Source organism: Aceticella sp. 75b-Ac, assembly GCF_056032965.2.
The window spans coordinates 1153186-1614558 of the sequence record NZ_CM190971.1; the positions used below are offsets into that span (position 1 = coordinate 1153186).

At 33.2% G+C, this 461373-nt stretch carries 415 protein-coding genes, 8 tRNA genes, 2 other RNA genes, 8 pseudogenes, 2 CRISPR repeat arrays, 3 riboswitches and 2 other annotated features (2 of these 440 cut by a window edge); of the genes and pseudogenes, 82 read left to right on the forward strand and 351 right to left on the reverse strand.

The window, feature by feature from the left end:
• Window positions 1-1313 carry the 3' portion of an IS1182 family transposase gene (locus AC0LWJ_RS06125; protein ID WP_503031410.1) on the forward strand. The gene continues 271 nt to the left of window position 1, outside the view, so the window shows 1313 of its 1584 coding nt (coding positions 272-1584); its start codon lies beyond the left edge, outside the window; the stop codon is at window positions 1311-1313.
• A gap of 333 nt (window positions 1314-1646) precedes the next feature.
• Complete coding sequence (locus AC0LWJ_RS06130; protein WP_503031405.1) at window positions 1647-3230, forward strand: IS1182 family transposase; 1584 nt, start codon at window positions 1647-1649, stop codon at window positions 3228-3230.
• Between the two features lie 170 nt (window positions 3231-3400).
• On the opposite strand, the pseudogene AC0LWJ_RS06135 reads toward AC0LWJ_RS06130, so the two are convergent.
• The 7 genes and pseudogenes from AC0LWJ_RS06135 to AC0LWJ_RS06165 form a co-directional block, all read right to left on the reverse strand.
• A pseudogene (locus AC0LWJ_RS06135) lies at window positions 3401-4255 on the reverse strand (ISLre2 family transposase); the annotation flags it as partial.
• A 191-nt stretch (window positions 4256-4446) separates the two neighbouring features.
• Window positions 4447-4531: transfer RNA gene (locus AC0LWJ_RS06140), tRNA-Leu, on the reverse strand.
• Between the two features lie 88 nt (window positions 4532-4619).
• The gene (locus tag AC0LWJ_RS06145; RefSeq protein WP_474237328.1) at window positions 4620-5654 is read right to left on the reverse strand and encodes a nicotinate phosphoribosyltransferase; all 1035 of its coding nucleotides are present in this window, start codon (window positions 5652-5654) and stop codon (window positions 4620-4622) included.
• A 64-nt stretch (window positions 5655-5718) separates the two neighbouring features.
• The gene (locus tag AC0LWJ_RS06150; RefSeq protein WP_474237329.1) at window positions 5719-6279 is read right to left on the reverse strand and encodes a lytic transglycosylase domain-containing protein; all 561 of its coding nucleotides are present in this window, start codon (window positions 6277-6279) and stop codon (window positions 5719-5721) included.
• Window positions 6280-6300: 21 nt separating this feature from the next.
• A complete protein-coding gene (gene coaE / locus AC0LWJ_RS06155; protein WP_474237330.1) occupies window positions 6301-6900 on the reverse strand; it encodes a dephospho-CoA kinase in 600 nt (199 codons plus the stop codon).
• Window positions 6901-6920: 20 nt separating this feature from the next.
• Entirely contained in the window at window positions 6921-9536 is a 2616-nt protein-coding gene (gene polA, locus AC0LWJ_RS06160) for a DNA polymerase I (RefSeq protein ID WP_474237331.1), read from the reverse strand.
• Window positions 9537-9658: 122 nt separating this feature from the next.
• On the reverse strand, window positions 9659-10174 hold the full coding sequence (locus AC0LWJ_RS06165; RefSeq protein WP_474237332.1) for a hypothetical protein: 516 nt from the start codon (window positions 10172-10174) through the stop codon (window positions 9659-9661).
• Window positions 10175-10264: 90 nt separating this feature from the next.
• Between AC0LWJ_RS06165 and AC0LWJ_RS06170 the strand changes: the two genes are divergently transcribed.
• The 3 genes from AC0LWJ_RS06170 (at window position 10265) to AC0LWJ_RS06180 (ending at window position 13570) form a co-directional block, all read left to right on the forward strand.
• A complete protein-coding gene (locus tag AC0LWJ_RS06170; protein ID WP_474237333.1) occupies window positions 10265-11614 on the forward strand; it encodes an amino acid permease in 1350 nt (449 codons plus the stop codon).
• Window positions 11608-12483, forward strand: a complete 876-nt coding sequence (locus tag AC0LWJ_RS06175; protein WP_503031411.1) for an alpha/beta hydrolase — start codon at window positions 11608-11610, stop codon at window positions 12481-12483. Before AC0LWJ_RS06170 ends, AC0LWJ_RS06175 begins: the two co-directional genes overlap by 7 nt.
• Window positions 12484-12577: 94 nt before the next feature.
• Window positions 12578-13570 (forward strand): polysaccharide deacetylase family protein, encoded by a 993-nt coding sequence (locus AC0LWJ_RS06180; protein ID WP_474237335.1) that lies wholly within the window; start codon window positions 12578-12580, stop codon window positions 13568-13570.
• Window positions 13571-13594: 24 nt separating this feature from the next.
• Here AC0LWJ_RS06180 and AC0LWJ_RS06185 read toward each other — a convergent pair whose 3' ends face one another.
• Entirely contained in the window at window positions 13595-13990 is a 396-nt protein-coding gene (locus AC0LWJ_RS06185; protein ID WP_474237336.1) for a PspC domain-containing protein, read from the reverse strand.
• Between the two features lie 16 nt (window positions 13991-14006).
• Entirely contained in the window at window positions 14007-14987 is a 981-nt protein-coding gene (locus AC0LWJ_RS06190) for a DUF4097 family beta strand repeat-containing protein (RefSeq protein ID WP_474237337.1), read from the reverse strand.
• 106 nt (window positions 14988-15093) lie between these two features.
• Here AC0LWJ_RS06190 and AC0LWJ_RS06195 point away from each other — a divergent pair, with 106 nt between their 5' ends.
• On the forward strand, window positions 15094-16041 hold the full coding sequence (locus tag AC0LWJ_RS06195) for a glycosyl hydrolase family 18 protein (RefSeq protein ID WP_474237338.1): 948 nt from the start codon (window positions 15094-15096) through the stop codon (window positions 16039-16041).
• A gap of 4 nt (window positions 16042-16045) precedes the next feature.
• Here AC0LWJ_RS06195 and AC0LWJ_RS06200 read toward each other — a convergent pair whose 3' ends face one another.
• A complete protein-coding gene (locus tag AC0LWJ_RS06200) occupies window positions 16046-16597 on the reverse strand; it encodes a TIGR01440 family protein (RefSeq protein ID WP_474237339.1) in 552 nt (183 codons plus the stop codon).
• A 46-nt stretch (window positions 16598-16643) separates the two neighbouring features.
• Entirely contained in the window at window positions 16644-17666 is a 1023-nt protein-coding gene (sppA, locus tag AC0LWJ_RS06205; protein ID WP_474237340.1) for a signal peptide peptidase SppA, read from the reverse strand.
• 146 nt (window positions 17667-17812) lie between these two features.
• On the opposite strand from sppA, the gene AC0LWJ_RS06210 reads away from it, so the two are divergent.
• Window positions 17813-18955: an amidase domain-containing protein gene (locus AC0LWJ_RS06210; protein WP_474237452.1), complete on the forward strand. Its 1143-nt coding sequence runs from the start codon at window positions 17813-17815 to the stop codon at window positions 18953-18955.
• Window positions 18956-19006: 51 nt separating this feature from the next.
• Here AC0LWJ_RS06210 and AC0LWJ_RS06215 read toward each other — a convergent pair whose 3' ends face one another.
• Window positions 19007-19210: a hypothetical protein gene (locus tag AC0LWJ_RS06215; protein WP_474237342.1), complete on the reverse strand. Its 204-nt coding sequence runs from the start codon at window positions 19208-19210 to the stop codon at window positions 19007-19009.
• A gap of 125 nt (window positions 19211-19335) precedes the next feature.
• Entirely contained in the window at window positions 19336-19656 is a 321-nt protein-coding gene (locus tag AC0LWJ_RS06220; RefSeq protein WP_284680567.1) for a hypothetical protein, read from the reverse strand.
• 215 nt (window positions 19657-19871) lie between these two features.
• On the opposite strand from AC0LWJ_RS06220, the gene AC0LWJ_RS06225 reads away from it, so the two are divergent.
• Window positions 19872-20795: a M23 family metallopeptidase gene (locus AC0LWJ_RS06225; protein ID WP_474237343.1), complete on the forward strand. Its 924-nt coding sequence runs from the start codon at window positions 19872-19874 to the stop codon at window positions 20793-20795.
• A gap of 2 nt (window positions 20796-20797) precedes the next feature.
• The gene (locus tag AC0LWJ_RS06230) at window positions 20798-21190 is read left to right on the forward strand and encodes a bactofilin family protein (protein WP_474237344.1); all 393 of its coding nucleotides are present in this window, start codon (window positions 20798-20800) and stop codon (window positions 21188-21190) included.
• Window positions 21191-21221: 31 nt separating this feature from the next.
• On the opposite strand, the gene AC0LWJ_RS06235 is transcribed toward AC0LWJ_RS06230, so the two are convergent.
• The 4 genes from AC0LWJ_RS06235 to AC0LWJ_RS06250 are packed head-to-tail and all read right to left on the reverse strand — an operon-like array spanning window position 21222 to window position 25662.
• Window positions 21222-22097, reverse strand: a complete 876-nt coding sequence (locus AC0LWJ_RS06235) for a DNRLRE domain-containing protein (protein ID WP_474237345.1) — start codon at window positions 22095-22097, stop codon at window positions 21222-21224.
• 2 nt (window positions 22098-22099) lie between these two features.
• Window positions 22100-23128 (reverse strand): glycosyltransferase, encoded by a 1029-nt coding sequence (locus AC0LWJ_RS06240; protein ID WP_474237346.1) that lies wholly within the window; start codon window positions 23126-23128, stop codon window positions 22100-22102.
• A 48-nt stretch (window positions 23129-23176) separates the two neighbouring features.
• On the reverse strand, window positions 23177-24940 hold the full coding sequence (locus AC0LWJ_RS06245; RefSeq protein ID WP_474237347.1) for a tetratricopeptide repeat-containing glycosyltransferase family 2 protein: 1764 nt from the start codon (window positions 24938-24940) through the stop codon (window positions 23177-23179).
• Between the two features lie 50 nt (window positions 24941-24990).
• Window positions 24991-25662 carry a DUF6385 domain-containing protein gene (locus tag AC0LWJ_RS06250; RefSeq protein WP_474237348.1) on the reverse strand — a complete coding sequence of 224 codons (672 nt, stop codon included), beginning with the start codon at window positions 25660-25662 and terminating at the stop codon, window positions 24991-24993.
• A 186-nt stretch (window positions 25663-25848) separates the two neighbouring features.
• On the opposite strand from AC0LWJ_RS06250, the gene iadA reads away from it, so the two are divergent.
• Window positions 25849-27030, forward strand: coding sequence for a beta-aspartyl-peptidase (gene iadA / locus AC0LWJ_RS06255; RefSeq protein ID WP_474237349.1), 1182 nt, complete (start codon window positions 25849-25851; stop codon window positions 27028-27030).
• Between the two features lie 27 nt (window positions 27031-27057).
• On the opposite strand, the gene AC0LWJ_RS06260 is transcribed toward iadA, so the two are convergent.
• On the reverse strand, window positions 27058-27630 hold the full coding sequence (locus tag AC0LWJ_RS06260) for an ANTAR domain-containing response regulator (RefSeq protein WP_474237351.1): 573 nt from the start codon (window positions 27628-27630) through the stop codon (window positions 27058-27060).
• A 19-nt stretch (window positions 27631-27649) separates the two neighbouring features.
• Window positions 27650-28987, reverse strand: coding sequence for a type I glutamate--ammonia ligase (gene glnA, locus AC0LWJ_RS06265; protein ID WP_474237352.1), 1338 nt, complete (start codon window positions 28985-28987; stop codon window positions 27650-27652).
• Window positions 28988-29189: 202 nt separating this feature from the next.
• Between glnA and AC0LWJ_RS06270 the strand changes: the two genes are divergently transcribed.
• The 5 genes from AC0LWJ_RS06270 (at window position 29190) to dapD (ending at window position 33612) form a co-directional block, all read left to right on the forward strand.
• The gene (locus tag AC0LWJ_RS06270) at window positions 29190-30026 is read left to right on the forward strand and encodes a hypothetical protein (protein WP_503031412.1); all 837 of its coding nucleotides are present in this window, start codon (window positions 29190-29192) and stop codon (window positions 30024-30026) included.
• A 206-nt stretch (window positions 30027-30232) separates the two neighbouring features.
• Window positions 30233-31222, forward strand: coding sequence for an aspartate-semialdehyde dehydrogenase (locus AC0LWJ_RS06275; protein ID WP_474237355.1), 990 nt, complete (start codon window positions 30233-30235; stop codon window positions 31220-31222).
• Between the two features lie 13 nt (window positions 31223-31235).
• Entirely contained in the window at window positions 31236-32129 is an 894-nt protein-coding gene (gene dapA, locus AC0LWJ_RS06280; RefSeq protein ID WP_474237356.1) for a 4-hydroxy-tetrahydrodipicolinate synthase, read from the forward strand.
• Window positions 32130-32132: 3 nt separating this feature from the next.
• Complete coding sequence (dapB, locus tag AC0LWJ_RS06285; RefSeq protein WP_474237358.1) at window positions 32133-32888, forward strand: 4-hydroxy-tetrahydrodipicolinate reductase; 756 nt, start codon at window positions 32133-32135, stop codon at window positions 32886-32888.
• A 7-nt stretch (window positions 32889-32895) separates the two neighbouring features.
• Complete coding sequence (dapD, locus tag AC0LWJ_RS06290) at window positions 32896-33612, forward strand: 2,3,4,5-tetrahydropyridine-2,6-dicarboxylate N-acetyltransferase (protein WP_474237359.1); 717 nt, start codon at window positions 32896-32898, stop codon at window positions 33610-33612.
• A 24-nt stretch (window positions 33613-33636) separates the two neighbouring features.
• On the opposite strand, the gene AC0LWJ_RS06295 is transcribed toward dapD, so the two are convergent.
• Window positions 33637-34164, reverse strand: a complete 528-nt coding sequence (locus tag AC0LWJ_RS06295) for a cob(I)yrinic acid a,c-diamide adenosyltransferase (protein WP_474237360.1) — start codon at window positions 34162-34164, stop codon at window positions 33637-33639.
• A 14-nt stretch (window positions 34165-34178) separates the two neighbouring features.
• Window positions 34179-34838 carry a single-stranded DNA-binding protein gene (locus tag AC0LWJ_RS06300; protein ID WP_474237453.1) on the reverse strand — a complete coding sequence of 220 codons (660 nt, stop codon included), beginning with the start codon at window positions 34836-34838 and terminating at the stop codon, window positions 34179-34181.
• A 357-nt stretch (window positions 34839-35195) separates the two neighbouring features.
• On the opposite strand from AC0LWJ_RS06300, the gene AC0LWJ_RS06305 reads away from it, so the two are divergent.
• Window positions 35196-35630, forward strand: a complete 435-nt coding sequence (locus AC0LWJ_RS06305) for an OsmC family protein (RefSeq protein WP_474237361.1) — start codon at window positions 35196-35198, stop codon at window positions 35628-35630.
• Between the two features lie 49 nt (window positions 35631-35679).
• Here the strand turns inward: AC0LWJ_RS06305 and AC0LWJ_RS06310 are convergent, their stop codons facing one another.
• A complete protein-coding gene (locus tag AC0LWJ_RS06310; protein WP_474237362.1) occupies window positions 35680-36213 on the reverse strand; it encodes a 4Fe-4S dicluster domain-containing protein in 534 nt (177 codons plus the stop codon).
• Between the two features lie 38 nt (window positions 36214-36251).
• A complete protein-coding gene (gene cooS / locus AC0LWJ_RS06315; RefSeq protein ID WP_474237363.1) occupies window positions 36252-38135 on the reverse strand; it encodes an anaerobic carbon-monoxide dehydrogenase catalytic subunit in 1884 nt (627 codons plus the stop codon).
• A gap of 177 nt (window positions 38136-38312) precedes the next feature.
• Here cooS and metA point away from each other — a divergent pair, with 177 nt between their 5' ends.
• Complete coding sequence (metA, locus tag AC0LWJ_RS06320; RefSeq protein WP_474237364.1) at window positions 38313-39230, forward strand: homoserine O-acetyltransferase MetA; 918 nt, start codon at window positions 38313-38315, stop codon at window positions 39228-39230.
• 3 nt (window positions 39231-39233) lie between these two features.
• Here the strand turns inward: metA and AC0LWJ_RS06325 are convergent, their stop codons facing one another.
• The gene (locus AC0LWJ_RS06325; protein ID WP_474237365.1) at window positions 39234-39941 is read right to left on the reverse strand and encodes a 4Fe-4S double cluster binding domain-containing protein; all 708 of its coding nucleotides are present in this window, start codon (window positions 39939-39941) and stop codon (window positions 39234-39236) included.
• Between the two features lie 115 nt (window positions 39942-40056).
• On the opposite strand from AC0LWJ_RS06325, the gene AC0LWJ_RS06330 reads away from it, so the two are divergent.
• Window positions 40057-40311, forward strand: a complete 255-nt coding sequence (locus AC0LWJ_RS06330) for an alpha/beta-type small acid-soluble spore protein (RefSeq protein ID WP_474237366.1) — start codon at window positions 40057-40059, stop codon at window positions 40309-40311.
• A 125-nt stretch (window positions 40312-40436) separates the two neighbouring features.
• Window positions 40437-40952 (forward strand): DUF4364 family protein, encoded by a 516-nt coding sequence (locus AC0LWJ_RS06335; protein ID WP_474237367.1) that lies wholly within the window; start codon window positions 40437-40439, stop codon window positions 40950-40952.
• Here the strand turns inward: AC0LWJ_RS06335 and AC0LWJ_RS06340 are convergent.
• The 7 genes from AC0LWJ_RS06340 to AC0LWJ_RS06370 form a co-directional block, all read right to left on the reverse strand.
• Entirely contained in the window at window positions 40939-41856 is a 918-nt protein-coding gene (locus tag AC0LWJ_RS06340) for a YncE family protein (RefSeq protein WP_474237368.1), read from the reverse strand. The two genes, AC0LWJ_RS06335 and AC0LWJ_RS06340, sit on opposite strands and share 14 nt — an antisense overlap.
• A gap of 62 nt (window positions 41857-41918) precedes the next feature.
• A tRNA-Pro gene (locus AC0LWJ_RS06345) sits at window positions 41919-41993 on the reverse strand.
• Window positions 41994-42073: 80 nt separating this feature from the next.
• Entirely contained in the window at window positions 42074-42877 is an 804-nt protein-coding gene (gene thiD, locus AC0LWJ_RS06350; protein ID WP_474237369.1) for a bifunctional hydroxymethylpyrimidine kinase/phosphomethylpyrimidine kinase, read from the reverse strand.
• Window positions 42878-42996: 119 nt separating this feature from the next.
• On the reverse strand, window positions 42997-43230 hold the full coding sequence (locus tag AC0LWJ_RS06355; protein WP_284680545.1) for a hypothetical protein: 234 nt from the start codon (window positions 43228-43230) through the stop codon (window positions 42997-42999).
• A 39-nt stretch (window positions 43231-43269) separates the two neighbouring features.
• Window positions 43270-44559, reverse strand: a complete 1290-nt coding sequence (locus AC0LWJ_RS06360; RefSeq protein ID WP_474237370.1) for a bifunctional folylpolyglutamate synthase/dihydrofolate synthase — start codon at window positions 44557-44559, stop codon at window positions 43270-43272.
• Between the two features lie 23 nt (window positions 44560-44582).
• Window positions 44583-45119, reverse strand: a complete 537-nt coding sequence (locus AC0LWJ_RS06365; RefSeq protein ID WP_474237371.1) for a GNAT family N-acetyltransferase — start codon at window positions 45117-45119, stop codon at window positions 44583-44585.
• Window positions 45120-45150: 31 nt separating this feature from the next.
• Entirely contained in the window at window positions 45151-47784 is a 2634-nt protein-coding gene (locus AC0LWJ_RS06370) for a valine--tRNA ligase (protein ID WP_474237372.1), read from the reverse strand.
• 428 nt (window positions 47785-48212) lie between these two features.
• On the opposite strand from AC0LWJ_RS06370, the gene AC0LWJ_RS06375 reads away from it, so the two are divergent.
• Window positions 48213-48770 carry a biotin transporter BioY gene (locus tag AC0LWJ_RS06375; protein WP_474237373.1) on the forward strand — a complete coding sequence of 186 codons (558 nt, stop codon included), beginning with the start codon at window positions 48213-48215 and terminating at the stop codon, window positions 48768-48770.
• Between the two features lie 39 nt (window positions 48771-48809).
• On the opposite strand, the gene AC0LWJ_RS06380 is transcribed toward AC0LWJ_RS06375, so the two are convergent.
• A complete protein-coding gene (locus tag AC0LWJ_RS06380; RefSeq protein ID WP_474237374.1) occupies window positions 48810-49322 on the reverse strand; it encodes a CDP-alcohol phosphatidyltransferase family protein in 513 nt (170 codons plus the stop codon).
• A gap of 42 nt (window positions 49323-49364) precedes the next feature.
• Entirely contained in the window at window positions 49365-49838 is a 474-nt protein-coding gene (locus AC0LWJ_RS06385; RefSeq protein WP_474237375.1) for a GNAT family N-acetyltransferase, read from the reverse strand.
• A 116-nt stretch (window positions 49839-49954) separates the two neighbouring features.
• Here AC0LWJ_RS06385 and AC0LWJ_RS06390 point away from each other — a divergent pair, with 116 nt between their 5' ends.
• Window positions 49955-50176: a putative Se/S carrier protein gene (locus AC0LWJ_RS06390; RefSeq protein WP_474237376.1), complete on the forward strand. Its 222-nt coding sequence runs from the start codon at window positions 49955-49957 to the stop codon at window positions 50174-50176.
• A gap of 48 nt (window positions 50177-50224) precedes the next feature.
• On the opposite strand, the gene AC0LWJ_RS06395 is transcribed toward AC0LWJ_RS06390, so the two are convergent.
• The 22 genes from AC0LWJ_RS06395 to AC0LWJ_RS06500 all read right to left on the reverse strand — a co-directional run bounded on the left by AC0LWJ_RS06395 (window position 50225) and on the right by AC0LWJ_RS06500 (window position 69641).
• Complete coding sequence (locus AC0LWJ_RS06395; protein ID WP_474237377.1) at window positions 50225-50941, reverse strand: YIP1 family protein; 717 nt, start codon at window positions 50939-50941, stop codon at window positions 50225-50227.
• Window positions 50942-51072: 131 nt separating this feature from the next.
• Complete coding sequence (locus AC0LWJ_RS06400; RefSeq protein WP_474237378.1) at window positions 51073-51267, reverse strand: hypothetical protein; 195 nt, start codon at window positions 51265-51267, stop codon at window positions 51073-51075.
• Window positions 51268-51611: 344 nt separating this feature from the next.
• Window positions 51612-51687: transfer RNA gene (locus AC0LWJ_RS06405), tRNA-Ala, on the reverse strand.
• Between the two features lie 61 nt (window positions 51688-51748).
• A tRNA-Val gene (locus AC0LWJ_RS06410) sits at window positions 51749-51825 on the reverse strand.
• Window positions 51826-51911: 86 nt separating this feature from the next.
• Complete coding sequence (locus AC0LWJ_RS06415) at window positions 51912-52868, reverse strand: type I phosphomannose isomerase catalytic subunit (protein ID WP_474237379.1); 957 nt, start codon at window positions 52866-52868, stop codon at window positions 51912-51914.
• Between the two features lie 18 nt (window positions 52869-52886).
• Window positions 52887-53588: a purine-nucleoside phosphorylase gene (deoD, locus tag AC0LWJ_RS06420; protein WP_474237380.1), complete on the reverse strand. Its 702-nt coding sequence runs from the start codon at window positions 53586-53588 to the stop codon at window positions 52887-52889.
• 28 nt (window positions 53589-53616) lie between these two features.
• Complete coding sequence (mnmA, locus tag AC0LWJ_RS06425; protein WP_503031413.1) at window positions 53617-54717, reverse strand: tRNA 2-thiouridine(34) synthase MnmA; 1101 nt, start codon at window positions 54715-54717, stop codon at window positions 53617-53619.
• 234 nt (window positions 54718-54951) lie between these two features.
• An RNA gene (rnpB, locus tag AC0LWJ_RS06430) (RNase P RNA component class A) lies at window positions 54952-55382 on the reverse strand.
• 68 nt (window positions 55383-55450) lie between these two features.
• Entirely contained in the window at window positions 55451-56566 is a 1116-nt protein-coding gene (locus AC0LWJ_RS06435; protein WP_474237384.1) for a Nif3-like dinuclear metal center hexameric protein, read from the reverse strand.
• A complete protein-coding gene (locus AC0LWJ_RS06440; protein WP_474237454.1) occupies window positions 56526-57239 on the reverse strand; it encodes a tRNA (adenine(22)-N(1))-methyltransferase in 714 nt (237 codons plus the stop codon). Before AC0LWJ_RS06440 ends, AC0LWJ_RS06435 begins: the two co-directional genes overlap by 41 nt.
• A 55-nt stretch (window positions 57240-57294) precedes the next feature.
• Window positions 57295-57370 (reverse strand) — tRNA-Ile (locus AC0LWJ_RS06445).
• 160 nt (window positions 57371-57530) lie between these two features.
• Window positions 57531-58601 carry an RNA polymerase sigma factor RpoD gene (gene rpoD, locus AC0LWJ_RS06450; RefSeq protein ID WP_474237385.1) on the reverse strand — a complete coding sequence of 357 codons (1071 nt, stop codon included), beginning with the start codon at window positions 58599-58601 and terminating at the stop codon, window positions 57531-57533.
• Between the two features lie 31 nt (window positions 58602-58632).
• Entirely contained in the window at window positions 58633-60462 is a 1830-nt protein-coding gene (gene dnaG, locus AC0LWJ_RS06455) for a DNA primase (RefSeq protein WP_474237386.1), read from the reverse strand.
• Window positions 60463-60599: 137 nt separating this feature from the next.
• Complete coding sequence (locus AC0LWJ_RS06460; protein ID WP_474237387.1) at window positions 60600-61601, reverse strand: deoxyguanosinetriphosphate triphosphohydrolase; 1002 nt, start codon at window positions 61599-61601, stop codon at window positions 60600-60602.
• Between the two features lie 67 nt (window positions 61602-61668).
• Entirely contained in the window at window positions 61669-61908 is a 240-nt protein-coding gene (gene secG, locus AC0LWJ_RS06465; protein WP_474237388.1) for a preprotein translocase subunit SecG, read from the reverse strand.
• A 192-nt stretch (window positions 61909-62100) separates the two neighbouring features.
• Window positions 62101-62457: a carboxymuconolactone decarboxylase family protein gene (locus AC0LWJ_RS06470; protein ID WP_474237389.1), complete on the reverse strand. Its 357-nt coding sequence runs from the start codon at window positions 62455-62457 to the stop codon at window positions 62101-62103.
• A 264-nt stretch (window positions 62458-62721) separates the two neighbouring features.
• Window positions 62722-64008 carry a phosphopyruvate hydratase gene (gene eno, locus AC0LWJ_RS06475; protein WP_474237391.1) on the reverse strand — a complete coding sequence of 429 codons (1287 nt, stop codon included), beginning with the start codon at window positions 64006-64008 and terminating at the stop codon, window positions 62722-62724.
• A gap of 18 nt (window positions 64009-64026) precedes the next feature.
• Window positions 64027-65565, reverse strand: coding sequence for a 2,3-bisphosphoglycerate-independent phosphoglycerate mutase (gene gpmI / locus AC0LWJ_RS06480; protein WP_474237392.1), 1539 nt, complete (start codon window positions 65563-65565; stop codon window positions 64027-64029).
• 12 nt (window positions 65566-65577) lie between these two features.
• Window positions 65578-66324, reverse strand: coding sequence for a triose-phosphate isomerase (tpiA, locus tag AC0LWJ_RS06485; protein ID WP_474237393.1), 747 nt, complete (start codon window positions 66322-66324; stop codon window positions 65578-65580).
• 14 nt (window positions 66325-66338) lie between these two features.
• Window positions 66339-67520, reverse strand: coding sequence for a phosphoglycerate kinase (locus AC0LWJ_RS06490; RefSeq protein ID WP_474237394.1), 1182 nt, complete (start codon window positions 67518-67520; stop codon window positions 66339-66341).
• A gap of 59 nt (window positions 67521-67579) precedes the next feature.
• Window positions 67580-68587 carry a type I glyceraldehyde-3-phosphate dehydrogenase gene (gene gap / locus AC0LWJ_RS06495; RefSeq protein ID WP_474237395.1) on the reverse strand — a complete coding sequence of 336 codons (1008 nt, stop codon included), beginning with the start codon at window positions 68585-68587 and terminating at the stop codon, window positions 67580-67582.
• 235 nt (window positions 68588-68822) lie between these two features.
• Window positions 68823-69641 carry a Cof-type HAD-IIB family hydrolase gene (locus tag AC0LWJ_RS06500; protein WP_474237396.1) on the reverse strand — a complete coding sequence of 273 codons (819 nt, stop codon included), beginning with the start codon at window positions 69639-69641 and terminating at the stop codon, window positions 68823-68825.
• 161 nt (window positions 69642-69802) lie between these two features.
• Here AC0LWJ_RS06500 and perR point away from each other — a divergent pair, with 161 nt between their 5' ends.
• Window positions 69803-70237 carry a transcriptional regulator PerR gene (gene perR / locus AC0LWJ_RS06505; RefSeq protein WP_474237397.1) on the forward strand — a complete coding sequence of 145 codons (435 nt, stop codon included), beginning with the start codon at window positions 69803-69805 and terminating at the stop codon, window positions 70235-70237.
• 13 nt (window positions 70238-70250) lie between these two features.
• Here perR and AC0LWJ_RS06510 read toward each other — a convergent pair whose 3' ends face one another.
• The 6 genes from AC0LWJ_RS06510 to ssrS form a co-directional block, all read right to left on the reverse strand.
• The gene (locus tag AC0LWJ_RS06510; protein WP_474237398.1) at window positions 70251-71663 is read right to left on the reverse strand and encodes a VanW family protein; all 1413 of its coding nucleotides are present in this window, start codon (window positions 71661-71663) and stop codon (window positions 70251-70253) included.
• Between the two features lie 46 nt (window positions 71664-71709).
• Window positions 71710-72360 carry an endonuclease III gene (gene nth / locus AC0LWJ_RS06515; RefSeq protein ID WP_474237400.1) on the reverse strand — a complete coding sequence of 217 codons (651 nt, stop codon included), beginning with the start codon at window positions 72358-72360 and terminating at the stop codon, window positions 71710-71712.
• Entirely contained in the window at window positions 72332-73483 is a 1152-nt protein-coding gene (gene queG / locus AC0LWJ_RS06520; RefSeq protein ID WP_474237401.1) for a tRNA epoxyqueuosine(34) reductase QueG, read from the reverse strand. Before queG ends, nth begins: the two co-directional genes overlap by 29 nt.
• Before the next feature lie 98 nt (window positions 73484-73581).
• Window positions 73582-74253: a helix-turn-helix domain-containing protein gene (locus tag AC0LWJ_RS06525; protein ID WP_474237402.1), complete on the reverse strand. Its 672-nt coding sequence runs from the start codon at window positions 74251-74253 to the stop codon at window positions 73582-73584.
• A gap of 57 nt (window positions 74254-74310) precedes the next feature.
• Complete coding sequence (locus tag AC0LWJ_RS06530; RefSeq protein ID WP_474237403.1) at window positions 74311-75651, reverse strand: radical SAM/SPASM domain-containing protein; 1341 nt, start codon at window positions 75649-75651, stop codon at window positions 74311-74313.
• Between the two features lie 117 nt (window positions 75652-75768).
• A non-coding RNA gene (gene ssrS, locus AC0LWJ_RS06535) (6S RNA) lies at window positions 75769-75945 on the reverse strand.
• Window positions 75946-76105: 160 nt separating this feature from the next.
• On the opposite strand from ssrS, the gene AC0LWJ_RS06540 reads away from it, so the two are divergent.
• Both AC0LWJ_RS06540 and AC0LWJ_RS06545 read left to right on the forward strand, forming a co-directional pair.
• Complete coding sequence (locus AC0LWJ_RS06540; RefSeq protein ID WP_474237404.1) at window positions 76106-76399, forward strand: hypothetical protein; 294 nt, start codon at window positions 76106-76108, stop codon at window positions 76397-76399.
• A gap of 56 nt (window positions 76400-76455) precedes the next feature.
• Window positions 76456-77349, forward strand: coding sequence for a radical SAM protein (locus AC0LWJ_RS06545; protein ID WP_474237405.1), 894 nt, complete (start codon window positions 76456-76458; stop codon window positions 77347-77349).
• A 3-nt stretch (window positions 77350-77352) separates the two neighbouring features.
• Here the strand turns inward: AC0LWJ_RS06545 and yfcE are convergent, their stop codons facing one another.
• From yfcE to AC0LWJ_RS06610, 13 genes are all read right to left on the reverse strand, one after another.
• Window positions 77353-77901, reverse strand: coding sequence for a phosphodiesterase (yfcE, locus tag AC0LWJ_RS06550; protein ID WP_474237407.1), 549 nt, complete (start codon window positions 77899-77901; stop codon window positions 77353-77355).
• Between the two features lie 197 nt (window positions 77902-78098).
• Complete coding sequence (locus tag AC0LWJ_RS06555; protein ID WP_474237408.1) at window positions 78099-78524, reverse strand: type II toxin-antitoxin system VapC family toxin; 426 nt, start codon at window positions 78522-78524, stop codon at window positions 78099-78101.
• Window positions 78508-78750 (reverse strand): type II toxin-antitoxin system prevent-host-death family antitoxin, encoded by a 243-nt coding sequence (locus tag AC0LWJ_RS06560; protein ID WP_474237409.1) that lies wholly within the window; start codon window positions 78748-78750, stop codon window positions 78508-78510. Before AC0LWJ_RS06560 ends, AC0LWJ_RS06555 begins: the two co-directional genes overlap by 17 nt.
• A 252-nt stretch (window positions 78751-79002) precedes the next feature.
• On the reverse strand, window positions 79003-79302 hold the full coding sequence (locus AC0LWJ_RS06565) for a nucleotidyltransferase domain-containing protein (RefSeq protein WP_474237410.1): 300 nt from the start codon (window positions 79300-79302) through the stop codon (window positions 79003-79005).
• A 2-nt stretch (window positions 79303-79304) separates the two neighbouring features.
• On the reverse strand, window positions 79305-79700 hold the full coding sequence (locus tag AC0LWJ_RS06570; RefSeq protein WP_474237411.1) for a nucleotidyltransferase substrate binding protein: 396 nt from the start codon (window positions 79698-79700) through the stop codon (window positions 79305-79307).
• Window positions 79701-79715: 15 nt separating this feature from the next.
• On the reverse strand, window positions 79716-80999 hold the full coding sequence (locus AC0LWJ_RS06575; RefSeq protein WP_474237412.1) for a TIGR02679 family protein: 1284 nt from the start codon (window positions 80997-80999) through the stop codon (window positions 79716-79718).
• On the reverse strand, window positions 80992-85146 hold the full coding sequence (locus AC0LWJ_RS06580; RefSeq protein ID WP_474237413.1) for a TIGR02680 family protein: 4155 nt from the start codon (window positions 85144-85146) through the stop codon (window positions 80992-80994). The genes AC0LWJ_RS06575 and AC0LWJ_RS06580 overlap by 8 nt, the downstream gene beginning before the upstream one ends.
• A gap of 64 nt (window positions 85147-85210) precedes the next feature.
• Entirely contained in the window at window positions 85211-86344 is a 1134-nt protein-coding gene (locus tag AC0LWJ_RS06585) for a TIGR02678 family protein (RefSeq protein WP_474237415.1), read from the reverse strand.
• A gap of 11 nt (window positions 86345-86355) precedes the next feature.
• Window positions 86356-87843, reverse strand: a complete 1488-nt coding sequence (locus AC0LWJ_RS06590; protein ID WP_474237416.1) for a TIGR02677 family protein — start codon at window positions 87841-87843, stop codon at window positions 86356-86358.
• Between the two features lie 292 nt (window positions 87844-88135).
• Window positions 88136-88396, reverse strand: coding sequence for a Txe/YoeB family addiction module toxin (locus tag AC0LWJ_RS06595; protein ID WP_474237417.1), 261 nt, complete (start codon window positions 88394-88396; stop codon window positions 88136-88138).
• Window positions 88389-88646: a type II toxin-antitoxin system Phd/YefM family antitoxin gene (locus AC0LWJ_RS06600; RefSeq protein ID WP_284680501.1), complete on the reverse strand. Its 258-nt coding sequence runs from the start codon at window positions 88644-88646 to the stop codon at window positions 88389-88391. Before AC0LWJ_RS06600 ends, AC0LWJ_RS06595 begins: the two co-directional genes overlap by 8 nt.
• Window positions 88647-88751: 105 nt before the next feature.
• Window positions 88752-89888, reverse strand: a complete 1137-nt coding sequence (locus AC0LWJ_RS06605) for a plasmid pRiA4b ORF-3 family protein (protein WP_474237418.1) — start codon at window positions 89886-89888, stop codon at window positions 88752-88754.
• A 355-nt stretch (window positions 89889-90243) separates the two neighbouring features.
• On the reverse strand, window positions 90244-90504 hold the full coding sequence (locus AC0LWJ_RS06610) for a hypothetical protein (RefSeq protein WP_474237420.1): 261 nt from the start codon (window positions 90502-90504) through the stop codon (window positions 90244-90246).
• 41 nt (window positions 90505-90545) lie between these two features.
• On the opposite strand from AC0LWJ_RS06610, the pseudogene AC0LWJ_RS06615 reads away from it, so the two are divergent.
• Window positions 90546-90776: pseudogene (locus AC0LWJ_RS06615) on the forward strand (YkvI family membrane protein); the annotation flags it as partial.
• 31 nt (window positions 90777-90807) lie between these two features.
• Here the strand turns inward: AC0LWJ_RS06615 and AC0LWJ_RS06620 are convergent.
• The 36 genes and pseudogenes from AC0LWJ_RS06620 to AC0LWJ_RS06795 all read right to left on the reverse strand — a co-directional run bounded on the left by AC0LWJ_RS06620 (window position 90808) and on the right by AC0LWJ_RS06795 (window position 129544).
• On the reverse strand, window positions 90808-92601 hold the full coding sequence (locus tag AC0LWJ_RS06620; protein ID WP_474237422.1) for a thioredoxin domain-containing protein: 1794 nt from the start codon (window positions 92599-92601) through the stop codon (window positions 90808-90810).
• A 65-nt stretch (window positions 92602-92666) separates the two neighbouring features.
• A pseudogene (locus tag AC0LWJ_RS06625) lies at window positions 92667-92858 on the reverse strand (hypothetical protein); the annotation flags it as partial.
• 191 nt (window positions 92859-93049) lie between these two features.
• Window positions 93050-94423, reverse strand: a complete 1374-nt coding sequence (locus AC0LWJ_RS06630; RefSeq protein ID WP_474237424.1) for a sugar transferase — start codon at window positions 94421-94423, stop codon at window positions 93050-93052.
• 25 nt (window positions 94424-94448) lie between these two features.
• Complete coding sequence (gene rfbC, locus AC0LWJ_RS06635; protein WP_474237425.1) at window positions 94449-94991, reverse strand: dTDP-4-dehydrorhamnose 3,5-epimerase; 543 nt, start codon at window positions 94989-94991, stop codon at window positions 94449-94451.
• 16 nt (window positions 94992-95007) lie between these two features.
• The gene (gene rfbD / locus AC0LWJ_RS06640; protein WP_474237426.1) at window positions 95008-95889 is read right to left on the reverse strand and encodes a dTDP-4-dehydrorhamnose reductase; all 882 of its coding nucleotides are present in this window, start codon (window positions 95887-95889) and stop codon (window positions 95008-95010) included.
• Between the two features lie 15 nt (window positions 95890-95904).
• On the reverse strand, window positions 95905-96816 hold the full coding sequence (rfbA, locus tag AC0LWJ_RS06645; RefSeq protein ID WP_474237427.1) for a glucose-1-phosphate thymidylyltransferase RfbA: 912 nt from the start codon (window positions 96814-96816) through the stop codon (window positions 95905-95907).
• Between the two features lie 11 nt (window positions 96817-96827).
• On the reverse strand, window positions 96828-97880 hold the full coding sequence (rfbB, locus tag AC0LWJ_RS06650; protein WP_474237455.1) for a dTDP-glucose 4,6-dehydratase: 1053 nt from the start codon (window positions 97878-97880) through the stop codon (window positions 96828-96830).
• A 290-nt stretch (window positions 97881-98170) separates the two neighbouring features.
• Window positions 98171-98869 (reverse strand): hypothetical protein, encoded by a 699-nt coding sequence (locus tag AC0LWJ_RS06655; protein ID WP_474237428.1) that lies wholly within the window; start codon window positions 98867-98869, stop codon window positions 98171-98173.
• Window positions 98870-98877: 8 nt separating this feature from the next.
• Window positions 98878-99288 (reverse strand): protein-export chaperone SecB, encoded by a 411-nt coding sequence (locus tag AC0LWJ_RS06660; RefSeq protein WP_474237429.1) that lies wholly within the window; start codon window positions 99286-99288, stop codon window positions 98878-98880.
• A gap of 11 nt (window positions 99289-99299) precedes the next feature.
• A complete protein-coding gene (locus AC0LWJ_RS06665) occupies window positions 99300-99860 on the reverse strand; it encodes a hypothetical protein (protein WP_503031414.1) in 561 nt (186 codons plus the stop codon).
• A 161-nt stretch (window positions 99861-100021) separates the two neighbouring features.
• Window positions 100022-100225 (reverse strand): annotated as a pseudogene (locus tag AC0LWJ_RS06670) (mannose-1-phosphate guanylyltransferase); the annotation flags it as partial.
• A 57-nt stretch (window positions 100226-100282) separates the two neighbouring features.
• Complete coding sequence (locus AC0LWJ_RS06675) at window positions 100283-101224, reverse strand: YveK family protein (RefSeq protein ID WP_474237431.1); 942 nt, start codon at window positions 101222-101224, stop codon at window positions 100283-100285.
• 140 nt (window positions 101225-101364) lie between these two features.
• Window positions 101365-102438: a mannose-1-phosphate guanylyltransferase gene (locus AC0LWJ_RS06680; RefSeq protein ID WP_474237457.1), complete on the reverse strand. Its 1074-nt coding sequence runs from the start codon at window positions 102436-102438 to the stop codon at window positions 101365-101367.
• A 236-nt stretch (window positions 102439-102674) separates the two neighbouring features.
• The gene (locus tag AC0LWJ_RS06685; RefSeq protein ID WP_503031415.1) at window positions 102675-104030 is read right to left on the reverse strand and encodes a sugar transferase; all 1356 of its coding nucleotides are present in this window, start codon (window positions 104028-104030) and stop codon (window positions 102675-102677) included.
• Between the two features lie 419 nt (window positions 104031-104449).
• Window positions 104450-105733 (reverse strand): annotated as a pseudogene (locus AC0LWJ_RS06690) (IS110 family RNA-guided transposase).
• Window positions 105734-105915: 182 nt separating this feature from the next.
• Entirely contained in the window at window positions 105916-107145 is a 1230-nt protein-coding gene (locus AC0LWJ_RS06695; protein ID WP_474237433.1) for a hypothetical protein, read from the reverse strand.
• A gap of 681 nt (window positions 107146-107826) precedes the next feature.
• Window positions 107827-108066 (reverse strand): glycosyltransferase, encoded by a 240-nt coding sequence (locus tag AC0LWJ_RS06700; protein WP_474237458.1) that lies wholly within the window; start codon window positions 108064-108066, stop codon window positions 107827-107829.
• Between the two features lie 66 nt (window positions 108067-108132).
• The gene (locus tag AC0LWJ_RS06705) at window positions 108133-109227 is read right to left on the reverse strand and encodes a glycosyltransferase (protein WP_474237434.1); all 1095 of its coding nucleotides are present in this window, start codon (window positions 109225-109227) and stop codon (window positions 108133-108135) included.
• A complete protein-coding gene (locus AC0LWJ_RS06710) occupies window positions 109227-110342 on the reverse strand; it encodes a glycosyltransferase family 4 protein (protein ID WP_474237435.1) in 1116 nt (371 codons plus the stop codon). Before AC0LWJ_RS06710 ends, AC0LWJ_RS06705 begins: the two co-directional genes overlap by 1 nt.
• Window positions 110343-111194: a hypothetical protein gene (locus tag AC0LWJ_RS06715; RefSeq protein ID WP_474237436.1), complete on the reverse strand. Its 852-nt coding sequence runs from the start codon at window positions 111192-111194 to the stop codon at window positions 110343-110345.
• Between the two features lie 907 nt (window positions 111195-112101).
• Window positions 112102-113067, reverse strand: coding sequence for a glycosyltransferase family 2 protein (locus AC0LWJ_RS06720; RefSeq protein ID WP_474237437.1), 966 nt, complete (start codon window positions 113065-113067; stop codon window positions 112102-112104).
• A gap of 17 nt (window positions 113068-113084) precedes the next feature.
• Window positions 113085-114398 (reverse strand): lipopolysaccharide biosynthesis protein RfbH, encoded by a 1314-nt coding sequence (gene rfbH, locus AC0LWJ_RS06725; protein WP_474237438.1) that lies wholly within the window; start codon window positions 114396-114398, stop codon window positions 113085-113087.
• A 1-nt stretch (window position 114399) separates the two neighbouring features.
• Window positions 114400-115497: a CDP-glucose 4,6-dehydratase gene (gene rfbG / locus AC0LWJ_RS06730; protein WP_474237440.1), complete on the reverse strand. Its 1098-nt coding sequence runs from the start codon at window positions 115495-115497 to the stop codon at window positions 114400-114402.
• The gene (locus AC0LWJ_RS06735; RefSeq protein WP_474237441.1) at window positions 115490-115939 is read right to left on the reverse strand and encodes a dTDP-4-dehydrorhamnose 3,5-epimerase family protein; all 450 of its coding nucleotides are present in this window, start codon (window positions 115937-115939) and stop codon (window positions 115490-115492) included. Before AC0LWJ_RS06735 ends, rfbG begins: the two co-directional genes overlap by 8 nt.
• A complete protein-coding gene (locus AC0LWJ_RS06740) occupies window positions 115936-116874 on the reverse strand; it encodes an NAD-dependent epimerase/dehydratase family protein (RefSeq protein WP_474237459.1) in 939 nt (312 codons plus the stop codon). Before AC0LWJ_RS06740 ends, AC0LWJ_RS06735 begins: the two co-directional genes overlap by 4 nt.
• Window positions 116862-117638 carry a glucose-1-phosphate cytidylyltransferase gene (gene rfbF / locus AC0LWJ_RS06745; protein ID WP_474237442.1) on the reverse strand — a complete coding sequence of 259 codons (777 nt, stop codon included), beginning with the start codon at window positions 117636-117638 and terminating at the stop codon, window positions 116862-116864. Before rfbF ends, AC0LWJ_RS06740 begins: the two co-directional genes overlap by 13 nt.
• A gap of 77 nt (window positions 117639-117715) precedes the next feature.
• Window positions 117716-119446 carry an ATP-dependent nuclease gene (locus tag AC0LWJ_RS06750; RefSeq protein ID WP_474237443.1) on the reverse strand — a complete coding sequence of 577 codons (1731 nt, stop codon included), beginning with the start codon at window positions 119444-119446 and terminating at the stop codon, window positions 117716-117718.
• A 32-nt stretch (window positions 119447-119478) separates the two neighbouring features.
• Window positions 119479-119805, reverse strand: coding sequence for a hypothetical protein (locus AC0LWJ_RS06755; protein WP_474237444.1), 327 nt, complete (start codon window positions 119803-119805; stop codon window positions 119479-119481).
• An 80-nt stretch (window positions 119806-119885) separates the two neighbouring features.
• On the reverse strand, window positions 119886-120230 hold the full coding sequence (locus tag AC0LWJ_RS06760) for a nucleotidyltransferase family protein (protein ID WP_474237445.1): 345 nt from the start codon (window positions 120228-120230) through the stop codon (window positions 119886-119888).
• Window positions 120231-120232: 2 nt separating this feature from the next.
• Window positions 120233-120634, reverse strand: coding sequence for a nucleotidyltransferase substrate binding protein (locus tag AC0LWJ_RS06765; protein ID WP_474237447.1), 402 nt, complete (start codon window positions 120632-120634; stop codon window positions 120233-120235).
• Window positions 120635-120750: 116 nt separating this feature from the next.
• Entirely contained in the window at window positions 120751-121359 is a 609-nt protein-coding gene (locus tag AC0LWJ_RS06770; protein ID WP_474237449.1) for an RpnC/YadD family protein, read from the reverse strand.
• 92 nt (window positions 121360-121451) lie between these two features.
• On the reverse strand, window positions 121452-122783 hold the full coding sequence (locus AC0LWJ_RS06775; RefSeq protein WP_503031416.1) for an RNA-guided endonuclease TnpB family protein: 1332 nt from the start codon (window positions 122781-122783) through the stop codon (window positions 121452-121454).
• 195 nt (window positions 122784-122978) lie between these two features.
• A pseudogene (locus AC0LWJ_RS06780) lies at window positions 122979-123185 on the reverse strand (Rpn family recombination-promoting nuclease/putative transposase); the annotation flags it as partial.
• Between the two features lie 264 nt (window positions 123186-123449).
• Window positions 123450-125144 carry an AAA family ATPase gene (locus tag AC0LWJ_RS06785; protein ID WP_474238817.1) on the reverse strand — a complete coding sequence of 565 codons (1695 nt, stop codon included), beginning with the start codon at window positions 125142-125144 and terminating at the stop codon, window positions 123450-123452.
• Between the two features lie 74 nt (window positions 125145-125218).
• On the reverse strand, window positions 125219-126913 hold the full coding sequence (locus AC0LWJ_RS06790; RefSeq protein ID WP_474238821.1) for an AAA family ATPase: 1695 nt from the start codon (window positions 126911-126913) through the stop codon (window positions 125219-125221).
• 93 nt (window positions 126914-127006) lie between these two features.
• Complete coding sequence (locus AC0LWJ_RS06795) at window positions 127007-129544, reverse strand: O-antigen ligase family protein (protein WP_474238825.1); 2538 nt, start codon at window positions 129542-129544, stop codon at window positions 127007-127009.
• Between the two features lie 173 nt (window positions 129545-129717).
• Between AC0LWJ_RS06795 and AC0LWJ_RS06800 the strand changes: the two genes are divergently transcribed.
• From AC0LWJ_RS06800 to AC0LWJ_RS06810, 3 genes are read left to right on the forward strand one after another with little or no spacing between them, the layout of a single operon-like run.
• The gene (locus tag AC0LWJ_RS06800; RefSeq protein ID WP_474238827.1) at window positions 129718-130737 is read left to right on the forward strand and encodes an ABC transporter substrate-binding protein; all 1020 of its coding nucleotides are present in this window, start codon (window positions 129718-129720) and stop codon (window positions 130735-130737) included.
• Between the two features lie 26 nt (window positions 130738-130763).
• The gene (locus AC0LWJ_RS06805) at window positions 130764-131510 is read left to right on the forward strand and encodes an ABC transporter ATP-binding protein (RefSeq protein WP_474238830.1); all 747 of its coding nucleotides are present in this window, start codon (window positions 130764-130766) and stop codon (window positions 131508-131510) included.
• On the forward strand, window positions 131503-132315 hold the full coding sequence (locus tag AC0LWJ_RS06810; protein ID WP_474238833.1) for an ABC transporter permease: 813 nt from the start codon (window positions 131503-131505) through the stop codon (window positions 132313-132315). The genes AC0LWJ_RS06805 and AC0LWJ_RS06810 overlap by 8 nt, the downstream gene beginning before the upstream one ends.
• Before the next feature lie 19 nt (window positions 132316-132334).
• On the opposite strand, the gene accC is transcribed toward AC0LWJ_RS06810, so the two are convergent.
• Both accC and oadA read right to left on the reverse strand, forming a co-directional pair.
• Complete coding sequence (accC, locus tag AC0LWJ_RS06815; protein ID WP_474238836.1) at window positions 132335-133678, reverse strand: acetyl-CoA carboxylase biotin carboxylase subunit; 1344 nt, start codon at window positions 133676-133678, stop codon at window positions 132335-132337.
• 1 nt (window position 133679) lies between these two features.
• Complete coding sequence (oadA, locus tag AC0LWJ_RS06820) at window positions 133680-135485, reverse strand: sodium-extruding oxaloacetate decarboxylase subunit alpha (RefSeq protein ID WP_474238838.1); 1806 nt, start codon at window positions 135483-135485, stop codon at window positions 133680-133682.
• A 339-nt stretch (window positions 135486-135824) separates the two neighbouring features.
• Here oadA and AC0LWJ_RS06825 point away from each other — a divergent pair, with 339 nt between their 5' ends.
• A complete protein-coding gene (locus AC0LWJ_RS06825) occupies window positions 135825-137462 on the forward strand; it encodes an NAD+ synthase (protein WP_474238842.1) in 1638 nt (545 codons plus the stop codon).
• 13 nt (window positions 137463-137475) lie between these two features.
• Here the strand turns inward: AC0LWJ_RS06825 and yihA are convergent, their stop codons facing one another.
• The 14 genes from yihA to AC0LWJ_RS06895 all read right to left on the reverse strand — a co-directional run bounded on the left by yihA (window position 137476) and on the right by AC0LWJ_RS06895 (window position 152959).
• Window positions 137476-138072: a ribosome biogenesis GTP-binding protein YihA/YsxC gene (yihA, locus tag AC0LWJ_RS06830; RefSeq protein ID WP_474238845.1), complete on the reverse strand. Its 597-nt coding sequence runs from the start codon at window positions 138070-138072 to the stop codon at window positions 137476-137478.
• A complete protein-coding gene (lon, locus tag AC0LWJ_RS06835) occupies window positions 138053-140395 on the reverse strand; it encodes an endopeptidase La (protein WP_474238850.1) in 2343 nt (780 codons plus the stop codon). Before lon ends, yihA begins: the two co-directional genes overlap by 20 nt.
• Before the next feature lie 44 nt (window positions 140396-140439).
• The gene (locus AC0LWJ_RS06840) at window positions 140440-141321 is read right to left on the reverse strand and encodes an ATP-binding protein (RefSeq protein WP_474238854.1); all 882 of its coding nucleotides are present in this window, start codon (window positions 141319-141321) and stop codon (window positions 140440-140442) included.
• Between the two features lie 59 nt (window positions 141322-141380).
• Window positions 141381-142655 carry an ATP-dependent Clp protease ATP-binding subunit ClpX gene (clpX, locus tag AC0LWJ_RS06845; RefSeq protein ID WP_474238857.1) on the reverse strand — a complete coding sequence of 425 codons (1275 nt, stop codon included), beginning with the start codon at window positions 142653-142655 and terminating at the stop codon, window positions 141381-141383.
• A gap of 20 nt (window positions 142656-142675) precedes the next feature.
• Window positions 142676-143260 (reverse strand): ATP-dependent Clp endopeptidase proteolytic subunit ClpP, encoded by a 585-nt coding sequence (gene clpP, locus AC0LWJ_RS06850; RefSeq protein WP_284680456.1) that lies wholly within the window; start codon window positions 143258-143260, stop codon window positions 142676-142678.
• A 4-nt stretch (window positions 143261-143264) separates the two neighbouring features.
• Entirely contained in the window at window positions 143265-144563 is a 1299-nt protein-coding gene (gene tig, locus AC0LWJ_RS06855) for a trigger factor (RefSeq protein WP_474238859.1), read from the reverse strand.
• Window positions 144564-144757: 194 nt separating this feature from the next.
• Complete coding sequence (locus AC0LWJ_RS06860; protein WP_474238861.1) at window positions 144758-145675, reverse strand: radical SAM protein; 918 nt, start codon at window positions 145673-145675, stop codon at window positions 144758-144760.
• A 47-nt stretch (window positions 145676-145722) separates the two neighbouring features.
• A complete protein-coding gene (lpdA, locus tag AC0LWJ_RS06865; RefSeq protein ID WP_474238863.1) occupies window positions 145723-147123 on the reverse strand; it encodes a dihydrolipoyl dehydrogenase in 1401 nt (466 codons plus the stop codon).
• Window positions 147124-147229: 106 nt separating this feature from the next.
• On the reverse strand, window positions 147230-147376 hold the full coding sequence (locus tag AC0LWJ_RS06870; protein ID WP_474238866.1) for a hypothetical protein: 147 nt from the start codon (window positions 147374-147376) through the stop codon (window positions 147230-147232).
• A complete protein-coding gene (locus AC0LWJ_RS06875) occupies window positions 147373-147753 on the reverse strand; it encodes a DUF134 domain-containing protein (RefSeq protein ID WP_474238870.1) in 381 nt (126 codons plus the stop codon). The genes AC0LWJ_RS06870 and AC0LWJ_RS06875 overlap by 4 nt, the downstream gene beginning before the upstream one ends.
• A gap of 188 nt (window positions 147754-147941) precedes the next feature.
• Window positions 147942-148391 (reverse strand): flavin reductase family protein, encoded by a 450-nt coding sequence (locus tag AC0LWJ_RS06880; protein WP_474238872.1) that lies wholly within the window; start codon window positions 148389-148391, stop codon window positions 147942-147944.
• A 113-nt stretch (window positions 148392-148504) separates the two neighbouring features.
• Window positions 148505-148930 carry an HAD family hydrolase gene (locus AC0LWJ_RS06885; protein ID WP_474238875.1) on the reverse strand — a complete coding sequence of 142 codons (426 nt, stop codon included), beginning with the start codon at window positions 148928-148930 and terminating at the stop codon, window positions 148505-148507.
• A 287-nt stretch (window positions 148931-149217) separates the two neighbouring features.
• Window positions 149218-150309, reverse strand: a complete 1092-nt coding sequence (gene fbp / locus AC0LWJ_RS06890) for a fructose-1,6-bisphosphate aldolase/phosphatase (protein WP_474238878.1) — start codon at window positions 150307-150309, stop codon at window positions 149218-149220.
• 268 nt (window positions 150310-150577) lie between these two features.
• Complete coding sequence (locus AC0LWJ_RS06895) at window positions 150578-152959, reverse strand: homocysteine S-methyltransferase family protein (RefSeq protein ID WP_474238881.1); 2382 nt, start codon at window positions 152957-152959, stop codon at window positions 150578-150580.
• Between the two features lie 52 nt (window positions 152960-153011).
• Window positions 153012-153106: riboswitch (SAM riboswitch) on the reverse strand.
• Window positions 153107-153219: 113 nt separating this feature from the next.
• Between AC0LWJ_RS06895 and AC0LWJ_RS06900 the strand changes: the two genes are divergently transcribed.
• Window positions 153220-153474 (forward strand): hypothetical protein, encoded by a 255-nt coding sequence (locus tag AC0LWJ_RS06900; RefSeq protein ID WP_474238883.1) that lies wholly within the window; start codon window positions 153220-153222, stop codon window positions 153472-153474.
• 31 nt (window positions 153475-153505) lie between these two features.
• Here the strand turns inward: AC0LWJ_RS06900 and AC0LWJ_RS06905 are convergent, their stop codons facing one another.
• From AC0LWJ_RS06905 to AC0LWJ_RS06920, 4 genes are all read right to left on the reverse strand, one after another.
• Window positions 153506-154525: a hypothetical protein gene (locus tag AC0LWJ_RS06905; RefSeq protein WP_474238885.1), complete on the reverse strand. Its 1020-nt coding sequence runs from the start codon at window positions 154523-154525 to the stop codon at window positions 153506-153508.
• A gap of 10 nt (window positions 154526-154535) precedes the next feature.
• Window positions 154536-155519 (reverse strand): phosphodiester glycosidase family protein, encoded by a 984-nt coding sequence (locus AC0LWJ_RS06910; protein WP_474238889.1) that lies wholly within the window; start codon window positions 155517-155519, stop codon window positions 154536-154538.
• 134 nt (window positions 155520-155653) lie between these two features.
• On the reverse strand, window positions 155654-156889 hold the full coding sequence (locus tag AC0LWJ_RS06915; RefSeq protein ID WP_474238893.1) for a cation diffusion facilitator family transporter: 1236 nt from the start codon (window positions 156887-156889) through the stop codon (window positions 155654-155656).
• Window positions 156879-157046, reverse strand: coding sequence for a hypothetical protein (locus AC0LWJ_RS06920; protein ID WP_500861903.1), 168 nt, complete (start codon window positions 157044-157046; stop codon window positions 156879-156881). Before AC0LWJ_RS06920 ends, AC0LWJ_RS06915 begins: the two co-directional genes overlap by 11 nt.
• A gap of 201 nt (window positions 157047-157247) precedes the next feature.
• Here AC0LWJ_RS06920 and AC0LWJ_RS06925 point away from each other — a divergent pair, with 201 nt between their 5' ends.
• Both AC0LWJ_RS06925 and ppsA read left to right on the forward strand, forming a co-directional pair.
• A complete protein-coding gene (locus AC0LWJ_RS06925; protein ID WP_474238947.1) occupies window positions 157248-158072 on the forward strand; it encodes a pyruvate, water dikinase regulatory protein in 825 nt (274 codons plus the stop codon).
• Window positions 158073-158092: 20 nt separating this feature from the next.
• Entirely contained in the window at window positions 158093-160444 is a 2352-nt protein-coding gene (gene ppsA, locus AC0LWJ_RS06930; RefSeq protein ID WP_474238897.1) for a phosphoenolpyruvate synthase, read from the forward strand.
• 40 nt (window positions 160445-160484) lie between these two features.
• Here ppsA and AC0LWJ_RS06935 read toward each other — a convergent pair whose 3' ends face one another.
• On the reverse strand, window positions 160485-161378 hold the full coding sequence (locus AC0LWJ_RS06935) for a DUF1002 domain-containing protein (RefSeq protein ID WP_474238900.1): 894 nt from the start codon (window positions 161376-161378) through the stop codon (window positions 160485-160487).
• Window positions 161379-161439: 61 nt separating this feature from the next.
• Window positions 161440-163884, reverse strand: a complete 2445-nt coding sequence (gene leuS / locus AC0LWJ_RS06940) for a leucine--tRNA ligase (RefSeq protein ID WP_474238903.1) — start codon at window positions 163882-163884, stop codon at window positions 161440-161442.
• A 43-nt stretch (window positions 163885-163927) separates the two neighbouring features.
• Window positions 163928-164133: a binding site (T-box leader), on the reverse strand.
• A gap of 228 nt (window positions 164134-164361) precedes the next feature.
• On the opposite strand from leuS, the gene AC0LWJ_RS06945 reads away from it, so the two are divergent.
• A complete protein-coding gene (locus tag AC0LWJ_RS06945; protein WP_474238949.1) occupies window positions 164362-164850 on the forward strand; it encodes an ECF transporter S component in 489 nt (162 codons plus the stop codon).
• A gap of 66 nt (window positions 164851-164916) precedes the next feature.
• On the opposite strand, the gene AC0LWJ_RS06950 is transcribed toward AC0LWJ_RS06945, so the two are convergent.
• The gene (locus tag AC0LWJ_RS06950) at window positions 164917-167478 is read right to left on the reverse strand and encodes a transglycosylase domain-containing protein (RefSeq protein ID WP_474238906.1); all 2562 of its coding nucleotides are present in this window, start codon (window positions 167476-167478) and stop codon (window positions 164917-164919) included.
• Between the two features lie 187 nt (window positions 167479-167665).
• Complete coding sequence (locus tag AC0LWJ_RS06955) at window positions 167666-168832, reverse strand: pyridoxal phosphate-dependent aminotransferase (RefSeq protein WP_474238909.1); 1167 nt, start codon at window positions 168830-168832, stop codon at window positions 167666-167668.
• Window positions 168833-169069: 237 nt separating this feature from the next.
• On the opposite strand from AC0LWJ_RS06955, the gene AC0LWJ_RS06960 reads away from it, so the two are divergent.
• Window positions 169070-170341 (forward strand): FAD-dependent oxidoreductase, encoded by a 1272-nt coding sequence (locus AC0LWJ_RS06960; protein ID WP_474238913.1) that lies wholly within the window; start codon window positions 169070-169072, stop codon window positions 170339-170341.
• Window positions 170342-170352: 11 nt separating this feature from the next.
• Here AC0LWJ_RS06960 and AC0LWJ_RS06965 read toward each other — a convergent pair whose 3' ends face one another.
• From AC0LWJ_RS06965 to AC0LWJ_RS06975, 3 genes are all read right to left on the reverse strand, one after another.
• Window positions 170353-170874 carry a tryptophan transporter gene (locus AC0LWJ_RS06965; protein WP_474238916.1) on the reverse strand — a complete coding sequence of 174 codons (522 nt, stop codon included), beginning with the start codon at window positions 170872-170874 and terminating at the stop codon, window positions 170353-170355.
• Window positions 170875-170921: 47 nt separating this feature from the next.
• Window positions 170922-172262 (reverse strand): PhoH family protein, encoded by a 1341-nt coding sequence (locus AC0LWJ_RS06970; protein WP_474238919.1) that lies wholly within the window; start codon window positions 172260-172262, stop codon window positions 170922-170924.
• Window positions 172263-172400: 138 nt separating this feature from the next.
• Window positions 172401-172763, reverse strand: a complete 363-nt coding sequence (locus AC0LWJ_RS06975) for a LysM peptidoglycan-binding domain-containing protein (RefSeq protein WP_474238923.1) — start codon at window positions 172761-172763, stop codon at window positions 172401-172403.
• A gap of 148 nt (window positions 172764-172911) precedes the next feature.
• Between AC0LWJ_RS06975 and AC0LWJ_RS06980 the strand changes: the two genes are divergently transcribed.
• Window positions 172912-173436: a hypothetical protein gene (locus AC0LWJ_RS06980; RefSeq protein WP_474238926.1), complete on the forward strand. Its 525-nt coding sequence runs from the start codon at window positions 172912-172914 to the stop codon at window positions 173434-173436.
• Between the two features lie 143 nt (window positions 173437-173579).
• Entirely contained in the window at window positions 173580-174305 is a 726-nt protein-coding gene (locus AC0LWJ_RS06985; RefSeq protein WP_474238929.1) for a DUF881 domain-containing protein, read from the forward strand.
• Window positions 174306-174333: 28 nt separating this feature from the next.
• Here the strand turns inward: AC0LWJ_RS06985 and AC0LWJ_RS06990 are convergent, their stop codons facing one another.
• From AC0LWJ_RS06990 to AC0LWJ_RS07020, 7 genes are all read right to left on the reverse strand, one after another.
• Window positions 174334-175443 carry a GNAT family N-acetyltransferase gene (locus tag AC0LWJ_RS06990; protein WP_474238932.1) on the reverse strand — a complete coding sequence of 370 codons (1110 nt, stop codon included), beginning with the start codon at window positions 175441-175443 and terminating at the stop codon, window positions 174334-174336.
• Complete coding sequence (locus AC0LWJ_RS06995; RefSeq protein ID WP_474238934.1) at window positions 175416-176036, reverse strand: DedA family protein; 621 nt, start codon at window positions 176034-176036, stop codon at window positions 175416-175418. The genes AC0LWJ_RS06990 and AC0LWJ_RS06995 overlap by 28 nt, the downstream gene beginning before the upstream one ends.
• A gap of 78 nt (window positions 176037-176114) precedes the next feature.
• Window positions 176115-177476: an adenosylmethionine--8-amino-7-oxononanoate transaminase gene (gene bioA, locus AC0LWJ_RS07000; RefSeq protein WP_474238937.1), complete on the reverse strand. Its 1362-nt coding sequence runs from the start codon at window positions 177474-177476 to the stop codon at window positions 176115-176117.
• Window positions 177469-178200: a dethiobiotin synthase gene (bioD, locus tag AC0LWJ_RS07005; protein ID WP_474238940.1), complete on the reverse strand. Its 732-nt coding sequence runs from the start codon at window positions 178198-178200 to the stop codon at window positions 177469-177471. The genes bioA and bioD overlap by 8 nt, the downstream gene beginning before the upstream one ends.
• Window positions 178201-178203: 3 nt before the next feature.
• Window positions 178204-179166 carry a biotin synthase BioB gene (gene bioB / locus AC0LWJ_RS07010; protein WP_474238943.1) on the reverse strand — a complete coding sequence of 321 codons (963 nt, stop codon included), beginning with the start codon at window positions 179164-179166 and terminating at the stop codon, window positions 178204-178206.
• A 276-nt stretch (window positions 179167-179442) separates the two neighbouring features.
• Window positions 179443-180219 (reverse strand): enoyl-CoA hydratase, encoded by a 777-nt coding sequence (locus tag AC0LWJ_RS07015; protein ID WP_474238946.1) that lies wholly within the window; start codon window positions 180217-180219, stop codon window positions 179443-179445.
• Between the two features lie 338 nt (window positions 180220-180557).
• Window positions 180558-182141, reverse strand: coding sequence for an IS1182 family transposase (locus tag AC0LWJ_RS07020; protein ID WP_503031405.1), 1584 nt, complete (start codon window positions 182139-182141; stop codon window positions 180558-180560).
• Window positions 182142-182283: 142 nt separating this feature from the next.
• Between AC0LWJ_RS07020 and AC0LWJ_RS07025 the strand changes: the two genes are divergently transcribed.
• Window positions 182284-182523 carry a transposase gene (locus tag AC0LWJ_RS07025; RefSeq protein ID WP_474239831.1) on the forward strand — a complete coding sequence of 80 codons (240 nt, stop codon included), beginning with the start codon at window positions 182284-182286 and terminating at the stop codon, window positions 182521-182523.
• A gap of 174 nt (window positions 182524-182697) precedes the next feature.
• A complete protein-coding gene (locus AC0LWJ_RS07030; RefSeq protein ID WP_474239829.1) occupies window positions 182698-183102 on the forward strand; it encodes a DUF1284 domain-containing protein in 405 nt (134 codons plus the stop codon).
• Between the two features lie 175 nt (window positions 183103-183277).
• Here AC0LWJ_RS07030 and AC0LWJ_RS07035 read toward each other — a convergent pair whose 3' ends face one another.
• The 9 genes from AC0LWJ_RS07035 to AC0LWJ_RS07075 all read right to left on the reverse strand — a co-directional run bounded on the left by AC0LWJ_RS07035 (window position 183278) and on the right by AC0LWJ_RS07075 (window position 196422).
• Window positions 183278-183847, reverse strand: coding sequence for a Uma2 family endonuclease (locus AC0LWJ_RS07035; protein WP_474239827.1), 570 nt, complete (start codon window positions 183845-183847; stop codon window positions 183278-183280).
• Between the two features lie 405 nt (window positions 183848-184252).
• Window positions 184253-186664 carry a glycogen/starch/alpha-glucan phosphorylase gene (locus tag AC0LWJ_RS07040; RefSeq protein WP_474239825.1) on the reverse strand — a complete coding sequence of 804 codons (2412 nt, stop codon included), beginning with the start codon at window positions 186662-186664 and terminating at the stop codon, window positions 184253-184255.
• Window positions 186665-186681: 17 nt separating this feature from the next.
• A complete protein-coding gene (glgA, locus tag AC0LWJ_RS07045) occupies window positions 186682-188115 on the reverse strand; it encodes a glycogen synthase GlgA (RefSeq protein WP_474239823.1) in 1434 nt (477 codons plus the stop codon).
• A gap of 60 nt (window positions 188116-188175) precedes the next feature.
• Window positions 188176-189324, reverse strand: coding sequence for a glucose-1-phosphate adenylyltransferase subunit GlgD (gene glgD, locus AC0LWJ_RS07050; protein WP_474239822.1), 1149 nt, complete (start codon window positions 189322-189324; stop codon window positions 188176-188178).
• Window positions 189325-189343: 19 nt separating this feature from the next.
• The gene (locus AC0LWJ_RS07055; protein ID WP_474239820.1) at window positions 189344-190510 is read right to left on the reverse strand and encodes a glucose-1-phosphate adenylyltransferase; all 1167 of its coding nucleotides are present in this window, start codon (window positions 190508-190510) and stop codon (window positions 189344-189346) included.
• Between the two features lies 1 nt (window position 190511).
• A complete protein-coding gene (glgB, locus tag AC0LWJ_RS07060; RefSeq protein WP_474239819.1) occupies window positions 190512-192413 on the reverse strand; it encodes a 1,4-alpha-glucan branching protein GlgB in 1902 nt (633 codons plus the stop codon).
• Between the two features lie 509 nt (window positions 192414-192922).
• A complete protein-coding gene (gene glgA / locus AC0LWJ_RS07065; RefSeq protein WP_474239817.1) occupies window positions 192923-194089 on the reverse strand; it encodes a glycogen synthase in 1167 nt (388 codons plus the stop codon).
• 10 nt (window positions 194090-194099) lie between these two features.
• Window positions 194100-195665, reverse strand: coding sequence for a hypothetical protein (locus AC0LWJ_RS07070; protein ID WP_474239815.1), 1566 nt, complete (start codon window positions 195663-195665; stop codon window positions 194100-194102).
• A gap of 28 nt (window positions 195666-195693) precedes the next feature.
• On the reverse strand, window positions 195694-196422 hold the full coding sequence (locus AC0LWJ_RS07075) for a fumarylacetoacetate hydrolase family protein (RefSeq protein WP_474239813.1): 729 nt from the start codon (window positions 196420-196422) through the stop codon (window positions 195694-195696).
• Between the two features lie 150 nt (window positions 196423-196572).
• Window positions 196573-196812 (forward strand) — a binding site (T-box leader).
• A 105-nt stretch (window positions 196813-196917) separates the two neighbouring features.
• Here AC0LWJ_RS07075 and aroF point away from each other — a divergent pair.
• Window positions 196918-197928 carry a 3-deoxy-7-phosphoheptulonate synthase gene (gene aroF, locus AC0LWJ_RS07080; protein ID WP_284680413.1) on the forward strand — a complete coding sequence of 337 codons (1011 nt, stop codon included), beginning with the start codon at window positions 196918-196920 and terminating at the stop codon, window positions 197926-197928.
• Between the two features lie 72 nt (window positions 197929-198000).
• Here aroF and AC0LWJ_RS07085 read toward each other — a convergent pair whose 3' ends face one another.
• The 17 genes from AC0LWJ_RS07085 to AC0LWJ_RS07165 all read right to left on the reverse strand — a co-directional run bounded on the left by AC0LWJ_RS07085 (window position 198001) and on the right by AC0LWJ_RS07165 (window position 211005).
• The gene (locus AC0LWJ_RS07085; protein WP_284680412.1) at window positions 198001-198471 is read right to left on the reverse strand and encodes a tRNA (cytidine(34)-2'-O)-methyltransferase; all 471 of its coding nucleotides are present in this window, start codon (window positions 198469-198471) and stop codon (window positions 198001-198003) included.
• Window positions 198472-198538: 67 nt separating this feature from the next.
• Window positions 198539-198868: a DUF190 domain-containing protein gene (locus AC0LWJ_RS07090; RefSeq protein WP_474239810.1), complete on the reverse strand. Its 330-nt coding sequence runs from the start codon at window positions 198866-198868 to the stop codon at window positions 198539-198541.
• A 13-nt stretch (window positions 198869-198881) separates the two neighbouring features.
• Entirely contained in the window at window positions 198882-199262 is a 381-nt protein-coding gene (crcB, locus tag AC0LWJ_RS07095; protein ID WP_284680410.1) for a fluoride efflux transporter CrcB, read from the reverse strand.
• Window positions 199263-199298: 36 nt separating this feature from the next.
• Window positions 199299-199357: riboswitch (Fluoride riboswitch) on the reverse strand.
• Window positions 199358-199399: 42 nt separating this feature from the next.
• Entirely contained in the window at window positions 199400-201895 is a 2496-nt protein-coding gene (locus AC0LWJ_RS07100; RefSeq protein ID WP_474239809.1) for an ASKHA domain-containing protein, read from the reverse strand.
• Between the two features lie 93 nt (window positions 201896-201988).
• Window positions 201989-203551 carry a murein biosynthesis integral membrane protein MurJ gene (murJ, locus tag AC0LWJ_RS07105; RefSeq protein WP_474239808.1) on the reverse strand — a complete coding sequence of 521 codons (1563 nt, stop codon included), beginning with the start codon at window positions 203549-203551 and terminating at the stop codon, window positions 201989-201991.
• A gap of 15 nt (window positions 203552-203566) precedes the next feature.
• A complete protein-coding gene (gene fabZ, locus AC0LWJ_RS07110; RefSeq protein WP_474239806.1) occupies window positions 203567-203995 on the reverse strand; it encodes a 3-hydroxyacyl-ACP dehydratase FabZ in 429 nt (142 codons plus the stop codon).
• Between the two features lie 86 nt (window positions 203996-204081).
• Window positions 204082-204423, reverse strand: a complete 342-nt coding sequence (locus AC0LWJ_RS07115; protein WP_474239804.1) for a rod-binding protein — start codon at window positions 204421-204423, stop codon at window positions 204082-204084.
• Between the two features lie 25 nt (window positions 204424-204448).
• Window positions 204449-205258 carry a flagellar basal-body rod protein FlgG gene (flgG, locus tag AC0LWJ_RS07120; RefSeq protein ID WP_284680405.1) on the reverse strand — a complete coding sequence of 270 codons (810 nt, stop codon included), beginning with the start codon at window positions 205256-205258 and terminating at the stop codon, window positions 204449-204451.
• Window positions 205259-205272: 14 nt separating this feature from the next.
• Window positions 205273-206055 (reverse strand): flagellar hook-basal body protein, encoded by a 783-nt coding sequence (locus AC0LWJ_RS07125; protein WP_474239802.1) that lies wholly within the window; start codon window positions 206053-206055, stop codon window positions 205273-205275.
• A gap of 12 nt (window positions 206056-206067) precedes the next feature.
• Window positions 206068-207096, reverse strand: a complete 1029-nt coding sequence (gene mreB / locus AC0LWJ_RS07130; RefSeq protein WP_474239800.1) for a rod shape-determining protein MreB — start codon at window positions 207094-207096, stop codon at window positions 206068-206070.
• A gap of 128 nt (window positions 207097-207224) precedes the next feature.
• Complete coding sequence (gene spoIIID, locus AC0LWJ_RS07135; protein WP_284680402.1) at window positions 207225-207476, reverse strand: sporulation transcriptional regulator SpoIIID; 252 nt, start codon at window positions 207474-207476, stop codon at window positions 207225-207227.
• A gap of 119 nt (window positions 207477-207595) precedes the next feature.
• Complete coding sequence (locus AC0LWJ_RS07140) at window positions 207596-208396, reverse strand: peptidoglycan DD-metalloendopeptidase family protein (protein WP_474239798.1); 801 nt, start codon at window positions 208394-208396, stop codon at window positions 207596-207598.
• A gap of 67 nt (window positions 208397-208463) precedes the next feature.
• Complete coding sequence (spoIID, locus tag AC0LWJ_RS07145) at window positions 208464-209525, reverse strand: stage II sporulation protein D (protein WP_474239796.1); 1062 nt, start codon at window positions 209523-209525, stop codon at window positions 208464-208466.
• A gap of 261 nt (window positions 209526-209786) precedes the next feature.
• Window positions 209787-209939, reverse strand: a complete 153-nt coding sequence (locus AC0LWJ_RS07150) for a YvrJ family protein (protein WP_284680399.1) — start codon at window positions 209937-209939, stop codon at window positions 209787-209789.
• Between the two features lie 101 nt (window positions 209940-210040).
• Complete coding sequence (locus AC0LWJ_RS07155; protein ID WP_284680398.1) at window positions 210041-210259, reverse strand: DUF2922 domain-containing protein; 219 nt, start codon at window positions 210257-210259, stop codon at window positions 210041-210043.
• Between the two features lie 18 nt (window positions 210260-210277).
• Window positions 210278-210502: a DUF1659 domain-containing protein gene (locus tag AC0LWJ_RS07160; protein ID WP_284680397.1), complete on the reverse strand. Its 225-nt coding sequence runs from the start codon at window positions 210500-210502 to the stop codon at window positions 210278-210280.
• A 116-nt stretch (window positions 210503-210618) separates the two neighbouring features.
• Window positions 210619-211005 carry a hypothetical protein gene (locus AC0LWJ_RS07165; protein ID WP_474239793.1) on the reverse strand — a complete coding sequence of 129 codons (387 nt, stop codon included), beginning with the start codon at window positions 211003-211005 and terminating at the stop codon, window positions 210619-210621.
• Window positions 211006-211140: 135 nt separating this feature from the next.
• Here AC0LWJ_RS07165 and AC0LWJ_RS07170 point away from each other — a divergent pair, with 135 nt between their 5' ends.
• Window positions 211141-212724 (forward strand): IS1182 family transposase, encoded by a 1584-nt coding sequence (locus AC0LWJ_RS07170; RefSeq protein WP_503031405.1) that lies wholly within the window; start codon window positions 211141-211143, stop codon window positions 212722-212724.
• Window positions 212725-212859: 135 nt separating this feature from the next.
• On the opposite strand, the gene AC0LWJ_RS07175 is transcribed toward AC0LWJ_RS07170, so the two are convergent.
• The 7 genes from AC0LWJ_RS07175 to nadA form a co-directional block, all read right to left on the reverse strand.
• Window positions 212860-214386, reverse strand: coding sequence for an APC family permease (locus tag AC0LWJ_RS07175; RefSeq protein WP_474238405.1), 1527 nt, complete (start codon window positions 214384-214386; stop codon window positions 212860-212862).
• A 122-nt stretch (window positions 214387-214508) separates the two neighbouring features.
• The gene (locus tag AC0LWJ_RS07180) at window positions 214509-216362 is read right to left on the reverse strand and encodes a [Fe-Fe] hydrogenase large subunit C-terminal domain-containing protein (RefSeq protein ID WP_474238408.1); all 1854 of its coding nucleotides are present in this window, start codon (window positions 216360-216362) and stop codon (window positions 214509-214511) included.
• 140 nt (window positions 216363-216502) lie between these two features.
• A complete protein-coding gene (locus AC0LWJ_RS07185; protein WP_474238532.1) occupies window positions 216503-225106 on the reverse strand; it encodes a glycoside hydrolase family 94 protein in 8604 nt (2867 codons plus the stop codon).
• Between the two features lie 148 nt (window positions 225107-225254).
• Window positions 225255-226538 carry a homocysteine synthase gene (locus AC0LWJ_RS07190; protein ID WP_474238411.1) on the reverse strand — a complete coding sequence of 428 codons (1284 nt, stop codon included), beginning with the start codon at window positions 226536-226538 and terminating at the stop codon, window positions 225255-225257.
• A gap of 43 nt (window positions 226539-226581) precedes the next feature.
• Window positions 226582-227412 carry a carboxylating nicotinate-nucleotide diphosphorylase gene (gene nadC, locus AC0LWJ_RS07195; RefSeq protein ID WP_474238413.1) on the reverse strand — a complete coding sequence of 277 codons (831 nt, stop codon included), beginning with the start codon at window positions 227410-227412 and terminating at the stop codon, window positions 226582-226584.
• Window positions 227375-228979, reverse strand: coding sequence for an L-aspartate oxidase (gene nadB / locus AC0LWJ_RS07200; protein WP_474238416.1), 1605 nt, complete (start codon window positions 228977-228979; stop codon window positions 227375-227377). The genes nadC and nadB overlap by 38 nt, the downstream gene beginning before the upstream one ends.
• Window positions 228976-229884 (reverse strand): quinolinate synthase NadA, encoded by a 909-nt coding sequence (nadA, locus tag AC0LWJ_RS07205; protein ID WP_474238417.1) that lies wholly within the window; start codon window positions 229882-229884, stop codon window positions 228976-228978. Before nadA ends, nadB begins: the two co-directional genes overlap by 4 nt.
• Before the next feature lie 513 nt (window positions 229885-230397).
• On the opposite strand from nadA, the gene AC0LWJ_RS07210 reads away from it, so the two are divergent.
• Together AC0LWJ_RS07210 and AC0LWJ_RS07215 are read left to right on the forward strand one after the other, a co-directional pair.
• Window positions 230398-230988, forward strand: a complete 591-nt coding sequence (locus AC0LWJ_RS07210; RefSeq protein ID WP_474238419.1) for a hypothetical protein — start codon at window positions 230398-230400, stop codon at window positions 230986-230988.
• Window positions 230989-231119: 131 nt separating this feature from the next.
• Window positions 231120-232058 (forward strand): TolB-like translocation protein, encoded by a 939-nt coding sequence (locus tag AC0LWJ_RS07215; RefSeq protein ID WP_474238420.1) that lies wholly within the window; start codon window positions 231120-231122, stop codon window positions 232056-232058.
• A 179-nt stretch (window positions 232059-232237) separates the two neighbouring features.
• On the opposite strand, the gene AC0LWJ_RS07220 is transcribed toward AC0LWJ_RS07215, so the two are convergent.
• The 10 genes from AC0LWJ_RS07220 to AC0LWJ_RS07265 form a co-directional block, all read right to left on the reverse strand.
• Window positions 232238-233104 (reverse strand): hypothetical protein, encoded by an 867-nt coding sequence (locus AC0LWJ_RS07220; RefSeq protein ID WP_503031417.1) that lies wholly within the window; start codon window positions 233102-233104, stop codon window positions 232238-232240.
• A gap of 61 nt (window positions 233105-233165) precedes the next feature.
• Window positions 233166-233831 carry an ATP-binding cassette domain-containing protein gene (locus AC0LWJ_RS07225; RefSeq protein WP_474238427.1) on the reverse strand — a complete coding sequence of 222 codons (666 nt, stop codon included), beginning with the start codon at window positions 233829-233831 and terminating at the stop codon, window positions 233166-233168.
• A gap of 127 nt (window positions 233832-233958) precedes the next feature.
• Window positions 233959-234504 (reverse strand): hypothetical protein, encoded by a 546-nt coding sequence (locus AC0LWJ_RS07230; protein WP_503031418.1) that lies wholly within the window; start codon window positions 234502-234504, stop codon window positions 233959-233961.
• 592 nt (window positions 234505-235096) lie between these two features.
• Window positions 235097-235831 (reverse strand): hypothetical protein, encoded by a 735-nt coding sequence (locus AC0LWJ_RS07235; RefSeq protein WP_474238433.1) that lies wholly within the window; start codon window positions 235829-235831, stop codon window positions 235097-235099.
• A gap of 378 nt (window positions 235832-236209) precedes the next feature.
• On the reverse strand, window positions 236210-236755 hold the full coding sequence (locus AC0LWJ_RS07240; RefSeq protein ID WP_474238435.1) for a hypothetical protein: 546 nt from the start codon (window positions 236753-236755) through the stop codon (window positions 236210-236212).
• A gap of 146 nt (window positions 236756-236901) precedes the next feature.
• The gene (locus AC0LWJ_RS07245) at window positions 236902-238137 is read right to left on the reverse strand and encodes a 6-phosphofructokinase (protein WP_474238437.1); all 1236 of its coding nucleotides are present in this window, start codon (window positions 238135-238137) and stop codon (window positions 236902-236904) included.
• A 93-nt stretch (window positions 238138-238230) separates the two neighbouring features.
• A complete protein-coding gene (locus tag AC0LWJ_RS07250) occupies window positions 238231-238569 on the reverse strand; it encodes a P-II family nitrogen regulator (RefSeq protein WP_474238440.1) in 339 nt (112 codons plus the stop codon).
• 20 nt (window positions 238570-238589) lie between these two features.
• On the reverse strand, window positions 238590-240161 hold the full coding sequence (locus AC0LWJ_RS07255; protein ID WP_474238442.1) for an ammonium transporter: 1572 nt from the start codon (window positions 240159-240161) through the stop codon (window positions 238590-238592).
• A 16-nt stretch (window positions 240162-240177) separates the two neighbouring features.
• On the reverse strand, window positions 240178-240441 hold the full coding sequence (locus AC0LWJ_RS07260) for a hypothetical protein (RefSeq protein WP_474238445.1): 264 nt from the start codon (window positions 240439-240441) through the stop codon (window positions 240178-240180).
• Window positions 240442-240534: 93 nt separating this feature from the next.
• Window positions 240535-241842, reverse strand: a complete 1308-nt coding sequence (locus AC0LWJ_RS07265; RefSeq protein WP_474238536.1) for an ammonium transporter — start codon at window positions 241840-241842, stop codon at window positions 240535-240537.
• 256 nt (window positions 241843-242098) lie between these two features.
• Here AC0LWJ_RS07265 and AC0LWJ_RS07270 point away from each other — a divergent pair, with 256 nt between their 5' ends.
• Entirely contained in the window at window positions 242099-242614 is a 516-nt protein-coding gene (locus AC0LWJ_RS07270) for a ferredoxin domain-containing protein (protein WP_474238448.1), read from the forward strand.
• A gap of 41 nt (window positions 242615-242655) precedes the next feature.
• Here AC0LWJ_RS07270 and AC0LWJ_RS07275 read toward each other — a convergent pair whose 3' ends face one another.
• The 11 genes from AC0LWJ_RS07275 to AC0LWJ_RS07325 all read right to left on the reverse strand — a co-directional run bounded on the left by AC0LWJ_RS07275 (window position 242656) and on the right by AC0LWJ_RS07325 (window position 252872).
• Window positions 242656-243501: a YitT family protein gene (locus AC0LWJ_RS07275; RefSeq protein WP_474238449.1), complete on the reverse strand. Its 846-nt coding sequence runs from the start codon at window positions 243499-243501 to the stop codon at window positions 242656-242658.
• Between the two features lie 5 nt (window positions 243502-243506).
• Window positions 243507-244232 carry a WecB/TagA/CpsF family glycosyltransferase gene (locus tag AC0LWJ_RS07280; protein WP_474238451.1) on the reverse strand — a complete coding sequence of 242 codons (726 nt, stop codon included), beginning with the start codon at window positions 244230-244232 and terminating at the stop codon, window positions 243507-243509.
• Window positions 244229-245323 carry a polysaccharide pyruvyl transferase CsaB gene (gene csaB, locus AC0LWJ_RS07285; protein WP_474238453.1) on the reverse strand — a complete coding sequence of 365 codons (1095 nt, stop codon included), beginning with the start codon at window positions 245321-245323 and terminating at the stop codon, window positions 244229-244231. Before csaB ends, AC0LWJ_RS07280 begins: the two co-directional genes overlap by 4 nt.
• On the reverse strand, window positions 245320-247350 hold the full coding sequence (locus tag AC0LWJ_RS07290; RefSeq protein ID WP_474238455.1) for a DUF5693 family protein: 2031 nt from the start codon (window positions 247348-247350) through the stop codon (window positions 245320-245322). Before AC0LWJ_RS07290 ends, csaB begins: the two co-directional genes overlap by 4 nt.
• A 114-nt stretch (window positions 247351-247464) precedes the next feature.
• Window positions 247465-247881: a hypothetical protein gene (locus tag AC0LWJ_RS07295; protein ID WP_474238458.1), complete on the reverse strand. Its 417-nt coding sequence runs from the start codon at window positions 247879-247881 to the stop codon at window positions 247465-247467.
• Window positions 247882-247951: 70 nt separating this feature from the next.
• Window positions 247952-248302 (reverse strand): type II toxin-antitoxin system PemK/MazF family toxin, encoded by a 351-nt coding sequence (locus AC0LWJ_RS07300; protein ID WP_284681026.1) that lies wholly within the window; start codon window positions 248300-248302, stop codon window positions 247952-247954.
• A 1-nt stretch (window position 248303) separates the two neighbouring features.
• Entirely contained in the window at window positions 248304-248579 is a 276-nt protein-coding gene (locus tag AC0LWJ_RS07305) for a CopG family ribbon-helix-helix protein (RefSeq protein WP_284680351.1), read from the reverse strand.
• Between the two features lie 87 nt (window positions 248580-248666).
• Window positions 248667-249833 (reverse strand): alanine racemase, encoded by a 1167-nt coding sequence (gene alr, locus AC0LWJ_RS07310; protein ID WP_474238539.1) that lies wholly within the window; start codon window positions 249831-249833, stop codon window positions 248667-248669.
• 50 nt (window positions 249834-249883) lie between these two features.
• The gene (locus AC0LWJ_RS07315; RefSeq protein ID WP_474238462.1) at window positions 249884-250864 is read right to left on the reverse strand and encodes a LolA family protein; all 981 of its coding nucleotides are present in this window, start codon (window positions 250862-250864) and stop codon (window positions 249884-249886) included.
• Between the two features lie 13 nt (window positions 250865-250877).
• A complete protein-coding gene (locus tag AC0LWJ_RS07320; protein WP_474238463.1) occupies window positions 250878-252410 on the reverse strand; it encodes an NAD(P)H-hydrate dehydratase in 1533 nt (510 codons plus the stop codon).
• Between the two features lie 99 nt (window positions 252411-252509).
• Window positions 252510-252872 (reverse strand): DUF6514 family protein, encoded by a 363-nt coding sequence (locus AC0LWJ_RS07325; RefSeq protein WP_474238466.1) that lies wholly within the window; start codon window positions 252870-252872, stop codon window positions 252510-252512.
• 388 nt (window positions 252873-253260) lie between these two features.
• On the opposite strand from AC0LWJ_RS07325, the gene AC0LWJ_RS07330 reads away from it, so the two are divergent.
• Window positions 253261-255414 carry a sodium-translocating pyrophosphatase gene (locus AC0LWJ_RS07330; RefSeq protein ID WP_474238470.1) on the forward strand — a complete coding sequence of 718 codons (2154 nt, stop codon included), beginning with the start codon at window positions 253261-253263 and terminating at the stop codon, window positions 255412-255414.
• Window positions 255415-255455: 41 nt separating this feature from the next.
• Here AC0LWJ_RS07330 and AC0LWJ_RS07335 read toward each other — a convergent pair whose 3' ends face one another.
• Window positions 255456-256592: a YibE/F family protein gene (locus AC0LWJ_RS07335; protein ID WP_474238474.1), complete on the reverse strand. Its 1137-nt coding sequence runs from the start codon at window positions 256590-256592 to the stop codon at window positions 255456-255458.
• Between the two features lie 76 nt (window positions 256593-256668).
• Window positions 256669-258240 (reverse strand): alkaline phosphatase, encoded by a 1572-nt coding sequence (locus AC0LWJ_RS07340; RefSeq protein ID WP_474238476.1) that lies wholly within the window; start codon window positions 258238-258240, stop codon window positions 256669-256671.
• A gap of 168 nt (window positions 258241-258408) precedes the next feature.
• Between AC0LWJ_RS07340 and AC0LWJ_RS07345 the strand changes: the two genes are divergently transcribed.
• The 3 genes from AC0LWJ_RS07345 to AC0LWJ_RS07355 are packed head-to-tail and all read left to right on the forward strand — an operon-like array spanning window position 258409 to window position 260441.
• The gene (locus AC0LWJ_RS07345; RefSeq protein WP_474238478.1) at window positions 258409-258855 is read left to right on the forward strand and encodes a MarR family winged helix-turn-helix transcriptional regulator; all 447 of its coding nucleotides are present in this window, start codon (window positions 258409-258411) and stop codon (window positions 258853-258855) included.
• A complete protein-coding gene (locus tag AC0LWJ_RS07350; RefSeq protein ID WP_474238480.1) occupies window positions 258842-259663 on the forward strand; it encodes an ABC transporter ATP-binding protein in 822 nt (273 codons plus the stop codon). Before AC0LWJ_RS07345 ends, AC0LWJ_RS07350 begins: the two co-directional genes overlap by 14 nt.
• Window positions 259664-259715: 52 nt before the next feature.
• The gene (locus tag AC0LWJ_RS07355; RefSeq protein WP_503031419.1) at window positions 259716-260441 is read left to right on the forward strand and encodes an ABC transporter permease; all 726 of its coding nucleotides are present in this window, start codon (window positions 259716-259718) and stop codon (window positions 260439-260441) included.
• Window positions 260442-260483: 42 nt separating this feature from the next.
• On the opposite strand, the gene AC0LWJ_RS07360 is transcribed toward AC0LWJ_RS07355, so the two are convergent.
• Window positions 260484-260816 (reverse strand): phasin family protein, encoded by a 333-nt coding sequence (locus AC0LWJ_RS07360; RefSeq protein WP_474238487.1) that lies wholly within the window; start codon window positions 260814-260816, stop codon window positions 260484-260486.
• 284 nt (window positions 260817-261100) lie between these two features.
• On the opposite strand from AC0LWJ_RS07360, the gene AC0LWJ_RS07365 reads away from it, so the two are divergent.
• From AC0LWJ_RS07365 to AC0LWJ_RS07385, 5 genes are all read left to right on the forward strand, one after another.
• A complete protein-coding gene (locus AC0LWJ_RS07365) occupies window positions 261101-262189 on the forward strand; it encodes an NAD(P)H-dependent flavin oxidoreductase (RefSeq protein WP_474238490.1) in 1089 nt (362 codons plus the stop codon).
• A gap of 153 nt (window positions 262190-262342) precedes the next feature.
• Window positions 262343-262621, forward strand: a complete 279-nt coding sequence (locus tag AC0LWJ_RS07370; protein ID WP_284680339.1) for an ACT domain-containing protein — start codon at window positions 262343-262345, stop codon at window positions 262619-262621.
• A 9-nt stretch (window positions 262622-262630) separates the two neighbouring features.
• Window positions 262631-263998 (forward strand): PFL family protein, encoded by a 1368-nt coding sequence (locus AC0LWJ_RS07375; protein ID WP_474238492.1) that lies wholly within the window; start codon window positions 262631-262633, stop codon window positions 263996-263998.
• 91 nt (window positions 263999-264089) lie between these two features.
• Entirely contained in the window at window positions 264090-264251 is a 162-nt protein-coding gene (locus AC0LWJ_RS07380; RefSeq protein WP_474238493.1) for a CDIF630_02480 family spore surface protein, read from the forward strand.
• A 116-nt stretch (window positions 264252-264367) separates the two neighbouring features.
• Window positions 264368-265027 carry a ferredoxin-like domain-containing protein gene (locus AC0LWJ_RS07385; protein WP_474238495.1) on the forward strand — a complete coding sequence of 220 codons (660 nt, stop codon included), beginning with the start codon at window positions 264368-264370 and terminating at the stop codon, window positions 265025-265027.
• Window positions 265028-265109: 82 nt separating this feature from the next.
• Here AC0LWJ_RS07385 and AC0LWJ_RS07390 read toward each other — a convergent pair whose 3' ends face one another.
• The gene (locus AC0LWJ_RS07390; RefSeq protein ID WP_474238497.1) at window positions 265110-265433 is read right to left on the reverse strand and encodes a phage holin; all 324 of its coding nucleotides are present in this window, start codon (window positions 265431-265433) and stop codon (window positions 265110-265112) included.
• On the reverse strand, window positions 265430-266095 hold the full coding sequence (locus AC0LWJ_RS07395; protein ID WP_474238500.1) for an N-acetylmuramoyl-L-alanine amidase family protein: 666 nt from the start codon (window positions 266093-266095) through the stop codon (window positions 265430-265432). Before AC0LWJ_RS07395 ends, AC0LWJ_RS07390 begins: the two co-directional genes overlap by 4 nt.
• 140 nt (window positions 266096-266235) lie before the next feature.
• On the opposite strand from AC0LWJ_RS07395, the gene AC0LWJ_RS07400 reads away from it, so the two are divergent.
• The gene (locus AC0LWJ_RS07400) at window positions 266236-267864 is read left to right on the forward strand and encodes an AMP-binding protein (protein WP_503031420.1); all 1629 of its coding nucleotides are present in this window, start codon (window positions 266236-266238) and stop codon (window positions 267862-267864) included.
• Here AC0LWJ_RS07400 and AC0LWJ_RS07405 read toward each other — a convergent pair.
• The 7 genes from AC0LWJ_RS07405 to AC0LWJ_RS07435 form a co-directional block, all read right to left on the reverse strand.
• Window positions 267861-268544, reverse strand: coding sequence for a M48 family metallopeptidase (locus AC0LWJ_RS07405; RefSeq protein ID WP_474238503.1), 684 nt, complete (start codon window positions 268542-268544; stop codon window positions 267861-267863). The genes AC0LWJ_RS07400 and AC0LWJ_RS07405 overlap by 4 nt on opposite strands.
• Before the next feature lie 4 nt (window positions 268545-268548).
• Window positions 268549-271740, reverse strand: a complete 3192-nt coding sequence (locus AC0LWJ_RS07410; protein ID WP_474238505.1) for a type I restriction endonuclease subunit R — start codon at window positions 271738-271740, stop codon at window positions 268549-268551.
• Window positions 271727-273007 carry a restriction endonuclease subunit S gene (locus AC0LWJ_RS07415; protein WP_474238507.1) on the reverse strand — a complete coding sequence of 427 codons (1281 nt, stop codon included), beginning with the start codon at window positions 273005-273007 and terminating at the stop codon, window positions 271727-271729. Before AC0LWJ_RS07415 ends, AC0LWJ_RS07410 begins: the two co-directional genes overlap by 14 nt.
• Complete coding sequence (locus AC0LWJ_RS07420) at window positions 273000-275441, reverse strand: type I restriction-modification system subunit M (protein ID WP_474238511.1); 2442 nt, start codon at window positions 275439-275441, stop codon at window positions 273000-273002. The genes AC0LWJ_RS07415 and AC0LWJ_RS07420 overlap by 8 nt, the downstream gene beginning before the upstream one ends.
• A 320-nt stretch (window positions 275442-275761) precedes the next feature.
• The gene (locus AC0LWJ_RS07425) at window positions 275762-275953 is read right to left on the reverse strand and encodes a hypothetical protein (protein WP_474238515.1); all 192 of its coding nucleotides are present in this window, start codon (window positions 275951-275953) and stop codon (window positions 275762-275764) included.
• Between the two features lie 608 nt (window positions 275954-276561).
• Window positions 276562-276726, reverse strand: coding sequence for a hypothetical protein (locus AC0LWJ_RS07430; protein ID WP_474238520.1), 165 nt, complete (start codon window positions 276724-276726; stop codon window positions 276562-276564).
• 384 nt (window positions 276727-277110) lie between these two features.
• Window positions 277111-278394, reverse strand: coding sequence for a hypothetical protein (locus AC0LWJ_RS07435; protein WP_474238524.1), 1284 nt, complete (start codon window positions 278392-278394; stop codon window positions 277111-277113).
• 22 nt (window positions 278395-278416) lie between these two features.
• On the opposite strand from AC0LWJ_RS07435, the gene AC0LWJ_RS07440 reads away from it, so the two are divergent.
• On the forward strand, window positions 278417-278578 hold the full coding sequence (locus tag AC0LWJ_RS07440) for a hypothetical protein (protein WP_474238528.1): 162 nt from the start codon (window positions 278417-278419) through the stop codon (window positions 278576-278578).
• A 135-nt stretch (window positions 278579-278713) separates the two neighbouring features.
• Here AC0LWJ_RS07440 and AC0LWJ_RS07445 read toward each other — a convergent pair whose 3' ends face one another.
• The 4 genes from AC0LWJ_RS07445 to AC0LWJ_RS07460 all read right to left on the reverse strand — a co-directional run bounded on the left by AC0LWJ_RS07445 (window position 278714) and on the right by AC0LWJ_RS07460 (window position 290993).
• Window positions 278714-280297 (reverse strand): IS1182 family transposase, encoded by a 1584-nt coding sequence (locus AC0LWJ_RS07445; protein ID WP_503031410.1) that lies wholly within the window; start codon window positions 280295-280297, stop codon window positions 278714-278716.
• Window positions 280298-280425: 128 nt separating this feature from the next.
• Complete coding sequence (locus AC0LWJ_RS07450; RefSeq protein ID WP_474240059.1) at window positions 280426-281754, reverse strand: S-layer homology domain-containing protein; 1329 nt, start codon at window positions 281752-281754, stop codon at window positions 280426-280428.
• A gap of 332 nt (window positions 281755-282086) precedes the next feature.
• Window positions 282087-288771: a CRISPR direct-repeat array (repeat unit 30 nt; unit sequence GTTTCAATTCCTTATAGGTAGGCTAAAAAC).
• 363 nt (window positions 288772-289134) lie between these two features.
• The gene (locus AC0LWJ_RS07455; RefSeq protein ID WP_474240057.1) at window positions 289135-289725 is read right to left on the reverse strand and encodes an HD-GYP domain-containing protein; all 591 of its coding nucleotides are present in this window, start codon (window positions 289723-289725) and stop codon (window positions 289135-289137) included.
• The gene (locus tag AC0LWJ_RS07460) at window positions 289665-290993 is read right to left on the reverse strand and encodes an RNA-guided endonuclease InsQ/TnpB family protein (protein WP_474240055.1); all 1329 of its coding nucleotides are present in this window, start codon (window positions 290991-290993) and stop codon (window positions 289665-289667) included. Before AC0LWJ_RS07460 ends, AC0LWJ_RS07455 begins: the two co-directional genes overlap by 61 nt.
• Window positions 290994-291428: 435 nt before the next feature.
• Between AC0LWJ_RS07460 and AC0LWJ_RS07465 the strand changes: the two are divergent.
• Window positions 291429-292483, forward strand: a pseudogene (locus AC0LWJ_RS07465) (IS30 family transposase).
• Window positions 292484-292713: 230 nt separating this feature from the next.
• Here AC0LWJ_RS07465 and AC0LWJ_RS07470 read toward each other — a convergent pair.
• The 12 genes from AC0LWJ_RS07470 to AC0LWJ_RS07525 all read right to left on the reverse strand — a co-directional run bounded on the left by AC0LWJ_RS07470 (window position 292714) and on the right by AC0LWJ_RS07525 (window position 304746).
• Window positions 292714-292971: a SpoVG family protein gene (locus AC0LWJ_RS07470; RefSeq protein ID WP_474237831.1), complete on the reverse strand. Its 258-nt coding sequence runs from the start codon at window positions 292969-292971 to the stop codon at window positions 292714-292716.
• A gap of 29 nt (window positions 292972-293000) precedes the next feature.
• The gene (locus AC0LWJ_RS07475) at window positions 293001-293432 is read right to left on the reverse strand and encodes a prepilin peptidase (RefSeq protein WP_474237833.1); all 432 of its coding nucleotides are present in this window, start codon (window positions 293430-293432) and stop codon (window positions 293001-293003) included.
• A 70-nt stretch (window positions 293433-293502) separates the two neighbouring features.
• Entirely contained in the window at window positions 293503-295107 is a 1605-nt protein-coding gene (locus AC0LWJ_RS07480; RefSeq protein WP_474237835.1) for a CpaE/TadZ family protein, read from the reverse strand.
• A 13-nt stretch (window positions 295108-295120) separates the two neighbouring features.
• Window positions 295121-295684: an SAF domain-containing protein gene (locus AC0LWJ_RS07485; protein ID WP_474237837.1), complete on the reverse strand. Its 564-nt coding sequence runs from the start codon at window positions 295682-295684 to the stop codon at window positions 295121-295123.
• On the reverse strand, window positions 295685-296479 hold the full coding sequence (locus AC0LWJ_RS07490) for a SurA N-terminal domain-containing protein (protein ID WP_474237839.1): 795 nt from the start codon (window positions 296477-296479) through the stop codon (window positions 295685-295687).
• A 33-nt stretch (window positions 296480-296512) separates the two neighbouring features.
• Window positions 296513-297154 (reverse strand): hypothetical protein, encoded by a 642-nt coding sequence (locus AC0LWJ_RS07495; protein ID WP_474237841.1) that lies wholly within the window; start codon window positions 297152-297154, stop codon window positions 296513-296515.
• Window positions 297151-298176 (reverse strand): hypothetical protein, encoded by a 1026-nt coding sequence (locus AC0LWJ_RS07500; protein ID WP_474237843.1) that lies wholly within the window; start codon window positions 298174-298176, stop codon window positions 297151-297153. Before AC0LWJ_RS07500 ends, AC0LWJ_RS07495 begins: the two co-directional genes overlap by 4 nt.
• Before the next feature lie 47 nt (window positions 298177-298223).
• A complete protein-coding gene (locus tag AC0LWJ_RS07505; RefSeq protein ID WP_474237845.1) occupies window positions 298224-300110 on the reverse strand; it encodes a hypothetical protein in 1887 nt (628 codons plus the stop codon).
• A gap of 48 nt (window positions 300111-300158) precedes the next feature.
• Window positions 300159-301580 carry an S-layer homology domain-containing protein gene (locus tag AC0LWJ_RS07510; protein ID WP_503031421.1) on the reverse strand — a complete coding sequence of 474 codons (1422 nt, stop codon included), beginning with the start codon at window positions 301578-301580 and terminating at the stop codon, window positions 300159-300161.
• Between the two features lie 82 nt (window positions 301581-301662).
• Window positions 301663-301860: a hypothetical protein gene (locus tag AC0LWJ_RS07515; RefSeq protein ID WP_503031422.1), complete on the reverse strand. Its 198-nt coding sequence runs from the start codon at window positions 301858-301860 to the stop codon at window positions 301663-301665.
• A gap of 351 nt (window positions 301861-302211) precedes the next feature.
• Entirely contained in the window at window positions 302212-304059 is a 1848-nt protein-coding gene (locus AC0LWJ_RS07520) for a peptidoglycan DD-metalloendopeptidase family protein (RefSeq protein ID WP_474237851.1), read from the reverse strand.
• Between the two features lie 81 nt (window positions 304060-304140).
• Complete coding sequence (locus tag AC0LWJ_RS07525; protein ID WP_474237853.1) at window positions 304141-304746, reverse strand: hypothetical protein; 606 nt, start codon at window positions 304744-304746, stop codon at window positions 304141-304143.
• Window positions 304747-304782: 36 nt separating this feature from the next.
• Between AC0LWJ_RS07525 and AC0LWJ_RS07530 the strand changes: the two genes are divergently transcribed.
• Window positions 304783-305121 (forward strand): hypothetical protein, encoded by a 339-nt coding sequence (locus tag AC0LWJ_RS07530; RefSeq protein WP_474237855.1) that lies wholly within the window; start codon window positions 304783-304785, stop codon window positions 305119-305121.
• Window positions 305122-305285: 164 nt separating this feature from the next.
• Here the strand turns inward: AC0LWJ_RS07530 and tnpA are convergent, their stop codons facing one another.
• The 8 genes from tnpA to AC0LWJ_RS07570 form a co-directional block, all read right to left on the reverse strand.
• Window positions 305286-305741, reverse strand: coding sequence for an IS200/IS605 family transposase (tnpA, locus tag AC0LWJ_RS07535; RefSeq protein ID WP_398505748.1), 456 nt, complete (start codon window positions 305739-305741; stop codon window positions 305286-305288).
• Between the two features lie 190 nt (window positions 305742-305931).
• Window positions 305932-307908 (reverse strand): sunset domain-containing protein, encoded by a 1977-nt coding sequence (locus AC0LWJ_RS07540; RefSeq protein ID WP_474237858.1) that lies wholly within the window; start codon window positions 307906-307908, stop codon window positions 305932-305934.
• Window positions 307868-309730 carry a VirB4 family type IV secretion system protein gene (locus AC0LWJ_RS07545; protein WP_474237860.1) on the reverse strand — a complete coding sequence of 621 codons (1863 nt, stop codon included), beginning with the start codon at window positions 309728-309730 and terminating at the stop codon, window positions 307868-307870. The genes AC0LWJ_RS07540 and AC0LWJ_RS07545 overlap by 41 nt, the downstream gene beginning before the upstream one ends.
• On the reverse strand, window positions 309711-310334 hold the full coding sequence (locus AC0LWJ_RS07550) for a hypothetical protein (protein ID WP_474237862.1): 624 nt from the start codon (window positions 310332-310334) through the stop codon (window positions 309711-309713). Before AC0LWJ_RS07550 ends, AC0LWJ_RS07545 begins: the two co-directional genes overlap by 20 nt.
• Window positions 310306-310671, reverse strand: coding sequence for a PrgI family protein (locus AC0LWJ_RS07555; protein ID WP_474237864.1), 366 nt, complete (start codon window positions 310669-310671; stop codon window positions 310306-310308). Before AC0LWJ_RS07555 ends, AC0LWJ_RS07550 begins: the two co-directional genes overlap by 29 nt.
• Window positions 310672-310714: 43 nt before the next feature.
• Window positions 310715-311059 (reverse strand): pilin, encoded by a 345-nt coding sequence (locus AC0LWJ_RS07560; RefSeq protein WP_474237866.1) that lies wholly within the window; start codon window positions 311057-311059, stop codon window positions 310715-310717.
• A gap of 14 nt (window positions 311060-311073) precedes the next feature.
• Window positions 311074-311364 (reverse strand): hypothetical protein, encoded by a 291-nt coding sequence (locus tag AC0LWJ_RS07565; protein WP_474237868.1) that lies wholly within the window; start codon window positions 311362-311364, stop codon window positions 311074-311076.
• A gap of 157 nt (window positions 311365-311521) precedes the next feature.
• Entirely contained in the window at window positions 311522-311854 is a 333-nt protein-coding gene (locus tag AC0LWJ_RS07570) for a DUF7768 domain-containing protein (protein WP_474237870.1), read from the reverse strand.
• Between the two features lie 554 nt (window positions 311855-312408).
• Here AC0LWJ_RS07570 and AC0LWJ_RS07575 point away from each other — a divergent pair.
• Window positions 312409-312870, forward strand: coding sequence for a hypothetical protein (locus tag AC0LWJ_RS07575; RefSeq protein ID WP_474237872.1), 462 nt, complete (start codon window positions 312409-312411; stop codon window positions 312868-312870).
• Here the strand turns inward: AC0LWJ_RS07575 and AC0LWJ_RS07580 are convergent.
• The 6 genes from AC0LWJ_RS07580 to AC0LWJ_RS07605 all read right to left on the reverse strand — a co-directional run bounded on the left by AC0LWJ_RS07580 (window position 312842) and on the right by AC0LWJ_RS07605 (window position 314767).
• The gene (locus tag AC0LWJ_RS07580; RefSeq protein ID WP_474237874.1) at window positions 312842-313183 is read right to left on the reverse strand and encodes a hypothetical protein; all 342 of its coding nucleotides are present in this window, start codon (window positions 313181-313183) and stop codon (window positions 312842-312844) included. The two genes, AC0LWJ_RS07575 and AC0LWJ_RS07580, sit on opposite strands and share 29 nt — an antisense overlap.
• 100 nt (window positions 313184-313283) lie before the next feature.
• A complete protein-coding gene (ssb, locus tag AC0LWJ_RS07585) occupies window positions 313284-313484 on the reverse strand; it encodes a single-stranded DNA-binding protein (RefSeq protein ID WP_474237876.1) in 201 nt (66 codons plus the stop codon).
• Window positions 313485-313515: 31 nt separating this feature from the next.
• Entirely contained in the window at window positions 313516-314046 is a 531-nt protein-coding gene (locus AC0LWJ_RS07590) for a helix-turn-helix domain-containing protein (RefSeq protein ID WP_474237878.1), read from the reverse strand.
• A 64-nt stretch (window positions 314047-314110) separates the two neighbouring features.
• Window positions 314111-314242 carry a hypothetical protein gene (locus AC0LWJ_RS07595; protein WP_474237880.1) on the reverse strand — a complete coding sequence of 44 codons (132 nt, stop codon included), beginning with the start codon at window positions 314240-314242 and terminating at the stop codon, window positions 314111-314113.
• Window positions 314243-314284: 42 nt separating this feature from the next.
• A complete protein-coding gene (locus tag AC0LWJ_RS07600; protein ID WP_474237882.1) occupies window positions 314285-314470 on the reverse strand; it encodes a hypothetical protein in 186 nt (61 codons plus the stop codon).
• 36 nt (window positions 314471-314506) lie between these two features.
• The gene (locus AC0LWJ_RS07605; protein WP_474237884.1) at window positions 314507-314767 is read right to left on the reverse strand and encodes a helix-turn-helix transcriptional regulator; all 261 of its coding nucleotides are present in this window, start codon (window positions 314765-314767) and stop codon (window positions 314507-314509) included.
• A 172-nt stretch (window positions 314768-314939) separates the two neighbouring features.
• Between AC0LWJ_RS07605 and AC0LWJ_RS07610 the strand changes: the two genes are divergently transcribed.
• From AC0LWJ_RS07610 to AC0LWJ_RS07645, 8 genes are all read left to right on the forward strand, one after another.
• Entirely contained in the window at window positions 314940-315326 is a 387-nt protein-coding gene (locus tag AC0LWJ_RS07610; protein ID WP_474237886.1) for a helix-turn-helix domain-containing protein, read from the forward strand.
• Window positions 315323-316030, forward strand: a complete 708-nt coding sequence (locus tag AC0LWJ_RS07615) for a tetratricopeptide repeat protein (RefSeq protein WP_474237888.1) — start codon at window positions 315323-315325, stop codon at window positions 316028-316030. Before AC0LWJ_RS07610 ends, AC0LWJ_RS07615 begins: the two co-directional genes overlap by 4 nt.
• A gap of 1 nt (window position 316031) precedes the next feature.
• The gene (locus AC0LWJ_RS07620; protein ID WP_474237890.1) at window positions 316032-316373 is read left to right on the forward strand and encodes a hypothetical protein; all 342 of its coding nucleotides are present in this window, start codon (window positions 316032-316034) and stop codon (window positions 316371-316373) included.
• Between the two features lie 57 nt (window positions 316374-316430).
• Window positions 316431-317291 (forward strand): DUF3800 domain-containing protein, encoded by an 861-nt coding sequence (locus AC0LWJ_RS07625; RefSeq protein WP_474237892.1) that lies wholly within the window; start codon window positions 316431-316433, stop codon window positions 317289-317291.
• 183 nt (window positions 317292-317474) lie between these two features.
• The gene (locus tag AC0LWJ_RS07630) at window positions 317475-317801 is read left to right on the forward strand and encodes a DUF4258 domain-containing protein (RefSeq protein ID WP_474237894.1); all 327 of its coding nucleotides are present in this window, start codon (window positions 317475-317477) and stop codon (window positions 317799-317801) included.
• A complete protein-coding gene (locus AC0LWJ_RS07635; protein ID WP_474237896.1) occupies window positions 317798-318250 on the forward strand; it encodes a helix-turn-helix domain-containing protein in 453 nt (150 codons plus the stop codon). The genes AC0LWJ_RS07630 and AC0LWJ_RS07635 overlap by 4 nt, the downstream gene beginning before the upstream one ends.
• A 10-nt stretch (window positions 318251-318260) precedes the next feature.
• The gene (locus AC0LWJ_RS07640; RefSeq protein WP_474237898.1) at window positions 318261-318476 is read left to right on the forward strand and encodes a hypothetical protein; all 216 of its coding nucleotides are present in this window, start codon (window positions 318261-318263) and stop codon (window positions 318474-318476) included.
• Between the two features lie 110 nt (window positions 318477-318586).
• Entirely contained in the window at window positions 318587-319969 is a 1383-nt protein-coding gene (locus AC0LWJ_RS07645; RefSeq protein ID WP_474237900.1) for a recombinase family protein, read from the forward strand.
• Between the two features lie 75 nt (window positions 319970-320044).
• On the opposite strand, the gene AC0LWJ_RS07650 is transcribed toward AC0LWJ_RS07645, so the two are convergent.
• From AC0LWJ_RS07650 to yabQ, 7 genes are all read right to left on the reverse strand, one after another.
• Window positions 320045-320121 (reverse strand) — tRNA-Met (locus AC0LWJ_RS07650).
• Window positions 320122-320133: 12 nt separating this feature from the next.
• Window positions 320134-320209: transfer RNA gene (locus AC0LWJ_RS07655), tRNA-Met, on the reverse strand.
• 9 nt (window positions 320210-320218) lie between these two features.
• Window positions 320219-320307 (reverse strand) — tRNA-Leu (locus tag AC0LWJ_RS07660).
• 124 nt (window positions 320308-320431) lie between these two features.
• Window positions 320432-321337 carry a Ppx/GppA phosphatase family protein gene (locus tag AC0LWJ_RS07665; protein ID WP_474237902.1) on the reverse strand — a complete coding sequence of 302 codons (906 nt, stop codon included), beginning with the start codon at window positions 321335-321337 and terminating at the stop codon, window positions 320432-320434.
• Between the two features lie 45 nt (window positions 321338-321382).
• Window positions 321383-321805: a S1 domain-containing RNA-binding protein gene (locus AC0LWJ_RS07670; RefSeq protein ID WP_474237904.1), complete on the reverse strand. Its 423-nt coding sequence runs from the start codon at window positions 321803-321805 to the stop codon at window positions 321383-321385.
• A 151-nt stretch (window positions 321806-321956) separates the two neighbouring features.
• A complete protein-coding gene (locus AC0LWJ_RS07675) occupies window positions 321957-322262 on the reverse strand; it encodes an FtsB family cell division protein (protein WP_474237906.1) in 306 nt (101 codons plus the stop codon).
• A 69-nt stretch (window positions 322263-322331) separates the two neighbouring features.
• A complete protein-coding gene (gene yabQ / locus AC0LWJ_RS07680) occupies window positions 322332-322808 on the reverse strand; it encodes a spore cortex biosynthesis protein YabQ (RefSeq protein ID WP_474237908.1) in 477 nt (158 codons plus the stop codon).
• Between the two features lie 84 nt (window positions 322809-322892).
• Here yabQ and AC0LWJ_RS07685 point away from each other — a divergent pair, with 84 nt between their 5' ends.
• On the forward strand, window positions 322893-324512 hold the full coding sequence (locus AC0LWJ_RS07685) for a putative manganese-dependent inorganic diphosphatase (RefSeq protein ID WP_474237910.1): 1620 nt from the start codon (window positions 322893-322895) through the stop codon (window positions 324510-324512).
• 5 nt (window positions 324513-324517) lie between these two features.
• Here the strand turns inward: AC0LWJ_RS07685 and AC0LWJ_RS07690 are convergent, their stop codons facing one another.
• The 6 genes from AC0LWJ_RS07690 to yabN form a co-directional block, all read right to left on the reverse strand.
• Entirely contained in the window at window positions 324518-325141 is a 624-nt protein-coding gene (locus AC0LWJ_RS07690; RefSeq protein ID WP_474237912.1) for an MtnX-like HAD-IB family phosphatase, read from the reverse strand.
• An 81-nt stretch (window positions 325142-325222) separates the two neighbouring features.
• Complete coding sequence (gene yabP, locus AC0LWJ_RS07695) at window positions 325223-325516, reverse strand: sporulation protein YabP (protein ID WP_474237914.1); 294 nt, start codon at window positions 325514-325516, stop codon at window positions 325223-325225.
• Window positions 325517-325607: 91 nt separating this feature from the next.
• Window positions 325608-326582 carry a SpoIID/LytB domain-containing protein gene (locus tag AC0LWJ_RS07700; protein WP_474237994.1) on the reverse strand — a complete coding sequence of 325 codons (975 nt, stop codon included), beginning with the start codon at window positions 326580-326582 and terminating at the stop codon, window positions 325608-325610.
• A gap of 72 nt (window positions 326583-326654) precedes the next feature.
• Entirely contained in the window at window positions 326655-326894 is a 240-nt protein-coding gene (locus AC0LWJ_RS07705) for an RNA-binding S4 domain-containing protein (RefSeq protein ID WP_284680260.1), read from the reverse strand.
• Between the two features lie 62 nt (window positions 326895-326956).
• A complete protein-coding gene (gene hbs / locus AC0LWJ_RS07710) occupies window positions 326957-327232 on the reverse strand; it encodes a non-specific DNA-binding protein Hbs (protein WP_474237917.1) in 276 nt (91 codons plus the stop codon).
• Between the two features lie 74 nt (window positions 327233-327306).
• Window positions 327307-328794, reverse strand: coding sequence for a bifunctional methyltransferase/pyrophosphohydrolase YabN (gene yabN, locus AC0LWJ_RS07715; RefSeq protein ID WP_474237919.1), 1488 nt, complete (start codon window positions 328792-328794; stop codon window positions 327307-327309).
• 244 nt (window positions 328795-329038) lie between these two features.
• On the opposite strand from yabN, the gene AC0LWJ_RS07720 reads away from it, so the two are divergent.
• Window positions 329039-330349, forward strand: coding sequence for a tetratricopeptide repeat protein (locus AC0LWJ_RS07720; protein ID WP_474237995.1), 1311 nt, complete (start codon window positions 329039-329041; stop codon window positions 330347-330349).
• A gap of 30 nt (window positions 330350-330379) precedes the next feature.
• Here the strand turns inward: AC0LWJ_RS07720 and hydF are convergent, their stop codons facing one another.
• The 26 genes from hydF to cas6 form a co-directional block, all read right to left on the reverse strand.
• Entirely contained in the window at window positions 330380-331606 is a 1227-nt protein-coding gene (gene hydF, locus AC0LWJ_RS07725) for a [FeFe] hydrogenase H-cluster maturation GTPase HydF (RefSeq protein WP_474237997.1), read from the reverse strand.
• A 3-nt stretch (window positions 331607-331609) separates the two neighbouring features.
• Window positions 331610-333025, reverse strand: coding sequence for an aspartate ammonia-lyase (locus AC0LWJ_RS07730; RefSeq protein ID WP_474237921.1), 1416 nt, complete (start codon window positions 333023-333025; stop codon window positions 331610-331612).
• A gap of 74 nt (window positions 333026-333099) precedes the next feature.
• Window positions 333100-334572, reverse strand: coding sequence for an ASKHA domain-containing protein (locus AC0LWJ_RS07735; RefSeq protein WP_474237923.1), 1473 nt, complete (start codon window positions 334570-334572; stop codon window positions 333100-333102).
• 104 nt (window positions 334573-334676) lie between these two features.
• Entirely contained in the window at window positions 334677-334940 is a 264-nt protein-coding gene (cas2, locus tag AC0LWJ_RS07740; RefSeq protein ID WP_474237925.1) for a CRISPR-associated endonuclease Cas2, read from the reverse strand.
• Between the two features lie 13 nt (window positions 334941-334953).
• A complete protein-coding gene (gene cas1b, locus AC0LWJ_RS07745; protein WP_474237927.1) occupies window positions 334954-335946 on the reverse strand; it encodes a type I-B CRISPR-associated endonuclease Cas1b in 993 nt (330 codons plus the stop codon).
• Window positions 335943-336440: a CRISPR-associated protein Cas4 gene (gene cas4, locus AC0LWJ_RS07750; RefSeq protein ID WP_474237929.1), complete on the reverse strand. Its 498-nt coding sequence runs from the start codon at window positions 336438-336440 to the stop codon at window positions 335943-335945. The genes cas1b and cas4 overlap by 4 nt, the downstream gene beginning before the upstream one ends.
• Window positions 336441-336515: 75 nt before the next feature.
• Window positions 336516-340664, reverse strand: coding sequence for an S-layer homology domain-containing protein (locus tag AC0LWJ_RS07755; protein WP_474237930.1), 4149 nt, complete (start codon window positions 340662-340664; stop codon window positions 336516-336518).
• Between the two features lie 122 nt (window positions 340665-340786).
• A riboswitch (cobalamin riboswitch) is annotated at window positions 340787-340966 on the reverse strand.
• A gap of 198 nt (window positions 340967-341164) precedes the next feature.
• On the reverse strand, window positions 341165-341620 hold the full coding sequence (locus AC0LWJ_RS07760; RefSeq protein ID WP_474237931.1) for a hypothetical protein: 456 nt from the start codon (window positions 341618-341620) through the stop codon (window positions 341165-341167).
• Between the two features lie 15 nt (window positions 341621-341635).
• Window positions 341636-342484, reverse strand: coding sequence for an RAMP superfamily CRISPR-associated protein (locus AC0LWJ_RS07765; RefSeq protein WP_474237932.1), 849 nt, complete (start codon window positions 342482-342484; stop codon window positions 341636-341638).
• On the reverse strand, window positions 342471-343247 hold the full coding sequence (locus tag AC0LWJ_RS07770) for an RAMP superfamily CRISPR-associated protein (RefSeq protein ID WP_474237933.1): 777 nt from the start codon (window positions 343245-343247) through the stop codon (window positions 342471-342473). The genes AC0LWJ_RS07765 and AC0LWJ_RS07770 overlap by 14 nt, the downstream gene beginning before the upstream one ends.
• Window positions 343240-343992, reverse strand: a complete 753-nt coding sequence (gene csx7 / locus AC0LWJ_RS07775) for a type III CRISPR-associated RAMP protein Csx7 (RefSeq protein WP_474237934.1) — start codon at window positions 343990-343992, stop codon at window positions 343240-343242. The genes AC0LWJ_RS07770 and csx7 overlap by 8 nt, the downstream gene beginning before the upstream one ends.
• 5 nt (window positions 343993-343997) lie before the next feature.
• A complete protein-coding gene (locus AC0LWJ_RS07780; protein ID WP_474237935.1) occupies window positions 343998-344423 on the reverse strand; it encodes a hypothetical protein in 426 nt (141 codons plus the stop codon).
• The gene (locus AC0LWJ_RS07785; RefSeq protein ID WP_474237937.1) at window positions 344420-345541 is read right to left on the reverse strand and encodes an RAMP superfamily CRISPR-associated protein; all 1122 of its coding nucleotides are present in this window, start codon (window positions 345539-345541) and stop codon (window positions 344420-344422) included. The genes AC0LWJ_RS07780 and AC0LWJ_RS07785 overlap by 4 nt, the downstream gene beginning before the upstream one ends.
• Window positions 345541-346080, reverse strand: a complete 540-nt coding sequence (locus AC0LWJ_RS07790; protein WP_474237938.1) for an RAMP superfamily CRISPR-associated protein — start codon at window positions 346078-346080, stop codon at window positions 345541-345543. The genes AC0LWJ_RS07785 and AC0LWJ_RS07790 overlap by 1 nt, the downstream gene beginning before the upstream one ends.
• A gap of 16 nt (window positions 346081-346096) precedes the next feature.
• The gene (locus AC0LWJ_RS07795; RefSeq protein WP_474237940.1) at window positions 346097-348073 is read right to left on the reverse strand and encodes a Cas10/Cmr2 second palm domain-containing protein; all 1977 of its coding nucleotides are present in this window, start codon (window positions 348071-348073) and stop codon (window positions 346097-346099) included.
• A gap of 22 nt (window positions 348074-348095) precedes the next feature.
• Entirely contained in the window at window positions 348096-349394 is a 1299-nt protein-coding gene (gene csx2 / locus AC0LWJ_RS07800; RefSeq protein WP_474237942.1) for a TIGR02221 family CRISPR-associated protein, read from the reverse strand.
• Window positions 349395-349396: 2 nt separating this feature from the next.
• Window positions 349397-349807, reverse strand: a complete 411-nt coding sequence (gene csx20, locus AC0LWJ_RS07805) for a CRISPR-associated protein Csx20 (protein WP_474237943.1) — start codon at window positions 349805-349807, stop codon at window positions 349397-349399.
• Between the two features lie 112 nt (window positions 349808-349919).
• On the reverse strand, window positions 349920-350444 hold the full coding sequence (locus tag AC0LWJ_RS07810) for a DUF4352 domain-containing protein (protein ID WP_474237944.1): 525 nt from the start codon (window positions 350442-350444) through the stop codon (window positions 349920-349922).
• Window positions 350428-350859 carry a hypothetical protein gene (locus AC0LWJ_RS07815; RefSeq protein WP_474237946.1) on the reverse strand — a complete coding sequence of 144 codons (432 nt, stop codon included), beginning with the start codon at window positions 350857-350859 and terminating at the stop codon, window positions 350428-350430. The genes AC0LWJ_RS07810 and AC0LWJ_RS07815 overlap by 17 nt, the downstream gene beginning before the upstream one ends.
• Window positions 350860-350892: 33 nt before the next feature.
• Window positions 350893-351240, reverse strand: a complete 348-nt coding sequence (locus AC0LWJ_RS07820) for a hypothetical protein (protein WP_474237948.1) — start codon at window positions 351238-351240, stop codon at window positions 350893-350895.
• A gap of 92 nt (window positions 351241-351332) precedes the next feature.
• On the reverse strand, window positions 351333-352517 hold the full coding sequence (csx2, locus tag AC0LWJ_RS07825; RefSeq protein WP_474237950.1) for a TIGR02221 family CRISPR-associated protein: 1185 nt from the start codon (window positions 352515-352517) through the stop codon (window positions 351333-351335).
• Between the two features lie 53 nt (window positions 352518-352570).
• Window positions 352571-359713: direct repeats of the CRISPR family, unit length 30 nt; unit sequence GTTTCAATTCCTTATAGGTAGGCTAAAAAC.
• A 180-nt stretch (window positions 359714-359893) separates the two neighbouring features.
• Window positions 359894-362269, reverse strand: a complete 2376-nt coding sequence (gene cas3, locus AC0LWJ_RS07830) for a CRISPR-associated helicase Cas3' (protein WP_474237951.1) — start codon at window positions 362267-362269, stop codon at window positions 359894-359896.
• Entirely contained in the window at window positions 362247-362975 is a 729-nt protein-coding gene (cas5b, locus tag AC0LWJ_RS07835; protein ID WP_474237952.1) for a type I-B CRISPR-associated protein Cas5b, read from the reverse strand. The genes cas3 and cas5b overlap by 23 nt, the downstream gene beginning before the upstream one ends.
• Window positions 362976-363019: 44 nt before the next feature.
• A complete protein-coding gene (gene cas7b, locus AC0LWJ_RS07840) occupies window positions 363020-364012 on the reverse strand; it encodes a type I-B CRISPR-associated protein Cas7/Csh2 (RefSeq protein WP_474237954.1) in 993 nt (330 codons plus the stop codon).
• On the reverse strand, window positions 364013-365770 hold the full coding sequence (locus tag AC0LWJ_RS07845; protein ID WP_474237955.1) for a TIGR02556 family CRISPR-associated protein: 1758 nt from the start codon (window positions 365768-365770) through the stop codon (window positions 364013-364015).
• Between the two features lie 14 nt (window positions 365771-365784).
• Window positions 365785-366525 carry a CRISPR-associated endoribonuclease Cas6 gene (gene cas6 / locus AC0LWJ_RS07850; RefSeq protein WP_474237957.1) on the reverse strand — a complete coding sequence of 247 codons (741 nt, stop codon included), beginning with the start codon at window positions 366523-366525 and terminating at the stop codon, window positions 365785-365787.
• Between the two features lie 208 nt (window positions 366526-366733).
• Between cas6 and pulA the strand changes: the two genes are divergently transcribed.
• Window positions 366734-368701 (forward strand): type I pullulanase, encoded by a 1968-nt coding sequence (gene pulA / locus AC0LWJ_RS07855; protein WP_474237959.1) that lies wholly within the window; start codon window positions 366734-366736, stop codon window positions 368699-368701.
• A 16-nt stretch (window positions 368702-368717) separates the two neighbouring features.
• Here the strand turns inward: pulA and AC0LWJ_RS07860 are convergent, their stop codons facing one another.
• From AC0LWJ_RS07860 to AC0LWJ_RS07870, 3 genes are read right to left on the reverse strand one after another with little or no spacing between them, the layout of a single operon-like run.
• Window positions 368718-369068 carry a tetratricopeptide repeat protein gene (locus AC0LWJ_RS07860; RefSeq protein WP_474237960.1) on the reverse strand — a complete coding sequence of 117 codons (351 nt, stop codon included), beginning with the start codon at window positions 369066-369068 and terminating at the stop codon, window positions 368718-368720.
• Window positions 369068-369301, reverse strand: a complete 234-nt coding sequence (locus tag AC0LWJ_RS07865) for a response regulator (protein WP_474237962.1) — start codon at window positions 369299-369301, stop codon at window positions 369068-369070. The genes AC0LWJ_RS07860 and AC0LWJ_RS07865 overlap by 1 nt, the downstream gene beginning before the upstream one ends.
• Before the next feature lie 58 nt (window positions 369302-369359).
• Entirely contained in the window at window positions 369360-371186 is a 1827-nt protein-coding gene (locus AC0LWJ_RS07870) for an ATP-binding protein (protein ID WP_474237964.1), read from the reverse strand.
• A gap of 248 nt (window positions 371187-371434) precedes the next feature.
• On the opposite strand from AC0LWJ_RS07870, the gene kdpF reads away from it, so the two are divergent.
• From kdpF to kdpC, 4 genes are read left to right on the forward strand one after another with little or no spacing between them, the layout of a single operon-like run.
• On the forward strand, window positions 371435-371524 hold the full coding sequence (gene kdpF / locus AC0LWJ_RS07875; RefSeq protein ID WP_474237966.1) for a K(+)-transporting ATPase subunit F: 90 nt from the start codon (window positions 371435-371437) through the stop codon (window positions 371522-371524).
• Between the two features lie 38 nt (window positions 371525-371562).
• Window positions 371563-373260, forward strand: a complete 1698-nt coding sequence (gene kdpA, locus AC0LWJ_RS07880) for a potassium-transporting ATPase subunit KdpA (RefSeq protein ID WP_474237968.1) — start codon at window positions 371563-371565, stop codon at window positions 373258-373260.
• 15 nt (window positions 373261-373275) lie between these two features.
• Window positions 373276-375327, forward strand: a complete 2052-nt coding sequence (kdpB, locus tag AC0LWJ_RS07885) for a potassium-transporting ATPase subunit KdpB (protein ID WP_474237969.1) — start codon at window positions 373276-373278, stop codon at window positions 375325-375327.
• A 27-nt stretch (window positions 375328-375354) separates the two neighbouring features.
• Entirely contained in the window at window positions 375355-375936 is a 582-nt protein-coding gene (gene kdpC, locus AC0LWJ_RS07890) for a potassium-transporting ATPase subunit KdpC (RefSeq protein ID WP_474237971.1), read from the forward strand.
• Window positions 375937-375983: 47 nt separating this feature from the next.
• On the opposite strand, the gene AC0LWJ_RS07895 is transcribed toward kdpC, so the two are convergent.
• The 15 genes from AC0LWJ_RS07895 to AC0LWJ_RS07965 form a co-directional block, all read right to left on the reverse strand.
• A complete protein-coding gene (locus AC0LWJ_RS07895) occupies window positions 375984-377123 on the reverse strand; it encodes a sensor protein KdpD (protein WP_474237973.1) in 1140 nt (379 codons plus the stop codon).
• A 126-nt stretch (window positions 377124-377249) separates the two neighbouring features.
• The gene (locus AC0LWJ_RS07900) at window positions 377250-377882 is read right to left on the reverse strand and encodes a VTT domain-containing protein (RefSeq protein ID WP_474237975.1); all 633 of its coding nucleotides are present in this window, start codon (window positions 377880-377882) and stop codon (window positions 377250-377252) included.
• Between the two features lie 118 nt (window positions 377883-378000).
• Window positions 378001-379320 (reverse strand): argininosuccinate lyase, encoded by a 1320-nt coding sequence (gene argH, locus AC0LWJ_RS07905; RefSeq protein WP_474237976.1) that lies wholly within the window; start codon window positions 379318-379320, stop codon window positions 378001-378003.
• Window positions 379301-380536: an argininosuccinate synthase gene (locus AC0LWJ_RS07910; RefSeq protein WP_474237977.1), complete on the reverse strand. Its 1236-nt coding sequence runs from the start codon at window positions 380534-380536 to the stop codon at window positions 379301-379303. Before AC0LWJ_RS07910 ends, argH begins: the two co-directional genes overlap by 20 nt.
• Before the next feature lie 41 nt (window positions 380537-380577).
• The gene (locus tag AC0LWJ_RS07915; RefSeq protein ID WP_474237999.1) at window positions 380578-381762 is read right to left on the reverse strand and encodes an acetylornithine transaminase; all 1185 of its coding nucleotides are present in this window, start codon (window positions 381760-381762) and stop codon (window positions 380578-380580) included.
• Window positions 381749-382648 carry an acetylglutamate kinase gene (gene argB, locus AC0LWJ_RS07920; protein WP_474237979.1) on the reverse strand — a complete coding sequence of 300 codons (900 nt, stop codon included), beginning with the start codon at window positions 382646-382648 and terminating at the stop codon, window positions 381749-381751. The genes AC0LWJ_RS07915 and argB overlap by 14 nt, the downstream gene beginning before the upstream one ends.
• Entirely contained in the window at window positions 382645-383865 is a 1221-nt protein-coding gene (argJ, locus tag AC0LWJ_RS07925; protein WP_474237980.1) for a bifunctional ornithine acetyltransferase/N-acetylglutamate synthase, read from the reverse strand. The genes argB and argJ overlap by 4 nt, the downstream gene beginning before the upstream one ends.
• A gap of 56 nt (window positions 383866-383921) precedes the next feature.
• Window positions 383922-384953: an N-acetyl-gamma-glutamyl-phosphate reductase gene (gene argC / locus AC0LWJ_RS07930; RefSeq protein WP_474237981.1), complete on the reverse strand. Its 1032-nt coding sequence runs from the start codon at window positions 384951-384953 to the stop codon at window positions 383922-383924.
• A 231-nt stretch (window positions 384954-385184) separates the two neighbouring features.
• Window positions 385185-385535 carry a C-GCAxxG-C-C family (seleno)protein gene (locus AC0LWJ_RS07935; RefSeq protein WP_284680218.1) on the reverse strand — a complete coding sequence of 117 codons (351 nt, stop codon included), beginning with the start codon at window positions 385533-385535 and terminating at the stop codon, window positions 385185-385187.
• Between the two features lie 24 nt (window positions 385536-385559).
• Window positions 385560-386903: an FAD-dependent oxidoreductase gene (locus tag AC0LWJ_RS07940; RefSeq protein ID WP_474237983.1), complete on the reverse strand. Its 1344-nt coding sequence runs from the start codon at window positions 386901-386903 to the stop codon at window positions 385560-385562.
• A gap of 174 nt (window positions 386904-387077) precedes the next feature.
• Window positions 387078-388781, reverse strand: a complete 1704-nt coding sequence (polX, locus tag AC0LWJ_RS07945) for a DNA polymerase/3'-5' exonuclease PolX (protein ID WP_474238001.1) — start codon at window positions 388779-388781, stop codon at window positions 387078-387080.
• Between the two features lie 91 nt (window positions 388782-388872).
• The gene (locus tag AC0LWJ_RS07950) at window positions 388873-389097 is read right to left on the reverse strand and encodes a hypothetical protein (RefSeq protein ID WP_474237985.1); all 225 of its coding nucleotides are present in this window, start codon (window positions 389095-389097) and stop codon (window positions 388873-388875) included.
• An 81-nt stretch (window positions 389098-389178) separates the two neighbouring features.
• Entirely contained in the window at window positions 389179-390471 is a 1293-nt protein-coding gene (locus AC0LWJ_RS07955; RefSeq protein ID WP_474237986.1) for a stalk domain-containing protein, read from the reverse strand.
• A 260-nt stretch (window positions 390472-390731) separates the two neighbouring features.
• On the reverse strand, window positions 390732-391049 hold the full coding sequence (locus tag AC0LWJ_RS07960) for a carboxymuconolactone decarboxylase family protein (protein ID WP_474237987.1): 318 nt from the start codon (window positions 391047-391049) through the stop codon (window positions 390732-390734).
• Between the two features lie 67 nt (window positions 391050-391116).
• Window positions 391117-391578, reverse strand: coding sequence for a YhfC family glutamic-type intramembrane protease (locus tag AC0LWJ_RS07965; protein WP_474237988.1), 462 nt, complete (start codon window positions 391576-391578; stop codon window positions 391117-391119).
• A gap of 232 nt (window positions 391579-391810) precedes the next feature.
• On the opposite strand from AC0LWJ_RS07965, the gene AC0LWJ_RS07970 reads away from it, so the two are divergent.
• Window positions 391811-392716: a beta/alpha barrel domain-containing protein gene (locus AC0LWJ_RS07970; RefSeq protein ID WP_474237990.1), complete on the forward strand. Its 906-nt coding sequence runs from the start codon at window positions 391811-391813 to the stop codon at window positions 392714-392716.
• A gap of 17 nt (window positions 392717-392733) precedes the next feature.
• Here the strand turns inward: AC0LWJ_RS07970 and AC0LWJ_RS07975 are convergent, their stop codons facing one another.
• The 14 genes from AC0LWJ_RS07975 to AC0LWJ_RS08040 all read right to left on the reverse strand — a co-directional run bounded on the left by AC0LWJ_RS07975 (window position 392734) and on the right by AC0LWJ_RS08040 (window position 409808).
• The gene (locus AC0LWJ_RS07975; RefSeq protein WP_474237992.1) at window positions 392734-394281 is read right to left on the reverse strand and encodes a DUF2201 family putative metallopeptidase; all 1548 of its coding nucleotides are present in this window, start codon (window positions 394279-394281) and stop codon (window positions 392734-392736) included.
• 305 nt (window positions 394282-394586) lie between these two features.
• Window positions 394587-396296, reverse strand: coding sequence for an SSO2105 N-terminal domain-containing protein (locus tag AC0LWJ_RS07980; RefSeq protein WP_503031423.1), 1710 nt, complete (start codon window positions 396294-396296; stop codon window positions 394587-394589).
• On the reverse strand, window positions 396268-396924 hold the full coding sequence (locus tag AC0LWJ_RS07985) for an IS607 family transposase (RefSeq protein WP_503031424.1): 657 nt from the start codon (window positions 396922-396924) through the stop codon (window positions 396268-396270). The genes AC0LWJ_RS07980 and AC0LWJ_RS07985 overlap by 29 nt, the downstream gene beginning before the upstream one ends.
• A gap of 63 nt (window positions 396925-396987) precedes the next feature.
• Window positions 396988-398511, reverse strand: a complete 1524-nt coding sequence (locus AC0LWJ_RS07990) for an ATP-binding protein (protein WP_474238690.1) — start codon at window positions 398509-398511, stop codon at window positions 396988-396990.
• 79 nt (window positions 398512-398590) lie between these two features.
• Window positions 398591-398998, reverse strand: coding sequence for a toxin-antitoxin system YwqK family antitoxin (locus tag AC0LWJ_RS07995; RefSeq protein WP_284680210.1), 408 nt, complete (start codon window positions 398996-398998; stop codon window positions 398591-398593).
• 22 nt (window positions 398999-399020) lie between these two features.
• Window positions 399021-400037, reverse strand: coding sequence for an AI-2E family transporter (locus AC0LWJ_RS08000; RefSeq protein WP_474238692.1), 1017 nt, complete (start codon window positions 400035-400037; stop codon window positions 399021-399023).
• A gap of 29 nt (window positions 400038-400066) precedes the next feature.
• A complete protein-coding gene (locus AC0LWJ_RS08005; protein WP_474238694.1) occupies window positions 400067-403261 on the reverse strand; it encodes an SNF2 helicase associated domain-containing protein in 3195 nt (1064 codons plus the stop codon).
• A 94-nt stretch (window positions 403262-403355) separates the two neighbouring features.
• On the reverse strand, window positions 403356-403760 hold the full coding sequence (locus AC0LWJ_RS08010) for an ArsR/SmtB family transcription factor (protein WP_474238696.1): 405 nt from the start codon (window positions 403758-403760) through the stop codon (window positions 403356-403358).
• Window positions 403761-403788: 28 nt separating this feature from the next.
• Entirely contained in the window at window positions 403789-404460 is a 672-nt protein-coding gene (locus tag AC0LWJ_RS08015) for a hydrolase (RefSeq protein WP_474238698.1), read from the reverse strand.
• A 79-nt stretch (window positions 404461-404539) separates the two neighbouring features.
• Window positions 404540-405334 (reverse strand): carbon-nitrogen hydrolase family protein, encoded by a 795-nt coding sequence (locus tag AC0LWJ_RS08020; RefSeq protein WP_474238699.1) that lies wholly within the window; start codon window positions 405332-405334, stop codon window positions 404540-404542.
• A 535-nt stretch (window positions 405335-405869) separates the two neighbouring features.
• The gene (locus AC0LWJ_RS08025) at window positions 405870-406502 is read right to left on the reverse strand and encodes an MBL fold metallo-hydrolase (RefSeq protein ID WP_474238703.1); all 633 of its coding nucleotides are present in this window, start codon (window positions 406500-406502) and stop codon (window positions 405870-405872) included.
• A gap of 95 nt (window positions 406503-406597) precedes the next feature.
• The gene (gene argS, locus AC0LWJ_RS08030) at window positions 406598-408286 is read right to left on the reverse strand and encodes an arginine--tRNA ligase (protein WP_474238705.1); all 1689 of its coding nucleotides are present in this window, start codon (window positions 408284-408286) and stop codon (window positions 406598-406600) included.
• A complete protein-coding gene (locus AC0LWJ_RS08035) occupies window positions 408279-408707 on the reverse strand; it encodes a YwiB family protein (protein ID WP_474238708.1) in 429 nt (142 codons plus the stop codon). The genes argS and AC0LWJ_RS08035 overlap by 8 nt, the downstream gene beginning before the upstream one ends.
• A 24-nt stretch (window positions 408708-408731) precedes the next feature.
• Window positions 408732-409808 carry a D-alanine--D-alanine ligase family protein gene (locus AC0LWJ_RS08040; protein WP_474238711.1) on the reverse strand — a complete coding sequence of 359 codons (1077 nt, stop codon included), beginning with the start codon at window positions 409806-409808 and terminating at the stop codon, window positions 408732-408734.
• A 259-nt stretch (window positions 409809-410067) separates the two neighbouring features.
• Here AC0LWJ_RS08040 and AC0LWJ_RS08045 point away from each other — a divergent pair.
• Window positions 410068-410415 (forward strand): annotated as a pseudogene (locus AC0LWJ_RS08045) (hypothetical protein); the annotation flags it as partial.
• A 185-nt stretch (window positions 410416-410600) separates the two neighbouring features.
• On the opposite strand, the gene AC0LWJ_RS08050 reads toward AC0LWJ_RS08045, so the two are convergent.
• On the reverse strand, window positions 410601-410921 hold the full coding sequence (locus AC0LWJ_RS08050) for a PilZ domain-containing protein (RefSeq protein ID WP_474238715.1): 321 nt from the start codon (window positions 410919-410921) through the stop codon (window positions 410601-410603).
• Window positions 410922-411062: 141 nt separating this feature from the next.
• Here AC0LWJ_RS08050 and AC0LWJ_RS08055 point away from each other — a divergent pair, with 141 nt between their 5' ends.
• The gene (locus AC0LWJ_RS08055) at window positions 411063-411206 is read left to right on the forward strand and encodes a hypothetical protein (protein ID WP_474238718.1); all 144 of its coding nucleotides are present in this window, start codon (window positions 411063-411065) and stop codon (window positions 411204-411206) included.
• Window positions 411207-411405: 199 nt separating this feature from the next.
• On the opposite strand, the gene AC0LWJ_RS08060 is transcribed toward AC0LWJ_RS08055, so the two are convergent.
• Window positions 411406-412101 (reverse strand): HD-GYP domain-containing protein, encoded by a 696-nt coding sequence (locus tag AC0LWJ_RS08060; protein ID WP_474238719.1) that lies wholly within the window; start codon window positions 412099-412101, stop codon window positions 411406-411408.
• A 13-nt stretch (window positions 412102-412114) separates the two neighbouring features.
• A complete protein-coding gene (locus tag AC0LWJ_RS08065; protein ID WP_474238720.1) occupies window positions 412115-414043 on the reverse strand; it encodes a flagellar assembly protein A in 1929 nt (642 codons plus the stop codon).
• Window positions 414044-414334: 291 nt separating this feature from the next.
• Between AC0LWJ_RS08065 and AC0LWJ_RS08070 the strand changes: the two genes are divergently transcribed.
• Entirely contained in the window at window positions 414335-414895 is a 561-nt protein-coding gene (locus tag AC0LWJ_RS08070) for a tyrosine-type recombinase/integrase (RefSeq protein WP_474238722.1), read from the forward strand.
• Window positions 414896-415126: 231 nt separating this feature from the next.
• Here AC0LWJ_RS08070 and ligD read toward each other — a convergent pair whose 3' ends face one another.
• From ligD to arsC, 3 genes are all read right to left on the reverse strand, one after another.
• Complete coding sequence (gene ligD, locus AC0LWJ_RS08075; protein WP_474238723.1) at window positions 415127-416050, reverse strand: non-homologous end-joining DNA ligase; 924 nt, start codon at window positions 416048-416050, stop codon at window positions 415127-415129.
• 18 nt (window positions 416051-416068) lie between these two features.
• Window positions 416069-416887 carry a non-homologous end joining protein Ku gene (gene ku, locus AC0LWJ_RS08080; protein ID WP_474238725.1) on the reverse strand — a complete coding sequence of 273 codons (819 nt, stop codon included), beginning with the start codon at window positions 416885-416887 and terminating at the stop codon, window positions 416069-416071.
• A gap of 111 nt (window positions 416888-416998) precedes the next feature.
• On the reverse strand, window positions 416999-417439 hold the full coding sequence (gene arsC / locus AC0LWJ_RS08085) for an arsenate reductase (thioredoxin) (RefSeq protein WP_474238727.1): 441 nt from the start codon (window positions 417437-417439) through the stop codon (window positions 416999-417001).
• 219 nt (window positions 417440-417658) lie between these two features.
• On the opposite strand from arsC, the gene hcp reads away from it, so the two are divergent.
• Window positions 417659-419302: a hydroxylamine reductase gene (hcp, locus tag AC0LWJ_RS08090; RefSeq protein ID WP_474238728.1), complete on the forward strand. Its 1644-nt coding sequence runs from the start codon at window positions 417659-417661 to the stop codon at window positions 419300-419302.
• Window positions 419303-419410: 108 nt separating this feature from the next.
• Here the strand turns inward: hcp and AC0LWJ_RS08095 are convergent, their stop codons facing one another.
• The 3 genes from AC0LWJ_RS08095 to AC0LWJ_RS08105 all read right to left on the reverse strand — a co-directional run bounded on the left by AC0LWJ_RS08095 (window position 419411) and on the right by AC0LWJ_RS08105 (window position 422798).
• Window positions 419411-420088 (reverse strand): Crp/Fnr family transcriptional regulator, encoded by a 678-nt coding sequence (locus tag AC0LWJ_RS08095; protein ID WP_474238730.1) that lies wholly within the window; start codon window positions 420086-420088, stop codon window positions 419411-419413.
• Between the two features lie 36 nt (window positions 420089-420124).
• Entirely contained in the window at window positions 420125-421690 is a 1566-nt protein-coding gene (gene pckA / locus AC0LWJ_RS08100) for a phosphoenolpyruvate carboxykinase (ATP) (protein ID WP_474238732.1), read from the reverse strand.
• A gap of 421 nt (window positions 421691-422111) precedes the next feature.
• A complete protein-coding gene (locus tag AC0LWJ_RS08105) occupies window positions 422112-422798 on the reverse strand; it encodes a Crp/Fnr family transcriptional regulator (RefSeq protein ID WP_474238734.1) in 687 nt (228 codons plus the stop codon).
• A gap of 100 nt (window positions 422799-422898) precedes the next feature.
• Between AC0LWJ_RS08105 and AC0LWJ_RS08110 the strand changes: the two genes are divergently transcribed.
• From AC0LWJ_RS08110 to AC0LWJ_RS08125, 4 genes are all read left to right on the forward strand, one after another.
• Complete coding sequence (locus AC0LWJ_RS08110; RefSeq protein WP_474238736.1) at window positions 422899-423381, forward strand: permease; 483 nt, start codon at window positions 422899-422901, stop codon at window positions 423379-423381.
• Window positions 423378-424100, forward strand: a complete 723-nt coding sequence (locus AC0LWJ_RS08115; protein ID WP_474238737.1) for a permease — start codon at window positions 423378-423380, stop codon at window positions 424098-424100. Before AC0LWJ_RS08110 ends, AC0LWJ_RS08115 begins: the two co-directional genes overlap by 4 nt.
• A 156-nt stretch (window positions 424101-424256) precedes the next feature.
• On the forward strand, window positions 424257-425822 hold the full coding sequence (locus AC0LWJ_RS08120) for a 4Fe-4S dicluster domain-containing protein (protein ID WP_474238739.1): 1566 nt from the start codon (window positions 424257-424259) through the stop codon (window positions 425820-425822).
• Window positions 425823-426656 (forward strand): ferredoxin-like domain-containing protein, encoded by an 834-nt coding sequence (locus AC0LWJ_RS08125; RefSeq protein WP_474238741.1) that lies wholly within the window; start codon window positions 425823-425825, stop codon window positions 426654-426656.
• A gap of 57 nt (window positions 426657-426713) precedes the next feature.
• On the opposite strand, the gene AC0LWJ_RS08130 is transcribed toward AC0LWJ_RS08125, so the two are convergent.
• The 26 genes from AC0LWJ_RS08130 to purR all read right to left on the reverse strand — a co-directional run bounded on the left by AC0LWJ_RS08130 (window position 426714) and on the right by purR (window position 453545).
• Window positions 426714-426896, reverse strand: coding sequence for a small, acid-soluble spore protein, alpha/beta type (locus AC0LWJ_RS08130; RefSeq protein ID WP_284680188.1), 183 nt, complete (start codon window positions 426894-426896; stop codon window positions 426714-426716).
• A 92-nt stretch (window positions 426897-426988) separates the two neighbouring features.
• Window positions 426989-428326 carry a germination protein YpeB gene (gene ypeB / locus AC0LWJ_RS08135; RefSeq protein WP_474238743.1) on the reverse strand — a complete coding sequence of 446 codons (1338 nt, stop codon included), beginning with the start codon at window positions 428324-428326 and terminating at the stop codon, window positions 426989-426991.
• Between the two features lie 4 nt (window positions 428327-428330).
• Entirely contained in the window at window positions 428331-429047 is a 717-nt protein-coding gene (gene sleB, locus AC0LWJ_RS08140; RefSeq protein ID WP_474238744.1) for a spore cortex-lytic enzyme, read from the reverse strand.
• Between the two features lie 55 nt (window positions 429048-429102).
• The gene (locus AC0LWJ_RS08145; protein ID WP_474238746.1) at window positions 429103-430554 is read right to left on the reverse strand and encodes an aminotransferase class I/II-fold pyridoxal phosphate-dependent enzyme; all 1452 of its coding nucleotides are present in this window, start codon (window positions 430552-430554) and stop codon (window positions 429103-429105) included.
• A 9-nt stretch (window positions 430555-430563) separates the two neighbouring features.
• Window positions 430564-431196, reverse strand: coding sequence for a stage II sporulation protein R (spoIIR, locus tag AC0LWJ_RS08150; RefSeq protein WP_474238748.1), 633 nt, complete (start codon window positions 431194-431196; stop codon window positions 430564-430566).
• A gap of 105 nt (window positions 431197-431301) precedes the next feature.
• On the reverse strand, window positions 431302-432450 hold the full coding sequence (locus AC0LWJ_RS08155) for a Ger(x)C family spore germination protein (RefSeq protein ID WP_474238750.1): 1149 nt from the start codon (window positions 432448-432450) through the stop codon (window positions 431302-431304).
• Window positions 432437-433546, reverse strand: a complete 1110-nt coding sequence (locus AC0LWJ_RS08160; protein ID WP_474238752.1) for a GerAB/ArcD/ProY family transporter — start codon at window positions 433544-433546, stop codon at window positions 432437-432439. The genes AC0LWJ_RS08155 and AC0LWJ_RS08160 overlap by 14 nt, the downstream gene beginning before the upstream one ends.
• Window positions 433530-435179: a spore germination protein gene (locus AC0LWJ_RS08165; RefSeq protein WP_474238754.1), complete on the reverse strand. Its 1650-nt coding sequence runs from the start codon at window positions 435177-435179 to the stop codon at window positions 433530-433532. The genes AC0LWJ_RS08160 and AC0LWJ_RS08165 overlap by 17 nt, the downstream gene beginning before the upstream one ends.
• Before the next feature lie 10 nt (window positions 435180-435189).
• Window positions 435190-435399: a CLC_0170 family protein gene (locus AC0LWJ_RS08170; RefSeq protein ID WP_284680180.1), complete on the reverse strand. Its 210-nt coding sequence runs from the start codon at window positions 435397-435399 to the stop codon at window positions 435190-435192.
• A gap of 69 nt (window positions 435400-435468) precedes the next feature.
• Complete coding sequence (locus tag AC0LWJ_RS08175) at window positions 435469-436194, reverse strand: NTP transferase domain-containing protein (protein WP_474238756.1); 726 nt, start codon at window positions 436192-436194, stop codon at window positions 435469-435471.
• Window positions 436195-436228: 34 nt separating this feature from the next.
• Window positions 436229-437092 carry a 4-(cytidine 5'-diphospho)-2-C-methyl-D-erythritol kinase gene (gene ispE / locus AC0LWJ_RS08180; RefSeq protein ID WP_474238757.1) on the reverse strand — a complete coding sequence of 288 codons (864 nt, stop codon included), beginning with the start codon at window positions 437090-437092 and terminating at the stop codon, window positions 436229-436231.
• A gap of 108 nt (window positions 437093-437200) precedes the next feature.
• Entirely contained in the window at window positions 437201-438724 is a 1524-nt protein-coding gene (locus AC0LWJ_RS08185; RefSeq protein ID WP_474238759.1) for a DUF3794 and LysM peptidoglycan-binding domain-containing protein, read from the reverse strand.
• 73 nt (window positions 438725-438797) lie between these two features.
• A complete protein-coding gene (locus AC0LWJ_RS08190; protein WP_474238761.1) occupies window positions 438798-439064 on the reverse strand; it encodes a Veg family protein in 267 nt (88 codons plus the stop codon).
• Window positions 439065-439296: 232 nt separating this feature from the next.
• On the reverse strand, window positions 439297-440148 hold the full coding sequence (gene yabG, locus AC0LWJ_RS08195; RefSeq protein ID WP_474238762.1) for a sporulation peptidase YabG: 852 nt from the start codon (window positions 440146-440148) through the stop codon (window positions 439297-439299).
• Between the two features lie 81 nt (window positions 440149-440229).
• Complete coding sequence (spoVT, locus tag AC0LWJ_RS08200; protein WP_284680174.1) at window positions 440230-440781, reverse strand: stage V sporulation protein T; 552 nt, start codon at window positions 440779-440781, stop codon at window positions 440230-440232.
• A gap of 98 nt (window positions 440782-440879) precedes the next feature.
• Window positions 440880-441785, reverse strand: a complete 906-nt coding sequence (locus AC0LWJ_RS08205) for a peptidylprolyl isomerase (RefSeq protein ID WP_474238812.1) — start codon at window positions 441783-441785, stop codon at window positions 440880-440882.
• Window positions 441786-441834: 49 nt separating this feature from the next.
• Complete coding sequence (gene mfd, locus AC0LWJ_RS08210; RefSeq protein WP_474238764.1) at window positions 441835-445335, reverse strand: transcription-repair coupling factor; 3501 nt, start codon at window positions 445333-445335, stop codon at window positions 441835-441837.
• A gap of 7 nt (window positions 445336-445342) precedes the next feature.
• Window positions 445343-445495 (reverse strand): hypothetical protein, encoded by a 153-nt coding sequence (locus AC0LWJ_RS08215; protein WP_474238767.1) that lies wholly within the window; start codon window positions 445493-445495, stop codon window positions 445343-445345.
• A 2-nt stretch (window positions 445496-445497) separates the two neighbouring features.
• Window positions 445498-446055 carry an aminoacyl-tRNA hydrolase gene (pth, locus tag AC0LWJ_RS08220; RefSeq protein WP_474238771.1) on the reverse strand — a complete coding sequence of 186 codons (558 nt, stop codon included), beginning with the start codon at window positions 446053-446055 and terminating at the stop codon, window positions 445498-445500.
• 117 nt (window positions 446056-446172) lie between these two features.
• Window positions 446173-447444, reverse strand: coding sequence for a S1C family serine protease (locus AC0LWJ_RS08225; protein ID WP_474238775.1), 1272 nt, complete (start codon window positions 447442-447444; stop codon window positions 446173-446175).
• 219 nt (window positions 447445-447663) lie between these two features.
• The gene (locus AC0LWJ_RS08230) at window positions 447664-449079 is read right to left on the reverse strand and encodes a HAMP domain-containing sensor histidine kinase (RefSeq protein ID WP_474238777.1); all 1416 of its coding nucleotides are present in this window, start codon (window positions 449077-449079) and stop codon (window positions 447664-447666) included.
• 1 nt (window position 449080) lies between these two features.
• Window positions 449081-449764 carry a response regulator gene (locus AC0LWJ_RS08235; protein WP_474238779.1) on the reverse strand — a complete coding sequence of 228 codons (684 nt, stop codon included), beginning with the start codon at window positions 449762-449764 and terminating at the stop codon, window positions 449081-449083.
• Between the two features lie 95 nt (window positions 449765-449859).
• Window positions 449860-450810 carry a ribose-phosphate pyrophosphokinase gene (locus AC0LWJ_RS08240; RefSeq protein WP_474238782.1) on the reverse strand — a complete coding sequence of 317 codons (951 nt, stop codon included), beginning with the start codon at window positions 450808-450810 and terminating at the stop codon, window positions 449860-449862.
• Between the two features lie 2 nt (window positions 450811-450812).
• The gene (gene glmU / locus AC0LWJ_RS08245; protein ID WP_474238784.1) at window positions 450813-452186 is read right to left on the reverse strand and encodes a bifunctional UDP-N-acetylglucosamine diphosphorylase/glucosamine-1-phosphate N-acetyltransferase GlmU; all 1374 of its coding nucleotides are present in this window, start codon (window positions 452184-452186) and stop codon (window positions 450813-450815) included.
• Window positions 452187-452286: 100 nt separating this feature from the next.
• A complete protein-coding gene (spoVG, locus tag AC0LWJ_RS08250) occupies window positions 452287-452568 on the reverse strand; it encodes a septation regulator SpoVG (RefSeq protein WP_284680166.1) in 282 nt (93 codons plus the stop codon).
• Between the two features lie 158 nt (window positions 452569-452726).
• Window positions 452727-453545: a pur operon repressor gene (gene purR / locus AC0LWJ_RS08255; protein WP_474238790.1), complete on the reverse strand. Its 819-nt coding sequence runs from the start codon at window positions 453543-453545 to the stop codon at window positions 452727-452729.
• A gap of 159 nt (window positions 453546-453704) precedes the next feature.
• Here purR and murC point away from each other — a divergent pair, with 159 nt between their 5' ends.
• Window positions 453705-455099 (forward strand): UDP-N-acetylmuramate--L-alanine ligase, encoded by a 1395-nt coding sequence (gene murC / locus AC0LWJ_RS08260; RefSeq protein WP_474238794.1) that lies wholly within the window; start codon window positions 453705-453707, stop codon window positions 455097-455099.
• A 31-nt stretch (window positions 455100-455130) separates the two neighbouring features.
• Here murC and AC0LWJ_RS08265 read toward each other — a convergent pair whose 3' ends face one another.
• From AC0LWJ_RS08265 to AC0LWJ_RS08285, 5 genes are all read right to left on the reverse strand, one after another.
• Window positions 455131-456048 (reverse strand): CPBP family intramembrane glutamic endopeptidase, encoded by a 918-nt coding sequence (locus tag AC0LWJ_RS08265; protein WP_474238798.1) that lies wholly within the window; start codon window positions 456046-456048, stop codon window positions 455131-455133.
• A 119-nt stretch (window positions 456049-456167) separates the two neighbouring features.
• Window positions 456168-457052 (reverse strand): selenium metabolism-associated LysR family transcriptional regulator, encoded by an 885-nt coding sequence (locus AC0LWJ_RS08270; RefSeq protein WP_474238802.1) that lies wholly within the window; start codon window positions 457050-457052, stop codon window positions 456168-456170.
• Window positions 457053-457061: 9 nt separating this feature from the next.
• Entirely contained in the window at window positions 457062-458333 is a 1272-nt protein-coding gene (locus tag AC0LWJ_RS08275) for a double-cubane-cluster-containing anaerobic reductase (protein ID WP_474238806.1), read from the reverse strand.
• Window positions 458334-458451: 118 nt separating this feature from the next.
• Window positions 458452-460674 (reverse strand): formate dehydrogenase subunit alpha, encoded by a 2223-nt coding sequence (gene fdhF, locus AC0LWJ_RS08280; protein ID WP_503031425.1) that lies wholly within the window; start codon window positions 460672-460674, stop codon window positions 458452-458454.
• A 125-nt stretch (window positions 460675-460799) separates the two neighbouring features.
• On the reverse strand, window positions 460800-461373 hold the 3' portion of the coding sequence (locus AC0LWJ_RS08285; RefSeq protein WP_474239271.1) for an acyl-CoA dehydratase activase. The gene runs 245 nt beyond the window's last position; the window shows 574 of its 819 coding nt (coding positions 246-819); its start codon lies off the right edge, out of view — the gene reads right to left on this strand; its stop codon occupies window positions 460800-460802.

Below are 461373 nucleotides of genomic sequence, written 5' to 3' on the forward strand. Positions count from 1 at the left end.
CCGCACCACGGGATTTTGATGGAATAGATGCAGTAACATTATGTGATCATAGAAAAAGACTGTTTAACAGCGAAATAGGAAAAGAAATATTCATTAAAACAATTAGTCAGGCAAAAGAAGTAGGACTGTTTGATAAAGACAACTTACACATAATAGATTCATTCATGATTTGGGGTTCCTGTGCCAGACAAGATACTTACACTATGATATACCAAGGGATAAAGATGGTTCTCCGTTTCATGAAGTTTTACGAAATGGAAGATGAATCGAAAAAAATACTGAAAAGAACAGATTATAAAGAAAATATCAAAAAACCCAAAATAGCATGGGAAAACGAAAAAGAAAAAGCAAAATTACTCGAAGAACTTGTTAAAGATGCACTATCACTCGTAGAAAATATAAAAACAAAAAAAGATATAAAAGATGATTTAAAAAAAGCAATTGAATTATTAGAAAGAGTAGCATTACAAGATGTTGAAATAACAAACGACGGGCATGTAAAAATGATAAAAGGAACAGCAAAAGACAGAATAATATCAGTAGTAGATGATGAAATGCGCCATGGAAGAAAGACCTCATCGAAATTATCAGATGGATACAAAGCTGAAATTATAACAGGAGGAGAAAAAGGCTCAGTAGTAGTAGGAATAGAAGTTGATGGAGCAAATATAGCAGATGGAGAACATATGAGTGATCTTATAGAACAAAGCCGAAGAAACGGCGTTGATATAGATAAACTGTATGGAGATTGTGCATATAGTGACTTTGAAGAAATAGAAAAAAGGAAAGAAGAAGGAACAGATTTTTGCATTAGAGTGCCGGAAGCAACAAATCCAAGTGGAGGATTTTCAAAAGAAGAATTCAAAATTGATTTAGAAAAAGGAACAGTAGAATGTCCCAATGGACATATAAAACAATTTGATACTGAAAAAACACAAAAACATGAGCAAGTTACAGTGAAATTTAGAGCAGAAGAGTGTAATGATTGTCCGCTAAAAGACCAATGTACAAAATCAAAAAAAGGGAGAACAATAAATATACATCCGTATGAAAAAGAAATACAAGAACAAAGGGAATATCAAAAAACAGATGAATTTAAAGAAGACTATGCAAAAAGACCGAATGTAGAAAGAAACATATCAGAACTTACCAGGCATGGCGGACGTAAAGGAAGGTATAGAGGAAAATTAAAAATAAGATGGCAAATGATAATGGTAGCAATAAACAATAATATCAAAATAATAACGAAACATATTTCTAAAATTTGTAATAGACAAATTAAGAAGGTGGAAGTCTGCCCAAAAACGGCTTAAAGAATGGTTAAGGATATTAAAAATAGCAATAACAGGTCAATAAAGCCATAATATACATATTAAAATCAATAACAAAATCATATATATTTCTTTGAATAGAGATTATTCTGATAATTTATGCGATGATAAAAATTCTTAACCGGCAGATAAGTTATTTTCGAGTGGACTCCTAGGAGTCCACTCGAAATCATCAATCACAAATTAACAAATATGTTATTGAAAACCATATAATTTACAATAAAAAATACTCCTGAACACATATGAAATAAGCACTTAAGAGCTATTTTTATGATATAATATAAATAATATAATAAGAAAAATGTGGTGATAAAAATGTTAGGAAAAGCAGACAGACAAATGTCATTTTCAGATTATTGGTTACTTGGAAAAATTTCTGAAGATAGTTATTATCATAGATTAAGAACATGGGTATTTAATAATCTTAATGAAGAAATGTTTCAGCCACTTTTCTCATACTATGGCAGAGAATCCATATCTCCGGTATATACATTTACAGCGATGCTGATACAATTTGAAAAAGGATATTCTGATCGTGAAATGGAAGAAGAATCACGATTCGATGACAGAATTAAATATGCATTAACCGCACCACGGGATTTTGATGGAATAGATGCAGTAACATTATGTGATCATAGAAAAAGACTGTTTAACAGCGAAATAGGAAAAGAAATATTCATTAAAACAATTAGTCAGGCAAAAGAAGTAGGACTGTTTGATAAAGACAACTTACACATAATAGATTCATTCATGATTTGGGGTTCCTGTGCCAGACAAGATACTTACACTATGATATACCAAGGGATAAAGATGGTTCTCCGTTTCATGAAGTTTTACGAAATGGAAGATGAATCGAAAAAAATACTGAAAAGAACAGATTATAAAGAAAATATCAAAAAACCCAAAATAGCATGGGAAAACGAAAAAGAAAAAGCAAAATTACTCGAAGAACTTGTTAAAGATGCACTATCACTCGTAGAAAATATAAAAACAAAAAAAGATATAAAAGATGATTTAAAAAAAGCAATTGAATTATTAGAAAGAGTAGCATTACAAGATGTTGAAATAACAAACGACGGGCATGTAAAAATGATAAAAGGAACAGCAAAAGACAGAATAATATCAGTAGTAGATGATGAAATGCGCCATGGAAGAAAGACCTCATCGAAATTATCAGATGGATACAAAGCTGAAATTATAACAGGAGGAGAAAAAGGCTCAGTAGTAGTAGGAATAGAAGTTGATGGAGCAAATATAGCAGATGGAGAACATATGAGTGATCTTATAGAACAAAGCCGAAGAAACGGCGTTGATATAGATAAACTGTATGGAGATTGTGCATATAGTGACTTTGAAGAAATAGAAAAAAGGAAAGAAGAAGGAACAGATTTTTGCATTAGAGTGCCGGAAGCAACAAATCCAAGTGGAGGATTTTCAAAAGAAGAATTCAAAATTGATTTAGAAAAAGGAACAGTAGAATGTCCCAATGGACATATAAAACAATTTGATACTGAAAAAACACAAAAACATGAGCAAGTTACAGTGAAATTTAGAGCAGAAGAGTGTAATGATTGTCCGCTAAAAGACCAATGTACAAAATCAAAAAAAGGGAGAACAATAAATATACATCCGTATGAAAAAGAAATACAAGAACAAAGGGAATATCAAAAAACAGATGAATTTAAAGAAGACTATGCAAAAAGACCGAATGTAGAAAGAAACATATCAGAACTTACCAGGCATGGCGGACGTAAAGGAAGGTATAGAGGAAAATTAAAAATAAGATGGCAAATGATAATGGTAGCAATAAACAATAATATCAAAATAATAACGAAACATATTTCTAAAATTTGTAATAGACAAATTAAGAAGGGGGAAGTCTGCCCAAAAACGGCTTAAAGAATGGTTAAGGATATTAAAAATAGCAATAACAGGTCAATAAAGCCATAATATACATATTAAAATCAATAACAAAATCATATATATTTCTTTGAATAGAGATTATTCTGATAATTTATGCGATGATAAAAATTCTTAACCGGCAGATAAGTTATTTTCGAGTGGACTCCTAGTACAAATCTTGATTTTGGTATCCATTCTATCCCTTCTTTTATCCATCTTGCTCCGTCTCCTGCTATGTATATCTTCTCTATTTTCTCTTCTTTGTAATTGTCATTTATGTAATTTGCTACATCTATCCATATGTCTTCTGGCTTTTGATCTACATATGCTTTGTAATAGATATTCTTTAGTTCAGACCTACCGTTCTTTTTTTCTTTGCCTTCATGTATGTATACAAGTCGTGGCATTTCTTTTCTCCCGTCTTGTAAGGATACGTGGTCTTCATCTGCTTCTATGTATAATACTTTTACTTCTTTCTTTTCTTCTATTTCTTTTTTTACTTCTACTTCTCCTATCTCTCTTATTGTATTTAATACTGTCTGCCTGCTTAATTCTACTGGACTTGCTTCTTTACTGCTTTTTTCATAGGATTCTTCTGTCGCCTTTTCTACTATCTTTACTTTTACTCCTTCTTCTACTCTCTCATGTCTCTCTATCCCTAATGCGTCATCTGTCAAGTATGTATATCTACCATCTTCTTTTGATTTGTAATATGTCCTTTTATATTTTATTTCTCCTACTGTTGTTATTAAAGTCTTTTCATCTTCTCTTTCTACTACCCATTTCTCTTTCCTTCTCTTGTCTTCTTTTATTATCTTATCTAATTCTTCTATAATTGCTACTATTGTTTCTATACCTAATTTGTCTACCATTTCTCTAACTTTTAATGAAAGTTCTGTTATATCCATCCCTTCTTCTAATAATTTTTTAAAAATTTCCCTTACATTATTGATGTAATTAGTTGCATTTTGTAGTATAATATCTTCAAACTTAATTTTTTTCACAAGAGACACCCCTTTCATGTTTTTTGTTTTTCCAAAATTCTATTTTATCACAGGGGTTGTCTCTTGTCTTTTATCATCTAAAAATCCTACGATAATTTTACACTATGTACTCCCCGTCACAAGTGACGGGGCTTTCTGCTAAGCTTTTGGTAAATATTTATTTCCGCACATTAAAAAATAAGCCATAAAGGCTTATTTGTTTTGTCTTATGGTGCGGAGGGCGGGACTTGAACCCGCACGGGAATTCCCATACGCCCCTCAAACGTACGCGTCTGCCTATTCCGCCACCCCCGCAGTTATTAATAACAAATCACAGAAAATATTATATAATCTTTTAATAGGTCTGTCAATACTTATTTTTTATTCATAAAACCCTTTTCATTTACTTAAATTTCTTTAATCTTTTATTCTCTATTTTCCCTGGTATCCTTCCCCTCTTAGCAGTTGGCTTACCTTCGACCTCTTTTATATCCATTGTCATATCAATAGGCTGTGCATCAGATATGTAACTCCCGACACCAAAGGCATCAGCCCCGCTTTGTGAAAGTTCAGCAATTCTTTCCGGTGTCAAACCACCTGATACTATGATTTTTACATTTTCAAAACCTCTTTGATTAAGCCTTTGCCTCAATTCATAAACAAGATTTGGCGTGACCCCCCCTCTTTCCGAAGGTGTATCAAGCCTTATTCCATATAACCTATCACCCAAAAATTCTGCAACCCTTAATGATTCCTCGATTTCATCCTTAAATGTATCAACAAGTATTGTTAACTTTTCACTTTCAGGTGTTATATCTCTGTAAGCTTTTGCGATTTCCAAGGTATCACCGGCTATTAAAAAAGCAGCATGTGGTACGGTTCCTTTAGGCTCTTTACCTTGAAATTTTGCTCCCAATATACAGCTGGCATCATCTGCGCCTCCAATCAAGGCGGCTCTTTCCATTACAGGTGCTACAGATGGATGTACATGCCTCGCACCAAAACAAAGAAGCGGTTTGTCTTTAGCAACTTCCTTTATTTTTCTCGCCGCAGTTGCCCAACCGCAAGAACTGGAAATAATACCTAATATAACTGTTTCATATATGCCAAATTCACTGTAAGGTCCTTTTATCCTCATTACCGTTTCTTTTGGTTCGAAGATATCTCCTTCTTCTAAGGACCATATCTCAATATTTTTATCCCTCAGCAAATTTATTACTTCATTTACGCCAACAAAAACTCCGCTTTTTCTTGCAAATATTTCCGCTGTTACTACCTTATCCTGAATGCCAAGATGTTCTAATATATCCTGTGTTCTTAAAAAATACACATCGGTTGTTGCTCCGCTTTTAATTTCTTCATGTGTGGCAGAATAAAACAACCTATTTTCTCTAATTTTAATATCATTTATATCATTGAGATGTCTAATATTCTTCATCTGTTTCCTCCTTATCTGTCTTTTAACGACCTTATTTTGAAATAGAATGGTTTTAAAATTGTATTTATTGTTGTTTGTATAAATTGGTATAAATTCTATAATTTTTCATCACCTTGCTTAAATATATATCTGTTTCGGGAAATGGTATATTCTCAAGATTACTCCCATTTGTTGAATATTTTTTGTTCTTTATCCATTTTTTTACATTGCTGCTGCCTCCATTATATGCAGCAACTGCAAGTATAATATTATTATCAAATTCTTTTAAAAGATAACTCAAGTACCAAGTCCCTATCTGTATATTATAATTCGGTTCATAAAGCATATTTGTAGTATATCCCTTTATTCCAATATTTTTTGCTACCCAACTTCCCGTATCGGGTAAGACCTGCATAAGTCCTATTGCATTATTTTTAGAAACAACCTTTGGATTAAAATTGCTTTCAGCTTTTATAACTGCAAAAACAAGATTAGGGTCTATGTCGTAAAACTTAGAATAATATATAACCTGCTCTTTGTATTTTTGCGGATACATCTGTTTTAAAAACCAATTTGTCTTTGCTGCATATCCTATTAATAGAATAATGATAAGTATTAATATTGCCACAGCTTTTTTAAAAATCAAAATAATTCCTCCAGAAAATATCTATTTCAAAGCAAATCTTTTCCAAAAAAGGTCAATCTGCTTCTTTAAGGTGTTAATATCCCTACAGTTGTTTATTAAAAAATCTGCATGTTTCATTTTATCTTCGATTGGCATCTGGCTTTTTATTCGGTTTGCAGCATCTTCATATGACAGTTTATCTCTTTCCATAAGCCTATCTATCTGAGTTTTGGTATCAACAACAATAAGCCACACTTCATCAACAATCTCATAAAGTTTTAATTCAATAAGCAATGCCGCATCTAAAATAACTGCCTTTTCCTTTCCAATTGACCTTTCCTTTTCTATTTTTTCTTTAATCTCTTCTATTATAACAGGATGCGTGATTTCATTTAATTTTTTTAATTTATTATAATCATTAAATACAATATTGCCAAGCTTTTTTCGATCTATTTCACCATCCCCTTTTAAAACGCTATTCCCAAATTCTTTAAGTACTTCTTTATATACGGGGCTATCTTTTATAAATATTTTTCTTGATATTTTATCAGCATCTATAATAACTGCTCCATGTCCCTTTAATATATCTGAAACTGTTGTTTTGCCTGATGCAATTCCGCCTGTTAATCCGATTACCTTCATTTGCAAACCTCCATTCTGCATTACTTTGCTTCATACCAGTTCTTGCCTTCACCTATTTCAACTATTAAAGGTACTTTTAATTCTACAACATGCTCCATTACAGCCTTGAGCATCGTTTTTACCGTATTTAGTTCATCTGGATATACATCTATTATAAGTTCATCATGAACCTGAAGTATTAATTTTGAATTCATGTTTTTGTTTTTCAATTCACTATAAACCTGAACCATTGACATCTTTATTATATCTGCGGCACTGCCCTGTATGGGTGTGTTCATAGCCATCCTTTCACCAAAGGACTTCTGGTTGTAGTTTTTTGAATTTATCTCGGGTATATATCTTCTTCGGTTTAAAATTGTTGTAACATATCCATGTTCCTTTGCAAATTTAACTATATTTTCAAGATAATTTTTTACACCCTTGTATTTTTCAAAATAACTATCTATATATTCCTTTGCTTCTTTTCTGGATATCTTTAAATCCTTCGACAATCCAAAGTCACTTATGCCATATATAATGCCGAAATTTACTACTTTTGCACACCTTCGCATTTCAGGTGTTACATTCTCCGGTGCGACTTTAAAAACCTCTGAAGCCGTTCTCAGATGTATATCTTCATTGTTTTTAAAAGATTCTATCAGCTTTTCATCCCCGGAAATATGTGCGAGAACCCGCAATTCTATCTGTGAATAATCTGCAGATACTATATGACCTTCTTTTGTACTTGGAATAAAAGCGCGCCTTATCTGTCTTCCAAATTCCTCCCTTATAGGTATATTCTGCAGGTTGGGTTCTGTGCTGCTTATTCTTCCAGTTGCCGTAACTAACTGATTAAAAGTCGAATGCACCTTATTATTTCTATCCATTAACGGAATAAATCCATCAATATACGTAGATTTTAATTTTACAAGCTGCCTGTATTCAATTATTTCGCTTACAATTTCATTATAGGGTACTAGTTGCATAAGCACTTCAACATCTGTTGAATACCCTGTTTTCGTTTTTTTAATCGCCGGCAGGTTTAGTTTATCAAATAAAAATTCGCTAAGTTGTTTTGTTGAATTAATATTGAATTTATAACCGGCTGTTTCAAATATATTTTCTACAATCTTATTTATTTTTTTATCAATTTTTTCAGATAAAACCTTTAGCACTTCCCTGTCAAGGGTAAACCCATATACCTCCATGGATTTCAATACTTCCATTAGAGGCATTTCAACATCTTCTAAAAGTTTTTCCATATTCATATCTTTAATAAATACCATTAATTTATCCCTTAATTTTTTTATGTTTATAGTGCACCTGCATAAATAATCAATTAAGGCTCTTTTATCTATTTCTTCAAAGCTTTTTTTATTCTTCCCTTTACCTGTAATAACTTCAATAGATGATATATCAACTTTAAGATATTTTTTTAAAACCCTATCTATATTATACTCGGGTTCGGATGGATTTAAAAGATATGCCATTATAGCCGTATCACAATATTTGCATTTTAAATCCACCCCATTATAGGAAAGTTTTACAAGGAAATCTTTTAAATTATGCCCTGTTATAGTTAGATTTTCTCTGTTTAAAAAATCAAATAAACCCATATTTTTTACATCTGAATATACAGCATTATCATTTGATGCAAGAGATAAAGCCTTTATTTCCCCATCATAAATAAAGGGATATATCGAAATATCCGTCTTATTATTTATAAATTCTTCTAAGTTATCATAATCTATAATCTTCCAGTCCTTAATGTTGGATTTATACAAGCTTTCTTTATCATCATTTTTTATTGCATCAATAAGGCTATTAAATTCTAACTTATTAAAAAGTTCTATTAACTTATCATAATTATATTCTTTTTTTACATAGTCGTTAAAATTTAATTCTATTGGAATATTTCTTTCGATTGTTGCAAGTTTTTTACTTAAAACTGCTAATTCAACATTATTCTCTATGGTTTCTTTGAGTTTACCTTTTAATCTTTCCGTATTTTTAAGAAGATTTTCTATTGAACCAAATTCCTTAATCAATTTAATAGCTGTTTTTTCACCAACATTCGGAACACCAGGTATATTATCGGATTTATCCCCCATAAGACCTTTTAAATCGATAAACTGGACTGGTGTCACTTCATATCTTCGCAGCACATCTTTTTCATCGTATTCTTCCATTTGGGTTATACCTTTTTTACAGATTTTTATCTTTACATTTTCTGATGCAAGCTGAAGGGCATCCCTATCCCCCGTAACAATAAGTACAGAAAAACCATTTTGTTCTGCAAGCTTTGAAACCGTACCTATAATATCGTCCGCTTCGTAGCCGTCAAGTTCTAAAGCCTTTATATTAAAAGCTTCTACAACTTCCTTTAACAAATCCACCTGTTCAATTAATTCTTCAGGCATTGACTGTCTTGTTGCTTTGTATGCATCATATTCTTTATGTCTAAAAGTAGGTGCTTTTTTATCAAATGCAACAGCAACATAATCAGGTTTTTCTTCCTTTAATAATTTTATAAGCATCGTTGTAAAACCATATATTGCATTTGTATGTAAACCTCCGCTGGTCATTAGGGGCGGTAATGCATAATATGCTCTGTACATCAAACTATTACCATCAATTATTAAAAATTTTTTTGACATATATTCAACTCCTATAAGTCTTCTTATATCTTAATATACCTCAAAAAAAAGAAGATGTAAATTCTACATCAACCTTTTTGATAAATTAATTTATCTATGAAAAACATTGTGGAAAAAAGAATCTATATTTTATTTTCTATTTCTGTCTTTAACTTATTTGAATTTGAAGCAGAAAAAACAATAAAATCTGCATATTTCTTAAAAAACATTAAAAAATAAATATCAGCAGGTTCTTTTAATTCAATTTTTAATAGGTTATCCCTTGAAAAATGCATATGGCATACATTGCCTTTAACATTACATCCTATGGCAGGAATCTTTCCCTTACAATTATATTCTTCAATTGTTTTAATACTATCATATGGTATTCTCACAAACCATATAAATCCCAATGATAAGATTAAATATTTTTCTGTAATTATAATCCTTGATAAAATCAATGAGAAAAAGACCATAGAAATAATAAAAATCATTATGATAAATACGCCCCACAAAACTAATGAAGATAAAATATTTACCCCCTTTAAATTAATCTTGACAAATGCACTAACAAACACTACTGTCATTAATGATATAATAATAAACATAAGCAGACAAATAATTAATTTGTTGTTTTTATTTAATATACTATACCTCAAAATTATTCCTCCTTAACACTTGATAAACGAAATTTTACAACATAATTTAAATACTTTCAAGTTATAATAAAAATATATGGAGGTGTATTTATGAAAAAGAATGATTTGACCGTTAATCAATTAATATTAATTGGTGTTGGCGGAATCATAGGTGCAGGTTTTTTTCTTGCAAGCGGGCTCGCAATACATACGGCAGGTCCTATAGTTCTTTTAGATTACGCTGTTTCTGCATTTATTATGTCAGAAGTTTTTCATGCCTTATCTGAGATGATAATAGCAAATCCTGTTGAAGGCTCTTTCAGGGTTTATGCAGAAGAAGCCCTTGGGGATATAGGTGGTTTTTTAAGCGGATGGATTTATTGGACGGCGGGAGTATTTATAATGTCAAGTGAAGTTACCGCATCTGCAATATTTACAAAGTTCTGGTTTCCGGCAGTACCTTTATGGGTTTTTTCTCTTATTTATTCAATACTTATAATCATCATAAATATTCTTGGAACAAAAGATTTTGGAACAATAGAAGCATGGTTTTCAACAATTAAGGTTATAGCTTTATTTGTAATTACAATAAGCGGAATCTTAACACTGCTTGGCTTTTTTGGCAAATCAGGTGAAATAGGTATTCATAATTATTATTCCCACGGAGGATTTGCACCAAATGGCATAAAAGGTTTTCTTGGGGCATTGCTTATGTCCCTAATCCCTTTCGGAGGAATCGAAGTTACAGCAATGTTAGCATCTAAAGCAAAAAATCCTCAAAAATATGTTCCTATTGCAAGAAAATACATTGTTTCATTCCTAACAATGCTATATCTTCTATCAATCGCTGTATTAATAGGAGTTGTCCCATGGCATGTAATATCTTCTAATGTAAGTCCTTTCATCAAACTTCTGTCATATACAAAGATACCTTTTATTGAATCAATTATGAACTTTGTAATTCTGACAGCAGCATTGACAACTATGAATGGTGCAATGTATGCTGTAACACAGATTTTGTATTCATTAGGAAAGGGAAGATTTGCTCCTACCTTTCTCAGCAGAAAAACAAGAAAAGATGTCCCGATATATGCCTTATTTATGAGCAGTTTCGGTCTTTTTATCGCCGTCATTCTTTCATATGTACTTCCCAAAGATGTTTATGAATATATTACAAGTGCAACAGGGATTATACAGTTTTTCAACTGGATAATCATACTTTATACATTTATTAAATACATGCCTATGCTTAAAAATAAAAATCCAGATTATTTCAAATACCATAAACATAAATCTCCTATAAAGTCATGGATTACAATAATGCTTATTATCATAGTTATGCTGTCAACATTGATTGTTCCAAAACAGACAATAGGCTTAATAGGAGGAATTGTCTTACTATGTCTTATCTTTATTCTGTATTTTATATCAAGTAAGATAAAACTTTTTGATATATGGTAACAAAAAAAGAATTATCAATGGTCATAGTGGTTAAAATAACTATAAAAACGGAGTTGACCATTATGACCTATAGAATAAATTATATTAAAATGCCTGACGGAACACACCTTGCTATGAGAAGCTGGAAAAACTCAAATGATTTTAATAAAATTATACTTGCTTTACACGGCTTGAGTGTGGATGGAGCAGGATATGGAATATTAAACGATTATTTAAGTGATAACCACCTTGTTTTATCAGTAGATTTAAGAGGACATGGAGCATCCGAAGGCGAACCCGGCAATATTAATAAATATTGGCAATATATAAATGACTTAAATTACATTATCAAAAACATAAACATAGAATACAGCAATAGACCTCTTTACCTACTTGGTGAAAGCATCGGCGGAACATGTGCAATAAATTGCTCTCTTTATGCTATGAATAAAATTGATGGTCTTATATTACTGGCACCGGCGCTAAAAACAAAAATAAAGCCTCGTTTTGCCGATATTTATGCGCTTTTTAAATCATATGCTTTAAATCAGAATTTAAATATTGAAGCATCTTACTACAAAAGACAGCTGAAAGCAAAGGAAGATTTCAGCATTAAAAAGATTACTCCTAAATTTATATTAAATCTATGGATAATGATGTTAAGAGCATATTATACCTCCAGCAGTTTAATAAAATCACCTGTTTTAATTCTACAGGGTAAAAAGGATAATATTGTCAGATTTGATAGTGTAATCAAATTTTATAACAGGATTAAATATCAAGATAAGCAAATTAAAATAATTGAAAATGGTACACATAGTCTTTTAAGCAATAATATAAGCCGAGATGAAGCCCTTTTTACTATAGACAGATGGATAAAAAGCCACTAAAGATTTTCGACATAATGTAACAAAAATTTAACATTAAAACAGTTAATTTATGCCTCAGGATATGTTATAATTTAATTGCCGGGGTGATAAAACTATGATAATAAAATCAGTCAAAAAACAAAGGATTATCTTTTACGCATTTTTAATTGTATTTTTGTCAATTTTAGTTGGAAGTGGAGTTTTTTATTACAATAACACCTTAAAAAAACCCAGAAATTTAACAAAAAATGTTTTACCAACAGCATCATCTGTAATTGAAAAAAACAACAATAAGGATGAAAATACTACGAATTTTGACAAAAAATCAGAACCAACCACAAGCACACCTGTAGATAAAACTAACATAAGCCAAAATAATGATACCCATGTTCCTGAAAATATTGCAAATTCAGGAATAGATAATCAGATACTTAATCTTGTGAACAAAAGCAATAGAGATCAAATATTTAATGATTTAATTCCTTTTGAAAAACCGTTTAGCGTAAATTCAAAGGCCGGAAAAATAATTGCACTGACATTTGATGACGGTCCTTCAAATGAATTTACCAAAAAATATGTTGACTTGCTTAAAAGCATGAATATAAACGGTACTTTTTTTGTAATAGGGAAAAATGCCGAAAAACATCCGGAGTTATTGAAATATATTTATGAAAACGGTAATGAAATAGGCCTTCATTCATACAGTCATCCATTTATGTCCAAATTAACGCCTGAACAGATGGTTGATGAATTATATAAGACACAAGAAATTGTATATAATGCAACAGGAGAAAAGCCAAGTTTATTCCGCCCCCCTTATGAAGCTTACAATAAAACCTTATTGCAAATATCAAATGCCCTTGGGCTTCATGTTGTATTATGGAGTGTTGATCCTGATGACTGGAAAAAACCCGGAATTGAATCAATCGTTAACAGGATTCTATTAAAGGTAAAACCCGGGTCTGTTATTTTATTACATGAAGGCAAACCGGAAACATTTGCTGCACTTCCACAAATTATTCAAAAACTCAAATCGGAAGGATATAGCTTTGCAACAGTATCTAATCTTATGAAAATCGATGAGGTTTCAACTAATCAACAAAATTAAAAAAATGCAGGGAAATAAAATTCCCTACATTTTTTTCATTATTATAACAATACCTATAGCAATTAATAAAATAGGCCAGAATAAATTAAAACTCACTGTTGGAATAAATATTCGTATTAGTGATATTAAACCAAGCCCAATTAAAATCCATCCAAATATTTCACTTCCATTATTTTTATATTGTGTATTATCAGTTTTTTCATCTTTAAAATTTATATGAGGTTCATTAATTTGATAAGGATTTTCCGGTATGATTATCCATGCTATAATATACAGTATCAAACCGGCACCATTAAATAATGATATTAATACCCAAACAAGCCTTACAATTGTAACATCCGCATCAAAGTACTCTGTAATACCGCCACAAACACCGCCTAAAATCTTTTGGTTTCTTGAACGATATAATTTTTTATCCATTTTTCTCCTCCTAATTTTAATTCAATTCAATAGTTCCATAATCATTTACAATTTTTATATTGTATTTTCCTGAACCTAAAATCCCTTTAGCCGTTGATTCAGTTGTAAACTTGTTAACATTTAACGGCAAGCCTGTCGAGATTGATCCGAAATTTGTATTTAACTCCACATTAATATCTGAAGGTATCCCATTAACATTTATATTTCCAAATTCATTCTCTGCATATAATGAACCATCTTTAATATCTTTAATTTCTATATTGCCATATTTGTTGGTGACTTTTGAATCACCATCAAGATTATTAAGCTCAATATTGCCAAATTTATTTGATATATCAGTTTTACCAATATATTTATCTGACTTTATAAATCCAAATCTATTGTCAATTGACAGAATTTTATTTTGAGGAATCTCAATGGTATAATCAATAATAATTGAGTCATTCTTGATATTATCTTTTAAATATACGGTATTACCCTCTATAGTTAATATTATTGGGTCCAGATTTATATCATTGTTTCTATTGCTGTAATGTACAACCGCATTTACCCTCATTGTATTATCTAAGGAATTGCTGAATTTAATAGTACCCATTTTATTTGTTATATTTACATTTGTAACATTATCATTTAAATCGATGCTTTTACCAATATGTTTTTCATATTTTAAATAGTTGCCGCTTATTATATTACTTATGGAAAAACTCCCACTTTTGAATATATTGTCAATATTTATAGGCATATAAGAAAAAAAGAATAAAGAAATAATCATGATAATAATTGTAAATATTATCAGTCCTATATTAATCCTGTTATTTTCTTCTCCATATATAACCTTACCTAAGATTATTTCCACACCTAAAAGAATTAAAAATAATGGTCCTATCATATTATAATATATATATGGTATTTGAATCTTAAAATTATTTAAAAGCAACAAAACTCCCATTAGTATAATTGAAATTGAACATGACAACACACCAATTTTTTTCTTCATAAATTATATCCCCCTTTTCATTTTCTTATATGATAAAATACTTCCAGTTTCACCTTATGAAATATTAAACGTATTATAGAAATATAAAAATTATGGAGGTGTATTTATGGACAATAAATGGTACTATGACGAAGCACCGGGTGCTCTGCCTGATTTAAGGACACATGCAAAAGATATAACTACACTGATCCCATTTTGGTACGGTGTTAAATCTGATGGAACCCTTGCCGACATGTCGTCACAGGAGGTTAAAAATATAGCTTTTCAAAATAGCCTCCCAATATATGCCATCATTCATAATTATTCAGACCCAAAAAAATCTCAATTGATACATGATTTACTTTCAAGCCCTTCTTTAAGACATGTATTAATAAACAGTATAAGGAATACAGCATTATATAATAATTACCCCGGCATAAATATAGACTTTGAATTTGTACCGCCAGAAGATAGAAATAACCTTAATAGCTTCATGCAGGAATTATATTCAACACTTAAAAATGAAGGCAAAACCGTAACGATATCCTTGCCTGCAGAACTAAAGGATAACCCATATCATCCTTTTTCAGGGGCATTTCAGTACTCAGTTATCGAGCAATATACAGACCAAGCTTATATTCTTGCATATGATGAACATTTTTCGCAACCTGGACCCATAGCTTCAATTGACTTCGTAAAAAATGTTTTGAATTACGCCGTCACAGTAATCCCTTCATATAAAATATGGCTGGGAACAGCAGTATACGGCTATGACTGGACAGAAGGAGTAAATTTCCCACGAACACTGTCATACCAGCAGGCAATAGAACTGGCAAGAAATCTCGGTGCTACAATACTATATGATGAAACGACTCAGGAATCCACCTTCACATACACAATCGATAACACAAAACATATTGTATGGTTTGAAGACAAAAGAAGTTTTGCATCTAAAATACCCCTTCTGCACCAATTCAATTTATCAGGTGTTGCTGTATGGCGACTTGGACAAGAAGACCCCGGTATATGGGATATTATTGGGACAAGGGGACAGGTTTCTTGTCCCACACAATAGACTTTTATCTTTTATAAACAGCTCTCTCCCCACCTATAAGTTTAGGTCTTGTTATTGCAGCCACAATATCCGCCTCGCCTATTTTATTCTGGCTGAGCCTTACAGGTACAGCTACAGGTCTTAAATGCATCCCGATTAAGACAAGACCTATGTCAATACCTGCATATGCAAGACTTTTTAGGTTCTCCACCATAACCGGTTTTTCATAAATATCATATGCATATGTTGCAAAGGAACCTCCTGCATGAACCTGTGGTATTACTGTAACAACATCAAGGTTGTACTTTTCCTGGGCTTTTTCCTCTACAAGAAGGGCTCTATTTAAATGCTCGCAGCACTGTATAGCAAGATATAATCCTCTTTCTCTGATTTCTCCAAGCACTGGATCTATAACTGCCTTTGCTATATCAAGGCTCCCCGCTGTACCGACTTTTTTGCCTAACACCTCACTGGTACTTCCTCCCAATACAAATAATCCTTCTTTTTTTATATCTGCAATATCCAATAATTCCCTTATAACAATTCTTGTTTCTTTTGATATCACATTTAAATCCATTTTATACACCTTCCAAAATCGAAAATTTAAGTAGATATTATAAACTTTAATTAAAGTTTAAACTATTCCTATCAATAAACAAAAGCCTCAAGATTTCAATAAAACTTCCATCAGAATTACTGTTTTCTCCACCTCCGAATAATGTGCTAAACGGACTTTGTGTTGTATAGTATTTAAGCTGTGGTTTGCCTTTAATCCCTACTTCTTTTGCAGCTATATCCACCGAATCATAAAAATCTCCCAGCTTATCAACTAAACCCAGTTTTAGCGCCTGCCTGCCTGTAAAAACCCTGCCATCCGCAAGGGTTTTTACCTTGTCAAGGGGCATTTTTCTACCATCAGAAACTATATGAATAAATTGATCAAAGGTATCATTAATCACCCCTTGCAAGATTTCTTTCTCTTCAGGTGTTAAATCCCTTGTTGGGGAACCTATATCCTTATGTTCAGCACTTTTTATAGTAACTTCCTTAAGACCAAGCATTTTGTACAAACCTTCATAATTTGTGTATTCCATTATTACCCCAATACTTCCCGTCAATGTTGCCGGGCTTGCGACGATAATATCACCGGCACAAGCTGCCATGTAACCACCTGATGCTGCATAGTCACCCATGGAAACAATAATTTTCTTGCCGGTTTTCTTTAGTTTTAAAAGCTCATTATATATTTCTTCCGATTTTGCAGCAGAACCTCCGGGACTGTTTATTTTTACAACAACAGCCTTTATTGTTTTATCATCCATAGCCTGCCTTATCTGCTTAACAGGATCATTCTGATTTTGAGGTATTCCCAGCAGAGATGTACTTCCACCAATAACACCATCAATAGTGACAACTCCTAATGCAGTATTCGGACCATAAACAGTATTCTCTTGATTTGGTTTTGACATAATAATCGCTGCAAGTGTTGCTCCAACAATTAATACTGCTATAACTATTCCAATCAATGCCTTTTTATTCAAATTAACCTCTCCTCTCTTAATCACCATGATATAATCTCTTTGCCTTAATTTATAGGATTTTGAAACACCTTTTAATTCTATCAAAAACAATACCTGACTTTTCATTTATAATTATATCATAAGCTTAAGAAAAAAATAACAACACATAAATTTTGTTATTTAAATTCCATAATTTAAAGAAAATAGTATTAATTATAACGATTTTTCATATTATTATTTAGAAAAATTTATTAGGAGGCGATTAATTGCGCATCAATAAATTTAAAGTTCTAATCCTTTTATTTGTACTGATTGTTTTAAGTGCTTTTACCATATCTTTCTTTAATAAAACCATTACAACTGTTGCCAACAATCAAGAGGAAATCAAACCAATTTTAGATGAATTCTTCAAGGCAAGAGGAAGTGTGCTTCTTAGCAGCGACATGAGGGAAATAGAGAAGTTTTACGATAAATCCTCTACATACGGCAAATGGGCACTTGAACATGAAAAGAGAAGAATTGATTATGTAAGCGGATGGTCTGAAAAACGAAACCTTAAGTTTACGGAGGCACAATCTTTTTATAGAATAAAAAGCATAAAAGTTGGCGAAAGTTCCATATGGATTTACCTTGTTGAAACCATGAAAATGGGATACGCATATAACACAAAAGCTAACATCATTAATTATATGGGTCTTGGGATAAGACACTCAATACAGCTTGTAAAAGTCAACGGTAAATGGCTTATAAGAAGAGATTGGTACTATGATCCCCTTGATGAAGATTCGGCATTTATAGATATTAGCCCTGCTGATGGTATAGCACCGGAAATTTTTCCGGCAAATTTTACGCCATCTGGCGAAGATTCTAAAAATATTAAAAAGAAAGGCAATTACGATCGTGAAGGTGCCGTAAAATATGCAGATACATATGCAGGTGCAGCATGGGGAAGCGGTAATAATTATGAATATAATAAAAAATACCGTGACTACAATGGAATTGGAGGCGACTGCACAAATTTTGCATCACAGATATTACATGAAGGTGGCGGCTTAAAAATGGATTATGTATGGAATTTTAATGGTAGAGAATCAAGCACGGCATGGGCTCAAGCACCCGCCCTATTTAATTACCTCATATATAATGGTAAAGGGCGATTAATTGCAAAGGGGACATATATAAATATGGTAAAACCCACAGATTTACATCCATCAGGCGCTATACGAGAACTTCAAAAAGGTGATTTAATATGTTATGAAGAAAAGGGTGAAATAGTACATTTTGCTGCTGTAACCGGCTTTGACTCATACGGCATACCTGTTGTTAATACACATACATCTGATAGATATCATGTTCCTTTCGACCTTGGCTGGGATAAGAAAATTATATATAGATTTATCCACATAAATGATTAAAGACAGGAATATCCTGTCTTTAATCATTTGCATTAAATTTCATGCTTTTATTTATGACTGATCAAGGCTTGAAAGTACATCGTCAAAAACATCTATTTTGCATTTCTGATTAAACACATCCCAATGCCTGCATATCTCACAGCTTTTAACTCCAGCATCATTTATCGACATCGTTGGAGTACGGTAAAGCGACTCATCAAGACTGAAATCAGAACACCTTTCACCAACTGCTCTCAATTGATCCTTATTTACCATTTATTCCACCACCAATATAATTTTTTATCTGTTCTTCAATATTAGTTGCATCAATGACAGGAGAATTCGTAAAAGTATTTTCCTCCTGCATTATACAGGATTAGTATTCATTTAAAGTAATTTTTTTATTCATATATAAGAACAATAATTAAAGACATTCCTATAAGTATAAAGGATGCAGTTAAAATAATATTCCCCCAGTTTGTCATATATTCAAATTCAAATCTTTTTTCAGGTAATTCTTCATTTTTAATAATTTTCTTAATAATCCTTCTATCATTAAACCATCGTGACATGTATAAAAAGCCTCCGATTAATCCCATTAAAATACCGCTTAAAAATAGATAATTGCTGTAATATACATATGAAGTATAAATTCCATTAAAAATTATATTTAATATTATTGATATAATCGCTATTATTAAACCTAAAATTATACCTTTCATGTTATCTTTCCAATCTTTAAATTATTTTTTGCCATATAACATTTTATCAGATTATTGTTTATATATCTATGTATATAACAGTACTTTTTCGGGAAAAATCAAATAAAATCATATTTAAACATTTTCATTATTTTGTGATTTTAATATATTATGATAAAATATTAAAAGTAATTTATTTGACAATAAAATTTTCAAAGGAGGTTGCAATAGTTTTAATGCACATAAAGAAAAAAAATCAATACATAAATATAATGATAATTCCCGATTCACAACATAAAATTAAAAATTTAAGAATTAAAAAATCGATAGTAACAACATCAATAATATCTTTAGCCACAGTATTGCTTATGATGTTTTCCATAACGGTTTATTATGCCGGCTCATATAGTTACCTTTATACCAAGTTAAAATACAAAGATAATATCATCGCCGAAAAAGAACAAAAAATCGCTCAATTATCTAACATGAAAAAATCACAAGACACAAAAATTGCTATGTTGAATGACAATGCCAAAAAAATCGATGAGAAAATGAAATCTCTTGATGACCTTGAACAAAAAGTAAGAAGAATGCTGGGGCTCAATCAACCAGAAACAAGCCGTGGCGGAATTAGTCGTGACGAAAGAAACATATCATTTGATAATATATCAACAAATAAACTAATCTCAGAAATAGACAATAAGACAATAGATTATAAAAATCTCCTGAGTGAAGTAACCAACAAACTTGATTACCTTAATTCTATACCTTCAGCATATCCAGTTAATGGTAATATAACTTCGCCATTTGGAAATAGGGTCTCCCCTTATGACAATACCATTGAGTTCCATCCCGGTATAGACTTAGCTGTTGATTCCGGAACCCCTGTTAAAGCTGCAGGAAAGGGAATTGTAACATATGCAGGCTGGCTTTCCGGTTATGGAAATACAGTAATGATAGACCAAAATTATGGTATTACATCGGTATATGGACATAATTCTCAAATCTTGGTAACAGTTGGTCAAACTGTAAATAGAGGAGATGTTATTGCTAAATCCGGTAATTCTGGAAGAAGTACCGGTCCGCATGTACACTTTGAAGTACGTTTAAATGGAAATCCAGTAGATCCTATGAAGTATCTTGCAAAGGAGATGAAATAATTATGTTTAAGAAAAAAAATAATTTTGATGCAAATATTAATACAGATAAAATAGAAACAATTATAGGCAAAAATACTAACCTTGAGGGAAATTTGAAATCTCAAGGCACTATAAGAATTGATGGTAATTTTAATGGTAAAATTGATGTTGATGGAAATATTATTGTAGGAGAAAATTCGAAAATCGAGGCAGATATAACTACTGATAATATATCTATATCAGGTGAAATCAAGGGAAATCTCATAGTAAAAGGTCAGGCACAATTAACGTCAAATGCAAAACTATTTGGAGATATTGAAGTTCAGAATATAATAATCGATGATGGAGCAATATTTGAAGGTAAATGTAAAATGACAAATTCTGAAATACCCTTGAAAAAAGAAGAAATCAAGTAGTAACAAATAATCATATGGTATGAAACTTAGGTTATACCTGTGCTTCATACCATACTGTAATTGTTGTAGAATTTCCCGGATTTGTATTTTTATATGAAAGCCTTGTATATTGTGAATAAATAAATGGCACTAAAGCCTTAGTTTCTCCTGGTTGAATAACAATACTATCCCCGTCATTAAGCCAGACATCATCACCGGGACTGATTTGCAGCTGAAGTAGAGCAGGATTAGCACCGGTATTGTTTACAAAATATGTCATCATGCTATAAGCAGAACTACTATTTACATTAGTAAAATTCATCATATCATAAGTGGTATAAGTCGTCTTTGTCTTTGCAAATCTCCTGTCGTTGAGTGATACGAGTATACTTACTTCATAGCTTGTAATAAGCATCGGTCTTAATGATAAGTTGACACTTTCTTCTCTTGAAAAGAAATTTTTTGTTTCAAAATTCTGCGTTTCAGGTGTCCTGAGCATTACTCCATTATTAGCATAAACACCATTTACCCATCCGTTTACGATATTTGTAATATTCCATTCATACCATCCCGGTCCGGTTACAGCACTGATTGTTCCAAAAACTGACATATTAACAGCAGGTGCCGTATTCCAAGTAACTGTATTTTCATCCCATACTCCCGTAACAAGATAAGGGGTAATATTTGCTGCAATACTTGAATTTGTAACCAAACCTATATACAACCTTAAAATAGCATTTGTAACAGTTGAACCTGCTGGTATAGAACTTACATCAAATTGTACAAGAGCCCTGTATACTGAATTCCCAGAAAAACCTATAAAGTACCTTCCTATCCATAGATTTTTATCACTACCGGTATTTGTTGTAGGATATCCCGATTCTAATGAAGCATCTTTTGCTGACGGCTGTATAACTATCGTCGGCATAATCACACTTCCTTACTAAAATTATTTATGATAAAATGCAATACTCTATTGGCATATTCTGCTCTTTTGCTCCACGAATTTTCATAGGCAATCTTTATATACATTTCCCTTTTCTCTCTATTTGTATCTTCTAAAGCTATCCTTAACATCATGTTGAAATCAAATTTATTCTCAGCAACCAATATTTCTTTATACCTTGCAACTTCAGGCATATTTGTAGACACTACAGGTTTACCTGCACTTAAATATTCGTACATCTTAATAGGGTCACACCCCTCTGTCATAGTAGTTATTTTAAACGGTATGATACATACGTCAAAATATTGCAAATACATAGGAAGCAAGCTGTATTCTTTTCTTCCTATGTAATATATATTGCTTCTTTCAGGCATATTTTTAACATGATTGTACAGTGGTCCTATAAATACAAAATTATATGCAGGATTTTTTTTTGTTATATAATCTATAAGTTCCCAGTCAAGCCAGCTTGCCAGCGCTCCAAAATATCCAATAATTGGTTTATTATTTTTGGGCAAATCCTTCGGTTTTTCTGAAAACTTTTCTTTTGCTCTGTTAAAATGTTCAAAATCTGCACCATTAGGCAGCATAAAAACATTTTTGTTTATAATTTTGTGCATTTCATACAGTTTTTTTGATGTAGAAAAAATTAAATCCGATTCTCTTTGTAGTAAATTAAAATTTGTCATCCAGCCGCTGAATTCCTCTGATGGATAATCGATTGAATCAAAAATGACAAATTTTTTACCGAATCTTCTAATATAGTTATAATTAGGCGGATATGAAATCCACAAAATTGGTGTTTCATTCAATTTAACATAATTTATATCAACACCGTTTAAAAGATAAAAATTTCTTTCAAGTTGAATAACACCATATGCATAATTTTCATTAAATGAGATATTGCAAAAATATATTTTATATCCCATTTTTGCAAATTGTCTTAAAAGCTGTTGAGGTCTTTGATAAAGCCAATTATAATCTATTGTAGGTGGATATATTATTGTCTTCACATCTGCACCTCCCTTATTACGCAGTTTATTTCTATACATAAAATATTGTTACTTTTTTTTGGAGTATATAACATTCAGCATTGACAGTCCTTCATTATCCATCACATCAAAAAGTTTCATAGAACGCATCAATTCTTCTTCTGCCAATTTATATACACCATGCTTGAAATAAAGCTTTCCAAGTCTTAAAAGTATATCTTTTTCATCAACCAGATTAAGCATATTAAGTGCTTTTTCAAACAAATTAAATTCTCGCAATTCCAAAAGCCTGTCAAGTATAAAAAATATAATATCACTGTATATCCGGCTTTTCTCGGTACTAAAAGGAATAGGGACCTCATTATTTAATAAAGAATTCAATCTAAAGTACACTATATATTCATCATGCGAAATTTCACTTAAAACCTTCATAGGTTTTTCAAGCTCACCCCCTGTAAGTAATCGACAAATAATATTATCAACAGTTCCTTCTCTTAAATATTCTCCTTCTAAAATCATGTCAAAAAATTTTTCAGCATCTTCGTATTTATGCATATACATCAATATTCTGCCTTTAATGTAATAAGTGATATTGTTCTTTATATCATTTAAAGCCTTGTCAATGTATTCAAGTGCCAAATCGTACTTGCTTTTTGTGAAAAATATATCACTCAGTATAACATAAGAACTATGGGAATCATCAAAGTGAGATTTAATCTTGTCTGCTGCGGTTTTTTCATCATAAATATTAAAATATAAATCAGAAAGCTTATAAAGTATATCTTTATTTAAAGGATTCATTCTTAATGAATTTAAATAACAATTTATAGCCTCATGATAATCCATCATTTCATAATAAATTTCTCCCATTGCATAATATGCCTTAAATCCACCTACACCTGTTATAAACCTGTCTAAAAGAGGTGGATCTCCCATTTCAACGCATTTCATAAAGCTCTTCAGTGCAAGAGAATACTGTCTTAGTCTATGGTGTATCATACCTTTTAAAAAAACAATGTCTGTTATATCTGCATACTTTTTTAATGATTCATTGCATAATTTTAAGGCATCATCAATCCTATTAAGCTGACTTAGACACATTATCATTCTTATCAGGAGTTTACTTGTATAACCTGTCTTAACATCTTCTAAGTTGTCATAGGCTTTTTTAAAATGTTCATAAGCTTTTTCATTATTGCCAAGTGCCATGTATTCAGTACCCATATTGAAATTATGAAACGGGTTTTCAGGGTCTTTCTTAAGTTCTTCTTCAAGTATACCCATATTCCTTTTCCTTTTGTCCTTATCTTTTATATTTTGATTAAGATATCCATAATGATATACCCTTATGGGTATCTCCCTTACAATGCCTCCTTTCTGAAGTACTGACATAAGTATCTGCTCATGTATTGCACCTGTAAACCTGTATTCTGCCTTATTTTTTATAATCCTTACATTAAGGTTTGAAAGCGTATCAATACCCGGTCTATCACCTACGTAGCTTATCGTTTCAAACAAATATGCATCTATTTTAACGTCTTTTAATAATGATTTTATTTTATATGCTTCTTTTCCATCAAGTTCATCATCGGCATCCATAAGAAGTATCCATTCCCCTTCTGCTTTATCCATGGCAAAATTTCTGGCAGCACTGAAGTCATTATTCCATTTATAATAATACACATTTGCGCCAAAACCCTCTGCTATTTCAACTGTTCTATCAGTACTTCCTGTATCTACAATAACCATCTCATCGACTATTTCTTTTACACTTTTTAAACAACGCAGAAGATTATTTTCCTCATTTTTTACAATCATACATAAACTCAGCATAAAGACACCCCTCTCACAGCTTATGTAACAGGGCTTTAAGCCCCGTTACATTATACTTGTGCATTGTAGTATAATTGTGCTGTTACTGCAGTAGCACCGGTATCATAATAAAGTCTTGTATATTGCATAAATTTGGTAGTCGCAATCACTGTTATAGCTCCACCTGCTATAGCATAGCTTGCACCGTCATCAACAAAATAGGTTGCCGTTGTAGTCGGGCTAATCTGTAGTTTCACTGTAACAGTATTTGTGCCTGTATTTGTTATATAGTATGAATACATCGACTTATTACCTGTATTTTCTGTTAATACAACACCTGTTCCTGTAACATTTGCAATAGACGTTGAATCCTCTACAAATATTCTGCTTCCAAGTGTGAATGAATCTGTTGAACCACTAAGCGGTCTTATATCAAGGGCTGATGCTGTTACTGTTACTGTACCCTGAGCCGTCACAGTACCTGCCACCGTAACAGATCCGCTGCTTACAATAATCGAATCTGTGACACCACTAAGCGGTCTTACATCAAGGGCTGATGCCGTTACTGTTACTGTACCCTGAGCTGTCACAGTACCTGCCACCGTAACAGATCCGTCAACGGTCGACAATAATTTACCTGTAGTTGAATCAAGCAAAAAAGGTGTTGCAGTCGTGCCTTTCATACCATGAATTAAGGTCTTCAGCTGTTCTGCCACTGGATTAAATACTATATTATTAGGCATTTGAAAATCCTCCCTTCAATATATATATTATTAAATTGACTAAAAATTGCGACTTGTCCATATATATAAAAATATATAAAAAAATACCTTTAAAAAGGATTTTTCGCTTTATTTTGCTTCTATGAAAATATTTCTTAAAAAAGGGTTATAATAATATTTGTAAAATAAGAATAGGAAGGTGATTTGATGTTTTTACTTTTACAAGGGGGTGAAGTATACACACCAGAGCCTATTGGCAAAAAAGATATACTCACATGCAATGAGAAAATTATAAAAATCGCTGATAAAATCAAGATTCCAGAATTACCGGAAATTGAAGTTGTAAATTTAAATGGATATATTGTTGTTCCGGGGTTTATAGATCAGCATGTACATATAGCAGGCGGCGGTGGCGAAGGTGGTCCTGCAACAAGAACGCCGGAAGTACAACTTAGCAACTTAACAAAGGGTGGAATAACAACTGTAGTAGGTTTACTTGGAGCAGATGGTATTACGAGAAATATGACAGCACTTCTTGCAAAAGCAAGAGCACTTGAAATCGAAGGATTGACAACATATATTTATACGGGAGCATACGAATTACCTACACGAACTTTAACAAATAGCGTCAGGTCTGACCTTGTAATAATTGACAAAGTAATAGGAACAGGTGAAATTGCCATATCTGACCATAGGTCTGCACAGCCAACACTTGAAGACCTTACGAAACTTGCCGCAGAGGCAAGGGTTGGCGGTCTTCTCGGCAATAAACCCGGCATTGTCCACCTCCATGTAGGTGAAGGAATTCGAGGGCTTACACCAATAATTGACATTGTGAAAAATACGGAAATACCCGTAACACAGTTTATACCAACACATGTAAATAGAATAAGCCGTTTATTTGAACAAGCAATGGAATTTATCCGAATGGGAGGGACTGTAGACCTTACCTCAGACATAAAGCCGGATGAAAATTCAAAAACCGCCTTAACACCGGTTGATGCCATAAAAAAAATTATTGAAAATCAACTTCCTCTTGATAAAATAACCATGAGTTCCGACAGCAACGGGAGCATCCCAGTTTTTGATGAGGATAAAAAACTTGTAAAGGTAATGGTCGGCAATGCAACAACATTGTACAGAGATTTAAAAACAATTATTGCTCAAAATGTACTTCCGATAGAAAAAGCCATAAAAATAATTACTGAAAATGTCGCAAAGGTACTTCATATTTATCCTAAAAAAGGATGTATAAAAGAAAAATCCGATGCAGACTTTGTAATCTTAGACAGCAATCTAAATATTTCATCAGTTATTGCAAGGGGAAATTTCATGATTAAATTTGGTAAACTTGTTAAAAAGGGCGTGTTTGAAGATATTTGTAATTAATATAAGTTAATCCATCTGTTGATAATTTTAAAGATACTTTTTCATTATTCTTTCTGCTATTGTTTCCATAGGCAATGTAGAATCCATGCTCATTTTCCTCATTAATTTATAAGCTCCGTCTTCATCAAGTCCTTTAACTTTCATTAATAAACCTTTTGCCCTTTCTATCTTTTTCCGGGCTTCTATTTGTTTTTTTAGACTTTTAATCTCATTTTTTAGATCTGAATATTTTTTGTGGTTTTCTACAACAAATTCTGCAATATTTAATAGCAGCAATCTATCAACAGGTTTTAAAAGATATGCGTATACGGAATAATTTTTAATTTCATCTAAAAATCCCTTCTGTATTGTAGGAGTAATGAGGATAACAGGTGCAACATTATCCTCATTAATTATATGTGCAACCTCATATGCATTCACACCTGTTATACCCATATCCACAAGTACAAGGTCAGGCTTAAGGGAACGGGACAGCCTTATGGCACTACCGCCATCCCTTGCTTCATAAACTAAATGACCGCTTGTCAATAATATTCCCTTTAAAATATTCCTGCTGCTATTATTACTATCTGCAACAACTATACGCCATTGATTATTCATGAATAACTCCCCTTAATCCTTAGAATTTCGTTAGATATTGCTCAATCTCCCACTGTGTAACATAATTTCTATATGAATTCCACTCAGCCCATTTCGCTTCAACAAATTTATTATAAACATGTGAACCGAGAGCATTTTTTATAACCTCATCTTTTTCAAGCTCAATTAATGCTTCTTCAAGAGAAGCAGGTAATCTTTCTATATTAAGGTCCTCTAATTCACTTTTTCCCATTTTGTATATATTCCTGTCAACAGCTTTCGGAGGAAGTATTTTATTTTTAATGCCATCAAGTCCGGCTGCCAATGCTACTGAAAGTGCCAAGTAAGGATTGTTTGTAGGATCAGGGCTTCTTAATTCTATCCTTGTTGAATTTCCTCTTTTGGCAGGTATTCTAATCAATGGACTTCTGTTGCGTCCTGACCATGCAATATATACAGGTGCTTCAAAACCTGATACCAATCTTTTATAAGAATTGACAATTGAATTTGTTACTGCGGTAAGCGCCTTTGCATGTTTCATAAGTCCACCTATATAATGGTAACAATATTGACTTAATTCCATCGGTCCTTCCGGATCGTAAAAGGCGTTTTTCCCATCTTTTGTCAGGGACTGATTCATATGCATACCCGAACCAGCTATTCTATGTACAGGTTTAGGCATAAATGTAGCATGAAGTCCATGTTTTTGAGCTATAATCCGTACAACCATTTTAAATGTCATAATATTATCTGCTGTTGTCAAAGCATTATCATATTTAAAATCAATCTCGTGCTGTCCAGGACCTACTTCATGATGTGAAGCCTCAATATCAAATCCCATCTGTTTCAATGTAGAAACCATTTCTTTTCTTGCACTTTCACCAAGGTCAACCGGCGCCATGTCAAAATAATTTGCAGAATCCTGTGTTACAGTTGTAGGATTACCCTTTTCATCAGTGAGAAACATATAAAATTCACATTCAGGTCCTACATTCATTGTATCAAAACCAAGCTTTTTAGCCTCTTCTATATTTCTCCTTAGAACAAATCTCGGATCACCCTCAAATGGTGTACCGTCCGGATTATATATATCGCATATAAGCCTTGCTTCAATCCCGCTGGAAGTCCTCCAAGGGAAAATAACAAACGTATTAGTATCAGGTCTTAAGTACATGTCTGATTCTTCAATCCTTACAAAACCATCAATCGAAGAACCATCAAACATCAGCTCATTGTTTAAAGCTTTGTCAAGTTCCTCAATCGGAATTGACACATTTTTTAAGATACCAAAGATATCGCAAAACTGAAGATGGATAAACTCAACACCCTGCTCATTGGAAATTCTCAATACATCCTCTTTGCTGTATTTATTTTTCATACAAATCCTCCTCTTTGAAATTAAAATCAGGGTGTTCTCAATTACGAGTTAAAAACCTTTAATTTGAGGACACCCTTGTCTTCAATAATTATAGCATTAAAAAAAATATGTAGCAATATATTTTTTATGCTTAAAGATTAAAAATATTATATATGGCAAAACTAATATCATGAATAAAACATATAGGGAGCTGATTAATAAAATGAAACGATATTTTAAATTACTATCTGCCATCCTCATTTTATTGTTTATTCTACTTCCATCCGGCTGCCAGAAAAAACAAAAAAAACCTATTGCACAAAAAACGCAAACAGCACAGAAACCCCAACTACCTAAAGAACTTAAAAAAATAGAACAGGATATTGATTCTATTATTAAAGAAACACAAAAAATGCAGAACATGCCTCCACAGCAGGCTCAAAAAGAAAAAGAAAAAAATGAGAAAGGAAAGGAAAAAGAAGGTAAGAAAACCTCGAAAGAAGGGCAAAATGAAAAACAGGAGGAAGAGCAAGCACCTCAGGAAAAATCCTGGAATACTATTTCACAAACAGTTAAGGATATACATACTAACTGGAATGCTTTAAATCCTATAGCTGTTAAAGCAGGAGCAAAACCAAATCTCATAGACAATATGAGTACAGCAATTAATAATCTAACAATAAGCGTAGAACAAAAATCTTTAAATGATATAATGATAAAGTCAAATAATGTATATAAATATATTCCGGATTTAGAAGATATGTTTAAAACTGTAATGCCCCCTGATTTAAAGAGATTAAAGTACTACAACAGGGATATCTTATTTAACACATATACAGATGACTGGGACACTATATCAAAAGATATTATAAATTTAAATACAATATGTAAATCATTAAAGCCAAAACTTCCTAAGGAAGCAAAATATGCTTCCGATAAATTTGAAGCAGGACTTACGGAACTTGAAAAAGCAGTAAAATCCAAAGACAAAACAATAGCAAAAGTAAAATCAGAAATACTCGAGATAGATATAAAATCCCTTGAAAGTACAATAAAATAAAAGCCAAATATTTATTTTATTTAGCGGGCTTTCATCACTTAGCTATCCCATATGACGGATACACCAAAAAATATCTTCTTTAATAAGGAAGCTATTTTAATATGCAGTTAACCTTATTTTATTGACTTCATATAATATTAATGATATATTTTATATTAATAAAAATTTCTTTTTAAATTTATTAAATTGTATTGAGGAGGTTAAACATGGGAGTCAATGTAGCAATTGTAGGTGCAACCGGAATGGTTGGAAACACATTTATAAAAGTACTTGAAGATAGAAATTTCCCCGTTGACAAATTATATCTTTTTGCATCATCTAAATCAGCTGGTAAAAAACTTAAATTTAGAGAAAACGAATATACAGTAGAAGAATTAAATGAAAATAGCTTTGATCGCGATATACAAATCGCTCTTTTTTCAGCAGGCGGTTCTACCAGTAAAAAATATGCGCCAATTGCAGCATCAAAAGGAGTTACCGTTATTGACAACTCAAGTGCATGGAGAATGGACGAAAATATTCCATTAATTGTTCCTGAAGTAAATCCTCAGGATATTTCATGGAACAAGGGAATAATCGCAAATCCAAATTGCTCAACAATTCAGATGGTTGTTCCGTTAAAACCACTTCATGATAAATATAAGATTAAGCGAATAGTTGTTTCGACATACCAAGCTGTATCAGGGGCAGGTAAAAAAGGTGTCGATGACCTTGAAAGAAGTCTTAAAGGCGAACCAAACCAAGTATTCCCATACCCAATCGCAAACAACTGTCTGCCGCATATAGATGTATTTCTACCCGATGGTTATACTAAAGAAGAAATGAAAATGGTCAATGAAACAAAGAAAATTATGGGTGATGATTCGATAAAGGTTTCCCCTACGGCAGTAAGAGTACCTGTCGAAATTTCACACAGCGAATCTGTAAATTTGGAATTTGAAAAACCATATGAAATGGAAGAATTAAAGGATTTATTAAAAAACGCCCCCGGCGTAATTTTAAGAGATGACCCTGACAACAATATATACCCATTGGCTACCATTGCAAAAGGTCATGATGAAGTATATGTAGGTAGGATAAGACGTGATGAAACAGTATACAGTGGTTTAAACATGTGGATTGTTGCAGATAACGTAAGAAAAGGTGCTGCTTCTAACGCTGTCCAGATAGCAGAGCTATTAATCAAAAATATGTGAAAGGAGTTTTAAAATGTCAGTATTCAAAGGGTCTGGTGTTGCCATAGTTACACCCTTTACAGAGGATAGCGTAAATCTTGAAAAACTTGGTGAATTATTAGAATGGCAAATAAAAGAAGGTACCGATGCGATAATTGTATGTGGTACAACCGGTGAGGCTTCTACAATGACAGATAAAGAAAAGATGGATACAATAGAATATACCATTGATAAAGTTGCAGGAAGAATACCGGTAATCGCGGGAACAGGTTCGAATAATACAGCACACAGCATCGAAATGAGCACATTTGCAGCTTCAAAGGGTGCTGATGCCTTACTTGTTATAACCCCTTATTATAATAAAACAACACAGAAAGGGCTTGTTGAACATTATTGCGAAATTGCAAAACATGTCAATATACCGATTATCGTTTATAATGTGCCCGGAAGAACCGGAATGAACATAACTCCCGAAACATTATTTGAAATATGCAAAAAAGTTGATAATGTAGTAGCAGTAAAAGAAGCCAGCAGTAATATCTCACAGATAGCAGAAATTGCCCGCATTATGGGAAAATCATTCCATATATATTCCGGTAACGATGACCAGGTTGTACCTATTATGTCTCTTGGAGGACTTGGTGTTATTTCTGTTGCTGCAAATATTGTGCCGAAAAAAGTACATGAAATGACAACTTCATATTTAAACGGTGATATTGAAAAAGCAAGAGAAATACAGTTAGAACTTAATTTGTTAAATAAGGTGCTTTTCATTGAAACAAACCCAATACCTATAAAAACCGCAATGAATTTAATAGGGTTTGAAGTAGGACCGTTAAGGCTGCCTCTTGTAAATATGAGCGATAAAAATCTCGAAATACTTAAATCTACCCTTAAAACGTATGGTTTTAACATAAAGGGGGAATAATCAATGTTAATGATAATAAACCATGGCTGTAATGGTAAAATGGGCAGGGTTATATCTCGGCTTGTTTCTGAAAAATCGGATTACAAAATTGTGGCAGGTATTGATAAAAATTCTGCATCATCTGATTTCCCCATATATACCAGTTTGAAAGATGTAAAAGAAGATGCAGATGTTATTATTGATTTTTCATTTCACAGTGCTGTACCTGACTTGTTAAAAAATGCCGAATTAAAAAAAATCCCAGTTGTTGTTGCTACAACCGGTTTAAGTGATGATGAATTATGCGCTTTAAAAGAAGCATCAAAAACAATACCTATTTTTCGTTCAGCAAATATGTCCTTAGGTATAAATATATTAATAAATTTAGTAAAAGAAGCAGCAAAGATTCTTCAAAATAATTACGATATAGAAATCATAGAAAAACACCATAATATGAAAAAAGATGCTCCAAGCGGTACCGCTCTTATGATAGCAGATGCTATAAATGAGGTTTTAACCGAAAAAAAAGAATATATTTATGGCAGACATAGCAAAACAGATACAAGAAAAGAAAACGAACTTGGAATACATGCAATAAGAGGCGGCACAATTGTAGGAGAACATGATGTAATATTTGCAGGGCATGATGAAATTCTTACAATAAGTCATTCTGCCAGGTCAAGAGAAATTTTTGCCATTGGGGCATTAAAGGCCGCAGAATTTATTGTTAACCAAAAACCAGGTATATATGATATGAACTCCCTTCTTGAGAAAGGATGATTTGAATTTGAAACCGAAAGATGAAATTACAAATCCATATGAAATTGCAAGATTTATAAAAGAATCAAAAAAAGCCACACCTGTTAAAGCATATATCGATGGTGAATTAAATTATACAGATATAGATGGCATTGAAATTTATGGTGAAAACAATTTTAAAATAGCATTTGGAGAACTTGAGGATATTCAAAAATTACTAAATAAAAATAGCAGCAGGATAAAAAAATTCCGCCTTGAACTTGACAGAAGAAATTCAGCAATCCCCCTTCTTGACATAAAAAATATAGATGCACGTATAGAACCTGGCGCTGTCATAAGAGATAGAGTTAAAATCGGGAAAAATGCAGTTATAATGATGGGGGCAATTATAAACATAGGCGCTGAAATTGGAGAAAATACAATGATAGATATGAATGCAGTAATTGGTGCAAGAGGAATTATAGGCAAAAATGTCCATGTTGGCGCAGGTGCTGTAATAGCAGGAGTACTTGAACCTCCAAGCAGTATACCTGTTGTACTTGAAGACAATGTATTAATAGGAGCAAATGCGGTAGTTCTTGAAGGTGTCAGAGTAGGGCATGACTCAGTTGTAGGGGCAGGTTCTATAGTTATTGAAGATGTCCCGCCAAATACTGTTGTAGCCGGTGTACCTGCTAAAATCGTAAAAATAAAAGACGAAAAAACCAAAGAACGAACAAAATTACTTGATGATTTAAGAGGATAGTTTTAAACCCGGGATATCCCGGGTTTAAAACTCTATACCACATCGTGATTTGATACCTTTCTCATATGGATGCTTAATAAGCTTCATCTCAGTAACAAGGTCAGCCCTTTCAATAAGCTCTTCAGGTGCATTCCTTCCTGTCATAACCATTTCCATGCCTTCAGGTTTCATATCCATCAATTTAATTATATCATCAATCGAATAAAGATTATTATGTAAAACTCCCATTATCTCATCCAGTATCAGAAGGTCACATTTATTATTTTTTAAAACATCTACTATAAATTCATACGCTTCTTTTAACTGCTTTTTAAGTAAATCCTTTTCTTCATCATTCATCTGCCAAAAAAATTTCTTCGATGATTTGAATCTAAAAACCTTAAAATTATCAAAATGACTTAGGGTATGTAATTCTCCAGTATCACGATCCTTTAAAAACTGAATCATGTATACATTAAAACCCCTTCCTATCGCCCTCACGATAAGTCCTACTGCAGCAGTAGTTTTACCTTTCCCGTTTCCAGTATATATTTGAATAAGCCCTTTTTCCAATATGTGTACCCCCTTTATTCATCTTTTTCCCTAAGTTTACCTTCGTTATCAACTTTTTCCATCTTTGTTATTGATACTTCATAAGCAATATGTGTTTCTACTTCATTATCACCTCTTTTTTTCTGATATTCTCTGCTTTGCACCCTGCCCCAAAGCCTTATGTGGTCACCAACGCTCAGCTTTTCACAAAACCTCGCATTCCTTCCCCATGCAATTACAGGTATATAATCAGACTTATTGTAAGACCTATTTACAGCAATCAGCATATCCGCAATTTCCCTTCCAAAGGGTGTTATTCTATAAACCGGATGTTTACATATAAAACCATCAAGAAATATTTCATTAGGATTTTTTACGAATTCCTCCTCATCTATAATTATAATATCCCTTGCAAAAATCGTCAAAATCAGTTTGTTTTTACCGTCAACAGATTGTCTGTTATATGACCTTAATTGACCTTCAATTCTCACCCTTATACCAGTTTCTAAATTCATCCCTTCAAACAGTCTATTCGAAATTGTTACCGGCAATATATCTGTTACATCACTTAATCGAGGTACCTTTAATGTGAAATTAAAAAATTGTTCGCCATATAATTCATGACTAAATTCAAGACCTGATATGATTTTACCTGTTACATTTACTGAATTATTCTCTAAAACATTTCCTGCCATGTATTTACTCTCTCCTTCCATCATGTGTTCCTTCTAATGATATAAATATTAATAAAAGATAGTAATTATGACAGGATGTTTATTTTATTTTTAATTAAATATTTCATAAAATCACCTGATTTTCTAAATTTATCATCATTTATATAATATATCTTTGCTGTGTGAAATATTCTTTTTATTTTTATCATCTGCGTTTAAAATTTATGGATATTTTTATGTATATATTATACTGCCCAAATAAATTTATTTCAAACAGATTTAAAAATTAGTTGACAAACATAAAAAAGCATTGTATATTTATATTAAAATAATCCCTATACCATAAGGATGTATAATAAACTAAAGGAGGTCTTTTTAATGGCTACAGTAAAATTCAGTGTAAAAGCTAAAAATGAAAACAATTTGAAAACAGTAGTTGAAGCAAGAGGTTTCAGAGTAATAATTGATGAACCAGGAAACCTCGGTGGTACAAATGAGGGTCCAAATCCATTGGAGTATTTATTAGCTGCACTTTCTGGATGTATCAATATTACCGGTCATCTCGTTGCCAAGGAGATGGGATTTACGCTTAAGGGTACAGAAATAGCATTGGAAGGTGATATTAATCCAGCAAAATTTACAAAAAATATAGCTGGAGACAGAGCTGGATATAAGGAAATCAGGGTAACAATAAAACCGTATGCAGATGCAGATAAGGAAACACTGGAAAAATGGCTTGAATCTGTTGAAAGCAGATGCCCAGTAAGTGATAATCTTTCCAATGCTACCCCTATAAAAGTTTCGTTAGCCTGACATTTACAACTAAATAAATAATAAAACTCCCCTTTGATGGGGAGTTTTATTATTTATTTGAGAATGTGTCGCTAACAATTTTTTTTACTTTTTCCTGTCCGATTTCTTTTGTATTAACTAATTTTATAGCACCATTTGGACATGCCTCTACACAGGCCGGTTGTCCTTCTGCTCCTTTTCTTTCTATACAAAGTGTGCACTTTGTGGCAACAGCATGTTTATCCGGGACATATACTGCACCAAAAGGACATACAATTGAGCAACTGTGGCATCCAATACAACGCCGTTTATCAATTACTTTTATACCGTCTGGATTTACACTTATAGCCTTTACCGGACATATTTTAACACAAGGGGCATCTTCACATTGTCTGCAAACTGCCTGAGCCATAACAGGATAATTTTTATCCTGTAAAAAAATATATAAAATATTTATATTTGGGCTTAAAGGAATTCCCGACTCTAAAAGCTCCCAATATGGGCGGTTTCCGTTAGCATCAGCGCAGGCTTGTTCGCAGCAACGGCATCCAAGACATTTTTTTATATCAGCAAATATATATTTTGTGCCGCCTTTGACATCCATATTTCATTCCTCCAATATCTTCTAATTATATTTCCCGATTATATATTAAGCAGTTTGCGCCTTTCCATTATAGAACTTTCCATAGCATCAGCTCCGAGGATAGGATCAGCTTCTATTATAAACCGTGCACCTACCATATCCTTTAATTTTGATGTAAGAAGTTCTGTTATTAAGTTGCTTCCTGTTACAGCAGGCGGTGTTCCAAGAAGCAGGTCAAGTCCAAGAACAACACCGAAGGTTCCATCGGCTAAAGCTTGTTCTTCAAGCCATTGAGGTGCAGAAGCAACTATTGGTATTTGTGGTACATCCACCTTTAATACTTCAGCAATTTCCTCTGCTATTATATGAATTCTTCCTATGGAAAGACAAGGACCTACATTTAAAACAGGAGGTATATTTAATTTACGGCATACTTCTTTAAGCTTAGGACCCGCCAGTTCGATGCTTCCTAACCCGTAAAGTCCCGCATTCTCAAGATTTCCTCCTACGCATCCGTTTCCAAGTACCAATATATCTCTTTTAATAAGCTCTTTGGTCAATTCCACGCCATATATACCATGACCCTTTGCAGCCATATTAGAGCAGCCGACAACACCTGCTACACCCTTTATATCACCTTTAACTATTAAATCAATAAGAGGTTTCCATGAACCACCTAGAGCTCCTTTAATGCTGTCTTCAGTAAATCCCGTCATAGCCGGGGTTTTCTCAGCAGGAACATCTATTTTAACTTTTCCGCGCCTATTTTTATAAGCTTTTATAGCCTCATTAAGTGTAATAGCAGCATACTCATCAGCTTTTTCAGGCTGGAATTGATAGAGGTCTGCTCCCACTTTTTTTGCCACATCATCAAGGCATATCTGTTTTACTAAGTATTCTTTACATATTGGTTCAATACCAGGTAAGGTGCAGTTGAACTCTGAGAATACAAGGTCTATGGCTCCTGTACCTAAGATATATTCCTGTGTAAAATTATTACCGACATATCCGCCAAATGCACTGTTTTTATCAGAAGCACATCTCATTTCATAATCCTGTCCAACACAGGTTACACCATATATTTTAAAACCTTTAGCTCCGGCTTCCTGAGCCTTTTTAACCCATTCCTTGTTACTTGCCAATTCCAAAATACGATTTGAAACAACCTGTTGATGTCCTCCAATAGTTGCGAGATTAATATAGCCCTGATCAATAACACCAAAATTAGAATGGGTTGCAGTAATCTTTGGACTTCCAAGCAGTATGTCCTGCATTATGCAAGTTAATTCAAGACCATATATACCTGTTATGATACCAAGTCTTAAACAATGCAATGCCATATCAACAGGGTCACTATTCAAATTGGTAGACGTCTTAGTAAGTGCCGCAATGATTTCTTCATTAACACCACCAGGCAATATATTAAGTTTTTCCCAAGTCGAAACCCTTGCAGGTAAAGATAATTTATAAACAAGTTCAGATTTTTCTGTGTAAGGCTTAGAAAGGTCATTTAATACTTTTGTAGCAAATTCATAAGCAATTCTTTTTACATCTTTATTGGTATTAATGCCTATTTTCTGAGCATATCTTTTTAGCTTTTCCTCATCTTTAATGGTATAAGATGATTTGCCTTCAGCTGCAGAAAGTAATGTATTAGCTGCATTACGACAATGATGAATATAGCAAGAACTACCTGCCGCTATTGCCCTCAAAAGATTGCGTGCAACTATTGTATCTGCTGTAGCACCACAAATCCCTACCGGCTGAGTTGGGGTTATTCTACAAGGTCCATTAGAACATAACCTGCAGCAAATACCTTTGTAGCCAAAACCGCATTTTGGATCACGCTTTTCCCAACGTTTTATGGCTGTGTCAACAAAACCAGGCTTTCGAGAAAGGTCATCAATAACTTTTTCAGCAGAATAAATGTAATTATCACTCATATTATAACAACTCCTTTTTAATATTTATTATTTACAAATTAATTATATCTTCTTTATAATTTAAAGTCAATATTATTTAATAATTTTTTTCTTTTATTTTTACTACATTTTTATTTTAAATTATGCTATAATATCATAGATTCAACAAATTATTCTATCAAAATCGAGGTGAAATACATGCCAATAAATATTCCCGATAATTTACCAGCTGTCGAAATATTGACAAATGAAAATATTTTTGTTATGACAGAAGAACGTGCAACCCATCAGGATATAAGACCATTAAAAATCGCCATACTTAATTTAATGCCTACAAAAATTGCTACAGAAACGCAGCTTCTAAGATTAATAGGAAATACTCCAATACAAGTAAATATTACGCTTTTTTATCCTATTTCACATACACCCAAGCATACACCATCGGATCATCTAATTAATTTTTATAAAAGTTTTAATGATTTGAAAAATGAAAAATTTGATGGGCTTATCATAACAGGTGCACCCGTTGAACAATTGGATTTTGAAGATGTTGATTATTGGGATGAACTTACCCAAATAATGAAATGGAGTACTCAAAATGTTTGTTCAACACTTCATATTTGTTGGGGGGCACAGGCTGGACTCTATTACCATTATGGGATACCGAAATATCCCCTTAAACAAAAAATGTTTGGTGTATTTAAACATAGAGTAAACGTAAAAAATGCAAAACTTATGCGGGGATTTGATGATGAATTCTATGCCCCACATTCAAGACATACTGAAATACGCCGCAAAGATATTGAAAAAGTAAAAGAACTTGAAATATTATCAGAATCTGATGAAGCAGGTCTTTATATATTAAAAACAAAAGGAGGAAAACAAATCTTTGTAATGGGTCATTCTGAATATGAAAAGTTAACACTTAAATATGAATATGAACGAGATAAGCAAAAGGGGATTGATATAAAAATCCCAAAAAATTATTTTTCAGATGATAATCCCCATAAAGAACCGATTGTACGCTGGAGAGGACATGCAAATCTCCTTTTTTCTAACTGGCTTAATTATTATGTTTATCAGGAAACACCCTATAATCTAAACGATTTGAAATAAAAATCAAGTTTTTATTTTAGCGGTTTTTGTTATATCGGTTTTTTTGCCATATGGGCAAACCCTCATACAAATACCGCAAACAGAACCTCTCCCAATATGTTGGTAATTTTTTTTCATATATTCACTGCATGCCCTCGCATCTAAAATCTTAGATCTTTCAATCCCTTCCTCCCATTTGTATCCATTTAAAGCCATCGCAGGACAGCTTTTAACACAAAGGCTGCAATCACCGCATTTGCTTTCTACAATTGGTATTCCAGTTTTAAAAGGCATATCAGTCAATACGGTACCAAGTCTTACCCTTGGACCGTATTTTTCTGTTATCAATAAATCATTTTTCCCTATCCATCCGATACCAGCTCTTGTCGCAGCAGTCTTATGCTGAAAAAGCCCTCTATATTCGCCTAATTCAGCTATCGACTGTGATGCTGGCACTGCAAGGGCATTATATCCAAATTCTTCTATCATCAAAACCATTCTTAAGGTAATCTGATCAATTAAAGTATTTACTGAACGGTAATGATGAAAATAAGTATATGTCGGTTTATCCTTTATTTCATCTATGATTCTGTCAGATAATTTTATTACAATTGTCATGCCATAAGGTAAATCCTTTAAATTATCAGGAAGTACACCATCAAGATTTGAAAAAGCAACCAAAGATGCACCCCATTTTTTAGCATTTTTTTGTAAAATTTCCTGTTTGTTCATTTTATCACCTTTTTAAAAATAGTATAAAAATATTTTAACATATTTTTAAAGCATAAATAAATCTTATCTGGGCAAATTAATATTGAAATAAATAAAAATTGGGAGTGAGATAAAAATGGCTAAAGGAAGTTGGAATGATAATCCTAAAATGGTGCCGGAAGCACATCAGGCACTTGATAATTTAAAATATGAAATTGCTGCAGAACTCGGCTTACCGGTGAAACAAGGCTCAGAAGATTATTGGGGGCATTTATCAAGTCGGGATTGCGGAGCAGTCGGGGGACATATGGTGCAAAGAATAGTCCAATTTGCTGAAAAAGCCATGGCAAATGGTGTAAAATTAGAAAATCCTAAAAAAACTCGTCAATAGCAAATATTAATATATATAGTAAAATATTAAAAGAGGGTATATTTTTATATTCTCTTTTATTTTTACGTACTTTATGTTAAAATGAAATAGTCTTATGATATATTGTTAAGAAAGGAAGTGATATATTGAGCTATGAAACTCAGGAATTAGCGGAAAATAAACTTATTATATTATATATATTAAAAAGAATTGATATGCCTTTAACAGGTGAACAAATTAACAGGATTATAGTTGATAACAAATTAATGAATTACTTTTATCTGAAACATTTTTTGAATGAACTTAATGATAGCAAATTTATAATATTTGAAGATAATAAATTCTTTTTAAGCGAATCAGGTTTAACTGCTTTAAAATTATTTTTAACACATATTCCTGAAGAAACAAGGAAAAAAATCGATAAATATATACTTTACAACAAAGAAACTTTTAAGCAGGAATCTCAATATATAGCAATTTATTCCAAAAAATCGGCAAGCGAATATATTGCAAACTGTAAAGTTGTAGAAAATGGAATTACACTGATTGATTTAAGTATAAGTGTAGTAGATGCAGAACAAGCAAAGATAATTTGTGATAACTGGAAACAAAAATCACAGGATATATATGGCTATATAATAAATAAACTTACGTTTCAATAAAAATACCATCAGGCTCTTTTCCCATTTCTATACTTTTTTCAACTAAAAAATTTTCAATATCAATCAACAATAATTTATTTTCACCTGTATTTGATATAAAAGCTTTTCTATTTTTTACAGTAATATACGAAGGCATATAACCACAATATATTTCTTTATATTCTCCTGTCTTTATACATATTCTCCTTAATGTATTTGAACAAGAATTAACAACATAAATATATTTTTCATCAGAACAAATCGAAATTGGTAGTTTTCCACACTTTAAAGTATTAACTATTTTCTCACTTGACATGTCAAAAATAGAAATAGTTCCATCAAGGCCGGATTCAAGATAGGTATTACTTACAAAAAGATATTTTTCATCATTTGAAAAACACATATCATATGGCTTTGAACCTACAACAAAATCTTTCTCTACCGAAAAATCTAAAGGATTTATAATTGTTATAGAATCTGAATTCATATTGCATACTATAATTTTACCAAACCTTTTATTGTATAATATCGCCTGTGGCTGACTTCCCACCTTTATCTGTTCTACTATTTTTTCAGATTTAATATTAAAAACACTTATGCAATCACCATCACCATTTGTTATTAATATATCATTGTTAAGGATAATACCATTATTAGGACAAGCACCTGCATAAATTGTCCTTAAAAATTTAAAACTATTAATATCTATTATACTTATTGAATCATCATATTCGTTTAAGGTATATAGTTTATTACTGACTTTATCAAAAATCATCCTATGTGGACCTACAACAGGTTCTCTATTATATTGTAATACATTATACATTGCTTTTAATGGCTTGAGCCTTAAAAAATCATTAATGTGTTTATTAATGTTTATGCGTTGAACTGTATCTTCCCCTTTATTGGCAACATATATATTCAACTTAAATCCCCCCGCATATCTATACTTTATAATATGCAGGGGGAGATTATATGCCACAAAAATGGTCGGGGCAACAGGATTTGAACCTGCGACCTCACGGTCCCGAACCGCGCGCGCTACCTCTGCGCTATGCCCCGACGCAAGTATTATTTTATCACAGTTTAATTAATTTTTCAATAGCAAGTTTAACACTCCTCAGTTTTTTATCATTATATTTTCAATAATCTACACCTGCCCTTCTGTAAAGGTCGATAAGGTGTCCTAAAGGTCCGACACCTTTGCCTATCGAAAGTGAATTTTTAATAGCAGTAGTAATATACCTTTTTGCATTTAATACAGCTTCTTTTCTACTAAATCCCTTCCCAAGATATGATGCAATCGCAGCAGAATATGTACATCCTGTACCATGTGTATTTTTTGTGTTTAATCTATCTTCCGGCATTATAAATAGCTCTTTCCCATCATAAAATACATCCGCCGCATCATTTATTAGATGCCCCCCTTTAACAACAACTGCATTTGCTCCCATGTCTACCATCATCTTTGCAGCTTTTTTCATTTCATCAATTCCATTTATTTTAATTCCTGTTATAACTTCAGCTTCAGGAATATTTGGTGTAAGTATATCTGCTAAAGGCATTAATTTTGTTTTCAATACATTAATCGCATCCGTTTTCAATAAATAATACCCGCTTTTAGATATCATAACAGGATCTAACACAATGTTTTGAGCCTTCCATTTTTTCAATGATGATGCTATCACTTCAATTATAGACCCAGTTGAAACCATTCCAATTTTTAATGCATCAACATCAGTGTCATCGAATACACAGTCAATCTGCTCTTTAATTATACTTTCATCCATATTCCGGACATCAAAAACCCCTCTTGTATTTTGAGCAGTTACAGCAGTTATCACAGACATACCATAAACTCCCAGCGCACAAAATGTTTTAAGGTCAGCCTGGATTCCCGCTCCACCTATACTGTCAGAACCAGCAATAGTAAGTATTTTCCTCATTTTTGCCTCCTTAAAAAATAAAGTGTACAAAAAGCACACTTCATACAATTTAATTTTTGAGTATTATACAAATTAATCTATAATATTTACAATATAAAAATATCAATAAACATCTTATGTCAGACATCTAATATTTTTTCGTATAAGTCCTGTAAATTATATCTCATTTTCCGTTCCTTAGCAATTTTTAACAATCTTATATATTCTTGTCTGGCAAAATCGTACCTAAGTTTTGCAAGTTTTGTTTTAAGATAATCCTCTTCTTCGACATGTTCAAAACATGTTTCTGCTTCCTTCATAAATTTAAGGGCTCTATCAATTTCTTGCAAAAGGTTATTGTTATTATATTCCATATAACCACCTTCTCAGAGTATATAATACAATACAGTATATTAATGAGAAGATGGAAATATTACATTCTTTAAAAAACTCCTTAAATGACCTATCATATAAAGTGAACCACTAAATAGAACCATATCATCACTATCCGCCTTGCTTAAGGCATATCTCGCAGCAGCATCAATATCTTCAAAATGCACCACATCTGCTATTTTAATTCTTTTGGAAAGTTCCTCTGCAGTATATGCCCTATCACTGATTGGCATTGTTGCAATAACAATATCTGCTTCAGGAACAATAAGATTCAGCATATTTTCAGTATCCTTATCTCTAAGCATGCCGACAACTAAAATCAGTTTTTTATACGTAAAAAGCTTTAGGGCGTCTTTTAAAACCCTTACCCCTTGAAGATTATGAGCACCATCTATTACCACTAAAGGTGACCTTGAAATAATCTCTAATCTTCCGGGCCATGTAGTATCTACAAGTCCTTTTCTTATACAATCTTCATCAATATTAATATTGTATTTCTTCAATTTTATTATAGCAAGAACAGCAAGTGAGGCATTATATACCTGATGTTTCCCAATAAGCCTTATCTCAAGATTTTTAAATCCTTTAAAATCGAAAATCTGCTTATAAGACGTCATCTCTTTTATATTTATATCCTCTTTATCCAGTATTATAAGGGTTGCATTTTTATCTTTGCATACATCTTTTATAACATTTAGTGCACCTATGTTTTGAAAACAGCTTACAACAATGCCATTTTGTTTTATAATACCGGCTTTTTCGTATGCTATTTCTTCAATTGTATTTCCTAATCTATCCATATGGTCATAATCTATTGTAGTAATTATTGACAAAAGAGATTTTTCAATAGCATTCGTTGCATCAAACCTTCCGCCTAAACCTACCTCAAGAACAACAAAATCAACCTCTTCATCATAAAAGTATTTGAATGCGATTGCTGTAATAAGTTCAAACTCAGTAGGACAGTCATATCCCTCTTCTATTATTTTATCAATAATAGGTTTTATATATTCTACATAATAAACCAATTTTTCTTTTGGAATATTTTTGCCATTTATTCTAAGCCTTTCTTCAAAACATTCAAGATATGGTGACGTATAAAGTCCAACTTTATATGATGCACATCTTAGAATATGACTTAAAAACGAGCATGTAGAACCCTTGCCGTTTGTTCCTGCTACATGAATTATTTTAAGATTCTTTTCAGGATTTCCCATATGCTTGAGAATCTCACTTATTATATCCAACCCAAGTTTTATCCCAAATTTATTGGTATTGTTAATATAATCCATTGCCTCTTGATAATCCATAATTTCACCTCAACCATTCTTTATCATATAAATAACCCCATTAAGATTTCATCGACATAATCCGACCCTATCTTAAATTGTGCTCTTCTTCTGCCTTCTTCTTTAAATCCATACTTCCTATAAAGATGTATTGCAATTTCATTTGTACTAAAAACACTTAAACATAATTTTTTATAATTCTTTTGTTTCGCCCATTTTATAGCATACTCAAACAGTTTTGAACCAATACCCGAATTTCTAAATTCAGAATTAATGCTTATTCCTATTTCAGCAACATGTTGTACTTTTGATGACCTGCCGCCATAATACCTGAAAAGGGTAAGACAGCCTACTACTTGACCTCCATAATCTGCAATAAGGATTAAATCCTTATTATGGTCCAATCTTCTTATAAGCTGTCTTTCTTCTTCTTCTGTCAAGCTGTATTCATCTGTAACCATATATATTTTTTCTTTACCCACACCATCCATAAGATTTACTATTCCTTTAGCATCTTTTAAATTTACCTCTCTTATCTCAAGTATGGGTTTTTTTTCAACCTTCTTAAAAAATGTAAACATGTCATTACCTCCCAAGAGGCTTAGTGAATAATTATCTTTTTAGATATTGAAGCCTGTCTTTAATATTTTCAAGCATTGCTTTGTATTTTTCTAACTTTTCCTTTTCGGCATTTACAACAGCTTCCGGTGCTTTACTTACAAAGTTTTTATTCTTAAGCATACCCTCAGCTCTATTAATTTCGCTTAATACTTTTATCTTTTCATCGTTAAGCCTTTTTATTTCCACATCAATATCAATAAGGTCTTCAAGAGGCATTAATATCAACGCATCTTTAACTGTGCCACTCACCGCTTTTTGGGGAAGAAACTCCTTATTATGCTCTATCAAAATTTCAGATGCACCTGCCAGTTTTAAAATATAATTTTCACCATCTTTGAATATATCTATCATATCCTCATTTTCTGTTGAAATTATTACCCTTGATTTTTTAGCTGGCGAAACATTTACTTCACTTCTTAAATTCCTTATTATCTTTATAGTCTCCATTAAGATCTGGGTTTTCTTTGCCTCATCTTCAAAATTAAGTTCTTCATTATATTCCGGCCACTTTGATACCATTATGCTTTCACCATTATGTGGTATGTTTTGCCATATCTCTTCTGTTATAAAAGGCATAAAAGGATGCAAAAGCCTTAAAATATCATCAAGTACATATCTTAGGATGGATTTCGTAACCCTTTTTGCCTGAAAATCATCACCGTATAAAACAGGTTTACTTAACTCTATATACCAATCGCAAAACTCACTCCATACAAAATCATAAAGTTTTCCTGCTGCTATACCAAGTTCATATTTATCAAGATTCTCAGTTACTTCTTTGACAACATTATTTAGCCTTGTCAATATCCATTTATCAGCAAGTGTCATGTTTTCTGTATAAAGAACCGTATCATTTTCAGTAAGGTTAAGTAAAACATATCTGGACGCATTCCATAATTTATTAGCAAAATTCCGGCTGGCTTCTACCTTATCATAACTAAACCTCATGTCATTCCCGGGAGCATTTCCTGTTATTAATGTGAATCTCAAGGTATCCGCACCATATTTATCTATAATTTCAAGCGGATCTATGCCATTTCCCAATGATTTGCTCATTTTCCTTCCCTGCTCATCTCTTACAAGACCATGTATCAGTACATGCCTAAAGGGAACCTCATGCATAAATTCAAGACTCATAAATATCATCCTTGCAACCCAGAAAAAAATAATATCATAGCCTGTTACAAGAACATTTGTGGGAAAGAAATATTTTAGATCTTGACTTTCTTCCGGCCATCTCATTGTAGAAAAAGGCCATAATGCAGAACTGAACCATGTATCTAAAACATCCTCGTCCTGATGTATTTGTCTGCTTCCGCAGTTTTCACATTTATAAGGTTCCTCTTTTGACACTGTTATATGTCCACATTCATCGCAATACCATGCGGGTATCCTATGACCCCACCAGAGCTGCCTTGAAATACACCAATCCCTGATATTTTCCAGCCAGTTAATATAGTTTTTCGCAAATCTTTCAGGTATAAACTGAACCTTCTTGTTCTTTACTACTTCAAGAGCCGGCTCAGCCAAAGGCTCCATCTTTACAAACCACTGCTTTGAAAGAAAGGGTTCAACCGTTGTATTACATCTATAACAATGCCCAACATTGTGAACATGTTCCTCAACCTTTACCAATAGCCCCATATCTTTAAGCTTGTTTATAATTTTTCGCCTTGCTTCATATCTATCAAGCCCTTCATAATCACCGCCGTTTGAATTTATTGTTGCATCCTCATTCATTATGTTTATGAATTTAAGGTCGTGTCTTATACCCATTTCAAAATCATTAGGGTCATGTGCCGGTGTCACTTTAACTGCACCCGTTCCAAAAGACATATCCACATAACTGTCCGCTATAACGGGTATTTCCCTTCCTACAATAGGAAGTATCAATGTCTTCCCAATGATGTCTTTATATCTTTCATCGTCAGGATTTACTGCAACAGCTACATCTCCAAGCATTGTTTCGGGTCTGGTTGTTGCTATTACAACATATCTATGTTCATCTTTTACCGGATATCTTATATGCCACATATGTCCAAACTGCTCTTCATGTTCAACTTCTGCATCTGATAAGGCGGTTTTACAACAAGGACACCAATTTATTATTCTGTCGCCCCTATATATAAGCCCTTTTTTATAAAGTGAAACAAATACTTCCTTAACCGCCCTTGAGCATACCTCATCAAGTGTGAATCTTTTCCTGCTCCAGTCACAGGAAGAACCCATTTTTTTAAGTTGATTCAGAATGCGGTTTTCATATTTTTCCTTCCACTCCCATGCCGTTTCTAAAAATTTCTCCCTGCCAATATCTCTTTTTGAAAGCCCATTTTCTTTAAGTTTATCAATAACTTTAACCTCTGTTGCAATACTGGCATGGTCTGAACCGGGTATCCATAATGCGGCATATCCCTGCATTCTTTTCCATCTTATTATAATATCCTGCATCGTATTATCCAATGCATGTCCCATATGAAGCTGACCCGTTATGTTTGGGGGAGGGATAACTATCGTAAAAGGCTTTTTATCAGGATCAATTTTAGGCGTAAAATATCCCTTTTGCATCCATTCATTATAAATTCTATCTTCAAATTCTTTTGGACTATATGTCTTTGCTATATCCATATATGTATCTCCTTCCATTATCATATATCAAAATATAAAAATTTCAACCTAATATGATTACCACTTATACATTAATATCAAAAATAACCTTCTTCCTAAAGGGCGAAGGTTATCCGCTGTACCACCTTGTTTTATCACTTAAGCTGTATCGGGCATACCCGTTTAAACCTACTTAAATTCAGCTTACAGGCTCAGGCACTACCTTCAGCAAATCTTCGGCAGGGAATCTTTTCAGCCTATGAGATGTCCCTCTCTTTTGCCCGATATACTTACTCCTTACCATCACAGCCTTTATTTAATGTTTTATTTATATATTATATATAAAATATAAAATTGTCAACAGCATAATAGTTAACCTATTTTTTTTATAAGTTGACATTTCTAAATTAAAATTATATAATGAATATAAAAAAGGAGGCGTTATCAATATGAAAAATCCGATATTATCCGTAAAAGACATGGTTTTGGCGGCACTATTTGCAACTTTAACATTTATAATGGGGTTCATCAGTATTCCACTTCCATTTTCTCCAGTGCCAATTACCGGACAAACTTTTGCCGTAATGCTGGCAGGTAATCTTTTAAATCCTTTAACGGCTTTTTTTAGCCTTTTTGTATTCGATCTTCTCGGAGCAGTAGGAATCCCCGTATTTGCCGGATTACGAGGAGGTCTGGGTATTTTAATAGGACCAACAGGAGGATATCTCATGGGCTTTCCAATCGCCGCACTTGTTATATCACTCTTGCTGAAAAGAAGAAAGCTGAATTTTATTACACTTATGTCTGTTAATATTATAGGACTAATTATAATATATTTAACAGGGGTATCATACCTCTCAATGATTACCGGTATGAACTTAAATAAAGCCCTTATTGCAGGCGTATATCCTTTTATACCGGGTGATTTAATAAAAATTATTCTTACTTCATTATTTGCATTAAAACTTAAACCTGCAATTTCCAAATATATAACAAGCAGATCATAGATAAGTAAGATATTCTTACTTTTCTATGATGATACTTCCTCAAATACTGTTATAAAACTTGAATTCAATAGCATATATTATAAAAGATAAAAGTGCAAGGATTAAAGCTGCTATCATTAATGTTAGCCCATAAGGCCATCCAAAAATTGAAAAAATTATTGCTATATAAAACAAAACAGTTGTTGCTTTCCCAAATTTATTTGCAGAAATTGCAACGTCACGCTTTTTATATAAGATTATAGCGCCGATAATCATTAATATTTCCTTAATTAAAATAACCAATATTATAAAAAAAGGTATTATACCCTTAAGCCATAAGCAGGACAAAACAGTAAGAATCATTAATTTATCTGCAAGCGGGTCTAATAATATCCCTGTTTTTGTAATTTGATTACAATGCCTTGCTATATATCCATCAATCACATCGGTTATACCCGATATGGTAAATATAATTGCCGCATATACATTACCATTAGGAATATAAAAAAAACTATAAACAAAAAAAGGTATGAGAAAAAATCTCATCAAAGTTATTATATTTGCTGTATTCATTAAAACACCTCTTAAACACCATTCAATTAATATTAGCAAAATTTACCCTGTTTTATCATCTACCCCTACTTCAAACACAAAATCATTTTCATCCTTCCATATATTACTTATGTTTTCAAAATATTCAATAAACCTATTTTCTTTAGTACGCACTTCTATTATCTTGAATTTTGTCTCCGACATGAATTTGCCCTTAAATATTTTGTTCGTTATATCACATACATAATCATCATTGATTTTTTTACTGTTATCAATGTATATATATATTGTACACTTCTTCAGCTGCCAGTCAATATTATATACACCACAAAACCCTATATTGATTTTTTTATCTGTTTGAATGATAAATACCTTTCTGTTTTTACCAAAAGGAATATTCAATACATTGTCATCTCCTCTTGATACTTTAAACATATCTATGAGAAATTTAACAACATCAATATCTTCAAGCCATAAAAGCAATGCGCCTTTATCTTCTTTTTCTATATTTTTCAAATATACTTTATTTCTTTTCATTTTCAACACCACCTTTATATTTTATATATTCTTTATAAATTTCAAAAATCCTTCTTGATAACAAAAATTAATTTTCGACAAAAAATTATGCTATAATCAAAACTGAGGTGAAATAAATGAAAGGCAACTTTATAGCATTCAAAAGTACAAATTATGCTCTTATGGCAGACACACTTTTAAAAAATAAAAAAATTAAATTTAAAACCGTACCCACACCGCGTGTTATTGATTTAAGCTGTGGTATTGCAATAATGTATGAAAAAGAAGATGAAGAAGAGATAAAAAAAGTACTTCGTGAATATAAAATAGAAATTAAAGGTTTTTATAAGATAGAATAGAGGAGCATATGCTCCTCTATAAATTAATAAATATATAACATGTTGTATTTAATAAGGAACAGGCATAGAATGAATATTTCTCATTATCTCATTGATTGCCGGTGCCATTACAACACCCATAAAAATCATCATAAGTATGAGTATTACAATAAGAACTATGAAAGGCAGGAAAAAAGTTAATGCAGCATTGCCATTATTCATTTTATAATTCTCTCTTATGGATATAATATCCAGCACGATAACCCATATCGTAAAAATAAGGTTAAATATCCATACATAATGTACAGTTGTAAACCTAAAAATAAGATTAATAATAACCATAAAAATCGTAGGAAGTGTAGCAAAAGCCAATGCCGAATATAATCCCTTGCCTGTTCCTATGGCTGTTTCATCGTTCTGATTATCTGAATTACTTCCATCCTCAATAAATGTTTTTTCACCATCTTTTATTTGTGCCTTAAAGCCCATAAATTCTGCTATTAAATGATATACAGATGTTGAAACAAAAAGCATTACTGGTCTTAAAAAAATAGAAGAAACAATTGCCATTGTCATAAAAATAGAATAAAATTGGCTGCTGCTAAAAATGTTCATCCCATTTCCATATAAGTCTTTGGGATAAATGATTTTGGCTGTAATCGCAGGTAACAATCCCGTCAAAATAAGTACTAAAATTGATTGCCATATAGGTTTTTTTCTGATTATCTCTCTTATAGTCTTAACAGGTTGAAATAAAATACCATAAAGCCTTTCTAAAAAACTCATAAAATACCTCCTCAATAATAAATTATTACATGAATATTATATTCTACATATGCTTTCTATTTTCCTTCTTTTTTTATAAAACTGATAAAAAAAACAGGATTAATCATCCTGCACCTTAATGAAACTATATCTTAGTTGGTTAAATTTTTAATTTTTTCTAACGGCAATTCAGTAATTTCCATAATTTCATCAATGCTCATATCCATATTTAATAGTTTCTTTGCCGTTTTTAATTTTTCTTTTTCTTCGCCTTTTCTAATCCCTTTCTCAATACACTTTTCAATAAATATCTGATATATTTCCGGGTCTCCATCAATACTTACCATTTTATCCCCTCCGTAAATATTTTCCCAATATCTCTATATTAAAATATAACAACTGATAAAACTTAATACTTTAATTTGGAGAATTTTTAAATCTATAGGCTATCTCTCCTTCATTATTATCATTTTACAACCATGTCATCGTTTAAGATTAGCTTTTTCATCATAAAAATACTCATTAAATATCTTGTCGAATCATGTTTGAGAAAATAATTTACATCGTTAGAACACCTTTTCTTTAATTCCCTCCTTCAACCCCACCTAATCTTTTCGTTATAATTATATCATCTCGCTTAAAAAAACACAAGTTGAAAATTGAAGTGCCATATTAACGCCAATTATTTCATTGGTGGAGATAAGGGGATTCGAACCCCTGACCTCTTACATGCGAAGCAAGCGCTCTCCCAACTGAGCTATATCCCCTTATAAATACATTATATCATAAATTTTTTAAAAAGCATTTATTAGGTAAATTTTTCTTGATTGGTGGGGTTAACAGGACTCGAACCTGTGACCTCTACGATGTCAACGTAGCGCTCTAACCGGCTGAGCTATAACCCCGATAAAATCATTTTATAATACTTCTTCAACAGTGTCAATATATTAATTTTTTATCAATTTGTTAGCTGCAAATATAATCTAATAATTCATATATATGCCCTTATTATTTTGGAATTACCTTCCAAATAAAACTCATCAATTTGCGCTGGCATTAAAATTGTCTCTCCGGCTTTAATATTAATTTCTCCTTCTTTATATTTTAATTTACAGGGATTATCTATAACCGTCAGGGTATTAAAGATATTCTCCTTTACAATTTTAACAAAGGTGTCTATCTTAAAAATATCTATACTGAAATATTTTGTTCTCAATACCTCTGATATCCTGCCGCCATTAATATTTCTAAAATCCGGCACGATCTTGTCTCCTCTTAAATTAAAATCGATCACATCAAGAGCCTTATTTACATGGAGTTGTCGTTTCCTGCCAGATGTGTCTACTCTGTTATAATCATAGACTCTGTAAGTAAGATCTGAATTTTGCTGTATTTCGCATATTAATATCCCATCCCCAATGGCATGAACCATCCCAGATGGTATATAAACAACATCACCGGGATTAACCTCTATCTCATTAAGACATTCTTCAAGCCTCTCATGTTCAAGGAGCTTCTTAAATTGTTCCTTCGTTGTCCCTTTTTTAAGACCACATATAAGCTTTGCCCCCGGCTTTGCATCAATTATGTACCACATTTCGGTTTTTCCGCTATCTCCATTTTCATATTTGTATGCATACTCATCATCCGGATGTACCTGTACAGATAACTTGTCATGAGCATCAATGAGTTTAATAAGAAGCGGAAACCTTTCATAATTATGCTTATCACCATATATCTCCCTATAAAACTTCTTGGTTAATTCATTTATTTTTACACCAGCATATTCCCCATCATCAATTACACTTACTGCTGTTGTATTATCAGAAAGACACCACATTTCACCTATTTTTTTATTTTCCGGGATGTCAAAATTATATCTGCTTTTTAATGTATCTCCACCCCAAATTCTCTCCATAAAAATAGGTTTAAACTTTAATGGCTTCATACCTACTCCTCCCAATATTTATTCAATTAATTCCAATGCTATATTCAACATGTCATTAAATGTTTTTTCTCTCTCCTTAGAAGTTGTAGTATCGCCTGTAACAAGACTATCACTTACGGTTAAGATTGAAAGAGCATCTACATGGTATTTTGCTGCAAGTGTATATAAACCGCTTGTTTCCATCTCAACTGCTAAGACTCCAAACTTTGCCCATAATTTCCAATCATCAGGGTCATCATGATAAAATGTATCAGAAGTCAATATGCCTCCTACTTTTACATTAATACCTTTTTTAACTGCTATATCATAAGCCTTCTTTAGCAAAATAAAACTTGCTGTTGGTGCATAATCCATTCCATTAAACCTTATTTTATTTATGGCAGAATCGGTTGATGATGCCATTGCTATTATAATATCCCTTAATTTTATATCCGGCTGCATTGACCCGCATGTTCCTATCCTAATGAGATTTTTTACTTTATATTCTGCAATAAGTTCATTTGCATATATTGACAATGAGGGAATACCCATACCGGTACCCTGAACAGAAACCCTTTTTCCTTTATATTTTCCTGTAAATCCATACATCCCTCTAACCTTGTTATAACATACAGCATCCTCCAAAAAATTTTCTGCAATATATTTTGCTCTTAAAGGATCGCCTGGAAGCAATACGGTTTCAGCTATATCATTTTGTTTTGCATTTATATGGATACTCAAAGTTATTCCTCCCTCTAAGACAAATTAATCATAAATATTCTTTAATATTCCCCATATCCTTTATAATATCCTCTATAACGCCTCCTCCTAAGCAAACTTCCCCATGATAGAATACAACAAATTGTCCCGGTGTTACCGCCCTTTGTGCCTCATCAAATACAACAGTACACCTATTATTTTCTTTTAAATATACTGTAACACCCTGATCAGGCTGTCTATATCTAAACTTTGCATTGCATCGAAAAGTTTTTTTCATGCCTTTAGTACCTATCCAATTTATATTAAAAGCTGTAAGTCCATATGAATAAAGCGCCGGATTACGAGCACCTTGTGCAACATACAGAATATTGTTTTTAATATCTTTGTCTGCCACAAACCATGGTTCACCCGTACCAACACCACCTATGCCAATCCCTTTTCTTTGCCCAAGGGTATAATACATAAGTCCTTCATGTCTCCCGAGAACCTCCCCTGTTATGCTCTTTATAACTCCGGGCTTTGCAGGTAGGTAATTACTTAAAAATTTTTTGAATTTTCTCTCACCAATAAAGCATATGCCTGTACTATCTTTCTTGTTTGCTGTATTTAAACCGGCTTTTCTTGCTATCTCCCTTACTTCCTCTTTGCACATATGTCCAACCGGAAATATGGTTTTGGACAACTGATGCTGACCAAGCTCACACAAGAAATAGGTTTGATCCTTCTTCGGGTCTCGTCCTTTTAACATGCGATATTCCCCATCTACATACTCAACCCGCGCATAATGTCCGGTCGCTATATAATCTGCACCTATTTTCATTGCAAATTCAAGAAATGCTTTAAATTTAATTTCCTTATTACACATGACATCTGGATTTGGTGTCCTGCCATTTTCATATTCATTTAAAAAATATGTAAAAACCCTGTCCCAATACTCCTGTGTAAAATTTATCGAATAATATGGAATACCTATCTGCCCGGCAACCCGTACCACATCTTCAAAGTCCTCCGCAGCTGTGCAATATCCCGATTCATCTTTCTCATTCCAGTTTTTCATAAATATACCAACAACATCATATCCCTGCTGTTTTAAAAGCAGTGCAGCAACTGATGAATCCACACCGCCTGACATACCAACAACAACCTTCATATTCTTAGGGTCTTTTCCCATTTTATGTTTATCAACCTCTCTTAACCAAAATCAATTCTCATATATATTATAATACAATTAAATGAAATTTAAAATTTTTATATTTTCATATTTATTCTTTTACAATTATATATTTATTAATCACAAAATGAAACAGAAAAAGCCCTTTTTAAAAAGGACTCTTTCTGTTAAACTTATTTAAAAATAACAGAAATTTGAGTTACTTAATTAATATATACGAGCAAGTCTGTAAGCCGAGTTCTGTCTTAGACGGTCATCTATCTACGACGCCAGTTTCCTGACATCTTAAGCGGTTTTACCCGAGGGAACAGCGGGCAGCTGTATAATCCCTCCTATTCTACCTTGCTCCAGATGGGGTTTACAGAGCAGTCCAGTCGCCTGGCTGCTGGTGAGCTCTTACCTCGCCTTTCCACCCTTACCACAACGGAAGTCAGAAATCAGAAGTCAAAAGTCAGATTAGAGCAATAATCAATCATGCATCAATTTTAATTCTGACTTTTCAGATCCGACATCAATCATCCGAATGGCGGTATATCTCTGTTGCACTTTCCTTGGAGTCACCTCCACCGGGTGTTACCCGGCATCCTGCCCTATGGAGCTCGGACTTTCCTCATGCAAATGCATGCGACCATCCGGCTTACTCGTATAATTTATTCAGCAGATATATGTTATCATATATATTACTCATCGTCAAATGGAAGTTAATTGGAAGTTATATAAAAATGAATGGGTCCTTCTGCTCTTCACTTTTTATTACATTTAAATCAAGTTCATGCTTTTGTACCTCATCTATTATGTATTCAGCAATAAAATTAATTGCTATTTTCTCAGTACCAAAATGACCTGCATCAATTACCGAAAGTCCAAGAAGTGAGGCATCGATTGCATCATGATATCCAATATCCCCTGATATCAAAACATCTGCTCCTTTAAATGCCGCCTTAGATATAAGGCTTCCACCACTTCCTCCGCAAATTGCTACCTTATTTATTGTCTTATTTAGTTCGCCTACAACCCTCAAAATTGGTATTTTTAATTTTGATTTAACCTGTTCTGCCAAATCCTTCAGACTTGTCTCCTTTATATATCCAATCTTCCCAAGCCCATATTCATCATAAAAGGTTTCAAGAGGATAAATATCATATGCCACTTCCTCATAGGGATGCACCTTTAACATTGAACTAATAACCCTATTTATAAGTTTCTTGGGTACAATGGTTTCTATCCTAACTTCTTGAATATTTTCAATTTTACCTATTTCACCAATAAATGGATTTGCTCCCTCGAGGGGTTTAAAAGTTCCTGTACCAATCATTTGATAAGTACAATCACTGTAATTACCTATAAAACCTGCGCCTGCGCTACACATAGCATTCTTAACGATATCTTTGTATTCAATAGGAACATATACAACAATTTTTTTATATTCTTCAAAATATGTAACATCAAGGACTTCTTCATTATAAATTCCTAAGGTGTTGCATAAGATGTCATTCATTCCGCTTTTGGTTATATCAAAATTAGTATGTGCCGTATATACCGCTATATCATTTTTTATTAATAAATCTATTATTTTCCCCTGTGAATTATCCGTTCGTATATTTTTTACCGGTTTAAATATAACAGGATGATGTGTGACAATCATATCAACATTTTTTTCTATCGCTTCTCTAATAACATCAAAAGTAATATCAAGTGCAATTAAAACAGTTGAAACATCTTTTTGAGGATTTCCAATTATAAGCCCTACATTATCCCAATCTTCTGCATATTTCCTTGGGGCAAGTTTATCCATCATTCCTGCTATTGTTTGACACTTCAAGCTCATGCAGCAACACCTCATATTTTTTTATTTTATCAACGGTTTTTTTTATTTTCCATTCATTGTTTACACTTTTAAAAACCTTTTCTTTTATTTTTCTCAATTTATTTATTTTATATTTAATAAAATCCTTTAATAAATAATGCCGCTTTTCAAAAAGTTTCTTCCCTACTTCAAAATAAATTTCATCATAAATTTCCTCTTTACCATGTTCTGCAACAATTACTTCATAATATTTATCCTGCTCTTTCACTAGGTCCTCATCAATAATTTTAAATTCATTTTTAAAAAGATATTTCCTTAAATAATCTGATGCCTTCATTGGCTGAAACACAAATCTTTTTACAGTATTTTGTATCTCTTTCCCCTCATCCAAAATCCCGGCAATTGATATACCACCCATTCCTGCAATAATAATGGTATCAACCTCACCTTTTTTAAGTACGGTAATACCTGCACCTAATCTTGGAAATATAGATTCGCTTAGGTTATATCCTTCTATTATTTTAATTGCTTTATTCAATGAACCTATACGATTATCTGATGCTATAATATAATTTGATATGCCTTGTAATTTTAAATAAACAGGTATATAACCATGATCTGTTCCAATATCTGCTACCTTTGAGCCTTGAGGAATCTTATCGATAATCGATAGAAGCCTTTTTGACAATTTCACCATATTGAAAAATAAAAAACATTTGTTATACAAATGTTATGCCTTTCTTTATAGATGGTGGGCCTTCAGGGACTCGAACCCCGGACCAATCGGTTATGAGCCGACCGCTCTTCCAGCTGAGCTAAAGGCCCTCATATACTCCACATTTTAAAATTTAACTCAAATATTCTGGATTCATAATATAGTATATACTTTTTTTTTATCATTGTCAACGACTTTTAAGCATCATTTTTATGTTCTTGCTTCATTACCTGCCCTTTGATTCAAGGACAGGTAATGGCTGAACAATTTTTAATCAAAAAAATCCTTTAATTTCTTGGACCTTGAAGGGTGTCTTAACTTGCGAAGAGCCTTTGCTTCTATTTGTCTTATACGTTCTCTTGTCACATTGAATTCTTTCCCGACTTCCTCTAAGGTTCTTGCTCGTCCATCCTCCAAACCAAATCTCAGCTTTAAAACTTTTTCTTCCCTTGGTGTCAATGAATCAAGCACATCAATTAATTGCTCTTTCAACATTGTAAATGCAGCCGCTTCTGCAGGTGCAGGTGCATCCTCGTCAGGAATAAAATCCCCAAGATGACTGTCTTCTTCTTCTCCAATGGGTGTTTCCAGTGATACTGGTTCCTGTGCAATCTTCATTATCTCTCTTACCTTTTCTACCGTTATATCCATCTCTTCAGCTATTTCTTCAGGCGTCGGTTCACGTCCTAATTCCTGTAATAGTTGTCTTGATACTCTTATAAGTTTATTTATTGTTTCCACCATATGAACCGGTATCCTAATAGTTCTGGCTTGGTCTGCAATAGCTCTTGTTATAGCCTGCCTTATCCACCAGGTAGCATATGTGCTGAATTTATATCCTTTCCTATAATCAAATTTTTCTACAGCCTTCATAAGACCAAGATTACCTTCCTGTATCAAATCAAGGAAAAGCATCCCTCTCCCTACATATCTTTTAGCAATACTCACAACAAGCCTTAAATTCGCTTCTGACAGCCTTTTCTTAGCTTCTTCGTCACCTTGAGCTATCCTTTTTGCAAGTTCTATCTCCTCATCAGGTGTTAAAAGCGGCACCTTCCCTATTTCTTTAAGATACATCCTCACGGGGTCTTCAATGCTGATACCCTCAGGTATTGTTAAATCAAGCTCTATCTCCTCAGGAATAACATCAATCTGCTGTGGTTCTTCGCCAACAATCTCAATACCCAGTTTTTCAAAGGTATCATACACTTTTTCTATTTGATCGGTATTTAGATCACAATCCTCCAGTGAGTTCATTATTTCACTATATGTGAGCATCCCATTTTTTTTGCCCTTATTCATAAGCTCTTTAATTAAATTTTTAGCTTCTTCTTCACTCATGGGTATCCTCCCCCTCTGGGTAACCTTATTATCAGCCATTTTTTAACATCAGCATCTCCTTTTCATATTTCTGCAATTGTAACAGCAATTCTTTTTCTCTCGCTATGTCGCCAATCATATATGTTTTGCTAATTTCTTTCTTTATTTGCGATATTTTTAAATTTAAATTCATTTCTGTAATATTGCTAATACAATCATCAACTAATTTATCACTAATCGTACTTCCCTGTCCCTCGTCATGTCTCTCTGATAGGTGAATATTATAAAGTATTTCAAATATATCTTTAAACTCTTGCATCATTTTTTCGTCCTGCATTAGATAACTTATATCATTAATATTAACTTTATTGCCATTTTCTAATTTCTCCTCTATAAAATTTAAAATGGGTTTTAAGTTATCATCATTTATATCATATAGATTTATTTTTGCTTTTATTTTTTCGTAAATCTTATTGTCAAATAACAACAATGCTATTAAATATTTAACCGAAGAGGATTTTTTCATACTACTGTATTTATTATTATGCCTAATCTTGCCAACTGTATACCTACTTTTTTCATTATTTTTAGAAAACCTATTGACAAATTGCTCGATTTCTGTTCTAACCGTATTTTCCGGTATTTGAGCATCTTTTGATACAATTGAAATATAAACATCACGCTTTACTTGGTCTTTAATTAAGGATAAATCGCTGCTTATTTTTTTTATATATTTAATCTTATCCTCCGGACGGCTTAAATCAATATCTTTTTTATACATTTTAATCTTATATTCCATTAAAGGCTCCGCATTTTGAAGCATCTTTTGAAAAGCTTCAATGCCTTCTTTCCTTACAAATTCATCCGGGTCTTTTCCCTTTGGAACCGTTGATATCGATACATTTAAATTAAGCCCCTCAAGTATATCAAGTCCTCTTAAAGTTGCATTAACACCAGCTTCATCTGCATCATATGAAATCACAACATTTTCCCTGTATTTTTTTATGAGTTTCCCTTGTTCACTTGTCAATGCCGTACCCAGCGATGCAACTGCAAAATCAATTCCACACTGATGAAGGGCAATTGCATCCATATATCCTTCAACAATTACAAATTTATCTTCCTTTGACTTCTTAGCATAATTAATAGCATAAAGAGTTTTGCCCTTTTTAAAAACAGGTGTTTCAGGTGTATTTAAATATTTGGGAAGCGAATTATCCAAAACCCTTCCTCCAAAACCTATTACATTATTCTTTACATCAATTATAGGAAACATTATCCTGTTTTTAAATCTATCATGGTACTTCCCGCTGACACTTTTCAATGATAATCCCGCAGTCAATAAAAACTCCTGAGAAAAACCTTGATTCCTTAAAAATTCTGTCACCTCATCACCGTTAACAGGCGAAAAACCAAGTCCAAACTTCTTAATTGTACTGTCATTAATACCTCTTCCATATAAGTATTCTAACGCCGCATGTCCAATTTTTGAATATAATCTTCTATGAAAATTTAATGCTGCCAATTTATTGGCTTTGAAAATTTCATCTTTCAATTTTTTTGTTTTATATTCATTGCCAGATAAATTATCCTCATTGATTTTTATACCGGCTTTTTCTGCCAAGTACTCAACGGCTTCAATAAAATTCAAATTTTCCATATTCATTACAAAGGTAATAACATTTCCGCTTGCATGGCATCCAAAGCAATGATATAATTGTTTTTCCTGACTTACATTGAAGGAGGGTGTTTTTTCATGATGAAAAGGACAAAGTCCCTTATAATCCTTCCCAGACTTTTTTAATTCTACATATTGCGATATTATATCTATAATATCATTTTCTTCTATTACTTTATCAATAACATCTTTTGAAAAGGACATATACACCACCTTATTAATATATCTTTTCGACAAAATTCTAAGAAATCCTTTTTTTACTTTATGCTTTTCACAAGAATAATATATTCGACAAAAATACTTAAAATCCTTCTAAAAAGTTTAATTATTTTAAAAAATTTTTAATCATCCCATGGAGATGGCAAAAAAATATTCTTATACTTGATTATTGCATATTTATCGGTCATACCTGCAATATAATCAGCAACAGCTCTGTAATTATTATATAATTTTGAGATATTTACAAATTCTTCAGGCATTTTATCTATATTCTCACAAAAATAATTAAATAACTGTTTAACTACATTTTTTGCCTTCGATTCCTCACTTTTAGCTTTTGAACCAATATAAACCCTTTTAAACATAAAATCCCTTAATTTGTAAGTAGCTTGATAAATATCACTGCTCATAGTCACTTCAGGTTTATCTAAACTATTTTCAATTATATCTTTCACCATGGTATTTATCCTTTTTTTATGAGTATCACCAAGTACAAGCATTAAATCTTCCGGCAAATCATCAGAAGTTATTATTTTACCTCTTATTGCATCATCAATATCATGATTAATATATGCTATTTTATCAGCCAATTGTACTATCTTACCTTCCAGTGTGTTAGGATTGCCTGATGTTGAATGATTCAGGATTCCGTCCCTAACTTCCCATGTTAAATTTAAACCCTTACCGCCATTTTCCAAAAGTTCAACTACTCTCAAACTTTGTTCATTATGTCTGAAGCCTTCTGCCAACAGTTCATTCAAAACCTGCTCGCCGGAATGACCGAAAGGCGTATGACCAAGGTCATGCCCTAAGGCTATTGCCTCTGTTAAATCTTCATTTAATCTCAGTGCCCTTGCAATGGTTTGAGAAATCTGTGAAACCTCCAAGGTATGCGTTAACCTTGTTCTATAATGGTCGCCCTCCGGCGAAATAAATACCTGTGTCTTCTGGCTAAGCCTTCTGAATGCTTTGGAATGTATTATTCTGTCCCTATCTCTTTGAAATTCTGTCCTTATATCGCATTTTTGCTCAGGGAATTTCCTTCCCTTTGTTTCTCTGCTTTTTACGGCAAATGAAGAAAGCACTTTATATTCGATATCTTCAGATATTTCCCTGTAATTCATACATATCACCTTAATAAATCAACTCTAAAAAATAAAAACCCAATAGGGTTTTATGCTGCATTTAGAGTTATTTTCCCATCAATAACGCTAATACTAAAGAGGTTATTATAAAAAGCACAGCACTTATTGTCGTAAGTCTCTCTAAAGTACCCTCCATTGTGCGGGCTTTATTTTTCCCAAAAAAAGTTTCTGCACCACCTGATATGACACCTGAAATTCCGGCACTTTTGCCCTCCTGTAACAATATAACAGCCATTAAAAATAAGCTGACTAAAACATGAATTATAAGCACAATTATTTTCAACATATCTTTTTATTCCTCCGCTCTTATTCAGAATAAAATTTCTTTTTAGTCTTGAACATATTATATTACATTATATATTAAATATCAAGTCTTTAATATAACAAAGATTGTCCATTATATGGCATAATATAAAACAAAGCGAGTTTCCCCACTTTGTTTTATGTTAAATATTTATGTTTTAAAAAATTATATTTTTTATTTATTGAATTTAGGTGTAAATGTATTTAATGCATCCATTAGCGATGTTACCAGATATGCAACTGACGGACCTCCGCCAAAAGCAACTCCGACTTCAGCGGCTTCTATTATCTGTTCGGGTGTAGCACCGGCTTCTAATGCTTTATAAACATGCTGAGCAATACAATATTCGCATCTAACATATATGCATACTGCAATTCCTATTAATTCTTTTTCTTTAACTGATAAAGCACCTTCTCTGAATACACTGCCCATCAATCTCATAAAACCATTGTTGAAATTATGATCCTTCTCTGCTAAATTACCGAGTCCCTTTGTTAAATCATTTAATAATTCTTCTGGTTTGTTTGCCATTGAAAACACTCCTTTTTTTATTTTTTTAATAAACCCCCATAGAGTATTTTTTTAAAATATCAGATATATATTCTTTAAAGTTTGCAAAATTTTTTATTAAAAATATTCCTTAAAATCCGTATTCCTATGGGGGGTATGCTTAAATTATACAATACATATTTTGTTCTGTCAATACTATTTTTAGTTTTTAACAAAAATTTTTTTTTATTTTAAAATAGAGAGCAAGAAAAGCAAAAACCGAAAGGCTTTTCTTGCTTCTTGTATTTATTTAAGTTTATAAAATGCATCCATACCTGGGTATTGCGCTATACCGCCAAGTATTTCTTCTATCCTCATTAATTGATTGTATTTTACAACCCTCTCTGTTCTTGTTGGAGCACCTGTCTTAATCTGCCCGGTATTTACCGCAACAACAAGGTCGGCAATCGTGCAATCCTCTGTTTCACCGGAACGATGTGAAACAACTGCTGAATATCCGGCTCTTTTTGCTATTTCAATAACATCCAATGTTTCTGTCAGGGTTCCAATCTGGTTTAATTTAATAAGTATTGAATTAGCAACACCCATCTTAATACCTTTTGAAAGCCTATCAGGATTTGTCACAAACAAGTCATCGCCGACAAGCTGTATCCTTTTGCCAAGTCTTTCCGTAAGAAGTTTCCATCCATTCCAATCCTCTTCTGCAAGGCCATCTTCAATTGATATAATAGGGTACTTATCAACCAATTGTTCCCAGAAATCCACCATTTCTTCCGATGTCCTGACAACACCTTCGCCATCAAAATGATATTTCCCATCATCTCTATATAATTCTGTTGAAGCAGGATCCATTGCCAGCGATACATCCTCACCTGGAATATAACCGGCTTTTTCTATCGCCTCTATTATAACCTGTATAGCTTCCTCATTTGAGGTCAGATTAGGAGCAAATCCACCCTCGTCTCCGACTGTAGTACCAAGTCCTTTTGCTTTAAGGACAGTCTTTAAATTATGATATATTTCTGAACAAATTCTCAATGCTTCATGGAAGTTCTGCGCTCCAACAGGCATAATCATGAATTCCTGGATATCCACATTGTTATCGGCATGTTTCCCGCCATTAAGTATATTCATCATCGGCGCAGGAAGCACCTTTGCATTAACACCCCCAAGATACTGGAAAAGAGGCAATCCCAGTTCTTCTGCTGCAGCTCTTGCAACAGCTAAGGAAACTCCTAAAATAGCATTAGCGCCTAATTTCGATTTATTTGGTGTACCGTCAAGATTTATCATGGTTTTATCTATAAGAACCTGTTCTGTCGCATCCATTCCGATTAATTCCGGCGCTATCGTTTCATTTACATTTTCAACCGCTTTTAACACTCCCTTGCCTAGATATCTCTTATCATCCCCATCCCTCAATTCAACAGCTTCAAATGTACCTGTTGATGCGCCCGATGGCACAGCCGCTCTTCCTATTACACCACTATCAAGCTCAACCTCAACCTCTACTGTCGGATTTCCTCTTGAATCAAGTATCTCTCTTGCAAAAATATCAACTATTATTGACATAATCATTCTCCTTCCATATTATCTTTTAATTATAGATTCCCCGGTCATTTCCTCTGGTTTCGCTAATCCCATTATATCAAGCACTGTCGGAGCTATATCTGCAAGCTTTCCATCTTTTCTTAGGTCTAAATCACCTTCACCAATAATTATAAATGGTACAGGATTTGTTGTATGGGCAGTATGGGGTTTCTTTGTAACAGGGTCAATCATTTCTTCAGAATTGCCATGATCCGCAGTAATAAGTATTGCACCACCTGTCTTTTCAACTGCCTTTACTATTCTTCCAATACATTCATCAATGGTTTCTATTGCTTTGACAGCCGCATCAAAAACCCCTGTATGCCCAACCATATCAGAATTTGCAAAATTCAACAGTATAAAACCGTATTGCTCCGATAAAATCCTTGGTATAACAGCATCTGTAACTTCATATGCGCTCATTTCCGGTTTTAAATCATATGTTGCAACTTTTGGCGAGGGGATAAGCACCCTTTCTTCTCCCTTATTCGGCAGTTCTACACCACCATTGAAGAAAAAGGTAACATGTGCATATTTTTCTGTTTCTGCAATCCTCAATTGTTTTATCCCATTTTTGCTTAAATATTCACCAAGGGTATTTTTTAAAATATGCGGTTTATATGCGACATGAATATTTTTGAATGTTTCATCATACTGTGTCATTGAAACAAAATATACAGGTATATAGCCATTTTCTCTTTCAAATTGATTAAACGCATCATTTATTAAAGCCTCAGTCAGTTGTCTTGCTCTATCCGGACGAAAATTGAAAAATATTATGGAATCATTTTTATTTATCGTTGCAACAGGTTTTCCATTTTTTAATATAACTGTCGGTTCTACAAATTCATCTGTAACATCCTTAGCATATGCTTTATCTATTGCTTCTATCGGAGAATCTGCATAAACACCCTTTCCCAATACAATAGCATCATATGCCTTCTTAGTCCTGTCCCATCTCTTATCCCTGTCCATGGCATAATACCTTCCCGAGATCGTTGCAATCTTGCCAATACTCATCTCAACTGCTTTTTCTTCAAATTTCTCTAAATATATCTTGGCACATGCAGGCGGAACATCTCTTCCGTCTAAGAATGCATGTACGTATACCTCATTAAGCCCCTGCTCCTTTGCCAGTTTCATCAATGCAAAAAGATGTGTAATATGGCTGTGAACCCCACCGTCTGACAAAAGACCAAACAGATGTAATTTAGACCCATTTTTTTTGACATTCTCTATCGCATCAATGAATTCCTTTTTCCTGAAAAATCCGCCTTCTTCTATGTCTTTGCTTATCATAGTCAACTCTTGATAAACAACCCTCCCTGCTCCAATATTAAGATGCCCCACCTCAGAATTACCCATCTGACCTTCCGGAAGTCCCACCGCAAGGCCGCTTGCTTTCAGTGTTGTATTCGGATAAGTCTTAAAATAATAGTCAAGGTTTGGCTTTCTTGCCGCATAAATTGCATTACCTTCTATTTTATCCGTCATACCAAACCCGTCAAGTATCACCAACATTACAAATTTTTTGGGCATATAATCCTCTCCTTAATAATTTACGATCCTTGCAAAATCCTGTGCTTTCAAACTTGCCCCACCGACTAATGCCCCGTCTATATCACTTTCAGCCATAAGTTCTGATGCATTATCAGGTTTTACACTGCCTCCATATTGTATTCTAACCATATCGGCAATATTTTCATCATAAAAATTTGCAATTGTTTCCCTTATCACCTTGATTACGTCATTTGCATCCTTTGAAGTAGCAGTCCTGCCTGTACCTATTGCCCATATTGGCTCATATGCAATAACAGCATCTTTTACCATATCCTTTTCTATATCCTTAAATGCCGCAACAGTTTGTTTTTTTACGACCTCAAAAGCCTTTCCACTCTCTCTCTCCTCAAGTCTTTCTCCAACACATATAATCGGATTTAAGCCATGATTTAAAGCAGACAAAACCTTTTTATTGACTGTCTCATCTGTTTCAGCAAAATACTGTCTTCTTTCCGAATGACCGATTATAACATATTTAACACCTATTTCTTTAAGCATAACCGGAGATATCTCGCCGGTAAATGCACCTTTTTCCTCCCAGTGCATATTCTGTGCTCCAAGGTCTATATTCGTTCCGTTAATTATTTTTTTTACATCAATTAAATCAACAAAAGGGGGAATAACAACAACCTCGACATCTGTATTTTTAACAAGAGGTATCAGTTCTTTCGCAAGATTTTGGGCTTCAAATGGTGTCATATGCATTTTCCAGTTTCCTGCAATTATTGGTTTCCTCAATTAAAACACCTCTTTTATTTATCATTTAAAGCATCAACTCCCGGTAAAACTTTGCCTTCCAAAAATTCTAAGGAAGCACCACCACCAGTTGATATATGAGATACTTTATCGGCATATCCAAGCTTTTCAACAGCAGCAGCAGAATCCCCTCCGCCTATTATGGTAATGCCTGCGCATTCGCTCATTGCTTTAGCTATAGCCTCTGTCCCTTTTGCAAATTCATTTATTTCAAATACTCCCATAGGTCCATTCCAAACAACTGTTTTTGCATTTTTTATTATTTTAGAGAATTCTTCCGCTGTCTTTGGACCTATATCTACACCAATTTCATCCTTTGGTATTTTATCTATATCCACAATTTTATACGGTATTCCTGATTTTAACTCCTTGCATACAGCCGTATCAACAGGAAGCATCATATTAACGCCTTTTTGTTTTGTTCTTTCAAGAAGGTCCCTTGCTAAACTAAGTTTATCCTCTTCTAATAAAGATTTGCCTATTTCATAGCCCTGTGCTTTTAAAAAGGTATATGCCATTCCTCCACCAATTAAAATGCTATTAACCTTATCAAGAAGATTTGTTATCACACCTATTTTGTCAGATACCTTTGCCCCTCCGAGAACTGCAACAAAAGGTCTTTTAGGATTTTTAACTGCTTCTCCTAAAAAAGTCAGTTCCTTTTCCATCAGGAAACCGGATACAGCGGGAAGATATGCCGCAACACCGGCTGTTGATGCATGTGCCCTGTGGGCGGTGCCAAATGCATCATTTACATAGATATCGGCAAATGATGCTAATTCTTTTGAAAATTGGGGATCGTTTTTTTCCTCCTCCGGGCAAAATCTTACATTCTCCAATAAAAGCACTTCTCCTTCTTTCAGGGCGACCACCTTTGCTTTCGCATCTTCTCCAATAACGTCATCTGCCATAATAACAGGTTTATTTAAAAGTTCTGATAACCTTTTTGCAACCGGTTTTAGAGAATATTCAGGATTTATCTTTCCTTTGGGTCTTCCAAGATGTGACACAAGTATAACCTTTGCCCTATTATTCAAAAGATATTTGATGGTAGGCAGTGCTGCTTTAATTCTTGTATCATCCGTTATATTTTTTTCTTTATCCATAGGAACATTAAAATCTACCCTTACAAGCACCCTTTTACCTGCTACATCAATATCCCTAACAGTCTTTTTCATAGATGGTAAGCCTCCTATTAAAATAATTTTATTACCCGAATATTAAGGTATAGGCTTTATTACAATCTATCAGCTATATACTTTACAAGGTCAACAACCCTGCATGAATAACCCCACTCATTATCATACCACGAAACCACTTTTACTAAATTGCCTTCCATAACCATTGTTGATAATCCATCAATAATAGATGACCTTGAATCGCCTTTAAAATCAATCGATACCAATGGTTCTTCCGTATATCCAAGAATACCCTTTAATTCATTTTCTGAAGCAGCCTTTAATACCGCATTAACCTCTTCTACTGTTACTGTTTTATCAAGTTCTGCTACAAGGTCAACTATTGAAACATCAGGTGTTGGAACTCTCATTGCAAAACCATTAAGTTTCCCTTTCAATTCCGGTAATACAAGTGCAACAGCTTTGGCAGCACCCGTTGTTGTAGGAATAATTGATAATGCTGCAGCTCTTGCCCTTCTCAAATCTTTATGTGCAAGGTCAAGGATTTTTTGGTCATTTGTGTATGCATGAACCGTTGTCATTAAACCTCTCTTTATTGTAAATTTATTATGTAGTACCTTCGCAAATGGCGCTAAGCAGTTTGTTGTACATGATGCATTAGAAATTATATTATGTCTTTCTGGATCGTATTTTTCTTCATTAACACCTAAAACTATCGTGATATCCTCATTTTTTGCAGGTGCTGTTATGATAACTTTTCTTGCCCCTGCCTGTATATGCTTTAAGGCATCCTCTCTATTGGTAAATTTTCCCGTTGATTCAATTACAATATCAACGCCAAGGTCTTTCCATGGAAGATTTGCTGGATCAGCTTCTTTTAATACCTTTATCTCCTTCCCATTCACAACAAGAGCATCGTCTTTTGCAAAAACTTCCCCATCAAATTTGCCAAATGTTGAATCATATTTTAATAAATGTGCTAATGTCTTTGCCTCTGTTCTGTTATTGAATGCCACAAATTCAAAATCAACATTTCCCTTTAAAGCAGCCCTAAAAACATTTCTTCCTATTCTTCCAAAGCCATTTATACCAACTTTTACTGCCATTTGAAACTCCTCCTTAATGTTTTTTTATTTTAATACCACAAAGGTGCATTAAAAACTTTTAACATTTAAAATTGGAAATACAACCCTTCTCATTTCTTATTTTATATTATTTTAGTATATTTTTCAAATAATTAATATTTTAACATACTTCCCAATCAGTCCTGTTATTTCTCTATCTTCTCCAAAACATAAAGAGTATATGCAGGTACTTGGATATACTCTTTAAACAAATGCCTTATAGTATATATTTTTCTATTACATGTGCTACTCCATTATCCATATTTGACTTTGTGATAAAATCCGCATTATTCTTAAGAAGATCAATTGCATTATCAACCGCAACACCAAGTCCGGCATATTTCACCATTTCAAGGTCATTTTCACTGTCTCCGACAGCTATCATTTCACTCCTATCAATATTATAATATTCCCCCAGTATTTTTAGAGCATTTCCTTTATTAACCCCTTTATTTATAATTTCAATATTATTGAAATATGAGCTTGTTATATTAAGGTTACTTTTAACACCAAGGTCATCTCTAATTATTTTTATCAGATTATTATCATCATTAAATATTACATACTTTACAATAGCTGTATTTAATTTATATACATTAACAAGCGGATTTTCAATCTCCTTAACATCAACCTTTAAAAATGATGAAAATAATTTGTTCCATTCGGCATATTTTTCATATTTATTTGAAACCTCCGGCGTATATACAGTAGTATCACTATAAAAATGGTAATATGTGTTGTATCTTTCACTTATCCTGATTAATTGGACAATTTCATTCATATCCATTACACTTTCATATAGTTTCCTATTATCAGGATCTCTGATAATTGCTCCATTGCTGGCTATAATAAAAGGTTTAAAACCCAATACTTCAGAATATGAATATGCAGAGGCATATATCCTTCCTGTTGAAATTACAATATGAATACCCTTCTCATGAGCCAACCTTAATGCTTTAATATTTCCTTCTGAAATCTTTTTGTCATGTGTCAATAATGTATCATCCATATCAATGGCAATTAACTTGTACCCCATCACATACCCTCCTTAGTTTCTTCCCATACCTTAATTATACTATAAAATTAATTTATATAAAATCAATTGACAGATTCAAACAAAAATTATATAATATAAACACAAAATATTAATAAATATATATTATTAATTTGTAATAGAGGTAGAAAGAAGGGATAAGGTTGAATGATATTTTAACAATCTTGAAACAAAACGGGCTAAAGGTTACACCACAGCGGCTTGCTATCATCAATGTCTTGCAAAACACAAAAGAACATCCAAGTGCGGAAACAATTTATAAAAAATTGTCAGCCGATTTCCCTGCAATGAGTCTTGCAACCGTATACAAAACATTGGAAATGTTGAAAAATATTGGTCTTGTTCAGGAGCTTAATGTAGGTGAAGGCAGCTTCAGATATGATGCAAATGTAAAGTCACATCCGCACCTTATATGTGTAAGCTGCAATCGTGTTGATGACCTTGACGAAGATGTTTTAAAAGACCTTTTAAAGGAAGTAAATAAACACACAGATTATTTGCTTACAGGACAAAAATTATATTTCTACGGCTATTGCCCCGAGTGTAGGAAAAAAATTAAGCAAGAAAACAACGAGTGATAAACTCGTTGTTTTAGCTTGCCGGTTTAACGGTAACAGACGTTTTTTTCGTACCCCGTTTCACTACCCCGTCAACAGGATCATACACATCTGTATAAAGAAATTCCTTGTTTACTAGTACATTATTTTTATAAATCAATTTATATGTGTTAACCTTATAACCGGTATGTTCCTGAACCTCTACCTGCTGTTTTCCTTCATCCATCGTAGGGTCATCAATATATACAATCTTTGGGGTATATGTTTCGACAATTTCTGAATATATTTCAATTCTTTTCGATTTATCACTGGAATATCCGTATAAATTTACAATAAATTTATTATTGGTGATATAGCTTTCTATATAAATCGGATATTGTAATTGATTTTCAAATTTTAAATCCAACGCATCCCCGGATATTGTGGCATCCTGCCCCGGCTGTATATATCCGACCGGAAAGGCATGATGATATCTTTCATCAACCTTCAAGTCTGCCCTTAATACCGCATTATAAAGGGTAGTGGCAACCTGACATATTCCACCTCCAATACCCGGCTCAAGTTTATTGTTAATTATAACAGGGGCTTCCGTATATCCGTTTTCTATAATCCTCGGTCCTAATGTTTTATTTAAAGAAAATTTATCCCCCGGCATAATAAGCTTACCGTTAACAGCCTTTGCAGCAACAGCTAAATTTTCTGTTCGATTTGCATCGGCAGGATTAAAAACCGTTGAAAATGTTGAAACCTTGTCTTTTATCATTTCAAGCGCAGATTTTTTTATTTTGGCATCAATCATATTCACCGCAATAGGGATAACAGCCTTATTTTCCTTTATATTCCCCTTTATCATGCCATCAACTTCTTTTTCTACATCCTTTAGAACCTTATCAGTATCTGCTTTTTGCCCCGGTATATCATCTGTAAGCGAGATACTTCCATTTCTAATACTGATTTTTGCATTTACCGGCTCCCTATCTATTTCCTTGGCAATATCTTTTATATATCCATTTAAATTTGCATAGTCAGCCTTCATATAATATTTTAAACGCTTACCCTTTTTACCTGTCTCATATATTGTTTTTAAACGTTCTAAATAGTTGCCTTTCCTTCCGATATTATAAGCATCATCAACCATTTGATTATAGTTGTAGCTTAATTTAAGTTTGTCTTGCGGCACCTTGTATTGCTTACCATTATATGTAAGGATAATATCTATATTTTCCATCGGCTTCAAGCTGTTCTTTAATTTTTCAAATGCCTGTTGTTTGGTTAAATGACTCAAATCAATGTCATTTATATAAACCCCTTTTGTTATTACATCCTGTTTTAAAATAAAATAAGACAACGATATAGAACCAGCAAATAATATAATTATTATGGTTAAAATGATAACATAAAAATAATTAATTTTTTTCCTATCTGCCTTTCTATCTTTAGTTTCCATTTTTGCCTCCCCCAAAATATAAACTTTTATCTTGCAAAATTTACATTTAATGATCAATTTTCATTGCATTTTTATTAAATAAACATATGTGATTAATAGGACAAATATTGCATTTTGGCTTTCTTGCGGTACAAATATTTCGTCCGTGATATATCAATAAATAGTGGGATTTGGACCATAAATTTTTCGGAATAATATCCCTAAGCTGCATTTCTGTTTTAAACACATCCTTGCTGTCGGCAAGTCCTACTCTGTTTGAAACCCTGAATACGTGTGTATCAACAGCAATTGCCTCCTTTAAAAATCCATTGCTTAATATAACATTTGCCGTTTTGCGTCCTACGCCGGGTAATTCCATCAATTTACTTAACTCATCCGGTACTTCACCATTATATTTTTCACATAATATTTTGCATGTATTAATTATGTTTTTAGATTTATTTCTGTACAAACCACAATCCTTTATTTCCTTCTCCAAGGTCTCCTGATTCATATCGGCAAAATCATAAGGGGTCTTGTAGTTAGAAAAAAGCCTTTCAGTAACAATATTTACCCTTTTGTCGGTACATTGTGCAGACAATATTGTTGCAATCAAAAGTTCAAATACATTGTTAAAACGGAGCCCTGATCTCGTGTCAGGATAATTTTCCTGAAGTATTTCTATAACCTCAGATGCCTCTTCCCGTGTTATCCTCAAATACATCACCCTTCAAATTTTTTAGTGCATAAATCATCATTTTTTTTGACCTCTCATCTCCTTCTTTTCCTAAAACCTCATTTATATCCTTTGATAACTCTTTGCCTCCAATGATACTTAATGCCCACGCACTATACCCTCTTAAATATGAATTATCGCCATATAATATTTTTTTTAATGTATTTATACAATTTTTTTCATTTGTATTTGCACAGGCTATAATTGCATTTCTTATTATTGTCCTCTTTCCTCTCCATGAAGAAGCAGTCGGTCCGAATACCTGCTTAAATTTTTTATTATCCATATTTAATATATCTGTAAGGTCATGCTTAGGTTTAAGTTTATCAGGCATAAATTCAGACCTTGAGACTTTTTTCGCCCATTTATTATATGGACACACCTTCTGGCATGTATCACATCCATATATCCTTCTTCCCATTTTTATAACTGTTTTATCATCGAGATATCCTTTATTTATAGTTGCAAAGGACAAACATCTGTTGGCATTAATCTTAAATGGCTCAACAATTGCCTGCCCCGGACATGCCTTTAAGCATAATTCACATTCACCGCATTTCGACTCAACAGGTATATCCGGTTCAAAATATATACTGCATAATATTTCGCCAAGAAATATATATGAACCATATTCCTCATTAATAATCATACTGTTCTTTCCAAAAAAACCGATACCTGCATTATATGCAATAGCTCTCTCAAGCAACGGATTATTGTCTACAAGGCATTTAAGTTCTACATCAGGACACCTTGATTTAATAAAACCAGCAAGTTTATCCATCTTGTTTTTTAGTATAACATGATAGTCCGTACCCCATGATGTTCTTGATATAATCCCATAGCCTTTTTGGGGCTTTTCATATACATAATCAACATTGTATGATACAGCTATTGATATAATACTCCTAATGTTATCCATAATCAACCGTGGATTTATTCTTTTTTCATAATTTTTTTCCTCTATTGGACAGCTATAATTCTTATTCTCTCTTTCTTTTAGCAAATCATGATATTTCACCAAACAGTCCGGTTCGGCAAAACCGATAAGGTCTATCCCACAGCTTGAAGCATAATCTCTAATCTCATCTTTTGTAATACATTTCACGTTAACTCCTCCATAACCAATTAATACACCCGTTATATTATACAAAAAAGGCCTTACGGCCTTAAATATGCGAAAGATTGCTATGAATCCTCTCATGCCTACACAGGATTTGAAACCTCTTTCAAACTTTCTGTTAAAAAATTATTTAAAAGTTGTTTCTCATCGGTATTGAGTTTTTTCACATTCTCGTGAAAAATACCGACTATTTCTATAATTTTTTGTATATCATCCTTAAATCTATGGTTCAATAAAATCCCCATAACAACCCCCGTGAAAAAAATAAGGGAAGAATCAGGAGATACCATCAATAAGGAATTTCTTACATTGTTTATTGAAACTAAATCTAAAATCTTAATATTAAGCATTAAGGTTGTTAAAATATATGCACAAAAGTTTAAAGGTTTATCGTTATGAGATATTTCCTTCATTATATTTCCCAAGGTCTTTTTCCCATCAAACCTCTTTAAAGAATTAAATAAATCTTTTTTAATGGAGTCCCATTCATTTGCATAGTCGGCATCAAAAAAATCATATGCGCTTTTATCCGGTACATACATAAGGAGGGACCTGCCTTGTGTTTTCTCTGCACTTACATAATATTCCCTTTGGACATATCCCAGTTTCTCAAGTTCATTTAATATGTCATAAGCAGTCCATTTACTGACCCCTATTGCTTCGGCTACATCCATATAATGAACCGGATTATTATTTTTCTCATATAATTTAATTAATACCTTTAAAAACTCTAATTTTCTTTTAGTCAATGCCACTTTAACACCCCATCTTTTCTTGTTTCATATCTATCTTAAGGTATTTTAAACTATGAGTCAAGCTTCTTTTACATCATGATATTTCTTTTCCCATATGTCATCAGCAACATTACCCCATTTATCAGCAACCTTCTTTAATTCATCAACGGTTTTACGTATATCAGAATCATCGTGAAGTTGTGTACTATGTGCACCGGATTCATTTACAATCTCCAGTAGCTTTTCCGGATTGTCTATAAGCGGACATGGTCTTAACATATTTGCATTAAATGGCTGCCTTTTCTGATATGATTTCATTATAGGTGACTGTAACGCTTCTTTAAGACTTACATTATTTATATTAACATTAGAGTAATGTATAAACGCACATGGCTCAACTTCACCAGCTGCATTTATATGCAGATACCTTCTGCCTCCTGCTATACATCCACCGCTATACTCCCCATCATTCCAAAAATCTATCGCAAAAAGCTCCTTATTTTCTCTTATATAATTGGCTCTTTCATACATGTACTTTCTCTGGTCTGCTGTCGCCATAAATTGATAATCCACATCCTTGCCAATTGGTATATATGTGAAATACCAGCCAAAATAAGCTCCCTTATCTATAAGCATATCCACAAATGCATCACTGCCGACTTCCTCAGTATTTTTTCTTGTATACGTGGTTGAATATCCAAACAGCACTCCATTTTCCCGCAATATATCCATTGAATGCATTACTTTATCAAATGTACCTTCGCCACGCCTTGCATCTGTAGCCTCTCTAAATCCATCAATACTTATTGCAAAGGTAATATTCCCAACACGTTTGACATCTTGAGCAACCTTCTCATCAATCAAGGTTCCATTTGTAAAAAGAAGAAATACCTGATTATTATGCTTCTCAGCTAATTTAACGATATCCTTCCAACGTACGGTCGGTTCTCCGCCGGACATAACAACAAAATAAATTCCAAGTTGTTCTGCCTCGGTTAAAACCCTATCAAGGACTTCATTTGAAAGATTGTGTGGTTCATAATCGCCAGCCCAACATCCTACACATCTTAAATTACATGCCTCAGTAGGATCAATTAAAATTGCCCACGGTACTGATACCCCCAGCCTTTCCGCCATCTCCCTTTGCTTTGGAATACCTTTGAAATTGCAATTTATAAAGAAATTCAAAACTAATTTTTTAATAATATTTTTATCAATATTCTTAAGCCCTTTCATTGTGAATTTATACCAGTTGTTGTCTTTATTATGTAGAAACCTTCTTACGTTTTCTATCTGTTCCTTATGGTCTGGTAATATAGCGACTTTTGACATTAAGTTTGCAATGCTGTCGAGATTTTTTTCCGGATCCTTATCAATATAATTTAAAATACCGCCAACAATAGGGTCAAGCAAATTCATTTTTACTTCCTCCTTTTTACCCAATAAATCAATTTTACCCAAAAAACCAAAATATCCTTCAAAAAAAATATATCACTAATATTATATTATGTCAATATATAAAATAGAATTTTAAACCATCATCCCGTGAAGCCGTCCGGTTATGTTTTCAAGCCCGCTCTCGCAGGTGGGTATCCTATCCTTTATTTCTGAAGTCCTGTCAATGCAGGCTTTTCATCCATAAAGGAGTTCAGATTCCCAATGTCATAGTGTTGGTTGAAAACAAAATACCGTTGACAAACTTCCCAGGATTCTCAATGACACTACAAGTATACATCCATTTTATTATATTTTCAATAGTAGAAAATTGGAAATATAATAGCCTATTGTAATTTTCTTGTCTTATTCTGTCATATATCAATATATATGAGACACATATACAGATTGTGCATATTATATAATGGAGGTGAAGGTTATGAAAGGATTTCAATGGTTAACAAATGTTTTAAAGAAAATACTCGGCAATAGAAAAAAAGGTAAAGACAAAGTAAGTTTAACCCTTTATGGTTTAAATATAACAGTGGAAAGGGAGATAAATATAAATTTACCTCATGAAATAACAGTTGTTGTTCCTCGGGTAGAATGTAGAAAAAAATATAAAAATAACGAAGAAGAAATCGAAATAATAATGAACAGCATTACGGTCGTCCATTCTCCGCGGCATGAACCATCAAAACCTTCATCTTCTCCACTTATCCCAAAAAAATAAATTTCAGTATATAAAAATCAAATAATATATAGTAAAATTAATCATGAGGTGTTATTATGACAACATTTGAAAAATGTAATATCTGCCCTCATAATTGTAATATTAACCGCAAGCTAAGCAAAGGCTTCTGCCAAATGTCAGATAAAATAAAACTTGCAAAGGCATATCTTCATAAATGGGAAGAACCCTGCATAAGCGGTAATAATGGTTCTGGCACTGTTTTTTTCAGCGGTTGCAATTTAAAATGCATATTCTGCCAAAATTTTAAAATAAGTCAGGAAAATTTCGGTAAAGAAGTTACATCGGAAAAATTGTCTGAAATATTTTTAAATTTGCAGAAAAAAGGCGCACATAATATTAATCTTGTTTCACCTACGATATATATACCGGCTATAAAAAATACCATTCTTATTTCAAAAAATTCAGGTTTGACAATACCCATTGTATATAATTCGAATGCATATGAAAATGTCAGTGCTTTAAGGGCTCTGAGCGGGTTAATAGATATATACCTTCCGGATTTAAAATATTATGAAGATGCCGTTTCAATAAAATATTCAAAAGCACCGGAATACTTCAAATACGCATCTAAGGCTGTTTTGGAAATGTTCCGCCAGGTTGGTATTCCACGATTCGATGAAAAGGGCATTCTCAAGAGGGGATTAATCATAAGACATTTAATACTGCCTGGAAAAATCGAAGAAACAAAGAAAATACTTAAATGGATAAAAGAAAACCTGCCGGAAGAAATATATATAAGTTTAATGGGGCAATACACCCCGTATTACAAGGCATGTGATTTCCCTGAGATAAATAAAAAAATATCCCATAATGAATATGAAGATGTAATAAACTATTTCTTTGATATAGGACTCAAAAACGGATATGTTCAGGAAGCCAATTGCGCATCTGATAAATTTATACCTGACTTTGATTTGGAAGGTATTTAAGTCTTAATACAAATTTAAAATATCTTTTCCCGTTTCTAAATTAATTATATGAACAGTTCCATCTTCAATAAGCCCTATTGAATTTATCTTATCTTCCCGTTTGCTGAGAGATGTTGAACCGGGGTTAATCAATATACAACCGTCGATTTTTTTTATTAAAGGAATATGTGTATGCCCTGTTATAAAATAATCTAATTTATATTTTTTAACCAATTTATGTATATCTTCATCAGAAATATTATGACCGTGTTGAATCATAAATTTCTTCCCATTAATTAAGGAATAAACATAAGGTGTTTGTATAGGCACATCAAGCATCATTTGGTCCACATAAGCATCGCAATTACCTTCTGATACCAAAATCGGAATAGAACAGGTATTTATAACATTGGAAAGTTTTTTAGGGTCATAGCCTTCAGGAATCTGATTACGCGGTCCATGGTACAACACATCCCCAGCATGCAAAATAATATCTGCATCATTTAAAAAATCCCATGCCTTCTCCCATGATTTATAATCTCCATGTGTATCACTTATTACACCAATCTTCATACTTATCTCCTTCCTTTTTTATAACATCAATTGCCTTCTACTTTTCCATATTTTAATTTTAACATTTAATAAAAATTGTATCAATACTATAATAAAACATGGATTTAATGTTTCCAGTTTTATTTTTCTATAATCGTTTACAGCCTTTGAGATATTAGCAATTCAGTTTTCTATAAACTCAGGTGCAATTCTTATATTTATTTATTTTTAAAATTTTTGGTATTTTGTACAAATTCTTTAGGCGAAATTGCTTTATCAGTTAACTTTTGAAATTCTTCATCTCTAGTTATTATAAAATTACCTTTTACCTTTTTTAATAACTGTAGTTGCAAAGCATCTTCTAAATCATTAAATTCTGAAAGAGCCATTGCTTTTTCAATGTCTTGTCTTGTTACGCTCACAACATTCATAATATTAAATAATGCTTTAATAGCCTTTAAACAAATGTCGTGATTAAGATTTTTGTTAATAAAATAATATATATCTGTAACCGCAAAAGCAGCTAAATAAGCTTTTATAACATTTTCATCTGCCATTTTAAATATAGTATATCCATCTTCAGCAAAAGGCTCTCTTTTTAGTAAAACATCAAGAATGACATTTGTATCAATCAATATTTTCATATTTCTTATTTATCCTTTCGTCTCGAATTTGTTTTTTTGTTATATCTTTATTCTCAAAATCTGATAATAAACCATATAAAAAATCAGCATTTTGAGTACCATTCTTTATTATAGGCACTAGCTTTGCTACTTCTTTCCCATTTTTGGTTATTATTATTTCTTCCTTTTCTACAATTTCTAAATATTTTCCTGCTCTTGTTTTAAATTCTGTAGCATTAACTATCATATAGAACACCTCCTTTAATTAATTATATTATACAATCATTAGCTAATTTATGCAATTATTTATTAATTAAAGCTTTAATCTTAGCACTTACATAAATCTTTGTCATATATGTTTTAGATTAAATAAGCGTTAAATCAATTGACCATAATATATCTGGAAAGACTTAAGGCATGCAAAAAATGAAACTTGCATGCCTTTTAATTTATCATCAGCAAATATATTTAAAGGCGATATTGGATAAAAATTACAGTATTAATCCTTCGATTTATATATTTCAATACCATCCTTTAAAATATTTTCAAGTAACTTCTCGTTATGTAATCTTCCAACTTCTACTATATCTGTTTTATATATTCCTACTGCTTCATCAACTTCTAAATAAAGTTCAGGACTTAAATCTTTTTCATTAAATATCGCTATATCAATATCTGAGGTTGATTTAAAATCTCCTCTTGCACGAGAACCATAAATAACAGCTTTTTTTATTTCCGGGTATTTTTCAAATATATTTTTTAGAGAATCAATCAACTTATCACTAAAACCAAATTTCATTATTAAATTCCACCTCCAATAGTTTTAACTAAGTTTTTAAAATGTTTCCAATATAAATTTTTAATACGATTGTAAATTTCTATTGCTCCTTCCTGATTATAAGTATGACTCGAAAGATTTCTGTCTTTTATCATAGAAAGCCATACCTCACCATCCTCTACTATTCCTGTCGCAAAAGCCTCTTTAAAAATATCCCTGGGAAATTTAATATCATTACCACCTTTGTATTCTATAAATGCTTTCATCAGTTTCCACGCCAGTTCATAAGTAAACTCAAATCGTTTAATTACAGAATCATAAACATATTGATTTACATTTACCTCTTTAAGAGCTTCTTCTAAACGTAAAAGAGCTTTTTCATAATTATTTAGTTTTTCTCTTAATCTTTCTTCTGTCATAAAATTATCCCCCTATTAATTGAGTATTTCCTGTTTTATATCCCCAATAAGCTCATTTAATATAAGCTCCTGATATCCGGCTTTTTTTATTTTTCTCATCTCTTTTATTACATCATACAATTCAGGTGACTCAATTTTATTCAGTTTGGCAAGCCTCATATCACTAATACTCTCACCGGAAAGTGCATTTAAATAATCCTCCACACTATACCTTAAAAAATGAAACTTATCTTTATATCTTTTGCATAATCTATCCGCTATCTGGAGACCTTCCGGGTCGAAATCTCCTGAATAGTATATTTCAGTCCCTTCTTTATATAGCATATCAAGGAGTATAAGTGATGACAGTTTTGGCTGGCCATATGTGCATATAAGCGGCGTAAGTTCTATAGCAGCATCTATCAATGATGTAAAAACACCCGGATTTTCTACTACATATACCTTTTTTAACGGACTTATTACTCTATCAATTTTACTTAAATTCAAAAGAGGAATCTGAAGTACTTCCTTATTTTCATAGGCAGCTACGAACACATGATTCTCTTTATCACCGTTATATGCTGTAAGCCCTGATAATATCACAAAGTTTGATATTTCATCGATGAGTATTCCTGCACTATAATAAAGTTCTGCTATTTCTTCAGCACCTTTTACCTCGTCCATGCCCATAATTGTACATAATGCGTTTTTAAGCACGCTACCGCATTCTGTACATAAGTCAAAGCTGTGGGGGTTTCGGGTAATCTGTGATGCAAATACAGGGAGCCGCTTCTTTTCACCTTTATATACAGGAAGATTGTTAAGTGCATGACATACATACATTATATCTGTTTTTAATGCATCCTTATCTTTTATATAGCGCTGGTTTACTGACCTTATGCCGACTGCAGTTCCATTATAAAGAGATTTCAGCCAATCAATACATCTGAAACCATCATATTTAGAGAAAAGCTCATTAAAGAACTCTTCTCTCTGCTTTATAAATTCATCCAAATCCTCTTTTTTGCTGGTAAGTTTTTCGCCAAAATAGTGTTCAAGTATTTCTATCAGTGTATATTCATCAAAGCGGGTGTATTTTAACGACTCCTCAAACTTAGCCACGTCAATATTGGCAGATTTCTTTTTGCTGTAATCTTTTTTTAAATGGTTCATTAATATTTCTTTTTCATCATCTCTAAGGTTATCAATCTTCACAACCCCGCCTATCCTGCCAAGACTTCTATATTTTTCACGTATTGCTTGAAAAATTCTGTGATATCCATTTTTCTTTTTAAAATACTCCAGTTCTTCTCTATCCATTAGCAGCACCCACTTGCATAATGGCAGCTTCCTCATCTGCTTCTAACATAAGATGTTTTACCCTTCCATCCCATAAATACCTTATAACTGTCACAAAATCTGCGTTTTTAGGCCTTACAAGCTCACAGATAGAAAGCTTAGGAACCGTATCGTAATCTCCCCACAAAACCTGCGAATTTATAATAAAATTAAATCTTAAATCCTCAATCAGTTTAAACATATCCCTTATATTCGTATCATCGACACCTGCAAATGCCTCATCAAGGGATATTACCCGCGGTGCAGATGGAGATGCACCCTCATATCTTGAATAAACCGCAGAAAACAAAGGTATATACATTGCCATAGCCTTTTCCCCACCGCTTAGCTTGTTAAAGGCACTATCCGTAAGCTCTTTGCGGTTTTCCCCTTCTTTTCTGTAATAAAGCCTGAACTCAAACCAATCCCTGTAGTCAAGTATATCTTTCATAATTTTGTGGAAGGTTTCCGTATTATCCTTTTCTTCAAGTACTCTACGGGCTCTGTCTACCTTTGACCTGAAATGGTTCACGACCTTATCAAATACTTCCTGTTTAAGCATGTCAGCATCGGATTTCAGAATATCGACAAGTTCTTTTGTGTCAAGCTCCTGTTCATTATCTGCAGCAACGCTCTTCCACTCAAGGAAAAATTTAAGCCCGCTTGATGTATCCCTTTCCGACATAAGCCGGTTCATTTTCTTTACCCATTCTTCGGCTTTAAAAATTTTTGCCCTTATCTTAATGCCGACATTGTGCATTATAATCTCTTCAAAAAGATGCCTGTCCGTATCCCTTAAAAGACCCTCATTTGCTCTTATGTCATCTTCAATATTAGAATAAAGTGTATAGAGCGACACAATTTTACCGCTTATATTTGCCGTAATCTGCAATCTCCTTTGTTTATTCTCCGCTTCTTTTATCTTTTCGTCATCTGAAGTAGAAACCACATCAAAAATATATCCAATTGAAAGTCCATACTCTAAAAGCTCGTTACGGCATTCATAATATACATTTTGAAGTTTTCCTGTGAATTTTTCTCTGTCAAAACCCGCTTTATCAAAAGCCATCCTGTATTCAGAAACAATATTTTTACTTAATTTTAATATATTGTCAATCTCAACGTCATTTTTAACAAAACCAAGCGATAATTCCCTCTTTAAACCTTCTTCTGCAATATTATAAATATCCTGCTTTAAATTTATTTCTTCCTGAAGACTTAAAAGGTCTTTTGCATTTCTCTCAAGGCGTTCTTCAAGCTTTGCTTTTTCAGCAGATTTACCGGTAATTTCATCCGGTATTTCATCAAGCCTTCTTAAGCAAATCTCAAGCTCCCTTTCAATTTCCTCAAGTCCAAGCTCTTTTAATACCTCTTTTAGCATTTCAATTTTTTTAGCAGAATTTTGTATTTTGCTCCCAAGTACGCTTATTTCATATTTTAAGTTGTCAATATCATATTCGATATCCTGTTTTTGTTGCATTAACATTTCTTCATTTGAAATAAGCAAAACATATTTACTGTAAGATATTTCTATCTCCTGAAGACCGGCATTATATTCTTCTATATCTTCATACGCAGAAGTATACGTTTCAATATCAGCATGTATATTGATACAGGATGTCAATTCCCTGACAATTGCCTTATTCTTCTGAAGCTCCTCAAAACAACTTTTAACTATTAATAACTGCTCATCAAGTTTATTGCAGGCGTATTCATAATCAGCATTTGCCGTTTTTAAATATTTATACGCCTCTTCAATATCGTCTTTCACAGGGAATATTGAATATTCATAATCCAATTTTTGTATTCTTAATTTCCTTGAACTAATCTCATCGTCAATTGAGGATATCTCCGCCTTTATAATGCGTATTTCCTCCTCTATAGACTTTATCAATTCTTCTCTGTAGCACTTTCTTGATTCAAAACCAATGTACTTATGTCTTATGCCATCTCTGGCTTTTCCCTTTATTACACCTATTCCATATGTTCCATTCTGGTCAACATATGTTGTACCGTTTTCTTCGCATATAAATACATTGCTTAAAGCATCCGAAATATCCTCAGCCGAAACACCTTCCTCATTATCAACAACATTAAAATACTGCGATACATTTAACATCATGTTGAAAGTTCCCGGCATAATATATTTGTCCGCCATATTACTATCCATTTCAAGCGCTTTTTCAAAATATTTCCCGGGTATGATAAGGGCATCCAGAAGGCCCATATCTTCCATCGCAGATTCTATATTCCCCCGTGTAATTTCATCAACATCGTCTTTGAAGTCAACTGCCATATATAAAGGAATATGGGGAATTCCTGCCGTCTTGAGCCTTTTTCTATTATTTACAACCTGTATATCCCTCTCCGGCTCAGGATCTTTTTTGTTTTTCCATTCATCAAGCAATTTGATCTTTTCTTCAAGAACACCTTGTTTTAGCTCTTTCTGGTTTTCAAGCCTCAAGATTTCCTGCTGAATTCCGTTTGATATTTCCTGATACGGCTTTCTCACATATGATATGATATCATCAAAGACTGTATTATCACCATATGCAAGTATAACACGGCTCAGTCCTTCCAGTTCTTCTTTACTAAGCTTCAACTCTATATTATTTTCCGACCAGTCGTATACTTTTTCAACATATCTGCTTTTTTCTTCAACAAACTGCCTTTCTGCTTCTTCTACATTCTTAGCTTTACTCTCCTTAGCTTTCTTAAGCCGCTCCTGCTCAACAAGTGAAGCATCATATTTTTTGTTCGCTTCTGCTTCTTCTTTCAATGCATTAAGTGCATGTTTTATCTTTTCCCTGTGCTTTTTTAGCTCACTTTTCCAGTATCCAAAGTCAAATTCATTTCCATATACCTTTTTAAGTTCGCTATATGAAAATTCATGTTCCATAAAATCTATATCCTGTGCAATTGAAGATATTTCGTCAAATTTATCTTTAATTTGCTTATCACGTATATACTTATCATCCTGAATGCTTTTTAACTTTTTCTCTAAATCATAATATTTATCCTGTTTATTTCTTAACTCACCGTCTTTTTTTTCCTTATCGGCAATATATGTCTTTAACCTGTTTTCTTCCTCAATTAACTCCTGCTGTGTCCTTTTAGCATCACCATTTGAAAGCTGTTCTTCCTTCTTCTTCATTGCATCTCTTTCGTTTTCAAGTGATATAATGGCATCACCAAGCTGTTGTATAGTAATTCTGTATGTTTCCATATTTCTATTTAACTCATCATATTCTTTTTTTGATGCATATAAATCGTTATATGCTTTTATCAAATCACTCGATTTTTCATAAAGGATGTACCTGTTATAGTTATCATACTCATTTTTCAGTTTTTTCACGGCAGCCATATTTCTATAAAGTTCATCAAGATGCATCTTAATCTGGTCCATATTTTCTATTGTCTCGGAAAGCGGCCTTAGGTCATCATCTGTAAGTGATGGAAGCGAGGCTTTCATTATTTCATATATTACAGTTGGCCTGAAATCTTTTGAAAGTTTCGGACTCCTAAGCTGAACAAGGAGTTTTATAAGTTCATCATATTCATCAATAGAGTCAAAACCGAAGATATGCTTATTGACCATCTCCATGTACTCTTTCTGGCTTTCAACTACTTCCCCGCCATCCCCTATTCTGTTCTTAAGTTCTTTTTTGGTAAATGGAACTTTTACTCTTTTCCCATCATCACCTGTTTCCATTTTATATAAAAAGAAGTTAATACCTATTCGCCTTCCATCAAGGATTACAAAGCCCCAGAAGTCCATACTCTGATGCCTTTTTGCTTTTAATCCCATACCTATTGTGATGTAATTATCTTTCTTCTCTCTCTTAAATTCCATAAAAAGATAACCTGTTCTCTCATCAAAACCATTTATATCTTCCTCACCAAGAAGATAATCTTCAAGCTTTCTTGCCCTTGAACCAAATGGGTCAAGCCTTTCCGGGCTTTTATTCGCATCAAGCAAAAGGGGTATAACACTCTGCATTGTGACAGACTTTCCTGAACCATTGGCACCCCTTAAAAGAAGCCTTCCATCTGCAAACTCAAATATTTCATCATCATAATACCAGAAATTAAGAAGCCCTATCCTGTTAATCATCCATCTTTCAATCATTAATAACAATCTCCTTATTCTATTATTTTAAGATGAGCCTTCATCCGGAATGACATAAAAAGACTTACCCTTTTATAAAATCAGCAGGGTATTCACCAATTAATTTTGCCGCCATAGGCAATATCTTAACAGAATGTAAATTTTCATCCCTCTTTATCATCTTAAAACTCTCCATATTTTCAATGACCTCTTGAATAAGCTGCTTTTCACTCATTTCCCTGTATGATTTATACCAGCCGCTGCTAAATCTATCCTTCAAACCCAAAATTATATTTATAAATTCAGCCTCAGTCATATCAATTGTATCATCATAGTTGTAAGCAAGTTCGCCATTTAAAATCATTTCTCGTATCACAATACACACTTGAAGCATTATATCTGATATGTTTTTATTTCTGTCTGGAAGACACGATTTTAAGTATTTATTGTCATTATATATAACAAAAGCACAGGTCTTATGGACATGAAGCTTTGCGCCAAGATATTCCTCAAAATCTTTTGCTATAGTATTTCTATAATTCCTTATATACATAAAATCCTGGTCATCCGGACCTTCACTGTATACAACAGGCGATAAGAGCAATTTGCGATATGCCCTGTGCCTCCTTTGAACAACTGTATCCTGACTGTCAAGCGGAAAATCATCCTCTATAAAATCATTAACATTCATATCATGTGTTACTTCCCTGTTAAAGGCTCTTGCAAAATATCTCGAAATACCTGTATTTTCATATAAAACTTCAATGTCCCTGCTATCTGAAAACCTCTCCTGGTCGCCATCGTCGACTTTAATAATGCCCAGATCCACCGCAAAATTCAAGACGCGGACAAGTGACTTTCTATGCTGGAAAAGTGTCCAGTCAACCATATCCGGACCATCATACTGTGTCTCAATATATTCTGTTATATTTGACAGGACAAATTGATCATCAGGCCCTTTGTCTTCAAGAAATGCCAGCACTAAACATAAAAATGCATAGTCCATTGGCGTTTGAAATGCATCTATTCCCATCCATTCTTCAGCATCGCCAGGAACTTTTTCAAGTTTAATAATATATGGGTTTATGATAAGCCTGTATCCCAGCTTCTCTTCAATAAAAGGCCTGAGCCTGCCTTCAGCATCACGTATTTTATTAAAATTATCTCTATCCTTTCGAGTTATCCAAAAATTTTCAAGAAGCATTTGCAGTACTTCCATAGCATCCACCTTCAATCGACAAACTCTATTACAAATGCAGGCATATCAAGGTTTCCATCAGTACATCTTAAAATTGCCCTTTCACCATCCTTCGGAATATGAACCCTGTATGTCCTCCCATCTTCCGTTTTCCCCGTCTTCCCATTTCTACCCATAGCTTTCCCTATCCATTTAAGCAAAGCCGCCCTTACAAATGGTTTTACTATTGGCAAATCTTTTATGCATATCCTGTTTCCTATAATACATTTTGATATTATTTCATTTTCATATCTTTTATCATTAAGGTATTCTTTTAATATTTCTGTTTTATCACTGCTTTTGTCCAAAATCGCACTTGTTTTGGTTGTGCTGCTGTAATTTCTTGTCTTCGGCTTTATAATTATTTTAAAGGGCTGTTCCTCCCAGATACTCTGCGTTATGCTTTCTGTTTTTCTCTCAAAATCACCCGTTATATGTCTTGTATGAAAAGAGCCAAAAACCGCTGCAGACAATAAATTTGCTTCTTTTAACGTATTTGCATTTGCAAACATCTTAGAAAGAATTAAATAATCATTTTTCCTGCTTACAGATTTCATCCTGTTTTCTGCTATTCTTGCAGCATACATCGTTATCTTTCTGATTATTTCATTGGATATATTTAAAAGGCGGGAAGCTTCACTGTCCTCAAAATTATATCCCGTAAACCAAAAAGATATATTGTTCCATTTGTCCAGCAAATCTTCTTTTATTTCATTGTCACTCAAAATTCGGTCAATTCTCGGGATGCTCATTTCATATTGGCATAATTTATATATAACCAAATTAACATCAACCTGATTAACTTTCTGTAAAAAACTTTGGATTGCAATAGAAAACCTCTGAAGGTCTTTTATAAAGTCTCTTAAATAATCTATAAGCTTGTCCTTATAAATAATAAATTGTTCTGACTTCATAAGTTCATCGGCATTAGAACTCTGCAGGCTTGCAATGTAATCTGTAGCATTATGATAAATGTTTTCAAAATCAGCATTCAAGTCCTCCCACCATCTGCTTATATCCTGCAAATCATCTTTTTTTGCCATATCGGTTATATTTATGATACTCCTGTAAATCCTTTCAAACAAAGATGGCTGGAGAGAACCACCATATCCAATAATACCCTCAAGCCTGATTGTCATTCTTTCTATCTCAATAGAATATGGGCTCAACTGATACCTGAATTTTTTATTTTTGAATTCGTCAATTGTAGAAGCTTTGCTTGTATCCTGTGTCGCAATAAGGTTTTTCCACTCAGTAAGTGCTTTTAAATCCTGCTCACATTTTTCAAGTGTATAATCATTAAATATATCAAATTGTCTTACATACTCATATATATCCTCTTTGTACATCCAGTATTTAAGTTTTTGGTACTGTTCATAAAAATACCTCATGATAAGGCGGTATCTCGAAGCATTTTCAGCTGATAAATACTTCGTCTCATCAATCGGCTTTATGACGTTCAAGTCAAGTTTATTTCCCATTTCAAATCACCTTAAATTTATATTCATTATATATTTTAAATTTTACAATATTTTAAATCAATCCTCTTTTATTTAATTTCTCATCCTTTTTCTGCTGCATTAATTTAAAAATATTTACCATTCTTCATTCTATCATTTCATCTTTTAAAAAACAACATAATATTAAAAATATTCCGATACACTTAACCGCAATAAGGGGACGTTTTGTTTTCCATCCGGCAAACAAAACGTCCCCTTGGCAGACTTGGCACAAAGAACCACATTATATCAATGTTTATATAAATACAAAAAATTAATCGTCGTAGTGTCCCCGGCATTGAAGAATATAAATATTTTTATCGTCAATTTTATAAATCAAACGATGTTCTGCGGTTATACGCCTGCTCCACAATCCTTGTAATTCATGCTTTAAAGGTTCAGGCTTGCCTTTCCCTTCATTACCGTTCCGATCAATGTCCTTTATAAGTTCATTGATCTTTTTGAGCATTTTCCTATCATTAATCTGCCAATATTCATAATCTTCCCATGCAATATCCGTAAACATTTTATTCATTGGTGTCAAGCTCTCTCTGAGATGCCTTCCCGGCTTTCAGCTGGTCCATAGATTTCAAAAGTCGTTCATAGGCTTTCTTATCGCTTCGAACAAACAGATTTTCCATGATATTATTGTATTCTTCTTCTGAAAGCATAACAACATTGCCTCCACGTTTTCGGGTAATAATAATGGTTTCATAGTCTTTATTTGCAATATCGCAATATTCTTTAAACTTTTGACGTGCGTTTGAATAATTTACTGCTAACATTTAAAACACCCCCCATGTACCATATATTGTACAATATTATAATAAATTATGCAACATAATTATTATATTTTTTGGGCATGAAAATTTGAACATACAGTTATCGCTTTACCAATAGTAGACGAATCTAATCTCTTTATTTATCTCATCAATATCAAAATCCTTATATCCTTGTCTTTTACCCCATGCCATCATATCCTCGTATTCTGGGTCATTTTTATTGGATATAATATTGAGAAACTCTTCATAACCGAATTCCCCTCCTACATCCTCTGGCGGGGCATTTCCCTCTCCCTCAAGGCAAACAGGATAATTTAAATCATAATCATCTATAATTTTCTCAACTTCAATATAATGCTGCCAACCATCCCCAAAGTCATATTTATATAACAGCCTTTTGTATTGTGGTATGTATTGTGACAGCTTTATACCTCTTTCAAATTTCATTTCAACATCACTTGGATAATCAAATGCTTCTTCATCACTAACCAAATTGACAATCGCTTTATACCCTTCTTTATGATATGCCGGGTGGTTAATAAACAATTTATTCTCATAATCATTTCCATAAATAAAAAATTCATGAAGGTGGCAATCTTTCCATGCAAAAGCCGCCTGCAATACCTCGTGAAACTGAGTAAACGTCATATTAAGTGGTACTATCAGCTTTCGCCATACTTTATACTTTTCCATTTCAAGTGTTACTTTAATCTTTGCCGCCTTACAACAAAAAATAGGCTTACCTGAAAGGACTTCCAAATCTCTATACATCTCTTCACTTGGAGTTATATGACGACATTCACGTATCCTTACCCAATAACGGCTTGCTCTTTTGCTGATAGCACTCTGATAAATGGAATCATTCATTAATGAATCTTGATAAGAATTTACAATATCACAGGATTTATTCATCCTTGCTACAGAGCTTTTATCCTTTGTTTTGGCATAATTAACTTCCCCGGATCTATTTATATATTCCTCTATAACCTCATCTTTAATGCATTCATCTAAAAAAGTTTCACGAATAGCATTTAATATAAGTTTATCAAGCTTTTTAAAATCTTTAGCCTTAAGTCCATATAAAACAATAACATATCTGTTCTTATCATTAACAAGAACTATCGTTTTCCTGCGATTTAATGATATTAAATTGGCATGCCAGCAAAATAACTGGTCTTCATCTTTATGTAATGAAGGCTTTACATTCAATCCATCTAATAATTTTTTTGTACATTGTATTAACATAATTCACAACCCCTATGATTTATTTGTATTTAAACAAAATCCGTCTTATTCATCTATAATTGTGAACTACATCGCCAATAAATTGGCGAGCTTCGTGCTCTCAATGAAACCTTGGTGAAAGTTCCACCGGTACGCAACCGGGATGTCCAACCCCACTACTGCCGTGACAGAATAAGTAGCTAAGAATAAGTAGCCCACCCTTAATGTTGCGTTTGTAATCATGCTATACCATTTCCATGCAATAATTCAGCCTGGAGAGGAATTCAACTTATCGGTAATAATGAATAAGATAAAAGGTAATTTCGGCAACAAGTACAATAAGATTATGGACATGAAAGGCAAGGATGGGCTACTCCTACTGTTTATTTTTATTTACTTCATTATTCTTTTTCTCCTGCATTAATTTGAAAACATTAATCATTGGCATCTTTACTGGCGGATTTATTCCAGAAAGAGATGTAACAGTTATATTAGTTATAAATTCAATATATCCTATATATTTATCTTCCAATTCTTTAACTTCTTTTATATTATAATCAAAATCATAAGTAACTTGTGCTTTAAACTTGCAATTTTTAGAACATATTTTTAAATGAATAAGATTATTTTTGTTCATACATATAGTGTATAATAGTGTATTAATAAAATCAATTATAAATTGCTGAAATATACACGACGGCAGTTGGAAATCTTTACGGATTTATTGCGCGGCTTACTGATGTAGGGTCAACAAAGTATAAAACATATACAATTGTTTCTGGTGGTGTTGCCCTTATTGTAAGCAGGTTCGGGTTTTCAAAGCTTGTGCATTACCTTTATCCCGTTGCGGGATATGCCGGAATTATTATGCTCATCGGCCTTACGTACGGTATCTTAAAGAAAAAATAATGAAATGCCAATGGTAAAAACCATTGACTCATTAAATTTTGCTTGCAATTTTCAAAACATCGACAAGCTTAAGAGTATCAGTTACAGGTTCTAAGCATTTTGAACCTATACAAATATAAGCGGCAACGTATTTTATCAATGAATATCCTTTTATGTCAATTTTCGCTCTATCCTCAGAAATGTCCAGAAAATTTACAATTTTGTTTGGAGCGTAAATTTCAAGTGTTTTTTTATACATTTCGATTGTCTTGCTATCCTCTCTTTTGCCTACTATATCTATGTGTATGGCATCGTTTAAATAAAAATCTACCGCTGATGCATAAGTTGAAGCGAATAAACCGTAGTCTTTATAAGATCTGCTAAAATATTCAAGTGTTTTTGAAACGACTTTTTTGTAGTCCTTTCTATCTTTTAAGCTGTCAAGCGAAAGAAGTGCAGATGCTGCCTTTGAATTTGTAAGTATTTCCTTTTCGATATGGATATTTTTTCTAAGCACGTCATCTGAGGTCAAATCATCATAAAAGCCTCCTCTTTCGTCGTCAAAAAATTTGTTTATTAAAATTGAAGCGATTTTTTGAGCGTAATCAAGATATTTCCTGTCAACTGTATATTGATATATATTTATCAATGCGTTAAGCATGTTTACATTGTCAGCGAGTATACCAGAAAGCTGTGGGCCGTTTTTATAATAGTGGTATATACCTTGATTTTCATCAAACATTTTTAACAGAAAATCCATGGTTTTTACGCCGATTCTCTGGTACTTATCATCGTCAAAAACGACGCCTGCATATAAAAATGCCTCGACTGCAAGAGCGTTTTTATCGGCATATATTGTCATATCGACATTAGGCCTTTTTGCTTTTTTTCTTTTATCAGGCGGAAGTTTGTAATATTCTTCGTCGGCATCCTGACTTCCGTAAAAACATCCGTATTTTTCATCGTAGAGATTTGACTTCATGTAATCAATAATTTTTTGCGCTGATTCTTTGAATTTTTCGTTTTTTGTAACGGAATATGCTTCAAGGAGTATTTTGAGCAAGACGGAATTATCCTCAAGCATTTTTTCATAATGCGGTATACTCCAGTCTCTTGTTGTTGAGTATCTAAAAAAACCGCCTTCAGTATGATCGAATATACCACCTTCACACTTAGTTATGAGTGTCTTTGAAAGCATTAATAATGCATTATCGTCTCCCGTCCTTAAATGATAATAAAGTAAAAACTCAAGAAGCTCGCTCATGGGAAACTTTGGTTCGATGCCGAATCCGCCGTAGAGTGTGTCATAAGATTTTACGGCATTTTCCCTTATATATTGCAATACTTCCATGTTCATATCTTTTGAAAGTGTTTTAAAAGTATGTATTGCATTAATTTTGCTCTGAATTTTTTCGAGTTTTCTTTCTGATTTGCTCATGTTGTTTTTGTAAAGCTCATTTATCTCTTTTAAGAACTCAAGAAAGCGCTCTGGAGGAATATATGTTCCTCCGGCCAGTAAAGAGCCATCATGCTTTAAAATTGCGACAGTTGGCCACCCTCCCATGTTATATCTTCTGTTTATGTCAGGCCTCATATCGCTGTCTACCCTTATTGGGATGAAATTGTCATTTAAAAATTTAATTACAGGTTCATAAGAGAAGGTCGTTTCGTCCATGACATGGCACCAATGGCACCATACAGCGCTGATACTTAAGAGTATCAATTTATTTTGTTCTTTTGCCTGTTTAAATGAATCATTGCTCCACTCGTTCCAGTTTATCTTATCTGCACTGTTTTGCCTCGGTGAAAACCTGAATGAAGCTTTTTCTCTTTGTATTATTGTCATTTATATACCTCCATTTTAATGTTATTTCATTTAATATATTTCCCTCGAATTTATTTTTTACTATGTTAAAATATTATTCTTTGACAAAATAAGCAGTGAAAAACGAGATGAAATTTTATCAATGGTGACGACAAAGCGGACAAATCTGTATCTACTACCATTACATCCTCTATTCCGAGTGTTGCTATAAGTTTTTTATTACCATTTATTATACATTTTTTCGTGTCTACGCTAACAACATTGCCTTTTATTACATTTAAAATACAATATCTTTTCTATATCATCTGTCTCAAAATATTCTCTTATATTGAATAAGATATAACAAAGAAGCTAATCATAAAATTAAGGAGTGATATTATGCTTAGCAAAAAATTTTATTTAGGTCTATTCAATGGATTAATATGCAGTACTGTATTATGGATTTTCATCATTATGTTAATCAGGCTAATCAATATGCACCGTCTTTTTTAAGTACCGCAGGTATTGTTTTAATAAGAATATTTAAATCAAGCCATATATTCCAGTTTGATATATACTGCATGTCAATTTCAATTCTTTCGTTATAATCAATATCATTTCTTCCGCTAATCTGCCATAAACCCGTCACTCCCGGTGGCACCCTTAATAGATATTTGCCATATTCGCCATATTTATTAATTTCTTTAAGAATAATCGGTCTTGGTCCGACCAAGCTTAAATCACCTTTCAAAACATTAATCAATTGCGGCAGTTCATCAAGACTTGTTTTCCTTAAAAATTTGCCAACTCTTGTTATTCTCGGATCATTTTTTAACTTGTAGGTCGCCTCATATTCTTTCCTTAACTCCGGGTTTTCTGCTAATAATCTGTTTAAAACATCCTGAGCATTTATCACCATTGACCTGAATTTATAAATTTCAATAACTTTGCCATTTAATCCCAATCTTCTGTGTTTAAAAAATACCGGTCCAGGTGATGTTATTTTTATTAATAATGCTATTATAATAAATAAAGGCGATAAAATAATTAATGCAAGAAATGATAACGTAAAATCCAAAAGTCTCTTTACATGTCCTTCAAGTCCGCCAATAAATACATCCTTTAATTTTAAAACAGGCATATTATCGATTATCTCTATTTCCATTGGATAATTAGGAAGATTTATACTGTTATTAATAGAGTAAATGCTTATATATTTGCTAAGGCATATATTTACTATTTTTTCTATATTATCAATTTTAGATGATATAAATATCATATCAATATGATATTTATCAATAACATTATTAAAATTCTTTATATCTCCTAACTTAATAAAATTATCATTACTTATATCATCAGATAAATATCCAACGATGTTTATTCCAAATTCATTTGACATAAGTTTATTAATTATTTCTTTTGATTCATTTGAATAATTCCCCAATATAAGTGCATTGCTTAAATCCAGACCTCTTTTATATCTCTGCTTTTGTAAATAAAGTAAGATTGATTTGAATATTATTTGCAACAGTAATCCAATAACAAATATATATATTAGTGTTAATCTTGAAAAATCCGTCATCTTTACAAAATATGATATTAAAAGATAGACAAACACTGAATAAACCATTCCATCTATTATTAAACCTATTTGATAAAATAAAGGCTTGTGTTTCTTATCATACAGACCTTTAAAATATAAAATCAAAAAGTCTATCGTTAATAAAATAACAAATGTGCTTATATACCATCTTTTTGACACTGTATTCATATTAAAATCAAATCTAAGATATAAAGCAATTACAAATGCCAAAACCAATGCACTAATGTCAAGAATCATGCTCCATTTTTTATACCACATTGTATCACCCCTTGCCAAAAGACAGTTAACCCCTTAATCTATTCCATTTTTTGTCCTTTTCAGACAGTATGATTTCATCAATACCATTTAAGGACCAATCAATGTTTATATCAGGGTCATTCCATATAATGCCGCCTTCATCACCCGGATGATAAAAATCCGTACATTTATAACAAAACTCTGCTTCATCTGAAAGAACCAAAAAGCCATGAGCAAAACCCTCCGGGATATAAAACTGCTTTTTATTCTCATCTGATAAAATAACACCAACCCATTTTCCAAATGTCTTTGAATCCTTCCTTATATCAACGGCTACGTCAAAGACTTCACCTTTTATAACTCTGACAAGCTTTCCCTGAGGATGTTGTTTTTGAAAATGAAGCCCTCTTAATACACCTTTTTTTGACTTGGATTGGTTGTCCTGGACAAATACCATATCAAGCCCTGCTTCTTTAAAATCATTATAATTATATGTTTCCATAAAATAGCCCCTGTTGTCTTTAAAAACCTCAGGTTCAATAATATATACACCATCTATTTCCGTTCTGTTAAATTTAAACTTCCCCACTTTAGTCATCTCCTATTTATTTGTTCAAAACATCAATAAAAGCTTTTAAAGCATCTTCCCAATTTCTCATATCATCACCAATAGTTGAGCGAAGCATCATATTATCAAGAGAGGAATAAAAAGGTCTTTTTGCGGCTCTTTTTATCTTGTCTGATGTTATAGGCGTTATCGTGCATTTTATGCCTGCATATTCTATAATCTTACATGCAAAATCATACCAGCTGCATTCTCCATTTCCGGTGCAATGATATATACCGTATTCATCAGTAAGTACAAGCTTTAAAATATGATATGCAAGGTCCTCGGCATATGTCGGATTACCCCTCTGGTCATTCACTACCTCAAGATGTCCTTTTTCTTTTGCCGCATTCATTATCGTATACACAAAGTTTTTACCATATTTCCCATAAAGCCATGCTGTCCTTACTATAAAATATTTATTGCAATTTTCTCTTACATATTGTTCACCCATAAGCTTTGTTTTCCCATATACGCTTACAGGTTGAGGAATGTCATATTCTTTGAATGGTATACTGCCAATACCACTAAACACATAATCAGTTGATACATGAAGCAGTTTTGCACTTATCTTTTGTGCTGCTATTGCAAGATTTCTCGGTCCTATGGCATTTACTTTAAAGGCATTATCTGTATCACTTTCGCATTTGTCTACATTTGTATAGGCTGCACAGTTTATAATAATGTCGGGTTTGTATTTACCTATATATTCATTTACATCTTTTAAATTTATGATATCAAGCTCAGCATGGGAAACATATCTGATTTCAGCATTTATATATAAATCATCAATTTCACCAAGTTCAGATTTTCCTTTATCTAAAATGGAATGTATCTGTAAACCAAGCTGTCCTTTTGTGCCTGTTATAAGTAGCTTCATTTATCACCAGCTCCTCTAAAACGTATGGTTGGCTGCCGCTGCTTCATTAACTGCCGTATTGTCTTCTTTTAATAAATTTAAGAGATATTTCCCATAATCAACCTTTTGCAGTGGTTCCGCAAGCTTTATCAATTGTTCCTGGTTAATGTAGCCCTTCCTATATGCAATTTCTTCAATACATGCAACATATAATCCTTGCCGCGTCTGTATTGCTTCTACAAAATTTGCAGCATTTAAAAGACCTGCTGGTGTGCCTGTATCAAGCCATGCCATGCCTCTGCCAAGCAATTCAACTTTAAGTTTTCCCCTCTTTAAATATTCATTATTAACTGATGTAATCTCGATTTCGCCCCTTGCAGATGGCTTAACGTTTTTAGCGATTTCTACGACATCATTGTCATAAAAATAAAGACCCGGTACAGCATAATTGGATTTGGGATTTTTAGGTTTTTCTTCAATAGAGATGACATTGAAATTTTCATCAAATTCTACTACGCCAAAATCTTTGGGGTTGCTTACATGATAGCCGAATATTGTAGCTCCTTCTTTTCTATCTGCCGCTCTTTCAAGCCTTTCTGTAAAACCATAGCCATGAAATATATTGTCTCCAAGTACAAGTGCAACATTTTCACTGCCAATGAAATCTTTCCCAATAATAAATGCATCAGCAAGTCCTCTCGGCTCTTTCTGTACGGCATATTCAAAATGAAGCCCAAGCTGAGAACCATCTTCAAAAAGTTCTATGAATGCATTTAAATCCCTTGGAGTAGATATTATTAAAATCTCTCTAATACCTGCAAGCATAAGTACAGATAAGGGATAATAAATCATTGGTTTGTCATATATTGGCACGATCTGCTTTGATATCGCTTTTGTAATAGGATAAAGTCTTGTACCTGATCCTCCCGCTAATATTATACCTTTCATTCCGATCCCCCTTATCTATTTGAATACATTCTTTCATAATATTTCTGGTATTCTCCTGATGTGACATTTTCCATCCATTCTTTGTTTTCAAGATACCATTTAATTGTCTTTATTATTCCATCTTCAAATTTAGTTTCAGAGTACCAGCCCAACTCTTCCTTGATTTTTGTCGGATCTATTCCATATCTCCTGTCATGACCTTTCCTGTCTGCAACATATTTTATCAAGCTTTCATCAACTCTTGAATCTACATTATCATGAATGTATGAAATAATGGTTTTTACAATATGTATATTTGTTCTTTCATTATGTCCGCCGATGTTATATACTTCACCTATTCTGCCATTATGCAGTACCATATCTATTGCTTTGCAGTGGTCCTCTACGTAAAGCCAGTCCCTTATGTTCATTCCATCACCATATACCGGAAGCGGTTTTTTATTCAAACAATTATTTATCATAAGAGGTATTAACTTTTCGGGAAATTGATATGGTCCATAGTTATTTGAACATCTTGTGATATTCACAGGCATTTTATATGTATCATAATATGCCTTTACTATTAAATCTGCCGATGCCTTGCTGGATGAATAAGGGCTATGGGGGGCAAGCGGTGTCTTTTCTGTAAAATATCCTTCTTTACCAAGTGAACCATATACCTCATCTGTTGATACCTGAAGAAATTTCTTGCCTTCCTTAAAACCGTCGCCATCTTGCCAAGCATTTTTCGCCGCATTAAGTAATGTTACTGTTCCAAGAATATTGGTCTTTACAAATATTTCAGGCTCTACTATGCTTCTATCTACATGGGATTCTGCTGCAAAATTAACTACATAATCTATATCATACTGTTGAAATAAATTTTCAATAATTTTTTTGTCACATATATCTGCTTGAATAAATACATAATTTGGCTTATCTTCTACATCCTTTAAATTTTCAAGGTTGCCTGCATAAGTAAGCTTGTCTAAGTTAATAATTTTTACGTCTTTATCTTTATTCAGCATAAAGTGAATAAAATTAGATCCTATAAAGCCTGCTCCACCTGTTACTAATAAATTCATTTTGCCATCTTTCATCATATCACCCTTCATAACTAATGATAATACCTATTTACATATTAACAATTTCATAAAAACTTATATGGCAAGATATTATAGTACACGCTTGATTTTTGTAATTATGTTTTTTCGCACCTCAACATCCGCTCATTGATTCATAAAGCGGGTATTTTAGTGCAGTTCTATCATAATTATTAGAAAATTTCAAAATTAAGATTAATAGTTGTATCATGAACAAGCTTTTCTACAAATCTTTCTACTTTAATATAAATGATTGTTGATTCAGACCTTTGTTAAAGCGAAATTTTATCATATAATTCCCTACCGCCAATTATATTTATAAATCCATAATTATTTCCTTCTAAAATATTTTTAAAAATAGTAATCTCTCTTCTAAATGTAATAATATAAAAAAAGCTGCAAGAATTTTGTTTAAAACAATTATATACTTCTTTTATAAAATCTAACTTTTTCCGACTTTTTTCTGGAATTTTTTCACTTATAAAAGTTTTAATATCTGTCTTACATTCAATAAACTCTCCATCATTTTTATCAATACAGATATATTCTTTGGTTATATGTTCAACAAAACCTTTATTAAAAAATACTAAATCAAAATCAGCATCACCTATTTTTTCCTCATTATAGATAATTACAGTTCTACACGTGTAATCATAATTTTCCCCTTCTAATTTAAAAGGCCCTAATTTTTGAACTATATATTCTAATAAATTACCTCTTATATCATAGCATAGAAAGTCATTACACAATTTCAAAAAAATTTCACTATCATATTCACTAATAATCATTGCATCCACATATCTTTGAATTAATTTTTTTATGTGTTTTTCGGTTAAATTACGTTTTTCGTTAATTATAATTTTTGTAAATATATTTAAGAATTTTTTGTCTGATAATAAAAAATCACCAAGCTTTTTAATTATATGATCTGCCTGGTAATCTATCTTTCTATTTATAATTTTATACCCCATAATTTCACCTAAACTATTTTATATGTACTTAAAATTAGTGGTGGTAATCCCATTCTAACAGTCATAGAAGAAATCAGTTCACGACCATATGGCCAAACATTTAAAGGTAAATTTATTTTCACAAATTTATCTATCGATTCTTTATCAATATTTGAAGCATTCTCTAAATGATAAGTAGCTATAAACTCGGCATTTATCTCCAATACTTCCAAATCCTCTTTAACTCCCTTTACATTAAAACTTGCTTTACAATCGAAATTATCTCCTCGTAATTCACCTAATTCAAAATTATGATTAAAATTAACATTTATTCCCTGTAGTAATTTCTTATGATCACTCGTTCTTATACAATTTAATTTAGATAAGTAAATATTAACTAATTCTATATTTTTTATCATTTCTTTATAATTATCTTCCATTTTGCTCCCCCTTATGCCGCAAAATTACATCCAGTGTCATCACAATTTAAAATTTCAATTTGTTTACTCTCAGTTATATATGCATCTGTATAATTTTCAAATTGTTTTTTATACAAATTCTCAATAAACATAATTATATCATCAGGTATGTCTTTGTACCATCCCAATAAATCATTATAGAATACAATATCTTTTTTATAATTTTTAAATATCTCATATTCCTCTTTATAATTCAAAAATATCTTTCTCAATCTTTGTATTGAATCATAATCCAAAAAATTTAGATAGAAATAGTTACTAACATTATCTTTCTTATCTTTCAGTGACTTCTTGGTTTTGCAATATTCTTCATACAACCATTCATAATTATTTTCTTTTATCGCCTTTATATCGTTATTTAAATTATCCAAAAGCCAATTAAAAAAGTCTTTTATATCATCATTAATGCTGCGTTGTTCATAATTAAGTACATAATTACGGAATATTCTTTTCAAAGCTGATCCGGAAATAAACTTATTTCCATTATTATCAGTATATCCATAATCTGTAATATTAAATTCTAGATTAAACATATTTTCACCTTCTTCTATAACAAAACATAATTGTTCCTTAATCACCATATTATCATACTTCCCTTTCTAAGTCTATAGTGCCTTATAATTATTTCCCATATAATGTATTCATATACCTATAAACTTATGAAAGGGAAAGATTAATCGAATAATTTTGACCTTTACAAATACTCGCTCTTTTTCTCTCTAAGCTCCTTCAATACTTCTTTCACATTTTGTGCTTTATCTTTTGAGCATATTAAAAGTGCATCCTCTGTGTCTACGATTATTACATCTTCTATGCCTAGTGTCGCGATGAGTTTATCGCTTCCTGTTATGATACATTTTTTGTATCTACACTTACAAGCATTACCTTTTATTACATTTAAAATACAATATCTTTTCTATATTAACCATATCAGAATATTGTATATTAATAATATTTAAAGATCTAAAGATTTCTTTGTGCCTGTATTTTCCCAATATTCCATAAAAAATACTATAAATATGCTTATCATTAACCCTAATATAAATGCTATAACTATGTTTAAAGTTTTCTTAGGTGCTACAGGTTTATCAGGAACAATAGCCTTTGAAGTTATGAGTATTCCTTGTTCACCAAGGTCTGATGTTTTTATAAGTTCAAGCATGTTATATTTTTCCATCATTATATCTCTCGTGTTTTTCAAAAGGTTTAATTTTGTCTGATTTTGTTCATATTTAACCTTATCATTTGGATCTGTAGCCAATAATACATTTGTTGCATTTTCAATTTTGGTAGATTGAAGTTTTATAAGTTTATCCAAAGTACTCATAAGGTTATCTGTTTGTTTATTGTTTCTGTCTATTATATATCTTCTGAAGTTATAAGCAATACTATCTGATATTTCTGCTGCAAGCTTTGGATCATTTTCTTTTACTGTTATAATAATCAGATTTGTTTTATCGACTGCTTTAACATCAATTTCTTTTTTAAGATTATCAAGCTTATATTTTGAAGGATTAAGTTTAAGCTCCTTTATTGTAGTTAATAATACCTGTGGATTCATCACTTCCTCTTTAAATGTATCAACAGTCATATCCTGGTACTTCAATATTGACGATAATAGGTATGAAAGATCTTTATCAGCAGTATCACTCTGCAATATAGGTTGATTATTTCCATTTTGACCTGGTACAATCAACGTTGTATTAGATCCAAAAAAACCTGTTTGTGGTGTCACATCTGAAACAGATATTGTTGTTGAAGCTTCGTACGTTGGTTTAATAATATAAAAACTCAGTACTAATGCAATCAAAATACTACATATTGTTATTATTGCAATAATCTTTCTTCCTTTCCAAACAACTTCAATTAATTCTCTTAATGAAATTTCTTCCTCCATAATTCTCCTCCTGTATTTTAAATTATTTAAACATGCGTTATTCTTTTTTATTATATCATTTTCAAAATATCTTTACCATTGCTGTACTTCATACTTCAACATGATAATAACCGCTTATTTTTTCCAAGTCTATTTTAATCTTACAAATACTCAGCCTTTTTCTTTTTAAGCTCTTGCAATACCTCTTTCACATTCTGGGCTTTATCCTTTGAACATATCAATAAGGCATCTTCTGTATCTACTACTATTACATCCTCTATTCCGAGTGTTGCTATAAGTTTTTCATTACCATTTATTATACATTTTTTCGTATCTACGCTTACAACATTGCCTTTTATTACATTGCCGTATTCATCCTTCTCATGTAATCTCTCTATGGATGTCCAGCTTCCAACGTCGTCCCATCCAAAATCCCCCGGTACGACATATACGTTTTTGGCTTTTTCCATTATTCCATAGTCTATTGATATGCTCTCAAGTTTTGAATATTCATCATACAATACCTTTTCTATATCATCTGTCTCAAAATATTCTCTTATTATGTTTAATGCTTTATTTAATCCGGGCATATATTCATATATTGCATTTAGTATTGTTGATGTTTTCCATATGAACATGCCGCTGTTCCAAAGGTAATTTCCGCTTTCTACATATTTCACCGCTGTATCATAATCAGGTTTTTCTACGAATCTTTCTACTTTATGTACAGGATTTTTATTTATTATTTCTTTTGTTATCTTTTTAAAGTTTATATAACCGTATCCTGTTTCAGGATGAGCAGGCTCTATGCCTATTGTGACAAGATTGTTCCCTATCCTTGCTTTTCCTATCGCTGTTTTTAATATTTCCAAATAAGTTTCTTCATCTTTTATTACGTGATCTGATGGCACTACCACCATTATAGAATCTTTATCAAGCCTTTCTGTATGTAGTGCTGCAAGACCTATACACGCTGCAGTATTTTTAGCCATAGGCTCTATTAAAATATTTTCTGTTGGCAAATCAGGAATCTGGTCACTAATTATTCCCGCATAATCAATATTAGTTACAACAAAGATATTTTCTACAAGCATAATTTTCTTAAGCCTGTCCACAGTCTGCTGAATCATTGTTTTATCTCCATAAAGATTTAAAAACTGCTTAGGCATCTTTATCCTGCTTTTAGGCCAAAACCTTTCGCCTTTTCCTCCTGCCATGATTACACCTGTTATCATATCTTTCACCTTCTTCATAATTCAAAATAGAGTTTAATAAATTAAAACCTGCAATATTCATTTTATATATTTATATAATATCAATTTATATCTTATTGAATAAGATATAACAAAGAAGCTAATCATAAAATTAAGGAGTGATATTATGCTTAGCAAAAAATTTTATTTAGGTCTATTTAATGGATTAATATGCAGTGCTGTATTATGGATTTTCATCATTATGTTAATCAGGCTAATCAATATGCACCGTCTTTTTTAAGTACCGCAGGTATTGTTTTAAAAAGAATATTTATATCAAGCCATATATTCCAACTTGATATGTATTGCATGTCCATTTCAACTCTTTCATTATAGTCTACATCACTTCTACCGCTAATCTGCCATAAACCTGTTACTCCTGGAGGTACTCTTAATAAGTATTTGCCATATTCCCCATATTTATCAATCTCTTTTACAACTATTGGTCTTGGACCGACTAAACTTAAATCGCCCTTCAAAACATTAATCAATTGTGGCAGTTCATCAAGACTTGTTTTCCTTAAAAATTTACCTATTCTTGTTATTCTCGGATCATCTTTTAGTTTGTAGGTCGCCTCATATTCTTCTCTTAATTTTGGGTTTTCTGCTAATAATTTGTTTAAAATATCCTGAGCATTTATAACCATTGATCTGAATTTATAAATTTCGATTAATTTACCATTTAATCCTAACCTTTTATGTTTAAAAAATACCGGTCCAGGTGATGTTATTTTTATTAATAATGCTATTATAATAAATAAAGGCGATAAAATAATTAATGCAAAAAATGATAACGTGAAATCCAAAAGCCTCTTTACACGTCCTTCAAATCCGCCAATAAATACATCCTTTAATTTTAAAACAGGCATATCATCAATTATCTCTATTTCCATTGGATAGTTAGGAAGGTTTATAGTGTTATTAATTGAATATACGCTTATGTACTTGCTAAGACATATATTTATTATTTCTTCTATACTATTAATTTTTGACATTATAAATATTGTATTGATATTATATTTATCGATAACATTATCAAAATCTCTTATACTGCCTACTTTACTTAAACCATCATGTTTTATATCATCATCAGATAAATATCCCACTACGTTTATTCCAAATTCATGAGACATAAGCTTATTAATTATTTTTCTTGTTTCATTTGAATAATTCCCCAATATTAATGCATTACTTAAATCCAGCCCTCTTTTATATCTCTGCCTTTGTAAATATAATAAAATTGATTTGAATATTATTTGCAGCAGTAATCCAATAACAAATATATATATTAGTGTTAATCTCGAAAAATCCGTCATCTTTACAAAATATGATATTAAAAGATAGACAAACACTGAATAAACCATTCCATCAATTATTATTCCTATTTGATTAAATAAAGACTTCTGTTTATTATCATATAATCCTTTAAAATATAAAATTAAAAAATCTATCGTTAATAAAATAATAAATGTACTTAAATACCATCTTTTTGATATTGAGTCTATTCTAAAATTAAATCTAAGATATAAAGCAATTATAAATGTTAAAACCAACGCGCTAATATCAAACAACATACTCCATTTTTTGTGCCACATGATCTCACTCCCTCTATAATCTTTAATTTCCTCACTTATTCTTAGATTTTCATAATTAACAAAATAAAGCTTATGAATAGATTTTATATTAATAAGTAATATTGGAATCATAGGTGCGACTTTAATAAATATAGCTTATTTTTGGTAAATTATGTTTACTAATGGATATCCACATGTCTCAAGGTGGTCTACCCTCCCATGTCTCACAGGATCATCGTCCCTAAATTCCTTCGTTCAACCTATCCATGAGGTGGATGTCGGTTATGCTCCTTTGCAGGGTCATCGCATTGTGATTTATACTACCGACTACTCCTTGCTTTATTTTGTCAAAGATCATTTCTAAAAATCTGTGGGTAATTATATTTTATTAAAAACAGTTATTAACTTATTAACATTAGTTAAGCAGCATTACCTGTAATTTCTGTATGTTTAATGTCATTTATAAACTTTTGTGGATTGTAAGAAACACCTTTTGTTCCTATTGCGTAAAGAACTCTTATAAGCTTACAGCACAATGCTATAAGTGATTGCTTTTTCTTTAGAGGATTCTTTGTATGTGTTGTACAATATTGATGTAATGCCTTAAATTCTTTGTTTTTTGCTACCATTGGCATTATTGCTTTGAATAGTAATGCTCTTAGCTTTCGCCTTCCTCTTTTGGTTATTGTTGTTTGTCCTTTATGCTTCCCTGAGCTATATTCTTTCAACGTAAGACCAGCGAGTTTCTGAATTTGGCGTGGATGTCCATATTGTGCCAATTCACAAACTTCAGATAGAAAGCCTGCAATTTACAAGCCCAAGACCTGGTATTAGCATCATTTCTTTTGCTCCGGGTATTTCATTTAGGATAACTGCAACTTTTGCCATTAGATCTTTTAATTTATACATTACACTATCATATTTGTCCAACAGGTACTGTAGCTCATATTCAGCCATTTCTATGCCTTCTGTTACGCCTATAGATATTTTTGCTTTTTCTACAAGCAATTCAGCACGTTTTATGCCTACGGCTCTTTTGACTTCTGTTTTCCACAATTTTACGATATCTTCTGTATTTGTTTTAGCAATTTTAGATGGTGTTGATAAATGTCTTAGTGTTAGTAAAGCTGCTTTTCCTTCCCAAGATGAAAATACTTCTTCAAATTCGGGAAAATACATATCAAGCCAACGCGATATTCTTGCTTTTACACTGTTTAGCTCTTTTATCAGCACCTCTCTAAGATCCATTGATATTCTTAAATCTGCATAAACTCCTTGCGGAATATTAGGTTCTGCAAATCTGCCATCTTTAACAAGCTGTGCTATGACTCTCGCATCTTTTGGGTCATTTTTGGTCGGAGAGTTATCATCAAGTTCTTTACTTTTCTTGACATGCATAGGATTAACAATAGCTATTTTAATTCCTTTTTCTCTAAGAAACTTTGCTAAGCAAAACCAATAGTGTCCTGTAGGTTCCATGCCCACTATGACGTTATTTTTAGAATGCTCTTTGCTTATTTTAGTAAACCAATTATAGAATTCAATAAAGCCTCTGTTATTATTGGTAAAGCTAAGAGTTTTACCATACTCGATTCCTCTAAAGTCCTGTGCTCTAGCTACATGTTTTTCTTTCGCAATATCAACACCAACAATTAATGTTTGTTCATTTATTTGCATTATTTTTTATTTTGGTTATAATTCATTTTAGGTACCTCCGATGATAGTTTTATTTATTTAGGGATGGATAATCATTTAAATGCTTCCCTACCCTGTATTCTATCAGGAGGTGCCTTTTTTATCAATCCTTATATTTATTCATTACAGGAATGCTCCTTTTCTTAATTTTTAAAATAGCATCTTGAATAACTCCTATATTGGGCTATATTTAGGCTTTATAATTCTTGATAATTTCTAAAACCATATTTTTAAACTTTGTATAAATATCCTGTTCAGTTTGAATATAATCATTATTAAAATTAATTTTATTAATTTGTTTATTTTTTATTTTCAACATGAAATATTTAATTTTTTCATAATCATTTTTCAATGTATACGCTACACCTAATTCAAAAAAATTCTCAGATAATATAGTATCATCTAAAATTTGAATAGGTATTTTACCATTCATAGAGGTTTCAACTAACGCAGTTGAACTAATACTGATAAAAATATCAAATTTTTCAATCACTTTATCTATAGTCATTTTTCTATTCAAACTTTTTATATCTTTAAAATAATTGTTTACATTATAATTTTTTTCGCCAAGATGATATTTGTAATACAAATTAATATTATTTTCTTTACATGCATTATAAACATTTTCAATAATTGAATTTTTTATAGATAACAAAGAACTATTATAACTTTCAAAAGGTTGTCCTAAAAAAACAGCTCGTGAAGTATTTATCTTATTAGATTTTTTTGCCTCAATTGTATTAAAATTTTTGTAAGGATAACCTAGAACTTTTATTTTAGCCTCATTAATGGAAGTTTTTTCAATGTATTTTTCTCTAAAATAATTTCCCCACACAAACAAATAATCAGTAAAATATCCATCATTCAGCTTTGCATTAATAAATTGAAATATTCCATGCTGAATGGTTATAGTAGGTATTTTAAGTCTATTTGCTACAAAAATTATAATTCTTTCAAAAAACAAACTGTCATTCCACAAAATTATACATTTGGGTTTAATTTTCTTTAATTTGTTTTCTATTATATTTACAATTTGTTCCAATAAAACTTCTTTTTCTCTAACATTATCTGTTAAATATACTTCTATTATTAAATTTAAAATATTATTTATTGGAATATAAGGTATTCGTAATGAAAAAAATTTTAGTCTATCTTTATAACCCATGGATGTTGCAATGACTTTAAAAGATTGTTTTGTACTAATTATCAAATTACTAAATTTATCTCCTATAAAAATAACATCATAATTTACATCATTGTACAATTTCCTCTGTATAAAATCAATAAAAGAAATTATTAGCTTATATTTTTTATATTTACTGTAATTTTCTTTTATATATCTGACATAGCTATTGATAAAATCAATATTGTTCGCTTCTTGTCGCACTATTTCAAAAGAAAATATATCTTCTAACTTCAATCTATACATCTCCTAGTATGTAATTGTATAAATATCTTTTTAAGAGATAAAATCCCATTAAACATTTTGGATTTATTGTGATTTCCTGTCTATTTTATTCTTTCTATAGTCCTTTTTTGCTTCTAAAACTATTTTAGTTTTATTTTTTTGCCCTTTAGCTAACCAAACAAAAAATTTTACCATACGAGTTACATAAAAATATGACAAATAATAAAACTTGGTCTTTTTGTTAAACTTTTCATTAAAATAAAGCCTATTCCTATTACCATAATATAATGTTATTGGGAATTCCTTACCACCCGTTGTGTTACTAACTTTATGCCAAAGTTTAGATTTGTGTTCATAAATTATCCTTATTCCTTTTTGTTTAGCCCTAACGCAAAAATCTGTATCTTCAAAATAAAGAAAATATTCTTCGGCAAGAAAATCTATTTTATCAAATACGGATTTATGTATTAAAATACAACATCCTGTAGCAAAATCTATTTCTTTTCTCTGGTCATATTGCCCTTTATCTATTTCATCTTGTCCATAATGAAAACTTAACCCTTTTTTCCAGTTTAAGCCTCCTACGGCACCCAGATCTTATTGGTTCATCATAATAATATATTTTAGGTGAAATTACTGCATTATTATTTTTATCGATGCATCAATCATATTATTTATTAAGTCTTTATTTATTTATTTCCGTATCATTATTAAGTAGAAGTACATATTCATATCCATTTTTATCCATCTTCCTAATGCATATTTTATTCCTATATTATTGGCACCAGAAAATCCTAAATTATCTTCATTTTTAATTAAAATAATCTTATTATTAAATTCCACTTCTAACAACAGAACAGAATTATCTTTTGATGCATTATCAACTACAATAATTGAATAGTTTTGATATGATGATTTTAAAATACTTTTAATATAATTGTTTGTATATTTTCACTGTTATAGTTTACAATTATTATACCAAATTTTGGATTTGACATTTTAATACCCTTTAAATTCTCTATATTTCTCCGTTACAAAACCATATACCTTGTTCTTAAAAATATTAATATCAAATTGCTCTGCGTGTTTTCTTATTACATTTTTATCAAACTTCATTTCGTTAAATTTTATAATTGCTTCTTTTAAGCTCTCTTTGTTTTGTTTATAAAAAAATACCCCTGTAATTCCATCTATAACAGAGTCTAATACCCCACCTTTACCATAAGCAATTACAGGTCTTCCTGACGCCTGAGCTTCCAATGGTGTAATGCCAAAATCCTCTTCCCCAGGGAATATAAATGCCCTGCATTTTGCATAATATACTTTTACTTTTTCATCAGGTAGCCTGCCTAAAAATTTTATATTATTTTTCGCCATCTTCTGCAATCTTTCTTTCTCGGGTCCATCACCTATTACTATAAGTGGCAGTACTAAATCATTAAAGGCTTCAACTGCAATATCAATCCTCTTATATTCAACAAGCCTTGATACAATCAAGAAATAATCCTCGTCTTCATCTACCGGAGTATAAAAATCAGCATTTACAGGCGGATTAATAACTACTGAATCTCTCCTGTAATGCTTTTTTATCCTTTTTGCAACTTCATTAGAATTTGCAATAAAATAATCAACTCTATCCGCAGACAATCTATCCCACATTCTTATATAATTCATTAAAAAAGGAATAAATTTTTTCTGCCACTTTGGTGCTGATTCCTTATATTCGCTGTAAAAGTCCCATGCATAGCGCATAGGGGTATGGCAATAACAAATATGTAATGCATCAGATCTTGTTAAAATACCTTTTGCACATGATGAACTGCTGCTTAAAACAATTTTATATTCGGACAGGTCAAATTGCTCAAAAGCAGTCGGCATAAATGGAAGATACATATTATATTTTGTTTTAGCTTTAGGAAGCCTTTGAATAAATGAAGTCCTTATATCCATTTTTTTAAATTCGTCAGGTACTTTGTATGGATTAAAAACAGATGTATATATAGGTGCTTCTGGGAAAATTTCATGAAATGCCAATACAACTCTCTCTGCACCTCCCATATTTGTTAACCAGTCGTGAACTATCGCTATTTTCATTAGATTTTACCTCCAAATATTTCTTTATAAACATCTTCATAAACTTTTAAAGTTCCTTCAGCAGTCTTTCTCCATGAAAAATTTTTAGCCTGTTCTAATCCTTTTTCTTTCAATTCGTTACGCAAATTCTCATTAGACAGTATTAAATCAATTGCTTTAGCTATTTCATCTACATCATAAGGGTTAACCAAAATACCCGCATCCCCTACCACTTCCGGCAATGACGAAGTGTTCGATGTTATAACTGGACACCCACAAGCCATAGCTTCTAAAGGAGGCAATCCAAAGCCTTCGTATAATGATGGATAAACAAATAATTCTGCCAAATTATACAAAGCTGGCAAATCATCGTCATCAACATAACCTATAAATTTAATTTCCCTTTCCAAATGATTTTCTTCAATTATCTTATCTAATATTTCATTAACTTTACCATTTATAACTAATATAATCTCTTGGTTTATATTTTTAATTGCTTTTATTAAATTACTAATATTTTTATGTGGTTTTAAATTTCCAATATATAAAACAAACTTTTGCGGCAGCTCATATTTTTCTCTAATATTTACTAATTTACCATTATCTTTTATAACTTTAAAATTTTCGTCTACACCGTTATACGTAACAACCACTTTTTCGCTTTCACAATTTAACCAATTCACAATTTCTTTCTTTGAAAATTCTGAAACTGTCAATATTTTTTTAGCCTTTAACGCAGAAGATTTTACTATGTAATTATAGTAATGCTTGTGAAATTTGGTATAATATTCAGGAAACTTTAAATGATTTAAATCATGTATTGTCATTATAGTTGGACACTTAATAAAAGGACTTGAAACAAATGAAGGAGAATGAAAAATTGCTTCATTTTTATATTTATTTAACTTTAATGGCAATTCTATCTGTTCGCTAATATTTAAAAATCCAGATTTCACATTAATATTTTTTATATCTCCATTTTGATTTAAAATTTTTTTATTAAATTTATTATCACAAGTCAATAAATAAATCTTAATATCATTTAATTTTATAAAATTTTTGATAAGTTCATAAGTATATCGCGCAATACCATGTAAATTTTCATTAATCATACGAGCATCCATTATTACATTCATTCAATTCACATCCTTCTGTTTGTTTAAAAATATAAGAAATGGCAAAATAGTCATAATATAAAATTGATAATATAAGAGATTATTAAAATTTGACATTACAACCGAACTAATTAAATAGCTGATAATATATAAATATAAACTATGATACTCATCAGCAAGGTTTCTATATATTTTTCTTAGATAATTTATTATTAATATAAAAACAATAATAGTTCCTAATGTACCCAATGATATTAATGTATTTAATATCGATGAATCTAACGATGTTAAATTAAGTCTTAAATCATTTTGCACGTAATTATAACCTGTTCCAAATAACAATATATAAAATGATTTATATATTATTTTAATCCCTAAATAAAAATCTCTAAATCTGTGTGTCGCTGAAGCGTCATTCATTATATTAGCAAACCTCATAACAAGTCTTTCAAATTCATTATAATTAAACATTGCAAATATAATAGACAGTATTATAATAACTATACCAAGATAAATAGTCTTTTTATTTAAATACCTTTTATATATAAATGAAATAAACATTGTAATTGCTATTATCGATAGACTAATAATAAACCCAAACAACGATGATCTAGAAAAAGTATAAACAATACTTAATGAAAAAAACAAGAAGTAAATAATATATCTTTTATCATATCGATAATATGAATAAAGCGATAATAATGTTGGAAAAATTATAATATTCCCAAAAAAATTAGGATCAAAATATGTTCCTAATAAACGTCTGACATGTGGATCACCATTAAAAATAATCCCAAACTGCTCTAATTTTGTCCACAATTTAACTGAATCCGGGTATGCAATAAATATTATCCATGCTATTATAGTATACATAAAAAATACAAATATGTAAAAATGTATAACCTTTTTTATTTCATATTTTTTGAAATAAAAAAAGGTTCCTATAACTATGCTAGATAAAATTAATAAAAATAATCTTAAACTATACATAAAAGCATTTATTAGAAAATAGCCATGATACAAACTTCCTAAAAAATATGAAATAAAGTAAATCAAAATAATAATAAATAACTCATTAGGAATTTTAATTTTATATTTATTATTATTTAGATTAAAAACAAATAATGATAAAAGTGCAAATAAATACAACAAAAATTCTGTTACCAATAAATTATTCTTAAAAAACGGAATATTAATAATCCTTAATAAATTCCCTAATATCAAATAAATTGCATAGTAAAACAATGTATAATCAATTATTTTCTTGCTAGTAAATATCATCCGAATCTCTCCATATCTTTAAATAATTATCCTAAATTAGGATAATGAAAAATCTATGTATTTCTTATGATTTATCTTTATACACATCAATTGTAGAATGAAGCTATACATATTTTTTGTAACTTTTTAAATCATTTTGCTATAATGCATGAGTCTATTGCCTATAGAACTAATTATTTTTATATATTCTTTAAAAAGTAAATTGAATTAAAGAATTTTATAAATGAGTTAAATAGATTCCTTACGTGCCATTTATTCTTGCTATATATAACACATTGTAAATAATATTAAATTTTTTGAACTGTTTATATATCATCTTCATTTATATAAAATGTTATTATTTCTATATCTATTGATCTCTTTTTTAATGCAGTACATAAATCATATAAAACTTTTTCCACAAAAACTACTTATACTAAATGTATCTTTCATTTAATTATTTACCCTTTTCACTAATAATATTTTCCATATAAAATAATTGTTTGTGCAATTTTTTATTTTATTTTCCAAATCTAAGTTTAAGTTTGTGCAATATTTTTGCAATTTTTGGACAATAATATGAAAGTAACAATCTCATTTTATATGTGAATTTTATATTATTTGTCCATATATTCTCTTCTTTTATCCTATTCATATATTCTTTAAAATCTTCCCGATTTATATATCCATAAGCAAGTCTATGAGCTAAATTACTAATAATTCCATTCGCCAATGTATTTTTCATCAATGGCAATACATCATTTAGATTGTTAATTTTTAATAATTTTGTCGTTTTATCATAAAGTTTCATTTCAGCATCAATGCTTTTTTTAAAGCTTTCTTGCTCTTTATGTACTCTATAATAACAATGTGATTGGTTTATAAGATAAATCTTTTTAGGTAATAAATTTATTTTAAAATAAAGATATACATCAGAACCTGGTCCAACTTCTTCTTCAAATCTTATATTATTCTGATTTATGAAATTAAGTCTCATTATTACAGTTGGAAATTGTAAACATAAATTTTCCCTATAAATTCTTCTAATAAAATCTTTATTATTAAATATAATATCATTATTTATATTCATATTTTTCTTCTTTAAAATATTATTATTTTCATCAATTAGTGTTACATTTGTTGCAACAACTACTACATCATCATTATTATCTAAAATTTTTACTTCCTCTTCTAATAATTTTGGTTTCATTAAATCATCATCATGAAAAATAATTACATATTCACCTTGCGCTAAATCAAGACATTTATTCCAGTTATTAACCATACCTATATTGGTTTCATTTTTTATATATTTAATTCTTTTATCATTAAATATTTTCACTACATCTTCTGTATTATCTGTTGATGCATTATCAATAATTAATAATTCATAATCTTTATAAGTTTGCGCAAGTACACTTTCAATTGCTTCTTTTAAATAATGTGCTCTATTATATGTAGGTATTGCTACTGTAACTTTAGGCATAATAGTTTTTCATCTCCCTATTTTACAAAGTTATTTATTGTTTTTATTATATAATCGGCTATTTTTTCTTTTATCCCTGGCCAAACTCCAATCCAGAATGTTCTTTCCATTATTATATCGGTATTTTTTAAGCTATCTATAACTTTATATTCTATATCATTGTTTACAAATAGGGGTTGCTTCAATATATTCCCGGCAAATAATAATCTTGTCCCAATTTTATTCTTTTCGAGATAATTAATTAACTCATTCCTATTAAATGGTGCATTCTCTTTTATTGTAATAGGAAAGCCAAACCAGCTTGGTTCGCTATTTTCTGTAGCCTTCGGTAATATAAAGTATTCTTCTAAATCTTTTAATCTATCATATAATAGCTTAAAATTTTCTTGACGTTTTTTTATAAATTCAGGTAATTTATTTAACTGCGAAAGTCCTACTGCTGCTTGCATATCTGTAACTTTTAGGTTATAACCCAAATGTGAATATACATATTTATGGTCATATCCAAAAGGTAACTCGCCATGCTGCTGTGAGAATCTTTTCCCACAAGTATTATCTTTACCTGGTGGACACCAACAGTCTCTGCCCCAATCCCTATATGATAGTATTATCTTATGGAGTTCTAGATCATTTGTAACAACAGCCCCGCCTTCACCCATAGTTATATGATGTGCAGGATAAAAACTGAATGTTGATATATGACCATATGTTCCAGTGAATTTTCCTCTATATTTTGCACCAAGTGCATCACAGTTATCTTCAATAACCCAAAGGTTATATCTTTTTGCAAGCTCCATAACTTTATCGAGATTAAATGGATTGCCAAGTGTATGAGCCATAAATATCGCTTTTGTTCGATCTGATATAGCTTTTTCAATTTGTTCTACATCATAATCATAAGTTCCTAATTCTACGTCAATGAATACAGGTACTAATCTGTTTTGAATTATTGGTGCAATTGTTGTGGGAAAACCTGCTGCAACTGTTATTACTTCATCACCTGGTTTTAATCTTCTATCACCAAGTTTGTATGATGTTAATGATGAAACTGCTATTAAATTTGCAGATGACCCTGAATTGACCAATGAACAATAATTTGCTCCTAAAAACTCTGCAAATCTCTTTTCAAATTCTTTCGCGTATCTTCCTGAAGTCAACCACATATCAAGCGATGCATCAATTAAATTTGTTAAATCATCTTCATCTAACACTTTCCCTGAAGGTGGTATATATGTCTCTCCTGGAATAAATATTTCTTCCTTATTTTTCATGTTTTTATAATAACTTTTAACTTCTAATAATACTTTTTCTCTATCTTTTGAAAAATTCATATTATAAACCACTCCAAATTAATTTTTTTTCTTTTGCCGTTTTTATGTATTCATTAATCTGATTTATTGTAAAATCTTTCATATTCGTTTTGCCTTCATAATATATTTTATACCAATCTATTGTTTCCTCTATAGCTTCATATACATTATATACAGGTTTCCATTTTAGCTCAAATCTTGCCTTGCTTATATCCAATTTTAAAAATTTTGCTTCATGCGGCTGTTGTGATTTATCAATCATATAGCTCCCTTTACCCCAATTAGATATTGCTGCCGTTATGACTTTTTCAACATTTATTGTATCTTCGTCATTTGGTCCGAAATTCCATCCGCTGCTATATTTCTTGCAATCTTGAAGCATTAGAGAACCAAGCCACAAATAACCTGATAATGGTTCTAATACGTGTTGCCATGGTCTAATTGCTAATGGATTTCTAATTACTATTTCTTTGTCTTGAGATAATGACTTAACAAAATCCGGTATTAACCTATCTTCAGCCCAATCTCCTCCGCCAATTACATTACCTGCCCTTACAGAAGACAATGCTATACCCATATTATCAAAATAAGAGTTCCTGTATGCAGAAGTAATTAATTCCACGCAGCCTTTACTTGAACTATATGGATCAAATCCACCCATAGGATCATTTTCTCTATACCCATATACCCACTCTTTATTTTCGTAACATTTATCTGTAGTAATTGTAATAACTGATTTGACACTATTGGATTTTCTTACAGCCTCATATAAATTTACTGTTCCAATTATGTTTGTTTCATATGTTAATTTTGGTTCTTTATATGATAACCTTACTAATGGTTGTGCTGCTAAATGAAATACTATTTCCGGATTGAATTCTTGAAATACTTTATATAGTTTTTCTCCATCGCGAATATCACCTATGATATGACGTATTTCTTTTTCTAAATCTAATACTGTAAAAAGATTGGGTTCAGTTGGAGGTTCTAATGAATAGCCTAATACATCTGCACCTAATTCTTTTAACCATAAGGTTAGCCATGAACCTTTAAACCCTGTATGACCTGTTATAAGAACTTTCTTGTTTTTATAGATTTTAGAAAATATATTTTTATCCATGTTTAATCTCCCAATTGTACGGTATTTTGTCTGAAAATGGTGATATACGAATTATTTCTTCTGGATCATGTGATATTGAAGCACAATTAGCAACTATAGCTGGTTTATCACCAATTCCTTTAAAACCATTCCATATTCCACTTGGTATTTTAATTAAACAATAATTTTGTTCTCCAGTAAATATCTCCATTAATTCTCCTTTTGTAGGAGAATTTTCTCTGTCATCATATAAGACTAATTTAATCATGCCACTTATTACTGCATAATTTAATATCATCTTTTTATGCAGATGCCATGCTTTTATAGCATTTGGATAAACCATTGAAAAATATATTTCTCCGAATTGCTCAAATTCAGGATAGTCATTTCGTAACATATGAAAAATACAACCACGTTCATCTGGTATCTTTTTTAACGGCTTAATTATTACCCCTTCTATCATAAGTTCAGCTCCTCCCTATAATAATTTATGGTCTTTGTTAAGCCTTCCTTTAAATCAGTTTTAGGAAGCCATCCCAATGTATTTTTTATTTTAGTTATATCAGCCTTCATATAAAATATTTCATTTTTTCTGTATTCTTTTGCACCATACTCAACGTTTAACTTTTTATCTAATATCGCTGATATAGTTTCAATAATATTTTTAATGCTTTTAGTTGTACCTGTTCCTACATTATATATTTCATGCCCATTAGGCATATATGTTAATAATTTTAGATAAGCATCAATTATATCATCAACAAATATATAATCCCATCTTTGTTCACCTTTGGTTATTTCTATCTTCTCATCTTTTAATGCTTTTATTATTATATAAGGTATAAGTTTGTTAATATTATCTTTTGGCCCATATGGTGGAAATAGTCGCAAAGTCGCAACTCTTATCCCATTTTCCCTGCTATAGTAATCTATAATATTCTCTGATGTAATTTTTGTTAAAGCATATAGATTCCATGGTGATAAATTATCTTTTTCATTTAATAAATTTTTATCCATTTTATATTCAAAACATGTTCCCGTATTTATGAATTTCATTATATTATGCTTTGTGCATAGTTCTAATAAATTTGTTAATCCTAAAATGTTCGTATTTATCATTGGGTTAATATCATCCATGACATGACTAGGCTTATAAAAAGTTGCTAAGTGATATACTATATCAATTTTATTTTCTTCAAATATATTAGATAACGAATCTATATCTGAAATATCAGATTCATAAATTTTAATTTTATCTATTAATGATGCTAATCTAAATAAATTAGTGGATTTGCGTTTTATCATTATAATATTATGATTCTGTTGAATTAATTTCTCTATTAAATTACTACCAATAAAACCTGCACCACCGGTTATTAAAATATTTAGTTCTCCCATATTTTCCACGGCGCCTTTCCACTATTCCACATTTCTTCTAATTCTCGTTTATCTCTTAAGGTATCCATTGGTTTCCAGAATCCAGAATGTTTATATGCATATAGGTTCCCTTCTTTTGAAAGCTTCTCAAGAGGTTCTCTTTCCCATATTGTCTGATCACCATTAATATAATCAAATATTTCTGGCTCCAATACAAAAAATCCACCATTTATCCACGCGCCATCACCAGGTGGTTTTTCCGAAAACTCTAATATAGAATCATTTTCCCCTAATTGTAATGCGCCAAATTTACCAGCAGGTAAAACAGCCGTTAATGTAGCTAATTTACCATGACTTTTGTGAAAATCTATAAGATTATTTATATTTACATCTGATACACCATCACCATATGTTAACATAAATGTTTCATTATCAATATAGTCTTTAATTCTTTTTATTCTACCACCTGTCATTGTGTTTAATCCTGTATCTACCAATGTAACTCTCCATGGTTCTGCATGGTTATTATGTATTTTTATACCGCCATCATAAAAATCAACCGTTATATCGCTCATATGCATATAATAATTGACAAAGTATTCTTTTATTATATAACCTTTGTATCCAAGGCAGATTATAAAATCATTATAGCCAAATGAAGAATATATTTTCATTATATGCCAGAGTATTGGCATACCCCCAATGTCAACCATAGGTTTTGGTTTTAAATCTGTTTCTTCACTTAGGCGTGTCCCAAATCCTCCCGCTAAAATAACAACCTTCATGGTTATTCTCCTTTCGCATAATTTTGTATATTATATTACCAATATTAATATTATTAAGTATATATAAATTTATTTTACTAATCTTTTAATATATATAAAAATTTCTTTAAATTATCATCTAATTCATCTATTTCACAATAATTTCCCAATGCGGTTCCAAGTTTTATTTTATCTAATCCTATTAAACATGAATCATTCAATTCTTTAAGCTTTTTACTAAACTTCTTACTATTTTTTAAGCAGTCTTCTTTAATTCTACTAATTTCCTCTTCTGTCCACCTATTACCAATATTCCTATTCCTTGACTCAACATGTTTTTTCCAACAATTGTATATTGTTTTTGGCTTAAATGAATCTTCAAATTCTTTTTGCCCTATTTTATACAAATGATCATTTGCTAAATCTAACCTATTTATAAGTTCGATCGTTACATCATCGGCATCATTGTCTATCAATGCATAAATATTATCTTTATTAATTAATTGTAAAAGTGCATTAGAAAATCCGGGAACATTTTTAATTCCTTTAACATTCATTATCTTTATTAAATTACTTGATAAATTAATATTAAATAACCTATCAAATATAATTGGTATAAATTTCTCTTCAGTTTCTCCTTCAACAATAAGTATTTTTTTTGCAAAAAACAAAAATATATTTTCTACTCCTATATCTCTTAATATTTCTTCTACATCACTACAATTGTTTAGATGACTCACTTTTGTTTCATTATTCTTATTGCAAAATAATCTAATTTTGATAGGCTTACAATAATTTATAATAAATGGAGAATGAGTAGTTATAATAATTTGTTTATTACCATTTGTAAAATTATTTAATATTTTCATTAATTCTAATTGTGCTTTTACATGCAAATGTGTATCTGGTTCATCTAATACATATAAATTTGAATCACCATTATTATCACTTTTATAATCAAATAAAGCCATTGTAATTCTTCTTTTTGTCCCATCACCTTTTTTATCAATTGGAATTACCGCACCATTTTCAAGCATTTTTACAGAAACATCTATATTTAGATCTTTTAATATAAAATCTGATGTTACAGCAATTTCTGTTAATGAAGGCAAAAACCCCTTTATTCTACTTATTATTTCTTCTTGATTGATATTATTATTTACTTCTTTTTCATATTGTTTTAAATGTTCTTCTATTGCTTGTCCTATTGTTTTATCTTCTTCAATTCTCTCATTCCAAATATTTCTTCTCTCTTCTCTAAAAAACAGCTCATTTATAAATGTAGTTATATCTTCAAAATCTTTTCCATCAAGAAAATAAGCATTTTTATTTGGAATTGTTGTTTCGATTTCATAAATTGAGTTATTAATTAAATCATTTATCTTGTCAGTAAGATTTTTTTTGAGAGTATTAAATGGCGTATTAGATCTATAAGATACACTGATAATACTTGCAATATTTTTGGCTTTTGTAATATTATCATCAGACTCAACAAAATCATCTGAATAAATAGATTTTTTTATTTGTTCTAACTTCTCTTGTGTCAGATATATAAAAAACTTTGAATTTATAGTTTCTCCTTCACGCTTAAATAATAATAAATATGTTTCATCATCAAACTCGACTTTAATTTTTATTGTATCTGTTCCATAAAAAAAATCATCTATTTCAATTTTTTTACCTTGAAATATAATCTTAAGTACATCGATTAATGATGTTTTGCCAGCATCATTTTCACCAACTATAACTGTAATATCATTTTCAAATTTAACTTCAATGTTTTTTAAACATCTAAAATTTTCGATATAAACCTTTTTAAGTATGATCATGCCCTCCCCTCAAAATTAATTTATAACTAAATTTAAGAGAATTTACCCCAATCTCTCTTATAAAACCAAGGAGAACTATTTAAATCCCAAGTTATAAAATCTTCAAGATTAAATTTATCTTCTAAAACTTCAATTGATTTTACTTGATCGGGATTTAAGCTTAAAACATGATTTTTCTCATCACTTTCAAAATCCCATAGATGAAACCTATCATTTTTAATCTTTGCCCTTCTACTTGGCCCATAATCCATTGGTGCACATACCCTTGTTATTATTTTAGCATCATCTTTCGAATAAAATGATACTCTTATCTTTAATAGATTATTTATAGCATATAAAAACTTTTCTAAATTATCCATTTGTTTTCTCCTTTCCTTCTCCTCTAATTATACTAAATTATGATTTCGTATAATTATTTCTTGTTTCTATTTTTAAAATTTTATACTTCATCACTCATATTTGATGAAGAAATGTAGAGCCTTTTCTTTTTATAAATCGTTTTTCCTACATGATCTATATGCTGTTTGAGTTCTTGATTTGAAATATCATTATAATTTACCACATCGAAAAAATATGGCAAGGGATACTCTTCATTTAAATCATCACTCAGTCTGATTACTGTTTTTCTATTAACATTAGGTCCTTTTAGTGCTAAATCAACATCAGAACCTTTTTTGTAATTCCCCATAGCCCTGCTGCCAAAAATAATGATTTCCTCTATTTCTGCATATTTGTTTGCGGCTTCTTCTATGAACTTTAAATCTCTTTCCAATAATCCGCTCATTTCTAAAGCTCCTTACTTAACTTTTCATATAATTTTCTTAGTTCTGGAAAATAAACCTGCACAATGTCCTTAACCATCTTCTCTGCTAATTTCTCATCATAAGTATGAACCGTTAAATTTCTATCGGCAAGAGCATCGATCCAAATATGTCCGTTTTCTATTAATCCCATTTGATAAGCTTGTTTTATTGTTTCTCTTGGACTTTTTACATCAAGACCTTGTGCTTCTAAGTAATCTTTCATCAATTTCCACGAAAGCTCAAAAGCAATTTCATAAAATTGTATTATACCAGCCCGTTCTAATTCCGTTCTAATTGGTTGATTTATATATTTATTTAATAGTTTATAGGATTGCTCAAAATTGACAAACCTTTGTCTCCATCTTATATTTTTAAATTGATCCATTTAAAAAACTCCTTTCAGAGTTGATTGTCCTTTCTCTATAGTGGTAAAAGTGATTATGACCTTTTCTTAAATCATACCATCTTCTCTGCCAAAAAATAAAAGGCAGAGCCTTAAAATCAATTTATATATTTTTTTAAATCATCTATTTTTTCTATTTTAAAGATATCTTTCGCTATAAGAAGCAATGTTTTATCGTCTAATTTTTTAAGTTCATCTACAAATTCAGATGGTACATTTGTAAATTTTTCTCTTAATTGCTCTATCAAAACCGCAAGTATTCCTTCTATTTTACCTTCTCTTTTACCTTCTATTTTGCCTTCTATTTTACTTTTTTTAAATTCATGCTTCAAAGAACGTTCTAAATTGGAAATCATTTTTTCCGCCTCCTTACTACTTTCTAATATTTCTTTTACTTCTTTTTTCTTTTCCTCAGGTAATGACCTCGAAATTATTGATGTGACCCAGTTTCTCAGTAATACAAATTCATCTTCTGACAGGTTCTTTAACACATTCGTTAATTTCCTTAATCTTTCCAGTAATTTTTCTCTATCTGTTTTTCTGTCGAGTAAAAATATACTTCCTATGAGATTTGATAATTGCAGAAGTTCTTCTTCACTGTATCTATTTACATCGATTAAAATATATTTAAAATCTATTATATTTTCTCCAAATAACTCATATGAATCTATTGTTTCTTTAAAAGTGAAGCCTCTCCATTTAAACATGAAATGTTATAAATGGAGCTTCCTACTGCATTAACAGTAGAACTGCCTGTCATAAATACAGTCTATGTCACGCAATATAACCACAATTGTGATTACATAGCTTTAACAAGACTAATTAATGAAGACAGGGTCTGCTGGCTTCTCGCTACAATCTCAGGAACTTTTGCCTGATACTGCAACCTCTTCTTTTCAGAAAGAGGGTTTAGGATTTCACGTATATAGTATCTTGCACCTATGTTATAGGATGCATTTAAATCTGCATGATATTTCTTGCCTGTGGAAAATTCGCATAAATCCTTCTTGCCGTTTCTTATTACCTTTCCTGTTCCATCATATGCTAATGCTGATGAGTTCTTTGGGTTAACCCATGATAAACGTATCCCATAACTGTGTGCCATATCAGCAACCTTGTTCTGTATTTTTTGCTTTGCCCAATATTGAAGCTTTATCCTCATTTTTCGTGCATAATTGCCTTTTGATTTTAATTTTTTAAGGTGCTCAAATACTATAACATCAGCATTATAATCTACAGCAAATTTAATTATTTGATGGACAGTATCATTGATGATTTGTCTGCTTAGATTGTTTATCTTTTTCCACAGATTAGGTTTTCTGCCGATACCTGATATTCTTTGTGCTTTTGCTAATTTGTTGATCTCATGAAGCAAACGGTCTTTTTCTATAGGCTGGTTTATAAATAATCTTCCTATGACAGTTCCATCATGCTTCATTGCACTGCAAACAGCAGATTTGTTTAAACCTAAATCAACAGATATTATTGTTCTGCCTTTAAGCGGTGTCTTGGTGAATTTAGCGGTCTTTTTATACGTGAAATGAAGATAATATTTTCTTCCGCTTTTTACTAACATCGGATTCATTTCTTTGAAATTCGTCATATCCCTATGCTCAAGATTTTTTGTTTTGAATTCTATGTTGTGCCACACCCAGTCATTGTTTTTATACACCTTGATTTTCGCTTTATTATTTCCTGTACGCTCAAACATATTATCTTTATAAAATACCGGATATGAATATCTTTTTGTTCCTAATACAGGTGGTTTATCTTTTAATATCTTGCCTTTTGCTTCATATTCCGCTTTTTTGTTAAGATAAGTTTTTAAATTTGAATGATAGCTTTTTACTGCACCAAGGGCTTCAGCAGTTGCCGCTCTTCTTAAGTATGAAGGGAATTTATAAAATCTATCGTCAAAGTCATATTTTGCTTTATTTTTCTTTGTACCGTGTATTAATTTTTCCATATAGTTTAACTGATCTTCCACAGATGACAGTATTGATATGGTATCCCATTCGGCATTTATTATGATGATTATATATGATAATGCTTTATTGTATATAGATATAGTATCATTGAAAGATTTATCTGCTGTTTTAATTTTAAACTTAACTGTTTTAATGCATTCCATATCAACACCACCTTTACAAATTTTTCTTCTGTTGATATAATTATATCATAAAAATTTATTGAAAACTACAGCAGTAATGATGACTTACTCCACCTAAATTTCCATTATAGGTGGAGACTGCGGCTACTGTCTTTCGGTTCAAAGGAGCAGTCCAGTTGTTAGCACCATTATACAATACAATAGGAACAACTGCGGGTAAACCAAATCAGCTTCTTTATTTTTGAAATCCTGTAGTATAAATGATTTATTTATCCTTATTATCTTTGATTCGTCTATTTGATTTACCCAGTCTTTCTTAACAAAGCTTCTTAAAAACTCAATAAACACTTTTTTATATGATAACAAATATTTATATCCTTTATCATGCTTATTATTAATAATTTTTTCACTTTTATTGTTCATCATATCACACCTATATTATACCACTTTGTTTGTATTTAAAAAAGGTAATGCTCCGCCATACGGGCGTAGATGTTAAAAACACTACCTCCGCTATTGAAGCTTATATTACCACCAATAAATACTTAAGGGTGCCGAAACAACCTCATAAATTTTATCGGATCATATGCCATTATTTATATATTCGACAAAAATTTATATTTTCCTTCTTTTTTTGAAATTTTTTTATAAAATTTCAGTATTAACTTAGAAATATAAGTTTATATTTCAATCATTTAATATGATTCTATATTCACCTTTGCCTATGAATATAATAAGAGCTTTTTTTATGTTTTGTTTCCCCTTGTATTGGTGACTCTCAGCATATTTCTTTAGCTGCTCTTCTCCTTCTTTTATTACCGCATCAATATTTTTTTCGTCACTCTTTTTTACATATTTCAGTTCTATCAGCCATTCGTATTTTACATCCGGCATCCTTATGTCTTTTTCTAAGTATATGTCTATATATCCGTTCTCTGTTTCTCTTTCGCTTATCGGTCTATATACATTAGTCATCGTTAAATATGTGAATAATATCACTTTAATATATTTTTCGTCAAATTTTATTATGTCTCTATTTGATAGTTTATTCAGTATGTTCTGACTTATAAATTCTATAAATTGTTCTATCTTCCCCTCAAACGCCATATCCCATATGGCTTTTGCTATTTCTTCAGTTTCGTATTTTATGTTGTTTTCTTCTTTCAGTTTTCTTTCGAAATACTCCCAAAATATTGTCTTTATTACATAGTTGGGTATAATAAGCTTTGTTATGTTATACATGTTATCTTTTATCGTTAATAATCCCATGTAGAATAGCAGTGATACAAAGTATTCCTGGTCATACATCCTGTCAAAGGAGAATTTGGTTACTATATCCGATACTATACTTTCTTCTTTTATTATCTTTTCTAATGTCTCTCTATTTTCTTCGTTTATTGCAAGCCTGTTTAGCCTGCCGTAGTCTGTCTTTACATTGTCATCTATTAAATATTCCGGCGGCTTTTTATATCTTGTATAGCTGTCAAAATAGTATAGTACCATATCAGGATTGTATATTCTCGTTCCTGCATTTTTATTAAACAGATATCCATTGTATAGTTCTCTTAAGTTGTCTATTAATCCACCTTTTTTACCTATTCCTATTTCTTCTATTATCTTTACTACCTCTTCTTCTGTAAATCCCAGCATCTCATTTAGACCTAAATCCATTGTCACATTTGATGCTATGTTGAATCCGCTCGTCAGGTCATCCAGCATTATTGGCGATATGCCTGTTATGAATATCCTGTCTATTACACTTTTTGTACCTATTTTTACTGTTTCATAGAAGTCCCTTACAAAGCCTGATGCTCTTACTATGTCTTTGTAAAAAACATTATCTCCCATCGCTATGATGTCATTTGCAAAATGGTCGTATTCGTCTATTATGAGGTATATCTTCTTGCCTGCTTTTTCTACTTCATTTATCAATATTGAAATAACAGCATTTATATCATTTATTCCATCTATTTTGTTTTTTATTTTTTCTGCGTTATTTATTATATTATCATATTTATTGAGTAAGGAAATTATTGAATTCTTTACACTTAATAAAAATGATTCTTGTAACCTTTCTTTATTATCTGTATTTAACCCGGAAAAATTAAGTTCTAATACCATATAGCTGTTTTTTAGTTTTGTCGGATTTTTCCCTATATACAAATCTCCATACAGCTTGTCAAAGTCTTTTTGTGCATTTATGTCATAATAGTGTTCAAGTGTTGACAAAAATAAGCTTTTCCCGAACCGCCTCGGTCTTATGTAAAATATATATTTGCTGTTTAATCGCTCGAGTTTCTCTATGTACATTGTCTTGTCTACATAGAGGTATCCTTCTTCTCTCATGGCTTTAAAGTTGGACATTCCATATGGTATTTTCATGGTTTCACTCCCTTCTTTTTTTGAAATTTTTTTATAAAATTTCAGTATTAACTTAGAAATATAAGTTTCTCCTTTCAATCATTTAATATGATTCTATATTCACCTTTGCCTATGAATATAATAAGAGCTTTTTTTATGTTTTGTTTCCCCTTGTATTGGTGACTCTCAGCATATTTCTTTAGCTGCTCTTCTCCTTCTTTTATTACCGCATCAATATTTTTTTCGTCACTCTTTTTTACATATTTCAGTTCTATCAGCCATTCGTATTTTACATCCGGCATCCTTATGTCTTTTTCTAAGTATATGTCTATATATCCGTTCTCTGTTTCTCTTTCGCTTATCGGTCTATATGCCATGCTGTTTACAATGTATGAAAATAAAATTACTTTAATATATTTTTCGTCAAAGTTTATCATGTCTCTATTTGACAGCATTTTTAGCACATTCTGGCTTATATAATCTATATATGGTTCTATTTTGCCTTCATACGCCATATCTTCTATTGATTTTCTTAATGTATTTAAATCAAGTTTAATATTATATTTTTTCTTTATGCTTAATTCTATATATTCCCACATTATTGTCTTGATTACATAATTGGGTATCTGCAGTAGCAGCCTTGTTTTTTCTTGCCTGCCTATTGTTAATAACCCCATATAGAATAAAAGGGATACAAAGTATTCCTGGTCATACATCCTGTCAAAGGAGAATTTGGTTACTATATCTGATACTATACTTTCTTCTTTTATTATCTTTTCTAATGTCTCTCTATTTTCTTCGTTTATTGCAAGCCTGTTTAGCCTGCCGTAGTCTGTCTTTACGTTGTCATCTATTAAGTTTCTTGGTGGTCTTCTATATCTTGTATAGTTGTCGAAATAGTATAATACCATATCAGGATTATATACTCGTTTTACGCTTTCTGCACTGAACAGGTATCCATTGTATAGTTCTCTTAAGTTGTCTATTAATCCACCTTTTTTACCTATTCCTATTTCTTCTATTATCTTTACTACCTCTTCTTCTGTAAATCCCAGCATCTCATTTAGACCTAAATCCATTGTCACATTTGATGCTATGTTGAATCCGCTCGTCAGGTCATCCAGCATTATTGGCGATATGCCTGTTATGAATATCCTGTCTATTACACTTTCTGTTCCTATTTTTACTGTTTCATAGAAGTCCCTTACAAAGCCTGATGCTCTTACTATGTCTTTGTAAAAAACATTATCTCCCATCGCTATGATGTCATTTGCAAAATGGTCGTATTCGTCTATTATGAGGTATATCTTCTTATTTGCTTTTTCTACTTCATTTATCAATATTGAAATAACAGCATTTATATCATTTATTCCATCTATTTTGTTTTTTATTTCTTCTGCGTTATTTATTATATTATCATATTTATTGAGTAAGGAAATTATTGAATTCTTTACACTTAATAAAAATGATTCTTGTAACCTTTCTTTATTATCTGTATTTAACCCGGAAAAATTAAGTTCTAATACCATATAGCTGTTTTTTAGTTTTGTCGGATTTTTCCCTATATACAAATCTCCATACAGCTTGTCAAAGTCTTTTTGTGCATTTATGTCATAATAGTGTTTAAGTGTTGACAAAAATAAGCTCTTCCCAAACCGCCTCGGTCTTATGTAAAATATATATTTGCTGTTTAATCGCTCGAGCTTCTCTATGTACATTGTCTTGTCTACATAGAGGTATCCTTCTTCTCTCATGGCTTTAAAGTTGGACATCCCATATGGTATTTTCATGGTTTCACTCCCTTCTTTTCTGCAAAATTTTATCCTGTCTTTTTCAAAGCTGCTGAACCTTTCTGCGTGAACTTGTATTCGTAGAAAGAAGAATCAGTGTATTCTTTCAAGTGCCTTATTTGAATCATCAATTATCTTTTTAGTCTGATCCGTCATTGGATTTGGCTCCAACGATTTCGAATTAACCTTATTGTACATCTTACCTACATCTACAGCCTTCTTCAGATATTCTTTAGCTCTTTCTTTATCACCCTTTTGCAGATAGAACATACCGACCTTATTATACGCGTCTGCAAGCTGTTGATAATTCTCAGGTCTTAAAGGCTGCACATCTACAGCTTTTTTAATATATTGTATCCCTTTGTCAATCTGACCATGTGACAGATAAAAAGCTCCAAGTTGTGCATTTAGCTGGAAATTAAAGGGTTCTAAGTCCACAGCTTTTTGTTCTTGTTCCTCTGCTTTTTTTATTTTTTCAAAATCTCTTGTTTGATTACCTATATTTAACAGTATTTGTCCGTATGCCATCCTGTATTTTGCATTCCACGGGTCATAGGATACAGCATTTTTAAAATCTGCTTCAGCTTTTGTAATATTTTTAGCTTTAATATCACTATCACCATTTTGTGCATAGCTTAAAGCAGTGGAAAAGGATGCGGATAAAAACATGACTATTATAGCAATACTTAGTATTGCATAATTTATATAGTTATTCTTAGTTAGTGCATCGTTAATACGTTTTGTGTTCAAAATATCTGCCTTTTCGCACTTTTCTAAATCCATTGCCCTTATTAAACCCATCAGTGCCCATAATGATATGGAAACGGCAGCCAATGACAAATCGAAATCCATAGCAGCATGTGCAAATATACTTACTATAGCAGTAACAACCGCTGCAAAATACACCCTCTCATTTATGTCAAGGTCAGACTTATATAACCTAATGATTGTCATTAATAATGCTATTAAAAGAAAAATTAAAGCAGCAAAACCTATCAAACCCGTATCAAGAAGCACCTGCATAAAATAGCTGTGTGTTTGCGTTGTCCAATATAAATATGACTGGTATTTAAAATATAATGTTGTCCATGCGCCACCACCAGCTCCAAATAAAGGATATGCCTTAAATATCTTTAATCCGTCTTTATAAAACTGCATACGCTGTGAACTGCTTTGAGTCGTAAAATTTATATCCTGAATACGTGATGCAATATTTTCAGGCAGGTATTTGTATTTAAGTATGATATTCTGTACATCCTGTGGATTATTTTTAGGGTAAATCTCGGCTTTGTCAAACGTAACAGATGTATCCTTAAAATTGTTTGTAAAGGAGATTGCAAGACGTTTTGTATCACTTAATGTTTTGAATTCTATTGTTTTTTCACCTGAAAAAGAATTCTTGTCGTAAAATTCTTTTAATTTTTGAGATTGGTCATTTTCATTACGGCTATCAATAATAATTCCATATGCCCAATCTTTATTCCCCGTATTTTGAGCTTTAACAGTATACTTTAAAACATACTGTCTGCCAGGGTCTATATTGTTTATAAACCGTGTAACAGTCTTGCCGCTGTCAGCCTCATTTGCTCCGTGGTTCAAGCTAAGAGGAACCTGAGCTGTAAATACTATATCCCCCGCAATGAATATAATAGCTATAGCAATAACTGCCGCTGTTATCATAATACCGGTTTTTATCTTTATTTCATTTATTGCCTTTATGATAAAGCTTATCAAATATGTTAATATTAACGATAATACAGTCCCGACAATGTACCATATTACAAGCTTTGATGGCATTTGTCCGTTTACTGTCGAATTAAATTTAACAATAGGAAGTATAGATGCAATAACTATACCTGTAAAATATAATGCCACCTCAAACTTTTTCCCCTTCGGCATAAGTAACATTAAAAGCATTCCAAAAATGAAAAACATAAGCCATGCACCGCGAGATAATGTAAATATAAATGCATAAAATTGTGTAAATGCCAATACACCATAAAATGCCTTTAAATACCTGTTTTTTGCATCTGACAACAATGCTAAATTAACAAATAAAAACGCCATTAAAAAAGATGCGGTCGTATTGGGATATTGAAATGTTGAATTAATCCTTCCGCCAACCCATGAGCCATTGTAGTTTATAATGCCGGCAGCAGAACCAAGCCCTATTAATGCAACTCCAACTGAGCTTAGTACCAGAATATTTAAAAGTATCCAAACCTCTTTTTTTGTTTTCACAATCCTGCTTACCATAAGATAAATAAAAGCAAAATCAAGATATTTTAATACCTCATATATGCTTGTCCTTACATTGACGGCAAATAATGTCGATATGAAATATGCGCCAGCCAATGACAATATTCCATAATCTAATTTCCCTATGATAACAGGCTCATTCTTAACAAGTTTTATGATAACCCATAAAATAAATACAAGGGATGTTGCTACTATATTCGGCAGCATCTCATTTTCAAAGTACATTCCTCTGAAAAATGGCGGGTATGCTAAGAGTGCAAGCAAACAAACATAAAATATTATTCTTAAAATAGATGTGTTAAATTGTTTGCTGCTTGCTTTCCCTATTTTTATTTTTTTCTTATTTTTTTTGCTTATCACTTTTTGTCCCATTCTTTATTCTCCTTTATAAACAAAATTCAGATATATTTATATTTATTCGACAATCCCTCTTGATTTCCTTCTTATAAAAGAATTTCTATACATCTTATTTTAACTTAATCCCTCACCATTTGCAATTGATAGAATATAATAAATTGAAATTAAAGAAATGGAGGTATGTTTTTATGAAAAGCTTCAAAGGATTTTTTCTCTTTACACTTGCTTTTGCTATTCTTTTAACGTCAATTACACTTACCGGCTGCAAAGCAGAGAAACAAGAAGTCAGCAAAATTAATTTTGTTGAAACGGTACGCTCTATTTTCTATGCCCCCTATTATGTTGCTGTAAATAAAGGCTTTTTTAAAGATGAAGGAATTGAGCTTAATATCACAACAGCACAAGGGTCTGACAAGGCAGCCACAGCCGTATTGTCAGGAACAGCAGATATCGGTCTGCAGGGACCTGAAACAACCGTCTATGTATTTAAAGAGGGCAGGGAAGATTATCTGATTAATTTCGGACAGCTTACAAGAAAAGACGGTTCATTTCTTCTGGGGAAAAAACCTGAAAAAGATTTTAAATGGGAAAATGTGAAAGGTAAAAAGGTTATAGGCGGCAGACCGGGGGGAATGCCTGAAATGACCCTCGAATATGTACTTAAAGAACACGGTATAGACCCTAAGAAAGATGTCAATTTAGTGACAAATCTTCAATTCACAGCCAATGCCGGTGCCTTCATGTCGTCAGATGCAGATTATGTACAATTATTTGAACCCACAGCGTCATTGGTAGAAAAAGCCAAAGGCGGATATATTGTCGCATCTGTTGGTGCATCTGCCCATGAAGTCCCATACACTACATTCAATGCGAAAAAAAGCTATATAATAAAACATCCGGACATAATACAGCATTTTACTAATGCCGTTTATAAAGGAATGCTTTATGTGGAATCACATCCATCACGTGATGTGGCAGAAAATATCAAATCCTTCTTTCCAGATGCAGATATTGATTTGATGACAACCGTTATAGAACGATATAAAAAGCAAAATACTTGGGGTAAAACACTGCAAATGAAAACGGAGGATTTCGATTTTCTTCAGGATATACTGTTAAATGCCGGAGAAATCAAGCATAAAGCTGACTCAAAACAGCTTATTAATAACACATTTGCCGATAAAGCATTAAATACGATAAAAAAATAAACAGATAAAAATTGGAGGTGCAATTGATGAATAAGATAATGATCAGCCTTAAAGATATTGCCCTCAACTATCACACACTGGATGGTGAAACTGAAGCCCTGAAAAATATAACATTTAATGTATATGAAAGTGAATTTGTCGGAGTAATAGGTCCTTCCGGAAGTGGAAAATCAACCCTTTTGTCTGTAATATCCGGTCTTTTAAAACCATCAAAAGGTCAGCTTAAAGTAAATGGTAAAATAGGATATATGCTTCAGAAGGACCATCTTTTTGAATGGAGAAATATATGGCAAAATGTTTTGTTGGGTCTTGAAATACAAAATTCTATTGATGAAAATTCAAAAAAATATGTAAATGAACTCCTTAAAAAATACGGTCTTGAAGATTTTAAGAATTATTATCCACATCAGCTTTCTGGAGGAATGAGACAAAGGGCTGCACTTATCAGGACACTTGCATTAAAACCTGATATAATGCTTTTAGATGAGGCTTTTTCAGCCCTTGATTATCAGACACGGCTTGCCATATCTGATGAGGTTTGGAAAATACTTAAAAATGAGAGAAAAACAGCTGTAATAGTTACACATGATATTTCAGAGGCCATTGCTATGTGTGATAAAATTGTTGTTTTATCCATAAGACCTGCTGTAGTTAAAAGCATATATGAAATAAAACTTACATGTGATGACCCTTCCCCCATCAGATGCAGAGAAGCTCCCGAATTCAGGCAATACTTTAATTCCATATGGAAGGAGCTGGATATACATGTGTGAAATCTCTTTAAAACACGTATCAGCAGAGCATAAGGAATATTTAAAAAAGGTGAAAAAACAATCTCTGCTTATCAGAATTACTCAAATAATCATACTGATTGTTTTTTTTGGGGTGTGGGAACTTGCAGCAAGATATGGAATTATAGATGCATTCCTTTTCAGTCAGCCCTCAAGAATGCTGAAAACAATATTTGCTCTTACAGAAAATGGCTCTCTTTTTATGCATATATGGGTAACTTTAAGTGAAACAATAATAGGATTTGCCTCTGGTACATTATTGGGTATTGTAATAGCTGTAATCTTATGGTGGTCTGATTTTATATCAAGGGTTTCTGAACCCTATCTGATTGTACTAAACAGCCTGCCTAAAATTGCACTGGGTCCGATATTTATTGTGTGGATGGGAAATGGCAAAGCCCCAATTATAGTAATGGCACTGGCAATATCATTGATTGTAACAATAATAAGCTTACAGAATGGTTTTTCTCAAGTTGATGAAGAAAAGATAAAACTTTTAAAAACCTTTGGTGCAACAAAAACGCAAATTCTCACAAAATGTATACTTCCCGCAAGTATTCCAACCATTATGTCGGCTATTAAAATCAATTTGGGTCTATCATGGGTAGGTGTTATAACAGGAGAATTTCTTGTATCAAAGGCTGGGCTTGGATACCTTATTGTATATGGAGGTCAGATATTTAAGCTCGACATCGTTATGTCAAGTGTCCTTATTTTGTCTGTATTATCAGCAGCTATGTATCTATTGATAGTTTATATGGAAAAAAAGATAGTTAAATGGAATTAATAGGAATAGCATAAAGCTGCTATTCCATTCTTCTTTGTATAAAATTTGTATAGATTTCGCCTTTTTTAAAAAAGGCATTTTGAAGGATTTTTTTATGGAAGGGTATTGTTGTTTTAATACCTTCAATTTTAAACTCATCAAGAGCCCGCTCCATAACGCTTATTGCTTCATTTCTATCCTTGCCGTAAGACATAAGCTTTGCTATAAGAGAATCGTAGTAAGGCAGGATTTCAAAACCTTGATAAATATGTGTGTCAATTCTTACTTTGGGTCCGCCCGGCAGAATAAGCGTATTTATCCTTCCGGGGCTTGGTCTGAAATCATTATCCGGGTCTTCAGCATTTATCCTGCATTCTAAAGCATGCCCACTAATCTTCACATCTTCCTGATTTAGCAAAAGCTTCTCATTTGATGCTATCTTTATCTGCTCTTTTATGATATCAATGCCTGTAACAAGTTCTGTTATCCCATGTTCTACTTGGACTCTTGTATTCATTTCAATAAAATAATAATTTCCACTGCTGTCAAGTAAAAATTCAATAGTGCCAGCTCCTTGATATCCTGCGGCTTTAGCAGCTATTATAGCTTTTTCGCCTATTTCTTTTCTAAGCTCAGGATGTTTTTCAAGAAAGGGTGAAGGAGCTTCTTCCAATATTTTCTGATGTCTACGCTGTATCGAACAATCCCTTTCTCCAAGATGTATAATTTTGCCATGTTCATCGGCTAATATCTGAAATTCTATATGCTTAGGTTCTTCAATGTATTTTTCTATATAAACTTCACTATTCCCAAAAGCATTTTGTGCTTCTTTTTGTGCCAGCTCCAGTGCTTTTTTCAAGTCCTCATCGCTATGGGTAATCCTCATACCACGACCGCCACCACCTGCTGATGCCTTTATAATGACTGGATAACCAATCTCTCTGGCAATTTTTATAGCTTTATCAACATTCTCAACAGCCCCGTGAGAACCAGGTATAACAGGTATATTGTTTTTTATCATTAATTCCTTAGCTTTTGCTTTATTGCCCATACATTCTATAATTTTTGCAGATGGTCCTATAAATTTTATTTTATGAGTTTCACATAGCTTAGCAAAAAAAGGATTCTCAGACAAAAACCCATAACCTGGATGTATGGCATCAGCACCGGATACCATGGCGGTACTTATAATAGCCTGCATGTTTAAATAGCTAAGGGTGCTTTCATTGGGTCCTATGCAATATGCCTCATCAGCGTATTGTACATGAAGAGAATTTTTGTCTGCCTTAGAATAAACAGCAACCGTTTCAATTCCCAATTCCTTACATGCCCTGATTACTCTTAAGGCAATTTCACCTCTGTTTGCAATAAGTATTTTTTTCATGTCATACCTCCTCTATTTCAAAAAGCGGTTGGTCATATTCTACCATTTCACCATTTTTCACAAGAATTTTAGCGATTTTGCCATTTACATCTGAATGTACCTCATTCATTAGCTTCATAGCCTCTACAATACATAAAACCTGACCTTCCTTTACAATATCTCCAACCTTTACAAAGGGTTCGGCATCAGGAGCCGGTGTCGCATAAAATGTACCTACCATTGGTGATGTTATTATTTTTATGTCCCTTGCATTGTTAATATCTGTTGAAATAACCGTTGATTTGTTATCCTCAATATTACAATCATGTACTTCGGCTGTTCCTCCTTTTTTAATAGAAATTTTTAAACCTTCGCTTTCGAGATTGATTTCATTTATTTTAGTTTCATCAATAATCTTTATAAGTTCTGAAATTTCTTTTAAATTCATATTTTTTCCCCTTTCTAAAATATTAGCATCTTCATTATTTAAAACAATACCATTTTTCCTATTTTCAAAAAATTTTAAAGCTACCTGTGGAAACATTGCATAACTTAATATGTCTTCTTCCTTCTCTGTAACTCCCTGCAGGTCTTTCTTCATCTTATCCATAATTGGTTCCAGCTTATCGGCTGGTCTTACAGTTATGGGTTCATTACCATTTAATACACGCTTTTTTATTTCATCTTTAATTGGTGCAGGAGGTTTTCCATAATAACCTAAGATATACTGCTTAACTTCATTTGGTATTATTTTATATCTTTCCTTAAGCAGAACATTTAATACTGCCTGTGTTCCAACAATTTGGCTTGTAGGTGTTACAAGAGGCGGATATCCCAAATCCTCTCGTACCTTAGGTATTTCTTCAAGAACTTCGTTAAGGCGTTTTTCTGCTTTCTGCTGTTTCAACTGACTAACCAGATTGGAAATCATGCCGCCCGGAACCTGGTGCATATATACCTTTACATCCGAAAGACGTGTCATGCCTCTCTCAAAACCTTTTTTAACCCTTATCCCTTCAAAGTACTCAGCTATTTCAAACAATTTCTCCATATCAAGCCCATTGTCATATTTTGTATCCTTAAGCATTCCCGTTATTACTTCAATTGGAGGCTGTGATGTGCCATATGCCAGTGGTGCAGAAGCAGTATCTATTGCATCAACACCTGCTTCAATTGCTTTTATATATGTCGTTACAGCCATACCTCCAACATAATGACAGTGCAGTTGAACAGGTATAGAAAGTTTTTCTTTTAAAATGCTTATTAAATCATAAGCAACATAAGGCTTCATAAGTCCTGCCATATCTTTTACACATATTGAGTCCGCACCCATATCCTGAAGTTTTAAAGCTGTATCAACATAATGTTCCACCGTGTGTACAGGACTTATTGTATAAACTACCGTTGCCTGAGCAAGTTTCCCTTCTTTTTTGACTGCTTTTAAAGGTTTTTCAATATTCCTTATATCATTTAAGGCATCAAATATTCTAAAGATATCTATTCCATACTCGGCGGTTTTTGCAACAAATCTTTCAACAACATCATCGGGATAGTGCTGATATCCCACAAGATTTTGTCCCCTTAAAAGCATTTGAAGTTTTGTATTTTTAATTTTATCCCTCAAAAGCTTAAGCCTTTCCCATGGATCTTCATTAAGGTATCTTAAACAGACATCAAATGTTGCTCCTCCCCAAACTTCAAGTGAATAATAACCTACACTATCAAGTTTTTCCGCAACAGGCAGCATGTCTTCTGTTTTCATTCTTGTTGCCCACAAGCTCTGATGGGCATCCCTTAAGGTTGTATCAGTAATTTTTACCTTTCCCATTTTTCTTCCTCCAATATTTTTTAATTTCCGAACAAAACTAATAAAATATACGTTATAATAGTATTATACCTTATTTAATCTCAATACGATAAGTTTAATATAAATTATGTAATTTTACAAAATATATATGACGCTATTTAAATTCAAATATTCACAAAAAACCTCATTGAAAACGATATTCCTTCACTTTACCTCTTAAATACTTCATTTTTTGCAAGTTTTTTATTTTAAAAATGCAATTTTCTAAATAATGGCTTGAGGAACTATAAAAATTGCATATATATTTTGTTTTATTTATATGTTAAAATATTTTTATAAAAATAAGAGAGGTGAAACCACGTGAAAATAGCCTTAGCGCAATTAAATCCAACGATTGGTGATATAAAAAATAACTGCAATAAAATAGTTGAATATATAAATGATGCCAAGAAACAATATGTTGACTTGATTGTTTTCCCTGAGCTTTCAATTATAGGCTATCCTCCAAAAGACCTTTTATATAATCCTGATTTCCTTAACTTGGCTGACGAAGGTTTGAAAAATATAATCCTACCCGAGGTTCATGAGATTGGTGTTATTATCGGAACTGTCACAAAGGGTGAAATGAAGGATTATATCCTGCATAATTCAGCACTACTTCTAAATAATGGAGAAATCATTGGGAAATCAGATAAAACGCTCCTGCCAAATTATGATGTATTTGATGAAAACAGGTATTTTAAACCGGCGCGAGAAATAAAATGTTTTGATTTTAAAGGAATGCGGCTTGCCATAAATATATGTGAAGATATATGGAATGACAAGGATTTTTGGGAAAGACCAAAATATGATACCGATGTACTTGAAGAACAGTACAAACTAAATCCTGATATTTTTATAAATATATCCGCATCGCCATATAATGCTGGAAAACATGAGTTAAGAGTAAAAATGGTTAAAGAAATATCAAAAAAATACCATCTTCCCCTTATATATGTAAACCAAATCGGTGGAAATGACGAACTTATATTTGATGGTTCAAGCTTTGTCATAAATTCGGACGGTGAAAAAGTTATGCAGTTAAAGTCTTTTGAAGAAGACCTATCAATCTTTGATACCGATAATCTAAATAAAAAATCACCACTTCCAGAAATTAAGGAAGATATATCCTGGATACATGATGCATTAATCTTAGGTATCAGGGATTATTTTAAAAAAACCGGTTTTAAAAAAGCTGTTATAGGTTTAAGCGGAGGTATTGACTCTGCAGTAACATGTGCCTTGGCTTCTAAAGCACTGGGAAGAGAAAATATCCTCGGTGTTTCAATGCCTTCCCGTTATACATCTTGCGAAAGCAGGGATGATGCATATACTCTTGCGCAAAACTTACGTATAAAATTCAGGATACTGCCTATTGAAAATGTTTTTCAAAGTTACATCTCGATATTTAATGAAGATAAAACCCCAAAAGGTGACCTCGCAGAGGAAAATATTCAGGCAAGAATCAGGGGAAATTACCTTATGTTTATATCAAACAGGGAAGGTTATATGGTGCTTACAACAGGCAACAAATCAGAAATTGCTGTTGGTTACTGCACCCTTTATGGAGATATGATCGGTGGACTTGCTGTAATATCAGACGTACCAAAAACAATGGTATATGAACTTGCAAGATATATTAATAGAAATGGTGAGATAATACCCTTGTCTACGATTAGAAAGCCGCCATCAGCAGAATTAAAACCTGACCAAAGAGACATTGACTCACTACCGCCATATGAGGTTCTTGATGCAATATTAAAGGCATATATAGAAGAGGAAAAATCCCTGCGGCAAATTGTATCAGAGGGATTTGACGAAAACCTTGTAAAAGAAATAATTAGGAAAGTAAATAATGCCGAATATAAAAGGAGACAGGCTGCCCCCGGTCTTAAAGTTACCACAAAGGCTTTTGGGGTTGGCAGAAGAATGCCCATTGCTCATAGGTTTAAGCTTTGAAAATATCCATACTTTAAATAAGCTTCTGATTTTTAATATTTTTCTCTATTATCATAAGAACTTCATCAACACCCTGCTTTTTTGAAGATGAAAATGGAACAATAATATCAGGGCTTATTTTAAATTCCATGGCAATCTCCCTTATGGATTTTTGTACGGCTGTTTTGCTTAATTTATCTGATTTTGTAGCAATAATTGTAAAGGGAATTTCCATATTCTTAAGATAATTTACCATGATAATATCGTCTTCTGTTGGTAGATGCCTTATATCTACCAGCATTAAAACATATTTGAGCTTATCTGATATCTTAAAATATGTTTCGATGTTTAATCCCCACTGTTTTTTCATCTCTTTTGAAACCGCTGCATAACCATAGCCGGGAAGGTCAACAAGATAAAACATATTGTTTATTTTATAAAAATTTATTCCTCTTGTTTTTCCCGGTTTTGAACTCACCCTCGCATAATTTCTTCTGTTTAGGATTGCGTTTATAAAAGATGATTTACCAACATTAGACCTTCCAACAACAGCTATCTGCAAAAGATTATCTGACGGATACTGCTTTTTGTCAAAAGCCGTTACAACAAGTTCAACTGATTTTATCATCATGTTTATCATCTCCAACCAATACTGATTTGAGAACCTCATCTATATTTGAAACAAATTTAAAATCTATCCTTCTTTTTATAGATTGCGGTATTTCGTCAAGGTCTCTTTTGTTCTCAACAGGAATTACAACTTTTTTAATTCCCGCCCTGTGGGCTGCTAATATTTTTTCTTTTAGTCCCCCTATTGGCAATACCTTTCCCGTTAATGTAATCTCACCTGTCATTGCAGTATCACCTCTAACCGGTATTTTTTTAATTGCTGAAACTATCGCAGTAACAATTGTAATACCTGCCGACGGACCATCTTTCGGCGTTGCGCCTTCAGGAACATGTACATGTATATCCAGTTTTTTATAAAAATCCTTATCAATTCCGTATTTCTCTGCATTTGCCCTGATGTAGCTTAATCCTGCCTCTGCAGATTCCTTCATGATATCACCTAATTGCCCTGTTAATGTAAGCTTTCCGCTTCCGCTCATTGTTGAAGCTTCTATTGTCAAGGTATCACCGCCAACCCTTGTCCATGCAAGTCCTGTAACCATACCGATTTTATTGTCTAAATTTGCCTTGTCAAATCTGTATATTGGTTTCCCCAAATAGGTTTGTAAATTTTTCTTTCCAATTTTAATGGTTCGCAAATCATCTTCTACGATTTTTTTTATTGCCTTTCTCACAATCTTTGAAAGATTCTGTTCAAGCAGTCTTACTCCTGCTTCTCTGGTATACTCTGTAATAATCCCTATAATTGTAGAATCCTGTATCTTTATTTTGTTTTCATCAACACCATGATCTTTTAATATCCTTGGTATAAGATAATCTTTTGCAATATGTATTTTTTCTGCTTCTGTATACCCTGAAATGTATATCACTTCCATTCTGTCAATTAGTGGAAGCGGTATTGTATCAAGCGTATTAGCTGTAGTTATAAAAAGCACTTTTGATAAATCAAAAGGCAGATCTAAATAATGATCACGAAAGGTATTATTCTGCTCCGGGTCAAGTACTTCTAACATTGCAGATGCAGGGTCACCTCTAAAATCAGAGCTTATCTTATCTATTTCATCAAATAAAAATACAGGATTTTTTGAGCCTGCTGTTTTTATAGAATTGATAATTCCACCAGGGATTGCGCCAACATACGTACGCCGATGTCCCCTTATTTCAGCTTCATCCCTTACCCCTCCAAGAGACATTCTTACAAATTTTCTATCCATAGCCCTTGCAATAGACCTTCCAAAGGATGTCTTTCCAACACCGGGTGGTCCTACAAGACAAAGAATAGGGCTTTTCATTTTTTCATAATAGCTTCTCACAGCAAGGAATTCGAGAATTCTTTCCTTCACTTTTTGAAGTCCATAATGGTCCTCATTTAGTATTTTCTCCGCTCTTTTTAAATCCAGCATATCTTTTGTTTCGTAATTCCAAGGTAATTCTATAAGCCAGTCAAGGTATGTTCTTATAATAGAGCTCTCTGCTGTCCCCGGACTCATTTTGCGAAGCCTTTCAAGTTCATGATAAGCCTTTTCTTTAACCTCTTGTGGAGCATCTGCTTTTTCTATTTTTTTTCTGTATTCCTCAACTTCTTGATCTGCCTCATCTGTCTCCCCAAGCTCAGCTTTTATCACCTTAAGTTGCTCTTTAAGGAAATATTCCTTCTGAGCCTTATCTATTTTTTTGCGAACTTTTATGTTTATATCCTTTGCTATATTAAGTATTTCAATTTCTTTAAGTAAAAAACCAAGTAATTTTTCAAGTCTTTTTTTTACATCAAAGCACTCCATCAGCTCATGATTTTGATTAGGGCTTAAATTTATATGGGCTGTTATGACATCGGAAAGCCTTCCCGGCTCTTCTATTGAAGTCACATTATATAAATTATCGATCGGAAACTTTGGAGCAAATTCTGCATACTCTTCAAATGCAGATATTACACTTCTCATCAGTGCCTCTATCTCTGCATCCCTTTTAATTTCTTCCTCCATCTGTTTTTCTATTACTTCTACCTCATAAAAACTTTCTGAATTTATTATCTCTTTTATTTCTGCACGATTTATTCCCTCTACAAGCACCCTTATTATATTTCCGGGAAGCTTTAACATCTGTTTAATTTTTGTTATTGTTCCTACTTTATATATATCCTCAATTGAAGGGTCATCAACTTCAGGTTGTTTCTGAGTTGTCAAAAACACAAGCTGATTACGCATCATTGCTTCTTCAAGAGCTTTTACCGATTTCTCCCTTTCTACGTCAAAATGCATCACCGTATATGGAAATACAGTAAGACCTCTTAAAGGTATCATGGGAAGTATATACTTTTTTTCCATGAATATCACCTCTTTCGCATTTGTATTTTAGTCTTCTAATAATCTTATAATTTATTTTTTATTATTTCAATATCTTCTATAGTAATATTAATCCTTCCGGCTTTAAGTGCCATTATAGCCCCACGCTGAATAAGCTTTACTGCATCACTTCCACTTTTTGCATTTTTTGCAATTGTAAGTCCTGCATCAAAATCAAGATTGAAAAGGGCTTTTTTAGCTGCATTTTGAGAAATTTTCATAATTTCTTCAATCGTTAGTTCTCTAAAATTTATAAAATCGCACATACGTCTTAATTTTACAGGTATTTTATTTTCGTCATTTATTGCCGCTACAAGACAAAAATCCGCAGGAAAGCCATTCTTGAAAATGTTGTATATATGCCAAGGAATTCTCTTGTCTTTATATTTAATTTCTATATATACCTTCTTTTGTTCCATAACATCCGCAAGCTTATTTAAGAGGTTTATATCTAATTTGCATAATTTATTTATGAAAAGGATTCCTTTGTTTGCATGTGATACAGCTCCTATTTTTGGTCTTGGTATTTTAAATGCTCTATCCTTTTTCGGAATATACACAGCGCCAAAAAGCGGGTCTCCTATATAATTCTCCTTATATTTCACACCCGGTACATATTCAATGAATTTTGATTTTGAATTAAAAAAAATACTACTGTCTTTTGATATTATTTTTTTAAATATTACCATAGCAGCATCTTTTTTTCCAACTCCATCCGGTCCTAAGAGTATAATATTTTTTGGTCTATCACTGCTTAAAGCATTCTCTATTGATATACAAGCTTCCTCCTGCCCTACAATATCATCTATTGTTTGAGGTCTTATCTTCTCTAAAAATGGTTCACTTAACCTCTCCTGCCTGATTTTTTGCAGATTCTGAAATTTATCTGTGGTTAAATTATCTTCCATGATTAATGAAACCTCCTATCCTGTACATATTATATGTAGGAAGGAGGTTTCATATTAAATCATGATACAGATTCCGATTTTTTTATCCTCTTTTTAGTTTTCTGCACATCTGAATATACTAATGTCGGCTGTGCATTATGCAGTACCGTTTCTTCTGTAATTATGCATTTTTCAATATTTTCGCTTGATGGTATTTCATACATAACGTCCAGCATCAACTCTTCAAGAATTGACCTTAAACCACGTGCACCCGTTTTTCTCTCGATAGCTTTTTGTGCAATTACATTGAGAGCCTTTTTATCAAATTCAAGCTTAACACCGTCAAGCTCAAATAATTTCTCATACTGTTTCGTAAGAGCATTTTTAGGTTCTGTCAAAATACGTACAAGTGATTCCTTATCAAGAGAATCTAATGTAACAACAACCGGCAGCCTTCCAATAAATTCGGGAATAAGACCGAATTTAAGAAGGTCTTCTGGCATAATATTTTTTAATATTTCCCCTATTTTCTTTTCCTGCTTGCTTACTATTTCAGAACCAAATCCCAACATTTTTTTACCGGTTCTTGATTCTATTATCTTTTCAATTCCGTCAAATGCACCGCCGACAATAAATAAAATATTTGTGGTGTCAATCTGTATAAACTCTTGATGCGGATGCTTCCTTCCACCTTGCGGGGGAACATTTGCTACTGTTCCCTCAAGTATCTTTAATAATGCCTGTTGTACTCCTTCACCGGATACATCCCTTGTAATTGAAGGATTTTCTGATTTTCTTGCTATTTTATCAACCTCATCGATATATACAATACCTTTTTCTGCTTTTTCTACATCATAGTCTGCTGCCTGAATCAACTTTAAAAGAATGTTTTCAACATCTTCACCCACATAACCTGCCTCTGTAAGTGATGTTGCATCAGCGATTGCAAAAGGTACATTAAGCATCTTTGCCAGCGTCTGTGCAAGTAATGTCTTGCCTGATCCTGTAGGTCCAAGCATAAGAATATTGCTTTTTTGTAACTCTACATCATCTGATTTGACTCTGCTATTTATTCTTTTGTAGTGACTATAAACAGCAACTGAGAGTGCTTTTTTGGCATTATCCTGTCCTATTACATATTGATCAAGGAAATCTTTTATTTCTTTTGGTTTTGGAAGTTCTCCAATTTCAATATCAATGTTTTCTTCAAATTCCTCATCAATAATCTCCTGACAGAGTTCTATACATTCATCACATATATACACTCCAGGACCTGCAACAAGCCTTTTTACCTGATCCTGTGATTTCCCACAAAATGAACATTTTAATTGCTTTTGATTATCATATTTTGCCATTTTTCCACCTCTCTCGGGATTTATTTTCTTTTTAACAGAATATCGTCAATAATTCCGTATGCTTTTGCCTCTTCCGGATCCATAAAGAAATCTCTTTCCGTATCTATTTGGATTTTCTCCAGAGGCTGCCCTGTTCTTTCAGCTAAAATTCTATTTAATTTTTCTCTTGTCTTAATAATTCGTTCCGCATGTATCTTTATGTCTGTGGCTTGACCTTGTGTTCCCCCCAGGGGCTGATGTATCATTATTTCGCTGTTTGGAAGCGCAAATCTCTTCCCTTTTGCACCGGCAGCAAGCAAAAATGCAGCCATTGATGCAGCCATTCCGACGCACATCGTTACAACATCCGGTTTGATGTACTGCATTGTATCATATATGGCAAAACCTGCCGTTATGGAACCTCCTGGACTATTTATATAGATCCATATATCTTTATCAGGATCCTCCGCTTCAAGAAAAAGCATCTGTGCAACTACTAAGCTTGCAGTTACATCATTGATTTCATCTCCAAGGAAAATTATCCTGTCTTTTAAAAGTCTCGAAAATATATCGTATGAACGCTCGCCTCTGTTAGTTTGTTCAACAACGATAGGTACTAAACTCATAACATCACTCCTCTTTATTTATTATTTTACTATTATTAAAAATAAAGTCAATTGTCTTAAAATATATTATATCATCTTTAATATTGTTAATTTGGTTTTCATTAAGCTCTTCTTTTAATTTTTCCGCTGTTATGTTGTATTCTTTTGCAATTTCAGCAATCTTTTCCTCAATTTCTTCATCTGTTGCTTCTATATTTTCTAATTTGCCTATCTTATCTATTACCAACTGCATCTTAACCCTTGATTCAGCACCATTTCTCATTTCGGCTCTTAAATCATCTTTGCTTTTACCTGTAACTTCAAGGTACTTATCAAGATATAGCCCTTGATATCTTAAATTGTAATCAAGTTCTTTCAATGATATATCTATTTGCCTCTCAATCATTACGTCAGGAATTTCAACCTTTGAATTCTCTACTACCTTCTTGGCAGCATTCTCTTTCATTTCTTCCTCTGCATGGAGTCTTTTCTCTTCCTGAATTTCCTTCTTTATTGACTCTTTTAGCTCATCAAGTGTATCATATTCGCTTACATCTTTTGCAAAATCATCATTTAATTCGGGAAGTTCTTTTTGTTTTATGGCTTTTAATTTTACTTTAAATACTACCAGCTTGCTTTTTAAATCTTCAACCCTGTAATTTTCAGGGAAAGTAACATCAACATCAAATTCATCATTTATGTTGTGTCCAGCAATCTGTTCTTCAAAGCCCGGTATAAACGTATTGGAACCCAGCTCAAGTTCGTAATTTTCCGCCTTCCCTTTTTCAAAAGGCTCGCCGTCAATAAATCCTTCAAAATCTATTATTACAATATCCCCTGTTTGTGCAGGTCTACCTTCTACCGGAATAATTCTGGCACTCTTTTGCCTCATCCCCTGAAGGCGGTTCATGACTTCTTCTTCTGTAACATCATACTCTATTTTTTCTACCTCTATATCCTTATATTCTCCAAGTTCAACCTCCGGCATTACAGGAACCCTTACTTCAATAATTAAGTCTTTGCCCTTGCCTATTTGTAAGACATCAATATTCGGAGTGTCAACCGGGTCTATTTTAAGCGATTCAATCGCTTCCTTATATGCCTCTGGAAAAGCATGCTCTATAGCATCTTCATACAGTATTCCCTCGCCATAATACCTTTCTACAATTGCCATCGGTGCTTTGCCGCGCCTAAAACCAGGAATATTGAATTTATCGGCATTTTTCTTGTATGCAAAATTCATACTGTTTTCAAATGTTTCCTTTGGAATATTAAGTTCAATTATTGCTACACTTTTTTCTATCTTTTTAAGATTACTACCCATTAAGTAAATCCTCCTATTCATATGTTTAAACGAAAATACTTCTTCATATTATAACACAAAATATTTTTTAAGCAAATAATTCTCTATTTTTATTTTATCATTATATAACAAAAAAGAAACTGTTTTTATAAATAATTTATAAGTTTTTCTGATAATGTTTACAATTAATACCTTTTTCAATGCAGATTTAAGGCTTAACACGATTGATAAAATTTTTCTGAATTAAATACCCTTTCCTTGACTTTCCCATCCTTTTCCAAAGTTCCAAGATATTTTGACAATTCATTAGGATGTATAGATAATACCTCCGACATTTCTTTTAAGGTACAGGGTCTTCTTTTTAATAATGACAGTACATCTTCTTCTATATTTAAATTATAAACTTTGTTTGATTTTCTGTCAAAAGAAGCTATGACTCTGCAACTTTTTCCTAAATAACCTGCAATATCTTTAAGCTCCTCCATATTTAAAGGCTTTGCTTCTCCAGAATTTGAAGGTCTTACTGCTGTATTTAATTGAACTTCGTCAGGCTTAATCTCTTCTATTGCTGACCTTAAATTTTCTATATTTTCCTTATCATCATTGATTCCCTTTATAAGCATCACTTCTAACCACATCATAGTAGAAAAATTTTGCCTGAATTTTACCAGAGAATCTATAATATCACGTATTTTTATATTTTCGCTGGGTCTGTTTAATCTCTCGAAGGTATCCTGAACAGCACTATCAAGAGAAGGTACTATCAAATCTGCCGCGGATAATTCTTTACGTACGTCTTCATCTGTCATTTTAAGACTGTTAGTAATTACCGCAATGGGTATGGAGCTTATTTCCTTTATTTTCTTTATCATCTTCCCAAGATCGGAATTTAATGTAGGTTCTCCCGAGCCTGCAAATGTTATATAGTCTATACTATCGTTTTTTGATAGAACACTTTTCAGCTCATTTAATAAATCAGATACACTTACATAAGTTCTTCTTTCATTTGTTTTAACGGTCGTCCTGCCCAGTTGACAATATAGGCAGTCTTGATTGCATGTCTTATATGGGATAATATCCAACCCTAATGATATGCCAAGCCTCCTTGAAGGTACCGGACCAAAAACATACATTTACTCCATCTCTCTTTCAAATAAAGATTTTCTATTCCTGCTGCCTTTTATCTCTTTGCTTTATGTATTGCCTCTCCTAAAGCAGCCTTTGCAGCTTCCATTATTACTTCCGGAAGAGTAGGATGTGTATGGATTGTATTTGCAACATCCATAAGGGTAAGGTTTTTCTCAACAGATAGAGCAAGCTCGGCAATAAGTACGCTGGCATCCGGTCCGACTATCTGTGCGCCTATAATTTCTTTTGTATCTTTTTTAGCTACAACTTTTACCAAGCCTTCTGTTTCATTCATTGTAAGTGCTTTCCCATTAGATGCAAATGGAATTTCCCCTGTAATTATTTCGATGCCCTTCTCTTTAGCTTCTTCTTCGGTCAATCCTACAGCCGAAATCTCCGGAGAGGAAAATATTGCGGATGGTACTACCCTGTAATCCATTTTAGTATTTAATCCTGATATAACTTCTGCTACAACGATTCCTTCCCTCTGAGCTTTGTGTGCAAGCAATAAACCTCCTATGACATCACCAATGGCAAAAATATTTGGTATATTCGTCCGCATCTCTTCATTTACTATTATCCTTCCATTTTCAACTTTGACTCCAACGTCTTCGAGTCCAATACCTTCTGAATTCAACTTTCTCCCTATTGATACCAATACCTTTTCATTTTGAATCGTTTTGCCATTGCTTAGTGTGGAAAATACCCTGCCATCTTCTTTTATTTCGATATTTTCTACCTTAGTACCTGTTATTACATCTATACCCTTTTTACTAAGTATCCTCTGAATTAATTTAGCCATCTTTTTATCCCTTAAAGCAGGTATAATCTGTGGCATCATCTCTACCAAAGTAACCTTCGCACCAAATGAAGAAAAGAATATGGCAAACTCTACGCCGATTGCCCCAGAACCTATGATAAGAATATCTTTTGGAATTTCTTTGACTTCTAACGCCTCTTTACTTGTTATAATATTTTTCCCGTCAAATTTAAAACATGGAGGCATTAAAGGTTCGGAACCTGTTGCTATTATAATATTTTCCGCATTAATCCTTTCAATATTACCTTCATGATTAATCACTATGGTATGCTCATCTACTATCTTGCCGCAGCCTTTTTTTAAAACTATCTTTCTGGATTTCAGCAAAAGGTCTATCCCTGTAACAAGCTTATTTATTATGTCATTTTTCCTTTTTTGAATCACATTCAAATCGTAAGAAATATTTTCAGCCTTTATTCCTAATTCTTCTGAATTATTAAAATGGGAATAAATCTCCGCTGAATGGAGGAGCGCTTTAGTTGGTATGCATCCTCTGTTGAGGCAGGTCCCACCCAATTCTCCTTTTTCTATTATCAAAACTTTTTTCCCAAGGTCGGCCCCTCTTATAGCCGCAACGTATCCGGCAGAACCAGAGCCGATAATGGCTATATCGAATTTTTCAATGTTTGTCATATTATCACCCTTCTTTGTGAAATTTTAGATTAATTATACCATAATTATAAAATACATACAATATATGTATTTTAAACAAAAAAAAATTTTTTATATTAAATTAAATTTATTCCATCATAACCTTAATATCCTTCTCATTAGCAAATACTTCTTTCATGAACCTAAATTTCTTCCTCTCATCTTTTTCAAAGATGGTAAACAATGAATCTGATTTTTTTATAATACAATAAATGCATTCTAAATTAATATTCAAAATTGACCACCAAACTTCATGTTCCTGCCATGCCTATGCCTGTGACATAGACAGTTATCACATGGTTTCATATCTTCAAATTCACTGCAAAGTTTATAATTTCCGCCTTCTATTTTCAATACTTTACCGTTTATCAAACTATCTGCTAATTTTCTCCGTGCATCATTGTAAATCCGCTGTACCGTTGAACGGGCAACCCCCATTAAATCTGCACATTCTTCCTGAGTTAAACCCTCAAGGTCCATTAATTTTATTGTCTGATATTCCTCTACGGTCATATAAATACATTCATCTGGATTTTCCAAAACATCAATTGGTCCAAATGTATTTATTTCCGGTAAAATACAGACTCTTCTCCATTTTCTTGGTCTTGCCATTATATATCTCACCTTCAACATCTTTTAAATTTAAGTACATATATCAAATTAATAAATAAGAGGTGGAATGCCAATCCCAGAACCTATTATTTTTTGTAACATTACCAGCCTCTTCATTTGAACATTTACCCATTATATTTATGATTATACTCATTTATTAATCATTATGTCAATAATCTTTTTTGTTTTTATAGAAACTCAATTTTGGAAAAATCAATTTCACCTTTATCATTCAGTAATTTTTCGTCTGCATGGACAAATTCGACTTTACCTACAAACATCTCATGAGAACCTGTAACTATAGAATCAACTACCTTGCACTCTATATTTACGGGACAATCTGATAACAATGGTGCATTAACCTTTACCCCTTCTTCAACACGTAGATTTAGTTTTGAGAATTTATCCTCATTCTTGCCACTATGACTGCCAAGATATTCAAACATATCCTTTTGTTGTTTTGAAACAAGATTCACCACAAAGCAGCCTGTTTCTTTAACTAATTTGTAAGAATACCTTGATGGGACAATTCCTACCATTACCATTGGGGGATCAAAACTGCAATTACAGCAGTAAGCCACTGCCAGTGCATTGTTTTTGCCATCGGTTCCTCTGCAGGATACGAGTACCTTCGGCATAGGCTGAAGGCATGATTTCATATTTGCCTGTTTTTTTTTTCATGAAAAATTCCTCCTATATAATCTATTTTAGCCATCATCAGAAAAATATATCTGTGATGTTGACTACAAGCTTATGTCCTTAATGTGGCTTTAATTCTTGCGGGCTTTAATAATAAATCTATAGCATCAATTATATTGTTCACCACAATATCTGCTTCAAATAATGTTTTCGAAAAACATCCTTCCCTTCCAATTATCGCAATGGATAATCTGCTGCTTTTAAACATTTCTAAATCATTTTTCCCGTTTCCAATTGATAAGGTGTTTTCACTCCCTAATTTTTCAATTATTCTTTTTTTATCCTGTGAAGCATTTTCCTTATTAAATATTTCTATTTTAACAGGTAATTCACTGCATTGTTTTTTCACAGAACCATATGTATCAGAAGTGAGAATATAAAGATTAATATTTTTATTTGACAGCTCTCTTATTTTATCCTTTGTTTCTTCAATTAAAATACCGTCTTCAGCAAGTGTACCGTTAAAGTCAAAAACCACATTTTTTATTTCTATAATTTTATATCCGGGTATTTGAACCTCCCATTACTGAAGTAACAGGATTCCTGATTCATTGACTTCGTAACCTCCATCTCCACAGGCTTAAAATCCGGTAGTCCCTACCGTACTGATTGTAGCCGTTGTCTTACTCATGACTAAAGTCACGAGTAAGACAACGAGTTCATCAAATTCTATCATACTTATTATCCCCTACACCTTATTTTTATATTACACCTATTAAAGGTTATTGTCAAATGACAATAACCTTTAATAGTTTTTTTATAGGATTAATCTTCTACTATCCACTTGTCTTGAAGCTTTTCCATAACACTGGGCATTGTCGTATATTCAAGCTCATTCAGTGGTAATCTGTGAGGTTCAAAGGGTCCCATTTCTCTCATATAATCTGCTATATTTAGTGCCTTTTGCCTTGCATTATTAAAAGCCACATCTGCAAAAAGGTCCTGTGCACCAATTAATTTTCCTTCGGCAAGTTGAAATGCAAGAGCACTTACCCTCGGTGGTCCGTCAAATCTTGTAGGCATAGCCTCTTTTAAGGATACAGGAATCATCGGTCCAAAATGAGATCCCCTCATCCAGCCTGCAACAAGATGAGGTTTTGCGAATGGCTCAAGAACTTCGCCAACTGCAGGTAATCCGTTTTGACATCTTACAATCATAACAGGATCATCTTTGCCTATATATTTCCCTGCTATAAGATTCATCCTCTGTGTTGAAGAAACAGCAGCTATTTCATTGCCTTTTGTAAATACCTTTCTAATACAATATCTGCCTGTTGCTCCTATGAAAACAAGTAAATCATACATTTCTTCAGGTGTTTCAAATATGACATATTTGTGGTCAATCATGTCATATACTTCAAACTTAAATCCTTGATGCATGCTGGGATCTATTACAAGCCCAATCGTATTGAAAGGATCTGCAAACATTTTGTATAAAGGCAAATTCCATGCACCAGGTTCGGTTTTGTCAGCCATAAAAATTATCACAGGCTCACTTCTTCTTTCTTCAAATTCCATCTCTGCTATGCCGGGACCCATTCCTTTTATATTGCCTGAAAACGCATCCTCTAACAAATCCTGACCTGCCCCATATAATTTCATTTCCTTAGCTTTATCTGCGCAAGCATAAAACATATCCCATGCAAGCTTATGAATTTCTTCATTGTCAATTCCGCCTCTATGTGTCACAATAAGCTGTATATCATCACCAACATGTGTTATGTAATAATCAATAAGCATTTCCTTGTTTTTTTCTATATGTTCTCTTGCAATCCTTGAGAGTTCTGGATGTACATTTGTATGCCCGACACAACCTCCTATATCAGCCTTAATAACGGATAAAGTTAATTTTGACATTATAACTCCTCCCCCAAAAATATTTTATTAAATAGTAAGTACATAATAGTATGATTAATTTATATTTAACAGGCATAAATTTTTTCCACCTGTCAAATATAAATTTTAAAATGAAACATACTATTTACATATATATTATAGTTTTTTGTGGATTTTATTTCAATACTATTTCTTTTGACAAATAAACTATATTCTTTGGGTTGCTGAATTTAACCTTTATTAGCCTGCATATCTGTGAAGTAGATCCTTCATGGATGTTTCATAAATATTACGCCTTTAATACCTCATCTGCAATCCTTACAGCATCTTGCGCATTTGCGCCATAAAAATCTGCACCGATTTTATACGCATATTCCTCCGTAAGGGCTGCTCCTCCTACCATTATTTTTACATTGGAGGATTGTCTTAAAATTTTAATCGTTTTTTCCATGTTAAATAAGGTAGTAGTCATTAATGCACTTAAGCCAACAAGCAGTGGATTTATTTCTTTCACTCTTTCAAGAATTACTTCTGCTTTAACATCTTTGCCTAGGTCAATTACTTCATACCCATAACTTTCCAGAAGAACCTTTACAATATTTTTCCCTATATCGTGTATATCTCCTTCTACTGTCGCAAGTATTATTTTACCTCTGGATTCTGTACCACGAGGCAGCTTATCCTTAATAATTTTAAATGCCCTTTGTACCACTTCAGCTGAGCTTAGAAGCTGCGGCAAAAAATATACCCCTTTGTCATATCTGTCTCCAACCTCCTTTAAGGCAGGTATAACAATATTATCAATAATATTTAATGGTTCAGCTTCTTTTGATAAAATATCCATGACTAACTTATCAATATCCGATTTTTTCCCTTCAAGTATATTTTTATATAATAACTGCGGCTTATCTGTATCATCATAATGGGGAGAAGATATATGAGAATTATCCTCTTTTTTGAATCTTTTTATATAATTTTCGCATCTTTTGTCTTTTGCTGTTAATACCATTGATGCACGTAATATATCCATTGTCAAATCATTATTTGGATTTAAAATCACAGCATCAAGTCCGTAGGATACCGCCATTGCTAAAAAAGCTGAATTTATAAATTTGCCCTCCGGCAGTCCATAAGAAATATTGCTAAGCCCAATGGTTGTATTTACATGTAATTCACTTTTTATTAATTTTATGGCTTTTAATGTTTCCATTGCGGCAGTTTGCTCAGACGATACCGTTAATGCAATACAATCTATTATAATATCTTCTTTTGGTATACCAATCTTTAGAGCCGCTTTGATTATTTTCTTTGCATTTTCAAGCCTATCCTCAGCATTTTTGGGAAGCCCTTCATTACCCATTGCCAATCCTATTACACATGTTCCGTATTTTTTCACGATAGGCAAGACTTCTCTTAAACTTTTTTCCTGTGCATTTACAGAGTTAATTATAGGTTTACCTCTTATAATCCTTACCGCCTTTTCTATTGCTTTTATATCATTGCTGTCTATCTGCAGAGGAAGATCTGATACATTTTGTATCTCTGAAACAATTAAAGGCATCATTTTTTCTTCATTTATGCCGGGAACCCCTATATTAACATCAAGCACATTAGAACCTGCCTTTTGCTGTGCAATGGCTTCTTCTAACACTAAATTAATATCTCCTTCTTTTATAGCAGCACTTAATTTTTTCTTGCCTGTTGGATTAATACGCTCACCTATAATACATATAGGATTACTGCCACCTATAAAAACCGTTTTTGTATTTGACGAAACGGCTGTATATATGTTTGTATTTTTTAAAGGCTTAATATCCTTCACATATTCCTTTAATTTTTTTATATGCTCCGGAGTGGTTCCACAGCAGCCACCCACTATAGATGCACCGTTTTCTATGAGTTTTTTCGAATACTTAGCAAATTCCTCAGGAGAAACATTATAAACAGTTTTTCCATCTTTTATATACGGCATACCCGCATTTGGCTGGGCAATTATCGGTATATGGGCAACCTTTGACATTTTTCTTACAACATCAATCATTTTATCAGGACCAGTTGAACAATTTACACCTACAGCATCAAGTGAAAGCCCTTGAAGGCTAATAATTGCAGTTACAGGGTCTGAACCCATTAATGTCCTTCCATCTTCCTGAAATGTCATTGTACATATAATTTTAAGATTGGTATTTTCTTTGACTGCCAGTATCGCTGCTTTTGCTTCAAGTATATCTGACATCGTTTCTATAAGGGCAATATCAGCACCTGAAACCTCGCCGGCAATTGCAACTTCTTTAAAGACATCGTATGCTTCTTCAAATGTTAATTCACCATAGGGTTTCATCAATTCCCCTATAGGTCCTATTGACAATGCAACAGGCTTCCCATTAGAAGCTCTTTTGGCAATTGATACTGCCTTCGCTATTATAAGGGATGCATCCTCCGACATGTTATAAGCTTTAAGCTTTATTCTGTTTGCTCCAAAGGTATTTGTTTCTATTATATCAGCACCTGCTTCAAGATATGAAAGATGTATATTATATATCATTTCCGGTTGGGATATGTTTAAATATTCAGGACACTCACCTGTTTTCAAACCCTTTTCCTGAAGCTGTGTTCCCATTGCTCCATCAAAAATAACCACGTTATTTAAAGGCTTCTGAAATATATCCATCTGTTTCCTCCTAATAAAAAATCTCTTCACCAAAAGAAGAGATACCATATTCCTCTCATCTTTCAGCGATATGCTGCTGGAATTAGCACCGCAAAATCCGGTTGCCGAGCTTCATTGGGCCAGTCCCTCAGCTACTCTTGATAAGAGATAGTTATATTTACTTAATGAATAATATAATACATTTTATTTATTCTTTTGTCAATAAAATATTCCATGCATTGGAAAAATTATTGACGAATTATTAAAATAAGTCTATAATTATGTTAGGACTTAAAAATAGAACAAAAGAAAAAATAATAGGAGGTGCATTTAAAATGGAAGAAAAAATAAAACACGAACATGAACATACGCACCCGGAGGTTCATCATTCACATCCCCACAAACATGATGATAATACAATTCACGAACATGAACATACCCATTCGGCTACGACCCATACCCATGAGCACGCACATGAGCCGGAAAAAGTAGAAAAACACGAACACGAACATCCTGAACATAAACATGAGCATTAAAAACAAGGCTGGCAATATACCAGCCTTGTTTTTAATCTAATCTCAAAATAACCTTATTGTTTTCTTTATAAATTATATAATTTTTATTGACTCCTATTATCTTCCCGTAGGCGCTTAAAATTTTATCTGTTTTAACATCTTTTAAATCTTTATTACCTATAACATTGTATATATTACCACTTCTAAGCATTATAATAGTATTATGACAATCTACAGGTTCTTTCACAGCTAAATGACACCAGTATTTCATTTTTTCCTCAAGTGAACCATAATAAATTTCTGTTATTTTATTGTTCTTTAGCTTTCCTAAATAAACATAATCATTGCTGTCTACACCTATTAGATAGTAACCTCCACTCACAAGGGTATATCCACTGCCATTTTTTATTACACGAATTACATTATTTGATGATTCATATACCAGGTTATCATTTCTTTGCGTCTCATACATTCTGACTATTCGCTTAACAGGCAATCTTAATTCAACAATTTTACCCATTATATCAACACGGTATAACATGCTATCTCCCTGTTTGTCCACTATATTTATATAAATCATATTCGTCAATGGAGATAATGTTACATTGGTTATACAACTGCCTTTTGGTACATATATTAATTTATCAACTTTAATATCATTATTAGTATCAAGGTCATATGCCTTAATTTGTATGGCTTCCTTACCATGATAATTTGCCTTGCAATAATAAAGCAATCTGTTCCTGTCGGTCAGCCATGTATAGTAATCAATTGTTTCACCATTTATGTCTATTGTTTTTTTAATTCGAGAGGTATTTGTATCAACAATTATTAGTTCATTATTCAAGATATATGAGATAAAACCTCCATCATATGATGCTTTAATATCTTTTGCATCAAATGGCAAATTAAGCTGGATCTTTTTTCTTAATGAAATATCTTCATCAGCAACTTTTTTTATCTGTATCGTATCTGTTGATGATAAAAAATAATCGTTGATATAATACAAAACACCCATTTCAATTAAAATAGGAATTATAAACCATATAAAAATTTTTTTAAGTTTCTTCATCGTTATCACTTCATTTCGCAAAAAATATTGTTGGTACGGTTCTTTCTCCAAGTGGATTAGATGGATTGTTTATAACCTTGCCTTTAAAATACATTGTCGTTGATGACCCGCCATCAAGATTTGCAGCATTGTATGCTCCATAATCGAGCATTATATTTTGTACGTCTTTTAAAGTTGCTCCTAAGCTGCTTATTGCCCTTCCATCAATGACTAAAAATATAACCGTTCCGTCTCTTCTTTGACCTATAGCTGTTCTTGGAGCAATACCCCAACCTCCATCTCCGTTTTTTATCATAGGTTTACCATTTACTATCAATGGCGGTCTAAAACTAACTGCCTCTTTTATTGCCATTTTATTTATCTCTTGTGGAGTATGTTTGCCAACAAGCAATTTCCCGTCATATGTGAATCCTACAAGGTCTACAGTTCCATCTGCACTTGAAACATTATTATATAGCATCTTGCCATTATGAATTATAATGCCGTCAGCTATTCCGCCGCTTCCTGTCCAAGCACCGTTAACAAATCCCAAAAATCCTCCGGCATTTATCGCAGCAACAGCATTATTATTTTTAGCAATTTCGCTTGTTGTTTCTCCTTCCTTGGGCAATTTACTTGATATACCTACCTGTATTCTTGTAGGGTCATGAATCAAAATAATTTTTCCTTTAAAATGTTTACTATAAACATCATTTAATTCAATTGTACTATTATGAATATTCTTAAAATTTAAGAGACCTTGATTGCTATTTTCAGTTTTGATATTATTCATTTCTTTCATAATTTCATCAATTTTAGATTTTGGCAAAAACCAAGTTACAAGATATTTGTGGCTTAATGTTGTCATTGCCGTTGTAACTAAGGTATCCCTTATATTAGTATATGGACCGTAAAATATTAATAATGGCATTACTATAACAGCTAATATAAATTCAAATATCAAATAGAATATTATCCGCTTTAAAGAAACATTTTTTACCACGATAAAAGCCATTCCTTTCCCTTATATTTAAACATTACTTTTTATATTATACAATTAAATTATTAAAATTCTATTAAATTTTACCCCGAAAAATAAAAAATCCTGATAAAGAATTTTATATCCCCTGTCAGAACCTCCAAAAATTCCTATTGTGAATATTTTGATTCGGATAATGTTTTTTCTATAAATCTATCAAGGTTAATCATCTTCTTTTCATCTGTAAAATATATTTCTTTATTATTTGCTTTAAACACAAAATACGTGGCAGAATCTTTTATATCCGGTGCTGCTATAACAATATCTGCTTTTTTTTCGTTTAATATCCACAATGCCGTCTTTATTCCTCTTTTCTTTGTTAGATTGGTATTCTTGTTTTCTTCTATTTCTTCTGATATTATTTGCTTTTCTTTAAGGTCATAAGTAATTAATGCAAAAAAAGGCGACTCTCCAAATTTCATTGATATCTCTTTAATCTCAGGTGCTGTAAGAGGAATAGCAATCCTTACCTGTTGCTTTTGATAAGGTTCATAATGTATCATTACTTTATCAATGTTAGGCTGATTGTCATATATCTCTTCCTCTATCATATTTGAAAGCCTGTGGGCTTCTTCTAATGTAACTATATTGAATTTTAAACTAATATCTATAAATATATACCTTCCAGCTTTGCGACCTTTTATTTCGGTGATTTCAATAACTTGAGGAAATGCCAAAATTATATTTCTTATGTTTTCAATGACACTGTAATCCACACTCACATCCAATAATACCATTACTGATTCTTTAAGTAATCTCCACCCTGAATACGCAATAAATACAACTATCAAAAAAGCAACATATTTGTCTATATTCACCTTAAAAATACTCAGTAATATATTAATCATTAAAACAAATAATGAAAGCATATCTGATTTAATATGTTCAGCATCTGCTATAATACCCGGAGAACCATATTTAATACCAATTTTTTTTTCATATTTACTGTATAAAAAAACAAGTTCAACAACAAGAGCAAGAATAATAATCGTGATGATTTTGCTATTTAAAGATGTGTTTAAGGATTCTGTTCTTTCAAAAATGCCCTTTCCTATCTCAAAAGCCGTAAGTATTATCAGGATAGATACAAAAGCAGATATAAAATTTTCTAACTTATAAAGCCCGAAAGGGCAATTCTTTGCTTTCTTGTATGAAAAGAACATACCAGTTAAAACGAGTATTGATGAAAATACATCTATTCCGGAATGAATGGCATCAGCAGTCAAAGCAGTACTTCCTGAATATTTTCCTAAAAAGAATTTTATTAAAGCCAACATCGTATTAAGCACTATAGAATATAAAGAAACTAAGTACATGGTTCTGTTGACCGCATTTCTATCTACCATACCAACCTCTCCTGAAACATCTCCCTCCGCCTAAGGGATTTATTCTTTTAATATTAAAAGAACCGCATCGTGGGCACGTAAGCTGCCTTCCTGTTCCATAAGGCACCTCCCATATATTCCCACAATTAAAACATTGGAATTTTCTCATGGTTTCCATAACTACCCTTCTTTCAAAATAACCACCTGCTTAAAGCTTATCTATATTATATCATAAAATATTTGCAATGTAGATATGTAATTTTTTTCTACATCTGACACGTTTGAAAACGATATAATACTTGACAATTTGAAATAAATAAAGCTATAATATATTTGTATATAAGTGTATAATGGAAGGCGGAGATAAGGATTGACAACAATGCAAAAAAAGCAACATCCAATTGTTTATATTGTATCTGATTCTATTGGCGATACAGCCGAATTGGTTACACGTGCGGCAACAAGTCAGTTCAATTCTGGAAATGCTGAAATTCGACGCTTCCCATTTGTTAATAATGCAGATGAAATTGTCGATATTGTACAGCAAGCAGCGAAAGATAAAAGCTTAATAATTTTCACACTGGTTATGCCAAACCTTAAAGAAATACTTCTTCATGAAGCAAATAAACATAGTGTAATTGTTGTTGACATACTTGGACCGGCTCTTGATGCTTTAAAACAATTAACAGGAAAGGAACCTCATTTTGAACCTGGTCTTATAAGAAGAGTGAATGAAGAATATTTTAAAAGAATAGAAGCTATAGAATTTGCAGTAAAATATGATGACGGAAAAGACCCAAGAGGTATTAAAAAAGCGGATATCATAGTTATGGGAGTATCTCGTACAGGCAAAACACCTTTATGTATGTATCTTGCTCACAAAGGTATTAAAACAGCTAATATTCCCCTTGTACCAGAAATCGAAGTACCGGAGGAAATATTTTCAGTCTCTGCAAGACATATTGTGGGTCTCATGATTCAGCCTGACTACCTTATACATATCCGCCAAGAACGTCTTGTTAGTCTGGGATTACCTGCAGATGCTCAATATGCTAAACCCGAACGCATATATAAAGAATTAGAATATGCTCAGGAGGTAATTCAAAAAATTGGATGTCCGATAATTGATGTTACAAGAAAAGCTGTAGAAGAAACCGCTAACAAGGTTTTAGAAATTTACTATAAAACATTACGCAGCCATTAAAAAAAGGGAGGAGAAAAATTATGACTTATAAATTTGTGAAATGGTTCAACGAACTGGGGAAAAATGATGTAGGACTGGTAGGAGGCAAAGGTGCTAATCTTGGAGAAGTAACCAATGCAAAGATTTCAGTTCCTCCAGGTTTTTGTGTTACTGCAGAGGCTTACAAACATTTCATTGAAACAACAGGTCTATCATTAAAAATTAAGGATATGATTAACAAAACAGATATTAACAATCTGGAAGAATTAATGAAAAATACCTCAGAAATACGGAATATGATCACAAATACACCTATGACACCTGAAATTGAAAAGGAAATTATAGAGGCATATAAAGAACTCGGAGGCAAAGACTATCCGGTAAAAGTTGCCGTCAGAAGTTCAGCAACAGCGGAAGATTTGCCTGATGCTTCTTTTGCCGGACAACAAGAAACATATCTGAATGTTTTTGGAGAAAAAGATTTACTTGTTAATGTACGCCGCTGCTGGGCTTCCCTTTGGACGGCAAGAGCTACCGCTTACCGTCAAGCACAGGGCTTTGATCACTTTTCTGTATATTTAAGTGCTGTAGTACAAAAGATGATACAATCAGAGATTTCCGGAGTAGCTTTTACAGTAAATCCAATCACCGGAAATAGACAGGAAATTATGATAAACGCTAGCTGGGGTCTTGGGGAAGCAGTTGTTTCAGGTAAAGTAACACCTGATGAATATATAGTTGATAAAAGCAATCTACATACTATTGAAAAAACTATTTCCGATAAAAATCTTATGATTGTTGCAGACCCTAACTCAGAAAGAGGCACTATTGAAATAGAAGTTTCAAAATATTTAGGTGCAGAATTTGTTAAAAAACAATCTCTTTCAGATGAACAGATTGTATCATTATGTCAACAACTTATTAAAATTGAAAAGCATTATGGTACACCTCAGGATGTTGAATGGGGATATGAAAATGGAAACTTCTATATTCTTCAGTCTCGTCCTATAACAACCTTGAATAAAATACAAAAAAAAGGAAAGGATACCGCTGCAACCAATACAAAAAAGGTCTTAGTTAAAGGATTAGGTGCATCACCTGGAATTGCTACAGGTAAAGTAGTTTTTGTCAATAATTTCGATGATGTAACTAAAATAGAAAAAAATACTATTCTTGTAACTACAATGACAAATCCAGATATGGTTCCTGCCATGAAAAAGTCTCTCGCTGTTGTCACTGATGAAGGAGGTCGTACATGCCATGCAGCTATTGTATCACGTGAGCTTGGTATTCCCTGCATCGTAGGTACTAAAAATGCTACAGAAATTTTAAAAGAGGGTATGGAAATAACCGTTGATGCTTCCAGAGGAGTAGTCTATGAAGGACATATAAGTCTCGGCAGTGAGGATACTGAAAAATCCACCATTGGAACAACCCCATTGGTTAAAGGAGCTTTATGGAAAGAGATTGCGCCTGTTACTGCTACAAAAATATATATGAATCTTGGAGAGCCGGAAGCTATTGCCCGCTATAAAGATTTGCCCTTTGACGGAATAGGTCTCATGAGAACAGAGTTCATATTTACAGATCATATAGGTGCACATCCTATGTATCTTTTGAAAAACCATCAAGAACAAATGTTTATTGACAAACTGGCAGAGGGCATCTCAACAGTAGCTGAGGCCATTTATCCACGCCCGGTTGTTGTACGCTTTAGTGATTTTAGAACAAATGAATTTCGTGGTTTAAAGGGAGGAGAAAATGAGCCTATAGAAAATAATCCTATGATTGGATGGCGTGGTGTTTCGCGATATATATCCCCTGAATATGAAGCAGGATTCCGCCTCGAATGTAAAGCAATGAGAAAAGTCAGAGAAGAATTTCAGCTTACAAATGTTTACGCTATGCTTCCTTTTGTAAGAACAACTGCAGAAGTCCGTCAGGTTTTGAAAATAATGGCTGACGAGGGTCTTTCCTCAAGCTTGAATTTTAAAGTTTGGATCATGGCAGAGGTTCCTTCAGTCGTCTTCCTTGCAGAACAATTCTGCACCTTAGTTGATGGCTTTAGTATAGGTTCTAACGATTTGACACAGCTAATACTTGGTGCAGACCGCGATTCGGAAAAATTAAGCAATATGGGATACCTCGATGAACGAAATGAAGCAGTTATTGCTGCAATATCTCATCTGATAGAAACTGCCCGTAAATACGGAAAAACTATCTCTATATGTGGTCAAGGTCCTTCAGTATATCCGGAATTTACTGAATTCTTGGTTCATAGTGGCATAACCAGTGTAAGTGTAAATCCTGATACCGTTGCTAATACACGACGCCTTGTTGCCGGTGTGGAGCAAAAGATGATTTTGGAAAGTCTCCGAAAGCTTAATAAATAAAAAATATGCCGGGAATAGTCACATATTCCCGGCATATTTTTTATTTAAGCAAATTTAATATTTTATCGATTATACTTTTAAAGAAAGTAAATATATCCCGCAACAGTGATTTTGATTCAGGATTATTATTTACAAAATTCTTAAAGGTTGTATTAAAATTATCCAGTCCTTTCCTTACCTTATCCCAATCAATGTTGGCATTTTGGAATTTCCGAAGCAATGAAACAAGGCTATTAATCTCATCAGGTGTTAAGGTTATACCCAAATCTTTTGCTGTATTTTCTATAAGATTGCGCAGTTGTTCATCAGAAAGCTTAGAAGATTGCTTCGATAATTGTTCCTTTAATCTCTTCATAAGTTCCACAGCTTTTTCCTTGTCACCTATTTTGTCCCCAATCTGACCTGTCTGAACCATTTCTTCATTAGCAATCTTTTTAACATTATCACTAATCGGTTTTCCCGTTGCTACTTCAAAAGCTTTCATTATACCGGTCAGAGCAGCTGTACCCGAAACAGGATATGGTGCTGAAACTGTTATTGAAGCATCCGTAATACCTGCTGTTATCAAAGCATTCTTATACATACTATCTGTTACCCATGTAATGTTATTAGTTTTTATATTTAATCCCTTACCCTTTTCCTGAAAGGTTATTAATGAAGATGAAATAGCCTTTGTTCCTATAACACTTTCAGGTAAAATATGTCCTAAGTATTTATATTCTTCTTGATTTGTCACCTCAACGATGTGTATATTACTTGTATCTCTTATTCCAAATTCATCCATTAACTGTGTCCTTTGTCCTTTTGTCAAATCACTGCCAAACGTAACAAACTGGTCCCCTGGTTTAATATCAGCAAAAGCTGTTGCAGCAATTGAAGTAAATAATAGAAGTATAATAATCAAAGCTATTGTTTTTTTACAGACTTTCAGCAATATGTATCACCTCCTGAAATAATTATATACTTTTAAAGCTATAATATACAAATTTAAATTATCAATTAACCACGATATTTACAAGCCTGTTTTTAATTACAATGACTTTTTTTATTTTTTTGCCTTCAATATAGGATTTAACATTATCATTTGAAAGTGCCGTAGCTTCTATCTCTTTTTCATCAGCATTTGATATCACTTCAAGCCTGCCTCTAACCTTACCGTTTATCTGTATCGCAATTTCAATAACATCTCTTAAAAGAGCTTTTTCATCATATTGAGGCCATTTCTGATTAAATATAGAATATTCATATCCAAGTTTCTCCCACATTTCTTCCGAAAAATGCGGTGCAAATGGTGATAAAAGCCTCATTAAATCCTTAATAACATCTTCATATAATTTAAGATTTTTTAGTTTTACATTTGTATCATATTTATATAGTGCATTTACAAGCTCCATAAGCCTTGCAATTGATGTATTAAACTGAAATTTTTCCGCATCTTCGGTAACACCTTTTATAGCAAAATGCCTTGCAAAATTCAATTCTTTTTCATCTTTGTCAAATTTCTCTTTGCTTTCATTATTTTTATTTTCTAAAAAACTGTTAATAAGTCTTTCAACCCTTAATATAAATCTGTGTATAGCTTTTATACCATCATCATTCCATGGTCCTCCTTCAGTAAATGCAAAACCAAACATTAAATACATCCTAAATACATCTGAACCGTATTCATCAATATATTCATCAGGTGATATTGTATTTCCTTTTGATTTGCTCATTTTATTACCATCAGGTCCAAGGATTATACCCTGATGAATCAAGGATTTAAACGGCTCATCAAAATTCAAATAGCCAAGGTCCCTTAAGGCTTTTGTCACAAATCTCGCATATAAAAGATGCATACAGGCATGCTCCGCTCCACCTATATATTTATCGACAGGCAGCATCTTATTTATCCATTCTTTATTAAAAGCCTCTTTTTCATTTTTGTTATCAGGATACCTCAAAAAATACCATGATGAATCTACAAATGTATCAAGTGTATCAGGGTCTCTTTGTGCCTTTCTACCGCATTTCGGACATATAGTATTCATAAATTCATCATTTTTCTTAAGAGGTGATTCACCATCAGGCGTAAATTTAACATCATATGGAAGAATTACAGGCAGGTCCTCCTCTGGAACAGGAACTAATCCACAATGTTCGCAATGTATTACAGGAATCGGCGCCCCCCAGTATCTCTGCCTTGATACAAGCCAGTCCCTAAGACGATAATTAATCTTTAGACTGCCTTTACCTTCTTTTTCAAGTTTTTCTACTATCTTTATACGGGCATCTTCAGACTTCATACCATCAAATTCACCGCTATCAATCAATATACCATATTCAACGAACGGAAGGCTGTCCTCAATATCTCCTTTTCCTTTAATAACACGCCTTATAGGAAGGTCATATTTCTCAGCAAAGATAAAGTCTCTTTCATCATGGGCAGGAACAGCCATAACACAACCAGTCCCATATGTCGCTAAAACATAATCTGCAATCCATATCGGGATTTTTTCACCTGTTATAGGATGTATCGCATATGCACCGGTAAATACACCTATTTTTTCTTTCTCTGTAGACAGCCTTTCTATTTCACTTTGTTTTTTGGCATATTCTTTATAATCTTCTACATTTCGTCTGTATTTATCTGTCGTTATTTTATCCACAATTTCATTTTCAGGGGCAAGTACCACATATGTCACACCATATAATGTATCCGCACGAGTCGTAAATACTTTAAAGTTTATATCTTTTCCTTCTACTTTAAATTCTATCTCAGCACCCTCAGATTTACCAATCCAGTTACGCTGCATCATTTTAGTCTTTTCAGGCCAATCAATGTCATCAAGGTTTTTTAGAAGTTCTTCAGCATAATCAGTTATTTTTAAAAACCACTGTGTAAGGTCTTTTTTTGTAACCTCACTGCCGCATCTTTCACATCTTCCTTCAACAACTTGCTCATTTGCAAGAACCGTCTTACAACTGGGGCACCAGTTTACAGGTGCCTTCTTTCTATATGCTAAACCGGCCTTATACATCTGTAAAAAAACCCATTGAGTCCATTTATAATATTCAGGAAGACATGTTATTACCTCATAATCCCAGTCAAAGGTTGCACCTATTTCCTTAAGCTGTTTTTCCATTGTTTCAATATTGTGCATTGTGGAATCCTGAGGATGTATACCTGTCTTAATTGCATAATTTTCAGCAGGTAGCCCAAAGGCATCAAAACCCATAGGATGAAATACTTCATAGCCTTGCATCCTTTTCATCCTTGCCCATGAATCAGCAGGACCATAATTATACCAATGCCCTGCATGCAGCTTTGCACCAGATGGATATGAGAACATCTCAAGACAATATAATTTTTTATCAACATTTTCAGGATGAAATTTGTACAGCTTTGTTTCCTCCCATTTTTTCTGCCACTTTCTATCAATCTCTATTGAATATGTCATTATTTACCTCCTAACCTTATATTTAAATAAAAAAGCCTCCCATCCAAGAGACAAAAGACTGTTGCTTCCGTAGTACCACTCTTATTGACAAAAGCCCACATGAACCTATAACAGTAGAAACCGTATATACCTACTTAACAATTCGGTATATATACTCCATGGCGAGTTCAGCATTATTGGTACTTCTTTTCACTACCCAGAAGCTCTCTGAAACCTTTTATGCCTATTATTCCATATCGTAGTATTTTGGCTATATACTTATATAATATTCTATTACAAAAATATTGAAAATGCAATATTTTTATTTTGTTTAAAAAGAACCCCATAAGGCAAAAGTTTATTATCATATTCACATACAACGCTGATATGAAAAAGGGGATTAGAATCAGTTTTACCTTGTATTAAATACTAAAATGTGGTAAAATAGATAATAAGAAAGGAGATGATAACATGGATAAAAATTCTTCAAAGCCCATAATAAACACACAATTTATTACAAGGACAGCAGTATTGTTAGCAATCACAATTATTATTCAATTTATTAAAATGCCGCAGCTTATTACAGGCTCTCTGGTCAATGCAATGCTTATAATTGCCGCAGGACTTGTTGGCATGTGGTCAGGTATTACTATCGGTCTTTTAACACCAATCATAGCTTTTGCTGTAGGCATCATGGGATTCCCTATTATGATTCCTTTTATAATGATAGGAAATGCCTTATATGTTTTGCTTTACTCTTTAATCAAAAATAAGATTGTTTCTATGATAATAGGTTCAATCGTAAAATTTTTATGGCTATCCATATCAGTTAAATATCTTCTTAATTTGTTCAATGTAAAAGTTCCATTAAAAATAGTACAGGCTTTCACGTTGCCACAGCTGATTACAGCATTTACAGGCGGAATTATTGCTTTAATTTTTATATCATTAATGAATAATTATTTTGCAAAAGCCAAGCAAGAATAAAAGGCAGATATCCTGCCTTTTTTCTGTATTTTCATTACTTGACTATACTCAGTTTCTTTTCAATGATCATCTTGATTTAGCAGGCTTTGAAGAAGGTGTTGCTCCTGTAGTGTCCTTTGTTCCACTGCTATTATCTGGAGAAGGTGGCTGTGTATTAGAAGGAGCATTATTTGGTGCTCCATTGCTATTAGTTCCTCCATTATTAGCAGGAACCTGGGAAGGAGATGGTTGTGTCCCACTTTGAGGTGTTCCTTCCGGAGATGTTCCTGAATTACTATTTGCTGTACCATTATTTTTATTGTCAGGTGGTACTTTTGTATCCCCACTATCTATTGCAGTTGGAATGACATATTTGCCATCTGCCGCATATGCATTTTGTGCCGCTGTTCTTCCGGGTGGATCAATAAATACCCGTTCTTTAACCAATATGGGCAATGTCCAAGAAGATGCCAGCTTTCCAGTCAAAATATTAATTTTTGCTGCCACATGTACCGTACAATAACTTGTTGGTTGTGTCCCATCAGCAAACATTTCAGTGTAAGTCTGATCACCCCTTGGATCATTCCTGCATAAATCCGTCGGCAGTAATCCTGAATCCTTACACACCGTTACATATACAATACCAGGTGGTCTTTTAAATTCCTGAGGAGCTAAATTCTCATGTACAGATTCCATAACAGTTCTCCATAATTTCGCAGGAAATGTTCCTCCAACAACAGATGTCCCATAATTTTTTACCGGTATATTATTACCCTCATCATACCCCATCCAGACAGTACCAACATAATATGGCGTAAAACCTGTAAACCAAACATTCCCTGATTTTTCTGACGTGCCGGTTTTTCCCGCTACGGGCATATTGGGCAATTGTGCATTTGTACCTGTACCATGATCGACTACATCCTGCATCATATTCTCAAGTATATATGCATTTTGCTCATTTAAAACCACATGTTTTTCTGGCTTCTTGTCAATTATTACATTACCTTGTGAATCTTTGATTTCTGTAAAAGTTATTGGGCTTATATACATACCGCCATTTGCTATAGCAGCATATCCTGCCGTTTCCTGCAATGGGGTAATACCCTTGTAAAGTCCACCTAAAGCTAATGCAGGAAGATACATGTCATTATTAGTTATATTCAGCCCAAATTTTTTGCCATAATTTGCAGATGTATTTAAACCAATTGTATTAACTACTTTTACAGCAGGTATATTTAAAGAATCTGTTATTGCTTCTCTTAATGTTACAAGCCCATGATAATAACTACTTTCATAATTATGGGGTGTATAGCTGCCAAAAGTTGTCGGCACATCATCAACCACCGTTGCAGCGGTAAGTCCACTCTCAAGTGCAGGTCCATAAACAGTTAAAGGCTTAATTGAGGAACCAGGCTGCCTGTATGACTGTGTTGCCCGGTTTAACCCCATCAGGACATTACTTGAGGAGTCATTCGTATTTCTTCCACCAACTATACCCTTTACTTCCCCCGTCCTCCAATCCATAATTACCATAGCTCCCTGAACTATATCTTTTCTGCTGGGGTCAACAGGAAAAAGCTTAGGATTTGCAAATGCCTGTTCAATATCCGTCTGAATTTTTGTATCCATGGTTGAATAAATTCTTAAACCCCCATTGTATATTTTATTCGTAGCCTCACTGTAAGATATGTTAAGTTCCTTTGATAGACTAGATGCTGCATCTCTTATAACTTGTTCAATAAAATATTTATGATTATATCCGGTTAAATTTATTTTTTTAAATTGATATACAAGCTTTTCAGAAATTGCATTATCATACTCATCTTTTGTAATATAACCCTGTTTAAGCATTTCACTCAATACAAGATGCTGGCGTTTTAAAGCGCCTTCCTTGCTTGAATCAGGGGAATACATTGAAGGATTATTTGTAATACCCGCTATCATTGCAGATTCCGCGAGGTCAAGCTGACTTACATCCTTCCCAAAATATGATAAAGCAGCTGCCTGAACCCCATATGCATTTATATGAGGACCGCCAAGATATATAGTATTGAGATATGCCTCCAATATCTGCTGTTTTGAATATTTCTGTTCAATCTCCCATGCAAGCACAGCCTCTTGTATTTTTCTTGTTAAGGTTTTTTCATCTGACAGCATCATATTTTTTACCAACTGCTGAGTAATCGTACTTGCACCTTCCACCGGTTTGCCTCCTGCTTTAATATCCGCAACAAATGCACCAATTATTCGCTTTGGATCAATACCAAGATTGTTTTTATAAAATCTTTGGTCTTCTATAGCAACAACAGCATTCTGCAAGTTCTTCGGTATTTTATCTATTGAAACCCATAATCTGTTATCTGTTCCGTGGAGAGCCGCCGCACTTTTCCACTGCCCGCTTTCATCTTTAACATATATTATTGATGACTGTTTCTGTGCCGTTAATACATCTTTTGTAAGCGGCGGAGTGTTTTTTATTATTGCAAGCACCTTACCTCCAATCACACCTATTCCCGCTAATAAAATTATCATAAATGTCCATAATATTATTTTTAAAACCTTTTTATTTTTGTTTTTTCCCCCTGAATTATTTACGTTATTTTTTTTATACCTTTCACTTCTTTTTAAATTAATGTTGTTATCCATACATATCCCCTCAAAAATGTTAAATTATATGACTATTATACCATATTATTATATCATTAAATATTTCTATTTTTATGTATAGTTTATAGCAAATTATAAAGATTTTATTAAAATATAATTAAATTTTTTTAATCATTTTTCAAAAAAGGACAGTTTCCTGTCCTTTTAAAATACCTTCATTGCTATTTTAAAATTTTTTCATAAAACCCTTTATTCTTTTTACACACTCTTCAAGATTCTCCATTGATGTGGCATATGCCATTCTTACATAGCCTTCTCCGCTTTCCCCAAAGGCATTTCCCGGTACTACTGCTACCTTTGCCTCATATAAAAGCCTTTTTGCAAATTCTGTTGATGTAAGACCTGTTTTCTTTATTGAAGGAAATAAATAAAATGCTCCTTTGGGTTCAAAGCATTTAAGTCCTATTTCCGACATGCTTTGAAGTAAGTATCTCCTTCTTCTGTCATATTCACCCCTCATAATCCTTATATCTTCACTTCCATTTTTCATTGCCTCTATACCTGCATACTGGCACATGGTAGCAGCAGCCGTTACATCATATTGATGGACTTTTGTCATATGTGATATAAAATAATCTGGTGCAGCTATATAGCCAAGTCTCCAGCCTGTCATGGCATATGCTTTAGAAAAACCGTTTATGGTTACAGTCCTCTCCCACATATTAGGAAGTGATGCAAAACTTACATGCTTGAATCCGGCATATACTAATTCTGAATATATCTCATCTGTTATTACAATAAGGTCATGCTTTTTAACAACTGCTGCAATCTCCTCCATAAGCTCTTTCGGCAAAACTGCTCCGGTTGGATTGCTGGGATATGGCAAAATCAATACCTTAGACCTTTTTGTAATATATTTTTCAAGTTCATCTGCTTTTAATACAAAGTTATCATCTTCATAAGTAGGTACAAAAACCGATTTTCCTCCTGCAAGCTTTGTACAGGGGTCATAAGCAACAAATGAGGGCTGCGGTATTAAAACCTCATCTCCTTCTTCTATGAGGGTATTTATCGCTACATATATTGCCTCTGTTGCTCCTATTGTAACAAGAATTTCATTATCCGGATTATAGATTATATTATATCTTTCGGAAAGATATCTTGAAATTTCTTCTCTTAATTCAATCAAACCGGGATTTACAGTATAACCCGTTTTTCCTTCTTTAAGTGCTTTTATAGCTGCATCCATGATATGCTTCGGCGTTACAAAATCCGGTTCACCTATTGTAAGGGATAACGCACCAGGTACCTCTTTAACCATATTAAAAAAATACCGTATGGTAGATATCTCTATTGATTTTGCACGTTTTGTTACCTTTTCTTCATGGTTCATATAAAACTCCTCCTGTCTTTATATTATCATATTTATTATATCACAGGTATTTATCATAATTTAAAGAGATAAATTTAAAAATATCAAAATATTTTATTGTGCCACTCATGCCTTGAGATTGACAACCATAATGAAATGAAGTATAATGTGTTCGTTGTCTACTCGATTCCTTGTAGACAAATTTTTTCAAATTTTACTTAATGATTTCGAGAATAAAAAAAGAAGGTGAGTTTATAAATGTCAGAAAAACATGATTTATCTTTTCAAGTAGAACATGGATTTACTGAGGAGGAGGCTTATGAAGAAGCTTCACGCTGTCTAAATTGTAAAAATCCTTCTTGTCAGAGAGCCTGTCCTTTAAAAGTAGATATTCCCGGTTTTATCCACGCTATAAAGGAAAAAGACCCGGAAACAGCTATGATGATTATTAAAGAACGCCATCCTCTGCCTACGGTATGTGGTTATGTTTGCCCCAGCAGTAACTTTTGTGAGGGGCATTGTGCTTTGGCTAAAAAGGGCAAGCCCATTCACATAGCCAAGTTAAAACGTTTTGTTACTGATTGGGAATATGCCAACAGTGTTAACGCTCAAAGATGGGCAAAACCAGCTGATATTGCGGTTATAGGATCTGGACCAGCCGGAATTACTGCTGCCTATGAACTCTTGAGAATAGGTCACAGAGTAACCATTTTAGAAGCCAATAATACGGTAGGAGGACTTTTAAGAAACGCCATACCTGATTTTCGTCTGCCAAGAGAGTTGGTAGATATGGAGGTCCAAATGGTAAAAAGATTTGGAGCCAGGATAGAAACAGGAGAGATATTAGGTAAAAACATTACTATAGAAGAGCTAAAGCGCTTATATGATGCAGTTTTAATTACCGGTGTTCCTTATAAATATAGGAAGCTAAATATTCCAGGGGAAGAATTACCTCAGGTATATCCCGGTATGGAATTATTAAAGAAAATAAAAAATTTACCCTTAAATGAGATAAATAAAATAAAGGTAGGAGAAAAGGTAGCTGTCATCGGTGGCGGAAATGTAAGTATAGATGTTGCAAGGTCATGTTTGCGCTTAGGAGCTAAAGAAGTAATGATTATTTATCGCAAGGGACCTGAAGAAATGCCTGCACATAAAAATGAAGTCAATAATGCACTAAATGAAGGGGTAAAATTCATTTACAACAGCAGTCCAATTGAAATTAAGGGAGAAAATGGAAAAGTAATAGCAATAACTATACAGAAGCCCGATGCTCAAGAAACTCTTCCAATAGATGAGGTTTATATTGCAATTGGATATATTCCTAACCCAACAAGCCTTGGTATTCCAGAATTAAAGCTGACAGAGAAGGGGTTAATCGAGGTAAATCCTTCTACTTGCGAAACTTCCATCAATGGAGTATTCGCAGCAGGAGATTTAACTTACGGTCCTTCCAGTATTCCTGAGGCTATGGCCAATGCTAAAAATGCTGCTTGGTGTATTCACAAATATCTGACTAAAATAAAGTGAGTTTCCTCACTTTATTTTATTGCGGTTTTTTCGTATTTAGCTATTTTCTTTATTATACTGTAACCTATTACCGTTACTATAGTATTTACTAATGTTGCCGGAAGTACTATCGTAACAAAAAGCAGATAAAATGCCTTTGGAAGTCCTGCTACAAGTGCTACAACAGACAAAAATACTGCTCCAGACACCAGTGTGCCTATTATTCCAACTATAGCTGATAATACCTTATCATTGATCCTGTCTTTTAATAATTTAATTATAAGTATTATGACCGTTGTTGTAACAATTTTATCTATAGGATTTGCTATTTGCCCACCCGGCATTGATGTTGTAATTGCTGTTATTATACCAGCAATTACACCGGTAATATAATCTATCTTTATATCATCAACAATCAGCAGTGATATAAATAACATAGATAGTAAAAAGTCCGGTTTCATAAATCCAAGGATTGGCGGTGTTACATAATGAAGAATATATCCTATCGCAAGCAGAAGTGCGCAAAGAATCATCTGCCTTAAACTTTTATTCAACCTTTTCACCTCCTTTCAAATTCTCATAAAATATATTTCAATACATATTATAAAACTTTTGCCGCCAGTTCTGCAATCTTTGACCTTTCACCTTTAATCAATGTGACATGTCCTGATATTTCAAATTCTTTAAATTTATCCACAACCTGCGTTATCCCGTTGCTGGTAGCATCAAGATAGGGATTATCAATCTGATCCGGGTCCCCTATAAGAACAATCTTGCTTTCCTCCCCTACCCTTGATATTATCGTTTTTATTTCATGCCTTGTCAAATTTTGCGCTTCATCTATTATTATAAACTGCTTTGGAATACTCCTTCCCCTTATATATGTCAATGCCTCAATCTCAATGTTTTTTATGCCTGCTATTATATCTTCTATATTTGTATTGCTTTTCCTTCCTCTAAAGAGATATTCAAAATTATCATATATTGGCTTTATCCATGGTTTTAGTTTTTCATCCTTATCTCCCGGCAAATATCCTATATCGTTTCCCATTGGAACAATAGGTCTTGCAATTAATAATTTATTAAATTTTTTTTCGTCCTGTGTTTTTAAAAGCCCACATGCAAGTGCCAATAATGTCTTCCCTGTTCCAGCCTTTCCCGTCATTGTAACAATAGAAATATCATCTCTTAACAGCAGGTCAATTGCCATTTTTTGTTGTACATTTCTTGGAGCAACATCCCAGACGGTTTCCGGTGAATATAGGTGTTCAAATGTATCGCTTGCCTTGTTATATCTGGAAACAGCAGATTTATTACTGCCAAACATATCTTTAAATATTATATATTCGTTTGGATAAAGGTCTTTTACCTCTCTAAGCTGTTCAATATCATCCTTTTTTAAATATTTTTCAATATAAAACGAATCTATCAAAGAAGGATGTACATCAACAGATATAAAACCCGTGTATAATTCATCATAATTGACAATCTTATCTGAGAGATAATCCTCAGATGCAATTCCAAGGGAGTTAGCTTTCACCCTCATTATAATATCCTTTGATACAAGTACCGTCGGCATAGGATTTTCTTTTTTCTTTTCTTCAAGGTGTATATTCAATGCAACCGCCAAAATCCTGTTATCATTTGTCACATCAACAAAATGCTGTCTTATCTCATCCATGGAAATATGATTTAATTCAATCTTTAGAGTGCCACCATTTCCAAGGTCAACTCCTTCGTTAAGTTTTCCTTTTTTCCTTACATCATCAAGAATTCTTGCGACTAACCTTGCGTTTCTTCCAACCTCATCTTGATATCTTTTTTTATCGTCAATTTCTTCAACTACAACAGCCGGAATTATTATTTCATTATCTTCGAAATTATAAATAGACATGGGATCATGCAATAATACATTTGTATCAAGAACATATTTTTTTTTCAAGGATTAAACCCCCTATGTGAAAAATATTTTGGATACTCCTGTTTATAATTTTATCACTATTTCACATTAATTAATATATATATATGTTAAAAACATGTAAAAAAAACCTGCTTACAGCAGGCATAAAAATATCAATTATTAATTTTCCCCAGGAATAGGCAAGCAAATAATCTGTCCCACCTGCAAATTCATAGGGTCTATATAGGGATTTAAAGCCATTATTTTATCAACGGTAGTTCCAATCCTTTGTGCAATATTCCACAATGTATCGCCAGGTGCAACTTCCCAATATACACCTGTTGGACATTCCGGTGTCTTACCATATGGAATAATCGGCGGCAAGCATATAACCTGACCTATCTGAAGATTATAAGGGTCAATTCCGGGATTAAGTTTTAACAATTCATCAACAGAACTGCCCGTCTTTTGTGCTATATACCATAATGTATCACCAGGTGCAACTTTCCAATAACGTCCTGATGGACAATATGGATATGGCATAATATCACCCTCTTTCTTTAACCTGTTATTATAATATGTTTATTAACTTCAATAGTGAATCAAGATATTTACTGATATGATTTTTAAATTTTATTTGCAAAAAGATTAAAAATCATTTGCAGTGGAATATTAAATAAGAGGTGATACAATGAGCGATATCGATGAAATAAAAAAATTAATGGATATACTTACAAAAACCGAAAAGGACAGGGAAGTTGCAAGCCGTAAAATGCAAGAAGTTCTTGAAAAATCTATAAAGGAAATAAAAAAAATCCTTTTATCACTTAAAAAATATATTGCAAAGGATAATATTTCACTTAGGAGTTACAGCGGAAAAACGTTTGATACAGGAGAAGGTATAATCATTTATGACAAAGGCATTGATGAAAAACTTGTTTTACGACCAAGCAATAAGTTTTTTTACCTTAAAGTTGAAAATGATAAATTACAGGAAACCGAAATAGAAGATTTCGATATACATAACTATATAAATTATGATATACTATTTGAGAATGTTAAAAATTCCTTAATTAAATGTATACAAAAAAATGAAGAAGATATCTTGGCATACAGAAATACCATGCTGAAAATTGACAAATATAATAAGGACCTTGAAAATATGCTTTCACTTAAAAATGTAATTGGTAATACTAATCCTGAAAATCAGGATTAGTATTACATATTTGTTACATAAATGTAATAAATATGTAATACTTTTTTAATAATTTTTTTTGTATACATGCTATACTATATATAGTAGAAAAATAAATTAATTATAAATTAAATATTTGGTTTGATAAAGGGGATAGAGGAGAAATGAAAGGGAAAGTCTTTCAAGCCATGTTACTTTCGTTAGTCTTTATTATTATAGGTTTTATGATTTCCGTGCAATTTAAAACTATTCAGGGTCAAAGCAAACTTGCAGCTTCTACTAATGACAACAGAGTAGAGGAACTTACACAGCAATTAAAAAATGCTACTGATGAAAAGAAAACACTTGAACAGCAGATTGAAGAATTGAATAAGAAAATAAATATTTTAGATAATACTTCATCAAAAACTGATGCAGCAATAAATACAATCACACAAGAATTAAACAAATATAAGGCAATAGCTGGATTTACAAAAATGACAGGTCCCGGCGTTATTATAACGGTTAATGACAGTGATATTCAACCAAAAAATGGAGAAGACCCTAATATGTTCTTGGTACACGATGAAGACTTAATAAACATAGTAAATACATTAAAAGTTGGAGGAGCCGAAGCAATTTCAATAAACGGTCAAAGACTTATAGCAACATCAGAAATCAGATGTGTGGGTCCAACCATAAATATTAATTCTACAACATATGCTCCTCCATATATTATCAAGGCTATAGGGAACCCTGATACATTAGTTGCGTCCCTAAACATTAAAGGCGGCATCATAGAAACCCTAAAATACTATGGTATCAAGGTTGATATCCAAAAATCCGACAACTTAGAAATTCCTGCATTTATGAATCCTATTAATTTCAAATATGCCAAAATAGCAAATTAATATCTTATAAAACAAAGGGTATATTCTTCTATTTGGAGAATTTATCCTTTATTTTATTTATAAGTTTATTCTCTGCAATGATATAATTTATATATAGCCTACCAATCTTTGACGGAAATGCTGCAACAAATCTAATGTTTTTCTTTTTTAAATCTGTCCAGCTTTTTTTATATTCCTCATCACCCCGTAAAAAATCGAATACCTTATCTCCAACCTCTATTGAATACTTTACAGCTAATCCTAATGCAACAGTACCAACACTTCTTTTGCTGTATTCAAGGTCATAACCACTTATATAATAATATCTTCTTCTATCCATATGATAACTTAATATACTTGCAACGATTTTTTCTCCATTTTTAAGTTCAAATAGACTTAAACAATCTTTTTTAAGCATAGATTTTGCCACATCTTTATGAAAATCCCTGATACGCTTTGAATAAAAAACACCGGGAAGATGTCTATTCCTCCACCTCTCTTGGTGCAGCTTAATAAGCTCCTCCATTGAATTTTCTATAATATCAGGATTTTTTACATATGAAAAACTGCCATCATATTCTTTAAAAAATCTTCTTGTTTCATAGTTTAGATTCCGCCTAAACTTGCCATCAAGTATACTAAGATATTCATCCCATGTAGGAGGTAATTTTATGTATGGACATATATCTTGAATATCATAATCGTAATAAAAATGCCCTTCTTTTATATATGAATATATACCACTGTTCTCCGGGATATGTTCAAGGTCCAGTACAGTATAAGGATTTATCACTTCTTCTAAATACCTTATCAATGTTTTATAAAATATATCTTCATATCCGTCTCTTACTATAAAATCAAGATAATCACTGTTATTTGAGCCGATAAATTTTATTCTTTTTATAGGGAATCCCATTTCTCCAAATGTAATCATTAATGGTGCGATACCGATTATTTTACAATCATTCTTAAAAAGGAGTATAAACATCTTTTTGCCATTCCCAAAATATTTCCACCAGTTAATAATCCATTCAAAGGTGTTAAACGGGTATATGTTCGCATTGTTTTTCAGTCCTTCCCATGCATCTTCACTTTCTATTAATGTTTTTATATCTTTAACTATCTTAATACTTATGTCAAATATCTTTCTTTCATCCACAAAAATAACCTCCAGATAATATACAAAAATAACATAAAAGCAATCATCGTGGCAAAATAATACCATATGGGATATTCTTTTCCAAATAAATTTATTTTAAGCATTTGATATGCAGCAAGATATGCAACACTTGTCCAGAAAGCTGACCATATCAAATCAGCAAGCGCAGAATAAATAAAATATACTTTAAAATTCATTTTGCTGATACCAGAAGCCCATATAGCCGGTGTTCTCGGTAAACCTATAATACGCCCTAAAAAAACCGTCAAACCTCCATATTTTGAAAACCATTTATCCATACCTTCAAGGTCCTTTACGGAAATTTTTAAATATTTGCCATATCGTTCAACAAATGCCCTTCCTTTTTGTGCTCCTATCATATATGCTATAGCATTTCCTGTTACATTCCCGGCAGCCGCAACCAAAATAACAGATGTAAAATTCATCTGCCCTTTTGATATCAGATATCCTGCCGCAAGAAAAAATAGCTCAACAGGTCCCGGCAACCCTGTGCCTTCTATTATTAAAGCAATAAAAAGCGCTAAATAACCATAGTCAACTATTATTCTGAAAAAAATACTGCTATTATCCATCTGTACACCATCCATATGCTTAAAAATATTTTGTTTATTTCTTCAATCATTTTATAGTATACAGCTTTTTTATGAAATTTAAAAGTCAATTTGAAAATAACTATTAATAGATTTAAAGGTTGCCTCAATCATAAAGTCAATATCCTCATATCTAACAACATATGGAGGCATAAAATAAATAACATTGCCAAGAGGTCTTATGATAATGCCGTTTTCAAGGCCAATTTTATATATCTGATACCCCACTCGTTTCTTCCAGTCAAATCCCTTCTTACTCTCTTTATCCTCCACAAGCTCAATCGCTCCTACCATCCCAAGCTGTCTATAATCTCCAACAAAAGGATGATTATGGGCTATTTTACTCACCTTTTCCCAAATATATTCCGATTTTTGCTGATTTTTCCTTAAAATATCCTCATCTTCAAATACGTTGAGTGATTCACAGGCTACCGCACAGGAAATTGGATTCCCCGTATAGCTGTGACTGTGCATGAAGGCTTTAAGCTCAGCATAATCAGAGTAAAATGCGTTATAGATTTTATCGGTTGTAAGCGTAAGCGCCAGCGGAAGATAGCCCGCCGTCAGCCCTTTTGAAAGACACATGATGTCAGGACTGATTCCTGCATGCTCACAAGCAAACATTTTTCCTGTTCTTCCAAATCCAACGGCAATTTCATCCGCAATCAAATGAATATCATATTTATCACACAATTGCCTGAGTTTTTTCAGATATATTGGTGGATATATTTTCATTCCTGCTGCACACTGTATAAGCGGCTCAATAATCACACCACACAAGACTTTGTAGTTTTCTTCAATGGTCCGTTCCATATACTCAAAGCATTCTGCATTGCAGCTCTTATTGCACCTTCCATACCTGCACCTATAGCAATCCGGACCTTCAACCCTGATTGTATCCAATAAAATAGGTTTGAACACCCTGCTATATAAATCCAGGTCTCCCACCGATAAAGCTCCCAGTGTCTCTCCATGATATGCATTTGACAGACATGCAAATTTTGTCCTGCTTCTTCCACCCGATTGCTGATGGTATTGAAAACTCATTTTGAGAGCAACCTCCACAGCAGATGAACCATTATCTGAAAAAAACACCTTATTCAATCCTTCCGGAGTAATTTTTACAATTCTTTCGGCTAATTCAATGGCAGGTTCATGCGTAAAATTCGCAAAAATCACGTGCTCGAGCTTTTCGATTTGTGCTTTTATAGCATTATTTATTCTCATATTGCTATGTCCAAACAGGTTTACCCACCAAGAAGAAACAGCATCAAGATATGCTTTGCCATTTATATCATAAAGATAAGCTCCCTTTCCCCTTTTAATAACAATAGGCTTTAATTCCTCATAATCTTTCATTTGTGAACAGGGATGCCATATATGAGCCAGATCCCGTTTTTGCAATTCCTCCATTTTATCCATTATTCATATCTCCCATCACTTCAAATATTTTTTGTATATCAACCTGTTTTTCAAACACCTCTTTTATTTTGCCCGCCTGCATTTTTTCAGTATCTATATTCTCCATACTTTCTATAACTGCAAGCACCGGAACCTTTGTAGTTTTTTGAACTGCCGCAATATTGTCATCCTCTGCAAAGGTACCTTCATATCCGTTTACAATTATACCTTTTACTTTAAGTCCAAGGTGTTGTGCGTATTTAACCGTCAATGTAGTATGGTTTATCGTACCAAGACCCGACCTCGTTACAAGGATGATATTCATATCTACTTCTTTTAAAAAATCATATAGCATATAAAAATCCTCATTCAGTGGAACCGCCAGACCTCCACAGCCCTCAGCGATAATATAGTCATACTTTTGGGCTATTATATGCAGACTATTCTTAATAATTTTTACATCAATGCTTTTCCCTTCAAGCCGCGCTGCAAGGTGTGGCGATAAGGGTGCTTTGAAGCTAAAAGGAGTAAGCAGTGCATTATCTTCATATAGTTCTGCTACATGTTTTACAAATTCGGTATCACCCGGTATCAGTCTATCTTCCCTGTATACAGCCCCGCTCAAAATTGGTTTGAAATAACAGGCATTAAATCCCCTGCTTCTCAGCAAATACAGAAGTCCGGCTGATACAACGGTTTTACCAACATTCGTATCGCTTCCAACTATAAAAATTCCTTTAGTCATGTTTCACACCTCAAATCCCGTTTCTCTAAGCATGTTTAAATCTTCTTCTATAGCGTTTCCTGATGTTGTCAGGAAATTGCCCACCATAAGACCGTTTATTCCTGCCCTCAAAGCTGTTTTTTGATACCTGCCGAGATTTTTTCTTCCAGCGGCATACCTTATTTCAGCATCAGGAATAACAAGTCGGAATAGAGAAATTGTTCTCAGCACTTCCACTGGCTCTATTCTTTTGATATTCTCAAATGGTGTACCGGAAATGGGAATCAGGATATTTATCGGTATATTCTTTATCTCAAGCTCCCTCAGTTCAAAAATCATTTCCAACCTATCCTTCATTGTTTCTCCGATCCCGATGATGCCTCCTGAGCATACTTTTAATCCGGCAGAAAAAAGATTTTTTATTGTCTGAATTTTATCGTCAAATGTATGGGTAGTACAGATATTTTTAAAATAGCTCCTTCCGGTTTCAAGGTTATGATGATACATATCAAGGCCTGCCTCTTTAAGCTTCAAAGCTCTATCGCAGGTACTAAAGCCAAGAGAGGCACATATCTTAATCCTTGTTTCCTTTTTCAACCTCCTGATAATACCCAATATTTTCTCAAAATCATTATCATCAAGTTCACGACCACTGGTTACGAGAGAAAACCTATGCACCCCATATGCTTCATTTGTTTTTGCCTGTTTCAATACCTCTTCTTCATTTATTAAAGGATATTCACTTATATTTGTATTATAATGTGCCGATTGAGCACAATACTTGCAATTTTCAGGGCATTTGCCTGATTTTGCATTTATGATGGTACAAAGATTGATTTTGTTCCCGCTAAAACTTCGCCGTATCCTGTCTGATACATCAAGCAAATCCTCCAACCTTGCAGTTTCTGCAATTTCCATAGCTTCCTTAAAATTGATTGATCCGCCCTTCAGAAGTCTTAATTCTATATCCTGTAAGCTGTTATTCATTCACGAAAATCTCCTTTCTAATTTATAATTAAAACACAAAAATCTTTAGCTGTTATTCATTCACGAAAACCTCCTTTCTAATTTATAATTAAAACACAAAAATCTTTAATTGTCAACTTAGTTTAATAATTAAGTTGACAATTAAGTCTTCTTTGAAATATGTATCCTAATTCATACTCCGGGCAAAAAATAAGACCCTTTTCGACAAAAAGTGCCGTAAAGGATCTTAATTGTTCTATTCTTAAGATTCTGAGATATATCTGCTGCTGTTTATGTCTAATTATCCGACCATTTGGGTTCACGTTTTTCCAAAAAAGCCCTTATTCCTTCTTGGGCATCCTTTGTAGTGCTACACAAGGAAATAACCTCGGTAGCATAGTTCAAGGCTTGAAAATCCTCCATATTGATTTGCTGATAAAAAGCCTTCTTGCCAATAGCCATTGTAGACAAGCTATTGCAGGCAATCTTACCTGCCAACTCCGAAGTCACAGCCTCCAATTCAGACGATGGCACTACTTTATTTACTAAACCATGAATCAGAGCATCCTGAGCTGACATAAACTCGCCTGTTAAAAGCATCTCCATGGCTTTTTTCCTTCCGATATTGCGACTTAAGAAAACTGCAGGAGTTGTACAAAAAAGTCCTATTTTCACTCCCGGTGTTGCAAACCGAGCATCTTCCGCTGCTACAGCCAAATCAGCTGCTGCAACCAACTGGCATCCGGCAGCTGTAGCTATGCCATGCACCTGAACTATTATCGGCTGAGGAATTTCTCTGATAGCCCGCATGGTCAAAAAACATGCTTGAAACATCTGAAGAACATCTTGGGGAGAACCATCGGAAATTTCCTTTAAATCGTGTCCGGCAGAAAAGATTTTGCCGATGCCTTTCAGTACAACAACCTTGATTTTTTTCTCCTGCCCAATTTTCAGTAAAAGCGCCGTTAATTCTTCTAATAATCCACGAGAAAGGGCATTGCGTTTTTCGGGTCGATTTAAGGAAATAAATCCGATTTTTTCTTCTTCATCGTAGAGAATATATTTAAAACTCATAAAAAATCACCATCCTATTGTATGTTTAATTATACCAGAAAAATCCCTAAGTATCAAATATCTCATCAGACAGGGGCAGACAGGGGGACAGGGACTTGACCGAGAATATAAGTTTTAATCAGTAGCCCACCCTTAATGTTGCGTTTGTTATCATGTGTAATCATGCTAGGAGTCCACTCGAAAATAACTTATCTGCCGGTTAAGAATTTTTATCATCGCATAAATTATCAGAATAATCTCTATTCAAAGAAATATATATGATTTTGTTATTGATTTTAATATGTATATTATGGCTTTATTGACCTGTTATTGCTATTTTTAATATCCTTAACCATTCTTTAAGCCGTTTTTGGGCAGACTTCCCCCTTCTTAATTTGTCTATTACAAATTTTAGAAATATGTTTCGTTATTATTTTGATATTATTGTTTATTGCTACCATTATCATTTGCCATCTTATTTTTAATTTTCCTCTATACCTTCCTTTACGTCCGCCATGCCTGGTAAGTTCTGATATGTTTCTTTCTACATTCGGTCTTTTTGCATAGTCTTCTTTAAATTCATCTGTTTTTTGATATTCCCTTTGTTCTTGTATTTCTTTTTCATACGGATGTATATTTATTGTTCTCCCTTTTTTTGATTTTGTACATTGGTCTTTTAGCGGACAATCATTACACTCTTCTGCTCTAAATTTCACTGTAACTTGCTCATGTTTTTGTGTTTTTTCAGTATCAAATTGTTTTATATGTCCATTGGGACATTCTACTGTTCCTTTTTCTAAATCAATTTTGAATTCTTCTTTTGAAAATCCTCCACTTGGATTTGTTGCTTCCGGCACTCTAATGCAAAAATCTGTTCCTTCTTCTTTCCTTTTTTCTATTTCTTCAAAGTCACTATATGCACAATCTCCATACAGTTTATCTATATCAACGCCGTTTCTTCGGCTTTGTTCTATAAGATCACTCATATGTTCTCCATCTGCTATATTTGCTCCATCAACTTCTATTCCTACTACTACTGAGCCTTTTTCTCCTCCTGTTATAATTTCAGCTTTGTATCCATCTGATAATTTCGATGAGGTCTTTCTTCCATGGCGCATTTCATCATCTACTACTGATATTATTCTGTCTTTTGCTGTTCCTTTTATCATTTTTACATGCCCGTCGTTTGTTATTTCAACATCTTGTAATGCTACTCTTTCTAATAATTCAATTGCTTTTTTTAAATCATCTTTTATATCTTTTTTTGTTTTTATATTTTCTACGAGTGATAGTGCATCTTTAACAAGTTCTTCGAGTAATTTTGCTTTTTCTTTTTCGTTTTCCCATGCTATTTTGGGTTTTTTGATATTTTCTTTATAATCTGTTCTTTTCAGTATTTTTTTCGATTCATCTTCCATTTCGTAAAACTTCATGAAACGGAGAACCATCTTTATCCCTTGGTATATCATAGTGTAAGTATCTTGTCTGGCACAGGAACCCCAAATCATGAATGAATCTATTATGTGTAAGTTGTCTTTATCAAACAGTCCTACTTCTTTTGCCTGACTAATTGTTTTAATGAATATTTCTTTTCCTATTTCGCTGTTAAACAGTCTTTTTCTATGATCACATAATGTTACTGCATCTATTCCATCAAAATCCCGTGGTGCGGTTAATGCATATTTAATTCTGTCATCGAATCGTGATTCTTCTTCCATTTCACGATCAGAATATCCTTTTTCAAATTGTATCAGCATCGCTGTAAATGTATATACCGGAGATATGGATTCTCTGCCATAGTATGAGAAAAGTGGCTGAAACATTTCTTCATTAAGATTATTAAATACCCATGTTCTTAATCTATGATAATAACTATCTTCAGAAATTTTTCCAAGTAACCAATAATCTGAAAATGACATTTGTCTGTCTGCTTTTCCTAACATTTTTATCACCACATTTTTCTTATTATATTATTTATATTATATCATAAAAATAGCTCTTAAGTGCTTATTTCATATGTGTTCAGGAGTATTTTTTATTGTAAATTATATGGTTTTCAATAACATATTTGTTAATTTGTGATTGATGATTTCGAGTGGACTCCTAGACCATTTCCATGCAATAATCCAGCCGGGAGAAGAATTCAATATATCGGTAATAATGAACAAGATAAAAGGTAAATTCGGCAACAAGTACAATAAGATTATGTGCAGGAAAGGCAAGTTTTGGCAATCATGGTTTTATAACGAAGAAATAAGAGATAGTGAGGAATCACGAAACAAAATTGAATATATTCACAATAATCCTGAAAAAGAAGTCAGATAAATAGAGGTGAGAAGTCAGAAGCTGAAACATATTCTGACATCCGACATCCGATTTCCGATTAGTAGACATGCCTTTTTAATAAGCAGCACTAAGGGTGGGCTACTCTACTGTGAAATCAGCTTATTAAATAGTATAATTAATATTGTTAAAAATATAAATGGAGAGGCTAATATAATGGATATAAGAGGACATCACTTTTTATGCATGTTAGGTTTTCGTGGGCTTGGTTATGATGATGTTTTTATTGATAATATGTATAAAATTATTAGAAAATTGAATAATAAACAGCATATGTTGATAAAAGCTGTGGATAATGTGGATAACATCTGTGCAATGTGTCCAAATAATATGGATGGGGAATGCAGGATAGAAAATTATCCAGGCAGTGTAAAGGAAAGAGATAGAGCTGTTTTAAAGATTTTGGGTATAAAAGTAGGAGAGGCCGTAAGGTATAGGGATGTTGTAAATAAAATCAAAGAAAATATGACAGAAGAAAGAATGACTAATATATGTAAAGACTGTGAGTGGTTCAGCCTTGGGTATTGCATAGAAGGGTTTAGAAAGTTAAAAGGCGGATAGCCGCCTTAGTGGGGACGGTTCTTCTTGTTTGAAAAATTTAAAATCAAAGAAAGACAGGGGGACAGGGACTTGTCCGAGAATGTAAGTAAAAAATTATATACTTGATTTATATTGGAGCTATTGGCAATAAAAGACATATCAGACAAGTCCCTGCCCCCCTGTCTGCCTTATCCAGCTAATAAGAAAATACAAGTTTTAGATCAATTATAAGGTCTTCAAATATGCTTACCTTTACGGAATCATTTTCAGAATACACTTCAGGTCTCCCATAACTCTTATTATGAAGTGTAAAAACCATAGCAACCTTTTCTTCAGGTTCAACAAGCCAATATTCCTTTACTCCAGCCTTTTCATATAAGTTAAATTTTTCAATCTTATCTTTTCTGCCTGAAGCAGGAGAAACTACTTCAATAATTAACTCAGGAACTCCAAAATACCCCGTTTTTTGTAATTTTGATTTATCGCATACAACAACCAAGTCAGGTTGAAGCACGTTAATAACATCTTCGTCTTCCTCATCGTTTTCCGGCAAACGCAAATCAAAGGGCGAAGTAAATATATTGCATGTTTTATTCTGTAAATAATTTGCAAATTGTCTTGATAACTCCAACAATACTGCCTGGTGTTGCCATGTTGGAGCAGCTTGCATATAAGGAGTGCCATTAATTATTTCCCATCTCTCGTCCTCTGACCATGTCAAATAATCCCTATAAGTATATTTTCTATCTTCTTTTGGCAAAGGCACAAACATCCCTCCTGACCATTCAATTAATTTTGAATATTTTTTTATTATATTATAACATAAATACAGAAAAATACATGATTTTGATATTCTCTCACTAAGGTTTTAATCAGTAGCCCACCCTTAATGTTGCGTTTGTTATCATGTGTAATCATGCCAGTCCATTTCCATGCAATAATCCAGCCGGGATAGAAATTCAATATATCGGTAATAATGAACAAGATAAAAAGTAAATTCGGCAACAAGTACAATAGGATTATGTGCTGGAAAGGCAAGGTAGATAGTCCTGGTTTTATAACAAAGGAATAAATGATAAAGATTTTTCGTTAATTGCGCAAGTCGATAAGAGATTAAAAGAATATTAATATATGGCAAGCGAAACGTCCCCTTGCCTTCTTGCCTATAATTTTAAACGTTCCAAATATTTTCCGCATATTTTTTTATTGAGTTATCACTTGAAAACCTTCCTGAATTAGCTATATTATTTATAGACATTTCATTCCACTTGATTTTATCCTGATAAAGCTTGCTTATCTTTTCCTGTGCCTTTACATATTCATCAAAATCCTTCAATACAAAAAATTCATCATTATATTTAAGAAGGTGTTCATGTATATCTATAAAGCCGCTTTCCTTGACACACCAAAATCCGTTTACTAATTGATCAAGGATTTGGTGTATCCTCATGTCATTGTTATATATCTCCATAGCGGAATAACCGCCATTTTTATAATAATTTAAAACCTCCTCTGCTTTTAGACCAAATATCACAATATTATCATCACCAACCGCTTCCTTTATCTCTACGTTAGCACCATCAAGGGTACCAATTGTAATTGCACCATTCATCATAAATTTCATATTGCTGGTTCCGGAGGCTTCCTTTGATGCTGTAGAAATTTGTTCACTAACCTCAGCACATGGTATAATCATCTCCGCTAATGAAACGTTATAATTTTCTAAAAATACCACCTTTAAAACATCGTTAACGGAATTGTCATTATTTACTTTATCTGCAACGCAATTTATAAGTTTGATTATATCTTTTGCCAACTTATAACCCGGTGCGGCTTTACCGCTGAAAATAAATATTCTTGGGATAATATCAATCCTTGGATTTTCTTTTAACTTATTGTAAAGATACATTATATGCATGATATTTAAAAGCTGCCTTTTATAAGCATGAAATCTTTTAGCCTGTATGTCGAATATTGATTTGGGATTTAATTCTATATTGTTTTTTTCTTTAATATATTTTGCGAGTTTTATCTTATTCTTTAATTTTACATCTGCAATTTCATGGCAGAAGTCCTTATCTTTTATGTACTTTTTGAGTTCTATAAGACTATTAGGTTTTTTAATCCATGAACTTCCTATGGCATCGTTTATTAATTCCACAAGCTCAGGATTAATCTTTAATAACCATCTTCTATGTGTTATACCATTTGTAACACTTTTGAATTTTTTTGGATAAATCTCATATAAATCTGATAGCACCTGTTTTTTAAGTATTTCTGTGTGAAGTTCGGAAACCCCGTTTACAAAGCGGCTTCCCACAACACAAAGATTCGCCATCATAATATTACCGTTTTGTATTATCGAAACCTTGTTAATTTTATCCCAATTATTATTAAATTTATCCTTTACCTCTAAATAAAAACGCCTGTTAATTTCTTCTATAATTGTATATATACGTGGTAAAAGACTCATCATAAGACTCACAGGCCATTTTTCAAGAGCCTCAGACATTATTGTATGATTTGTATATGAAACCACCTTTGTTGTTATATCCCATGCCTTCTCCCATGTCAGATTTTCTTCATCCACTAAAATCCTCATTAATTCGGGAATTACTAATGATGGATGCGTATCATTTATATGAATGGCTACATATCTGTATAATTCCTCAATAGGTTTGCCCTTCTTTTTATATGTCCTTAATATGCTCTGAATACCGGCACTGGCAAAAAAATATTCCTGTTTAAGCCTTAAACTTTTGTTTTGAATACTGGAGTCATCCGGATATAAAACCTGCGATATTGCTTCAACCGAATATTTATATTCAACTGCTTTTGTATAATCACCTGATGAAAAAGAAGAAAAATCAAATTCACGTTCCATCGGTTCAGCACTCCACAACCTTAAAGTATTAACTGTACTGCCGTCATAACCCACAATGGGTATATCATAAGGAACGGCTAATATCGTTTCATAATTTTCATGTATTGCTCTTAATCTGCCATTTGAATTAATCATCCTTACATTTCCGTTAAATCTTACCCTGACAGCTTTTTCGTTTCGCCTTATCTCCCACACATATCCATCTTTAAGCCAATTATCGGGAATTTCAATTTGGTATCCATCCATGATTTTCTGGTCAAAAAAACCATATCTATATCTTATACCATTGCCATGACCCGGTATGCTAAGGGATGCCATCGAATCTAAAAAACAAGCTGCAAGACGACCAAGACCACCATTACCAAGACCCGCATCCTTTTCAATTACACATAATTCATCTAAATTAATCCCCATTTCCGACAAAGCTTCTTTACATAAATCCCTTATCCCAAGATTAATCAAATTACTTTCCAATATGCGTCCAAGTAAAAATTCAATTGAAAAATAATAAACCTGCCTTACTTCATTTTTGCTGTAATTTCTATTTGTTTTCATCCAGTTTTCAAACATATACTTCTTTATGACTTCAGATAAAGCAAAATATTTATGTTCCAGTGAAGCCTCCGAAATATCTTCTGCATATAGTGCTATAAGATTATCTTTGAAATCTTTTTTTAAATCTTCCTTTTTTATAAGCATAATAAACCTCCTGCTTTCTACTTAAGCAATTTTTTATACAGCATTTTATACTCATTCGCAGAATTATCCCAACTGTTATTTCTGTTCATTGCCTGTTCCATAAGTTTATGCCATGTTTTCTCGTCATTATACACACTTAATGCATATTTGATAATATGAAGCATCTCATGTGCATTATAATTTGTAAAAGAAAAACCCGTTCCTTTTCCGGTATAATGATTATATGGCTCTACGGTATCTTTAAGTCCACCGGTCTCACGAACAATAGGCAGACATCCATATCTTTGAGCTATCTGCTGACTTATTCCACAAGGCTCGAAAAGCGACGGCATTAAAAGCATATCCGAAGCAGCATATATTTTCCTTGCCATTGATTCGCTGCAATATATATTTGTTGAAATCTTTGCAGGATATATCGCCGAATAGTATCTTAAAAGGTCTTCGTAATATCTTTCACCAAAACCCAGTATTACCAATTGAACCTCCATTTTTAGTATATCCTCAATTACAGCTAATACCAAATCAATTCCCTTTTGATTAGTCAATCTTGAAACCATCCCTATCATTGGGATTTTTTCGTTTACACTCAGTAATAATTCTTCCTGCAATTTCAATTTGTTTTTTACTTTTTTATTTAATTCAGATACATCGTAATTACTGTAGATATGTTCATCTGTTTTGGGATCGTATATATCATAATCTATACCATTTACAATCCCGCTTAATTTATAACCTATACTCTGCAATAAGCCATGAAGTCCTTCTCCATAAAACGGAATTTTTATTTCCTCTGCATAGCTTTTACTTACTGTTGTAACCCAATCCGAATAAATTATACCACCTTTCATAAAGGAAACGCCATCATAATATTTCAGTCTGTTTTCATCAAAATAATAATCATCAAGTGACAGCAAATCCCCCAATATTTCTCTGCCAAATACCCCTTGATACCTAAGATTGTGTATTGTAAAGACAGTCTTGATTTCATTATGATTTGAACTACCACCGTAATGAGCCTTTAACAATACCGGTATTAAAGCAGTTTCCCAATCATTGCAATGAATGATATCGGGTTTGAAATCATCTAAAAAATTTAACATTTCTAATACAGCCCTGTTAAAAAAAGCAAATCTCTCTCCGTCATCATAATATCCATAATATCCGGGTCTTTTAAAGTAATATTCATTGTCGACTAAATAATATTGTATACCGTTATATTCCGTTAAATCTATTCCGCAATATTGCCTTCTCCATCCGACAGACACCGTAAAACTGCCCAAATGCTTTATTTTATTGCCGTAATTGAAAAATATATTACCATATTTGGGCATTATAATACGCACATCAACCCCCAGTTTTTTTAAAGCCTTTGGCAAAGCATAGGATATATCCGCAAGTCCACCGGCTTTTGCCAGTGGATATGCCTCTGAAGTAGCAAATAATACATTCATATCTATACCTCCATATTCTTTATGTCAAATTCATTTATAAAAATAAGCTATCATCATATATTACGCTTTATATGACCCTTCTGCTTTTTTGTACAGATTTTTAACAACTTCTCCCTTTTCGATAACAACCGGAAATTTCTTGTCTCCTATAAGATTTTTACCCTCTTCAACAACAACATTTTTATCCAGGATAACATTTTTTAATTTGGCTCCTTTGCCTATTACACAATTGCCAAATATAATTGAGTCCTCTATTATTGTATCATAATCTATTTTTACTGAACGGGATAAAATACTGTTTTTTATACTACCCTTAATTATACAGCCGTTTGATATCATAGAATTTTTTACCTCGGATTCTTTGCAATATTTGGTAGGTGGTGAATTGTTTGATTTGGTGTAGATTTTTCCATTTTTAAAAAATAATTCTTCTCTTATATCTGTATCCAGTATATCCATTGAGGTTTTATAATAGGACCTTATAGAATTAATACAGCTTAAATATCCTTTAAATTCATAAACCCCTATATTTATCTTATTACAATTATTGTAAATATAATTTTTTAAAGAAGAATAATTGCCATTTTCTATTGATTTATAAATACATTCAATTAAAAAATCTTTTTTCATGATTAATATATCCATAGATATATTTACATTGCAATTTAAACCTATGATTTTCCCAACGCTTAATACCCTGTTGTTCTCATCAATATTTAATACGTCACAATTTAAGAAGGTTTCATCATCACCTTTTACATTTTTATATATCACAGTTACATCATTTTTTGATTTCTCATGATACAGTGCTGCTTTCTCAAGGTCAATATTGCACAACATCCTTGATGATGCCAATATTACATAATCACCCTTGTTTTTATAAAAGTATTCGATATTTTCCTTGAATTGTATAACATCACTGATTACGGAATTGTTTAATGAATAATTAAATATAAAAAGTCCATCCTTTCTTCTATTTAAGTCCCAAGGTTTTCCTATTCCGAGATGATCCATCAATGACCTTGAATATGTCTGTGCGAATATTCCAACGCTTTTTACACCCGCATTGACTAAATTAGACAAAATAAAATCTATGATTCTGTATCTTCCATATATAGGTATGGAAGCTAATGGTCTATTTAATGAAAGAGACCTCAAATTGCTTTCATCTTCATTTAAATTTAGTATGCCTATATAATTGCTGAACATACTATCTCCCCCTTTTTATTTAACCATTTGAATAAACACCTTCTATTGTTTTGTTTTCCGGTACTACAGAGAGCCCATCAGAATTTCCAATAACTGAACCTTTTTTTATTTTTACTTTGGAACAAATTATACTGTTTGTAACACATGCATCATCTTCTATGATAGCGCCTGACATGATTACGGAATTTTTTATTTCACACCCTTTGCCGATATATACGCCATAAGATAATACTGACCTTGTAACACTGCCTAAAATCACACATCCCTCTACAATCATTGAATTTTTTATAACTGCATCTTCTCCTATATACTGTGGCGGATATGCTAAAGAAGAAGTGTAAATTTTCCAATTCTCATCAAAAAGATCCAGTTCTTTATGATTATTTATTGAAGGAAGGTCTTCTTTTAAAAGGTCCATATTAGCTTCCCAATAGCTTTCTATCGTGCCGACATCTCTCCAGTAGCCTTCAAAAGGATATGCATACAATTTGAAACCTCTGTTAAGCATATTAGGTATGATATCTTTCCCAAAATCATGCGTAGACTTTGAATTCTTTGAATCTTCCAATATGATATGCTTTAATTTATGCCAGTTAAATATATATATGCCCATTGAAGCAAGATTGCTTTTGGGGTTTTTGGGCTTTTCTTCAAATTCATATACTTTATAGTCATCTGATGTATTCAATATTCCAAAGCGATTAGCTTCTCCTATCGGTACCTGAGTCACTGCAATAGTTGCATCAGCCTTTTTTTCTATATGATATTTAAGCATTTCTCTGTAATCCATCTTATATATATGATCACCTGACAAAACAATAAGATAATCTGGTGAATAAAAATCAACAAAATATGCATTTTGAAATACCGCATCAGCTGTGCCGTTATACCAGTTGCCGCCTGCATCTTTAACATACGGAGGAAGAATCGACACACCCCCATTTGCCCTGTCAAGGTCCCATGGGACACCAATACCTATATGTGAATGGAGAATAAAAGGCTGATATTGTGTCAATATCCCAACTATCTCAATGGAAGAATTACAGCAATTACTTAAAGCGAAATCAATTATTCTGTATTTCCCGCCAAATTCTACCGCAGGTTTTGCATTGTTTTTTGTCAGGGATTTTAACCTGCTGCCCTGTCCTCCTGCTAATATTAATGCAACCACATCCTTTTTTGCCATTTTATCTCACCTCGTCATTTTCTTTCAAAGGCTTAAAAATTAATGCTGAAAGTGCCGGAAGTTTTATATTTATACAACAGGGTTTCCCATGAAGGCTTTCATCCAACACTTTTATTGAACCCTCATTAAAGATATTGTTACCACCATATTTCTCCATATCACTGTTTAAAACTTCTATATAATTATCCGCTTCCGGAACCCCCACCTTGTATTCATCATAAGTTATATTACTAAAATTGCAGATAACAACTAAAAAATCTTCTTTTGTCTTTGAATATCTTATAAACGATATTATGCTCTGACTTGCATTGTTTGCATCTATCCAGAGGAAACCTTTCTCATCATGATCAAGCTCCCATAAGGCTTTATTTTGCAAATAAAAATGATTTAAATCTTTAACATAATCCTGCATTTTTTTGTGCATGGGATAATCTAATAAAAACCAGTCAAGCTCTTTGGCAAAATTCCATTCTATAAAATGAGCAAATTCTCCACCCATGAATAAAAGCTTTTTACCTGGATGGCACATCATATAACCAAATAAAAGCCTTAAATTATCAAACTTTTCTTCATACTCTCCAGGCATTTTATCAATTAAAGACCTTTTACCATGAACCACTTCATCATGTGAAAGGGGAAGAATAAAATTCTCAGAGTATGTATACATAAGTGAGAAAGTAATAAGATTATGAAATGATTTCCGTTCTGTGGGATATTTCTGCATATATTTCAATGTATCGTTCATCCAGCCCATATCCCATTTGTAATTAAATCCTAATCCACCATCATATGTAGGATATGTCACAAGGGGAAATGCACTTGATTCTTCGGCTATCATTAAAGGATTATCAGTATTTTCAAAAACTATTTTATTCAACTTTTTTAAAAATTCTGTTGTTTCTTTGGCACCTTTGCTTTCATAATCTCCTTCTCTTTCATTTAAATATATCATGTTTGTAATGGCATCTGACCTAAGCCCATCTATATGGTAGATATTAAACCAAAAAAGTGCATTTGATATCAAAAAGCACTGTACTTCCGGCTTTGCAATATTAAAATTTGCCGTACCCCAATAGCTGTTTTCCTTAAGTGCAGGGTCATCATATTCATATAATGGTGTCCCATCAAAATGATAGAGACCATGTTCATCTTTGCAAAAATGTCCCGGTACCCAATCCATTATGACACCAATTCCATTTTGATGCAGTTTATCTACAAAATACATGAAATCCTCAGGAGTGCCATACCTGCTTGTTACTGAGTAAAAACCGGTTGGTTGATAACCCCATGACCTATCAAGGGGATGTTCCATCAATGGGAGAATTTCAACATGGGTATACCCCATCTCTTTGATATATGAACACAGCATGTCTGCTATTTCTCTGTATGAATAAAAACTCCCATCAGCTTTCTTTCTCCATGAACCAAAATGAATTTCATATATATTTATGGGTTTTTCAAATAAATTCATATTTTTTCGATTCTCAAGCCATTCCTTGTCATTCCATTCATAAACAGGAAATTTTCTTGCAATTGAAGCTGTGTTCGGTCTTTCCTCGGAATAAAATGCATATGGATCTGCTTTCAGAACAATTCTTCCATCTCTTGTATGTATTTCATACTTGTATAAATCTCCATCTTTTATTCCTTCTATAAAAAGCCACCATAAACCTGAATTCTTAACAGGAAGCATCAGGTGATTGCTGCCCTTCCAGTTGTTAAAATCACCAACAACCCCAACCTTAGTTGCATTAGGAGCCCATACGCAAAATACCGCACCATCTTTTCCTCTATAGTTAAGTACCCTGCAGCCAAGCATCTCATATGATTTAAAATTATTACCATCATGAAATTTCTTTATATCCGATACATAAATAGTGGAGGTTACCGTATGTTTACCCATTTTTCTTGAGTTCACCTCTTTAAAAATATTTTGAAAAGATTAAAAAATTTATTATACTAAAAATGCAGTATTTTTTTATGTTTAAGGTTCAACATGGACAGTTGTAAACTATTATGTAGTTATAGCTTTAAAAAGCTATGTGATACCATAAACATAAAATAAGTAACATCTTAACTTTAAAGTTGATAATAACTTAAAACCCCGCAATTCATTTTTTATAATTTTGAAAATTTACTATAAACAGATGCTCTTGTATTTTAATTTTTATTTGCTTTGTTATGAAGGAAATTCATCAATATGCTATAAAAGTTCTATACTTTAATATGAATTTAAATATATCGGTTAAATATTATATTTGCAATGACTTATTATTAAAAAAATTTCTCTTTTATCTATTGTTTTTTATTTTATTATATAACAAGGACTGATGCTATGTCAATAATATTTTTATCATTATTTCCATTTATTTTTAATTTTTCTCTGATATTAACTGCTTGAATTACATTCTTTTACAGTTTATAATTTTCAACTGCCTGCTTATACACATCATATGTTTCTTTCGCAATTTTTTCCCAGCTAAACATACCTTCGACACGTTTCCTGCCGTTTAATCCAAATTTTAAAGCTAACACCTTGTTATCAAGAAGAATTTTTATATGTTTTGCAAGGGCTTCGGAATTTCCCGGTTCCACTAAAAAGCCTGTTTCACCGTTTACTACCACCTCTTTTATTCCACCTGTTGCACTTGCTACAACCGGCACTTTACAAGCCATTGCCTCAAGATTTATAATTCCAAATGGTTCATAAAGAGATGGGCAGACAAACACATCAGCATTGCTGTACAGCTCAATAAGCTCTTCTTTTTTTAACCTCTTGTTTATCCAGATTATGTTTTTGTGTTCCCTTATTTTCTCCTTCATTTCTTCCATTACCTCATTTGTATCGGGTGTACTTGCACATAACACCACCTTTATATCCTTGGGGAGATATTTTACAGCATCAACAAGGTACAAGATGCCCTTTTGCCTTGATATTCTCCCAACAAAAAGAATGAATCTGCCGTCTATACCATATTTTTTAATTACATCACTTTTATCCTTTTTCTGGTATTCTTCTAAATCAATTCCATTATATATTACCTGTACCCTATCCTCAGGAATTTTATAGCATTTTAGAATATCTTCTTTTGAGCTTTTTGAAACGGCAATTATCCTATCTGCTGCTTCAACACCTGTCTTTTCGATCCACAGACTTAAATTATAGCCATTTCCCAGTTGCTCTTTTTTCCATGGTCTCAATGGTTCGATACTGTGCATTGTTACAACAAGGGGAATATTATAAAGCATTTTTGCCAAAAATCCCGCCATAAATGTATACCATGTATGACTATGTACAATATCGGCGGTTATGAAATCTTTAATCATGGCAAGGTCTCTTGAAAAGGTTCCGATTACCTTTTGATGTTTCTTATCACAATCTTCTTTTAAAAATTCCCACTCCCCATATCCTTTTACATTCAAATTCCCTATTCTTAAATCCTGGTCTCCAAAACATCTTACATCTACATGCATCAATTTTGAAAGAGCACGTGACAGATAATCAACATGAACCCCTGCACCGCCGTAAATATACGGCGGGTATTCATTTGTAAATAATGTCACTTTTAAATTGTCCATTTTTACCACCTCACATAATTTGGTTATTCCCAAGACTCTCTAAACATTTGATTATTCCCTTAAGAGGTATCTTAACCCACTCCGGTCTGTTATTTACCTCGTATATCCCTTCAAATAGAGCCTTATCAAGCTTAAACAGCAAAATAATCATATCGAGATATTTTTCATCAGGTAAAATATCTGGTGCATATAGCTTTACAATTTTTAAATATGTATAAATAAAAGTTTCCTCAACGATATCTTCCCATAATAAAAGAAATTTCTCTATATTCTTAAGCTCTGATACAGAGGAATTATATGCATCTTTATAGTTGAAATATGCAGAATATACAGCATAGTCAAAGGACCTTAATATTCCTGCTATATCCTTTAAAGGAGAAACCTTTTTATTTCTTTCTTGTATGGGCTTTGTCGGTTCACCTTCAAAGTCTATAATAATATAGCTTTCTTCGGTTTTTAATATTTGTTCCAAATGTAAATCACCATGACATCTTATGTATTGTCCAAAATATGGATAGAGTTTTACAATATATTTTGATGCTTTTTCTATGATATCTTTTTGATGTGATATTTTTTCAAACATTTCCTTTGTTTCTTTATCAAAAATACCGTCTCTGAGGTAATTTAACAACTGATTATAATTATTATTAATACCAGATATTAGTTCTTTTACATCGGATTCTTTTGGATTTTTCTTTAAAAATGAATTTGTGCTGATTTTCGATAATATTATATGCATATCTGCAATGATTCCAGCTATTTTTTTTATTTCTGCAAGATAATCTTCACTGCTTTTTTTTATATACTCTAAAGGAATATCATCCATATAAGCAAATTTTTCCGAGATACCTTTTAAGTATTCCTGTGTAAATTGCCACATATCTACAATATTTTCAATATATTCAAATATCATTGCGATCGTATAAATATTTTTTTCTTTATCAATATATTGAAAATAACCTCTTATGTCCTCAATACTAAGAAAGCCGTTTTGTTTAAGCATCATAGTCATTTCAAGGTCTGGATTAATACCCGGCATCATTCTTCTGAAGGTCTTTATAATTTCATCTTTTTTAAGGAATGTCAAGCTGTTGGTTGATTTGTTGCTAAATCTTTCTGATTTATATATATCATAATCTATTAATTTAAAAGCTTCTAATCTTCCACCATTATTAAAATCTATATTTTTATTTGAGGAAAGCAGGCTATCGACAAATCTTATATAATTTATATCATCAACAGCATCATACAAATATGCTGTAAAGCCGCTTCCTTTAATTATACCAATATAATTTTCATCCTCAATATCTCTCCTGATTATAAGTGGTACAAAATATCTTGATAATTTTCCTTCTTTTGAATCCGCTATTCCAATTAAAAAGTCAATTACAGCAGCAATGATTATTGCTGCATTATCCTCATATAAAACCGCATAATCATACAGTAAAATATCAAATATATTATTAGCTTTATCCTGAAACCATCTGAAATTTTTAACCTTTTCTTTATCAATATCCTTTACAATATATTTTAATTGTAAAGAAATTTCATTGAATTTTATATCTTTTTGGTACACAAAATATCACTTCCATTCGGCTTGATTTTTACTTTACTTTATTCGTAAGTTTACCTATCCCTTCTATTTCAACTGTTACAATGTCACCTGCTTGTAATGGTCCAACACCTGAGGGGGTTCCGGTAAGTATAACATCACCGGGATTCAATGTCATAATATGCGATACAAAGCTTATTAGCTTTGGTACACTGAATATCAGGTTTTTTGTGTTGCTCTTCTGCTTGACTTCACCATTTACATATGTAGTAATATCAAGGTTTGATGGGTCAAGTTCGGTTTCAATCCATGGTCCAAGCGGCAAAAATGTATCAAAGGATTTTGCCCTTGTCCACTGCCCGTCTTTTTCCTGCAAGTCCCTTGCGGTTACATCATTCCCTATTGTATATCCCAGCACATGATTTAATGCATCACTTTCTGAAACATTTTTGGTAATGTCTTTTATTACAACAGCAAGTTCCCCTTCATAATCCATCCTTTGAGACATCTCAGGTTTTATTATGTAATCATCAGGTCCAATAACTGCCGTTGCAGGTTTCATAAACAATGTAGGTTCTTCAGGTCGTTTATCCCTCATTTCTTCAATATGGTCACCGTAATTAAGTCCTACACATACAGCTTTTGTTGGTATTGTAGGCGGCAAAAGCTTAACATCATCAAGTGAATATACCTTAAAGCTCACGCCATCCATAACTATAATATCATTACCGCTTATTACGCCATACTCTTTATTCGTTTTATCAATCATAACAAATCTCATAAAAATCCTCCCTTGATTTTTCTTTTAATTCCATTTTAACATAAAAATACATTAAAATATAAAAAAATTGTTGTATTAAATACGGTTACTCCAGAAAAATTTTTATTGACATTTCTCTATATTTATTATATCATTATTTAAACAGTAAACTTAAAAACCATGACAGAGGAAAGTAAATATACTGAAGATTTAAGCGAGCCGGAGATGGTGTAAGTCTGGTATTGGAGGTATATTGAAGTTCCCTCTTGAGTTGCAAATTGAAATCTAACAGGAGAGTAGATGATGCCGGAGTTTTCCACCGTTAAAAGGAAAAGAGTATGTTTGTACTCTTGAGTGAACTTGTATTAGTTAATAAAGGTGGTACCGCGGGAATAGCCTCTCGTCCTTTTGGATGAAGGGCTTTTATTTTTACATTTTATAGGAACAGCATTTATAATAATTAAATAATACAGGACGAGAATTGTTCCGCTTGTCTTAAAAGGAGGATATCATATTATGGTTATCATAATGAAAAATGATGCTACAAAAGCTGATATTGAAAAAGTATGTGAATATGTCAAAAAATACAACCTTACCCCAAATGTAGTTAATGGAAGTGAGCGCTCAATAATTGGCATTATTGGTGATGTAAGTATATTGGAGGATAAACCTGTAAACACCATGCAGGGTGTATATGATGTTGTAAGGATTTCATCCCCTTATAAACTTGTAAGCCGTGCAGCAAAACCTTGTAATACTGTAATTAAGGTAAAAGATTTAGAAATAGGTGGAGAAAATTTTACTATTATGGCAGGTCCCTGTGCCGTTGAAAGTTATGACCAAATGCTTGAAACCGCAAAAAACATCAAAAAATCCGGTGCAAAAGTGCTGAGGGGTGGTGCATATAAACCAAGAACATCACCATATTCCTTCCAAGGACTTGAAGAAGAAGGGCTCAAAATACTAAAAAAAGTTGGAGATGAAACCGGATTAATAACTATTACTGAAATTATAGACAGCTCACACATAGAGAAACTTTCAAGGTATGTAGATATACTTCAAGTTGGTTCAAGAAATATGCAGAATTTTGAATTATTAAAGAACATTGGGAAATCAAAAATGCCGGTTCTTTTAAAAAGAGGGCTGTCATCAACTATAGAAGAGTGGTTAAATGCTGCCGAATATATACTAAAGGAGGGAAACCCTAATGTAATATTATGCGAAAGAGGTATAAGAACCTTTGAGACATATACGAGAAATACCCTTGATTTAAATGCTGTTGCGGCAGTAAAAAATCTTTCACATCTTCCTATCATAGTAGACCCAAGCCATGGCACAGGGAGGCGGGACTTAATAGGACCTATGTCAAGGGCTGCAACAGCAGTCGGAGCCGATGGAGTAATGATAGAGGTACACCCAAACCCTGAAATGGCTTTATCCGATGGTGCACAATCATTAAGACCTGATGAATTTGATAAGGTATGTAAGGAAATAAAGAAAATCTTGCTTATAATGAAAGAAGTTTAAAAATAAAACTTGTATAATTATTCTGTATTAATATAATTATACAAGTTTTTCTTGTTTTTGACCTGTTTATCATCAATACATATCAGGAAAATCAAGCTGTTTTAATGCTTCATAAATTACAATTGCTACAGAATTGGACAAATTTAATGACCTCTCTGCTTTTACCTTATTCATAGGTATTCTTACGCAATCATCATTATATTTTTCTCTAAACCATAATGGAAGACCGGCTGATTCCTTGCCAAATATTATATATGAATCATCTTCGTAAGTCACTTCATGATAAAATTTTCTGCCCTTAGTAGTAACAATATAATATTTGCACCCATGGGTTTCAGATATAAACATATTTAAATTTTCATATACTTTTAAATCAAGATATGTCCAATAGTCAAGACCGGCTCTTTTAACATATTTTTCACTCAATGAAAAACCAAGCGGTTTCACAAGGTGAAGCCTGCTTCCGGTTAAAACACAGGTTCGGGCAATATTCCCGGTATTTTGCGGTATCTCAGGTTCAACCAGTACTATATTTAAAGGCAAAATATCACTCCTTAAAAATCTATAAATCTATTAATTTTCCCCTATGCTTTAAGGTATAAGGTATATTTTATTTTACATATTTAATAATATCTATATCATTCATCATAACAATCAAGCCTTTAGTTACCATTGGAGAAATTACCTTAATAAGTTCTTTTATTTTTTCCTCCTGGTCTACAACCTCAATTACTATAGGAAGGTCACTTGACAGCACTTCAATCAAAGAGGAGCGAAATTTGCTATGTGCTCCAAAACCTTCTATGCCCCTTAATGTTGTTGCCCCAGCAAGCCCCTGCTCTTTGATTTTTTTAATTATTGCATGATATAAAGCCTCCCCTTTATAACGATCCGATTCTCCTATAAATATCTTTAAAAGTTTACCTTTTCCGCCTTCCATTTATAAGCACCTCCTAAAAAATAATCTTACACAATAATCTGCCCAGAATAACCCCAAAAAGACTTAAAAATAAATTAAGGCAGATATTGACACATGCAAATAAATAACTTCCTTCATAAAATAAACCGATCGTTTCATAGCTGAATGTCGAAAAGGTTGTTAACCCGCCAAGAATACCTGTCGTAAGAAAAAGTCTCAAGTTTGAAGGTATCAGGTCTGTTGTTAAACTGATTTCCATGATTAAACCTATCAGAAGTCCACCAATTACATTTACTGTCAGTGTTCCGATTGGAATATTGGAATTAAACCATTTTGACAATTGCAGAGAAATTATGTAACGGAGTGAAGCTCCCAAAAAACCTCCAATCCCGACATAAAAAACATTTTGCAGCATAATCATTCCTCCTAAGTAAATAAAAAACTACTATTTAAAATAGTAGGAGTCATCAGCATAACGCATTTTTGGTGAACCCCATCACCCGTTTCTTTTATAATATTTTATAACATGCTATTGTAAAAGTAAAGAATAAATTAAAAATTGCATCTGTTAAAATACATACCCTCCATAAATTCTTCCTGAAATGATGTAATACTTGAAAGTTCAATATATTTTATACTGTCTTTTATCTTTGATGCTGTAGATAGTTCTTCATCTGACAGTAATGCTAAAATAGCCCCTTTTCCTGCCGCATTACCTATTTGTACAACCTTATCCTTTAACTCATAAGGAATAAGCCCTATTTCTGCAGCACTTTCAACATTTATATAATTGCCAAAACCTCCTGCAAAATATACATTTGCGATATCCTCTGTATTTATCCCCATTTCCCTCATCAAAATCCTTATACCGGCAAGTATAGCCCCTTTTGCCAGCTGTACCTGCCTTATATCCTTCTGTGTCACATATATATCATTTTTCTTGTCAAGCAAAAATACCCTCTCACCTTTGTATTCTATTATTCTGTCGGCTATACCTTTGTCAGTATATTCAGATACCTCTTCATTTGATAATAACCTTCCTGTCATGTCAACAATGCCGTATTTTACAAAACCTGCTATAAGGTCAACTATTCCCGATCCACATAAACCTTGTGGTTCTACATTTCCAATTGTTGTATATACAGGTATATTCGTAAAATCTACATGTTCTATTGCACCGGCTATGCCACCCATGCCACAGGTTATGCCCGCACCTTCAAAAGCCGGACCTGCCGCAGCGGAACATGCAAAAAGCCTATCCTTATTTCCGAGGACTATTTCACTATTTGTACCTATGTCAAGAAGAAGGTTTATTTCTTCTTTTAAATACATTCGGCTTGACAGTATTGCTGCAACCGTATCAGACCCTATATAGGATGCTGCCATTGGCAGTGTAACAATATAACCTTCGGGATTTATATTTATACCAAGGTCATGTGCCTTAAACTGCATTTTTGATGTAAATACAGGTATAAAAGGGGAATTTGCAATGTTTTTACAGGAAACATTAAGAAGAAAATGTATCATCGTTGTATTCCCTACAGCAGTTATTTCATATATGCTATTGCGATGTATTTTGTTTTTTTTGCATACATCATCAATTAAATCATTTATCTCATCAATCATTATTTTATTGATTTTGTTTAATCCATCTTCTTTCGTAATTGTATAATTTATTCTTGATATTACATCTGCTCCAAATACTTTCTCATGATTCAATGCGGAATATACATCCACCTTTTTACCTGTGCTTATATTGTATAAATACAGTGCAATTGTCGTTGTTCCTATATCTATTGCAATTCCATATAATTCTTCTTTATCATTGATATCATCAACAGATACTATTTCATCACCACGTACAGTACAAGCTATATTATATGTTTTTTCTATAATATCAGGCAGCTTTTTTAAAAGATCGGCTGATATCGTTGCATTTATTCCTATTGCATCTAATATTCTCTTATGGTCATCTCTCTGGTCATTTAATGAAGGTTTATCCAGATTTAAATGCTTTTTTTCTATGCGAGGTCTAAATGATATAACAGGAAGTTCATTGTCATCTGTCAGTATTACAGCAGTTTTATCATTATAAGGTACAACTACATTTAAGTTCTTGTCAACTGTTATAAAACAAGAAAGCCTCATATTTTCTTTCTTATCATCATCTGAAAGAAATTTTTCTTCTTCTTCGCTGATAAATTGTTCCGTATCTACCTTTACTTTACATTTGCCGCATTTATGGTGTCCGCCGCAAAGGTTATAAACTTCTATACCGTTTTTTATAAGAAGTTCAAAAAGGTTTTCTCCCATTTCTGCCGTAATTATTTTTTTAACTTTGCCAAAGCTGACATTGACTTTGAAAAATTTTTTAGAGGTATGTCGATAGCTGCAGTTTTTTAAATCACATTGACTGCAATCATGGTCAGCAAGGGATGTTTTAATATTTTTACCTACTCCATAAACAATAGAGAGAGATTTAAGAGGTTTCATCATAAAGTCATCATTTAAACTTACTCCTATAGATTTAACATCAAGAAGGTTAAATATTTTTTCCTGATCTTTTATATTCCACCTGCTGTCACCGGGGCAAAAACTTTGGGTTATACCCTTACCTTGAGATTCCGCTTCTTCCGCCAAATCTTTCCATAAGCTTCTGCTTAAATAATCCAATGCAGAATTACTGATGGCATCGTAAATCATACCCTTCATTATGTCGCCAGATGAAAAATACTGGGATATTTTTTCTTCTATAGAACTGCCAAGTGTAATAACAGCAAATACTAAGTACTCAGCATTTTTTAAATGATTTAAAATATAATCCTCTGAAAAATCATCTCCATTCGGCAATATTAATTTATTATCTTTTTCATCATAGAAAACATTATATCTGTCATAAACTATTTTGGGCTTTATAAACTTATATGCATCATTAATTGCTTTATTAATTTTATCCATAATTTCTTCTGGTATCTTATCATTTTTATATCCTAAATATTTTAAAACCAATTTTTTTTCGATATTTACAGGATAATCTTTATAAAACATAGTTTATCTTCCTCATTTCCTCTTATTGAATAATTAAGACCTGTCTTTTCCGTTCCGTTTAAAACCCTTATAACCTCTTTAAAAAATTTTGTATTAGTTCCCAGCCAATTTCGAATTTATATATTTCAGCCCTACTTTTAAATATCTTAATGCCGTTCTGTCGCAAATTAGTATAATAAGGGAATATAAAGCTACCCCTGCCACAATCGTTCCAAATAAATTTATGGCTTCATAAAGTTTACCATCAGGCATTACTTTGCTTAATTCCCTAAAAAGATAGTAAATCATTATTCCCATTAAAAAAGAAGCCGAAGAAGCCTTAATAAACGTATTTATAATCTCCTTGCCACCAATTTTACCTATCTTTCTTCTAAGGGATATAAAAAGCATAAATGTTGTAACAATTGCTGCAACAGATGTGGAGAGGGCAAGCCCCCCAAGCTGCATATATCTTACAAGAATAAGATTTAATATTATATTAATAATAACAGCAATCCCTCCATTGTACATAGGGGTTTTGGTATCTTTCAGCGAATAAAATCCCCTGCTTAAGACATCCCTTAACCCCGATGCCGTTATTCCTATGCTAAAAAACATGAGTCCTATAGAAGTAAGGTATGTTGACCTTTCATCAAAGGCTCCTCTCTCAAAAAGAAGCCTTATTATAGGTACACGCAAAACAATAGCACAAACCGTTACAGGCAACATAACATAAATAATAGCCTTTATTGAAAAATTAAGCCACCTTAAAAAGCTTTTAGTGTTATTTAATGCGGAACTTCTTGAAAGTGACGGATATATTACCGTAACAATTGCAGTTGAAAATATCCCCAGTGCAAAACCATTTAACCTGTTTGCATAATTTAAAGCGGATATACTTCCTTCCGGCAGATAAGAAGCAATCATCCTGTCAACATAGGTGTTTATTACCTGCATTCCTGTACCGATTAAAACAGGTATGGAAAGGATAATGACTCTTTTTACCGCTTCGTCTTTGAAATTGACTTTAAATCTGAATTTAAAACCCAATTTATATAATATAGGCAGTTGTATAAGAACCTGTGTCAATGTGGCAATAACAGTTGCAACTGCAACTCCTAAGATTCCGAATCTGCTGCTGAATATTATAACGGTTCCTATTATTATAATATTATATGGAATCCCTATCATTGCCGGTGCGGTAAAATGTTCCATTGACTGAAGTGAAGCTGTCAGTATATTTGATATGGCAATTAAAATTGTTACAGGAAATAGAATCATCGTTAATCTTACCGTAAGCAAAAATACATTCCCCTCAAATCCCGGCGCCATTAACCTCACGATATAAGGAGAAACTCCTATACCTACTATTGTAAAACATACCGTTATTAACAACATGATACTAAGTAGATTGTTTACAAAATCATATGCTTTGTCCTTACCTTCTTTAGTAAGATATTCTGAAAATATCGGGATTACAGTTGTTGCTATTGCAACCCCTATCGCAGCAAAAAGGACCATAGGAATATTTTGCGCCATGTTGTATGCATCAACCATATGTGTCGTTCCAAATCTTGACCCAATAACAACCTCCCTGCCAAATCCTAAAATCTTACTCATAAGGGTTATTATCATGATAATTCCTGCGGTTTTTACAGTCTTTTTAGCTGTGGACATATATATTCTCCTTATTTATTCTTTATCCGCCAATAAAAATGCAATATCTGCTGTTGCAACAATATCTTCACCTACCATAGCCTTTCCTCTTACCTTGGCAAGCTTCATTTTAAAAGAAATTATTTCAACCTCAAGTTTTAACTGATCACCTGGGTAAACCATTTTTTTGAATTTGCATTTGTCTATACTTGTAAATAAGCCTATTTTGTTTTTATTTTTCTCTCCTGCCATCACAACAACACCTGCCAATTGTGCCATTGCCTCTATAATAAGAACACCGGGCATAATTGGATTTCCTGGAAAATGTCCCTGAAAATACGGCTCATTAACGCTTACATTTTTGATGCCAATCGCTCTTTTTCCAATTTCTAATTCAAGTATCCTGTCGACAAACAAAAAAGGGTATCTATGTGGTATAAATTCTCTAAGTTCTATATTTTCCAATTCTAATATCCCCCTATCAAATATTTTTATAAGTATTATAACATAAATCTTTAAAACCGTAAAAAAACACGCCGGAATTTAGCGTGCTATATATTTTTTGAAAGCTGTTTATACATTGTATCGGCAAGTCCTAATGATTCCTTTTCAGAAATTGCCTCGGCATATTTATCATAAAGCATTGATGTAAACACATCTGTTGCAAAGTCATCTCCTGTTATAGGGTCTTTGGGAATAGTTTTTTTCATTTCATTTAACATTATTCCTACAAATTGCGATTCTAATTCCTTGCATTCTTTTTTAAGTTTCTCTTTATTTTTTTCATTTAAGGCATTTTGTATCGCCTTTTTAAAATCAGTAGTATTATTTTGTGAACTTATCTGTGGTATATTTGTTATACCGTTTAAAGGATTTACTTCCATCTTTAGCATCCACTCCTTTATAGGTTAAATTGCACTATCTTCTGAGATTGTTTGCAATCCCCAACATCTCATCAGCAGCTTGTATAGCTTTTGAATTTATCTCATATGCCCTCTGAGCTGTTATCATATTTACCATTTCATTTACAACCTGTACATTTGATGTTTCAAGAAACCCTTGCATTATATTTCCCATCTTTCCTTTAAAAACATCCCTTTTCCCTGCGGTACCTGACGCAGCAGTCTCTTCATATAAATTGCTTCCTTTCGAAAAAAGCCCCTGCGGATTTGAAAAATTATATACACCCAATGTTGCAATTTTATTTAATGTACCGTCAGCATTTTTTGCAGTAATAACACCATCGGGAGAAATTGATATATCCTTTTGTATGCCGTCAAATGTTATTGCCTTTCCACTATCATCTAATACCGGATATCCATCGGCTGTTGTCAGGGTAGCTTTACCCCCATTGGCACTATCAACACTTAACTTGAAACTTCCATCCCTTGTATAGTATGTTTTACCATCAGGTCCTTGAATTGCAAAAAAGCCCTCTCCGTCAAGTGCCACATCAAGTGGATTCTCCGTCTGCTGCAGACTACCTTCCTTAAAGTCCTTAACAATTGCAGATGTCCTGACACCAACGCCTACCTGCATATTAACAGGTTTTCCTTGTCCCCCGTATATGTTTTCTGTCTGAAGTGTCTGATATACTAAGTCTTTGAATTCAGCCCTGTCCTTTTTAAATGCTGTTGTATTCACATTTGCAAGATTATTTGAAATTACATCAACATTCAGCTGCTGTGCATTCATCCCTGAGGCAGCAGACCATAATGCTCTCATCATTTTTATTACCCCCTCTATACTCTTCCTACATCATTAACAGTTTTACTTAGTGTCTCATCAAAAGCTGTCACAACTTTTTGATTTGCTTCATATGACCTTACTACATTAATCATATTTACCATCTCATCAACAGAATTTACATTTGAACTTTCAAGATAACCCTGTTTTACAACTGCATTTGCAGGAATTATCTGTGCTCCAGCTGCATCAAAAAGATTTTCCCCCTCTTTTTTTAAAATATTATAATTATTGAAATCAACAATATTAAACCTGTCCATGTATTGACCATTTAAAGATATGTTTCCACTTCCATCCACCGAAATATCCCCTTGTGTAAGTTTTATTGCCACATGATTACCACTTTGATCGGTATTTTTACTTAGTACATAATATCCATCTTTTGTGACAAGATATCCCTCCTTATTCAAAGAAAATGAACCATCTCTCGTATATCTTATATTTTGAGGGGTACTTAATGGAGAAGGACTTACCGCAAAAAATCCATTTCCTTCCAATGCAAAGTCTAATTTCCCTTTTGTTTCATTTATCGTACCATATTGAAAATTCGTATGTAATGTATCCACAAGAATACCATAATTCATTTTCCCGATTTTCCCATCATACGGAATATTATCACCTCCGTTTTTTGTAACAGTAAAATCAGGAAATGCTGATGTTACAACAGTGTCTCTTTTATATCCTGTTGTATTTACATTCGCAAGATTGTTTGAAACCACATCCATTATCTTTGATTGTGTAACCATTCCTGAAGATGCCGTATATAACCCTCTCAACATAAAATCACCTTCTTACTTTATTTTCAGTGCATTAACAACTGTATCAGCCTCTTCCATTATTTCAATTAAATTAAGAGCTTTTCCGGTTCCTATTACAACACAACTTATTGGATCCTCTGCAACATATACAGGCACGCTTAATTTTGATTGAAGAAGCTTTCCCATTCCATGTAACAGGGCTCCCCCACCTGTAAGTATTATACCTCTATCGCAAATATCTGCTGCAAGCTCTGGCGGTGTTTTTTCAAGAACTCCATGAATAGCCTCAAGGATTTCCTTTAGTGGTTCTTCTAATGATTCTTTTATTTCCATTGATGAAACTTCAAAACCTTTTGGAAGACCTGATACAAGGCTTCTTCCCTTAATAGTTATCTTTTCTTCTTTCTCTTTTTCATAAGCTGTCCCTATTTTTATCTTTATTTCTTCTGCTGTTCTCTCTCCAATTATTATATTGTACTTTTTTCTTATGTACATAGTTATTGCCTCATCAAAATTATCACCTGCTACCTTGAGGCTTTTTGACACTACCGCACTACCAAGTGAAATAACAGCAATATCGGTAGTGCCACCCCCAATATCAACAACCATATTGCCACAGGGTTTTGATATATCAACCCCTGCTCCTATCGCCGCAGCAACAGGCTCCTCAATAAAATAGACTTTTCTGGCTCCAGCCTGTATGGAGGCATCAATTACTGCACGTTTTTGAACCTGTGTAGCCTCACTTGGCATACAAAGTAATACATTAGGTTTCATTATTATACCGCCACCACAAGCTTTTGTAATGAAATGCTTCAACATTTTTTCAGTAATATCATAATTTGATATTACACCAGCTCTCATGGGACGAACTGCAAGTATATCACCCGGCGTTCTGCCTACCATTCTTTTTGCATCATCACCAACAGCAAGTATATTGTTTGTATTTCTGTCAATAGCAACAACGGATGGTTCTTTTAATACAATTCCTTTATTCTTCATATAGACAAGAACGGATGCCGTACCAAGGTCTATACCTATATCCTTAGAAAATGCAAACATTTAAACACACCTTTCTTATGTACTTCAGAAAAAATGGCATCTATATTGTTCTATCGTCATACATCATAAAATCTTTAATATTAAATTAATTCGACATAATATTCATAATTCCTTCTTTGTATATAAATTTATTTTAAGGATTTGTATTTCATTTTTGTTGCATATCCTCCCCTTATATGCCTCTCTGCTTTATTTTTTTCAAGTATTTCTTTTACCTCTTCATACAACTCTATGTTTATATCACACAGTCTTTCTGTTACATCTTTATGAACCGTACTTTTGCTGACGCCAAATACTTTGGCAGCTTCCCTTACAGTGGCTTTGTTTTTTATAATGTACTTTGATATTTCAATAGTTCGCTCTTCTATATAATCCTTCAATATCAAAACCTCCTTAAGTGTAAACCTATCAATATATTTATATGCCATAATTAGCTTAGTAGAATCATATAGAAAAGCAAAAAAATAACAGGGTATATTCCCTGTATTAAATATAATAATTATCTAAAGTATTGCATTGGATCTAAGTATATCCCATCCTTTATCAATTCAAAATGCAAATGGGGGTCTTCTGCTATCTCAAACTTTGCTGATGAACCTATTTTGCCTATCTCCTGTCCTTTTTTAACTTTTTCACCTGTTTTTACGAGTATTCCGTCGTCAAGATTTGCATATCTCGTTTCATAAGAACCATTTTTGATAACAACCGTATTCCCAAGTTTAGCATCATTATAAACCTTTGCTACCGTACCATCCATGGCTGCTAAAACTGCCGTGCCTATCGGGGCTTTTAGATCCACACCTTTATGGGTCGTCCACTCATCAAGGGTCTTTGAATATACAAGCTTGTCCTTTGCAAAAGCCATTATTACATCCCCATTAACCGGTTTTAAAAGAGTAAATGAAACATTTACCGTGGTTGTTGTATTTTGCGGAGCTGAATTTTGAGCAGCGTTTTTGGAGATATTGTTATCGCTTTTAACCGCATTATTTTCATTCGCTTCTGACCCTTCTGCTTTATTGTTCAATACGTTTTTATCGCCTCCATTAGTAGTTATTGTATCTTGACTATTTTCTTTCCTTAGTTGATTTGATGATGGATATTCCGTAACAAGATTTTTGGAATCTGTCTTATCCTTTGAATTAATCTCCCCCTGTTGTATACCTTCCGACATCTTTTTTAAATTATTATTTGTAACATATACTGCAGTAACTGCCACAACAACAATACATAAAAATAATACTATGTAGAAACCTTTTCTGTCAAAAAATTTTATTAAGTCATCTTTATTTATTTTCAAAGCAAATCACCTCCTTCTGGTATTTTAACCAATTTAAAATAATTTATACCATAATAAAACCACCGGCTTATTTCCCCGATGGTTTATCAAATACTTTTTTTATAAGGTCATCAAATTTCTTGATTTCAACTCCTGTATAATAATGTTTTAAAATCTCTTCGTAATTTTTACCTTCTTTTGCCATTGCCTCCGCTCCGTATTGGCTCATTCCAACCCCATGACCATATCCAATAACCGTTAAAACAACATTTCCTCCTTGTAGATTAAATGTAAAATTAGTAGAGTTCAAATTGAAAAGGTCCTTTATGTCATTCCCTGTTAAGTATGCTCCTCCAATTTTTAATGATTCTACATGCCCTGCAGGTGTTCTAATTATATTTTTTATACAGCTTAGAGCATTTTTGCTGTTTAATACTGCCTTTGGTGCCTTGCTTTTAATCCTTCTAATAAATTCATCAATTGAAACTGTAACAGTCGTTTTGAATTTTTTGGCATTTTCTTCGCCCGGTGATACAACACTTTTTAGATAAGGCTCATTGCTTTTCCAGACATTCACAGAATCCTCTGTTTTACCGCCGCTTATGGCATGATATGCAGGTTCTATAAGGGTATCCTGATAAACAATAACAAGCCCTTTGGTATCATCTACTGCTTTAGAGACTTTATCCATATATTCTTGATATTTGCTACCCCATTTTTCTTTTAGTTCGGCATTTGATTCCCATGCCTGACAGTGCTTATAATCAGTACATATATCAGCACCCGGATGCAGTTCGCATCCTTTTCCGCCTGCTGCAATCTCTTTTGAGAGTGCATACGTCCTAGCCGCAATAGCTTGTGCTTTTAATGCTTCTTCCTCAAATTCCGCCGGCATTTCTGCTGCCACAACGCCTTTTAAGTAGTCCTCAAGGTTCATCTTTATAATCCTGTTTTCCTTTACAACAAAAACATTTATTGTATTGAAGTCCTTTGTGTCCTTAATGTCTGTAGCACTCCCTTCCCTCACTAATTTTGCACCTTTATGTGGAACATCATTTCCTTTCATGAAAGAAAAACCCATCACAATTATTGACGGTATGATTATCATAACAAACAAAAGTAAAATAACCCCATATAACAAATACTTCATTTTTCCCTCCTAAGATAAATATAGATAATAAAGTATATGTCTATGGATATATATTTATAACTTAAAAAAGTGAAGATAAAAAAATAGCTGCTTAAAAAGCAGCACACCATTTGGGTTGGGGGTGCAGAATATAAATTAAATTAAATTATGGGGAAAAGGGGAATCATTCTTACATTGTTTATTATAATATGAAAAATTACTTAAATAAATAGGTCTTTAGTCCTATTTATTATTATAATTCAACATTTTTCTGCAAATTTTTCATATATATTTTTCTTTTGCTGCTATTGCTTTTGCAAGCTCATTTATAGAGTTTGTAAGGTTGTCAAGTTTTGATTCAACTCTTACCAAAAGGTATATGCTGACTACTATAGGAAAGCCTAAATTTGCTACACCGGCAAAGATTTCATTCATTTTAAATCATCCCTTTCGCTTCGCTCAAGGTACAAAACGGAATGAAACCGCTCTTTTGAGCTTATCTTAATTTAGAACTAATGGGGAAATTCCCCATTAGTTCATTTTACAGTAAATCCTTTTGTTGTTGTACTTACAAGCTCTGCCCCAACTATTTCTACAACATCGCCACCGCTTGTATTGAAAATATTCTTTGCAATAATTGTGTCCATAGCGGATTTTACCTGTGCGTCTGTCAAGTTTTCAAGAGCATCATCAACATTTATCCTGAAATTTTTCCCAAGCCTATTTTTAAAATTCATTTGAAGCTGTATTGCCATCTTAATTCTCCCCTTCCTTTAACCTTGTGTAAGTTCTACTTCATTAATTCTACTGACAGATTTAACCTGATTTGATTGAAGTCCATTTAATGCAGAAGCTACATCTAAAACATCTTGGTCAAGTGATGCACTTTTTATGCCATTATATGTCCTTGTCCTTAAAATATCCATTCCTTTTGCATCCTTACCTGTAATAAAAACAATCTGCAGCCTCGAACCTTTCGGTGTGGAAACAACTGCCATAAAAAACACCTCCATATTTTTATTTACTACATTTATAATATAGAGGATTTATTAAAATCTTACCCACAGAAAACCAATGGTTTTTGTTCTTTTTGCTTTCTCTATCTCCTACAGGATTAATTTTTCATTGCCCATTTATCATCTTTAAGCGGCAGAGGCATTGTAGCTACAACAATGTGTTTGTGTCTTAAAAGCTGTTTTTCTATATAGACCCTCGTCCGGTTGTGCAATATATTATGCCACCATTTTCTGACTACAAATTGAGGCAGAATAACCGTAATTATATCTCCCTTTTTATAGTTGTATTCTGCCGATTTAATAAACCTCAACAAAGGGCGAACAACCCTTCTAAAAGGTGAATACCTCACAATGAGCGGTATATCTGTGTTTAATAAAGCATATTTCTCTTTGATTTTTCTTGCACTTTCCTCATCAATAGAGACATTAAAAGCAATCACATTATCAGATATTGTCCTAGGAGTCCACTCGAAATCATCAATCACAAATTAACAAATATGTTATTGAAAACCATATAATTTACAATAAAAAATACTCCTGAACACATATGAAATAAGCACTTAAGAGCTATTTTTATGATATAATATAAATAATATAATAAGAAAAATGTGGTGATAAAAATGTTAGGAAAAGCAGACAGACAAATGTCATTTTCAGATTATTGGTTACTTGGAAAAATTTCTGAAGATAGTTATTATCATAGATTAAGAACATGGGTATTTAATAATCTTAATGAAGAAATGTTTCAGCCACTTTTCTCATACTATGGCAGAGAATCCATATCTCCGGTATATACATTTACAGCGATGCTGATACAATTTGAAAAAGGATATTCTGATCGTGAAATGGAAGAAGAATCACGATTCGATGACAGAATTAAATATGCATTAACCGCACCACGGGATTTTGATGGAATAGATGCAGTAACATTATGTGATCATAGAAAAAGACTGTTTAACAGCGAAATAGGAAAAGAAATATTCATTAAAACAATTAGTCAGGCAAAAGAAGTAGGACTGTTTGATAAAGACAACTTACACATAATAGATTCATTCATGATTTGGGGTTCCTGTGCCAGACAAGATACTTACACTATGATATACCAAGGGATAAAGATGGTTCTCCGTTTCATGAAGTTTTACGAAATGGAAGATGAATCGAAAAAAATACTGAAAAGAACAGATTATAAAGAAAATATCAAAAAACCCAAAATAGCATGGGAAAACGAAAAAGAAAAAGCAAAATTACTCGAAGAACTTGTTAAAGATGCACTATCACTCGTAGAAAATATAAAAACAAAAAAAGATATAAAAGATGATTTAAAAAAAGCAATTGAATTATTAGAAAGAGTAGCATTACAAGATGTTGAAATAACAAACGACGGGCATGTAAAAATGATAAAAGGAACAGCAAAAGACAGAATAATATCAGTAGTAGATGATGAAATGCGCCATGGAAGAAAGACCTCATCGAAATTATCAGATGGATACAAAGCTGAAATTATAACAGGAGGAGAAAAAGGCTCAGTAGTAGTAGGAATAGAAGTTGATGGAGCAAATATAGCAGATGGAGAACATATGAGTGATCTTATAGAACAAAGCCGAAGAAACGGCGTTGATATAGATAAACTGTATGGAGATTGTGCATATAGTGACTTTGAAGAAATAGAAAAAAGGAAAGAAGAAGGAACAGATTTTTGCATTAGAGTGCCGGAAGCAACAAATCCAAGTGGAGGATTTTCAAAAGAAGAATTCAAAATTGATTTAGAAAAAGGAACAGTAGAATGTCCCAATGGACATATAAAACAATTTGATACTGAAAAAACACAAAAACATGAGCAAGTTACAGTGAAATTTAGAGCAGAAGAGTGTAATGATTGTCCGCTAAAAGACCAATGTACAAAATCAAAAAAAGGGAGAACAATAAATATACATCCGTATGAAAAAGAAATACAAGAACAAAGGGAATATCAAAAAACAGATGAATTTAAAGAAGACTATGCAAAAAGACCGAATGTAGAAAGAAACATATCAGAACTTACCAGGCATGGCGGACGTAAAGGAAGGTATAGAGGAAAATTAAAAATAAGATGGCAAATGATAATGGTAGCAATAAACAATAATATCAAAATAATAACGAAACATATTTCTAAAATTTGTAATAGACAAATTAAGAAGGGGGAAGTCTGCCCAAAAACGGCTTAAAGAATGGTTAAGGATATTAAAAATAGCAATAACAGGTCAATAAAGCCATAATATACATATTAAAATCAATAACAAAATCATATATATTTCTTTGAATAGAGATTATTCTGATAATTTATGCGATGATAAAAATTCTTAACCGGCAGATAAGTTATTTTCGAGTGGACTCCTAGCAAATCTTAGAGCTCTTACACTTGCTTTATTTATACTTTCTACAGGCACTATAACACGAATACGATAGTGGTCGTTTAGTATATCTGTTTTTTGTAATTCTTCAGGCGTTATTTTTAATTGCTTAGCAATAGCTTTATAATGTTCATGCACCTTCAACATTGAAAATACAAGTATAGGAAGTATCAATATTACAATCCATGCACCTTCGCTAAATTTTGTTATCGCTATTATAACGACGACAGTAGCAGTTACCAAAGCACCACTCCCATTTACCAAAGCCTTGCCTATCCATTTTGAGCCACGTCCTCTTACCCACTTCACAAACATTCCCGACTGTGAAAGCGTAAATGAGATAAAAACCCCTATTGCATATAAACCGATAAGTGATGTTACTTTTGCTTTAAATACTGTTATAAGTATTATCGCAAATATCGATAATAAGACTATGCCATTGGAGTAGCTTAATCGGTCCCCTCTCATGCTTAACTGACGCGGTACATGCCCTTCTTTTGCCATAACAGCGACTAACAATGGAAAATCAGAATATGCCGTATTTGATGCCATAATCAATATCATAAAGGTTGTGGCTGTAATGTAATAAAACATAAAGCCTTTTCCAAATATATTCTCTGCCAGTTGGATAAGTACAGCTTTCTCGCCCGGCACAATATGATACATACTGGCTAATATAGAAATTCCTCCAAAACTTATAAACACAATGGTTGATAAAAGGATAAGCACTGTTTTGGCTCTTTTTGTAGATGGTTCTTTAAAGTTCGGCACGCCGTTACTTACCGCTTCAACACCTGTTAAAGCAGCACATCCATTTGAAAAAGCCCTCAGCAGTAAAAACAACGTAAGCGGTTCAACTGTTTTAAATGAGTGTGGCTGTGGTACATAACCGCTTTTTAGATTTATCAAACCCATAAACAGCATTGAAATTATACCAAATAAAAATGCATATGTCGGTATACCAAATATTCTCGACGATTCTCTTAAACCTCTTAAATTGCCTATCATTAATATTAAAACCAATATGATACATATCAAGACAGTATAAGGTCGCAAAGGCAAAAAGGCAGATGTTATCTGTTCAACACCAGATGATATACTAACAGCCACCGTAAGTATATAGTCAACAGCCAAAGCTGCGCCGGCAATAACCCCGGCTGTTGTACCGAGGTTGTCTGATGCTACTATATATGCACCACCGCCATTTGGATAATTCTCGATTGTCTGGCTATATGAAAGAGTAAGTATTATGAGAAGCCCTATTATAGCAGCCGATATATAGAGCAAATTAGCATATGCCAAAATACCTATGACAGGAACCAATACAAGCAATATCTCCTGACTTGCATAAGCCACCGATGAAATAGCATCACTTGCCAATACCGGCAGTCCCCAAAGCACCCCATATTTTTGATCTTTAATAGCTTCATTCTTCAACGGTTTCCCAATGAGAATTCTTTTTAGTTCTTTAAACATAATAATATACCTCTCTTATGGACCAATATTTTAATAATATTTATTATATTGTTATATTATAAATCCCTTCACCTGAAATTTCAATAATTTTTTTAATATCTACAAGGTGAATTTTTGCAATATCACAAGTTACTCGTCAAGTTATTTATCTCACCGAAAATTTCCTCTCCTTTTGCTGTTAATTCTTCTATCAAAGCACTTGTATTGGTTAAGGATTCATTTACATTCTCAACCATATCTTTTACTATTTTGGATACAGTGGGTAGATTGTTTATATCAGACATCAGCAACTCTACTTCATCCTTTGTATTTTTAATTTCCTGTTTCGTTTTATCAGAAAGTTTCCTGATTTCATTAGCTATTACTGAAAAGCCTTGCGAATCCTTTATCCTTGCCGCTTCAATAGAAGCATTCAAAGAATATAAAGCTATACTTTCACTAATATTCATCAATGTTTTATACACATTATTTATAATTGATGCCTTTTCAGACAAGCTTATGCTGAGTTTATCTAATACCTCCGCCTGTTTTGATAAATTATAGGCAAGACCGGAAATTTTTTCTATTTCATTGCTGCTTTCCGAATAACCGCTTGCAACTTCCTTCATGCTTAAATTCAAATTATTAGTTGCAGTTCTTATACTATCTAATAAACCTTCTAATTTTGATTTTGTACTATTTGTTTCTTCAAATAAACTCTTTATTTCATTATTTTTTTCATCTAATTCTTGATATTCCTTAGATATTAATGTTTTAATATAATGAACACAATTTTCTTTTTTATTCAACCCATTATAAATAGCCACTATCATATCATAACATGAATGATATCCACAAGCACCGCAATTTAATGTTCTTTCTTCTTTCGTACACTTAAACATTGAATTAAATAAAGCATCAACTTCATTTTTAGTGGGATATTTAATCCCTATTTTAGTTGGTGTATAAGTAATAATAAAATCATTTAAGTTTAACTTTTTATCAAATTCATTTGTTAATTTTTTCTGCCTTCTTTTGTTTGTAATTTCCTTTTTCATATTGTCAAACTGGTAGTCTATATCGTCAACAGGTCTTGCATTATTACATGCAGTCCCTTGATTACAACCGTTTTCGCAATTAAGTACATCAACAATCGTTGGTTTGACCGTATCATTAGCATTTTTATAATCTCCGGATAAATATTCATAAACATGAGGTCCTTCTACTTGTTTTACCTTTACATCCTCTAAATAAGCTAAAACATTTTCTTTTAAACCGCCGGGTCTGCTAAATAACCTGCCCAAATATGCCTCCGGCAAATCAAATACGGAATTGCCGTCCTGACCTGCATTGTCATATTTATCCTTAATTGCCTCATATAATTTGCTAAATGTAACATTATATGCAATATAATCAGAATATTTTGATATTTCATCTTCTTTTCCTATACATGGTGATATAAATGCTATCTTATCTTTAATTCCAAGGTACTTTTTAAGATAAACAGCCAAACACATCATTGGACTGTGGACAGGAATAAGATACTTAATTAAATCATTTTCATATTTTTCTATGTAATTAACTATCACCGGACATGGTTGAGTTATGATACTACTATGCCTTTTTTCTTTAATATATTTTATATATGCCCAAGTAGTAATATCCGCCCCTAATGATACATCATAACAAGCTTTTATTCCTATGGATTTTAATGCTGCAATAAGTTTATTTATATTAAAATTTGCTCTTGCTGACGGTGCTATAACAGCAGCAATACTTAGACCCTTTTCTAAATCCTTTAACATTAATTCTGTATCATCAGAATAATACCTTGCTCCATGTTCACATGTTTTTATACACATTCCGCACTTTATACAAAACTGATTGTTCACCTCCATATGATTATTGTCTCCTACTTTATTAGCAAACTTAACTGGGCAAATTCTAATACATTTATTACAACCTACACATTTTTCATTATCTACATAAATCCCCATTTGTAAACCTACCTTTCTTTATAAACTACATATTATATCAATCGACATTATTGTATCATATCTTAAGGTCTTATATCTTTACAATTTAAAAAATTCTTCTATATTTTTTAAAAAATTAAGACTATAGAAATACTATAGCCTCATTTACCAAGAATGACTTTGATTTTATGTGTTTTATTATCATCAATCATTTTTATTTTCTTATTTAATTGCAATTCTCCATCTAAATAAACTTCCTTTACCCCTTTCTCGATACCCTCAGGATTTTTAACTTCAATAATGTACTTTGTTTCGTTCACATAATTATATTCTATGGTATATTGTCCCCAGCTTTTTGGTATACAAGGATTCACCATCAATATGTCTCCATGTTTCTTAAATCCCATCATATGCTCTAAACCAACCCGGTACATCCAACCTGCTGCACCTGTATACCATGTCCAGCCCCCTCTGCCTACATTGGGCTCTACTGCATACACATCTGCTGCCATAACATATGGCTCTACCTTATATCGTGCAGATTCAATAGGGGTTCTTGTATGATTTATGGGATTTATCATATTATACAATCTCCAGGCTTTGTCCCCTTCTCCTATCATAGCATATGCTAATATGACCCATACAGCCGCATGTGTATACTGACCGCCATTTTCCCTTACACCAGGGACATATCCTTTAATATATCCAGGGTTTAATTCGCCGTCATCGAAAGGAGGAAATAAAAGCTTAATCAACCCATTTTCATAGCTTATCAGGTAGTTCTCTACTGCCTTTAAAGCCTCCTTTACCCTGTGCTCTTTTGCCGCACCGGATATTGTTGACCATGACTGGGAAAGGGAATCTATTTTGCACTCTGTATTTTGTTGAGACCCCAATGGCATACCATTGTCAAAATATGCCCTTCTGTACCAGCTTCCATCCCAAGCGTTTTCTTCTATTGAGTTTACAATATCTGCGGCAACTTTCTCATACTTTTCAACTTTGTCTAAATCGCCATTTTTTCTGCAGACTTCTGTAAATTCCTTAAGTATAACATATAAAAACCATCCGAGCCATACACTTTCACCTTTGCCTTTGTTTCCCACCATGTTCATACCGTCATTCCAGTCCCCTGAACCCATAAGTGGTATTCCATGTTCTCCAAATTTAAGCGAATGCTCAATAGCCCTGATACAGTGTTCATATACAGTAGCCTTTTCTTCAGAAATTTTTGTCTTTAAGCATCTTTCATCCTCATCTTCTCTTAAAGGCTTACCTTCAAGAAAAGGTATTTCAATTTCAAGTATATTCAAATCTCCTGTACTTTTTATATAGTCGGCTGTCGCATAGGGAAGCCATAATAGGTCGTCAGAATACCTTGTCCTTATTCCTATACCTGTATCAGGATGCCACCAATGCATAACATCTCCTTCTGCATACTGATGTTGACAGGCATTTAATATCTGCATTTTAGCAAGTTCAGGAGCAACATACTGAACATTAATTGCATCCTGCAGCTGATCCCTGAATCCATATGCACCACCTGATTGATAGAAGGCAGACCTTGCCCATATTCTGCAGGCTATTGTCTGATACAAAAGCCATCCGTTTAAAAGAATATCCGCTGATTTATCCGGAGTAGTAACCTTTATTGTTCCAAGCAAATCATCCCAGAAGGTTGTAATTTTAATAAATTCATCTTTGGCGTAACCTCGGTCTTTGTAGTTTTTAATAAGTTTTATAATATCTTCCTCAGTTTTCCCACAGCCCAGCAAAAAAACAATGTCTTTTTCTTCATTTGCCTCCATATCAATTATTATCTGAAAAGCCGCACATGGTTCATATCCTGCTCCAACTTTATTTGATAAATTTTTTCTTTTCAATGCCTCCGGTTGTTTTATATCTCCATCTATACCCAAAAAATCCAACCTATCTCCGGTATATGTATAAATTGGTTCAGATGATGAAATAAATGCTATTCTATCCAGGGAAATAAAATTATTATATTGATTTTTAAAAAGCAGGGCATTGTTTTCTTTTTCAAAGCTTGTAACTATATACGGTGATGTTAACACATCCGTTACACCAAGTACAGGTTTAACGTAATATATAGCTGTAAGAAACCTTTTCCTTCCGCTTAAATTTTTTAGCTTTAATATACTTATCTTAACAGCATCATTTAAAGGAACAAACTCTACAAGCTGCTGTTCTATCCCATTATAAGCATGTTTAAATATTGTGTATCCATGTCCGTGCCTTATCGTATAATTCTGGCTATCTCGCATAATAGGTGTTGCCGTCCAAAAAACACCATTTTCTTCATCCCTCAGATATAATATTTCTCCCGGTTCATCAATAACCGGATCATTCGACCAAGGGGTAAGTTTAAACTCTCTGCTGTTTTCTGACCATGTATAACCGCCACCCGATTCAGATACTTGAAAACCGAATTTACTATTAGATATTACATTTATCCATGGTGCAGGTGTCATATTCTTACCATTAAGGCTTATTATATATTCTCTGCTATCAGGCGAAAATCCACCTATACCGTTATCATATTCTAATGGCACATGTTTTTCCGTTTTGAAACCATTTGTAACTTCAACCGGTTTTTCATCCCAATTCGCTTCTTTTTCTCTTATCACCCCGTCATTAAATTTCATCTGCAACTCAAGGTTTATATCTCCTTTGAATACAAGCTTTGCAACTGAATATAAAAGTATCATATCCTCCTGCGGTATTTTATCTTCCTGAATCAAAAATATACCACCGTATTTCCCTACAATATCATAGGAAAAACTGCCGTATATAATATCTTTTATTTTTTCGTTCAATAGCTGCAGATACTCACTTTTATCCCTGTTTAATATCACAAGGTCTATGGTAAGTCCTTTCATTCTCCAGTATTCATGTGCCTTTAAAAGCTGTTTGACAATATTTAACTCCTCCGACTTATTTACCTCTGCAAGTATTATAGGGACATCTCCTGAGATACCATATGTCCATAAATCTGACTGACCTTTTTTGTTTTTTAATATGATATCTTCCCTTTCCCTTTTCTGCGGGCTGTTAAATACAATATGCGGCAGCATTTTTTGAAACAGCTCAAGTTCATATCCTTTTAAATTAAGATAATCAAGCTCTACCCTGCTTCTTGAAAAAGCCATTTCAAAAGCCCTTTCTACAACAGATGCATCAGAATATTTGTCTGCAAGTTTTAAGGCTTCTGTTTTATTATCCGTAATGGCTGTTGTAAAAATAATCCTTGCTGTTTGCCCCGGCAAAAGCCTTACCCTTTTTCTTAAAGCCATTATCGGATCCAATACAGAACCAACAGTATTTGATAATGGTTTGTCCGGTTCCATCTCCTGTGGATTCCTAAGGGTCCTGCCCCGCCCAATAAATTTAGCCCTGTCCGTTTCATACTGTGTATCGCCAATTACCTCACAACCTTCAACAGCTACCGTATGAACAGCCAATAAAAAGTTCTTGCTGATATCCCTTGGTCTTTTATAAGCAATTAATGTATCTTTTTCCATTATAAACTCTGTTTTTATAAATAGCTTATTAAATGCCTGATGTACTATATCAGCATAATTATCATTAAGCACTACTTCCAAATAACTTGTAATATCAAGTGTTCTGGAGTAATCACTGTGGTTTTTTAATGTTACACGCCTGATTTCTGCATCATCCTCAGGAGACACGATTATCTCGGTATTTGTATCTATATTTCCAACTTTTTTAGTATATTCTGCCTTATCAGGTGTAAATACGACCTTGTATTTTTCCTCCTTTTCAAAACATGGGGCATAGGTTGCAGACCATACCATATTGGAATTTATATTTTGAATATATATAAATATCCCATTAATCTGATCAGGTTCATTCCTCCATCTTGTAACAGCTATATTATCTTTTTTGCTGTAACCGGTTCCTCTATCTGTCAAAAGAACAGAATATCTGCCATTTGATAATGCATGTACCTCCGGCATATAATGCTTAGGATAACCAAATACCCTTACTGCATTGACATATTCCTTGGGTACTTCTACAAATTTTTTGATTGCTTCTATTTCTTCCCTTGTTATAACCGAACCTGACGGCACCCTTTCTTGAAGGAGTATCTCGGCAGCCTTAATAACCGGGCTTTTATGAAACCTTTTCTGCATTATATTTTTATTAATAAAATTATTTAATGCTAATAGACTCATGCCTTGGTGATGGGACATAAAGCTTTTTACTATGGCATATTTTTTACCATAAGGTATCCTTTCCGGTGTAAAATCAACAGCTTCATAAAAACCGTAATTACCGTACATTCCAATCTCTTTAAGTCGTTTAAAATTATTAATAGCTGATTCCGGGTCAATTGATAATGCTAACATTGTCCCATATGGCGCAACAACAAGGTCATGGGAGAGTCCCCTTTTAAGCCCAAGCCATGGTACACCAAAGGCTTTATACTGATAATTCAAGCAGATATCAAATGCATAAAACCCTGATTCAGATATACCCCATGGGATATTGAATTTTTTCGCATATTTCATTTGTTCAGTAACAACAAATGAATATGTCTTATCCATAAGTGTGTTCTTATAATTTTTCATTATAAGAAAGGGCATAAAATATTCAAACATAGTACCAGACCATGATACAAGTCCTTTATTTCTGTTTTCAACAGCAAGCATTCTCCCAAGTCTGAACCAGTGTTCAATGTCGATTTCTCTTCTTGCAATTGCTATAAAACTTGCCTGCCTTGCTTCAGATGCCAATAGGTCATAATAGGATTTTGTCAATTCCTCATCTTCAACATCATACCCAATTGAAAACAAGTGTCTTTTATTGTCATACAACGGCATGAATTTAGTAGCATTAATCAAATCATCTAATCTATTCATCAGACTGTATGCTAATTTAAGCATATTATCAATCCTATTTAATGAATCAGTAATATCGGATTTTAAATCGCCTTCTTCACAGCCGCTATTTTTTATAATAATCCTTTCATAATAATTCTTAAGTCCTTGCAATGATAAATCTTCTTCATTGTATTCCATAACAAAGTCTTTATATTTTAACAGCGGAAAATAAACTGAAAGTTCCTGTTTAAAAATTTCCACCGTTTTTTTCGCTTTTGAAATCTTAATGTCGCACGGTTTTATTCTTTTCAATACCTCTGATACATCGTCTAAAATCTTGCTCCATTCAATAATGGACACATATCTCTCGTCTATATTATTTAATTTGACTTTAATTTCTTTACATAGAATATTAAGCATTGTTTTTAAACCTATGTTAAGATTTTCAATTATAGGTTTTCTTGTATACTCCTCTATTCCTGCTTTTAGTGTAATAAGATAACCGACAAAGTTGCCGCTGTCTACTGTTGAAACATAAAGTGGTCTCATTGGTTTAAGTGTTCTTGTATTATACCAATTATAAAGGTGACCGTTCCATTTCTCCATTCTTTCTACGGTATTTATTGTGTTTTCAATTTTTTTCAGCATTTCCTCTGTTCCAATAAATCCTAAATCCCTTGCTGTAAGTACTGATGCTAAATAAAGTCCTATATTAGTAGGAGATGTTCTATCTGCCAAACCTGCGTAGGGGTCTTCCTGATAATTATCAGGCGGCAAAAAATTTTTCTTTTCATCAACAAAATCCTCAAAATATTTCCATGTTTTGTAAGCAATCTCCCTCAATTCTTCCATATCTTCTTCTGAAATTTTATATTTTACTTCTTTAATAGGACGACTTATTATATATGCTATATATGGTGATATTGCCCACAAAATAGCAATTATAACAGCATATATCAATGCCCTCGGCTTAAAATACAAAGACAACAGGACTGAAAATAAAGCAATCATCGCTGCAATCCACATTCTACCAATGAAACTCCGCAAATCATTCTTCAACAGCTTCTCCATATCAGCAGCTGTCACCCATTCCAATAGTTTTTTCTTTGTAATCAAAACCCTAACAATCGTTCTTGTTACTGCATCTACCATCATATATGCCTGATATGGTAAAAATATAAATTGCAGTATACCGTGATAGAGGGAAACCCCTATATCATCTATAACTGAAATATAACCTTTTTCTCTAAAATCCATTTTAATACCTGTAATTGCCGTATCAATAACAGTTGTTATCAATGGGAAAAAAATTGTGCTTAATACAAGCCCCAGCCATATAATGCTATGTCCCGGCAATATACTTAAGCTTAATAGAGTCAGTACAACAACTGCCAGTGAAACAAGGCTTCTTCTCATATTGTCGATTATTTTCCATTTCGATATAGCTGTCAAAGGATTTTTTATTTTTTCGCCACGTCTATTACTTATTCTATTAAGAAGCCATGGCATAAGCTGCCAATCGCCTCTCACCCATCTATGCAGCCTCATAATATATGAATTGTATTTTGCAGGATATCCATCTATTAATTCAATGTCTGTTACAAGCCCCGCCCTAACAAAGGACCCTTCAAGAAGGTCATGGCTCAATACGGTATTTTCAGGAATAACATCCCTTAAAATGTTTCTAAAAACCTCCACATCATATATTCCTTTACCTGTAAATATACCTTCCTCAAATACGTCCTGATATACATCAGAAACAGCAGTAGTATAAAGGTCTATACCCCCCTGACCTGCAAAAATTTTTGAAAAAAGGGTGGCATTCACGCTTTCTATATTTACACTGATACGCGGCTGTAAAAGCCCGTATCCTTCCACAACAATATTTCTTTCTTTATCGATTACGGCTTTGTTAAGTGGATGAAGCATTGTCCCTATGAGTTTCTTTGCTGTATTTATAGTCAAATTTGTATCAGCATCAAGTGTTATTACATATTTCACATGGGGAATTTTATCAATATCTATACTGCTTATATAATAACTTGTATCCTTTTTACCATTTAAAAGCTCATTAAATTCAAGAAGTGCACCTCTCTTTCTTTCCCAACCAATATAACAACCCTGCATTTTATTATATTGTCTCTTACGATTAAAATAATAGAAAATATCTTTATCTTCATCTGCATATCGTTTATTAAGTTCTCTTATTCCATTTATAGCATTTTGTGCTATTTCCTCATCATCTTTTAATGATTCGGTATCTGCATCTTTAAAATCTCCCGCTAAAGCAAAATAAAGATTTTTTTCTTTATTTGCATTATAATAAACCTCCAGTTGACTTAAGAGTTCTTTGACCTTTTTTACATCTGCAAGTAATGTTGGTATAACAACCATTGTTGCAGCTTCTTCCGGTATCCCATTTTTTAATTCAATCTTTGGTATGATTTTAGGCTTAAATAAATGCGCTAAAATCCAGTTTATCCCTTGGACAGATACTTCACCGGCAGGAATTAATACAGTAAGAAAAGTCAGCAATTTAAGCCACGGATTATTGGTATATTTCCCTGCATAAAGAAAAAATACCACTTCTATAATGAACGTAATAATAAATATTGCTAAGATATAAAATACTGTTGGTTTCCTTTTGATATATCTACATAACTTAATAAACCCATTTTTTTGATGGTCTATCTTATTTTCAAGAATTCCCTTCCCTTTTCCTATTATATAAAAGCCAACATGGTTTATATAACCTGGACTGTTATTGTCATTCAAAACTTCTTTGGCACATTCTATCGCCTTTCTTGCAACATATGTTTCGGTTGTTTTGTACTTTTTGGCAATTTTCTCTATTTCATGCCGATAATAATCCCTTGATTTAAAATCCATGGAAGGATATGTTCCATCAGGGTCCTGCCTTAATATTTGTTCAACGGCACTTAATTTTTCAAAAATCTCCCTCCAATCAAGTGTTGAAACATATTTTAAGCTTGTTATTGAATTCCCTATGGATACCTGTCTTGCCGCAAGTATATTATGATCCAACTGTGTTATTTCTGTAATACTTGTATTGTATTCTGCAAGTATTTTATCAATATACTGAACTAATTTTGAAAATTCCTTACCTTCATTTCTTATTTTCTGCAAAAGTCTTTCAAAAAATGATGTAGGTATTCTATTAACAGCTTTTATTTTTTCATGTATTATCTTTCTTACCTCATTAAAGGCAATATCATTTTTTGACATGATAATATTAGCCACTTCATCCGAAAGTTTCCATTGCTTTTGTGTTGATAATATCTTCTCGCAATTGCATTTAATATTTTCTATCAGGGCTATCCTCAACATAAGACTTAATGCCCATAACTCACCGCTTGACAGCAATACCTTTGACTGATATGCACTTATAAAATTAATAATATTATCTTCATCAATTTTACCGTCTGTATGTGAAATTAGTTCCAAAGCAATACCGTAAATACGTGGATATCCTTTTAAAATACTGTTTTTCAATCCCGGCAAGCCTGAATAATACCCTTTTGATAAACTTTTCCTTATTTCTTTTACCTGTTCCTCTATTATATAGAAATTATCCAAAAGCCATTCTGCATCCTGTGACAATGTAATTGTATCTCTATTATCTATATTTAAACTTCTATAAACAGACTTTATATAGCTGTAGTTTTTCTTCATCTTTGGAATTAGCATATATGATAATTTTATATCCTTTAATATCAAATGATTTTGGGCTAAATCCTGCGCATGTTTGTTTAGTTCGTCAGAATTAAGCAAAACATCGTTTAAATTTTTAACATCTTCCTGCCTTTTTTTTATAAATCTATTAAAAATTAAGATAATAGCAAAAGCAATTAAAAAGCCTGTAAATATATGTACAAACATTGTTAAATTCAAGAAAAACACATCTCCTTTGCATATCTGTTTTGGTATAAATATTATTCCCCATTTGCCTGCAATTTAAAAAAAAATAGGATAAATAATATTATTTACCCTATTTGCTGAAAATATTTACCAAATTTTAATTCAAAATTTATTTTTGTGAAGCTTTTAAAGCATCGTCAAGGTCATTTAATATGTCATCAATATCCTCAATACCTATTGAAAGCCTTATTAAATCTTCGCTGACACCGGATGCCCTTTGTTCTTCAGGTGTTAACTGCTGATGTGTTGTACTTGCAGGATGTATGACCAATGATTTTGTATCTCCAATATTCGCTAAATGCGTAAATAACCTTAGGCTTTCTATAAATTTAATCCCTGCCTTTAACCCTCCTTTTATTCCAAAAGTAAGGATACCACCTTGCCCTTTTGGAAGATACTTCTGAGCAAGCTTGTAATACTTGCTTGTTTTAAGTCCGGGATAATTAACCCATGTTGTATATGGATGCTGATTTAAAAATTCTGCAACCTTTAATGCATTTTGACTATGCCTTTCCATTCTCAATGGTAATGTTTCAAGCCCCTGTGCAAATAAAAAAGCGTTAAAGGGACTCATACATGAACCAAGGTCTCTTAAAAGTTGTACCCTTGCCTTTGTGATATAAGCAGCGTTTCCCTTGTCTTTTACATATCTTATCCCATGATAACTTTCATCAGGTTCAGTCAATTCAGGGAATTTTCCGTTATCCCATTTAAATTTGCCAGAATCAATAATTACACCACCTATCGATGTACCATGCCCACCAATGAATTTAGTTGCCGAATGTATTACAATATCTGCTCCAAATTCAAACGGTCTCATTAAATACGGCGTTGCAAAAGTATTATCTACAATCAGCGGAATACCTGCTTCATGAGCAATTGCCGCAATTGTTTCTATATCTGCAACATCTATTTTGGGATTCCCTATCGTTTCTACATATAATGCTTTTGTTTTATCTGTTATTTTTTCCTTAAAGTTTCCCGTATTCTCAGGATTTGCAAAATTTACCTTTATGCCGTATCTTTTAAATGTTGATGCAAAAAGATTGTATGTTCCGCCATAAAGGTTTGTAGATGAAACTATTTCATCACCACAACCTGTTATATTTAATATAGCAAGTGTCATAGCAGCTTGTCCGGAGGATACGGAAAGAGCTCCAATTCCCCCCTCCAAGGCTGCAATCCTTTCCTCAAAGGCATTATTCGTTGGATTCATCATTCGTGAATAGATATTTCCTGTTTCTTTAAGACTGAATAGATTTGCTGCATGTTCCGTGCTTTTAAATGCAAACGAAGATGTTTGATAAATAGGCAATGCTACTGCCCCTGTTGTCGGATCAGGATTTAAACCTGCATGTACTGCCAGTGTTGAAAATTTATACCTTGACATCATTACATTATCCCTCCAAATATTTTTTCATCGTTTTAATATGATATTAAAGGTCAAAGCTTATATCCAATGCTTTAACCGAATGTGTAACAGCACCCATCGAAATGACATCAACACCTGTTTTTGCAACATCTAAAATATTGTCCTCATTTATATTTCCCGATGCCTCCACAATCGCTCTGCCATCGATTATTTTAACTGCCGTTTTCATCATATCTATCGTCATATTATCCAGCATTATTATATCCACACCGAATTTCAAAACCTCATTAAGCTGTTCAATTGTTTCCACTTCAATTTCTATCTTCATGGTATGTGATATGTTTCTATTTAAAATATTCAGTGCATTAGTTATTCCGCCGGCTGCTTTAATATGATTATCCTTAATCAATATACTATCGGAAAGATTATACCTATGGTTAATCCCTCCGCCAACTGTTACCGCATATTTGTCAAAATATCTTAATCCGGGCATTGTCTTCCGCGTATCAGTGATCTTTGCTTTCGTCCCTGATATTTTCTCTGTAAGTCTTTTTGTGAATGTGGCAATTCCCGACATCCTCTGTAACAGGTTTAATGCAACCCTTTCCGCTTTAAGCAAAGAATTCATATCACCGCATATTACAGCAATTACATCACCCTTTTTAATCCTATCGCCATCTTTATAATTTTTTTTAATACTTATATCATCATCAATCCTCTTAAAAACCATGTCAAAAACATCGATACCTGCTAAAATTCCACCCTCTTTAGCATAAACATATCCTTTCGAAGTGGTTCCGGTTGGTATAAGAAGGTCTGTTGTAATATCTCCCCATGTGATATCTTCTTCAAGATAATTATCTATCAACCTCTTTGCTACAAATCTGTCTATCAAAATACAACTCATCCCCTTTTATTAAAATATGTTTTCTGTATTCTTCTTTTTTTTCGGGATAATCAATTCTATAATGACTTCCGCGGCTTTCTTTCCTCAAAATAGCTGCCATTACTAAATATTTGCTTATGCTATAAAGACATAATATTTCATTCTTTTCTCTGCTTACTGCATTTATATTTAATATATCTTTATGCAGCATTATCCAATGCAGCATAGTTTTAAGACTTTCTTCGCTTCTTATTATACCTGCATTTTCTTCCATCATTTGCTTTAACTCATGTTTTATGCCTTCAGTATTAATTTCTTTTTCAATTTTCCCATTTTCTTTAAATACATCTTTTTTAAAATCCTCATTTATATATTTACTTGAATCTTTAACCGCTCTTGTTGAAAAAACAAGCCCTTCCAATAATGAATTGCTTGCAAGCCTGTTTGCCCCATGAACCCCTGTACAGGCACATTCACCACAGGCATATAATTTATTTATACTTGTTTTTCCATTTATATCTGTCATAATTCCACCCATATAATAATGGGCAGCCGGTGAAACCGGTATATAATCCTTTGATATATCTATCCTAAGTTCAATACATTTTTTATATATTGATGGGAAATGTTCTGAAAATTCTTTTTCTCCGATTTGTGTCACATCAAGGTATACATATGGTTTATCGCTTTTTTCAATTTCTTCTAAAATAGCTCTCGTAACAATATCCCTTGGAGCAAGGTCCCCAAGTTTGTGATACTTCGGCATAAAGATTTCACCACGTGAATTTCTTAAAATACCTCCTTCACCTCTTACTGCTTCAGAAATCAAAAATCTTTCTCCATTTTTGCTATATAACACCGTAGGATGAAACTGCATAAATTCCATATCCTTTAAAACGGCTCCATGCCTTGCAGCAATAGCTATCCCGTCACCGGTTGTAACAGAAGGATTTGTTGTGTTTAGAAATATATTACCTGCTCCGCCTGATGCAAGTATAACTATTTTTGCCCATATAATATAAATCTGGTTTTTTATAAGGTCTTTAACAAGAACACCCTTAACTGTATTATCTTTAACAAGCAAATCAAGTAAGATTGTATCTTCACATATATCAATACCATTTTTTACATCTAAAAAACCTTCAATAACTCCTTTACCTGTATAATCACCTATATGTAGAATTCTATTAAAAGAGTGAACTCCTTCTCTTGCAAGCTCCAAAGCATCATTTTTTCTGTCAAATTTGATACCGATTTCTAACAATCTATTTATATTTTCGGGTGCCTCTTTTACAAGCACTTCAACACTTTCAACATCACATAAGCCAGCACCGGCATACAACGTATCCTTAATATGTGAATCAAAGCTGTCAAAAGCTGATACAACACAAGCAATACCACCCTGTGCAAGGGTTGAATTAGAGTCTATCAATTTTCCCTTTGTTATGAGGGTTACTTTACCTAAATCTTTTGCAAGATATGCTGCATTAAGTCCTGCAATTCCGCTTCCTATTATCACATAATCACTGTATCTATCCTCAAGTTCCTCTGAATTAAAATTAACTGAATATTTCATTTTATATCAAGCATCCTTTTTATTGGAATAATTGCCTTTTCCCTTACTTCATCAGATATTTTAACTTCCGGTCTTAAGTTTTCAAGGGAATAAAAAACATCCTCAAGTGTTATCTTTTTCATATTAGGACATATAAGCTTATTTGAAGGCAGTATAAATACCTTATTAGGATATCTTATTTTAAGTTGATGTATTATGCCTTCCTCTGTACATATAATGAATTCTTTTGCATCACTTTCGCCAACATATTTAATTATACCAGATGTTGAAAAAACACCGTCTGCAAGCTGTAATACTTCTTCTCTGCATTCAGGATGTGCAACAACCTTTGCATAAGGATATCTTTCCTTTGTTAATAAAACTTCCTCTGCCGTCAATCTGTCATGTGTATTGCAGTATCCCTGCCACAAAATAAGCTTTCTGCCTGTTTCTTTTGATACATAATTTCCAAGATTTTTATCCGGAACAAAGATGATTTCTTTATTTGACGGAATTGAATTTATTACTTTAACTGCATTTGCCGATGTACAGCATATATCACTTATAGTTTTTACATCTGCAGTTGTATTTATATAACTTACAACAATTGCATTCGGATACCTTTCCTTTAATTTTTTAACCTCTTCATAAGCTGCCATATCTGCCATTGGACAGCCGGCAGATTTATTAGGCAAGAGGACTTTCTTATCAGGAGAAAGGATACTTGCAGTTTCTGCCATGAAATGTACCCCACAGAAAACAATTACATCAGCATTTGTGCTTGCTGCTTTCCTTGATAATTCTAACGAATCACCAACAAAATCCCCTATATCTTGTATTTCCGGTCTTTCATAAAAATGGCTCAATATTATTGCATTTCGCATTTGTTTCAAACTATAAATTTTATCTACAATATTATTTCCCATAAATCTTGCTCCTTTGTTTGATTAACATATATATTATTCTATCATTTATGAATATATATGTCTATATCGTCTTTAAATAGACAAATGGGACAAGTGGGACAAGGGGACAGGTTTCTTGTCCAACGCAGTAGCATAAGTAGCATAAGTAGCCTACCCTTAATGCTGCAAAATAAAAGGCAAGCAGTGTAAAGAGCGGGCTATTTTAAAAATTAAAAAATACATAAAGATGATTGTAAATAGCAGGAAAATCGAGTAAAATAAAGTAAAGATGAAATAACTCAAAAAAAACGGCTGAAATTGGATAAATATGACGTTATTTAAGGTTTGCACAAAATAAAAATAAATGTTGCTCTGTTTTTGGAAGATCTTTCAATGGAAAAATAATAAACATCCGGATGAGGCACACTCCGCTTAATATTCAGTAAAATTAAATAATAAAAAGGGAGATGTTGGTAAATATTTAAAAAAATTATTTCATTTCTTCTGGTTTTGACACTTCTTTCAATTTCAACTTTGAGTCCAGTTTTTGCGACTTCTAAAGAGAATAACAACAATGTAAGCATAAAAAAAATAGAAAAGACGTTAGAAAAAATTGATAATGACCTGTACCAAAAAAATCATGTTAACATAAAACGTTCGCCGGAAATATTAAAAGCTATTCAGGAAGGAAAATTAGACCTTAGTAAAGCCCCGGACTCAATTGCTAACATTAATGGTGTTAGAGTTGATTATGAATATAACCCAATTTTGATGTATCCGTCTGACCCATACTCTTGGGGACGACATTTGTTAGGAGATAAATACTATGATAATGGTAATTTATTTTTAGTAACTTATGGGTATGCAACTACATATACTACAGGTGAGGATGTAGCTGTGCCATATTATTGGTCAGATGTACGCTATGGTGATCCAGTGCGTATTAGAAATTTGGAAAATACAGCTTATGTTGTTACAGGTTATCGAAGCGATTTTGGTCCTAATCAAAGGGTGTGTGGTGATCATATAGTAGATTTAGGTTATGGCATTAATTCTCGTTTACATGGTAATGGACATTTATATTGCCGAACATGTATATGGATTAGGGGAGGAGAACATTATTAAAATATAATAATAAAATTGAAGAACAATTCTGGGAAGGTGTGATTTTGTTGAAAAAATATAAATCCTTGATAATAATTATCTCTTGTTTGATAATAATCATTTTTTGTTCTATTCTTTTTAGATCTACTTTTTTGATTGGACGTCAAAGCAATAACAAGGGGTATATTCTTGCTATAACTTCGAATGATCCAAAAGCGGTTAATCAACAAAGAAAAATTGTAGTTCTCGATATACGTAATAACAAAATAATCAAAGAGCTTTATTCATATAATGTGGGACATGATTTAGAAGCTGCAATATCACCTGATAAAAGCAAACTGGCTATAAATAAATGGGTAGATAATATGGATCTTGATCTTTTTGTAGTTGATTTAAAAACACATAAGGAAACTCAAGTTACCGATAAAATCAACGGAGAAATTAGTAGAATTTCATGGATAAATAATGATGAAATTTTATATACTTATGTTTCTCATAATGCTAAGATTGATGGTTTAGGAATGCGTATTTACATTTTAAATATCAAGAACGGTACGCGTAAGATGATAGACGGTTTGTGTTTAAAAGATAATAAGCCGATATATTGGTTTAACACAGTTCGATATATACCACAATTGCAAAAAATAGTTATGGTTAGAGGATTGGCAGATGACTTTTTTAAGCCAATAATCGATGGAACTGTTAAAGCTCCCAAAAATCAGCTATATTTGTGTAATATTGATGGTACAAATGAAAAAATGTTAGCCGAAATAAAAGACCGTACAATTGGAAGAGTTGTTGCTACTCCTGATGGAAAAAAATTAGTCATAGAAGCGAATTACATTCAAGGAGATGAGGAACCATCTGATTTATATATTTATGACCTTGGAATAAATAAATTAGAACTATTATTAAAGAGTGATCAAGTCTACAAAGAGCACTGGAATATCTTTGCACTTGATAACGAAAACATACTATTTAGATGTAATTACAAGTTGTATAAAATGAATCTCAAAACTAAAGTTATTAACAAAGTAAATATTGCTAACGTTCCTTCAGGAACAACTTTTATTGGGTTTGATTATTTTTAGCATAAGCATAAGTAGCCCACCCTTTATACTGCTTGCCTTTTTTTTTGCAGCATTAAGAGTGGGCTACTCTCTACTCTCTCTTATGCTATTTTACAGTAACCGGTTTGATTCCAATCTCTCTTGATATGGCCAATTCTTTATAACCCTTTGCAAGCATTAGCAATATCTCTGGATGTTTATCAATATATATATTTACTTTGCTTTTCTGTTATTATATAAATAAATATCGTACTTAAAATGACAAAAGATGTTAAGATAATTATAACTATATTTGTAGGTACTTCTATAGGTTTAAACAATATAAAGTTACCATAAAAGTCAAATACTTTATGCCCTAATACGGAAATTAAATTTCTTAAATCATACTTCCCTATAACAGGGAGAATAAAATCATAAACAATAAAAATTACCGCGGGATACATAAATCCTCTAAATATTAAGCCAAGATAAAATCCTATAGTTGAAAATATAAAAGAAATTGAAATACTTAGTATGAATTGTAAAACAACATTTGTATCCGATGGCAGAACAGATAATTTAAAGTCATTAACCGGAATCTGATGTGAAAGTATATAATAAAACAAGGAGCCTACAATATTTGATAAGAGTAAAACAATCAAAATTATTATGAACGACGATACAAATATTGATAATTGCTTTGAAAACAATATCTGATTCCAGTTTCTTTGGACTGCTTTTACTTTTATAGTTTTAAATTTTATGTCATATGTACTTATATATATTCCATATATAGTAAAGAAAAATGAGTAAAAGAAGAATGATAGATACTTTAAGGTATTAGTAATAATGCGGTCGGGTTTCTTCAAATCATAAATAGACAATGCTACATTGTCATAATCAAATTTTAAGGGATTATTTATAATTTCTAAACCATTTTCTTTTTTTATATCTACTGGACTATTCAATTCTTTTTCAATATTATTTCCTATTTTTTTCTCTTCAGTTTGCGTATGTAAAAATAAATTATAATTGTTTTTTACATTCGTCATCTGATTATACAAATTTAATACCGAAAACAAAAACATTGTTAAAAGCATTATAAAAAAAACATTGGAATAGAATTGATATTTTAACTCTTTTTTTGTACTATTTAATATATTCTTTATATACTGCACCTAAATCATCACCACTTTCCTTAAAATTATTGACCTTAATAATTGAATGTTCTTTTAATATAAATAACTCTTCAATAATATCGTCATAAAATTCAAACTGATGTCCTGTCATAATGATAGTCATTTTTTTTGACCATTCTTGTATTATATTCTTCAATAGGAGCATCGTATCATAATCTAACCCATTTGATACTTCATCCATGAGCAAATATTTCGGCTTTAAAAGTAAAGCAATAATTAGACTCAACTTTTTTCTTTGACCATAAGAATAATTTTTTACCTTTAATTTTAAAACCTCATGTTTTAGAAACATAGACGCAATTTGTTTTATTTCTTCAATTCCAATATTTTTATTTAATAACAATTCGATATTCCTATAACCATTAAGATTAAGATAAAAGGGTGAGTCATCATAAATAACATATACTTCATTTCTTACCTTATCTAAAGATTTACCATCATACAAAATTTCCCCATTATAATCTTCCAAGTTTAACAAGCATTTAAATAGTGTTGTTTTACCACTACCATTTTCGCCCATTAAAAATATAATCTTATTACCGGGTATTAGAATATTTACGTTATCAAATATTATATTCTTTTTATAAGACTTTGTTAGATTATTTATACTTATCATTATTAACTATCCCCTCCCTCTATAATCTTTAATTTGCTCCTTTAAAATTATAGGAAAGCACTTTTTGGTACTTTCCTATTTTCAATTTTTTACCACCTATGAAAAATTATCCAGTAAGGTTAATTTCTTAATACCAATATGCATATCCACACGGATAAATATTGGCATAATCTGTAACATCCCAATAATAAATATTTACATCACCCCAAGGTGTAACAGTTCCAGCTCCAATTGTTTTTGAAGCGCGGTATTTATGAACTGTTGATGTTGCATATATCTTCACAATTCCTTTTGCACGAACTATGTTAGGGAATATATATCCCGTTTCCTGCCAAGCATAACTATTTAAAATTTTTGACCCGTCACTATACCACTCTATATTATCTCTTGACCAAGCCAAAAAACTTCCCCTATATAAACTTGTTCTATAACTATTGATAGAAGTCGCAAAAGATTTTACTTCATTTTTAGAAGATACATTACTATTTTCAACCTTTTTCTGTTCAAAAGATTTAAGAATTTCTAACTGACTACTTGTAAGTGAGATAGGTGTTATCTTAGATATTTGAGGTAAGTTCACGTTCTGTATTTTGTCATCTGTTGACGCAAAACCTACAGATGTCGAAAAAATTAAAGTCAAGCACAGCAAAAGTGATACTAAAAATCTTCTCATCATCAACAACTCCTTTAATTTTATTAAACATTAAGCGGAGCATACCTTCTCTGTCATGAATCTGAACTCGGCATTTGAGCAGTTTCTAAATTCGTCATTTTCTATGAAATCAGCTATTTTTGTAAATTATTTTTCTTTCCCTCTCTTCCTTTTTGATTTTCTCCATCCGGATGTTTATTTCCAATGAAAGATCTTCCAAAAATAATGTAACATTTATTTTTATCTCGTGCAAACCTTAAATATTATCATATTTGTCTAATTTCAGTCGTTTTTTTTTTTTTTTTTTTTTTTGAATTATCTAATTCTTACTTTATTTTACTCGATTTTCCTGCCATTTACAATAACTCTTTATGTATTTTTTAATTTTAAAAATAGCCCGCCCTTTATACTGCTTGTCTTTCTATTTTGCAGCATTAAGGGTGGGCTACTACTACTACTACTTAAAATATTAATTAAGTTTATTAAGTTATGAAGATGTTATAGCAGCATTTTATCTAACAAGGTAACTTATAGTAAATATAATTGCAAACATCACAATCATAATAACAAAAATAATAAGTAAAATCTTTAATATTTTATTCATATCCATTCTTTAATTCCTGTATACCGTTCCATCATAATTTACACTAACCCTAACATCTTCATAAACATCTTGTATTGACCAATAATTGCCTTCATATCCTAAACCCCAGTGGAAGTTCCCGCGAGCATATGCACGACAATACTCACCACCATTTACAACAGTAGTACCTGTATCCCAATTAGAAACCTGCCATATACCTCCACAAAAGTATTTTTCATAATAACCTATAAGTCCACCTGCATACCATGCTGAACTACCATTATATCCAAATTTTGATTCAATATGAATATGAAAAAGTTTCATTCCCCAGACATTATATCCTATTCTATCGTTTGCCGCCCATTTATATTGTGTTGTCATTAAAGAAGCTCTGCTCACCTGATTTAAAATAGGTTTTGAAATAAGTGTATCTACAGCAAAGCTCCCATCTGAATTAAATTCGATTGTGGTATTGTCATTTATTTTAACTGTTTTAACCAAAGCTTTATTTTGAAAATCTTTCACTTTGTATTTAGATACATCAATTTTATGAGCCTCCATAAAAGCATCTACAGCAGTTACCACATTTTTATTTGGATTATTTTTTATATAATCAATTAATTTGTTATTTCTATTCATAAGCATAGTGGGTAAATTATCTACAATCGCTTGTTTGCCTATTAATTCAGCCGCAAAAGCAGAACTCAAACTTGAAACCGAAAGAAGTGTCAAAACCAGAAGAAATGAAATAATTTTTTTAAACATTTACCAACATCTCCCTCTATATTATTTAATTTTGCCAAATATTAAGCGGAGCGTGTCTTATCCAGATGTTTATAATATTGTTCAATGAAAGATTTTCCAAAAATAGAGTATCATTTATTTTTATCTTGTACAAACCTTATTTATTATCATATTTATCCATTTTTAGCCGTTTTTTTTGAATTATCTCAAGTTTACTTTATTTTACTCGATTTTCCTGTCATTTACAATAATCTTTATGTATTTTTTAATTTTAAAAATAGCCCGCCCTTTATACTGCTTGCCTTTTATTTTGCAGCATTAAGGGTGGGCTACTACTACTACTACTACTTCTTCTTCTATTCTGAGGAAATAAAATTATTAAGCATAAAAAAGGAGGTTTTACAGCATCTTATCTAATCCTGTCGTTTCAAGAAGGAGTTTTACGTCTGCGTCTCTTTCTAATAAACGGTCATTTAATGACTCAAGCTTTTTATCCATTCTCCTAAAATGAAAATCATATTTAGACAATTGTTCTGTATTCTTTTGGGTTTGATCATATGTAGCCTTTAAAATATATTCCATATCATCAAGTCTTTTCTCAACATTATCAAATCTTACTACCATATCATCAAGTCTTTTCTCAACATTATCAAATCTTACTACCATATCATCAAATCTTTTCTCAACATTGTCAAATCTTACTTCTAAACTATCAAGCCTTTTCTCTACATTGTCAAACCTTACTTCTAAACTATCAAGCCTTTTCTCTACATTATCAAATCTTACTTCTAAATTATCAAGCCTTTTCTCTACATTGTCAAACCTTACTTCTAAACCATCAAGCCTTTTCTCAACATTATTAAATCTTTCATTCATCTTTACAAGATTTTCATCTATGCTGTCAAATCTTTTTAAAACAAGAACCATGAATTCTTCGTTTCCCAATGTGTTCCCCTCCTCTTCTAATATTTATATTCTACCATATCAAAATCTCATAATCAATAAAAATAAAACGTTTGTTCTGGCATGTTTGAATCGTGAATGACCTTTATTTTTTATTATATAAAAAATGACCTCCTTATTTGGAGGCGTTAAACACTGTATTTTAAATTTGTATAATGTGGCAATCCATCAATAAAGGGTAAATCTATTTCACCATAAATAAGTGGTCTGGCATATTCTATAAATTCTTTTGTTACATTGTTTCCTTCTTCATTTATCATACTAAGTGGAATTTTCTTTTCTTTATTGCATACCTTGTTTAAATCAACAATGTCTATATCATATACATATGGATAATTTGATTTCCTTACTATGGAAACCATTTTTCCGCTTATACCTCTTATAGCAAATTCAACTGCCCTTTCACCAAGTACTTCCGCTTCTTCAAAATCAGTCTTTGACGCAAAATGCATCGCACATCTCTGTGTCGTTCCCAGTCTGACCATTTTGACCCTTTTATAGATGTTGTCCTTTATGATTTTTTCTATATAGTCACCGACACCTCCAAGATGTGCATGCCCAAAAGCATCTTCTGTATACATATTATTGCGTTTTGATACATATTCTCCATTTTTATCAACAATTCCTTCTGATACGGCAATGAATATATTTCCATTTCTTTTATATGCATTTTCAACATCTTCTAAAAATTTATTTTCATCAAAAACAATCTCAGGAATATATATAAGATGTTTAAGCCATGGTATTTTTTCCCTTACAAGTGCAGCTGACGCCGTTAACCAACCTGCATTTCTTCCCATTACTTCTAATACATTTATGGTATTCTTTGGATATACTTCTGTATCAAGTGCTATCTCAAGGGTTGTTGTTGCAATATATTTTGCAGCACTCCCATATCCCGGACAATGGTCTGTGAACATAAGGTCATTATCTATTGTCTTTGGAATACCAATAACCTTAACATCATATCCAATTTCATCGGCATATTTATTAATTTTATCTGCCGTATCCATGGAGTCATTTCCGCCTATATAGAAAAAATATCTTATATTGTATTTTTCAAAGGCTTCAAATATTTTTATGTAGTCATCTTTACCTTCTTTGAAGTCTTTAAGTCTATACCTGCATGAACCCAATGCTGCTGCAGGACTATATTTTATTTGTTTTAATATTTTTGATGGAAAATCAAGAATATTAATGATTTTCCCATTAATAATACCCTCGATTCCGAGTAATCCACCATAGATTTTATCAATAGTTTTACATTTCATAGCACCCGTTAATACGCCATATAAACTTGAGTTAATTACTGCAGTGGGTCCCCCTGATTGTGCCACAAGACAATTACCAACATTTTTTTGCATAATTAACCTCCATTGTGTTAATCTATATTACTATAATTTATTATATCATAAAAGATAACACAATGGTAGATTAATTTTGATGCTTTGTCTTTTTTAAATAGCTCCTTTACCACGTTCTCCAGTCCTGATTCTAATTACATCAAGAGCCTCAAATATAAATATTTTACCATCACCTATATTTCCTGTCCTTGCAACACTGACGATACAATCAACTATCTCCTCAACATATTCGTCATCTGTTACTATTTCTATCTTTACTTTAGGTAAAAGACTTATTTCTAATTCATTGCCTCTATAAATTTCCTTCTTTCCTTTTTGCAAACCACATCCAAATACTTGTGATACCGTCATCCCATGAATATTATGTTTATTTAATTCCCTTTTAACTTCCTCTAAAACTTCTGGTCTTATAATGCAATCAATCTTTTTCATCATCTTCCCTCCAAGCTTTCTTATTTATTATTGATTATTTCAGGACTTTCCATTTTCTTTTCCAATACACCGTTAGCAAATATTACAGGCGTAATCTGGAAATCTGGATATGCAAGTGCACCCATTTCTGGTAAATCAAGACCTGAAATCTCATCTTCAGGCTTAACCCTTATACCCATTATAGCATCAAGTGCCTTATAGAACAAATAACTTAATCCAAATCCATATACAACTAATACTCCTATATCTATAAGCTGAGCTATAAGTTGACCAGAGCCTCCATAAAGAATACCTGTAACTGCTCCCTTAACTCCATTTAATCCTGCGCCATATGTGCCATCAGCAAATATCCCAACACTTAAGAGTCCCCATAAACCATTTACCCCATGAACTGAAAACGCACCAACAGGGTCATCGACTTTTAATTTGTTCTCAACAAACCATACTGACAAGCAAACCAATATACCTGCTACAGCTCCAATTATAAAGGCAGATATGCCATTTACAAAAGCACATGGAGCTGTAATTGCAACAAGACCGGCAAGGGCTCCGTTACATGTCATAGATTGATCCGGTTTCCCATATTTAATCCACATATATAACATTGCTGTAAGACCACCGACAGCACCAGCAATCATTGTATTTGTTGCTACAACTGCAAGCCTTAAATCCGTACCATTAAGTGTTGAACCTGCATTAAAAGCAAACCAGCCAAAGAAAAGTATTATTGTTCCAAGAATTGCCATAGGTATGTCATGACCAGGTATTGCAACAGGCGTACCATCTTTTCTAAATTTTCCTATCCTTGGGCCTATGACAATCGCTGCAGCTAATGCCATCACACCTCCCATTGCATGAACAACACCAGATCCTGCAAAATCAATTGCTCCATTACCCAATCCAAGTTTTGTTCCGAGCTGTGAGAGCCATCCGCCTCCCCAAACCCAGCCGCCATATATTGGATAATATATCATTGAAACAAAGAATGAACCTATTACCACAGCAGAAAATTTTACTCTTTCAGCCATAGCACCTGTCGGTATTGTACATGTTGTATCCATAAACACCATCTCAAAGAAAAATAATGCATATACTCCAACATCATATGTTCCGCCGCTTTGGAGAAAGAATCCATTTAGACCAAGTAAATTCCATCCGCCTATGCTTAACGCATGATTTAATGGTGCAGTTCCACCAAGACTTGATACTGCTCCGACACCACCCATCATAAATGCAAAACCTGTTAAGAAAAATCCTACTGTACCAACTAAAAATACCATGAGATTCATTCCCATTGTATGCAAAGCATTCTTTGCCTGTGTAAAACCTGTCTCAACAAGTGCAAAACCTGCTTGAAAGAAAAATATCAAAAATGCCGTAAGCATAACCCATACAAAACTTATACCAAGCTTATTTTTCGCAACCTGTGTAATAAGCTCTGCCTGTGTTGGTTTGCCAGCAACTGCACTTGTAATATCATTTGCTGTACCGAGATTTGCTCCTGTAGGGTCACCTCCTGCTGCATAAACCACCCCTATAATTAATGATAATAATAAAACTACTGATAATCCAAATAAAATCTTCTTTTTCATAAAAAACACCTCCGAATTATTTTACTCTTAATCTTTTACCAATATTAAAATTGCTAATTGAAAATTGTTTTGAAGCTATTTCCTTTGATAATCTTTTTATCTTTACAAAGTAAATAATGCTGAAGTAAATTACCGGTAACCCCATGATAAAAGCAGGTAATTGTCTACCGATAATTATCATTGTATTATGAGTTATGATGCTGTATAGTGTAAAGAAGAAACCTAAAAATATAATAATTGTGTTTATGGTGTATAAAATGTATATTGATATTTTTGTCATTTTATCATCACCCCCTTTCAATTAAATAAGGTGCTTTATTCTCCAGAATAAAGCACCTTTGCTTTTTAAAATCTTATAAAAATCTTTATTGTTTTACATTTGATTAAAATCTACTATATTAAACCCTATTTTATATGCCTCTTCACCATGCTGTGATATATCAAGACCAGCTTCCTCTTCCTCTTCACTTACCCTTAAATCTGTAAAGAGGCTTATAAATTTAAGAATTATAAATGACATAAGACCTGCAAATATATATGTGGCTACTATACTTATTATTTGTATTATAACCTGATTAAAGTTTCCATAGAATAATCCATTTGCTCCAGCCGGATTGACGGCTTTCGAAGCAAATAATCCTGTTGCAAAAGCTCCCCATGTTCCACCAACGCCATGTATACCAAAAGCATCCAGTGAATCATCATATCCAAATTTATGCTTGATATAATTCACTGAGAAGTAGCATATCATACCGGATAACAAACCTATCATAATTGCTGATACTGCTGTTACATAGCCGGATGCCGGAGTAATAGCAACAAGACCGGCTACAGCCCCACTGGCAGCTCCCAATAATGTTGGTTTGCCATTTATTTTCCATTCAATAAGTACCCATCCTATCGCAGCAGCTGCTGCAGCAGTATTTGTAACTACAAATGCATTAACCGCAAGACCACTTGCAGATAAAGCGCTGCCTGCATTAAAACCAAACCAGCCAAACCACAAAATCGAGGTTCCAAGTATAACCATTGGCATATGATGCGGCATCATCCTCATATTTTTTCTCTTACCAAGCATAATTGCCGCAACAAGTCCTGAAACACCTGAACTTATGTGTACAACAGTACCTCCTGCAAAATCAAGGGCTCCTAATTCTTTAAGCCATCCGCCATTACCCCATACCCAGTGTGCAAGCGGGTCATAAACTAATGTTGTCCATAAAAGAACAAATACAAGAAATGCTCCAAATTTCATTCTTTCTGCAAAAGCACCTGTAATAAGTGCCGGCGTAATAATCGCAAACATTAATTGATATACCATAAAAGCCATAAGCGGTATTGTTGATGAATATGCACCATCAGGTCCAGAGCCTATTTTGCTTAATCCAATCCATTTTAGATTACCTATTATATGACCAATATCTCCACTAAATGATAGTGAAAAACCAAATAATACCCACTGTAATGAAACAATCGCTATTATCATAATGCTTTGCATCATAATGCTTATAACATTTTTCCGGCTTACCATACCTCCATAGAAAAATGCAAGACCCGGTGTCATAACCATAACCAACGCCGATGCAAAAAGTATAAATGCTGTATCACCTGTATTAATATTGCCTCCTGCAGCATATACAACATTTGGAATTAAAATCGTTAGTAGAATAATTGCAGGAATAAGATGTCTTTTTTGCAAGTTTATTACCTCCTTGTAATAAAAAATAGGCACCCCAACTACACAGGTCAAACCTGTATGTTAGAGCGCCTTTGCTCTTTTTTATTCAATTTTTATTTATTTATATTATACAGATGATTTTGCAATTTGTCAATATGAAAATATCAAATGAAATCTTTTACTTACTTTAAAATTTTAAAGGATTTTTTAAAACTTTATAGAATTTATTATATAAACATAAAAAAAGGGGGAAATTTAAATGGATGTTATTGAACTATCAGCCGAACTTATGGCATTATCCGCCAGGACAGCTCCTAAAACTCTTGGTCAAGACTTTATCGAAACAAAAATAATTACAGGTGAAGACTTGAAAAAATTAAATAATGATATGTGCAAATACGGGGAAGAATCAAAAAAGAAAAACTTCGATAGGGATGGAAGAAATGTTGAAAAATCCGGTGCTGTACTCTTAATATCTCTAAATAACCCTAAGAGGTCCGGATTAAACTGCGGCGCATGCGGTTATAATAAATGCGAAAATCTAAGAGATTTCAGAGAAGGCAGTGAATTTGCAGGTCCTGTATGCGCCTGGAGACTTATTGACCTTGGAATAGCTATTGGATCAGCTGTAAAAACTGCCAGTATTTTAAATGTTGACAATAGGGTCATGTACCGCATAGGCATAAGCGCAAGGCGTTTAAAACTTATTGAAGGAGAAATAGTCGTGGGGATTCCATTGTCTGCAACAGGTAAAAACTTATATTTTGACAGATAAATATAACAAAGGGACATATCTCATCATAATATGTCCCTTTGTTATATATCCCTAAAGCCTTCACCCATCACCTCATGTGCTGTTGTAAGTATAACAAATGCAGCAGGGTCTGCCTTTTTTACCAGTTCCCTTAAATTAGTCACCTCATTTCTTGTCACAACACAAAGAAGCACATTTTTATCCTTTTTGGAATACGCACCAACACCCTTTAATTCTGTAACTCCACGGTTCATATCATACAATATTGATTTACTAATATCCTCATACTTGTCTGATATTATTATCGCAATTCTCTCATAATCCGTTCCTTCCTGAACAATATCAATAACTTTAATCCCGAGAAACTCTGTAGCCAACGCATATAAAGCCAATTCAGGAGTAAATACTATACCTGCTAATACTATAATTATGAAATCTATTATAAGAAGTATCCGTCCGACACTTAAAAAAGGCACGTATTTATGTATTGTCATGGCAGCCATATCCGTACCACCGGTTGTTGCTCCATATTTAAACACTATCCCAAGTCCCAGCCCCATGGTTATTCCCCCGTAAACTGCTGCAAGCATAGGGTCATGTGTCAGGGGTTTTAAAAATGAAAACACATCAACTGAAACTCCCAATAGCATTGTAGAATACAAGGTTTTTGCGCCAAATCCCGTGCCAAGTATTTTAATAGATATTATAAAAAGCGGTATATTAATTAAAAGTATGACAGCACCAACAGGCCAACCGAATATATGCTGTAAAACAATGGCAAGTCCGCTTATGCCACCGGGTGCTATCCTGTTTGGTGCTAAAAACAAGTCTAAGGAAAGTGTTAGAAGAAGTGTTCCAATAGTAATCCATACAAAATCATAAATAATTTTTTTAACTTTACTATTCATATATTTCACCTGCGAGAAAATAAAACTTTTACCGCAAATTTGGGCAGTACCATCATCCTCTTATATCTCCAGGGCTCTTTTTTAAGTCTGTAAAGCCATTCCATACCCAGTTTGCGATAAATCTCCGGAGCCCTTTGTACTTTTCCTGCAAGAACATCAAAACTTCCGCCAACCCCAATAGCAAGTCTTGCATTTAATATATTCCTATTTTTGAATATCCATTTTTCCTGTTTTGGTGCTCCCAAAGCCACAAAAATGATATCCGGATTTTTGCTGTTAATCTCTTTTATTATCCCTTCCTCTTGAAAGTCTTTAAAATAGCCATCATGGATACCTACAATATTTATCCCCGGATATTTCTTTTTAAGATTTTCGTATGTTTTTTTAATAACATCCGGTGCGGCACCAAGCAAATATATTTTTTGTTCCTTCTTATCTGCTATTCTTAAAAGCTCCATCATAAGGTCAAAGCCGGCAACCCTCTCAGGAAGTTCTTCTTTATAAACCTTTGATGCAAATACCACACCGCTTCCATCTGGTACATTTAGGTCTGTCTTATTTAATATATATTTGTATTCTTCATCTTTTTGTGCCATCATGATAATTTCAGCGTTTGGTGTTGCAACAATATGAAGCCTATTTTCCTTTAAAAAATCTTCAGTCCTCTTTACCGCATCCTTCATTGTAACCTTGTCTATAGGTACGCCAAATATATTAAACCTATCCTTCATTTTTTTTGCACCTCATGTTTTATATATTCATCAAAAATCTCAAAATTATATTCCGAACGCTGTTTCAACTCATCTGCATACTTCCTTATGTTATTTATATAATCTTCTTTTTTGCAAAAAATCATATTAACATATTTAACTATATCATCAGATGTAAATTTTTCTATTTTAAAAACCTCCATATTAATAGAATTTAAAAATCCATCTATCTTGGGGTCATAAGAAATACCTACAAATGGCGTAGATGTTGCAAAAGCGAAAACCAAAGAGTGAAACCTGACACCTATTAAAAGACTGCTGTTTTTAATAATTCCCATTACTTCTTCAGGCTTATATTTACCTCTAATGATATTAGAAGGCAACTTCATATATTCGGAAACTTTTTCACTTTCAGCTTCATCCTTCTTATAATAAAAAGGAAGAAAAACCACCTTAAAACCATAATCCTGTGCAATGCGATCGGCAGTCTTAGCAATCTCTACCCTTGACAACTCTGAATTACCCCACTCGCGCGTGCAGATTATCATGTATTTATCATTTGAATCAATATTTTCTTTTTCCAATATTTTCTTTACTTGAGAATCCTCAGCTGGTTTAAGATTTATTACCGGATCTGCTGCTACTATTATTTCTTTCCTTATATTTAAATCCTTCAAATATTCCTTTGAGGCTTCATCCCTTACAGTAATCTTATTAACCTTATTTAAAATTTTTGATGTAAGCCACCTATTAAATTTTTTATCAATAGGTCCTATTCCCTGCCCTACTATAAACACCTTTTTACCCAATAAAACCCCAATTAATACAATGGCAAGATAATACCAAAGGCTTTTGCTGCTGGTCTTATCCTGAAAAAGACTTCCACCGCCGCTTAGTATCGCATCCGAGCCTTTAATAACCCTAAATATCTTTTTAAATGAATTTCTACTTATAGCGTTTACTCCATAGGATTTAGCTGTTTCAGCAGGATTGTTTGAAAAAACGGTTATATCGTTAATACCCCTCTCTTTAAGACCTGTGATTAAACAACCCAGCACAGCATCATCACCGCAGTTGTCAAAACCATAATAACCTGAAACAACAACCTTCATAACAATGCTCCTCTTTTTAATAAATTGTTTGCAAATAGTACCAGTCTTTCTACAATTACCACTGCTATTACTCCAATTATTACCCCAAAAATCCACCCATATACCGTTCTTTCTATTGCCATCGTCAATACACTTTCAACATGGCTCATGGTATTTGGTGCGGATAATATACCAATAGATGCAAATATACCCAATATAAAATTCCAACCCTTCGACTTTTTTATTGCTGCATATACTGCCAATATCAAGGCAGGGTATCCGAATAAAAATTCTTTTGTTCTCGGTCTTGCAACAAGATAATGTTCTAAAAAATCCCTGAATTTAAGTTCTATTGATGAAGGTTTAATTAAAGGACTGTTTCCTGTCCTTGAGATATAAATTATACCTATCAATGCTGCTGCTGCAATCGCCAGCATATGCCATATCTTTATATCCATATTTAAAATTTTGACCGACGTATTTAAAAATTTTTTAAAATTATCGATTTTAAACACCTTATAACAGTAATATATTACAAATATAAGTACCGGTATGGTAAATGATAGCTTAACACCACGAAAATAATCAAGTTTCAGCATATATTTGCTGTCCGCCATTATTGCAGCAATCATCAGTCCTCCAACAAAGGAAATTAAAACAGCTTTTATGAATATTTTTAACGATATAGAAATAAAACCCTTATGTCCCTTGTTGTTTATTAATCCATTACTGCTATTAACAAAATATACTATTCCAAGTGAAGGAAATATAATCGATGCTGCAAGAGCAACAGTCTTTATCCCCAAGTCATTAAATCTCGTTAACAAAACTGCTGCAGTTAACACCGTTGTCGCAATTGTCAATATAAGTGCAGGTACTTCTTTTAGCCCAAAGGATAGCAAAAGCAGTATACCTCCTGCAACAACACCAATTGCAATAAGAACTTCTATTATTTTTGACTGGTGAATCACACCCATTGGTTTTGCCATACCGGTTTTCAATCCTGCATAGTTAACGAGGGTATTCAACTGCTTCATTGCTGTTATGTTTTGCTTCATATTATACGCATGCGTCTTTAAATCATCCACCTTTGCCCTCATGTAAATTATTCTGACATTTCTCTCAATTATAGACCTGTACCATCTGTCAACTATGTCGTTTATATCATATTTTTGTGTTTCCTTTTCAGAAAGACCATAAACTTTAAGCCCCCTATATCCATCAAATTTAGTAAATTTCTCAATGCCGCTTTGCAATTTTTTACCCATTGGTGTATCAATAATACCAACCGTTATACCATTTTTCTTAAACTGGGATGCAGCATAGGATATCTTTTCCATATTGCCCAGAACATCATTGCCACCAAAGATGACGGTTTTAGTATCATAGTTTTTTAACAATTTGATATAATTCTCTATATCTCTATCTTTTATCCCATTGAAGTTTTCTACACGGGGTATTACATCAAAGCCAAGAGCCTTGACCATATTAAGGTCTTTTACATCAAAACCTAAACCTTGTTCAGAAAATGTGTCCATTGGTTCATTTATAATAAAGGCATAGTCTTTGTTTTTTTCAAGTATTGTTAATTTGTCCTGCGGAACCCTTCTGCTTAGTGAATTTTTCAAAAAATCAAATGTATCCCTGTCCCTTGTCGTCACAATTAAAAAATTACTCTGAATTTCCCTCTGTCTATCAGTAATATTCCTTAAATATTGTGTAACAGCTTCATTATCTGTTTTACCAATCAAAGTATATATATTTTGCACATCTGACATTGTATTTAAGGAAATTCTACCGATGTCTTTAAGCCTTTTTAATGATATTTCAGGCACTGCCACACCCTTCAAACCATTTGCTTTCATTTCTTTTAAGATATTGGAAATATCGCTTCCTGTGTTTGCTGACAGATTTTCAAAATTATAAAGGTCTGCGACAATTTCAACAGTATCATATTTATTTTCTACGCCAATCCTTGCCACATCAACATATATAGACACAATTACAGACAATATTATTACTGCCACAAGCATTACTTTAAGTTTCAAGCTAATCGCTCCTTTTCTCTATTTGCTACGATTATTATACCACTCATATAATATATAAGACAATATTATAAAATTGAACCCTACCCTAAAAAAATAAGGCTTCCTGCCAGCCCATTAATTTTTAGTATATTTTCCTATAACTATTATAATTGAATCCGACCTTGCCTTTATACCTCTGCCATCAGACCGTGGAAACAGTAATAGATGGTTTGCAGGTACTATTATATTGTTTTTTAAATCATTTCCACCTGTTAAATCTGAAACCCCATCCGTTTTTGTTACAATTACAGAATTTCCTGTTCTTAAAATCGCTTCAGAACCTTGATACAATGTAATAACTTCTCCAGGTTTAAGTTCTACTACTTCATAGTTATTTACTCCTGAAGATATCTGACTTAATTTGCTGTCAACATAGCTCTTTGTTGCAAGCGGATCCTGTTGGCTTCCGGGATCAGAATTTGAATCCGCATATCCTATCGTAAATACAGTCAATAAACCCATAATCAATATAAGTATATATATTCTTTTCACTATGTACGTTCCTCCTTTACCTTTTATTTTAACATGAAATAAAAGAGGTATTTTATCTACGTTTCAGCCCTTAAAAATCAATGAGTCCGAGGCTTATTTGCAGTGCTTCATTTACCTTATCCATCATTTCCTGATCGAAATGCCCTATCTTTTCCCTCAATCTTTTTTTATCAATTGTTCTTATCTGTTCAAGAAGAATAACAGAATCTTTATTTAGTCCAAATTCAGTCCCGTTTATCTCCACATGTGTAGGAAGCTTTGCCTTGTTTATCTGTGAAGTAATAGCCGAAACTATGACTGTTGGACTGTATTTATTGCCAATATCATTTTGTATCACAAGTACAGGTCTTACCCCCCCCTGTTCAGAGCCAATTACAGGGCTTAAATCAGCATATAAAATATCTCCTCTTTTTATAACCATATTAATCACACTTTTTTAATTTCCTTTCATATCTTAAAAAACATTCATTTTCGGCGGTTAGGCTCATTTCCGCAAGTTCAGCATTGATCGTACCCATCTCAAGGTAGCCTTTTTTCATGCTTTCACGTATCTTCATCTTTTTTCTTTCCCTGATGTACAACCTCATAGCTTCTCTTATGAATTCACTGCGGTTTCTATTTTCCATCGCTGCAAGAATATCAACTTCTTCAAGCAAACTCTCCGGCAAACTGACGAGTATTCTTTTTGTCTCGCCCACTATTATGACCTCCTAACGCACTTATATAATAAATTATATACTGTTATATATATTTATGTCAATCTTTATTATTTTTATACAGGATAATCAATGATGTAAATAATTTTGCACTTTTGATATCTTTCCATTACTTATATATATTCGTGGTACCCTTCTGGATATTCCACAATATACTTCATAAGAAATAGTTTTTATTTTTTTTGCTATATCATCAGGGGTTATACTTTTATTGCCTTGTTCTCCCATCAATACAGCTACATCACCTACCTCAACACCGTTTATATTTGTTACATCTATCATACATTGATCCATACATATTTTTCCTACTATCGGTGCATATTTCCCTTTTATTATAACATTATGATTATTTGATAACAACCTGTTTAAACCATCTGCATAACCAATAGGCAATGTCGCTATTTTACTTGTTTTGCTTGTTTTGTATGTTCTGTTATAACTTATAAACTCATTTTCTGAAACATCTTTAAGCTGTACTATGCGTGCCTTTATAGCCATGGTGCTGCGTAAATCCGCCTTTTTTTCTACCTCATCAGAAGGATAGCATCCATACAATATAATACCGGGTCTCACCATTTCAAGGTGTGTAAAAGGCAAATCAATAATTGCGGCACTATTAGCAATATGCCTTACAGGTATTTTGACTCCACGCTTTGAAAGCCTTTCATTTATTTCCTTAAACTTCTTAAACTGCCACAGGGTATATTCTTTATCTTTTTCATCAGAGGATGAAAAGTGGCTGAAAATACCTTCAATATATATTCCTTCTAATAAAGACATTTCTACTATTTCTTCCTCGGCTTTTCCAAGGTCATGGTATCCGATTCTGCCCATTCCCGTATCAATTTTAACATGAATCTTTGCCTTTTTCCCCTGATTATAAGCTTCTCTGGACAATTCATAAGCATATTTCAGTTCAAAAACTGTTTGTGTTAAATCATATTTAACAATTTCTTTGACATATTCTATCGGGGTATATCCCAGTATTAATATCGGTTTATCAATTCCCAATTCCCTAAGTTCGATAGCCTCATCGATAATTGCAACCGCAAGATAATCCGCTCCATTTTCAATAACTGCCTTTGAAACTTCATATGACCCATGCCCATATGCATTTGCTTTTACAACAGCCATAATCCCTGCATCTTTGTCCGTCATTTTTCTTATTTGATTATAGTTATGTTTAATATTATCAAGATTAACCTCTGCCCATGCGGGTCTATATAAATCAAATATATCAATTACCCCCTTGCCATCCCCGTCTGTTTGACAGGTTTTTCTCTTTTCTATTTAAAAGACTTGAATATTTTTAATACTTCTTTTTCACTTATATTTTGGTTTGATATTATCTTTATATTAATGCCATTTTTATACATATCATATGCTTCACCTTTTTTATAATAAATAAATCCATCAGCTTGTTTCATTGCCCAATCTTTTTTGTCGTTATTTTCTTCAATGCTTTCGACAATTTTAATTATATCATTCCCTTTTAAATATGTTAAATAAATTGAATTTGCCGATGTTTTATCTATGTTAATATTTAACAGACTATAACCTTCCGGCATAAATACAGGTAAAACAGGATTTATACCGGAATACTTATAAACGTCCTTTAAATCAATTGATTCCTTTTGATTTATATTCATATCTTTACTAATTGTAGAAATATTATCCTTATTAAATATCTTGTCTTTTATATCTGGATTATATACAAAATTCTTATAAGTAATTTTTGCATAAAGTTCCCCTTTAATTCCATATATTTTAAGGATTTGAGGTTTCAATCCTTTTTTTGAAAATTCCATCTCTTCCTTATACAAATAGGTATTTCCTTCGGGAATCGGCGTAGCAATTGTAAAAATATCAGCAGATGATTTTGCAATATTACCTGCCTTATTGAGATTATATCTAAAAGAGGTTACCATCGAATATATAGGTATATTATTGCTATTTTCCTCAATAAATACCTGATTAATCTTTGAAAAATACACATAACTGTGTTTCTCATCATACATGATTATCTTATCAACCTTACCTTCATTATCGAAAATCTCAATTCTATATTTCCCGTCTTTGTAAAACTGTTTCATGAAGAACCTTTTTGTATTATTATTACTGTGCAACTCTGCCTCGGCATCTGCAGTATAACTTTTCATGCCATTAAGAGATTTAAGAATACTTTCATATGCATTTTCTTTTGCCTTTTCACCACAACCGGCAAATAAAGCTATAAGAAAAATCAAAAGGGCGATTCGGAACTTCAAAAAAAACCACCTCTTATTTACCTGTTTTTAATGCCTCATGAATAAACTCAATTATATTTGAAGCCGTAAGACTTAATTCTCCATATTTTTCTTCCGCCATATCCCCCGCTTTGCCGTGATAATAAACTCCATATTTTGCTGCATCAACACAATCATAACCCTGTGCCATAAATGAAGCAATCATTCCGGTAAGAACATCGCCACTTCCGGCAGTTGCCATTCCCGGATTTCCTGTTTTATTAATATATATGCCTTTTGCCTTGTTTCCTATTACTGTTCTTGACCCCTTAAGCACAAGTGTGACCATGTATCTATCTACAAAATCCGATACACTTTTAAGTGTATTATTCTTTATATCATCAATACTTATACCACTAAGCCTTGACATCTCTCCATAATGCGGTGTTAAAATTAAGTCTTTCCCTGTAATAATATCAAGACTGCCACATAATGCGTTTAATCCGTCTGCGTCAATTACCATAGGTTTATTTATGCTATTAATAATGCGTTTTAAAAAGGCTCTTATTCTTTCGCTATTTGTAATGCCCGGTCCTATTGCTATTACATCACAATCGCTTGCTAAAGCCATAACCTCCTCCGCTGATTCAGAAAAAAATGTACCATCTTCGTCTTTTATGCCATGTGTTATAATTTCGCTTAATCCTCCCTGAAGTATATGCTGTATAGTTTTAGGAACAGCAAGCCTTACAAGCCCGCAACCGGTTTTTATTGCACTCTGAGCACAAAGATGTGCAGCCCCTGTCATATTCTTTGAACCGGCTACAATAAGCACTTTGCCATAATCGCCTTTATAGGTGTTTTTATCCCTTTCTTTAATCCTGACATCCTGATTCGTTATAATATTGTATTTATTTCTATATTGTTCTATTATGTCCTTTGGTATGCCTATATCTGCAACGGTAATTTCTCCGCAATATTCAACACCGGGATAAACCACAAGTCCCTTTTTTATATACTGCATCGTAACGGTTTCACATGCCTTTACACCACAGCTTTCTATATGACCTGTATCTGCATTTATCCCCGATGGTACATCGACAGATATAATATGTTTATTCGACTGATTAAGCATCTCAATTATTTCCTTTGTATTACCGCTTATTTCTCCTCTTAAACCAATCCCATAAATAGCATCAATTATTAAATCACATTCTTTAAGGTTTTTCTCCAAAAATTTTAATTGTTCTTTTTGTATTATTTCTGCAACAAAAATCCCCATATTCATAATAATATCTAAATTTTTTTTGGCATCACCTGTTATTAAAGCACTATTGGAAGTCAAAAAGACTTTAACATCATATCCATTATTATGCAAATATCTTGCGGCAACATATCCGTCACCGCCATTATTACCCTTACCTGATATTATCAGGACATTTTTCATACACCTTTCAGTTAAATATTCTTTAGCTCTTTCCGCCACCATTCTTCCTGCATTTTCCATAAGACATATTGAAGGTATACCCAAAGAATTAATAGCCGTACTTTCGATGTCCTTCATTTCCTTAACAGATAATATTATCATAAAAAATCATCTCCATATTTTTTAATGCATTTACAGTGTTATAAATCTTAAATATATTATATACTGAAAAATAAAATAAAAAAAGAAGGTTTTTAACCTTCATATTGCTATCTTACATATTTTTATATATTCATCATAATCATCTACATACTTATAATAGTTGTCGTCAATAATATCACATAAATGAAGCGGTGACACCCTCATATCCTTAAAATACCTTAAAAGCTCCTCCACCTTCTCCATATACGGACTTACATGTAATACCCTATCCACTAATTTTCTAATGAGCATCTCATTAAGAAATATCTCTTCAGAAATTTCGATTCCGTATGATGGAACTTCAATATCTTCACTGCCATTAAAGACCTTCACTTGAGATTTCACCAAAAAATACTTCCTTAGCACCATTTTCCCCTCCACACTATCAGTCAATTGATATTCACTTACTCTTTTGTAATGCATTTAAATACCCCCTTAATTCTATTTTTATACACACTTTTTAATTGATTGTTTATTAATTTGTAAATTATATTGTTATATTCTATTTCCCCTTCAAAAATCCTTCTATTTTCGGAAAATTTTTTATCGACAGAAAATGATAAAAATAACAGATTGTAAACATTTCATTCCTTTGTATTCATTGCATTTAAGCATTGATAAAAAAATCCTTTTGATAATTTATAGGATTTTAATATAATTTGCTAAAATTTGTCGATAAATTTTTTTATGAAATCGCATAATTTTTTATAATAAAAAACCCTTATTAAATATAGGTAATTTTACAATAAATATTTTTTAATTTTTTGAAGGATTTTCACAACAAACGTCGTATTTAAAATATAAAGAAAAAATGAAAGGAGTGTATCAATTGGTCACATATGTTGTTTTAATCTACGGTATTATTGCTGTTGCAATAATCGTTACCTTTTCATTGATTAAATATATCTATAAACAGGAAAAAGGTAATAAACAAATGCAGGAAATATCCGATGCCATAAAAGAAGGAGCTATGGCTTTCCTCAACCGTCAGTACAAAACAATTGGTTTATTAGCAGTAGTATTAGCTATAATTATCGCATCTGCCAATTATTTCGGTCATCTTTCACAAGGGGGAAATGTTGCAGTCGCTTATGCCTGGCGAATAAGCTTAGCTTTTGTGGCTGGCGCTCTATGTTCAGGCTTTGCGGGATTTATTGGCATGTATATATCGGTAAATACAAACATCCGGGTCGCTTCGGCTGCCAAAAAGGGGTTAAATAAGGCTTTGCAAATTGCTTTAAGGGGTGGATCTGTTACCGGTTTAATCGTTACAGCTTTATCCTTATTTGGTATTGTAACATTGTTTATTGCATATGGTGGTATGTCCGATAATCCGGATATTACTAAACTCGTCCCTTCCATAATAGTTGGATTTGCTTTTGGCGCATCGTTTGTCGCACTTTTTGCACAACTCGGAGGCGGCATTTTTACAAAAGCGGCAGATGTCGGTGCAGATTTAGTCGGTAAAGTAGAAGTCGGAATACCTGAGGACGACCCAAGAAATCCTGCTGTTATCGCTGACCTTGTTGGTGATAATGTAGGCGATTGTGCCGGTAGGGGTGCTGATTTGTTTGAATCCATCGCTGCAGAAAACATAGGTGCAATGATACTTGGCGCTGCACTTTATCCGGTTTTCGGCTGGAAGGGCATTCTTTTCCCTCTTGTAGTCTGTGCAGTAGGAATAATATCATCAATAATAGGCATAATCTCAGTCAAAGTAAAGGATGATAAAGAGGACCCCATGAATGCTCTCGGCAATGGTTATTTCATTACTGTAATTTTAAATTCGATACTGTTGCTGTTTTTTATAAAAATAATGCTGGGAAGTTCTTTGTCAAATGGCATACCGGTAAATTACTGGTTATTATACGGTTCTTCATTAACCGGTATAACCCTCGGCTATCTTTTTGTGATTTTAACGGATTATTATACATCTATGTCAAGAAAACCTGTACAAGAAATAGCAAAAGCATCCGTAACAGGTCCTGCAACAAACATTATAACGGGTATATCCGTTGGTCTGGAATCCACCGCAATCCCTATAATTTTTATATCCGCCGCCATATTAATATCTTATAAGTTGGGACAATTGGCATTGCCCGGAATATTAAATGCCGGATTCTATGGAACTGCGATCGCAACAATGGGTATGCTTTCCACAGCAGCTTATATCCTGGCAATGGATACTTTTGGTCCAATAACCGATAATGCCGGCGGTATTGTTGAAATGTCAAGGGCTTCAGATGAAATAAGATTAGTAACGGATAGGCTTGATGCCTGCGGTAATACAACAAAGGCATTGACAAAGGGTTATGCCGTTGGTTCAGCAGCATTGGCAACGTTTTTATTGTTTTCCGCTTATCTTGACGAGGTTAAAAATATCCTGGGTAAACCTTTGGATTCATGGTTCTCTGTTGATATAGGCAAACCCGAGGTCTTTATCGGAGCTTTTATCGGTGCCATGATTGTATTTTTATTCAGTTCCACAGCCATAAGGGCAGTAGGAAAAGCCGCACAATACATTATTTTAGAAGTAAGAAGACAATTTAAAGAAATCAAAGGAATAATGGAAGGTACAACAAAACCGGATTATGCAAGCTGTGTCGATATTGTAACAAAAGGCGCTTTAAAAGAAATGATAATTCCCGGTCTTATTGTCGTCTTAGCACCGATACTTGTCGGCGTTTCCCTTGGAAAAGAAGCGGCAGGCGGCTTTTTAATGGTAACTACAATAACCGGTGTTATAATGGCGTTGTTTCTAAATAACAGCGGCGGTGCGTGGGACAATGCTAAAAAATACATTGAACTTGGAAATCTTGGCGGTAAAAATTCTGATGCTCATAAAGCAGGTGTTGTTGGCGATACCGTAGGTGACCCTTTTAAAGATACCGCCGGTCCATCGTTACATGTTTTAATTAAATTAGTAAGTACAATAACACTTGTTTTTATATCCTTATTTAGATAATACAGAGTGAATATAAAGAGGGATCTCCCCTCTTTATATTTTTATGAAGAAACCGTTTTTTTAGTCTTAAAAGTAAATAATAATCCCCCTAATATTGACGTAAACGGTGCTACGATAATCATGCCAAAACTGCCAACTAATGTGTGCAATATTTGAGCTGCAACATATTGGAGATTAAGAATATTGATAACGGGTGTCCCCTGTGCCATAAACACCATTAAAAGAGCAATATAACCTCCTGAATAGGCAAATAATAATGTTGTTGTCATTGTACCGATTACAACCCTTCCTACATTAAAACCAGATTGTATAGCCTCTCTTGAAGTTATATCAGGCTTTTTTTCTACAACCTCTTGTATTGCTGCAGAAATATCCATTGCAATATCCATAAGCGCACCAACTGATGCTATAAAAATACTTGACAAGAATATTTGGGTTAAATTTAAATGTGCATAACCTGAATAAAGCAAGGTTTCTGAAAAAGGTACCACAGCCCCATGTATCTTGAATAAATTGCCAAACAGTAATGAAAAAATCAATGTTGTTATAACACCGGAAATTGTACCAAGAAAAGCTGTAACAGCTTTTTTGGTTATCCCTGCCACAAGAAAGATGGTTACAGCTGCTAATACAATAACAACTATAAAGGAAATAATTACAGGATTAAACCCTTTTAAAAATGCTGGCAGCAATATCTTCCACATCATAAGTACAGTAAATACAAATGAAAGCAGTGCCTTTGCACCTATCCATCCGCCAAAATAGATAAGCAGCAAGACAAAAATTGAAAACAATATTAATTCATAATTTATTCTATAATGGTCAATTACATTTACAGCAATTATCTTGTTTCCGGAATGATTTATGGTGATAAGTGCTTTATCACCTGGTTCAAACATCTTATCAATTTCAAGTCTACCAACAAGAAGATTCGATGATTCAAATTCCTGACCCTTAAATTTTCCAGTTAGAATTTTCACCCTAAGTCCCTGTGTACCTGTTTTTACAATACCGCTCTGCACTATCTTGCTGTTATCTGTAGCAATGATAAGACCTTTTTCTCTTAAATATCCATCAGATTCTTTTTCAAAACCTGTGGGAATTAAAAATAAAATTATACTGAAAATCAAAACAATAATCGTAAAAATGATTTCCGGTTTTCTGAATTTCTTCAACATATCTTTCCTCCATTTTAATCTTATAGAGAAAGCGAGGAAGACTTCCTCGCTTTCTCATCATAAAATTTTAAACTGATTAACTTTTTGAAACACCCATAACAGCTAAGAATTTTTTTGCTATATCCGTATTATCATAATAACCCTGGAAAAGCTCTTGCCCTACACCTTTAGCATATACCGGTACAGGTACTCCCGTATGAGAATAGGATGTCCAGCCGATACCGGCTTTCTGATTTAGTATATGCGTTAATGTCACTGATAAGGGCTCATATCCTCCATATAGAAGATACGTTTGTTGGTCATTACCTCTCTCTTTCTTATCCTTCATATTTAAAGCAAGGGCAGCCTTTAAACTGTTTAAATCCTGCTCATTAAGAGCAAGCTGTAATTGTTTGGCAGCTTCTTTATCACCATTTTTTGCTTTGTTTTCAAGGGCAGTTTTTTCATCAGCTGTCAAAACTGTCAAACCAAAATTTTCCTTTATTAATGGCAGCAAATCTTCAATTTTTGCGTTTTCAGGTGTATGACTTTTTTTGTATTCCTCTACCTTTTTATCAAATTCATCATAAGAGATTTTTTGATTTGCTAATATATCATAATATGTTTCATATTTTGTACCTGCAAAACCGATCGTCATTCCGCCTGTTTCATGATCGGCAGTTACAACGATTAATGTCTCATCAGGATGTTTATCGTAAAATTTCATTGCCTCAGCAACAGCATTATCTAATGCCATTGTATCATATATGTTTGCTGCGGCATCATTTGCATGCCCTGACCAGTCGATTTTTCCTCCTTCTACCATCATGAAAAATCCTTTTGGATTGTCTAATAATTCAATGCCTTTTTTAGTAAAATCAGCCAATGTCAAGCTGTTTTGATTGTTATTAATGCTGTATGGCAATGCCTTAGCCTTATCAAGAACAGGATTTACGGCAATCACCTTTCCTGACTTTGAATCAAGCTTTTGAAAATCTTCTTTAGTAGTTACATATTTATAACCATTCTTTTTCGCTTCCTCTGTTACATCAGGTTTATCACCATTTTTCCCCTTCGCCTGAAGGAAACCTCCACCGGCAAAATAATCAAAATTACTTTTTGTTAATTCCATTGCTATGTCATAATAATTATTCCTTGATGGATTATGTGCATAAAAAACCGCAGGGGTAGCATGGTCAATAGATACGCTTGATACAATACCTACTTTCATGCCATTTGCCTTTGCCTTTTCAGCAGTAGACGTATATTTAATTTTCTTTGATGGATCCATTGCTATAATACCATCATTTGTTTTAAATCCGGTTGCTATTGAGGTACCTGCAGAAGCCGAATCAGGTATAAATGAATCTGCTTCATAGGTTGTCTGCATTCCTTGTGCAGGAAATTGAGTAAAATTAAGTTTCTTTATGTTTGGGTTATCACTTTTAGCAATAGAACCTTTATAAATTTCTGCTGAGCTTACTTCAGGCATACCCATTCCATCACCAATAAACAAAAATACATATTTAGCCGGTTTGCCTGAATAACTGTTTGTATTGCTTGAAGCCGTTTGCTTTGATTGACTGCCGCATCCGCTTAATAATAATGACATGACCATTATTATCAGCAATGACAGTATAAATGATTTCCTTTTAAAAATTGTTCTCATACTTAACCTCCTAAGAAATTTTTTCAATTCAGTAAAATTATACTTAAAATATGTTAACATCAAATTAAATATAGGTTAAATCTATGTAAATTAAAATTACGCCTTGACATACGGTTTATTTTGAAATATAATTATTTCGTAATCCAAATTATTTGGGAGATGATATAATTGGAAAACGAAATTTCAGTTTTAGAAACATATCTTAGAGAAATAAGCCGCATTATAAATTTATTTACAAAAAATTACCTTAATAAAAAAGGTTTAACAATGTCACGATTCTGGGTCTTAAATAAATTATCCTTAGATAACCCTATAACTATGAGTCAACTTCAAAAGGAGCTTTTGTTGTCCCCGGGAACTTTAACAGGATTGATAGATAATCTTGTGGAGGATAATCTTGTTAAAAGATGGAGAGATGATAATGACCGCAGATTGGTTTTTTTATTGTTAACTGACAAAGGATATAAATTATTAGAAGAAATCCTTCATTATCGAAGCACCTTATTATCAAATATCCCTGCCGAAAAAAATATCGATATTACACTCTTAAACAATAATTTAAAAGAGATACTTTCTGTTTTAAAAACTGCTCATCACGATTATGAAGGAGAGTGATATTATAATGTGTATGAATATTGAAACATTTAATCTTGTTAAACGATTTGAAAATCATGAAGTTGTTAAAAGCATAAGCTTTAATGTGAAAGAAGGTGAAATCTTCGGGCTTTTAGGACCAAACGGTGCGGGAAAAACAACAACCATAAGAATGCTGACAACCCTTCTGCCCCCTACCTCGGGAACAATAAAACTATCCGGTTTCGATGTAAGACGATATGGCAGTCTTGTCAGAAAATTTATAGGATATGTTCCACAGGCACTTTCAGCTGATTCTACCTTGACAGGATATGAAAATTTATATTACATCGCAAAATTGCTCCGTCTGCCAAAAAATGAACGTGAAAAAAGGATTGAATATGTATTAAATTTGCTGAATTTAAAGGATGCTGCAAACCACCTTGTGAAAGAATATTCCGGCGGTATGGTTCGCCGCCTTGAGGTAGGGCAGGCAATCCTTCATAAGCCTAAAATACTTATCTTAGACGAACCAACGGTTGGACTTGACCCCATCGCCCGCCATAATGTATGGGAAGCCCTTAAAACACTTCAGAAAGATAACGGCTTATCAATATTAATAACAACACATTACATGGAAGAGGCAGAAGCATTGTGCCAAAGAATAGCAATTATGAATATGGGACTTATTGTTGCACAAGGCACCTTGGAAGAACTTAAAAAAGCAGCAGGAAATAATGATATATCTTTGGAGGATATATTTATTCACTTTACAGGAAATAATTTGGAATCAGGAGGTGATTTTCGTGAAATGCGTCAGATGCGAAAGAGAATCCAGCGTTTCAGTTAGTATCATAAAAACCTTAATTGATTATATTAATGCATCTATTGTAATTACAGAAATGGAAATAAGAAAACTCCGTCATGACCCAACGGAACTATTTACAAGGGCAATTCAACCCGTATTGTGGCTTCTGATTTTTGGGCAGGCTCTCTCCCATATAAGAGCTATCCCAACAGGGAATGTAAATTACCAGACCTTTATGACCCCCGGTATATTAGCGCAATCCATGATGTTTGTATCCATTTTTTACGGCATCAACATCATATGGGATAAAGACCAAGGAGTCTTGCAAAAATTAATAACACTCCCTGTTCCCCGTCTCGCCTTTGTTACAGGGAAAGCGTTTAGTGCAGGCATACGGGCAATAAGTCAAGTGTTAATTATTATCCTCTTAGCTTTAATAATAGGTATAAAAATTCAGTGGAGTTTTACCGGTATCATTTTAAGTATTTTAACAATAATATGCGGTGCCGTGTTCTTTTCCTCCCTATCAATGTCATTAGCCGCAATTGTTAAAAGTAAGGAGCGTTTTATGGGGTTCGGTCAGGTTATCACAATGCCTCTTTTCTTTGCCAGCAACGCCATATATCCAATTAGCATCATGCCGCTATGGCTTCAGGTTCTGTCAAGAATAAATCCATTAAGCTATATTGTTGAATTACTTAGAAATTATCTATTAAACGGATATAGCATTAATACGGGATTTGACTGGATTATACTAATCTGTGCAATAATTATCATGCAAATTATCGCAGGAATTTTATTTCCATATATCGTTTCATAAAAATAAGATGGGTAAAATATCCATCTTATTTTGTGTTATTATTTACATCTGCCTTCCTTGTGATTTTTCTTCATCAAGTATATTTTTAAGTTCTTCATGTATTAATTTTCTTATTTCCTCTTTTGTTATTAAGTCTTCTTTTTTGGCAATATTCATATAATCAAATGTTTCCTTTAAGGCATCTTTAAATATCTTCTTAATCTCGTCTTTTTGTTCTTCACCCTTTTTTACGAGGTCTTTCACAACACCCTGCGCATCTTCTCTTGCAACTTCACCTTTCTTAACAAGTTCATCTACCATATTCTCTATTTTCTCTTTTGATAATGAATAAAGTCCAAATCCAAAGTTGATAGACTTTTCAAGAAAATTCGCCATTTCAAACATCTCCTTTTTATTATTTGATATTCTTTCCAATTATTATCATAGCATTTCTTTTGGTGAAAATCAATTTGTCTTTCCTAATCTTCAAAAATTATCGATTTTTAATCCTTTGTAATTTTTGCCATAAAGTTTTATTTATATACTATAAATATAATCGAAATTTAATTAGGCATTCCAATGTTGCCATGTTATAATATAAATATAATAAGAATTTTATATTGACATTAGCTGTTTATAAATGATAAAGTTAATGTAATAGAAGAAATAAGGAGGATTTTATGCTTAATTTTAATATTAAAAGCTTAAAAATAGGAAATTTGACCGCAAAACTACCGATTATTCAAGGCGGCATGGGAATAGGAATTTCTTTAAATAATCTTGCATCAGCTGTAGCAAATGAAGGTGGAATAGGTGTTATTTCAGCAGCAGGAATCGGTATGTGTGAAAGGGATTTTGCAACAAATTATCTAGAAGCTAATATCAGAGCACTTAAGAAGGAAATACAAAAAGCAAGGGAAAAAACAAGGGGTATCCTTGGGGTAAATGTTATGGTTGCGTTATCAAACTTTGCCGATATGGTTAAAACAGCTATTGATGAGGGAATAGACATCATATTTTCAGGAGCAGGACTGCCGCTTAACCTTCCAAAATTTTTGGATAAAACAAAAGACACTAAGATTGTTCCGATTGTTTCATCCGGCAGAGCTGCAAATATCATTACAAAGAGATGGCTGGAAAAATATGATTATCTTCCAGATGCTGTAGTTGTAGAAGGTCCAAAGGCAGGCGGACATCTTGGATTTTCTGTAGAACAAATTTCAAACCCTGATTATGCACTTGAAAAAATCTTGGTAGATGTAATAAATGCAATAAAGCCATATGAAGAAAGTTGCGGAAAGACTATTCCCGTAATTGCTGCAGGTGGCATATATACAGGTGAAGATATATACAGATTTATTAAGTTAGGAGCTTCAGGTGTCCAGATGGCAACACGTTTTGTAACAACAGAGGAATGTGATGCATCAATTAATTTCAAAAAAGCTTATATCAATTGTAAAAAGGAGGATATCGGCATAATCAAAAGTCCTGTTGGAATGCCGGGCAGAGCAATAGTAAATAAATTCCTTGAAGATGTAAATGAAGGAGAAAAAAAACCATATAAGTGCTTATTCCACTGCATAATCTCTTGCAATTATAGAAAAAGCCCCTACTGCATCGCACAAGCGCTAATAAATGCTCAAAAAGGGGACCTTGAAAATGGCTTCGCTTTTGCAGGCTCCAATGCATACAGAGCAAAAGAGATTACAACTGTAAAAGAATTAATATCAACACTTAAAAAAGAATATAATAATGCATTGAATAAATAAGAAGAAATTAAATAATATCCTTTATAATAAGGCTTAATTTTTAAAGCCTTATTATTTTTTCAATATATATGCAATTGATGGATAATAAATTGATATTGCATATATATCCGTCATATAGTATACTATGTACAAATATAGCGAAAGGTGGTTTTCATAGAAGTGCAAAAAGCGATTATATCTGTCATTGGAATTGACAGGGTTGGTATAATTTATTCAGTCTCAAAGTTATTGGCTGAAAACAATGTAAATATTTTCGATATAAGTCAGACATTATTAAAAGACATCTTTACCATGATTATGATTGTAGATATATCAAACTCCACAGTGGATTTTGATACCTTGAAACATAATCTTAATAAGCTTGGTGAACAAATGGGACTTAAAATCGATATTCAAAAAGAAGATATATTTAGAGCAATGCACAGACTGTGAGGGATAAAAATGGGATTTGCATTTAACGAAATAGAAGAAACCATAAGAATGGTACAATCGGAAAAGCTTGATATAAGAACAATAACCATGGGCATAAGTTTAAGGGATTGCACCGGAAATTCATCTGAAGAAATTTCAAATAAAATATATGATAAAATAACAAAAAAAGCAGAAAACCTTGTAAAAGTAGCAAACGACCTTGAAGCAGAATTTGGTATACCTATTGTAAATAAGCGAATCTCCGTCACTCCAATAGCTATAGTGGCAGATAAACTTAAAAGCAAAGAAGAATTTATTAATGTTGCAAAAACTCTTGATGCCGCTGCAAAGGCTGTTGGAGTCAATTTTATCGGCGGATATTCTGCTTTGGTTCATAAAGGCTTTACTGATGGGGATCTGCATCTTATTGATTCTATTCCCGAAGCATTAGCAGCAACCGAACGCGTATGTTCATCTGTTAATGTAGCAACAACAAAAGCAGGTATAAATATGGATGCTGTTGCAATAATGGGGAAAATTGTTAAAAAAACAGCTATGCTTACAAAAGAAAATGATGGTATAGGTGCGGCAAAACTTGTCGTTTTCTGTAATGCACCAGAAGACAATCCTTTTATGGCAGGAGCTTTTCATGGTATCGGTGAAGGTGAATGTGTTATAAATGTCGGAGTAAGCGGACCGGGGGTTGTCTTTGCAGCATTATCAAAGCTTGATAATCAGGCTGATTTTGGTCAGATATCCGAAACGATCAAAAAAACTTCTTTTAAGATAACACGGGCAGGAGAACTTATAGGAAGACTTGCAGCAAAGAGACTTAATACCTCTTTCGGTATTCTTGATTTATCATTGGCACCAACCCCAGAAATTGGTGACAGTATCGCAAATATATTAGAAGCAATGGGGCTTTCAAAATGCGGAACACATGGTACAACAGCAGCGCTTGCATTGCTTAATGATGCCGTCAAGAAAGGCGGTGTCATGGCATCATCATACGTAGGAGGTTTAAGCGGAGCCTTTATACCCGTAAGCGAAGATTCCGGAATGATCAGTGCTGTTGAAGCAGGAGCAATTTCCTTGGAAAAGTTAGAAGCCATGACATGTGTATGCTCAGTCGGTCTTGATATGATTGCAATACCGGGTGATACACCGGAAGAGACAATATCAGCAATAATTGCCGATGAGATGGCAATAGGCATGATAAATAAAAAAACAACAGCCGTCAGGGTAATACCCGCGCCAGGCAAAAAAGTAGGAGACCATATCGAATTCGGAGGACTTTTAGGACATGCACCGATTATGAAGGTAAATAATTTTTCCTCTGAGATATTCATAAAAAGAGGAGGCAGAATACCTGCGCCGCTTCACAGTTTAAACAACTAACAAAGAGGATTTTAACCTCTTTTTTTTATTCAAAATTATGATTCATATTTTTCTTCACATTGATAATACTACCTTTAAAGGAGTGATTTTTATGATAAGAAAAAGTAAAAAATATAACACAGGGTCTAAAGAAAAACATGATACAACTTCATTAGAAAATATTAAAAAGACGAGCAAGGAAGCAAATATAAAGCTTCCCAGTGAATCTTCCGTAATTGAAGCAAAAAAATGGGTTGAAAAAAATCAAAAATAAATTACTAATAAAAAATTTATTTTAAACAATATTGACTCTTAATTAATTTGATAATATAATAATAATAGACAGTAGTACTTGACACAATAAAAATAATATTATCAGGAGGGTTAAATATGAAGGATCTATTAGAAAAAGGGGCAATTATCCAAAGAGATGGAGAAACTTATGCAATTGCGCCACATACACCCGGTGGTTTAGTAACACCCGAAATTCTAAGGAAAGTTGCTGATATTGCTGAAAAATACGGCGCTAAGGCAATTAAATTAACCTCTGCCGAAAGAATTGCTTTAGTAGGTTTGCAAGAAAAGGATTTAGATAATATATGGAAAGAATTGGACATGAAACCCGGACATGCTATCGGTGTTTGTGTTCGCAGCATCAAGTTTTGTCCCGGAACCACTTTTTGTAAAAGAGGCAAACAGGATTCCGTCAGTTTAGGTTTGGAACTTGACAAGCTTTATCACGGGATGGATATGCCGGGCAAAATGAAAATAGGTGTAAGCGGATGCATTAATTCTTGTGCAGAAAGTACTATTAAAGACATCGGACTAATTGGTAAAGCTAACGGATGGACTCTTTTGGTTGGAGGATGTGCTACCGGAGCTCATACAAGAATTGCTGATGTATTGGCAGAAAACCTAACTACCGAAGAAGCTAAAGCTTTAATTGCTAAGGTTATTGAATATTATAAAGCAAATGCAAAATCCAAACGTCTAAGCCGTTACATAGAAGAAATAGGAATTGAAGAATTTAAAAAAGCAGTACTTAAATAAATTTTATTATATTGAAAAAAAGGCGGGGAATCCGCCTTTTTTAATTTCCTGTGCAGCTTTTTACGCTAAAAAACTATTTTTCCTAATTATATTGAATATTTTTTAATTTAAGCATGTAATTCATCTCAAATACAGCCGCTTCTATCAATTTGCTCAGCTCTTCATCAGTAAGCTTATTACCTGTTAACCTTTTTAAAAGATTCATGACTTCCGCTTTCTTATCAGCACCATTGCCAGGTCCAAATTCCTGTTCTACAGCCATAACAAATACTTTTGCCAATTCAAAATACTTCTGCGTCATATCTTTTCCAATCTTTTTATTAAGAAAATTTATTCCATATCCAAGTGCAGCCATTATCATTAGCTGAACACCAGCGGTAAGAATTGTCATAATAAGTTCCCTCATTTCTTAAACACCTCCAATACCCTATTTATTACAGCAGCTAATTCACCCCATTTTACACATACCTCCGGGTCATGATAATCAACTATTATCCCAAGCTCTTTTAATTTAATAAGGTCTTGCTGTGCCCAATTAGCATCAGTAATACTTAGAAAATTCATAATTCCGTTTGATATTGCCAATGCAAATAAATCAGGCTTAGTTATTAATAGATTCTCATCATCTTTATTTGTTATAAAAGCTGTTTCAATCAATATAGCCGGCATATCCGTATAACGCAGAACATAAAAATTTGCAAACTTAACACCTCTATCTACGGTATTTAATGTTGATACTATTGCTTTTTGAACATGATCAGCGAGTTTATTTCCTATAGAATTTTTTGAGAAGGCATAGGTTTCTGTTCCTTTTGCATCTGAATCCTTAAAACTGTTTGCATGAATTGAAATAAAATAATCAGCCTTGCTGTTATTAGCTATATCACATCTTGGTTGCAACTCAAGCATCACATCCTTATCCCTTGTCATAATAACATCAATATTTCTCTGAACAAGAATTTCTCTTAATTTTAAAGATATATTGAGATTTATATCTTTTTCAAGCAAATGTGCTCCGACTGCTCCGGGGTCTTTTCCTCCATGACCTGGATCAATTGCTATAAGCATTTGTTTCCCTCCTTCTATAAAAATTCCTATAATATAATATGTAATTTTATATAGAAAGTTATATATAAATAGATTTATACTTTTTCTTTTTATGATATAGTGATATAATAAAATTATAACAGCAGCTACTAAAATTAGTAATGGGAGTGAAATACATGATTGATATGACGATAGGGCATTACCTTGATTACATAGCCTCAAAATATCCCGAACAGGAGGCGCTTGTTGTTTCAGGAAAAGTTAAGTTTTCCTATAAAGATTTAAGAAATATTACAAACAGATTTGCAAAGGGACTCTTAAAAATCGGCATAAATAAGGGCGACCATGTAGCGATATGGGCTACAAACATACCAGAGTGGATCATTGCCCTTTTTGCAACAGCTAAAATAGGTGCGCCATTAGTTCCGATGAATACACAATATACAGAGCGAGAAGTTGAGTATATTCTCAAGCAATCGGATGCTAAGGCAGTAATATTAATGGATGGATTTAAGGATATAAATTATGTTGAAACTATTTATAAATTAATACCGGAATTAAAGAAAAATCAAGATAAAAAATTCCATTCAGATCGACTTCCATACTTAAAATCGGTAATTAATATTGGTAGAAATATTTATCCCGGAATGTACAATTTTGAAGAAATAATGGGGATGGGCAGTGTTATAAATGATAATGAATTGTATAAGATACAGGATTCCTTAAATTCTCAAGAAGTTATTGATATGCAGTATACGTCAGGTACCACAGGTTTCCCTAAAGGGGTAATGCTGACACATTACGGTGTCCTTAATAATGGTGACGCAATAGCTTCAAGGATGAAATTTACTATCAAGGATAAATTATGTATAACGGTTCCTCTTTTTCATTGCTTTGGTTACACCCTTGCAGTTATGGCTTGCCTTTCTAAAGCCTCCACAATGGTTTTAGTAGACCATTTTAATCCTGTTGTTGTTATGGATGTTCTTGATAGGGAAAAGTGTACGGCAGTACATGGGGTTCCTACAATGTTTATTTCGATGCTTAACCATCCTGATTTTGAAAAATATGATTTTTCGAATTTGCGAACAGGAATAATGGCAGGTTCTGTATGCCCGCTAAATATAATGAAAGCAGTTGTTGATAAGATGAATATGAGGGAAATAACCAGTGTATACGGACTTACAGAAGCATCCCCCGGAATAACCCAGACAAGTGTTGATAACCCTCTTGAAGACAGGGTTTCTACCGTTGGATATGTACTTCCCGAGATAAAGATGAAGGTGGTAAATCCTGATACAGGTGAAGAGGTTCCAAATGGAGTATATGGTGAGATAATGGCTAAAGGGTACAATATAATGAAAGGCTATTATAAAATGGAGGATGAAACACGAAAAGCCATTGAAGCTGATGGTTGGCTGCACACAGGTGACCTTGGCATGATCGATAAGAAAGGATATTTAAGGATTACCGGAAGACTCAAGGACATAATTATAAGAGGTGGAGAAAATATCTCTCCAAGCGAGATTGAAGAATATTTGTACCATCATCCCGATGTAAAAGATGTTCAAGTCGTAGGTGTTCCTGACGAGAAATATGGTGAGGAGATAATGGCGTACATAATCCCAAAAGAAGGTTCTATGATAAAAGAGGATGATATCTTAGCATTTGCAAGACAGGGACTTGCCCGCTTCAAAGTTCCGAGATATGTACGTATAATAGATAAATTTCCTACAACTACCAGTGGAAAGATACAAAAATATAAGCTGAGAGAAATGGCAAGAACTTAAGAGGAAGAGCAATTCAATAAATATCCATTTTTCTTGAGCCAATCTTCATGCTTTTTATAATCCGGCATTAGCATCCTTACTTTTATCCAGAAATTTTTACCGTGATTTTTCTCTTCCAAGTGTGCAAGCTCATGCACAACAACATAGTCTATTACAGAAATAGGAGCCATTATAAGTCTCAAGGAAAAGTTTAAGTTTCCATTTGAAGAACAAGAACCCCATCTTTTTTTTGCATTTGTGATATTAATTTTACTGTATTTTAAATTGCTTTTTTGCGCATACCACTTGACCCTTTCAGATATTTTCTCATATGCGGCTTTTTTGTACCAATCAATAAAAACCTCTTTTGCTTTATCTAAAAAATCCCTTGAAAGATAAAAACCATTGTCAAACTTAAGAGGAACATCTTGATTCTCCACTATGTGCAATTTATAATACCTTCCAAGATATAAAAAACCTTCCCCATTAACAAATTCCTTTTTTAAAGCTTTAGGATCTCTTTCCTCTATCTCCTTTTTTTTATTCTCAATCCAATTTGAATGCTTTTGAATAACCTCCCAAATTCTCTTTTCGTCTATACCAAAAGGCACTCTGACTATTAACGTAGCATTATCTGTAATCTGTAAAGCTATTGTCTTTCTTTTTGAACGCATTATTTTTTCAATCTTTATATCTACCATAATATCACTTCCTATAATTATGATAAGCAACTTCCAACAATTTTTGTGCTATTTCGTTTCTTTTGTTGTATACAATATTTGGCTGTAAATTGCTTGTAATATATACTTCTTCATCTTCCTTAATATTTTCATGATAATTTTGAGTAGAAGAAATTTTTTTAAGTAAATGTGAATAAATAAAGCTTTTTAAACGTCTTTGCTTAGTTGGATTATCCCAAAAATCAACTGTTTGCATTTCTCTGTTAATTAACTCTACTACATCTTTTGTTAAATCTATTAAAAAATCTATATCTTTATCTGACAGCTCATTGATTGATTTTTTGCCAAATATTTTATCCTTTAATATGCCAAAAAACGGCATTTCTTTTTTAGGGTCAAAGCCAAAAGTATCCTCATTTGCTCTTCCTTTCTTTAATTCTTCTCTCATTTTGTTTAGTTCTATATATAATTCATCCCATTTTTCTTTATATCCTTCAAGAAGTTTTTTCAATCTATCAGAAAACCTTTCATAAAATTCCGGGTCTTCCTCAAAATGTTCATCAATATATTCATTAATTGCAATCTCTAATTCTTGCGCTTTTACCTTACTTGATTTTTTATTAAGATTATCAATAAATTTATCCTCAAGTAATGGTGTAGGTGGTATTTTAGGGTCTACTCCTTTTGATATCAAATACTCTTCAATTATTTCTCTTATTTTATTGCTTGCGTCTTTTACGCTTAATTTGCTATCTCTATATCTATTTCTTGCAGACTCTTTTATAAAAGCAATAATCTTTAAATCGGCAACATATTTTAAGCCTTCGGGGTCTGGCAGAACTTCATCCATCGCACGATTAAATTTTCGAACAATATCTATAAACTCATTTCTAACTTTCTCATCAACTAAAATATCAATACATTCTTCAATATTCTGACGCCAATTTTTTATACCATTTTTAGTGAAAACCTCTCCTATTAAATTGTGATAAAACCTAAGAGCATCAATACTTTTCGCTTTATTTATCACAACCTCAGATATTTCTTCTATGTCTTCATCAGCATATATAGAAAGTGCTTCTCTCAAATGTTTTAAAACTCCAACATAATCAACCACAAAACCGCAGGATTTATTATTGTAAGCCCTATTAACCCTTGCTATAGCCTGCAACAAATTATGCCCTTTAATCACATTATCAAGATACATTACCTGCTCTATTGGTGCATCAAATCCAGTTATCAACATACTTTGAACAACTAATATTCCTACATTACCATTTATATTATCATCTGCTTTATCAAAAGGAAGCTTAAAGCTTCTGATTATTCTCTCATGTTCATTTACATCACTATAAGGTTTGTATTCAGGAGGGTCATTTAAAGCCCCTGATATAACAACACCTACTTCTAATATTTTTAATGTTTCTAAATCAATTTTTGAATTTTTCTTCATTAGCTCATCTATTTTTTCTTTAAGAGCTTTTTCAAGAGCTTCTTTATATCTTATCGCTGCAAGACGCGACACTGCAACAATCTGTGCCTTAAATCCATTAGGAAATACATGACTAATATAGTGTTCTATCATATCTTTAGCTTTATCGCGTATTACCTCTTCAGCTTCAAGATATCCTCTCCATGTAAATCTTCCCATTATCATTCTTTTTGTATCTTCATCTGCATCTTTAAAAACATCTTCAAATTTGGCATTTGCTGCCTCTTCATCCGATAACTCTGCACTGTGAACCCTTCCTTCATAAACAATACTGACAGTTACACCATCTTCTACTGATTGCCTTATACTGTATTTATCTATGTATTCTCCAAAAGTCATCTCAGTTTTTTCTATTGGCGTACCAGTAAAAGCTATTTTAGCAGCGTTGGGAAGGGATTTCCTTAAATTTGCGCCTAAAAATTTATATTGCGTCCTATGGGCTTCATCTATCATTACTAAAATTTTGTTAGATTCATTAAGAATGGGAAAATTACTTTCTAACTCTCTATCTTGAAATTTGTGTACCATTCCCATTACAAGCTCGGGAGTATTAGTTCTTAAAATTTCTTTTAGTTCATGTATACTCCCTGCTACTCTAACGGTAAATCCTACACTTTTAGATGTATCATTCAGTTGTTTTTCAAGGTCTTTTCTGTCTGTAACAAAAACAACTTTGTAATTTCCAAATTCAGGATTATGATATAATTCTCTGACCATGAACATCATTGTCAAAGATTTACCGGAACCCTGAGTATGCCATACAATACCTCCTCTATCTTCTTGGGATTTACCTTCTTTTAATTTTTTAATAATTTTCTTTACAGCACGAAATTGCTGGTATCTTGCGACAACTTTTATCACTGTACCTTTTGAATCTTCCTTAAAAATGGTATATGTATGAAGTATATCAAGTAGGTTTTCTTTTGATAGCATACCCTGTACTAAAACCTGCTGGCTTGTAATATTTCCTTCTCCTATTTCTGACAATGAATAAGGATAAGAGTCTTTCCACTCAACAAAATGCTCATACTCTGATGTTATTGTTCCATACTTTGCAACCTGATTTGACGTGGCAACATTAAAAATATTGTACCAAAAAAGCTTTTCATTACCTTCGATTGCTCCACGTCTGTTGCTGTAGCGCATAAGCTGAAGTATAGCTTCAGAAATCGGGTCAGCAATAGCTGGTGATTTGCACTCAACTACAATAAGAGGCATACCATTTACAAAAAGGGCTATATCAGGAATAATATGTTTTTCAGTTCCTGTTATATTTACTTTAAATTGGAATATTGCAATAAATGAATTATTGTCTATATTTTTAAAGTCAATCAATCTAACAGTTGGACTTTTTTCACCAGTTTTTCTGTTTTCTGATACAGAGGTATTTTCTAAAAATAAGTCATGAATTTCCTTATTTGCCTCTAATAAAGAATTAGAAAGAGGTGTTGTAATCTTTCTTATTACTTCATTTATCTGGTCATCTTCTATCCATGGATTTATTTTCATTAAAGACTCTTTTAAAATACTTTCAAGAATTACATCTCTAAAGCTTTCTCTAAATTTAACATTCCCTCCGTATAAAGGCTCTAAAGAAGAGTTAAAAGACAATATTTCTCTAACTTCTTCTGGATTATCTTTATTCTGTCTGTAGATTTTCCAACCAAGTCTTTGAAGTTGTGAGAGGAATTGATTTTCAACATAATGCTCTTCATCCAATTTCATCTATACATTCCTCCTCAATTAGATGATTCACCCTGACTTTGCCTGTGAGCAGATCCTCCATTAATCCCTTTTTAATCCCTTCAAGTTTTTCTTTATAGGACTTTTCTTTCTCTATAGCTTCATCTATTTGAGATAAGACTGTGGCTATACGTTCTTGTTCGGGAAGAGAATTAGGAATTTTTATATCTAATTTTGACAATTGATTTTTATTTATTTCATTGAAAGTTGTTCCTGAACCTAAAGAAATCATTTTGTTTATATATTGATGCAATGAATAATAAAGAAATTCTTCATCGTAAAAATCTTTATTTATAATAATACTTTTGCAACCTTGATTTGTAGTATAATTTGTTTTAACAATAGCTAAATATCCTATTGGCGCACGACTTGATAAAACAACTGAGTTTTTTGGTATGATCCTAGCAGCACAACTAAACAAACCCTCTTTACTAATTTTCCTCTGTGATGTATATATGAATTTTTTTTGTTTACTTAAGTCATCTGGTGTAATCCAAACTATCTCACCATTCCAAAATTGAGGTTTTGATGTGTCTGGAGTAGAGCCTGATACAATTTTTCCTATCACTCCCAATCTCACAACTTCCCATTCCTCCGGTATCATGCCAAGGGGCGAATCCTTAAATTTGTGAGTTTTTTCATTTCTTATCTGCCAGTTTTCATCTATCCCTCTAGTTAGTAAATCCTGCATCAATCCCTGCTTTATACGTTTATACTTTTCAATAATAGCATCGGTTTTCTCTATGGCATTATCCACTGTTTCAAGTATTTCAGCAATTTTGTGTTGTTCGGGAAGGGGAGGAAGGATAAAATTTAAGGTTATTAATCTTGAAAAATTTAAACTCTCTCTTACCGAACCTGTTGTACTATTTATTACTTGAAAATTAAATATTTTTCTTTGTATATGGTACTTAAAATATTGCGGTAATAAACATTCTTTATTCTTGAAAACTATATACATAGGACTTACTATAGCCTCATCATAAATATCATTCAAAGCAATTGATCCAACATTGATTCTTGCGGGATTATAAGCAAAATATTGCTTTCGTATAACCTTATAATTTGATGTATCTTTGCTACTTAAATTTCTACCAAAAAAATCGGTTTGGTCAATAAATCCTAATACATTCGAAATTGTTAATACCACTTGTATGTCTTGCTGTTTTTTCCTTTGACTTGATTCTTCTATAACTTCCCCCAATCTCACAACTTTCCATCCTTCAGGCAATTTAATATTCTCATTCATAACTATATCCCAGCCTTTTTAAAAATTCATCCAATTTCTTTACTTCTCCATCTCTTTCATCTTTCAATTCATTTAAGGGCACTTTATATTTATCCCACAAATTCTCAAAAATCTTTATTATTTCTTTCTTTTCGTCATTCAAATATTTTTCAAGTTGATTTTGTATAAGTTCAAAAAATTTTTCAAGTAAAAGCTCCTTTACTTCCTCTTCTGTTAAAATCTCAATTTTTTTATCTGTATTTTCTTCAACTTCTTTTTCTTTGTCGTTTATAGCTTTTTTTATTTTTTTAATTTCTCTTTCTTTTTGTTCAATTTTTTCTAACAAATTACTCCATTTTATGGCTTCTTTTCTTGAGATTTCATTACTTCGTTTATTTAAGTCTTTTATCATATCCTTTAAAAATTCTTTTACTTTATTTGCAGTTTTATCCCCTTGTTCTTCTTCATCCCAGTCATCCACTTCTTCCAAAATTTCATTTAAATCTCCCTCAACCTCAGAAAAAGCCCCTTCTAAATCTTCGATTTTCTCTAAATCTTTTTTAAAATATTTCTCTTTAATCCTTTCTCTTTCAACCAAATTTTTATTCCATCCATTATTTATTATACTTTTAAAATCATAAACAAGCTCTTCCCACCAGTTTGCAAATATGCCTGAGATTTTAAATTCATCAAAAGTTCCGATTGGCAGCAAAGCACTTTTTAATTTTGCCAAGGCATCATTTCTAAACTTCCAGAGATTGTTTCTCCCATAAAACTGCTCAATTCCTGATTTAATATCTTCCCACCAATTTTTTAAAGCTTCTTCGTGAGTCAAAACAACATTTTTCATATCAGAAGAGTTTTCAATGAATTCTCTAATTTGATTTTTTCCTTTTATTTCTTTTTTAAATTCCAAATAATCCATGTTTTTTTCATCAAGTAAAATTTCATGATTGATATGAAACTTTTTAAGTCGCTCTTCATAAATTGACACTTCCTTTTTGGGTACACCGCCAAAAAGATGTGCATGAACGTCATTGATTTCTGAATCGGGAGAATTATCTACATACCTTCTTATATTGAGGTTAAAGTCATTTTCTTCAATCTCTTTGATATCAACCAATCTTGAATATTTTGGTATATCTTTTTTACTGTCAAATACATTAACTATTTTTTCTATGTCTTCCGGTCTTAAAAAGTTTTGATTCCTGCCTTCGCCATATTCTCTATCTGCATTTATAAACAAAATCTTGTTTTTTAAATGTTCTGGTTTGTTTTTGTTTATTACAATAACACACGCAGGTATGCCGGTATTGTAAAAAAGTTTGGGAGGTAAACCAATAATCGCTTCAATAATACCAACTTTAACAATTTCTTCTCTAATTACTTTTTCCTGCCCGCCTCTGAATAAAACTCCATGAGGCATGACCGTTGCCATAATTCCATTATCCTTTAAGCTCGCAATCATATGCTGTAAAAACATAAGGTCGGCTTTTTTGCCGTTTTCAGGTGTAAATCCATATTTAAATCTCTCTTGAAACAGCATATTTGTTCTGCTGTAGTTTTCTGAAAAGGGTGGATTTGCAAGCAGCTTATCAAATCTTTTTATGTATCCATTTTCTAAAAACATAGGGCTTGTAAGGACGTCTTCATTTTCTATGTGCGCATCATTAATCCCGTGTAAAATCATATTCATTTTACAGATAGACCATGTCAGTCCATTGTTTTCCTGCCCATATAGAGCTAAATTATTTGTATTTTGACCACGCTCTTCAACATAATGAAAAGCTTCAATCAAAAAACCGCCGGAGCCTACCGTCGGGTCATAGATTAACATACCCTCCTCCGGCTTTACAAGTCTCACCATCAATTTCTTGACATGAGACGGTGTATAAAATTCTCCCCCTTTTTTGCCCGCCGAATCTGCAAATTCTTTTAATAAATATTCATAAGCAGCTCCAAGAAGGTCAGGGAATTCAAAGTTTGAAGGCAGTAACTCGTATTTATTAAAGTGATTTATTAGGTCTATAAGCTGCTGGTCTTTAAGACGTGATCTCCCCTTTACAGCATTAAAATCTATATGTTTTAAAACACCATCAAGTTCAAAATTTGCTTCTTCTAAAGCACTTAAAGCTTTATTTAGCTGGTTTCCAACATCTTCTTTAAATTTTAATATATTTTCCCACCTTGCTCTTTCAGGTACAAAAAAAGTATCACCATAAGAACTTGGGTCTTCCATTAACTCTTGAATCTGTTTATCTAAAAAACCCATTTGTGAAAATTTATTCATTAAATCTTTTCTCTTATTTTCAAAAACATCAGAAGTATACTTTAAAAAAAGCATACCAAATATGTATTCCTTATATTCGGAGGCATCCATTTTACCCCTTAATATATCTGCTGCCTTAAACAAATGTGTTTCAAGCTGTCTTAAACTTATTTTACTGTCATTCATCAATATACCTCCAATATCGTCAATCGCTTTCGCTTTTGTAAAAACTATATCTTTATATATATTCTACATGATTTCATTTAATCCTTCAATTCTATGGTAAAATTAATTTTGAGACAGAAAACCTGTCCTTTTTGTTTAGCTATTCTTCAAAATAATCGTTATCGATTCTCTTTATCTCGTATAGTTCCTGTGTTGTCACACCGACATTAAAATCTATCATATATCCAGCTAATTTATAGCCGTCTATTAAAATTATTTTTTTACTTGTTAATCTTTTAATATATTCTTTAGTTTAATGTCTATTATAATATTTCTTTGCTCTATATTACTTTTATTAAATTTATCAATAAGGTCATGTATTTTTTGAAAATCACTAAGACTTTTTGTTTTTTGTAATTGATATAGTTATTGACTATTTCTTTGCAAAGTTCAATTTGTGAAAGTATGTTTTCTTCTTCATATTCTCTTATTTGTCTTAAAAATTCTTTTTGCCTTTCATTTTTAAATGACATAAATCCCAACTCCCGTGGACTTATAACCAAATAGATACTTTATATTTAAAATATCTCTTAATAATTTCTATATAATTTTATTAATTCTTTCATTATCAAATACATTTTACAATATTTTAAAACTTTTTTTCTCAATCTCTCAAATTGAAAACCTCTTGCTTTTAATGCTTAATAATTTTATTTCTTTTTGATTTTGTTACTAACTTTATAAAATAAATTTTCAATTTGCTTGTGAAAAGTGACAATCCGGGTACGTCCCCACAATGTCCCGTCCCAAGATGGCATTTTCCCAAAAAGCGTAAAACCCAAAAATGAATATACTTAAAGCTATATGTATATGATTTTGCATGTTATATCCTTTAAAATTTCCTTCCATCTCTTCATTACTCATTTGCACCACCTCACTCTTTTAGATTATGCTCCATAAATATATATGTTCAAACAATACTGTGATCCAAACTGACTTCTAACTATTTAACAATACCTGTCAGCATGGCAAATTTTCGCAACTTTGGTCGCATACGCACTACGCACATAAAAATGGAAGGTATTCTTCTTTAATGAAAAATACCTTCCTTAAATTAAATTGATTAATTTAAATAAATCGATTAATAAATAGGTACTGCTTTGTAAATATTACCACTTACTATAGCATATACTGTTCCTGTTTTAGGATCAATTACAAGATAAGAAACTGTTCCCGTTGGTGCTCCATTATTTGTTATTTTAGTGTGAGCCCAAACTGGACCGCTTAATACATATACATAAAGCATAGCAGAAAATTAACAGAAAACGCGAGGTTACGGTTGAATAAGCTTATACTATTAGCCAAGCTTCAAGGCTATAAAATAAAGCCAGCTGTTTAGGATTAACACTTATTTTAATATTTAATTTTTTAAAAAGTCTTCAAAAAATGGCTTGTTTGCTATGCCTTTTTATTCTTATTGCAATTTATACTTTTAATTTCAATATTTATATCCATTATAAAACCGGCTTTCATCTCTCAAATTTATTGGAGAGATGAAAGCCGGTGAATCCTAAATCAACCCCCTAAAATCCACTTACTGTCAATTAATAACTGTTTTATTTGAATTAATAATATAAAATATAGTAGTTAAAATAATTAATTACTCACATTGCATTTAATATTATTGTAATTATTTAACTGTAAAAGTAATTATCTTAGAGCCTCCTATTGTATTACCTTGTTTATCTTCAAATTCTAAGTTTAATGTGTAAGTTCCTGGTTTTGTAAATGTTGTTTTAAATTTAATTGATATACCATCATTTAATTGCTTCATGTTAATTCCATCTTGAGGGAAACGTACAACACCATTGCTGTCTGTAGTAAAGTTAACCTCTGGATTATTTCCAATTGCAATTTTTATTGCTTGATTACTAACCGCATTACTATATGTTGCATCTGATACCGTAAGTGTTGATTTGCATTGTGCATAAACATCATCTGAAACATTGTTTGCTTTGGCAAATACGCTAAACTGACTTTCTTGACCTGCCTTAATATTATTAATATCATTAGAAGTAAAAGAAATCGCTTCTATCGGAATGCCACGGTCATATTTCCCTATTAAATTACCCTGTCCATCTTTTATATATATAGTAAACATATAAGCATTTACTTTGTTAATTTTTACTTTAAAATTTTTGGTTTCACTATAGCCATCTCCTATTGTAAAACCTTGTGTAGAACTTAAAGCTCCATAAACACGATCACATACCGGTATATATTTATTGTTATTTAAAAGTATATCTGACCAAGTACCATTATTGTCATATTGTAATGAAATATCCTTGTTGTCAAAAGGCGCACTTTCACATGCTATTATTTCACATGTTTCAGTCACATTCTTATAAGTTATTCCCGAAACATTATTTTTTATGGTAATATTGAAATTTCCATATAAATCTTGGGTAAAGCTTGATATACTTGATATATTCGATTTAATATCAATTGGTAATGTCTTAACAGTAAATTCAGAAACACCAGATGTGCTATTGCCGTTTATGTCTATAGGATTGCCATATTCATCTGTCACAACATAGTATATTTTATATTCAGTATTTCCATTTAAATCATTAGCATTTAAACCCCATATGATAAGTGCATATGCACTTGCATTATATGGACCAGTTGCCGATAAATCTTTTTCTTGTTTCGGTTTAATAACCCTACAATAATTTATCTTTTTTATTTCATCTATGCTTGGTTTTGTATCTGTTGGCAATTTAACCAATGCATAAACCTGCATGTCTTTTTGAACATTTCTAAATGTAAGATATACAACATTTGAACCAACTGCAGTACTAACATCATATAGTTTTGCGTATGTTGAATTATTTACTGTTGATGTATCTACTGGTCCTGATTTTCCTGTTTTTACCCCGGCAATTATCGCTGTCACATCAGATGCAATATTCATTGTAACAGGTTTTTTATCTATTATGACATTATTTACATTGATGTTTGCAGCATCAATAATACCATTTCCTGTTATTGCTGCGGCTGCATTTACTATAAGAGTGCTGACTTTTGCACCGTCTGCAATATCTATTTTCGAATCTTTGGCTAGGAGTCCACTCGAAAATAACTTATCTGCCGGTTAAGAATTTTTATCATCGCATAAATTATCAGAATAATCTCTATTCAAAGAAATATATATGATTTTGTTATTGATTTTAATATGTATATTATGGCTTTATTGACCTGTTATTGCTATTTTTAATATCCTTAACCATTCTTTAAGCCGTTTTTGGGCAGACTTCCACCTTCTTAATTTGTCTATTACAAATTTTAGAAATATGTTTCGTTATTATTTTGATATTATTGTTTATTGCTACCATTATCATTTGCCATCTTATTTTTAATTTTCCTCTATACCTTCCTTTACGTCCGCCATGCCTGGTAAGTTCTGATATGTTTCTTTCTACATTCGGTCTTTTTGCATAGTCTTCTTTAAATTCATCTGTTTTTTGATATTCCCTTTGTTCTTGTATTTCTTTTTCATACGGATGTATATTTATTGTTCTCCCTTTTTTTGATTTTGTACATTGGTCTTTTAGCGGACAATCATTACACTCTTCTGCTCTAAATTTCACTGTAACTTGCTCATGTTTTTGTGTTTTTTCAGTATCAAATTGTTTTATATGTCCATTGGGACATTCTACTGTTCCTTTTTCTAAATCAATTTTGAATTCTTCTTTTGAAAATCCTCCACTTGGATTTGTTGCTTCCGGCACTCTAATGCAAAAATCTGTTCCTTCTTCTTTCCTTTTTTCTATTTCTTCAAAGTCACTATATGCACAATCTCCATACAGTTTATCTATATCAACGCCGTTTCTTCGGCTTTGTTCTATAAGATCACTCATATGTTCTCCATCTGCTATATTTGCTCCATCAACTTCTATTCCTACTACTACTGAGCCTTTTTCTCCTCCTGTTATAATTTCAGCTTTGTATCCATCTGATAATTTCGATGAGGTCTTTCTTCCATGGCGCATTTCATCATCTACTACTGATATTATTCTGTCTTTTGCTGTTCCTTTTATCATTTTTACATGCCCGTCGTTTGTTATTTCAACATCTTGTAATGCTACTCTTTCTAATAATTCAATTGCTTTTTTTAAATCATCTTTTATATCTTTTTTTGTTTTTATATTTTCTACGAGTGATAGTGCATCTTTAACAAGTTCTTCGAGTAATTTTGCTTTTTCTTTTTCGTTTTCCCATGCTATTTTGGGTTTTTTGATATTTTCTTTATAATCTGTTCTTTTCAGTATTTTTTTCGATTCATCTTCCATTTCGTAAAACTTCATGAAACGGAGAACCATCTTTATCCCTTGGTATATCATAGTGTAAGTATCTTGTCTGGCACAGGAACCCCAAATCATGAATGAATCTATTATGTGTAAGTTGTCTTTATCAAACAGTCCTACTTCTTTTGCCTGACTAATTGTTTTAATGAATATTTCTTTTCCTATTTCGCTGTTAAACAGTCTTTTTCTATGATCACATAATGTTACTGCATCTATTCCATCAAAATCCCGTGGTGCGGTTAATGCATATTTAATTCTGTCATCGAATCGTGATTCTTCTTCCATTTCACGATCAGAATATCCTTTTTCAAATTGTATCAGCATCGCTGTAAATGTATATACCGGAGATATGGATTCTCTGCCATAGTATGAGAAAAGTGGCTGAAACATTTCTTCATTAAGATTATTAAATACCCATGTTCTTAATCTATGATAATAACTATCTTCAGAAATTTTTCCAAGTAACCAATAATCTGAAAATGACATTTGTCTGTCTGCTTTTCCTAACATTTTTATCACCACATTTTTCTTATTATATTATTTATATTATATCATAAAAATAGCTCTTAAGTGCTTATTTCATATGTGTTCAGGAGTATTTTTTATTGTAAATTATATGGTTTTCAATAACATATTTGTTAATTTGTGATTGATGATTTCGAGTGGACTCCTAGACCGCTCACACTTACATTTCCAACAACTCCCTTTTCTATTTTTACCGATACTCCTGGTGCATTGATTCTTATATTCTCAAAATTACCTATTAATCTTATTTCTGAACCTGAAGGAATTGGTCCATCAATAATTACATTTGCAAATCCTTTGTCTGTTATATTGTCTTCTTCAAGGTTTGAACCTGATTGTAATACTACTGAATCTGCTTTTGTCGTACCGCTTGCAACAAGTCTTATTTTCCCGTCATCTTTGTTTACTACTATTTTCCCTAATATGCAATTTTCTAATTCTATGCTGTGTTCGCCACCGCCATTGACTGTTGTTGTCCCTTCTACGATGACGTTTTTAAGTGTTACATTTCCATCCCCGACAGCCTTGCTTATAAGCAGATTGCCTTTTATTGTTGTGTTTTGTAATGTTACATCGGCTGCGCTGATGGTTACATCTCCATTAATGATATTCATGCCTGTTTGCGGACCATAAGTTCCTGCTTTATCATAGATCGTTGATGTTGGTGCTGAACTGCTTCCACCACCGCTACTCCCAGTATTCGATGATATTAAACTGCTTCCACCATCGCTACTCTCAGTATTTGATGGTGTTGGTGTCGGTGTTGGTGTCGGTGCTGGTGTTGGTTGCAAGTTTAATGCCCTGTTAAGTATAACAACCGTTTCTGCTCTTGTTATTGGGTTATCCGGTCCTACTGTATTGTCCGGATAGCCTTTTATTAAGCCATAGTATACGGCTGTATTGACAGTAGCCTTAGCCCAGTCTGAAACCTTTGATGCATCTTTAAAGGCTTTTAATGCATCTTGTGTGACAGGCTGAAGTTTTAAAAGCCTTGTCAGTATTGCTGCTGCTTCTTCTCTTGTTATGGAGTTGTTTGGTCTGAATGTGTTGTCTTCATAACCTGAAACAATATTTGCAGCTTTTGCTTTTTGTATTTCATTGTAAAACCAGTCTGTCGATTTTACGTCTTTGAAGTTTATGTCTGCTGTTTTTGTTAGGTTAAAAGCTCTGTTTGTAAATGTTACGAATTCTGCTCTTGTTACAGGGTTGTCGGGTCTAAAGGTGTTATCTTCGTACCCTGCAATTAGACCTTTTGATGTCCAGTCATTTATTTCTTTTTCTGCCCAATGCCCTTTGATGTCTGTAAATTGCTTGGCTGTTGTTGTGTTTGTCGGAACAGCCAAAGCGGTTGCTGCAATACTTGATACGAGCATTAATATCGCAATGATTAATGCTGATATCTTTGAAAACCGCTTTTTTGTACCTACAAGCATCTCAATCATATTCATCCTCCTCTTATTTTAATTTTTGGCAATTACTATTGCCTTATATATCTGAATTTCAGGAGACAAGATTTCCCCTAAAAATTCATTCTTTATGTTTTGAGAAATAACATTTTTAAATAATTTTGTATTAGAATTTGGCGTTTCAATTCCTTATAGGTAGGCTAAAAACCTAAACTGAAGTCGGAAATCGGATGTCTGATGTCTGAACTTGTTTCGACTTCTATCAACAAATTAAATTTCTGACCTCTCACCTCTTTTTTTCTGACTTCCGCTTTCCATAGGTAGGCTAAAAACTCCCACATTGTGTGGTTTTGCTATTTGTCATTAAGGTTTCAATCCCTTATAGGTAGGCTAAAAACGAAGAATTATATAAAATGTCTATGCAGCACAAATTCGGGTTTCAATCCCTCATAGGTAGGCTAAAAACAGGCAATTAAAACGAAAACAGCAAACAGGGTTTACACGTTTCAATCCCTCATAGGTAGGCTAAAAACTGCTTCAGCTAACTATCAGCAAGAGCCTATTGATATGTTTCAATCCCTCATAGGTAGGCTAAAAACTTAATGCAGCATGTTTATAATACAGGTAATTTTAAAGTTTCAATTCCTTATAGGTAGGCTAAAAACTGGCTATCACCTATATCTTTGTTTTGGAAACAGCTGTTTCAATTCCTTATAGGTAGGCTAAAAACTCAAAAGCAGAGCGCTGAGAAAGTATGTAAATTCAAGTTTCAATTCCTTATAGGTAGGCTAAAAACTAAGGCCATGATGAGTCTCCTCTTTGGTTCAAAGACGGTTTCAATTCCTTATAGGTAGGCTAAAAACCCCCAGGGACGCAAGAACCGCCAGGTCCTCTATGGGTTTCAATTCCTTATAGGTAGGCTAAAAACGAGCAGCTCGTCTATCTTGGCCTCCTGGCGGGTAAGGTGTTTCAATTCCTTATAGGTAGGCTAAAAACTTTCTCCACGTCTAGCTCTTCCAAAGTGTTCTTTTTGGTTTCAATTCCTTATAGGTAGGCTAAAAACTCAAGACCAAATTCCAACTTGCCATCAACCGCTTCAGTTTCAATTCCTTATAGGTAGGCTAAAAACATTATACCCATAGAGGTTACTAACAGCAACATCGGGGTTTCAATTCCTTATAGGTAGGCTAAAAACATTTTTAGTGGATTCTAATATTCAGCGGCTGCTTAGCAGTTTCAATTCCTTATAGGTAGGCTAAAAACGAAGAAATCCCCGCAAGTGAGGTTATGTTTGACTCGTTTCAATTCCTTATAGGTAGGCTAAAAACAATGGATTAGCTCTCATCTTCACAGTGCCAAATTCAAGTTTCAATTCCTTATAGGTAGGCTAAAAACAAAATCGATGGCATATATACGTGGCTTATAGGACTTTGTTTCAATTCCTTATAGGTAGGCTAAAAACTCCATCACATTATCAAAAGTGGGCAATCCGCCTTTTGGTTTCAATTCCTTATAGGTAGGCTAAAAACGGTGAGAAAGGCGATGCAATAGTATCGAGAATTGCGTTTCAATTCCTTATAGGTAGGCTAAAAACATTTTTAGTGGATTCTAATATTCAGCGGCTGCTTAGCAGTTTCAATTCCTTATAGGTAGGCTAAAAACAATGATACTTTTGTCGAATGCTTTTTCTCTGCAAATGTTGTTTCAATTCCTTATAGGTAGGCTAAAAACCATATGTTCCTCATGCGAGGAAGCAATCCTCGCAAGGTTTCAATTCCTTATAGGTAGGCTAAAAACTGGCTTGCTGCCATGGAGAGGTTGGACGCCATGGGATAGTTTCAATTCCTTATAGGTAGGCTAAAAACGTACAACACTGCCCGAGGGTTTCTCCCTCCAGTTCAGTTTCAATTCCTTATAGGTAGGCTAAAAACGTGGCTATGATGCAGGAGCATGTGGATATGGATTACGGTTTCAATTCCTTATAGGTAGGCTAAAAACAACTGCAAAGTCTTATTTCTTGTTCGGGCCATAATCAGTTTCAATTCCTTATAGGTAGGCTAAAAACAAACAACAAAAACGTTCAGAAAGCCAAAGAAAGACTGTTTCAATTCCTTATAGGTAGGCTAAAAACGCGAAATGGCCGGAGCTGCATTGGCGGTAATATTTGGTTTCAATTCCTTATAGGTAGGCTAAAAACGATAAACTTTTTTAGCCTTACTGCTGTTTGCTCCTGTTTCAATTCCTTATAGGTAGGCTAAAAACTCAATACGATATTGCAATGTTTGCTGTTTTTCTTCGTTTCAATTCCTTATAGGTAGGCTAAAAACTTATTACAGAAAATAACTATAAATCCAAGTTAGGAGGGTTTCAATTCCTTATAGGTAGGCTAAAAACTTTGTACTAAATTCACAAACCACATAGTTACATCAGTTTCAATTCCTTATAGGTAGGCTAAAAACCGCTGTTACCTGCGCAAAGCTTGCAAGAATAAAATAGTTTCAATTCCTTATAGGTAGGCTAAAAACTCTGTCACTGCTGTCTTTATCGAATAACAGCCATAGTTTCAATTCCTTATAGGTAGGCTAAAAACCTTGCCTTTGAAACAGATGGATATTTAAAGCAACCTAGTTTCAATTCCTTATAGGTAGGCTAAAAACTTTTTAATGATCCCTGGGAGTTTAGCTTCAAAGACGGTTTCAATTCCTTATAGGTAGGCTAAAAACTCTATGACTGTTTTCTCTTTTTCTTCTTCTACTTCAATGTTTCAATTCCTTATAGGTAGGCTAAAAACATCTTGATACCAATGAAGAATACAACAGGATCAGGGAGTTTCAATTCCTTATAGGTAGGCTAAAAACAAAAATTTTTTCACACATTATCACTTCCTTGTTACGGGTTTCAATTCCTTATAGGTAGGCTAAAAACTGCATTGCGTGCTGGTGCAAGTGCAAATTATTTGTGTTTCAATTCCTTATAGGTAGGCTAAAAACTTAAATCCCTTCAATGAACCGATTATAGAAAAAGGCGTTTCAATTCCTTATAGGTAGGCTAAAAACCTATCCCTCTTGTTCCATACTTTATAGCGCTTATAGCGTTTCAATTCCTTATAGGTAGGCTAAAAACACAGCAAAGAAGCAGATATTACAGAAGCAGAAATTAGTTTCAATTCCTTATAGGTAGGCTAAAAACGAATTTGTATCCCAGTGCAACAGACTATTTTGTTGTTCAGTTTCAATTCCTTATAGGTAGGCTAAAAACTAGTCTACTTGTAGCTTTACAAGCAGTTCCTCTGCATCGTTTCAATTCCTTATAGGTAGGCTAAAAACTATAAAAGCCTGTGGTAATGAGATATTGTGTTTTCCGAGTTTCAATTCCTTATAGGTAGGCTAAAAACTCCTTGTCTAGTTCTTCCATTGCAAGTCGTAAATCGTTTCAATTCCTTATAGGTAGGCTAAAAACTATTTTATTATTGCAAGCTTTGCGCAGGTAACAGCGGGTTTCAATTCCTTATAGGTAGGCTAAAAACAAAGCCTTCTCTGTTTTTATTTCTCTCATACCATTCCTGTTTCAATTCCTTATAGGTAGGCTAAAAACCAGATTAAACAGAAATATAGAAAAGCTATTAGAAAAAGTTTCAATTCCTTATAGGTAGGCTAAAAACACTCCTTATTCTTGGGTATATGTATCGCCAGGTTTATAGTTTCAATTCCTTATAGGTAGGCTAAAAACCCTGATAATCACTGGGCAATAAAAGATATTCAGTGGGCGTTTCAATTCCTTATAGGTAGGCTAAAAACGTTTGTTCTTCATCAAATGACGGAAATACAAGTAAAGTTTCAATTCCTTATAGGTAGGCTAAAAACTCCTTATTCTTGGGTATATGTATCGCCAGGTTTATAGTTTCAATTCCTTATAGGTAGGCTAAAAACTCTCTATTAATTGTGACTGCAACAATTTGTCCATCAGTTTCAATTCCTTATAGGTAGGCTAAAAACCGGCATTTCGGGATATTTCGATGATTTCTTTATTGCGTTTCAATTCCTTATAGGTAGGCTAAAAACTCGCTGCTCTGGATGCAAAGGCAGATTATATTCCATGTTTCAATTCCTTATAGGTAGGCTAAAAACAACTAAAGCGAACAAAAACTTCTCCTCTGCTCTCTAAGTTTCAATTCCTTATAGGTAGGCTAAAAACATAGTAGAACCTAAGCAGTTCGGAATTGTTATCACAGTTTCAATTCCTTATAGGTAGGCTAAAAACATATACATATAAAGGTCTTATATCATATTTTTGTACGTTTCAATTCCTTATAGGTAGGCTAAAAACAGCAGCCGCTGAATATTAGAATCCACTAAAAATATTGTTTCAATTCCTTATAGGTAGGCTAAAAACATGTGTAAGTCGTCATTGGTGCCAAATTTGAAACATGTTTCAATTCCTTATAGGTAGGCTAAAAACGAGGCTATGAAAAAGCTAAAAGAAGGATTGAGACAGCCTGGTTTCAATTCCTTATAGGTAGGCTAAAAACGCGGTGTAGTGAAGTGATAAATTTTGGTCCTAATCTTTGTTTCAATTCCTTATAGGTAGGCTAAAAACGCCAGCTTTCGGACGGAACCCGCTTAAAATTTACCGGAGTTTCAATTCCTTATAGGTAGGCTAAAAACGTAATTTTAGTAGGTTTAGGTTATGCTATTGATTTTGTTTCAATTCCTTATAGGTAGGCTAAAAACTTCCGTATAAGGGTATTTCATCCATCCTGACATTGGTTTCAATTCCTTATAGGTAGGCTAAAAACATTCGCCCAAATGACCGGGACGGGGTTGTCGTACTTGGTTTCAATTCCTTATAGGTAGGCTAAAAACCAAAAAACCCAGGGGATTGCATAAAAGTTGCGGAGGCGTTTCAATTCCTTATAGGTAGGCTAAAAACCGGTTACGCAAACCACGAACGGAAAGCCATGTGCCGGTTTCAATTCCTTATAGGTAGGCTAAAAACTGAGCATTAGCCCGTCGTCAGTCACCTTGTATTTGAGTTTCAATTCCTTATAGGTAGGCTAAAAACTCGAACTCCTCGGTCGCAGAGCCGCGTTTCTTTTTGGTTTCAATTCCTTATAGGTAGGCTAAAAACGATTAATGATCTCGCCGGTCTCGGCATCCACATTGGGGTTTCAATTCCTTATAGGTAGGCTAAAAACAATATACAACCTCTCTTTTTTCTTCTCTTCTTCGTAGTTTCAATTCCTTATAGGTAGGCTAAAAACGACTTATATGAGCTTATTAAACGAGGCGACATTGAGTTTCAATTCCTTATAGGTAGGCTAAAAACTGAGTTAGCAAGCGTATTACATATGTCGACAAGACAAAGTTTCAATTCCTTATAGGTAGGCTAAAAACACGCTTCGCAAATCATCTTCTGTAACAGGCTTGCCTTGTTTCAATTCCTTATAGGTAGGCTAAAAACAACTGAGGTCACCATAGGATTTATAAATGTTTTTTAGTTTCAATTCCTTATAGGTAGGCTAAAAACCTAACAACAATATTTCCGTACCTATCAGCTTTAATAGTTTCAATTCCTTATAGGTAGGCTAAAAACAAAAGAAAAAGAGAGTTAAACAACTCTCTTAAATAGCGTTTCAATTCCTTATAGGTAGGCTAAAAACATACTAATAATCTGCCCAAGAACACCCGACACCCTAGTTTCAATTCCTTATAGGTAGGCTAAAAACTTAATTCCTCCTTCGTATTAAACGAACTAACGTTTGGTTTCAATTCCTTATAGGTAGGCTAAAAACTTGCCGATCAGGTAGAATTTCTGTCACCAAAACAAAAGTTTCAATTCCTTATAGGTAGGCTAAAAACTAATTGTATGCGGATTTCTGGTGCGGTATGTTTTACGTTTCAATTCCTTATAGGTAGGCTAAAAACATTTGTATTGTGCTGTCAATAAGTGTTTGCGAAGCGGGTTTCAATTCCTTATAGGTAGGCTAAAAACTCGGACATACAGGACGGTCTGCATGTCCTATATTGAGTTTCAATTCCTTATAGGTAGGCTAAAAACCATATCCTATCTTCATGTTGTGCTCAACCCCATTCTTGTTTCAATTCCTTATAGGTAGGCTAAAAACGTCAACCCTTTTGGCAGGTATAGCGTTGTATATGCTTAGTTTCAATTCCTTATAGGTAGGCTAAAAACTTGACCCAGGACATGGGGGAACAGATCCGGGAGCAGGTTTCAATTCCTTATAGGTAGGCTAAAAACTGCAAACTGCGCATCTTTTACCAATTCCACGTTCGTAGTTTCAATTCCTTATAGGTAGGCTAAAAACTTAATTCCTGCCCACAGTCCTTGCCCCCATGGCCTGTTTCAATTCCTTATAGGTAGGCTAAAAACCTTATTTCAAAAATTTTAGGACATTCACAAATCGGAAGTTTCAATTCCTTATAGGTAGGCTAAAAACCCGCGTGAAAAGAACATGCAAGCTGATCAGCTTGCGTTTCAATTCCTTATAGGTAGGCTAAAAACCAGGAAACACAGGAAGGAGCCGAGCAACAGCAAACGTTTCAATTCCTTATAGGTAGGCTAAAAACTACCGCATGCAGGTACTTTTTATCATGGTGAAGGATTAGTTTCAATTCCTTATAGGTAGGCTAAAAACCGGGCTTACCTGCTTCAAAATAAGTTCTAAAAATATGTTTCAATTCCTTATAGGTAGGCTAAAAACCAGGACGGGCAAGGGAAAAGATACTTGGTTGTTTTGTTTCAATTCCTTATAGGTAGGCTAAAAACCCAGAGGCGGTTATACCTATCGAAAAGCTTACTTATAGTTTCAATTCCTTATAGGTAGGCTAAAAACTTATTTCTTTAACTCTCAATAAAACCTGCTCTCTTGTGTTTCAATTCCTTATAGGTAGGCTAAAAACAAGCTACCGGCCAGGTTGGATACATCAGCGGGAAAAGTTTCAATTCCTTATAGGTAGGCTAAAAACGTCATGCGCTTGCGCTCTTCCTCGACACGGATCTCTTGTTTCAATTCCTTATAGGTAGGCTAAAAACCCCATTTAAACATACACTATAAAAGCATTTCTTTCGTTACATATTTCCTGTCCATGTCAAGCTTATAGCTTAATTATATGCAAACAACATTATTAAGTCAATACTTTTTAAAAAATTTATAAAGCTGAAAATTTCGTCGTTCCTCCGGACTTTTTGCACTATTAAAGGTCGACGACAAAAATCAGGAACCTTTAAAATATTATTATACATTTTCATTATGTATATTCGACATAAAAGTGAAAAATCCTTCTTTTTATCAAAAATTTTTTACAAATCATTAATTTTTTTAACCCACATCTTCTCAACAAAAAACTCCGGGAATTTCTTAAAAATAATCCAATATTTTTAATGTATTGCCTATATTTACGCAATTCCTGTTATTGTTATGTTATTGATATTTCTTAATTCCAATATTTCTTCTGTTTCAATTATTCTGATCTTCGGTCTTGTAGTATAACCTTCAAAGTTTTCTACCACAATTGCAATCCTTCCGTCACTTAATTTGACACACGTTCCTACAGGATATACTGCTACTTTTCTGCTGAATACAGTTGCAAAATTTGGATCAAACAGTGTTCCCGATCCACCCATAATGTACTCCATAGCCTCGGAAGGCAACAAGCCTTTTCTGTACGGTCTGTTAGAAATAAGTGCGTCATATACATCTGCTATGGCAATTATCCTGCCAAAAACCGATATATGATCACCTGCTTTGCCATTAGGATAGCCTGTCCCATCATATTTTTCGTGATGATCTAATACCGCAATATATGACAAAGCAGGTATAGTGAACCTGTCCTTTAAGTATTGATAACCGCTCAATGGATGTTCTTTGATTTTTTCGTATTCTGAATCGGTTAGTTTGCCTTCTTTGTTCAGGATAGTTTTGTGAACTACATCGCCAATAAATTGGCGAGCTTCGTGCTCCCAATGAAACCTTGATAAAAGTTCCACCGGTACGCAGCCGGGGTGTCCAACCCCACTACTGCCGTGACAGGTTTCCCCGTCCTTTGCAGATACTTTTTCATTATATTGTATGCTCCCACGCAATCAGCATTAAACAGTTTGTTTTCTACAATATACAGCCCTCTTTGTTTGCGGTTTGCTTTATTTGCAGTTTCTTTATTTATTTCTTTTTCATAAGGGCTGCATTGGCTTGTATAGCTTTCTTCTTGCTTTTCTACAATTATTCCTTTATCTTCTGCTTTATATGTTATCAGATTTTCTATTTTTTCAAAAGGCCATTTGTGGAGTTTTTGATTGTTCACGTGTCCTATATCTTTGTTTTCCCGTATATAAGTTATATCTCCTATTATTATTTTCGTTACTCCTTCTTTTTCTGCAATTTCTACAACACGCTTTGTGGCTGCATGAAGCAGATGTTTTATTTGTTTCCTTCTTTTTGCGTATAGATTTTGTATTCTCTTAGTATCTTTGTGGTATTTGTCTTTATTTGCTGATTGTTCGGCATATGCTATGGATTGATAATATGCTATCATTTTGTCAAAATATCTGTTTATGCTTAGTAATTGTCTGCCTGATATGATAAATGTCTTGCCTGTAGTTGTATAACATGTCATAAGGTTATTTATACCCAAATCTATACTCATATATATTTCGTTATCTTCTTTCTGTGTGATGAGCGGTAACTCGGTAATAATATGAACCTTATATATCCTTGTTTTGGATAAAGGCATTATTTCGATGACTTTGGGATATTTGTCTTTATTTTTGTATTCACTGGGTATTGTTATGTAAAGATAATCAACGTTTATATTGTATTTTTCTTTTAAGTATTTTTTCTGCTGTTTGGGCAAAGATAATCTTATTTTACCGTCAATGATTTTAAATCCTTTGTTTAACCATCTTACATTGAAATTTGTATGTTTGTATCTTGGTGGTTTTGGATTTTTTATTCCGCCTGTTTTTCTTAATTTATGATATGACTGCCATGCTTCATGAAGTTGTTTTAATGTTTCTTGTGCTGATTGTGATGGCAGGTTTTTATACCAAAAGTTATTTTTTAACCTTGATTTTTGGTCATACCAGTCAGGGTATTTTTTGTCTTTATTCCAATTTTTTATTTCATAGTTTGCTATATTCCATAGTTTTGATGAAGCATATGCCAAGGAATTTAGTATTATGCTCTGTCTTTTATCAGGGTTTAATTCAAATTGTATAACCCTTTGTCTGAAATCAGGATTGTTTTTCTTTAATCTCAAATCTTCACCCCCTTGTTTTTCATAAGTACTGCTTAAATTTCTGACCTCTCATATCCGATTTTTGACTTCTGTTTTATACGCATGTTCTTACATGAATAAGATTATTTTTCTTCATACATATAGTGTATAATAGTGTATTAATAAAATCAATTATAAGCAGTATTTTTTGATATTTATATCGTTATAAAGCCGGCTTTCATCTCTCCAATAAATTGGAGAGGATTCCCGCCGGTTTGTCCTAAGCTCAGCAAACATCTATTTTGCCTTCTTTTTATACTCATTAATAATTTTTTCTGTCAGTTGTTTTCTCATGCTGTTGTGTATAGGATGGTAAGTTGTAAAATAAAGTGACGGAACAAGCAAAAATTGGACTCATGGTAAATCCGATGTATAATATTAAGTGATAAAACAAAACAATACAAAGGAGATTATACCATGAGTCAATATGATAATATCATAGAATTGAGAAAATATAAACACCTTACAGCAAAAGAAAGATACAAAATAGAGATATTGCTGAAGGAAGGACTAAAACCTTATGAAATGCACAACGAATGGGAAGAGGGACCAGGACAATTGAAAGAGAAGTAAATAGAGGGAAGGTAAGACTTCTAAATTCTGATTTAACATATAGAGAAGAGTACTGTGCAGATGCAGGACAGCGCATATATAATGAAAATGCAAAGAATAAAGGACCTGGTCTAAAGATAGGGAAAGACCATAAACTGGTTAAATATATAGAAAATAAGATAATCAAAGAAAATTACTCACCTGATGCAGTAATTGGAGAGATAAAAAAAAAGAAAATAAAATTTAAAGCCCAAATATGTACAAAGACATTATATAACTATATAGATCGGGGTGATGTATTTCTAAAACTTACAAATAAAGATCTTCCTGTAAAAAAAGAAGGAAAAAAGAGAGACTATAAGAAAATAAAAATACCACATAAAAATCTTAAAGGAACAAGCATTGAAGAAAGACAACCAGAGGTAGATAACAGAAAAGAATATGGGCACTGGGAAATGGATTGTGTTGTAGGAAAACGAGAAGGGAAAGGTGCGGTATTACTGGTATTAAGCGAAAGAAGCATACGAGAAGAAATCATTATTAAAATGCCGGCAAAGACGCAAGAATCAGTTATTGCATCACTTGACAGATTAGAAAGAAAATATGGAAAAGCATTTAAAGAGAAATTCAAAACAATAACGGTTGATAATGGCAGTGAATTCTTGGATTATGAAGGAATAGAAAGGTCTATAAAGTATAAAGAAGAGAAAAGAGTAAAATTGTATTATGCACATCCTTATAGCTCATGGGAGCGAGGGACAAACGAAAATATCAACAAACTAATAAGGCGGTTTATACCAAAAGGGATGGATATAAGCAAGATAAGCAATGCGAGGATAAAATACATAGAAAATTGGATAAACAGCTATCCAAGGAGGATATTTGGATATAAATCAGCAAAAGATATGATGACAGCATAAAAGGCAAAAAGTTTTTTAAGAATCCAGTTGACAACGAGCCTCTCCTATATGATGACCAGCCAGCGAGCCATCCCTCCATGCCCCCGAAGCATGTGCAAGGAGAAAGGCTATGGGGCATAAATGGCTGGCTATCCAGTAAGGCTATCATACAGGAACCTCTCATTATAAACCGCACTTAAAAAACTTTTTGATTAGCTTTGCAATAAACCATATTGAAATGAAATAAGTAATCAATTAACATTATACATATTTACCAAATATTTCACGTCACTTAAACTTGCAATTTTTATGTTGTGTATAGGATGAGCAATATCCTTGAACTCACCTTTTTTATTTTTCACATGTGGCATAGCAGCAAAAAGCCCATTCTTTCCTTCCATCAATTTGATTCCATTAACCACAAAAGCATCATCGAAAACAACTGACAAATAAGCCTTCACCTTTCCTTCCTTTTTGACATTTGCAATTCTTATATTTGTTATTTCCATAAAACCACCCTTTCTGCAAAAAAAAGATGCTAAAAACGTCCTGTCAGTGTTGTGAATACTGTTCCTGCAAAAATAGCAGGTGCAAAGATTGTCTGTGTCTTTAAGTATGTTTTTTCTCTAATCCCTTTAATAAATCCGTAAACAAGATTAATTAAGCTTGCTATAAACAATAAAGGAATTATGTTATGACCATATACGAATGCTAATGCGGTAAGCATCTTAATATCACCGCCGCCAAGGCTTTCAGGTGTTATATAGTATATGGTTATTAATACAGCGAAAATCAGAATCATAAAAACAAAACTTTCCAATAACTTGTCACGGTACAGCACAGCATCTATAAGAATACCGTAGGATAACAGTGCAATAGATACCCAATCGTCTATTTCTTTCTTTTTAATGTCTGTATAAGCTGCATAAGCTGTTAACAATAAGGCAGGAATATATAAATACCACATCATTTATTTTCACCCCTTAAAAAATTTTATTGATTAAACGTGAACGTTCTGCAAGACCCATAAAACCACTTCCTTAAGTAAACACTTTCTGTAACTGGGTAAAAATCTGTTTTCTTTCTTCGTCTTTTTTTCTGTATTCTGAAATAATATTCTCAAGCTCTTTTATCCTGTCTTTTGCATCCTGAAGTTCTTTTTCTTTCCTATCAATAATTTCCTGTTGTGTATTAATTCTTCTTTCATATACTTTTCTATTCTCTTCGAGAATATTTTTAATCTGTTCTAAAGCGTCATGATACGGATATATCTCTTCTTCTGTTTCTTCATATGTTGTTTGTTTCTCTTCTTCTTTTATTACAGGCTCTTGTATTTCTTCTTTTATTACAGGTTCTTGTATTACAGGCTCTTGTATTTCTTCTTTTATCATAGGTTCTGCTGTAATAGGTTCTTGTATTTCTTCTTTTATTATAGGCTCTTCTTTTGTTGTGGTTTCTTGTTCATTATTTATAATATTTATTATGTCATTAGGATTAACAGAACCCATGAAAATATGTTTTATTCCTATTCTTTCGGCTTTTTCTTTTGTTTCTGTATCATCTTCACGTATAACAAGTATTATTTTTTTGCCTGCGTTTGCCATTTCTTTCATATATTCCTCATTCTTAATTTCGGAAACAATGATTGCATCGCTTTCAGACAGGCTGTCTGTTGTGCCGATTCTCAATCTTAAAAGTTCGTCAAGCTCTTCTGATCCTGTTTTTATATATGCTTTCACGCCCGTTTCTCCTTTCATGTTTTTTGGATTTGCCGTTTTTGGCATTTTTTCAGCATCCTCTGTAATGACAGTCTTTTCTGTATCCTCTGTCATAACAGGCTTTTCTGTATTCTCCATAATAGCAGGCTTTTCTGTTTCTTCTGTAACGGATTCCTCAGTTACAGGCTGTTCTTTAACAGATTCCTTCATTATGGTTTCTTCTTTTTTCTTCCTGCTAAAGACAGAAAAAAGACCTTTTCTTTTTTCTGTAAACGCATCCGGTATAATCTTTTCAAGTATTTCACGTGAATGTGCATCAAATCTTTTGTCACCCAACCGGTTCAGGTTGGCTATATAAGGGATTGTATGCAGGATAGGGAATTTAATGTCTGTAGTGTTAATATAATTGAGCTTGCCTTTTTGTTTGTTGACTATATATGCGATTTTTTCCGTTTCGATAAAACCGCTTTTTTTTGCCCAGTCAATACTTCCAAGCACACGTGAGGTTACGGAAATTTCATCTTCAACAACAATAAGGATTATGTCTGAAAGCCTGAATATATCAATATGCCCCTCGATAAAGGTCGGTTGCATGTCTACAATTACAAGCTTATACATATCGCGAAGTTTTGAAAAAACATTTTTTAATTCTTCACTTTCGATCATTTCACATGTGTCCGGATATCCGCCTGTAATAACGTCAAAACTTTTGCCGTGCGGTCTTTGTATGGCATACTTCAAACCTCCATGTGCAGCTTCAAGTATATTTTTTTCTCTTCCTATATCAAGCAAGGGGGCAAAGCTTCCAGGGGAAAAATCATATTCAACAGCACATGTTTTCTGATTTTCCCCCGAAACCTGTGCCATGGAAAGAACCAATGTTGTTTTGCCTACCCCGCCTTTTGGTGAAAATACCGATATTATCAATTTCTTTCACTCCTTATTCTTTGACAATTTTAAAGCTGTTTGACTTAATAAACGGTGCAAGCATAATTGAATCCTTTTTAGAAACAATTACCGTTGCTATCGTGTCGGAATTCCCGCTTGATGATGATGCAAGACTGTGTATTTCAGCAACTTTTACGTCATTAACGGCATTTCCCTGTGCGTTTGATCCATTTATCGTTATAATATTAATCTGATCACCGGCATTGATTAAACTGCCATCCTCTTTTGAAAGCGGTATGTTCATAAATACCTGATCGCCTGACAGTGATATGCTTTCATTGGTAATTGCCGTTTTCGGTATTTGATCGCCTGTTGTCCTGTCAATTTTAAGGCTCTTTCCGAGAATACCGGTTTCATTTTTTACGGCGTTGGGAATTACCGCACCGGGACTGACTTTTTTCATTTCTAACATATCTGAAGTTACTTTTGTGCCTTGTGCGATAGGTTTTTTAGCCGTTACAACACTTATCATCCCCTGTGTGTTCTGCAATACAAAAAAAGCACCAATAAAAACGAGAATTCCTGATATTATTGCTATTTTTACAATCTTATTCATTTATTTTTTCACTCCTTTATATTGTTTGATCCAGTCTGACAGCAGACTGTTATAATACAGTATCTTTTTCTGACCTGAAAGATAAGGCATGAGTTCAGCCTTGACTTCACTGAATGGTTTGATTGATCCTGTAGAAGTCTTATATACCGCATATCCGCTGTTTTCTTTCTGCGGACTGCTTATTTCCTCAGGAACAACTTTGAAGTCCCCGATTTTATCGCCTGCTTTAAAGTCCATGCCTTGTCTGTCCGTAAGATTGACAGCATATTTGTTAAATACGGTATCGAAGTCTGTTCCGTTTTTAAGCTCACTTACTGCTTTTTCAGCTTTATCTTTGCTGTCGGTCAGAATTCTGTATACCTTAACCTGCGTAAACTGATCCTTATGTCTGTTATACCAGTCTTCCGCTTCCTGTTCTGAAAGCGTAATATTGTCTGTATATTTTCTGAAAAGTTTGTCGGACAACAAAATATCTTTCATGTCCTGTTTTGTCATTTTGGCATTTTTATCAAGAGATTTGAAAGCTTTGTCAACTTCTTCACTGCTTACTTTTATGCCTTCACTTTCGGCTTTTAATTCCACTGCTTTTTGTGCTTCAAGATTTTTAAGTGCTTCTTTTCTGATATCTATGCTTTTTGCGTCTTTAAAAACCGGTTTCAGCTTTTCTTCCATAGAAACCAGATCGTTTTGTGTAATTGGCTTATCACCTACCTTTTCTATTGTTTTGTTTCCACAGCCTGATAAAAGTGCTGACAATACAAAAAATACCATGAAATATAAAATAATTTTTTTCAAAATCTTCACCTCCTTATAAAAAAAAGAGACTGCCTATGCAATCTCCTCAACAAGTGCCTGCTCAAGTTCAGTAAGAGCCTGATTAATATCCCGTGTTCCAAGCTTTTGCCCCAACAGCCTCATCATTCCTTCTATCTGTGCTATTGCGGTTTCTTCCTGACTTAATCCGATTTTTTTGACTTCCTCTATGATTTTTACTTTTTTTTCTGGCACAGGTTTTTCTTTTTTTTCTATTACAGGTTTTTCTTCGGTTTCTTCCATAGTTTCTGTTTGCTTTTCCGTTTCAACAATCTCACCCGAAAAGCTCACTTTTCCTTTTAAGCCGAGATACAATTCCTGCACGTCTGAAAAGTTCGCGGGTCTTAATATTTTGTCGGTTATCTTTTCGCTTGTTATAGGGTCGAAAATAATGTCGTAAATGCCGAGTGCAAGAGCATATCCTATATATTCGGAATTTGGATCGCCCAAAAGAAGTATTATACGCTTATCCTGCTGTCTTAATGCAAACAGGAAATCTTTGAAAGGCATTTTGCACTCTGCATGCGGTGAAAGAATAACCGTGCCTGATTTATCTTCCTGCAAAAGATATTCGGGATAATGTGCAGTTCTTGATGATGGTATGGTCTGGCTGAGTTTTTCATCAAGATCGGAAAACCCCGTGTAAATTAAAATCATTGCAAATCCCCTTCCTTTTTAAGGTCATATTGTGGGATATATCCTTCATAAGGACTCCAATGCGGACTTTTAACGTATTTGTAATCTTGAACCGTCTGAGTCGTATATGTTGTTATCCAATGTGACGTGTCTTTTGTTTCTACATGTGTTACAGGTGGTACCCACTCTTGGTGTGTTACGGGCGGTACCCATTCCTGGTGCGTTACAGGCGGTACCCACTCCTGGTGTGTTATTGGCTGTGGATCGTGTATTCCATAAAATATGTTAACAACCTGATCCGGTTCCCTGTCAACCCAATATGAATAACTTTTACTATCCAAATAACAATATATTCTTGTTGCACTTAATGGATAATATTTACCTGTAAATCCAAAACAATCATATTCTGGTATATATTTAGTATATCCAAATGTCAGATTGTGTACTATAGCTTGATTTAAATTGAAAGGATAAGGATACCATGAAGGAAACTGAAGGGCACGTCCCGTGTTTACAAAATCCCATATTGCATCTTCAATATTTGTACCGGCAGGTTCATCAAAATAATAACCGTCATATCCAAGGGGTACCCAATCCCAACGACAAGCTTGGCGGCTAAAATAAAATCTTTCGCCATCCGTCACTGTTTTCCAATAACCCTGTTGGTCTGTTACTGTTTTCCAATAACCCTGTTGGTCTGTCACCGTTTTATAATAACCGGGCTGGTCTGTCACCGTTTTATAATAACCGGGCTGGTCTGTCACTGTTATCTGTTCACTGGACTGTACCCATGTTACACTGGGCACATTAACCGTATGAGAAGTGCTTGTATCTCCTTCACCATGTATCCATTTGCTGTTTAATCCCTCATTTTGAGGATTGTCTTTCATTATTGAAGCACCGGATACACCTTTGCCTTCTGCTTTTTCATACTGAAGCCAATTACTGGACTGGGGGCTTGAATCGGGAACAGGACTTACTGACGCATAGGCTGAAGAAAATAGCATAAGAATCATTAAAACGAATGATATGATTTTTTTCAAAATCTTCACCTCCTTATAAAAAAAACAGGCAGACATTAATCTGCCTTTTAGAACGAAATAGTCTGCGTTTGTATCGGTGTTTGCTTATAATACGGATTTGACGTCAAAAATCCGTAATCTGTATGATCTTTATTGTCGTTGAAATACGTTGCATTGAACCCGTTGACAGGTATATCAGCATAAACCGTAAAGTATCTGTCTGTTCCGTCCAGATACAGCTTAAAGAAGAATTTTGAATCTTCCTTGCCCGGCTTTCTGTACTGGAAACGGAATGTCGCCTGCTGACCGAAATAATCAATGCTTTGATCTACCGGAGTTTCGGTTTCATAATCGTAGTCATTTCCGTAATTTGTATATCTGTGTATGTTATGGAGTGCCTTAACATCCGATATCCATGCCCTTTGTCTGATTTCATGCGGTCCATCAGGCATATCTATTATTGAACCTATTTCCACGTCCTTCCACTTTATTGTTATGTCCATATATGCGGGATATCCGTTCTCATCAGTATGCCATTTCGTATATACAAAGTTCGGTGTTTTATTGACCGTTATGGTGGCGTGCACGTCATCGGCTGTAATTGGTTGTGGTGGTGGATTGGAGTTGTTATTCGGTGGATTGTAATTACTCGGTTCTAATGGACTGTTATTGTCTGGCGGATTGGTATTGTTATCCGGCGGAACCGGTGGATTGGTATTGTCTTGTGGATTCGACGGATTTGACGGATTGGTATTGTCGCCCGGGAGCTGTATGGTTGCTATGCCTGAATGCGTTGCATAATTTACAAGCGTATTTATAAGATAGCTTTTGCCCTCTGCAAAGCAGTTGGCACAAAAGTCGACCAGACAACCGGGGTCAGTTAAATCGAATGAGCTGTAATTGTATTTTGCTATATAATCCTTCAGTTCTCGATTAAATTTTCGCAAAACCGGTGAATCTCCGCTGAGTGTGCCTACCTGCGGGTCGTTGAACAGATCAGGTGCCCATTTCATGTTTTTAGGCAGATGGGCGGTAGTCTGCCGACAAGGGATCAGATGATAGCCCATCTGTGACCACTTGCGCAGGGTGTTAAGAGCAATATCCATGTCGGAATTGCCTGTGTTTACCGCACCTATTGCTTGTTGCCATACGGTGCTGTTCGCATACTGTGCTTCACGCTTTGTATTCTGAAGAATAAGCACACCGTGTGCGTCGTCATATGCAAATCCCTTGTCTTTCAGCATTTGAAGATCATTAGGTTTTAAATCCTTGTACGAAATTACGTATGCACCGTAGCTTGCCCAGCCGTTTTGATATTCCGTTGCGGGCACGCTTAACACGGGTTTTCCGCTGCTGTCCGTCAATACAAATGTACGCTGGTTTCCGATAATATTTGCGTCGCCCAGCATAGACGGCATGTTTGTTTTATCGCCAGTATTAAATTTACTGTCAGTATTATCTGGATGTGCATTGAAATATCCGCCTGTTGCATTCACTACCTGATTTGCTATATCAGGGTGATTTACCACCCAGTCTGCCGGCAGAACCCTGTCCTGCTCTCTTGTGGCAGAAGTTGTTCCGATGTAATTGCCGTTGGAATCGGTCATCAACAGACTTGTGTCAGTACCGCTGTAATAATAATTTGTTCCGTCATGGCTGTAACTTGGTGCTACCGAAAAATTCTCGGTGCCCCCGCCAGCTGTACTTATAGTCATCTTTATATTCCCGTTTGAATCGGTACCGACTGGCGGAACAAGATGCCCGTTGTCTGATTGTATGCCTGCACCCTGATATACCGTGTTTCCGTTCGCATCCGTTACCGTTATATTGTTGTCACCATTCCAGCGGACAGTACATCCCTCATAACTTCCGCTTTTGATCGTATAATCAGCATAAACTGTGACGGAAGAAGATAAAATAATGAGCATTAGAGCGAATGATATGATTTTTTTCAAAGTCTTCACCTCCTCATAAAAAAAACAGGCTGGAGTTTCAGCCTGTTTTTAAAGCCTGTCTTTTATATAGCTAAGCCAGTGCGTCTTTTGGTTTGTTCCGGGAATCTTCATTGTATCATATGCTGCGAATTTCCATTTGCCGTCCTGCTTTACAAGAAGGGCATAAGCATCGGTTGTTTTCCATTCTATATCATAAACTTTAAAACCATCATAGCAGTTGGCTCTTGAATAATGAACACTTGCAATATTGCCCATTGTTACCATGTCAATCACTTTATAAGAATCTTTCTGTACATAAAATTTGCCCTGTGTGGGATATGCTATCTTTCCGTCACTGTAATTGTCGTTTCTCCTGTTCATGCTGTCGACAATACCGTATTCCGACCTGTTTCCATAGCCGTCCGCAGTAGGTCCTAAGTGCCCCGGGCTTTTCCAGTCTGCATTCTGCAAGCCTTTATATATATATTTGTCAAGATTCGGGAAGAAATACCCCTTGTCATATATTATGCCCGGGCACTGCGGGTCTTGCCTAAGACCGGTATCTTCAGGATAAAAAGTCGGTTCTGCCCACGGATACAGATTATATTGCGTCACATAATCTTTTGCGTTCTGCTGGTACTCCTTCAATGCATTGTCCACGACAGGATTGTGCTTGCGATAAGGTGCAGTATACACATCAGGAACATAAGCCTGCGTATACTTGGCGCAACAATCTTCGGCATTTGCGATAACGGAAGCAGCTTCCTCATTCGTCAGGTCGCACGGAAGCAGTCTTATAAGCCTTATGAGCATTGTAACGGCTTCTGCCCTGTCTGCATTTGCAGTCGGTTTAAATGTTCCGTCAGGATAGCCTGAAATCAGCTTTAAACCGACTGCATCCGATATTGCTGGTGCGTATTTCGCCGTATTGGAATAATCGCTGAAAGGAATGGGTGCGTTTTTAAGCGGTATCTGGTATGCCACTGCTGCATTTGCAAGCCATATGGCGATTTCTTCACGTGTTATGTTCCCGTCAGGATTTAGTTTTCCATTGTAATAGTCAAGAGGAATAATGTTTTTGTTTACCAGTTCCGATACAGGTTCATAGAACCAGTCTGACGGCTTGACATCGCTAAACGGGTTGTTTATTGCTTTTACATCTAATCCTAACGTACGTGCAAGCATAGCTGCAAATTCCGCCCTTGTAACGGTATTTTCAGGCATCAGCGTTGGAATGACGTTATAGGTTATATCTCCGATCTTCCAGTCGTCTCTTTCAATTGTCGGCGGATTAGCAGGATAGCCTCTTATAATCTCGGCTGACACGGCAAGCTCCAAGTCAGGCATTGCCCAGTAGTATGCACCGTCAGGTTCTGTATATTTGTAAAAATCCTGTGCGGCATAGAAATCAGCTGCAAAGGCATTTGCGGAAAATGCCAAAACTATGGCAAGCGTTAAAACAAACGATATTATCTTTTTCAATACCATCATCTCCTTAAAAATTTTTACATTTTCATTATATTGTGTTTATAAAAAAAGTCAACTAAAAAAATATTTTTGAGTGTTTTTATTTTTAGTTTGTTTTGCATAAAACCAGCTCCTTTTTTATAGTTTCTATAAAATTATTATACATCTTTTTGCCCCAATATTTAGCGAATTCTTTGGGAAATCTTTGTTCAATATCTTTAATAATTTCTTCTTTTGTGAAATAAGGCGGATAGAAAAGCGGATATCCAAAAGGATAAGCGTCTATTCCTTCCTTCAATAACATGTTTTGCAATACGAACGTTTTTCCCATGTACTGTTGCGGTGCCATTGCATTAATTTTTCGTCACCAAGACAGGTCAGGACAATAACTTTCCCTTCACGGAATGTTCCAGCAACACCTATACCGTCATAATAAAATTCAAAAGCATTGCCGGGAAGCCTGCGCGGTTTTTCTTTTTTCGCTTTTTTCTTAACTGTTTTTGTCTGTCTTTTGACACTGCGTGAACCTACTCCACCCTATAGAGGATGGAGCTTCCTACTTCATTGACCGTTGCCTGCTGTTATTCACAACAGGTCTTACACAATCTCCATAGGCGTAACTTCGGGAGGAACCTTCCCTACAAAAATATTACTCTTATGCTGTTACGCCTAATTGTCTTAATCCTTCATGCAATATATTTATCGCTGCATTTATATCTCTGTCTATTTCTAATCCGCATTCACATTTGTGTACTCTTACCGATTGTACTGTATTATATTTTTTACTGTACGTATCCGCAATAGACATAACCTGATCAACATACCACCATGCATGATTATAATCATATACAGCAGCACGTAAGGCGTTAGTACTGCTCAATCCTTGACTTAAATGACGCTGATAATTGTAATTAAGATAATTCGCTGCCGAATAAATTGCATCATTGGGATCGAAAGGAGATACAACACCGTTTCCTTTCGCATCCACCTTAAATTTATCAAATGTTTCCGGCAGAAACTGCATCATACCGACAGCACGTGTACCCAGTTCAGGAAGATAAACCCCTATACAATTGCTCGTAAAGCTTGACTCCCTGTATGCTATCGCTGCAAGTACGGTCCACGGTATATTAGGATATTTACTGCTTGCGCCTTTGAATACATGAATAAGCTCCCGCGGTATTTCTCCCGGTTTTACATTATATTTAACCGCAGCAGGGACATCTGTTATGCTAAAACTGCCGTCTTCAAGTCCTTCCGCCAAAAGCCACTCCAAATTTTCACTGTTCTGCATTAAAGATTGTCCAAGTTTAATTACACAAGCCCTGTCCATATCACTGACAATATCTACGCTTCCATCAGCGAACTTATACATACCTGACAAATATTCCATCGGATTAACAGGCTGACCGTTTTTATTTATCTGAAAATGACAATGCGTGCCGGTAGAACGTCCTGTACTGCCAGCCTTCGCAATAACTTGTCCTGATTGAACATGGTCACCCGCTTTTACGCAAAGCTCTGAATTATGTCCGTATATTGTTTCCATTCCATCGGCATGTTTTATAACAACAGCCTTACCATAACCGCCATACCAACCTGCTGTTTCCACAACTCCTTCAGCAGCTGCAACTATATTGTCTCCGGTATTTGCTGCAATATCAATGCCGGGATGAAATTCCTGCTGACCGTTCAAAACTCTCATGCCAAATGGTGATGTTATTGTTGAACTGCTCGGTACGGGCCATGTTAATGCTCCTCCTTTTACTTCCGTTTTGTCAACCTTAATTCCCGAATTCTTATTATTGCTTAAAATATAATAAATAATTGCCCTGTCAAGTCTTGTATAATCTTTTTGAAAATTCATATATGACACTATATAATGTGTATAGCTTGAATCCTCCGTTTTATCTGTCACTTGTGTATATTCAAATGTGGTAAAGCCTTCCCATGAGTCTACGCTGGTAATAAACGTGTCCGTACCTGATGTTGTAACAGTAGAAACAGACTCCTTGCCTTTTGCATCTTTATGTCTAACCGTAGTTGTTCTTACCCAAGGAAAATCCTGATATGTGAATTTTGGTTCTAAACATTCTGCTATTTCTTTAGTTAGACGCGTATCAACCGCAGGGTCAAAATCCTTAGCATAAAGCTCAATAGAATATACAAGCCCCCACGGGAGAAAAAAGTTTTTTTCCTGCCCATTTGTTGACTTAATTGGCGGATCCAGCGATCTTACTATTGCATTAACACATTGTCCTCCTTTTTGTATCTCAGGGTCAGTATATACACCTCCGAATATTTCTATAACTATTCCATAAAATATCATAATCAAAAATACAATTCCAATTCCTGCTAACACATAGGGATTGCAAATAAATTTTTTTACACCTGCTTTTATTGCTTTTTTAGCAAATTTTTTTGCGATATTTTTCAATTTGTTCTTTGCTTTATTACCCATCTTTTTAAGTGTACTGTTCAGTTTATCTTCCGCCCCGCGCATTTCCTCACCTCCACGAAAAAAAGACTGCTTAATACAATCTCTTCTTTTTATTTTCATCTTGTTATATTTTCATGAACTACGTTAATGAACAATGTACCATAGACTTCTCTCGAAAATATTTATCCACAAAAAGAAATATCCAACTACCATTACAATTATAGTTATCCAACTGTCCGGCGGATTTATTATAAATCTATATATCCATATTGATGGCTGATACCACATGAATATATTCACTATATAATACACAATAATTTTAATATTTGCTGGTAAACTGCTTAAAAATAATTCAACTATACCGATTAAGATTATAGATGTTCCAATCCATGACCACAAAATTATTGATATATCTTTTGGAAAAACCTTAATATCAACAGGATAAAATAACTTTTGCGACAAATTTGTTGCTTCACCCGACAAAATAATCAATAAATATATAACAAAATATATTGTAATACCTATTAGGATATCGTAAAGATAAAAATAATTTACAAGAAAGGATGAAGATTTTTGTTCACGCTTGATTTCTTTTTTATAATATCTCTTTTTGTTTTTTGCATTATTATAGAATTTAATGTTTTTTACCCTTTGAACATCATTATTCCTATTATAACCATAATCTTTTTTATCAAGGTATATTTTATTAAAGTTAGCAATTATTTTCTTATAAGAAGAATTGAAAAACATATTTATCACCTCTATAAAAATAGTTTTTCCTCATTTTTGCTTTTCTGCACTCACACAAGAGTAGATATACTTACAATCTTAAAAGCCGATCTTGAAAAAGCAGTATCAAATTTAATGCGAAAAATCAAACCAGGAGATAAAATAATTGCAGAAACTCATCTGATTTCTGAAGTATATTTAAATAAAATTCCATATAATCCTAAAATAGAAGAATTCAAACAAAAACTCTTTACACGATTATATGTTCTGTTATCAGCAATATCAAGCTATATAATTAGGAAATATATTCTTTGCAAAAACGATAAACTAAATATTAAAAAACTATATAATAGAAAATGGTATTATATTATATGGACAAAACAGTCCAAAACATAATATCATCAACACTCTATCATAACCACCCGTAAAACGGGTGGTTTGCTCTGAGGCTATAAGCCTCTATTACTAGCCAGCGTCTAAAGGCGCTGGCTTTCACTTTGTTCAAGCCACCATGCATTTGTCACTTTTGCTCGTCCCTAAAGGGACAAACGTACTACGGGCTACCCCTTAAAGGGGTTCTCATATTCTTTTACACTTAATTTGTCCAACATAATATCTCGCTTTTCTTGTTCCTGAATGTATTTTTTTATTGTTGCCTCATTTAGTCCTACAGTGCTTACATAATATCCTTCCGCCCAAAAATGCCTATTGCCAAATTTATACTTTAGATTTGCATGTCTGTCAAATATCATCAATGCACTCTTCCCTTTTAAGTATCCCATAAAACTAGACACACTAATTTTTGGTGGTATACTCACCAACATGTGTACATGATCCGGCATTAGATGTCCTTCTATTATTTCCACTCCTTTGTATTTACATAGTTCTTTTAATATATCCCTTATACTTTCTTTGTATTGATTATATATTATTTTTCGTCTATACTTAGGAGTGAACACAATGTGGTATTTGCACATCCATTTTGTGCGTGCCATTTCATCTCGTTTATTAGCCATTAAATCACCTTTCCTTTTGTTATATATAATAGCTTGAACAACTCTTATTATAACGGAAAGGTGATTTTTTGTATAACTTCTGTCGCGCACCCGCATAGCGGGTGGTTTTTTGTTTCGCTCGCTTTGCGAGCTCAACAGGCTAAAGCCCATAAAAAAAAAGACTGCAACAGCAGTCTTTTTTTCCAAGGCTTTAACTCCAACGCCATTTATCAATAGACGTTTTTGGATCTCTTAGAAAGTCATACGCTTTTTTTGTTTTTTCTATACCTTTTGGAACACCATTCGGACCTGATATACTTCCTGATACTGCCCCTGCTGTCTTTGCGGTTGCTTCACTAACTGTTTCAGAATTTGTTGCACCTATGAATTTTGTGACAATTCTTGGAGAATCTGATGTGTGTCGTGCTTCATAGCCGTGTAAATTATGTGCTTCCTTTTCTGTTGTAAAAAGTGCTGTTGGAGTTACATCATCATAACCCTCCTGATCCGGCAGTATATATCTTTTATTCCCGTCATCATCAATATATCCTTTTATTGCACCGCTTCCTGAATCAGTTATATATTTTTGCTCAGGATTGCCCGAATAAATAATATCCCCATATTTGCCGGGTCTGTATCCTGACTCTGCTGCCTGTCTTTCAGTAGCAAATGTTTCTGCTGCAATTACATCATCATAACCTTTCTGTGTTGGAAGTATATAGCGTGAATTCCCCTCCTCATCTTTATATCCTTTAATAAGTCCGCTGCCCGAACTGTCAGTATACTCTTGATCGGGATTACTGCCAATATAACCGTATTTCATCGTTTCAATACCTGTCCCCAATAACGCACCCGACATTGCACCCGCCGAACTTCCCAATCGTCCTCCTAAATTGCTTCCTATCCGTGCCAAACTTGTTGCCGCACCTCCTCCAAATGTCAATCCCATTGCGCCAAGCCCAACAGCACCTACGACCTTTCCAAATCCTCCAGCTATTTTACCGCCTATTCCAGCTGCTCTGCTGACCTTGCCTGTATAATCTGAAAAACCCCCACCATCACCATAAGAATTTCCTCCGTTTTGAGAGAAATCCTGTGATACAGCTAATTCATGGCATGTCCCTATATTTGGAATTTTGCTTGCTGTACCTGATACACCTCTGGCAAGCACCGCCAGTCCCGCCAATCCACCCGTTGCCATTCCCGCGTAAAGCTCTTCATTTGCACCTAAATATTTTAGAAATCCTAAGAATAAATCTCTTATAACCTTTGATGTCGGTATTATCGCCACCATAAGCACAAACGGAACCCACCATGCCTGATTTTTAGCATGGCACATAATTCCGAATATACATATGCAAAGAGCATGTGAAGCCTGCATAAACTGGTTTGACACAATTTCTCCCAATACTGTTCCAAGCCCTTCAAAGTGCCCTGATATACTCCATGACCATACCAAAATCGGAGAAATTACAACCATCGTTATAATCACATATTTTCTTATAATATATAAAATATTAAAATATACAGTCAATCCCAAAAAGCCTAACCTGATTAACGCCTGCACCAATTCATTTTTACCGCCTATCTTGCTTAGAAATTTATCAGGACTTAAATCGATAGCAGTCTTTACGTTTGTAGCTAAACTTTTAAAAAGATCCACAAGCCCGTTGTTTAGATATATTACCAGCTTAAACAATTCAGGCATAAATATTAAAAGAAGTACCGCAAGCAGTATATGTTCAATCTTTTTCATACATTCAGCTTTTGTACCGGGATTAGCACCTGCTTTCATCATTTTGAAACCAAGAAGTCCAAAAGAAACAGCGCATAAACCAAAAACCGCACTGCTTATAACCTTGTACCAAGATAACATTGTATCCCATTCTGCATTTAAAAAAGGCGCATGCCACGAATAATCTCCGCCCGGATTAGTATTAAAAACAAGGTCATATAATCCTTTGTCGCTAAGACCTAAAAATTTGAACGCATCTGACAGCGCATTAAAAGGAATTGCAAATGCCTTTGACAAAACATCGGCATATACGATTTTAGGCTCAAACACAACAGCAGCAGCTGCAAAAAGAAACGAAGTAATTAAAATATACTTGCTGTACCCTGTATATCTAAACTTATTCAATATCTTTTTACATCTCATTAGGGTTTGTTGTAATAAATTCTCTTTCATAATTAGATGCCACCACCTTTATAGCAGTTGAATTTTTCCCAACCTTTATCAAAGACTCACCCACACCGCAGGAAAGCAGAAACTCCCTTTCACCTTGGGATAAATGAAATACATCCTGTACCGCATCTATATCTGTCGGCGACTGCCTTAATAAAAGAACCGTAGCAGCATTTGTAAGAACAGCACGTCCTTCATTACAGCTTGCGAACTCTATAAAACTCTGTGACGCCAGTGTCAAGGACGTGTTTCTTTTTCTTGCCCTTCTTGCAAGATTTTCAAGAAAAGCCATAGTACTTTTATACTTCATAAACATCCATGCCTCATCTACCATCACTATTTTCTTCTGCTGAATATTCTGTTTTACAAATTTCTCCCATACCCAGCTTGTCACAACATACAACGCATAAACCTTTAAAAACTCGTCAGTTATAGAAGAAACATCAAAGCAAATTAGCGGCGCATTTACAACATCTACATTTGATTCACCGTCAAATATACCCATCGTACCGCCCTTTAGAAAAGGTCTTAATATTTGTGCAAGTTTTTCACCTCCGGCTTTTCGACCTAATCTCTCTACAAAAGAAGATAATGTTGGCATTCTCTTTTTCTTGGCACCTATATAAAACTTTCCATTTTCTTCTTTTGCTGTACGTTCATATAAACTTTCAGGCTTGTCGTTTATCTTTCTTATACTGTATTCTTCCCTGACACAATCTTCAACAAGCGAAAGCTCCATTGCGGAAACAGGTTCTTTTGTTATGCCTTCTGCAATTATATTTATCAAATTTTTAATTTCACTTATTTTTTGTAGTATATCTACATACTCTATCCCTTCATCATCGATATCCGTTTCAATATCAAACGGATTAATTGTTGTATTTCCATGTGGTTCAAGATTTACATATGCACCTCCAACCCTCTGTATTATTCCTTTATATTCACCCTCAGGATCAATAAACACAGTTCGTATATTAAACAGTGAGCCTCTTAACGCCAGAACTTTCATAAAAAAAGACTTGCCGGCGCCTGCCTGTGCAAATACAGCAATATTAGCATTTGTTAAATAAGGCGGTCCAACGAACGGATTGTAGATTATAGGAGAACCCGTATATAAATTTATCCCGATCGGTATTCCTGTTTTATGTGAAAATTCGGGTGAAGCAAACGGAAATAATGACGTTCCTGCTCCGACATTGAAATTTTTAGAAGCATCAAGTATGCTGTTTTCAGCCACCGGCAGTAAACTTCTGAATGCATCATCTTGTCTGAATGTCAAAAGCCTTGCTCTTACAGCTTTTCCCGCAAGATAATCTTCAAATGTCTTTGATTTTTCTATTAACTTTTCCAAACTGTCAGCATTAATTGATACGATTATCGTAACATATAAAAGCTTGTCAAAATTCATCTGAATATTTTCTCTGAATACCTCAAGGCTTTGTGCAGCCTTACGCAAAATACCAAGGTTTGCAATATTTCCTTTCCTGTCGTCCGTTATAAACTGCGACTGATATTGTGTAATCTTTGCTGTAAGTCTTTTTATAGCTGTTCCGTTGTTTTCAGGATAAACATGAATAGATATATTAGCATCACAAATAAGCTTTATATCATCAAGCCATCCGACATGCAGTGAAGCAGGATAATCAACAAAACAATAATTTCTTATATATTTCCCACCAATTTTAATATAATCCTGCTCTACTGCAATACTGTCAGGCATTACAATCTCTTTTACGGTCGATATATGTGCAAAAGGATCATGAAAAGGATCGTTGTTAACCTTGATTTTTCCCTTCTTTTCTTTTTTAAATCTTTTCAACAGCAACGCTAAACCCCTCCTTTATAAAACTTAAAGAGCCGTTTTCAATCATATCCGAAGCAAAAACCTTTTTTCCTGCATTAAAATAATTATAAATTAAATCACAAAGCTGTTCTGTATTAAGTACACGTGGATTTAAATTGCATTTCATAAGTCCGTCAATAATTACCTGAGTACGCCTCATTATTTCATTCTTTACACGCTCATATTTTTCTTTCTCCTTGTTGTCATGCGTAACAACAATATAATTCTGAGTAATCATTGTACTTGTTGCGTAATGCATAAGAAACCCTTCCACTTCTTGACCGTACCTTATCATACTGCTTATCATGTTTTTCGAGTTCTTGTGAAACTCTTCAAGCGAATCTTTAAGGTCAACAGGCTGTACAACCGAAACAATCTGATAAGGAAAATTAATGCTTAGAACAAGTGATGTATATGCATGCTCCAACGCATCCTGCTCACCTTGAGACAACAAGGAAAAATTAATAGGGTCAGCAGTTATAACAGTTCTGTACCGCTTTCCTTCCAGAATAATCAGGTTGTCTTTTATGTCTATTATGCTGCTGAAATTAAGCACATTAACCCTGCTGTTTGCTTTCTTTTTCACCATCTACCGCTCCTTTCTTTTCGTTTTCTGCCGACACATTATTTAAACCATACCACGTATATTGTTTTGATTTAAAATAATATGTCAGAAAATAAATTATCAATCTATCAAAAGTAATACCATCACACTTATATAATGCAGCAAAAAAACCCGCCGCAACAGGGAACACACCTAATATTATAGAAACCTCCCACCCTAAGAGCCTTGCAGCGGTACCGACAATTATTACACCAAACATAGCCCCTGCGACTATAAAAATAATCTGTCTAAGAGAAAAAAACCCGCCTACTATTTTATCTTCTTCATCAAGCTGTAACGGCATTGGATAAAATTTCAATCCTGTCACCTCCCTATAAAAAAACACCCTTTTATAGGGTGTTTTACTGCATACCTCCTGCATGCTGAATTCCCAGCGCAATACCTGCAAACCATCTGAGAGATATAGCCACAAGTCCGCCGAATATTGCCCATACAAGTCCGCTCATTCCTTCGGACCTCCTCTGTGGATTCGTAGAGCTGCTTGCTATTTTAAAACCGTTTATACCGATAAATACCGCAGCCACAGCCAGTCCTATATCTGAAATAATTTTAACAACAGCAAATATTGCGTTATTAATGCCTGTAGAATTTACCTCCTGGACACTGTCTGCAAGAACAATATTAGGCAGTGCCGTCAAAAAAGCAGCGGAGACAACAAAATATGCTTTTTTAATTCTTTCGAGCACCATCCTCACCTCCTTCACCTTAAAAATATTGATAATGTTTTTACAAAACCCAATATAGCGGGTAACGCCATATAAACTAAAAAACCTGCCGCTGCTCCTATAAAACCACCACCTCCCATCTGCCTTAATGATTTTAATCTTAAAGCCGAACCTATTATAAACAATATTATAGAAACCAGCATCATAAACATCACAAGAGGCACAATTAAACCTGATAAAGCATTATACATAGTAGTAATCACATCTGATATACATGCAGAAAAATGGTCAGGAGAAACAGCAGGTATATTATTATTTGCTCCCAAGAATTTCACCTCCTTTCCATCATGATCACCCCTTCAAATTAATTTTCAACACGATTTTTATGGCACTAAAAAAAGCAGGCATATAAGCCTGCATAGGAGAGGAGAAACAAATCTGTGTGCAAAAGCACATAAAAAAGCACCCGATTTGAGTGCTTTTTTAAAATTCTAAGATTTTCATGGTGAATTTTTTAATTTTAATTCCTGTTTCTTCAGCAATCTTCACTTCAAGCCTGCATCCCTCACTGTTCCTCCAATCACCAAATACCCACACTTCATCACATCTTTTTAAAACATCAATACAAAGCTTTAAAACCTCTTTCCTATCTTCTTTCCTGTTATCATCATAAAACTCACCAAAAGCATGGATTGGTGAAAAAGGTACTACTTCTTCAAAATTATTTCGTACAAACTTAAAAATTCTGTTAAACTTAATCCTGTTTACATCAGGATTATTGCTGTATGGATGACATATATACACAAGTTTGCTCATCACATGCCTCCTTATAAAAATACAATTGTGAACTACATCGCCAATAAATTGGTGAGTTTCGTGCTCCCAATGAAACCTTGATGAAAGTTTCACCGGTACGCAGCCGGGATGTCCAACCCCACTACTGCCGTGACGGGTTTCCCCGTCCTTTGCAGATACTTTTTAATACATACCGACTTTCATCTCTCCAATAAATTGGAGAGGATTCCCGCCGCTGAATCCTAAATTTTTTAGAATATGTGCCGATACATATATAAACAAAATCAAATGAAAGTGAGGACTTAAATAACATGAAAACCAAATGTTGTAAAATTTTTTGGTCTTTAGTAATGTTTTTTGTTATTTTATTCTATGCAATAGTGAATATGGTGGTTGATTGGAGTAATTATTTGTTCATTAACTTAATTTTATTTTTTATTTTCAAACGCTATTTTCAATACAATCTTCATACTATAATTATATTGCTCATTTTTGTTCAGGGTATTTATTTAATAGTATTTTTTCTAACTTCGATCTTTCATTTTGCACAAATACATCTTTCAACAACCTTTATAATGAAAAGGATACTTTTCAGAAAAAACTCTTATAAAATCAATGCCTCAATTCATCCAATAACCTTTTTATGTATCAAAAAACAGGAAAAACAACTCACAAGTAAAACATTTAAACATAATAAAAATCAGTTTTTCTCTCAAATTATGACTAATGATTTTAATTTAGCAATACAAAATGCTATAAAAATATTTCAAAAAAATAAGAATATAACAACAATAACCTTCAAAACACATAAAGTATATATAGATAAAATTCAAAGTTTAATTAAAAAACTTAACGACGCCAATCAATATTATATTTCTATAAAACAAAAAAAATGGGATCACCTATATATAGAACCATTTGCTTATTTATCGCCATGGCAATCAATTGTGTATATTTTAGCACATCCAAAATCATTATGGATGCGTCGACCAATTTATGAAGTAAAAATTAAAAAATTTTTACAAGAAGAAAAATAGCAAAAGGTATAATAAAATACATACCTGAAAATATTAAAAAATCTGTGCGATCAACTGTTTCAATCTCTCTCATAGTAGTTTTATACACTAAATAAGAAAATGTTTCTGTCACAGGCTCAATTGTTAGAAAACCAATAAGCGAAATAACTACATATGCAATAAATAATAATCCAGTACCTTTTATAAAAGATAAACCTGAAACTATAACGTTATAATCGACAAGAACAAACATTATATGAGAGAAAATAAAAAGTCCAACTGAAATTAACGCTATAACAAAATCCCATATAAAATTACTAATTTTATTTAACATTTTACCATCCTCCTGATAGTACGCTTCAAATATCATTTTTTCTTCCTTGTTTTTCCTTGTTTTATCAAGTTTTTTTAAAACAATTTTATTATATGTTTTTTTATTTTGCTAAATTTGTGCTGCAAATTTCAGCAAGTTTACGCCATACTGTAATCTGAATAAAATCTGCTTCCCTCTCACCTTCTGAATTGGTGAAATTTCTATCAACAGCAAGAGTAAAAGAACATGTCGGAATATCACCAGCTTTCTTTAACTCAGGGTCTTTTGTTAATCTGCCAACCAAAACAACATTATTAATCATATCATTTTCACCTCCATAAAAAAATAAAGCCTCACCGGCCCAATGCTTCCATTTCTGTTGTACTGGTCCATTTTTCACTTTCAACATCCTGCGCATACTTCCTGAACTCACTAAAAACCTCCTTATGTACGCTGACCGATCTCGGCAGATCAAAAGGCTTCTTAGCAAAACCCTTCATAAAAACAAGTCTTTCACGTCCCGGATCATACTTATACTGACTCATGCAGGCAGCAATAAAATCAGTGCTGCTGAGCTTTTTCCCAATCGACATCTCCCTTGCATTCTGTTCCTGCTGTTCTTCCAGCCATGCAAAAATTTCAATATCCTTTTCTCTTTCCTCCTCCCTGAGCCTTTTCCTTTTCCTTTTAACACAATCCGCAATCTGCTTATTATGTTTAAGCTTATTTTCCTTTTTCCTTCTTTCCTTTTCGTTTTTATATTCAGGGTTCTTCTTTAATATCTTTGACACCGCCTGATGTGATATTCCGACAGCCTTTGCAATATCGGCACACGATAATTTCTCTTCAAAATAAAGCCTTTCAACTTCCCTCTTATCGCACATATTATTTCCCCCTTTTAGGTTGCAAATCTGTTAAGCATATTTTTGGGCATAGTTCGGCTATATACTATGTTTTTATCATCAATTTCCAGCCTTCTGTATTCTGTTCTATCCTGACTTCCTTACATACCCGCCTTAACAAATCAGCAATATGAAACAGTTTCTTTTGGTCCTTAACCGGCATAAACTCACTCCACACTTAAATTCCTCCCAAATACAATATAGAAAAATTTCATTGTTTTTATATATTGACAGCCGGATTATCAGAATCTTCTTTAATTTTTTTAAAAATCAACTCTGCCAAAGGCTGATAATACTTTATCTCATCGACTTCTTCATACCCTATTATTTCTTCGCTGTCGTTTTCAAATATACCTTGTTTAAGCTTATCCCTGCTTATAGTAGTTTTTACAATCGCTACTTTCATTTCATATTCACTCCTTTATACACATCACTCTATTTGCTATGCACTTTCTGTTTCTTGGTCGGGTGTGTTTTGCTTCTTATAGTAGCATCTATTCCCAAAAAAAATCATCTCTGGGAATAGTTCTTTTAGTGCGCTATGATATAGGCTTGCAAGTTTAGTAGCAACATTATAGCTTGGATTTCTAGTTCCATTTTCTATAAAACCATAATAGCTTCTACTTATTCCAATTGCCTTAGCAACATCTTCATGAGTCATATTATTTTTATTTCTTAGTTCGATTAATTTATGTCGTCTCATTTCACACCCTCCTTTGCTTCAATTTGTAGCTCTTGATTATATTATAATGCTACTTTGTGTAGCTGTCAATAGGTATTTTAAAAATTTTTTTATGTTAAAGCTACTTTTTGTAACATATATTTTATTGCTACAAATAGTAGAGTAAAATTAATACTAAGAAGGTGGTGATCTAGTGTTCGGAGAAAGACTTTCACAACTTAGAAAAGAAAAAGGACTTACACAAGAGGAACTAGCTAAAGCATTAAATATGACAAGATCTTCATTATCTTTATATGAAATAGGTAAAAGAGATCCAGATACAGACACATTAAGAAAAATTGCAGATTTTTTTAATGTATCAGTCGATTACCTCCTCGGCAACACCGACATACGTAATCCGGCGGATGAAATAACCGGTGTCCTGTCAGATGACCCGGAGCTGGCGGAGTTTTGGAACGAACTTAAAGAAAGAGAAGATTTAAAACTTTTATTTAAACAAACGAGGAATCTTTCACCAAAGGCTATAAAGCAGGTAATGCGTATAATAAAAGCTATTGAAGAGGAGGAAAGTAATGAATGATATGGAAAAAGAAGAATATAGAAGATGATTTAAATTTGGCACAAGCTCTATTTGAATCTTTACAACTTAGTATAGAGTTTAGCATTGACCCAATTCATAAAAAAGCTAAACAAATTGTAGAAAAAGCTAAAGATAGACACGAAGTTTTAGATAAAATTATTGAACTATGCCAAAATATTGAACATCCAAAAGCATATTATTTAATTGGCACAGCCTACGTTTGGAAAGGTGCGAAATTTAGAAGAGAAGCTATTTATTATTTAGAGAAATATTTAGATAACCCTGTTGAAATTAAAAAATCTTATTATAGCCGAGAAGGTAAATTAATAGATGGTTTCACATCTGGAGTTCAAATAAGTTTTATATATGGGGATCTTGGCAAATGTTATGAAGGAGAATATGAATTTGAAAAAGCATTGGAATACTATCAAAAAGCAGCAGAATTAGATCCTTCTGTGCCGTCCGTATATGTCCATATCGCACAAGTGTATGCAAAAATGAAAAATTTAGATGAAGCTATTAAAGTGCTTCAGGAAGCAAAAAACAGCAAATATTATACTCCAATAAAAACAATAAGTCCTATTGATGGGAGCACTCATTACGATAATACTTTTAAAATCACCATAGATAACTATTTAGAAGACCTAAAAGAAAAAAAGGAAAAAGGATATATATATAAACCACGCATAAAAAAGGGGGAATAATATGGCTCCTAAAATACTGGACAAGCTTCTTATGAAGGCTCTTTTAAATCAAGAAATCCCATTCTATGAGCTTATGACAGCGTATGATATACAAGTATCTATTGCTAATATTGATACTTGTATCTATGGCTTTACATATGTCAGTCGTCATGGCAATTATTATTTAATCTTAAACGGTAACATTGGATATGAAGAACAATGTAAAGTGTTTATACATGAAATAAAACACATCTTAGAAGATTGTCCAAAACAAAGCTATTACATAGGTTTAGACATGCAATATGAATACATAGAGGCTGAGGCTGATAAGGTTGCGGAGGATATTATGAAGTATTGCGGGTAGATAAGTTTTACTCAAATGATAATGTTTGGTACATCTAAAGTAGTTAGGAGGATAAAATTGGATAATTGGCGGGTTAGGCCTACATCCATTGACAAATGGCCAACTGGTATTGATTATACAATGTTTATAGATGAGAATAATGACTCAAATTTAAAAAGCATTATAAATAAAATCAATAGCAATGAAGAAATATCAAATATTGAACGCTATTTTACTATAACCGGTTGTGTTATTGATAAAAACAATTTTATTGTTGCAAAAGAAAATATTACTCAATTAAAAAATAAGTATTGGCGTGATGGAAAATTCACCTATTCATCTAAAGTGAAAAGAGTAGTTTTTCACTCAAGAGAAATTAGAAATAAGACAAAAGCTTTTGATCCCACTATAATTGATTATGATAATTTTTTATATGACTTGACAGATTTCATTTCATCGACACAAATGTATATTATATCATCTACAATTGATAAATATACTCATTGTATAAAATATATTACACCATTCCATCCTTACAATCTTTGTTTAGATTTTATATTAGAGCGTTTTGTAACCTTAATTTTAAAAAATAAAACAAAAAAAGGCGTTATTATTTTGGAAGCAAGAGGGAAAAAAGAAGATAAATTTATTTTAGAACATATAAAAAACATACTTAATAATGGAACTGATTATGTTTCTGCTGAAAAATTTCAAAATATAAGTGGCGTATATTTTAATCCAAAATGGTGTAAGCAATCTAATGAACAAATGTCTTATTCTGGATTAGAAATAGCAGATCTCGTTTCTTATCCCATTCACAAATATATTAGAGATGAACATAAAGATTTTGCTTTTAAAATTTTTGAAGATAAATTTTTAGGCTATCCTTCATATAAAGGAATTGGATTGAAAGTTTTTCCAATAAACCAATTAAAATAAAAAAACCGCCCTTAGGCGGCCGCCCGTGATAACGAGCCCCAAAGAGAATTCATCTCTCAAATATATTATATGCATAACTTCGTTTTTTAGTCAATAAATTTATTAATTTTTTATGACTTTTTTATAATAATTTATAGTATTTTATAATATTTTATAATATAATGAGAGGAGAAGGAAATAATAATGAATGATATGGCTGAACAATGGATAAGAAAATGTGTAAAAAATGGTTTGCTCGATTATTCATCCCATGCGATATGCAGGATGATAGAAAGACAAATAGAAGATAAAAAGATTATTGAATGTATATTATATGGTAAAGTAGTTGAATTACAACCTCAATTTAAAGATATTCATGTAATATTTCAAGAAGCAACAGACAAAGATCCAGAAATATATACAGTTGTTGCTGCTGCATATCCTTATCCATTAGTTGTAACTGTATGCAGAACTATAGAGGAAGTTTGGGAATGCTATAATGGACTTTTAAAAAGGAGGGAAAAGAAATGATAAAAAGAAAATGCTACTTTTGTGGAGCCGATATGGAAGAAAGAACTATATCGACAACAGCTGGCTGGGAAAAATATAAATTAACAATAGATGGTGTAAAAGCTTATGTATGTCCTAACTGCGGAGAAATGGTTTTTTCTGCTGAAGAGGTTCATATGCTTCAAGAGCTGGGCAAAAGTCTTTCAAATTTAAATGAAAATGATCGACCGGATATATTAAATGTTTCTGAAGTAGCTGACTTATTAAGAGTAAGCAATCAAACAGTATACAATATGATAAAAGATGGCCGTTTAAAAGCTTCAAAAGTAGGTCGTGAGTGGAAATTTATGCGAAAAGACGTGGAAAGTGTTTTAAATCCGGATACGGCTAAAATCGCTGCTCGTAATAATAACGTCCAGCTATCTCAACATGACTATGAAAAAATAAAAAAACACATATCAAATATGTGAGGTGAAATTTATGCCTATTAATAAAACCCCTGGTATTTTTGCCAGGGAACTTTTAAATGATTTATCTTTAAAAGCGCCAATTGACGTTATTTCTATCTGTAATAACTTTAATATAACAATAGAAACCGATGATATTAAAGACTGTGAAGCATTATTTATTATACATAACGGCATTAAAAAAATTATACTTAATCAAAATATCGGCTATGAACGACCTAAAACATAAACACCACCTACGGCACATTCGTGTTTTCAGCAGTTTAATTATATTATGGCATAATAGACATCAATATCAATATTAAATTATACAAGTAAAAATAAGGAGGAATATATCTAATGAAAGCAGCTGCATATTGCAGATATTCAAGTGATAATCAAAGAGAAGAAAGCATAGAAGCACAGATAAGAGCTATAAAAGAATATACCAATAGGAATAACATAGAAATCATAAAAATATATGCCGATGAAGCCAAATCTGCTACAACAGACGACAGACCTCAGTTTTTGCAGATGGTAAAAGATAGTGAGATAGGAATATTTCAAGCTGTAATTGTACATAAACTTGATAGATTTGCAAGAAACCGTTACGACAGCGCATTTTACAAACGCCAGCTTAAAAAGAATGGCGTCAAGCTCATATCAGTACTTGAACAACTTGATGACAGCCCTGAATCTATCATTCTTGAGTCTGTATTAGAAGGTATGGCAGAATATTATAGTAAAAATCTTGCAAGGGAGGTTATGAAAGGATTAAAAGAAAATGCATATCAAAGCCGGTTTAATGGAGGCATACCTCCTTTAGGATACGATATCAAAGAAGGTTATTATGTTGTTAACGAGAAAGAAGCCGAAGCCGTAAGGCTCATATTTCAAATGTATAAAGACGATTACGGCTATCGTCATATAATAGATGAACTAAATCTTCACGGCTATAAAACTAAAAAAGGAAATAATTTTAGCAAAAATAGCTTACATGAGATTTTGAAGAATGAAAAGTATATTGGGAAGTATATTTTCAATAAAGGAACTAAGCATAATCATAGAATTCGAAAGGATGATGTTATAGTTATCAATAATGCTATACCGGCAATTGTTGATAAAAATTTGTTTGAGGAGGTGCAAAAAAAGATGGAAACTGCAAAAAAGACACAAGGTTCACATAATGCTCAAAGGGTATACCTATTGACCGGTCTTATAAAATGCGGTATTTGCGGCTCCAGCATGGTAGGATGTCTCGGTAAGAGGAAATATACATACTATAGATGCAACAATAAAAACCGCAGTAAACAGTGCGGCAACAAAGACATAAATAAAGATATTTTAGAAAGATATATACTTAATGAATTATCTAAACGTGTTTTTTCTGATGCTGCTATACCTGAACTTTCCAAAAGATTAAATGAAGAAAATAAAAAACTTCTCTCTGAAAGAGAAGAGGAAAAAAAGACCTTATCTCGCAGATATGAAGAAGTGATAAACGGTATAAATGCAATAGTAGATACTATCACAAAAGGACATTTTCATGCGAGTTTAGACGTAAAATTAACCGAACTTGAACAACAAAAAGCAGAACTTAAAACCCGTATCAAAGAATTAGAAATAAAACCAGATATAAGTATTATTACAGAAGATAAGATAAAAAAATACCTGATAAAAGATAAAGAGGTGTTGGTAGCAGGTGACCAAAGAAAAATTAAATCAATTTTACTACTTATATAAATAAAATAATCGTCTTTCCTGATAGAGTTGAAGCCAACTTCAAGCTCTCAGTAGACGATACAGTTTGCGTATGGATGGTAGCGGCGAGTGGAATCGAACCACTGACACTGCGGGTATGAACCGCATGCTCTAGCCATCTGAGCTACGCCGCCTTATTTTATATTTGGTTGCGGGGGTAGGACTTGAACCTACGACCTCCGGGTTATGAGCCCGACGAGCTGCCAACTGCTCCACCCCGCGATATTCAATTGGTGCCGGAGACCGGAATCGAACCGGTACGGTCTTTTAGGACCGCAGGATTTTAAGTCCTGTGCGTCTGCCAGTTCCGCCACTCCGGCATCCTTCTCTTTCAAGCGACGTTATTATTATATTACATAAATACCTCTCTGTCAATACCCTTTAACTTAAATTTTTGTATTACATTGATTGATTTATGATAATGTCTTGATATACCACTTTTGATTATGTCGTGCTGTTTATTTTGTTTATTATATAACCTTCCAAATTATCCCATTCGCTGACTGTAATTGAAGAGATATTCAATAATTCTAAGGAAGTTAATAAAATTACTGTACCTGCTATTATAATATCAGCTCTTCCTTCCTGTAATCCAAAAATCATTTTACGTTCATCTGTATTTTTAGACATGAAAATATCAAGCAGCCGTTTTATCTCAGTTCTATTTAATATATAGCCATGCACCTTATCACTGGAATATATCTTAAGTTCTTGCGATACTGCGGCAAGGGATGTTATTGTACCGCCGATTCCTATAATATCCTCAGGAACGCTTTTGATATTATTTATAAAGGTTGATAACATATTTATTATATACATTCTTATTGAATTATATTCTTCTAATGTTGGAGGGTCATTTTTTATAAATTTTTCAGTTAATCTTACTGCACCAATATCAAAACTATTTGCAGCAAGCTCGTTTCCTTTATAGGCAAATTCGGTACTTCCGCCTCCAATATCAATCACAAGGGCGCTATCTTTATTTAAACCCTTTAAAGCTCCAAGGTATCCACACAGGCTTTCCTTTTCCCCATCTATTACATCAAAATTAATACCCATGTTTGATAATTCATCAATAAAAACATCGGTGTTTTTTGCATCCCTCATGGCAGAGGTGGCAAATGCATATATCATATCTACATTAAATTTTTTTGCGTCTTCCATATATATTTTTATAGCCTCAATACTTCTCTTTATGGCATCACTGCTTAATCTGCCGTTCTTTGCAAGACCTTCACCAATACGTGTTGTTTTTACTTCTTTTTTTATTTTGCACAGCTTATTATCTGTTACATCACATATGAGATGTCGTATTGAATTTGTACCTATATCAAAAACTGAATACCTCAAAGTGTTAACCTCCATACATAAAAATCTTCGGGATTTTACCCGAAGTTAGAAATTTGTATTCTTTTTATAACTGCTTCCTTTCCTTTTTGAATCAAAATTCTTTTTAAGCTGCTGTTGTCTTTCATCAGAATCCTTTAAAAACTTCGACATTCTTTCTTCAAATGAAATATTGTTATAATTCCTATTATCCTGTCTTTCATAATCCCTTTTGTTTCTCTCTTGTGATGCCTGATTTGGAAGAGCTTTTTTGATAGATAAACTTATACGTCCTCCTTTGTCCATCGAAAGCACTTTTACCTTAACCTTATCCTGCTCCTTTAAAAAATCCTTAATGTCTTTTACATATGTGTTTGCAACCTCTGAAATATGAACTAATCCCGTCTTGCCTTCCGGTAATTGAATAAACGCCCCAAAGTCTGTAATATTAAGAACGATTCCTTCAACTACCTCTCCAACCTGAAATGGCATATAAATGATAATCCTCCCTTTGATTTATTTAATACGAAGGTATATGATACTTTTACATGTTTCTACAAATAAAAGCAAAATTTCACTACCCCCATACAGATCGATAATGTTATTATATATTAAAAAATACTTTATATCAAGATTTAAATTTTTAATCTTTGTTGAATGTGTTTATTTTTTCTTTTGATTTATCTATGTATATTATCTCGCCTTTTTTTACAAGCCCAAGCTTTTGCCTTGCTTCCTCTTCTATAAAACTATCGCTTTGCATATATTTTATCCTGTCCTTTAAATATTTGTTTTCATTTAGAGCGGTTGCTTCTTTTGATTTTATTTCATTGCACTGTTTATCAAGCTTATTTAATGTAATCCCCTGCTGAAAAAACGTAACAACAAAATAAATTAAAAAAATTGCAATTAAAATTGGTTTTAATTTTAATTTTTTATTTTTTATCATTCTTATCATTCCCCTATATCTTATATTAATATTATACATGATTTATTCGACTTGTAAATAAAAATTCCTCTATTTTTTTTTCTTAAAAAAATTAAAATGCAAACTAATATTTTTGAAAAATTCCGATGGTATCAAAAAAATTTTTGTTAAAAATTTATATGGTATATGTAAAATCTTTAATATCATTTTAATTGGATATACGGTTGTGTTATATAATCTTATTAATATTTTAATAATTATTTTGTAAGCCTTAAGAAGCAGTTTGATTATAAAAGGACTTAAAGCGATATCATATAACAGTGCCCCTATGAAAAATCCAAGAAAATTAAACAGCCTTAATTCTACATAGTTGCTTATGTACAAAAAATATATCATAATAATTGTACCGATAATCCAGAAAATAATATCACCAATGTTGGAAATAATTTTTTTGGGCTTAACAATAATTCTAATAATCCTGTAAATATCATATATAAAAGCGATAGCAATACCCCCATAAAAGGTAACAAAAAATGCATAAAGCTGGCTCTTTACAGTTATTACCATTTACTCAACACCTCCTATGCTATATTATATTAGTATTAGAAGATGATATGATTCATCATAATTTATAAATACAGGGGGTAAAATATGAGTGTAGTTTACATAACAGGGCATAAAAATCCAGACACGGATTCAATATGTTCTGCAATAGCATATGCATATACAAAAAGAAATTTAGAAGGTTTGAATGCTATTCCCGTTAGACTTGGTCCTATAAATAAAGAAACACAATTTGTACTGAATTATTTTGATGTAAAAGAACCCATGTATATTGACAATGTATATACACAGATACAGGATATTACATACGACAAGCCTTTGACAATAACCGAAGACTCACCGATGTATAATGCATGGAAACTTCTTTCCGAAACAAATTTGCAAACCGTATTAATTGTTGATAACGAACAAAAATTAAAAGGCATCGCTACACTTGCCGATATAGCAAAAGCATATCTTTTTTCATTACAGGAATTATCAAAATATGAAATCCCATTGGATAATATTTTAAAAACATTAAACGGCAAAATATTAATCCAAAATGCAAATTTTATTAAAGGCAATATTGTAGTAGCTGCCATGTCTAAGGAAAGTGCCCTTAAAAGAATAAACGAAGGTTGTATACTTATTGTAGGCAACAGAGAAAATATACAAATAGAAGCAATAAAAAAAGGAGCAAAAACATTAATCATAACCGGAAATCATGACGTCCCAAAAAAGGTCATCAATATCGCCGAAGAATATAAATGCACACTTATTGTGGTTCCATGGGACACTTTTGACACAATAAAACTTGTTAGTCAATGTTTACCAATTTCTTATATTATGAAAAAAGAAGGAATTATTGCCTTTAAAGAAACCGATTATATCGATGATATTAGAAATATTATGCTTAAATACAAGTTTAGAAACTTTCCTGTCACTGACAAAAACGGAAGGATTTTGGGTCTCTTAGCACGAAGGCATATACTTAATTATGAAAGGAAAAAAATAATTCTTGTTGATCACAATGAACTATCTCAAGCCGTAGATGGGGTTAAAGAGGCCAAAATACTTGAAATAATCGACCATCATAGGATAGGTTGTATTGAAACCGACATGCCTATATTATTCAGGAATCAACCGGTAGGCTGTACATCAACAATAATAAATAAGATTTTCGAAGAAAACTGCCACACTCCCGAACCAAAAATAGCAGGTATCATGTGTGCAGCAATTTTGTCGGACACCCTTATTTTCAGGTCGCCGACTTGTACTCCTGAAGATATAAGAGCAGCAAAAAAACTATCTGAAATAGCAGGCATTGATATAGATGATTTCGGCAATCAAATGCTTAAAGCCGGTACATCACTTGAAGACAAATCTGTAAAAGAAATATTTTATACGGATTTTAAAGATTTTGTGATAAACAACCTGAAAATAGGCGTAGGTCAGGTTAATACCTTGTCAAACACCGAGGAACTAAAAATGAAATTACTGGAATTTATGGAAATTGAAAGGAAAAATAAGAATTATGATATGCTTTTACTGATGCTTACAGATATAATTAAAGAAGGTTCCGAAATGTTATTTGCCGGAAATCATACAGATATCTTGGAAAAAGCATTTAATGTTGATATTAAAGGCAACAGCTTTTATCTTCCAAAGGTTATATCAAGAAAAAAACAAATTATCCCACAAATTTCCGAAGTGATAAATTCTATTTAAATTTATCACTTCAATTTTTTAATTATATCGCTAAAATTATTAAATGGTATATGTGAGATATTATTTTCAATACAATAGCTTAGCAACACATTTTTTGCAAATACCACATCAGCATATTTTGCAACGCAGATATCGGAATAACCATCACCTATATATATAATCCTTGTATTATTATCTTTAAATTTCTTTAAGACATTCAACTTACACATACCGCATTTTTCACATTCCTTAGAAGTATAAAATTCAGCATTTATTATCCCATCCGTAAATTCAAGTTTGTTGCTGTAAAACTCAAGATTTATATTATACCTGCTCAATATTGTCTTAATATTAAAGTCAAATCCATCGCTTGTAATGATCACATGATATTTCTTTATTTTACAAAAATCAAGAAAATCTATGAAAGATTCATCTATTTCTATACTGTACAAAAGTTTTTCGAGTTTCTCCTGATCAACATCCATAAATTCAAATAACTTTAAGGAACACTGTTCGGTAGTTAATTTCCCTGACCTCCATTCCTCTTCTATCATTTTCCATCCTTTTTTTGCAAAGTTGTTAGCCATCGCAATGCAGGTATCTTCTTTTGTTATCGTACCGTCAAAATCAACAAGAATTACTGTATGCATATTATTTCTCCTTTATAACATTATAGTTTAATATTATAATAGGAGCAATGTTTTTGCAACAAGAAAACCGATTTGCTCAGCTCATTTAAACATCCTGCTGAAAAAACTTCCTGATTTTCCAATAATGCCACTTCTATCACTGTATGTAATGCTTAAAACTTCCCCATCTACCGCAAGCTGCCCATCATCAAGATTAAGCTTGTTTATATGAAGTTCCTGACCCTTTATCGTTAAAAGTCCAAGAGCTGTTTCAAGAATAACTGCTTCATTATCAAAGCTTACTACATTCTGCACCCCTGTCACATGAACTTTTTCTCTATTTTCAATGGTTATATTTTGAGCTTCTGCTCTATTTGTCCCTCTTGTATTTTCCATTTATTTGCACCCCCCTCTAATATTTCTATTAATTCATATGATGCTTGTATAATTTTTAGAACTAACAAATCCTCCTTTTAGGAGGATTTGTTTACCATATTTTAACAATATTTAAGTCCTTAAAATAGTACATTATTATGTCCTTTGCCTTCATACCCTGTTTTGCCATCTGATATGCACCCCACTGCGACATACCAACACCATGCCCAAAGCCTCGCCCTTTAATTGTAAGCTTGTTTCCGTCATAATTAACACTGTCAAGCATAGTTGATTTTAACCTTTCACTTCCAATTGCTATTCTAAAGTCAGGCGCATTAACAGGTGTCTTGTCAAAATTTAAATTGATCGTTCTACCAGACGCTCCTTTAGTACCTATGGTAACATTTTTAAAGTCTTTTATATTTAAACCCATTTTCTGGAGCGCTTCTGCAATTTCTTGCTTTGTAAAGCTCACTGTCCAGTGTTTTATGTCTGCGGGCGCATCAGGGCTATCATTTGACTTTACGCTCTTTATATACGGTGGTTCCGGTTTTTTATAGTTTAACCCTTCTTTTGCCATCGCTGTTTGACCTGCCGCATGTGAATGAAACCATGCGTCAATATATTTGCTGTTATAGACAGCAACCTCTCCCCTTGTTTCATCTACTGCTTTTTTAATTCTTGAATTAATATTCGCAGGGTTCCATGCCTGTGCCTCTTCGAAATCAGTGGATATATCTGCTCCGGGGTATTTTGATGTCTTTGTACTGACAAAGTTTAATACATAACTTCTTGCTAAGATCGCTTGTGCTTTTAATGCCTCCATAGGCCAATCATTTTTTATCTCTCCGGCAACAGTCGCTGTTATATATTTTTCAATGGGCATTGATTCGATTTTTCCCGTTTGTTTTACATATACCTTAAGTACTGGTTCCTTTTTTTCACCCATGCTTATCTTTGAGGGAATAGGTGGAGGTGAAACAGCGGGTTTTTTTGCAGGTTCCGTAAATTTTGATGGCTTGGTACAGGAAGATAATAATAATAAAGCTAACAAAATCAAAATAAGTATTTTCTTTTTCAAAAAAATCCCTCCCATTAATATTCTAACAATAGTATTTGAGGAATTTTTTTATATATACACTTTTTGAATAAATTATTATCATAGCAGTCTATACATACTTTGAACTTCATCTTTAAGCACATGTTCTTTTAAGCTTAAGACTTCTACCTTTACATCTTTAGAACCAAATTTTATTTCTATTTTATCTCCTTCTTTTAATATGTCTCCGGCTTTTGCAACCTTGCCATTTACTAATACCCTTCCTTTATCACATGCCTCTTTTGCAATTGTGCGTCTTTTTATTAGTCTTGATACCTTCAAAAATTTATCAAGTCTCACAGATATCCCCCCATCACTTTAAATCTTGTAAAAAAGAACCAGGTCATACGACCTGATTCTTTTTAAGAATTTACAATATCCTTTAAAGCTTTGCCTGCTTTAAATACCGGTGCTTTTGATGCTGGAATGGTTATTTCTTCTTTTGTCTGAGGATTCCTTCCTTTTCTTTCTGCTCTTTCCCTAACCTCGAATGTCCCAAAACCTACCAGCTGTATTCTTTCGCCCTGTTTTAATGCCTCTTGTACGGAATCTACAAAAGCATTTAATGCTTTCTCCGTATCCTTTTTGGTTAAATCGCTTTTCTCTGCCATTTTTGTTATCAGGTCAGCTTTATTCACAATTATACCTCCTTATAAATTATCTTACTTTTACTTATTCTACACAAAATCTAAAAATCCTTCTAAGTTTAAGCTTATTTTTCATTTTTTTTATTAAAATTATGCATTTTAGCTTCATTCCATAGTTTATCCATCTCATCCAATGTCATGTCTTCCATTTTTATACTTTGGGACGTGGCTGATTTCTCAATATATTCAAATCTTTTTATAAATTTTTCTATGGTTTTATGTACAGATAGCTCAGGGTCAATTTCCAAAAATCTCGCCACGTTGACAACAGCAAATATCAAGTCCCCTAATTCCTCTACTGCTCTTTCCCTCTGATCCCCCTTATACACCTCCTTTAATTCATCCAATTCTTCATATACCTTTGATAAAGCATCTTCCACCTTATCCCAGTCAAAACCTACTTTTGCTGCCTTGTCCTGCACTTTATAACCTCTGATTAATGCCGGCATATGTATAGGTACATCCTTAAGGGTGTCCGTATATGACTTTAATCCTTTCTCTGACTTCTTAATTTCATCCCACTGCTTTAACACTCCTTCTGTAGTTACCATATTCTTGCATTCAAATATATGCGGATGCCTTCTGATCATCTTTTTACATTCTGCATCACAAACATCATTAAAGTCAAAAGCACACCGTTCATTTGCTATCTGCGAATGAAAAACTACCTGTAACAAAACATCTCCTAATTCCTCCTGCAATTTTTCATCGGAATTTTTCTCAATTGCATCAATAACTTCGTAGCTTTCTTCAATAAGGTATTTTTCCAAGGTCTTATGAGATTGCTCTTTATCCCATGGGCAGCCAAAATCACCTCTTAAAACAGCCATTATATTTAAAAGGTCCTGTATGTCATACCTTTCTTGAACAATATCTGAAACCGGCGGGATATAAATTGATGTAAGATAATCTATCCACTCAATCCTGTCCAACATATACAATGGTATTTGCTGGATTTTCTGTTCACCTTTTATTCCCGCTCTCGATATAAGCGTAACTATGTAATTATCGCCGTAAATATCCATAAGTTCAAGTTTTATGTTAGATGCAACCATCCTGCTGTAAATCTGAGTTATTATATTGCCGCATCTTTTATCGGGTTTTACAGAGTTTAGGGTAAAGCCGTCTAATATTTTTATCCCATATACAGGGTCTATTTTCAACTCGCTTATTATGACGTCTATAAAACTTACAGCAGGTATTATTTCTATTCCTATATCGTCATACTCTTTACAAAACTTTAATATTTGTTCCACAGTTTTTTCAGCAACAAAGGGATGCCCGGGAACGGCAAAAACGACATTCTCATGTTTTTCTGCAATTCTTAAGGTTTCCCTTGCAATAGTATCATAAACCTCTTCAAAAGTCCTTCCTTTCTCATATATTTTATCAAATGAGGTGAAAATAATACCTTTTTCTTTTAAATATGAAACAACAGGATGCTTAGAAGTCCTCAAAAGAACCTTATCTGCTTTGTTCATTTTTTCAATAGTACTTATTGTTAATTGCTCATATGAACCTGGTCCAAGTCCTGCAATAGTTAGTTTTCTCATGCATATCACCTCATAACAGAATTTATATACCTATTATATCATGTTGTTTAAAAAAATAACGGTGTTTTTATACTATGTTAAAAATTTATTTTATTTTTATTTTCCCTATAATTAATTTACAATATCATTCCATGAAATTTAAATTATTTTAAAATAAATTACATTATTAAAAATTTCAATTGAAAATTTTAAAAAGTTAACTTATAATAAGTTTTATAAGTACGATAAAGGAGTGGAAAGTTTGATAGATATTGAAAAACTTGGAAGAAAAATAAGGGAAGAGAGAAAAAAATTATTCCTAAAGCAAGGAGACCTTTCAGGCGGAGAATTCTCAAAGGGATACATAAGTTTAATTGAAAAAGGAAAGATAAATCCATCTCTTAAATCCTTATCTTTTATTGCCGACAAATTAAATAAACCCATCATATATTTCCTTGATGATGATTTCAAGGAGAAGGGTCAGCTGCAGGAAGAAATATCACTGTATAAAAATGTTTTAAATCTTATTATATGTGGAAGAAAAGCATTAGACTGCGGAAATTATGAGGAGGCTATTTTAAATTACAATGAAATTTTAAAAAATAAAATCGATGATTATTCATATAATATTATTAATTTTTATCTTGCAAGAACTTATATCCTTATAAATGATTATAAAAAGTCAATTGAAATATTAAAGTTATGCTTGCCGTATTTTATAGAACATTCAATACCTGAAATATTAGTGGAAATCTACTATTATATGGGGCTATGCTATGGAAACCTACATGATTTTTCAAATTCACTATCAAATTATATCAAAGCAGCTGAAGAATTTAAAAAAAGTGATATGAGAAATTATGAACTTAAATGCAAGATACTTTTCAGCATTGCAAATCTATATAATAAATTGGGAAAATATATAAAATCAAGGGATTATTATGTTAAATGCCTTGATTATGCAACGCAAACAAAAACTGTTGATTATATAGCTAAGTGCAACAACGGTCTAGGTTTTGTAAGTTACAAGCTTAAAGAATACAAAGATGCATTAAAATACATCAGAAGTGCTCTTATTATAAGCAAAGCATTGGATTTGAAAGATGATATTGCAAATGAATATACTTATATGGGATTGGTTTATACAGATTTGAAGAAATATAATCTTGCTGAAAAATATTTTTATTATAGTTATTTGATTTATAAAGAATTAAAGGATAAAACGGGTATCGCATACAATCTAACAGAACTCGGAAGAATTCAATTTCTCAGAGGGGATTACAAAAATGCCTTGCACTACCTTGATTCATCTTTTAAGATTGCAACAGATATAAACAAAAAAGATGAGATAGGAAGAATATACACCATCCTTGGTTATGTCCACTTAAAATTAAATGAATTTAACAAAGCCAAGGAAGAACTTCAAGAATCAGTTAAAATTTTAAGCAAACTTGGATTAAAAAAAGATTTATCAGATGCATATAAGGCTCTTGGAAATTTATATTTAGTACTTACTGATATTGATAAAGCAAAAGAATACTTTAATAAATCCATAGAAATTTTATGTGATGTTTAAAACTTGAAAAAAGGCAGGATACCCTGTCTTTTATTCTTCCATATATATCATTTTTGCCGCGGGAAACATTTCTATAGCCCTCGGTATTATTCCCTGTACATATGCTATCATGACTCCATAATTTACGATTGGAATTTTCTTATCCCTTACATAGGAAATCCTGTACATCATTTCTCTTCTGTTTAACATACAAGCACCACAATGAACTATCAGCTTATATTCATTAAGGTTTTCCGGAAATGTCATGCCGCTTGACCAACTGAATTCAATATCTCCGCCGGCTATCTGCCTTATCCATCTTGGAATTTTTACCTTTCCAATATCATCTGATTGTCTGTGATGTGTACATCCTTCCGCTATCAGCACCTTATCACCGGGTTTTAATTTCTCAACTGCCTTCACACCCCTTGTCAGCTCCTCCAGATCTCCTTTATAACGTGCAAAAAGTATTGAAAAAGATGTCAAAGGAATATCCTTGGGGGTATCTGCACTTACTTTCAAAAAAGCCTGCGAATCCGTAATAACAAGTGCCGGTTTTTTCCCTAAGGATTCAAGGGTTTCTTTCAATTCGTATTCTTTTGTAACTACTGCCATAGCATCATTTTCAAGTATATCCCTTATTACCTGTTGCTGAGGCAGTATAAGTCTTCCCTTAGGTGCGGCTTTATCAATCGGTATAACCAAAATAACAAAATCACCGGGATTTATAAGGTCTCCTACGATGGATAATTCCATATCATCACCAGGTGCCTTTTTGATTATTGCCAGTTTCAACTCCTCAATGCCTGTTTTATTAAAAGCTGATGTTTCTATTAATTCAAGCTTTAATTTCTTTTCCCATTCTTTTCTTATATTTTCATTAATATTTAGAATATCACTTTTATTGATAACTCCTACAACAGGAATTTTTTTCTCTCTGATTTGTTTTAAAATATTTTCTTCAAATTCTGTTACACCTATTGTGCCGTCAATTATTAATAAAGCAAGGTCAGTCCTGTTTAATACTTCATGGGTCTTTTTTATCCTTAACTCTCCAAGTACCCCTGTATCATCAAGCCCTGCCGTATCAATCAATACTACAGGTCCAATAGGAAGTATCTCCATCGCTTTTTGTACGGGGTCTGTTGTTGTTCCCGCAACATCTGAAACAAGTGCTATCTCTTGATTTGTCAGTGCATTTATCAAACTTGATTTTCCTGCATTTCTCCTGCCGAACAATGCTATATGCAGCCTTGAAGATATCGGCGTTGTATTCATCATTTATCCATCCTCCAATTTCTTTTTGCCCGGTATACCCGGTTTTGTCATCTCATATTGATTAAATATAATATCAAGTTCTTCTTTCGTAAACAATCCCTTTTCAATCGCTATTTCTCTTATGGTCCTGCCTTCATCCTTTGCCATCATCGCTATCTTAGAAGCTTTTTCATAACCGATGTAAGGGCTTAATGCCACTGCATACGTAAAGCTGTTTTCCACCATTCTTGACAATCGGTCTTTATCAGCCTTTATGCCTTTTATGCATTTATTTATGAATAACCTTGTTACATTATAAAGCAGGTCAATTTCCATAAAAAGATTATGTGCAATTAAAGGAAGTGTAAAATTAAGCTCAAATTCTCCTGCCTGTGCCCCCATAGTAATTGCACCGTCACATGCAATCACCTGATATGCAGCCTGTTTGACAGCCTCAGGTATAACTGGGTTTACTTTGCCGGGCATTATAGATGAACCTGCCTGTACCTCCGGTATGGTGATTTCCATAAGTCCGCATTTGGGTCCTGATGACATAAGCCTTATATCATTTGATATCTTTATAAGATTGACAGCAGCCGCTTTCAACATTCCGGATACCTCCACAAAAACATCGTTGTTCTGAGTCGGATCCATCATGTACTCTGCTCTGGCAAGCCCTAAGCCCGTAATATCCCTTAATATTTCGATTGCCAAGAATACATAGGTTTTATCGGCATTTAAACCTGTACCAACGGCTGTCCCTCCAATATTAACCTGCCTGAGCCGTTCTTCTACCTTGTAAATCCTCCACCTATCCCTTGCTATTGCCTGCGCATATGCTCCGAACTCTTGCCCAAGCATGACAGGAACAGCATCCTGCAGCTCTGTCCTGCCCATCTTAATTGTATCTGAAAATTCCTCCTCTTTTATTTGTAATGCTGTTTGTAAATCAGCAAAACTTTCACTTAGAGGTTTTAAAAGCTTTATAGCTGCAATCCTGACGGCTGTCGGGAAAACATCATTTGTTGATTGGCTCATGTTTACATGTTCCAATGGATGCACAATGGAATAATCACCTTTTTTACCCCCTAATAGTTCAATAGCCCTATTTGATATAACTTCGTTTATATTCATATTGGTAGAGGTACCGGCACCACCCTGAAGTGCATCAACTATAAACTGGTTATGAAATTTACCGGATATGATTTCGTCACAGGCTTTAACAATAGCATTTCCTATTTTCTCACTTAAAGAGCCTACCCTCATATTAGCAATTGCCGCAGCTTTTTTAACCATCGCAAGTGCTATGATAAGCTCCTTATGAATACACTGCCCCGAAATGTGGAAATTTTCAAATGCCCGCAACGTATGAATACCATAATAGGCATCTTCAGGTACTTCTTTTTTACCGATTAAATCATGTTCAATTCTATAATTCATAACCATCACCTGTTTTTCATATTTTATTATTAATAGACTTAATTATATCATAAAGTATATCTTATGAATAGTGCTTAGTCTTTGCTATCAAGCCTTTTTGCTACAGTAGGATAAAGACTTAAATCTGTATGAGGCAAAAACAAGGCTTTTTCTAAATAATTCATATAATCCTGTTTTTCGCCAAGCTCCATATATGTGAAATTTTTACGAATATCATTTAAGACTTTATGAGCTTCTGACTCTATAAGCATTTTTTTTGCAGCTTTTAAGGATGTATTTCCAAGAATAACAAATTTATTTCTTGAAATATCGGGATATAATCCTATATTTACGGCTGCTTCTATATCAATATATTCCCCCAATGCCCCTGCTATATAAAATTTATCAAGGTCATTAATATTCACATCCATTGAGTCCAGCATGTATGAAACAGCCGCATTAGCTCCGGCTTTTGTTCTCATTAAACTGTCTATGTCATTTTGGGTTATATAAACATCATCAGTTATATCAACCTTATCACCGCTTATGATTTTTCCTCTTCTGTCTACAATGCCATTTAAAAATAATTCCGATAAAAGTTTTATTATTCCTGAACCACATATTCCAACAGGTTTACCGCCACCTATAACATGAAACCTGAACTTCCCCTTCTCGTAGGCAATATCATCAATAGCACCTTCCATTGCTCTCATGCCTTTTTCTATGCTGCCCCCCTCAAAAGCAGGACCTGCCGCACCGGAAGCACACAATATCCAATCTTTGTTGCCAAGAACCATTTCCCCATTTGTACCTATATCAATAAAAAATGATATATTATCTTTTTTCCACATTTCAGAAACCAGTATTCCCCCTATAACATCTCCGCCTACATAACTCCCAATGCTTGGCAAAATATAAACCCTTGCAAATCGGTTTGTATTAATTCCTATTTCACATGCCTTTATAAATCCGGGAGCATTAACTATGGGAGTTTTGGGAACCGTGCTAATCGTTTCTACAGGAAGATTTAAAAACAGATGAACCATAATGGTATTAGCTCCTATGCTTATTCCCAATAGATTTTCCATATCTATTCTTTCTGAAAATCTATTGATTATAAATAAAATATCCTGTATAACTAACTTCTGAAGCTCATCCCTTCCCTCTTTTTTGAATGCATAAAACACCCTCTGCAAAACATCTTCTCCAATCTTGACTTGAGAATTGGTACAAGTAGCGGAATCAATAGTCTTGCCGCTGTTTAAGTCAACAAGATCTCCTGATATTGTAGTAGAGCCTATGTCAATAGCTATTCCATAGCAATCCTTCACATCACCGGCTTGAACCCATAACAAATGATATCCTGCATCATACATAAGGGAACAAGTGAGCTTACCTTTCCCTTTTTCAAATTCTTTATAGATTTTTTCATAGAGGTTAAATGAAATTTCAACGCTTCCATTAAGCAAATTCTCCAGCTTTTCCTTCAATCTATCTACATAACCGGTATTATCACCACTCCCAGGCATTTTCACTTCTAAATATTTTTTAAAAAATACTTTTTGCATATCCTCTGCTCCTTTTGTCTTTTGTCGGCTACTCTTTCAATAAGCTTTCTTATTTAATAACTATTATACCATAAACCCCTATTTTTATCAAAACGACCTCTCTATCAAATAAACATATTTTCTCCGCCTTTTTCAAGCCCCATTATTTCACGCTTTGAATATTTAGTCGTTCTTAAAAGATAAAAAATGACTGAATCTTCTTCTTTGTTAATTATACGTGAAAGCTCTATTTTAAGCTTTTTAAGATTAGCATCTGATATGTCCCCTTCAAGAACGGAGTTCTGCACCCAGTTCAAATATTTCCTGCAGGTTTTTAAAACCTTGTTTACCCTTTTTTCATTTACATCGTATACAAGTATTATAAACATTTCATCACCTATTTCACCATTGCGCTACAAATGGTTCATATCCTTGTTCTTCCATCAAATGCTTTTCCAGTTTGTATAGTTCAAGCCTGATGAGTCTGCGATATGAAACATTGTTCCCGATTGTTCTGTGTTTTATAGTTGTTGTAAGCTTATTCTCATACTCCCCAATAAAGATTTTTTTGCCTCTTTCCTTTAATATCAGCCCTTCTGCATTGTCATCAAAATCATCTTTTTTAATCATGTTTTTACTTACCATGGAAAATATAACCCTGTCGATTATGATTGGTTTGAATATTTCTGCAATATCAAGGTTTAACGAAAATCTCCTGAAATTTGTTGAATGCAGATATCCTATTCTCGGATCTAAATGTGTCTTATATATCTCGCTTAAGACTGTCGTATACATTAAGGAATTTCCAAAGCTTATAAGGGTATTTAAGGAATTCTTTGGAGGTCTTTTACTTCTGACATCAAACTCAAAATCCCTGTTATTCAATATCACATCAAATGATTTATAATAATACTCCCTTATATTGCCTTCTATTGCCATTAATTCATTTACACTTAACGTACCATTTATAAGTTCTCCGAGTTTTTCAATACAGTAAATGATGTTTTCTAAGTCTTTATCCCTGTTTTGATAATACTTAAGTACCTGCCGTATATTTTTATAAGCACCTTCTATGAATTTCTGCGCAAGGCACAATCTTTTATTATTATCATTATAATGCTCAGCTTGCTTTAAAATCATATATCCCGAATTAAGATGTTCCCTCGGATAATACGAGCCAACATAGTATCCGTAATAATTAAAAAAGTGAAGTATTATCTCTGATTGTGATATAAACTCCAAAAATCTTTTATTAAGGCTTACCTCCCCAAATATCATTATCTCCGAGGTGTTTTCAACCGGAATGAACTTCCTTCCATTTCCACCTTCAAAAAATAATGTATTATCCTTCCTATGTAATTCACCATCTGAAAAAATATAAATTGATTTCTTCATGACATACAAAACTCCTTGTATCCGCAATTTTTACAATAAGGTATTTTTACAAAATCCGGTGCCTTTTCTCTATGAATTATATCGGTAATTTCATTTATCGCATTAAGTATTTCTTTTTCATTTGCTTTTGTAAGTTCTACGGTAACCCTTTTTCTTTCCTCAGGGAAAAATAGCTGCCCTTTTGCAATTATACCGCTTTGTTTCAGCCTGTATAGATAAAAAAGCAGCTGCATTTTAGCGCTTTTTTCAGCCTTAGAGCTTTTCTTAACCTCACCAATGAGAAAATTGTCTTTATCACTTCTCACAAGGTCAATAACCACATTTTCAAAATGAAGTTTCTTTTTATCCCTATCGTAAGAATTATCATCAATAATACGCCCCATCTCTATAAATGGGTGCTCCTGGTCAGGAATTATCTGATGTGCCATAAGCCATACCTGCCTTTTACATATGGTATAACTTTGCATCAGTGTACCTGTAACTTCCATATCCATAATATCACCTTAATCCAGTGTTTTATTTAAAAAAGCGGGATAAATCCCTTTTGGGGAAATATCCCTTTTTTGCTGTTATGGTGTTGTAGTAAATTTATATATGCTAACTGGATTTCTTACAGCAGCATATATTATCCCGTCAAAACCAGTTATCAGCGAATCAATTGTTGTTAAATTTGCAGGCCAACCGGTACTGCTGAGTTTAATCCATGTATCACCACTATCTTTCGTTTTATATACATTATTTTTTATTGCCGCATACAATATATCATTATTATAATCAATAGCTAAAGGAACATTTAGAACATCTGATGGCAATTTACCGTCGCTTATGTTACTCCAATTTTCACCCCCATCTGTCGTTTTGTAAATATTATATACTGCCATATTCTTTATTCCTGCATATACTGTACCTGTACCAGGATTGATTGCTAATGAATTGACAAATTTGCTTGATGGCAATCCGTTATTAACTGGAATCCATGTAACACCGTCGTCTGTTGTTTTATATATACCATTTGTTGTTCCTGCTCCTACATATACTTCATGTGTTTTTGGATTAACTGCCAGTGCATAAACTCCTGTTGTCGGTAAACCGTTGCTTATATTGCTCCAAGTAGAATCCCCGGCTGCAATTTTAAATACACCCCGTGTGCCACTATAATTACCTGTTCCGGCATATACCGTGCCTGTTTCAGGGTCTATTGCAAGGTAACGGATCCATACCCCGGACGGCAATCCAGTGCCTACGCTCATCCAAACGGTTTCACCCTTTGTTATTTTGTACACACTATCAATAACATTATTTGTTGCAGCATAAAGCGTATCTGTCTTAGGATCAATAGCAAGTGCATAAATCTGCTTCCCTGTAGGCAATCCACTGCCAACACTTATCCATGTAGCACCGCCGTCTGTTGTTTTATAAACGCTTTCCTTCACAGCTACATATATTGTGTTCTTGGTAGTATGAGTTACAAATGGAATAACGGTTGTGGATATTCCCGGCAATCCATTATTTACAGCTTGCCATTGTAAATTAACGATATTAACCCTGAAATTGTACCGCCCATCTTTATATCCGTCTTTTTTTGCCGTGACAGTAATATTTGCGGTACCTACCGCCTTACCTGTAACCGTTACTTTATTCCCTTCAGATGTCACGCCGGCAATATTTTCGTTATCTGACGAGGCAGTTATTACAGTATCTGATGGATTTGTACTAAATGTAAAATCTTTTGATTCACCTGTTGCAATATTCGCTCCTTCATAGTCTCCATCAGGATTAATATTTACCCTTAACTGAATATTTTCATTACCCTTTGTTGCTAATTTATAGACTCCATTACTTGTCGCGGCATATAAAATTCCTGTCTTAGAATCAAATGTAAGCGAATACGTCCTAAGTGTCAATGGTAATCCATTGCCTATACTGCTCCAACTAACACCACCGTTTGTTGTTCTGTATATATCATTTAAACTATCTCCATTAAAACCGGCGGCATATACTATTCCCGTTGCGGCATCAATTGCAAGTGATGTAATCTGTAAGTTTGTTGTTGGTAACCCTGTATTTATACTATGCCATGTAATACCACCGTCCGTAGTTTTATACATACCGTGTCCATCATCTGTTCCAGCATATATGGTATTCGTGTTATTTGGGTCAATTACAAGAGAAGTGATAGATGCACCATCGGTTGATTGCGGCAACCCATTGCTTACACTGCCCCATGAAACACCGTCCTCTGACGTTTTGTATATACCATGACCATGGTCTGTTCCGGCATATATGGTATTTGGATTATTAGGGTCAACCGCAAGGCATGTAATCCATGCTATTGGCAATCCTGTGCTTACATTATTCCAAGTAATGCCTCCATCTGTTGTTTTGTATACATTATTATAGACCGTAGCATATAAAGTGCTTGTATCAGGTGCAACCACAAGAGAAAGAATACGCAATACTTGCGGCAATTCATTGCCTATTTTGTTCCAGGTAGCACCGCCGTCCATCGTCTTATATATGCCATTATTATTTGCTGTTCCGGCATATATAGTATTGGGATTTTTAGGATCGATTGCAACGGAAGAAATTCTTACTTCTGATGGTAAGCCGTTATTTACCTTGTACCAAGTAGCACCACCGTCCGTTGTCTTGTATATGCCGTTATATGTCCCAACATACATTGTATCTGTAGATTCCTGGTTGATAACAAGTGAGGTATATATGTCTCTTGATGGTAATCCCCCATTAGCAGCTTGCCATTGCAGTTTTATAATATTAACCCTAAAATTGTAATATCCATCAGTATATCCGTCTTTTTTTGCCGTAACAGCAATATTAGCTGTACCTTCTGATTTTCCTAAAACTGTTATAGTATTTCCATTGGCTGATACCGATGCAACATTTGTATTATCTGAAACAGCCGTTATTATTGCATCTGATGGGCTTATATTAAATATGAAATCTTTTGTTTCATATACAGATATATAAATTTCGCTATAAACTTTTGAAGGAGTAATATTTACACTATACTTAGTTGCTGTTGCTGTTGCCACCACTGTTACTGCACTTGCAGGCATTATGAAAGTATATTGCTGTCCATCTTTCACTGTTGTTGTTACTACTTGTTTTCCATTACTGTCAGTTACTGTTATTGAGTTGCATTTATATCCTTCATTTGGTGTTACAGTTATCGTTACCGTGTCTCCTGCCGCCGCCGTCTGTTTGTCAGTATTTACACTTGCATATGCTGCATTAGCAACAGTTACCGCATACTTAGTTGCTGTTGAACCACCGCCACCGTTATTCCCGGTATTCGATGATGTCGAACCTGTAGCTGACTGACCGCCTATTTCGGCTGTTATACCTGATGCTATAGTAGTATTAGCAGGTTTTTGTTCTACTGTAACATTATTTGCATTGATGTTTGCTGTTTCTATCGTGCCTTTTCCTGTTATCGCTGCGGCTGCATTTACTGCAAGAACGCTGATTTTTGCACCGTCTGCAATGTCTATTTTTGAATCTTTGGCAGCATCACTTACGGTTAAGTTATTTACTGTTCCGCTTGCTACTTCTACTGATGCCCCCGCTGCATTGACTTTTACATTGTCATAATTGCCCTTCAGTGTTATTTGTGCATTTGCTCCTTCTATGCTTACAGTTGCAAATCCTTTGCCTGTTATGTTGTCTTCTTCAAGTTTTGCTCCTGATTGTAATATTACTGAATCTGCTTTTGTTGCACCTTTCGCAACAAGCCTTATTTTTCCGTCATCTTTGTTTACTACTATTTGTACTAATGTGCAGTCTTCTAATACTATGCTGTGTTCGCCGCCGCCATTGATGGTTGTTGTCCCTTCTACAGTGACGTTTTTGAGTGTTACATTGCCGTCTCCGACTGCCTTAGCTATAAGCAGATTGCCTTTTATTGTTGTATTCTGTAATGTTACATCAGCCGCACTTATGGTCACATCTCCATTAATTGTGTTCATGCCTGTTTCCGGACCATAAGTGCCTGCTTTATCATAGGTTGTTGATGTTGGTGTCGGTATTGGTGCGGGTGTTTGCTGCAAATTTAATGCCCTGTTGAGTATAACAACCGTTTCTGCTCTTGTTATCGGGTTGTTTGGTTCTATTGTATTGTCCGGATAGCCTTTTATTAAGCCATAGTATACGGCTGTATTGACAGTAGCCTTAGCCCAATCTGAAACCTGTGATGAATCTTTAAAGGCTTTTAATGCATCTTGTGTGACGGGCTGAGGTTTTAAAAGCCTTGTCAGTATTGCTGCTGCTTCTTCTCTTGTTATGGAGTTGTTCGGTCTGAAGGTGTTGTCTTCATAACCTGATACAATGTTTGCTGCTTTTGCTTTTTGTATGTCAGTGTAGAACCAATCTGTTTTGTCTACATCTTTAAAGTTTATATCTGCTGTCTGTGTTAAGTTAAAAGCCCTATCGACAAATGTTACGAATTCTGCCCTTGTTACAGGGTTGTCGGGTCTGAATGTGTTATCTTCGTACCCTGCAATTAAGCCTTTCGATGTCCAGTCATTTATTTCTTTCTGTGCCCAATGTCCATTGATGTCTGCAAATTGCTTGGCTGCTGTTGTATTTGTTGAATCAGCTAAAGCGGTTGCCGCAAGAGTTGATACGAGCATTAATACCGCAATGATTAATGCCAATATCTTTGAAAAATGTCTTTTTGTACCTACAAGCATTTCAATCATATTCTTCCTCCCCTTGTTTATATAATTTAAAGCCTCTTAACTTTTTTGCTAAGAGGCTTTAAAAGCACAAGTAAAAATTATATTACATAGTACTTAAGCAGCCTCTATACATCGTAGAGCAGCTATTACATAAATAACAGGCAGTTCTTTTGGCTTAGACTCATCGCCGCCTTATGCCTTCCCGGCTTTCGCCAGTGACATAATATAAGGCAGCTCCTCATTACAACGGCGGGACCGCGCAGGAATTTCACCCGACTTCTCTTTTAAGTTTGATATTAAACACCTGTTATTTTCATATTTTGTTTTTATAATCAACTATTCGATTTTATTTTATCACTTTTTATTTTTATGTCAAATTTTTTATCTAATATTACTTTATCGATTTTTAAATCTTATATATATTCTTACTATTCAACTTTAATCATCATTAAAAATGTAAAAGTTGCAAATACGTATTTATACCTTTTGACATCTGCCATGGCTATACTCCGTTATGTTTATTACTTTCTCTTTTTGTAATTATTTTGTTTATGTTTCTGTCCACTGGTTTGATACTCCACTCTTCTGTTATTAATTTTATAATCTGTTACAGACATTGCATATTTAAGATATCTTTCTGCCCAACTAAATACATACATCATTTCATCAAAGCTTAACCTTGAAAATTCTCTGTTTCTACATTCTACATTATTGAATCTGTAGTTTAATACTAAATAATTGCTTATGAACGTTAAAAAAGAATCTCGAAGAGCATTACCACCGCCAAGCATACCGGGATTTTTGTTCATTGCCCACATTAATCTATAAAATTTATTCTTTTTCTTCATCTCCTCATTTTCTGCTATCGCTGCACTTTGGCCCAGATTAATAATTTTGTCAAGAACATTTGTCATCTTATTGTCAACAAAATAATCGCCTATCTTCTTCGATAATTTTAAAAGTGAAGATTTATCCATATATACTCACCACCTTTAATATCCCCTCTGATTATTTACATCATGCCATGCACTTTCTATATCTTTTCTATCCCAATTTAATATTTCTCTTAATTTTAATATGTTTTGCATAACCTCTTTATCATCATTGCCATATTTTTTTGCTCTTGCTACAGCATCATTATTATCAATTGAAGTTATTTTAATAGAACCATAATATCCTGGTTTGCCATAGCCTATCTTCAGATTGATAGTTCCGTCAAGACCAAGGGCAAAGCATAAAAGATTTAACTCATTATCGTCTATGTTCTCATAAAATATTTCCCCTTCAAATATACTTTCAGGCATTATAAATTCACAGGGGGTTTTCCCTTTTTCAATTATATCAATTGTACCATGGTGGTAGAACTTGATACCTTTGAATTTGCCATTTATCTTATATGCTTCACTATTAGGTTTTGGCTGATAAAAAGAAGGTATGTTAAGAATTTTTATTCCATTCTCCTTTATTAATTTTAAATCCATGAATCTAATATTGCCCCTTTTACCCATTGCACCAAACATGTCGCATATTATGCAATTTCTATTGTCAGTTATTTTCACTTTGAATGATTCTCGACTTTGCCTAGTTGATATGCAGCATCTTGAGATACTTTCCGCGATCGTTCTTACACATCCTTTTAATGTTGAACCAGGGATGATATACTTTCCATTGAATTTCACAAAGCTTTTGTATATCATCTCATCCTTTTCATCAAAATACCCCGAGGATATATGAAGTGGTGTTATTACTTCAAGATTTAACTTAATCTTACCTTTATATAAATTTCTTTTTTTATTGTATTCTTGTGCACCAAGTAAAGGCACAAAACTATAAGGTTTCATCGAACTCCACCTTCTTTAATGTATTATCATCATATTTTATTGTGTTTAGTTTATCTTTTAACTCTTGTATGTCAAATTTCTTTTCTATATAAAACCCGTGGCTTTTATATCCTTGAAGGTCCTTCTTATCATAATATCTTAAAGAAAAATCTATGTTTAATACAGACATTCTTCCAAAACCTCTTGAGGTTACACCACCGAAGACTACATACCCTTCATTTATCTCATTTAATATGTCTAAAATAACCTTTATCTGCCAATTAAATACATTCTCCATCTTTATATCGCATCTAAAGGTGCCATTTTCAACAACTTCAGGTTCGAATAATGCACTTTGTTTTGCAGCACCTGTTATCCTATCAATCGAAACATTTGTCCTTCTTCCCATCTTAACTTCACCTATAGGGAAGGAATCTTTAAAAAGAATACGGCTTTTTAAAGCTATTGAACCAAAAATCTTACATGCTGGGCAGCTTCTTATATACCTCTCCTTTCCAGTCTCTCCTCTTTTTGCTTCTCTTGCACATGAATCTCTAAATATATCACATCCATTTAGTATTTTTTCTGCTCTGTTTCTAAATACGCCTTTTATGCTGCTACCAGGCATAACAACTGTTAATTCACCATCTTTATATGTGCGGATAAATTGATTATCAGGCAGTATTGGATCAAGCTCTTTATTTTCGGATGCCTTTATTAATAATGGGCTGTTTGTCTTTAAATCAAATTTCATAAAGCATTCATTATGTAATGTTTTAAACATCTTCACACCTCATTTCTTCATTCAATCCGTTGAAAGCATATTCTTTAAGATTTGATTTATCTACCTTGTATAATTTTTCATCGATAAGTCTTATACTTCCAAGCCCTCTGCTGGTCATACCGCCAATTGATATGTCCCCGCTTTTTAAAAGATTTATACATAACTTAAATAGACTTAAATCTTTATCATCAAGATTATCACCTATAATATAGAGTTCAAATTTGGTCCCGGCAGGTGTCACTTCATAATTATATTTTGCTCCATCCCTTGAAGTCCCTGTATCTCTATCAATTCCAACACCATCCCTTATATCATAATATTTTTTTGTACCTTCTGCACAATTTAAATCTTTAAACTGCAATTTTGCTTGAAAATTATTTGAACCAAACAGACGGCATACATTGCAAGATTTATCATAAATTTCTTTAGCAATTACCCTATAATTTTCTTTATTTTTTTTCTTGATTTCTTTTACTTCTTTATCACTGATACAAGGTTCTTTATTTACAATAAAACATGATGTAAATCCTTCAATGTTGCCATTATATAATAACCTTTCGATAGTACTTCTTAATACTCCTTTAAAGCTTGAACCTGGTATTAAAGGATAACCATTTGCATCTTTTATAACAGGTGTGTCTGCTTCTGTCGGATCCAAATTATCCCTGCCCTTACCTATGTGAAATGGCTTTTCAGCAACAATGATACCTTTTAGGATATATCTATTTATGAAGGTTTCGAACATTTGCATTACCTCCTCTTTGAATGATTAGTATAAGTATTGTTATTTACATTTGTGTTTCCGCCTTTTGTTTTATATGATGTCTGCCAATACATATACCCAAAAAATAGACTTAACGCCTTTGATAATTCTTCTTTATCTTTTACATCTTGTCTTATCTTGTCCATATATTCAACGATAACATCACCATATTTTTTACCATTAAAGCTTTCATTCCATCCATTACCTTTTGCTTGCTTATATTTTATATATAGCTCTAATTCTTCAAAACAATCCGAAGCCAAAGCCATATTTGCTAATGCACGATATTGTGTATTGCCAATTTTCTTACTATCCTTGTCATTGCTTGTATGAATTTCTAAAAATTCTCTTTTATTACAAATTTCATCTGTATATTTCAAAAGATTTGCCTTAATATCAGAGCTTATGTTCATTTTGATATCCCTCCATTTAAATGAATTTTATCACATATAATTACATCACCGTAACCATTTTTGGTATCAGGTCCTATCCCATTTTTCCCCACTGCTTTCAATTCATCTATTATCTTATTAAGGTCAATATTTGTGCCTATCATTATTACGCTACCTTTATCAATGATTGACTGGGTTTCTTTCCTCCACATATTCCACGGTCTTGATGTATCATATCCCCTATATAAGTTGCTTTCAGAATATACTTTTATAATCTCATAATCAAAATTTAATTTAAGTATTTTCTTCCATAAATCTTTAAATTCTTGCGTAGTCTTTGAAGTTAATTTGTCATTTATATTAATAATTAAGTCCGAATATAAATCAAATGATATATATGTTTTATATTCTTTATTATTTGTTATTTCGTTAACATATTTATTAAAGTCTTTGATTCTTTTTTCTAAATCATTATTCTTTTCTATATTATCTTGTTTTAATAATTCACATTTCCCCAAACCACTTGAGGTATCCGCACCAATTCTTATATCTGCAGGAAATTCAAGGTCATCTGCGCCATCTATATAACCTTCGAATATACTCCCTTCTTCTATTACAAGTAGACTATAAAGGCTTCCTTCTTTTGCAGTTTTTGTTATGTAATCTATTGCTGTTCTTGTTATCAACCTTTTAGGGATTTTTATAAACTCCTTTCCCTTGTAAAATCCTGTTGCAAATTCTATCCTTTCTCCACATTCAGGGCATTTTTCAAAATGATTGATAAGTATATCGACTATGCCATGGTCATCATTGTATTTGCATTTCATTGCAGATAATGGAAATGGTTTTGTACCTTCATAATAAAAATTAGAAAATTTAAGTTTTTCGAATCGATTGCACCATTTATAATATTTGCAGCTTTTACATCTTCCTTCATCTCTAATATATACCCAATTATACCTGCCAGTTGCATCTGCTTTATCTATATCATAAAGCATACAATTTCTCAAAATCTCTCTTGCAAAAGATGCCCTCATTACTGCACCACTTATAAAATCCTGCGTTGTAAGAAAATTCCCGACAAGATATCTGCCACCGGCAAGAAGCGGTGTTTTAAGTTTAAGTGTTATTTTCTTCATCAAAGCACCTCCTGTATGTCTACATCTACCCAGCCATAGCCCCTGCTTTTACCAGAACCTATATTTTCTATCATTTTTACAGACAAGCGTAATAATTCTTCATAATCTTTTGTCTTATCATTCATGTAGAATTCCATATATCCTGAAAATATACCGGATTCAAAAACTTCTGTTGAAAATAAAGAATTATCTTTTGTTACTCCTCTATATCTGTCAACAGACGTTGAAAATCTAATATTGCTATAATCATCTTCTATATCAAGTTTTAAATCTTCTATATATATTCTCGAAGGATTATAGCCTTCACCGCCGAACAAACTGCATACCGGGCAATCGCATCTCTTATTTGAAATATGCTCCTCTCCCACAATACTTATAAAATTTTGTTTGATTATCCCTTTCATTGTCGATGCAGGTATATACGGTTTATTGTTTTTATCTTTTATATAATATTTATCAATTAAACTTCCAAAGCTTGTTCCAGTAGCAATGCACATTGGAGATTTTAATTTTACAGTTATTTTGTATCTTTTTTTCATAAAACCACCCCGATTTCTAAACATAATCAATTATTTCAGTAATATCATACCATGGTGAATAATATTCTTCCCTTATCTTAAAAAGACCATCTTGAAATTCTGCATTGATTTTTATAATATCTTTTAACTTGTTCTCGATTCTAAATAAATCCTTATTCCTCGATTTATCATACATATAAAATAACTTGAATTCCAAAGGAATCATACGGCTTGCGGCATCCCTTATTTTATAAATATGGCTTTTGGCTGAATTATCATCCTTCATATTTTTTATAAGACCAATCAATGAAACAATTTCATCCCATGTGTATTTACCAATACCTTGTCTTATAACATCATAGTAACCCTTGTTTAATTTTATCTTGTCGCTTAAATCAATGTATGAATTACTTTCAAGTACAATAAAAGATAATGTTCCTTTCATTCCATTTATTTGTTTTGAATATTTCTTAGCCTTTTTAAGCAGGGTCAAAGCTATTTCAAACATATTTCTAATAGGTGTTGTATACTTGCTTATTACAACGCCTATAGACATTGTCGCATTATAAACATTTGATGATATATCTTTAAACTCTTCATCAAAAACTTCTATTAATTTTGATGCCAATGAAAGACTCCCCTTTGCCGGAACTATCAAGAATATATCTTCGCCGCCAAGTGCGATAATTTCTAATGGTATCTCTTTGTTTTCATTTTTGTATGTTTCATTAATCGCTGCTAAAGTCGCTTTGTATGCCGCTAATTCAGTTTTCCTACTGAAATACATCATCTCGTAAATGCTTTTTATATTTTTTATAAGGTTGCCGAAATTATTTCCATCGCCATATATAACCGCCATATAATTTTTATCACTAAACGACCCTATTTCATCAAGTCCTTCTACTTTTTTACCGCCATATTTGCCCTTTCCATTACAAGAATATATTTTCTGAAACTGATCGTGGTAGTCGTCTTTTGCAAATATACCAGCCTTTACCTTATGAAGACAACTTAAACATAGACGTGTATCTTCACCCGATGTATAAAAGGAATAGTGTGCATCCTTTATATTACATTTTTTGCAAATATCCTTGCCATTATGAGGAAGTTTCTTAACAGAATCTAATAGTTCAATCCTATATTCTTTATCATATAACCCATTATTTATATCACCCTGTGCAGGATCAATATTTATATATAATTTTAATTTTTTCCTATCTTCCAGTTCTTCTTCAATTTTTTTAATTGTATTCGTATAATCAAACAATATATCTCTTAGTGTAGTTTTATATGTAATAAATGCATTTTGTGCAACTAATGTAACTTCATTATAAATTTCTTCCAATATGTTTGATATATTATTTGTATCATCAGGTATTATCGCAAGTACATTGCCACCGCCACAGTATATGATGCTTTCTTTTATATAATTTTTTTCAAAGTATTGAGGTATCCTATGCCTGTTAATATTATCAAGAAGATAGCTTGAGCCTCTTAGACATTTTATATCATTGTTTTCCATTATATATTTTTTTGTCTTATATACACCACCCTTTACAATTTTTATAGTTTTTTCAAGGATATTATCATTTAAATTTGATTTGTCATTATTAACTAACGAATTTAATAATTCTACTGCTTTTATGACTTTTTCGTTTTGTGACCTTTTAATATCAAAAAAATGTAAGTATGTTTCACGCCTTATGTCTTTGTTATTACTTAAACAATATGCAAAGCATACAGATAATGTTGCAGCATCTTTTAATGATGGCACCTTTCTTGGATTATTTTTTATAAATGGTATTAAGTATGGTATTTCATTAACATCATTTTTGAGATACTCATATATTTCATCAGCATTTTTCATCCTTATGTTTGATTTTATCAAATCAAGGTTTTTTTCATATTCACTTTTTGTAATAAAGTATTTTGTAGAAGTAACTGCGTCTACCCAACCGTACTCATCATTACATATATTGTTTTTACTGGATTTATCTATGAAATTTATGTACACATTATCACCTCACATCTTAATTTTAGTTAATATATTCTCCAACCTTATTAATAAGCTCTCTAAGCTTTTCTTCAAATTTCCCAGCCTTCATAGACCCATCATTATATCCAGCGTGGTTGATATCATTACGCATGGGCTTTATTTCTTCATATAATACTTTTATTAAATTTTTATCATTTTCTTCGTTAAATAAATTTAAAATATCATTAATTTTATCTTTACTTTCTATGGCTTTTTTTCTCCATTTATCTTCTGGCAATGAATTATGTTTAATATATATGGCTTGTTCAATTATTTCACGATCTTTTTTAATATTTTTTTCAAATTTAAATTTATCACATAGATAACTTATAATACCTTCTTCAAGTATTGTAAATCCTTGCTGTACTTGATTATGTTCACTGCACCAGTTGACTATTTTAAGCATATTTTTATTTTCATCATTATCAAAATCATTAAAACTCATATTTAACATACGCAGCAGAGGTTTCATAGGTTTGATATAAGTCTTATCTGCTATCTTTAAAACCTCACCAAGGGTATTTTTAAGTTCTACTCCATTTTTTGATATTTCTTTTCCTCTACAAGTAGCAACATTTTTAGTATAAGTTTCTAATTTTAGTCCAAATTCACTTAATATATTTCTTTCATCTTTCATGCCTTTTAAATGTAATTCTTTAGTACCCAATTTTATTAAATGATTTATATGTCTTATATCACCTGTTTCTATAAAGCGATCAATACCTACAGTCCAGTCAAACAGTCTTACAAAAGGTGTTAAGTCAAATATAGGAGCATTCCTTGACTTAATAGGTATATTCTCAAGGTCTTTTGGTGTACCCAAAGCTTCTATTGCTCCGTAATATATACCTCTTATTTCACATTTTTTGACGAATTTAGCATAATTCAAGATAATCAATGCCAATATTGGAAGTGAGCGAAATGAATGTGTAATATCAAATATTATTTCATCACCTTCATTAATCTGTTCTAAAACATTATCGAATATTTTCCAAAGCTCATCTTCATTTTGTCCTGAAGGTATATCCACTGATCCTATACTAAGCTTATTTTTATATTTACTTAGAACTCCCTCTAAACCTGCCTCATCTTGATACTTCTTATTTTTATTCCAATTTGTAGCAGTAGCTTCTTCGGTTTTAAAAATAACTACTTTTTCTAAGCTAATACCTTTATCCAATAAAATATCAATAAGGGCTTCCTGCACATAACAACAATTATCTTTTTTAGCACCATCAAATTCATAATTACATTTAGTGTAAAATCCTGTACCAAGAAATGAAAAAAACTTAACAGCCATTTTTATACCCACCTCTCGTATTTTCTAAATCTCACATGTGAAAATACCCTGCTGATATTTACATTTTCTCCCTCTGTCTCTTCATTAACAATTTGTCTTTTTGTAGTAGAATAAACAGGAACAAGCTCATTTTTAAAGCAAAAATCCACAACTAAAAAAACCGCTCCAAAATCCCCCTGTACAAGAACATAGTCATCTTTTTTTGCATTTATTTTGAGCCAGTCAAGCAAGTCCTGCAAAAATAAAGACAGGGTTTCTTCATAAGGAGAAATATCTAACCATTTCCTCTGTAAGTTATCAGGTAAATATATAAATTCGCTAATATTTAAATTCAAGCATGCATCCTGCTTTTGCAAATCTGTAAGTTGGTGAGAAAAAATTAAAAACATTTTTTTAGTATTAATTTGCTTCATTTAATATTCATTCCTTCTAAAATTGATAATATTTTATTTGCTTAGATTTCATAGATTAATCTTTGAAAGAAGCCTACAAAGTTTTACCTTTGAAGGCTCACTCACAAAGGGGCTATTGAAGTTTAAATTGCAGCTTGGCTTCTTTATTGAATATATTATCTTGATATTGTAATACTAATCCATTGTCATTAACAGGTTCTTCAAATATTATACTTCCTTCTACTTCTCCACCTACTGCAAGGTCACCTGACTTCAGCGCAGTATTTTGATTTATAGTCGAAAATGTTTCATCGGTTATCTGTCCTTTGCTATTTTGCATCTTAAAATAAAAAGGATTATATGACAGTTTATCTTTTCCTCCATTTTTTATTTTCACAGTGACAATAACAAATTCCATACCATCTTTAGGTTTGTCAAATTCAGTACCATTGGATTTTTCAACCTTTGTAACAGTCATTTCTGCCCCATTAACCTTTGCAGTTTCACCTACATTATAAAATTGTTTAGCCTTTTCTTGAGTTGTATTATTGCTTTGTGCACTGTTAGTCGGTGAATTTGATTCACCACTGCCTATCAACAAAAGCAAAAATACTGATAAAATTAAGATTGAAAAAAATACTTTAAATTTTTTGTTCATGTTTTTCCCCTCCATTAAATTTTATTGTTATTATGGCAAAAAGAATTGCCATAATATACGCAACAATATCACCTATATCAAAAGTCCCTCTAAAAATATGCAAAAACTGTCCAAATTCATGTAATATTGCTATCGTAAATCCTACATATATAAATACATATTTAATATTAGAAACTTCATTTCTCCAAATTAATGTCATAATTGTTGTTAATGAGTATAACCACAATCCATCCGGCAATGAATAGATAATCCAGTTTAAAAAATAATTATTACTTTGTATATTCCCAGTGAATATTGTTAAAATTGAATTTGTAGATACCCCAATCCATTTGTACAATATTAAATTTTTATTTCTGAACACTACATAAATTACTATTGCAACGAAAATACTCGCCAAAGCCTTAAAATATCTCATTCTCTAACCTGTCTCTTTTTACCTTGCCCACTTCTACGAAGTAGGAGGCAATTCTGATTTCTTTTTGCGTCCTGCAAAATATTCCATAACAGCAATTATTAAAGCTAAACCACCCCAAATAGTCATATCTTTAAATGTTGTCGTTGAACCTACTGCAATACCAAATATACAAGCTATAATAGAAAAAATCATCGCAACTTTAGGTAATCCAAAAGCAAATGCCCCTCCTATAATAAAAAGTAAAGCAACTACTATTCCAACACTTCCACCTTGAGATGCTGCTTCTTCACCAATAACTGTACCTCCAACCCCTACTAATACTGATTGTAATAAAATTATAGCACCAAACACTAATGAAATAATACCAGATGCTATTTTCATACAAAAAACCTCCTCTTTTTTTTATTTGACCTCTTTTTTAAAATCTCTATTTTTATATTAACATATTGATATGTCATAATATGTCCTCAATTTTAAATGTTTTTGTAAACTTCTATTGATTTAGAAAATAATTCTTCAAAATCTTTTTCAACCTCAAGAAAATTTTGTATGCTTTTTGTTGGTTCTCCATGTACAGCACTATTTCTTGCATATTCTAATTTTTTAAAGGTATCTTTAAGATCCTTATTATTTTTTATCTCTTTCTTCAGTCTGGAATTATGATCATTTCTTGTTTCATTCTTTTCTTTTTTTATCGAATAAACCCTTGCTACTTTATCCAATATTGCTTCATATAATAAAGTCATAGCAATCAAATACTGTTTTTTATTATAAAAGAAATTTGCCCTTTCTAACATTCTTTCATCTAAATATTTAAAATTATTCATTTTATCAAATTCTTTTTTTAGATTTGAAGCTGCTTTTTTTATATAACCCTTCTTGTTTTCCAATGGCTTAATTTTTTCTATCAAATCATCAATTTCTTTTTTGATGCTTCTATTCATCTCAAGTTTAAAATAGGTTCCTTCACTATTGTTTATGCCTATATTTTTAAGCAATGGAGGAAAATAACCTGAATTTTTATATATTTCATAAGAAGTTGTAAGTGAAAATAATTGACTTATAAAATCTATTTTTAGAGCCGGTTTTACATCACTATTACCCATTTCAAGGGCACCATAATACACATCTATTCCATTAAAATTTTTAAAGCAATTAACATACATAAGTGAAAATACCATTAATACAGGCATATGTCTATATGCATGTGTCATATCAAATATAATATTTATTTCATCTTCTGGCAGCAATTCTAAAAGCTTATTGGCATATACTTCAAAATCCATAGGATCAACCTTAACTAAGCAAATGCCTTTAATGTATTTATTAAGACAATTTTGCCATATGCGTAAATCTTTATCACTAATTCCATTTTGCTCTGCGTTAAAAACCTTAAAATATAAATCTTGAATTCCATTTTGTTGATTAGAATCAATTGATGATACAATTTCAGACCATGATGATTGTTTTGTTCCAAATATAAACCATTTATCAATATCATGTTCTTTTAATTTTAGATATTTATATAGTGCTGAGCCAAAAAATGCAGTCTCATCACTTGTACATTTATCATCAAATTTATATTTTGTTTTAATATAGCCACTTCCATTCCCAAATGTCCTGCCCTTTCCTATAAATGAAATCAATATTGTTTTCATTTTATACCTTTTCCTCCTTCTCTTAAATTTCTGGCTTCTTATCTCTATTTATCGTTTCAATTCCTTATAGGTAGGCTAAAAACGTGGAACAGGTGCTGAAGAAATAGAAAAGATTAACAAGTTTCAATTCCTTATAGGTAGGCTAAAAACATTGAAAAAATTTTTTCGTAATCCATTTTTATACCTCCGTTTCAATTCCTTATAGGTAGGCTAAAAACCGATAAGAGGCTCGTGGAGATAGTAGGTTGCGAGGTGTTTCAATTCCTTATAGGTAGGCTAAAAACTCAGGCCGCGAAGGTTCTTGTAACGATCAAGGCGGTGTTTCAATTCCTTATAGGTAGGCTAAAAACTCCGGGAACGCGATAAAATTGCCGAAGAAATAGAAGAGTTTCAATTCCTTATAGGTAGGCTAAAAACCAGAAGATTTTATTACAATTACCTCAGCGAAAAAATGTTTCAATTCCTTATAGGTAGGCTAAAAACAAAAGGCCTTTAAAAGGCAATTAAAAAAATTCTTCCACGTTTCAATTCCTTATAGGTAGGCTAAAAACAGGGGTTAAATTCGCCTTATTACTCTCATACTTTTGGTTTCAATTCCTTATAGGTAGGCTAAAAACTTTAAAATGTCCATTATCTGCTTTAATTGTTGCTTAGTTTCAATTCCTTATAGGTAGGCTAAAAACTAATGGGAAAACGTGGGAAGAAATATGTGTAGAAAGTTTCAATTCCTTATAGGTAGGCTAAAAACAACGTATATAGTAAGAGAAAATTTAGAGCAAAGGCTGTTTCAATTCCTTATAGGTAGGCTAAAAACCAAAATCCTTTGTATGGTGTGCGCGTCCTAAAAGAGTTTCAATTCCTTATAGGTAGGCTAAAAACATTGCACCGGTGATTACTGCAAAAATATCACCGAAAGTGTTTCAATTCCTTATAGGTAGGCTAAAAACATATTTGTGAAAGATGGGTAGGGTATCCAAATTATAGTTTCAATTCCTTATAGGTAGGCTAAAAACAGAATTGCCGGGATTTACTTACAATCCTGAAGCATAGTTTCAATTCCTTATAGGTAGGCTAAAAACGCTGGACTGTATGGCGTTTTCTCTACAGCTGTAGGGTTTCAATTCCTTATAGGTAGGCTAAAAACGCAATAACACAGTTAATAGCCATACTTACCGACTTTCGTTTCAATTCCTTATAGGTAGGCTAAAAACTAGCCAGCCTGTTACGCACGTCGTAAACTGGTATAGTTTCAATTCCTTATAGGTAGGCTAAAAACCATCCTGCTTTTGTCAGAAACGGTGTTGAAAAATCGTTTCAATTCCTTATAGGTAGGCTAAAAACAAGGTATTCGGTGGGGCTTTTGAAATTGACAGGGTTAGGTTTCAATTCCTTATAGGTAGGCTAAAAACTCATCTCTTTGCTGGCTTCCTTCTGCCCCTGCTGGTGTTTCAATTCCTTATAGGTAGGCTAAAAACAGAGCGACCACAGCGGCATCCTATTGCACATCCCGCGTTTCAATTCCTTATAGGTAGGCTAAAAACAATTAATCAGCCAATCAAGCGGATTCGCCATATCGCGTTTCAATTCCTTATAGGTAGGCTAAAAACATGGATTCATCAAGCATATTGAAATCATCTTCTTTCAGTTTCAATTCCTTATAGGTAGGCTAAAAACGGCATTGTCAAGTTCCAGTGGCGGGAGAGGGTGTCGAGTTTCAATTCCTTATAGGTAGGCTAAAAACCTACATCGCCAATATTGTTATTGCCAGCTGGTATTGGTTTCAATTCCTTATAGGTAGGCTAAAAACGTGTTACTTCTTAATCAAAGCTAAATGACTTACCTTGTTTCAATTCCTTATAGGTAGGCTAAAAACCAATCCATCTATCTAATTCCATTTTCGTTACCTCCGTTTCAATTCCTTATAGGTAGGCTAAAAACCTAATGTTCTGCTCCTTATTTACTTTACAGAATTGCTCGTTTCAATTCCTTATAGGTAGGCTAAAAACTATTATCATACGGCGTTCACGCTTCAACAAGGTTTGTTTCAATTCCTTATAGGTAGGCTAAAAACTCTTTACCATACTTGATATATTCGGTCACATCCCATTGTTTCAATTCCTTATAGGTAGGCTAAAAACACCAGCAAACAACCGGAGGCAGAGTAGACCAGACTAGAGTTTCAATTCCTTATAGGTAGGCTAAAAACGCCACGCGCACCCACATAATGCGCAAGGTACTTCCGTGTTTCAATTCCTTATAGGTAGGCTAAAAACTCGTGGTTCGCTTGATCACCGTCTCGCTATCCTTGTGTTTCAATTCCTTATAGGTAGGCTAAAAACGGGAACCAAGACGACGAAACCGACGAGGCTCAGCAAGGTTTCAATTCCTTATAGGTAGGCTAAAAACCAATCCATCTATCTAATTCCATTTTCGTTACCTCCGTTTCAATTCCTTATAGGTAGGCTAAAAACCTAATGTTCTGCTCCTTATTTACTTTACAGAATTGCTCGTTTCAATTCCTTATAGGTAGGCTAAAAACTATTATCATACGGCGTTCACGCTTCAACAAGGTTTGTTTCAATTCCTTATAGGTAGGCTAAAAACTCTTTACCATACTTGATATATTCGGTCACATCCCATTGTTTCAATTCCTTATAGGTAGGCTAAAAACACCAGCAAACAACCGGAGGCAGAGTAGACCAGACTAGAGTTTCAATTCCTTATAGGTAGGCTAAAAACGCCACGCGCACCCACATAATGCGCAAGGTACTTCCGTGTTTCAATTCCTTATAGGTAGGCTAAAAACTCGTGGTTCGCTTGATCACCGTCTCGCTATCCTTGTGTTTCAATTCCTTATAGGTAGGCTAAAAACGGGAACCAAGACGACGAAACCGACGAGGCTCAGCAAGGTTTCAATTCCTTATAGGTAGGCTAAAAACACAGGTACGACCTGCTCCCTACTATTCAGAAATACATGTTTCAATTCCTTATAGGTAGGCTAAAAACCGGTCGCTCTCCGTACGCTCTCCGGATTTCTTCACGATAGTTTCAATTCCTTATAGGTAGGCTAAAAACAAGGACACGACCACGAAGGCGAGGGCCCCGAGCTTGGTTTCAATTCCTTATAGGTAGGCTAAAAACGACTGACAGAAAGCAAAGGTACGATGAAGGTGCGCAGTTTCAATTCCTTATAGGTAGGCTAAAAACTCGCTCTCCGTACGCTCTCCGGATTTCTTCACGATAGTTTCAATTCCTTATAGGTAGGCTAAAAACACTACCGGTACGATCCCGAAGCATACAAACGGCGGGGTTTCAATTCCTTATAGGTAGGCTAAAAACGAACTTCTCACCACCCGAGAGCCTCACCGTGGCAGAAGTTTCAATTCCTTATAGGTAGGCTAAAAACCCTGGAAGGCTATAACGAATATTACGCTAAGCAACTGTTTCAATTCCTTATAGGTAGGCTAAAAACCTATAACGGCCATAGAAACCCTGGTAAATGGTTTAAGTTTCAATTCCTTATAGGTAGGCTAAAAACCGGTGTCGGGTTCCGCGTCGCTTTTGCTGTATAACGTTTCAATTCCTTATAGGTAGGCTAAAAACTCTTGGTCTACCCATGATTTTCACCTTCCTTTCATGTTTCAATTCCTTATAGGTAGGCTAAAAACTGAATGCAGCGGAAATGATTACTGATGAAAAGTTCATGTTTCAATTCCTTATAGGTAGGCTAAAAACCCGCTGTTTACAAGGCTTTTCCTGTTACGGTTGAAGTTTCAATTCCTTATAGGTAGGCTAAAAACTGGGATGTCAAAGAGTTCATCAAGTATGGTGAAGAAAAGTTTCAATTCCTTATAGGTAGGCTAAAAACGTTCTGACAGGCCGCGCGTTGTCTGCATTTTTCAAGGAAGTTTCAATTCCTTATAGGTAGGCTAAAAACCAACCTTGTCTGACAGGGGTGTTGCTGCTTTGGCACTGTTTCAATTCCTTATAGGTAGGCTAAAAACGGTGTCATGCTTCCACTGCCCAAGGCAAAAGTCACATGTTTCAATTCCTTATAGGTAGGCTAAAAACCATGAATTCCTGATGAAATTTTCAACTTTTTGAACATGTTTCAATTCCTTATAGGTAGGCTAAAAACTACATCCGTTCCAGTGCTGGTCTTGTGTTTACCATCGTTTCAATTCCTTATAGGTAGGCTAAAAACCTTTGTCACCAACCTTGTGGAACATGAATTTTCCAGGTTTCAATTCCTTATAGGTAGGCTAAAAACTTATGGATGTTATCCAGTATCAAAAAAACCAAAGTTAAGTTTCAATTCCTTATAGGTAGGCTAAAAACTTTCCTTTTACCATCAACACTGGAAGCTTCAAAGGAAGTTTCAATTCCTTATAGGTAGGCTAAAAACTGATAAACAAATTGTTCAAGGCATTCCTGAAAATCGGTTTCAATTCCTTATAGGTAGGCTAAAAACGATTTATTCAAGCCGAAAAAAACGCTTCTAAATTTAGTTTCAATTCCTTATAGGTAGGCTAAAAACTCCGATACGTGAAGTAAGGCAAAATGTTATACAGAAATGTTTCAATTCCTTATAGGTAGGCTAAAAACGACTAATATATTGCAATTGGCAAAAGAAGGACAGAGCAGTTTCAATTCCTTATAGGTAGGCTAAAAACCTCTGCCTTGTCCTTCTATTATCGTCATAAAATCCTGGTTTCAATTCCTTATAGGTAGGCTAAAAACAAATATAAGAAAAGCAGCGGCTTTGGTGCTGAAATCGTTTCAATTCCTTATAGGTAGGCTAAAAACTGGCTTCTAAATATCTTCTTTGTATGCCTTTAGAAGTGTTTCAATTCCTTATAGGTAGGCTAAAAACCTAAAAGAAAAAGAAAAAGAAATAGAAAAAGAAAAGTTTCAATTCCTTATAGGTAGGCTAAAAACCTACTGGCATTACCTGCAGCATCTAATGCATCAGCGGCGTTTCAATTCCTTATAGGTAGGCTAAAAACGGAGAGTGCTGAAAAGCGGAAGAGGTTGTATTTACGTTTCAATTCCTTATAGGTAGGCTAAAAACTATATATAATTCAGACGCTTCTTACACCTTCGCTACGTTTCAATTCCTTATAGGTAGGCTAAAAACCCTATCTTAAATCCGCCATCATATATCATATTTTGTCGTTTCAATTCCTTATAGGTAGGCTAAAAACCCAAGCAGCACCATATTCAAACCTGTTCATATACAACGTTTCAATTCCTTATAGGTAGGCTAAAAACTTTGGGTTCATACCAACATCACTGAAGTAAGTGAAAAGTTTCAATTCCTTATAGGTAGGCTAAAAACTTTCAGCTATTTTACCGACTAATTCGCTTTTATTCAGTTTCAATTCCTTATAGGTAGGCTAAAAACTTTCCTGATTTTTTTCTCTCCACTCTTTCGGAAATAGTTTCAATTCCTTATAGGTAGGCTAAAAACTCTGTACCTCCTTTAGCTTCGATTCTTTCAGCTTGGTTTCAATTCCTTATAGGTAGGCTAAAAACCCGATATTGTCAGGACAGTACACCCAAAACCTGTTTCGTTTCAATTCCTTATAGGTAGGCTAAAAACTTTGTATACCCTTGTAATACGTGATTTTATACAATGTTTCAATTCCTTATAGGTAGGCTAAAAACTTTTTTCTTGCCTGCTTTAACTTCTTCCTCTGCATTTTCCGTTTCAATTCCTTATAGGTAGGCTAAAAACTAATACGAGGCGTTATGGCGGGCTACTTCGCTTGTGTTTCAATTCCTTATAGGTAGGCTAAAAACGAAGAAAAAACGAGAAAAACAACGATAATACCAAAGTTTCAATTCCTTATAGGTAGGCTAAAAACCCACCGTCCTTATATCACATGCAGGAAACATTTTTTGTTTCAATTCCTTATAGGTAGGCTAAAAACCTGCATTTCCTTTTTATCTTTTGGCGGCGGTTCTACAGTTTCAATTCCTTATAGGTAGGCTAAAAACAACCTAAAACAGAAACAAGCATAAGAAAAATACCGTGTTTCAATTCCTTATAGGTAGGCTAAAAACATAAGGGATTTTATCTTCTTGTTCTCTCTTTTCAATGTTTCAATTCCTTATAGGTAGGCTAAAAACTTAAAGTCAGAGACTCACTAAAAGACAGTTGTGACGGTTTCAATTCCTTATAGGTAGGCTAAAAACTGCTTTCTGCTACTTCCTGCGCTCCACCTGCTTTGTGTTTCAATTCCTTATAGGTAGGCTAAAAACCGCATTTTTTAAAAGATTGCTTGGCAAACCTTTAACGTTTCAATTCCTTATAGGTAGGCTAAAAACTATTTTGGTATGCTAAAACACTGTAACAGCTATAACTGTTTCAATTCCTTATAGGTAGGCTAAAAACTCATTGCTCCATTCATAGGGATACCGCTTGTGATAGCGTTTCAATTCCTTATAGGTAGGCTAAAAACTGCTCACCACCTTTCATATCAAAAGAAAAAGAGAGTGTTTCAATTCCTTATAGGTAGGCTAAAAACACGAAATAACAGGACAAGAAAGCGAAGGATGGCAAATGTTTCAATTCCTTATAGGTAGGCTAAAAACAGATAGATGCGCAGTTACAAAGGACAACTACAAGAGTTTCAATTCCTTATAGGTAGGCTAAAAACCATAGACAAACTTGCTGCTTTTATTCCCACACTTATTTGTTTCAATTCCTTATAGGTAGGCTAAAAACAGATTGTTGTAACAGGCACCACTGAAAATTCTATTAGTTTCAATTCCTTATAGGTAGGCTAAAAACCATTTAGTTTTTTTCGGGCTGTTCCCCCGCTTGCGGGTTTCAATTCCTTATAGGTAGGCTAAAAACCTCACTCCATCGCCAGGTCCCTCGGGCCGGTATGCTAGTTTCAATTCCTTATAGGTAGGCTAAAAACCCGGACATTCGAGAGAAGTTGCGGCCAAAGGTTATCGTTTCAATTCCTTATAGGTAGGCTAAAAACCTGTCACCGCGGGTGGCTTACAGCGGCAATCCGGAGCGCAGTTTCAATTCCTTATAGGTAGGCTAAAAACCCGAATTCGAACAGTTTATTCGTTGGACAGGCAGGGTTTCAATTCCTTATAGGTAGGCTAAAAACACCCGGACCCTAAAAGCGGCAAAGACGTATATGCCGGTTTCAATTCCTTATAGGTAGGCTAAAAACGCATTCAAAAGGCTAAATTAAAGCATATCTCTTTTTATATATTTCCCATGCCTATCAACCTTACAACTTAATTATAGCATAAAGCACAATTAAGTCAATATTTTTTATAAAAAATATAAATGAAAATGTCGTCGCTCCCCCATATTTTTTACGTTATTGGAGGTCGACGACATTTTCCCATTACCACATAGTAACAATTCCTTTTGTAATAAAACCTGTTTCTTTATCGTAATATTCTTTTAAGGATTCGTTGTTTACATATTTGAATCCTTCTACATCAGCCGGCATATTCTCTGTTGTTGCAGGTATAGATATTGTATATTTGTAAAAGTCTGCTTTAAATTTATTAAATAAATTTCTGCGTTCAAAAAGATTTTTTATTTCTTTTAAATCAATATATTTTTGCCATAATTCAATTGCCTCTTTATTTAGCTCTATAAATGCATCAACTTTGTAGTATCCCTCTTCTATAAGTTTAAATTTGGTTATTGCTGCTGTGCCATCATCACTATCATATTTCAGTTTATATATGGCATTTAGCATTTCAATGGCTTTATCTGATGACATTTTATTCGATACTTCACAGTAATATTTTTCAACGATATTTAAAAATTCATTTTCTTCAATAAAATCATATTTTGAAAGAATATCCTTTGTTATATTCAATAGGACCTTATCATAAATATGTGAAGAATATCTTTTGCAGTTCTCATCTATCAATGAAACAACATATACCTCACCTTTTACCTCACCTTCGTTTTCCCAGTTTCTGTTGCATCTACCCGCAGACTGATTTATGGAATCAAGCGGTGCTAAATCCCTCACAACTACATCAAAGTCAATATCGACACCTGCTTCTACAAGCTGTGTTGTGACAGCAATTCTTCCCTTCCCATCTTTAATCTTCTTCTCTATCCTTTTAAGTCTTTCAAAGGGTAATACATGTGTCGACATGTAAATTATTTCTTCGTTTGGCACCCTTTCTTTGATCATATCATAGAATTGCTGTGCTGATTTAATCGTATTGAGTATAAATAAATAGCTTCTACCATCATCTAAATCAAACTTACAGCTAAGCTCTGTTAATGTCATATCATTCTTTAACACTGGATATATTTTTACCCTATCCATTTCTTTAAAATACTTTTGTTTTTCAACAAGAGAATATATTTCATCTTCTTTAAATATTAATGGCTGTGTTGCTGTAACAAAAATAACATAGGAATTAAGTTCATTTGTAACTGCCTTTAATATTTCCTTCATTAAAAGCCAATAATGAAAGGGAATAGACTGTATTTCATCAAGTATGATTATAGAATTAGCTATTCTATGAAATTTCCTCAAGGATTTATTCCTATTGGATAATATCGTGTGGAAAAACTGAATAAAGGTAGTCACAATTATTTCAGAATTCCAGCCTTCTATCATTATTTTCGCCTGGTCTGTTTCAAATTCTGTATTATCTTTTCGATATTTTACATCTGATAGATGATGATGTTTCAATAGTGTGTCAGAATCTAAGTTTATTCCATTTGCCTTTAATATTTTTTCAAATTCTTGTGCATTCTGCTCAATTATGCTTAAAAAGGGCAATGAATAAATTATGCGGTATTTTATTCCACTTTCTTTCAAAATCTTTTCTCTAAGTTTTAATGCATATGATATAGTTGTAAAAGTCTTTCCTAAGCCAGTTGGAAGGTTTATCGACAATATCTTTTTTCCTGTATCAATCTTATCATTTACTTCTTTATATGCATTTTCTCTTAAGATATTCATCTTATTTTCTTTATATGAAAGCTCCTTCTTATAGTTGTCAACAATATCTCCTGGCAGGTTTATTTCTCTTCGTTCTACATTATCACCTACAACTACTTCGCTTTTATCAGAATCAATAAGCAATGAAAATACATAATTTATATATATGTATTTTGAAATATCTTTTCTTTTGTCAATCTTTCTTAGAATACGCCTTAAATATCTTAATTCTTCTTTAATATGGGTGATGTACGTATATACATTTTCTTTATTCAAATCTGCATTTAACCCCATACTATTCAGGTTCTCGTTTAATATCTTAAATCTATTCATATCAATGCTTTCAAGCTGCTTCTTCATTGTTTCTATATCTTCATCTTCTATTGCAGCCTCATTCATTATATCATCAAGATTCCCATGATGCTTTTTAATGACGATATAAGAGATGAAAGGAATTAGCATCCTTTCATCATCTTCCAAATTATATTTCTCCACTTCATTTTTTACAATAAAATAGCATATGACTGCAGATATCAGTGAATGATGTGTTTCCTTCATTCCTTTGAATTTCTTCTTATCGTTTGCTTTGGCATCCAAATATGTTTGAAAATAACTTGTTGATTTCCCAAGGTCGTGGCAAAGGGATATTATAGATGTAACCCTTGGCAATATATTCTTCGCCATAAGGTTTGTATCACTTTCTTTTATGAATTTATCCACCAATCTTGAGCATCCTATCAAATGCTTCTCAAGGTATTTCCCCGGATGCGAATATAAATCAGAAAAATATGATATACTCATCACCGTTTACCTCCCAGCATTTCTTGACATGGGATTTTATACTTTTGCCACTAATTTCATATATGATATCCTTATAGCTTGATACGATTCTTTCGTCATTCATATCAACAGGTATCTTCTCTTTAAAATATTTTTTGCCGTCTTCAAACTTTATTTCGTCGTCTACAATATGGTCTATAGGCAATATTGATTGTATAGATACTTCTGAGTCGCCTACTTCTTTTACATTACATAAATCAATAAAGCGGTAATCTGCTATCATTTCGCTTAATCCCAGCGACAATGTGTAGACATTTTTGTGTGCTTTTATTTTGTTCGATATATCATCAAATAGATTATTATCCACATGTGTAAAATATATCCTGAACATAGGATTTTTCAAAAATTCCGTTTTTACCTGTGTTCTTGCCTCATGATTTTTTTTCTTGTATGGTATCCAATAATTATCTTTTGTGTTAATCAGGTTTAATCCCATCCTTACCTTTTTAACAGGATTCATAATTTTTATGCCAATCTTGCAGTATTCGGATTTAAATACATTTAAATATTCCTTTTTATCTATTCCCGCTATTGCCCCCAGCATGCCTTTTACAGTTGGCGGCGGAGGAAATGAGAAGGTAAGTGGGGATGAGGTTGTATAGAATTTTCTAAAGTGTCCCAGATCCCCAAATACATCAAATATCAAAGCATCCATTTTAACATACATTCCTTTCTGTAACAGAAATCGGAAATCAGATGTCAGAATTTATTTCAGACTTCTATCTTTTCTACCGCAAAATCTTTTAATACATCATCAATCATGCATTCATTATTATTTACAGCAAATACTGCTCTTTCATCTGCAATAAATCTAATTGATTCAATCTTATCCTTATGCCTCTTTAAACCCTCTGCCAACTCGGTTATATCAATTTTACCATCCTTTATATCCCTTATCTCCTCATCTTCTATATCATGAAGGAATTTTATTCTTTTATCAAGCTCACCCATCTGATAGTTCTTTTCTTTGTAAATAACCTGAAGTAAAAACCTTGGCATATGACCCATTTTTGAGTTTGACATAAGGTTTTTCGTGCCATTCCACATTCCTTCAAGCAACAAATCCACATCTTCTTCTGTCAGTGGTATATTTTGATTTTTTGCGGCATTTTCATTTATTATGCCATAAAAGGCTATTAATGAGTATGGTAATAGATATTTTTCTGTAAACGTGCCTTGCTCTCTACCCTCTCCAGATGGCATTACAGTCGTACCTTTTATATATGTAATATTTACTTTATGCAGTGACCTGCCGTATTTAAACTGTATCGGGCCAGTCCACGTAATTGATGTCCCTTTTCCATTACTCTCTACTTGTTCTGTTTCATTTTTTTGACTTCTCTTACTTTTGTTCCCTTTTAAACCAATTGTAGCGCCAAAAAGCCTTAAGTCTATATACTTTTCTATAAGTTTTTGAACATCTTTTACTTCTTTTATACCTTCTTCTTCAATTCTTTCCTCGCGTGTCTTTTGTTTACCATCTTCTTTTACAATTTCTTTAACAAATATTTGCTCTTCCAAACCTTTAAAATTGTTTAGATAATCCCTTATCGTCCTTTTTAGTCTTACATCGGTTACAATATTTAGCCCTGTTTCTTCATCTATCCTGGGCTTGTTTTCATCAACCGGATCACCATTTGGATTTGCATAGCATACATCATAAAGAAATAAAATTTCTGAACGGTTATTTATTATATTGCTCATTTATTTTTCCTCCTCTTTTTTATAAATAATATTCGCAAAATCATCTGCTAAATTTATTCCACAGGCAAAATAAAAGTTTATTTCATCAACTGGCATATGCCAGTCATCGCCTGCTGTCAAAAGATAATTTGACGCCTCTTTAGCAAGAAGCCTCTTGCCTTTGTCAAAGGAATCATATTCTTCAAGCTTGTTTTGCACTTTTGGCAAAAGCCCTTTTATATCCTTTTCAGTCATTTTCAGTCCCTTCAGATTCTTCATAAAAGGTTTTGCTTTCCTATCACTGTATTGCTTCCTTAAAAGAAGCTCAGTAAGTGCTCCAAGAAGGATAAGCCCTCTCTTTAAAGGCGTCCTGAAATCTTCCCCATACTTTGTGAACACCTCATCAAATATTCTTTCTTCCATATCTTCAACCTCCATTTCTATAAGTTTTAGCTTTTCAAGGAATGTGACCATCATCATGCCATCGGCTATTGCAAAATTATAATTTTCATTATTTACAAATTTCTCTCTCACCCTTTTCATTATAAATTTTAAAAGGAATGTCAAGTCAAATGACTTTCCTTTAAATACCCTGTCTGTTACATCAAGGAAGTACTCATCAAGGTCACTGCTTCTTTTCTTAGAATCGGATTTTGAAAAAAAGTTGCGAATATTCTTAAATGTAAAATTATCCCTAAATATCTTATCCACCTTTTCTTTCGCTTTAAATACCTCTCCCAGATGTGACGGGAAAACATCCTCTATCAAAAGAAGTATTCGTTCAGCCGAATTTGATTTCTTTATAAATAAGAAATTTAATGTCATCGTATCGTCAGCATCTTTTAAATAATAAAGAATGTCGTCTTCATCTGTCAGAACTCTCTTTTTTGTGCTGTTTTTAAGTGATATAAGTTTATTCGTATCTTTAAATATATCGAATATATCATCTTTGACATGCTCTTTACCTATCAAAAATTTAGGTATCAGCTGATAATTAAGACCATAAAACCTAAATGCCAAATTTGTTTCTATATATTTTTTGCCTTCTTCAAGAGCAAGCCGGCATTCTTGACATACAGGATAATTCCTCCATGAGTCCTTTTCATTGAATCCACCGGCGATATATCCTATTTTATCTATGGTGTAAAATGCATACGTGTCAATTTTACCAAATACTAAATCTCTTTTTTCACCGCATATAGAACAAACCTTATCTTCAGCGTATAATTTCATGTATTTTTCACTATCCGCTTTTAAAAGCAAATCCCTGAAAAGCGGGCAATCTCCAATGTATTTGTATTGCCCATTTACCTCAAATTTAAGCATTAATAAAAGACCTTCTTTTTTGGGAAATTCGCTTCTAAATTTCTTTATATCTTCGATAATTTTACTGCCGTTTATATCCAACAGCTTATTTAGTTTCTTTAAAATAGCTTTATCTTTTTTATCTATCTTGATGCTTTTATTGTTAAGTATTTTATTGAACCAATTTTTTATCTTGATATTAAAGGTCTTTTCCGGTTCTGTTATCTTTGCTGTCGGTGTATATCCCGGTCCATTTCCGCCGCCACTTGTAAAGAGATATCTATTTAATTTCGATTTTTCATATTGTTCTATCTTAACACCATTAAATAAAAATTTTTTATCAATATTGAAATTTATAGTAATTAAATTGTTATATCTACCATTCGCATTTGGGTCTTCCAAAAGAACATCTATCAGTCCCTTATTTTCTGCATTAATAGCCATTTCTCCCAAGTCTTTTACCGCATTTATCATTGTCTCACCTCCCCCTAAATAATTTCAAAGCAGCCGAAGCCTTGCGGATTTTTAGAGCCAAGACCCGTATAATAGGCTGTTTCTAATAAGTCCGGATTGCATTCCACATCATATATACCCATCCAGCCTTTTACAACACTATTTTTGTACTTCATTATCTTTCGGTACCGATTGTCTTCATCCCACAGGGGGTGAAGTTTAAAATACGGGTTTTTTGGCTTTTCCCCATAAATAAGCTCATATTTTTTTAGTAAATTATTTAAGAGCAATGCAGAGAATTTTTCATCCCAAGGTGAATAATAATACGTGTATTTTAACCCCTTTTCCTCAATTGTCGTATACATCACAACCGGGGACAAAAACTTTATCCTTGTTTTATCTTTAAATATCGGCGGATTTGCAATGTTTAACGAATTCAGTTGAAATCTCTGATTATCAAAGCTGCAGAAGTCTTTCCTGAACATATTCTTAGAAATATCAAATATGAATTCATCTATCGGCGATGAAATAGTAAGCCTGAAAGGCGGCTTTATCACAATCTTATTTTCCCTTTTTATGATTCTGAATTCACCCTCAAGCCTTGAAAACGTAAATAACTTAAACCGCCTTTCTCCATATTTGAATCCTTCGTCATGTAAAAATTCACTGAAATCGCTGTCTGTCATCTGATTGTATATAAATCCCTGTACTATATGATTGTACTGTAGTGGAAGATAAAGATTTCTATCACCGGTAAATTCTAATGTTACCCGCATTTCAACACCCCCATTTTTATATTAACATATGAATGTTCCATAACATGTCTCGATAAAAAATTTTTTGAAAAATTTCTGTATCAAGTATATAATTCTACAATAATTTACAAATTCCTTCTTGTATCAAAAAATATTTTAAAGAATAAACAAATACAATTGATAATAAAATATATTTAATATATAATCAATTTCAAGGAGTTGATATGAGATGCTTGCCGATATAAGATTGATCGATTATGAAAATTACCCTGTATATGAAGGCAATGACCTTGGAGCAAATTATGGATATAAGGGTACAGGATTCCGGTTATGGTCACCCACAGCAGATAAAGTTGTTTTACAATTATATAAAAATGACCTAATAGAAGATTATGATATGAAAAAGGATATTAACGGCACATGGTACATCTATATAGATGGAAATCTTGATAATGTAAGCTATACATATAAAATTATAAGAAACAAAAATATTGTTGTAACAGTTGACCCTTACGCAAAAGCTCTTACCGTAAATGGAACAACAGGTGTTGTAATTGACCTTTCCAAAACAAATCCCGAGGGATGGGATAATGACATAAAACCTCCTTTTGACAAGCCTACCGATGCCATTATTTATGAAATGCATGTAAGGGATTTTTCAGCAAGCCCGGATTCGGGTATTAAAAATAAAAGAAAATATTTGGCATTTACCGAAATTAATACAACCGGACCTGATGGTATTAAAACAGGACTTTCTCATCTGACAGAACTTGGCATAACACATATACATCTATTGCCGATACAGGATTTTGAAAGTGTCAATGAATTAGAAGAAAACTACGATTGGGGATACACCCCTCATCTTATTCCAAAGGATATTCCTGCCTGTACCTTGGCAGGCACATATAATTGGGGATATGACCCTTACCATTATTTCGTGCCGGAAGGCTCTTATTCAACAGACCCGACTAATCCGGCAGCACGTATTAAAGAGGCAAAGGAAATGGTATTAGCTCTTCATAAGGCAGGAATACGGATTATAATGGATGTTGTTTATAATCATACCTTCATCACAGGAAAATCCATCTTCGATATGGTAGAACCGGGATATTTTTACCGCCATAACCCTGACGGCAGTTATTCAAATGGTTCCGGCTGCGGTAATGAAACAGCCTCGGAAAGACCCATGATGAAAAAATTGATACTGGATTCCCTTAAATATTGGATTACAGAGTACCATATTGACGGTTTTAGATTTGACCTTATGGCATTACACGATATTGATACAATAAAAGAAATCGAAAAAATTGTACATAATATTGACCCTTCAATATTGATTTATGGTGAACCTTGGGCAGGAGGTCAATCCGCATTATCCCCTGATAAACAATTTGTTAAAGGCAGGCAGTATGGTCTTTCGGTTTCGGTTTATAATGATAATATAAGAAATACCATAAAGGGTTTTCCTGACGATGATTCAAGGGGCTTTGCAACAGGTAAGATAGGACTTGAAAATGAAATAAAGCGCGGTGTCGTTGGAAGTATAAAATACAATGATGTAATATGGGATTTTGCATTAAACCCATCCGAATCGATAAATTATGTTTCATGCCATGATAATTTAACATTGTGGGATAAGATTGCAAAAAGCAATCCGGAAGACACCGAAAAAACACGTATTCAAATGGATAAACTCTGTAATATGATAATTCTCACATCACAAGGAATCCCCTTTATTCAAGGTGGTGAAGAAATGCTCCGTACAAAACAGGGAATTAATAATACTTATAATTCCGGTGATGCCATAAATCAAATAGATTGGTCGAGAAAAGCAAAATATAAAGATGTATTTGAATATTATAAAGGTCTTATCAATCTAAGGAGGCATCACCCGGCTTTTAGAATTAATGATGCAGAAAATGTAAGGAGGAATCTGTATTTTATTGAAAGCCCTGCAAATACAGTGGCATTTGTCTTGTCAGGAAAACCTCTGGGAGACAGCTGGTGCAATATAGCCGTTGTATATAATCCCAACAAAAATAATATAAATATTAAACTTCCGCACAGTAATTGGATGGTTGTTGTAGATGATATGCATTCGGGTATTGAACCCCTTGATAAAGGTAATTGGAAAATTGAAAATGATAATCTTACCGTTCCGCCTATATGCGGTATGGTTTTATACAGTTTATGCTGAATTCAACATAAACTGTTTATTTTTTAAATTCTTTACAAGCATTGTGAAATTTTTCAGCTTCATTTAAATTGCCTATACATTTATAAGCAATACTAAATAGTTCGTAAACCCTGTAATCTGAGGGTCTTAATGAAATTGCTTTCTTTAACAGCTCAATTGCTTTAATATATTGTTGTTGTTTAATATATATTTTTATATCTTCAATCATTTTATCAAATTCATCATTAAAACCACCATCAATATTTGAGATTTCCATCTTCTTTAAAATGTCTTTTATTCTTTCTGCGGTAAAGGGCTTTTTTAAATATTCAACAGCACCCATTTTTGTACATTCCACCGCATTCTTAACTGTTCCAAAGGCTGTCATTATAAAACCGGTGTTGTTATTGCTTTATTTCTTATTCTTCTCAATACTTCGGTACCACTAAGCTCAGACATTTTTATATCAAGAAATGCCAAATCAAAGATTTCTCTATCAAATAAATTAAGTGCCGTATAGCCGTCTCTCGCAGTTACAACTTTATATCCTTCTATTTGAAGACATGTGCTTAAAAGCATTCTGATGCTTTTAGTGTCATCTACCACCAGAACTTGCTTCATGTAATCTCACATCCCTTTTCTTTCCTAAATCCATACAAGTACTTATTAACTTGCCCTTTTAAGCTAACGGTAAATAAAAAGTAAATTTGCTGCCCTCATCTATTTTGCTTTCACACCATATTTCTCCACCATGTGCTTTAATAATTTCTTTAACTATATAAAGCCCTAAACCGGTTCCTCTTACTTCAGTATCCTGACCTTTGACCTGAACAAACTTGTCAAATATCTTATCGGCATATTCTTCCGGTATTCCTTCACCTGTATCTTTAACAGATACATACATTTTTTGATTTTTTACAAACGCACTCACACATATTTCATCACCCGCATAGGTATATTTCAGTGCATTTGTAATAAGATTATTTATTACCCATGCTATTTTCTCGGGGTCTGCCATAACCTTTGGCAGATTTTCATCTGCTTCATAGTATAACTTCACATCTTTTTGTTCTGCAATTTCATATAGAGGCTTTATACAACTGTCAATTATTACATCAATGGCACATGGATGTATCTTAAAGACAGCCTTATCTGATTCCAGCTTAGATAACTGCAAAAGTTCATCAACAAGTGTTGAGAGCCTTTCGCTTTCTTTCTTTATCGTATTTATTACATTTTTCTGACCAACATTAATTTCACCCAAACTTTCATTCAATATCATACTGGTTCCCATTATTATGGATGTAAGGGGAGTTTTGAATTCATGCGAAATAATTGTTATAAAATCGCTTTTAATTTTTTCAAGTTTTTTTAAATGTGTAATATTATTTAGAACAACTACCGCCCCATTTGTATTTTCATCTGTATCAGTCAATTTCGTTACAATCACATTGAAATAATATTCATTATTTATTTTAAATAATACGGTTTTTTCTTTATTTGTTTCATTTTTTTCTAATACATTTACAATATATTCGAAAATTTGTGAATTCCTTATTATCTCAAGAAAATGCCTGTTTATCGCTTTTTCGCTTGATACATTAAAGAACTTCTCACAAGCCTTATTAATCATGGTAATTTTATAATCATTGTCTATCACTATTATCGGATCGGGAATACTCATCAAAATAGCATTTGACTTGTTTCTTTCGCTTACTAATTTCCCAAGCGTGCTTTGTTCATACTGCTGCAAACGCTTTGTCATATTATAAAATTCAATGGAAAGTTCACCGATTTCATCCTTAGTTTCTATATCTATCTTATAATCCAGATTCCCTGCTTTAACATTTTTTATTGAATCTGTTAATTTATTTAAAGGTCTTAAAAATCGATTTATAAAATAAACAGACATCAAAAATCCTCCAATAACTGCCAATCCCGAAAGCTCCATTATTAAATACAGAGAACTTTGTCCGAATTTAGTGGCTGCTTCTTCATCCTTAAACATTGCGGCTTCATTCATCTGTGATAGAGTTTTTATCTCATCCTTTATTTTATTAAGATTAGGTATTATACTTGAATTATAAAAATCAACAGCTCTTTTAGTACCCTCAGTGTTTCTTATTTCCTGCAATTTTGAAAATAGTTTGATATAATTGTTATAATCATTATTTATATTCTCCGCTATTTTCTTTTCATCGGGCTCCGTTATGCTGTTTGCTTCAATATTATACCACTTAATAAATTCACCGGTATTTTCATTAAATAACTCTATGCCTTTATCCTGATCAATAGATATATAAATAAGTAAGGCACTATTTTGATTATCTATTATCCCCCTCATATTTGTCGCCGCCTGTATACTTTTATACCTATTAGCCAAAAGTCCGTCAATTGTTTTTTCTAATTTATAAAAGTGAAAAATTGAGATTGATCCAACAACAGCAATAAGCAATACAAGTATTAAATATAAAAAAGATATCTTACCTTTTAATGTTTTAAACATAATAACTCCTTTTCAATTTTTACTTTATGTTATACTCATAGTATAAAATTGTAATACTTTAAAGTCAATAACATTTTGTTGTATTTAAATAAGAAAACATGAGTAAAATATCTTAATAGAGACATAGTTTGGAATAATCGCCTTTAATAAGCAAGATAATCTTTTAAATATAATGTATATATATTTGAGAATTTTTTTAAAAAGAATATAATAATAGTTAATAACAGAAATAGAAAGGGTGATAAAAATTGGATATAGAATTCATAGTCGGGGGTATTATTGCAGTGGCAATGTTTATATACTTAGTGTATGCATTATTCAAAGCAGAAGATATATAAGAAAAAAATTAATTTTCAAATTTTAAGGAGGTAAAAATATGGATATTATTCAAATGCTAATCTTTATAATTTTATTAGTTGCTGTAACAATTCCTCTTGGCACCTATATGGCAAATGTTTTTACAGATAAAAAAACATTTTTTGACCCAATAGCAAAACCAATAGAAAAACTCATATACCGTATAATCGGTATTGATGAAAAAAATGAAATGAATTGGAAGGAATATACAATAGCTGTTATATTGTTCAATTTATTTGGATTTACTCTTTTATATTTCCTTCAAAGATGGCAAGTATTTTTCCCATTTAATCCTCAAAAATTTGGTGCTGTAGCTCCTGACCTTTCATTTAATACGGCTGTAAGCTTTATGACAAATACAAATTGGCAGGCTTACGGCGGTGAATCTACCATGAGCTATTTTACACAGATGATGGGTTTGACAGTTCAAAATTTCGTATCTGCAGCAACTGGTATAGCGGTTGTAATCGCCTTAATACGGGGTATTGTCAGACATACTACAAAAACTATCGGAAATTTTTGGGTTGACCTTACCAAAAGTGTCATATACATCCTCCTTCCAATCTCATTTGTTTTTGCATTGATTTTGGTTCAACAGGGGGTTATACAAAATTTATCACCTTATATTACGGTTCATACATTAAGCGGTAACAGCCAGACAATCGCAATGGGTCCGGTAGCTTCACAGGAAGCCATCAAAACTTTGGGAACAAATGGCGGAGGTTTTTTTGGCGCAAATTCTTCACATCCATTTGAAAATCCAACTCCGCTAACAAATTTAATAGAAATGCTGTCAATCCTTGCAATACCGGCTGCTTTAACCTATACTTTCGGTAAAATGGTAGGAAACAAAAAGCAAGGCTGGGCTATTTTCGGTGCAATGTTAGTTTTATTTATAATAATGCTTGGTACAACATACAGTGCTGAAAGGTTTGGAAATCCAGCCATAGCTCATCTGAATATATCAGGACCTTCGGCAATGGAGGGAAAAGAAGTCCGATTTGGCATAGCAAATTCATCTCTTTTTGCAATGGTTACAACAGCAGCCTCCTGCGGTGCAGTAAATACGATGCATGACAGCCTTACTCCGCTTGCCGGTCTTGTACCAATGCTTCAAATGACGCTTGGTGAGGTTATATTTGGAGGTGTTGGGGCAGGACTATATGGAATGCTGATATTTGTATTTTTAACGGTGTTTATAGTTGGTCTTATGGTAGGACGTACACCTGAATACATTGGCAAAAAGATTGAATCATTGGAAATGAAAATGTCAATCTTGGCTGTACTCATGCCGGCTGCATCAGTGTTGATTTTCAGTGCCATTGCAGCAGTAACAAAAATGGGAACTTCTTCGATATTAAATCCCGGTCCCCATGGGTTAAGCGAGATTCTATATGCATTTGCCTCTACTTCAAACAACAACGGCAGTGCTTTTGCCGGTCTTAATGCGAATACATGTTTTTATAATATTTCGACGGGTTTTGCAATGCTGATAGGTCGTTTTGGTGTTATTATACCTGTCTTGGCAATCGCAGGAAATTTGGCCCAGAAGAAGAAAATTCCTGTAAGTTCAGGTACGTTTTTTACCGATACGCCGTTGTTTTCATTCCTGCTCATTGCGGTAATACTTATTGTAGGTGCATTGACATTCTTCCCTGCACTCGCACTTGGACCAATCGTGGAACATCTTTTAATGATGACAGGAAAATTATTTTAATGGGAGGCATAAGTTATGGTAAATGAAGAAGTGCAGAAACATCCAAAAATAGACAAAAATCTTTTGCTAACATCAATTAAAGAATCCTTCAAAAAATTAAATCCAAAGATTCAATTTCATAATCCTGTTATGTTTATTGTTGAAATAGGTGCAATTTTAACAACCCTTATCACATTAAGGGATTATTATGATGGAAAAACCGCAACTGCCTTTTTTGAAATACAATTATCCATTTGGCTGTGGTTTACCGTAATATTTGCAAATTTTGCCGAAGCATTGGCAGAAGGTCGTGGAAAAGCACAGGCTGACACTTTAAGAAAAATGAGAAAGGATGTTAAAGCTAAAAAATTAACACCTGCTGGAAAAATAGAAATTGTTTCAGGTTCAAGCCTTCGCAAGGGTGATATTGTACTTGTGGAAACCGGTGATATCATACCTGGTGACGGTGAAGTAATAGAAGGTGTTGCCTCTGTAGACGAAAGTGCAATTACGGGGGAATCCGCACCTGTCATAAGAGAATCCGGCGGTGACAGAAGTTCTGTAACATCAGGCACAAAGGTAATATCAGACTGGATAAAGGTTCAAATTTCCTCTGACCCCGGTCATTCGTTCCTTGATAAAATGATAAGCCTTGTTGAGGGAGCAAAACGCCAAAAAACACCTAATGAAATAGCCTTAAACATATTACTGATAGGACTTACTATAATCTTTCTTCTTGTAACGGTGACATTAGAACCTTATGCCTTATATTCTGGCACAAGGGTATCAGTACCTACATTAATCGCTCTGCTTGTATGCCTTATACCAACTACTATCGGAGGTCTTTTAAGTGCGATAGGAATAGCAGGTATGGATCGGCTTGTTAAGAGAAATATCCTTGCAATGTCCGGACGTGCTGTTGAAGCTGCCGGTGATGTTGATGTACTTCTCCTTGATAAAACAGGTACAATTACATTTGGCAATCGTATGGCAAGTGAATTTATACCTGCAGATGGCGTTTCACCAGAACAGTTAGCAGATGCAGCACAGCTTTCCTCTCTGCCTGATGAAACCCCGGAAGGCAGAAGCATTGTAATACTTGCTAAGGATAAATACGGTATCAGGGGGCGTAATTTGTCGGAAGCGGAGGCTACATTTATCCCCTTTAGCGCAAAAACACGTATGAGCGGTATTAACATAAAGGATAGAGAAATCCGCAAAGGAGCATCTGATGCTATTAAAAATTATGTAGAACAACTTGGCGGAACAATGCCTCAGAATGTTTTGGATACTGTAAATAAGATAGCTAAAAGCGGAGGGACTCCCTTAGTAGTCGCTGAAGGGAAAGATGTCCTCGGCGTCATACATCTAAAAGATGTTGTAAAAGGCGGTATTAAAGAGCGTTTTGCCGAACTAAGAAAGATGGGTATAAAAACCGTCATGATAACAGGCGATAATCCTCTTACCGCATCAACAATAGCAAAAGAAGCAGGTGTTGATGATTTTGTGGCTGAAGCAACCCCTGAAACAAAATTGGCTTTGATTAAAGATTATCAATCAAAAGGACACCTTGTTGCAATGACAGGTGACGGTACCAACGATGCTCCGGCATTAGCACAAGCAGATGTTGGTGTTGCAATGAATTCCGGTACACAGGCAGCAAAAGAAGCTGGTAATATGGTTGACCTTGACTCAAGCCCAACAAAACTAATCGATATTGTTGAGATAGGTAAACAACTTTTAATGACCCGTGGTTCACTTACAACCTTTAGTATCGCAAATGATATTGCAAAATATTTTGCAATAATACCTGCAATTTTTTCAACAACATACCCTGTGTTGAATGTGCTAAATATTATGCATTTACAAACACCTGGAAGTGCAATACTTTCTGCCATCATATTTAATGCCCTTATTATAGTGGCACTTATACCTCTTGCACTAAGAGGCGTAAAGTACAGACCTTTAGGTTCAGAAACCATATTAAAAAGAAATATGCTTATATATGGTGTCGGTGGTTTGATTGTACCATTTATAGGTATTAAAATCATTGACATCATTATTACAGCACTTGGTATCGTACATTAGTAAACATAATGAAAGGAGAATTTGTCTATGATTAAAAATACAGCATTAAGAGCAGCATTGCTCTTAATCGTGATGACACTTTTATTAGGCTTAATATATCCTCTAACGGTAACCGGGGTCGCACAGATATTATTTCATAATAAAGCAAATGGAAGCATGGTAATAAAAAACGGTGAAATAATCGGTTCAAGACTTATTGGTCAAAATTTTAAAAACCCCGCTTATTTCCATGGACGCCCATCAGCCGCAGGAAAAGATGGTTATGATGCAACAGCTTCATCCGGTTCTAATCTTGGTCCAACAAACAAGGCATTGATCGATGATGCTAAAAAATTATCAGAACAGGTACGTAAAGAAAATGAGATACCGGAAAATCAGCCTGTACCCTCTGACCTCATTACATCTTCTGCCAGCGGTCTGGACCCTGACATAAGTATCGATGCCGCATATGTGCAGATACCAAGAATAGCGAAGATACGAGGTATATCTGAGGGAAAGCTTAAAGAACTTGTAAACAGTCATATAACAGGAAGACAATTTGGAATATTAGGAGAAAAAAGGGTTAACGTTCTAATGTTAAACATAGCCCTTGATGATTTAAAAAAATAAGCAATATAAAAAACTACCTATGCAAGATACTTTGCATGAGTAGTTTTTTAAATATATGGTATGACATGTATTTCAATATTTTTTGCTTTACTAATAAGATTTAAAAGGGTAGACCCTCTAAAAAATGTTTGAAGCTTAGACCTATTCGAATGTCCCATGATTATTTGCGTGACATGTCTTTCATTGGCATACCTCAGCAGTTCTTCGGAAGCACTTTTTCCCTTTAGTGTTACAACTTCAGCTCCAAGTTCTTTTGCAAGCTTAAAATGACCTTCCAAAATTTCTCTATCCTTTTTTGTTAATTTAGGTGCAAATATGTTTGTGCACTCAACATATACAACAATCCAGTCACATTTGAAACTTCTTGCTCTTCTAAGCCCTCGTCTTATTAATTTTTTTGCAAGGGGGTTCTGGCTTATGCAAACCATGATCCTTTCATTTGTCTGCCAATTATCATTGATACCTTGTTCTTTCATGTACTCTTCAAGGTCTTCATCAACCTCATCAGCCGTCTGTCTCAAAACCAGTTCTCGAAGCGCATTTAGATTTCCTTTCCTAAAGAAATTTTTAAGACACTGGTCTATCTTTTCAGCTGCATAAACATCTCCTCTTTTAATCCTGTTCTGAAGGGCTTCGGGTGGCATATCAATAATTTCAATTTCATCAGCATTTGCAACGATACTGTCAGGTATTGTTTCTCTTACTGTTATGCCTGTAATTTGTTTTATTGTATCGTTTAAACTTTCAAGATGCTGAATATTTAAGGTTGTTATTACATTTATCCCGGCGTCAAGAATTTCTTGAACATCCTCATACCTTTTTTTATTTTTGGAACCGGGTACATTTGTATGTGCTAATTCATCTACTATTGCAACCTCCGGATGCCTTTTGATTACAGCATCAAGGTCCATTTCTTCCATCATAATGCCTTTATATTCAATTTTTTTCCTCGGTATAACTTCAATATTACCGATTTTCTCCTCTGTACCTTTCCTGCCATGTGTTTCTAAATATCCTATAACTACATCCTGACCTCTTTTTAGCCTCCTATTTGCTTCGTCCAGCATAGAATACGTCTTTCCTACACCTGGTGCATAGCCTAAAAATATCTTAAGCCTGCCTCTTTTTTTTTCGTTAGCAATTTTAAGTGCTTCTTCAGGGGTCAATCGTTTAAAATTATCATTCATAGATATAAATCAACCTCTCTTAATAATCACAAAATTATTTTATCATACAATAATAGATTCCTCAATAAATTATTGGAATTTAAAAAGCGGTTATAAAATAATAACCACTTTTTTAAACGTGAAATATTAAGCAACCCTCTTTTTCAAAACCCCTATAACCGCAGGAACTAAGGATATTACGATTATCGCAATCATAATAATGCCAAAATTGTTCTTTACTATATCGAGATTTCCAAAAAAATATCCGCCAAAGGTAAATAGGGCAGCCCATGTAACACCACCTATTACATTATAGGTTAAAAACTTGAAATAATTCATTTCTCCTACCCCTGCCACAAATGGTACAAAGGTTCTGATGATCGGAATAAATCTTCCTATGACAATTGTCAATGACCCATATTTTTCATAAAAATCCCGTGCTTCTATAAGATGCTCCTTTTTAATAAGCTTTGTATCTGATTCATATATCTTTTTACCTAATATCTTACCAATATGATAATTTACGGTATCGCCAATAACTGCTGCAGCCGCCACTGCAATAAAAAGTGCAAAAATGTTAAGAGCCCCAATTGCAGCAAATGCTCCTGCCGCAAATAAAAGAGAATCACCGGGTAAAAATGGCGTTATAACAAACCCTGTTTCCATAAAAATTATTAAAAAAATAATTAAATATGTTTCAAATCCATATGTCTGTATAATATTGCCAAGATATTTATCAATATGCAGTATAAAATTAATTAAAGTAACAATAAAACTCATCAAATCCTCTCCTTATGACTTTACTAAATTATACTTAAATTATACACCCATTATGGATTTTAAACATTAAATTCAGATTAGAATACAGTTTTTTTTGCTGGATTTCCATCAAAAACCTCTAAGAAACGCTTGGAGAACCTATTGTCTTTTTCTTTTTTAATGTGTTTTTTAAATCTATTGCATTATAAACATCAACATCTATAACATCACAGAACTTTTTAAGTTCCAAAAGCGGTAAATCCTCTATAGCACATTTTTTATCTATTGCATATAGTACCACCTTACCTGAAATTTCATGGGCTTCCCTAAAGGGTATTCCTTTTGATACAAGATAGTCTGCAAAATCTGTTGCATTCATGTATCCATGTTTTGCAGCTTTTCCTAAGTTGTCAATCTTTACACCTACTGTTTTTATCATGCCTGTAAATACCTTAAGGCATATTTCCAATGTATCTATTCCGTCAAACAATGCTTCCTTATCCTCCTGCATATCCTTATTGTATGCAAGAGGTAATCCCTTCATAACCGTCAATATCGTTATTAAATCACCATATACCCTTCCGGTTTTACCCCTTATTAATTCTGCCGCATCAGGGTTTTTCTTTTGTGGCATCATGCTGCTGCCTGTTGAATATCTGTCATCCAATTCAATAAAATCAAACTCTTTACTTGACCATAGTATAAGCTCTTCACAGAACCGGCTTAAATGCATCATAGTAATAGATGCAAAACTTAAAAATTCTATGATATAATCCCTGTCACTGACACCATCCATGCTGTTTAATGTTATATCATCAAATCCCAGAAGTGATCCAACATATTTTCTGTCAATTTCAAAAGTTGTTCCTGCAAGTGCGCCAGACCCCAGCGGCATCACATTTACCCTTTTATACATATCATCAAGCCTTGATAGGTCTCTCTTAAACATCTCAACATATGCATGAAAATGATGCCCTAAAGTAACAGGCTGTGCCCTTTGAAGATGTGTATATCCCGGCATTATTATATCTTTATACTTATCAGCCTGCTCATTTAATACATTGATAAGTTTATTCAAATCATTTTTTATTTCTTTTACAACATCTCTCAAATATAGCCTTTCATCTGTTGCTACCTGGTCATTGCGGCTTCTTCCTGTATGAAGCTTTCGACCCGCATCTCCAATCTTTTCCGTTAAAAGCCTTTCAACATATGTATGGACATCTTCGTCATCTGGTATTTTATTCATATCTGTTTCTTCAATTATGGCATTAAGTCCTTTTTCTATTAAGTCAAATTCGCTGTCTGTCAAAACCCCAGCTTTATTAAGTCCTTTTGCATGTGCAATTGAACCTTGTATATCATACTTTAACAATCTAATATCGTAAGAAATGGAGGAATTAAACTCCTCCATCAATTTATCCGTACTGCCCTTAAACCTACCTCCCCATAGTTTCATCGAAATCATCCTTTCTATTCATATCCATTAATGCCTTAATTTTAAGAGGAAGTCCAAAAAGATTAATAAATCCTTCTGCATCTTTTTGATTATAGACTTCATCTTCCCCAAATGTTACAAATTCCTCATTATAAAGTGAATATGGAGATTTTGAACCTGCATTTATCACATTGCCTTTATATAATTTAAGTTTTACTATACCTGTTACATTCTCCTGTGTCTTATCTACAAAAGCATCAAGGGCTTCTCTTAATGGTGAAAACCATAAGCCATTATAGACAAGGTCAGCATATTTTTGTGCAACAATGTCTTTAAACCTCATTGTTTCTTTGTCAAGTACAAGATATTCAAGTTCCTTATGTGCAGAATAAAGCACTGTTCCAGCCGGTGTCTCATAAACACCGCGTGATTTCATACCTACAAGTCTGTTTTCCACAATATCAATTATGCCTACTCCATTCCTACCCGCTATTTTATTTAATTCTTCGATTATTTCAACAGGCTTTAATTCTTTGTCATTTACTTTTACAGGAATACCCTTTTTGAATTCTATAAGGACATATTCCGGAACATCAGGGGCTTTTTCCGGAGGCACTATCATATCATAAAGGTCACTTTTCGGCTCATTCCATGGGTCTTCAAGGTCACCGCCTTCATGGCTTATATGCCACATATTGTTATCAACGCTGTATATCTTATCCTTAGTAACAGATACAGGAATCCCTTTTTCCTTAGCATATTCTATCTCATCTTCCCTTGATTTCAAATTCCAGATTCTCCATGGCGCTATTATTTTAAGTGATGGGTCAAGGGCATGTATAGATACCTCAAACCTTACCTGGTCATTTCCCTTTCCTGTGGCACCGTGTGCTATCGCCTTTGCACCTTCTTTGTGAGCAATCTCCACCAGCTTTTTAGCAATTAACGGTCTTGCAAAGGACGTACCAAGAAGATATTTACCTTCATATACCGCACCTGCTTTTAAAGTTGGAAATATATAATCTTTAACAAGTTCCTCTTTTACATCTTCTACATATACCTTAGCCGCACCACTTGCCAAAGCCTTTTCTCTTACGGTTTTTAATTCACTCCCTTGCCCAACATCAATACATGCCGCAATAATCTCACATCCATAGTTTTCTTTAAGCCATGGAATTATAACTGATGTGTCAAGCCCTCCGGAATATGCTAAAACCACTTTTTCACCATCTAACATTTTTCATCTCTCCTTACAACACAATAATTTTTATATTCATTTTATATCCCCATTTCACACAGTACATCATCAAGTATGTTTAATGCGGTATTTATTTCATCTTTTGTCACAATAAGGGGTGGTACAAACCTTAAAACATTATGACCGATACAATTTAACAGCAAACCCTTCTCCATTGCTTTTGAAACTATTCCACCGGCTTCCTCAAGATTTATCTGGCAACCTATCATCAATCCTTTGCCCCTCACCTCTTTTATAATACTGTGTTTGCTCTTTAAGGTTTCAAGCCCTTTCTTGAAATATTCACCCTTATTTTGAACGTCCTCAAGAAAACCCGGTTTAGTTATTTCTTCTATTACTGCAATGGCAGCAGCACATGCAAGAGGATTTCCGCCAAATGTAGAGGCATGATCGCCGGGTTTAAATACTGCAACCTCTTCTTTTGCTACAACAGCACTTATAGGTACACCCCCTCCTAAAGCCTTTGCAAGTGTCATAATATCTGGTGCTATTCCATAATTCTCATATGCAAATAATTTCCCTGTCCTGCCGATACCTGTCTGAACTTCATCAATTATTAAGAGGATATCATTTTTATCGCATATTTCCCTTGCGGTTTTTATATATTCATAGCTTCCTTCATTGATACCCCCTTCTCCCTGTATAACCTCAAGCATAACAGCACATGTTTCATCATCGACAGCATCTAATAATGCATTGGTTTCATTAAATGGAACATATTTGAATCCTTCCAGCAATGGTCCGAAGCCCTTATGGTATTTCTGCTGTCCTGTTGCTGTTAATGCACCAAACGTTCTTCCATGAAACGAGTTTTTTGCTGATATTATCTTAAACCTTTTTTCACCGTATTTAATCGACGCATATTTTCTTGCGAGCTTTATCGCACCCTCATTTGCCTCTGCACCGCTGTTTGCGAAAAATACCTGATCCCCGAAGGAATTTTCTGCAATCAGCTTTGCAAGTTTTATCTGTTTTTCATTCCAGTATAAATTTGAACAATGTATCAAGGTATCTGCCTGTTCCTTTATGGCATCTACAACAGCAGGATGACAATGTCCCAATGAATTTACCGCAATACCTGCGACAAAATCAAGGTAGACATTCCCATCATTATCCCAAACCTTCGAGCCATTCCCTTTTATTAAGGTAACCGGATACCTTCCATATGTGTTCATGACATATTTTTTATCATCAGAGATTGTCATCATCAAAGCACTCCTTTCCAATCATAGTTCCTATTCCTTCATCTGTAAATATCTCCAAAAGCAGTGAATGCGTCAGCCTTCCATCAATGATATGGGCTCTTTTAACACCATTTTCAATTGCATTTATACAGCATTTTAATTTTGGTATCATGCCACCTTTAATTATACCTGAATCAATTAATTTTTTTGCATTATCGAAATTAATTCTTGATATAACGCTGTTTTTATCATTAACATCTGTCAATATCCCTTCAACATCTGTAAGCAATATAAATTTTTCCGCCTTCAATGCCTCTGCAATCTTTCCTGCCGCCGTATCACCATTGACATTATATGTCTTTCCTTCAGGTCCTATGGCGCAGGGAGCTATAACAGGAATATATCCTTTATCAAGCATCATTGTTATTACATCAATATCTACATTGGCAATTTTTCCAACATATCCTATATCACCATTTGATATATCTTTTTCAGCTTTCAATAATCCGCCGTCTTTCCCGCTGATACCTATTGCCTTTCCTCCCAATTCATTTACAATTGATACTATCTCTTTATTTATCTTGCCTGTTAAAACCATTTCAACAATATTCATTGTAGCTTCATCTGTAACCCTGAGTCCATTAACAAAATTTGATTTAATATTTAGTTTTTCAAGCATCTTATTTATATCCGGACCGCCGCCATGTACTACAACCGGATTTAAACCTACATATTTCATCAGTACAATATCCTGCATGACCATTCGTTTTATTTTGCAGTCTATCATAGCATTACCGCCATACTTTATTACTACTGTTTTACCGGAGAATTTCCTGATATATGGAAGTGCCTCTATCAATATCTCAGCTTTTGCAATTTCATCACCATATTTCTGCCTTTTTATCATGTCCTATAACTCCCATTTATCTTTACATAGTCATAGCTTAAATCGCATCCCCATGCTGTACTGATGAATTCTCCGGATTTCAAGTCAAGCATTATATTTATTTCCTTCTCTTTAAGGATTTCCTTAGCTAAACCTTCATCAAAATTGACATATCCTCCATTTTCGCAAACCTTGATTTCGCCTTTTGAGCTTTTTATAAATATGCTGACATTTTGAGGGTCAAATTCAGCACCGGAATATCCTGCTGCTGTAATTATCCTTCCCCAGTTAGCATCTTCACCAAAAATCGCCGTTTTTACAAGACTTGAATTTATAATTGATTTTGCTGCAAGACGGGCATCATTTTCAGTTTTTGCATTTATAACCACAACCTCTATAAATTTTGTCGCCCCTTCGCCATCTTTTACAATCATCTTGGCAAGGTTTTTATTAACATATTCTATTGCTCTGTAAAATATCTCAAATTCTTTACTATCCACCTCAATAAGCTTGTTTTCAGCCATACCGTTGGCAAGAATAATATTCGTATCATTTGTACTCATATCACCATCAACAGATATCATATTATAGGAAACATCAACAGATTTTTTCAAAGCCTTGTTTAAGGCTTCCTTCGATATATTGGCATCTGTTGTTATAAACGAAAGCATTGTCGCCATATTTGGATGTATCATTCCTGAGCCTTTAGCCATACCGCCCATTTTTACGGTTTTGCCATCTATATTGAACTTAACTGCAATTACCTTTTTAAAGGTATCTGTCGTCATTATTGCCTCTGCTGCATCATCACCGCCTTTTTCCGACAAACTTTCTGCTGCCGATTCTATCCCTTTTAAACAAAAGTCTATAGGAAGCGGGACTCCTATAACACCGGTTGAACATACTAAAACATCATTTTTATCAATTTTAAGCATCTCTGCCGTCTTTTCAGCCATTTTCAAAGCATCTTCGTAGCCTTTTTCACCCGTACAAGCATTTGCATTGCCACTGTTTACAACAATTGCCTGTGCTTCACTCTTTTTAATATTTTCCATATCAAGAAGCACCGGGGCTGCTTTAACCTTATTTGTAGTAAATACCGCCGCTGCATTCGCTTTTTTTTCTGTGTATATAAGTGCAAGGTCTTTTTTACACTTCTTTATACCTGAATGTACTCCTGCCGCTTTAAACCCTTTTGGTGATGTAATACCACCTTCTATAACCTCAATTTCTTCCACTATCAAATCCTCCTATCTGTTCATTAACCCTAATTTCTTACAACCTTTTATTTTATCTACGGGATAGTTGGTACCATATCCAAGCCTGTATTTTCAGGAAACCCAAACATGATATTCATATTCTGTACAGCTTGCCCTGATGCACCTTTTATAAGATTGTCTATAACCGACATTATTATTAATGTATTTGCATGTTTATCAATCTCAAAGCCTATCTGGCAGAAATTTGAATCATAAACATTTTTAGTCGCCGGATAATTGCCGGGTTTTAATACTTTTACAAAATATTCGTCTTTATAAAAATCTTTGTATATATCATAAACATCCTCAATTCTTGTTTCCTTTTTCAGATTACAGTACATTGTACTTAATATACCCCTTGTCATAGGTGTAAGATGAGGTGTAAATATAACCCTTGTATTTTGACCTGCGATTTTTGTAAGTTCCTGCTCTATCTCAGGACGATGCCGGTGTTTTGCAACATTATATGCCCTTATATTGTTATTGCATTCCACATACATATTAATTTGATTTGGACTGTGACCTGCACCTGATACACCTGACTTTGAATCTATTATTACATTATGTTCCACAATACCGCTTTTCAATACCGGAGCAAGACCTAAAATAGCGCTTGTGGGATAACATCCGGGATTACCTATAATCGGTGCTTTTTTTATCGTCTCCCTATATATCTCGGGAAGTCCATATACCCTTTCAATCTTATCATATTCATCACAATTCCCCGTATACCATTCCTTATATGTTGAATAATCGTCAAATCTGAAATCTGCCCCCAAATCTATAACCTTGACTTTTCCTAATGTCTTACTTGCAATCTCATAAGCATATCCGGAAGGTAATGCTATAAATAATACATCACATACTGATGCGGCTTTTTCCAAATCCATATCCTCAAGCTTATTTTCACAAAAACCTTCAAGAGATGGATAAACATCTGAAATCGCTCTTGAGTTATAACGCTGTGAAGACAAATATACAATCTTTGCATCCTTATGTTTTGAAAGTATTCTTATAAGTTCAATACCTGTAAAGCCCGTTGCTCCAAATATTCCTACTCTAACCATTGAGACTACGCCTCCAATTCTTTGTTGATAAAATATTAATTAAAATTTATAATTATGCATTAAAATGTAAAAAAATACTTTTGAATATTTAACAACTATTATATCACCATAAAATAATTTTTCAAGAGGTTTTAAAAATTTATTTTGACTAAAAAAGAAAACATTAAGCAGACAAGAGGACCGTCCCCTTTGTCTGGTCCCCTTTGTCTGCTTTGTCTGATATTTTTAAGATTAAAGTATTGCCAGCAAGGTATTATAAGCTGTTTCTACCATCTCTTCACATGAGATTTTTTTTGCTTTTAACTCTCTGCATTCTAATGTTCCGAACTTATCCTTTATATTCTTAATAAATTCCTTTGTTTTCACTGTCACCATACGTGGATCATTCTCATAATATGAGCTTATTGCCATGATACCTCCGGTTATTGCACCGCAAACGCTTCCTACCTTCATTCCCGTTCCGAAACCCAGTGCTAAATTCATAGCTTTTTCATCTAAGCCAAGGTTAAGCTTTTCGTTTGCTGCTAATAATACCGACTTACAGCAATTATGGTTTGTAAAATATACTAATGGATTTGCCATTTTTTTCTCCTCTTTGTTATAAAATTAATATTTGCTTAATGCATCAAGTGCAGCCATTACTATCGGATAAGCTGTTGGAGCCGATGTTACAAGCGGATGTGTAGCAATTTGCAAGTGTACCATTTCACTTATAGTCATTCGTTGCTGAATTGCCAGCGCAATAATATTTATCATTTCTCCTACGGAAACTCCTCCGCTTATCTGTCCTCCAATAATGTAACCGCTTCTTCTTTCAAAAATCAACTTGACATCCTGCATTGACACATCATCAAATTTACCTGGATGCCTGTCCGTAGCCGAAGCTTCTCCTACTACTACATCATAACCTTCTTCAACAGAGTGCATCTCTGTAAGTCCTGCTGAAGCCACCACAAGATTTCCAACCTTTGTAGAAAAAGCACTTACCGTTCCGAGGGATTTTCTACTTGAAACAATACCATACATATTAAGAGATGCAATCCTTGCCTCAGCAGCAGCAATTGATGCCAACATGACACCTGATGTCTTTCCTGTAAAAAAGTCCGTCTTATGTGCACAATCTCCCACCGCATAAACATCCTTTACTGATGTTCTCATATATCCGTCAACCATTATGGCTCCTGTTTCATCAAGAGATAGACTGGCATCTTTCGCAAGTTCAGATTTGGCTCTTGTCCCCAATGATAATATAACCGCATCTGCTTCCATTTTATCTCCATCATTGAAAACTACATGTGATACCTTCCCATCACCTGCTATTTCTGTAACCCTTTTGCCTTTTATTAGATTTATTCCTCTTTTTATGAGGATTTCCTCTACTTTTGAAGAGAATTTTTCATCAAAGGATTTCCATAAAATATTTTTGCTTGAGCTTATCAGGGTTACATTCTTTTTTAATTTGTTTATCTCATCCGAAACCTCTATCCCAATGAATCCTCCTCCAATGACAACAACCTTATTTAATCCCTTCAAGGCATCTTTTAATGCATCTATTTCATAAATATATTTAGTTATGGTGTAAACATTTTTCAGTTCAGTGCCTTTTATAAATGATGGTATTGTTGGATTAGACCCTGTTGCAAAAACCAGCTTTTCATATCCGAACTTTTCACCTGTTTTTGTTTCGACAATTTTTTCTTTTAAATCCACCTTTATAACCCTGTCAATAAGTATATCAATGTTTTTGTCTGTCATATTTTTGTCAGGAACAATATCTTCTGATGAACTCTTCAAAGTTCCAAAAATATAAGGTATACCGCATGGAACAGGAACCTCCGGCTGATCCCTTATAATCAAGATTGTCTTATCCTTATGAAATTTTCTCACTGTTGAAGCTGTTACCATACCCGCTGCACTCCCACCTATTATTATAAGGTCTATTTTCTTCATTATTATTTCTCCTTTCACATTTTTTGTATTTTTTACATTCCCACTATACCCGGGATATGTATATATAATATCACATAAATAAATTTTAGTCATTATATTTTTTGCTTTTTTATGTTACATAATTCAATAATAAAAAATGACAAAAGGGGACGTACCCGAATTGTCACATTTTGTCTAAAAAAACTTTATTACATCCATCACATTATATGTATTAATAACATCCTTTGCTTCAAGCCAGCCTTTTCTTGCTATGCCAATCCCATACTTAACATCCTTAAGCCCTTCTATGTTATGCGCATCAGGACATATGGCAAGTTTAATCCCTTTTTCTTTTGCATATTTTATATACCTCCAATCAAGGTCAAGCCTGTAGGGACTTGAATTTATCTCGATTATTTTGTTGTAGTAAGCTGCCGCATTGATGACTTCGTAAATATCAAAATCATAGCTGTCTCTTGATAGAAGAAGCCTTCCGCTAATATGCCCCATTATTTTTGTGTATTTATTTTTAAGCGCATTTATTAATCTGTTAGTCATATCTTTTTTATTCATCCTGAAATTAGAATGAACAGATGCTATTACAAAATCAAATTTTTTTATAATATCCTCTTCATAATCAAGTGAACCATCTGGAAGTATATCTGATTCTATTCCCTTTAATATAACTATATCCCTGTATTTATTGTTTAATGCGTCAATTTCTTCAAACTGCCTCAATATATCCTCTTCTTTAAGACCTCCAGCATAAAAAGCAGATTTACTGTGATCTGTTATGCCAATATATTCATATCCAAGCTTTCTTGCCGCTTCTACCATTTCCTCAAGGGTATTTGAACCATCACTGTATGTTGTATGCACGTGAAACAATCCTTTAATATCTTTTTCCTCTATTAATACAGGCAGTTTGCCTTTTTCCGCAGCTTCTATTTCTCCCATATTTTCTCTTAATTCGGGAGGAATATAAGACAAACCAAGTTTATTAAATATTTCTTCTTCACTTTTGCATTTTATTTTTTTCTCTCCATAAAAAAGTCCGTATTCATTCATCTTTATGCCCATCTGTTTTGCCCTGTGCCTCATTGCAGTGTTATGTTCCTTGCTGCCTGTAAAGTGATGCAGCGCATATGGAAATTCCTCATCTTCCACTACCCTTAAATCCGTATTTATTCCCGATTTTAATGTAATGCTTGCCTTTGTATCGCCTTTCGCAATTATATCCCTTACACCTTCATATGATACAAACAAATCCATCAGTTTTTGAGAATTATTAGATGATGCAAGTATATCAATATCCTTGACAATTTCTTTTTTACGCCTTAAACTTCCTGCAATCTCCGACCTTATTGCAAAATTTGTATTGTCAAGATATGCTTTTAATTTTACCGCTTCATTATATGCTTCAACAAAGAGATGCTGACCTCTGAACTGCTTGACAAACCGTATACCTTCAAGGATTTTTTTCTGGGTTTTTTCGCCAAAACCCGGAAGCTCAACAAGCCTGTTTTCTATACATGCATATTCAAGTTCTCCAATTGTACTTATGTTCAACTTATCGTATATGATTTTTATTTTTTTAGGTCCAAGCCCCGGCACTTTAAGCATTTCTATAAGCCCTTCCGGTATTGATGCTTTTAAATCCTCATAATATCCAAGCTTTCCTGTTAAAATAAGCTCACTAATCTTTTTATTAATAGCCTCTCCTATACCCTTTACATATTTTAATCTGTCTTCTTTTACAAGTGCCTCTATATCTTCATCAATCACCTCAATTGTACGGGCAGCATTATAATATGCTCTTGATTTAAAAGGATTCTCCCCTTTAAGCTCTAACAAAAGTCCTATTTCGTTCAGTATATCAACAATCACCTTTTTATCCATCTTTATAATCATTCCTTTCGCTCCGCTCAAGCTTGAAATAGCAAGTAGTGGGCTACTCTATTATTTTCTTTTCATTACTCATAATCCATCCTTATTCATTGCTTAACCTCGTGAATTTTTTATAAAGTTTTCTTTTCCAATTTGGCATGACTGGATTATTATGTTTAATAAAATAAAGCCCGACTAATTCAAGACCAGTGCCAATTCCATAACCTAATCCTACTACAAAATCCGGTAAATTTATAAAATGGTTTAATAAAAGTATTACAGCATTTTCAAATAAACCAATCGCAATTAACATCTTTGATTTTTTCATAAAGTCACATCCTTTTAAAATTTTATTTTTTATCCTGATTTATCCATATTTTAAGCCTTTTTATAAGTATATCATAAAAAATTATTTAATTTCTTTTGGTCTGCCTGCTGCAACAAAATCATAATTCGTTTTTGTATATATTGCCGGCAAACCGGCTTCATACTCTTGAACCATATATCCATTTCCAACATACATAGTTACATGCGTAATATTGTTTCCTGAACCATAGAACAATAAATCTCCGGGTTGCAAATCTTGTTGCTTTACCGGAATACATAAATTACATTGTAAATCAGCTGTTGTATCCCAATTTGAATTTCCTGTGGCATGATAAAGGATATATCCTACGAAACTTGAACAATCAAGTCCGTGTGATGCGTCCGGCGCATATCCCGATACAATTTCACCATGTCCTCCAGCCCACACATAAGGAACTTTTTTGTTTACAATATCATTTGCTATTAACATTTCTTTTTGAATAATTATGGGATATTTGCTATAATCAACATTTTTAAGATCGGCTTGTATTGTATTAGAATTATTTAATATCATATCTTTTGAATTTTTAATTTCTTGCAAATTATTTGCTATAATAGTCTGTATATTATCTGTTTTTGAAATAGCTTCTTGTGTAGCAGGTCCAACAATTCCATCTGCATCTAATCCGTTCGCTTTTTGAAAATTAATTACCGCATCTTGTGTGCATGGTCCAAAAACTCCATCAATACTGGAATTATAATATCCCAAAGTTTTAAGTGCGATTTGAAGTTTTTCGACATCTTCTCCCTGTGAACCGCAACTTATAGTTTTGCTAAATATATTTTGAGGTATATTCCTTGAAATTCCGCTTCTTGAAGTTTGAAAATTTTTAGCATCTTCTCTTTGTGAATCATAACTTATCATAACCGCATTTCTGTTATTATCCCAGTCTGCCTTGTATCCAAATGCCTCTGCCACAAATCTTGCAGGCAGATAAGTACGATTATTTCTTAAAACCGGTACAACATCCATCTGTTTAGGCTGATTATTAATATAATATGTTGTACTGCCTATTATAAATTTTAATGTTATTGTAGTATCGTCCTTTAACGTCAAAGTAGCAGTTTGTATAGCATCATTCCAAGTTATATTGTCTGGCGTAACACCTAAAGCATATGCAAGATAACGCATTGGCACATACGTACGATCATTCATTATCAAAGTTTTTGCATCCATTGTTTCTGTATTATTATCTGCTACAAATGTGGATTGATTGACTGTAAATACTGCTTTGTGAGTAGGTTTTGCCAAACCTGATACCGGCATTGAAAGGGCAGCAGAACAGAGCATAGCTCCTATCAATGCCTTTGCTGTTTTCTGTTTTGGTATTAGCATAAAAAACTACCTCCATCTTTTTGATATTAAATTTACATAAATTATTTCGACATAAATTTGAAAAATCCTTTATTTTTAAAGATTTTATAAATGATGTAGTATATTTTCACAATACCTTTATAACGTCCTTATTCTTATTTGACACTGCTTTATTATGACTATTACAATCGTATATTTTATAATGATGTTTTTGAAGATATTAAAAAAAGAGTAAGACAAAGTAGTAGTAGCCCAGATATATATTTTGGGAATAAACTTGATTAATCTTCGTCAAATGCTTTAATTGCTGTTGGTAATGACGCTGTCACCACATTCCCCACAGCTGGCAACCCGACAAGCACAGCACTGATGATTTCCTCCCTGGTCGCTCCATGGGCTTTTGCCTGTTTTACATGGAACGGGATTCCACTTTCCAGCCTGGCAGTAGCAAGAACTGCAATATAAGCAATTTCCTCTGTCTTTTTATCAAGCTTGCTTGCTTTGTCTAATTTTTGCGCTGCTTCCATCCATGCTTGTGCAGCTTCTGGCGCTTCCGTCATAAACATTTGGAACGCATTGCTTACTATCGGTTTATTCATATTGAGCATCCTCCTTCAGTATATTGAATATTTTCGGCAACTTCTGTTGCCTGATATATCTGAATTTTCAGATTATCTGCGCAGTCCTTTCAAACATCTTTTTAGATTTTATTATTAATAGAAAAGAAAATACAGCTATTGCAAAAAGAATTGTTTCTACAGCAAAAAGATTTTTAATTACTTTAACCTGATATAATGCAGCGAATATATCTGTACTAAAGTGTAGCAGCAATGCATATAAGAAGAACTTGTACCTTCCACTTTTTATACTGTAAAAAACTAAAATCGAGAGCGCTATCTGTAACGTAAAAGCAAACAATCGTTCAAAACCGCTTAACAAAAACAAATATGCAGGTGTATTAAGTATTGTTTTGAAACCTATCAATCGTCCAAATTCCTCAAATATTGCAGCGGCACCTGCCCCGTAAAATATATACGCATAAGGATGATGCATTATAGAGGTATATTTAAATACAATTGAAATAATTAGAGAGATAATAATAAATGCTATTTTTAAATTATCCACCATAATAAATTTCTCCTTCCAAAATTTATTTTATTGCATCCCCAATTATTATAAACCAATATGTTGATTTAATAAACAGGCTCTTTCATAGAGGGTGAATAACTATTTAGTAGACATCTTTTTTTAATTACCAACACTAAGGATGGGCTACTTATATTTTAGACTATCGTTTTTAAAACTTTAATGATAAAATTAGTTTAGGATTCTAAATAAAATTATACGAGGAGGAATAAAAATGGATATTAAAGTACCTCTCGATGTACCCTATGAAAAAAGAACCTCATACATTAGTAATCTCAAGCTTGCAACACAGGAAAGCGGAAGACTTATGCTTATGGCTGCAGATCAAAAAGCGGAACACCTAAATGATGATTTTTTCGGTGAAGGTATTGCCAAAGATGACGCCAATCCGGAACATTTATTCAAGATTGCATCAAATGCAAAAATTGGCGCTTTTGCAGCACAACTCGGTCTTATTGCTCGTTATGCTATGGATTATCCAAAGATTCCTTATGTAATTAAACTTAATTCCAAAACCCATCTCGTGAAAACTTCTCAGAGAGACCCTATCAGCACCGCTTGGTTGGATATTAAACAAATCGACCGTTTTAGAAAACAGACAGGGCTTAATATCGTCGGTGTAGGTTATACCATCTATCCCGGCAGTGAATATGAACATATAATGCTGAATGAAGCTGCCAAAATCATATTTGAAGCACATCAGTCAGGTCTTTTCAGTATAATTTGGGCATACCCGAGGGGCAAAGCCGTCAAAGATGAATTTGACCCTCATATGATAGCCGGTGCTTGTGGTTTAGCTGCATGTCTGGGCAGTGATTTTGTTAAAGTAAATTATCCTAAAAAAGAAAATGAAAATGTAAATGAACTTTTTAAGGAAGCCATTCAAGCAGCAGGCAGAACCAAAGTAATTTGCGCAGGCGGGTCATCAAAAGATCCAAAAGAATTTTTAAATGAACTCTACGAGCAAATACATGTGAGCGGTGTGTCAGGCAGTGCAACAGGCAGAAATATTCATCAAAAACCTTATGATGAAGCTGTGAGATTTTGTAATGCAATTTTCAGCATCGTTGTGGAAAACAAAACTTCAGAAGAAGCCTTCAGTATTTATCAAAATAAATAAAGGTTAATTATAAAGATTCAATTCAAGAATCGTCTTTGAATTGAATCTTTATTTATTGCTTTTATAAATTTGTTGCTTTTTATAGTATAGTTTATTTCCGGTGATGTGTTAAACCATATTATCATATTTCGTGTTTTTTTATATATTTTTTTTATTTTCTCTGAAAACTCTTCATCAAGGTCATCTATATAAGAATCTGTGTGAACAATAACTATATCTCCTTTAAGAATTTTGCTTATTATATTATCAAGTACCGGTTTTATTTTTGTACCTCCTCCACCGTAAAATTCATTAATTTTTTTTATAGCAGAAAGAGAGTTAATATATATATATTTATATGTTCCTACATCCCATGGAATAAGCACTACCTTTCCCCCTATATTTTTTATATATGAAAGTGCCAATCCTGTTATTGTCATTAAATCTTCCTTTGAAACAGAACCTGACGTATCCCCCAATACCCAAAGGGTATTAGGTTCAAAATACCTATGCCCGGGAAAACATGCCATTTTGCGATTAGGTTTTGTCCATGTCAAATATTTGTTTTTACCTCCCAATTCACGGGCAATAACGGTTTTAATGTAGGTTTTCCACTTTATACCCGGTTCTATGGTATCCTCGAGAATCCTTAAAAGATTGCCTTTTTTCTTTCCAGCCCCTCTTAGTCTGTTTATGATTTCTTTTTTGCCCTCTTTCCAGGCTTCACGAGCCTTTTGTATTTTATCATCCTCTTCATCATATTCGGCTTTTTTAATTATTTCAACATCTTTATCCTGTGGTAAAGTTTCTCCATGTACACCTTTAACCTCGGAATTATTATTGCTCTGATTTTTACTATACTGGTTATAATTTGACTCAATACTGTCATTTTCTATTTTTTGTTTTATTTCTTCCGGCAATTTATTAATTACCTTAGCTATTTCCATATAATACTCAATCCACAAGGCCTTTTCCGGATTTTTAAGGTCTATTTTATTGCTGATTTTTCTAAGGAGGTCAGGTGTAAGAAAATTTGACAATGCTTGTATAAGTTTTTTTTCTGAAGATATATTTAATTCTTTGACAATATCCGCTTCAGGAAATAATATATTGCATTGGGCATTAACGGTATAATCCATACATATATTGCTTAATAAACGATAGAATGTTTTTAAATTCTTATTATATTCTATACCGGCATTTTGATGTACCATTTTTATGTCCTGATTGGTATGTTCAAAAAGTTGATGTAAAACTTGGTGCATAAAGGCATATTGAACCTCTTCAATTGGATTGCCGCCTTTTTCCTTGGAAACCTTATAAAGGGTATTCCAAAAGACCGGATTGATATAAATATATCCATCATTTGCCGCAGACATGGTTTTTACATCCGCGTTATCAGGGCAAACAAGTTTAACAGGGGACATTCCTATGCCCCACGAAACAAATTCGTTATCTGGTGCTACGGATGTTGCAATAATGATTAACGCTTCCCGAAGTTTTTCTTTTATATTATTCATATCACATCTATGAAGATTTTCTCTTTCTTTATTATATAATTCTTCGAAGGTTTTTTCAGATATCAAAATATCACATCCTGGTTCAAAAAAGTTTACAATACATAACAATAATTAATTTTTGCAAACCCGGCCTCCCCATGACCAGGCTTTACACCTCCTTGAAAAAATTTTTACTGGGGCGACAGGGAGACCTTAGTCCCGGGAGTCCCACCCGGACGGGAGAACGGCACTTTACGGGCGCAAAACACGGGCATATGGAAAACTATAAGGGTTTCCGTCTTGCGTTGACCGTTAAGCGAGGCTGCTGCTCTGCCTCCCGCGATCTGTTAAATGCGACCTGCCGGTTGTTTCCGTACTCCGACTAAACGGGGTCACCTACTTGATAAAGCAAGATGCTTCAAGTCACGCCAGACGGAATAGAATGATTCCTGTTTAAAACGAGTCAGACCGTTGTAAGTAAGAATCTTTCCGTCCAGTTTCTTGAAGAGCTGTTTCACCTTTCGGGTCATCCCTCTTCCTTCCCCAGGCAAGGAATTTGCCTTTTGATTCAGCTTCTCTTTAAGGACTTGGACTTTCTGTTTTAATTCATTGGTAATACGCTCTTTGAAACCTAGTGCACGACGGGCTATGACCAATGCTGCGGCATGGTGTATTATTATGCCATACTTCTGCATGTACTTCCAGTAACCTATGGTTGACGTGTGTGCTGACCAGACCTGCTTTACACCTACGCCTTCCTTGAAAGCCCTGCGTATGACAGCTTCAACCATCTTTCTAAAAGGGAAATTGGCTGCCATGCGGTTGAATTTTTTGTTGGTATCCAGATGGTCTTTCCCGAATTCCAGATTTTCTAAGGCTATGGGTTTTCCCAAGGCTTTAGCGATGTCTACTATTACTTTAGCCAGTACACCGACTAAGTAAGTACGCCGGAAACCACGGCTTTCTGCCAGTTCGGGTATCTTGATGTAAAGAAAACCGTTTGGATGTACCGTTAAGAGAAATTCTCCGTCAAATTTGTGTAAGGCTTTTGGGTATGGTACGTTAAAATTCTCTGTCCATGATTCTGGTTGACCGGTGTAACCGACATTAGCAAGTGCTATTCCGTCAGGGTTGGTGTCCATACCTAAATAACCATAGTCGGGATTAGTTAGCAAATTGGGTGGTGTTAAGACGAAACTGATATGTACCCTGTACCTATCATCCTTGCCTTTGATCAGTTCCACTGTATAAGGTGTGCCGGATAAAAGCAGTTCATACACCTTTGAACGGTATTTATCCGGCAGCCAGAGCCTGCCTTCTACACGGGGTGCCCTGGTCATTATTGGTCTGCCTTTGATGTCTGTACCTTTTTGCTCGGACAGGTGAGAAATGGTTACTGATAAAAAGAATTCTCCATCATGCTCGCTTATCTTGATGTTCGGGTTACCGCCTTTAGTCTTATCACCACGGGCATATAACCTATCTTGACGTGCTTGCCTCCATTCTTCTATCGAAACGCTGCCTTTGCAAACTTTCTTCCACAAGGAACGACCGCCAAAGACTACTGCCGGTATGGTGCTGTTGTCCTGATGAACCTTTAGCTCATCCAGCTTGTCAGATAATTTTTTCACTCTGGCTTTGCGACCGTGTACGGTATGCTTGAATTTCCCGATTTTTACCGGATCGTTTTTCTTAATGGCTTCGTCTAAGGTTTTTTCTGCCTGTCTGAGTTTTTTCTTTGCACGGGCTAATTTTGTTTTTGTTTCTTCTATTTCCAGCTTTAAAAGTTCTTTTTGTGATTCGATTATGGCTTTAGCTTTCATTATGGCGTCATCACAGCATCGTGAATTTAAACCAAATACCTGCTGACCTTCTTTTTTTAGTTCTTCACGTGATTTATCTTCCTGCAGCCGGTTGAATGCCCAGCGCATGCAGGAGCAGAACAATCTCATCTCGGTGTTCAGCGGGTCTTCCATCCCACGGCTCCACTTTTTTAAGCGGAAGACAGGGTAGACCTCCGGGAAAAATTCGCCGCAGACGGTGCAGCTTATTTCACCGTCAGGGCTGTACGATTTATTTTTGTTCTTTTTCCTTTTCTTCATCTGACTTCACCTCCATTATCAGTTCCCGGAAACCCTGCCTTATCTTCTTACCGCCTCTGGCACCATACAGCTTAGCTGAAAAAGAAGTAACTATCGCCAATAAGTCCCTGACCAACTCGGATTGTGCGTCTTCCGGCTCTTTCTCGGCCGTGGCGATTACCTCCACACCACAGCAGTGTAAGTGCCGTTCAATGTACGAATACCCAAATCTGGCCAGACGGTCGGGATATTCGATGATAAGCTTCTTGTATTCACCACGCTCAGCCAGTTTGAGCACGTTCGTCAATCCGCGGCGCTTCTGATTTAAGCCGCTGGCTGCGTCGGTGAACTCGGCAACGACACGGTAATTTAATTCCATCGCATATTGCCTCAGCCTTTCCAGCTGCCTGTTTAAATTGCCGGCATCCGCCTGCTTTTTAGTGGACACCCGAGCATATAGAACGACGTCTTCCTGCCCGGTGTTTAGCTGTCCGGACTGCAAGAGCCTGTTGAGTTCGTCTATGGAGTACCGGCGCTGACCACTAGGCAAACGGATGGGCTTGATTAAACCCTGCTTTTCCCAGTTGCGCAAGCTGTTAGGATGGACGCTTAGTTTCTTTGCTGCTTTGCTTATAGTTAATAATTCCATATATTTATTGTATTATATTTATTATATTTTATCAAGGTTTGTCGAAAATAAGGTAGCTGTTACTTACCTCCCTGCTACGCCGGATTTAAAAATATATCCTTCGTTTAAAGCTTTTGAAAATATTGCTATTGAAATCTTTCTAATTCTTTCATAAATTAAATTCTCGGATTTTGCAAATACGGGTATGGTTTCTAAGTTTTTCCCCATATTTGTTTCCTGTATAAACTTCTCATATAAAGCTTTATCTCCAGATACCTCTTCAAATTTTTCAAGTGTTGATAAAATCATTTTTTCCGCATTTTCTTTTATCTCCCTAAGGGTTATTCCTTCTCTTGCTTCTATTAATGTTTTAATATATGCAAGTGCTTTTAAACTTTCATTAAAATGACTTCCCTTAATAAATACTTCTGTTTCATGTAAAAACACTGATATTGTTTCCGGCTGCCTTGTAAAAAGAATATCAAGATTTTTTTTCATGTTTGGCAGTATATCATGGGAAATACCGAATACTTCCCCTTTAATTGCAGTTTTAAAGATTTTTCCTGCCATAGCGCTTAATGAATAATAAGTTCCAAGGGATTTTATTTCCTTTAAATCATTTTCTGAAAGCCCGTTACAGAGTTTACCATAATAATCCTTCATGTTTTTATATGTTTGGGCAAATAAGCCCCCTTCTTTATAGCCAATAAGTGCCGGAGCAGCTTTTGATATATTCTCATAAAATTTCATCTCATTTATTATACCGGTTTTTTGCAACATCTGTTGTTTTATAATCTTATTATACAACATCTCGCAAGAACGGGGAGTTGCAAAAGGGTTCTGTTCTTCTTCTGAAGGAAGTTCCGGTTTTGAAGCTACAATAGCAAGATATGCTGCCGCATATTCATCAAAATCCATTTCATCAAAATTTTCTGCATGTTTGTTTTTTATATACTGATACCAATCATCAGCTTTTGGCGGTATAAATTCGTACATTTCCATACGATTTATAAGAGGTATGGGCAAACTTGTTGCAAGGTCGCTGTCCTCTATCCTATTCCCTGCTACAACCACCATGGCTTTATCACTCATCTTGTTATCACCAATCAATCCCTGTTGTGCTATTTTAAGAAGGATGGATTGCATTTCCTTATTTTGTATATTAGTTATTTCATCAATAAAAAGTATACCAGGATACTTCTGCAACAACACAACCCATGAAGGGGGGAAAAATTTACTTACCTCGTATTGCTCCCCATCTATATTAAATCGAACTTTTTCAGGTATCCCCGACAGGTCATACGGTTCATGTGTCTGCATACTTATATCTACGAAGAAAAATGGAGTTTTTCCCTCTTTGATTATCTTGTTTATAAATCTCTCTTGACTTTCCTTTGATTTACTTATAAGCTCTTGAAAATACACCATTTCATAGTTGTTTCTTTTGGCTATTTTTTTAGCAGCAGAGTTAACGCAAAAGGTCTTCCCTACACCCGGCTGCCCGAAAAAAGCAATGGTTTGAGGGGATTTATCAGATAATTCCGAGCTTATATATTCTTCAATAATTATATTTTCTGCATTTGAATAATCAACCTTTGTCAAATTCATTTAATAATAGCGCAAATACCCGAAGTAAACCTGAGTAATAAGCGCTTCACACCTTCCTTCCTTTATAAACTTATTTATATTATAATTCCAGTTCTTCTTCTATCTGACTTTGAATAGTTTTACCTAAGGTTTCTTTTAGCCATTCCCTATAATTTAAATGCTTATTATTTATATAATATTCTTCACGTTTGACCTGTCCGTCTTTATGATATTCAATTATGGCAGGTCCATCTTCTCTATGATATTTCCCATCTTTATAATATTCTTCACGTTCAACCTGTCCATTATCATAGTATAAGATAAATGCCGGGGCATTTTCTCTAAAATATTTCCCTTCTTTATAATATTCCATGCGTTTAATCTGCCCATTCTTGTGATATTCAATTATGGCAGCCCCATCTTCCCTGTGATATTTCCCATCTTTATAATAGATTTCAGAGGCTATTTTACCATCCTCAAAATACTTTCTTTCAACTTCTTGCACCATATCTATCCCCTATTAAACAATTTTATTTGAGTTTAACATCCAATAAATCAAGGAGGAAAACAAACATTGGAATACCTATAAGAAGCCCCCAGATACCAAAAAAATGTTCTGATATCAATAAAATCAAAAAGGTCATAAATGTAGGCAATTTTATTTTAAGAGCCATAAGTTTTGGATTCAATACATATCCTTCTAATCCATGCAATAATGTTATCATTATTATAACATCTATTACCTTAATAAAACCTCCTATATTAAAAGCTATTATGCATAATGGAATCATTGAAATCCATACACCTGCTATTGGTATCAAACCCAGAAGGAATATCATAGCACCCAGTCCCAATACCTGCGGAAACCCCATTATCGTCAGCATTATTGCAGACAAAACTCCATTAATCAAAGATATTAATAACTGTGTCTGCAATACCTTTCCAAAAGAATTCAAGAAGCTTTTCCCGAAAATCTTGTATTGTTTAATCAAAAATGAAATTTTGCTATCCTCAAATCTATTAAAAAAATCTATTATTTCCTCTTTATCAAGATTAAAAAACAAACTCAATATAAATGCCAAAAATAAATCTAATCCAACTAAACCAATGTTTTTGACAACACCCATAAGATATTTCGTACCTTCATTAAGATATGCCTGAATATTTATTCCCTTAACAATACTTTCAATTGCTGGGTTTAATTTGTATTCATTTATATTAAAATGGGAAATTTCATCTGCAATAACAAATAATTGATTGATAACTAACGGCATATATTTGTAAAAAAACAGTATAACAAAAAAAACAAAAAGTAAATATATGAATATTGCAATTATCTTTCTGGATATAAATTTTTTTAAATTCTTAAAAATATAATTCTGAATATTATAAAATATATATGATAAAATAAATGTCAGTAAAAAAAGATTTAATAAATCTTTCATGGCATACAAAATAATTATCATAATGACTAAAGCAACAATTTTTTGAAATATATCCTTTGTCATAAGTTCCTTTATCATAATATCATCACTTTTTCCTTCCATAATAAATAAAATTAAAAAGTCTTTTAACATTACATTACAAATAATGCTTTGATTTCTTCCTCGCTTAATTTAGAAATAAATGTTTCGCCGGAATTTATTACAGAATTTATCATCTCTTTCTTTTTTTTCTGCAATTTTATAATTTTTTCTTCTATCGTACCATGTGTTATAAGTTTAATAACCTGTACGGTATTTTCCTGACCAATCCTGTGGGCTCTGTCTGTCGCCTGATCCTCAACCGCTGGATTCCACCATGGGTCAAAATGTATCACAGTATCTGCGCCTGTAAGATTTAATCCGGTACCCCCTGCTTTTAATGATATCAAAAATACATCAGCATCACCATTATTAAACGCTTTAACAATCTCGCCTCTATTTTCTGATTTAACACTGCCATCAAGATATAAATAAGTAATTTTTTCTTTTTTTAAATGTCCCTCAATCAATTTAAGAGCCGTTGTAAACTGCGAAAAAAGCAATACCCTATGGCTGCCTGCTTTCAATTCCTGCAAAAGTTCCAACAAAAGCTCCATCTTACCGCTTTCACCCTTGTATTCTTCTGTAAACATCGATGGGTGACAGCATATCTGCCTCAATCTTGTAAGTGCTGAAAGAATTTTTATACGGCTTCTTTCAAAACCTTTTGAGGCAATTTCTGTTTCAATTTCTCCTTTTGCATTTTTAAGATATGCAAGGTATAGTTCTTTCTGCTCTTTTGTAAGTTCTGCTACAGAAATTGTTTCTATTTTCTGAGGCAGTTCTTTTAAAACATCTTTTTTAACCCTTCTCAATATAAAAGGCTGTATATGTTTGCTGAAATCTGTCAATACATTTTTATCGCTGTTCTTTACAATCGGCTTTTCATATTTTTCAACAAATTTTCTGTGTGACAGCAGATACCCCGGCATTAAAAAATCAAATATCGACCATAATTCTGATAATGAATTTTCAATAGGCGTACCCGTTAGGGCAAAATATCCTTTTGCCTTGATCTTTTTAACAGATTCTGCATTTTGTGACAAAGGATTTTTAATATGCTGTGCTTCATCAATTATGCAATAAGTAAATTCAATTTTTTCGTAAAATTCAATATCTCTTCTAATCAACGGATATGATGTTATAACTACATCCGACGTTGAAATTTGCTCCCTTAAAATCTCCCTCACGGATTTGTTACCGGAAATAACCAAGGTTTTTAGCGATGGAGCAAAGTTTTCTATTTCACTTTCCCAATTATATAAAAGTGATGTAGGGCATATAACAATAGCCGGACCCTTTACCTTCTCTTTTTCAGAAAGTAAAAACGCAATTGCTTGGATTGTTTTTCCAAGTCCCATATCATCAGCCAATATACCGCCAAAACCATATTGTGACAATGTCTTAAGCCATTTATATCCGGTTATCTGATATTTCCTAAGTACCCCCTTCAGATTTGCCGGTATTTCAAAATCCATATCCTGCGGCTTAATTACATTTTGAACCAATTCCTTAAATCGGAGATTCCTCTCAATGGATATATTGCTGTTTTTCAATTTTTCATCAAGGTATAATGCTTTATATTTTGGAAGCTTTATACCTCCTTTTTTCAGCTCCTTATCAGGTATCTCAAGAGAATCCATTATATTTATAATACTGCCAAATTCAGCATCCAATGGTAAAAAAGCCCCATTGGGCAGCTTGAAATATTTTTTCTTTTTCCTAAAAGAAGCCAATATCTGAGGTAAAATATTGTTATCTACTTCATCTATAGAAAAATCAAATTCCAGCAATCCCTCCTCAGATAATCTAACACTGCCGCCAAATGAATTTTTATTTAATCTCAGTTTCTTAAATTCATCTGAATAATATACTTCTGCATATTTCTGAAGTTCCGGCAAACCATTGAAAATAAAATCGAATATATCATCATCAGTATCAAGATAAACCTTACTCTCTTTTATCTTGAATTTTGCTCTTTCAAAAATATCAAGAATATTTCTTTCTTTTTCAATATCCCTAATTAAAAATGCATTTTTATCAGTAATATTTTTGCTCGGATTGTAATGATTTATATTGAATTTACCATAATTAAAATTAATATCTGCCGTAATACTCTCTTTTTCCTTGTCAAAATATATTTTAGCTGTAAGGGTTTCTTTACAAAACAATGATTTTATACTATCATCAATAACCATATTCCCGTTTTTTTCTATATGAGGCAGCACCAAGGATTCAAATTTTGGCTTGTCCTGTATTTTGAAATTAATCTTATTTATCCCTTTTCTCAGATGTATGGCATAAAATGGCATCAAAACCTTCTGTTGTTTTTCCGAAACATTATAGATATTGCCGTCATAGAAAAGAAAGCTTCCATTTTCATTTAATGGACGTATTTTTTCTATGCCGTTTATTCCAAGCAATATTCCATTATTATTCTTGCTTAGTTTAAATTCTATAGGAACATCTTCGTTTAAAATTTTTACATCATCATATCTTTGATTAGAAATAACAGCATTAAAAGGTCTTTCTTTCATTATGTCGAAAAAGCGTTTCATAATTGTTGAGGTTAGAATTAAATGCTTTCCATCAAAAATTGACCCTGCTCTATAATAAGAATTTTGTGCATCAATTTTATCAATTTCATAAACCTCTCTTACAAAATTGATTAATGGCATATCCTCATCCTTGAATGTATGCACTGCTGGAATAAAGGCAAAATTTTTCCCAAATTCTACCGGCTCTCCATTTTCTATACCTGAAAAAAGTTTCCTTATACTTTTTACTATATACAGTTTGTCCATACCTATTTTAAAGCTTATTTTGCCTCTTGCATATAAATCTTTTTCAAAAATAACCTCGATATTGACAGGTTGTTTTTCTATTAATGTATTGACATTATTTTCAAATGCCTTAAATATTTCATTTGATAAATTGTTGTATAAAAAATCTTCTATATCCTTTCTATGTCTGCTTAGATATATTAATACACATATAATATGTTTACAATCTCCCCTGAATTTTTGCTTTGCAGGACATGTGCAGTCAGTAACAATCTTGCTTTCGTAAAATTTAACACTAACATTATATGCCTTAGAACCCAATACAACAGCATCAAATGAATCGCCTGTTTGATTCATTTTGAGGTCTTTTATTTTGTGACTGTTATAATAGTCAAGACCCTTTTTATACGTCATTGTATCAAAACATCTTCTTTTTATCTCAAGTTCATTAATAATTCTATACATATAACTCACCCTTGCAAAATATTTATCCATACCTTACTGATTGTAAACATCTATTTATATTATACGTTAAAAATGTATATAATAAAAGCTCTCCTTATTTCGTTTCTTGTTTGAAGGATTTAAGTATTTCAATCATTTCATTAAGTTTGTTACAGTTAATGCTATAATACCTCCATTTGCCCGTAACTGTTTCCTTAATAAGTCCTGCTTCTTTTAAAACCTTTATATGATATGATACCTTTGATTGAGCCATATCCAAAGCATCAACAAAATTACATACACAGATGCCTTCAGGTCTCTCTTCAAGGTCCTCCACCCTACTTCCGTCAGCTTTCTCGTAGCATCTTTTGTTTTCAGCAAACATCCTTAACATATCAACCCTTTTGGGATCACTTATAGCCTTGCCGAAAAGACATATTTTCTCTATAATGTCATCCCGTTTTTTATCATATATATTATTTCCTATATATTCTTTATTTGTTCTTTTTTTCTTAATCATTATTTTTAACTCTCCATAATATATATTTTCATTCTTTTTCACTTCTGTATTTACACATAACTTCAGAAAATATTTCTGCATTTGTCGGAGGGGTATATGATATGGCATTTGCACCAGCTTCTATGGTTTCCATTATGCTTTCATCAGTTGGTCCTCCTGTTGCAATAATAGGTATGCTTGGACATATCTCTTTGACATTCCTTACGATTTTAGGTGTCTTTTTTGCACCGGAAATATTTAAGATTGTTGCTCCAGCCTCAATTCTGCCCCTTATATCTTCATGTTCAGATACAATCGTTACAACTATCGGTATATCAATGGTATTCCTCATCCTTTTTATAATATCATTTGCCGTGGGAGCATTTACAACAACTGCCATTGCTCCCTCAAATTCAGCATCAAGTGCTAAATTTACAACCCTTTTGCCCTGTGTAAGCCCGCCACCTACACCACAGAAAACGGGTATATCTGATGCCATCATAAGTGCATGTGTAATAACCGGCTGCGGAGTAAAAGGATAAACCGCCATTACCGCATTTGCATTAGTATTCCTTATAACCGCAATATCTGTGGAAAAAACCAGAGATTTTATTAATTTACCATATACTTTTATACCGGAAGCATATTGGATGACTTCGGGTACTTTTACCATTTTTTGTCTTAAAGGTGTTGTTATTTCAGGTATAAATGTGTTGCTCATTTCAACATCCCTTCTTCAAAATTAATAATCTATTTATAGTATAACATATTTATATAAAGAAAAAAGAACCGTCCCCTGTCTACATCCTTCTGTTTTTAAGCAGTGGAATTCTTTTTCTTATTTCTTCTTCTATGCTTAAATCTATATCTGCATATATTATCTCTTCATCTATTCCGGCTTTCGTTATAATATTCCCCCATGGTCCAACCACCATAGAATCCCCATACGCAACATAAGATGCTGTCTCATCCCTTGCAGGGGATATTGCCGCTACAAATACCTGGTTGTCTATTGCTCTTGCTCTTAAAAGCACTTCCCAGTGGGCAGGACCTGTTATTGTATTAAAAGCCGCAGGAATCACCATCATTTGAACACCCTTCTTTGCATATAAACTCATCAGTTCAGGAAATCTCATATCATAGCATATTGCAATCCCCAGCTTAATTTTGCCGGTATCAACAATCGTAATATCCGAGCCCGGGCTTAGTGTATCAGATTCATAAAATCTCATGCCCTTTAAATCAACATCAAAAAGGTGTATTTTTCTGTACCGTCCTGACATCTCCCCCTTTTGGTTAAATATAAAGCATGTATTGTATAATTTGTCTTGATACAGCTCCGGTATTGAACCGCCTATTATAAAGACATTATTTTCAGAGGCTGCTTTTGCAAGCATTTTTATCGTATTCCCATTAGGATAAGTTTCCGCAAATTTTACAAAATAATTGTTATCATATGGGCAGTTAAACATTTCCGGAAGACATATTATTTCAGCACCGTTTTTTGCTGCTTCTTTAATACCCATTTCAGCTCTTTTTAAATTAATATTTTTATCTTTATGTACCTTTATTTGGATAAGTGCTAATTTTATCATCACTAATCACCTTTTAAAAATTTAATAATATATTTATTATAACACAATGATTTTGAAAATAATACCATAAAACAACAAAAAAATAAGGTCCGCAATGATCTTCGCTTCAGCCTATATAAATCTCTTTACCTGTAAATATGCTTATAAAGCAATTTACAAGATATTTTAAAACTCATATAGACCTATGCTCGACTATTACAGATACTTAAGAAGCTGATACAATTTTTAAGCTGTACCATGCTTCTGTCATAAGTACATAGTACTGTTGACATATAGCACCTGTAACAGTCTTAGCTCGACTATAATACATCCCTTTAAGAATAGAACATATTATAATCTGCCCTCCGACTAACATCTAACCCTAAGATTAAATGCTAATCTTCAGCCGACTACAGCAGAACTTCCATCCTGCAGTAATCTTGGCTCAACCATTGCGAACCTTATAATATTATATTTCCCAGACAAATTTTTTTTATTCATAAACAAAAAATTTTCTATATATTTAAGGCTTGCTTATGCTCGTGATAATGAAAAATTAATAACTCAATGCAATTACTTTTGGCTGACCTTCTAAATCCTGTTTATTAATATTTATTTCTGTTGATGATATTTTTTCACCGCCGGTCATTTTTAAAAAATTATCCGCTGTTTCTATAGGAAAATTAATTGCCGGTGTTTTATAGTGCATTGGAATAGTAATTTTAGGCTTTAATTGCTCCATCACTTTAACAGCCTGCCTGTCATCAATTGTATAAAAACCTCCTACAGGTATCAAAAGAATATCTACAGAACCTATCTCATTTATCTGTTCTTCTGTCAGTAAATGCCCCAAATCTCCAGCATGACATAAATTCATACCATCAATCTTCATCAAAAATACTATATTTTTACCTCTTTTAGCACCATACTCATCATCATGAAATGTATTAATTCCCTTTATACGTATGCCTTTTACAACATGCTCTCCAGGTGTATTTACAATTTCAAATTTTCCTTTTACAGCTTTAAAATAATTGTGGTCATAATGTGAATGTGAAGATGTAACAATATCTGCTGTAACATCCGGCATAGGATAACCAACAGATTTATCAAATGGATCAGTAACAATTGAAATACCATTATCAGACGTTATTTTAAAGCAAGAGTGTCCAAACCATTTTATATTCATATTATACTTATACACCTCCCATATCATATTATACCACATTATTGATATATTTTAGCTGTAATTTGCTCAGATATAAGAAAAACAATACCGCACTTTTACATTTTTTCTGGTGCTGTAATTTTCAGCATATCCAGTACATTTTTTATTACTGTCCTTGTTGCAACTATGAGTACAAGCCTTGCTTTCATCAAGTTTTCATCTACACCTTTTACCCTGCAGCTATTGTAAAAGGAATGGAAAAGTGATGCGACATCCAGTATATACCTCGTAATCCTGTGAGGAGCCATTGTTTTTGCCGCAATAGTAACTTCTTCGGGAAGATATGCCAGCTTTTTAATGAGGTCTTTTTCGCTTTCTTCTTTTAAGAGGCTTAAATCAGCATTTTCAATATCCCTGATTTTTACCCCTTCTTCTTCAAGCTGCCTTATGATAGAGCAAATTCTTGCATGTGCATATTGAACATAAAATACCGGATTTTCATTTGACTGTTCTTTTGCCAAATCCATGTCAAAGTCAACAGCACTATCAGCAGAACGCATATTAAAGAAAAACTTTGCGGCATCTTTTCCTACTTCTTCTATTAAATCTCTTAAGGTCACCATCCTGCCTGTCCTTTTTGACATCTTGACAACTTCGCCGCCTTTTATAAGCCTTACAAGCTGCATCAAGAGAACGTCAAGCCTGTCGGGATTGATACCGAGGGCTTTCATAGCGCCTTTCATTGGCGCAACATGCCCATGATGGTCAGCACCCCAAATGTCTATAACCCAATCATATCCACGGGTTATGAATTTGTTTTTATGGTATGCAATATCTGATGCAAGATATGTAGGATATCCATTTGCCCTAACCAGCACATCGTCCTTATCTGCGCCAAATAAAGTTTCTTTAAACCATAAAGCTCCATCCTTTTCATAGGTATAGCCTTTTTCTTTTAGTTCTTTTATGACATTATCTACTTCGCCATTGTCATGCAATATCTTTTCCGAAAACCATACATCATATTCAATCCCATAAGCGTTTAAATCTTCTTTTATTTTTTCTATATTTTTTTTAAGGCTGTACTCTGCTAATGCTTTTCTCCTATCCTCTGATGGATAATCCTTATATCTGTCCCCATACAGTTCTAAAAACTCTTTTGCTCTATCGATTATGTCTTCTCCATGATAACCACCCTCAAGAATTTCAGACTTAACACCCAACAGTTCAAGATATCTCGTTTCAAGAGAATACCCAAATTTTTCTATCTGATTACCGACATCATTTATATAAAATTCTCTCGTTACATCATACCCTGCATAATCAAGGATTGATGCCAATGCATCGCCAATAGCTCCCCCCCTTGCATTCCCCATATGCATGGGACCTGTAGGATTGGCAGATACAAACTCTACTTGAACCTTTTTCCCTTTTCCGATATTTACACGTCCATAGTCTTTATTTCGTTCGTAAACAAGCTTTAAGGTTTCTTCAAGATATATGGTTTTAATATAAAAATTAATAAATCCGGGTCCTGCCACATCTATTTTTTCAATGAGAGAATCCTCTTTATTAATATTATTCACAATAATCTCTGCTATCTTGCGCGGTGCCATCTTCGCCTGCTTTGCCATTATCATTGCTGTATTTATAGCAAAATCACCATACTGTTTTTCTTTTGGCTCTTCTATCTCAATTTCCGGAATTTCTTCAATCGACATCAATCCACTATCAACAGCTTTTTTTATGGATTTTATCACCATGTCTTTTATCTCATCTTTTACCCTTTGTACAATATTATCCATTATTTACCTCCCGAACTGTAAGATGTAGTTCATTATTGCTTACTATTTCTTTGTTTAAATCAAGGTCATATTTAATCTCTAATTCTCCGCCATTTTCATTCATATTAACAAATAATTTGTATGGTTTTATACCAAGTAATACCTTTCCATATGGAGTAATATAATCTAATTGATATCTTTTATCTTTTTTGAAAATCATCTTTGCCTGATTTGAGCCGAATCTTATTAATGTAATTACATCATCACTTACTTTTAGGGTTGTTGTAGTCCCATCCATACCGGATATTTCACTTTCATCGTATTTTATATAATAATTATCACCTTTTCTTAAAAACTTACCTTCTGTAACAAGTTCTATTATGCCTTGTTCATTCTGGTCATTCGTTTGTATCCCTTTAACCGTTACTAATACCTTTTTCAAATCCAACTCCCTTTCTAAATCTAATTACCAATCGGTACATTTATCTTTTTGCGCTTCTATAGCAAGTTTAATAAGTTCATCAATTAATTCTGAGTATTGTTTTCCCGTAGCCTCCCATAATTTTGGGTACATACTTATTTTTGTAAAACCGGGTATGGTATTAAGTTCATTTAAGTAAACCTTGCCGGTATTTCTATCCATAAGAAAATCTACCCTTGCTAAACCTCGTAAGTCTAAAGCCTTATATGCCTTAATTGCAAGCTCCCTTATTTCCTCCATTTTTACATCAGGTACAGGTGCCGGTATTAAAAGCTTTGATTTCCCTTCATCAAAATACTTGGCATTATAATCATAAAACTCATGGCATGGAAGTATCTCACCTGCAACAGATGCCACGGGATTTTCATTGCCTAAAACCGCACATTCTATCTCTCTGGCATCTATCCCTTTCTCTACAATTATTTTTCTATCATATTTAAAAGCTAATTTCAAGGCGTCATTTAATTCTTCTTCATGGTGGACTTTTGTAATCCCTACACTTGAACCCATATTTGCAGGTTTCACAAAACATGGATAACCTATTTCCGATACTTCTTTAAGAATCAAATCAATATTCTTTAGTTCATTCTTATATATGACTTTAAAATCAGGTGTAGGTATAGAGGACTCCTTAAAAATTTTTTTTGAAAATACTTTATCCATACATAATGATGATGAAAGTACATTTGGACCGACATAGGGCATCTCCAATAATTCCAATAAACCCTGTACTGTTCCGTCTTCACCATTTGGTCCATGTAGTACAGGAAATACAACATCAATAGGATATAGTTGATTTTTCCCATCTTCAAATGCAAGTATACCTTTATATTTTGTTGACGGTCCTATAACAGCAGGAATACCTTCTTTTTCCCATTCCCCTGTTGATAGCTTCTCAACATCTCCTTTAAATAAATACCATTCTCCTTTTTTCGTTATCCCTACCATATATATATCATATTTACCTTTATCCATATTATTTATTATTGACGTCGCCGAAACCCTTGATACCTCATGTTCACCTGATTGACCGCCAAATAAGACAGCAACTTTTATTTTCATTCTATTATCACTCCTATGGTTTTATTTTATATGTTTTGAAAATATGTATTCAAGTATTAATTTATGTTAAATTATTGTAAATTCCATGATTTATAAACCTGCATCTTATTCTTTGGCTTTTTAAAAAGCTCTTCGAATAATTATAGGGTATTTAATAAACTCCTGTCAAATATAAAATTAGCATGAACTCCTCTATTGAATTTTTTTGTTTGCAAGCCCTATGTGTTAGGATAAAGAAGTAGTAACAATATTAGCAATTTTGTATAGCACTGATAAATGCCAAGTTTATAAAGCAGCAAAAAGATATTATGCTGAGATAATGATACCTTTTAGAAGCTTTATCTAAAAAAACCAAAAATATCGTTGTTATTCCATATATCTCAATGCACGGCAGCGTGAAAAATATGGAAGAATATTTAGAAGCTTCTTTAGTAAGTAAGGGTATCAAGGTTGAGCATTTTGATTTGACTGTTACTGATATTGGGGAAGCCGTGTCATAGAACAATTATCCGATATGCTTACAAATCTAAAAGCGGAGATTATTCCACCTGTTTTTATAAAGGGTCTTCCTAAGGAAGAAGACTACAAAGCACTGGAATTTATTTAAGACTTCTTCTTCTGTTCCCGTTGCTCTTGCCGGGTCATCAAGGTCCTTAGGAGGTCCCTGTAAGTTATGCAAGGAGCCCATGCTGGACCGAGTGCATGGTGTGTAAATAGAGAGAAGGCTGGACCTTAAAAAGTAGAGAAGAAGTTAAGCCTGTGTTGGTTACCACAAGAGCCATAAGTGTTTTATCAGTGCGAAAATTTCAACCGCTTACGCAAATTGATCTGTTTTTTGAAAATCTGCCTGAATAATTTATCCCGTGTCATTTCTCCGATATTTATAAAAGTATATTTATAATATGTGGAAGTAGCAGACGCAGAGTAACTGTAGGTAATTCTGCCGTTTAAGGTTAATACTTCGCCATCTTCAAACAACAATTTCATCTCAACAAGACTCCCTGTATTTAAAGAGTAAGTATTGTCACATACAAATAACAGATAATCAGCTGACAATCTTACAACTCTGACTTCTATATCCTTTCTATCCAATGTAAGTACATTTGCTTTCAAATCCCATAATATGGATACCGAATTCCTTCCTTCATGAGACCTTATTTTTGAAAGTAAATATGTATTTTCATCTATTGGAGTTGCATCAACTTCATACTCATATACTGAATTAAGTTTTTCTACAATCAGGTAAGCTGAAAGATGGATAAACTCAAAGTTGCCATGGCAGATGCAAGAAGTAATGGAAAGAAACCTGCGGTACTTTTTATTGACCTTGATAATTTCAAAACATATATCCTGACCATGGAAAAAGTGAAAAGGCTATACTTGAAAATGCGGATATAGCCATGTACAGGGCTAAAAGAAATGGAAAAGATAGTTTCCAATATTTTGACATGGTTATGAGAAGCGAGGTAGCACTTGCTAACGCAATAAAAAGGGATTTGAGGCTGGCTTTGGAAAAAGATCAGTTCTTTTTGCACTATCAGCCTATTGTTGAAGCAAGAACTGGTAAAGTAGTGAGTTTGGACAAAATAAGCCGGATTTATTCTGGCTTATATTTTTTTGTAACACAAGTATTTGATTTTGAATTAACAAAATAAATAAATTTATTTAGAATGTTTTTGTCAAATTGAGTTCCAGCGTTTGCATGAAGCTCAATAAGAGCATTTTCAAAACTTAACTTTTTTCTATAAGAACGGGTACTTGTCATTGCATCAAAGGCATCGCATATCGAAAGTAATTTACTTAATTCATTAATTTCATTGTCTCTCAAACCATCAGGATACCCTTTGCCATCAACTCTTTCATGGTGCTGTTTAATGATTTCAGCTTCAATATTTTTTCCAACAATGTATTTAACAATAATGTATCCATAATATGAGTGCTTTTTAATAATGGCGTATTCTTCGTGTGTTAGTTTTTTATTTTTAGCCAGTATTCTTTTAGAAATAGCAAGTTTCCCAATATCATGAAGTAGAGCTGAGTACTTCAACAACTTTATCTGAGCAACTGAATAGTTATTGTACTCTGCAAAACTAACGGCAAGTCTCATAACATGCATACAGTGAGCGACAGTATATGCGTCTTTAAGATTCAGCAGTAAATGTAGCAATATAATAATACTTGACTGAACTATGAATAAAGTATAATTAAATATTTTTACTATGCAGTTTAAAAGTAGAAATTTTTTGTATTTAAAGTGAAAGCTTTTGCCTTTTTTATGCCTGTGTCTTTTCATAAATTTAACCCCCTTACATTCTGTTTTTTATGTAATCTGAGGATGGAAAACCATGCTCGACTTTCTTTAGGTTATCATTTATATTAAGTATTGTTTTATCATAACAATGTACAGCGCTTATTCTGCCATTCTTGTCTAATACTCTGCAATAGGTAGTGATACCAGATGGTGAACCAACAATCCCCATTTTTATGTTTTTGCCTGCAATCAAAATTCCACCTCTAACTAAACTCGATGGCTGCTGGAATACAATAGCGTTTCTGGCAATCAGCTTGGTTTGATAACATCCTTGACCTTTTACGAGAATATTACCATTAGCTTGAATGAAAGAGTTTTGAGCATAGTGAAAAATAATATTTGCCTGTTTATCATATATTTTTTTTATTTCGGTGATATAGTTGTTTACATCTTTGTCAATCAAATATATTTGTTTAATAATATTAATAAAATCTGTATTTATATGTAAGAAAAGTGTTTGGATTTTATTTAAAATTAAACTTACTTTTTTGACATCTTCATCTGCCAAGATTGCAAATAAATTTTTAATATCGTCAATGCATTTCTTTAATTTTTCACTACTACTATTTACAATTTGTATTAATTGGTTGTCTATTTGTGAATAATTGACTGGTTTTACAGTGCTAACTTTATCACATAATTCTTTTAATATACCATGTATCTGTTCCATTTTAGGCAAAATACCTAAATAATTGATTGAACTTATTCCTGCTCGTACTGTACTTCCAATTATATTACCGTAAACTTCAATATTATAATTGGTAGTAATATTTGCATGATTTACATTACCGTAGATGATAATATTCCCTTTTGCTTCAACTTGCATATTGTCCATAATATTGCCTTTAATAACTATATCTCCGTCAAAATAGACATTTCCTGTTTCCACATCAACGTCATGCTGTATGGTTAAGACAGGCACAACACTAACAATTCCATTTTTAAATATAGGTCTTCCCGAAGCGATGGCGACAATTTTTGTATTGCTTTCCAGTAAAACAGTTCCGTTACCAGCTTTAAGTGGTAAATCTTTGCCTTGATATGCCTTAAGAATTTCGCCTGTTACTGATTCACCATCAGTACCTGGCATAGCAGGCATAATTTTTATAGCCAATACTTCACCAATGTTTACAGTAGGTATTATAGTATGGCTTAATAAATCAACTTTTTCGTTTGTTTCAAAAGCTGGATTACGGTAATTACTGTTTTGAAATAAGTATTTTATTTTGCTGTTCAGCCCATGCACAGGTGGTTTTCCCTCTGCAACAACGGAACTACCGCCGTCAGGAGAATTTACAAGGTCATAGATAGCCTGAATATTAATAAATTTCATCTGGACATTTGCTTTTATAAGCTCTGATATGCACTGTTCAACTGTAACATTGGGTGCAGGAATTTCATCATATTCTGAGCGGATATATATCGAGTTTTCAGATTGGGTATCTTTGACAAAATACTTTCTTCCTGCTTTTTTTTCTACAGTTAAGATTGCTTTTAGCTTGTCACTGGATATATCAACCTTGATCACGGTAGAAGGATCGATGTTTTTAGCTTTTAAATCTATGCGGTCTTTTTCTGTAACAATAGCAATACCAGTTATTCTTTTACCGTTAATGTATACTTCAACGTTCGGATCATCAGCTATAATTGAAGCATATTTTCCTTCAGACGAAGGATCTGTTACCTGTATTTTGCCTGATAATATCTGTACTTTACCATCCTCTTTTTTTATCAATTTCTTTTTTTGAATTTTAGGCTCTATATCTATATATTCAATGCGAAATTCTCCTGGTTTATTTACCAAACCCCAAAACCTTCGATACGGGTTTTTTATGGTTTGTATCTTTAAATTCTTTTCATCGCACTTATAAAAGGCTTTTGCCTTTGTTATTGCTTCTTCAATATCAAAAGCAGTAAACAACATTATGTATCCCCCCAATTTTCGTTTTTTAGAGGTACGCAATAAATTACATTATCATGGAATTTTACAAACATTTATTTTTTATATACAAAATATAAAATTCCCCATTAAAGTATTTTATTTATCCGAATAAATGTAACAATATACATATATTGTTACTTCTATTGATTAAAAAAACGTTTAATTACAGGCATTCAGAGAAAAAAAATATTAAATGGATAAAAAATACACTTGAATTTCTATGTATTATTTTTTAAAATATTAATGTTAAATGCTACATAAGGGAGTGCTATAATGACAGTTGAACCTATTAGAGACAAAAACAAAATTAAACAAATGTACCAATTTCTTAATGGATATAACCCTAAGTATGCATTACTTTTTAAATTTGGTATAAATACAGGTTTAAGAATTAGTGATATTATCTCTTTAAGAGTGAATGATATTTTTAATAGCAATGGACAATTTCGTGAATATCTTGTTTTAAAAGAAAAGAAAACGGGTAAGGAAAAAAAGATTAAATTAAATGCGACATTGCGTAAAGCTATTATTTCATATTTTAGCAGCCAGAATCTTTCAGATGACAGATATCTTTTCTTTAGCCAGAAAGGTGGGCATCTTAGCCGTGTCCAGGTGTATCGTGTTTTAAAAGAAGCAGCAAATATCATTGGCATAGAAAATTTCGGTACATATAGCTTGAGAAAAACTTGGGGATACTGGACATATCAAATGTCAAAATACAATATTGGTTTAATAATGGATACTTTTAACCATAGTTCCCAAAGCATAACGCTTCGCTATATTGGTATAAATCAAGACCAAAAAGACGAATTGTATTCAACTGTACAATTATAAAATCGGACTACCCCTAACCTATAATATTGGAGTTAGGGGTAGCTTTTTATATTGAAACTTTTTGAAATTAGATATAAAAATTTTATGGTTTTGCAGGAATTTTTGTTTTTTTGTCGTATTATATTAAATAAAGGGGAAATAAATATAACTATATCTAAAAAAGCAACAATATATGTATATTGTTACATAAAATCTAAATTATTCTTTTCAATTATTTTTTTATGGCATGTTTTATTCAAATCTGCATTCTTCAGGCCTAACATTATATTCAAATTGAATAAAAGAAGGAGCTCTCATCTTCATATTTTCAGACCATTCCATAAACCTGACTTTGCATGTAAGTATTGGTTTTAACCACTGTACATTTTTTTCTTTATATTTGTAATAATCATCTAAAACTTTTATATCATCTACAACTTCATAAAATGCCGATAGTTCTTTATGAGATAGACCGGATTCACAGCTTCCGATCTGTATCAGATTATTTTCATCATCATAAAGTCCTAAAATAAGAGCAGTCTTATCCGTTCTGTATCCAATAATAACAGCATTTAATACAATAAAGTGCTTGAGTTTTAGCCAAAGCCTGCTTCTTTTGCCTATCAAATATTTTGAATCAGCTTTTTTGGCCATAACTCCTTCGAGACCCTTTTTACCCGTTTCTTCAAAAAGGATTTTTCCGTGTTCAAATATAAAATCAGATATTTTCACAATTTCGCTTTGTTTAAATACTTTTTTCAGGTAGGATTTTCTTTCAATCAATGGCAACTCAATAAGTGGTTTGCCGTCGAGATATAGTATGTCCCAAGTTATAAAAACAGCGGGCATTGTTTTGCTTAAAAGATTTATTTTTATTAAATTTTGCTGATGTTTTCTTGACATAATGCTTTTATAGCTGGGTTTCCCGTTTTTTAAAACAATAAGCTCACCGTCAAGTATTGCTTCTCTTGCTTTTATATGTTTGTGAAGTAATGATAGATCAGGAAATTGATAAGTTATATCAACAAGCCTTCTATCTTGAAGGCGCGTTTTATCTGAAAGAAAAGCGATTGTTCTAGAGCCGTCCCACTTTATTTCATATATCCAATCAGGATTTTCAAATGGTTCACCAGATGATGCCAGCATAGGGGATATTCTTTCATCCATCATTGACATAGTATTTTCTCCTTCTTTTTATGCACCTTTTCTTTTGCGGCCTCTTTTTGGTTTTTCTTCATTTTCATTTTTTACCGATTCAATACTCGCTTTTAAAGCACTTACTAAGTCAAGAACATTATCAGCTGCAGGTGCTTTTTCGGGGATTTCTACATTCCTATTCTGTATCTTTGACTCAATAATTTCAATAAGTGATTTTCTATAATTATCATCATACTTTTCAGGTTTAAATTCAGATGTAAGTGTATCAATCAGCTGTTTTGCCATTTTTATTTCATCCTCATGTAAGCTGACTTCTCTTAAAGGAGGAAGCTGCTTTGTACTTTTTATTTCATCAGGAAAATGCATTGTTTCCATAACCATGTATTTTTCATTATATACTCTTATACATGCAAGGTCCTGCTTTGACCTTATTACAACCTTTGCTATCGCAACACGGTTTGTGGCTTTCATTGAATCTATCAAAAGAATATATGGCTTAGTTCCAATGTCTTCCGGCACTATAAAATATGTTTTATCGTAATATATAGGATCTATCTGCCCCATATCGGTAAAATCTACTATGTCAATGCTTTTAACTGTTGACATGGGTATTCTCTCTAAGTCTTCATCATCTATAATTACGAATTTGCCGGGCTCATATTCATACCCTCTTACTATTTCGTCATCAGAAACAGACCTGTTGCATATAGGGCATATTTTTTCATATTTTATTGGCGACTTACAGTCTCTATGAAGCTGTCTAAAATGTATCGTATGGTCTTCTGTTGCTGTATACAATTTTATCGGGATACTTACAAGTCCAAAACTTATTGCACCTTTCCACATTGAGCGCATAAAATCACCTCATATTTAATATGTCCACAAACATTTTTTTTATAACTTTTATGAGTATATAAAAAATGGCTGATCCTTAAATCACACAGCACCAACCATATTTTTTTCCCCCTAATTTGTTCTATGATTTTTTATATCTTCTATTAACTTTTTTACTTTTTCTCCAATAATATCTCTTGTTGTACGGAATTTATTTAAGACTTCTTCTTCTGTTCCCGTTGCTCTTGCCGGGTCATCAAGGTCCCAATGCATGCTTTGGATTGATGAAGGCAGTGCAGGACATTTATCTCTTGCATCACCACATAAGGTTATAACGTAATTAGCTTTGAAAAGTATATTTTCATCTAACAAATCAGAAGTTTGATTACTTATGTCAATACCTATTTCTTTCATTACTTGTACAGCTTTAGGATTTAAACCATGTGTTTCAACGCCACCACTGTATATTTCGAATTCATCTTTTCCATAATATTTCCCAAAGCCTTCTGCCATTTGACTTCTACAAGAATTACCTGTGCATATAAAATACAAAATATTTTTTTTACTTCCCATTAAAATACCTCCTTTTGTACTCGATTATATAAAATTACAGATTATAAAACAAGCTGCTTTTGTTAAGAATATGTTAAATTACCTTTCACAAATAAGAGTTAATCAAATTATTTTACGTAGTGTGATATTTGTCACAGAATGTTTAAGTATTTTAATTTATTATATAAATACAGAATAAAAATAAACAATGAATTTTCAAAAATATGAGGAGGTATAATTATGAGTATGTTTTGTTTTCAATGTCAAGAAACTGCAAAAGGCACAGGCTGCACATCAAGAGGTGTATGCGGCAAACCTGAAAATGTGGCAAATCTTCAAGACCTGTTGATTTACACATTGAAGGGGATAGCTTATGTAAATGAAAAAGCAAGAAAAGTAGACCTAAACAACGAAAAAACGGACAAATTCTTATCCGAGGGATTGTTCGCAACAATTACAAACGTTAACTTTGATAAAAATTATTTTGTAGAAAAAATAAAAGAAGGACTTGCACTTAGAGATGAAATTATAAAGCAACTTAAAAACGCAGGTATAAATTTATATGATCTCCCTGACGCAGTAACATGGACTGCTGATTCAGTTGAGGAATTTGATAAGAAAGCTGCAAAAGTAGGTATACTTTCTACTGAAAATGAAGATATCAGGTCATTAAGAGGACTTATAACATATGGTGTAAAAGGTATTGCAGCATATGCATATCATGCATATCAGCTGGGATATAAAAATGAAAAAATATTTGAATTTATGGAAAAGGCTCTGTCTGCAACTATAGACGACAGTTTATCAGCAGATAGTTATGTAGCACTTTCGATGGAAACAGGTAAATATGGCGTTGAGGTTATGGCGCTTCTTGATAAGGCAAATACATCAACATATGGAAATCCAGAAATAACAAAAGTTAATATTGGTGTAAGAAATAATCCTGGTATATTAATAAGTGGACATGACTTTAAAGATATCGAAGAGCTTCTTGAGCAGACACAGGGTACGGGCGTTGATGTATATACACATGGTGAAATGCTTCCTGCACACTACTATCCTGCATTTAAGAAATATCCTAACTTTGTAGGAAACTATGGCAACGCATGGTGGCTGCAGGACAAGGAGTTTGAAAGCTTCAATGGTCCAATTTTGATGACGACAAACTGCCTGATTCCGCCTAAGGATTCTTATAAGGACAGGGTTTACACGACGGGCGTTGTCGGATTTGAAGGAGTAAAGCATATTTCTGCAGGCGCTGATGGAAAGAAGGATTTTTCAAAGATTATTGAACATGCAAAAAAGTGCAAGCCTCCTGTTGAAATTGAAAAAGGAGAGATAATCGGCGGATTTGCCCATAATCAGGTGTTAAGCCTTGCAGACAAGGTGGTGGAAGCTGTAAAATCCGGAGCTATAAAAAGGTTCTTTGTAATGGCGGGCTGCGACGGAAGAATGAAGAATAGAGAATATTATACGGAATTTGCAAAAGCACTTCCAAAGGATACAGTCATTCTTACAGCGGGCTGTGCAAAATACAGATATAACAAATTAAATCTTGGTGATATAAACGGGATTCCGAGAATACTTGATGCCGGACAGTGCAATGACTCATACTCATTGGCTTTAATTGCTCTCAAACTTAAAGAAGTATTCGGACTGGATGATGTCAACAAACTACCTATATCGTACAATATATCATGGTATGAACAGAAAGCTGTAACCGTGCTGCTGGCACTCTTATACCTTGGGGTTAAGAATATTCACTTAGGACCGACATTGCCGGCATTTTTATCACCAAATGTTACAAGTGTACTTGTAAAGAACTTTGGTATCGCTGGAATCACCAATGTAGAAGATGATTTAAAAATGTTTATGGGTAATTAATAATAAAATGGATATATAGTTATTCTAAGAAGTACGTATTTTTTGAACGTACTTCTTTTTAACTACATGCAGTCGCTTAAGGTCATTTCCGTATCTTTGAAAGGTATATCACAGCATGTCTTTAAGCCTTTTTACATCCTTAATTATTATTTTATGCTTATCAAGCTTAATTATATCATTTTTATCCAGCTGGCTTAAGATTCTTATAAGATTTTCCCTTGTCGTACCAATAATATTTGCAAGGTCCTGCCTATTCAGATTAATTTCCAGCAGAACTCCTTCTTTTGTTTTTATTCCCTTTTCTTTAGCAAAAGTCAAAAGAACCGATACTGTCCTGCCAAGGGAATTCCTTAACGCAAGATTTTCTATTATAAGAGCTACATTTTGCAATCTTTTAGCCATTAATTTTATTATCAATAATGCTATTTCATTATTATTAAGTATCAGTCTCTCTATATCAGCGTTCTTCAGTATGATTATCTCAGAATCTTCTATCGTTTCCGCAGTTCCCGGATATCTTCCGCCGACAAACAATACCGATTCCGCAAAAATATCCCCTTCCTCCATAATTTTTATAATATGCTCTTTGCCTGTCGAAGAAGTTTTTGATATCTTTACCTTCCCTGATTTTACAAAATATACGGCTTCACCTTTATCTCCTTCCATGTAAAGTATGGAATTTCTCTTAAAGAATTTTATTGTAAAAATCTTGTCTATTTGTTCAAGAGATTTATTATTAAGTTCATCAAAATAAGGTATCTTTCTTAGATAATCAAGCCTATCCATATTGATTGCTCCATTCTGTATTTATTTTAACAGACTTCATACATTGGGACCAGCATTTTTTATTTCTTCTGGTATAATATTGTAACTGTTAATATTTTCAAAAAATTTCCTTGCAAGATTTTTTGCCTGAAGATTATAAGCCTCTTTATCTTTCCATGTATTTATCGGATTTAGAATTTCATATGGTACATTCGGGCATGATTTTGGTATTGACAGATTAAATACAGGGTCTTTGATATATTCGACATTGTTCAGGTCACCTCTCAGTACAGCACTTACCATTGACCTTGTGTATGCTAAGTCTATACGCTTACCTATGCCGTACGGTCCTCCTGACCATCCTGTATTTATAAGATACACCTTTGAATTATATTTATCAATTTTTTCACCAAGTAATTTTGCATAAACCATTGGATGAAGGGGAAGGAACGGTGCGGCAAAACATGCTGAAAATGTCGCTTCAGGGGTTGTTATTCCTCTTTCCGTTCCTGCTAATTTGCTGGTATAGCCTGATATAAAATAATACATAGCTTGTTCTTTTGATAATCTCGATATTGGAGGCAGTACACCAAAAGCATCTGCTGTGAGAAAAACAATCGTCTTCGGATGTCCACCTATGCCGGAGATTACAGCACCCGGTATGTAATCTATCGGATAAGCTGCTCTTGTATTTTCTGTAATTGCTTTGCTGCTGTAATGTAATTTTCTGGTATTATCATCATAAACAACATTTTCTAAAATTGTACCAAATTTTATTGCATTCCATATTTGTGGTTCTTTTTCTTTTGAAAGATTTATACACTTTGCATAGCATCCGCCTTCAAAGTTGAATATTCCATTATCCGACCAACCATGCTCATCATCACCAATTAAGAATCTCTCAGAATCTGCGGATAATGTTGTCTTTCCCGTACCAGATAGACCAAAAAAAAGAGCAGTATCCTTATCCTTTCCAACATTGGCGGAACAGTGCATAGGCATGATACTATGTTTAACCATCAGATAATTCATAACTGAGAATACTGATTTTTTTATTTCACCGGCATATTGTGTACTTCCAATAATTATAATTTTTTTTGTAAAGCTTATAACTATAAATGCTTCAGAATTAACCCCATCCAGACCCGGTATCGCATTAAAACCCGGAACAGTAATTATTGTAAATTCTGCTTTATGCGTTTTTAATTCTTCACCTGTAGGACGAATAAATAACTGATGCCCAAAGAGATTCTGATATGCATATTCATTAATAAGCCGTATAGGCAACCTGTAAGAAGGGTCTGCTCCGACAAATCCGTCAAAAATAAATAAATCGCGATTTTGCAGATATGCTGTAACCCTATTATACAACTTTTCAAAATTTTCTATTGATATAGCCTCATTATTTTCCCACCATATTTCGTTATGCACCTCAGATTCATCAACAATGAATTTATCCTTAGGCGAGCGTCCTGTATATTTCCCTGTATTAATATTTATCGCACCATTATCTACAAATATTCCTTCATTTCTTCTGATGATTTCTTCAACAAGCCTTGATACAGAAAAGTTGTAATATATATTTTTTGTATTTATTATATTAATATCCTCAAGATTATACAATGTTATATCCCCTTTTACATTTTAAACTTATATATGTGTTTTTTTAAAATTCTCCCTATTAGTATATTACTTTTTATAAGTATTATATCATATTATTAGCATTTTTGAAGATATGCAAAAAGTAGATAAAATATTTAAAATAAATATTGAGTATTATAAGAAAATATAATATAATAGGTATATATCCCAAAAACGAGGGGAGGGTATCAATGTGATTAATAAAAATACGATGTTGTTTGATATGCTGAGGAAATATCCAGACACCGCATATGTATTAAGGAATATGGGGATAAATTATTATGCATGAGGCAGCTCTCTTTATATGAGTATCGAGCAGGCTGCTCGAAAATATAACGTAAATTTAGAAGATTTACTTATAGCTCTTAATAATGCTATAAATAAAAAATAATTCTATGATTAACTAATTTATTTCTTTTGCTGTTCGTGTTAATAAATCCATATCAATTATTGTTATGGATTTAGAATCATATCTAATTAATCCATCTTGTCTCATTTTATTTAATTCCCGGGAAAGAGAAGGTCTTTGAATCCCAAACTTTTCAGCCAGTTCTTTTTTTGTAATCCCTAACTTGATAGTTTTACTATTTTGAGAATAGCTTTCAAATATTAAAAAGTCAATTATGCGTTGTCTTATGGTTTTCATGGATAAAGTTTCAATTTTATCTGTTAATATTAAGGTTTTATCTGAAATTGTCTGAAGAAACTTTTTTAAAAAATCAATATTAGTTTGGCAAAATTTTAAAATTAAATCCTTCTTTATGTGGAGTATAGTTGAGTCAGTCTTAGCAAGGACAGTCATAGGATAATAATTTTTATGTGAAAAGAGTAAATTTCCTCCCAAAATATCGCCAATAATAAAATTACTTATAGTTAATACATTACCTTTTGAATCGATTTTTTGAACTAATACAGTTCCCTTTAAAATAATGTCTAAACTCATACATTTTTCATTTTGAAAATATATCACTGAATTCTTTTTATAATGTTTAACTTTATATAAATTATCAGTAAATAAACTATCCATTTCTTCATGAGAGAAGCATTTGAATAAATCTATATTTTTAAGAAAGTCTATATAATTTTTCATATATTTTATTAACTCCTTAGAAATTAGTAACCATAGTAACTGATTAATGGCTTAATCTAAATTATAATACATATAAAGATATTTTGAAAGGGGATATAGCATGGATATAGTTACTGTAATACTTTGGATTATTACCTTAGTATGGTTTATTTGGTCGATCATTAAAGACAAGGATAAAACATTTGATTCTATTAAAATGTCAAGTGGAATGATGAAAAGCATGATAGGAGAGATAATAGGGATACTTTTTCTTATAGGTTTGATATTAACATTTATTCCTCCCGACATAATAAAACAATATATGGGACAGTCAAATATTTTTATATCTACAATTGTTTCAGCATTCGTAGGATGCATAACTTTAATACCAGCCTTTGTTGCTTTCCCTCTTGTAGGTTCTCTTGTAAATGCAGGTGCAAATATAGTTCCTGTAGTTGCATTTTTAACTACATTGACCATGGTAGGTGTTGTTACTTTCCCTCTTGAAAAAAGAGAATTTGGATTAAAGTTTGCTCTAACAAGAAATTTTTTAAGTTTTGTGTTTGCTATTATAATTGCTTTATTAATGGGGGTTATCATATGAGTATAGTTATACAAAAAATAAAAAATAACAGTTTTTTAGTATTAGTTGTTCTAACTTATTTTATATTATCAGTTTTAATGCCAATCAAAGCTGTTCAGTCACTAAATAATAGCTTATATTATGTAAAAGAAATGCTTATAATAATGCCGGTAATAATATTATTAACTTCTCTTATTGAAGCATGGGTTCCTAAGAAAACAATAGAAAATTCATTAGGTGAAGGTTCAGGATTTAAAGGCTCTATATTTTCCTTTTTACTTGGAAGCTTCTCCGCAGGACCTATATATGCAGCTTTTCCAATGTGTAAAATGCTTTTAAAAAAAGGAGCAAGTGTTGCAAATATTGTGGTTATTTTAAGCACATGGGCAGTAATTAAAATACCTATGCTTGCAAATGAATCTAAATTCTTAGGACCTAAATTTATGGCTTTAAGATGGATTTTAACTACTATTTCAATTTTTATTATAGCTTATATTACATCAAAATTAGTAAAAAAAGAAGAAATACCTATGGAGAATTTATTAGTCGATGGAAATGTGCTTACTGTAGATGAGCAATACTGTATTGGTTGTGGATTATGTACAAAAATATCACCAGATAATTTTACTATTGAAAATAAAAAAGCTAAGGTTTCTAAAAAAGTTTTAAAATCAGATGAGAATGATGAGATAAAGCTAACAATTGAAAGATGCCCAGCTAAGGCTATTAAATATATTTAAATAAACGTAACTTTGGTTTCTTAATTTCATTTAATATAATGATAACATATATAGAATAACGTTGAATAAATGATGTGATTTTTATCACATCATTTATAGCATTTTTATGATATTATATATTTAAAAAAGAAATTTAGAAAAAGGAAGTGACAGTTTATGAAGACTCATCTATGGTGTCGTTCTGATCTTTGTACCGCTTGCCATGATTGCGAAACAGCTTGTGTTTTTATCCGAAATACTGATTGGAAGTCTCCAAATGACGTAGTTGTAAATGACGCCGATAAAGATAAAGTGAATACTCTTCTATGTCAAAAAGCTACTGATGAACAGGCGAAGGCTTATGTAGCCATTAGAGAAATGATTAAAAATAAGAAAAAAACTCCTACAGTTCCACTTTTATATATAATTGAAAAAGAAAATAATAACTATGCATTAACCTGTCGGCACTGTGAAGATGCCAAATGTGTTAAAGTTTGCCCAACAAAAGCTATTAGAATAAGCAGTGAAGGAGTTATTTTAAGTCCAGATCAAAATAAATGTATTGGATGCGGTCTTTGCAGTATAGCTTGTCCTTTTGGTATTCCGAATTTTCAAGCTAATGGTAAAATGATTAAATGTGATCTTTGTATAGATAGATTGAGGGAAGGTAAAGAACCAGCCTGCGTTGCAGTTTGTAACGAAAAGGCTCTTGTGTTTAAAGATTTAAAAACAATATATGCACCTAAGCCGCAAGGTAATCAGGAAGTAGGTTATGGCATCAGGGAATTATGGCATAACATTAATAAAAACCCTGAATATATGTTAAGATTTCGAGGTATTGGCGGAGGTTATTTTACCAGCGAACAATTAGATGTTATTTGTAAATGGGCAGATAAAATAGTTAAAAATAAAAATTATAAAAATGGTTATGTGGATATTTCTTTAAGACAAGCTATTGAGTTACATCATTTAAAATTTTCTAATGAAGTAGAAAAAGAAGAGTTTTTCAATGATTTAAAAAAGGTTGGTTTATCTATGGGGAATTTTGGGCCTCTTTTTAGAAACATTGTCAGCTGTATAGGTTCTTGTTGTTATAAATCTCGGGGTGATGCTAAGAGATTAGGCCATAACCTTTACAAGAGGATAAATGATATAGGTTTTAACCTTCCTGTATTAAAAGGAAAGATAAAGGTGGGTATTTCTGGATGTTTAGAAGGATGTGGACATATGCGGATGTATGACATAACAGTTGGAATTCTAAGAGATGGCGACATAGAGGGAAAGATTATTGAGAAAGTTTTACCAGGGGATGAAAAAAAGCCAACAATCTATAGGGTATTTTTAGGTGGCAATATGGGGCGGTTTCCTCAACCTGGAATAAAAGTAGCAGATATGACTAATGAACATGAGATTATTGATTTTATTGTTAAAATAGCAGAATTTTTCAAAGATCATTGTGAACTGGGTAATATCCATCGTCTTAGTTATTGGATCAGGGTAAGATATGGAAAAACCGGAGATCCATTTATTTTCAGTATAGAGGGGATTGAGTCTTTTCTCAAAGACTTTACTGCTTGGGTTGAAAAAAAATATGGCAGATTAAGTTGGCTGTCTAATATATCTATTGAGGATCCTATTCCTGATTTCGTATTTAAATTTATAGATTACCATAAAAACAAATTAACACCTATAGATATTTACAAAAGGGAAGAGGTTTTTCCACATTTAAAGGGGGTAGAATAAATGGGTCTATTTTTAAAACATCCCGGAAGAGTAGAATGGACTACTGATCAAATAAGAAAAATAAGTGAAGTAGCTCGTAAATATGGAAGAGGTAAAATTTATACTACTACCAGAGAAGGTGTTTATATCCCGGGTGTTGAAATAAAAAAAGAAAAAGTTAAAGCAGAGGTTAACCAAATTTTAAGTAATGTCAATTTAAAACCAGCTCAAATTGTTGATAAATCATGCAAAAGTCATTCTTTATTTAATTTTAATGTTTGTATTGGTCAACCTAATTGTCCAAAGGGTCTGATTAATGTGAAAGAACTGGCGGAGATTCTTCGAGATACAGAAAAAAAACATCAAGAAACAAGGTCTCTGCCTGGAGATGTCAGAGTAGCTGTATCCGGTTGTCCTAATTGCTGCGCTCGACCAGAAGTTAATGATATTGGTATCCATGGTTGCGAAGGGGTATATACTAATTCATATTACTGTATTGGGTGTCTAAACTGTGTAGAAACTTGTTATAATGTGGCTCTATATAGAGATGGTAATGGTATTATTCATCGTGACTATAATCGTTGTACTGATTGTGGATATTGCCGAAAAGTTTGTCCTTCCGGAGCTACTCAAACGAGTCAGAAATTCTTTAGGATTAGTTTTGGCGGTAGACTTGGACGTATGCCTAAACCACCTGAGTTCACTTTAGATATCTATTCTTTGGACAGGCTTATTACTGTTTTTAAAAAAGCCATAGAAATTTATTCTCAAGATGCTGGAGAGGGAGAAAGATTTTCAATTTGGCTTGAAAGATATGGAACAAAAAAATTACAAGATATTTTAATGCTTATTTAAAATAAGCCGGAAAAGAAGATTCTTTTCCGGCTATTTGGGCATATCTTAAGAGGAGACCTATGATTTTTTGTTCTGTACCATGCTTTTCTCTGCTTTCTCTATGGCAAGCCTTACGAGATTACCGCAGTTACGAGATGATACACTACCCCAACCTTCAGTCTTTACTGTATCGTAAACGCCCAACTCTTTCGCTAATTCAGCCTTAAGCTCCTCAGACATGAGATTATGACGTCTACTCATATCAATTCCTCCTTTTGGGCCCATTATTATTTTGCCTAAGAAAATAAATTTTTATTCCTTTTATTATAAAGCAATTCTGAGAAAAGGTGCTATTACATTGTAAGATTGCCCTGGTCGGTTTTAATCACTTTCAATATTTTCTCTTCCCTTCCATTTAATGCGTTTATATATACATAGAACATATCCCCGCCATATGTTCCTTTAAATTCATATGCCAATACTTCCTTGCCTGATTCCAGCGGAATAAGGCAGAGTCTTGAGGTTTCCACTTTTAAATTCTTGCTTACCTTCTCATGTGCTTCATTTTCTTTTAGTTTTGGTTTTTCAAGTTTCCTCTCTGTATGTGACATGTAATAAGGTGTTGCATCAAACCCTACTATATCTCCATTGTCAAGAGCAACTTTAACCTTTACTATGTCCGGATATATACGAATACCTTCTACAACAGGTGTAAAATTAAACTGTTCCGTACCATTTGCTTTAATAGAATATGTGTTTTCCATATTTTTGAAACCATGGTTTTTTAGAAATTTTTGTGCATAATTTATTGCTTGTGCCTTAGAAATATTAACCTTTGATATGGCACGCTGGCCCATCATCCATAATACATGTCCGCCTTTTTTACTGACATTTAAATATATCGATGGCATTTTATTGCTTGTCTTAAGTTCCACTCCATATGCATTTATTTTTCCATTATTGGTACTATACTTATTTGCCTTCTCTATAGGTTTATCTAAAAATTTCCTTGCAATTGATACCGCATGATCGTATGAAACATCAAAGCCGGTTATTCCTTTAGGAGTTAATTTTGCTTGACTTTCAGAAAATGGTCCATCATAAATTAACGTAGGGTAATTTGACATCTGCTGATTTACGGTATTCATTTTAACATCAAGTATTTTATTATTAATTTCCGCCATTTTCTTGCTTCCTTTTTTACTCAGATTGCCAAGCTCGTATCCTCCTTGTATTTTCTTTCTTAAATCCTGTAAATTTTTCCCGAGATATACCGCATAATTATGTAATTCTGCAAGCGTATTAAGGTCATCCTTAGATAATTTTTCACCATCTGCAACCTTCTTTGTCAAACTGTAAGTGTAATCGCCAATCTGTACAAGAAATTTTGATGTATTGTCTATCTCCGGCTGCCCTATGGGAAGCTGGTTTAAATGCTCCTGCCCGGAAAAAGACTGTCTCCATATATCACTTAAAATAGGCACTGCAGTATTATTTTGTGATGAAACCATCAATTTCCCTGTTGATGTTTCAATATTTTCAACATTGTCTACAAGTTGGTAAAAGGACCTGTCATATTGCGCCTGTAAATACCTGTGATATGAAACCTTCTGCATATACTGATTATAACCCCATGCCGCAACTACTATAAGCAGCAATAGCATAAAAACGGTCGAAATATTCTTCTTCATAATATCACCTCGCAAAAATATGTGCACCGATTTGAGTAATGATAGGTTTATTAAAAATCCAGTAATTTGTTACCTTTGCTGCATTATAATAATATAACGCTCCACCGGTTGGATCCCAACCCGATATGGCATCTTGTGCCGCCTTTATGCTTTCTTCTGATGGGGGTAACCACATTTGACCGTCATCAACAGCTGAGAAAGCCCCCGGCTGAAATATAACCCCTGCAATAGTTTTTGGAAATTTCGGCGACCTTACTCTGTTCATAACAACAGCTCCTACAGCAACTTCCCCGACAAATGGCTCACCCCTTGCCTCACCATTTATTAGCATTGCTAAAAGATATACATCATCATTCGTTGTTGTTGACGTAGCTGCCTGATATGATGAAGAAATATTTGTATTCGATGTGGTGTTAAAGCCAAGTGCCGCTTTTGTCTCATCATCAACAATGCCATTGACATTTAAGCCGTTATTTCCCTGAAACCTTCTTACCGCAAGCCATGTTTTAACACCATAAAAGCCGTCTACCGGACCGTTTAAATATCCCCAGTCTTTAAGACGTATCTGAACAGCATATACATCATCCCCAGAATTACCCCAGTATAAGTTTGACATTGTAGTTTTTGAAAGAAAATAAGCTGTATACTCGATTGTACCTGTTATAAATAGCATCAGTATAACTATGATTATCTTCCATCTTGGAATTGAACAATTTCCCATTGTACGCCTCCTTTAACCTTAGTTTATATACATATTTTTTGTAAAAGCACAATCTTTATACATTATGTCCTAAAACTTTTATATGCTCCATATTAGGATCTTCCATACCTTGAAGCTGGCAGTGCTGTTTTTTTAAAAGTTTTACTTTTTCTATTATATCCTTTGTAATTCTTTCACCGGGACACAGCATAGGTATCCCCGGTGGATATACCATTATCATTTCTGCGGATATCTCCCCTGCTGATTCTTCTAAAAGCACGGATTTGTTTTTCCCATAATAAGCATCTCTGGGTGCCACTATAACCTCGGGGCGTAAAATCCTACCTGTTATTAATTCTTCACCTCTCCTTCTATTTAAAGTCAATTTTTTCAAAGAATTAACTAAAAATTTAGCATACTCACTATCATCCCCAAGGCTTATAATTGCCATAATATTACTTAAATCCGCCATTTCTAATTGAACATGAAATTCCGTTCTCAAAAGCCTCATTACCTCATAACCCGTCATGCCTGTTTTACTTACATTTACCACTAATTTCGTCGGGTCTAAAGAAGATGGCTTATTTATATCATCTTTATTAAGTGCTGCAAGCCCATTATGCCCATTTATTTCCTCCTTTGCATATCCTGTAATTTCAATTATCTTATTTAGCATTTCTTTCCCTCTTGTTGCGAGCTGCTTTCTGGCTAAATCAAGCGATGCCATTAATAAATATGATGCAGATGTTGACTGCGTTAAACTTAATATTGATTTAATTATCAAGGGGTCTACCCTTTTCCCTTTAGATATTAACAAAGAACTCTGCGTCAAAGAACCCCCTGTTTTATGTATGCTAAGAGCTGCTATATCAGCGCCAAGCTGTATACCTCCAGGAGGAAGGTCGGGATGAAAATAAAAATGGCTGCCGTGTGCTTCATCGCAAAGTACAGCCATATTATTCAAATGCGCCAATTCGATTATTCTTTTTAGCTCCGATGTTATACCATAATATGTAGGATTAAGTACCAAGACTGCCTTCGCATCAGGATTTAGTTTAATCGCCTCTCCTACCTGTTCTGCGGTTATACCCATAGCTATATCAAATTCTTCATTTATATCCGGATATACATATACAGGTATTACACCTGCCAATATTAAGGCGGAAAATGCTGATTTATGCGCATTCCGCGGCATTATGATTTTATCACCGGGTTCAGTGGCTGCCATTATCATTGCCTGTATACCGGAGGTTGTTCCATTTATCAGAAAATAAGCATAATCAGCCCCAAAAGCCTTTGCTGCAAGTTCATGGGCATCCTTAATAACACCTATCGGATTTGCCAAGTTGTCAAGGTCCTCCATGCTGTTAACATCTATCTCCATTACAGCCTTCCCTACATAATCCGTAAATTCTTCTATCCCCTTGCCGTGTTTATGACCGGGAACATGAAATGCCCATACATTCTCATCTACATAATTTTTCAGTGCGTCAAATAAGGGTGTGTCATTTTGTGTATATTTTCTCATATCGATTCCTCACTTTAATGCCATTCTGATATCATCATAATATTTTTGAAATATTTCAGCGATTTTAAATTTCATTTTCGGTTTATTCGTTTCTATCATTTCAATCTCATCATTTGACAGGTATTTTTTAAGTTCCTCCTTTGTTTCATTACTTGACAGCCCATGTGTTATATCAACAAAGCAGAGGGGGGGAAACATCACACACCACCAGTTTTTACCTGCGCCATTGCCTATTATGATGCGCAGTGCCTTATAATTCCCTGCAGGAAGTGTTATTGTACCATAATATTTAGTAGGAAAGTCAAATTTCCCGTACATGGCTTTAACCTTGTAAGCTTTCCCATTCTTGTATACAACATCCTGTGCTATGTTCTGTATTTCAGAAAGATTTTCCTTAATAAGTTTTTCTGAGTTGTTCACATTTTCAATTCCCATAAACTTGGAGTTCATTTTCATGATTACTGCATCTCTTACCTTTAGTTTTAACCTTTGGTCTTGTTCTGAATCGCTGTTTGCTATAACATGTAATCTTATCAATTTATTTGAAATATCCTGTTTAATTGCATATGTATCCTGTGGTTTATTTAAAATAACTATTGAAGCAAATATAACAATAAGCATCACTGAAATTAATTTTTTCATAAGACTATTCCCCCAAATATAATTTTAAGTGTATATAGACATTCCTTCTACATACCTTCACATATACAATTATTAACCTGTAGTACAAAAAATATACAGGTAAATTTATTTATACAAACCTATCCTTCTTATATGTGTAGAAACCATCGTTTTTACTTCAATATTCGGAAATATATCACTCCATTGCGGCTTGACTTTATTCCACAGGCTCGGGTCATGTTTTTCAATATAATCTCCCACTCCTATCATATCCACCTTTAAGTCCTTCTGGAACCTATTTAGCGCTTCATTTATCATCTGTTGAATTTGAAGATTTGCTTTGCTTTCCATTCTATTTAAAACTTTTGTATCAAACATCATTGCACGATTTTCAAAACTGCATTCGGTAACATCTCCCTCCACATCGTACTTTATTTTGTAAATTATTTTCCCATTTTGTTCCTCAACATCTCTTCTCATTATCACATTTGTAATGTTGAAAGGAACTTTTACGCTTTTATTGTTTAATGGCATATTAAATGTTACATCTCCGCCCTTTACAAGACCTGTCAACCACATATATCCCATATTTTCACCATCGGTAAGCCAACCGACCAATTTATAATCCTTAATTATGGCAGACCCTGATATTCTTATTTCATCTTTGCTCGCAATTATTTTTGGTATAATAGCATTCCCATTAGTTTCATGAAGTGATTTCATAACCTTATTGTAATCTATATTTGGGAATTTAGAGGTTTTATTATATTGATTGAAAATATCTTCAATATATGCCCCCAGATTAGGATCAAATTTATAATTCTTTAATACAATATCCTGTGCTCTTCCGGGCGTAACAAGTATATGGAGCTTACGGCTTAATTCATAACTTCTGTCAAGTGTATCAACTACCTCTAAAAAATTATTCTTATCCGTAACTATATCTTCTCCGAGAATTATCGCCTTTGCATGACCCAAAAATAAATTTTTATTTAATCTTGTGCTTATGTGACGTGATGCAGAAAATACGGTATCCGCCACCTCCGATATGGAAAAGCTCGGCTTTCCGGTACCTCCGCCCCCACCGCTTGTTCCTGTAGAAATCATCCTTATATTAGGAAATTGAAATGTTACAACATAGTTTTTCAACTCCTTTGATGAATCTATTCCTATAGTCATGACAAATGCCCGATCCTCGATCTCCACTTTATCCCAACAACCTGTTAGAAATAATATACAAATAATAAATATAGATATGATTTTAATTATTTTCATTGTTTTTTCCCTCCTTATTTTTGATTTTCATAAGGATATATAACAATATTGGTAATATTATTATAAAAAACAGTGCAAGATAGTCTGAGGCATATTTAACAAATTTATATGCTTCGACTATCGAATCCGGTATTAAAGCCATCAAATATATTATCGGGATAGTAGGAAGTATAAGATATGTATGTTCTCTGGCTTTTATTAATTTTGAAATACTTAATACCGCAGCATATTGAAATGCCGAAATAGTAGTAAATACAGCAAATGTCCATATGGCAATAACTAAGCTTTCCAAGCTTTCAATAAAAAATCCAGGAAAATTTATTGATTTAATAACGGTTAAAAGAGGCCACAACTGCAGTTTCGTTTCTTTATAACCAAAAATACCTATTACATAAAAGGTTATATACATATAAAAAAGGATTATAGCAGCAAATGATACATTTATGCATTTCTTTAATTTCTCACCTTTGTTTATATATGGAAATATAACATATAAAATCTCAAAGCCAACAAAACTGTATGTTGTATTTAAAATTCCTTTTAATAATTCTAACGGAGGTGTCCTTAATATCGGCAAAAAATTGCTCAAATCTACATCCGCAATTGTTGGAAGAAAAATTAATAAAAGCGGGATTACCATAATCGGGAAAAGAATTTCAGACATCCTTGAAATCGGTTCTATTCCATATCTTACAACATAGCTTGAGGTAAACATAAGTGTAAGTATAATTATCTCCACAGGGGTATTATTTAAAAGATAAGCTTTTGAAACATCAGCAAATATCCTCAAATCAAGGCTTATAAAAATCAAAAAATATCCTATTAATATAATACTTATAATGACAGATAAAGGCTTTGTAACTAATTTTGCCGAATACTCTACAAAGGTTTCGGTTGGAAACTTTGAAGCAATATGTCCTATTAATCTTGCAAAAAATAATGCTATTATACCTCCAAGTAATAATGCTATCAGACTATCCGGTCCGGCTGATTGTGCCACATCAGATGAAAGGCTCAAAATACCTGCACCTAATATTGTGGTAAATAGCAAAATCGTAGTTTGATTTTCTGATATCTTATCATTGTTTTTTATCATTGCTTTCCCTCCTGTCCTCTTCAATGCTTTCTATCTTTTCCTCCCGTAAATCTTTAAGACGTTTTTTATCTTTTGTATTAAGGGAACCGGGTCTATTTTTTAACACCATAAATGGAGCCCTTATTAATGTATCTGCAAAATCATTCATGTTGATTTCTACAAAAGGTGAAAGATAGGGCTGTCCAAAGCTTTTAAGAACCACAAGATGTGTTAAAACTATTATAAGTCCCAGCATTATACCATATAATCCAAAAACAGCTGCAAGTATCATAAAAATAAATCTAAGCATCCTAAAGGCAATAGCAGCACTGTAGCTCGGTATAGAAAAAGACGCTACTGCTGTTACTGCAACTACAATAACCATGAGAGGACTGACAATTCCTGCCATTACAGCCGCCTGACCTATGATTAAACCTCCGACGATCCCGATAGTCTGCCCTATGGGAACAGGAAGTCTTATACCTGCTTCTCTCAGTAATTCAAAGGTAGCCTCCATAATCAATGCCTCTAAAAAAGCTGGAAAAGGAACTCCTTGCCTTGTAGCAGCAATGTAAAGTGCTAATTTAGTTGGAATCATTCCGGGATGATATTCAATAAAAGCTATATATAATGACGGTGCAAGTAATGCAACTAATGCGGCTGTAAATCTTAATATTCTTAATAGGGATGCTATCATCCATCTTTCAAAATAATCCTCCGGTGATTGAAAAAGTGTTGCAAAGGCTGTTGGAATAATTAATGCAAACGGGGAATTATCCACAAGTATTGCAATCCTGCCTTCCAATACTGATGCCGCCACTTTATCGGGTCTTTCTGTATTCAATATTTGCGGAAATGGTGAATGCCAATCCTCTTCAATAAGCTGTTCTATATATCCACTTTCTATTACTCCATCTATAACAATTTCTTTCAATCTTTTAATTACCTCATTAAGTAAATCTTTGTTAACAATATCATCTATATAAAGTACAGCTACATCTGTTTTTGACCTTTTACCTATCTGCATCTGCTTAATCTTAAATTCCGGGTCTCTTATCCATCTCCTTACAAGAGCAGTATTTACTCTTATGGTTTCAGTAAAACCTTCACGGGCACCTCTAACAACCATTTCTGTTTCTGGTGGCATAACAGACCTCATTTGCCAGCCTTTGCTTGAAATTATCACAATCTTGGGGTATCCGTCAAAGAAAAGTGCCGTATCCCCGGAAAGTATTGATGTTATACATTTGTCAAGGTCATCTATCTCTTTTATATCCCCGCCTGTTATGGTCGCTTTTTTTATCACTTCATAAAGATTGCCTTTTAATTCTTCAACAGAGGGTTTTGCTTGTCTTGCGTCAAGCATAAGGGAATGCATAACATGGTCATTTATTAATTGTTTATCAACAAGCCCATCCACGTAAATAAGGCTCATTTTATACTGCTGTTTTTCTCCAACCCAAATATCCCGGTATATTACATCATCACAATCTTTTAATTTTTCTTTTATATATTTTAGATTTTCGTCTATTTTGCTTTTTACAGGAACTTTATCCTCATTTGAATTACTACCTTCATCTGTAGTATTTTTTGTATTTTTTGTATTTTTTTTATTCTTATCATTTTTCCAAAATAAGTTGCTGAAAATACTCATGTTATTCCTCCTACAAAGGATTAAATCTTGAAAATATATATGCCGAAATATCAATAACAAGATATACTATACCTATTATCCTGCATATTTTTGAATCCCTATCAAGCCCCTTCTTCATTAAGAATTTGGGTTCTATCATGGATTCATAAATTCCTACTGTAAGCAATGTTACAAATAAATAAGAAGTAAAATACTGCTTTAAAAACATGATTATCTGCATAATGATCACCTTTATAATTATTTGCAAAAAAAAAATATATATGCAAAAAAATAAGGCTTTAAGCCTCGTTTATGCACATATATATTTATTCGCCATTTCTATATCCTCATCTTTATCAACATCATTACCAATCTCAGGATATGATGATATTATCGCTTTTCCTTTTATATTAAAAAGCTCTGAAACCTTGTCTTCCAACTCTCTTATCGTTACTTTCCTGAATATAAAGAGAAAAAGTATTTTAATTCCCAAAAGTTTGCCAAGTTTCCAAGGTTTCTTCCTATATGCTATAAACTGATTTGCGGCGTTTATGCATTTATCAATAACAGCAGGATTTACATAAAATATATTACCACCTGTAAATGTGCCATCTTTTATTTTTGCATATGTCCTCTTTGCTCCGGGAAATTTTCTATCGTTGTCTTCTTTTTTCACTATTGGATAACAGAGGTCTGCTCCTGAGGCTTCAGACTGTTCTATAAAATCTATTACTGCTTCTTTTGTAAGCATTGGAATATCACATGTAAGTATCAATATTCTTTTGTCTTCTTTAAAAGGTTTAATTCCGATAAGAATATTATCTATTATAGAATCCCCCTGTTCTATTAATAAATCAACACCATCTATACCGGATAATTTAACTTTATCCCCTATAACAGCTATTTTATCTATTTTGCCGGAATTTCTAAGGGCTTCTATGACATATGAAATCATATATTTACCTTTTAACTTAATTAATGCTTTATCAGGAAGCCTTTCTTCACCGGTACTCCCTGCAAGAATTAAAGCATTCATTTTATCACACCCCTCGCATAAAATATACCAAGTTTTATATAAATTCTATCCCTTTATCTATGGTATTTGCAATATATGCAAAAAAACCTCTCTTATTAAATTCTTTTTCAGCATTCTGTAAAAGTTTATCTTCATCAAAAATTCCAAATACGGTAGAACCACTTCCACTCATTAAAGTTCCAATTGCGCCAAGCTCTGCCATGTCGGTTTTTATCTTTTCTATTACAGGATACATATTGATTGTTACACGTTCAAGGTCATTGCCAAGTTTTTCTGCTATATTATAAATATTGCCACTATTTATTGCTTTTATCATCTTTTTTGTATAATTATTATTAATTATATTAAGGTCATCGTACCTTTTATACACTTCTGCCGTAGATATATTAATAGCAGGATTAACAATTAAAACACTCATTTTCGGTGCCTTTAAATCCTTTAATCTTTCTCCTATACCTTCTGATAATTTGGTACCACCCTCTATAAAAAATGGTACATCTGCCCCAAGTAATAAAGCTATTTCTTTAAGGTCTTTTTTGTTTAAATTAAGTTTCCAGAGTTTATTTAAAGCATGTAATGTTGCAGCAGCATTTGAACTCCCTCCGGCAAGTCCAGCCGCAATTGGTATTTTCTTATTTAAGAAAATTTCAGCTCCACTGCCCCCATACTTGTCTTTTAAAATCAGTGCAGCTTTCATAATTAAATTGTTCTCATCAAGAGGTATATCCTTATTATTGCAATTTATGCTCAAATTATCGCTTTTCTCAAATACCAACATATCATAAAGATTGACCGACTGCATTACCATACTGACTAAATGATATCCGTCCGCTCTCCTGCCAAGAACATCCAGTGATAGGTTTATCTTTGCATATGATTTTACAATTAATTTTTCCATTCTAACCCCTTATATTAAAACCAATAAATTTAATAACCATATTATACATTATTAATAAAAATCTTTCCACAATAAAATAATACGCAGCAGATTATGCTGCGTATTATTTTATTGTGCTTTAATCGGAATTATAAGCTTTGTTCCTGCTATCAGCTTCTCATCAGTTATTTCATTAATATTTAGTATCTCATCCTTAGAAGTCCTGTATTTTTTTGCTATATCCCATAGATTATCATTCTTTTGAACCATATATATCGTAATACTATGTTTGTTTTTTTCATATCGTGCCTCTTCAACCTCTTTTATATCTGTTAGTACATCAAAACTTTCTTCATAAAAAATATCAACATATACATCCATTATAAATTTCAGTTCTACTTCTTTCATTGCAATTATTTCATAAGACACATGGGAAATTTTTAAATCTAAAAAAGGCACACCTACATCATTTTGTACATCTACAAATGTTTTAAACGGAAATTCACCTTTGCTTGAATTGATATATCCCTCATCATTTAAATACATTGCATTATAATCTATAACACCCTCTATTAGAACTTTTTTATCACTCATAGTATAGTTTGATATCACCGGATATGCAATTCTATCAATTATTTTCCTGGCATTATTTTTCAACTCTATTGCTTCTTTTAATATAACCTGTGATGTAGTGCCAACACTTCTATTAATCGTTGTAATAATTTCTCTTTCAGGTTCAATATTTCTCGTTATGCTGTAAACATCAACAGGTATTTCTCTTTCCTCTATCTCTGTTACAACGGCATTTGTCTTTACTACAAGTTCTATATTTAGAATCCTATTTTCACCGTTGTCATCCTCTAAAACTTCCACATTTTTCTCTATTATTGCTTCATATGTTTTAGCATTCATATAACTTAATGCCCCTGGAATTTCTATAAAACTATCATAATTTAAATCGCATTCAAGCTTTTCAAATTCCCCTTTATTCTTTGTAGTATAAAGAACAACCGCATGTATATTCCCCTGTATCATTACCCTATTATCAGTTATTCTATATTCATCAGATTTAATAATTGTATCAATTTTTATTATTCTATCTATTTCAGGTGCACCATCAGGTATTTTTATCTGTTCTTTTAAAAATGTTTCCACATCGTTCTGACCTATTGTATTAAGATATTTAATTGTTTTTTTCAAATACTCCATATCTTCAATATCCTCTATATTAACCACGATGTCTTTCATTTCTTTTGAAAATACGCTGCTTGAAATGCTTAAAATAGCTTTTATGTTTATTTTCCTGCTGTTGATGACCGAATAGTCCACATGCTCAACCCTTGCAACTACAAGTGCACGGCATTTGCTATCACAGCCTTCCACTTCAAAAAAATGACTAAAATCTATAGATTTATCGATTTTTATTAAAGTACCTTCTTTATCTGGTGTATATAATATATTAAGCCTTAATTCACCGTCAATATGAATTTTTTCCTCATCAGCCTCAATATCGTTTATTATTGTCAATGCATTTACTGCTATTACATTTAATACATCGGGTTCATCCTCCGGCACAATAATATCATTTTCTACAAGAGCCTGACTATCTTCCTTCCCTATCAATTTATCATAGCTAATGGTATCTGTTTGCATATTTTTACCTCCTTATATCATAATAACATGAACAAATCATAACTGTACTATTATAATGATATAAAAAATAAGCTTAAAATATGCATTGTATTTTATTATCATCACCCATTAATGTGAGTTCTACCGTATCTGTCAGAATGTCTGAATAACTGTATGAGACCCTGCGGGATGTTCCCTGTCCATCAATAACTATAATAAATATACTGGGATATGTCTTTTCTAAAAATCCCTCGCGAATTATTGTCTTTTTCCTTCCGCCATTGGTCTTCAACCTAACCCTTGCGCCAAGATGATCATCAAGCCTTTTTTTTATCTCATGTAAGACTAATCTATCGGCCAACTTAACCACTCCTTCAACCATTCTGAAAATATTATAACACAATTTACATGCTATGTCAAATAAAAACCTTAATTATAACAAGGTAAATATTATTTGTCAATATTGTATTTTGCACCATTTATACTGATTTTTAAGTAAATACCTAATTTATATCGATAAAATCAACATAAATCACTTAAAACTATATTTATAGTCAAAAAAGAATTGGCAAGTCTAAATGAAACTCGCCAATTCAATATTGTCCCTTAGGAACACCATATCGAAATTTACCCATTGTTTGAAGCCCTCCTATACCAGATGAGCCCGTTATTGTATGGTCTATCAAATCTTCTATTTTTACTATTTCATTTATATGAGCATATGCCACTTTCCCACATACAAGCACAGGGTCAAGACAATGTATCAATACTCTGTTAGGAGAACTTGCATAATTTGCGCCGGCAGCTATTAATGCTTCATAGTGAGATTGACAAGCGCCTGCAAATATTACTAAGTCATCAAGGGATGGTTCATAATTTCTCGCAATATTTACAGCTTCTACAAAATATCTTGAATTCCTGTAATTGTTTAAATCTGAATAATCTCTGTTATTTTTTATACTGTCGTGACCTGTTAAAACTAAAATATCAGGTTTATATTTCTCAAGAAGATATTTTATTTTTGCCGGTTGTTCCTCTTCGGGCAGGGCAAAGCCTTTAACATTTATATTCGCTTTTTTATATGCATCAACACAGATATTTAAATATCCTTCATCACCATCAATATGAAGTACGCTCCCCGGTTTTCCATATGGTTCCTGTCGATTTGATCGCATCATTCCACCTCTGCGGGTAAATTTCTTTGAGGATGTTATTTTTTTTATAAGGTACTCTGCCTTCCTTTGATACGGCTCATCATATTCATTCACACGAGAAAGCGTCGCATGTACAAGGTCCTCCTCAGGAGCATCAGCAATTATTCTCATGGTAAGTCCATATAAAAGATAATGCTTTTCTCCTTTGTTTTCTATGATATCAATAACCTTGAACAATATATCAAAGTCATGTGATTTCCTAACTACAATATCATTTATTTTAAAAGGCATAATATCCCCCCATACATCAGTGATATAATATTATCTTATATACTATTCTATGCATGGTGAGATATATATGTTATTGATATTTTATTCTTCCATCTGTTTACCTAAAAATGTTGCAGCCGTTTCGGCTATTTTAGCCTCAATTTCCGTCAAAGTCATACCATTTTCCTTTGTAAATATTATCACTGAGCCTATTGTATCACCCCTTGAAATAATAGGGGCTATCACTTGAGAAACAGGCATAAACTCCTGTCCTTCGGCTATAGCAATCACTCCTTTTTCCTTTCCTTCACCTAATATAATTGTTCTCTTTTCCTCTATATATTTCTCAAGCTCAGAACTTATTGGTTTTTCCATTAAGTCCTTCTTAGGTATACCAGCAACAGCTATAACATTATCTCCGTCTGTGATGCATACAGATTGTTTTGTCGATTGATATATGCTATCTGCATATTCCTGTGCAAAATCTCCCAGTTCACTTATTGGAGAGTACTTCTTTAAAATTATTTCACCTTCTCTGTCAGTAAATATCTCTAATGGATCTCCCTCTCTTATTCTTAAGGTTCTCCTGATTTCCTTAGGTATTACTACTCTACCAAGGTCATCTATTCTTCTTACAATTCCTGTCGCTTTCAAAATGTGTACCTCCATTTCCTGAATTTTTAAATTCAAGATTAGTATTTATATTTTCCCATAATTCTATACATTAAAAAAGACACCATCTGGTATCTTTTTTAATCAACGGTAACCTTTATATTTTGTGGGAATTTCTCAATCTTTGCATCTTTTTTTAACTCATTATATTTCGTGTCAAATATTTCTTTCTTTTTACTATCTTCAAGATTTTGTTTTATATAATCTTTTACCTCATCAAGAGATTTAACAGTAATACCCTCGGATTTTATTATATGATAACCGTATTGAGTTTTTACAGGTTTTGAAATCTCGCCGGCTTTAAGATTGAATACCGCATTGTCAAACTCCTGTACCATCGTCCCTCTCGGAAATTCTCCAAGTTCACCGCCTTTATCTTTTGTACTGGTGTCTATTGAATATTGCTTTGCCATTTGTGCAAAATCTGCACCTTGCATTAATTTGTTATATATTTCATTTGCTGTTTTTTCATCTGCAACAAGAATATGGCTTGCTTTTACAACCTCAAACTGGCTCTTATTGCTCTCATAATATTTTTTAATATCTTCATCAGAAATTTTTACGTCCTTTGTCCAACTGTCTATAAGCTTGTTTATCAATAAATTATTTTTTGCCTCTTCTTTTGTTATATCTTTATTCGCCAATTTTTCTTTATTATATTCATCATCTATTTCTTTGCTTGATGCGGTTATATTTTGTTTTTGCGCCTCTTTAAGAAGTATCTTCTCCATTATCAGGTTGTCCATGACATTTTCCTTAACAGCATCAATCAGCTTTTTACCATTATAATCCTTATTCCATACATCTTTATTGTACTGCGGATTGCTTTTAATCTGATTTTTTACCGTATTAAAGGTATCAGTAAATTCTTTTGATGTTATATCCTGATTATTAACCTTTGCTACAATATTTTTACTTGATGAACATGATGTCAAAAAAACTGCTATGACTAAAAAAATTATTATAGTTGATGCCTTTTTTAGTATCAAATTACTCATCCTCTCATTTTTATATATTACTTATTATATATTAGATTTAATGCATCTGCAAACTTTTAAGCTTTTCCAAAAGCCCTATCAATTCTTTTGTAATGTTTTCCTTTTTATTTATTCTGTATGTCAGATATGGAGGAACCTTACCAGAAAACATTAAATTGCCCTTATATTCTTTAGTTAAAGATTCAACTATACCTGCCTTTACAGAGTTAATATCTTTAAATTTTAACAAAACAGAAGAATTTTTTTCAATTATATCAGTAATACTAACCTGTTGTGCAAGTACTTTAAGGTATGCAACATCAAGAAGTGTTTCAACCGGTTTTGGATATTCATTGAATCTATCAATAAGTTCGTCTATAATATCTTCCATATCTTCCTTCGTTTCTATTTGTGAAATTTTTTTGTACATTTCTAACTTCTGATTTTCATCTTCTATATATGAAGAATCTATATATGCATTTACTTTAATGTCAATAACGGTATCTATTTTCTCCTCCTTTAAATCCCCTTTTAAGCTTTTAATTGCTTCATCAAGAAACTTAAGGTACATATCATATCCAACTGCATCAATATGCCCATGCTGCTCAGCCCCTAAGAGATTTCCCGCACCTCTTATTTCCAAGTCCTTCATGGCTATTTTAAACCCTGAACCAAACTCCGTAAATTCTTTTATGGCTTCAAGCCTTTTTTCCGCAACTTCTGTAAGTATCTTATCTCTTCTATAGGTAAAATAAGCATATGCCAATCTATTTGATCTACCAACTCTTCCGCGAAGCTGATATAACTGTGATAAACCCATCCTATCGGCATCACAAACAATTATTGTATTCACATTAGGTATATCAAGACCTGTTTCTATAATTGTTGTACATACAAGTACATCATATTCGTTATTTAAAAAGTCTACCATTATTTTTTCTAATTTATCTTCTTCCATCTGTCCATGGGCAATTCCAACCCTACAATAAGGTATAAGTTCATTTATCAATGAAGCCATTTTATTTATCCCATTTATCCTATTGTATACAAAATACACCTGTCCTCCTCTTCCAATTTCCTTCAAGATTGCATCTCTTATCATTTCCTCATTAAATTCTACTACATAAGTCTGAACAGGATATCTGTCCTCAGGTGGATTTTCCAGTACACTCATATCCCTGATGCCTATCAAAGACATATGAAGGGTTCTGGGAATTGGTGTTGCAGATAATGACAGAACATCAATATTTTCTTTAAACTTTTTGATTTTCTCTTTATGTGTAACCCCAAACCTCTGCTCTTCATCAATTATAAGTAAACCGAGATCCCTGAATTTTATATCCTGTTGAAGCAGCCTGTGTGTACCAATTATAATATCTATAACCCCTTCATTAAGTAATTTTATTATATTTAACTGTTCTTTATGTCTCCTAAATCTGCTTAACATTTCTATTTTTATTGGAAAATCTTTGAATCTCCGAATAAAATTCGTATAATGCTGTTGTGCAAGTATAGTGGTTGGACACAAAAATGCCACCTGCTTACCATCCACCACCGCTTTAAATGCAGCTCTTAATGCAACCTCCGTTTTGCCATATCCTACATCCCCGCATAAAAGCCTATCCATTGGCTTTTCTTTTTCCATGTCTTCTTTTATTTCTTGAATGCACCTTAATTGGTCCTCTGTTTCCTCATAAGGAAATTTATCTTCAAATTCTTTTTGCCATGGGGTATCTTTTCTAAAAGCAAATCCTTTCATTGTCTGCCTTTTTGCATATAGTTTTAGCAAATCCTTCGCAAGTTCTTCAACTGCTTTTTTAGCCTTTTTTTTAGCCCTTGCCCATTCACTTCCTCCAAGTTTATTTAACTTTGGAGGTTTATCCTCAGGTCCTATATACTTTTGTATTAAATCAAACTGCTCTACCGGTATGAAAAGTTTATCACCACCTGCATAAATAATCTTTAAATAATCCTTTGTTATCCCATCAACGGTTATTTTCTCGATACCTTCATATTTGCCAATACCATAATTTACATGTACTATATATGAACCGACATTAAGCTCAGTGAAATTCTTTATCCTACTGCCATTTTTAATTTTTACTGCCTTTCTGGCTTTCCTTGATTGTCCAAATACCTCAACATCACTAATTACTGTAAACTTTGCATCAACATATTCAAAGCCTTTGCTTATAGTTCCCGGATATATTGCAATACCTCCTTCAGGGATATCATATTCCTCATCCTCGACAACCGGAATCTCAAAACCATAATTTAAAAGGGTATTTTTAAGTATCAGTGCCCTTTCTATATTACTTGATAAAATCAGTACTCTATAACCATTTTTTTTATAATATTTTAAATCCTCTGCCAATAGTTCAATCTTCCCATGAAATGGATGCATCGTTTTTGATACAAAATTAACAATTATTTTCGGTTGTATTTCATTATCAGCTTTCACAAGGGTATTCATCAGCAGATAAGTCCTGCCATCAAGCTTTTTAGTTATATCTTCATACCTGTACAAAAGCCCTGCCTGTTCTGGTAAAACCTCTCCTGCTTCAAGCAATAATTTAAAATTTTCTTCGAACTCGGTTAAAATATTATAACTTCTTTGTTTTATCCTTAAATTTTCATCTAATATTATAATAACATCATCAAAATAATCTATAAGTGAATATGTTTCAGGGTAAAAGAAATTTACCATTCCAGGGATATTAGCAAGACTTTTGGATTCAGTAATCCTCTCCATGATTTCATCAAACTTATTATGGACCTTTTCTAAACGTCCACTATTAGTTTCCTTTATCTTTGATAAATATGAATTCAAATTCCTGCTTAAATTTGTTACACCATTTTTAATATTTTCATTCTCCAGTATAAATTCCCTTGCTGGAAACAGGACTATCTCGTTAATATTTTGGATCGAACGCTGCGAGAAAATATCAAATTTTCTGATTGAATCAATAATATCATCAAATAGTTCTATCCTATACGCATCAGTATCCATAGGTGAATATATATCGATTATACCCCCTCTGATACTGAACTGACCCTTTCCCTCTATTAAAGGAACCCTCTCATATCCCATTATAACAAGGTCTTTCGCAAGCTTTTCGATATTTAGTGTATCACCCATTTTATAATTAAATGTGTATTTTTTAAATAATTCCTGTGGTATCATCTTATTCAATAGTGCATCTATTGATGCAACAAATACATGGGGCTCATCATCAAGAACATTTTTTATCGTAATCAGCCTTCTTCCGATCACATCAAGACTTGCTGCTTCTATCTTGAAAAATAACACATCCCGTGAAGGATAGAGAAAAGCATTCCCATGTGTGAATGAATCTAAGTCTTCATATATCATCCTTGCCTGTACATCATTATATGTAATAAATAATACCTTTTTTTTGAATTCTTTCATAATATAATGTGTAATATGGGACTTTTGTGAATCAGTCAGACCATAAATTAAAACCGGTGTTTTTCCGCCCGCTATAGCTTCTCTTAAATCGATTATTTCTCTTAAATTCCCTATGGTCTTTATAAACAACTTTGTATCACCTCAACATAATCCTATTCCGGTATCCATGAATTAATGCTGCAACAAATACATTTGCATATATTATAGCTGCATCCCCATATTCCCCTGCAGATAATTTATTAACCATATATGCTGTAATAATTCCAATTAATCCCGCTATTATCCACATTTTTATTTGCCGTTAAACATATTCATGGCATGTTCAACTCCGTTTTCTATAATATCAAGTACAGCTTTTGAAGCTTTTAATAATGCTCCTTTTATTAATTTTGCATCTTCCTTATCAAATTTCCTCAGCACATATCCTGTAAGGTCATTCTCTGGTTTGCCTATTCCTATACGTATACGAGGAAAATCCTCACTATTCAAAAGATATATAATCGATTTCATGCCATTATGTCCGCCTGCACTGCCTTTCTGCCTTATTCTTATATAACCGACATCAAGGTTTACATCATCATATATTACAATAAGATTTGAAAGGGGAATTTTATAGAAATTCACGATTTCATATATTGCTTCACCGCTTAAATTCATAAAAGTTTGGGGTTTTAAGAGGATTATTTTTTCTCCTTTATAACTTCCTATACCCATCAAAGATTTAAACTTAAGCATTGATACATCTATATTTAATTCCTGTGAAAGAATATCTATCGTTTCAAATCCCATGTTATGCCTTGTTCCTTCATATTCACGACCGGGATTCCCAAGCCCAGCTATTATAAACATGTTCTTACCTCCTTGCACTATTTTTTATTATATCATAAAAACAGCGAAAAAAAATACTGCTTAATTTGTGCAAAAAAACGGCTCTTTTGGTTAATCAAAGAGCCGTTTTTTGCTTTTTTATTGTGTATTTGCACTGCTTTGTAATTGAACCTGCAAATTCAATGTTTTACCATTTCTCCACAATGCAACATTAACCTTATCCCCAACCTTATGCTTATATAAGATATTCTGTAATTCTTCAAAGGTTTTTACCTGAGTACCGTCAATAGCTGTAATTATATCACCTGCTTTGAATCCTGCTTTATCTGCAGCACCATTCTGCTGTACTTCAACAACATATACCCCTACCGGAATATTATATTGTTGTGCATCCTGCTGTGTTACCGACTGCACCGCTATACCCATTGCAGGTCTTTCAACATATCCATGACTTATCAGCTGGTCTATAATCGGTTTTGCTTCATTTATTGGTATGGCAAACCCCATACCTTCTACCGGTGTCCCTTGACTTTGGAATATTCCAAAGGGATCTGCTCCTGATGACCCTCCTGTTGATGTAAGTTTAACACTGGTAATTCCGATTACCTCAGCTTTGCCGTTTACAAGTGGACCACCGCTGTTTCCGGGATTTATGGCTGCATCTGTCTGTATTAATTTGACCGGACCATAATCACTTTGAAGATTCCTGTTTAATCCACTGATTACTCCTGCAGTAACGGTTCCAGCAAAACTTTCTCCAAGTGGATTTCCTATTGCAACCGCTACTTCTCCAACTTGAAGTTTAGATGAATCGCCAAATTTAGCAACAGGTAAATTAGTACCATCAATTTTAAGAACTGCTAAATCTGTTTTATCATCTTTACCAATAAGCCTTGCAGGAAATTTTCTGCCATCTGATAGATTTACCATTATTTTAGATGCCCCGTTTATTACATGATAATTTGTAACTATATATCCTTGAGAATTAAATATTATTCCTGAACCACTCCCCTGAGGAACAAGTGCGCTCCTATATCCATTTGAATATGCTACGCTTGTATCAATACCAACTACAGCAGGGCTTACAATCTTTGCTATGTTTGCAATAAGACCGGGATTATTATCATTTGATGAAAGGGGTAAATATCTGTTTATTACCTGTTGCGAACCAATCCCTGAATATTTCACAACTCCAGCTACTACTCCACCTCCAACCAATGCTGAAACTAAAGCTACTACTACAAAATATACAAACATCTTTCTTCTAAATCTTTTAACCATTCTGCCAACACTTTTTTTATTGCTTCTAAATTCAACTCTTGAAATAGGTTGTGTATCACTGTTACCACTGGATATCTCTTGAGTATTTTCTATTGAATTGTCTTTATTAAAATCATTGTCGAAATTCATTTTCAACACCCCTTTTATTTTTTATTCTTATCTCACATTATAACAGCAATTTTTAAATAAATTATGAATGGTATGTGAATATTTTTTAAAATTTAAAATGTAGCCCGAAAATAATCCGGGCTACTATTTAATAAGGGAGGTCAAGGAGAGTTTTTTATCTCTCGCATTATATGATACACTTAATTTATGAATAAATCATGAACTAAATGTGAATTTTTTTTAATCATTTTTCAACTTCATTGTAAATGTAATGGTTGTACCTTCATTTTCCTTGCTTTCCGCCCAAATTTCTTCATCATGCTTGTTTATAATATTTTTTACGATATAAAGTCCAAGACCTGCTCCTGTATTACCGCTTCTGGATTTATCAACTTTATATAATTTATCCCATATATGCTCAATATCTTCTTCTGGTATTATTTCCCCCATATTGTGTATTGTTATATAAAGTTTGCTTTCTTTTCTTTCTGTATAAACATGAATATAACCATTTACTTCAGAAAATTTAATAGCATTATCGAATAAATTTGTTAAAACCTGTTCAATTTTATCTTTATCTCCTTGAACAATATTCTTATCATAGTCAAAATCAACTTTTACATGAATCTTTTTCTCATTGATTCGTGATTCCATTTTAATGATTGTTATTCTTATCAACTCATTTATATCAAAATCTGTGATATTAAGCGGAAATTTTCCTGATTCCATCTTTGTAATATCTAATAAACCTGATATTAACCTCGACATCCTGCGGGTTTCTTCCTGAACAATCTTTAAATATTTTATTAAACTATCCTGTGGTATTGTCCCATCAATTATTCCATCTATATACCCCTGTATTGTAGTTAATGGAGAACGCAGTTCATGGGATACATTTGCCACAAACTCTTTCCTGACATCCTCCATTTGTTCAAGTTCTCTTGACATCTTATTAAAAGATATAGCAAGGTCTGTGATTTCATCATCACCTGCAACCTGAATCTTTGTGGAAAAGTCTCCTTTAGCCATTTTTAATGCGGCTGAACTCATTTCCTTTAAAGGTTCTGATATCTTTTTTGAAGCAAATGATATAAGAACACCTCCAATGATTATAGCAATTACCATTGAAATAATCATTATAAAAAAAATATCCATCAATGTTTTATTCATCTCTAAAATGGGTGCATGCATAAATATTGCGCCTTTAATATTTCCGGATATTTTCAAAGGCAAACCTACCGTCAATACCGGCTGCGAAAATCTGCCTCCAAAATATCCCCTTTTTATAATCGTATGACCTTTAAGAATATTTTCAATCTCATCCTTGCTTAATGTTATGCCAACCCAATTTTTTTCTAAATGACTGGACTGACTGTATATGAGCCCGTCCCTACTTACAATCCATATAGTGGCATTAATCAATCTATCAACAACACTTAATTCCTGATTAAGTTTATCCACATCTACATCTCCAACCGTAAATTCACTAATTATCATATTTAACTGTTGACCTTCTTCGATCATTATTTTTTCTTTTTCCGCAAAATAATAATTCTGAAACATTAAATAAAAAAAACCCGAAAGTATTATCATGGTTATCAATATTATAAGTATATTTGTAATAAAAAGCTTTTTAAAGAGTCTGTTTTTTGCCAAACTATTTCACCTCGAATTTATATCCAACACCCCACACCGTCGAAAGTTTCCAGTTGGGACCGTCTCCTATTTTCTCTCTAAGCCTTTTAATATGAACATCAACTGTCCTACTGTCACCCATAAAATCATAACCCCAAACATTTTCAAGTAGTTGATCCCTTGTAAAAACTTTATTTGGATGTAAGCATAAAAAGTATAAAAGTTCTAATTCCTTTGGTGTTAATTCTATACTTTCACCTTTATACAAGACTTTATATTCGCTTAAACTTACGGATAATTCAGGAAATGAAATATAATCACCTTTTTCCTTATTTTGCTCATATCTTCTAAGTACAGCCTTTACCCTTGCAAGCAGTTCCTTGCTATCAAAAGGTTTTACAATATAATCATCCGCACCTATTTCAAGACCTAAAACCTTATCGAATGTTTCACCTTTTGCAGTAAGTATTATAACAGGTACATCGGAAAATTTCCTTATTTCTTTGCAAAGAGATATCCCATCAATTCCTGGGAGCATTAAATCCAAAATTATAAGTCTTGGGATTTCTTCATGTAATTTATCAAGAGCATCCTTTCCATTACTTATCTTTACCGTTTGAAATCCTTCTTTTTCAAGATATAGTGATACTATTTCACATATATTTCTGTCATCATCAATAATATATATTTTATGATTCTCACCCATAAAATCACCCTTTTTCAGATTTGAAACATCTTTGCACAATATAATTGTACCATAAATATACTCCTTTTCCTTTTAAAAAAAAGGCATATAAATGCCTATATAAATAACTTGCTTACCGACATGCCCTCATATATTCTTTTTATCGCCTCTGCAAGTAACGGTGCAGTCGATTTCACCTTAATATTGCTGATTTTCTTGCTCTCAGGCAATGGAATGGTATCTGTTATTATAAGTTCTTTTATCGGTGAATTTGCAATTTTATCAACGGCATGATCTGATAATACACCATGTGTAGCACATGCATATACCTCTTTAGCACCTTTTTCCATAAGTGCCTCTGCTCCCTGTACAAGGGTTCCTGCTGTATCTATAAGGTCGTCAACTAAAATTGCCTTTTTCCCTTTTACATCACCGATTATATTCATTATCTCCGCAACATTGGCTTTTGGTCTCCTTTTATCAATAATAGCTATTGAAGCGTTTAATTTCTCAGCAAAATATCTTGCCCTTACAACACTTCCATGGTCAGGGGATACCACTACAATATCATCACCAAGCTCTTTTTCTATAAAATATTTTGCAAGTATTGAACCTCCAAGAAGATGATCGACAGGTATATTGAAATAGCCCTGTATCTGTGCAGCATGAAGGTCCATTGTCAAAACCCTGTCAGCCCCAGCAATTGTTATAAGGTCTGCCACAAGCTTTGCGGTAATAGGGTCTCTTGCTTTGGCTTTTCTATCCTGCCTTGCATAACCATAATACGGTATCACAGCAGTAATTTCATATGCTGATGCCCTCTTAAATGCATCCATCATAATTAAAAGTTCCATTAAATTGTTGTTTACAGGATCACATGTCGATTGAACTACAAAGACATTTGTACCCCTTACGCTTTCACCAATTTTTACACTTATCTCACCATCACTGAATGTGCTTACCTCCGCATTTCCAAGGGTGATTCCTAAATTTTCGGCAATCTCTTTTGCCAGTACCGGATTAGAATTACCGGTAAATATTTTTATAGTACCTCCATACCTTGCCAATTTTATAACTCTCCTTTTTTATTATATTTTTCTATCCAACCTTCTTTTATTATCTGACGGCTTCTGGCTATCGCCATTGCTCCATCCGGAACATCATCGGTTATCGTTGAACCTGCCGCTATAAATGTATTACTGCCAATTTTTACAGGCGAAACCAAATTTACATTACATCCTACAAAAACATTATCCCCGATAAATGACTTGTGTTTTTTCTTGCCATCATAATTTACAACAATAGAACCACATCCCATATTTACATTTTTTCCAACCTCTGCATCACCGATATATGTTAAATGGGGTACCTTTGTTCCTTTGCCAATAACGGATTTTTTAATTTCTACGAAATTCCCCATTTTTACATTGTCATGTATAATGCTATCAGGTCTTATCCGGGCATATGGACCTACCTTGATATTTTCACCAAGCTGTGATTCAAGTATTTCTGAATATTCTATTTTACATCCGTTGCCTATCCTTGAAGAAACGATATGACAATTTGGTCCTATTTCGCAATCCTCTCCAATTACTGTCTTTCCCTCGATTAAAGTGCCTGGAAAAATAATTGTATCAATTCCAACTTCCACATCTGGTCCTATAATGGTATTTTCAGGGTTAATTAATGTAACACCCTTATCCATGAGTTTATAATTAATTCTCATCTGCATAATCTTTTCAGCCTGTGAAAGTTGCATCCTTGAATTAACTCCCATTACTTCTTCAGGTTTTACATTAAATGCTCCAATTTTTCCTCCCATTTCTTTTATGATTTCAACGGCATCAGTTAAGTAATATTCACCCTGTATATTATCATTTTTTATAAGCCCTAAGGATTTCTTTAAATATTCTGCTTTTATAATGTATATACCAGAATTTATTTCATGGATATTCCTTTGTTCTTCTGTGGCATCTTTATGTTCTACTATTTTTATAACATTTCCATCTTTATCTCTAATAATCCTTCCATAGCCTTCAGGGTCATTAATAATAGCCGATAAAATTGTGACAGCATTATTTTTTTGTGAATGAAATTTCATAAATTCCTTTAGATTATCTGCGGTAATAAGAGGGGTATCGCCTGTTAGAATCATTATATCTCCCTTATCGGGCAGTAAACTTAATGCAAGCATAGCAGCATGTCCTGTGCCAAGCTGTTTTTCTTGTAATGCATATTTTACACTATCTTTTAAAATCTCTTTCACTTCATCTGCTCCATGGCCAACCACCACAACGATATCATTTGAACCTAAAGCTTTTACATTCATAATAATCCATTCTATCATAGCTTTCCCACAAATCTTATGAACTACCTTAGGATGTCTTGATTTCATCCTTTTACCAAGTCCTGCTGCAAGAACAAGAGTGCTGAAATTTTCCATAATACGCCGCCCTCCACAAATTCTATTCCTTTCTTATTTTAACTATTTTCAAGAGAAAATTCAACAAAATCCAAAAAAATAAAAAGGAGGCAGCTCCTTTTTATTCTTTGCTCTGTGGTTCATCCTGTTCCTTAACTTTTTCAAATTCTGTAAGTATGGCATTCTGTATTTTTGCCCTTGTTTCAGAATTGATCGGATGTGCTATATCCTTAAATTCACCTTCCAGTGTTTTACGGCTTGGCATAGCAATAAACAGACCATTCTGTCCTTCTATAACCTTAATATCATGAACAACAAATTCATTATCAAAGGTTACAGAAACCACAGCTCGCATCTTTCCTTCTTCATTGATTTTTCTCACCCTAACATCTGTAATTTCCATAAGCTCACCACCTTCCTGCAAAATAAGACTGTAACGGGTGAAATATTTGAAAATTACTTTACCCTTTACTTTTACCTTACCTTTATAATATTCGCCATAAAATCTAAATTTCCTTCATAAAAATATAAATTTCTAAAAAAATTTTTGCTTTTTACATATTACTTTAGCCAATCACATATTTCCATTTTTATAATGCTATTATACTCATCCATTTCTTTCAATATAAATAATGATGTATAATCACTGATAAGTTTTATCGTCGGCATTGCTGTAGAAATCATAACACCAATACCAACAACTTCTGCATCAAATTCTTCCATAAGCTCCATCATTCCCTTTATAGTACCACCAGCTTTCATAAAATCATCTATAAGTACAACTTTTGAATATCTTTTTAGTGACCTTCTTGAAAGGGACATAGACCTTATCTGCTTTTGTGAACCTGATACATAATTTATCGAAACAGATGAACCTTCTGTAACCTTGCTATCCTTTCTTATTATTATTAGAGGTACATTTAATGCTCTTGCACACATTAACGCTATGGGAATACCTTTTGTTTCAACAGTCACAACAAAATCCACACTCTTTTCCTGAAATGGAAAAGAAAGAAGTTCTCCTATCTTTGTTGCAATATTTGGGGAGTAAATTAAATCTGTTGTATACAAAAATCCTCCCGGTATTATTCTTGACTTATCCTCTAAACTTTTGCAAACTTCTTTCACAAAAGAACGATAATTATATAGACTATTGATAGGAATATATTTTATCCCGCCTCCTGCACCTGAAACAGTAATAATTTTACCAAAGCCGAACTTTTCAATAACACTGTTAATTATTTCTATATCCTCAGAAGCAGTAGATTTAGCAGTATTAAACATGCTCATGAAATAATTAAGATTATATAGGGTATTGGGGTTATCTGATAATATTTTCAACATTGCACTAACCCTTTCATACCTTTTGTAAACATTCATTAAAAAACCTCCAAAAGATAAGCCTTTATATTAAATTATATTTTAAAGTTTATTATTATGCAATATGTGATATAATTTTTCTGTATGATGTTTTAGTCATTATATTTTATTTAGTATTTGCCAATAATAATAACATATTCTAAAAGAGGTGTAAAATTAATGGATATAAATATTGAAGATTTTAAAAGAGTACATTTCATAGGTATTGGTGGAATCAGCATGAGCGGTCTTGCTCATATACTTATAAATGCAGGACATACCGTTACGGGTTCTGACTTAAAAGATTCACATATTATAAAAAAACTCAAAGCTGAGGGTGCAGTTATAAATATACCTCATGAAGCAAAAAATGTTGATGGTGCAAATTTGGTTGTATATACCGCTGCAGTTAAACAAGATAATCCTGAAATAATAAGAGCTAAAGAACTTGCTATCCCTTTAATAGACAGGGCTACATTATTAGGGCAGATAATGAAAAATTTCAAGTATGGTGTTGCTGTAGCCGGAAGCCATGGTAAAACAACCGCTACCTCTTTGGTATCAATTCTATTGAAAGAAATGAATTACGACCCTACTGTATTAATAGGTGGAGAAGTCGATATACTAGGCGGAAATGTAAGAGTAGGCAATTCTGATTATTTTATAACAGAAGCCTGCGAGTATACCGACAGCTTTTTGAAATTTTACCCCTACATAGCTGTCATACTTAATGTCGATTCTGACCATCTTGATTACTTCAAAAATATAAAAAATATAAAACAATCCTTTACCCAATTTGCAAACCTTGTTCCAGATAACGGTTTTGTGGTTGCATGTGGTGACGATAAGAATACCATGAATGTCCTTCAACATATTAATCGTAATATAATAACATTTGGAATTGAAAATAGATGCGACTGGAATGCTAAAGATATATCTTTCAATAAAAAAGGCTGCCCTTCTTTTAACGCATTTTATAAAGGAAAAAACATGGGCAGATATGAACTCTCAATCGTCGGCAGGCACAATATATACAATGCATTAGCATCATTGGCGGTATGCAATTTACTATGTGCCGATATGAGCAAAACCTCTGAATTTATAAAAAAATTCAAGGGTACCCATAGAAGATTTGAAGAAAAAGGTAAAATCAATGGTATCACAGTAATCGATGATTATGCACACCATCCAACTGAGATAAAAGCCACATTATTATCAGCTAAAAATTACCCACATGAGAGGATAATATGTGTGTTCCAACCGCATACTTATTCAAGAACAAAATCACTTTTAAATGGCTTTGCCGAATCATTTGATGATGCAGATATTATAATAATAACAGATATATATGCAGCAAGAGAAAAAGATACCGGACTTGTTAATTCTAAAGATTTATCTGAATTAATTGCTAAAAGAGGTAAAAATGTAATTTATATAGAGTCTTTTACTGATATTGTTAACTACTTAAGAAATACTGCTATCCCTGGAGATGTAATAATGACAATAGGAGCAGGCAACATTTATGAGGTTGGCGATATGTATTTGAATCTGAGTAAAGCAGCAGTTGGTGCATAGATATAAAGTAAGTCAAAGACTTACTTTATATCTAAAATAATTTTACAGTAATACCGGCAATTTTCATAATTTCTAATGTAATCATAAATATAAAAATCAATATTGATGCTGATAAAGGCCAATGAAATAAAATCTTCAAATCTTCTTTAACAGGTGTTGTACTGTAAATAATATACGGATTTGTAGATTTAATAAATAACTTTAACAAAAAATATAAACATATGATAGAACCAAATACCAGTATACCATAAAATAAAATAACTGCAAATGTCATATTCGCAACATGCGGTGCAGAAGCCGTTTTTTGATAATGGGCCACAATATATGACATAACCAAAGTAAAAGTGTTATTTGTAAAATGTCCTATCATTCCTGCAAATATCGAATCTGTCCTATGTACGACATATCCTAACAAAAATCCAAGAAACAATATACTTAAAAAATTTTGTATATTTAAATGCAGCATAGAAAATAACAATGCTGATATTATTATAGCTTTTAATGATCCACGCATCTCATAACTTCTCATAATTAATCCCCGCATCAATATTTCTTCACAAAATGCCGCTATCCCTGATATAATGAATATCTGCAACATAAGTTGATAAGGACTTTCAGCAATTGGTATTGGCGATAAAGGAAGATGCCCGACTTTACTTAAAATCAAGTTTGTCAATAAAGCAAAGAAAGCAGATATAAACCAACCACATAAAGTTATACCGACAATCAAAATAATATGTTTCATTTTTATCGTATTAAACCTCAAAACATATTTTATATCAAATCTATTAAAACATAAATATAAAAGAACAGGCAAAAGCACAATCACAAATTCCGTAATTACAAGTCCTGTATACAAGGATTTCCTTTGCACATAAGCACCTATCGTTATCAACAGAATCAATACGATAAAATATACTTTATTAGCATCTTTTTCACTGGGTCTCATATAAAAACTCCTTTATTTAAAATCTAATATAGATTTTATCATAATTCTTAAAAAAACAATATTATAAATATAAAAAAATAAATAAAGATACAAATCTTTTAAAGATTTGTATCTTTATTTTAACGTTCTTGTATAAATTTTGAAAATGTTTCAGCATTTGGTGATAAGGTTATTCCTTTTTTAAGTATCATATAAAATTTTCTTAACATTCTTATATCTTTTATCGTATAACAGTTTATAAGGTTTAATTTTTTATAATCTGATACAGCCTTATAAGAAACAACAGAAACCCCCATTCCTTCTTTAACAGCATTAATTATTGCTTCAGAACTGCAGAATTCAGCAACTGTTCTTAAATGACTCACTGATAAACCTACTTGATATAGATATCTTTCAAAAGTTTTTCGTGTACCCGATGTTTTTTCACGTAAAATAAAGGGTTTGTCAAGGATTTCCGATAACGAGATTTCTTTTTTGTTTTGTGATACTGAATCATATCTTGATATTATTACTAATTCATCCTCCCAAAGTGGTACATAATCTAAACATGTTTTTTCTTCATACATGCCAACAATTCCTATTCCACCATTTTCGCTTATAATATCAATTACTTCCATTGAATCTTTTTGTATAATATTTGTTTTAACCTTTGGATAAGAATTTAGATATTCTCTTACTATTTTAGGAAGAAAATATACTGCCGGTATTGAACTCGAATATATGTTAAGTTCCCCTTCAATTTTTTTCATATATCTTAATAATTTTAAGTGTGTTTCTTCCTTCGCACTTAAAATTTTAATAGCACCCTCATAAAGTATCTCTCCAAAAGGTGTTAATATCGTTTCCCTGCCAATTCTATCAAACAGCTTAACACCTAATTCCTTCTCTAATGCTATAATATGAGAGCTTACTGTTGGCTGACTTAAAAAAATTAACCTTGCTGCTTTTGAAAAACTTTTTGTTTCAGCTACTTTTACAAATATTTTTAGCTGATGAAAATCCATAACCTCCACCTACTTAAGCATTTCGATAAAAGCTTCAACCCTTGTCTTTATCTGCTGAGTATCATTTTCGGTGTAATCAGATTCAATCAAAAGGATTGGAATATTTTTTTCCTCCAAAGCTTTTTTAACATTATAATATTCAACTGCATAAGGAGTGCAAAATTGTAAATTATATCCAATTACCCCGTCAACTTTATATTCATTAATTAACCTCAGTATATCTTCAATTCTTTTAGTGTTTGGAGTAAAACAAGCACAATTTGTTTCAAGATACCTTTCTGCTAAATTTTTTATCATCTCATCTAATGTAGTACCATTTTCATTAACAAGATTTTCAAAATACCTTGTACCCGTACATGTTTCTTCACATACCACTGCTGCCCCACTTGTTTCCACAATATGATGAAGTTTCCAATTGGGAAGTGCCATTGGAGTTCCAGTAATCAGAATCCTTTTTGCATCTTTTTCAAAGACCCCTTCCCCTTTCCTTATTCTTTCATCCAATTCATCACATAATACATTCACTTTTTGGGTAAACCGTTCAGGGTCATCATAAAAAGCTATTTGACTAATCAAAAGGACATCTTTGCCGCTAATAGGTACAGGATTTTGTTTCCTTAGTTCATAAAGTCTTTTTAAAGCCTTCCTTTTATTGTTTATCATTTTAATTGAACTTGCAAGCATATCATTTGAAACCTTGATTCCTGTCAAACTTTCTAACTTATTTTTCAAAAGATTAAGCTCATTTTCCCATTCTTTGTATTCCTGCTCTCTTTTCATTTGCGGTAAATTCATAACATATATCTCAATTGATTTATTTAATATCTCCCATACTTTTTTCTTACCATCACAGGTTGTTTCACCTATTAGTATATCACTACATTGGAAAAATGGACAAGTCTTTGAAAGTTTTGCACCTGTAAAGGATTTAATCAACGGACACAAATTTTTTGGTAAAACCTTTTCTCCATCTGGAACCCAAAATTGAGAACCTCCACAAAGACCTATACTTACGGCATTAGCAGCAAAAACCAATTCATCAGGCACATAGACACAGAAGGTGCCAACAACCTTTTTGCCTTTATTTCTTAACTCCACAAGCTCCTTAGGACGTAATCCGTGTATCGAGGAAACAACTAAATTAAAATAATTCATCCCTTCCGGTCTATTTTTTTGCGACAGATATACATCTTTAAAAAAATCCGGAAGAATCGCCATTAATTCATCATGTCTGTCTATATCTATATCAAGATATTTCCAAAGTTCATAATAATTTGACATTATAATACTTCCCCTTTTTATTTATTTTGTTCATCTAATCAATATAACTTAAATCTTTTAAAAATACAGATGAACATTAAAATAAACAATTGCAAAATGGTCCAAAATTAGATTTATTTTATTTCACTGTAGGTATCTTTAAAATAATATCTTTTCCTAATTCAACATTATATTTTTCTTTTTTCTCTTCCAAAATAGCTTGTGCCTCAGACGGAGTTATTTTTTCAATTTTTGCAGCTCCTACCTTGTATTCAGGTATGCCACAAATAGGATCACAAACCGTATTTGTAAGCTCATTACTGCAAGCCTCCCAGTAATGGAAGGTCATAAAGATTGTACCTTTTGGTACCCTTTCTGTTTTCCAAGCCCTTGCAGCTACATAACCACGCCTTGTGGATATTTTTATAAAATCTCCATCATTAATTCCAAGTCTTGCAGCATCCAGAGGATTAACCTCAACCTGTTCCTGAGGACCCATTTGATTCAAAATCGGAGATTTGCGTGTCATAGTACCTGTATGATAATGGTATACCCTCCTTCCGGTAGTTAAAACAAGCGGATATTCCTCATCAGGTAATTCGGCTATACTTCCTATAATAACCTTCCCATTCTCTTTAACTTCAAAATCCAGTTTTGTATCAGGATTCCCCGTATTAAACAATATTGAGTATATCTGTGCCTTGCCTGAAGGGGTTGAAAATTTTCCTCCTTTATAAAGGAAAGGTGTACCCGGATGGTCCTCTGTCGGACAAGGCCATTGAAGCCCTCTATTATTATCCAACCGCTCATAACTCATGCCTCCGAATTTTTCCGGAACCAATCTGCGTATTTCATCCCATATCTCTTCAACATTATTATAACTCATCCCTGTATAACCCATTTTTTCAGCTAATTTACTGAATATCCACCAGTCGAGCTTTGCATTGCCCGGCGGGTCAACAGCTTTTCTGACACGCTGTACACGGCGCTCGGTATTGGCAAAGGTACCGTCTTTTTCTCCCCAGCATGCGGCAGGAAGTACCACATCTGCCAGTCGGGCGGTTTCCGTCAGAAAGATATCCTGTACTACCAAGAGGTCAAGATGTTCAAAAGCATGGCGCAGATGGTCTGAATCCGGGTCGCTCATAACAGGATTTTCTCCAAAGACATATAGCGCACGGACACGATTTTCAAATATCCCATATGGAACCTCTGTCACTTTAAGCCCGGGAGCCGACGGTAACTTGACACCCCATATCTTCTCAAAACGTGCACGGTTCTCCTCTACGTTGACCTTTAAATACCCCGGCAAGTCAGTAGGTAACGCACCCATGTCACAAGCTCCTTGAACATTGTTCTGACCTCTTAAAGGGTCTACACCGGTTCCGGGACGACCTATATTACCGGTGATTAACGCTAAGTTTGCACAATCAACTACATTCCCTGTTCCATGGCTGAACTGTGTGATACCCATTGTATACAGGATAACCGCAGCTCCTGCCTTTCCATATATACGTGCTGCCTTTACCAAATCTTTCTGAGGAATCTCTGTAAGCTTTTCAACATACTCCGGCGTGTATCCCTCCACCGCTTTAACCAGTTCTTCAAAACCTACGGTATGCTCCTTTATAAAATCTGTCTTAACAAGACCTTCCTTGATGATTACATTAATCATTCCATTTATAAGGGGTATATTATACCCACTGGGTACCCTTAACCAAATATCTGCTTTGTTAGCCATCTCCGTCATACGGGGGTCTGCCACAATAAGCTTAGCACCCCGTTCCTTAGCCTTTAATACACAACTGGCTATTAATGGATGGCATTCAGACGTGTTTGAACCGATTATAAAGATAACATCTGAATAAGCACTTATTTCAGGAATTGAATTCGTCATTGCCCCGCTGCCCAGTGTCATCGCCAGCCCGGCGACTGTGGATGCATGACACAGGCGGGCACAGTGGTCTACGTTATTGGTACCCATCACCGCCCTTGTAAACTTTTGAGCCATATAATTGTCCTCATTGATGGACCTTGCTGAAGAAAAAAGCGCAAAGGCATCAGGTCCGGATTCCTGTTTGATTTGTTTAAGACGACCGGCAACGTAATCCAGTGCCTCATCCCATGAAACCGGGACAAGCGTGCCATCTTTTTTAACCAAGGGAGATGTTAAACGGCGAGGATCGTGAACATAATCATAGCCAAAGTATCCTTTGATACATAATTCCCCTTTATTAACAGGGTGAAGATTATCTGGCTCAACACCAACAATTTTTCCATTTTCGATATTCAGATAAAAGTTACAACCACAACCACAGTAAGGACATGTTGTCAAAACTTTTTCTATTTTATCTTTCTTCATAACAATACCTCCTTTCTCATTTTTATACGATTATACCACAACCTCTGATAAAATTATTTGAATATTAATTAATTTTATCAGAAATGATTAATCTATAGTTTTTTTCTATAGAATGAAAAATCTTTTCAAAATCTTAGATTTTTATATTCTTTTTTTGTTTTTTTAATTTCTTCTAAGGCAAGAATTGCCCCACCTAAAGCCCCTATTATCTGAGGCTCTTGAGGTATATATATGTTCTCTTTTAATCTATGTTCAATAGCCTTAACAACTCCTTTATTTTTTGCAACGCCCCCTGTCATTATATAAGCTGATTTTCTGCCAATTTTGTCAAGTAAGGAAATTGTTTTATTTGCAATTGAATCATGTAATGCTTTAATTATATCAGCCTTTTTTTTGTTTTGAGAAATAAGAGAGATTACCTCTGATTCCGCAAATACTGTACAAAAACTAGTAATATTTATTTTCTCAGTTGCTTTCTTAGCTTCCTCTCCCATCAAATCTATGGGAATTTCTAAAGCTCTTGCCATAACTTCGAGAAATCGTCCTGTTCCCGCTGAACATCTATCATTCATAACAAAATCCTCAACATCGCCTTTTTCATTAATCCTTATTATCTTACTGTCCTGACCTCCTATATCTATTACTGTTCTTATGTTATTATTTAGATAAAAAGCCCCTTTTGCATGACAAGTTATTTCC

Bases quoted from the DNA above. Each gene is read 5' to 3' on its own strand.
- AC0LWJ_RS07390 (WP_474238497.1), bottom strand. From the start codon at position 265,433: ATGAGGGAACTTATTATGACAATTCTTACCGCTGGTGTTCAGCTAATG.
- AC0LWJ_RS07955 (WP_474237986.1), bottom strand. From the start codon at position 390,471: ATGCTAATACCAAAACAGAAAACAGCAAAGGCATTGATAGGAGCTATG.
- AC0LWJ_RS08270 (WP_474238802.1), bottom strand. From the start codon at position 457,052: ATGGATTTTCATCAGCTAAAAATATTTGTAAAAGTAGCTGAAACAAAA.
- fbp (WP_474238878.1), bottom strand. From the start codon at position 150,309: ATGTCAAAATTAACTTTATCCGTTATTAAGGCTGATATAGGAGGTTGT.
- kdpA (WP_474237968.1), top strand. From the start codon at position 371,563: ATGGATATTATTCAAATGCTAATCTTTATAATTTTATTAGTTGCTGTA.
- AC0LWJ_RS07815 (WP_474237946.1), bottom strand. From the start codon at position 350,859: ATGAGATATTTTAAGGCTTTGGCGAGTATTTTCGTTGCAATAGTAATT.
- AC0LWJ_RS06245 (WP_474237347.1), bottom strand. From the start codon at position 24,940: ATGCTGAGTTTATGTATGATTGTAAAAAATGAGGAAAATAATCTTCTG.
- AC0LWJ_RS08065 (WP_474238720.1), bottom strand. From the start codon at position 414,043: ATGTTGTTTACTGCTTTTGATATTGAAGAAGCAATAACAAAGGCAAAA.
- AC0LWJ_RS06330 (WP_474237366.1), top strand. From the start codon at position 40,057: ATGGCTAAAGGAAGTTGGAATGATAATCCTAAAATGGTGCCGGAAGCA.
- AC0LWJ_RS06675 (WP_474237431.1), bottom strand. From the start codon at position 101,224: ATGGAGGAAGAAATTTCATTAAGAGAATTAATTGAAGTTGTTTGGAAA.
- cas2 (WP_474237925.1), bottom strand. From the start codon at position 334,940: ATGTTTATAATACTTGTATACGATGTAAATGAAAAAAGGGTAAACAAG.
- AC0LWJ_RS06390 (WP_474237376.1), top strand. From the start codon at position 49,955: ATGAAAGGCAACTTTATAGCATTCAAAAGTACAAATTATGCTCTTATG.
- AC0LWJ_RS06810 (WP_474238833.1), top strand. From the start codon at position 131,503: ATGTGTGAAATCTCTTTAAAACACGTATCAGCAGAGCATAAGGAATAT.
- AC0LWJ_RS07380 (WP_474238493.1), top strand. From the start codon at position 264,090: ATGATAAGAAAAAGTAAAAAATATAACACAGGGTCTAAAGAAAAACAT.
- AC0LWJ_RS07670 (WP_474237904.1), bottom strand. From the start codon at position 321,805: ATGCCATTTCAGGTTGGAGAGGTAGTTGAAGGAATCGTTCTTAATATT.
- AC0LWJ_RS06570 (WP_474237411.1), bottom strand. From the start codon at position 79,700: ATGACAGAAGAAAGATTAAGAGAAAAACTAAATAATTATGAAAAAGCT.
- AC0LWJ_RS07330 (WP_474238470.1), top strand. From the start codon at position 253,261: ATGAAAGGAGTGTATCAATTGGTCACATATGTTGTTTTAATCTACGGT.
- AC0LWJ_RS06180 (WP_474237335.1), top strand. From the start codon at position 12,578: ATGATAATAAAATCAGTCAAAAAACAAAGGATTATCTTTTACGCATTT.
- AC0LWJ_RS07645 (WP_474237900.1), top strand. From the start codon at position 318,587: ATGAAAGCAGCTGCATATTGCAGATATTCAAGTGATAATCAAAGAGAA.
- AC0LWJ_RS07575 (WP_474237872.1), top strand. From the start codon at position 312,409: ATGAAAAGGATACTTTTCAGAAAAAACTCTTATAAAATCAATGCCTCA.
- AC0LWJ_RS07300 (WP_284681026.1), bottom strand. From the start codon at position 248,302: ATGGTTATAAAAAGAGGAGATATTTTATATGCTGATTTAAGCCCTGTA.
- AC0LWJ_RS06555 (WP_474237408.1), bottom strand. From the start codon at position 78,524: ATGAAAATATTGATTGATACAAATGTCATTCTTGATGTTTTACTAAAA.
- AC0LWJ_RS06145 (WP_474237328.1), bottom strand. From the start codon at position 5,654: ATGAAGAATATTAGACATCTCAATGATATAAATGATATTAAAATTAGA.
- kdpB (WP_474237969.1), top strand. From the start codon at position 373,276: ATGGTAAATGAAGAAGTGCAGAAACATCCAAAAATAGACAAAAATCTT.
- AC0LWJ_RS07190 (WP_474238411.1), bottom strand. From the start codon at position 226,538: ATGATGTCAAGGTATAAATTTTCAACACTGGCAGTACATGCAGGTTTA.
- polA (WP_474237331.1), bottom strand. From the start codon at position 9,536: ATGTCAAAAAAATTTTTAATAATTGATGGTAATAGTTTGATGTACAGA.
- AC0LWJ_RS07900 (WP_474237975.1), bottom strand. From the start codon at position 377,882: ATGAGTTTTATTGTTACTTTAATTAATTTTATACTGCATATTGATAAA.
- tnpA (WP_398505748.1), bottom strand. From the start codon at position 305,741: ATGGCTAATAAACGAGATGAAATGGCACGCACAAAATGGATGTGCAAA.
- AC0LWJ_RS06230 (WP_474237344.1), top strand. From the start codon at position 20,798: ATGTTTAAGAAAAAAAATAATTTTGATGCAAATATTAATACAGATAAA.
- AC0LWJ_RS06785 (WP_474238817.1), bottom strand. From the start codon at position 125,144: ATGAAAATACCATATGGAATGTCCAACTTTAAAGCCATGAGAGAAGAA.
- yfcE (WP_474237407.1), bottom strand. From the start codon at position 77,901: ATGAAGATTGGTGTAATAAGTGATACACATGGAGATTATAAATCATGG.
- AC0LWJ_RS07845 (WP_474237955.1), bottom strand. From the start codon at position 365,770: ATGATAAATGCGGTAAAAGACTTGGGAGAAATGGCTATTAATGCAGAA.
- AC0LWJ_RS07605 (WP_474237884.1), bottom strand. From the start codon at position 314,767: ATGAGACGACATAAATTAATCGAACTAAGAAATAAAAATAATATGACT.
- AC0LWJ_RS06375 (WP_474237373.1), top strand. From the start codon at position 48,213: ATGAAAAATCCGATATTATCCGTAAAAGACATGGTTTTGGCGGCACTA.
- AC0LWJ_RS06310 (WP_474237362.1), bottom strand. From the start codon at position 36,213: ATGGATGTCAAAGGCGGCACAAAATATATATTTGCTGATATAAAAAAA.
- AC0LWJ_RS08010 (WP_474238696.1), bottom strand. From the start codon at position 403,760: ATGATTAAGAAAAAAAGAACAAATAAAGAATATATAGGAAATAATATA.
- AC0LWJ_RS06185 (WP_474237336.1), bottom strand. From the start codon at position 13,990: ATGGATAAAAAATTATATCGTTCAAGAAACCAAAAGATTTTAGGCGGT.
- AC0LWJ_RS07760 (WP_474237931.1), bottom strand. From the start codon at position 341,620: ATGGATAAATCTTCACTTTTAAAATTATCGAAGAAGATAGGCGATTAT.
- AC0LWJ_RS08215 (WP_474238767.1), bottom strand. From the start codon at position 445,495: ATGTGGATAATAGCGGGATTAATTGGAATTATTACAGCATATATGGTT.
- AC0LWJ_RS06975 (WP_474238923.1), bottom strand. From the start codon at position 172,763: ATGCCATATCCATATTGTCCATCAGGACGTTATTGGAAAGTTGCACCT.
- cas3 (WP_474237951.1), bottom strand. From the start codon at position 362,269: ATGAGTATATCATATTTTTCTGATTTATATTCGCATCCGGGGAAATAC.
- AC0LWJ_RS08125 (WP_474238741.1), top strand. From the start codon at position 425,823: ATGGGTCTATTTTTAAAACATCCCGGAAGAGTAGAATGGACTACTGAT.
- AC0LWJ_RS06460 (WP_474237387.1), bottom strand. From the start codon at position 61,601: ATGAATTACAGGGAAATATCTGAAGATATCGAATATAAAGTGCTTTCT.
- AC0LWJ_RS06895 (WP_474238881.1), bottom strand. From the start codon at position 152,959: ATGGATATATTTCAGAAGCCTTTAAATAACGTGGTTATTTTTGATGGA.
- AC0LWJ_RS07030 (WP_474239829.1), top strand. From the start codon at position 182,698: ATGGATATAAGAGGACATCACTTTTTATGCATGTTAGGTTTTCGTGGG.
- AC0LWJ_RS08105 (WP_474238734.1), bottom strand. From the start codon at position 422,798: ATGAAAAATTATATAGACTTTCTTAAAAATATAGATTTATTCAAATGC.
- AC0LWJ_RS07995 (WP_284680210.1), bottom strand. From the start codon at position 398,998: ATGGTGCAAGAAGTTGAAAGAAAGTATTTTGAGGATGGTAAAATAGCC.
- AC0LWJ_RS07520 (WP_474237851.1), bottom strand. From the start codon at position 304,059: ATGCGCGGGGCGGAAGATAAACTGAACAGTACACTTAAAAAGATGGGT.
- AC0LWJ_RS07510 (WP_503031421.1), bottom strand. From the start codon at position 301,580: ATGATGGTATTGAAAAAGATAATATCGTTTGTTTTAACGCTTGCCATA.
- rfbG (WP_474237440.1), bottom strand. From the start codon at position 115,497: ATGGATAAAAATATATTTTCTAAAATCTATAAAAACAAGAAAGTTCTT.
- AC0LWJ_RS06530 (WP_474237403.1), bottom strand. From the start codon at position 75,651: ATGAATTTGCTTGACCCTATTGTTGGCGGTATTTTAAATTATATTGAT.
- AC0LWJ_RS07385 (WP_474238495.1), top strand. From the start codon at position 264,368: ATGAAGGATCTATTAGAAAAAGGGGCAATTATCCAAAGAGATGGAGAA.
- rfbD (WP_474237426.1), bottom strand. From the start codon at position 95,889: ATGAAGCTACTTATAACAGGCACAAAAGGACAGCTTGGTTTACAGATA.
- leuS (WP_474238903.1), bottom strand. From the start codon at position 163,884: ATGACATATTCAATAGAGATTGATAGAAAGTGGCAGAAAAAATGGGAG.
- AC0LWJ_RS07150 (WP_284680399.1), bottom strand. From the start codon at position 209,939: ATGAATGAAATCTTTGCCGGTGTAGCAAATTTAGGCTTTCCTATAGTA.
- AC0LWJ_RS07405 (WP_474238503.1), bottom strand. From the start codon at position 268,544: ATGGTAGATATAAAGATTGAAAAAATAATGCGTTCAAAAAGAAAGACA.
- glnA (WP_474237352.1), bottom strand. From the start codon at position 28,987: ATGAAAAATAAATACAGCAAAGAGGATGTATTGAGAATTTCCAATGAG.
- AC0LWJ_RS07270 (WP_474238448.1), top strand. From the start codon at position 242,099: ATGGATGTTATTGAACTATCAGCCGAACTTATGGCATTATCCGCCAGG.
- AC0LWJ_RS08095 (WP_474238730.1), bottom strand. From the start codon at position 420,088: ATGGATAGGCTTGATTATCTAAGAAAGATACCTTATTTTGATGAACTT.
- AC0LWJ_RS06665 (WP_503031414.1), bottom strand. From the start codon at position 99,860: ATGTTTAATCTAGAATTTAATATTACAGATTATGGATATACTGATAAT.
- AC0LWJ_RS06920 (WP_500861903.1), bottom strand. From the start codon at position 157,046: ATGGAAACCATGAGAAAATTCCAATGTTTTAATTGTGGGAATATATGG.
- AC0LWJ_RS06175 (WP_503031411.1), top strand. From the start codon at position 11,608: ATGGTAACAAAAAAAGAATTATCAATGGTCATAGTGGTTAAAATAACT.
- AC0LWJ_RS07250 (WP_474238440.1), bottom strand. From the start codon at position 238,569: ATGAAAAAGATTGATTGCATTATAAGACCAGAAGTTTTAGAGGAAGTT.
- AC0LWJ_RS07690 (WP_474237912.1), bottom strand. From the start codon at position 325,141: ATGCATACAGTAATTCTTGTTGATTTTGACGGTACGATAACAAAAGAA.
- AC0LWJ_RS07475 (WP_474237833.1), bottom strand. From the start codon at position 293,432: ATGATGTGGTATTTATATATTCCTGCCTTATTGTTAACAGCTTATGCA.
- AC0LWJ_RS07185 (WP_474238532.1), bottom strand. From the start codon at position 225,106: ATGTTTGTACATATATTTACAGGCTTTTTAATTGCTTTTGCTATTATC.
- cas6 (WP_474237957.1), bottom strand. From the start codon at position 366,525: ATGCGGGTAACATTAGAATTTACCGGTGATAGAAATCTTTATCTTCCA.
- bioB (WP_474238943.1), bottom strand. From the start codon at position 179,166: ATGAATAACAGCTTACAGGATATAGAATTAAGACTTCTGAAGGGCGGA.
- murJ (WP_474239808.1), bottom strand. From the start codon at position 203,551: ATGTCCACAGCTAAAAAGACTGTAAAAACCGCAGGAATTATCATGATA.
- AC0LWJ_RS06250 (WP_474237348.1), bottom strand. From the start codon at position 25,662: ATGCCTAATAATATAGTATTTAATCCAGTGGCAGAACAGCTGAAGACC.
- AC0LWJ_RS07635 (WP_474237896.1), top strand. From the start codon at position 317,798: ATGATAAAAAGAAAATGCTACTTTTGTGGAGCCGATATGGAAGAAAGA.
- kdpC (WP_474237971.1), top strand. From the start codon at position 375,355: ATGATTAAAAATACAGCATTAAGAGCAGCATTGCTCTTAATCGTGATG.
- argC (WP_474237981.1), bottom strand. From the start codon at position 384,953: ATGGTTAGAGTAGGAATATTTGGAGCAACGGGCTTTACAGGTATTGAA.
- AC0LWJ_RS07180 (WP_474238408.1), bottom strand. From the start codon at position 216,362: ATGGGGATTTATGTAGATAATGAAAAATGTGTAGGTTGTAATAAATGT.
- AC0LWJ_RS07175 (WP_474238405.1), bottom strand. From the start codon at position 214,386: ATGTTTAAAGAACTAAAAAGAATTCTCATTGGGAAACCGTTGAAGAAT.
- AC0LWJ_RS06750 (WP_474237443.1), bottom strand. From the start codon at position 119,446: ATGATCATACTTAAAAAGGTTTATATCGAAAATTTTAGATGTTTAAAA.
- AC0LWJ_RS08155 (WP_474238750.1), bottom strand. From the start codon at position 432,450: ATGAAAATAATTAAAATCATATCTATATTTATTATTTGTATATTATTT.
- AC0LWJ_RS08130 (WP_284680188.1), bottom strand. From the start codon at position 426,896: ATGAGTAGACGTCATAATCTCATGTCTGAGGAGCTTAAGGCTGAATTA.
- glgD (WP_474239822.1), bottom strand. From the start codon at position 189,324: ATGTTCAGCAATTATATAGGCATACTAAATTTAAATGAAGATGAAAGC.
- AC0LWJ_RS07115 (WP_474239804.1), bottom strand. From the start codon at position 204,423: ATGCTAAAGATGGAAGTAAATCCTTTAAACGGTATAACAAATATACCA.
- spoIID (WP_474239796.1), bottom strand. From the start codon at position 209,525: ATGAAGTATTTGTTATATGGGGTTATTTTACTTTTGTTTGTTATGATA.
- AC0LWJ_RS07430 (WP_474238520.1), bottom strand. From the start codon at position 276,726: ATGCTTTATGTATATGTATTAAGCGGTCCAGTTTGGGCTCACACTAAA.
- yihA (WP_474238845.1), bottom strand. From the start codon at position 138,072: ATGATGATAAAATCAGTTGAACTTGTTGTAACGGCTTTTGACAAAAAG.
- AC0LWJ_RS06600 (WP_284680501.1), bottom strand. From the start codon at position 88,646: ATGTTAGCAGTAAATTATTCAAACGCACGTCAAAAGTTTAAAGAATAT.
- AC0LWJ_RS07570 (WP_474237870.1), bottom strand. From the start codon at position 311,854: ATGAGCAAACTTGTGTATATATGTCATCCATACAGCAATAATCCTGAT.
- AC0LWJ_RS06270 (WP_503031412.1), top strand. From the start codon at position 29,190: ATGAAACGATATTTTAAATTACTATCTGCCATCCTCATTTTATTGTTT.
- AC0LWJ_RS06805 (WP_474238830.1), top strand. From the start codon at position 130,764: ATGAATAAGATAATGATCAGCCTTAAAGATATTGCCCTCAACTATCAC.
- AC0LWJ_RS06995 (WP_474238934.1), bottom strand. From the start codon at position 176,036: ATGGATAATAGCAGTATTTTTTTCAGAATAATAGTTGACTATGGTTAT.
- AC0LWJ_RS08025 (WP_474238703.1), bottom strand. From the start codon at position 406,502: ATGAATATAAAATGGTTTGGACACTCTTGCTTTAAAATAACGTCTGAT.
- AC0LWJ_RS08110 (WP_474238736.1), top strand. From the start codon at position 422,899: ATGGATATAGTTACTGTAATACTTTGGATTATTACCTTAGTATGGTTT.
- AC0LWJ_RS08275 (WP_474238806.1), bottom strand. From the start codon at position 458,333: ATGTCAAATTATTATGAACTTTGGAAATATCTTGATATAGATATAGAC.
- AC0LWJ_RS07865 (WP_474237962.1), bottom strand. From the start codon at position 369,301: ATGAAGCAAGTTCTGGTGGTAGATGACACTAAAAGCATCAGAATGCTT.
- AC0LWJ_RS07415 (WP_474238507.1), bottom strand. From the start codon at position 273,007: ATGAATGAGAATATTAAATTGCCTGAAGGATGGAAAGTTGTGAGATTG.
- AC0LWJ_RS07425 (WP_474238515.1), bottom strand. From the start codon at position 275,953: ATGTCATTTAAAAATGAAAGGCAAAAAGAATTTTTAAGACAAATAAGA.
- AC0LWJ_RS06365 (WP_474237371.1), bottom strand. From the start codon at position 45,119: ATGTTTACATTTTTTAAGAAGGTTGAAAAAAAACCCATACTTGAGATA.
- murC (WP_474238794.1), top strand. From the start codon at position 453,705: ATGGATATAAATATTGAAGATTTTAAAAGAGTACATTTCATAGGTATT.
- mreB (WP_474239800.1), bottom strand. From the start codon at position 207,096: ATGTTTGCATTTTCTAAGGATATAGGTATAGACCTTGGTACGGCATCC.
- cas7b (WP_474237954.1), bottom strand. From the start codon at position 364,012: ATGAGCAATATAATAAATAACCGTTCAGAAATTTTATTTCTTTATGAT.
- AC0LWJ_RS07985 (WP_503031424.1), bottom strand. From the start codon at position 396,924: ATGGAATTATTAACTATAAGCAAAGCAGCAAAGAAACTAAGCGTCCAT.
- AC0LWJ_RS07260 (WP_474238445.1), bottom strand. From the start codon at position 240,441: ATGACAAAAATATCAATATACATTTTATACACCATAAACACAATTATT.
- dapA (WP_474237356.1), top strand. From the start codon at position 31,236: ATGTCAGTATTCAAAGGGTCTGGTGTTGCCATAGTTACACCCTTTACA.
- AC0LWJ_RS07245 (WP_474238437.1), bottom strand. From the start codon at position 238,137: ATGCAAAAAAATGTTGGTAATTGTCTTGTGGCACAATCAGGGGGACCC.
- secG (WP_474237388.1), bottom strand. From the start codon at position 61,908: ATGTTGAAAATAATTGTGCTTATAATTCATGTTTTAGTCAGCTTATTT.
- polX (WP_474238001.1), bottom strand. From the start codon at position 388,781: ATGGATAAAAAGGTGATTGTTGATATACTGAACGAAATAGGACTTTTG.
- ppsA (WP_474238897.1), top strand. From the start codon at position 158,093: ATGACTTATAAATTTGTGAAATGGTTCAACGAACTGGGGAAAAATGAT.
- AC0LWJ_RS06590 (WP_474237416.1), bottom strand. From the start codon at position 87,843: ATGGGAAATAAACTTGACTTGAACGTCATAAAGCCGATTGATGAGACG.
- csx20 (WP_474237943.1), bottom strand. From the start codon at position 349,807: ATGAAGCAAATTAATACTAAAAAAATGTTTTTAATTTTTTCTCACCAA.
- csx2 (WP_474237950.1), bottom strand. From the start codon at position 352,517: ATGAAAACAATATTGATTTCATTTATAGGAAAGGGCAGGACATTTGGG.
- AC0LWJ_RS06510 (WP_474237398.1), bottom strand. From the start codon at position 71,663: ATGGAAACTAAAGATAGAAAGGCAGATAGGAAAAAAATTAATTATTTT.
- AC0LWJ_RS06985 (WP_474238929.1), top strand. From the start codon at position 173,580: ATGAAAGGGAAAGTCTTTCAAGCCATGTTACTTTCGTTAGTCTTTATT.
- yabN (WP_474237919.1), bottom strand. From the start codon at position 328,794: ATGAGAAAACTAACTATTGCAGGACTTGGACCAGGTTCATATGAGCAA.
- nadB (WP_474238416.1), bottom strand. From the start codon at position 228,979: ATGAAATATTCAGTTAATTTTAATTCAGAGGAACTTGAGGATAGATAC.
- AC0LWJ_RS06595 (WP_474237417.1), bottom strand. From the start codon at position 88,396: ATGAATAAAATGTTTACGGATATTGCATGGGAAGATTATGAATATTGG.
- AC0LWJ_RS07820 (WP_474237948.1), bottom strand. From the start codon at position 351,240: ATGAAAATAGCATCTGGTATTATTTCATTAGTGTTTGGTGCTATAATT.
- AC0LWJ_RS07770 (WP_474237933.1), bottom strand. From the start codon at position 343,247: ATGTTTAAAACATTACATAATGAATGCTTTATGAAATTTGATTTAAAG.
- gpmI (WP_474237392.1), bottom strand. From the start codon at position 65,565: ATGCCCAAAAAATTTGTAATGTTGGTGATACTTGACGGGTTTGGTATG.
- AC0LWJ_RS06215 (WP_474237342.1), bottom strand. From the start codon at position 19,210: ATGGTAAATAAGGATCAATTGAGAGCAGTTGGTGAAAGGTGTTCTGAT.
- AC0LWJ_RS06875 (WP_474238870.1), bottom strand. From the start codon at position 147,753: ATGGCAAGACCAAGAAAATGGAGAAGAGTCTGTATTTTACCGGAAATA.
- AC0LWJ_RS08175 (WP_474238756.1), bottom strand. From the start codon at position 436,194: ATGAATGCTTTAATTCTTGCAGGGAGTACCGGTGAAGAAAGGCTTCCT.
- AC0LWJ_RS07615 (WP_474237888.1), top strand. From the start codon at position 315,323: ATGATATGGAAAAAGAAGAATATAGAAGATGATTTAAATTTGGCACAA.
- glgA (WP_474239823.1), bottom strand. From the start codon at position 188,115: ATGAATGTATTATTTGCTACTTCAGAGGCATATCCACTGGCAAAAGCC.
- AC0LWJ_RS07895 (WP_474237973.1), bottom strand. From the start codon at position 377,123: ATGAATGATAATTTTAAACGATTGACCCCTGAAGAAGCACTTAAAATT.
- AC0LWJ_RS07495 (WP_474237841.1), bottom strand. From the start codon at position 297,154: ATGATTTTAATTTACACGGGGTTTTCCGATCTTGATGAAAAACTCAGC.
- clpX (WP_474238857.1), bottom strand. From the start codon at position 142,655: ATGGCAAAATATGATAATCAAAAGCAATTAAAATGTTCATTTTGTGGG.
- tig (WP_474238859.1), bottom strand. From the start codon at position 144,563: ATGGGTAGTAATCTTAAAAAGATAGAAAAAAGTGTAGCAATAATTGAA.
- AC0LWJ_RS06655 (WP_474237428.1), bottom strand. From the start codon at position 98,869: ATGGGGTATAAAATTATAAATAGAAAGATAGATTACCAGGCAGATCAT.
- AC0LWJ_RS08020 (WP_474238699.1), bottom strand. From the start codon at position 405,334: ATGATAAAATTAGCACTTATCCAAATAAAGGTACATAAAGATAAAAAT.
- AC0LWJ_RS07540 (WP_474237858.1), bottom strand. From the start codon at position 307,908: ATGAAAGAGAATTTATTACAACAAACCCTAATGAGATGTAAAAAGATA.
- AC0LWJ_RS07355 (WP_503031419.1), top strand. From the start codon at position 259,716: ATGGAAATAAGAAAACTCCGTCATGACCCAACGGAACTATTTACAAGG.
- AC0LWJ_RS07320 (WP_474238463.1), bottom strand. From the start codon at position 252,410: ATGATAATATTATCTGTTAAGGAAATGAAGGACATCGAAAGTACGGCT.
- AC0LWJ_RS07420 (WP_474238511.1), bottom strand. From the start codon at position 275,441: ATGAATGACAGTAAAATAAGTTTAAGACAGCTTGAAACACATTTGTTT.
- AC0LWJ_RS06955 (WP_474238909.1), bottom strand. From the start codon at position 168,832: ATGAACCATGAAGAAAAGGTAACAAAACGTGCAAAATCAATAGAGATA.
- fdhF (WP_503031425.1), bottom strand. From the start codon at position 460,674: ATGAAGAAAGATAAAATAGAAAAAGTTTTGACAACATGTCCTTACTGT.
- iadA (WP_474237349.1), top strand. From the start codon at position 25,849: ATGTTTTTACTTTTACAAGGGGGTGAAGTATACACACCAGAGCCTATT.
- AC0LWJ_RS06560 (WP_474237409.1), bottom strand. From the start codon at position 78,750: ATGATAGTTAATGCTACAGAATTTAAAACAAGAGCAGGAAAATATTTA.
- AC0LWJ_RS07765 (WP_474237932.1), bottom strand. From the start codon at position 342,484: ATGAAACCTTATAGTTTTGTGCCTTTACTTGGTGCACAAGAATACAAT.
- AC0LWJ_RS07090 (WP_474239810.1), bottom strand. From the start codon at position 198,868: ATGGAAGGCGGAAAAGGTAAACTTTTAAAGATATTTATAGGAGAATCG.
- AC0LWJ_RS06565 (WP_474237410.1), bottom strand. From the start codon at position 79,302: ATGAAATTTGGTTTTAGTGATAAGTTGATTGATTCTCTAAAAAATATA.
- AC0LWJ_RS06325 (WP_474237365.1), bottom strand. From the start codon at position 39,941: ATGAACAAACAGGAAATTTTACAAAAAAATGCTAAAAAATGGGGTGCA.
- mnmA (WP_503031413.1), bottom strand. From the start codon at position 54,717: ATGAAGGTTGTTGTTGGTATGTCAGGCGGTGTGGATTCATCAGTTGCT.
- accC (WP_474238836.1), bottom strand. From the start codon at position 133,678: ATGAAAAAAATACTTATTGCAAACAGAGGTGAAATTGCCTTAAGAGTA.
- AC0LWJ_RS06605 (WP_474237418.1), bottom strand. From the start codon at position 89,888: ATGTTAATACAATGTACAAAAAAATTATTAGATGGATTGAATGTAAAG.
- AC0LWJ_RS06195 (WP_474237338.1), top strand. From the start codon at position 15,094: ATGGACAATAAATGGTACTATGACGAAGCACCGGGTGCTCTGCCTGAT.
- rpoD (WP_474237385.1), bottom strand. From the start codon at position 58,601: ATGAGTGAAGAAGAAGCTAAAAATTTAATTAAAGAGCTTATGAATAAG.
- ispE (WP_474238757.1), bottom strand. From the start codon at position 437,092: ATGGAAAAATTAATTGTAAAATCATATGCAAAGATAAACCTATCACTG.
- AC0LWJ_RS06680 (WP_474237457.1), bottom strand. From the start codon at position 102,438: ATGATAACAGGTGTAATCATGGCAGGAGGAAAAGGCGAAAGGTTTTGG.
- glmU (WP_474238784.1), bottom strand. From the start codon at position 452,186: ATGGAAAATTTCAGCACTCTTGTTCTTGCAGCAGGACTTGGTAAAAGG.
- AC0LWJ_RS06500 (WP_474237396.1), bottom strand. From the start codon at position 69,641: ATGGGGTACAAGTTAATTGCCATTGATATGGATGATACATTATTGACA.
- csaB (WP_474238453.1), bottom strand. From the start codon at position 245,323: ATGAAGGTTGTTGTTTCAGGTTATTATGGTTTTGACAACTGCGGTGAT.
- cas4 (WP_474237929.1), bottom strand. From the start codon at position 336,440: ATGGATATGGAAGTTACAGGTACACTGATGCAAAGTTATACCATATGT.
- AC0LWJ_RS06790 (WP_474238821.1), bottom strand. From the start codon at position 126,913: ATGAAAATACCATATGGGATGTCCAACTTTAAAGCCATGAGAGAAGAA.
- AC0LWJ_RS07525 (WP_474237853.1), bottom strand. From the start codon at position 304,746: ATGTTTTTCAATTCTTCTTATAAGAAAATAATTGCTAACTTTAATAAA.
- pulA (WP_474237959.1), top strand. From the start codon at position 366,734: ATGCTTGCCGATATAAGATTGATCGATTATGAAAATTACCCTGTATAT.
- AC0LWJ_RS07440 (WP_474238528.1), top strand. From the start codon at position 278,417: ATGACATTATTTACATTGATGTTTGCAGCATCAATAATACCATTTCCT.
- arsC (WP_474238727.1), bottom strand. From the start codon at position 417,439: ATGGGAAGTAAAAAAAATATTTTGTATTTTATATGCACAGGTAATTCT.
- AC0LWJ_RS07125 (WP_474239802.1), bottom strand. From the start codon at position 206,055: ATGTTGAGAGGGTTATATACGGCATCTTCAGGAATGGTTACACAATCA.
- dnaG (WP_474237386.1), bottom strand. From the start codon at position 60,462: ATGTCCTTTTCAAAAGATGTTATTGATAAAGTAATAGAAGAAAATGAT.
- AC0LWJ_RS07640 (WP_474237898.1), top strand. From the start codon at position 318,261: ATGCCTATTAATAAAACCCCTGGTATTTTTGCCAGGGAACTTTTAAAT.
- AC0LWJ_RS08170 (WP_284680180.1), bottom strand. From the start codon at position 435,399: ATGCAGATAATCATGTTTTTAAAGCAGTATTTTACTTCTTATTTATTT.
- AC0LWJ_RS07935 (WP_284680218.1), bottom strand. From the start codon at position 385,535: ATGGCAAATCCATTAGTATATTTTACAAACCATAATTGCTGTAAGTCG.
- AC0LWJ_RS07735 (WP_474237923.1), bottom strand. From the start codon at position 334,572: ATGCAAAAAGTATTTTTTAAAAAATATTTAGAAGTGAAAATGCCTGGG.
- AC0LWJ_RS06900 (WP_474238883.1), top strand. From the start codon at position 153,220: ATGTTAGGACTTAAAAATAGAACAAAAGAAAAAATAATAGGAGGTGCA.
- AC0LWJ_RS07470 (WP_474237831.1), bottom strand. From the start codon at position 292,971: ATGGAAATAACAAATATAAGAATTGCAAATGTCAAAAAGGAAGGAAAG.
- AC0LWJ_RS06415 (WP_474237379.1), bottom strand. From the start codon at position 52,868: ATGAAGCCATTAAAGTTTAAACCTATTTTTATGGAGAGAATTTGGGGT.
- AC0LWJ_RS07755 (WP_474237930.1), bottom strand. From the start codon at position 340,664: ATGATTGAAATGCTTGTAGGTACAAAAAGACATTTTTCAAAGATATTG.
- bioA (WP_474238937.1), bottom strand. From the start codon at position 177,476: ATGGATAAAATGGAGGAATTGCAAAAACGGGATCTGGCTCATATATGG.
- AC0LWJ_RS07410 (WP_474238505.1), bottom strand. From the start codon at position 271,740: ATGAAATTGGATGAAGAGCATTATGTTGAAAATCAATTCCTCTCACAA.
- AC0LWJ_RS07220 (WP_503031417.1), bottom strand. From the start codon at position 233,104: ATGTTTTTGTTTTCGGTATTAAATTTGTATAATCAGATGACGAATGTA.
- AC0LWJ_RS07325 (WP_474238466.1), bottom strand. From the start codon at position 252,872: ATGCATTACAAAAGAGTAAGTGAATATCAATTGACTGATAGTGTGGAG.
- aroF (WP_284680413.1), top strand. From the start codon at position 196,918: ATGGTTATCATAATGAAAAATGATGCTACAAAAGCTGATATTGAAAAA.
- AC0LWJ_RS06960 (WP_474238913.1), top strand. From the start codon at position 169,070: ATGTCAGAAAAACATGATTTATCTTTTCAAGTAGAACATGGATTTACT.
- AC0LWJ_RS06385 (WP_474237375.1), bottom strand. From the start codon at position 49,838: ATGAAAAGAAATAAAGTATATTTGAAAAATATAGAAAAAGAAGATAAA.
- AC0LWJ_RS07950 (WP_474237985.1), bottom strand. From the start codon at position 389,097: ATGAAAAAATCAAAGATGTTAATTGCGATTGGTTTATTTGAAAATGCT.
- AC0LWJ_RS07860 (WP_474237960.1), bottom strand. From the start codon at position 369,068: ATGACAGCCTTTGGAACAGTTAAGAATGCGGTGGAATGTACAAAAATG.
- AC0LWJ_RS07025 (WP_474239831.1), top strand. From the start codon at position 182,284: ATGATTTCGAGTGGACTCCTAGACCATTTCCATGCAATAATCCAGCCG.
- AC0LWJ_RS06200 (WP_474237339.1), bottom strand. From the start codon at position 16,597: ATGGATTTAAATGTGATATCAAAAGAAACAAGAATTGTTATAAGGGAA.
- AC0LWJ_RS06860 (WP_474238861.1), bottom strand. From the start codon at position 145,675: ATGTATGTTTTTGGTCCGGTACCTTCAAGGAGGCTTGGCATATCATTA.
- AC0LWJ_RS07730 (WP_474237921.1), bottom strand. From the start codon at position 333,025: ATGAATTATAGAATTGAACATGATTTAATCGGTAAAAAAGAAGTACCT.
- AC0LWJ_RS07810 (WP_474237944.1), bottom strand. From the start codon at position 350,444: ATGAACAAAAAATTTAAAGTATTTTTTTCAATCTTAATTTTATCAGTA.
- yabQ (WP_474237908.1), bottom strand. From the start codon at position 322,808: ATGGTAATAACTGTAAAGAGCCAGCTTTATGCATTTTTTGTTACCTTT.
- AC0LWJ_RS07160 (WP_284680397.1), bottom strand. From the start codon at position 210,502: ATGGCAGTTGTTTCCACACCGAAAGGTTCGAGGCTGCAGATTGTTTTT.
- ku (WP_474238725.1), bottom strand. From the start codon at position 416,887: ATGCGCTCAATGTGGAAAGGTGCAATAAGTTTTGGACTTGTAAGTATC.
- AC0LWJ_RS08055 (WP_474238718.1), top strand. From the start codon at position 411,063: ATGGATAAACTCAAAGTTGCCATGGCAGATGCAAGAAGTAATGGAAAG.
- gap (WP_474237395.1), bottom strand. From the start codon at position 68,587: ATGGCAGTAAAAGTTGGTATAAATGGCTTTGGAAGAATAGGAAGAAAT.
- dapB (WP_474237358.1), top strand. From the start codon at position 32,133: ATGTTAATGATAATAAACCATGGCTGTAATGGTAAAATGGGCAGGGTT.
- AC0LWJ_RS07940 (WP_474237983.1), bottom strand. From the start codon at position 386,903: ATGAAGAAAATAGACCTTATAATAATAGGTGGGAGTGCAGCGGGTATG.
- argS (WP_474238705.1), bottom strand. From the start codon at position 408,286: ATGGATAATATTGTACAAAGGGTAAAAGATGAGATAAAAGACATGGTG.
- AC0LWJ_RS06580 (WP_474237413.1), bottom strand. From the start codon at position 85,146: ATGATTGAAAGATGGATGATTAACAGGATAGGGCTTCTTAATTTCTGG.
- ssb (WP_474237876.1), bottom strand. From the start codon at position 313,484: ATGATTAATAATGTTGTTTTGGTTGGCAGATTAACAAAAGACCCTGAG.
- argH (WP_474237976.1), bottom strand. From the start codon at position 379,320: ATGAAACTATGGGGAGGTAGGTTTAAGGGCAGTACGGATAAATTGATG.
- AC0LWJ_RS06305 (WP_474237361.1), top strand. From the start codon at position 35,196: ATGGCTACAGTAAAATTCAGTGTAAAAGCTAAAAATGAAAACAATTTG.
- bioD (WP_474238940.1), bottom strand. From the start codon at position 178,200: ATGACTAAAGGAATTTTTATAGTTGGAAGCGATACGAATGTTGGTAAA.
- metA (WP_474237364.1), top strand. From the start codon at position 38,313: ATGCCAATAAATATTCCCGATAATTTACCAGCTGTCGAAATATTGACA.
- AC0LWJ_RS07450 (WP_474240059.1), bottom strand. From the start codon at position 281,754: ATGATTGAGATGCTTGTAGGTACAAAAAAGCGGTTTTCAAAGATATCA.
- AC0LWJ_RS06490 (WP_474237394.1), bottom strand. From the start codon at position 67,520: ATGAAAAAGACTGTTAGGGATATTGATGTAGCAGGTAAAAGGGTGCTT.
- AC0LWJ_RS07100 (WP_474239809.1), bottom strand. From the start codon at position 201,895: ATGTTTTATAAAGATTATCCTGTAAATATCGAAAAAAAATTGGTTTTA.
- AC0LWJ_RS08145 (WP_474238746.1), bottom strand. From the start codon at position 430,554: ATGAGAAAATATACACAAAATGACACACCCTTATTTGACGCACTGAAA.
- AC0LWJ_RS06710 (WP_474237435.1), bottom strand. From the start codon at position 110,342: ATGAATGTAATAATGGATGCTCGTATGATTAATGAAAATTTACATGGT.
- AC0LWJ_RS08015 (WP_474238698.1), bottom strand. From the start codon at position 404,460: ATGAGCAACACATTTATACCTGAAATAACAACACCTTTAAGACAAAAA.
- AC0LWJ_RS07225 (WP_474238427.1), bottom strand. From the start codon at position 233,831: ATGATAAGTATAAATAATCTAACAAAGTCTTATAAAAAGAATATAATA.
- yabP (WP_474237914.1), bottom strand. From the start codon at position 325,516: ATGGAAAATACAAGAGGGACAAATAGAGCAGAAGCTCAAAATATAACC.
- pth (WP_474238771.1), bottom strand. From the start codon at position 446,055: ATGTTTATAATAGCTGGGCTTGGGAATCCCGGTCGTGAATATGAAGGA.
- AC0LWJ_RS06660 (WP_474237429.1), bottom strand. From the start codon at position 99,288: ATGGAAGATAATTATAAAGAAATGATAAAAAATATAGAATTAGTTAAT.
- csx2 (WP_474237942.1), bottom strand. From the start codon at position 349,394: ATGGCTGTTAAGTTTTTTTCATTTCTTGGTACAGGATTTTACACTAAA.
- AC0LWJ_RS07910 (WP_474237977.1), bottom strand. From the start codon at position 380,536: ATGTTAGATGGTGAAAAAGTGGTTTTAGCATATTCCGGAGGGCTTGAC.
- AC0LWJ_RS07155 (WP_284680398.1), bottom strand. From the start codon at position 210,259: ATGGCAATACAGCTTCAAATGAATTTTAAAAATAGGCTTGGGAAAAAT.
- nadA (WP_474238417.1), bottom strand. From the start codon at position 229,884: ATGGGAAATAATATTGTAGATAAAATTTATAGTTTGAAACAAATGCGA.
- AC0LWJ_RS06545 (WP_474237405.1), top strand. From the start codon at position 76,456: ATGACAACATTTGAAAAATGTAATATCTGCCCTCATAATTGTAATATT.
- AC0LWJ_RS07360 (WP_474238487.1), bottom strand. From the start codon at position 260,816: ATGGCGAATTTTCTTGAAAAGTCTATCAACTTTGGATTTGGACTTTAT.
- glgA (WP_474239817.1), bottom strand. From the start codon at position 194,089: ATGGACAATTTAAAAGTGACATTATTTACAAATGAATACCCGCCGTAT.
- clpP (WP_284680456.1), bottom strand. From the start codon at position 143,260: ATGAGTTTAGTACCTATCGTTGTTGAACAAACTAACAGAGGCGAGCGT.
- AC0LWJ_RS06950 (WP_474238906.1), bottom strand. From the start codon at position 167,478: ATGGATAACAACATTAATTTAAAAAGAAGTGAAAGGTATAAAAAAAAT.
- AC0LWJ_RS06705 (WP_474237434.1), bottom strand. From the start codon at position 109,227: ATGAAAATAGCGATAGTTCACGACTGGTTAACAAATATGGGAGGTGCA.
- AC0LWJ_RS06360 (WP_474237370.1), bottom strand. From the start codon at position 44,559: ATGGATTATCAAGAGGCAATGGATTATATTAACAATACCAATAAATTT.
- AC0LWJ_RS07275 (WP_474238449.1), bottom strand. From the start codon at position 243,501: ATGAATAGTAAAGTTAAAAAAATTATTTATGATTTTGTATGGATTACT.
- AC0LWJ_RS06795 (WP_474238825.1), bottom strand. From the start codon at position 129,544: ATGGGACAAAAAGTGATAAGCAAAAAAAATAAGAAAAAAATAAAAATA.
- AC0LWJ_RS07255 (WP_474238442.1), bottom strand. From the start codon at position 240,161: ATGAAAAAGAAGATTTTATTTGGATTATCAGTAGTTTTATTATTATCA.
- spoIIR (WP_474238748.1), bottom strand. From the start codon at position 431,196: ATGAAAAAATTAATTTCAGTGATGCTTATTGTTATATTTGCTTCAATA.
- AC0LWJ_RS07230 (WP_503031418.1), bottom strand. From the start codon at position 234,504: ATGAGAAGATTTTTAGTATCACTTTTGCTGTGCTTGACTTTAATTTTT.
- AC0LWJ_RS06235 (WP_474237345.1), bottom strand. From the start codon at position 22,097: ATGCCGACGATAGTTATACAGCCGTCAGCAAAAGATGCTTCATTAGAA.
- AC0LWJ_RS07335 (WP_474238474.1), bottom strand. From the start codon at position 256,592: ATGTTGAAGAAATTCAGAAAACCGGAAATCATTTTTACGATTATTGTT.
- spoVG (WP_284680166.1), bottom strand. From the start codon at position 452,568: ATGGAAATTACAGATGTTAGGGTGAGAAAAATCAATGAAGAAGGAAAG.
- AC0LWJ_RS07445 (WP_503031410.1), bottom strand. From the start codon at position 280,297: ATGTTAGGAAAAGCAGACAGACAAATGTCATTTTCAGATTATTGGTTA.
- AC0LWJ_RS07435 (WP_474238524.1), bottom strand. From the start codon at position 278,394: ATGAATATTGCATCTGATGTGACAGCGATAATTGCCGGGGTAAAAACA.
- rfbA (WP_474237427.1), bottom strand. From the start codon at position 96,816: ATGAAAGGTATAATATTAGCGGGAGGATCAGGTACAAGACTTTATCCT.
- lon (WP_474238850.1), bottom strand. From the start codon at position 140,395: ATGGAAAAAAAGTATATACTTCCCATGATACCTTTAAGAGGTCTTACT.
- thiD (WP_474237369.1), bottom strand. From the start codon at position 42,877: ATGAGGAAAATACTTACTATTGCTGGTTCTGACAGTATAGGTGGAGCG.
- AC0LWJ_RS08265 (WP_474238798.1), bottom strand. From the start codon at position 456,048: ATGAGACCCAGTGAAAAAGATGCTAATAAAGTATATTTTATCGTATTG.
- AC0LWJ_RS06470 (WP_474237389.1), bottom strand. From the start codon at position 62,457: ATGGCAAACAAACCAGAAGAATTATTAAATGATTTAACAAAGGGACTC.
- AC0LWJ_RS07365 (WP_474238490.1), top strand. From the start codon at position 261,101: ATGCTTAATTTTAATATTAAAAGCTTAAAAATAGGAAATTTGACCGCA.
- crcB (WP_284680410.1), bottom strand. From the start codon at position 199,262: ATGCTGCAAAATGTTTTTTATGTCGGGATTGGAGGTTTTTTGGGAGCT.
- AC0LWJ_RS08040 (WP_474238711.1), bottom strand. From the start codon at position 409,808: ATGAAAATAAAAGTTGCTGTCTTATTTGGCGGTCAATCAGGTGAACAT.
- AC0LWJ_RS08235 (WP_474238779.1), bottom strand. From the start codon at position 449,764: ATGGGTGAGAATCATAAAATATATATTATTGATGATGACAGAAATATA.
- rfbF (WP_474237442.1), bottom strand. From the start codon at position 117,638: ATGAAGGTTGTTATTTTAGCGGGAGGATTTGGGACACGCCTAAGTGAA.
- AC0LWJ_RS07970 (WP_474237990.1), top strand. From the start codon at position 391,811: ATGGATATTAAAGTACCTCTCGATGTACCCTATGAAAAAAGAACCTCA.
- argB (WP_474237979.1), bottom strand. From the start codon at position 382,648: ATGATAAAAAGGCAGAAATATGGTGATGAAATTGCAAAAGCTGAGATA.
- AC0LWJ_RS06260 (WP_474237351.1), bottom strand. From the start codon at position 27,630: ATGAATAATCAATGGCGTATAGTTGTTGCAGATAGTAATAATAGCAGC.
- AC0LWJ_RS06395 (WP_474237377.1), bottom strand. From the start codon at position 50,941: ATGAGTTTTTTAGAAAGGCTTTATGGTATTTTATTTCAACCTGTTAAG.
- eno (WP_474237391.1), bottom strand. From the start codon at position 64,008: ATGTCAATAATAGTTGATATTTTTGCAAGAGAGATACTTGATTCAAGA.
- AC0LWJ_RS07515 (WP_503031422.1), bottom strand. From the start codon at position 301,860: ATGTTATTGAAGGAAGGAATAGACGCTTATCCTTTTGGATATCCGCTT.
- oadA (WP_474238838.1), bottom strand. From the start codon at position 135,485: ATGGGAAAGGTAAAAATTACTGATACAACCTTAAGGGATGCCCATCAG.
- AC0LWJ_RS07600 (WP_474237882.1), bottom strand. From the start codon at position 314,470: ATGAAAGTAGCGATTGTAAAAACTACTATAAGCAGGGATAAGCTTAAA.
- AC0LWJ_RS06355 (WP_284680545.1), bottom strand. From the start codon at position 43,230: ATGGAATATAATAACAATAACCTTTTGCAAGAAATTGATAGAGCCCTT.
- AC0LWJ_RS08070 (WP_474238722.1), top strand. From the start codon at position 414,335: ATGACAGTTGAACCTATTAGAGACAAAAACAAAATTAAACAAATGTAC.
- AC0LWJ_RS07580 (WP_474237874.1), bottom strand. From the start codon at position 313,183: ATGTTAAATAAAATTAGTAATTTTATATGGGATTTTGTTATAGCGTTA.
- AC0LWJ_RS07395 (WP_474238500.1), bottom strand. From the start codon at position 266,095: ATGCTTATAGCAATTGATCCAGGTCATGGAGGAAAAGACCCCGGAGCA.
- hcp (WP_474238728.1), top strand. From the start codon at position 417,659: ATGAGTATGTTTTGTTTTCAATGTCAAGAAACTGCAAAAGGCACAGGC.
- cas5b (WP_474237952.1), bottom strand. From the start codon at position 362,975: ATGTATGTTAAAATGGATGCTTTGATATTTGATGTATTTGGGGATCTG.
- AC0LWJ_RS07965 (WP_474237988.1), bottom strand. From the start codon at position 391,578: ATGGTGGATAATTTAAAAATAGCATTTATTATTATCTCTCTAATTATT.
- AC0LWJ_RS08225 (WP_474238775.1), bottom strand. From the start codon at position 447,444: ATGAATTTCGACAATGATTTTAATAAAGACAATTCAATAGAAAATACT.
- AC0LWJ_RS08115 (WP_474238737.1), top strand. From the start codon at position 423,378: ATGAGTATAGTTATACAAAAAATAAAAAATAACAGTTTTTTAGTATTA.
- AC0LWJ_RS06910 (WP_474238889.1), bottom strand. From the start codon at position 155,519: ATGGCTTTTATCGTGGTAAAAAATGTTTCTTTAAAGCGGATAATATTC.
- AC0LWJ_RS06620 (WP_474237422.1), bottom strand. From the start codon at position 92,601: ATGACAATAATACAAAGAGAAAAAGCTTCATTCAGGTTTTCACCGAGG.
- AC0LWJ_RS06630 (WP_474237424.1), bottom strand. From the start codon at position 94,423: ATGTGGTATAAAAAATGGAGCATGATTCTTGACATTAGTGCATTGGTT.
- AC0LWJ_RS06300 (WP_474237453.1), bottom strand. From the start codon at position 34,838: ATGGCAGGAAATGTTTTAGAGAATAATTCAGTAAATGTAACAGGTAAA.
- sppA (WP_474237340.1), bottom strand. From the start codon at position 17,666: ATGAAAAGTCAGGTATTGTTTTTGATAGAATTAAAAGGTGTTTCAAAA.
- AC0LWJ_RS06585 (WP_474237415.1), bottom strand. From the start codon at position 86,344: ATGGAAGTACTGCAAATGCTTCTTGAAAATTTTTGGATAACTCGAAAG.
- AC0LWJ_RS06775 (WP_503031416.1), bottom strand. From the start codon at position 122,783: ATGGAATGCATTAAAACAGTTAAGTTTAAAATTAAAACAGCAGATAAA.
- cas1b (WP_474237927.1), bottom strand. From the start codon at position 335,946: ATGAAGAAATCAATTTATATTTTTTCAGATGGTGAATTACATAGGAAG.
- AC0LWJ_RS08160 (WP_474238752.1), bottom strand. From the start codon at position 433,546: ATGATAAAAAACAATGATAAGATATCAGAAAATCAAACTACGATTTTG.
- AC0LWJ_RS06735 (WP_474237441.1), bottom strand. From the start codon at position 115,939: ATGATAGAAGGGGTAATAATTAAGCCGTTAAAAAAGATACCAGATGAA.
- AC0LWJ_RS07040 (WP_474239825.1), bottom strand. From the start codon at position 186,664: ATGCTTATAAAAAAGGAAGATTTAAAAAAAGATTTCAAAGATAATCTT.
- AC0LWJ_RS07685 (WP_474237910.1), top strand. From the start codon at position 322,893: ATGAGTGTAGTTTACATAACAGGGCATAAAAATCCAGACACGGATTCA.
- AC0LWJ_RS07590 (WP_474237878.1), bottom strand. From the start codon at position 314,046: ATGTGCGATAAGAGGGAAGTTGAAAGGCTTTATTTTGAAGAGAAATTA.
- AC0LWJ_RS06980 (WP_474238926.1), top strand. From the start codon at position 172,912: ATGAGCGATATCGATGAAATAAAAAAATTAATGGATATACTTACAAAA.
- AC0LWJ_RS06400 (WP_474237378.1), bottom strand. From the start codon at position 51,267: ATGGTAAGTATTGATGGAGACCCGGAAATATATCAGATATTTATTGAA.
- AC0LWJ_RS06760 (WP_474237445.1), bottom strand. From the start codon at position 120,230: ATGAGCGGATTATTGGAAAGAGATTTAAAGTTCATAGAAGAAGCCGCA.
- AC0LWJ_RS07075 (WP_474239813.1), bottom strand. From the start codon at position 196,422: ATGAGATTTGTTATGATTGATAAAACGAATAAAGAGTATGGCGTAATA.
- AC0LWJ_RS06840 (WP_474238854.1), bottom strand. From the start codon at position 141,321: ATGGAAGATAATTTAACCACAGATAAATTTCAGAATCTGCAAAAAATC.
- AC0LWJ_RS06905 (WP_474238885.1), bottom strand. From the start codon at position 154,525: ATGAAGAAACTTAAAAAAATTTTTATATGGTTTATAATTCCTATTTTA.
- AC0LWJ_RS06770 (WP_474237449.1), bottom strand. From the start codon at position 121,359: ATGTTTAAATGGAGAGGCTTCACTTTTAAAGAAACAATAGATTCATAT.
- AC0LWJ_RS06685 (WP_503031415.1), bottom strand. From the start codon at position 104,030: ATGTTGTTTGATATTAGCGCGTTGGTTTTAACATTTATAATTGCTTTA.
- AC0LWJ_RS07375 (WP_474238492.1), top strand. From the start codon at position 262,631: ATGGGATTTGCATTTAACGAAATAGAAGAAACCATAAGAATGGTACAA.
- AC0LWJ_RS06610 (WP_474237420.1), bottom strand. From the start codon at position 90,504: ATGAACAAAAATAATCTTATTCATTTAAAAATATGTTCTAAAAATTGC.
- AC0LWJ_RS06130 (WP_503031405.1), top strand. From the start codon at position 1,647: ATGTTAGGAAAAGCAGACAGACAAATGTCATTTTCAGATTATTGGTTA.
- AC0LWJ_RS07020 (WP_503031405.1), bottom strand. From the start codon at position 182,141: ATGTTAGGAAAAGCAGACAGACAAATGTCATTTTCAGATTATTGGTTA.
- AC0LWJ_RS08000 (WP_474238692.1), bottom strand. From the start codon at position 400,037: ATGGAAGGAAAAAGTGATGATATTATGATAAAGGAACTTATGACAAAG.
- AC0LWJ_RS07785 (WP_474237937.1), bottom strand. From the start codon at position 345,541: ATGAAGAAAATAACACTTAAACTTAAAACACCGCTTCTTGCCGGTGGC.
- ligD (WP_474238723.1), bottom strand. From the start codon at position 416,050: ATGTCAATGATGGATGAAAGAATATCCCCTATGCTGGCATCATCTGGT.
- AC0LWJ_RS08060 (WP_474238719.1), bottom strand. From the start codon at position 412,101: ATGAAAAGACACAGGCATAAAAAAGGCAAAAGCTTTCACTTTAAATAC.
- AC0LWJ_RS06220 (WP_284680567.1), bottom strand. From the start codon at position 19,656: ATGAAAGGTATAATTTTAGGTTTAATAATAGCGATTATATCAATAATA.
- AC0LWJ_RS06435 (WP_474237384.1), bottom strand. From the start codon at position 56,566: ATGAGCTTGAAGTGTCAAACAATAGCAGGAATGATGGATAAACTTGCC.
- cooS (WP_474237363.1), bottom strand. From the start codon at position 38,135: ATGAGTGATAATTACATTTATTCTGCTGAAAAAGTTATTGATGACCTT.
- AC0LWJ_RS06720 (WP_474237437.1), bottom strand. From the start codon at position 113,067: ATGCCTAAAGTTACAGTAGCAATACCTACATATAATAGAGCACATTAT.
- glgB (WP_474239819.1), bottom strand. From the start codon at position 192,413: ATGGGTAAACATACGGTAACCTCCACTATTTATGTATCGGATATAAAG.
- csx7 (WP_474237934.1), bottom strand. From the start codon at position 343,992: ATGTTCGAAACCTTCATAAATAGATATATCCTAAAAGGTATCATTGTT.
- yabG (WP_474238762.1), bottom strand. From the start codon at position 440,148: ATGCCTTTTAAAATAAATGATATTGTAGTTAGGAAATCACATGACTTT.
- AC0LWJ_RS06765 (WP_474237447.1), bottom strand. From the start codon at position 120,634: ATGGATCAATTTAAAAATATAAGATGGAGACAAAGGTTTGTCAATTTT.
- AC0LWJ_RS07015 (WP_474238946.1), bottom strand. From the start codon at position 180,219: ATGAGTTTTAAATATATTCTCTACGATGAAGAAGAAAAAATCGGATTT.
- AC0LWJ_RS06915 (WP_474238893.1), bottom strand. From the start codon at position 156,889: ATGGTAGATAGAAATGCGGTCAACAGAACCATGTACTTAGTTTCTTTA.
- AC0LWJ_RS07675 (WP_474237906.1), bottom strand. From the start codon at position 322,262: ATGATAAAAAATAAAAAATTAAAATTAAAACCAATTTTAATTGCAATT.
- AC0LWJ_RS06190 (WP_474237337.1), bottom strand. From the start codon at position 14,987: ATGAAGAAAAAAATTGGTGTGTTGTCATGTTCAATTTCAATTATACTA.
- AC0LWJ_RS06715 (WP_474237436.1), bottom strand. From the start codon at position 111,194: ATGTATACTATAATAGCATGGATAATATTTATTGCATACCCGGATTCA.
- AC0LWJ_RS06925 (WP_474238947.1), top strand. From the start codon at position 157,248: ATGCAAAAAAAGCAACATCCAATTGTTTATATTGTATCTGATTCTATT.
- AC0LWJ_RS07340 (WP_474238476.1), bottom strand. From the start codon at position 258,240: ATGAGAACAATTTTTAAAAGGAAATCATTTATACTGTCATTGCTGATA.
- AC0LWJ_RS06540 (WP_474237404.1), top strand. From the start codon at position 76,106: ATGAAAGGATTTCAATGGTTAACAAATGTTTTAAAGAAAATACTCGGC.
- ypeB (WP_474238743.1), bottom strand. From the start codon at position 428,326: ATGAAGAAGAATATTTCGACCGTTTTTATGCTATTGCTGCTTATAGTA.
- AC0LWJ_RS07400 (WP_503031420.1), top strand. From the start codon at position 266,236: ATGGGAGTGAAATACATGATTGATATGACGATAGGGCATTACCTTGAT.
- AC0LWJ_RS06755 (WP_474237444.1), bottom strand. From the start codon at position 119,805: ATGGATAATTTAGAAAAGTTTTTATATGCTATAAATAATCTATTAAAG.
- AC0LWJ_RS07980 (WP_503031423.1), bottom strand. From the start codon at position 396,296: ATGAAGAAAAGGAAAAAGAACAAAAATAAATCGTACAGCCCTGACGGT.
- AC0LWJ_RS06170 (WP_474237333.1), top strand. From the start codon at position 10,265: ATGAAAAAGAATGATTTGACCGTTAATCAATTAATATTAATTGGTGTT.
- AC0LWJ_RS06225 (WP_474237343.1), top strand. From the start codon at position 19,872: ATGCACATAAAGAAAAAAAATCAATACATAAATATAATGATAATTCCC.
- purR (WP_474238790.1), bottom strand. From the start codon at position 453,545: ATGAATGTTTACAAAAGGTATGAAAGGGTTAGTGCAATGTTGAAAATA.
- hydF (WP_474237997.1), bottom strand. From the start codon at position 331,606: ATGAATACAACGCCGATATCTTCAAGGCTGCATATAGCATTGTTCGGC.
- AC0LWJ_RS06880 (WP_474238872.1), bottom strand. From the start codon at position 148,391: ATGCCGAAGGTACTCGTATCCTGCAGAGGAACCGATGGCAAAAACAAT.
- lpdA (WP_474238863.1), bottom strand. From the start codon at position 147,123: ATGACAAACATTGAAAAATTCGATATAGCCATTATCGGCTCTGGTTCT.
- AC0LWJ_RS07780 (WP_474237935.1), bottom strand. From the start codon at position 344,423: ATGAACATAAGCTCTGATATTAAGGCAAATCTTTTGAAATATACAGAT.
- AC0LWJ_RS07170 (WP_503031405.1), top strand. From the start codon at position 211,141: ATGTTAGGAAAAGCAGACAGACAAATGTCATTTTCAGATTATTGGTTA.
- AC0LWJ_RS08165 (WP_474238754.1), bottom strand. From the start codon at position 435,179: ATGAGTATTTTCAGCAACTTATTTTGGAAAAATGATAAGAATAAAAAA.
- AC0LWJ_RS07235 (WP_474238433.1), bottom strand. From the start codon at position 235,831: ATGTTTAAAAAAATTATTTCATTTCTTCTGGTTTTGACACTTCTTTCG.
- rfbH (WP_474237438.1), bottom strand. From the start codon at position 114,398: ATGAATTTTTCAAAAGATAGAGAAAAAGTATTATTAGAAGTTAAAAGT.
- AC0LWJ_RS08120 (WP_474238739.1), top strand. From the start codon at position 424,257: ATGAAGACTCATCTATGGTGTCGTTCTGATCTTTGTACCGCTTGCCAT.
- AC0LWJ_RS07350 (WP_474238480.1), top strand. From the start codon at position 258,842: ATGAAGGAGAGTGATATTATAATGTGTATGAATATTGAAACATTTAAT.
- AC0LWJ_RS06740 (WP_474237459.1), bottom strand. From the start codon at position 116,874: ATGGGAGAACTAAATATTTTAATAACCGGTGGTGCAGGTTTTATTGGT.
- rfbB (WP_474237455.1), bottom strand. From the start codon at position 97,880: ATGAATTTATTAGTAACAGGTGGAGCAGGCTTTATAGGATCTAATTTT.
- AC0LWJ_RS06380 (WP_474237374.1), bottom strand. From the start codon at position 49,322: ATGAATACAGCAAATATAATAACTTTGATGAGATTTTTTCTCATACCT.
- sleB (WP_474238744.1), bottom strand. From the start codon at position 429,047: ATGGGAAATTGTTCAATTCCAAGATGGAAGATAATCATAGTTATACTG.
- flgG (WP_284680405.1), bottom strand. From the start codon at position 205,258: ATGATGAGAGCATTATGGTCTGCTGCCTCAGGGATGAATGCACAGCAG.
- AC0LWJ_RS07990 (WP_474238690.1), bottom strand. From the start codon at position 398,511: ATGAATTTGACAAAGGTTGATTATTCAAATGCAGAAAATATAATTATT.
- AC0LWJ_RS07485 (WP_474237837.1), bottom strand. From the start codon at position 295,684: ATGAATAAGATTGTAAAAATAGCAATAATATCAGGAATTCTCGTTTTT.
- coaE (WP_474237330.1), bottom strand. From the start codon at position 6,900: ATGAAGGTAATCGGATTAACAGGCGGAATTGCATCAGGCAAAACAACA.
- AC0LWJ_RS07915 (WP_474237999.1), bottom strand. From the start codon at position 381,762: ATGACAATCTCTGATGATAAAAAATATGTCATGAACACATATGGAAGG.
- AC0LWJ_RS07280 (WP_474238451.1), bottom strand. From the start codon at position 244,232: ATGAAGGATAGGTTTAATATATTTGGCGTACCTATAGACAAGGTTACA.
- AC0LWJ_RS06275 (WP_474237355.1), top strand. From the start codon at position 30,233: ATGGGAGTCAATGTAGCAATTGTAGGTGCAACCGGAATGGTTGGAAAC.
- AC0LWJ_RS07960 (WP_474237987.1), bottom strand. From the start codon at position 391,049: ATGAATAAACCGATAGTAAGCAATGCGTTCCAAATGTTTATGACGGAA.
- AC0LWJ_RS06575 (WP_474237412.1), bottom strand. From the start codon at position 80,999: ATGGATAGAGAAGAACTGGAGTATTTTAAAAAGAAAAATGGATATCAC.
- AC0LWJ_RS07620 (WP_474237890.1), top strand. From the start codon at position 316,032: ATGGCTCCTAAAATACTGGACAAGCTTCTTATGAAGGCTCTTTTAAAT.
- AC0LWJ_RS07870 (WP_474237964.1), bottom strand. From the start codon at position 371,186: ATGTTTAAAACATTAAAAGGTAAGATATCTTTTTTATATTTAATACTT.
- AC0LWJ_RS07790 (WP_474237938.1), bottom strand. From the start codon at position 346,080: ATGAAAAAAAGATACAAAATAACTGTAAAATTAAAATCTCCAATGTGC.
- AC0LWJ_RS07630 (WP_474237894.1), top strand. From the start codon at position 317,475: ATGAATGATATGGCTGAACAATGGATAAGAAAATGTGTAAAAAATGGT.
- AC0LWJ_RS06370 (WP_474237372.1), bottom strand. From the start codon at position 47,784: ATGGATATAGCAAAGACATATAGTCCAAAAGAATTTGAAGATAGAATT.
- AC0LWJ_RS07055 (WP_474239820.1), bottom strand. From the start codon at position 190,510: ATGGCAAAAAAGGATGTGGTTGCATTAATATTAGCAGGAGGACAGGGC.
- AC0LWJ_RS08185 (WP_474238759.1), bottom strand. From the start codon at position 438,724: ATGCAAACAGATACCATTAGCTATGATAAATTGATAGGGAAGGAAGAT.
- AC0LWJ_RS08005 (WP_474238694.1), bottom strand. From the start codon at position 403,261: ATGTATAGAATTATTAATGAACTTGAGATAAAAAGAAGATGTTTTGAT.
- AC0LWJ_RS06800 (WP_474238827.1), top strand. From the start codon at position 129,718: ATGAAAAGCTTCAAAGGATTTTTTCTCTTTACACTTGCTTTTGCTATT.